This window comes from Bradyrhizobium sp. Kon37, from assembly GCF_055807535.1.
This window is the reverse complement of the sequence record NZ_JBVVOY010000002.1, coordinates 164,127-607,067: the sequence shown is the minus strand read 5'-3', so window position 1 is coordinate 607,067 and position 442,941 is coordinate 164,127. Positions and strand designations below refer to the sequence as shown.

Sequence of the window (442,941 nt, the reverse complement as noted above, 5' to 3'; positions counted from 1 at the left end):
ATATCATGACGAGCATCGGGCTCGTGGCGGGTATTGTCGTCATCGCGACGATGATGCTGCTGGGCGGCGATCTCCACATGTTCGTTTCCGAGCATGCGATGATCATCATCTTCGGCGGCTCGACGGCCGCGACCATGATCCGCTTTCCGCTCTCGACGCTGATCCACGGCCTGCCGCTCGGCGCCAAGTTTGCCTTCACGATGAGCCGTCTGTCGGCACACGATCTGGTCGACGAACTCGCCCGTATCGCCGAGATCGCCCGCAAGCAGGGCCCGGTGGGGCTGGAAAAAGTCGAGACCGACGAGCCGTTCCTCGCCAAGGGCATCCGCTACGTCGCCGACGGCTACGACCTCGATTTCATTCGCGACAATCTCGAGCGCGACCGCGATAATTTTTTGATGCATCTGGATGAAGGCAGCAAGATCTACCGCGCCATCGGCGACTGCGCTCCGGCCTTCGGCATGGTCGGCACGCTGATCGGCATGGTGCAGATGTTCGCCAACATGACCGACCCCTCAAAGCTCGGCCCGTTCATGGCGACCGCGCTGCTCGCGACTCTCTACGGCGCGCTGGTCGCCAACCTGTTCTGTACCCCAATCGCCGACAAGCTGCATGGCAAGCTCCTGGACGAAGAGACCAATCGCACGTTGATCATCGACGGCATCCTGATGATCCGCGACTCCAAGAGCCCGACTCTGGTCCGCGAAATGCTGCTGGCCTATCTGCCCGAGAAGCACCGCCACGCCGAAGGCGAGCCGGTTCCGGCCTGAGGCCGCGCGCCGGGATTTGAGAGATGGCCAAGAAGAAACGCGGCGATTCACACGGAGGCGGTCACGGCTGGTTCGTGACTTTCGCCGACCTGATGGGCCTGATGATGAGCTTCTTCGTGATGCTCGTCGCGTTCTCGACCCAGGATGCCAACAAGCTGAAGGTCGTGGCAGGCTCCATGCGCGACGCCTTCGGTGTCCAGACCGAAGCGCGCTATTCCGGCATCGTCGAGTCCGACGGTCTGCCGACCCGCCCTCGGCTGAAGAACGTCGATCACATTCAGCCCGAGGACTCCTCCAACACGCCGACGCCGGACCAGGAGGATCGTGACCGCACGTCGGGCGCGAAGATCAAGGTCGACCGGAATTTTGCACTGGCGGCGGCCTCGCTGCGCCAGGCATTGCAGGACATGCCGGAACTGACCGAGATGTCCAAGCACATCATGTTCGAGGAGACCAAGCAGGGCCTCAACCTCGAGATCGTGGATCAGGACGGCCGCTCGATGTTTGCCGACGGCTCCAAAGTGCCCTATGACCGCACCCGCCGCCTGATCGAGAAGCTCGCTGTCCCGCTCAAGGCGACGCCGCTGCGCGTCTCCATCGCCGGCCACACCGCGGCTGGATTCGTGCCGACCCGCAGCGACTACGGCGCCTTCGACCTGTCGGCCGACCGCGCCAATGCCGTGCGTCAGATCCTCGAACGCGAGGGCCTGCCGGCCGCCCACGTCTTCGCCGTCGCCGGCAAGGCGGACACCCAGCCGCTGTTTCCGGACGATCCCTCGCTCGCGGCCAACCGGCGGGTGACCATCACCCTGATGCGCGAAGATCCGCCGCTGCCGCCGAACCTGAAGCCGTAGGGCGCATTCGAGCGAAGCGGACCCTGTTTCGCGCGAAGAAAGCGCGACAAAACAAGGATGTAGAGCCAATTCCCGTTCGATCAGGGACGGAAAGGCTCAGGGCTCTTGTGCTACAATCTTACCTGAGGCATGTCGTCGCGTGGACGACGACCGTTGCTGCGCCGTCACAGCATCTGCCCTGGCGCCTGCTATGGTGATGTGCCGATTGACAGGGGCGCCGGAACCGTCAAAAGGCGCCGGATCAATTCTCGGGCAAAAGCGTTCCAGTTTCATATGACGGCGAGCATCACATCGACCGAAGCTCCGGACGGACCGGTCACCTCGGGTTTCTGGGGCCTGACGCTCGGGAGCATCGGCGTCGTCTTCGGCGACATCGGGACGTCGCCGCTCTACGCATTTCACGAGGCCGTCAGGGGCGCGGCCCACGGTCAGCCGGTCTCGCGGGTCATGGTGCTCGGCGTGCTCTCGCTGATCCTCTGGGCGCTGCTGATCGTCGTCACCGCCAAATACGTTCTGCTGCTGCTGCGCGCCGACAACAACGGGGAGGGCGGCACGCTTTCCCTCATGGCGCTCGGTCAGCGCGCGCTCGGGCGGCGGAGCTGGTTCCTGACGGCGCTTGGCGTGGTCGGCGCCTCCATGTTCATCGGCGATTCCATGATCACGCCGGCGATCTCGGTGCTGTCGGCGGTCGAGGGTCTGAAGCTCGCAACACCCGCCTTCGAGCACTATGTCGTTCCCCTGACCGTTCTCATCCTGGCGCTGCTGTTCGCGGTCCAGAGCAAGGGGACGGCGCTGGTCGCCTCGGCTTTCGGGCCGGTGATGGTCGTCTGGTTCACCGTCCTTGCCGTGTTGGGCGCCGTTCACATCGCCGACGATCCGTCGGTGCTGGCAGCAATCAATCCCTATTACGCGCTGCAATTCCTGCTGTCGCACGGCACGATCGGCTTGGTGACACTGGGCGCGGTGTTCCTCGCGGTGACCGGCGGCGAGGCGCTTTACGCAGACCTCGGCCATTTCGGCCGCAAGCCGATCCAGTCGGCCTGGATGTTCTTCGTGCTGCCTGCGCTCCTGATCAACTATTTCGGGCAGGGCGCACTGGTGCTGTCGGATCCCAGCGCGATCGAGCACTCCTTCTATCGCATGGTGCCCGAGCATTTCGTGCTGCCGCTGGTCGGACTTGCGACCGCGGCGACCGTGATCGCGAGCCAGGCGGTGATCACGGGGGCCTATTCGCTGGTCTATCAGGCTGTGCAACTCGGCCTCCTGCCGCGCTTCGAGGTGCGCTTCACCTCGGAAACTCATGCCGGCCAGATCTATCTGCCGCGTGTAAACCGGCTGCTCCTGATCGGTGTGATGCTGCTGGTGCTGTTGTTCCACACCCCCAGCAATCTGGCTTCGGCCTACGGTATTGCGGTTTCCACCACCATGGTTGCCGACGGCATCATGGGCTTCATCGTGATCTGGAAATTGTGGAACTGGCGCGCCGCAACGGCTGCGGCCGTGATCCTGCCCTTCGTCGTGGTCGACATCAGCTTCTTCAGCGCGAATCTTCTGAAGCTGCTGGAAGGCGCCTGGGTGCCGCTGCTGTTCGGCGTGCTCATGGCCGGGACAATCTGGACTTGGCGGCGAGGGTCCGCGATCCTGATCCAGAAAACGCGCCGCATCGAGGTGCCGCTGGACGATCTGATCCGGAGTTTGGAGAAGCGGCCGCCGCACATCGTCAAGGGCACCGCAGTGTTCCTGACCAGCGATCCCTCCTTTGTGCCGACCGCGCTGCTGCACAATCTCAAGCACAACAAGGTGCTGCACGAGCACAACGTGGTCCTGACCATTGAGACCGCGCACACGCCGCGAGTCGATCTGTCGGAGCGTTTCCGGATGGAGAAGATCAGCGACAAGTTCTTCAAGGTCCGCTTGCGCTTCGGTTACATGGAGCAGCCAAACGTGCCCAAGGCGCTCGCGATCGCGCGCAAGCAGGGCTGGCAGTTCGACATCATGTCGACGTCGTTCTTCGTGTCGCGGCGCTCGCTGAAGGCGTCGGCGCAGTCCGGCATGCCGCTTTGGCAGGACCATTTGTTCATCGCGCTGAGCCGGTCCGCCAACGACGCCACCGACTATTTCCAGATTCCCACCGGGCGGGTGGTTGAAGTCGGAACCCAGGTCACCATCTAAACGGCGACTGGCAGAGACATGCAAAATTGCATGCCTAAGCCCCAAAATCGGGCTAGGCTATGCCGGTAGCGCAGGCCTATAAGCCGCGCGCCCTTCTGCCGTTGTGCAGTGAAGCATTTTCAGAGGCCATCAGGCTCTCCCATGACAAGTGATGTAGCGATTTCCGCCCCGGAAACGGCGGCGGCCAATGGGCATGGCGACGCCCACACCACCGCCGGTTTCGGTGCGCTGACACTCGGCAGCATCGGCGTCGTCTACGGCGATATCGGCACCAGCCCGCTCTACGCGTTCCGCGAGGCGGTCATGGCGGCTTCTGGCGCGGAGGGGCTGCCGACGCCGGCGGCGGTGCTCGGCGTGCTCTCCCTGATCCTGTGGGCGCTCATCATCGTGGTGACGCTCAAATACGTCGTGATCCTGCTCCGCGCCGACAACAACGGCGAGGGCGGCACGCTGGCGCTGATGGCGCTGGCCCAGCGCGCAGTCGGCACCCGCGGAACAACCATCGTCCTGCTCGGCATCATTTCCGGCGCCCTGTTCTACGGCGACGCCGTGATCACGCCGGCGCTCTCGGTGCTGTCGGCGATCGAAGGCATGAAGGACGTCACCCTGCACTTCGAGCCCTACATCGTACCGCTGACCGTGATCATCCTGGTCGGTCTGTTTGCCGTGCAGTCCCGTGGTACCGCTCGCGTCGCCGCCTTCTTCGGCCCGATCATGTGCGTCTGGTTCGCCGTGATCGCGATCGCGGCGATCCACCCGATCATCCAGCAGCCGCAGGTGCTGTTGGCGCTGAACCCGCTCTACGCCGTGTCCTTCATGATCCACCATGGCATCATCGGCTTCGTGACGCTCGGCGCGGTGTTTCTGGCGGTCACCGGTGCCGAGGCGCTCTATGCCGACCTCGGCCATTTCGGCAAGCGGCCGATCCAGACCGCCTGGCTGTTCATCGTGGTGCCGTCGCTGGCATTGAACTATCTGGGGCAGGGCGCCCTCGTGCTCGGCGACCCCGGCGCGATCGTCAGCCCGTTCTTCCAGCTCTTCCCGCAAGGTTTTTTCCGCGGCTGCATGGTCGTGCTGGCGACCGCCGCAACTGTCATCGCGAGCCAGGCGGTCATCACCGGTGCCTATTCGCTGACGCGCCAGGCGATCCAGCTCGGTCTGTTGCCGCGCTTTGAAATTCGCCATACCTCTGAAGCCCATTCGGGCCAGATCTTCATCCCGCGCATCAACCAGCTCCTGCTGGTCGCGGTGGTTCTGCTGGTGCTGCTGTTCCGCTCTTCCACCGCGCTGGCCTCGGCCTATGGCATCTCCGTCACCGGAACCATGGTGGTCACGGCGATGATGGGTTTTGTGGTGATCTGGAAGGTCTGGAAATGGTCGCCGTTCACGGCCGCCGCCCTGATCGCGCCGTTCCTGTTCCTCGACCTGACTTTTCTCGCCGCCAATCTGCTGAAGGTGTTCGAGGGCGGCTGGGTGCCACTGGCGCTCGGCGCAGTCATGATCATGCTGATGTACACGTGGCGGCGCGGCAGCCGGCTGCTGTTCGAGAAGTCGCGCAAGCTCGAATTCCCGCTCGCCGACCTCGTGGCGATGCTGGAGAAGCGGCCGCCGCAGCGCGTGCCCGGCACCGCCGTGTTCCTGACCAGCGATCCCCTCAGCGCCCCGACCGCGCTGATGCATAGTCTGAAGCACTACAAGGTGCTGCACGAGAAGAACGTCATTCTCACCATCGAGACCGCACAGACCCCGCGCATCGATCCGGCCGAGCGGGTGAAGCTGGAACAGATCTCGCCGACCTTCTCCAAGGTGACGCTGAAGTTCGGCTTCATGGAATCGCCCAACGTGCCGAAGGCGCTGGCGATCGCCCGCAAGCTCGGCTGGCAGTTCGACATCATGTCGACCTCGTTCTTCCTGTCGCGGAGGGCGCTGAAACCGGCCGCCCATTCCGGCATGCCGCGCTGGCAGGACCGGCTGTTCATCTCGCTCAGCCGTTCCGCCAACGACGCCACAGACTATTTCCAGATCCCCTCCGGCCGCGTCGTCGAGGTCGGCACCCAGGTCACCATCTAAAGTGACGATCTGATCCTCCGTTGGAAGGTCGCGCTTCAAGTCGCTGCGATTTAGCTTTAACTTGCGCAAGGCAGCTCAAGCCTTTGTAGCGCTTGATTTTCATCGGCCAAGAGGCGAGGTTGCCGGCCGCCGGGATCGCCCCGGCAGCGGCCCGCGACGTTGGAGGATGATGTGGCAAATCAAGTACAGGATCTGACCCCGGACGAGGTCTCCAAGGGTGTCGCGGAAGGGCGCTATCTCCTCGTCGATGTGCGCGAGCCGAACGAGGTCGAGGCCGAGGCTTATCCCTACGGCGTGGTCGTGCCGCTCTCGACCTTCGATCCCAAGGCGATCCCCGATCCGCAGGGTAAGGAGGTCGTGTTCGCCTGCCGCTCGGGCAAGCGTTCGGTGACGGCCTCGCTGGCGGCGCAGGCCGCGGGCCTGCCTTACGACAAGCATCTGGCCGGGGGCATGCTCGGCTGGAAGGCGGCGGGTCTTCCCAGCAAAGTCGGTGGCTGACCCCGCCGATGTCCAAGAGCTCGTCCCTCAACAAGGTCTTCGCGGACCTTCCCGTTACCATCTTCGAGGCGATGTCGCAGGCCGCGCGCGACAATGCCGCCATCAATCTTGGCCAGGGCTTTCCCGACGATCCGGGCCCCGAAGACATCCGCCGCGCCGCGGCCGAGGCCTCGCTGAACGGCTACAACCAGTACCCGTCGATGATGGGCCTGCCCGAGCTGCGCCAGGCGATCGCGACCCATTACGGCCACTGGCATGGCCTCGAGCTCGATCCGATGAGCGAGGTGATGGTGACCTCCGGCGGCACCGAGGCCCTGACCTCGGCCATCCTCGCCGTCGTCCAGCCCGGTGACGAGGTGGTGTGCTTCCAGCCGGTGTACGATTCCTATCTGCCGATCATCCGTCAGGCTGGCGGCATTCCGCGCCTGGTCCGGCTCGAGCCGCCGCACTGGCGGCTGAATGAGGACATGCTGAAAAGCGTCTTCAATTCAAAGACCAAGGCGGTGCTCTTCAACAATCCCCTGAATCCGTCCGCGGTGGTGTTTCCGCGCGAGGACCTCGAGCTTTTGGCGCGCTACTGCCAGGAGTTCGACGTGATCGCGATCTGCGACGAGGTCTGGGAGCACGTCACTTTCGACGAGCACAAGCACATCCCGCTGATCACCATCCCCGGCATGCGCGACCGCACCATCAAGGTCGGCTCGGCCGGCAAGATCTTCTCGCTGACGGGCTGGAAGATCGGCTTCGTCTGCGCCGCGCCGCCGCTGCTGCGCGTTGCCGCCAAGGTGCATCAGTTCCTGACCTTCACCACCGCGCCGAACCTCCAGGCCGCCGTCGCCTACGGGCTCGGCAAGCCGGACGAGTATTTCCTGTCGATGCGCAAGGACCTGGCGCGGAGCAGGGACCGCCTCGCCAAGGGACTGGAGAGCCTCGGCTTCCCGGTGCTGAAGTCGCAGGGCACCTACTTCCTCACCGTCGACCTATCCCCGCTCGGGCTGAACGAGAGCGACACCGAGTTCTGCTGGCGGATCGTGAAGGACTACAAGGTCGCGGCAATTCCGGTGTCGGCCTTCTACGAGCAGGACCCTGTGACCTCGGTGGTGCGCTTCTGCTTTGCCAAGAAGGACGAGACGCTCGACACCGCACTGGAGCGGCTGTCGGACGCGGTGCGCGGGCGCAAGAGGTAGGGGAGATGACGAACGTCAGCCGCTTCGGTTTTGGCCTCGCGATCGCCGCCGCGCTGACGTTGCTCTCCGCCCCCGCCGGGGCCGAGGAGCGGGTCGTCAACTTCTACAATTGGTCGAACTACGTGGCGCCCGACGTCCTCGAGGCCTTCACCAAGGAGACCGGCATCAAGGTGGTCTACGACACTTTTGACGCCAACGAGACCCTGGAGACGCGCCTGATGGCCGGCAAGTCCGGCTACGACGTCGTGGTGCCCACCGCCTATTTCCTCCAGCGCCAGATCAAGGCCAACATCTTCCAGAAGCTCGACAAGTCGAAGCTGCCGAACCTGGCCAATGCCTGGCCGGTGGTGACCGAACGTCTCGCGGTCTACGACCCCGGCAATGTCTACGCCGCCAATTACATGTGGGGCACGACGGGGATCGGCTACAACGTCGCCAAGCTGAAGCAGATTCTCGGAGCGGATGCGAAGATCGACAGCTGGGACATCGTGTTCAAGCCAGAGAATCTCGCGAAATTCAAAGACTGCGGCGTCCACATGCTGGATTCCGCCGACGACATCTTTCCAGCGGCGTTGAACTATCTCGGGCTCGATCCGAACTCGACCAAGCAGGCCGACCTCGACAAGGCCGCCGATGTCGTCGCCAAGGTGCGGCCTGCCGTGCGCAAGTTTCACTCGTCCGAATATTTAAGCGCGCTTGCCACGGGCGAGATCTGCTTCGTGGTCGGCTGGTCCGGCGACATCATGCAAGCCCGCGCCCGCGCTGCCGAAGCCAAAAGCGGCATCGAGATCGGCTACGCCATTCCGAAGGAGGGCGCGCAGATGTTCTTCGACAATCTCGCAATCCCTGCGGATGCCAAGAACGTCAAGGAAGCCTACGAGCTGATCAACTATCTCTACCGTCCGGACGTCGCCGCCAAGAATACGGACTTCCTGTCCTACGCCAACGGCAATTTCGCCAGCCAGAAGCTGGTCGATCCGAAGATCCTGAACGACAAGAATATCTATCCGGACGAGGCGACGCTCGCAAAACTGTTCGTCATCACGGCGCGCGAGCCGGCGACGCAGCGGATCATCAACCGGCTCTGGACCAGGGTGAAGACGGGGCGGTAAGGACTGTCCGCTACCGCCACCTTCGGTGCAGCCACAACCACTGCTCGGGATGCTCGCGGACCCAGCCTTCCACCACGCTGGTGATCGCCTGGGTGGTGCCCTGGATGTCGATCTTGCCGTCGGCGTCGCGCACCGGGTGGATCTCTTCGGTGATCTCGGCGGTGAAGCGGCCGCCGGGCAGGCGGATGACGCGGACGCCGTGGATCGGGCATTCGACCTGGCGCAACAGGCGCGCCAGCATCGGATTGGCGCGGGTCTTGCGGCCGAAGAAGGTGACCTCGACGCCGCCGGTCAGATACTGGTCGATCAGCATCGCGACGTGCTTGCCGTCCTTGAGCGCCTGCGCGAGCCGCAGCGGCGCGTCGCGCCCCGCGGGGATCAGCGTGCCCATATTGACCTGGCGCATCTCCTGGATGATGCGATCGGCGGACGCGATATTCGGGCGGCGGTAGAGGATCGCCGCATCGAGCCCGTGTGCGACGGCGGCAAGCGCCGGCAATTCCCAGTTGGCCAGATGCGCGGCGAAGATCAGCGCGGGTTTGCCGTCGTCGCGGATCTGATCGAACAGCTCGATGCTGCGGCTGGGCAGTTCGATCCGACTGTTTTCCGGATGATCGCGGTCATAATCCCAGACGTGATCCATATGAGCGAATTCGGCGCCGACGCGACCGAGATTGTCCCAGACGCCCATCAGGATGGATTCGATTTCCTCGGGCGATTTCTCCGGAAAGGCCGCGCTGAGGTTGGCGCGGCCGATGCGGTGCTCGCGCAGGCGCGGACCGATCGTCTTGGTGACGCGCGCGAAAAAGTCCGAGGTCTTGGCCGGATCGAAATAACGCGTGGTGCGCAACATGCCGACAGTGGCAGCTCCGATCAGGCCTCCACCGATCGACTTGGCCGTCTCCCGCGCGCGGGCCTTCGTCCTCGCAGGAAGCAGCGCCATGCGTCCGGTCAGGCCGGTTCGCGGGTCAGGATCAGCGAGGCGTTCTGGCCGCCGAAGCCGAACGAGTTCGACATCACAGCGGTGACGCGGGCATCGCGTGCCTTGTTGCCGACGACGTCGAACAGGATCGTGGGATCCGGATTGTCGTAGTTGATCGTCGGCGGGATGCGCTGATGTTCGAGCGTGAGCAGCGAGAAGATTGCCTCGACCGCGCCGGCGGCCGAGATGGTGTGGCCGACCATCGACTTGTTGGAGGTGACCGGAATTTTCGAGACGAGATCGCCGAACACGGCCGATGTCGTATTGTACTCCATCTTGTCGTTCTCCGGCGTCGCGGTGCCGTGCGCGTTGATGTGGTCGATCTGATCCGGCGTCATGCCGGCATCGGCCAGCGTCTTGTTCATGCAGCCGATGATCGGCTTGCCGTCGGGCGAGGAGCGGGTGCGATGGAAAGAATCGGTGAGCTCGCCGCAGCCGGCGATCAGGCCGAGAATTTTTGCGCCGCGCGCGGTGGCGGCTTCATAGCTTTCGAGCACCAGCGCGCCTGCGCCTTCGGCCATGACAAAACCGTCACGGTTCTTGGAGAAGGGACGGGAGGCCGCCTGCGGCGGGTCGTTCTGGGTCGACAGTGCCGAGAGCAGCGAGAAGCGCACCAGCGCCTCCGGATTCACGGTGCCGTCGGTCGCTACGCACAGCGCGGCATCGGTTTCGCCGCGGCGGATCGCCTCGACGCCGAGCTGGATCGAGGTCGCGCCCGAAGCGCAGGCCGTCGACAACGAGATCGGCGAGCCCTTGGTGCCGAAGGTCTCGGCGAGGTAGGCCGCGACCGAACCGAACATGAAGCGGTGGTGATAGGCGCTGTACTTGCCGCCACCGGAGATGCGCAGCAGATCGTCGTAATTGAAGTCGAGCTTACCGACGGCGCGGCCGAGCTCGCGGCGCTGCGGCCATTCGACTTCGACAGGTGCGACCGCCAGGAAGAGAGGACCCGGGAAATCCGCCTTGGTGCCGATGCCGGCCTGGTCCAGCGCTTCCTGCGTCACCAGTTCGGCCATCCGCTCGGACAGGCCGGTGGAGGAGAACGGATCGACGCTGACGAAATCCACCGTGCCGGCCATCGTGGTTTTCAGGCCGTCGACCGGAAAGCGCGTGATGGTGCGGATGCCGGATTCGCCGGCGACGAGCTTCGCCCAATTGTCGGTCTTGCCGTTGCCGAGCGAGGTCATGATGCCCATGCCGGTGACGACGACGACGGGACGCCCGAGTTTGTCGCGTGGTGCAGTCATGTCGATCCCCGCTTGAGCTGGAGCATGATTCGAAAAAGCGTGACGCGATTTTCCGAGAAGATCATGCCCAAACAATAACCTGCCAAAGCGCAACGCGCTCTAGCTTACTGCCTCGACCAGCGCCATGCCTTCGCCGCGCCAGTGTCCGGCCCCCACCACCACAATCTGGGTGGGCGCTCCTTGCATTTCAATCTCGGTTCCCGTGGAATCGTTCGGCGGAAACAGCGCGCCGCGAGAGATCGACAGCGCGGCGAGCGCGATGCCGAGCGGGAATTGCGTCTCCATGGTGTGGCCGAACATCGTGCCGGTCGAGCGCACCGGGAACTCGGCGTGGCCCTTCAGGAAGCCGCGCTCTTCTGACGTCGCCGGCTCAGCGCCGGTCGCACCGGATATGATCGCGCCCTTGCCGTCGCGCTTGGGCAACTTTGCCCAAAGCTTCTCCAGCGTCGCGGCCATGTCGCCGGGGGTCTTGCGCCGGGCGAGGTCGGCAACGACGCTCGACAGCTTCGCAAACGGCTTGGCACCGCGCGCTTCCGCATGCGCCTTGGACTCCAGCACCAGAAACGCGCCAGCCGAGCCGAGCGCGAAGCCGGCGTTGTCCTCGCGCGCCCACACGGGTGCGAACTTGTCCTTGAGATTGAAGTCGCCGAATTCGTAGAGGACCATCAGGTCCTTGCGCTCGCCATTGTGCGAGCCGCCGATCAGCGCGATGTCGCTCTCGCCCGAGGCGATGCGCGACAATGCAATGCGGGCGGCATCGGCGCCGGCAACCTCTTCACCCATGAAGGTGCGCGAGGTGCCGCCAATGCCGTGCACGATGGCGATGTTGCCGGCGAGCAGGTTGGAGAGCTGGGCCAGGAACAGCGTCGGCCTGAGATCGCTCATCAGCCGCTCGTTGAGGAAGCCGGGCGCGTTGGCACCCTTGGCCTCGGCCGTGAGCACGCCGGTGTCGACGTTGAGATCGCGCTCACCGCCGCCAGCGGCGACCACCATGTCGATCTTCGACAGGATATCCTTGTTGCCCTTGATCCCGGCGGAGTCGAGCGCAAGCCCGGCCGCATAGGTGCCGATGCGCTGCCAGGCTTCCATCTGACGCTGGTCGCCCTTCTTCGGGATCTGGCTGTCGAAGGTAACAGGCATCAGCGGGTGCACGATGTAGGGCGCAAAGCCCTTCTCGTCGACATTGATGCGCTTCTCCTGAAGCGCGGCCCAGTTGGCGTCCAGGCCCTCGCCGAGCGAGGTGGCCAGGCCAATGCCGGTGATCCAGACTTCCGTCTGGGCGGGCTTCGAAGCAGTCTCGGTCATTGCGATACGGCCTGTTGCGGAAAGCCGACGCGCTTGGCGACCGCGTCCATGTGGGCGCGCATATCCGCATGGGGAAAGGGAATCTGCGTGAAGGTCAGCGTCGAATTCGCGCGCAGCTTGCCGCCGACCTTGATCTTGGCTTCGGTCACGGCGTAGCCCGAGCCCTGATGGGCCAGGCTCGCCTCGATGCTCATGAGATCGCCGGGGAAGACCGAGCCGCGGACCTTGGCCTCCTTGACGGCAGCCAGGATCGGCATGCGCTCGAATTTGAGCACGCCAAGCTGAAGCCAGCCCGAGGCCTGCGCCATCGATTCGATCAGGAGCACGCCGGGCATCAGGGGATAGCCCGGGAAGTGCCCCTCGAAGATGGTGCTCTCCATCGGGACCTGAGCCTCGACGACAATCGTCTTCGCGTCGACGTTGAGGTCGACGACGCGATCTATCATGTGGAAGTATTCGAGTTGCATGACCGCGCGCTTAGGCGCTCGCGCCCTTGGCCGCAACCAGTTCGTCGATGCGGGCGCACAGGTTTTTCAGCACGAAATACTGCTCGGTGGTGGCTTTGCCGTCGTTGACCTCCTGGGTCCACTTTTCCAGCGGCAGCTTGATACCGAACTGCTTGTCGATCGCGAACGCGATGTCCAGGAAATCGAGGCTGTCGATGCCGAGGTCATCGATGGCATGGCTATCCGGCGTGATCGTGTCGCGCGGGATGTCGCAGGTTTCAGCGATGATCGTAGCGACCTGATCGAATGTGGAGGACATCACTAAGCCTTTGATATATTGCAGATGTTTGTCAGATTTTCCAGAGTGGAACGGTGGGTGGGCATCGCGCCCCGATGACGCCCTCAACCCCCCTCTGGCCGGGTCGAAAGCCCGTATATCGGAGCGCCGCCCTGAGTTCAATGGAGCCGGCGGGTGTGGGGACAGGGCTGGGGATGCCCGGTTGAGCCGTTTCCGCCGAAGGACCGTCGGCGGGCCTCGCCAGACGTCTTACCCTGCCAGATGTTTTGCCTACTAGACGCTTGCCTTAGATGTGCGGCGTCGTGATCTTGACGCAGTCGCGGCGGCCCATCAGCACGCAATCCTGGGTCCGGCGCAGGTCGGCGATGCTCACCGCGAGCCAGATCCCGATCGCGGTCAGTGCGATGGTGAAGGCCAGCGCCGCGATGTTGGCGAGCATGCGATGGCGGAAATCGTCCGGTTCAGTGCGGGGCTGCTCATAGCGCGACAGGTCGAGCGGCTCGGGCGCGACGCGCAATTGCTGCACGCTACCGTTGCCGCGGTAGCCCGTCGGGGAAGGCGAGGTGCGCGGCCTGAACTGGAGCACCCGATGCTCGTCATCCGAGCTTATGGGCCGCTGGGTTGTCATGGTGCAGGGATCACTCCGAAGCAGCGATTTTTAGATAGCATACGTGGGTAACACGTTGCAGAAAATCTTCTCAACGCGCACGTGCATTGTGCGTTCGCACTATCTTGCAGGGTTGCGAACGAAGGACCGTGGAACCGTGGTCGTTCCGGGCCTGCAGAGGGTGCGATGCAATATCTCCGCCCAGCCGAATGCATTGCCGGCACGATGCCCATGGCATAGTCCCAGGGAACCTGACCACGCAGCTGCAACCATGTGAAGGGCGTTTCGACCATGACCAATCCGCGCGAACCGAGAGTGCATCCGGTGTCGATCCTGTCGCTGCGGCCGACGCAGATGACGGTCGGGATGCGCGAGGTCAAGGAGAAGCGCAAGCGCTGGCGCGAGCACGACAAGAAGAAGCAGGCCGATCTGCTCGGCAAGCATATGATCCCCGTCGTGCATGGCCCCGACGAGCGCTATTACGTGATCGACCATCATCATCTCGGTCGCGCGCTGCACGACGAGGGCATCAAGGAGGTGCTGGTCACCATCGTCGGCGACCTCAGGATGGTCGAGCGCGAAGCGTTCTGGGGCGTGATGGACAACAAGCGCTGGGTTTACCCCTACGACGCCAAGGGCGAACGGCGACCGTTCCGCGATTTGCCGAAATCCGTCGTCGATCTCAAGGACGATCCCTTCCGGAGCCTTGCCGGCGAGCTGCGCCGCATGGGCGGCTTCGCCAAGGACACAACGCCGTTCTCCGAATTCCTGTGGGCCGATTATCTGCGCCGAAAGCTGTCGCGCAAGGCTGTGGATGCCAACTTTGAGAAGGCGCTCGAGAAGGCGATGTCCTCAGCCAAGAGCAAGGACGCGATCTATCTGCCCGGCTGGTGCGGTCCGGCTGACGATGATTAGGCGCAACGCTCACGTCAGTACGGCATGTGGCTCCGCAAACCGGATCTGATCACAGCCTCTTGAGCGAAACCATCTTCCGTCCGCGCGAAGCAGTGCTGAAACAAAGCCGTGCCATCTGTGGGATTGCCGAGCTCACACAGGAGGCCGAAATGCGCCGTCTGGTTTTCACCGTTGCCCTGCTCGTGGTCGCTTCAGCCGGGATATCGGCGTCGTTTGCCGCAGTACACCATGCCAAGACGTTGACGTTTTCCGAGCGCTTTGCCCCGGCGCTCGAGTTGATGGCGAAGCGTTAGGACAGATCCCGCCAGTTCAACCAGCAGCGTCACGATCGAGTTTGCGCAGCCGCACAAAGGCGGCCCAGGCCCGCGGATAATCCTTGTCGGTGGGATCAATCGTAAGTAGCGCGCGGCATGCTTCCTTGATCTCCTCAGGCGAAGGACGCTTGGCCGGAACCCGGGATGATTTGGCGTCTTCCCAGCGAGCCTCGACATCTCTTGCAAAAGCCAGGGCCTCGGCGCTGGTCCGCTTCTGCGCCGATTTCGCCAGCGGATGGTCCGAGGGGAAATTCGGCCATGCGGCGGGCGGTTGGTCGACACGCCACGTCAGTTCATCTGCTTGTCGTGCCTCCACGCCCGAACTTGAATGCTGTGCTGCTGGCGCCCATCCTGCCCCTGCTGAGGCTGCCGAACCCGATGAGCCGACCGATCCCCGCGGGACCGCCGAGCCTGGCGCGACCGCCGCGGTCTGTCCGGCGAGCTGGCCAAGCTGTTGTTCCATCGTTCCGCCGCTGGACTTGGGGATGATTTTTTCGACGGTCTTGATCATCGACAGCGCGCCTGGCGATATCAGCGTGTTCTGGTCGGCAATTTTGTCGTCGGCCGCGCCTGGGCAGGGCTTGTAAGCAGAGCGCTGCGACGTCATCCGGCCGTCGTCGTCGATACGGGCAAAATCGATCGCGACGGTGTAAACGAACGCGGCCTCGACGTACTGCCTTTCCTTGTCCATCGCTTTTACGGAGCCGCATACGTATTTTGCCTGGTTTGCATCGATCGTTCGCAGGCCGTTGAAGTGAGCTGAATTCGGCGCAATGAGGACGCGTAAGACAGCAGCCCGCGCCTTGCCATGCTCCGATTCGAACATGCTCCATATTTCGTTCGCGTTGATGATCTCCGGCTGATAGTTCCATGCGTATCCGGCCGCGAAGAATGCCGTGCCAATACAGGTCGCGATCACAAATGCCCGCACGTTCATGAGAAGCCCCTCGACAGGCACGACTCATCAGCGTCTCCGGTGACGGAAACTGCGCAAGTTGTGCCAAAGCGATTGTGCTAGTTGGGGGTGAGATTCTTAATTAAACGTGTGCGATTGCGAAAACACTGAGTTCCCGTCAAACGGGAACTCATCCGCTGCATTTGTCGGTGATGCGTTCCTTCCGCGCTCGCGGCGGTTATTTCTTTGGCAGCCGTCCCATCAGATAGAATTCGTCATTCGGCCGCATGCCGGTGAAATTCGCCAGCCGGTTCGACAGTGCGAAGAAGGCTGAGATTGCGGCGATGTCCCAGATGTCGTCGTCGCTGAACCCATGCGGCGCGAGCGCGGTGAAATCGTCCTCGGAAATCCGCTGCGCATCGGCCGAGACCTTCATCGCGAAGTCGAGCATCGCCTTTTGCCGCGGCGTGATGTCGGCCTTGCGGTAGTTCGTGGCGATCTGGTCGGCGATCAGCGGGTTCTTGGCGCGGATCCGCAGGATCGCGCCATGCGCGATCACGCAATACTGGCACTGATTGGCTGCCGAGGTCGCGACCACGATCATCTCCCGCTCGGCCTTGGTGAGGCCGCCGTCCTTCTCCATCAGTGCGTCGTGATAGGCGAAGAAGGCACGGAACTCGTCCGGGCGGTAGGCCAGCGTCAAGAACACGTTCGGCACGAAGCCGCTCTTCTCCTGCACGGCGAGGAGGCGTGTGCGGATGTCGTCGGGGAGCGCATCGAGGGCGGGAGCGGCGAAGCGTTGCGCGGGCTTTGTCATGGGCATGGATTCCGGCTTGGGGCCGGCAACCATAGTCGATGCCGGCGCCATGCTCAACGTGACGCCAGGCTCGCAATGCCGGAGCTGGAAAACGAGCGTTGCTTTACCGCAGCGGCTTCTTCAGCAGCGAGAAGCGGTCCGGATCCAGCCCCATCGACGGTTGCAGCATCGGGGCTTCGACGTTGGAGAGCGTCTTCGCGGGCGGCGCCGAGAACACTGGATCGTTCGGCACGTCGCGCTGCGAGGTGGCACCGCGCCAGCGCTCGAGCACGGCGCCGACGAAATGCATGTCGTGACCGGAGGTGACGGACGGCACGCTGCTGATGGTGGCTTCGCCGCGCGGCAATTGATGCGGCGGCACCTCCTTGAAGCGCAGCCGCGTCGGCAGCGCGACACCTTCGCCGAAGGCCAGCACTTCGCGGGTGCCGAGCGAGGGCACGAACGAGAGCAGATTCGCGGCCGCATCCGACACCGCGGCGCGCAGCAGCGCCTGGTCGCGCTCGTTGGCAAGACGCATCGTGAACAGCGTGTTGCACTGGGAGATGATCGTGGCGTCGAGCTCGGCCGGACGCTGGGTGATGAGGCCAAGATAGACGCCGTATTTGCGGCCTTCCTTGGCAATGCGCGACACCGCCTTGCGGGTCGGCCCGAAGCCGACATTACGATCGGCGGAGGCGTAGCGGTGAGCCTCTTCGCAAACGAACAGCATCGGCGAAACGCCGTCGCTCCACAGGCCGAAGTCGAAGGCCATGCGGCAGAGCACCGAGACGACGGAATCGATGACCTCGGCCGGGAAGCCGGCGAGCTGCATCACCGTCATCGGCTTGCCGTTGGCCGGCAGGCGGAACAGATGGCTGATCACCTCCGCCATGGTGTCACCGCCGACATTGGCGTTGTCGAACATGAAGGCGTAGCGCGGGTCGTTGCGGACCGCCTCGATGCGGGAGATCAGCTTGTGATAGATGATGCGCGAGGAGCGGTTCTCGAGCTTGCCCATGCGCTCGTCGATCAGCGACATCAGGTCGACCAGGCGATAGGGCACCGGCGTATCGACGGTGTAGCCGATCTGCTTGGGATCGATGCGCTTCAGGCCAATGCGGTCGGCGTTCTGGTACTGGGTGTAGACGCCCTTGGCCAGCGGAATGACCTCGGCGAGGACGTCGAGCTCCTCGGGCACGCCGGCGCGGCCGCCGAACAGCACGTCGACGATTTCCTCGAAATTGAACAGCCAGAATGGCAGTTTCAAATTGCGCGGGTTGAGCACCAGCGCGCGGTCGCCGAAGCAGCGGCCATATTCGTTGTGCACATCGAGCAGGAAGATGCGCAAATTCGGGCGTGCCTTGAGGATCTCGTTGAGCAACAGTGACACACCGGTCGATTTGCCGACGCCGGTCGATCCCAGCACCGCAAAGTGCTTGGAGAGCATTTCCTCGATGTCGACATAGGCGACGACGGAGCTGTCCTGCTGAAGGAAGCCGACATTGATCTGGTCGGAGCCGGTAGGCGCGTAGATCGTGCGCAGCTCCTGGCTCGTGATCAGGTCGACGGAATCGCCGATGGTCGGATAGTTGGTGACGCCGCGCTGGAATTTGGCCTTGCCGGTGGCGTTGAGAATTTCGCCGAGCAGGTCGACCGAGGCGATGGCGATCAAATTGTCGTTGCTCGAGAGGTTCTCGCAGGACACCTCGGTGATCATGGCGACGATGACCGAGCTGGCGCAGCGGATACTGACGAAGCGGCCGACGGTGGCCCGCACTTCCGAGACCGGCATCCGGCTTTCAGCCAGCAGCCCGACCCGGGCGAGCGATCCGCGAACCGAAATCACGCGTCCAAAGGATGTCACAATGAATGAACCTGGCAAGAGCAACGGGTTGCCCGGACTATGCACGGCCGTCGCTGGACAAACGGTTAAACGGCAGGCGCCGGCGCTTCGTTAAATCCGCGACAATTCGGGCGCGAGGTTTGTTCCCAATGCATACTCCCTGGCGGAAGCGGCCGGAAAATGCTGTTTTTTCCCGGCCGACGGGCCCAGAGTGTTTAAGGAAGATTTTACCATTCGGGCAGTCGGTCCGCGGTTCCGGGACGGGTTGGTCATCCGAGATGGCCCGTCATCTGTTCCGGGCGGCGATGCCTGATTTGTTGACGGGACCTAATCATTTGTACATTGGTACAAATGAACCGGCGGCCTCGGCGCCGCCCACCGGTGCGTGAGCGGATTGCCGCCTGCGCCGGATCGCGAGGATCCGGTCCAGCGGATCGCAAGCCACGTCTTGGAGGACACCATGCAGCCCGAACCGATCCTCGATCTCGCTCATCTCGGCCACATGGAGCTGTTGACACCGAAGCCGGACGAGAGCCTGAAATTCTTCGTCGAGGTCATGGGCATGACCGTCAGCGGGCAAAAGGGCGAGTCGGTCTATTTGCGCGGCTGGGACGATTACGAGCGCTATTCGCTCAAACTGACGGCGTCGAAGACGTCAGGCATGGAGCACATGGCGTTGCGCGCGCGCAGCCAACAGGCGCTGGAGCGCCGCGTCGCGGCGCTGAAGGGATCCGGCTTCGACATCGGCTGGATCGACGGCGACATGGGGCAGGGGCCGACCTTCCGCTGCCGCGATCCCGATGGACACATCATCGAGCTCTATTACGAGACCGAATGGTATCAGGCGCCGCCGGAGTTGAAGCCGGCGCTGAAGAACCAGGCGCAGCGCTTTCCCGCGCGCGGCGTCAATGTCCGCCGCCTCGACCACCTCAATTGCCTCGCCGTCGACATCAAGGCCAACCGCGAGTTCTTCGAGAACTATCTCGGCTGCCGGCTTACCGAGCAGATCGTGCTCAACGACGGCCGCGAGGCGGCGATGTGGCTGACGATGTCCAACAAGAGCTACGATTTCGCCTATTCGCTCGACCATTCCGGCACGCCCGGCCGCTTCCACCACGTCACCTACGCGCTCGACAGCCGCGAAGAGATTCTTCGCGCCGCCGACATCTTCCTGGAGAACGGCATCCACATCGAGACCGGCCCGCACAAGCACGCGATCCAGCAGACCTTCTTCCTCTACGTCTACGAGCCCGGCGGCAATCGCGTCGAAGTCGCCAATGCCGGTGCGCGCCTCATCCTTGCGCCCGACTGGAAGCCGATCGTCTGGACGGAAGAGGAGCGCAAGAAGGGACAGGCGTGGGGCCTGAAGACGATCGAGTCCTTCCACACGCACGGCACGCCGCCGGTGGAGCACAAGAAGTAGCGCTCAGTTGGCGGCGGCTCTCACACGCGCAATCGTCTCCTTGACGCCGGTCCATGCCGGCCTGTCCGGTGCGAACTGCCTGCGCAGGAAGGTGACCAGTTCCTCGACCTGCGCATTGCTCATGCTGTTCTTGAAGGCCGGCATGTAGCCGAGATCGCTCGACACCGGCTCGGCGATGCCGTGCAGGATGATTTGCACGAGATTGTCCGATGCGGCGCTGTGCAGATTGCTGTTGAGTGCCAGCGAAGGCCGGCTGCCGAACAGCGGCAGGCCGCCGACCTCATGGCAGACGGCGCAGGCGCCCTGATAGAGCCGCGCGCCGGTGGAGGACGCGATTTTAACTTGCGTCGCGCTTTCGAGACGTGCCGCAAACGCGTCCGGTGCTTCGGTTGCGGTGTCGTTGAATGAGTTCAGATAGACCGCCATCGCCTGAATGTCCTGGTCGGACAGGGCTTTGAGGTCTCTGACGATTGGCGCCATCGGCCCGGCGGCGACGCCATGATATCGCGAGTGGCCCGTGCGCAAATAGGCGAAAAGCTCGTCCTCGCTCCATGGGATCGGCGCGTGCGAGAGTGAGGTCAGCGGCGGCGCCTCCCAGCCCTCGGCAAAGCCGCCGGCGAGATAGGCGCCACGCTGCTCGGCGCCGAGTGCGTTGCGCGGCGAATGGCAGGCGCTGCAATGGCCGAGGCCCTCGACCAGATAAGCGCCGCGATTCCAGACTTCGGACTTGGCGGGATCAGGCTTGAACTCGCGCGTCTGGTGGAACAGCGCATTCCATCCGGCAAGTAGCGGGCGGAGATTGAACGGGAAGGCGAGCGTATTCGCAGGCTGCGTCGCGCGCACCGCAGGCTGCGCCATTAGGTAGGCGTAAAGCGCCTGCATGTCGGCATCGCCAGTCTTCGAAAAGTGCGTGTAGGGGAAGGCGGGATAGAGCTGCCGTCCGTCGCGATGCAGCCCGTCGCGCATCGCGCGCTCGAATGCGGGATAGGACCAGGCGCCGATGCCGGTCTCGACGTCGGGCGTGATGTTGGTCGCGTAGATCGTGCCGAACGGCGTCTCCAGGGCGCGGCCACCGGCGTTGAGCGCCCCGCCGATCATGGTGTGGCACTCCGCGCAATTGCCGAACGCGGCCAGTTGTTGCCCGCGCGCGATCGTCGCTGCGGAATAGACCGATGGATCGGGTCGGGTGATCGGCGCGATGGCGCGGCCGGGCAAAAGAGCTGCACCGATGCCGATCGCCGCGGTGCAGACGGCCGCGATCGTCGCGAAGACGCCGGCGCGTTTGGCGAAGGGATTTTCCCAGATGCGGGATGGCTGTGGCGTAGCGGGAGCGGGCAGCGCCTGCGGCGTGGCTGGGGCGCTGCCGTGCAAGCCCTTCAGGATGCGCTCGGGCGTGAACGGCGGCTCGCGAAAGCGCACGCCGGTGGCGTCGAAGATGGCGTTGGCAATCGCAGCCGCGCTTGGGACCGAGGCGGACTCGCCGACGCCGAGCGGCGGCTGGTCTGGCCGCGGCAGCAACAACACGTCGATCTTGGGCACGTCAGGGAACGGGATGATCGGATAGGCGCCCCATTCCCGCGCCGCGACTGCCCCGCGTTCGAAGGAGACCTCCTCCATCAGCGCGCGGCTGGTGGACTGGATGACGTTGCCATGGATCTGGTGGCGCACGCCGCCCGGGTTGATCATCAATCCGGAATCCTGCCCGGCGACCACGCGCGTCACGCTGACCTCGCCGGTCGACTTGTTGACGGCAACGTCGGTGACCCAGGCCGACCACGCCGCGCCATAACCGGGAAATCTGCTGTGGACGTAGAGCGCATAGGCAAAGCCGCGCCCATGCACGATCTCGCCGTCTTTCTCTTCGCGCACCGGTCGCGGCGTCCAACCCGCGCGCTCGGCGACCGCATGGACGAGATCGACGGCGCGCTGATCCCTAAGGTAACGCAGGCGATATTCGATCGGGTCGACGCCGGCCTCGGTTGCGGCCTCGTCGATATAGGATTCATGCGCAAAGGTGTTCGGCAGGGCCGAGACGCCGCGAAACCAGGACGCACGCACGATCGGCGCCATGTCGTGGGCGACGACGCGCATGTGGTCGTAATCGTAAGGCGGGATTGCGGTGCGGTCGCCCATCTGGAGGACGTCCGGCTTCGGCGATATCCGCCCCGTCAGCAACAGCGCCAACGTCGGCGCGGCATTCGACGGATACCGCGTGGCAAGATCGTAAGCAGCGACGCCGCCCTCCGCGTTCAGGCCGCCATTGACGTCGATGAGCTGCGCGGCGCCCTTGGGCTCCCAGGCGTGCTCCTGCTCGCGCGTCAGCTGCACGCGCACGGGCCGGCCGACCGCGCGCGAGAGCAGCAGCGCGTCCGCGGTGACATCGTCGGCGCAGTTGCGGCCGTAGCAGCCGGCGGCCTCCAGCCTGATCACCTCGATCTCGCTCTCGGGACGCTCGATCAGCAGCGACAGGTCTGCGCGCAGCGGGTGCGGATTTTGCGTGCCCGACCAGACGCGGATGTTGCCGTCCTGGAAGTCGGCGACCGCGCAGGACGGGCCGATCGAGGCATGCATCTGATAGGGCCAGACGTAAGTGCGCTGCATCGGCTTGGCCGCGCCGGCAATGGCCGCATCGACGTCGCCCTTGTCGATCAGGGTGCGCGGCGTCGATGGATTGGCACGCAGCGCTGTCTCGACGTCGGCGAGATCGGTCAGTTCAGACGTCGGTCGCCAGCTCACCGCAAGCTGCTCCGCCGCGCGGATAGCGCTCTCCTCGCGCTCCGCGACGATTCCGACGAAATCGCCGATGCGCACGACGGCTATGATGCCGGGGATGTCGCGCACCGAGGATTCGTCGACCGAAATCAGGCTGGTGCCGACAAACGTGCCGGCATCGACGCCGGCATAGGGCGGACGCACCACGCGTCCGTGCAGCATGCCGGGCACACGGATGTCGTGCACGAAGGTCAGCTCGCCCGTGGCCTTGGCCGGGAGGTCGATGCGGGGCATCGATTGGCCGACAATGGCGTAATCGCCGACGGGCTTGACGGCGACGTCGTCGGCAAGCTCGAGACGAATGGTCTCTCCGCCGATCAACTCGCCATAGCTGACGCTGCGATTGTCGTGCCCGCGCACAAGGCCGTCTTCGATTCTGAGATCGGCAGCCGGCAGCTCCAGGCGCTCGGCCGCACGTGCGATCAGGAAGTGTCGCGCCTGCGCGGCGGCTTTGCGCAGGGGAACGGCGGTGATCTGGATGGTCTCGCTCGCGATCGTGGCGCCCTGGTTCGGCACCGTTGCGGTGTCGCCGAGCACCACGACCACGCGGGCAAAGGAGACGTCGAGCTCTTCAGCCACGATCTGGCCAAGCGCCGTGCGGATGCCGGTGCCGAGATCGACATGACCATTGTAGGCTGTGACCGAACCGTCCGCGGTGATGCGAACGAAGGTCTCGAACGTGCACTCGTCCACCGTGCGGACGACGACGAGCGAGCCGGATTGCAGCTCAGCTCCGTTCGGATGCGGGGAGCCCATCAATCACCGGCCTCGGCGAGCTGGCCAGACGCACGCATCACGGCGCGCAGGATTTCGATATGCGTGCCGCAGCGACAGAGATTGTAACGTAGCGCCGCCAGCGCCTCCTGTTCGGTGGGCTGGGGGTTGATGGCAAGCAGCGCTTTGGTGGTCATGATCATGCCGTTGAGGCAATAGCCGCATTGCGCGGCCTGTTCGTCGATGAAGGCCTGCTGCACCACATCTGGCTTGTCGCGGGTGCCGAGCCCTTCGAGCGTCACGATGTCGCGGCCGGCGCAGCCGCTGATCGGAATCACGCAGGAGCGCGCCGCCGCGCCATCGATCAAGACAGTGCAGGTGCCGCATTCACCGAGGCCGCAACCGTATTTCGGACCGTTGAGCGCGAGATCGTTGCGCAGCACGTAGAGCAGCGGCGTGTCTCGCGCCGCAGTGATCTCGTGGATCCGGCCGTTCACGGTGATGCGGATCGGTGTCTGCGTCATCCTCGTTCCCAAATCGACTCGTTGAGCTCCGCAGCCAAAGCTTCGCGAAATTCCAAGTCCGCTCAAAATCTACGTTGCGACGATACCGTTTGTACACAAACGTGCAAGCCGTGCATGCCGCAGTGCAGCGCGAATGCCTTCTTTGTGGACAGAGCGGATAGGCAAATGAGGTTTTATGCGGCAGGCGTATGTTTTGCGCCGCACCGCCGCTTGACAGTCATCGGGAGGGCGCGCAACATCGTTCGTGTACAAATGATAACTGCACTGTCGGCTGGCTTTGACATGGTGACTGAACCTACGAGCGCCGCCATCGACAAGATCCGCTGCGATGCGTGTCCGGTGATGTGCTACATCAAGCCGGGCGCGGCGGGCGCCTGCGACCGCTATGCCAATCACGAGGGCAAGCTCGTCCGTGTCGACCCGCATGTGATCCTGGAGCGCACCGTGTCGCATGGCGGCAAGCTCGTTCCGTTCAGCCGCACCGAAGATTGGGACGGCAAGATCGTCCACGAGCCTTCCACCTTTGTAACGGCGATCGGCGCGGGGACGACCTATCCCGACTACAAGCCGGCGCCGTTCATCGTCTCGGCGGAGGTCGACGGCGTCGACATGGTGACTGTCGTCACCGAGGGCATCTTCTCCTATTGCGGCATCAAGGTGAAGATCGACACCGACCGTTATCTCGGGCCGGAGACGGCGACCGTCCGTGCACAAGGCGAGGCGGTCGGCCACGTCACCACCAGCGAATACGGTTCGCAGATGCTGTCGCTCGGCGGCGTGCATCATCTGACCGGCGGCTCCAAGAAGGAAGGCCGCGTCACCTGCGACACGCTGATGGACCTCGCAAATTGCAAGGCGGTCGAGCTCACCATCGACGGCGGCGCGAGCGTGGTGGTGCAGGCCGGCCAGCCGCCGATCGTCAACGGCATGAAAGAAGAGCGCATGCGTGTCGGCTGCGGCTCGGCGACGATCGGCATGTTCGCCAAGCAATGGCACGGCAAGGTCGACGAGGTCGTCGTGGTCGACGACCATATCACCGGCGTGCTCTCGGAGCACCAGGCCGGCAAGCTGCTCGACATCGCCGACACCGGCATCAAGATGAAAGGGCGCCGCTCGACGCCCGGCCGCTATTTCCAGGTCGCCGATCCCGGCACGGGTTGGGGCGGCACCAATATCTCCGATCCGCTCGCAATCCTCGGACCGTTCGACGCCAAGGAAGCCAGGGCCGGCCTCTCCATGCTGATGGTCTCCACGACCGGCGAACATTCGTCCTATTACGTGCTCGACGAAGCCTTGAAGCCGGTCGAGACGGAGATGCCGGATGACCTCAAGTTTTCGGTCGAGCGCATTCAGGAGAATTGCGAGCCGGCGCTGTGTACGGTGCTGTTCATGGCCGGCGCCGGTGGTTCCTTGCGGGCGGGCGTGACCGACAATCCGGTGCGGCTGACGCGCTCGGTGAAGGACGCGCTCACGCGCGTCACCAGTGGCGGCGCACCTGTTTACGTCTGGCCGGGCGGCGGCATCACCTACATGGTCGACGTGACGCAGATGCCGGCGGGCGCATTCGGTTACGTGCCGACGCCCGCGCTGGTCGCGCCGATCGAATTCACGATGAAGCTGTCGGACTATGCGGCGCTCGGTGGGCACATGGATTATGTGAAACCGCTGTCCGAAGTGCAGGGCGGCGACGATGTCCGCCAATTGCCCTGGCAGAACCCGATTCCAGGGCCTCGGGCATGACAAGGCTCCCGCAAATCGCGTTGCTGTCTGACGGCCGGCGACTGCATTTGCAGGATGGACCGATTGATTTGGTCGTCGAGGCGAGGGGGGCTGCCGACGCAGTGCGCGCGGCCTATGAGGCGGCCGTCCGGCGCTTCACGGGATTGCTCGACGAGCTCTGCGCGGAACTGCCCGAACTGCGGACCGCTGTCGAGGAGCGGACCTCGTTGAGAGGCGTTGTGGCGCGTCGCATGCACGCCGCGGTCGCGCCCTATGCCGCTGATGGCTTCATCACGCCGATGGCCGCTGTGGCCGGCGCCGTAGCGGAGGAGATTCTCGGCGCAATGCTGAACGCTGCGGCGCTCGATCGAGCCTATGTCAACAATGGCGGCGACATTGCCCTGCATCTCGGCGAGGGCGAGCATTTTTCGGTCGGCCTGATGGACCGGCCCGATCGCGACGGCGTGATGCGGACGATCAGGGTGGACGCCGATGATCCCGTGCGCGGCATTGCGACCAGTGGACGGCACGGTCGCAGCTTTTCCCTCGGGATTGCCGATGCGGTGACCGTGCTGGCCGGAACAGCGTCGCAAGCCGATGCCGCCGCGACGATCATTGCGAATGCCGTCGATCTGCCGGGGCATCCCGCCATTATCCGAAAGCCTGCGTGCGAGCTTCAGCCCGACAGCGATCTTGGCGCACGGCTCGTGACCCGCAACGTTGGTGGATTGTCGCAGAACGAGATCACCACCGCGCTCGAATCTGGCGCGGAATGTGCACGGCAATTATTCGATCGCGGATTGATCGAGGGTGCCGTGTTGCAGCTTTGTGGTGATATGCTTGTCATCGGGACCAAGGATATTGAACGGCAACGATCGCGCCCGCTTGTGCCGGAAATCGCGGTTCATGCCTGAACAGGGAAGCGGCTTGAGGAAACAATCATGAGCGCGATCATCCGCAAGATCGTCACCGTCGTCGAAGAGACGCAGATGGAGATGGGCCGCCAGGTCTCGCCGCCGACACGGCGTGCGGCGGCAATCGCCGTGATCGAGAACCCGTTTGCTGGAAAATATGTCGAGGATCTCTCGCCGCTGATCGCGATCGGCGAGGAGCTTGGCGAGCTGCTCTCGAAGCGCGCGGTGGCGGCGCTTGGCATCGACGGGTCCAAGGCGCAGAGCTATGGCAAGGCCGCGGCCGTCGGCGAGAACGGCGAGCTGGAGCATGCCGCCGCCATCCTTCACCCGAAAATGGGCGCGCCGGTCCGTAAAGTGCTGAGCAAGGGCGCTGCGTTGATCCCGTCGTCGAAGAAGCGCAGTGGACCCGGCACGACGCTGGACATTCCGCTGGGCCACAAGGATGCAGCCTTCGTGCGCAGTCATTTCGACGGCATGGAAGTGCAGATCAACGACGCGCCGCGCGCCAACGAGATCATGGTCGCGGTCGCCGTTACCGACAGCGGCCGTCCGCTGCCGCGCGTCGGCGGGCTGACCGTTGCGGAGATCAAGGGCGAAGACGGACTGCGTTAATCTTTTCAGAAAAGTGGAGGTTGGGATGCGAGCAAAGAACTATTTCGCCGGCGCGGCGTTCGCGCTGTTGGCAAGCGGCATGGCTCATTCGGCCCTGGCGGAAGACATCAAGATCGGTGAGATCAACAGTTATTCGTTGCTGCCGGCGTTCACGGAGCCCTATCGCAAGGGCTGGCAGCTCGCGGTTGAAGAGATCAATGCGGCCGGCGGCATCAACGGCAAGAAGCTGGTCGTCGTCTCCAAGGACGACGGCGGCAAGCCGGCGGATGCGCAGACCGCGGCCAACGAGCTGGTGTCGAGCGAAGGCGTGGCGATGCTGACGGGTACGTTCCTGTCGAACATCGGACTTGCGGTCAGCGACTTCGCCAACCAGAAGAAGGTGTTCTTCCTGGCGGCCGAGCCTCTGACAGACGCCATCACCTGGTCGAAGGGCAACAAGTACACGTTCCGACTGCGTCCTTCCAACTACATGCAGGCGGCGATGCTGGTGGAAGCTGCCAGCAAGCTGCCGGCAAAGCGTTGGGCGACGATCGCGCCGAACTATGAATACGGCCAGTCCGCGGTCGCCGTATTCAAGAAGCTGATGTCGGAGAAGCGGCCGGACATCCAGTGGGTCGATGAGCAGTGGCCGCCGCAAGGCAAGATCGACGCCGGCCCGGTGGTGCAGGCGGTTGCCGCGGCCAATCCTGAAGCGATCCTCAACGTCACCTTCGGCGCGGATCTCGTCAAGCTCGTGCGTGAAGGCAACACCCGCGGTCTGTTCAAGGGACGCGAGGTCGTCTCGTTCCTCACCGGCGAGCCCGAATATCTCGACCCGCTCAAGGAGGAGACGCCCGAGGGCTGGATCGTCACGGGCTATCCCTGGTACTCGATCAAGACGCCCGAGCACGACGCGTTCCTGAAGGCCTATCAGGCCAAGTACAACGACTATCCGCGCCTCGGCTCGATCGTCGGCTACCAGACCATCAAGTCGGCGGCGGCGATCCTGGCGAAGGCCAATTCGACCGATCCGGAGAAGCTGATCAGCGCGGCGGAAGGACTGTCGATGCCATCGCCGCTGGGTGAGATCACCTTCCGCAAGATCGATCACCAGTCGACGCTCGGTGCCTATGTCGGCAAGACCGCGCTGAAGGACGGCAAGGGCGTGATGGTGGACTCGTCCTACAAGAAGGGCGCGGACTATCTGCCAAGTGATGCCGAAGTCGAGAAGCTGCGTCCGAAGGATTGATCTCCGCCGCCGTAGGGTGGGTTGGCCGCAGGCGTAACCCACCACGGTCTGTACCCGCAAAACCACAAGAGGTGGGTTACGCTGCGCTAACCCACCCTACGAAGCTCTCTCTCCCCGCAAGCGGGGAGAGGTGATGCAACACTAACCCGGACCGCCGATGGCCTTTTACGTCGTACAGTTTCTGACCGGTCTCGCCAGTGCAGCGTCGCTGTTCCTGGTGGCGTCGGGCCTGTCGATCATCTTTGGCGTGACGCGGATCGTGAATTTCGCGCACGGCGCCTTCTACATGATCGGTGCCTATATCGCCTTCACGCTCACCGAGCGCCTATCGGGGACGTTCGGCTTCTGGGGCGGGATCGTCATCGCAGCGCTTGCCGTGGCGGTGATCGGCGTCATTGTCGAGATGGTGCTGCTCCGGCGCATCTATCACGCGCCCGAGCTGTTCCAGCTGCTTGCGACCTTCGGCCTGACCTTGATGGTCGAAGACCTCGTCGTCCTGATCTGGGGCCCGGACGATCTCGTCGGGCGCCGTGCACCCGGCTTCAAGGGGGCGATCGACTTTTTCGGCCAGAACATCCCGAGCTATGATTTGTTCCTGATCGTGCTCAGTCCGGTCGTGCTTGGCATCCTCTGGCTCTTGTTCCAGCGCACGCGCTGGGGCGTGCTGGTGCGCGCAGCGACGCAGGACCGCGACATGGTCGCGGCGCTCGGCGTCAACCAGAAATGGCTGTTTACATCCGTGTTTGCGGTCGGCGTTTTCCTCGCCGCTCTGGGCGGGGCGCTCCAGATCCCACGCGATGCCGTGCATCATGCGATGGATTTGCGTATCATCGTCGAGGTCTTCGTCGTCGTCGTGATCGGAGGCCTCGGCAGCATCATCGGCGCTTTCGTCGCGGCGGTGCTGGTGTCCGAACTCAACGCCTTCGGCATCCTGATCTTTCCAAAAATCTCCATCATCCTAGTCTTCCTGGTGATGGCGGCGGTGCTGATCGTGCGGCCCTGGGGCCTGTTCGGCAGGCCCGAGGCGCCGGCGCGCAAGACGCCGGGTCTCACGGTCAGTCCCTGGCGACCGCTGACGTCGAATGAGCGGCTGGCTGCGCTTGCAGCGCTCGTCATCGCGGCGACGCTGCCGCTGTTCGCCGGCAACTATGCGCTGACGGTCGGCTCGGAGATCGCGATCTCCGTGATCTTCGCCGTCAGCCTGCACTTCCTGATGTCGGTCGGCGGGCTCGCGTCCTTTGGCCACGCCGCCTATTTCGGCCTCGGCGCTTACGGCGTCGCTTTCCTCGCCAAGATGGCGGGACTGCCGATGATCGTCTGCCTGTTGCTCGGGCCGCTGCTCGGCTGCATGGGGGCCGCCGTGTTCGGCTTCTTCGCGGTGCAGCTCTCCGGTGTGTATTTCGCGATGCTGACGCTCGCCTTCGCGCAGATCGTCTGGTCGATCGCGTTCCAGTGGGTGAGCGTGACCGGCGGCGACAACGGCATCCTGGGCGTCTGGCCGGCGAGCTGGGCGGCGAGCCCATCGCATTTCTATTGGCTGTCGCTCGGCGTTGCGGCGCTCGTGACGATCGCGCTGCGGGCCATGGTGTTCTCGCCGTTCGGTTATGCGCTGAGGGCGACGCGCGACTCGCTGCTGCGCAGCGAAGCGGTCGGAATCAACGCCAAGCGCATCCAGTGGACGGCCTTCGTGATCGCGGGCACGACCGCCGGCATCGGCGGCGCGCTGTTCGCCTACCTCAAGGGCAGCGTCTTCCCGGACAATCTCGGCATCTCGCTCTCGGTCGATGCGCTCGTCATGGTGCTGCTCGGCGGCGTCGAGACAGTGTCGGGCGCGGTGATCGGCGCCATCGTCTACAAGGCGTTGAACATCTGGCTGGTCAGCCAGACCGACTTGTCAAAGCTCGTGCTCGGCGGCTTCATCGTTCTCATCGTCGTGGTCTTCCCCAAGGGCATCGTCGGCATGCTGGAGATGCTGGCGCAGCGCCGCAGGAAGACGTCGCCCCCGGGGTCACCCTTGCTTGTCAAGCCGATCGAGTCCGCCGAATGAGCGTCGCCCCCCCACTTCTCGCGGTCGAAAGCCTGACCAAATCCTATGGCGGCGTCCACGCCGTGCGCGGCGTCTCGTTCTCGCTGCGATCAGGCGAAATCCTGGCGCTGATCGGACCGAACGGCGCGGGCAAGAGCACCTGTTTCGACATGCTCAACGGCCAGAACAGGCCTGATAGCGGCCACGTCCGCCTGCTCGGCGAGGACACAACCGGCAGGAAGCCGCGCGAAATCTGGCGGATGGGCGTGGGCCGCACCTTCCAGATCACCGCGACCTTCGCGACCATGACGGTGCGCGAGAATGTGCAGGTCGCGCTGATCTCGCACGGCAAGCAATTGTACAATCTTTGGGGCTCGGCGCCGAACTTCGACCGCGGCGAAGCCGGGCGACTGCTCGAGCTGGTCGGTATGGGCGGTTACGCGGATCGCCCCTGTGGCGAGCTTGCCTATGGCGATCTCAAGCGGCTCGAGCTCGCCGTCGCGCTCGCCAATCAGCCAAAGCTGCTGCTGATGGACGAGCCGACCGCCGGCATGGCGCCCCGCGAGCGCGTCGATTTGATGCGGCTGACCGCGCAGATCGCCCGGGAAAAATCGATCGGCGTTCTCTTCACCGAGCACGACATGGACGTGGTGTTCGAGCACGCCGATCGCATCATCGTGCTCAACCGCGGCACGCTGATCGCCGAGGGCTCGCCCGCCGAGGTCCGCGGCAATCCGCAGGTGCAGGCGGTCTACCTCGGCGAGGGCCTGCTTTACGAGGCCGGGCATCGCGAGGGAGCATCGGCATGAAGCTCACGGTCGAGGGGCTCAATAGTCATTACGGCCCGGCCCATATCCTGTTCGACATCGGCTTCGAGGTCGGTGAGGGGGAAGTCGTGGCGTTGCTCGGCCGCAATGGCGCCGGCAAGTCGACGACGTTCCGCTCGATCGTCGGGCTCGTCGCGCAGCGCTCGGGGCGGATCATGTTCGAAGGCAAGGACGTCTCGGCACGTCCCACACATGAGATCGTGCGGGATGGGCTTGGCTACGTGCCGGAGGAGCGGCGTATCTTCACCGATCTGACGGTGGAAGAGAATCTCGAAGTCGGCCGTCAGCCGAAGCGCCCGAACGCCCCGCACTGGACCCGCGACAAGCTGTTTTCGCTGTTTCCTAACCTCGGCGAGATGAAAAATCGCCCGGGCGGCCGCATGAGCGGCGGCGAGCAGCAGATGCTCACCATCGCACGCACACTGATGGGCAATCCGTCGCTGGTGTTGCTGGACGAGCCCTCGGAAGGCCTGTCGCCGAAGATCGTGGAGCAGATGGTCGATGCCATCCTGACCATGAAGAAGGAGGGCGTCAGCATCGTCGTCTCCGAGCAGAATCTGCATTTTGCGCGGCTGATTTCCGATCGCGCCTATATCATCGAGCGCGGCCGCATCTGTTTCGGCGGCACCATGGCCGAGCTCGACGCGCGTCCGGATATCCGCGACGCGCATTTATCGTTGTAGGGGGCGGGGAGCGGATGGCGAGAAGCGTCGCGGCGAAGAAAAGCGTCAAACCGGCAAAGCCGCCTTACGTGCTCGACGAGCAGGTTGGTTTCATCCTTCGCCAGGTCTGGCAGCGCCACAGCGCGATCTTCTCTCGCGAGATCGGCACCAATATCACGCCGACGCAATGGGCGGCGCTGTCGAAGCTCGCCGAGGCCGGGCCATGCTCGCAGAACCAGCTCGGTCGGCTGACGGCGATGGATGTGGCGACCATCAAGGGCGTGATCGATCGCTTGACGGCGCGCGGCCTGACCGAGACCAGCCAAGATCCCGAGGACGGACGGCGGCTTCTGGTCAGCCTGACGCGCGCGGGGCAGCAGCTGGCGGAAAAGGTCGCGCCGAATGCGCTCGCGATCACCCGGGAGACGCTGGCGCCGCTCGAGGCAAAGGAGCGCGAGATGCTGATGGCGCTGTTGAACAAGCTGCGGTGAGGCGCGACTAACCTCGGTAAAGGTCTTGTCGAGGTTTTTCGGTATGAGAGCGGCGACCCGGTTTGCGACGGTTCTGAGTATGAGTGTGATGCTGGCGGGCCAGTGTGCTCCCGCCCTGGCGGCGCAAGCCTATGAGGGGTTCTGGGCGTCGACCAAAAAGGATTGCCGCGACCAGGACAGCGCCAACCGCATGAGCATCGAGGGTGGCAACCGGCTCTATTGGTACGAGACCAGGTGCCGTGCGAGCGAGATCACCGCCGATGGAAAGCTCAGCTGGAAAATGAAGCTCGCCTGCGAAGGCGAGGGCGAGAAGTATCGCTCCAATCCCCGGGTTTCCATTGCCGCGGATGGCAAGCTGGTGATGGACAATAGCCCGGTCGGGCAAGGCAAGCGCCAGACCTACGTGCGTTGTGAAATCGTTAAGCGCCGTTGATTGGGTGATCAGCTTTTCCCGAGGGACCGCGCCGAGCGGCGAACCGCTCCGGCTGCGTCACTTCGCGACCACCTCCGGCACCCTGCCGGCCGGCGGGGTGTTGCGGCTGCGCTGGGTGCGCACGATACCGTCGATGATAGTCATGCCGATGCCGGGGAGGTCGCCGAGCTGGACGCTGTCCAGGATGTTCTTGCCGGCCGAGTGCTGCGCCTTGTCCATGATGACGAAATCGGCGGAACGGCCGACTTCGATCAGGCCGCAATCCAATTCGCGCATCCGCGCCGTGTTGCCGGTGGCCAGGCAAAACGCGACCTCGGCCGGCAGGTCGCCAAGCGAGGACAGCATCGACACCATGCGGAGAATGCCGAGCGGCTGCACGCCGGAGCCGGCCGGCGCGTCGGTGCCGAGGATGACGCGGTGCAGATCGCCCATCTCGCGCGCGATGCGCAACGTGAACAGCGCCGAGCGCTCATTGCCATTGTGCACCAGCTCGAGGCCGCGCTTGCAGCCCTCGCAGATGCAGCGGATCTGGTCGTCGGGAAGCGCGGTGTGGCCGCCATTGATGTGGCCAACCACGTCGGTGTCGGCCTCCAGCACCACGTCCTTGTCGATCAATCCGGAGCCGGGGATCGAGGGCCCGCCGGTGTGGATCGTGCTCTGGATGCCGTATTTGCGAGCCCAGCCAACCATTTTTCGCGCGGTCGGGCCGTCCTTGACGCCGCCCAGGCCGACTTCGCCGAGCAGCTTGACGCCGGCTGCGGCCAGCTCCTTGAAGTCCTCCTCGACCATCTCGCATTCGATCACGGGCGCGCCAGCATGAACCTTCACGCCGCCAGGCCGCAGATTCCAGAATGCGCGCTGTGCGAAGATGGCCATCGCCTTCAGCCCGACGACGTCGCGCGGGCGGCCGGGCATGTGCACCTCGCCGGCGGAAATCATTGTGGTGACGCCGCCATGCAAATTGCTGTCGATCCAGCCGATCTGGTTCTGGCGCGGAGTCCAGTCGCCCGCAACAGGGTGGACATGGCTGTCGATCAGGCCGGGCGCCACCGTGGTGCCGTTGGCCTCGACGATGGTGGTCGCGCCTTCGGTGTTGAGGTCCTTGAGGTGGCCGATCGCGGTGATCTTGCCGTTCTCGGCGACGATGGTGTCGCCGTCGAGGATCGGCTTTTCCAGCGCGCCGGACAGGATCAGGCCGATATTGCGGATCACGAGCTTCGAGGGTCCGGTGGCCTGGGGTGCGTCATGCGCCATGGAATGGGTCCTTATCCTTAACTGCAACGCTTCCGATCTTGGGCAGCCTTGACCGCAGGATCAAGCCGGATTATTCATTAGTATACAAATGATCGTGTACAAACGACGCATAGCTGCCGCCTTGAAAACCGCCACGACGCGCCACGGAAGGGTGAGATGAGCAATTTCAATCAGGAAGCCGTTTTGAGCGTCCACCACTGGACCGACACGCTGTTCTCCTTCAAGACCACCCGCAGCCCGACCTTCCGCTTCCGCAACGGCGAATTCACCATGATCGGGCTCAAGGTCGGCGAGAAGCCGCTGCTGCGGGCCTATAGCGTCGCCAGCGCCAATTACGAGGACACGCTGGAGTTCTTCTCGATCAAGGTGCCGGACGGCCCGCTGACCTCACGGCTCCAGCATCTGAAGGAAGGCGACGAGATCATCGTCAGCCGCAAGGCCACCGGCACGCTGGTGATCGACAATCTGGAGGACGGCCGCAACCTCTACCTCATCGGCACCGGTACGGGCCTTGCGCCGTTCCTGAGCGTGATCAAGGACCCCGAGACCTACGAGCGGTTCGAGAAGGTCGTGCTGCTGCACGGTTGCCGGCACGTGAAGGAGCTCGCCTATGGCGAGATGATCACCGAGACGCTGCCCAAGGACGAGCTGATCGGCGAGTACATCCGCAACCAGTTGATCTACTATCCGACCGTGACGCGCGATCCCTTCCGCAATCGCGGCCGCATCACCGACCTCATCACCTCGGGCAAGCTGTTTTCCGATATCGGCCTGCCGGCCCTGGAAGCCGCCCACGACCGCGTCATGATCTGCGGCAGCCCGGCGCTGGTGGCGGATACCCGCGTGCTCCTCGGCGAGCGGGGTCTTGTCGAGGGCAATCACGGCGAGCCGGCTCAATTCGTGGTCGAAAAGGCCTTCGCCGAGCGCTAGGCCGGGAACTCCCGCGCAAGAAGACCGTATTTTCGCCGCCGGGCGCCCGTTGCGGCGCCGATTCGGCACGCGATACACTGTGGGAACGAATCAGCGGAGTTCCCACATGGTTGCGGACAGCGACAGCAACATCGCCTGGCACCGGGTTCAGTTGAAGAAGAACCGCGCCGAGTTGAAGGCGCTTGAGACCGCGCGCTTCACCATGGGCGAGATCGCGTCTTCGAAGCGGAACGGCCAGACCCAGAAGGCGGTCGGGGAACTCAAGCGCAAGATCGTGCAATCCGAGCGCGTGATCGCCGATCACGACAAGCGCACGCGCCGTCCGCTCACCACCGACCTGCGAAGCCTCAGCAACGGCAGCTGGAGCAATTGGGACGCCTACACCAACCAGCAGCAGCGCAAGATCGGCCCGCGTTCGCCCGGGCGGGGGTAGGCACTCAGCTCATCGCGCCGCTTCCGGCCCTTGCGGGCCGCCGTGTGCGCACCATCTGGTTGAGGCGCCACCAGCCACTCGGTGATCACATGGCACCGCGCCTCGATTTCACCAGCGAGGCCTTCTTTCGCGATCCGCCCAAGGCGATCGCAACGTTGCGCATGTCCGGTCCTGTGGTCGCGACGCGATTTCCTCTCGTCGGCGATGTCTGGATCACCACGACCCACGATGCCACGGCGCAGGTCCTGAAGGACGGCACCAATTTCACGTTGCGCAAGGAGGATGGCGACGTCGCAGGTCTGCGCTGATGGATGCCGAACTACGTCAGAACCATCGCCAACAACATGCTGACGATGGACGAGCCGGACCATACAAGGCTGCGCAGCATCGTGGACGAGGCCTTCCGGCGCCGCGCGATCGTCGCGATGGAGCCGCGTATCCGCGCCATCGCGGACGGTCTCGCCGACGAGCTGTTCCTGGCAGGAAGCCCGGCCGATCTCGTCCAGCGCTATGCCGGCATCCTGCCGCTCGCGGTGATCTCCGAGCTGCTTGGGTTGCCGTTGGCCGATCGCCCTCGCTTCATCGCCTGGGCCAATACGATGTCCTCGCTCACGAACGTCGCCAGCTTCTTCCGCCTGCTGTTCGCGTTCCGAAAGATGCGAGCCTACCTCGAACGGCAGTTGCAGATTGCGCGCGTGCGGGGCGGCGACGGCTTGATCTCGGAGCTGGTCCAGGTCGAGCGCGAGGGCGGCCAGATCACGCCGGACGAAATGGTGTCGATGGTGTTCCTGCTGCTCGCGGCGGGCTCCGAGACCACCACGCATCTCATCAGCGGTTCCGTCTACGAGCTCCTCAGAAATCCTGGCGTCCGCGACTGGCTGGCACAGGACTGGAGCCGCGTCGGGCTTGCGGTGGAGGAATTCCTGCGCTTCGTGTCGCCGGTGCAGTTCTCCAAGCCGCGCTATGTGAGGCGGGATATCGAGCTCGCGGGCGTGCGTCTCAAGAAGGGCGATCGCGTCATGGTGATGCTCGCCGCGGCGAACATGGACCCGGCGGCGCATGATCGTCCCGACAGCCTCGATCTCGCGCGCAAGCCGAACCGTCACATGTCCTTCGGAACGGGAATCCATTTCTGCCTCGGTCATCAACTTGCCCGGATCGAGGCAGCGTGTGCCCTGGAAGCGCTGTTTGTACGATGGCCGAAACTTGGCTTTGCTGTGGACGTGTCTCAGATCCGCTGGCGCAAGCGACCGGGCATGCGTGCGATTGCGAACCTCCCCGTTGCGCCCGACGGCCACGGAGCAGCTGGATCGATGATGGTTCGTTCCCAGCCAGCGGCCTGCTGAGACTTACACGCTTGCGGAATTTCTCTGGACTCGTCGGTAGGAACGGCATGCCGTTGCTCTAGTTGTTTTTGCGACATCGAAAGCCGGATGAGTTCCTCCGGTCGATGTCGTGTCAACAACAGGAGACAGCATCATGACCGGCAAGATGCCACCTGTTCCCGCCGAGAACCAAAGCCCGAAGGGAACCGGCGACAGCAAGCAAGTGTCCTCGACTGCCCCGCACGGCCAGCAGCGTGCGCAAAATCCAGACCAGCAAGGGCAGCAGGGCAACATCAAGCAGAACACCACCAACCAAGGCTATCAGCAAGATCGCTGAGGAGGTGACATGTCGACATCCAGCAAGACACCGAACAGCATCCGTCAGGGCGGACCTAGCGTATCGCATGAGAATGCGAAGGCACCGCTCGAAGTGAAGACGCCACCGGCGGACGACCCGCAGCGCGACCACAGCCGCGTGTCTGGCGGGGGTGGCGAGCACGATTCACATCAGAGGCATGACGAGGCCGGAAAAGGCGGAGGCAGGTGAGGCATGACCAATAAGCAACCCAAACTCTACGCACCGACCGAAAAGGATCTGCACGACAACCCCATGATCGGCGGATCGAAGGGCGCAACGATGGCCGGTGTCACCCCTGACGACCTCGAGGACGCCTTGGGCGAGAACACGATCGAAGGCGACGTCGAGAACGACGTGAACGCCACTGGTGGCATCGACAAGGACGTCGCACGCAGTGGCGCGCACCGAAGAGGCCGATAGCTCCGGAGGACGAGCATGCAAGGCAAGAAGACCCACGAGCAACAGGTGCGCATCCTCGAGCGCAAGCCGGATGTTCCAGACGCGCGAGAGCTCGACCAGGCGATCGGCCACAATCCGGAGGACACGGCCGTTCATCGCGCGCGACCTGAGGCGCGGCAGAGTGAATTTCCGGTGAGCCGAGGCGGCCTCAACCAGGAAAGCGACCACAACAAGCACAATGATTCCGGCCAAAGCGGACACAAGCCCCCGAAACCGACGCCGGCACAGCAGAAGCACTGAGCTTCACGGGCGATCAAAGCAAGAGGAGAAAAAGATGCCAGGTGGTCATGGCAGCAAGACGCATTTCAGATCGGGCATGCACGGCAAGGGCGATGGCACCGGCGCCATGACGGACGTGCCCAAGGACAAGATCGGCGACAACATGGTCCTGTCCAACCGCGACAAGAAGCAGCATTCGGACATTCGCGGCATGGACGGCAAGTCGATCCAGACCGACCAATATCAGGACCACTCGGCCAACCGGCTCGACGAGGAGCCGGGCACCGACGAGACCTGAGAGAGGCGTTCCTCCCGACCAACTCGCGGACCGGTGTTCAGCCGGTCCGCTTTTTTGTCGATGCCAGGTCGCGTTCCCAGCCGAACACTGAGCGGCCGTCGAGATCGGGTGAGGCCGCACGCTCACCGGCGATGAACGCATCGACAGATGGTCCGTGCGCGGTGCGCTCCAGCCGCCGCGCCTGGTCGTCGAGGCGCTTGACGGCTTGCATCTCTTCCTCGCGTCCGAGCTTTGCGTTCTGAATCGCCCCTTTCAGCACGCGAATGGTTTCGTCATAGACCTTGATTGGAACAGGGTAGGGATGCCGGTCCTTGCCGCCGTGGGCGAGCGAGAAGCGGGCGGGATCGTTGAAGCGGTAGGGCGCGCCGTGCACCACTTCGGCGACCATCGCCAGCGAGCGGACGGTACGCGCGCCAACGCCGGGCGTCAGCAGCAGCTCCGGAAAGTCGACTGGGCCGCGCTCGGCCGCCGCGGCAAGTGTACCGTGCAGGCGCCGCGCGAACACATCTTTTGGCCGGACGTCGTGATGTGCCGGCATGATCAGGTGCGGCAGCATCGCCTGCGCGGGCTCGGGCGTAGTCCCGGTGAGCCGCTCGAATTCGGAAAGGATGCGATCCGGGCCGAGATCGCTCAGAAGCTCAAGCTGCGCGCTCCGCGAGAGACCGGCGCGATGGTCGGTGAGATTGACGATCTCGCCTTGCAGCGGCCCGTCGATCGCGCTGTGCGGGGTATCGACAAAACTCTTCAGCGCCTCGGAATGCCAGTGATAGCGGCGGGCCTGTCGCTTGTCGCCGTTCATGCCCTGCTGCACCACGGTCCATTTGGCATCGGCGGTGACGAAGAAGCCGTGGAGGTAAAGGTCAAAGCCGTCCTGGACCGCGGCGCTGTCGACCTTCGCGACGAGGCGACTCGCACGCGTGAGCTTTGCGCCGTCGAAGCCGACGCGGTCGCCGAGCTGCATCAGTTCGTCCGGGGTCTTGCGCGAGTGCTGGCCACGTCCGCCGCAGACGTAAATTCCGAGCTCATCCTGGAGCGGGCCTAACCCCCGCTTCAACGCGCCTATCACGGAGGTCGTGATGCCCGAGGAGTGCCAGTCCATCCCCATCACGGCCCCGAATGACTGGAACCAGAACGGGTGCGAGAGCCGCTGGAGGAATGCATCTCGTCCGTAGTGATGCACGATCGCTTGCGTGACGATCGCGCCCAGCGACGACATGCGGGTCGCCAGCCAGGGTGGAACCCGGCCGGTGTGAAGGGGGAGATCGGCGCTGCCGGTCCGTCGAGTCATGATTGACCAGAAATAGCGCAGTTCGGCGATGATTGCACCAGAGGGATGCTGCATTGCACTGAGCGGGGGAGCGAACCACGCTGCGACGCGTTGAACGGCAAGCGCGAATGCAAATGCGGGGACTTTAATGAACCGGCAGACCCTTTTGGCCGACATCGACAGGATGTTCGGGTGGATACCGTCGTGGTTCGTCGGCCTCTGTCTGGTCGCTGGCGCGATCCTGATTGCCCTGTCGATCTATCGCCTCTCGGTTTGGCTGTTCAACCGCGCCTTCGGAACCCGTCTCCCGCTCGTGAGCGTGTTCATCGAGCGCACGGCTGGCCCTGCTCAGTTGGCCCTCAGTCTTGCCGCCGTAGCCTTGGTGCTGCCGCTCGCGCCGCTGGACGATGCCTTCCGCACGCCGCTGACGCGCCTGTTCGTCGTCGCCTTCATCGCGCTGATCGGCTGGATCTCGATCCGGATCGTCGATATGAGCGCGGCACGGTATCTCCTGAACTTTCGCGACGTCACCGAGAATTTCGTCGCGCGCAAGCACGTCACCCAGGTCCGCGTCTTCAAGCGCGTCACCGATATCATCATTGTCATCATCACGGTGTCGACCGCGCTGATGACATTCGACTCGGTCAGGCAATATGGCGTCAGCCTGTTCGCCTCCGCCGGTGCCGCGGGTATCATCGTTGGTCTTGCCGCCCGGCCGCTGCTGAGCAATCTGATCGCGGGCATGCAGATCGCAATCACCCAGCCGATCCGCATCGAGGATGCCGTCATCATCGAGAACGAGTGGGGCTGGGTCGAGGACATCGCCTCGACCTATGTGGTGATCCGGCTGTGGGACTGGCGCCGCATGGTGGTGCCGCTGTCTTATTTTATCGAAAAGCCATTCCAGAACTGGACCCGCGACACCGCGTCCCTGATCGGCGTGATTGCGTTCCATGTCGATTATCGTGCCGACGTGCCGCGGATCCGGCGCTGGCTGGAAGAAGCAGTGAAGGAGTCCAAGCTCTGGGACGGCGAGGTGGTCAATCTCCAGGTGGTTGACGCGGATTCGCGCACCATCGAGCTCCGCGCCCTCGTCAGCGCCAGGAATGCGCCGCAGTCCTGGGACCTGCGCTGCGAGATGAGAGAGAAGCTCATCGCCTTCATCCGCGACGAGATGCCGGAAGCGCTGCCGCGCGAGCGCGCGATCCTGATCCCGTCGGGAGGAGGCGACGATGACGCCGATTTCGTGCCGCGTGCCGCGCCGCCGGAGAAGATGCGGGCGAGCGCACGCAATTGACCTACGTCGCCTTCGTGGCGCCGCGCAAGCCGGCCTGGCGCTGGATCGTGTCCAGCGCGCCGGTTCTCATGTGAAGCACCTCACTGCGCGCGGATGTCCGCAGCCTTCAGCACCGGCGCCCATTTGGTCGCCTCGGCATGCATATAGGCGTCGAATTCCCTCGACGAAGAACCGACCGGGGCCGCGCCGATCTTGCCGAGTGTCGACAGTACGTTCGGGTCCTGCAACGCCGCCTTCAGATCGCTTTCGAGCTTCGCCACGATCTCCGGCGGCATTTTTGCCGGGCCGAGAACGCCCCACCAGACGGAGACGTCGTAACCCGGCACGCCGGACTCGGCGACGGTCGGAACATTGGGCAGCGCCTTGGAGCGTTCGGCCGAGGTCACCGCGAGCGCGCGCACCGGGCCGCCTTCGATCTGGCTGATGGCTTCCGCAAGTGGATTGATGCTGAGCGGGATGTCGCCGGCGATCACAGCGGTCAGCGCGGGGGCGCCGCCCTTGTAGGGGATCGCCACAATCTTGGTGCCGGACATGTATTTCAACAGCTCACCGGCGAGATGCGCCGAGGTGCCGTTGCCGGACATGCCGTAGGAGAGCTTGTCCGGCTCCTTCTTCGCCGCAGCGAGGAGATCGCCGAGCGTCTTGTAAGGGCTGTCCTTGGCGACGACGATCGCCAGCGGCGAGGAGGCGACTTCGGTGATCGCGGTAAAATCCCTAAACGTATCGTAGGGCACGCTCGGATAGATGAACTGGTTGAGGGGATGACCGCTCGCAACCAGGATCAGCGTGTAGCCGTCGGGGGCGGCTTGCGTCAGTGCCTGCGAGGCGACGATGCCGCCGGCGCCGGGACGGTTGTCGATCACCGGCTGCTGGCCCCAGGTTTTCGCCAATGCCTGTCCGAGCGTGCGCGCGAGCACGTCGACCGCGCCGCCGGCAGCGTAGGGCACCAGGATGTGAACCGGCTTGCTCGGATAGCTGTCGGCCGCCTGCGCGGCGCCGCCTCCCAGCAGCAGACCGGCACCCAGCATCAAACCGCCGATCTTCTTGTTCAAACCCAGCATTTTCCAGCACTCCTTGCGAGCATTGCGTGTGGACCGTCGGTCTTTCGAGCCGTCCGGACGCCGCCCATGGTTCTTGTTGACGAGACCTGATCTTTTGTACGATAGTACAAATCACATGACGCGCAACCCCGCCAGCAAGGAAACAGCCCGCAAGCCGAACATGCGCGAGGCTATCCTCGCCGCGGCCGAGGAGCTGTTCGCCACCAATGGCTTCAACGCCGTGTCGGTGCGCGATATTGCACAGGCTGCGGGCGCCAATCCTGGTAGCGTCACCTATCATTTCAAGACCAAGGACGGCCTGCTGCTGGAGATCTACCGGCGCCATTGCGGGCCAATGAATTTGCGCCGTTCCGAGCTGCTCACGGCCGCCAAGCGCGTGCGTGATCTCCAGGACCGGCTCGAAGCGGTGGTGCGGGCCTATGTCGTGCCGGCCTTCACCTCGGGCAGTGATCTTGCCGGCGGCGGGGCGCGGTTCACACGGCTGCGCGCGGTGATGTCTGCGGAGGGCAATGAGGTCGCGCGGAAAATTATCGCGCAGACTTTTGACGACACCAGCCATGCCTTCATCGATGCTGTTCACGAAAGCCTGCCGCACGTTCCGCGCACTGATATCGTCTGGCGCAGCCACTTCCTGCTTGGCGCACTCTATTATTCGCTGGTGACGCCGGATCGCGTCTCGCGCCTGTCGCGCGGCGAGGCCGACGGTAGCGATGCCGCAAGCGCCATCGAGCAATTGGTGCAAGCCACCGTGGCCGCGTTCCAGGCGCCGGCACTCGATCAGGCCGCGCCGGCACGGCGACGACCGGTCGTCAGCAGCAAGACTTGAACAAGCGGTCTCGTTCGGCGGTTTTATCTGATGGCAATGATGTACACGCCGACCATCCCGCCGCCCGATCCAAACACGCGCACGCCGAAGTTCAAGCTGCCGAAGCTGGCTTGCGATTCGCATTGCCACATCTTCGGGCCCGGCGCGAAATACCCTTACGCGCCGGACCGTTCTTACACGCCGCCGGATGCGCCGCTCGCGGATTTCCGCACGCTACATGCCAAGCTCGGCGTCGGACGTGCCGTCATCGTCAATGCCAGTGTGCACGGCACCGATAATATGGTGGCGCTCGATGCCATCGCGCAGAGCAACGGCGCCTATCGCGCGGTTGCCAATATCGACGACACCATCACCGAGCCCGCGCTCCGCGTGCTGCACGAGGGCGGCTTCCGCGGTTGCCGCTTCAATTTCGTCCGCCATCTCGGCGGCGTTCCCGATAAGCGGGGGTTCGACCGTATCGTCGCGATGGTCGCGCCGCTCGGCTGGCACATCGACCTGCATTTCGACGCGATCGACCTGCCCGAATATGCCGACACGCTGACAAGGCTGCCGCTGAGCTACACGATCGACCATATGGGACGGGTGAAGGCGTCCGAAGGGCTCGATCAATTGCCGTTCAAGATCCTGATCGAGCTGATGCAGCGCGACGAGAAGTGCTGGGTCAAGATCTGCGGCTCAGAGCGGGTGTCCTCCAGCGGTCCGCCGTTCACCGACGCCGTGCCGTTCGCACGAAAGATCGTCGAGACCGCGCCCGACCGGGTCATCTGGGGCACAGATTGGCCGCACCCCAACGTCAAGGCGATGCCGAATGACGGCGATCTCGTCGACCTGATCCCGCTGTTCGCGCCGGAGCCGGAGTATCAGCAGAAGATCCTCGTCGATAATCCGGCGCGCCTGTTCGAGTTCGATCAATGACGGCGCTTGCGATCGACAAGCCACGCGGCCGCGCCTGGTGGAAGGAGCTCTGGATCCAGGTGCTCATCGCCATGGCGGCCGGCGTCGCGCTTGGGATCGTCAATCCCGAGGCGGGCGCCAGGATGCAGCCGCTTGGCGACGCCTTCATCAAGGCGATTCGGATGCTCATCGCGCCGATCATCTTCTGCACGGTCGTCCATGGCATCGCGCATATGGCCGACATGGCGCGGGTGGGGCGCGTCGCCGTCAAGGCAATCGTCTATTTCGAGATCATGACCACGATCGCGCTGATCATCGGCCTCATCGCGGTGAACGTGCTCAAGCCCGGCGTCGGCATGAACATCGATCCCGCCAGCATCAACGCCAGCGCGATCGAGCCCTATGTCAAGCAGACCGGCGTGATCGGCTTCGTGCCGTTCCTGATGAACATCGTGCCCGTGACGTTCGTCGGCGCCTTTGCCGAGGGCAACATCCTCCAGGTGCTCTTCATCGCCGTCCTGTGCGGGTTTGCGCTGGTGCAGCTCGGCGAGCGCGCCGCGCCGTTGGTCAATCTCATCGATATCGCCGCCAAGATGGTATTCACCGTCGTCGGATTCGTGATGTGGGCCGCGCCGATCGGCGCCTTCGGTGCCATCGCCTTCACGGTCGGCAAGTTCGGCGTGGGCTCGCTGGCCTCGCTCGGCAAGCTGCTCGGCGGCTTCTATCTCACCTGCGTGATCTTTATCATCGTGGCGCTCGGCCCGGTCGCGCGGCTGTGCGGCTTCTCGCTGCTCAAGCTGATCCGCTACATCTGGGAAGAGCTCCTCATCTGCATCGCCACGACATCGTCCGAGACGGTGCTGCCGCGCATGCTGACCAAGCTGGAGCAGGCCGGCTGCGAGCGCAGCGTCGTTGGGCTGGTGATCCCGACCGGCTATTCCTTCAATCTCGACGGCACCTGCCTCTACCTTGCCGCCGCCTCGGTGTTCCTGGCGCAGGCGACCAACACGCCGTTCGGGCTCGCCGAGCAGATCGAGCTGCTTTTGATCCTGCTCGTGACCTCCAAGGGCGCGGCGGGAATCGCGGGCGCCGCCTTCGTCGTGCTGGCGGCAACGCTGTCCGCCACTGGCAGCATTCCGGTGACGAGCGTGGCGCTCGTGCTCGGCATCCACCGCCTGATGTCGCAGGGACTGACGCCGACCAATCTGATCGGGAACGCTGTCGCGACGATCGCGATTGCCAAATGGGAAGGCGCGCTTGATGCCGACCGCCTGAAGCGCGTGCTCGACGGCGAGGACTCCGCTGTCGCGACTCGATGAACCGATGACGTTGACGAACGAAAGAGGGGAATTTGTCCCATGAAAACAGGTCTCGTGATCACGGCCCATCCGGGCGATTTCGTCTGGCGCGCCGGCGGCGCCATCGCGCTTCATGCGAAGAAGGGCTATCGCATGAAGATTGTCTGCTTGTCCTTCGGCGAACGTGGCGAGAGCCAGTTCGCCTGGAAGGAAAAGGGTCCGACGCTGGAGTCAGTCAAGGCCGGCCGCAAGGATGAGGCGGAGCGCGCGGCCAAGCTGCTCGGCGCCGAGATCGAGTTCTTCGATTGCGGCGACTATCCGCTGAAACTGACGGAAGCGCATTTCGACCGCATGGTCGACATCTACCGCGAGCTCAATCCGAGCTTCGTGCTGACGCATGCGCTGGAGGATCCCTATAATTTCGACCATCCGAACGCGGCGCATTTCGCGCAGGAAACCCGCGTGGTCGCGCAGGCCATGGGCCACAAGCCCGGTGCGCAGTACAAATACTCCGCACCCCCGGTCTTCCTGTTCGAGCCACACCAGCCCGAGCAGTGCAATTACAAGCCGGACTTGCTGCTCAAGATCGACGAGGTCTGGAAGGAGAAGTATGAGGCATTCCAGATCCTCGCCGCGCAGAAGCATCTGTGGGGCTATTACGAGCGCGTCGCGCTCAATCGCGGCATTCAGGGCAGCCGCAACACCGGCGTGCCCATGACGTATGGCGAGGCCTATCAGCGCCTGTTTCCGACGGTTGCGGAGGAGCTGGCATGAAGCCGGTCGTCGTTCGCAACATTGAGCGTGCCGATCCCGCCGCCATGGCGGAGTACGGCGTCTCGACCGTGCACGAGGCCTATGGCCGCATCGGCCTGATGAAGCCGTATCTGCGGCCGGTCTGGGCTGGCGCCGCGATTGCCGGTCCCGCCGTCACCGTGCTGGCGCAGCCGGGCGACAACTGGATGATCCATGTCGCGGTCGAGCAGTGCAGAAAGGGCGACATCCTCGTCGTCGGCTGTACCGCCGACAACACCGACGGCATGTTCGGCGAGCTGCTCGCGACCTCGCTGCAGGCGCGTGGCGTGCAGGGGCTGATCATAGATGCCGGCTGCCGCGACGTCAGGGCGCTGCACGAGATGAAGTTTCCGGTCTGGTCGCGCGCGGTTTCGGCCAAGGGCACGGTCAAGGCCACGCTCGGCTCGGTTAACGTCCCCGTGGTCTGCGCCGGCGTCAATGTCGATCCCGGCGACATCATCGTGGCCGATGACGACGGCGTCGTGGTGGTGCCGAAGCGCTACGCCGCCGAGGTCGCCGAGAAGGCGAAGAAGCGCAACGCGGACGAAGGCGGCAAGCGCAAGCGGCTGGCTTCGGGCGAGCTGGGCCTCGACATGTACGGCATGCGTGAGGCCTTGGCGAAAGCCGGGCTCGTCTATGTCGACAATCCCGAGGATGTGTGAAGAGAAGCGGAGCGGGCCGATGGATCGTCTCAAGCTGAAGACCGTGCTCGGCAGTCACCCCCATGTCCAGGCGGTGAAGAGCGGCGAGCTCCGTTCCGACCTCTTCGATCTCGATTTCATCGCGTACACGCCGACCAACACGGCGTTCAAGCCGATGGTGCGCGAGCAGGCCTTCGACGTCTGCGAGATGGCGATCGTGACCTATCTGATGGCGAAGGCGCATGGCAAGCCGCTCGTGCTGCTGCCTGCCGCCATGCTCGGCCGTTTCCAGCATTCCTACGCGCTCTATAATCCTGCGCGTGGAACGCTTGGGCCGTCCGATCTGGAAGGCAAGCGCGTCGGCATCCGCTCCTTCACGACCACCACCGGAGCCTGGATCAGGGGCATCCTCGCCAACGACCACGGCGTCAATCTCGACAAGATCCGCTGGGTCACGTTCGAAGATCCGCATGTCGCCGAATATGTCGACACCACCGAGCGCGCGCCGAAGGACAAGAAGATCCTCCAGATGCTGCTCGACGGCGAGCTCGACGCCGTCCTCGGCGAGGCCTCCAATGATCCCAAGCTGAAGACGCTATTCCCCGATCCGGCCGCGGAAGCCGCCAAATGGTACGCGCGTCGCGGTGTCGTGCCGGTCAACCATCTCGTGGTCGTGACCGAGCAGCTGGCGAAATCGCGTCCTGACGTGGTCGCGGGCGTCTATGATCTGCTCAAGCGGAACAAGACCCGGATGGGGCCTGCGGCGACGCCCGATCTCGTTCCGTTCGGAATCGAGGCGAACAGGAAGCCGCTGGAGCTGATCGTCGACTACGCCTTCCAGCAGGCGCTGATCCCGCGCCGTTATGCGGTCGAGGAGCTGTTCGACGAGACAATGCGAGGACTGAACTAATGGCGGGCGATCCCAAGCGATGGCAGATCGGATTGGTCGGTTACGGCGAGGTCGGCAGGATCCTGGCCGAGGATTTGCGCCAGCAGGACATCAAGGTTTCAGCCTTTGACATCAAACTCGGCGGCGAGCAGGGCGCACCGCTGGTGGAGCATGCGGCGAAATTCGGTGTGGCGCTGGCAGCGTCTCACGCCGAGCTCACCGCCAAATCCGATTTCATCATCTCCGCGGTCACGGCGAGCCAGGACGTGCCGGTGGCAAAGGCCTGCGCGGCCGCAATCAATCAGGGCACCTGGTTCCTGGATTTCAATTCGGCGTCTCCCGGCGCCAAGCAGCGCGCCGCCGCGCTGATCGATGGCGCCGCCGGACGCTATGTCGAGGGCGCGGTGATGACGTCGGTGCCGCCTTATCGCATCAAGGTGCCGCTGCTGCTCGGCGGTCCCGGCGCCAGGGAGCTGGAGCCGCTCTTGAACGCGATCGGTTTTGCGGCAAAGGTTGCGAGCGACAAGCTCGGTGTTTCATCGGCGGTGAAGATGTGTCGCAGTATCATGATCAAGGGCCTGGAGGCCATGGTCATCGAAAGCTTCACCACCGCGCGCGCCTATGGCGTCGAGGATGCGGTATTGGCTTCGCTGGCGGAAACCTTTCCCACGATCGATTGGGAGAAGCAGGGCGCTTATTGCTTCCAGCGCGTGATCGAGCATGGCCGCCGCCGCGCCGAGGAAGTCCGCGAGGTCGCCGAGACCGTGCGTGAAGCGGGGCTGACGCCGTGGTCCGCGCAGGGCACCGCCGAGCGGCAGGCCTGGGTGGCGGACCTTGCCGATGAGGGTCTGTTCGGAATGAAAGGTACCGAGGAGTTCGCCCGAAGCGCTGATTGGCGCACCGAGGCGGACCGAATCCTGGCGAAGATCAATCGCGAGAAATAGGGTGGCTCCTGCTCAGGACTTTGCCGTGCGAGAGCCTGTGAGCTCGTCGCGGGCGCGTTCGATCAACTCCATCAAGTCTTCGGCCTTGCGGGCTAGCCGATCGTTCGCGACTTCGGTCCGGAATTCAGCGCGGATCGACCGAATACACTTGTCGGCGGTATCGAGCGTCAGGAGCATGCGCGTCAGGTCATCCTGTGTCCGGACGCCCGCCAGATCGAGGTCCGACAGGACGTGCCCGATGCCGTCGAGCCGCTTCACGGCGGCCTCGCCGGGCGTTCTTGCTCGAATGGAGTGAGTGTCGATGCCGCTGAATGCGCTGAACATGTCGATGCTTCCCCGTTGAATGCAGACATCAGTGCCGGTCCTACTATGACCGGCACCGCGGGACTTGCAATGCGCGCAGCTATCGAGAATCAGCAAGAATCTACTATCCGGGAATCTACCGGATTTGGAATTGCGGAACGATGAGCGGTAACATCGAACGGAAGCTGCTCGGAAATAAGCCGCCCTTCAATGCAGATATGCATCGAGAGCGGATCAGCCAGGACTGAACAGAGTGGGCCGTTGACGCGCAAAAGTCTGCCGGCCGCTCTTGAAGCCCATCACGATATCCGGCAGCTCGGCGATGGCGAAGCGGCTGTCTTGCGTGTCGAGCACGACGAGATCGGCTGGATTCCCAACCTCGATGCCGTAATCCAGAAGGTTCATCAGCCGCGCCGGCAGCTCGGTCACGAGATCAAGGCAGGTATCGAAGTCGTTGACCGAGGCATGCGCGACGTTGGCGTAGAAATTCGCCATTCGCAGCAGTGAGGCATCACCGAACGGCGTGAAGGGATTGAGCACGTTGTTGGTCGCGATCGAGCACACCACGCCTTCGCCGGCGAGCTTGTGGGCGAGCGTCAGCCCGCGCGGCGCGTTGTGGGTCGCCTCGCGCCCCATCAGATAGAGATCGGTTGCCGGCAGCACGGTGACGGCAACGCCGGCCTTCACCAGCTGCGCGGTGGCGGCCTTCAGCCGCTCCGGTGGCAGTGCGGAGAGTTTCGTCGCATGGCCGATTGCCACGCGCCCCCCGTAGTTGCGCCGCTCGGTCTGCCGGCAGACCTCGTCGAGGTGCCACCAGGACGGATCGAGATCGAAATCGAGATGGAGATCGACGTCCACGTCGAACGCCTCGGCGAGGTCGAAGATGCGTGTGAGATGGGCGTTCGGGTCCGTGTCCGTATAGGGACAGCCGCCGATCACCTCGCCGCCGTCGCGCAGCGCCTGGATCAGCAGCTCCCCGCTGCCGGGATCGTTGGTGAGGCCTTCCTGCGGAAAGACACAGAGCGACAGGTCGATCGCCCAGGCAAAGTCACGCTTCAGCGCCTTCACCGCCTCGAAGCCGCGCAAGCCGATGCGCGGATCGATCTCGACGTGGGTTCGCATGCGCGTGGTGCCGTGGACGATGGCACGTTCGAGCACCCGGGCGCCGCGCGCGTAGACGTCCTCGACCGAGAAATCCTTCTTCATCCCGGAGACGGCGCGGATCGCTTCCGAGACGCTGCCGTGATCATGCCCGCAGCGGCCGAGCAGGCAGGCCTTGTCGAGATGGATGTGGCTGTCGACGAAGCCGGGCAGGGCGAGACGCCCGCCGACATCGACTTCGACGGCCTCGCAGGCGAGCGTGGGTTCGATGGCGGTGATCCGGCCACGCGTGACGCCGATATCCATCGGGTCGGCGGCACCACGCAGCAAGGCGTTGCGAAAGATGAGGTCAAAGGCGGGTTGCGCGGTCATGGCTCTTGCGGAAGGAATTTAGTGCATTCGGCCGCGTTTGGCGGCTCCAGATTGTCGGCAGTGTAGCGATGGAAACGTTCAAAATATATGCACGTATTCTCCGACAGCGGCGTTAGTATTCCGCAAGCCCGGGAGAATGAGCCATGTCCGCTGCCGCAAAAGCCGAAGCCGGTCCGTCGTCCGACGCCGAGATCGTTGAAGCCTATCTCACGGCGTCGATGATCCCCGATCCGGACGCCGCGGCGGCCTATATGGCGCCGGGCACGGTGATCACCTTTACCGGCGGGCGCGAGTTCGATCATCCGCGGGGCCCGACCGGGTTCAACGCCAAGCGCTACCGCTGGGTCAAGAAGAAGATGGATCGGTTCGACGTCTGCCCCGGCGACGGCGAGACCGTGGTCTATAGCGTCGGCACGCTCTACGGCGAATGGATGGATGGGACCGCGTTCGAGGGCAACCGCTACGTCGACCGCTTCCTGGTCCGGAATGGCCAGATCACCAAGATGGACGTCTGGAACGACAGCGCCGAGCGGATCCTGGTCCAGCGCGGCATCGACGCGTAACAGCCATCCTGGCGCTTGAGGCGCCTCGACTCCAGGCGGACAAAAGGGCCGGTCAACATATCGCAAGCCGCGATAGCTGATAGATGCAAGCTCGTGTGGCGGCTGTCGCGGGCCTGCGCTATCAACGGTGCGATTGCTGCGCCCGGCATGGAGGCGCGAGCCTCCTCGAGGAGTTCCCAATGCGTTTACCCACTGTTGTCCTGGCCTTCACATGCCTTGCAACTGCCGCCTCCGCCGAAGACCTGTCGGGTACGCTTCAGAAAGTCAAAGAGACCAAGAAGATCACGCTGGGCTATCAGGAGGCCTCGGTCCCATTCAGCTATCTCGACGGCAACCAGAAGCCGGTCGGCTTTGCCATGGATATCTGCCTCAGGATCGTGGATGCCGTGAAGAAGCAGCTCGGCATGCCCGACATCGCGGTCGACACTCTCGCCGTGACGTCGTCGAACCGGATTCCGCTGATGGTCAACGGGACGCTCGACCTGCATTGCTCGGCGACCACCAACAATGCCGATCGCCAGAAGCAGGTCGCTTTCACCAACACGCACTTCCTCAGCGCAACGCGATTTGCAGCCAAGAAAGCCGCGAAGATCAACACCATCGACGATCTCAAGGGCAAAGCGGTGACGGCGGTGGCCGGCTCGGTCAATCTGACGCAGCTCGCCAAGGTCAACACGGAGCGCAATCTCGGCATCAACGTGATGCCGGCCAAGGACCAGGCCGAGGCCTTCCTGTTGCTGGAAACCGACCGCGCCCAGGCCTACGCGCTCGACGACGTGCAGCTCGCGGTCGCGATCGCGCGCTCGAAAGAGCCGCAGCTGTTCATGATCAGCGAGGAGACGTTCTCGAAGCCGGAGCCTTACGGGATCATGCTGCGGCGGGAGGACGCGCCGTTCAAAGCGCTCGCCGACCGCGCGACCGCGGAGCTGTACGCCAGCCAGGAGATCGAGGTCCTCTACAAGAAGTGGCTGGAATCGCCGACGCCACCGAACGGCCTCAACTACAACGTCCCGATGGCGGGCGCCTTGCGCAATGCCTTCAAGAAGCCGAGCTCCAGCTTCGATCCTGACGTCTACGTGGTCAACTGAGCGAGCCCTGACGCATCCGCGGGCGCAAAGGGATTACGCTCCGCATTGTTGCGCCCTCTCCCCTTGCGGGAGAGGGTAGCTCCGCTGGTGGACGCAGACTCACTTGGGTGAGGGGTTTGTCTCCGCGGAGAGATACCCCTCATCCGGCGCTTCGCGCCACCTTCTCCCGCAAGGGGAGAAGGGAAGATGGCACTGTGCTTCCGGCGAGTGCAATGTTTTACGCGTTGGAATATTTCTTCAGCTCGAACCGCGCGATCTGGTTCCTGTGGACCTCGTCCGGGCCGTCGGCGAGACGCAGCAAACGCGCTGTCGCGTAGGCCTGCGTCAATCCAAAGTCGTTCGACGTGCCGCCGCCGCCATGGGCCTGGATCGCCCAGTCGATGATCTGGCAGGCCATGTTGGGCACGGCGACCTTGATCATCGCGATCTCGGCTTTCGCCACCTTGTTGCCGACGGTGTCCATCGCGTAGGCGGCGTTGAGTGTCAGCAGCCGGGCCTGCTCGATCATGATGCGGGCCTCTGCGATGCGTTCCTGCGTCACAGTCTGCTCGGAAACCGGCTTGCCGAAGGCGACGCGGCTGCGCACCCTCCGGCACATCTTCTCCAGCGTGCGTTCCGAGAGCCCGATCAGCCGCATGCAGTGGTGGATACGGCCGGGGCCGAGGCGTCCCTGCGCGATCTCGAAACCTCGGCCTTCGCCCAGCAGCATGTTCTCCTTGGGGACACGCACGTTGGTGAAGACGACCTCGGAGGCACGGTCGGGCACGCCGTAGAAGCCGAACACGGGCAGGGCACGCTTGACCTCGACGCCCGCTGTGTCCATCGGCACCAGGATCATGGATTGCTGCTTGTGGCGGTCCGCATTATCAGGATCGGTCTTGCCCATGAAGATGCAGATCTTGCAGCGCGGGTCGGTCGCGTTGGTGGTGTACCATTTGCGACCGTTGATGACGTAATGGTCGCCGTCGCGGACGATCGAGCTTTCGATGTTGGTCGCATCGGACGAGGCGACGGCAGGCTCGGTCATGGCGAAGCAGGAGCGGATTTCGCCTGCGAGCAGCGGCTTTAGCCAGCGCTCCTTATCCTCGTTCGTGCCATAGCGCTCCAGCACCTCCATGTTGCCGGTGTCGGGCGCCGAACAGTTGAAGACTTCGGGTGCGAGATGCGAGCGGCCCATGACCTCGCAGAGCGGCGCATATTCGAGATTGGTCAGGCCTGCACCGTGGCCGGAGTCCGGCAGGAACAGATTCCAGAGGCCTTCGGCGCGCGCCAGCGGCTTCAGCTCCTCGACGACCGGATAGACTTTCCAGGGACCCAGCTCCTCCGCCTCGCGATAAAAGCGTTCCTCGTGCGGATAGATGTGCCGGTCCATGAAATTTTCGAGCTTGCGCTTGAGCTCGACGACTTTGGGCGACATCGGGTAGAGCATCTTTGTCTCCTTGATCAATGGACAGGCCGGGCGCAATTGGCTCAGGCGACGCGATACCCTTTGAATTTCTCGCGCAGCGCCGATTTGAGCACCTTGCCGGTGCCGGTCATCGGGAACTCGTCCATGAACTCGACGGCGTCGGGCATCCACCAGCTCGCGATCTTCGGACGCATGTGCTCGAGCAGCGTCTTGCCGTCGACGGTCGCGCCTTTCTTGCGGACGACGAGGAGCAGAGGCCGCTCCTGCCATTTCTCGTGGTTGATCGCGACCACGGCGGCTTGCAGCACATCGGGGTGAGACAAGGCGACGTCCTCGAGCTGGATCGAGGAGATCCATTCGCCGCCGGACTTGATCACGTCCTTGGAGCGGTCCGTCAGCGTGACGTGGCCCTGGGGATCGATCACGGCCATGTCGCCGGTGATCAGCCAGCCGTCGCGGTCGAGGCCTTCGTCGAGCTTCATGTAGCCGGACGCAACCCACGGTCCCCGCGCGCGCAGATGGCCGACGCTCTTGCCGTCGCGCGGCAGCTCGTTGCCGCCGTCGTCGACGATGCGCAAGGCGGTGCCGAAACAGGCGCGGCCGGACACCTGGCGGCGGTCGAACTTCTCCTTGTCGTCGAGATGCTCGGAGCCCGGCCGCAAGCCAGGCATCGAGCAGCCGAGCGCCTCGGTCATGCCCCAGGCCTGGACGTAGTCGACGTCGTACTCGCGCTTGAGCTTCTCGACCATGGCACGCGGCGGCGCCGAGCCCGACGACAATGTTGCACGAAGAGTCGAGAACCGGTTGCCGGTGCGGCCCAACCAGTCGAGCAGGATCAGCCAGAAGCTCGGCACGCCCGCGGACAGCGTCACCTTCTCGCCTTCGAGCAGCTCGTAGAGCTTGTCGGGCTCGTAATTGCGGCCGGGCAGCACCAGCTTCGATCCGGTATAGGGCGCCGTGAACGGCATGTTCCAGCCATTGCCGTGGAACAGCGGCGCCATCGGCATCATCACCTCGCGCACGCCTTCCAGGTGCCCGGGCAGGAAGTCGAAATTGCAGGAGACCATGGTCTGCAGGATCGCGGCGCGGTGCGAATAGATCACGCCCTTCGGATTTCCCGTCGTGCCGGAGGTGTAGCAGATCGTGGACGCCGATTTTTCGTCGAATTCCGGCCAGGCAAATCCGGCGTCGTTCTCGTTCTCCAGCAGCTCCTCGTAGCAATGCACGTTGGCAAGCTTGGTCTCGGGCATCCGCTCGCGCGAGCACATCACGACATAGGCTTCGATCGATTTGAGCTGCGGCGCGATTGCCTCCACGATCGGCAGCGTGGCGCGGTCGATGAACAGCAGGCGGTCCTCGGCGTGATTGACGATGTAGACGAGTTGTTCGGGGAACAGCCGCGGGTTGATGGTGTGCAGCACATAGCCCATGCCGGGCGCGGCGTAGAACATCTCGAAATGCCGGTGCGTATTCCAGGCCAGCGTGCCGACCCTGTCGCCGGGCATCATGCCGAACCTCTTGAGCGCTAATGCCATGCGCTTGATGCGCGGATGGGCGTCGGCATAGGTGTAGCGATGGATGTCGCCTTCGATCTCGCGGGCCACGACCTCGGCCTCGCCGTGATAATCGGCGGCATACTGGATCAGGCCGCTGATCAGGAGCGGCATGTCCATCATCAATCCCTGCATCGTCTCCTCCGGACCGCCATGTCGTTGTATGACGTACGCTTGTGATGTGCGCTTGAGGTTAGCGGAACGCCAGGCGACGTTCACGCCAAAAAGCGAGGGACGTGATTGCATGCGTCACTTTTTCAGGGCTAAGTGATGCGAGCTGCCGGCGAAGCAGTTTCCGCCGGGGAGGAAACGGATGTCAGCGCAAAGACACAAGACCGGCGCAGCCGGCGAATCTACAATCGACATTGACGCACTCCGTGCGCGCTATCGCGACGAGCGCGACCGTCGCCTGCGCACCGAAGGCAAGGCGCAATATGTCGAAGTGACCGGCGAGTTCGGGCGCTATCTCGACGATCCCTGGGCCAATTCCGGATTTGCGCGCGAGGCCGTCAGCGAACAGACCGAGGTGCTCATCGTCGGCGGCGGCTTCGGCGGCCTTCTGTGTGGCGCGCGACTGCGCGCGGCCGGCATCGATGATTTCCGGGTCGTGGAAAAGGCCGCCGATTTCGGCGGCACCTGGTACTGGAATCGCTACCCTGGCGCGGCCTGCGATACCGAGAGCTACATCTACCTGCCGTTGCTGGAAGAGACCGGCTACATGCCCGTGCGCAAATATGCGCGAGCACCCGAGATCTACGAACATTCGCGCCGCATCGGCCGTCACTTCGGTCTCTATGAGCGCGCGCTGTTTCAGACCGTCATCACGCGCATGAAATGGCAAGAGCAGGAGGCAATTTGGCTGGTCGAGACCGATCGCGGTGATTGCATCCGCGCGCGCTTCGTCATCCTTGCTGGAGGCCCGCTGAGCCGTCCGAAGCTGCCGGGCATTCCCGGTATCGAAAGCTTCAAGGGACACAGCTTCCACACCAGCCGCTGGGATTACGCCTACACCGGCGGCACGGCCGAAGGTGATCTTAGTGGTCTTGGCGACAAACGCGTCGGGATCATCGGCACCGGTGCCACCGCCGTGCAATGCGTGCCGCATCTCGGCCGCTCGGCCAAGGAGCTCTACGTCTTCCAACGTACGCCATCGGCGATTGGTGTGCGCGACGACCGCCCGACGGATCAGAGCTGGGCGCAGGGGCTCAGGCCTGGCTGGCAGCGCGAACGCATGGACAATTTCACCGCCGTGATCTCGGGCGAGCCATTCGAACAGGATCTGGTGCAGGACGGCTGGACCGGCCTGCTCGGCGAGATACTGCTGGCACCGCGCCGCCAGCCCCAGCCGGTGACCTCGATCGAGGAGGCGCTCAAGGTCATCGAGCAGGCCGATTATCGCAAGATGGAAGAGATCCGGGCGCGCGTCGATGCGATCGTCAAGGACGAGGCGACGGCTTCGGCGTTGAAACCCTGGTACAAGGCCTTCTGCAAGCGGCCGTGTTTCCACGACGAATATCTCGACACCTTCAATCGCCCCAACGTGCATCTGGTCGACACCAGGGGACAGGGCGTCGATCGCATCACCGAGAATGCCGTCGTGGTCGACGGCCACGCCTACGAACTCGACTGCCTGATCTATGCCAGCGGTTTCGAAGTCGGTACCGATTACGCCCGTCGTATGGGCTTCGAGATCTATGGACGCGATGGCACGAGCCTGTCCGAGCGCTGGCGCGACGGCGTCAAGACGATGCATGGCTTCTACAGCCGCGGCTTCCCGAACTGCTTCCTGATCGTCATGGTGCAGGCCGGCCAGAGCGCCAACTTCCCGCACATCATCGACGAGCAGTCGCAGCACATCGCCTACGTGATCGCCGAAGCGCGCAAGCGCAAGGCGCGAACCCTCGAGCCGACGCTGGCGGCCGAAAACGCCTGGGTCGAGGAGGTGGTCAAAGCCGCGCTCGGCCGCCAGACCTATCTCGCCGAATGCACGCCCGGCTACTACAACAATGAAGGCGTGTTCGATCCGATCGCGGCGAGAAACAGCCAGTATTGGCGCGGGCCGGTGGCATTCCTGCGGCTGCTCGACAAGTGGCGCAAGGAGGGCAATTTAGTTGGACTGGAACTGTCGTATGATCATGCCATGGAGTCGGCGCCTTCGTCCGGGTAAGCTTGGGCATCGGATCGCGCCAGAGAGAGGACATCGGACATGATCAGGGGCAGAACTGTAGCTGCGGCGGTTTTTGGGGCGATGACGCTGCTCAGCTGCCTGGCGCCCGCCGCCCACGCCGCGCAATGCGGCAGCTCGTCGGCCGGCTTCGAGGCCTGGAAGCGCGAGTTCAGCGCGGAGGCGCAGGGCAAGGGTGTTGGCCAGACCGCGCTCTCGGCGCTGATGCAGACCAATTACGCGAGTGCCACCATCGCGGCCGACCGCGGCCAGCGCAGCTTCTCGCTGTCGCTCGACCAGTTCCTCGCCAAGCGCGGCGCCACAACCATCGTGGCCAAGGGCCGCCAGCTCAAGCAGTCACAGGCTGCCTTGTTCGCCTCGATCCAGCAGCGCTATGGCGTTCCGCCGGGCCCGTTGATCGCGATCTGGGGCATGGAAACCGGATTCGGCAGCCAGCGCGGCAACCAGAACATGCTCTCCTCGATCGCGACGCTCGCCTATGACTGCCGCCGTCCCGAATTCTTCACCGACCAGCTCTATGCGGCGCTGAAGCTGATCGATCGCGGCACGCTGTCGGGGGCAACCCGCGGCTCGATGCACGGCGAAGTCGGCCAGACCCAGTTCATGCCCAAAAACATCCTGGCCTATGGCACCGGCAATCTCGAAGTTGCCGCCAATGCGCTGAACTCGACGGCGAATTTCCTCAAGGCCCATGGCTGGCGTGCAGGAGCCGGTTACCAGCCGGGCGAGCCGAATTTCGTCGCCATCGAAGCCTGGAATGCCGCCGGTGTTTATCAGAAGGCGATCGCCCTGATGGGACGGCAGATCGACGAGGGCGGAGGTACGGCCGCCTCGCGCTGACTAGAGCCCCGTTGAGAACGGGGCTCTAGCTTCTTGTTTGGACGCGTTTTCTGTGTCCGAACCGGCATCCACTTCGCTTGAAAACGCTCTTGCTCAGCAAGGCGTGATGGGCCGACAAGAGAAAGTTGTTGCCATCAGGAACCGACGGCACGAGGTTTGCTTTGATCGAACAGGGCTGGGCATGAGGAGACTCAACATGGCAACCCAGATCGTGATGGACCAGACTGGCGACACGCGCCACGAGTTTGATCCTGGCAATGCCGAAGCGCTGGCGCGGGCCGAACGGCGCTTTCGGGAGCTGACCGAAGCGGGCTTCACCGCCGCGCTGCGAAACGGACCTGGCGAGGTCACTCGGATCCGATCGTTCGACCCGACCGCGCAGGAAACGCTGTTCTATCCCCGCCTGGTCGGCGGTTGATCTGAGCTGCTCATGATCGCGGCAGTTTGGCTCCGCGCGCCGGCGCGTGCGCGTCTGCATGCGCTACGCGAACTCTATCGGCGCTTCTTCGGCGAGAACACGCCGGATGCCCGCGGCCGCCGGCTCCTGGCCGAATGGCTGTCGCCGGCGCAGCGCGTCCAATTCGAGCAGTACCGGCATTTCGATGTCGTCGGCTGCGATACCGGCAAGACCTATCGCATCCATTATGGCACCGCCGCCAATGTCCATGAGATCGACGCCGCCGGAAACGCGACGATGGGGTGGTGCTTTGTCCCGTCAGGCTTTCTCGTCCCCGGCGACGTCATGCTCGCACAGAAGATCGCGCTCGAAACTGACGAAAGGGGAGCTCTCGCGCTCGCCAACAGGTTTCCGCCGGCAACGCATTCGGAGCATTTCTACCGGCGGCCGTTCTAGGGCAAGGCTATCAGCCTAGAGCAAGGCTATCAGCGCAAGGCTATCACTAATGTGTGGTGCGATAGGCATCCACCGCGTGCGCTGCAAAAACGCCGACGCTGCAAAGCGCGAGCAAGGCCGAGATCAGCTCGATCATAGCTCGTCCTCCTGCGGCGGCAGGGCGACGAGGTGCTGACAGCAGGAATAATCCCAGATCAGGTCGAGGAAGAATTGCATGGTGGCCGTCCCTGTATGATTTTGACAACCAGATAACCGACCATCTGTTTCAGGCGTGTTTCGTCGCATCTGGAAACGGGTTTCTTGGGGAACCCCGGGCTGGTTTGTGCGCTGCGGAGCCGCTACATCCCGCTCTTGCTCAACCCTGTTAGCCGCGAGGCGGCGCATCACATTGCGAGGCGAAATCATGGCGCAGGTCGAGTGGTTCGACGATCTCACCATTGGAATGCAGTTCAAATCCCCCGAAGTTCACGTCACCGAGGCCGACATCAAGCGGTTCGCGGCCGAGTTCGATCCGCAGCCGATGCATCTCGACCACGAAGCCGCCAAGCAGACGCTGTTCAGGGGTCTCGCTGCCTCGGGATGGCACACCGCCGCTATTGCCATGAGCCTCGCGATCCAGACCCGCCCCTTCGGCCCGCATCCACTGATCGGCGCCGGCGTCGACGGGCTGCGCTGGACCATCCCGGTGCGGCCCGATGACCGCCTGCATCTGGTCGGGGAGGTCATGAGCCTGACGCCGTCGAAGTCGAAGCCCCAGGGCATCGCATTGGTGAAATGGACGATGTTCAACCAGAACGGCGAGGAGGTTTACACCTTCACCCCGATCGCGATCGTGCCGCGGCGGGAGTAGGGCAAGGTCGGCGCCCTACGAACCCCCTGAAGCCCTTGCGGGTCACCGGCAGAGGTGGTCATCTCGGTCCGGGGAACACGCTGGAGGCTGACATGAAACGATTTCTTCTCGCCGCCGGGTTGCTGGCCGGCGCCTTGAGCGCCGTCGCTTTGACCGCGAGGCCGGTGCAGGCGCAACAATCCAAGGTCGGCGACTGGACCATCGAAAAGCGTACGCAGGACGCACATTGCAATGCGAGCCGCGGCTACAAGGACAAGGAAGACGAGAACCGGGACTACGTCATCGTCATCACCTATTCCGAGAAGGCTATCGTGATCGTGATGATCTATGACGGCTGGGAGTGGGACAAGGTTGGCGAGATCCTCCGGGCGGATGTCGGCACCGATGACGCCGATATTATGAAGAAGGCGAAGTGGGAGGTCATGGACAAGACCACCGTGCGCGGCATCTTTGAATACGATCAGTCCATGATGGACCGGCTGTCCAAGGCCAAGCGTCTCTCGCTCGATTTCGAGGACGATGACGACGACAGCATCGAGATGCAGGTGCCGCGTGCCGGTGAAGCGCTGGCAGCGCTGAAATTTTGCGAGGAGAATCGCAAGTAGATTGCCGGAGCCGGATGCGAGGCCGGCGGCATCGGTGGTGACAGGGTTCTGCAGCGCGAACGGTGCCTGACGCATCGCACGCGTGACTCATCGCACACAGTCCGCGCGCTGTTCGCTTTAATCCTAGTCTTTGGCGAAAACGTCCAAGCCGCATCCTGCGGTTGACGTTACGCAAGGACGATGTTCGATATTCCAGCATTTTGTTGCAACGTTTTCTCGGCGTCGATTGCGTCGTCCGGCCGATGACAATCCTCCACGCAAATCGGTTCTCGTCCCTCGTCGGCGAGATCTACGACGCGGCGGTCGATCCCGCGCTGCGTAGCGCGGTGCTGGAACAGGTTTCGCATTTCGTCGGCGGATGTGCCGTGACCATCCTGTCCAGGGACAGAGCCAGACTCTCGATCGAGATCCACGAGCATTTTGGCAGCGAATCCCGCTTCCGCCAGCTTTATCGCGACCGATATGTGGAGCTCGACCCTCTGCTCGATCGTCATCTCACGCTCGCGGCGGAACAGACGATCGGCGTCGCCGACATCATGTCTCAAGCGGATTTCCTGGCAACAAGCTTCTATCGCGAGTGGGTGGAACCGCAAGGAGCAATAGACCTTGCAACCGTTGCCCTCGAGAAGTCGGAGACGCGCACCACGATCCTGCAGGTGTTGCGCCACCGGTCGCGCGGACTCGTTGACGAGCCGATGCGTGAGCGCATGCGGCTGCTTGCTCCGCACCTCCAGCGCTCCAGGATCATGGGCCGGCAGATCAGGGCGCGCTCGCATACCGTGGACGACCTTGCCGATGTCCTGGATGGGCTGAGCACGGCGATCTGCCTGCTCGACGCAGATGGCCGGGTCGTGCATGCCAACGCAGCATGCCGCGGGCTGTTCGCCGATGGCAGCCTGCTCGCAATGGTCGGCGACCGGATCGTGGCGCGCAACACCCAGACCGACAAAATATTCCGCGGCTTGTGCGAAATCGATGGGGGCAGCGAAACTGGTTCCGCTGCCAGCCGCCAGATCGAGCTTGCGACGTCGGTTGATGGGCAGCACTATCTGCTCCACGCTTTTCCCTTGAAGCGCGATCGCACTCCATCGCGAGATGCCGCAGCCACGGTGCTGTTCGTTCAGAAGGCCTCGGCGGCGACATGGCTCGCAGCCGATGCGATCGCTGCGGCCTTCAGGCTGACACCGTCCGAACTGCGCGTATTGATGGCCATTATCGAGATTGGCGGCGTTCCCGACATCGCTGCAAAGCTCGGCATCGCTGAAACGACGGTGAAGACGCATCTCGGCCGCCTGTTCGAGAAGACCGGCGCCGGCAGGCAGGCCGACCTGGTCAAGATCGCCACCGGTTTTGCCGTTCCGTTCGCGCGGCGAACGAACGGTGGTGGCGACGCGATGTGATCCATTTCACATGGTTCGCCGGTATGTGCCGCGATCTCAATCCATTGTGATGAGCCGAGCTCCCGTGTCCTCCGAATGCAGGACGCGAGTCATTTGATACTTTCGTATATCGCGATCCAGAAAAGTGAAGAGCAGCAAGCGCCGCGAAGCGATGCCGCGACGGCGTCGAACGCGAGTGTGAGGAAACGACAGCGCACGGCCGGACCTGCTCGTCGGTTGGAGGATTGCAGTGAGCCAATTTGATTTTTCCGTTATCAATGTTTCAACGAACGAAATTCCCGAAAACGAGCGTATCCCGCTGCTTCGCGATTTCTACTGCCGCGGGGTGTTGAAGGCGGAGGTCGAGGTGAGGGAAGGAAAGCCGTTCGCGGCGAGCTTCACGTCCCACGTCTTGCCGGAAGCCCAATTGCTGATGGGAGGATTGTGCGGAGCGCGGGTCATTCGCACCAAGCACCTGGTTGCCGACGGCGACGACAGTCTGGCCCTGATCGTGAATCGATCTGGCGTGCTGGGGATATCCGAGCGGGGACACGATCTGAGCCTTCGTGCGGGAGAGGCCGTCCTGACCAGCGCGGAGGACGTCACGACGTTCGAGCGATTGTCCCTGGGTAGCTGTTTCTCGCTCCGCGTGCCGAGACGCGTGCTGGCGCCGATGATCGTGGATGTCGATGACGCCGTGATGCGGGTCATGCCCGAGAGCTCGACGGGACTTCGATTGCTGGTCGATTACGCGGTGACGCTGGTGCGGGAGAATGCGTTCGTGATGCCCAATTTGCGCAAGCTCGGGGTCGGGCATCTGCACGATCTTCTGGCAATCGTCCTCGGTGCCACCAACGAGCCGCGGGAGCTGGCCGGGCGGCGCGGCGTCAAGGCGGCACGGCTGCAGAAGGCCAAAGTCTCCATCGCCAACAATTGCTGGCGGCAGGACCTGTCGGTGGCCACGGTTGCCCAGGAGCTCGGCGTGACGCCGCGTTATCTCCAGCGCCTGTTCGAGGCCGACGGCAAGACGTTCTCGTCCTTCCTGATCGAACAACGCGTCAAGCGTGCGCATCGCATGTTGCGCGAACCCGGATACGCCGAGCGGACGGTCAGCTCGATCGCCTACGATGTCGGTTTCGGCGATCTCTCCTATTTCAACCGCTGCTTCCGCCGGACTTATGGCGCCACGCCCAGTGACGTCAGGAGCCGCGAGATGTCGTGACCGCGCGCGATTGAATGTCAGGTCAAATGCCGATTGGAGACGGCACGGGCGTGCGCCGCCCGCAGTTGGAGTGTTGTGTTGCATGCGCCGTTTTTTCTTTGATCTTATGCTCGGCAATATCGTGAAGATCGATCCGGGTGGCATGGTGTTCGAATGCCCCGAAGCGACATTCGTGGTGGCCAACGAGATGGCAAGCCACCTGTTCGTCTGGCGCGACGATTTGCGCGGCCGCGATGCCTGCATCCGGGTCAGAGACACCGACGGGCGCGAGATCTATCGCGCCGCGGTCTGGTCGGAGAATGTGGAGAAGGTCGGCTGGGACGCGACGTGAGCGTCCCGGTGCGGTCTCGCAACTGCGCATCGGTAGCGCCCGAAACGGATGTCCGCTCGTTCCGGCCCGGCTCCATCCGCCCGGCCGACGTCCTCCGATCGGAGGATGCCGCATGCTGTGGTTGTGGTATGCTTGGTGATATTGATCACCCAGGCCATTTATAGCCATGCACGGACCACGGAAACTGCCCGACCTGGTCGAGGCCATCTACGATGCCGGGCTCGATCCCTCGCTGTGGAATAACGTCGTCACCGGCATCCGCGACTTCGTCGGCGGCCAGGCCTGCGGGCTGTTTTCCAAGGATTCGATCAGCAAATTCGGCGTCACGCACTATTATTGCGGGGCGGACCCGCACTACATCCAGCTCTATTCCGAGACGCATTCGAAGTTCGATCCGCTGACGGTCCTGCCGCCGCACGGCCAGATCGTCAGCATTCCCGATCTCGTCAATTTCGATCAATACCGGGGCGGACGCTTTTACCAGGAATGGATGCGGCCGCAGGGTTGCAGCGATGCGGCCAACGTCGTGCTCGAGAATTCGAATGCGAACTGCCCGGTGATGATGACGGTGCTGTCGGGCCGCCGGATGGTGGATTCCGTGATGAAGCACCGCCTCTCGCTGGTCGTCCCGCACGCCAGCCGCGCGTTGCTGATCAACCGTGCCATGACCTCGCAACTGACGCTGGCGACGGCGCTGGCGGAGGTTCTGGACAACCTTGCATGCGGCATCTTCCTGCTCGATGGTTTCTGCCGGGTGGTGCACGCGAATTCCGCGGGGCACGATATGCTTGCGGCCGACGATCTGGTTCGGTCCGTTGCGGGGCAATTGGTGACCAGCAGTGCGGAGGCCAATCAGACGCTGCGGGAAGCGTTCGCGACCCGCAATGAAATTACCCTGCTTGCCACAAAGGGGCATGCGTTTTCGCTGCTTTCGCCTTCGGGCGAGCGCTATGTCGCGCACATCCTGCCGCTGTCGTCCGTCCTGCGGGACCGCAGCGAGCGGGTGGTCGATGCCGTCGGTGCGCTGCTCCTGCGCAAGGTATCGCCCGGCGGACAGTCCTACGGCGAATTGATTGCGCGGACATTCGACCTTACACCGGCCGAGCTGCGCGTGTTCCTGTCGATCGTCGAGGTTGGCGGCGTCCCGGAGACGGCGGTCGCGCTCGGTATCGCGGAAACGACGGCGAAGACGCATCTGCATCGCGTGTTCGCCAAGACGGGCGTTTCGCGTCAGGCCGAGCTCGTCAAGCTTGCTGCAGGATTCTCCAATCCGCTCGTCAACTAGACCGTTGATTTTGCCATCGCGATTGAACCTTTCGCTCCCGCGAAAGACTCACGGAAGCCGCCAGGCATGAAGAACATGTCGCCATCTCCATGTGTCAGTATTGGCTCTTCCGATGCCCCGACCTCCAAAGCCGTCCGAGTTGATCGAGACTATCTATGACGCGGGCCTCCACCCGGAGTTGTGGAGCGAGGTCGTTGTCAAGCTCAATGCCTTCATCGGCAGCCACGCCTGTGGTCTGATTTCGAAGGACCCGGTCAGCAAATCAGGCGCGACGCATTATTACTGCGGAGTCGATCCGCACTACATTCAGCTCTATGCGGAGACCTACTCCCGGTACGACCCACTTGCTCGGCTTCCGCGCTTTGGTGAGGTGCGCAACATTCCCGATCTCGTGGATTTCGACGAATATCGCCGCGGCCGCTTCTACCAGGAATGGCTGCGCCCCCAGGGCTGCGTCGACGTCGCCAACGTGGTGCTGGAGCAGTCGAAGTCGCCCTGTCCGATGCTGATGACGGTGATCCCGGGCAGGGGGATGCTCGACGCCGAGCAACGGGCGCGGATGCAGTTCCTGGTTCCGCATGCGAGCCGGGCGTTGCTGATCAACCGGGCGATCGACCGGAAGCAGCAGCGTGCGATCGCGCTCGCCGACGTCGTGGACCAGTTGAATGCGGGTGTCATCCTGCTCGATTCGACCTGTCATATCGTCCACAGCAATCCGGCCGCGGAGACGATCCTGGCCGTCGATGATGTCCTGCGGTCTGTCTCGGGCCGGTTGGTGGCAAGCTCCTCCACTGTAAATTCGGCGTTGCGCGATATTTTCCGCGACACAGGCGAAGTTGCGTTGGCGGCATCTTCGGGTCGGAAAATTCCGCTGACGTCGCGTGACGGTTCCTACTACGTCGCGCAAATCATCGCGCTGCCATCATTGCTGCGCGAGGGGACGGCCGAGCGCAGTTCGGCCGTCGGAGCCTTGTTCATCTGGAAAGCGGAACTCGACGGTCGTTCGAGTGCCGGTCTCATTGACCGCACCTTCGAACTTACGCCTGCGGAACTGAGGGTCTTGCAGTCGATCGTCGATATCGGCGGCGTGCCGGAGACCGCGGTTGCGCTCGGTATCGCGGAGACGACGGTGAAGACGCATCTGCATCGCGTGTTCGCCAAGACGGGCGTGTCTCGTCAAGCCGATCTCGTCAAGCTCGCAGCTGGATTCTCCAATCCGCTCGTGCACTGAGACGCGTTCAAAAACGCAGGCGAGTCGCTGCAGCTCGCAATAGGTTCAATCAGAAGCATCATTAGAAAGTTATCGCGCGTCGTTCGATCGAATGACGCGATTTTCCGCGCTCTATTCTACTGAACATCACACGGTCTGTTGTTCGACGTATCGGGCATTTGTGTGAAGCAATTCACTGCAGGCGGAAGTGGATCCCGTCAACCTCTCGAACGGGTTGAGAGGAGATTGTCATGCGAACGGCGTCACCGGTTTTGGCAGGCAGGTTCCGCGACATCGTCGCCCGCATAGGCGCGGTGCTCCGCGCGCAGCGGGAAATCGACGCGCAACGCGTGTTGCATCGCTATCGCCATCTGCTGGAGCAGCCGCACGAAACATTGCGTTTGAATGAAATCATTCCGGTCAGCAACGAAGAGGATATTGCAGAAAATGCCCACGGATCTGATGGGTGCGAGCGCGCCGCCGGACAGCCCAAATTCGAACGTGCGTAACGTCAACGTCGTCGCGATCGCGCTGACCGCGGCGCTCGTCACGCTCCAACTGGTCGGCCTCGCGATGGTGGAGCGATCTCACGCTTACGCGATGCATCCGTCGGCTCCATTCGAGCCGGCCGCTTGCACGGAGAGCGCCGAGGTCCCTGTCTCGCAAATTCCCTACGACTGACCCGGAGGGCGGATTGTGCCTGATGTCACGACTCTGATGCTGCTCAGCGTTGCCGTGTTCGCCGGTGCCTTCGTCTCCGGGCTCTCGGGATTTGCCTTCTCGGCGGTGGCGGGCGCCATCCTGCTCCGGGTGTTTCAGCCGCTCGAAGCCGTGCCGCTGATGATGGCGTGCAGCATCGGCGTGCAGGCCACCAATCTGTGGGCGCTTCGACGCAATATCCGCTGGGAAGGCAGTCTGCTGCTGATCGTCGGTGGCTTGATCGGCGTTCCCATTGCGGTATCACTGCTCCAGAGCACCGATACGCATCTGCTCCGGCGCGGCTTCGGCATCATCGTTGCACTCTATGCCGCCTACATGCTGCTGCGGCCGACGCTGGTGACGGCCGGCGAGGCGGTCGGGCGGCATTGGGTTGCCTTGATCGGGTTCGGGGGAGGGCTGGTCGGCGGGCTGACCGCGATGCCCGGCGCGATCCCGACGATCTGGTGCGACATGCGCGGCATGCCCAAGAGCGAGCAGCGCGGCCTGGTGCAGCCCTTCATCGCCGCGATGCAGCTGTTCGCGATCGCGCTGCTGGTCGGACATCAGGATCTGTCGTCAAAAGTCTTCGTCGATCTCGCGGTCAGCCTGCCGGCGTTGTTCGCAGGCTCCGCGCTCGGCGTGATCGCCTTCCACAGGGTCAACGAGACGGTCTTTCGCAAGACCGTGCTCGTTCTGTTGTTGCTGTCGGGGATTTCCCTGATCTAGTGCCCGACGGGTTGCACCGGCGCCGCGCTGGTGTCGCTGCCGTGATGCGTCAGCGGCTTCATGCCGGTGACGGTCCGCAGCAGCACATAGAACACCGGCGTCAGGAACAGGCCGAATACGGTGACGCCGATCATGCCGGAGAACACGGCGACGCCCATGGCGCGCCGCATCTCCGAGCCGGCACCGGTCGAGAGCACCAGCGGCAGCACGCCCATGATGAACGCCATCGACGTCATCAGGATCGGGCGCAACCGCAGTCGGCTCGCCTCGATCGCTGCCCGGATCGGCGTGCGGCCTGCGAACTCGAGCTCGCGCGCGAATTCGACGATCAGGATCGCGTTCTTGGCCGAGAGTCCCACCAGCACGATCAAGCCGATCTGGGTGAAGACGTTGTTGTCGCCCTTGGAGATCCAGACGCCGAACATCGCGGCCAGCAGACCCATCGGCACGATCATGAGGATCGAGAGCGGCAAGGTCAGGCTTTCATAGAGTGCGGCCAGCACCAGGAACACCAGCAGGATCGCCAGCGGGAACACCCAAAGACCGGAATTGCCGGCGATGAACTCCTGATAGGTCAGGTCGGTCCATTCGAAGGCGAAGCCGGGCGGCAATGTCTCCGCCGCGATCCGCGTCGCGACCTCCTGTGCCTGGCCGGAGGAAAAGCCGGGCGCAGCCGCCGCGTTAATGTCGGAGGACAGAAAGCCGTTGTAGCGGATCGCGCGCTCGGGGCCCGCGCTCTGGCGGATCGTGAGCAACGCCGACAGCGGCACCATGTCGCCGGAGGACGAGCGCACCTTCAACTGCCTGATGTCGTCGGCACGCGCGCGGAACGGTGCGTCGGCCTGCACGTAGACGGAGTAGGTGCGGCCAAACTTGTTGAAGTCGTTGACGTAGTAGGAACCGAGATAGATCTGGAGCGTGTTGAACACCTCCGTCACGGGGACGCCGAGCTGGAGCGCCTTGGTGCGGTCGATGTCGGCAAAGAGCTGGGGCACGTTGACCTGGAAGCTCGAGAACACGCCGGCGATCTCCGGTGCCTTCTGCATCGCCGCCATGAACGCATTCGTCGCCTGGTTCAGCGCTTCATAGCCGAGGCCGGCGCGATCCTCGATCTGCAGCTTGAAGCCGCCGATGGTGCCGAGACCGTTGACCGGCGGCGGCGGGAACATGGCGATGAAGGCTTCCTGAATCCCGGAGTATTTCTTGTTGAGGTCGGCCGCGATTGCATTGCCGCTCAGCGCGGGGCTCTTGCGCTCGTCGAACGGCTTCAGCGTCGAGAACACGATGCCGGCGTTGGAGGAGTTGGTGAAGCCCGAGATCGACAGGCCCGGGAATGCAACCGAGCTCTCGACACCGGGCTGGGTCAGCGCGATGTCGCTCATCTTGCGGATGACGTCTTCGGTGCGGTCCAGCGTTGCGCCATCAGGCAGTCGTGAGAACCCGACCAGATATTGCTTGTCCTGACCCGGCACGAAGCCGCTCGGGACCTGCTGGAACAGGAAGGCGGTGAGGCCGACCAGGACCACATAGAGGCCCATGACGACCGCCTTGCCCGAAATCACCTTGGTGACGGTGCCGCTGTAATTCTCCGACGAGCGTGTGAACACCTTGTTGAAGCCGCGGAAGAACCAGCCGAGGCTCTTTTCCATGATGATCGTCAGCCGGTCCTTCGGCTCGTTGTGTCCCTTGAGCAGCAGGGCCGACAACGCCGGCGACAGCGTCAGCGAGTTGACGGCCGAGATCACGGTCGAAATCGCGATCGTCAGCGCGAACTGCTTGTAGAATTGCCCAGTGAGGCCGGAGATGAAGGCGAGCGGCACGAACACGGCGATCAGAACCATGGCGATCGCGATGATCGGCCCCGACACCTCGCGCATCGCCTGGTAGGTCGCATCGCGCGGCGACAGCCCGCCCTCGATGTTGCGCTCGACGTTCTCGACCACGACGATGGCGTCGTCGACCACGATTCCGATCGCAAGCACCAGGCCGAACAGGCTGAGCGCGTTGATGGAGAAGCCGAAGACGTGCATGACCGCGAAGGTGCCGACGATCGACACGGGCACCGCCAGCAGCGGAATGATTGAGGCGCGCCAGGTCTGGAGGAACAGGATCACCACCAGCACCACCAGCGCGATCGCCTCCAGCAGCGTGTGGATCACGGCCTCGATCGACGAGCGGACGAATTGGGTCGGGTCGTAGACGATCTGGTAGGACACGCCTTCCGGCATGTTCTTCTTGATTTCGGCCATGGTGGCGCGAACGTGGTCGGAAATCTCGAGCGCATTGGAACCGGGCGCCTGGAAGATCGGGATCGCAACCGCCTGCTTGTTGTCGAGCAGCGAACGCAGGCCGTATTGCGAGGCGCCGAGCTCGATGCGTGCGACATCGCGCAGCCGCACCACCTCGCCACGCGTGCCGGTCTTGACCACGATGTCGCCGAACTGCTCCTCGTTCGCAAGCCGTCCCTCGGCGTTGACGGACAGTTGCAGGTCGATGCCCTTGACGTTCGGCGAGGAGCCGACCACGCCGGCGGCGGCTTCGACGTTCTGCGCCTGGATCGACTTGACGATGTCGCTTGCGGTGAGGCCGTGCTCGGCGGCCTTCTGCGGATCGACCCACACCCGCATCGAATAGTCGCCGGCGCCATAGAGTTGAACGTCGCCGACGCCGTCGATCCGCGCCAGCCGGTCCTTGACGTTGAGCACGGCGTAGTTGCGCAAATACGTCATGTCGTAGCGATTGTTCGGCGACAGCAGATGCACGACCATGGTGAGGTCGGGCGAGGACTTCTTGGTGATGATGCCGAGCTGCCGCACCACGGCGGGCAGGCGCGGCTCAGCCTGCTGCACGCGGTTCTGCACCAGCTGCGTCGCCTTGTCAGGATCGGTGCCGAGCCGGAACGTCACCGTCAGCGTCATCGCGCCGTCGGTGGTCGCCTGGCTCGACATGTAGAGCATGTTTTCGACGCCGTTGATCTGCTCCTCGATCGGCGTCGCCACCGTTTCCGCGATCACCTTCGGATTGGCGCCAGGATAGGTCGCGCGCACCACCACCGAGGGCGGCACGACGTCGGGATATTCCGAGATCGGCATCGCGAACAGCGAGATCAGGCCCGCGAGAAAGATCAGGACCGACAGCACGCCGGCGAAAATCGGACGATCGATGAAGAATTTTGAAAGGTTCATGGCCTTGCCCCTGCGCGAGAGACGATTCTCCCGTCATTCCGGGGCGCGGACAAAGCCGCGAACCCGGAATCCAGAAGTATGTCTAGGTAGTTCAACGATTTCGACATTCCGGTTCGCGCTGCCCGCGCGCTCCGGCATGGCGGAGACGCTAACGCTGCACGACGTCCTGATTGCTGTGGTTGGATGCCTGCTGCGGCCCGCGCGCGCCCATTGCCGCGATCTCCGTCTTGAGCAGGGCACCCGGGCGCACGCGCTGGAGGCCGTTGACGATGATGCGGTCGCCGGTCTTCAGCCCCGCCGTCACGATACGCAACCCGTCCACCGAGCCGCCGAGCGTGATCGACCGGTAGACCGCGCGGCTATCGTCGCCGACCGCCATTACGAACTTCTTGTCCTGATCGGTGCCGATCGCGCGCTCGTCGATCATGACCAGCGATTGCTGCTTGGGCTGGCCCATGCGCACGCGGGCAAACTGACCGGGGATGAGACGCCCGTCCTCGTTGTCGAACACCGCGCGGACACGGATGGTGCCGCTCTGGCCGTTGACCTGGTTGTCGATGAGCTGGATGTGCCCCTTCGCCGAGAGACCGCCGGAGGTCGCCATCGCGACCGGGATCTGGTCGAGATTGCCGCGCTTGCCGGAGTCCTCGGAAATCGAGTTCAACGCCCGCACCACCAGCTCTTCATCCGCATCGAATGACGCATAGATCGGATTGACGGAGACCAGCGAGGTCAGCACCGGAGAGGCGGTGCCGGCGGCGACGAGATTGCCGACGGTGATTTCGATCTTGCCGACGCGGCCGTCCACGGGCGCACGTACCTCGGTGTAATCGAGATTGAGTTTTGCGGTCTGGAGCGTCGCCTCGGCCGCCTTCACGTTGGCGATGGCCTCGCGGTTGGCGTTGTCGCGCTGGTCGTAGTCGCGCCGCGTGACCACCGCGTTGCCCACCAGTTGCGCGCCGCGCTCGAGCTCATTCTGCGTGAACACGACGCGCGCTTTCGCGGCTTCGAGTTGGGCCGCGGCCTTGTCGACCTCGGCCGCGTAGGGCGCTGGGTCGATCTTGAACAGGACGTCGCCTGCCTTCACCAGCGCACCTTCGGTGAAGTTGGTCGACAGGATCGCACCGGCCACGCGCGGGCGAAGCTCGACGCGTTGGATGGCCTCGAGCCGGCCGGAGAAATCGTCCCACAGCACCGTCTGCTTTGGTTCGATCAGAGCGACAGTGACGGGGACGGCTTGCTCGGCCGCGGCGGTCGCGGTCGCCTGCGCGGCACGAAAGTAATGGCCGGTCGCGATCGAGCCGGCTGCGACGAGAGCGCCCACGATGGCGACGCCGCCGAGAAGGCGGCGGACACGGCCAGGGCGAGAGGTATTTTGGGAGGGGGGCATTTGCGCGCTCCAGATATGTAGTGTTCACTACAGATGTGGAGCTGGATACCGCAGCGCAAGATACTTATGTACCGTCCGCTAAGAAAATTGTAGCCGCTTACCGCAAGAGTTGGCAAGTGGAAGAGAAAATAAAGCGAGAACAAAGAGATAGGATCAGGCGTTAGGTTGAGAGACGACGCCGATTTCGAGGAGAACAGGCACATGGGCATGGGACGCCCCCGCGAATTCGACGCCGAAACGGCGTTGGACCAGGCGATGGAAGTGTTTTGGCGCCATGGCTACGAGGGTGCCACGATCGCTCAGTTGACCGAGGCCATGGGGATCAATCCGCCCAGCCTCTATGCCTGTTTCGGCAACAAGGAAGGGCTGCTGAAGGCCGCACTCGACCGCTATACCAAACTGCGCAACGTCTGGATGGACGAGGTGGTGGCGGCACCCACCGCCCGCGAGGTCGCCGAGCGGATGCTGATGGGCATCGCCGACAAGCAAACCGATCCGGCCAACCCGCCCGGCTGCCTGCTCGTGCAGGGCGGTATTGCGTGCGGCACCGGATCAGAGAGCGTCCCCTTCGAGCTCGCCGCCCGTCGCGCCCAGAACGAGGACCAGCTTCGCGACCGTTTCATCCACGCCAAGACCGAAGGCGATCTCAAGCCGGGCTCGGATCCCGCAGCACTTGCGCGCTATGTCTCGGCCGTCGCGGTCGGCATGGGCGTGATGGCGTCCTCAGGCTCCGATCGCGAAGCGTTGCAGCAGGTCGCGAGCGTCGCCGTGCAGGCGGTCGAGGCGCAGTCGACTGAAAGAACCTGACGACCGTTGCCGCCTTCCTCTCTCAACTCACCGATTGCGTGGCAGCCAACGACGGCGGCGGAACGAAGCCGCCGAACGCGCGTTCGATCAATCCGGCGAGCGCAATCGTGGTGCGATCCTCGAGATAAGGCCCGATGATCTGGACGCCGATCGGCAGGCCCGACGGCGTGCGCTCGATCGGAACGGCGGTCGCAGGCAGTCCGCAGGTCGAAGCGGGGTCTGCCCAGATGAAGCATGCATCGGCATAGTTGTAGAGCTGTCCGTCGATATCGAGTTGCCGCGCGTCGAACGGCTCGGACTGGTCCTGTGGAAACGCCGGCACGGCCGCGGCCGGATAGATCACTGCGTCGAAATCTCGGAACAGCTCCTGCCACCGTTGTTGCAGCCGCAAGCGCGCCGCATCGGTCGCCAGCCATTCGCGATGGACCATCGCCCAGCCGCGCGCGCGCTCGGCCTGCAGGCTGCGGTCGTCGGGCGAAAGTGCCGCGGCAACTCCTTGCGCCTCTGCGAGGGCGGCCGGTGTCAGGCGTGGACTTCGCGCCGCGTTGAGCAGCTTCATGTAGAGCCGCGCGGATTCGGCGAGGTCGGGCAGCGACGCACTCGATCGCGAAACCCGCGCGCCTGATCGTTCGAGCCGTTCCGCCAACCGCCCGATGGCGGAACGCACGGCATCGCCTGTCGGCATCAACGGATGCGTATCGATCACGAGAATCCTGAAATCCCTGAGCTGGTCGTGGCGCGGGGCCGGCAACGCAAGACGATAGCCGATCCCCTCGCGCGTCTCGTCGGGGCCGGCGATCACGTCGAGGGCGAGCGCGAGGTCCGAGGCGGTGCGCGTCATCGGCCCGACGACGGCGAGATCACCCTGGCCAGGCACAGGCGGCGCCGGCGGCAGGCTGTATCCGCGCAGCGGGACCAGGCCGAGGCTCGGCTTGTGTCCGAACACACCGCAGAAATGCGCGGGCACCCGGATCGAGCCGCCGATATCCGAGCCGATCGAGAGCGGTCCGAACCCTGCGGCCAGCGCCGCGCCGGATCCGCCTGAGGAGCCGCCGGGCGATCGGCCGAGATCCCATGGATTGTTCGTCGTCCCGTAGATCTCATTGTAGCTCTGGAAATCTCTGAGACCGATCGGGATGTTGGTCTTGCCGATGATGACAGCGCCCGCTGCCTTCAACCGCGAGACGACAAGGGCGTCCTCCGCCGGCTGGAAATCCCTGGAATGCGGAAAGCCCCATGTCGTCGGCAGGCGGGCGACGTTGAACGGTTCTTTCAATGTCACGGGGATGCCGAGCAATGGCAGCCGCTCGCCGCGGCCAAGTGCGGCATCGGCGGCGCGTGCGGCGTCTCTTGCGCCATCGAAATCGCGAACGACGACGGCATTGATCCGCCCGTCCAGCGCCTCGATGCGCGCGATCGTATGCTCGATCAACTCCGACGCGGAAACCTTGCGCGCGTGCAGGGCGCTCAGCATTGTGCTGATCGAACCGTAGTCCCAGTCGCTTGCGGTCAGTCCGGGCGGCATCACGATCTCCATTGTCTCGCCTCGCCGCGTCGATGTCTCGGCTGCAAACCTATCCGAGCATCGAGCATGCAATTTGGCAGATGTACTGAGGAGGCCGCGCAACGGGAACCAGATCTGTCCGCCGGTCGGGGGCCGAAGGCGGCGTCCGACCGCCAGATCGCGGGATACGCACTTCTTGCCGCGGTCTATGCGCGATCGATGGGCTCTGTACGCGCTGCTGCTCGCGTGGCATTGGGGGTGGTGAAGCCTGGATACTGACAGCATGTTCGCCCTGACATTCCTTGGGACCTCGGCAAGCGTTCCGTCGACGGAGCGCAACCATCCGGCTCTCCTCGTGGAGGCAGCGGGCAAGCGCGTCCTCATCGATTGCGGCGAGGGTACGCAGCGTCAGTTGCTGCGCAGCGGTGCGGGGTTTCGGCGGCTTGACCGCATTCTGCTGACGCATGCCCATCTCGATCACGTGCTCGGCATTCCAGGTCTCTTCTCGACGCTGGGGTTGCGCCAGCAATCGGACGTGATGACCGTCCATGGAGGGCAGGGGACACTCGACATCGTCATCCGCATGCTTGCCGGCCTGTGGGGCGCGGGCAGGGCGCCGATCCCTGCGGAGTTCGCGCCGCTGATTGAAGGACAGGTTATCGACGCCGGTGACTTCACCATCGACTGCTTTCCGGTCCGCCACCGGGACACCGACAGCTTTGGTTTTTCCTTCCGGAGCCCCGCACGTCGCCATCTGGAGCGGGAGCGCCTCGCCGAGCTCGGTGTTCCCGATGGGCCCATGCGCGGAGAACTGGCCGCGGGACGACCGGTCGTGATCGCCGGCCGCACGATTGATCCGGAAGACGTTCTGGGGCCGCCGAGCGGCGGCAGGAAGCTCGTGGTAATCGGCGACACCGAAACCACCGACGGGCTATCCAAACATGTCGTCGATGCCGATCTACTGGTGGTCGAGGCGACCTTCCTCGATCGCGACGCTGCGACCGCACGGGACTATGGCCACCTCACCGCCCGCGAGGCGGCTTCATTTGCCGCCGCGAACAACGTCGGGCAACTCGTGCTGAATCACATGTCGGGGCGTTATCGGGACGAAGAAATTCTGGCCGAAGCGATAGGGGTTTTTCCAAACACGCGGATCGCCGCCGACTTCGATCACATCGTGATTTGAACGCCGCCCTCAGCTCGTCAATCCCGACTTGATCGCGAGGTCCTGCACCTCTCGCGTCGCCTGCATCAGCCTTGGCAGTGCCTGGTCGCGGAAGGTCTGCATGTCCATGCGCATCGCATCGACCGTGACGCTCAATCCCCCGATCACGAGACCCCGGGCATCGAAGATCGGCGTTGCCAGCGTGCGCAGGCCATAGGCGTTCTCGCCGTCGGAGACGGCATGGCCCTTCTTCTTCACCTGATCGAGCCGGGCGAGCAGGGCATCGAGATCGGTCAGCGTTCGCTCCGACAACTTGACGCGAGGGCGCGCTTCTAGTCGCTCGATCTGCTCGTGCCGCGCCAGATGCGCCAGCATGGCATGGCCGAGCGCGGCGCTGTAGGCGGGAATGCGCGTGCCCGGCCGGCGATCCATCTTGTGGCGGTCGAGGCCCGCGCCGATGCGCGCGAGATAGATCACGTCGCCGCCGTCGAGGATCCCGAGCGAGGCCGCATCGCCGACATCAGGCACGAGATCGCGCAGCAGCGGCTCGACGATCGGCCGCAACGATCCGTGCGACAGCACGGTGTAGCCAAGGTCGAGACAGGCAACCCCGAGGCGGAACCGGCGGCTTTGCGGAACCGCCTGGACATAGCCGAGCTCGACCAGGGTCTGGATCAGCCGGAATGCCGTCCCGCGATCGAGATCGGCGCGTGCGGCAATCTCACTCAGGGTCAACTCGAAGGCCTCGCTGGTGAAGCCCTTGAGCACAGCGAAGGCCTTGCCGACGGAAGCGACATAATTCTTGGGATTCTTCGGGGTGGTTTCCGGTGCGCGCTTCGTGGCCTTCTTTTCGATCTTGGCCATGCTCTAATGTCTCGCCATGACATGTCGCCCTTGACGTGGCGCCAAGCTGATTTTACGACAGGTCAAGCCAATAACAAATGTTCGCATTCCGAACAATATTGATTTGACGATCGGAGGAAGTTTGTCGACATCATCGCTGCACCCTCATGGCGTGTTCTCCGCCGCGCTGACGCCGCTCGACGCCGAGCTCGCCCCCGATCATGCGCGCTTCATCGCGCATTGCCGCCATCTTCTGGACGAGGGCTGCGATGGCATCGCGTTGCTGGGCACGACAGGCGAGGCGAACTCCTTCTCGGCAGCCGAGCGCATGGCACTGCTCGAGGCGGTGGTCGCCGCCGGCAACGCACCGCAGCGGCTGCTGCCGGGCACCGGCGTTGCCGCGCTCAGCGAGACCATTGCCCTGACGCGCCACGCGCTTTCGGTCGGCGTCGATACCGTCGTGATGTTGCCGCCGTTCTACTACAAGGGCGTCACCGATGACGGCATCTTCGCCTCCTACAGTGAAGTCGTGCAGCGCATCGGCGATGCCAGGCTCAAGGTCGTGCTCTATCACATCCCGCAGATGTCGGCGCAGCCGATCTCGCATGCCCTGATTGAGCGGCTGCGCGCGGCTTATCCGTCCACCTTCACGGGCATCAAGGATTCCTCCGGCGACTTCGCCAACATGACCGCGATGGTCGAGCGCTTCCCGGGCTTTTCGGTCCTGGTCGGGGCCGATCCGCTGCTGTTGCCGTTGCTGCGCAAGGGCGGCGCCGGCTGCATCACCGCCACTTCCAATCTCGTCGCGCGCGATCTCGCCTATGTCTACAAGCATTTTCGCGATAGCGACGACGACGCGGCACTCAAGGCTGCGCAGGCGCGCATCGCGAAGGCGCGCGAATTGGTCTCGCGTTTCCCCCAGATGGCCTCCCTGAAGGCGCTGGTGGCCGAGCGCACCGGCCATGCCGGATGGCAGCGCCTGCGGCCGCCGCTGGAATCCTTGCCGCCGGAGCAGGTCAAACAGCTGCTCGCGAACGCGACGGCAATCGCTGCCTAGCGCGGCGCGCGACGAGGCGATCCGATGTCCGACCCTTTCCGTGATGCGTTGACCGGGCTTGCCGCCATCGTCGGCGACAAGCACGTCATTGCGTCCGGGCCCGATCAGGAGCCGTACGTTGTGGACTGGCGCGGGCGTTATCACGGTCGCGCCGCCGCCGTGGTGAAACCCGGCTCGACCGCGGAGGTCGCCTCCGTCGTCGAGTTCTGTGCTGAAAGGCAGCTCGCGATCGTACCGCAAGGTGGCAACACCGGGATGTGCGGCGCCGCGACCCCGGATGATCGTGCAGGCAATGTCGTGATCCGGCTCGACCGGATGCGGGCCGTGCGCGACGTCTGCCCGCTTGCCAACACCATCACGGTCGAGGCCGGATGCATTCTCGCCGAGGTGCAGAATGCAGCCCGGGACGTCGATCGCTATTTTCCCCTGAGCCTGGGTGCCGAGGGCTCCTGCCAGATCGGCGGCAACATCTCGACCAATGCCGGCGGCACGGCCGTGCTGCGCTACGGGCCGACGCGCGATCTCGTGCTCGGGCTGGAGGTCGTGCTGCCCGACGGGAGAATTTTCAACGGCCTGCGTGCGCTTCGCAAGGACAACACAGGTTACGCGCTCAAGCAGCTCTTCATCGGCGCAGAGGGGACGCTCGGCATTGTCACCGCTGCCGTGTTGAAATTGTTCTCGCCGCCGCGCAGCTCGGCATTGGCGCTGCTCAAATTGCAAGGCGTCGAGCAGGCGCTGGAGATCATGCAACGCCTGCGCGGTGCGGTCGGCGACCGGCTCGGCAGCCTCGAGATCATGTCACGATCACAGATCGAGGCGATCGCGGAGACCGTGCCGCATGTCACGATCCCGTTCGAGCTGACTACGCCGTGGTATCTGATCGTCGAGCTGACCGACACGCTTGCGGGCGTCGACCTCGATGAGCCGCTCGGCACGGTGCTCGTGGATGCGATGGAGGCGGGGCTCGCCGAGGACGTCATCCTGGCGTCCAACCTTGCGCAGGCGAAGGCGATTTGGGCCGTCAGGCACAGCGTATCCGAGGGCAACAAGCGCAGCGGTTATGTCGTGTCGCACGACAGCGTGGTGCCGCTGGAGCGGCAGGCCAGCTTTGTCACCAATGTCGAGGCCCGGATCAACGCCGCCGTGCCGCATGCGCGCGTCGTGATGCACGGCCATATCGGCGACGGCAACATCCACGTGATCGCCCTGATCGACCGCGCGCATTGCCGGGATCCGGACGCCACGGCCGCGCTTGTCGCTGAGATCAACGAGATCGTTGACGACGAGACCGCGGCGCAGGGCGGGGCGATCAGTGCCGAACATGGCATCGGGATCACCAATCGCAGCCGGCTCGCCCGCATCACCGATCCCCTCGATATCGAGCTGATGCGCGATATCAAGCAATTGCTCGATCCCAAGGGCCTGATGAACCCGGGTAAGATCTTCAATGCCGGAGGCGCGCGACGATGACGAGCGTCCGCCTGCTTGCCGATGATCTCACCGGTGCGCTCGACACCGCGGCGGAGTTTGTCGGCCTGTGCGGACCGTTCAACGTCACATGGCCGGAAGCGTCTGCGTCGCAGGATTCCGGAAGCCTCGCCATCGACAGTGGCAGCCGCGAGCGGTCGAAGGCCGAGAGCACCGAGATCGTCGGACGGCTGGCGCCGCAGCTTCAGGGTGGGACGATCGCCTACAAGAAGGTTGACAGCCTGCTGCGTGGCTCATGGACCGCCGAGCTCGGGGCCTGCCTGCGCAGCGGCCATTGGGTGTCGTGCGTTGTCGCACCTGCCTTCGACTATCAGGGGCGCCGCACCATGGGTGGACAGCAATTTGCGCGTACGGTGCAAGGCGACTGGTATCGTGTCGGAGAGAATCTCCTGACCCAGTTGCAGGTGGAGGGCATCGAGGCACGGCAGGGCGGGGCGGATACGCTCTCGTGGGGCGGCGTTCAGGTCTTCGACGCCGAGAGCGATATCGAGCTCGATCGGGTGGTCGAGATGGGACGGCGCATGCCGGGGCCCGTGCTCTGGTGCGGAAGCGGCGGACTGGCCGGTGCGCTCGCCCGCAGTCATCGCGCCGACGCGCCGGACCAGTTGAAGCTGCCGGTGTTGGGGCTGTTCGGCTCCGACCAGGTTGCCACCGCCTCCCAACTTGCAGCATGCGGTGAGGCAACCATCACGCTTGCAGAAGCCGAGGGCGCGCCGCGCGTCCAGCGCAAACTGGCCGCCGACGGCGTTGCGCTGGTCAGGTTCTCCCTCGCCGACGGTCTGACCCGTGCCGATGCGGCGCGACGGATCGCGCGCGAGATGACGGCGGTGATTGCGACACTTGAGCGGCCGGGCACGCTGATCGTTGCCGGCGGAGAGACTTTGAAGGCCGCATGCGTTGCCCTCGGTGCGCAAGCGCTGCAGGTGACAGGACGTATCGTACCGGGATTGCCGCGCTCGATCTTGCAGGGCGGCCGCTGGGCCGGCGTCGATGTGATCTCGAAAGCCGGCGCGTTCGGCCCCATCGAGCTGTGGCGCGATCTGCTCCGGACCAATCATTTGCTCAACTTGGAGAGTCCGACATGACCTCTCGCCACCTTGCCATCACCATGGGCGATCCGGCCGGAATCGGGCCGGAGATCATCGTCAAGGCCTGCGTCGGCCTGAAGGACCGGATCGCGACGGGCGATCTGCGTCTGTTGATCATCGGCAGCGGCGCGGCGCTCGATGGTGCGAAAGCCGCGCTCGGTGTGGGCATTGCGATCCCGGAGGTTACGCCCGACGATCGCGAGTGGCCAAACTTGTGCTTCCTCCAGGCCGACGTCGAAGGCGACCCGATCAAGCCCGGCGTGCTCTCGGCCGATGGCGGCCGTTTTGCCTACAAGGCGATCGAGCAGGGCGTCCGCCTGACACAGGCGGGACGGACCGCGGCCATCGTCACGGCACCGCTCAACAAGGAAGCGCTCAACAAGGCTGGCTATCATTTCCCCGGTCATACCGAGATGCTGGCGCATCTCACCGGTGTCCGCGGCTCGGTGATGCTGCTCGCCCATGGCAACATGCGCGTCAGCCATGTCTCGACCCACGTGGCGCTCGAGGACGTGCCGAAGCGTCTGACGCCGGAGCGCCTGCGCATGGTCATCGACCTCACCAACGATGCGCTGCTCAGGCTCGGCATCGCCAAGCCGAAGATCGCCGTCGCCGCGCTCAATCCGCACGCCGGCGAGGGCGGCCTGTTCGGCCGGCAGGACATCGACGTGTCCGCGCCAACGATTGCGAAAGCGGTCGCCGACGGCCTTGATGTCGTCGGTCCCGTGCCCGGCGACACCGTCTTCGTTAAGCTGCGGGCTGGCCAGTACGATGCTGTGGTGGCGATGTATCACGACCAAGGGCACATCCCCGTCAAACTGCTCGGCTTCCAGATCGATCCTGCGACCGGGCGCTGGCAGGAACTCTCCGGCGTCAACATCACGCTGGGCCTGCCGATCATCCGCACCTCCGTCGATCATGGCACCGCCTTTGATATCGCCGGCAAGGGCATCGCCAACGAGCACAGCCTGATCGAGGCCATCGACTATGCCGAACGGCTGGCCGCTGGCGCCTCCGCATCCAAATCATGAGATCCAGCGCGACGATGACCAACGCTTTCACACCCATCGAAATCCTTCGTCCGACCGTCCTCGAGTTCGGCTGCGGCACGATCACCGCAGCGGCGCGCTTCGCCGAGCGCATTGGCGCCAAACGACCGCTCGTGATTTCCGATCCGTTCAACGCGCGCCGTGTCGACACGCTGGCGCTGCCGGGTGCAGTGAAGGTGTTCGGCGAGGTCAAGCCCGAGCCGGACCTGCCCAATCTCGACAAGGCCGTGGCGATGGCGCGCGACGTCAAACCCGATCTCGTCATCGGCTTCGGTGGCGGCAGTGCGATGGATCTCGCCAAGCTGGTCGCGGTGCTGTGTACCTCCGAGGTGGCCTTTGCCGATATCGTCGGTCCCGAGAAGGTGACCGGCCGTAACGTGGCGCTGATGCAGATTCCGACGACGTCGGGCACCGGCAGCGAGGCCGGCACCCGCGCGCTCGTCACCGATCCTGTCAGCCAGAACAAGCAGGCGGTGCAGAGCCGCTTCATGCTGGCAGATATCGCCATCGTCGATCCGGACCTGACGATGACAGTGCCGAAGGACGTCACTGCCGCCACCGGCGTCGATGCTCTGGCGCATTGCGTCGAGGCCTATACCAGCCGCAAGGCCCATCCGGCGATCGACCTCTACGCGCTCGAAGGCGCCCGGCTGGTCGGCCAATATCTCAAGCGCGCGGTCGCCGACGGCGGCGATCGCGAGGCGCGCGCGGGTCTGGCGCTGGCCTCGCTGTACGGCGGCTATTGCCTCGGGCCGGTGAACACGACCGCTGGCCATGCGGTGGCCTATCCGCTCGGCACGCGCCATCATGTGGCGCATGGGCTCGCCTGCGCGGTGATCTTCCCGCATACGCTGGCGTTCAACATGCCGGCGGCAGAGACGAAGACGGTGGCGGTGCTGGCGGCACTCGGACTGCCGGCGCAGGGTGATGCGAAGGTTGCATTCGAGGCGACTTATGGGTTCTGCAGGAATCTCGGAATCGAGATGCGGCTGTCCGCACTCGGCGTGCCCCGGGACGATCTCGGCGTGATGGCCGGCGAGGCGCACGCAATTCGCCGCCTGCTCGACAACAATCCGCGCGACCTCGGCCGTGATGCGATCCTGAGCATGTACGAGGTCGCGTTCTAGCCATCTCCGCGCACGCGCGGCGGCCAATCAACAACAGGAATGCAGAGGAAACTTCGATGAGATCGATATGGCTTGTTCTTGTCTCGGTCGTGCTGCTGGCGACCTCGCCGGCGAAGGCCCAGGACGGCTATCCGTCCAAGCAGGTGACGGTGATCGTTCCCTTCGCCGCCGGCGGCACCGCGGACATTTTCGCACGTATGGTCTCGAACCATCTGCAACTGAAGTTCGGCAAGCCGTTCGTGGTCGAGAATGTCGGCGGCGCCGGTTCGATCCTTGGCGTGACGCGGTTGGCGAAGTCGGCGCCTGACGGCATCACGCTCGGGCTTGCCAGCACGTCCGCGCTCGCCATCAACCCCACTCTCTACGGACCGAAGCTCAGTTACCAACCGGACAAGGATCTGGCGCCGGTTGCCCAGATCAGCGTGGTGCCCAACGTTCTCGTCGTCAACCCCGACAAGATCAAGGCGCGCACCGTGCCGGAGTTGATCGCCTATCTCAAGGCGAACCCGGACAAGGTCTCGTTCGGCTCGGCCGGTGTCGGCACTTCGCAGCATCTTGCCGGCGAGTTGTTTCAGCAGATGACCGGCACCAGGATGGTACACGTGCCCTACAAGGGCTCGAGCCAGATGCTGACGGATCTGCTCAGTGGCCAGATCGATCTGGCCTTCGACAACGTGCCGTTGCTGCTGCCGCAGGTGAAAACCGGCCAGCTCGCGATGCTTGCGACCGCAACGCCCAAGCGCGCCGCCTTCGATCCGGAAACGCCCGCGGTCGCCGAATTCCTGCCCGGCTTCGAGGCCGTCGCCTGGCATGGCTTCTTCGTTCCCGCCGCGACGCCGAAGCCGATCGTCGAAAAGCTCTCGGCCGAGATCCGCGCCTTCATGCAGCAGCCGGAGACGGTGCAGAAGATGGCCGAGCTCGGCGCAACCGCGGCTGCGGTGGATTCCGAACCGTTCGCGGCCTATATCGCCGCGGAAACGGCGCGCTGGAAAAAGGTGATCGGAGCCGCGAACATCAAGCTGGAGTAGGTGTCCGCGGGATCTCCGGGGGAGGCACGCAGCCCATCCACTGCAGCGCTTGCCAGCCCACGGCCGAGCGGGTAGAACGCTGCCACGCCTGAGCCGTGATTTGCGCCGAATGCGCTTCCGGCCCCAGCCGGGCTGTTCAATAAGCCATTGAATTTGTTCGGCTATTCCGTTGGGGAATGGTGTAACGGTAGCACAACAGACTCTGACTCTGTTTGTCTAGGTTCGAATCCTAGTTCCCCAGCCAATTCCGGCGCCTTTCTGTTTCGTCCGCTGCGCCGTCTCGGCGCTACCTCGAATTTCTCCGCTCCGGATTCTTTGCTTTTTTCGCTACTGATTTCTTTTTCTTCGCTACGGCCTTCTTCGTCTTGGCCAGGGTGAAGGGGCGGGCGGCCATGAAGGCCGGATTGCTGGCGCCCACCAGCGACAGTTTGGGTGACTGATCCGGCGGCATCTTGGCGCCGATGGCGGTGTGGAAGCGCCGGTAAGATCCCTTGAATGTCCCGCCGTTCCAGACCGCCTTCAGCGTTCCCGTGAACAGGCCGTTGAATGTGCCGTCCTGCGAGAGCTGGTTGTCCTGGCAGCCGGAGATCAGCAGCACCGACGCCTTGATCTTGGAGAAGGCCTCGGAAAGGTCGCGCCGCTTCAGGATCGGATCATAGGTCTTCCTGTTGGCCTGGTAGACGCGCAGCGCCATCTCGTCCGGCATCGCACGATAGATGGTGCCGGGGACGGTGCGTGCCCTAGCCTGATCGCGCGATGCTTTGCTATCTCTTCTTTCTCGTCGCCTTCTTTGTCGCCGGCGCCTGCTTGCGCCCCGTCTTACGCGGCCGCCTGGACGGTGTTTTCGCAGCAGGCTTGGCGGACGTCGCGCCTTGCGAATTGCCCCACGGCACAGGAGCCGCACAGCGCACCTTGGCGCCGACCAGATTCGGCGTCTGGCTGTATCGCATCCGCCTCAGTTTCTCCGTGACGAGCTCATTGAGCGTCTTGAACGAGGGATTTTCGCCCCTGGCCCTCAGCTCGCGCAGCGTGCCGGCCATCGAGTAGGTGTAGACGCCGTAAGACGTCGCGCCGTCCCGGTATTCGTAGGAGAGCTGCTGCTCCTGACAGGCCTCGAGCAGGATCGGCATGTACGGCCCGAGATGGTCGAGCTCCTTGCGCGTCTTGTCGTAGTCCTTGTCCGGCTTGGTTCGCAGCATCATGGCGCGCCCCAGCCGTTGTGTTGCCCCGTTCTCCCCGAGGAAGTCGGCGCCATTCTTCCTGTCGTTCAGGCTCCTGTTCAGAGGCGTGAAGTCGCGCGGCACCCACATCCGCTCGGCCGCATCCCACTTCAGCGCACGGTGGCGGATGTCGTCCGGCGGGCTCAAGCCCCGGACACGGGGACCGCCGTCGCGCGTCAACCCGCCCGAATGGCAGCAATCGAACATCGCCACGAAATAGCTGTCATAGGGCAGTTGCGAGTACAGCTCGGCGAACTGGCGGTCCAGAATGGCGTGAGCCGGCGACCAGTCGAAATCATAGGGAACGAGACATTCGTCAACGTGATCCGGCTCGCCCTGGATGTTGTAGCGCGGAATCTGGGCGCCGTGTCCCGAATAGAACTGCATGCGCTCGTCACCGTCACGAACGCCGTCGAGCAGCCAATGCAACCGGTCCATGATCCCTTGCGTCGTCGCGCGGTCGTTGAGGACGATGCGGATATCCTCCGGCTCGAAACCGCTCTCCTGAAGCACCGAGCTCATCAGGAACACGTCGTTGACGCAGCCCTCGAGCCTGCTGGCCGGATCGGGGTAGTCGTTGATGCCGATCAGCAGCGCGCGGCGGCCGGGTTTGACCGCAAGGCTCGCCATCTCGCGCGCGGCGCTCACGATCGCACGCGGGGCAGGCGTCGGAACGCCGTCATGCCAGACGGTCGCAATTGTGCTGGTGTGCGACAGGTACCACGTCGCATCGTGATTGAGCGCGTCGTTGGGAACGTCGAAGGACACGATGACCTGCTGGTAATTATCCGCACGAATGTCGAGCGGATAGGTCAGCACGTGATCGCCGGGATTATAGAGGTGATACCATTTCCGGCAGGTCAGGGGCTGAATGCGGCCGGCAAAGACGTCGCGCACCGCGGGGTTGCCGATCTGCGATCCGAAGCTGACGAAGATCGCGTCCTTGATCGCGTCGCTGTCGTGCAGGAAGGTGTCGTAGCAGATCAGCGAGCCGAGGCTGTGCGCCAGGACCATGTCGTAGGTCTTGCCCTCGATCTTGTCGAGAATGAGCTGGCGCAGGTCCTTGCGAAGTTGCTCGTCGGTTGACCACTGGGCGATCATGCCTGCGGTCCATTTGATGACGACGGGGATGTCGCCAATGCCGCGTGCGCCGGTCAGGAGGCCGCCGATGCCGTGAACGACCGCGCTCGCCAGCAGCTTGGCCGCGGCCGCGGCGTAGGTGAGGGAATTGAGCGGGGCCTTCTCGAACAGATCGTCATAGCGAACGAAATCAATATCGAGCTGGACTCCCTGGTCGACCTGCTCGACGGCACGCGTGATGACTTCGGACCAGGACTGCTGAAACCCGGCATCGATCTCCGCGTGACCGACGCCGTGGACGCAAAGCAACGACAGGCGGGTGCTCATGAAAGCGGCCTCCCCAAATACAATCTGAAATAGCGGCTGTGCGGATGCAAACGTCAGGGATGATGTCACGGAGCCGCGACGGACGAATGTGAAGTAGCGCACGAATTGCTCGCGACAGTTTGCCTCACCTTGTGGGTGCCACGACGAGTCGGGCCGCCGCGCGCTGGATCGTCCTCCGGACACACAACCCAAGGAGATCCGTGATGCCCTATGTCGATGGTTTCGTGCTGGCCGTGCCGAAGGACAACATCGAGGCCTACAAGGCGCTGGCGACAACGGCCTGCGCGATCTGGATGGAGCACGGTGCGCTCGATTGTGTCGAATGCATTGGCGACGACGTGCCCTATGGCGAGCTGACCTCGTTTCCGCGCGCGGTGATGGCGAAGGAGGACGAGATCGTGGTGTTCTCATGGATCGTCTATCGCGACCGGGAGACTCGCGACGCCGTCAACAAGAAGGTGATGGCGGACCCGCGGCTGAAGTTGGAGGGCATGCCGTTCGACGGCAAGCGCATGATCTATGGCGGCTTCACGACGCTGCTGAGGGCGAGCGATCCCGTGGAGTGAGGGCGCCGACCCGGCCTACACATCGGTGCTTGCCCATGCAGCAGCATCGTGGCTAGCCGTTTCACTTGCTTTCGCGCGTCACTGTCATCATGCACGACGACCAGAAGCTCGACGGCGACTCCGTCGGCAACGCGCAGATGGCGCGGCAGTGAACGCGCGAAAGAGCTACTTGATCTTGTCGTAGGCCGCCGCGAAATCGCCCAGCGGCATCGGGATCGCGATCGTTTCCTTCGCCATGTTCTGGAAGGAGACCTTGAGCTGCTTGCCCGACCGCAAGGTCGCAAGCAGGTCTGGCGCGATCGGCGTCGATGCGTAGCAGCCGCGGTTCTCGCAGGTCTGGATTGGGAGATCGACCGCCTTGCCGTCGTCGACCTGGAGCTTGGCGCCGATGGGAAGGTTGAGGCCAAGCGGCAATTGCAGCAGCGCCACGGGTGTGCGGGTGTCGGGCGCGATGCGGATGTTGATCAGGACGATGGTCTGGCCGGTCTTGGTGAGCACCGCGTTCTGCTCCATCGCGCATTCGAGCGGTGCGTCGCGGCTGACGCTGGTGCAGCGCACGACCCAGCCGGGCTGCTGCGCCGCAGCGCCGTCAGCCTGCGGCTGCGTCGGAGCCGGCGCGGGCTGTGCCGCCGGGGCAGAGGGAGCCGCGCTCTTCTTGGCGCCTTGCTGGGCATGCGCAGCACTCGCCGACAACAGGACAGCGGCGGCAAGGGCGGCAAGTCTGGATTGCATGGGCATGGCAAAACCGCGTTGACGTGAACCGAGGGCCTCGCTGTAACGTCGCGAGGCGCGCGGTGCAAGCTGCTACTCGGCAGCTTCCTTAACGGTGCCGTGCTCGACCGTCTCGTCGCCTTCGCCGTCACCCTTACGGCCCCAGCCCGAGAACCAGTTGTTGAGCTCGTCGAGATAGAGATAGACGACCGGCGTGGTGAACAGCGTCAGCGCCTGGCTGACGATCAGACCGCCGACCATGGCGTAGCCGAGCGGCTGGCGAATCTCGGCGCCGGTGCCGTGGCCGAGCATCAGCGGCACGCCGCCGAGCAGGGCAGCCATCGTGGTCATCATGATCGGACGGAAGCGCAACAGCGCCGCCTGCCGGATCGATTCCGCCGGCGTCTTGTGCTCGTCGCGCTCCGCGGCGATGGCGAAGTCCACCATCATGATGCCGTTCTTCTTCACGATGCCGATCAGCAGAATGACTCCGATCAAAGCAATCAGGCTGAACTCGAAGCCCGCCGCCATCAGGATCGCGAGCGCGCCGACGCCGGCCGAGGGCAGGGTCGACAGAATCGTGATCGGATGGATGTAGCTCTCGTAGAGGATGCCGAGGATCAGATAGACCACGACCAGCGCGGCGAGGATGAGGAGCGGCACGGTGCCGAGCGACTGCTGGAACGCCTGTGCCGTGCCCTGGAAGCTCGAATTGAGCGTCGGCGGCGCGCCGAGATCGGCCATCGCCTTCTGTACGGCCTCGGTGGCCTGGCCGAGCGCGACCCCCTGGGCGAGGTTGAAGCTGATCGTGATTGCCGGAAACTGGCCCTGGTGGCTGATCGAGAGCGGGCGCACCGGATCGGTGCTCCAGGTCGCGAAGGTCGACAGCGGCACCTGGTCGCCGGTCAGCGGAGATTTCAGGTAGAGCTTGTTCAGGCTCTCGAGGCTGCCCTGCATCTCCGGCAGGATCTCGAGGATCACCTTGTAGGTGTTGAGCTGGGTGAAATACTGCGTGACCTGGCGCTGTCCGAAGGCGTCGTACAGCGTGTCGTCGATCAGCTGCGGCTGGATTCCGTAACGCGCTGCAGTATCGCGGTTGATCTTGAGCTGAACCGTGGTGCCCTGGGTCTGCTGGTCTGTCGCAACGTCGCGCAGTTGCGGCAGGGTCTGCATCTTGGCGAGGATCTTCGGCGCCCAGTCATTGAGCTCGGCGAGATCGGCGTCCTGCAGGGTGAACTCGAACTGCGTACGCGTCGGCCGGCCGCCGAGCCGGACGTCCTGGGCCGCCTGCATGTAGAGGCGGGCGCCGGACACCTTCTCGAGCTTGGGACGCAGCCGGGCGATGATCTGCTGCGCAGAGGCATTGCGGACGCTGAGCGGCTTCAACGTAATGAACATGTTGCCGTTGTTGCCGGCGCGGCCGCTGCCGCCGATGTTCATTGCGATCGTTGCGACGTCGGGATCGTCCATCACGATCTTGCCAAGTTCGACCTGGCGACGCTGCATCTCCGCGAACGAGATGTCCTGGGAGGCTTCCGAGGTCGCGGTGATCAGGCCGACGTCCTGTTGCGGGAAGAACCCTTTCGGGATCAGGACGAACAGATAGATCGACAGGGCAAGGGTCGCGAAGAAGATCGTGAGCGTCGTGCGGCGCCAGCTCAGGGCATGGTCGAGCACCCATTCATAGCCGCGCAGCATCGCATCGAAGCCGCGCTCGCTCCACTGGTAGAACTTGCCATGGGTGACCTCGCCATGGGCGCGCAGGAAGCGCGAGGCCATCATCGGGGTCAGGGTCAGCGACACGAACATCGAGACGAAGATCGTCATCGCCAGGACGACGGCGAATTCGCGGAACAGGCGTCCGATGATGCCGCCCATCAGCAGCAGCGGAATCAGCACCGCGACCAGCGAGATGCTGATCGACACGATGGTGAAGCCGATTTCCTTCGAGCCCTTGAAGGCGGCCGCCATCGGCGATTCGCCTTCCTCGATGTAGCGCGTGATGTTCTCGAGCATCACGATGGCGTCGTCGACCACGAATCCGACCGCGATGGTGAGGGCCATCAGCGACAGATTGTCTAGCGAATAGCCAACGACCCACATCAAGGCGCACGCGCCCAGCAGCGCCAGCGGCACCGTGATGGTGGGAATGACGGTCGCCCAGAAACTGCGCAGGAAAATGAAGATGACCATGACCACCAGCGCAATGGTCAGCAGCAGCGTGAACTGGACGTCCTCGACCGCGGCGCGGATTGTCGTGGTGCGGTCGCTGATGAGCTCGATCTTGATCGCGGGCGGGATCGCGGCGACGAGGCGAGGCAGGGTGGCCTTGATCCGGTCGACAGTCTCGATGACGTTGGCGCCCGGCTGCTTGAATATCACCAGGAACACGCCGCGCTTGCCGTTGGCCCAGGCCGCCTGCTTGGCGTCCTCGGCGCCGCTGACCGCCTGGCCGACATCGCGGATTCGCAAGGGACCGCCATTGCGGTAAGCGATGATGACGTCGTTCCAGTCCCTGGCCTGGGTGAGCTGGTCGTTGGCGTAGATCGTGTAGGCGCGCTTCGGACCGTCGATGTTACCCTTCGGGCTGTCGACCGTGGTGATCGCGATCTGGCTGCGCACGTCCTCCATCGACAGGCCCTTGGCGACGAGTTTCGCCGGGTCGATCTGGATGCGGATGGACGGTTTCTGCTGGCCGCCGATGAAGACCTGCGCCACGCCGGAGAGCTGGCTGATCTGCTGAGCGAGCTGGGCGTCGACCGCGTCGCTCACACTGGTCAGCGGCAATGTCTCGGAGGTCGCCGACAGCAGCAGGATCGGGGCGTCGGCCGGGTTGACCTTGCGGTAGGTCGGTGGCGAGGGCAGGTTCTTCGGCAGCTGACCGCTCGCGGCGTTGATGGCGCCCTGCACGTCGTTGGCGGCGCCGTCGATGCTGCGGTTGAGGTCGAACTGGATGGTGATCGACGCGGTGCCCAGATAGCTCGTCGAGGTCATCTGGGCGATGCCCGGGATCTGGGCGAATTGCCGTTCGAGCGGCTGGGCCACCGACGAGGCCATGGTCTCCGGGCTGCCGCCCGGCAGATTGGCGGTGATCTGGATGGTCGGGAAGTCCACCTGCGGCAGGGGCGCGACCGGCAGCAGGGGATAGGCGACGAGACCGACGAAGAGAATGCCGGCCATCAGCAGCGAGGTGCCGATGGGATAACGGATGAAAGGTGCCGAAATCCCGCCCGCGTTCATTCCTGTCGAACCTTGTTCTGCGCCGGATCCGTACTCGCCACGGCCGTGGAGACGAGGCTTCCGGGCTGGACCTTGAATTGGCCCCCGGTGATCACCTGCTGCCCGGGCGTCAGCCCTTCGTCGACGACCGAACGTCCGTCGATGGCGTAGCTGACCTTGATCTTGTGCACCTCGGCCTTGCTGTCCTGATTGACGGTATAGGCGTAGAGGCCGTTGGTGGAGTGCTGGACGGCGTCATCTGGGACAACAGTCGCATCCTTCAGGGTGCGCACCAGAAGGCGTGTCGACACCGATTGACCGGGCCACAGCGCGTGGTCCTTATTGTCGAACACCGCCTTGAGCCGGATCGTGCCGCTGCTGGTGTCGACCTGGTTGTTGATGACGGCGAGCTTGCCCTCGGCCAGCGTCTTCTTGCCGTCGGTGGTGAAGGCGATCACCCTGAGCGCGCCGGCCTTCTGGCCCTCGCTGATATAAGGCAACTGATCTTCCGGCGCCGTGAAGATCACCGAGATCGGCTCGACCTGCGAGATCGTGACGATGCCGGTCTGCGTCGAGGCGTTGACGATGTTGCCGACGTCGACCTGGCGCAGGCCCGCGACGCCGGTGATCGGCGCCTTGACCTGGGTGTAGTCGAGCTGGGTCTGCGCGTTGGAGATCGAAGCTTCGTCGGCGGCGATCTGCGCGGTGAGCTGGGCGACCGTGGAGCGCTGGGTGTCGACCCGTTGTGCGGTAGCGAATTCGCCGAGCTTCATGGCGCGCTGGAGCTCGAGATTGGCGTTGGCCAGATTTGCCTCGTCCTGCGCCTTCTTGGCCTTGGCCTGGTCGAGCGTGGCCTGATAGGGGCGGGGATCGATCGAGGCCAGGAGCTCGCCTTCCTTGACGATCTGGCCTTCGGTGAAGGCAATCTTGTCGATCTGGCCATCCACCCTGGTCCGGACTTGGACGGTGTTGAAGCCCGCAACCGTGCCGAGACCGGTCAGATAAACCGGAAAGTCCACCTTCTGGACTGGCGAAACGCTCACGGGGACGGCGGGCGGGCGTTGCAGGCCCTTCTGTGCGGTCTGGGTTTTTCCGGCGTCGGGCGCGCCGAATTTCTGCCAACCATAGTAACCCGCGGAGGCCACGGCCGCGATGATCAGAATCCAGAGGATCGGCCGGGACTTTTTCATATCGTCTCGTGTCGGCTCTTATGCCTTAAGCTACGAATTGTGAGGCAATCGTAGGGTTCCGGCGCGCTTGTATAATACACGCCAAGTTCCAGTGTAAACAGCACTATCGGCTGAGAATCCTAAACAATTGGAAAGCTTTGCACTGCTTAGGCAGCTCCGTGTCACTACGGTGTGCAGTGCTGCATTGTCCCGCCACGAACGATCTGCGAGCAAATCTTGTGCAATGCTCGGAAGCGGTGTGCGCGGGATGGGGATGCGCTACGCGGGGCGGCTCCCAAGAACGGTTCTAAGTCGCGCAGAGGCCGTTTCGGTTGTCAGGAAAATCGGCATCAGTCATATCGGCGCTCCACAACGGGAGCGCAGCATGGACGAACTGAACGGCAAACTGATCGCGTGTCAGATCCTGATCACGGGACTGATCGCACGCGTCGCCAACGAGCAGCGTGATCCCTTGCGCTTTCTCACCGACTTCCGCGACGAGATCAGAGCCGTCGTGGGCGGCGTCAACATTGCCGGCATGGACGACAGCGATCGCGTGCGCGCGGTGGCGCAGAAGACCGTCGATGAATTATTCTCGTTGATGAAGCCGCCAAGCAGCGATTGACGATGCGCGCGCGACCGCCAATCTCGCGGCATTTTCGTGCTTTCTTTAGAACGAATCCAATGTCGATTTAGAACGATTTCAAACTGCAGTTTAGAATCGCTTTGATCTGGACTTATTCAAGCGTTCTCGCAGCTTACTCGCATTGACCCGCTATTTTGCGGCCGATACCAACACTCCAATCGCTCATCGAAGTGAATGAGCGAACAGGAATATGGGGCGTGTTTGGTAATGGGGCAGGTGGTCGCACCGAAGTCGTTGCGTTCGGTCGCAGCATTCGATGAAAAGTTCACGGGCGTTTCCGGCAAGAAGGTCTCGGCTGTCGCGGGCCTGATCGCAGCAGCATCGGTGTCGAGCGGCGCGGAGGCGCAGCAGTCGAACCTGCCGCCGGTGACGGTCGACGCACCGGTCGCGCGTCCGCGCCCGGTGGCTTCGAAGCCGACGGCGGACCAGGTCCGCGCGCGCAATGCGCTTCGCCGCGCCACGCAGCGGCAGCAGGCGGCGCAGCAGACCGCTCCCACCACGCCGTCCGGCGAAGTCGACCGCAATCCGTATTCCGATCCGGCTGCACCCTACAAGGTCGATCACGTCCAGGCCTCCGGCAAGTTCCCCGAGCCGATGCTGAACACGCCGAAGACCATCACCGTGCTCAGCAAGGAAGTGCTCGAGGACAAGAACGCCACGACGCTGAAGGAGATCGGGCGCTCCACCGCCGGCGTGACGCTGGGATCGGGGGAAGGCGGCAACGCGTTCGGGGATCGCTTCTTCATCCGCGGCTTCGATGCGCGCAACGACGTCTTCATCGACGGTATCCGCGATCCCGCGGTCTCGATCCGCGAGAACTTCTTCACCGAGCAGATCGAGATTCTGCGCGGGCCGGCCTCGTCCTACGCCGGCCGCGGCACCGCCGGCGGCGCCATCAACATCGTCACCAAGCAGGCCGGCGACGTCAATTTCAAGCGAATGGACACCGAGTTCGGCACCGACCGGACCAAGCGGGTCACGCTCGACGTCAACCAGGTCATCGATCCCACTTTCTCGGTGCGCGCCGGCGGCCTGTTCCAGGACGCCAACGTCGCCGGTCGCGATTACGTCACCGACAATCGCTGGGGTTCGTTCATCTCGTCCAAGTATACCCCGACCAACGACATCAAGATCACGACGAACTACGTCCACACCGACCTCAGCGGCTATCCGGATTTCGGCGTGCCCTATTACAAGCAGGGCAACGTCCCGGTGACATCGGCGGGCATTCCGCGTGGTAACTGGTACGGCTTCCTCAACCGCGACTTCCAGACCGCGCGGCAGGATTTCGGCACCGGCACGATCGAGTACAAGGTCAACGAGGCCATCACGCTGAGCAGCAAGGTGCGCGGCGAGCACTCGCTGTTGAATTATATCGGCACGCTGCCGCAGAACCCGGTTACGACGAGCCCCAATCCGCTGCTCTGGACGACGACGGCGAGCGCGCAGAGCCGTTACCAGAACGTGGACGTGTGGGCTAACCAGAACGAGGCCACCTTCAAGCTCGACACCGGCGGGGTCAAGCACACCGCGGTGTTCGGCGTCGAATATTCGAACGAGAACATCTCGATCGACCGTTACACCGGCCTCTCGTCGGAACTGTTCGGCGGCGGCTCGACCAGCAGCGGGGCGGTCACGGGGGTCAACCTTTACTCGCCGCAGTACACCTACATTCCCTTCAGCAACACGCCGTCGCTGGTTGGAAATCCGACGCGCTATGGCGTCAACACCAGCAGCGTCTACGTCATGGACACCGCGAACTGGCAGGACACGATCATCGTCAATGGTGGCGTGCGCTACGATGGCTACAGCCAGAGTTCATCGACCAACGCGGACCATCTCAAGCAGAACGCCGATCTCGTCAATTACAACGTCGGCCTGGTCTACAAGCCGATGTCGATCGGCAGCCTCTATGCGGCCTATGCGACCTCGGCCAATCCGTTCGGATCGGAGCTTGACGCAACCGCCACCGACTACGGCGGCATTCCTGCCAACACGGCTATCTTGCTCGGGCCGGAGCGCAACAAGGCAGCCGAGCTCGGCACCAAATGGGAGCTGGCTGATCGCCATTTGCTGGTCAGCGCCGCGTTGTTCCAGACCACGAAGGACAATGCGCGCGAAACCGTCAGCGGCCTGCTGACTTCGGGCGCTGCCTACAGGATCCAGGGCATCGATATCGAGGCCGAAGGCAAGATCACCGATCGCTGGAGCATCTTCGGCGGCCTGGTGTTGATGCAATCGAAGGTCACGCAGAGCGGTGTCGCCTCAAATCTCGGCCTGCAGCTTGCCAACGTGGCTCATCAATCGTTCAGCATGCTGACCAAGTACAAATTCGACGACGGCTGGGAGCTGGGCGGTCAGGCGGTGTACCGTTCGAAGGTGTATGGCGGCACGTTCGCGGCCAATACCGGCAACGAGCTGCCGAGCTACTGGCGCTTCGACGCGTTCGTCGAGAAGAAGATCGACAAGAACTGGACGATGAAGTTCTACGCCCAGAATCTCACCAACAAGCTCTACTACGATACGCTCTATCGCAGCGCGGTTCCCTTCGTCGCGGTCGCGCCGGGGCGGGCGTTCTACCTCATCACGACGGCGAAGTTCTGATCATGTTGACGTGCCTTCCTGGCGTCCTGAGCAAGGATGATGTGGCGGATTTCCGCCGCATCATGGACGCCAGCGAATGGGAGGACGGCCGTTCCACCGCCGGCTCGCAGTCCGCCATGGTCAAGCGCAACGAGCAACTGCCGCCCGATAGCGAAGTCGCGCGAAAACTCGGCAACCGCATCATTTCGGCGCTGACGTCGAACCCGCGCTTCATCGCGGCGGCGATCCCGCTCCAGATCTTCCCGCCGCTGTTCAACCGCTATGCGGCTAGCAGCGGCCACCATTTCGGCCTGCACGTCGACAATGCCATCCGCGGCGACCGCCTGACCGGCCTTCGCATCCGCACAGACCTCTCGGTCACGCTGTTCCTGGCCGAGCCGGAGGAGTACGACGGTGGCGAACTTGTGATCGAGGACAGTTACGGTTCGCACGAAGTCAAGTTGCAGGCCGGGGACTGCGTGCTCTATCCCTCGACCAGCCTCCATCTGGTCACCCCGGTGACGAGGGGAACGCGGGTTGCGTCTTTCTTCTGGCTTCAGAGCATGATACGGGACGATCAAGCCCGGAGCATGATCTTTGACCTCGACACCGCGATACAGGCGCTGGTGGAACGGCTCGGGCGTGACGATCCCGAAACGGTCAAATTGACGGGTATCTATCACAACCTCATTCGCTACTGGGCCGAAGTATGAAGATCATGTCCTTCCAAGCAAGTCTTGCCGCAGCTCTGGTGCTGGCGGCCGCCTGGCTTGCATCCCCTGTTTCTGCCCAGGCACAAGCCGCGCCCGCGGCACCGGTCCAGTCGGCGGCTCAGCCGTCTGCGGTCGGCCCGGCCCCGGTTGTTGCTCCGCCTGCGGCGCCCCAAGCTGCCGCGCCTGCGGTTGCAAAGTCCGATACGGCGGCCGGCATCGCGCCTGCCATGAAGGAATTGTCGCCCTGGGTGATGTTCCAGTCGGCGGACATCATCGTGAAGGCGGTGATGATCGGGCTCGCGTTTGCATCGCTGATGACCTGGACGGTGCTGATCGCCAAGTCGATCGAGCTGTCGATCGCCGCGACCAAGCTTCGCTCGGCGCTGAAGAAGATCGCGGAGGCGCGCTCGCTCGCGGAAGCGCAGATGGCGCTCGGCGCCAAAGCGGGCATCCTGCCGTCCTTCCTGGCCGCGGCGCTGCGCGAGGCGCGGATGTCGGCCGGCCTTTCCAGTGACACCGGCATCAAGGAGCGGGCGGCTTCGAGCTTCTCCGAGATCATGCGCGCGGAGGCGCGGCGCATCCGCGTCGGCATGGGCGTGCTCGCAACGATCGGCTCGACCTCGCCCTTCGTCGGCCTGTTCGGCACGGTGTGGGGCATCATGAACAGCTTCATCGGCATCTCGAAGTCGCAGACCACGAACCTTGCCGTCGTCGCGCCCGGCATCGCCGAGGCGCTGCTCGCCACCGCGATCGGTCTGGTCGCCGCCATTCCCGCCGTCATCATCTACAATTACTTCTCGCGCGTGACGAAGAGCTATCTCGAGCTCGTCAGCCGTGCTTCGGGCGCGGCGGGGCGGTTGCTCTCGCGCGATCTCGACCGTAGCCACGGCAGCGTGCATTCGCGCGCGGCGGAGTGAACCATGGGCGTTTCGCTCGCAGACAATGATGACGACGACGATTTCGGCGAAACGCATGAAATCAACGTCACGCCGTTCATCGACGTCATCCTGGTGCTGCTGATCATCTTCATGGTCGCAGCGCCGCTGTCGACCGTCGACCTGCCGATCGATCTGCCGACGTCGAGTGCGACGCCGCAGAAGAAGCCGGACAAGCCGACCTATCTCAGCATCAAGCCCGATTTGACGCTTGCCATCGGAGAGAACCCGGTTCACCGCGCCGAGTTGATCGGCACGCTGGACGGTCTGTCCGACATGAGCAAGGACAAGTATGTCTTCCTGCGCGCCGATCGCTCGGTGCCGTATGGCGAATTGATGGGCGTCATGGAGCTGTTGCGCTCAGGCGGCTATTCGCGGGTGAAGCTGGTTGCGCTGGAAGGCGCTCCGGGAGCGCCTGCGGCAGGCGCCGCTCAGCCTTAGAGGCCCGCGATGTCGGACGAGTCCAGACCAGCCCGGACGCTTTGGATTTTGGCAGCGATGGCGGCGCTCGCGCTCCATCTCGGTGGCGCTGCGCTCGCGCTGGCGCACCTGCGGGCCGATGACGGCGACGATGGCCTCGGCGCGGCCGGCGCGGAGTTCGCTGTCGAGATGGCCTCGCCGAAGGCGCCCGACACCGACCTTCCGCCGGGACCGGATAGTGAAGCGATGCAGGAACAGCAGGCGCTTCCCGAGCAAAAGGCCGAGACCAAGGAAACCGAGCTTCCAAAGGATCAGTCGCAACAGGTCGACGATCCCGATCGGGTCGTCACCGAGAACATCTCGAAGAAGCCACAGGACGAGGATCCGAAGATCGCGGCCGTCGAGACGCCCGCTGCGGAGGCCTCGCCGAAGTCCGTCGCGACGGCGCGGCAGACGCTCGATGAGGACGCGCGCGAGGCCGAGAAGGCGCTGGCGCCCGTGCTGGGCATCGGCAAGGACATTCTCAAGCTTACGGCGGACTGGAATCGCAAGATCAGTGCGCACCTTACGGCCCACAAGGTCAATCCGGAGGGCAAGGAGCCCAACAATCAGAAGGTCAAAGTCAGCTTCGCGATCAACCGACGGGGCAACGTGCTTTCAGTCGACGTTGTCGAGTCGTCCGGGGATGCAGCTTACGATGCGGCCGCGATCTCGATTGTCCGCAAGTCGGATCCCATCCCGCAGCCGCCTGCCAGCCTGACCGACGACCGGTTCGAGCGTACCGTCGACATCATCTTCACGCCGCCGGACGCAAAGAAAAAGAAGAAGACGGCTCAGCGCCAGTAAAGCCTGATCCCGACATAGACCACGACCAGGCAGGCGAAGATCAAAGCCACAGGGAGCGGCCGTTTCTGGGTTGCGCCAGCGGTCGCTGCCCCGAAGAAACTGGTCTTCTTCGGCTTCGGGTCTGGGCGACGGAAAGCGGTAACATTGTCCGCCGCCGGTTCGGCCGCCCGGGGGCGGACGTCAGGCGGGGTTCCCGCGCCGCCCATCTCGGCATAGTAGGCCTTGTAGATGGCGCCGATGGTGGCCTCGGTAGCCTCGCCCTCGTTCATCTGCGCCTGCAGGTTCTTGTAGCTCACCAGGAACTCCTGCGCCCCCGGAGGCAGCGCGGACGACCCGTTGAGCTTGGCCATCATCTTCCAGGTGGCGAAATCGGCGCGAGCGCGGGTGTCGGCGCGTCGCGCGATCAGCATATCGGCAGCTTTGACCAAGTCGGCCTCGAGCCCTTCGGCTTGTGTTCGGGTGTGTCGCTGTTCAACTACGCATTGCCGGTCAGAATGAGAACACCCTGAATCACATAACCGGTCAACGTTCGCAGTATTGCTGAAATAACATCAAGATTTAGACCGAACTGGGAGCCCGCCAGCGGTAGCAGGATCAGCAAGCCGATCAGGATCAGCATCCCGAACGGTTCGAGGCGGGCCAGCGGCAAGGCGAGCGCGCGGGGCAACAGCCCCACCGCGACGCGCCCGCCGTCGAGCGGCGGGATGGGCATCATGTTGAACACCGCCAGCACCGCGTTGATCAGCAGTGCGTTCTTGAGATTATCGAAGATCCATTGCGCCAAGTTGGCCGGAGCCCAGGGGAGGGCGTGCAGGGCAAGAGCTGCGGCCAACGCCAGCAGGATGTTGGTGGCGGGCCCGGCCAGCGCCACCCACACCATGCCGAGCCTGGGGTCGTTGAGCTTGCGGAAATTCACCGGCACAGGCTTGGCATAGCCGAACAGGAACGGCGAATGCGCGAACAGCAGCATCGCCGGCAATATCAGCGTGCCGAACGGGTCGATGTGGCGGAGCGGGTTGAAGCTGACGCGGCCGAGCTGCCATGCGGTGTCGTCACCGAGACGATATGCGACGAAGGCGTGCGCAGCCTCGTGGAAGGTGATGGCGAGCACCAGCGGCAGCACCCACACCGAAAGGTCATACAAGGAAATGTTCACGGCTCGTCCGTCCCGGTTTGCCTGCGGTCTTGCAGCCGACCCAGCCAACCGGTGGTGCAGCAACGCTTCACCTCAACATAGGGTGGCCGGTTCCGAAATGCCACGCTGCAAATGATCGGTGCCCCGAACCCGCCGTGCAGTCGTGCAATTCATGCAGGAATCGTCCCCGGATATTGCGTCAGCCCGTCGTCGAGCTTCAGCCAGGCGAGCTTCTCCGAGACCCAGATGTGCTCGGTCGGCGCGAAGGCGTTGCGATCGTCGAAGGTCGCCAGCGCGACGCCCGCCAGCGTGCCATTGCGGCGCCAGGCGAACAGCCGCGTGCCGCAGCGCCTGCAGAACACGCGATCGATGTGCTCGGACGACGCATAGCGCTCGGTGTCGCCCTCGACGGTCAGCGCGCGCTGGTCGAACTGCGCGCGGGCGAAATAGGGCGAGCCCATTGCCTTTTGGCACATCCGGCAATGGCAGACGCGAACATTGAGCGGCTCACCTTCCGCCTTGAACCGCACCGCGCCGCACAGGCATCCGCCTTCTCTGATCATGGCGCCCTCAGTAAGTTGCGCGCCCGCCGGAGATGTCGAACACGGCGCCCGTCGAAAACCCGCAGTCCTCGGATGCGAGCCAGCTCACCATCGCGGCGAGCTCCTCCACCAGCACGAAGCGGCCTTTTGGAATCTTCGACAGCATGAAGTCGATATGCTGCTGCGTCATCTGGTCGAAGATCGCGGTCTTCGCAGCCGCGGGCGTCACCGCATTGACGAGAATGTCATGTGCCGCCAGTTCCTTGCCGAGCGACTTCGTCAGCGCGATCAGGCCGGCCTTGGACGCCGAATAGTGCGAGGCGTTGGGATTGCCTTCCTTGCCGGCGATCGAGGCGATGTTGACGATGCGCCCGTATTTTTGCTTGAGCATCGCGGGCACGATCGCCTTGCAGACGATGAAGGGGCCGTCGAGGTTGATGCGCAGAACTTTCCGCCATTCCTCGAGATCGGTCTCCCAGACCGGCTTGTTGACCCCGGCGATGCCGGCATTGTTGACGAGGATGTCGATCTTGCCGAAGGCGGCCAGCGTCGCGTTGCGGGCCTGCTCGACGGCCGCGGTATCGGTGACGTCGACCTTGAAGACGCGGGCATTGTCGCCGATTTCCTTCGCCGTCTTCTCGGCCAGCGCTGCATCAAAATCCCAGATCGCGACGTTGGCGCCGGAGGCGACGAAGCGCTGAACGATGGCGCGGCCAAAGCCCTGCGCGCCGCCGGTGACGATGGCGACACGGCCGTTGAGATCGATCTTGTTCATGCTGGATGCCTTCTGGATGCCTTCTGGATGCCTTGGCGTCAGAGCATGTAGCCGCCGTCGACGACGAGGTCGACGCCGGTGGTGAAGGCGCTCTCGTCACTGCCGAGATAGACCGCCATGGACGCGATCTCGTCGGCGGTGCCGAGCCGGCCCATCTTCTGGCGGGAGACGAACATCTCCTTGCCCTGCGGCCCTTGCGCCGCGGCGCGGTCGAGCATCGAAGGCGTCTCGACGGTGCCGGGGCAGATGCTGTTGCAGCGGATGCCCTTGGTGATGAAGTCGAGCGCGACCGCGCGCGTCAGCAGCGACACCGCGGCCTTCGAGGAGCTGTAGACGTAGCGGTTGGCCGGCGGCCGCAGCGCCGCGCAGGAGGAGATGTTGACGATGCTGCCGCCGCCACCCGCGAGCATGTCCGGCAGGAAGGCCCGGATGGTCCGGTGCATCGACTTGACGTTGAGGTCGAACGAGAAATCAAAATCTTCTTCCGAGCATTCGAGGATCGTGCCGTGGTGCACGAAGCCGGCCGCGTTGAGCAGGATGTCGACCTTGCCGACGCGCTTGGCGAAGGCGTTGACGTCGGCGGTGTTGCGGACGTCGAGCTTGGCGACCTCGGCGATGCCTTCCTTGGTCAGGCCCGCGATGCCGCTCTCGTTGATGTCGGTGGCGATGACGGTTGCGCCTTCACGCGCAAATGCGATGGCGCATGCGCGTCCGATGCCTGCTGCTGCAGCCGTGATGACGGCGCGCTTTCCCTTGAGGCGGTCTGCCATTTGTTGTTCTCCTTGATACTCAGTGCCGTAGCCCGGATGAGCGCGCGAGCGCGATATCCGGGAGCGGATGTCCCGGGTGTCGCTTCGCTCACCCGGGCTACGTGTTCCTAACTCAGTGATTATCCCGCGCCACACCAAAGCTGCCGGCGACGTTCTGGTAATGCGTGGCGAGCTCCATGCAGGCGCCGGTCGCGTGCTGGCCGACGGTGTTGCGATAAAGCTCCTGCCACGGCGTCTGGTTCGGCGGATGCTTGAAGCCGCCATTGGCCTTGAGCTCGGCATGGCGCTTCTTCACCTCGTCGTCGGAGATGAGAATGTTGGCGCTGCCCTTGTTCAGATCGACGCGCACCTTGTCGCCGTTCCTGAGGATCGCGAGCCCGCCATTGGCGGCGGCTTCCGGCGAAGCATTGAGGATCGAAGGCGAGCCCGAGGTGCCCGACTGCCGGCCGTCGCCGATGCAGGGCAGGGACATGATGCCGCGTTTGATCAGCGCCGCAGGCGGCTGCATGTTCACGACCTCGGCGCCGCCGGGATAGCCGATCGGGCCGGTGCCGCGGATGAACAGCACGCAGCGCTCGTCGATCTCGAGCGAGGGATCGTCGATCCGCTCGTGATAGTCCTCAGGCCCCTCGAACACGACGGCGCGGCCTTCGAAGGCATTGAGATCGGTGGGGTTGCTGAGGTAGCGCTCGCGGAATTCCTTGGAGATCACGCTGGTCTTCATAATCGCGGAATCGAACAGATTGCCCTTCAGCACCAGGAAGCCGGCGTCCTTCACCAGCGGCTTGTCGTAAGCCCAGATCACGTCGTTGTCCGGCTTTGGCGCATTGGCGCAGTTCTCGCCGATGCCGCGGCCGTTGACCGTGACAGCGTTCTCGTGGATCCGCTTGTGCTTCATCAATTCGCGCACCACGGCTGGCACGCCGCCGGCGCGGTGGAATTCCTCGCCGAGATAGAAGCCGGCAGGCTGCATGTTGACCAGGAGCGGCACGTCGTGACCGACCTTCTGCCAGTCGTCGATCGAGAGCTCGACGCCGATGTGGCGCGCCAGCGCGTTGATGTGGATCGGCGCGTTGGTCGAGCCGCCGATCGCCGAGTTGATCACGATGCAGTTCTCGAACGCCTCGCGGGTCAGGATGTCCGAAGGCTTGAGGTCTTCCCAGACCATGTCGACGATACGCTTTCCCGTCTCGTAGGCGATCTGGCCGCGCTCGCGGTAGGGAGCGGGGATCGCCGCACAGCCCGGCAGGGAGAAGCCGAGCGCTTCCGCGAGCCCGTTCATGGTGGAGGCGGTGCCCATGGTGTTGCAATGGCCGACCGAGGGCGCCGAGGACGCCACGATCTCCATGAACTCTTCATAGTCGATTTCGCCGGCGGCGAGTCGCTCGCGCGACTTCCAGACGATGGTGCCGGAGCCGGTGCGCTCGCCATTGTGCCAGCCGTTCAGCATCGGCCCGCCCGACAGCACGATCGCAGGCAGGTTGACGGTCGCCGCCGCCATCATGCAGGCCGGGGTGGTCTTGTCGCAGCCGGTGGTCAGCACCACGCCGTCGAGCGGATAGCCGTAGAGGATTTCAACGAGGCCGAGATAAGCGAGGTTGCGGTCGAGCGCGGCGGTCGGGCGCTTGCCAGTCTCCTGGATCGGATGGGTCGGGAATTCCATCGCAATGCCGCCGGCCTCGCGGATGCCTTCGCGGACGCGATGGGCAAGCTCGATATGGTGGCGGTTGCAGGGAGAGAGGTCGTTGCCGGTCTGCGCGATGCCGATGATCGGTTTGCCGGACTGGAGCTCGGAGCGGGTGAGACCATAGTTCAAATAGCGCTCCATATAGAGCGCGGTCATGCCCGGATTATGCGGATTGTTGAACCATTCCTGCGAGCGGAGGTGGCGGCGAGCGCCGTTGCCGGCGGGGGCATGCCCATTGGTCGGTTTTTTTGTCATTGGTTTCTCCTGCAATGCAAACGCACTGGCCTCCGTTTTAGGGTATCGGCTTGTGCGATGCCCAACGGCGCGAGCGACGATTTGCCTGCCCGCTGGCGGGTCGTTTCCTCACAAATCCGATACTAATCATGGCCGCTTGGTAACGCTACCATTTTGTTCGCAGCGCCTATGCCCGAAGCGGCTGGCCGGTTGTCCGACCGCCGGGCCAACGAGCTTTGCCGCTCGATCACCTTGAAGCCGAGATCGAGCACCGGATGCTCCGGGCGCCGTCCGTCGATCGCGTCAATCAGCATGCTGGCGGCCGTGTTGCCCATCTCGTAGCGGTTGGTGCGCACGCTCGTGAGAGTCGGGACGGCGGAGGCCATGAATTCGAGATCGTTGAAGCCGACGATCGCGATCTGTTCGGGGATGGCGATCTCGCGGCGCCTGCATTCGAACAGCACACCCAGCGCGAGGTCGTCATTGGCGCAGAACACCGCGTCCATGCCGGGCTCCCGCGCCAGGAGATCGGTGAACAGGGCGCCTCCGAGCGTTACCGAGGTCGGAGTCGCCGTCGTGACGACGAGGCGTTGCTCGAACAGTCCGGCGTCCTTCATGGCCGAGACGTATCCGTCGAGCCGCCGCTGCACCCGCGGATCCATCCGCGCGCCGACGAAGCCGATCTTGCGGTGACCTTGCGCGAACAGATGCGCAACCGCCGCACGGGCTGCGTCATAGTGCGAAAAGCCAATCATCATGTCGACCGGATGGGGTCCGATCTCCATGATTTGCACGATCGGGCAGTCGGCGGCATCGAGCATCGCGCGCGATTCCGTGGTCTGGTCGATGCCGGTGACAATCAGCCCGGCCGGCTTCTGCGCAAGAAACAGCCGCAGCAGCTTCTCCTCCTGGAGAATACTGTAGCGTGTGTTGGACAGCTGGATCGAGTAACGGCTGTTTTCGGAGGCGTCGTAGATGCCGCGCAGCACGTCGGAGAACACATTATTGGTCAGTGACGGAATCAAGACACCGATCACCTCGGTGCGCTGCGAGGCCAACGCACGTGCCGCCAGGTTCGGCACATAGCCGAGCTCCCTGGCCGCACTCTCGACCCGGGTCCGCTTGGCGACCGATAGCGCCTCGGGATTGCGGAAGAAGCGGGACGCCGTGATCGGGCTTACGCCGGCGAGCTCGGCGACTTCCGCCAGCCGGATTTTGCCTGACTTGGTGCGGTTTCGACCCATTTGCTGCTCTTAACACACTCACTGTCGCAAACAAAGGAACGTTGACAGCGCTACCAGCACAGACTAACCAAAGACAAATTGCCAAAACCGCACAAACTGCCGACAATGTCGCCCGCTAAGGTTGGGCTTCGTCGGTGAAGTCTGAAAAAACAAGACGGTCGCGGCGCGAGATGCGTCGTGGACTTTCGAGGAGGGAGCTAGATGTCGTCTGTGCAAATCCGCGACGTGCGGAAATCGTTCGGCAATTTTGAAGTCCTGCACGGCGTTTCGATTCCGATCGAGGACGGCCAGTTCGTCGTCCTGGTTGGCCCCTCCGGCTGCGGCAAGTCGACGCTTCTGCGCATGCTCGCCGGTCTTGAGAACATCACCTCAGGCACAATCTCGATCGGCGACCGCGTCGTCAACAATGTCCAGCCCAAGGAGCGGGACATTGCGATGGTGTTCCAGAACTACGCGCTCTATCCGCACATGACGGTCGGCGAGAACATGGGCTTCTCGATGAAGCTGCGGGGCGAGAGCACCGAAGAGATCAACAAACGCGTCAAGCGCGCCGCCGAGATCCTTGCGCTGTCGCCGCTGCTCGAACGCTATCCCCGCCAGCTCTCCGGCGGCCAGCGCCAGCGCGTCGCCATGGGCCGCGCCATCGTGCGCGATCCGCAGGTGTTCCTGTTCGACGAGCCCTTGTCGAACCTCGACGCCAAGCTGCGCGTCGCGATGCGCACCGAGATCAAGGAGCTGCACCAGCGGCTGAAGACCACGACGGTCTACGTCACCCACGATCAGATCGAGGCCATGACCATGGCCGACAAGATCGTCGTTATGCACGATGGCATCGTCGAGCAGATGGGTACGCCGCTCGAGCTCTACGACAAGCCCGAGAACCAGTTCGTCGCCGGCTTCATCGGCTCGCCGTCCATGAACTTCCTCAAGGGGCATGTGCGCGTCAATGGCGTTGCGACCTTCGAGGGGCCGAATGGTGTCAAGCTGCCGCTCAGGAACGCGCCGCCGGCGTCCGACGGGCGTCCTGTCGTTTACGGCGTGCGTCCCGAGCATTTCACCATCGCTGACGACGGTGCCGATGCCGAGATCGTCGTGGTCGAGCCGACCGGTTCGGAAACGCAGGTGTTTGCAAAGCTCGGTGGTGAGCAGGTCGTCGCGGTCTTCCGCGAACGTCACCAGTTCAACCCGGGTGACAAGGTCAAGCTGAAGCCCGATCCCTCCGTGATTCATCTGTTCGACGAGGCGACGGGCAAACGCGTGTAGCGGCGCCGAAGAACTGCCCAAGCAGAACTGCCCAATACAAGACGACCCAATACAAATATAAAATTTAGGGAGAGAACGATGAGCGATTTCGACAGGCGAAGTGTGCTTAAAGTCGGTCTGGGCGGCGCGGCGCTGCTGGCCGGCCCGGGCATCGTCCCGGTGCGCGCGGCGGAGTGGACCAACACGCCCGAGCCGAACGCTTCCATCCGCGTGCTGCGCTGGAAGCAGTTCATTCAGGCCGAGTTCGACAAATTCGCCGAGCAGACCAAGGCGTTCTCCGAGAAGACCGGCGTCAAGGTCAAGCTCGAGGCCGAGAGCTGGGAGGACATCCGCCCGAAAGCCGCGGTCGCCGCCAATGTCGGCGCCGGTCCCGACCTGATCATCGGCACGCTCGATGATCCCCATAAATTCCCGGAAAAGCTGATCGACATGACTGACGTCGCCGACTATCTCGGCGCGCAGTATGGCGGCTGGTATCCGGTTGCTGAACGCTACGGCAAGAAGGGCAACAGCTGGATCGCCATTCCGCAGGGCGCGACCGGCGGCTGCCTGAACTACCGCGTCAGCCACGTGAAGGCCGCCGGCTTCGATGAATTTCCCAAGGACACCGCCGGCTTCCTCAAGCTCTGCCAGGCGCTGAAGAAGAACAACACGCCGGCCGGCTTCGCGCTCGGCCATGCCACGGGCGACGCCAACGGCTGGTGCCAGTGGGCGCTGTGGGCCTTCGGCGGCAAGGTCGTCAACGACAAGAACGAGGTCGTGATCGACTCGCCGGAGACGATCGCCGCGCTCGAATACGTCAAGCAGCTCTACGAGACCTTCATCCCCGGCGTGCTGTCGTGGAACGACTCGAACAACAACAAGGCGTTCCTCAATGGCGAGCTCAGCCTGACGCTGAACGGCATCTCGATCTGGACCGTCGGAAAGAACTCGACCGATCCGAAGCAGCAGGAAATCGCCAAGGACATGAACCACGCGCCGATGCCGATCGGTCCCGTGGGCGTGTCGACCGAGCAGCAGAACGTACTCGTCTATTACGGTTACAAGCACTCGAAGTATCCGAAGGCGGTCAAGGAATACATCAAGTTCATGATGGACAAGGCGAACTACGACGCCTGGGAGGTCTCCTCCAACGGCTACGTGTCGCCGCCGCTGCCGGCCTACAACGACAACCCGGTGTGGACGTCGGATCCGAAGATCACGCCGTATCGCGACTGCCTGAAGCGCTGCCGCGACAACGGCTATGCCGGCGATCTCGGCTATGCCTCCGCCGCCGTGATGGGCGACTTCGTCGTCGTCGACATGTTCGCAGAAGCCGCGTCAGGCTCCGTGACGCCGAAGGCGGCAGCCGCACGCGCAGCCGAGCGCGCCAAGCGCTACTACCAGGTCTGATCAGCTCCAATCTACGCGGCGTCCGGTTCGCCGGACGCCGCAACTTTTCGTCGAGGGGAATCCGACATGGCAGTTATGGCCGAGTCCACTGTCGCGCAGGTCAAGCGCAGCAGCTTGTGGACCAGAGCATTCGAGAGCCGGCATTTCCTCGGCGCGATGTTCATGGTGCCGGCGATCGCCATCCTCATCCTGTTTCTGGCCTACCCGCTGGCGCTGGGCTTCTGGCTCGGCATGACGGACACCAAGATCGGTGGCGCCGGGCGCTACATCGGCTTCCAGAATTTCGTCTCGCTGGCGAAGGACTCGGTGTTCTGGCTTTCGGTGTTCAACACCATCTTCTACACGGTCGCCGCCAGCGCGGTGAAATTCGCCATCGGCCTCTATTTGGCGCTGCTGCTCAACGAACGGCTGCCGATGAAGTCGATGGTCCGCGCCATCGTCCTGTTGCCCTTCGTCGTGCCGACGGTGCTCTCTGCGATCGCGTTCTGGTGGATCTATGACAGCCAGTTCTCGATCATCTCCTGGGTGTTGATCAAGGCCGGCCTGATCACACGCTATATCGACTTCCTCGGCGATCCCTGGAATGCGCGCTGGTCGGTCGTCGCCGCCAATATCTGGCGCGGCGTCCCCTTCGTGGCGATTACGCTGCTGGCGGGACTTCAGACCATCTCGCCCTCGCTCTATGAGGCCGCCAATCTCGACGGCGCCACCAATCTGCAGCGCTTCCGTCACATCACGCTGCCGATGCTGTCGCCGATCATCGCGGTCGTGATGACGTTCTCGGTGCTGATGACCTTCACCGACTTCCAGCTGATCTACACCATCACGCGGGGTGGGCCGATCAACTCCACCCATCTGATGGCGACGCTGTCGTTCCAGCGTGCCATCACCGGCGGCAATCTGGGCGAGGGCGCGGCGATCTCGAATGCGATGATTCCGTTCCTGGTCGCGGCGATCCTGCTCAGCTTCTTTGGGCTTCAGCGTTCCCGCTGGCAGCAGGGCGGGAGGGACTGACAATGACTACGGCAGACGACCAAAGCGTCGGAATGGACTACCTCGAAAGCTTCCCACGGAAGTTTTTTCGGGTCTATCTTCCGCTCGGCCTGATCATCTTCTTCCTGCTGTTCCCGTTCTACTGGATGGCGGTCGCGACGTTCAAGCCGGACGCGGAAATGTACGACTACGAAAAGTACAATCCGTTCTGGATCGTGCATCCGACGCTGGAGCACATCAAGAAGCTGTTCTTCGACACCGACTATCCGCTCTGGATGTGGAACACCGTGATCGTCTCGGTGTCGTCGACCTTCATTTCGCTGTTCGCCAGCGTCTGCGCCGCCTACGCGATCGAGCGCTTGCGCTACAAGGGCTCGCGCTATGTCGGCCTTGCGATCTTCCTCGGCTATCTCGTGCCGCCCTCGATCCTGTTCATCCCGCTGGCGGCGATCGTGTTTCAGCTCGGGCTGTTCGATGGCAATCTGGCGCTGATCCTGACCTATCCGACCTTCCTGATCCCGTTCTGCACCTGGCTGCTGATGGGCTATTTCCGCACCATCCCCTATGAGCTGGAGGAGTGTGCGCTGATCGACGGGGCGACGCGGCTGCAGATTCTGATGAAGATCACGCTGCCGCTGTCGCTGCCGGGCGTGATCTCGGCGGGCATCTTCGCCTTCACGTTGTCCTGGAACGAGTTCATCTACGCGCTGACCTTCATCTCCTCGTCCGAGAACAAGACGATCCCCGTCGGCGCGATCACCGAGCTCGTCAATGGCGACGTCTACCATTGGGGTGCGCTGATGGCGGCGGCTCTGACCGGCTCGGTTCCCGTAGTTATCCTTTATTCCTTCTTCGTGGAGTATTATGTGTCGGCGATGACCGGCGCCGTGAAGGAATGATCGCGGGGCCTGCCTTGAGAGCGCGCCAGGACGAATCGCCGAAATCGGCGCGTTCCGGCCAATAAAAAGGAGTAGGCTCTTGCACATTCTGGTTCTGGGCGCCGCCGGCATGGTCGGCCGCAAATTGTGCGAACGGTTGTTGCGTGACGGCCGGCTCGGCAAGAGCGACATCACCAAGCTGACGATGCATGACGTGGTCGAGCCGAAGGCGCCGGAAAAAGCCGGTTTCGCCGTCGAGACCGTATCGAGCGATTTCGCCGTGCCGGGTGCGGCCGAAAAGCTGATCGCCGGCCGTCCGGACGTGATCTTTCATCTCGCCGCGATCGTCTCGGGCGAAGCAGAGCTCGATTTCGACAAGGGCTACCGCATCAATCTCGACGGCACGCGGATGCTGCTCGATGCCGTCAGGCTCGCAGGCGGCGGCTACAAGCCGCGCGTGGTCTTCACGTCCTCGATCGCGGTGTTCGGCGCGCCGTTCCCTGATGCGATCGGCGACGAGTTCTTCCACACGCCGCTTCTGAGCTACGGTACGCAGAAGGCAATCGGCGAATTGCTGCTGGCCGACTATTCCCGCCGCGGCTTCCTCGACGGCATCGGTATCCGCCTGCCGACCATCTGCATCAGGCCCGGCCTGCCCAACAAGGCGGCATCAGGCTTCTTCTCCAACATCCTGCGCGAGCCGCTGGCCGGCAAGGAAGTGGTCCTTCCCGTGTCCGAGGACGTCCGCCACTGGCATGCCACGCCGCGCTCCGCCGTCGGCTTCCTGCTGCATGCCGGCACCATGGACCTCGCCGCGGTGGGGCCGCGTCGTAATTTGACCATGCCGGGCCTGTCGGCGACGGTTGGCGAGCAGATCGCTGCGCTGAAACGCGTTGCCGGCGACAAGGTCGCCGCCCGCATCAAGCGCGAGCCCGATCCCTTCATCGTCGGCATCGTCGGCGGCTGGCCACGCAACTTCAATGCAAAGCGGTCGCTCGAGCTCGGCTTCACCACGGCCGAGAAGACATTCGACGACATCATCCGCATTCACATCGAAGACGAGCTCGGCGGCAATTTCGTCGCGTGATCTCTGACTGAGCGGGTAAAGTGATGGCGAGCGTTGCTTGCATCGGCGAATGCATGGTCGAGCTCCGGCAGGCCCAGGGTGGACAATCCGCCGGACATTACAGCGGGCAGGGCGGGGGCCTCTACTCGCGCGGATTCGGCGGCGACACTCTCAACACGGCCGTGTACCTCGCGCGGCTCGAGGTCAAGGTCGATTATTTCACCGCGCTCGGCGACGATGCCCTGAGCGACGAGATGATCGCGTCCTGGACTGCGGAGGGCGTCGGCACGAGGCGCGTCGCGCGGCTGCCGGGCAAGCTGCCCGGCCTCTACATGATCCAGCTGGATGCGAAGGGCGAGCGCCAGTTCTTCCACTGGCGCGACAGTGCGGCGGCACGCCAGCTGATGAATCTGCCGGAGACGGACGATCTCCTCAACTCCCTGATGAGCTACGACATCGTTTATCTCTCCGCGATCACGCTCTCGATCTACGACGCGGCCGGGCGCGAGCGCCTGTTCGCGGCGATCAAGCGCGCGCGCCTGCTCGGCACCCGCTTCGTGTTCGACACCAATTTTCGCGCGCGGGGATGGCCGGATCGCGATGTCGCGCGCGAGGTGTTTTCAGCGGCCTTCGCGGCTGCCGACATCGTGCTGACCTCGACCGAGGATCTGCTCGCCCTCTATCCCGGCGAGAGCCGCGAGCAGTTGATGGCGCGCATCCCGAGCCCCGAGCTGGTGTTCCGGCTCGCCGAGCCGGTCAGCCTGTTGCGCTTTCCCGGGGGGCCCTACGAGGTCCGCGCCGAGCCCATGACCAAACCCGTGGTCGACACCACCGCGGCCGGCGACAGCTTTGCGGCGGCCTATATCGCGGCGCGGCTCGCCGGTTCCGACCCGGTCGAGGCCGCCCAGGCCGGGCACCGCCTCGCCAGCCTCGTGATCTGCTATTCCGGCGCCATCATTCCGGGTTATGCCATGCCGCCGAAGAAACGGCACCGGCCGGCGACCACGCGTCAAGCGACCAAGTGAAACGAAAGCCAAGATGACCACGACTGCCCAACAGAACCACCTCGCCGCGCTGTTCAAGGCCGCGACCGTCATTCCCGTCCTCACCATCGAGCGTATCCAGGATGCTGTGCCGCTGGCGCGTGCGCTGGTGGCCGGCGGCGTCCGCACGCTGGAGGTGACCATGCGTACCCCTGTTGCGATCGAGGCTGCGAGGGCGATGATGGCCGAGGTGCCCGAGGCGGTGGTCGGCATCGGCACGATTCTCAATCCGGCCGACTTTACGCGTGTCGAGAAGCTCGGCGTCGCCTTCGGCATCAGCCCGGGCTTGACCCCGGACCTGTTGAAGGCCGCCACCCATAGCTCCTTGCCGTTTGCGCCGGGTATCGCCACCGCCTCCGAGCTGATGATGGCGCTGTCCTACGGCTTCGACATTGCAAAATTTTTCCCGGCCGAGCAGGCCGGCGGCATCAAGGGGCTGCGCTCGCTGGGTGGGCCGTTCCCGAACGTGCGGTTCTGCCCGACCGGCGGGGTCGGCGAGGCCAATGCGGCAACCTGGCTCGCGGAGCCCAATGTGGTCGCGGTCGGCGGTTCCTGGCTGTGCCCGACGGCGGAGATCAGGGCCGGGAACTGGGCCGGCATAACTGCCATCTGCCAGCGCACCCTCCAGGCCCTTAAACCCGCGTGAAGTCTTGCCATCGCTGGGCTAAGACTTAGGTCAGCAAGAGACCGCCAGGGAGAAAGACCATGACCGCCAGCATCGTCGGATGGGCGCATACGCCGTTCGGCAAGTTCGACACCGAGACCGTGGAAAGCCTCGTGGTGAAGGTCGCCAATGAGGCGCTGGCGGATGCCGGCATTTCGGCTGGCGATGTCGACGAGATCGTGCTCGGCCATTTCAACGCCGGCTTCTCGCCCCAGGATTTTACCGCCTCGCTGGTGCTCCAGGCCGACCCGAAGCTGCGCTTCAAGCCGGCGACCCGGGTCGAGAACGCCTGCGCCACCGGCTCCGCCGCCGTCCATCAGGGCGTGCGCGCGATCGCGGCCGGCGCGGCCAGGATTGTCCTCGTTGTCGGCGTCGAGCAGATGACGCGCACGCCGGGGCCGGAGATCGGCAAGAACTTGCTCAAGGCGTCCTATCTGCCTGAGGACGGCGACACCGTCGGCGGCTTCGCCGGCGTGTTCGGCAAGATCGCCAGCTCCTATTTCCAGAAATACGGCGACCAGTCCGATGCACTGGCACTGATCGCGGCCAAGAACCACAAGAATGGCGTCGCCAATCCCTTCGCCCAGATGCGCAAGGATTTTGGCTTCGAGTTCTGCCGCGCCGAGAGCGAGAAGAACCCCTACGTTGCCGGCCCCCTGAAGCGCACCGACTGCTCGCTGGTCTCAGACGGTGCCGCTGCCCTGGTGCTGGCCGACGCGGAAACCGCCAAGGGCATGAGCAAGTCGATCGGCTTCCGCGCCACCGCGCACGCCCAGGATTTCCTGCCGATGTCCAAGCGCGACATCCTCCAGTTCGAGGGCTGCACGGTCGCCTGGCAGCGCGCGCTGGAGAAGGCGGGCGTTACACTTTCCGATCTCTCCTTCGTCGAGACCCATGACTGCTTCACCGTCGCCGAGCTGATCGAGTACGAAGCGATGGGCCTGACGCCGAGGGGGCAGGGCGCCCGCGCCATCAAGGAAGGCTGGACGCTCAAGGACGGCAAGCTGCCGGTCAATCCATCCGGTGGCCTGAAGGCCAAGGGCCATCCGATCGGCGCCACCGGCGTCTCCATGCACGTGATGACCGCGATGCAGCTCGCCGGCCAAGCGCCCGAGGGCATGCAGCTCAAGAATGCAAAACTCGGCGGCATCTTCAACATGGGCGGTGCGGCGGTTGCCAACTACGTCTCCGTGCTGGAGCCGCTGAAGTAAGGCTGCGTAGGGTGGGTTAGCCCTGCAGATGCGCGACGCGCATCTGCTCGGCGTAACCCACCACCTTTCTTTCCTCGGCGACAAAGTTGGTGGATTGCGCCTTCGGCTAATCCACCCTACGGCCTTTGCGCTAGATCATGGTGGGCACGCTTCGCTTTGCCCACCCTACGGCTCTGATTGATTCGCGGGACATGCATCATGAGCAATGACTACGAAGATTCGCTGTCGATGGACGCACTCAACGATCGCATCGCGATTCTCGAGGACAATATCCGCCAGCTCATCGAGCAGGCTGCGGCCGCCTCGGGTGAGCAGAACGAGTCGCGGATCGCGGACCGCATCAACCAGCAGAATGAGGAGCTCGACCGTCTCCTCAAGATTCGCGAATCCCGTCAGAAGAAATAGCGGCCCTTCGCCGCCGGCGCATGCGGCCATACGCCGGCCGCCCTTGCGCAGGCGCCGCCGCTGCCGTTAGCTGGACCGAAATCGCAGGGCTCACTTGAGCCCGCAATCGGGAGCGAACGATGGGGCCGCTGAAGGGCATCAAGGTCGTCGACATGACCACCGTGCTGATGGGTCCCTATGCGACCCAGATGCTCGGCGACTACGGCGCAGACGTCATCAAGGTGGAATCTCTGGACGGCGACGTCACCCGCCTGATCGGTCCGATGCGGCACGCCGGCATGGGCCCGGTGTTCCTCAACACCAACCGCAGTAAGCGCTCGATCTGCCTCGACCTGAAGAAGCCCGCAGGCCGCGAGGCCGTGCTGCGCTTGCTGAAAGACGCCGACGTTCTCGTCTACAACGTCCGCCCGCAGGCGATGGCGCGGCTTCAGCTCGGCTATGACGTTGTCTCGAAGATCAATCCGCGTCTGGTCTATGCCGGCGTGTTCGGCTTCGGCCAGGACGGGCCGTATGCTGCAAAGCCCGCCTATGACGATCTGATCCAGGGCGCCACCGCGCTGCCGGCTCTGATGGCGCAGACCGGTGACGGCGTGCCGCGCTATGTGCCGAACGCACTGGTCGATCGCATCGTCGGCCTCACCGCCGTGGGCGCGATCTGCGCCAGCCTCGTGCACCGCGACCGCACCGGCCGCGGCCAGCGCGTCGACATCCCGATGTTCGAGACCATGGCCGGCTTCGTCATGGGCGACCACATGGGCGGGCTCACCTACGAGCCCCCGCTCGACAAGGGTGGTTACGCCCGCCACCTCTCGCGCGACCGCCGGCCCTACAAGACATCAGACGGCTATCTCAGCGTCATCGTCTACAACGACAAGCAGTGGGAGAACTTCTTCAAGGCGACGGGACGCGACGATCTGCGGGCCGACGCGATGTTCGCGACATTCGCCGGCCGCGCCGCCAATATCGACGTGGTCTATGCCGAGCTCGCGCGCATCTTCGAGACGCGTTCCACAACGGAATGGATCGACCTGCTCACCAAGGCCGACGTGCCTGTGATGCCGATGCACGATCTCGCGTCGATGCTGCACGATGAGCATCTGGAGGCGACCGGCTTTTTCCCGGTGGTGAACCATCCAACCGAAGGGCCGATCCGGAGCATGAGGGTGACGGCGACCTGGTCCGAGACCGAAGCCGAACCGGCGCGGCTCGCGCCGCAGCTCAACGAGCACGGCGCGGAAATCCTGCGTGAGGTCGGCTATTCCGCCGACGAGATCGACGCCATGGTCCGCGATGGCGTCACCCGTTCGCCGCCCCGGAATGACGATGCACAGGTGCGTCCGTGAGCTTCATCACCGGTGTCGGCCTCACGCCTTTCGGCAGGCACGAAGGTTCGTCCTCGCTCGACCTGATGAGCAGGGCCGCGCAAACCGCGCTCGACGATGCCGGGCTCAAGCGCGCCGACATCGACGGCATCCTCTGCGGCTACTCCACCGTGTCGCCGCACATCATGCTGGCGACCGTCTTTGCCGAGCATTTTGGCATCCGGCCCGCTTACGCCCATGCCGTCCAGGTCGGCGGCGCGACCGGGCTCGCGATGACGATGCTCGCCCATCATCTCGTCGAAGCGGGCGTCGCCCGCAATGTGCTCGTGGTCGCCGGCGAGAACCGCCTCACCGGGCAGAGCCGCGATGCCTCAATCCAGGCGTTGGCGCAGGTCGGCCATCCCGACTACGAGATGCCGCTTGGCCCGACCATTCCCGCCTATTACGGCCTGGTCGCGAACAGATACATGCACGAATACGGCGTGACGGAAGAAGACCTCGCCGAATTCGCGGTGCTGATGCGCGCCCACGCCTGCACCCATCCCGGTGCGCAATTCCACGAACCCATCACGGTCGCCGAAATCATGGCCTCCAAGCCGGTGGCAATGCCGCTGAAGCTGCTCGATTGCTGCCCGGTGTCCGACGGCGGCGCAGCCTTCGTCATCAGCCGCGAGCGGACAGGAGAGGCCGGCGTGCGCATTCGCGGCTGTGCCCAGGCCCATACCCATCAGCATGTCACCGCAGCGCCGCGCTTAAGCGAGTTCGGCGCCGAGATCTCCGTCGCCCGCGCCAGGGAGGCCACCGGCCTGGCGATTTCCGACGTGCGCTACGCGGCGATCTACGACAGCTTTACCATCACGCTCGCGATGCTGCTGGAAGACCTTGGTCTCGCTGGCCGCGGCGAAGCAGCCGCACGCGTGCGCGCAGGCCATTTCAGCCGCGACGGCGCAATGCCGCTGAACACCCATGGCGGCCTGCTCAGCTACGGTCATTGCGGCGTGGGTGGCGCCATGGCGCATCTGGTCGAGGCCCATCTGCAGATGACGGGACGGGCGGCGAATCGCCAGGTGCGCGACGCCTCGATCGCGCTGCTGCACGGCGACGGCGGCGTGCTGTCGTCCCACGTGACCATGTTCCTGGAGCGGGTGCGATGAGCGAGCATCTCAACGACTGGACCAAGGGTGAAGAGGCCATCACCTTCCAGACCTGCACCCCATGCGGCCATGTGCAGTATTTTCGTCGCGCCTTCTGCGCGGCCTGCGGCGCGTCCGATCCGCGCGCGCAGCGCGCCAGCGGCAAGGGCACGGTCTACGCGACGTCGCTGGTCTGCCGCGCCGCGACGCCCGAGACGCGCGCGCACGTGCCCTACAACATCCTGCTGGTCGATTGCGCCGAGGGCTTTCGCATGATGGCGCATGGTGAGAATGATCTCGCCATCGGCGATGAGGTCAATGCGAGCTTCAAGCTGTTCGCCGGAAAGATTGTGCCGTTCTTCGCCAAAGACAGATAGCGAACTTTGAATGCTCGAGCGTAGCCCGGATGGAGCGCAGCGAAATCCGGGGTTTTCACCTCACCGATAGACTTTCCCGGATTGCGCTTCGCTCCATCCGGGCTACCGCAACAACGCGAGCGGTGGGATCCGTCATTCGGGGGCGGTCCTGAGAGACCGAGCCTGGAACGGGAATTCTGGGCCTGGCCTGTGCGAGGGCCACCCCGGAATGACGAAAGCTCTCACCCGACTCTTAACTAGCGCCCGTAGAACAGGATGCTGGCGATGACGAGCATCGCCATCACCGCCAGCATATGCGCGAACGCTTCCGAGGCCGCCCCCTTGGTGGCTTCCTTCATGCCGTTTTCTCCCTAGACTTGGGCGTGACTCATCGATGCGCGGTTAGCGCCCAACGGCCAATTGTTTTTACTCGGAACACCCCTTGCGAGTATCCGCCGCGATCAAGTCCCCACGCGGCGAATATCGACTGTGCCAAGGTCGTTCAGCAATGCGGCGGCATTTTGACTCGATGTTGTTGCTCCTGCGGACGCGCAAGAATACAGTTTCGTGGAACTTTCGCCGCTAACGACAAAAAGCATCAAAGGCTTAGGGAAAAACTTCAGGAAAATCATGGCCCGCATCAACTACAGCGACCCATCCAAAGCATCCGACCGTACCCGCGAGATCCTCGACAAGAATCGCAATGCCAACATCTTCCGCATGATGTCGCATTCGCCGAGCTACTTTGAGCAATACTGTCGTCTTGGCGGTGCCATCCGCCACAAGGGCGAGCTCGATCCGATCGTGCGTGAGCTCGCGATCACTCGCACTGGCATCCTGTGCGAGGCGCCGTATGAGATCGTGGCGCACAAGCGCATCGGCAAGAATGTCGGCGTCACCGACGAGCAGAACGAGGCGCTTGAGAACTGGCAAGCCGCGAGCTGTTTCGACGAGACGCAACGCGCCGCACTCGCCTTCACCGACGAGATCGTCAAGCTGAACAAGCCGACCGATGCGACCTTCAAGGCGATCTCATCGAAACTGACGTCGGCCGCGCTCGTCGAGCTGCAGCTCTCTGTCGGCTTCTACATCATGACATCAAAGTTTCTGGAGACCTTTGAGATCGACCTTCAGCCGGTCACTGAAGTGGTAGGCTGATCGAGCAATTGCTGTGAGGGACGCTCATGACGATCGATGAATATGCCGCCTGGGCTGCAACGATTGCGAAAGTCGATGAGCGTCCGTCCAACGAACGGCTGTCCTATCTCGGGCTCGGTCTCGCCGGCGAATCCGGCGAAGTCGCCGACCACATCAAGAAGCTGCTCCGCGATGACTGGCTCGACCAGGCGGGCCTCGTCGAAGAGCTAGGTGATGTCATCTATTACTGGGCATGCCTGTGCGTGGCGACCGGCCAGCAGCCATCGGAGCTGCTCAAGACCAGTGCCGCCAAGATCAAGCGGCGGATCAGCGAGGCGGCGAGCCGCTAGACCGCTCAGGTCGACGTCAGGATATCCACCCTGGCGTTGGCGACGATCAGGCGGTCGGCGAGAAGCTGCGCAAGATTGCGCATGACCCGCTCGCTGGCGTGCGGGTGCTGCTTGCGGAAGCGTTCGAAATCCTTCAGCGGCACCTCGAACGCCGTCGCTGCCATATCGGCGAAGACGTCCGCGGAGCGGGTGGTCTCGATCAGCGCCATCTCGCCGAACGCCATGCCGGCGGTGAGTGTTGCCAGCCGCACGCCGTCCGGCAGGGTGACATGCACCGCGCCGCTGCGCAGGAAGAACAGGGAATCGGCTGCGGCGCCAGTGGTGAGGATTTTCGCGCCAGACTGATAGGTCCGGATCGTGCAGATCGAGGCGAGGTCGGTCAGCTCTTCCTCGCTCATGCCGGCCAGCAGCGGCTGCTCGGCAAGCTCGGTGGTCTCGTGGAAATCGATCGAGCCTCCGTGCCGATAGATGATCTGGTCTTCGGCCCATTCGATCGCTGTGTCGAGCAAATAGAAGTCGCGGACGTTCTTGAGCTCGGCGGTCCATTCCCGCAGGCTGTCCCATTCCTTGGAGGCGCGCCTGACGCCTGACAGGACGACGGTCACATTCAGCGCCGCGAGTTCCTCGAACGCTTCGGCTACCAGCCGCGCCCCGGCGCGTGTGGTGGATGTGACGCGGTGGAGATCGAAGATCACGAATTGCGGCCGCGGCCGGCCCGCAAGCCGGCGCGAGACATAGTCGACCGCCGACAGCGACAGCGTGCCGACAAGCTCGATGATCCGCACATCTTGCTCGTGGGCCGCAAGAATATCGCGCTCCTGCGGGCGGCGCACGCGCCGCGACGGGCTCTTGCCGATGTCGTAATCGGCGATGACGGCGTTGCGCGCGTCGTCGCTGCGGTTGAGCATGTGCAAATCGTAATGCGAGGACAGCGCCTCGCACACCTTGATGCCGCGCACGCTGTTGCCGTGCTTGTCGAGCCTTGGCGAATAGCTGCCGAGCCCGAGGCGGGCGGGGAGGGCGGCGAGGATTCCGCCGCCGACGCCGCTCTTGGCGGGGATGCCGATCCGGTAGATCCATTCGCCGGCATAGTCGTACATGCCCGACGACGTCATCACCGAGAGCGTGCGCGAGATCGCATACGGCGTCAGCACCTGCTCGCCGGTGACGGGGTTGACGCCGCGATTGGCGAGGGTTGCCGCCATCACCGCGATGTCGCGCGCGGTGACCAATACCGCGCATTGCCGGAAATAGACGTCGAGCACGGCGGCGACATCGTCCGAGATCACCGCATTGGTCTTGAGGAGATAGCCGATGGCGCGATTGCGGTCGCCGGTCTGGCTTTCGGAAGCGTAGACGGCCTCGTCGACGGCGAGGTCGCGGCCGGCAAAACGACTGAGCGCGAGGCGAATGTGCTCGAAAGCGTCCGGACCCTTGCTGTCGTGGATCAGCCCGGTGCAGGCGATCGCGCCGGCATTGACCATCGGGTTGAACGGATGGTTCTCCGAGTTGAGCCGGATCGAGTTGAAGGGATCGCCGGAGGGCTCGACGCCGATCGCGCTCTCGACCCTGTTTGCGCCGAGCAGGTCCAGCGCCAGTGCGAACACGAACGGCTTTGACATCGACTGGATGGTGAAGGGCACCCTGGAGTCACCGACCTCGTAGACATGACCGTCCAGGGTCGCGAGGCTGATCCCAAAACAGGCAGGATCGGCCTTGCCGAGCTCGGGAATGTAGTCGGCCACCGCGCCCGAGGTCTCCGCCGAGAATTCGTTGAGGCAATTGTCCAGAAACCGCAGCAAAGGCGGCTTCGAACGGGTCCATGCGGTGGCGAGAGGCGAAAGCGGTTTCATCGCCTCTCTTTGTGCAACGCAATCAGGGCACGCGCAACCCGTTCGGCACCATGGATTGCCGCCGGACCAGCAGCAGGGCGAGCAAAACCGTGGGCACGAGGATGGCGAGGCCGAGCGCCGTCACCTGCATCTGCGACAGCGGCATGATGCCGCCGCCGGGGGTGGCCACCACGAACCCGCCGATCACCAGCAGCACGCGGATCGGCCATTCCAGCGCACCGGCGCCGCGGAGATCGCCGACGAAGGGCTGGTAGCCCTGGATGCCGCCGCAGATGAACAGCGTGCCGAACGCCGCAAGCGCCATCAAGCCGAGGCCGGCGAAATAGGGGCTCGGCCCCTGCAGCACCAGCGCGGGATTGAGCACGAAGAAGAACGGGATGAAATAGATGATGCTGCCGACCCACATCGATTCCCAGCCCGTCTTCATCGCCGGCGAGCCGGCAATACCTGCCGCCGCGAACGAGGCGATCGCCACCGGCGGGGTGATCGACGACAGCATGCCCCAGTAGAAGATGAACATGTGCACGGCCATCTTGTTCAGCCCGAGCTTCTCCAGCGCCGGTGCGACCAGGATGGCGAGGAAGATGTAGCAGGCCGTCGTGGTCAACCCGAGGCCGAGGATCAGGCTGGTGAGGGCGCACATGCCGAGCAGCAGGAACGGATTGTCACCGGCAATGCGCAGCAAATCGTTGGCGAGGCTCGACACCACGCCGGTCATCGAGAAGGCGCCGATCAGCAGGCCGCAGCCGGCGAGGATGCCGACGAGCTCGACGAAGGTGCGGCCGTTGACCTCGAGGAATTTGCCGATGGTCGCGACGGTCCAGCGCGTGTCCTTTGCGAACAGCTGGTTGAGGACCAGAAGCAGGGCGGTGGCGTAGAACGGCGCATGGCTCTCGCGCTTGAAGTAGAGCAGCATGACGATCAGGAGCGCGATCACGAAGACGTAGTACCAGCCGTCCCGGATCGTATCCATGACCCGCGGCAGCTCCGCGCGCGGAATGCCCTTCAGCCCGTGTCGTGCGGCATAGGAATCGACCTGCATGAACAGGCCGACGTAATAGAGCGCGGCCGGAATGATGGCGGCGATCGCGACATCGGCGTAGCTGACATTGAGGAATTGCGCGATCACGAAGGCGGTCGCGCCCATCACCGGCGGCGCCAGCACCGCGCCGGTCGAGGCACAGGCCTCGATCGCGCCGGCATAGGAAGCGCGAAATCCGCTCTTCTTCATCACCGGAATGGTCATGGTGCCGGCGGTGAGCACGTTGGAGATGATCGAGCCCGACATCATGCCGAGCAGGCCGCTGGCGAAGATGCAGACCTTCGCCGCGCCGCCGCGGAAGGTGCCACACAGCGCGAAGGCGAGATTGATGAAGAACTTTCCGGCGCCGGTCATCATCAGCGCGGTGCCGAATACCAGGAATCCGATCACGGTGTCGGCAAAGGCCTGGATGGGAATGCCGAGCAGGCTCTCGCCCGACAGCACATGATAGGCGGTCGCCTGCTCCAGCGTCGACTGCGTGCCGCGGAACGGACCTAACCAGCTGGATTCTGCGAACAGCGGATAGACGGTGAAGGGAAGTACGCTCAGGAGCAGGCTCCAGCCGCCCGTCCGGCGCAGCGCCTCCATCAGCATCACCCACATCACGAGACCCGCGGCGGTCACGCTGTTCGGCGCCCCCCCGAATTCCCAGCCCGCTTCCGCGGCCTTGCGGACGTTCGACATCAACACGAGCGCCGCGGCAAAAGTCACGACAAAGCAGAGAAGGTCATACCAGGGAATGCGGTCAAGCGGCGCGCGCGGGGTCCCCGGGAAGATCAGGAACGTGAACGGCAGCATCAGGGCGATCAGGAGATAGAAGTACTCGGTGTTGAGCTGGGTGTAGCCGACGAAGAAGCGCAGCGAGAATTGCTGGTTGATGCAGAGCAGGATGGTCGCGGCGGTCGCGACGACGAGCATCCAGCGCCAGGCACCGCGCAAGCTTCGCACGCGCGTGACCTCCGCTTCCTGCATGTTGCCGGCCGCGCCATGCGGATCGTCGAACACGATCCGCTTGGCCTCGTCCTGCGCGGCGGTGGAGACTGAAGCAGACGACATGATCGACCCCGCGCGTGGACAATTGACGCTGAGAACTAGTCCTCGAACCCGTTCGGCATGTCGGCCTTCGCAAGCGCGGCGGCACGCGCCTTCATCCAGCCGTCGAGGAACGCCTTGTCATCCGCAGGCGGGTTGGACTTTCCGTAGTCGGTCCACGCGGCACCAAGCACCTCTTGCCGCTTGATCAGTCTGTTGTTGTGCGTGTCCTGCGCGTCGCTCCATTGCCCGGCTTCCTTCAGCGCCTTCACCGCGCCGGGATGCACCGGAACCACCCAGTTCTTGGTCTGGCGATCGGCCGCAAGCCCGCTGGCGCCGGGCGCGGCGTCCTTGTAGGAATCATAGTTCACGATCATGGCCTTGGTGATCGCATAGACCTGGGCGGGGGCTTGCGAGGCGTAGGCGACGAAAATCGGGTAGGGGTAGTTGCCGAGCTCGATGGGTTTGTCCGGCGAGATGCCGGCGCCGCAGGTCGCGGTCTGCGGGAAGAAGAACGAGCCAACCTTCTGCATCCGCGCCCAGCCTTCCTTGTCCTTGGCGGGCAGCGGCGGCCAGATCAGGCCGCGCGGCGAGGTCTCGGCTTCCTTGGCGGGGCCGGTGATCGTGGTGCCGAAGGCCGCGTCGGTGTCGTTGTTGATCAGGCCCTTCCACATCGCGCCGTAGCTTGCGAACTCGACGATCTTGACGTCCTTCTGCGTCAGGCCGGCGAAGGCGAGCACGGCGAGCGAGTTCTGGTTCAGCGCCGGCGAGCCGACGACGAATCCGACGCGCTTGCCCTTGAGGTCCTTGAGCTCCTTCACGCCTGTATCCGCGGCCACGCCGAGCGTGCCGCAATTGCAGTCGACGGATGAGAGCAGGATCTGAAGCGGTTGCGGGCCCCATTCCCTGGAGCCGAATTCGAACACGCCTTCTTGTGCGAAATAGGTCCCCGATCCCATCGCCGCGGAGACCGCGCGCTTGGCGCGCAGCGGCGCCAGACGCGCGACGTCGTTGCCTGCGGGCAGCACGCGCACATCGGTCGAGTATTTGTCCTTCATCATCTTGCCGACGCCGACCGCGATGTTGAAGCCGGCGGTGCCGGTGTCATAGGCGGTGAACGTCAATGTCGCCGGCAGCTTGATGTCTTCGGCGGCTGCATAGCGTGTAGACGCAAAAGAAAGGCCTGCCACTAAGGCAGGCGCGAGCATGACCAGCCCACGACGCATGTTTCCCTCCAATGATCCTCGCGTTTGCCGCGACGATTTTCTTTCTTTGTTTGAAACAGGTTTTGTTTGATTCCGATCATGTCATCGCGATCAGGCGATGGCAACGCCGTACCGCGAACGCAGCAATGAGGCTGACAGAATGTCGCGGAAACGACGGAGAATGCAGTCAGTTCGCGACGATCGCGATCGCCTGTCCCTCGGCAACGACATCGTCGAGCTTGACCAGAAGCGATGTGATCTCGCCGCTCGCAGGAGAAAGCACAGGTATCTCCATCTTCATCGCTTCGACCACCACAATCTCATCACCATCCGCAACGGTTCCTCCAACTTGCACGGGAGTTGAGCAGATGCGACCCGCGATCTCCGTGACGATCTTAATCTCTGGCATGCCATCGCCTTCTTCTTGTGGTCGCAAAATGCCTGAGGTAGTTTCTTCTGCAAGCGGAATTTAATTCCGCACAGCGGAACAAGCGGTAGGGATCATGGGACGACGTTCAGAGCGGTTGAGTAGACAAGGTGCGCTCGCCGGCGATGCCGGCGAGGGTGATGTCATCCAAGTGGTGTCGCGCGCGTTCGACGTGTTGCGATGCTTCGAGGGCCACGATAGCAGGCTCGGCAATCTCGAAATTTCAAACCGCTGCGGCCTGCCGCGCTCGACCGTGTCGCGGCTCACGCACACGCTGACGCGAATGGGTCAGCTGGTCTATCTGCCGCGCGATCAGAAATATCGCATCGGCCCGAGCGCGGTGGCGATGAGCGCCTCGATGATGAAGGGCGCGCAGCTGCGCAGCATGATTCGCCAGCGGCTCCAGGAAGTCGCCGAGCAACTGCCCGGCACGGTCGGCTTCGTGGTCCCCGATCGCTTCCATCTGGTCTATCTCCAGTTTGCGCGCTCGGCCTCGGCACTCGGCCTGCACGAGGGCACCGGCAGCCGCATCTCGATGGCCTCGACTGCTGCGGGCGCAGCCTACACCGCGGCATTGGCGCCCGAGGTCGGCGATGCCTTCATCGCGGACATGGAGCGGGAAGCTCCCGAGGCCGCGAAAATCTTGCGGCCGCGCATCGAGGCCAACCGGCAGTCGCTGCATGAGCGCGGCTATGTCGTGGCGTGCGGTCTGTGGAGCCCGCACATCAACGGGCTCGCGGTGCCGATCTGGTCGCCGCAGTATCAGACGTTTGTGGTGATCACGATCGGTCTTCTGTCGTCGATGTATGACGAGCAGCGTCTGCATGCCGAAGTCGCCCCGTTGATGGTCGCGCTCGGCCGCTCGCTCGGCAGCCTGATGGACGGCGCCGAGGGCGACGTATTCAACGCCCGCATCCCGCGCAAACCAGTCGCCATGGCCGTGCACAATAACAACAAGCCGATCAATTCGGAGGGAGTGAATGAACTGGAAGTCGGAACTCGACGAGCTCGCCCGGCGCGAAGCCTTCGCGCGGGAGATGGGCGGCGTTGACAAGGTCAAGCGTCAGCATGACCAGGGCCGACTGACTGTTCGGGAACGTATCGACAGACTGACCGACAAAGGCAGCTTTCACGAGATCGGCGCCGTCGCCGGCGTCGGCGAGTACGATTCCAGCGGCGAGTTGCAGAAATTGACGCCGGCGAACTGCGTGTTCGGCCGCGCGCGCGTCGAAGGCCGCACCGTCGTCGTGGTCGGCGACGATTTCACCGTGCGCGGCGGCTCGGCGGACGCGTCCATCTCCGCAAAACCGCTGATGGCGGAGGAGATGGCGCATGATCTCCGCCTGCCCATCATCCGCATCATCGAAGGCTCGGGCGGCGGCGGCTCGGTCAAGACCATCGAGACCAAGGGCGCGGCGAACTTGCCGGGCGGCATCGGCGGCACACGCTGGTATCGCTTCACAACGGAGAATTTGTCGCGCGTGCCCGTGGTCGCGCTCGGCCTCGGCTCGGTCGCAGGGCTCGGTGCCGCGCGTCTTGCCGCCAGCCACTATTCCATCATGACCCGAAAGTCGGCGATGTTCGTCGCAGGCCCGCCGGTGGTGAAGGCGCTGGGGCAGGACCTCTCGAAGGAAGAGCTCGGCGGCGCCGACATCCAGACCCGCGCCGGTGCGGTCGATCATGCCGTCGACACGGAGGAGGAGGCCTTTGCCTGCGCGCGGCGATTCTTGTCCTATCTGCCGTCGTCGGTTGACGGGCTGCCGCCGACCTTGCCCTGCACCGACAATCCGGAGCGCACCGAAGAGGCGCTGATGAGCGCGGTGCCACGCAACCGCAAGCAGGTCTACAAGATACGGCCGATCGTCGAACAGGTCGTGGACAAGGGCTCGTTCTTCGAGGTCGGCAAGAATTTCGGCAAGCCGATCATTGTCGGTCTCGCGCGGCTCGAGGGCAGGGCGGTGATGGTGCTTGCCAGCGACAGCTTTCACTATGGCGGCTCCTGGACGGCGGATGCCTGCCAGAAGGTGGTGCGCTGGGTGGACTTCGCCGAGACCTTCCATTTGCCGATCGTCTATCTCATGGACTGCCCCGGCTTCATGATCGGCCTCGATGCGGAGAAGGCGGGCACCATCCGCCATGGCGTTCGCGCCATGGCCGCGGTCAACCAGACCACGGTGCCCTGGTGCACGGTGATCCTGCGCAACGCCTTCGGCGTTGCCGGCGTGGTGCATCAGCCCGCCGACCGCTTCTCGATCCGCTATGCCTGGCCGTCGGCCTATTGGGGCTCGCTCCCGCTGGAAGGCGGCATCGAAGCCGCCTATCGCGCGGACATCGACGCGGCCGAGGACAAGGCGGAGAAGCTGAAAGAGATCGAGGACCGACTCAACAAGCTGCGCTCGCCGTTCCGCTCCGCCGAAAAGTTCTGGGTCGAGGAGATCATCGATCCCAGGAAGACGCGGTCGCTGTTGTGCGAGTTTGCGCGGCTGGCGGAGCCGCTGCGAAAGGCAGGGCCGCCCGGGAATTTCTCGATCAGGCCGTAGCTTCAGCTGTCCCGGCGAGCCGCTGATGCCGACCTCAGCCCAATTGCGATTGGGCAAAATTGATCTATCGCAACGCCACGCGTCCCATTGTCTGCAAGCGTCTCGTTCGGAACGAGGGAGAGACGTCATGACAAATGCGAGTAACGCACTGCTTTGGACGGCCATATTTTTCGGTCTGTCGTTCGCTGCAATTTTTGTAGTCTGGTTTGCCGAGCGGTTGCGCGCGGGCTTCGTGAGGAAGCCGTAAAGCCTCCCAGGTTCGGTAGCTCGTCAGTTGCTGACCGGACGGCGGATGCCTGCCGCCGGGCGATGCCTTCGGCATCTGTGCTCGCACTTTGTCGCGGCAGCGATGACGTGACCTCAAACCAATAACGCGCTACGCTTCTTGGGCAAGAGCAAGAGGAAGCGCCAATCGTGTACGACTTCATTATCGTGGGCGGCGGCTCGGCGGGGTCCGTGCTGGCCCACCGGCTCTCCGCGAGGAGCGCCAACAAGGTCCTGCTCTGCGAGGCCGGACAGGACACACCGCCCGGAGACGAGCCGGCCGAGATCAGGGACAGCTATCCGGGGACGGCTTATTTCGATCCGCGCTTCCACTGGACCGAGCTCAAGGTCACGACCCAGATCGTCAGCCACAACAATCCGGATGAAGGACGTCCGCCCTTACGCAAATACGAGCAGGCACGCGTGCTTGGCGGCGGCTCTTCGATCAACGGCCAGATGGCCAACCGCGGCGCGCCGACCGACTACGACGAATGGGAATCGCGCGGCGCTGCGGGGTGGAGCTGGAACGATGTGCTGCCCTTCTTCAAGAAGATCGAGCGCGACCTCGATTTCGACGGTCCCTACCACGGCAAGGACGGCCGCATTCCGGTCCGCCGAATTCCCAGGGAGCACTGGACGCGGCATTCGCAGGCGTTCGCGCAAGCCTTCCTGCAGGCCGGACATCAGTTCGTAGCCGACCAGAACGGCGAGTTCGTCGACGGGTTTTTCCCGGTGACGCATTCGAACCAGGCCGAGCAACGCGTCTCGGCTGCCATGGGCTATCTCGATCGCGACACGCGCAAGCGCGCCAACCTCACGATCTCCACCAACACGCAAGTCAGGGAATTGCTGTTCGAAGGCACGCAATGCGTCGGCGTGAAGGCTGTGGTCGACGGGCGGGAGCAGGAATTCCGCGCCCGCGAGATCATTCTCTCCAGCGGCGCCATCCATTCGCCGGCGCATCTGTTGCGCGCCGGCATCGGCCCGGTCGGTCACCTCAAGGATATGGGCATTCCCGTGCTGATGGGGCTGCAGGGCGTCGGCCAGCGCCTGATGGATCATCCCTCGATCTCGCTGTCGTCCTTTGTCCGCCGCGGCGCGCGGATGAACGAGCACACCAGGCGCCACATGCAGCTTGGCCTGCGTTACTCGTCCGGGCTCGAAGGAGTACCGAAAGGCGACATGTTCGTCGTCCTGCTCAGCAAATCAGCCTGGCACGCTGTCGGTGAGCAGATCGGATCGCTGCTGACATTCGTCAACAAGACCTATTCCGAGACCGGACAGGTCAAGCTTGCCTCGCGTGATCCGACAGTCGAGCCGATCGTCGAGTTCAACCTGTTGTCCGACCGGCGCGACCTCGATCGCCTGATGAGCGGTTTCCGCAAGATGGCGGCGGTGCAGATGAGCGACGTCGTCCGGGCCGTCACGGACAAGCCGTTTCCGGCCTCCTATACCGATCGCGTGCGCAAGATCGGGGTGGTCAACACCAAAAATCGGATTCTGACCAAGATCGCCGCGGCCCTGATGGACGGACCGGCAGCGCTGCGCCACTACATGATCGACAATTTCGTGGTCGAGGGCTTCACCTTCGACGATGTCATCAACGACGACGAGGCGCTGGAAGCCTTCGTGCGCAAGGCCACCATCGGCGTGTGGCACGCCTCGTGCTCGTGCCGCATGGGCCGGGCTGACGATCCGATGGCGGTGGTCGACCCGGAGGGGCGCGTCAAGAGCGTGCAGGGCCTGCGCGTCGTCGATGCCTCGATCTTCCCGGTGGTGCCGTGCGCCAACACCAATTTTCCAGTCCTGATGTCGGCGGAGAAGATCTCGGCCGCGATGATGCAGTGAGCTGGCGCGGCTTTCGGGGCAGCGAACTGGCTTGTCGACGCTGACCGCCTGGAACCGCCAGTCAGACCGCAAAAGCTAAAATGGGGGGCGAGAACGGTTCCGCGGCAGACGGTCTGGCGGACATGCGCCCGGAGGCGGAACTTGGAACCCGGCTTGGGCGTTCTTTGCCAGATTTCGCCTTACGGCCGGGGCCGGACCGCTGACCGCGCGTCCATCTCCGGGCCGGAGCGCATTTTTGGCGATGGAGCTTCACGGGGGTTCAATGATCAATTCATCGAGCCGGGCGCAAACCAGCGACCCCGGAGAGTTGCCCAGGATTTCGACCGGCAGTGACGGCCTCGACGACATCCTCTACGGCGGGCTCGATCCCAATCGCATGTACCTCTACGAGGGTCGGCCCGGCTCCGGCAAGACCACCATGTCGCTGCAATTCCTTCTCGAGGGCGCCCGCTGCGGTGAACGCGTGCTCTATATCTCCTTGTCGGAAACCAAGCGTGAGCTGACGCTGGTTGCACAGCGGCACGGCTGGTCGCTGCAAGGCGTCGACATCTTCGAACTGGTGCCGCCGGAGACGACGCTCGATCCGGAGCGCGAGCTCACCGTCTTCCACCCCGCCGAAATGGAGCTGAGCGAAACCACGGGCCTGATATTCAAGGAGGTCGAACGGATCAATCCCGCGCGGGTGGTGCTGGACAGCCTGTCCGAGCTGCGCCTCCTTGCGCAGAACCCGCTGCGGTACCGGCGCCAGGTTCTGGCCCTGAAGCACTTTTTCACCAACCGCAATTGCACGGTCATTCTCCTCGACGATCTCTCGTCCTCCCAGGACGATCTGCAACTCCATTCGATCGCGCATGGCGTCGTGATGCTCGAACAGCTCGCCATTGATTATGGAGCAGAGCGCCGGCGGCTTCGCGTGATCAAGATGCGCGGCATTCGATTTCGCGGCGGCTTCCACGATTTCACGATCGAAGCGGGAGGGGTGCGGATATTTCCCCGTCTGGTGGCGGCGGAACATCACACCTCGTTTATCGGTGAGTTGACGCCCAGCGGCAATGCGCAACTCGACCAACTCCTGGGAGGAGGGCTCGAGCGCGGCACCAGCGCGCTGCTCTTGGGCGCCGCCGGTGTCGGCAAGTCTTCTCTCGCGCTGACCTATGCGATCGCGGCGGCAGATCGCGGTGAGCATGCAGTGTTCTTTGCCTTCGATGAAGGTCGCGGCACGGTGGAGGCCCGGGCTCGAACGCTGGGCCTGCCACTCGAAGGCCATCTGCAATCGGGGCTCATCCGATTTAAGCAGATCGATCCCGCCGAGATGTCCCCCGGCGAATTCGCCGCCAATGTGCGCAACAGCGTCGAACAGGATAACGCCCGAATTGTCATCATCGACAGTCTGAACGGCTACCTCAACGCAATGCCGGATGAGCGGTTTCTCATCCTCCAGATGCACGAACTCCTGAGCTATCTCGGACAGAAAGGCGTGCTGACGGTCCTGATCCTCGCTCAGCATGGGCTGGTCGGTCCGATGGAGACGGCTCTCGATATCAGCTATTTGAGTGATGCCGTGCTCATGCTGCGCTATTTCGAAGTTGGCGGAACGGTGCGGCGCGCTCTCTCGGTCGTGAAGAAGCGCAGCGGCAATCATGAAAATTCCATCCGCGAGTTTCGTCTTGGCCATGCCGGCATCACGGTCGGTCCGCCGCTGACCGGATTCAGCGGCATCTTTTCCGGGAATCCACGATACTCGGGCACGGAGATGCCGGAAGGGCTGTCGGAATGAGCGCCGACCGCGATCATTGCGTCCTCGTGTTTGCTCCCATCGGCCGCGATGGACCGGCATCGGTTGAGCTTTTCCGCAATTCGAATCTCGTCGCAATCAATTGTCGAGGTCTGCCTGAGCTGGTCAGCGAGATGTCGGCAGGCGTGGGCGCGGTCCTTCTCGCCGAGGAGGGCCTGTTCGGGAAGGATACCCAGCCGCTGGCACATTGGATCGAGAGACAGCCGCCCTGGTCCGACCTGCCTTTTGTCATTCTCACCAGCCACCGCGAGCAGCCCGCGGTGGTTGCCTGGCGCCGCAGCATCGTCGAGACACTCCGCAACGTTTCCCTGCTCGAGCGCCCGGTTCAGCCGATCACGCTGACGAGCGCAATTCAATCCGCAATGCGGGCCCGCCGGCGGCAATATGAAATTCGGACCTTGCTGCAGGCGCGCGAGCGGACGGCTCAGGAGCTCGAGAAGCTCGTGGTCGAGCGCACGCGCGCGCTCGAGGAGGCCAACAAGCATCTGCGGGCCGAAATGGAAGAGCGTGCCCGCGTCGAGGAGACCCTTCGTCAGGCCCAGAAGATCGAAGCCATCGGGCAATTGACCGGCGGAGTAGCTCACGACTTCAACAATCTGCTGATGGTGATCTCCGGTGGATTGGACATGCTCGATCGGCAGACGGATCCTGATCGGCGGCGTCGTCTGTTGGAAGGAATGGTTCAGGCGGCGCAGCGTGGTGCCGGCCTGACCAGGCAGCTTCTGGCTTTTTCGCGGCGGCAGAAGCTGCGGCCCGAGGCCGTCGACATCCCGGCGCAGATCGGCGGCATGCGCGAATTGCTCGATCGGAGCCTGAGAGGCGACGTTCACGTCGAGTTCGATTTTCCGGAGGGGCTTTGGCCGGTGGAGGTCGATCCGGGAGAGCTCGAACTGGTCGTTCTCAACCTGGCGGTCAACGCCCGCGACGCGATGCCGAACGGTGGCACGATCGTTGTCCGTGGCGAGAACCTGGCCGGCCTGAACGAGAACGAGATCGCGGGCGATTACGTTCGTCTGTCCGTGGTCGACAGGGGCGTTGGAATGAGCCCCGAGATCCTGGCGCGGGTCTTCGAGCCGTTCTTCACGACCAAGGATGTCGGGAAAGGCTCGGGTCTGGGGCTTGCGCAGGTGCACGGATTTGCGACGCAATCACGCGGGATGGTTCGAATAAAATCGGTCGTCGACGAGGGCACCAGCATCGAGCTGTATTTGCCGCGATCCAGGAATATCCCTTCGGGTGAACGGCATCTCATCGACCTGAACAGGGCCCGGCCCAAGAAGGCCAATCATGGCAGGATCCTCCTCGTCGAAGACGACGACGAGGTCGCCGCGCTGGTCAGCGAGATGCTTGCGCAGCTCGGTTACCAGGTCACGCGCGCGGCCAGCGCCGCGGCGGCTCTCGGTGCCCTAGCGGACGGCCGTTCCGTCGATCTGGTGTTTTCCGATATCATGATGCCGGGCGGCATGAACGGTGTCGAACTCGCGCGCGAGATCCAGCGAAGGCGAAGCGACATCCCGGTCCTGCTGACGAGCGGATACGCCGAAGCCGCGGTTCACGACGCCGAAACGGCCGGGATCCGGATCCTGTCGAAACCCTACCATATCGATGAGCTCGCTGCAGCGCTCGGCGCCGCGAAGTCGGACTTTGCGACAACCGCAGGATCTGCCTTAGCGAAGACTCGGGGCTGACCATTCGCGCGACAATCATCGGCCGGGCTATAGCTTCCGGGAGCCCCTGCGCAATTGCGCGCTCGGCCGATCGTGCCACGGCGTACAACGATACGAGGAACGAATGCAAAGCAGTTGCGAAGACACGCATTCGTTCTCTGCGAGTTAAACATCTCCGCCGCTACGTGTGGGCTGTGATGATTGCCAAAATCGGCCCGCAAATGCAGCCACTTTCAGCCGCTATTTGAGACCATTTCAGCCAAACTGTTGTTGGTTTCTTTGCAGGGGCAGGGACCTTCAGTTTGGAGCCCTGCAATGTTCAAGTCGGTTCTTTCCGCGTGTCTCTTCGTTGCCCTTAGTTTCGTCGCTTCCGAAGCACGGCCCTATCGCATTCATCAAGCAACCGAATGCAACGTCACGATGCCCTGCGACTTCTCGTATTCGCAAACGCGCCGTGAGAGGACTTCCAGGTCGTTCCTAACTCCCAGGTCCTCACTCCAATCCTATCGCGCGACGCAACTGACAGCGGCCGACGCAGGCGGCGCCGCGACGGCGAGCCTCTCGGGCGGTCGCATCGTCGGTAGTCGTCCCGCAGGTTGCCCTTCCTCCTTCTGCGGCTGCGGGGCTGCTCTGCGCGTGTTCGGCCGTATCGTGCCGGAATTGAATCTTGCGTCGAACTGGCTGCGCTTCCCGCGGACATCACCCGCACCGGGAATGGTCGCAGCCCGACACGGACATGTGTTCGTCCTCGAGCAACACCTAAGCGGGGATACCTGGCTGGCTTACGACGCCAACTCGGGCGGACACGCGACGCGAATGCATGCGCGTTCATTGCGTGGCTACACGATCGTCAACCCGCGCGGCGGTTCGGTCGCTTGAGACGCGGGCCGACAGGTGCGTCACGGGACCTGGTGCGGCATCGCGCGAAACACCTTGTCAACCCCGCACTGAAATAATATTCGTATTTACAGAAGTTCGGATAAGGCGTAGTTATGCGCGCATCCCGGCCTGCTACAAGGGCGTTTCGCGATCGTCACGAGACGCGGGCCGGGAGGCGGTGGCCGCGACTGCGTCGACGCGCTGGGCAGGCTGCAGGGCGGGTTTTCCCGTGAGCAGCTGCACACGCGGTACGACACGGCGCTGACAGCCTCCTCGTTCGGTCTCGATGGCGAGCGCACGCCAGGCATCGAGGACAAGGGCGGGGAGGTGCGCGGACGGCAAAATCGTGTGGTCCTGACGCCCGGGGTCTGTGCGTCAAGTCTTGTGGTGATGCTCTGCCCAACCGGGTCAGCACATCAGCCATCCGCAAGGCGACGGGGGCAATAGTGCATCGCTCCCCGGGGAGAGCGCGTCATAAGCCGTAAAACCATTCGCGCAGCGAAGGCCGGTTGCCGGCGTCACCTGTCGTCCACCCCGTGCGCGTCTTGCTCGCACACGGGACTACGGGTGCCAGCCGGCGCCCGGCCTTCCCTGCGCCCTTTCTTTCGAGAGGGTGCGAAGACGAGAGCAAAGCTCGGGCAAAATGAGCCGCGAGAATGCGAAAGTGTGCCTGCAAGCCGGGAACGGGAATTGGGTGATCGCGATGGGGTCGATAGAGCTACGCGCTCTCCGTCTCACGGTGCACGTCGTGCACCACCAGTCCCATGCCTTCGTCGGGCATCTTGATCCAGTCGCGGCGCTTCAGGGTGCGCTTGGTGTCTTCGTAGCCGGAGGTCCAGTGCTCGCGCATCGAGGTGCCCGAGAATTCGTGGTCCTTGGCGTCGCCCTCATAGGCCTTCTGCTGGTAGATCAGATGCAGGATCGCGATCTCCGGCATGTGACGCAGGCTCGACTTGAGTTTGCGCTCCTCCTCGGAGAGCTGCTCGTCGGGGAGCTTTGCCAGGGCCTTGTAGAGCAGGACCTTGAGGTTGTGGGTGCGGCGGTAGACGTCGGTGTTGTGGCGGGTGCGCGAGGAATACATGATGTCCTTGTGGCGGGCCATCACGTCCTGGATCGAGCGCGGCAGCACGCCCCGCGCACTGAAGAGGTCGACCTGGAAGACCAGCGAATTGAGCGCGTCCTCCTGGTCGAGCAGGTGCTGGAGCGGCGTGTTGGAGACGATGCCGCCGTCCCAGAAATGATCGGTGCCGATCCGTACCATCGGCAGGGCCGGAGGCAGGGCGCCGGAAGCCATGATGTGCTCCGGCTCGATCTCGTCATGGGAATTGTCGAAATAGATGAAATTGCCGGAGAGCACGTTCACGGCGCCGACCGCGAAGCGAACCTTCTTCTCGTTGATGAGGTCGAAGTCGACCAGCTCGAGCAGGCTCTCCTTCAGCGGCATCGTGTCGTAATAGCTGGTGGCGGTCCGGGCTCCGACCGGGCTGAGCCAGGGATTGACTTGATGCGGGCTGAAGAAGCCCGGCTGGCCCATCGCCGACGTCATCCAGGCGCTGGTGAGATTGCGCCACTGGCGAAAGATGTCTCCATCGGGCGTGTAGTGCCAGATCTTGCGGTTGGTGATGCGCTCCCAGAAGATGCGCAGCGCCTCAAGCCGCTTCTCCGGCTTGTTGCCGGCGATGATGGCGGAGTTGATCGCGCCGATCGAGACGCCGCAGACCCAGTCGGGCTCGATGCCGGCCTCGTGCAGTGCCTGGTAGACGCCGGCCTGGTAGGCGCCGAGCGCGCCGCCACCTTGCAGTACCAGCGCGACGCGGTCGCAGCGCTCGGGCCGCCAACCTCGTGAAGGAGGCTGATGTGTCTGATATGTGCGGGCGTCCATGGTCGGTGCTCCCTGTTTCGCCAAACGATTGCGTCCGGCGGTGACGGCGTAATGACAATGCTGGCGCCGATGCATCGCTTGCATGCGCCATGATCGCCTTGGGAATGGCTGCGGTCGTGCGGCTGACGGAAATCCTTCACATCGCAGTCAATGACGGCGGCTAGCAATCTGCATCGCCGCCTGACGCTGCCGGGCGGGCATCACATGAGCACCACGAGAGGAGACCGGCGATGCGTAGGGAAGATTTACTGAGACTTCCGTCGATGCCGGCGGCCGGGCCGAGCTATCCGGCGGGGCCCTATCGCTTCGTCAACCGCGAATTCCTCGTCATCACCTACGAGACCGATCCGGACCTGATCCGCGCCGGCCTGCCTGAGCCGCTGCAGCCGATCGACCAGCCGATCGTGCATTACGAGTGGATCCGGATGCCGGACTCGTCCGGTTTCGGCAGCTACACCGAATCCGGCCTCGTCATCCCCGCGCGCCTGCACGGCGAGGAGGTCAATTTTGTCTCGCAGATGTATCTGGACGACGATCCGCCGATCGCCGCCGGCCGCGAGATCTGGGGCTTCCCCAAGAAATACGCCCATCCCAAACTCGAGATCGTCAAGGACACGCTGACGGGCACGCTGGAATATGCCGGCCAGCTCGTCGCCATGGGCACGATGGGCTACAAGCACGAGAGCATGGCCGGCAACGGCGATCTGACCCGGGCGACGCTGTCGAAGACGCAGATCAATCTGAAGATGATCCCCGGCGTCGACGGCCGCCTCGAGATCTGCCAGCTGGTCGCGATCAACCTCATCGACATCGTGCCGAAGGGCTCCTGGATGGGGCCCGGCCGGCTGCATCTGGTGCCGCATGTCAACGCGCCCGTCGCCGATTTCCCGGTCCGCCGCTGCCTCGGCGCGCATCATTACATCGCCGACCTTACGCTGCCGTTCGGCCGCGTCGTGCACGACTACATCAGGGAAGCCGAGGCGGTGGCCGCGACCGGGCTGGCGGCCGAGTAGAGCGGCATCATCAAACTGTAACAATGCCGTAATTGAGTACCCGCGAGGGTCCGGAAGATGCCGTCAGCCATCTTCCGGAGCGGGGCGTTCGTTGACGGTGGGATTGGTCATGGCTGAGCCGGCGAAGCTTGTCAGCGCGACATCGGATCTCGTGCCTGGCATTCCTGGCCTGGTGTGGGCGTTCCGCCTCCACAACGACGGCGGTGCCGAGGCGCTGCCGATCGACCAGCCGATCGAGTTCAGTCACGACGGCCGGCTCTGGCTGCATTTCAACCTCACGGATGCGCGTTCACGGCCGTGGATCGCCGCGTCGCAGCTGCCGCCGCTCGCGCGCGCGCTCTTGCTGTCCAACGACACCTTCCAGCAGCTTCATGTCATCGACGACTGCGTCTACGGCGTGTTCTCCGACCTCGTGCGCGACATTGGCAGCGCGACGGAGGAGACCGCGTTCCTGCGCTTCGCCATGACCGAGCGGCTCCTGATCAGCGGCCGCCATCAGGCGCTGTGCTCGGCGGATGCGACACGCCGGGTGCTCGAAGGCGGCTACCGCGTCGACAACGTCGCTCATCTCCTCGAAAAGATCGTCGACGAGGTCGCCGACACGCTTGATAGGATGGCCGACAAGCTCGGCCAGGAGATCGACGAGATCGAGGAGCGGATTTTGGCCGACGATGTCAAGCCGGAGATGCGCCGCAATCTCGGCCGTCTGCGCCGGACCTGCGTCAGGCTGCATCGCCAGCTCACCGGCCTGCGTACGCTGTTCCATCGTCTCGACCAGAAGAACACCGACCACCTGTCGCCGGATTTGCGTATCCAGGCCGGTAAGCTGGCGCAGCGGCTGGACGGCCTCGACCACGACATCGTCGAGCTGCGCGAACGCAGCCGCCTGCTCGAGGAGGAGCTGCGTTTCAAGAACGAGGAGGAAAGCAACAACCACCTCCACACGCTCTCGATCGTGACCTCGCTGCTGCTGCCGCCGACGCTGATCACCGGCATCTTCGGCATGAACACCAAGGGCCTGCCTCTAACCGAGGTCGAGAGTGGATTTTTCTGGGCGGCTCTCCTGATGGCCTCGTCGGTCGGTGCGGCCTATCTCTTCATGCGGCGTACCGGTATCTTCAAGTAAGGCACGCTAGTCGGTGTCAGCCGTGATCGGGACCGCTCATCAATTTCCGCTGCGTCATGCGGCCGCGGTTGTGCTGGCGTTGACGGTGGCGAGCACCAGCGTGCTCGCCGGCGCCAAGGACGAGAGCGCGGCGGAGTGGCTGGCTCCGAAATGGTTCAACGAGTGGCATGACGGCCTCGCCAACAAGGGCCTGAATTTCGGCGCTACCTACATCGCCGACAATATCGGCAATGTGTCGGGCGGCGTTAAGCGCGGCGCCATCCATTTTGGCCGCCTCGATCTGTCGATCGATGCCGATCTCGACAAGCTGGTCGGCTGGACCGGTGGCCGATTCTACGCCAATGCCTTCGTGATCTACGGGCGAGGCCTGAGCCGCAACAACATCCAGAACCTCGCGACCATCAGCGAGATCGAGGCGTTGCCGGACCAGCGGCTCTACAATGCCTATTTCGAGCAGAGCCTCTTCAATGACAGGCTGAACATCAGGGCCGGCCAGCAGGCCGCCGATGTCGAGTTCTTCGACAGCCAGACCGACGACCTCTTCATCAATGGCACGTTCGGCTGGCCGGCGATCAAGGCCTCGAACCTCCCGGCCGGCGGCCCGGCGCCGCCAATCGCGGTCCCCGGCATTCGCATCAAGGCCGCGCTGACGGATCGGATCACCGCGTTCGGTGCTGTCTTCAACGGCGATCCGTCAGGACCTGGCGATGCAGATCCGCAGCTTCGCGACCATCATGGTCTCGCCTTCCGCATCAACGACCCGCCGTGGGTGATCGGGCAGGTTCGCTTCAGCTACGACATCGATATTGGCGGCCACCCGCTCGCCGGCAATATCACGCCGGGGGCCTGGAGGCATTATGGATCGTTCGACAGCCAGCGCTTGACGGCGGAGGGGCTGTCGATCGCCGATCCCGGTGGAAGCGGCATTCCGGCAAGGCTTCGTGGCAATTACGGAATCTTCGCGGTCGTCGAGCAGGTGCTCTATCGCCCGCCGGAACTCAAGGACAACAGCACGTCGGCCTCGATCCCGGGCGTCACCGCGTTCGGCCGCATCGCCTACAGCCCGCCGGACCGCAATCCGATTGATCTCTATCTCGACGGCGGCATCGGCTTTGTCGGCTTCACGCCTGGCCGTCCGCTCGACCGGTTTGGCGTGGCGATGGCCTACATGCGGATATCGAACACCGCGCGCAATCTTGATGTTGATACCCAATTCTTCACCGGCATCCAGAGCCCGGTGCGCAGCAACGAAACCCTGATCGAGATGATCTACGAAGCGCATGTCAAGCCGGGCTGGCTGGTCGCGCCGTACTTCCAATATGTGTTCCGCCCCTCGGGCGGCATCCCGAACCCGAACGACCCGAGCGGTGTCGCGCGGATCGGTGACGCCGCGGTCTTCGGCGTCACCACCACGATCAGGTACTAAGCCATCGCGGCTTGCGGCTTTGGCTTCGGTTGTCGCGAGAGCGTCAGCACGATCAGCGAGGCGAACACGCAGAGCGCGCCGGCGATGAAGAAGGCAGGCAGGTAGCTCTGATAGACCGTCCGCGAGAAACCGGCGCCAAAGGCGGCGGTGCCCGCACCGAGCTGGTGGCCGGCAAAGATCCAGCCGAACACCAGATTGGCGCGCTCGGGTCCGAATTTCTGTGCGGTGAGGCGCACCGTGGGCGGCACGGTTGCGATCCAGTCGAGCCCATAGAACATCGCGAAGATCGAGAGCCCATAGAAGGAGAAATCGCTAAAGGGGAGGAAGATCAGCGAGAGCCCGCGCAAGCCGTAGTACCAGAACAGGAGGTAGCGGTTGTCGTAGCGGTCCGACAGCCAGCCCGACATGATGGTGCCGAAGAAGTCGAAGATGCCCATTGCAGCCAGCAAGCCCGCGGCCTGCACCTGCGGGATGCCGAAATCGAGGCACATCGGAATCAGATGTACCTGCACGAGGCCATTGGTGGAGGCGCCGCAGACGAAGAACGTCGCAAAGAGGACCCAGAACGCGCTGCTCTTCGAGGCGTCGCGCAGCGTGCCGAGTGCCACACCCGTGATCGAGCCGTGGCTGACGGGCGGGGCGGGCAGGGGCGTGGTGCCTTCGTCGCCGAACGGGCGCAGGCCCAGATCGCTCGGACGGTCGCGCATCGCGAGCAGGACCGCGAGGGCGGAAACACCAAGCGCGATGCAGACGAAGCCGAGCGCTAGCCGCCAGCCGAAACGTTCGGTGAGGCTTGCCAGCAGCGGCAGGAACACGAGCTGGCCGGTGGCGACGCTCGCGGTCATGATGCCGACGACGAGGCCGCGCCGTGCCGCGAACCAGCGTGTCGCGATGGTGGCGCCCAGCACCAGCGCGGTCATGCCGGTGCCGATCCCGATCACGACGCCCCACAGCGCCACGAGCTGCCAGACCTCGGTCATGCCGAGCGAGAGCACCAGCGCCGAGACGACGATGAGCTGCGCGGTCAGCGTGACGTTGCGCAGGCCGTAACGGTTGAGCAGCGCAGCCGCGAACGGCGCCATCAGCCCGAACAGGATGAAGCGGATCGACAGCGCCGACGAGATCTCCGCCGTGCTCCAGCCGAACTCCTTCTGAAGCGGAACGATGAACACGCCGGGCGCGCCGACCGTGCCGGCACTGATCAGCGCGGTGAGGAAGGTCACGCCGACCATCACCCAGCCGTAGTGGATATTGCGGCGGCCGAGTGCTGCCGCGAGCCAGTTCGAGATCATTGGGCCTCAATCTTGGTGGGCAGGATTTGAACACCTGCGCGAGTCTGCAGAATGGCACGGGGCGCGTCTGTCTGAAATGACGGAGTTCCCTCATTTCCGGACTTTTACGTCAGTGCGTGAAGCGCTCCACCGCGATCGCGGTGGCTTCGCCGCCGCCGATGCACAGCGCCGCGACGCCGCGCTTGAGGTTTCGCGCCTCGAGCGCATGCAGCAGCGTCACGATCAGTCGTGCGCCGGTGGCGCCGATGGGATGGCCGAGCGCGCAGGCGCCGCCGTTGATGTTGAGCTTGTCGCGGGGAATGCCGAGATCGCGCTGCGCCGCCATCGCCACCACGGCGAAGGCTTCGTTGATCTCGAACAGATCGACATCGCCGGCACTCCAGCCGACTTTGTCGAGCAGCTTGCGGATCGCCGGGATCGGAGCCGTGGTGAACCATTGCGGCTCCTGGCTGTGGGTGGCGTGGCCCTTGATCACGGCGAGAGCCGGCAGGCCGCTGCGATCGGCGAGTGAGCGCTTCGTCAGCACCAGCGCAGCGGCGCCGTCGGCGTTGGCGGAGGAGGCCGCCGGCGTGATGGTGCCGTTGGCGCGGAACGCCGGCTTCAGCCCGGGGATCTTCGCGGGATCGACCTTGAGCGGATGCTCGTCATTGGCGACGATGCGGGGGCCGGCCTTCTCGCTCAGCGTGATCGGCGCAATCTCGGCCTTGAACGCGCCGCCCTCGACCGCCTTGCGCGCGCGGTTCAACGTTTCCATTGCGAAGGCGTCCTGGTCCTTGCGGGTGAACTGGTAGGCTTCGGCGGTGGCCTCGCCGAAATCGCCCATGGAGCGGCCGGTCTCGTAGGCATCTTCGAGGCCGTCCATCATCATGTGGTCGATGATGCGGTCGTGACCGGCGCGATAGCCGCCACGCGCCTTGGCGAGCAGATACGGCGCGTTGCTCATGCTCTCCATGCCGCCGGAGACGACGATCTCGGCCGAGCCGGCGCGAATGATGTCGTGCGCCAGCATGGTCGCTTTCATGCCGGAGCCGCAGACCTTGTTGACGGTGGTCGCGCCGGTGGCGTCGGGCAGGCCGGCGGCACGCGCAGCCTGACGCGCCGGGGCCTGGCCCTGGCCGGCGGGAAGGACGCAGCCCATGAAGACCTCGTCGACCTTCTCCGGCGCAAGCTTGGCACGCTCCAGTGCCGCGCTGATCACGTGCGATCCGAGCTTGTGTGCGGGGAGCGGCGACAGCTCGCCCATGAAACGGCCGAGCGGGCTACGGACGGCGGAGACGATGACGACGGGATCGGCAGCTTCGGCCATGGGGGAGACTCCCTGAGATGTCGGAGATGTAAGATTATGGTCATCATATGATGCGACGCAAAAAATGCAACCGCGTCCGGTATGACAAAATCTTGTGGTTTGCATGAGATTTGGTCGTGCGAACGGAAGAGGTTGTCCCACAACTTGCTGCCATCGCCCGGGCAGGCGGGCGATCCAGTACGCCGAGGCGGTGGTGATTGAACCGATGGCGCGCGGAGTACTGGATGCCCCGCCTTCGCGGGGCATGACACCGTTGCTGATGGCCCTACCGCTTCCGATTCACAAACGCGCCCATAAGCCGCGTCGGCTCGTCCGTCAGGAACGACTCGCCAAACACCTTCACGCTCAAATTCACCGACTCCGTCAGCGGCAGTTCCTCCCATTGCCGCAGCAGCGCCTTCTGCGACCTCAGCGCCTCGGGGCCGCACTCGAGCAGGGCCTTCACGAGGTGCTCGACCTCGGCATCGAGCCCACCCTCGGGCGCGACCTTGTCGACCAGTCCCCAGGCCAGCGCCGTCGGCGCGTCGATGTTCTCAGCGGTCATCACCAGCCAGCGCGCGCGAGCCCACCCGATCAGGCGCGGCAGCAGCGCGGCATGGATCACGGAGGGAATGCCGACGCGCACCTCCGGCATGCCGAAATGCGCATCATGGGCTGCGATCCGGAAATCGCAGGCGGCAGCGACTTCGAGCCCGCCGCCGAGGCACCAGCCGGGCATGCGCGCGATCATGGGGGCCGGGAAAGTGCGCACCGCTTCGCAGAGATCGCGCAGGCGGCTGATGAAGGCTTCGGCGGACTTCTGGTCGAGCCTGGCCATCTCCTTGATGTCGGCGCCGCCGATCATGCTCTTCTCGCTCTGGCCGCGCAGCACCGCAACCCGGATGCTGCGGTCGGACGAGAGCTGCTGCAAGCCTTCGCGAACCGCATCGGTGACGGGCGAGCCCAAAATGTTCAGCGAGCCGGCATTACAGATCGCGACATGAACGACGCCGCGCGCATCGCGCGTCACGCCGCAGTGGTGGTTGAGCATTTCCATGAGAGGATCTCTGAGTTTCGTAGACGTGCGAATACGCCGGTCAGGTCACACTTCCGAGCCGAAACGCATTGCTTGTCAAGCGGGCGGGAAGCAGTTGCCAGCGCGAAGTCCGCAGCATAGTATGATAGAAATCATACCAAGAGGCCACGATGACCAGCAACGATCAACTCGACCTGTTTTCGCCTGCGGGGCGGCGCGAGCGGGTGGTGGAGTGGCAGGTGCCTGCGCCCGTTGCGAACGTGGCGATGGGCCTGTCAGGCATGGATGCGATGCTGGGCATCCGCGACGGACGGTTACCGCCGCCCCCCTTTGCCAAGTTGATCGGCTTCGTCATGGCCGTGGTCGAGCCGGGCCGGATCGTCATGGAACTCGAGCCGCGCGAGGATCTCGAGAACACCATCGGCCTCCTGCACGGAGCTACAGCCGCTGCGCTGATCGACACCGCCATGGGATGCGCGATCTCGACCCGGCTGGAGCCCGGGCAGGGCTCCGTCACCCTCGATCTGAAAATGACCTTCCTGCGTCCGCTCTCGGTCCGGTCCGGGCTGATCGCCGCCGAAGGCAAGGTGATCAAGCTGGGACGCCAGACCAGCTACACCGAGGGCTTCGTCCGCGACGGTAAGGGGGCGCTTGCGGTGCACGCAACGGCGACCTTCTCCATGATCGGCAACAATTTTACCGGGAATTAATGCGCCGTCCGGCCGATATCCGTGTTATTAGATGACCTCCGACATCCAATGAGATCCGAATGCGCTATTCCCGGGAACACAAGCAGGAAACCCACGACCGCATCGTGAAGAAGGCCTCCGTGCGGCTGCGCGAAAAGGGCGCCCACGGCATCGGTGTCGCCGACCTCATGAAGGAAGCGGGCCTGACCCATGGCGGCTTCTACGCCCATTTCGATTCCCGCGAGGCGCTGGTGATCGAGGCGTTCGACTACGCCATGAATCGCTCGATGGAGCACTGGCGCAAGCAGTCCGATCAGGTCGCGCCGGAGAAGCAGCTCAGTCAGGTCGTCGAGACTTATCTCTCGACGGTGCATCGCGACAACCCCGGTCACGGCTGCTCGATCCCCGCGCTTGGCGCCGAGATCGCCCGCGAGAGCCCGAAGACGCGAAAGGCCTTTGCCGGCAAGCTCGACGAGATGATCGAGATGATCACGGACTTCATCCCGAATCTGCCGCGCAAGGCCGCGCGCAAGCAGGCGATCGCGACGCTGGCGACCATGGCCGGCACCATGCTGCTCGCGCGCATTGCCGGCTCGAGCGAGCTGTCGGACGAGGTACTGAAGACGGGCAAGGACAGCGCGCTCGAAGGTGCGAAGCGCGAGCCGAAGGTGGCGGCTGCGAAGAAAGTGAAGCAGAGTTAGGCCGAGGTGCCGTTGAATGCGTAGGGTGGGTTAGCGAAGCGTAACCCACCATGCTTCAGAGAGCGCTGGACGAAGTTGGCGGGTTACGCCGAGCAGATGCGCTTTGCGCATCTGCAGGGCTAACCACCCTACGAAGTCCGCCCCGCAAACAACGCCCGCTCGCGCTCCACAATCTCGGAAATATAATCCGCCACCGCGCGGATGCGTGCGAGGTCCTTGCTGTCGGCGTGCATCAGCATCCAGAAGGTGCGGGTGATCGACACCTCCTCCGCCAGCACCGCAATCAGCTGCGGATACTCAGCCGCCATGAAGTGCGGCAGGACCGCGATACCGAAGCCTGCGAGCGTGGCGTTGAGTTGCGCGATCAGATTGGCGCTACGCAAGCGTGCGGAGATCTTCGGCGACACCTGCGGCAGATAGTCGAGCTCGGGCGTGAACAAGAGCTCCTCGATATAGCCGACGAAACGATGCTGCGGCAGCACCTCGCGCGAGGTGATTTTCGGGAAGCGGTCGAGATAGGCGGGCGCGGCATAGAGTCCGAGGCGGTAGTCGAGCAGCTTGCGGCCGACGATGCGGCCTTCCTTCGGCATGGTCAGGCTGATGGCGATATCGGCCTCGCGCTTGGAGAGGCTGAACAGCCGCGCGGTGGCCACCAGTTGCAAATCGAGATCGGGATACCGGTCGGCGAACTGAGCGAGCCGGGGCGCCAGGAAGGCGGTGCCAAATCCGTCTGGCGCGCCGATCCGCACCGTGCCGGTCAGCCGCGCCACCGACCCGCCGACCTGCTCCTGGTTGGCGACGATGGTCGATTCCATGGCTTCCGCGCTGTCGGCGACGCGCTGGCCGGCCTCGGTCAGCAGGTAGCCGGTCTTGCGCCGGTCAAACAGCTTGGCCGAGAGGTGCTTCTCCAGCCGGTCGACGCGGCGGATGACGGTAGCATGGTCGACGCCGAGCTGTTTTGCCGCAGCCGAAACCGAGCCGCCCCGCACGATGGCCAGCACGAAGCGGAAGTCGTCCCAGTCGATAGCGCCTTGATCCAGCATTTTCGCACATCTATGGTGCATTATCTCAGACTTGAATCCTATAAAATGCAGGTCGATAGGATTTGTCAAAGCGTTCAAGCTCGCCTCAAGGAGACCATTCCATGCGTTCAGTCGGACATTTCATTGGTGGCAAGGAGGTCAAGGGCACGTCGGGCCGCACCGCCGACGTTTTCGAGCCGATGACGGGTGACGTCCAGGCCAAGGTGGCGCTGGCGTCCAAGGCCGAGGTCCGCGCCGCCGTGGAAAACGCCCGCGCCGCGCAGCCGGAATGGGCTGCGACCAACCCGCAGCGCCGCGCCCGCGTCATGATGAAGTTCGTCGAGCTGGTTCAGCGCGACTACGACAAGCTCGCCGAACTGCTCGCCCGCGAGCACGGCAAGACCGTTCCTGACGCCAAGGGTGACATCCAGCGCGGCCTCGAAGTTGCGGAATTCGCCTGCGGTATCCCGCATCTGATGAAGGGCGAGTACACCGAAGGCGCCGGCCCCGGCATCGACATCTACTCCATGCGCCAGGCGCTCGGCGTCGTCGCCGGCATCACGCCGTTCAATTTCCCGGCGATGATCCCGATGTGGAAGTTCGCCCCCGCGATTGCCTGCGGCAACGCCTTCATCCTGAAGCCGTCGGAGCGCGATCCCGGCGTGCCGATGATGCTTGCCGAGCTGATGATCGAGGCGGGCCTGCCGGCCGGCATCCTCAATGTCGTCAATGGCGACAAGGAAGCGGTCGACGCCATCCTCGACGATCCCGATATCAAGGCCGTCGGCTTCGTCGGCTCCACGCCAATCGCACAGTACATCTACGAGCGCGCCGCCCAGACCGGCAAGCGTTGCCAGTGTTTTGGCGGCGCCAAGAACCACGCCATCATCATGCCCGACGCCGACATGGACCAGGCGGTCGACGCCCTGATCGGCGCCGGCTACGGTTCGGCCGGCGAACGCTGCATGGCTGTGTCCGTGGCGGTCCCCGTCGGCAAGTCCACTGCCGACCGCTTGATGGAAAAGCTGGTCCCGCGCGTCGAGTCGCTCAAGATAGGCACCTCGATCGATCCATCCGCCGATTACGGTCCGCTGGTGACGCGCGAGGCGGTCGAGAAGGTCAAGGGCTATATCGACATCGGCATCAAGGAAGGTGCGACGCTCGCCGTCGACGGTCGCGGCTTCAAGATGCAGGGCTACGAGAACGGCTTCTATCTCGGCGGTTCGCTGTTCGACAACGTCACCAAGGACATGCGGATCTACAAGGAAGAGATTTTTGGCCCCGTGCTCTCGGTCGTGCGCGCGCACGATTACAAGGAAGCGCTGGCGCTGCCGTCAGAGCATGATTACGGCAACGGCGTTGCGATCTTCACCCGCGACGGTGATGCCGCGCGCGACTTCGCGGCCAAGGTCAACGTCGGCATGGTCGGCATCAACGTGCCGATCCCGGTGCCGATCGCCTATTACACCTTCGGCGGCTGGAAGAAGTCGGGCTTCGGCGATCTCAACCAGCACGGCCCGGATTCGGTGCGCTTCTACACCAAGACCAAGACGGTGACCTCGCGCTGGCCGTCCGGCGTCAAGGAAGGCGCGGAGTTCTCGATCCCGCTGATGAAGTAAGGCTGTAGCCCAGCCCGTCATTGCGAGCGTAGCGAAGCAATCCAGACTTTCTCCTCGGACCCACTGGATTGCTTCGTCGCTTCGCTCCTCGCAATGACGAGAACAGTGAGCAGCCCATCATGCAGTTCGCTCTGAACGACGATCAGATCGCGGTTCGCGACATGGCGTTGGCGTTTGCGGCGGAAAAGATCGCGCCGCACGCGCTGCGCTGGGACGAGGAGAAGCATTTTCCCGTCAAGGTGATGCGCGAGGCCGCTACGCTCGGCATGGGCGGCATCTATATCCGCGACGATGTCGGCGGCTCCGCGATGTCGCGGTTCGACGCGGCGCTGATCTTCGAGGCGCTGGCGACGGGCTGTCCGACCACCTCGGCCTTCATCTCCATCCACAATATGGCGTCCTGGATGATCGATGCCTACGGCAGCGACACCCAGCGCCACACATGGTTGCCCAAGCTCTGCACCATGGAGCTGATTGCGAGCTACTGCCTGACCGAGCCGGGCGCCGGTTCGGACGCGGCAGCGCTCCGCACCCGCGCCGTGCGCGACGGCGACCATTACGTGCTCAACGGCCAGAAGCAGTTCATCTCCGGCGCCGGCGGGACCGATCTGCTGGTCGCGATGGTCCGCACCGGCGGCGATGGCCCCGGCGGCATCTCGACGCTCGTGATCGACGGTAAGACGCCGGGCGTCTCGTTCGGTGCCAACGAGCGCAAGATGGGCTGGAACGCGCAGCCGACCCGCGCCGTGATCTTCGAGAACGCCCGCGTTCCGGTCGCCAATCGCTTGAGCGAGGAGGGCGTCGGCTTCAAGATCGCGATGGCGGGCCTCGACGGCGGGCGTCTCAACATTACGGCTTGCTCACTCGGCGGCGCGCAGACCGCGCTCGACAAGGCGCGTTCTTACATGAAAGAGCGCAAGGCTTTTGGAAAACGCCTCGACGAATTCCAGGCGCTGCAATTCAAGCTTGCCGACATGGCGATCGAGTTAGAAGCTGCGCGTACCTTCTTGTGGCGGGCAGCGGCCGCACTCGACCGGAAAGATCCGGACGCCACCATGCTGTGCGCCATGGCAAAACGGTTTGGCACCGATGCCGGCTTCGAGGTCGCCAACCAGTCGCTCCAGCTTCATGGTGGCTACGGCTATCTCAGCGAGTACGGCATCGAGAAGATCGTGCGCGATTTGCGCGTGCACCAGATCCTGGAAGGCACCAACGAAATCATGCGGCTGATCGTGGCGCGCAAATTGATCGAGGGCGCGCGATGAGTGGAGTGGAGGAGGGCGATCTGGTCGCACGGGTCGAAGGCGCGGCCGGCATTATCAGGCTCAACCGCCCCAAGGCGATCAACGCCGTCACGCTGGAGATGTTTCGCGACATCGATAGGGCGCTCGACCGTTTTCAGACCGATCCAACCGTTGCCGTGATCGTGCTGGAAGGTGCCGGTGAGCGCGGCCTGTGTGCCGGCGGCGACATCCGTGCGCTCTGGGAGAGCTCCAAGGTCGACGGCGACCTCGGCAAGATCCTGTGGCGGGAAGAGTACATCCTCAACGCCCGGATCAAGAAATTCCCCAAACCCTATGTCGCCTTCATGGACGGGATCGTGATGGGCGGCGGCGTCGGGCTCTCGGCCCATGCGAGCCATCGAATCGTGACCGACCGCACCAGGCTCGCGATGCCTGAGGTCGGGCTCGGTTTCTTCCCCGATGTCGGCGGCACTTGGCTGTTGTCACGCGCGCCGGGCGAGATTGGCACTTACTTTGGCCTGACCGGCCAGACCATGAACGGCCCTGATGCGATCCACGCGAAGTTTGCCAATGCGGTGGTACCGGCGGCCAAATGGCCGGAATTGCGCGACGCGCTGACCAAGCTTGGCCAGGGCGTCACCGCGGCCGATGTCAGCAAGGTCATCGACGGTTTTGCAACGGGGGAGACCGCGGGGCCGGTCGCCGCAAAAGAGCCGGCGATCGACGCATTGTTCGGCTTCGACCGCATGGAAGACATCTTTGCCGCGCTCAAGCGCGACGGTTCCGAGTTCGCGCTGGCGACATTGAAGACGCTCAACGAAAAATCGCCGCGCGGCATGGTGGTGACGCTCAAGCTGCTGCGGCTCGCGCGCACCGCGTCAAGCCTGGAAGAGTGCCTGGCGCGCGAATATCGGGCTGCGCTGGAAGTCTTCCGCAGCGATGACTTTCGCGAAGGTGTGCGCGCCGCGGTGATCGACAAGGACCGCAATCCAACCTGGTCGCCGTCGCGGATCGAGGACGTCACGCCGGACATGCTGGCGCAGTATCTCGCCGAGATCGGCGCCGACGAATTGAAGTTCAACTAATCAACGAAACCTTCAGCGGAGGAAACGAAGATGGCCACGATCGCATTCATCGGTCTCGGCAACATGGGCGGCCCCATGGCCGCCAATCTGGTCAAGGCCGGCCACAAGGTCGTCGCTTTCGACCTCGCCGAGGCCTCTCGCAACCAGGCCAAGGCCGATGGCGCCGGCATCGCCGAGAGCGCGGCAGGCGCCGTGAAGGGCGCCGATGTGGTCGTCACCATGCTGCCCGCCGGCAAGCACGTTCTCGCCGTGTGGGGCGAGGTTGTTCCGGCGATGACCAAGGGCGCGTTGATCATCGACTCCTCCACGATCGACGTCGAGAGCGCGCGGCAGGCGCATGTGCTGGCGGCCAAGCACGGCGTGCTTTCGGTCGACGCGCCGGTCTCCGGTGGCACCGGCGGCGCTAAGGGTGCGACGCTCACCTTCATGTGCGGCGGCGAGGACAACGCGTTTGCAGCGGCAAAGCCCGTGCTGGAGAACATGGGCAAGAAGATCGTGCATTGCGGCGGTGCCGGCGCGGGCCAGGCGGCAAAAATCTGCAACAACATGATCCTCGGAATTTCCATGATCGCGGTGAGCGAGGCGTTCGCGCTGGCCGAGAAGCTCGGGCTCTCGCATCAGGCGCTGTTCGACGTCGCCTCGACCTCGTCAGGCCAGTGCTGGTCGCTGACGACCTATTGCCCGGTGCCCGGGCCGGTGCCGACCTCGCCCGCCAACAACGATTACAAGCCGGGTTTTGCCTCGGCACTGATGGTGAAGGACCTGACGCTGGCGCAGGACGCCGCCAAGGCCGCGGGCGCGGCAACGCCGCTCGGCAAACATGCGCAGGAGATCTATCAGTCATTCGACGCAGCCGGCCAGGGCGGGGTGGATTTTTCCGGAATTATCAAGCACGTTAGGAGTCTGGCCGGGAAAGCCTAATGACGACATTTCAGGAAGCGCGCGCGTTTCTGCTCCACAACCGCACGGACTACGAGACAGCGGTCAAAGACTTCCGCTGGCCCGATCCGGTTCCTTTCAACTGGGCACTCGACTGGTTCGACGCCGAGCTAGCGGCGAATGCGGACAGCAAGGATCGTCCTGCGCTCTGGATCGTCGATGCCGCGCAGGACCGCCAGACCAAGCTCTCGTTCGGGGCGTTGTCGCGCCGCTCCAACCAGGTCGCGAACTTCCTCCGTGCGCAAGGCTTGAAACGCGGCGACCATCTCCTGCTGCTGCTCGGCAATGTCGTTCCGCTGTGGGAAGCGATGCTGGCCGCGATCAAGCTCGGCGTCGTCGTAATTCCCGCGACGACGCTGCTCACGGCCGATGAGCTTCGCGACCGGCTCGATCGCGGCCAGGCGAAGGCGGTGGTGGCAGCGCAGGACCAGGTTGCGAAGTTCGCAAGTCTTGGCGCCGACAATATCGTCCGCATTGTCGTGGGGGAGGCCTCCGATGGCTGGCTTTCCTATGACGACGCGGCAAAGGCGTCGGAGAGTTTTGCAGCTGACGGCCCGACCAACGCCGACGACCCGATGCTGCTCTATTTCACCTCGGGTACCACCGCAAAGCCAAAACTGGTGCGGCACAGCCAGCGCAGTTATCCCGTCGGCCATCTCTCGACCATGTACTGGATCGGGTTGAAGCCAGGCGACGTGCATCTCAATATCTCCTCGCCCGGCTGGGCCAAGCACGCCTGGAGCTGTTTCTTCGCGCCGTGGAATGCGGGCGCGACCGTGTTCGTGGTCAACCAGCCGCGCTTCGATGCCAAGGGGCTGCTTGCCACCATCGGCCGCTGCGGCGTCACCACGCTGTGCGCGCCGCCGACGGTGTGGCGGCTGTTCATCCAGGAGAACCTGGCGTCGTTCAAAGTGGCCTTGCGCGAGGTCTGCGGTGCCGGCGAGCCGCTCAATCCGGAGGTGATCGACCAGGTGCAGGCCGCCTGGGGCCTCACCATCCGCGACGGTTACGGCCAGACCGAAACGACGGCGCTCGCCGGCAACTCGCCGGGGCAGACGATCAAGATCGGCTCGATGGGCCGGCCGCTGCCGGGCTATCGCGTGCAGGTCAGCGACGCCGATGGTCATCCGGCCAAGGAGGGCGAGGTGGCTCTGGTGCTCGGCGAAAACCGCCCCGCCGGCCTGATGCAGGGCTATCAGGGCGACAACGGTGGGCTGTCCGGCGCCGAAGGCGAGCTTTATCGCAGCGGCGACGTCGTGTTCGAGGACGACGACGGCTATCTCACCTTCGTCGGTCGCTCCGACGACGTGTTCAAATCCTCCGACTATCGCATCAGCCCGTTCGAGCTCGAGAGCGTGTTGCTCGAGCACGAGCTCGTCGCGGAAGCCGCCGTGGTGCCGAGCCCGGATCCGATCCGGCTCGCGATTCCCAAGGCCTTCGTGCTGCTGACATCCGGCGCGGAGCGCTCGCCGGAAACCGCGCTCTCCATCTTCAAGCATCTGCACACGCGCCTTGCGCCGTTCAAGCGCATCCGCCGCCTCGAAATTGTCACGGAGCTGCCGAAGACGATCTCGGGAAAGATCCGCCGCGTTCAGCTCAGACGGCTGGAACGTGACGACGATCGCAACGATCCCCTGCGCGGCCGGGAATTCCGCGAAGAGGATTTTCCGGAGCTGGCGAAAACACGGAGTGAGAATTAAGTGAACGAAGTCTGGAAGAAGCCGCCGATTTCCTTGGACGCCTATCAGGCCATGGTTGGGAAGGAGATCGGCGTGTCGTCGTGGCACCTGGTCGATCAGCCCCGCATCGACACCTATGCCGACGTGATCGAGGATCATCAGTTCATTCACGTCGACCCGGAGCGTGCGAAGAAGGAGACGGCGTTCGGCACCACCATCGCGCACGGCTTCCTCACGATGTCGCTGCTGTCGATCATGTCCTACGAGGTGATGCCCGTCATCGCGGGTACGACGATGGGGGTCAATTACGGTTTCGACAAGCTGCGTTTCATCTCGCCGGTGCGTTCGGGAAAGCGCGTTCGCGGCCGTTTCGTGCTGGCGGAAGCCAAGCTGCGCAAGCCGAATGAACTGCAGTCGCGCACCAACGTCACCGTGGAGATTGAAGGAGAGGACAGGCCCGCGCTGGTCGCGGAGTGGCTGGGATTGATCTATTTCGCCTGACGCCGCCGGTCGTTGCCGGGCTTGACCCGGCAACTCATCGCTGCTCAAAAGCTGTTCAAATCGCGCTCGGTACACCCTCTCCCCTTGCGGGAGAGGGTGGAAACCGAGCGGAGCGAGATGAAGCCGGGTGAGGGGTATCTCTCCACACGCTCATCTGCCAAGACAGACCCCTCATCCGGCGCCGTAGCCAACGCTACGCGTTGGCGTTTTAACCAGGAACGGCGGCCGTTGGCCGCCTATGCCACCTTCTCCCACAAGGGGAGAAGGAAGAAGAAGCAGGAACTGCACTCATGGCAATCAGGTTCGACGGACGCGTCGCTATCGTCACCGGCGCGGGCAATGGTCTGGGGCGCGCGCATGCGCTGGGGTTGGCAAGCCGCGGCGCCAAAGTCGTGGTCAACGATTTCGGCGGCGCGCGCGACGGCAGCGGCGGCTCGCTCTCGCCGGCGGAAACCGTGGTCGAGGAGATCCGTAAAGCGGGCGGCATCGCCATGGCCGACGGTGCCGACGTCTCCAATTTCGAGCAGGTCACCGCGATGGTCGAGCGCGCCACCAAGGAGTGGGGCAGCGTCGATCTCTTGTGCGCCAATGCCGGCATTTTGCGCGACAAGTCGTTCGGCAAGATGGAAGCGGCCGATTTCCAGAAGGTACTCGACGTGCATCTCGTCGGCACCTTTTATTGCTGCAAAGCGGCCTGGGCCGGCATGCGCGATCGCAACTACGGCCGCATCGTGCTGACGACGTCGTCCTCCGGCCTCTACGGCAATTTCGGCCAGGCCAATTACGGTGCGGCCAAGTCCGGCATGGTCGGCCTGATGAACGTGCTGGCGGAAGAGGGCCGCAAGTCCGACATCCGTGTCAACATCATCTCGCCGACGGCGGCAACCCGCATGACGGAAGAGCTGCTGCCGCCGCAGGCGCTGCAATTGATGAAGCCGAACGCGATCACGCCCGCGGTCGAATACATGTTGAGCGAGGACGCGCCGACCCGCACCATCATGGGCGCTGGCGCCGGCTCGTTCGCGGTGATCAAGATCGTCGAAAGCGAGGGCATCAACCTGCCGGAGTCCGAGTGGACCCCGGACGCGGTCGCAGCGCATTTCGCCGAGATCAGCGACATGTCGAAGGCGAAGGCGCTGCAGGGAGCGTTCGAGCAGACGCAGAAATACGTGGCGCAGGCCGCTGCGCGCGCCGGGGTGAAACTCTGACAGCTGTCGCCGTCATCGGCGCCGGTCCTGCCGGGCTGATGGCGGCCGAAGTGCTCGCGCAGGGCGGTGCTCGTGTGACCGTCCACGACGCCATGCCGTCTGCGGGCCGCAAATTCCTGATGGCCGGCCGCGGCGGTCTCAACCTCACCCACAGCGAACCGCTGCCGCAGTTCATGGCGCGCTACCGCGAGGCGGCGCCGAGACTACAGGCTGCGATCGAAGCGTTTTCTCCTGACGCACTGCGCGCCTGGAGCGAGGCGCTGGGCGAGCCGACTTTTGTCGGCTCCAGCGGGCGTGTGTTTCCGAAAGCGTTCAAGGCATCGCCCTTGCTGCGGGCCTGGCTGCGGCGCCTCGATGCTGCTGGCGTGCGCTTTGCCTTTCGCCAGCGCTGGATGGGCTGGGACGGGGAAGGACGGCTGGTCTTTGATGCACCCGGCGGCCGCGCCACCATCGCCGCGGACGCCACGGTGCTGGCCGTGGGCGGCGCCAGCTGGCCGCGGCTAGGCTCGGATGGCGGCTGGACGACGATCCTGGCCGACAAAGGCGTTGCGATCTCGCCGCTGCTGCCGGCGAACTGCGGCTTCACCGTGGCATGGTCCGAAATCTTCCGCGCGCGCTTCGAAGGCCAGCCGCTCAAGGGCATCACGCTGTCCTTTGGCGCGCAGCGCGTGCGCGGCGAGGCCATGATCACAAGCGGCGGGATCGAGGGCGGGGCGATCTATGCGCTGTCGGCCGACCTGCGCGAGGCGATCGCGGCGAGCGGCGAAGCGGTCCTGCAGGTCGCGTTGCGGCCGGATGTCGATCATGGCGAACTCGTCAAGCGTCTGTCCGCCTCGCGCGGCAAGCAATCCTTCTCCAACTTCCTGCGCAAGGCTGCGCAGCTGTCGCCGGTCGCGGTCGGGCTGTTGCAGGAAGCCGCCATCGGTGCTGGCCAGTCGTTGCCGGCAATATCGGCTGACCGATTGGCGGAGCTCATCAACGCCGTGCCGATCAAGCTCAGGGGCGTCGCGCCGATCGCGCGCGCGATCTCCAGCGCCGGCGGGATTTCCTTCGGCGAGCTCGACGCCGACTTCATGATCCGCAAGCTGCCGGGCGTGTTCGCGGCCGGTGAGATGCTGGACTGGGAGGCGCCGACGGGTGGTTATTTGCTCCAGGCCTCGTTCGCGACCGGAGCTGCGGCGGGCAGGGGCGTCTTGCGACGGCTCGCCCAATTGTCGCCCTGACCATCCCATCATGACGTCCCGGTCCGGGTTGCGAGATCCGTCAGGAGGCCGAGCACGCCGAAGCTTGCCGCCACTGCGCAGACCATGGTCCAGCCGCCAAAACTCCAGGCCAGCGAAGCCGCCGCCGCGCCGACGCCACCCCCGATAAAGAACAGCGCGACGAACAGGCCGTTCATGCGACCGCGGGCCTCGGGGCGCAACAGGTTGATCGCGCGGCGGCCCAGCGTCTGGTCGGTGGTGATGCCGACGTCGAGCAGGATCGTGCCGAGGCTCAGGACCAGCAGACCGGCGATCTGGGAGTCCAGCATGCCCGCCCAGGCGCAGAGCGCGAGCGATCCGATGATGAGCAGATGGGCGGCAAAGAACATCGGCCGCGCCCGGCCCTTGTCGCCCCAGCGGCCAGCCATTGGTGTCGCCGCGGCGCCCGCTACGCCGATCAGTGCGAAAGCCGCAACTCCCTTGGCGTCGAGGTCGAACGGCGCCTCCGGCAGCCGCAGCGCGACCGCCGACCAGAACGCCGTGAAGGAGGCCATGACAAGCGATGCGGTCCAGGCCCGCACGCGCAGCACGGGCTCTTCGCGCAGCAGCCTTGGAAAGGACAGCAGCAACTCGGTGTAGCTCGCGCGTGCCGTCGGTCGAAGGGTTGGAAGATAACGGGCGAGTGCGCCGGCAAGCAGAGCCATCAAAGCGGCCGAGACGACATAGTAGGCGCGCCAGCTCCAGAGATCGGCGATCAGGCTCGCCGCGGGTCGTGACAACAGGATGCCGATCATCAATCCGCCCATCACCTCGCCGATGGCCTGGCCGCGGCGATCCGGCGCCACCATCGATGCGACCAGCGGAACCATCATCTGGATCGCCGCGCAGCAGGCGCCAAGGATGAAGGTGGCGAGCAGCAGCAGCGCGGGCGTCGGCGCGAGGGCCGTCGCGAGAGCGGCGAGGATCGCGCAGCCGAGTGTGCGGAGGATGACAAGCCGGTTCTCGACGAGATCGACCAGAGGTACGAGCAGCAGCAGGCCGAGTGCATAGCCCAGCAAGGTCAGCGTGCTGATCAGCCCCGCCTGCCACGCCGGCATGGACATTGACCGGCCGATCAAGCCGAGCAGGATCTGCGGCGCGAACAGATTGGTGACGACGACACCGGCGGTGATCGCGCCGAGCCAGATCAGCGGCCGCTCGGCGAGCTGGTTTCGGGACGCAGGCCTGGTGGTTTCGGAGACAGTCATGGGACCTCGCAGCTGTGGCGCGGGACCCTTTAAGCGGAGCGATCAATATGCTACAATTCAAATAAGCCTATAAAGAATATGCGGGTTTGTTATGAATACCCATGACCTTGTCGCTTTCGTCGCCGTAGTCGAGACCGGATCGATTGTCGCGGCTTCGACGCGTCTCAATCTCACCCAGCCCGGCGTGACCCGACGTATCCAGAATCTCGAGGAGATGTTGGGGGCGCAGCTTCTGGACCGGCTCTCGAAGCCCGTGAAGCCGACGGCGGCGGGCCATGAGGCCTACGAGCAGGGCAGGCGTCTGCTCAGGATGCTGGACGACCTCAAGTCGGGCGTCGCCAACGACGGAATGGTCCGCGGCGAGTTCAGGCTCGGTCTGACGCCGTTTCTGTCGGAGGCAGGCCTGACTGCACCACTCGATGCGGTGCGCGCCGAATTTCCCGCGCTGGCGGTGCGGGTGGTCTCCGGTTGGTCGCCGAACCAGCTCGAGCGTGTCTGCCGCAACGAGCTCGATGCAGCCGCGATCTGTCTACCCGACGGTGCAGTGCCGCCCGCCGATCTCGCGGCCGACGATCTCGGCGCGCAGCCCGTCGTCTTCGTCGTCGCTCGTGAGATGAAGATCCCGCGCACCGTCGATCTGGAACGGCTGTCCCAACTGTCGTGGGTGATCAACCAGGATGGCTGTGGATTTCGCGATACGCTGAAGCGAAAATTCGATGCCTCGCATCTGCCGTTCAACATCGCCGTCGAGGCGCTGGACAGCGAGCTTCGCCTGTCGCTGGTGTCGCGCGGCCTCGGCGTCGGGCTGGTCACCCCGATCGCCCTGAAACGCAGCGCATTTCGCGACAGGCTGAAGCCGGTCGCTGCGCGCGACTTCAAACCCGCCGTCCGCGCATGGGTGGTGCATCGCGCCCCGGCCGGTCGGCTGGAGCGGCCGATCAAACTCTTCCGCGATGGCCTGGTCCGGGAACTCCAGGCGCTGATCGGGGGCTAGCTACCGCAGCTTCCCCCGTGCCGCCACCGGCAGCGTGCCGATGATCTCCTCGCCGCACACCATCACGACTTCGTCCATCATGTTGACGACGACGCAGACGTGATTGGGCACGACCCGTACGATGTCGCCGACATTGGGGCGGGTGTTGCTGCGGGAGAGATCGAGGAAGCCGTGCTCCTCGGCGAAGCGCGCGATCTTGGCTTCGGGGTGCTCCAGGATCAGGCCGTGCCCGTCGAGGCCGCCGGTATCCGTGGTCAGCGTCTTGGAGCCGGCATCGAGGATGCCGCGCTCGGGCGCGGCGCGGCTGACTACGGTCGAATAGATGTGCAGCGCGCAGTCGTCCCAGGTGGCGGAGCCGGCGGCGACCTGCATGCGGTCGTTGTAGATGTAGGTGCCGAAGCGGTGCTCGGTGCCGCCCTTGAGCTTGCCGAGATTTTTCAGGTTCGGCGTTCCGCCGGTCGAGACGATTTTTGCATCCAGCCCGTGCGCGCGCACGCCAGCCAGAGCTTCGTCATAGAATTTTTGCGCATCCGCCCAGCCAGTCTCGGTCGGATACATCATGAAGCCGGCGAATTGCAGTCCCTTGGATGCGGCAATCTCCTGTGCCAGCGCAATCGCCTCGGCGGGCGTCTCGACGCCGGCGCGCTTGCGCCCGGTATCGCATTCGACCAGGACCGACAGCGGTCGGCCTGAGGCCGCAGCAGCCTTGGGCAGGCCGGCAACGACGGTCGAATTGTCGGCGGCGACCGTCATGTTGGCCTTCGCCTGCAGTGCCCCTAACCGCGCCATCTTCTCTTCGCCGAGCAGATTGTAGCTGATCAGAATGTCGTCGATGCCGGCATTGACCATGATCTCGGCCTCACCGAGCTTCTGGCAGGTGATGCCCTTGGCGCCGGCCGCGATCTGCATCTTCGCAATGGTGGGGTTCTTGTGCGTCTTGATGTGGGGACGGTTGGCGATCCCGGCGTCATCGCAGGCCTTCTGAATCCTGGCGATGTTGCGCTCGACCTTGTCCATGTCGATGACGGCGCAGGGCGTGCCGTATTCGCGGGCAATCTTGGCGGCGAGGGTCGTTGTCATGGAAGTCTCTGAGTTGGCGCGCATTCTGTTTGCAAAAGCGGTGTCCACTTTTGCGAAATGCACGCTAGGCCTGTTCAATCTCTTCGCGCCGCACTTCGAGCTCCAGCCATTTGTCTTCGGCCTCCGCCAGCTCCTTTTGCGCCTTCGTCAGAGCATCGGAGGCCTGGTCAAAGCGCTTGCGATCCTTGCGGAAGAGATCGGGGTCGTCAAGGAAGCGCTGCTGCTTGGCGATCTCGGCTTGCAGCTTGGCGATGGTCTTGGGCAGCGTCTCCAGCGCGTGTTGCTCGTTGAAGGTCAGCCGTCGTCTCGCGACGGCGGAAGGCGCGGCTGATCGCTGTTCTCTTGTCTCTTCGACGGCCTTCGCTGTCGCGCGCTTCACGTCGGCGCCGCGCTGGGCCAGCATGTCGGTATAGCCGCCGGCATATTCGAGCCAGCGTCCGTTGCCCTCGGGCACGATCACGGAGGTCACGACGCGGTCGAGAAAATCGCGATCGTGGCTGATCAGGATCACGGTGCCCTCGTAGTCGCTGAGCATTTCCTCGAGGACGTCGAGGGTCTCGAGGTCGAGGTCGTTGGTCGGCTCGTCCAGCACCAGGAGGTTGGAAGGCTTCGCCAGCGCGCGTGCCAGCATCAGCCGTCCGCGCTCACCGCCCGACAGCACCTCCAGCGGCGTGCGCATCTGTTCCTGGGCGAACAGGAAGTCTTTCATATAGCTCACGACATGCTTCGGCTTGCCGCCGACCATAACATGGTCGCCGCGGCCGCCGGTGAGCGCCTCGGCCAGCGTCGTCTTCGGATCGAGACTTTCCCGATGCTGGTCGAGCGTCGCCATCTCGATGTTGGCGCCGAGCCGTATGCTGCCGCTGTCCGGTGCGCTGCCGCCGGTCAGCATCTCGATCAGCGTGGTCTTGCCGGCGCCGTTCGGGCCGACGATGCCGATGCGATCGCCGCGCTGGACGCGGATCGAGAAGCCGTCGACGATCTTTCGCTCGCCATAGGACCGGCTGATATTCTTGGCCTCGATGACGAGCTTGCCGGATTTGTCGGCTTCGGCAGCCGCGAGGTTGGCGTTGCCCGTCGCGCCGCGATGTGTGCGGCGCTGGTCGCGCAGCGCGTGGAGATTGCCGAGCCGCTTGACGTTGCGCTTGCGGCGGCCCGAGACGCCGTAGCGCAACCAATGCTCTTCGTTGACGATCTTGCGGTCGAGCTTGTGCTGGTCGCGCTCTTCCTCCGCGAGCACCTCGTCGCGCCAGGCCTCGAAGGCACTGAAGCCCCGGTCGATCTGCCGGATCTGGCCGCGGTCGAGCCAGGCGGTGCTGCGCGATAGATTGCCCAGGAAGCGCCGATCGTGGCTGATGATCACCAGCGCGCAGCGGCGGCTCTCCAGTTCGCTCTCCAGCCATTCGATGGTCGGAAGATCCAGATGGTTGGTCGGCTCGTCCAGCAGCAGGATGTCGGGCGAGGGCGCCAGCACGCGCGCCAGCGCCGCGCGGCGGGCTTCGCCGCCGGAGACATGCGCCGGATCTTCTTCGCCGTTCAGACCGAGTTGCTCGACCAGATAGCGCGCCTGATAATGGTCGTCGCCGGCATTGAGGCCGGCCTCGACATAGGCGAGCGTGGTGGAGAAACCGGAAAAGTCCGGCTCCTGCGGCAGGTAGCGGATGGTGGCGCCGGGCTGCACGAAACGGCTGCCGCCATCCGGTTCGACCAGGCCGGCGGCGATCTTGAGCAGCGTCGATTTGCCGGAACCGTTGCGGCCGATCAGGCAGACGCGCTCGCCGGTCGAAACCGACAGTTCGACGCCCGCTAGGAGCGGTGTGCCGCCAAAGGTCAGCTTAATATCGCGCAGTTGAATCAGCGGTGGCGCCATGCGGTGTCTCAGTCCTGTCTTGTTGCGGCCTGGTCGGCGCGGCGGCGCTGAATGCGGCGGATGGTCTGGTCGAGCGTCGACAGAAATGTCGAGCGGTCGCGCGGCGAATACGATTTCGGACCGCCGGTGACTTCGCCGGCCGAGCGCAAATCGGTCATGAGGTTGCGGACCGCGAGCGTCATCCCAATCGATTCCTCGGTGAACGCCTTGCCGTTGGATGCAATCACATCGGCGCCGGCCTTCACGCAGCGGCTCGCGAGCGGAATATCCGAGGTAATGACGATATCGCCGGGCCCGGCGCGTTCCGCGATCCAGTCATCGGCCGCGTCCATGCCGGCACCCGCGGCGACCCGCTCGATCAGCGGATCCTGGGGCACGCGGATGAAATTGCCCGCGACAACGCTCACGGGCAGGCCGTGTCTGCCGGCGACGCGATAGATCTCGTCCTTCACCGGACAGGCGTCGGCGTCGACATAGATGCGGGTGGTGTTTTGAGGGTTCGTCATTGTCCGTAGATGAGGCTTGCGAAGCGGTTCCGCAGCAGCCGCGTGGTACCCCATTCGGGCCGCAAAGGCGAGGGGATTGACCCCGGTTCCTCAGGGCCTACGATCGGCCCGAAACAACAAGAATTTGGGGAAAGCCAAGCCATGCCGAACCGGCTCGAAACCTATCGCGTCGAGGCCTACAACACGGCCAAGCAGTCCGAAAACAAGATGCATGACGATAGTGTGGCGCGCCGCTTCGGCTTTTCCGGCGGGCTGGTCCCCGGCGTCGACGTCTTCGCCTACATGATGCATGTGCCGGTGGCGCGCTGGGGCCGCGATTTCCTGTCGCGCGGGCTGATCGAGGCGCGTTTCATCAAGCCGGTCTATGACGGCGAGACCGCCGACGTCGATGCGACCGAGCACAACGGCCTGCTCACCATCGAGGTGTTCAGCCGTACCGAGCTCTGTGCCACCGGCATCGCCTCGCTGCCGGCGATTGCGACTGCGGTGTCATTGAATGACTACATCGCAGTCCCGGCAGTCGCCGAGCGCGAACCGGTCAGCGCGGCAACCTTCGAGACCGGCAAATGGCTCGGCACGACGCCGCGCCGCTGGGCCGGGCAGGATGCGGCCGACTATCTCGCCGACATCCGCGAAACCGATCCGATCTTCGCGCGCGAGGGGCTCGGCCACCCCGGCCTGATCCAGCGCGTCATGAACCGCGTGCTGGTGGACAACACCATCCTCGGCCCGTGGATCCATGTCGGCAGCCGCATGCAATTGCTGTCAGCCGCAGGCGCCGGCGACGAGATCACCGCGCGGGCCAAAGTCACCGCGAACTACGAGAAGAAGGGCCATCGTTTCGTCGAGCTCGACGCGCTGGTGGTCGCCAACTGCACGACGCCGCTGGCGTACTGCCAGCACACCGCGATCTACCAGCCGCGCGAGCAGGCGGCGGCGTAGGTGCGGGGTAAGGGGCACATCATCACCACATCGTCATGCCCGGGCTTGTCCCGGGCATCCACGTTCTTGATGCCTCACGGCGTGGATGGCCGGGTCAAGCCCGGCCATGACGAAGGAGAGAGCGTGATTTACGCCGCTTTCCCCTTCGCATCCTGGATCGCGCGCCACACACGCTCCGGCGTCAGCGGCATGTCGATGTGCTTGACGCCGTAGTCGGAGAGCGCGTCGATCACCGCGTTCACGACTGTCGACAGGCTGCCGGCGCAGCCGGCCTCGCCGCAGCCCTTGCTGCCGAGCGGATTGGTCGTGGCCGGCACCGGGTGGTCGCCGATCGTCATGTTCGGAACGTCCTCGGCGCGGGGCAGTGCGTAGTCCATCAGCGAGCCCGTGATCGGCTGGCCGCTCTCGTCGTAGCGAACGTGCTCCATCAGCGCCTGGCCGATGCCCTGGACGACGCCGCCATGGAGCTGGCCAGCGACCAGCAGCGGATTGATCACCGTGCCGAAATCGTTGACCGCGCTGTAGCGCACGATCTGCACGACGCCGGTCTCAGGGTCGATCTCGACCTCGGCGACATGGCAGCCGTTCGGGAAGGCCGACGGCACCGGTTCGCTGGTGTGGTCGACGTCGAGGCTGTCGGGGACGCCCTCAGGCATCTTGCCGTCGTGCAGGCGCTTGGCGAGCTCCATGATGTCGATGCTGCGGTCGGTGCCAGCGATCGTAAAGCTGCCGCCTTCGAATTCGATGTCGGCTTCGGATGCCTCGAGCATATGCGCGGCGGCGCGCTTGCCCTTTTCGATCACGAGCTTGGCGGCGCCCACGATCGCCATGCCGGTCGCGGTGATCGAGCGCGAGCCGCCGGTGCCGTTGCCGGTGTGGACGATATCGCTGTCGCCCTGCACCAGCTTGACGCTGTCGAAGGGGACTCCGAGCTGCGCACACAGCACCTGCGCGAATGCGGAGGCGTGGCCCTGACCGTAATCGAGCGTGCCGGTGATGAGCTGCACCGACCCATCGGGATCGAACACGATCTTACCGAGCTCGACGCCGGGAGGTGCGGTCACCTCCAGATAGGAGCCGACGGCAATGCCGCGCAGCTTGCCGGACTTCTTGCTCTCCTTCTTGCGCTTGGCAAAATTCTCGTGATCGGAGATTTCAAGCGCCTTGTTGAAGACAGCCTGGAAGTCGCCGCTGTCATAGGTAACGCCGGAGGACGCGGCGAACGGCATCTGGTTCTGCTTGATGAAGTTGCGCTTGCGCATCGTCAGGCGGTTGATGCCCATCTCGTCGGCGGCGCGGTCGATCAGCCGCTCCATATAATAGTTCGCCTCGGGCCGGCCGGCGCCGCGATAGGCGCCCATCAGCGTGGTGTTGGTCAGCACCGTCTTGATGTCGACGGCCATCAGCGGTGTGCGATAGACGCTGGAGAAGTTCTTGCTGGTGTTGAGCGAAAGCGGACTGGGCGCAACGCCGGTGATGTAAGCACCGAGATTGCCGTAGCCCGAGAGCTTGGCGGCGAGGAAATGCCCCTCGGCGTCCAGCGCGAGCTCGGCGTGAATTTTCTGCGCACGGCCGTGGCTGTCGGACAAGAAGCTGGTCGAGCGTTCGTCCAGCCATTTCACCGGCCGTCCTAATTCCTTGGCCGCGTACAGGATGCACATGTATTCGGGATAGTTGACGTTCTTCATGCCGAAGGAGCCGCCGACATTGGCGGTGAGGATGCGCACCTTCTCGTTCGGCACCTTCAGATTCTTGGCGAGGTTGGCGCGGTTGCCGGCGACGCCCTGCGTCGGCATCTGAATGGTGTAGCGCTCGGTCTTCTTGTCGTAGGAGGCAAGGCCGACGCGCGGCTCCATCGAGACCACGGCGACACGGGTGTTTTCGATGTCGACCTTGGTCACGTGAGCGGCGCTGGCGAAGGCGGCGTTGACCTTCTCGATGTCGCCATAGTGGTAGTCGAGCGCGACATTGTTCGGGATGTGGTCGTAGAGTTGCGGCGCGCCGGGTTTTGCGGCTTGCTCAGGGTCGGTCACCGCCGGCAACGGCTCGATATCGAGCTCGACCGCCTCGGCCGCGTCGCGCGCCTGAGCCAGCGTCTCCGCCACGACGAAGGCGACGGGATCGCCGACGAAGCGGACCTTGTCGGTTGCGAGCGGCTGCCGGTTGGTCTGGAGCAGGGGCGAGCCGTCACGGCTCTTCAGCGGCAGGCCGCAGGTGAAGGGGCCGTGGCCGGCCGCATCGAGGTCTTTGCCGGTCCACACCCCGAGCACGCCCGGCATCGCCCTGGCGGCGTCGATGTTGATGCCGCGAATGACGCCGTGGGCATGGGTCGAGCGGACGATCGCGGCATGGGCCTGGCCCGGCAGGTTGAAATCGTCGGTGTAGCGGCCCTTGCCGCGCACCAGGGTATCGTCCTCCTTGCGGCGGACCGGCTGCCCGACGCCATATTTTTGCAGTGCAATAGCGTTTTCGAGCGTGGAGGATTTGGTGTGTTCTTGCATGGAATTGACCTGAAAAGCCGGCAATTGCGCGGTTTGGGGGGCGCCTGGGGGACCGGACTCCTCAAAAATAGCCCACCGGCCCGTTCACGACAACGCACGAATGGGCATGGTCCCATGTGATGCGTTGTTGCGCAGGATTGGCGCGCTGCTAAGGTTTCAGGCGAAAAAGCAATTCCAGATCGGCCCAACCGGCCGCGGAAAGACAGTTTGTATGAATGACCACACGCGGCTCCGCGACGGCCTTGCGCCGCACGGTGAGCTGGGGTCGATGGCGGCGGCGTTCGCCACTGAACCGGCCGTCGGTGCGCAAGCGCCGGGAACCGGCGTCTACGCGGCGCTCGACCTCGGCACCAACAATTGCAGGCTCCTGATCGCCTGTCCGACCCACGACGGCTTTCGCGTGGTCGATTCCTTCTCGCGCATCATCCGGCTCGGCGAGGGCGTCTCGGCAACCGGGTGCATCAGCGAGGCCGCGATCGAGCGCGCCATCGTGGCGCTCGGGATCTGCCGCGACAAGATCAACCTGCGCAAAGCCAAGCGATTGCGGCTGATCGCCACCGAAGCGTGCCGCGCCGCCTCGAACGCTGAGGGCTTTCGCAACCGCGTCGCCGCCGAGACCGGGATCGAGCTCGAGGTGATCGACCGCGAGACCGAGGCGGCGCTCGCCGTGCTCGGCTGCTCGCCGCTGGTCGATCCCAGGGGCCGCGGCGCGATCCTGTTCGACATCGGCGGCGGCTCGACCGAGCTGGTGCGGATCGAGCGCGACGCCGCAAATCCGGAGCCGCGCATCAAAGCCTGGATGTCGATCCCGTTCGGCGTGGTCACGCTTGCCGAGCAGTTCGGCGGGCGCGACGTCACGCCCGAGATCTACGCCGCGATGGAGCGCGAGGTTGCCCATCACATCGCGCCGTTCGCCGAACAGCATGGCGGCGATCTCACTGATATGCATCTGCTCGGCACCTCAGGCACCGTGACGACGCTCGCCGGCATCCATCTCAACCTCGCGCGCTACGACCGCCGCCGCATCGACAGCGTCTGGATGAACGACACCGACGTCACCGCGACCATCAACAAGCTGCTCGGCATGAGCTACGAGGAGCGCGCGGCGAACAGCTGCATCAGCGTCGAGCGCGCCGATCTCGTCCTGGCCGGCTGCGCCATCCTCGACGCGATCCGCCGCGCCTTTCCGCTGCCACGTCTGCGCGTCGCCGACCGGGGCCTGCGCGAAGGCATGCTGGTCGAAATGATGCGCGAAGACGGCGCGCTCAGGAGCTGGTGAGATGGCCAAGGACACCACCGGCCGCTTGCACGTCCAGGTCAAGACCCACGGCAAGCGCAAATTGTCGTCGAAGCTCTGGCTGGAGCGGCAGCTCAACGACCCCTATGTGGTGAAAGCGAAGGCGCTGGGCTATCGCTCGCGCGCCGCCTTCAAGCTGCTCGAGATCGACGACAAATACCGGCTGCTCAAGCACGGCATGGCGGTGGTCGATCTCGGTGCGGCGCCGGGTGGCTGGAGCCAGATCGCCGCCAAGCGCGTCGGCTCAGTCGACGGCAAGGGCAAGGTCATCGCGATCGACCTGCTCGAAATCCCCGAGATCGCCGGCGTCGAGTTCGCGCAGCTCGACTTCATGGACAATGACGCGCCGGACAAGCTCAAGGCCATGCTCGACGGCGGCGCCGACATCGTGATGTCCGACATGGCCGCCAACACCACCGGTCACCGCAAGACCGACCAGCTTCGCATCGTCGGCCTGATCGAGACCGCCGCCGCGTTCGCCTGCGACGTGCTGAAGCCGGGCGGGACCTTCCTGGCGAAGGCATTCCAGAGCGGGGCCGACGCCGAGCTGCTCGCCCAGCTCAAGCGCGATTTCGCCACGGTGCGCCATGTGAAGCCCGCCGCGAGCCGTGCGGATTCCTCCGAGCGCTACGTTCTCGCGACGGGATTTCGGGGCGGCATTTGATCGTCGTCCCGGCCTAGTGCGCAATTGCGCACGGGGGCCGGGACCCATAACCACCGAATTAAGTTTGGCGAAGACTGCCAATTGCCATCTCGCGCCGAACTGCCGTCTCGGCGTATGGGTCCCGGCCTGCGCCGGGACGACATCGAGAGTGGTGCCGGCTACCCCAGCCGCTGATCCCGCACGTCCTGGGTATCCTCGGTCGCCGCCTTGACGGCGGCCTTGGCCGCGCCCTTGCCGGCACCCTTGCGGCTCGCGATCTCCACCGCCTTGCGGCCGGAGACTTCGTGGCCGGCATCAGCGGGCATCTGCCAGAAGAACCAGCTCGACGCTGCCGAGGTCAGGGCGACCACGAGGAAGGCCGGCGCGAACACACTGGCGTTGAGCTCGCTGACGTGGCTGAGCCACATCGTCGTCTCCACGGAGGCCGCGCCGACCGCGACACCGGCCGAGACCGCGAGCTGCTGGTTGACGCTGACGAGCGTGGTGGCGCGGCTCATCTGCGCGTGCTCGACCTCGGCATAGGCCACCGTGTTGATCGCGGTGAACTCGAGCGAACGGAAGAAGCCGCCGACCACCAGGATGATCATGATGATCAGCAGCGGCGTCGTCACGGTGAAGAGCGCACAGGCGGCGAGGAAAACTGCACTGATGATCGCGTTCACCGTCATCAGGTTGCGGAAGCCAAAGGCGCGGATGATGCGTGCGGCCAGCGCCTTCATGCCCATGGCGCCGAGCGAGGAGCCAAACGTGACGAGGCCGGACTTGAACGGCGAGAGGCCGAAGCCGATCTGCATCAGCAGCGGCAACAGGAACGGCAGCGCGCCGATGCCGAGCCGGAACATGAAACCGCCGAAAATGGCCGCGCGCAGTGTCGGCAGCCTCAGCAGCGTGAAGTCCAGCACCGGCGACCCCGTTCGCCGTGCGTGAATGACATACAGCGTCATCGAGATCGATCCGCCGGCGACCAGGGCGGCAACCGTGCTCCATGGCAGCAGATTGAGTCCGGCAACCGACAGCCCGAAGGCAATGCCGGCGAGCCCGAGGCCCGCGAGCACCATGCCGTAGAGGTCGAACGGCTCTCGTTCCTCGCTCTTGATGGGATCGATGAAGCGCAAGGCCATGAAGATGCCGAGCAGCCCGATCGGGATGTTGATCAGGAAGATCCAGTGCCAGGACGCGTAAGTCGTGATGAAGCCGCCGAGCGGCGGCCCGATCACCGGGCCGATCAGGGCAGGGACCGTCACCCACGCCATGGCATTGACCAGCGCGCTCTTGTCGACCGACCGCAGCAGCACGAGGCGCCCGACCGGCGTCATCATCGCCCCGCCCATGCCTTGCAGGATGCGCGCGAACACGAAATCGGTGACCGATGTGGAGAGTGCGCAGCCGACCGAGCCGACCATGAACACGCCGACGGCAATCGCAAACACCATGCGCGCCCCGAACCGGTCGGCGGTCCAGCCGCTCGCCGGGATGAATACCGCAAGCGACAGCAGATAGGAGGTGATCGCGAGCTTGAGCGTCAGTGGGCTGGTGCCGATATCGGCCGCAATCGCGGGCAGCGATGTGGCGATCACCGTCGAATCCATGTTCTCCATGAAGAGAGCAGTGGCCACGATCAGCGGGATGACGCGTTGCTTGTCGACCATGACGGATTGGTAATGAAAATCGGAAGGAAGGGGCGAGAGTTGCGGCTTATCACCGCCACGGGGCCGCGACCATTGCGGATCGACGCATGGCACCTAAATTCTCCGCGAGGGCGACGGTGGGCGCCGGGACGCGTGACGTGTTCGCTGCGGCGCCCGATGGGACTACACCAGTTCGATCTGCGCGTGATGTCCGGGAGCTGCAGCCAAGCGTCTGTCGCGCGTCAGCAGTGGTGTGTCGAGCGCCTCGGCCAGCGCGACATAGGCGGCGTCATATGCCGTCAGATTGTTCCGTAACTCCCATATGCGCGGCAGAAGGAAATCGTGGGGGTATCGCCGCAGGGACAGGTCCGCCAAGTCGGCGAGGGCCATACGCCCACGCTCGACGTCGATCTCCCTGTTGGCGGCATAGCGCCGGATCACCTGGGCGACCTCGACGTCGAGCAAATGAGGCGCGTGCAGTGTTTGATGAGGGGCGAACAGCCGCTGTTCCACCGTTGCCGCTGCGGGCGTCCGTAGAAGGACTTCAAGCAGAGCCGAGGCATCGACGACAATCACGCGCGATCACGCTCCGCGCGAACCGCTTCAGCCGGGGCGACCGAGGGCATGGTTTCGGTGCGGCTGCGCAACCGCGCCCGCAACTCGTCGAGCGTCGGCCGTTCCGCCACCTGCCGAATCTCGCTGAGCAGATAGTCCGACAGCGACATGCCTGCCAGCGCAGCCCGCGACTTCAGCCGACGATGCAAGGCGTCCGGGACGTTGCGGATCTGAATCATGGTTGTCATGCGATCAGCATAGAAACATGTGCTACACATGTCAAAGTGTTCCGTCGCCCAGCTTCCCAGCGCCTTTTGATCCGCGGCGAATTTGCCAAAGTGCCTGTGCATGGCTGTCCGGCGGTCCGAATTGCTTTGATTCGTCAACCACCCGTGCTATCGACCCGCGTCAACCCCACCGATGGGCTCCGATTCTCCGGCGTTGCCGCAAGGCACGCCGAGGGCGGCGCTCATCCATAGCTATTTGCGGCAGGGCCGCGGAAGGAGTTGGCACATGGCCACCGTGCAACAAGGCATTCGCGAAGCCCTCACATTCGACGACGTGCTGCTGAAGCCGGGCCTGTCGGACGTCATGCCGGGCGAGGTCGACATCCGCTCCCGCGTCACCCGCGCGATTCCGCTCAACATTCCGATCATGGCCTCCGCCATGGACACGGTCACCGAAGCCCGCATGGCGATCGCCATGGCGCAGGCCGGCGGCATCGGCGTCATCCATCGCAATTTCGATCCCGAAGGGCAGGCCGCCCAGGTGCGGCAGGTCAAGCGCTACGAATCGGGCATGGTGGTGAACCCGCTCACCATCAGCCCCGACGCCACGCTGGACGACGCGCTCAAGCTGATGAGCGATCACGGCATCTCCGGCATTCCCGTCGTCACCGGTGCGGGCAAGTCCACGCCGGGCAAGCTGGTCGGCATCCTCACCAACCGCGACGTCCGCTTCGCCACCGACCGCCAGCAAAAAATCTCCGAACTGATGACGCATGAAGGTCTCGTCACGGTGCGCGAGAATGTCAGCCAGGACGAGGCACGGCGGATGCTGCATCAGCATCGCATCGAGAAGCTGCTCGTGGTCGACGAGCAATATCGCTGCGTCGGCCTGGTCACCGTGAAGGACATGGAGAAGGCGGTCGCCCATCCGCTGGCCTGCAAGGACGCACAGGGCCGCCTGCGCGTCGCCGCCGCCACCACGGTCGGTGATAGCGGCTTCGAGCGCACCGAGCGGCTGATCGACGCCGGCGTCGATCTCGTCGTGGTCGACACCGCGCACGGCCATTCCCGTCACGTGCTCCATGCGGTCAACCGCATCAAGCGCCTGTCCAATTCCGTGCAGGTCGTTGCCGGCAACGTCGCGACCTCGGAGGGTGCGCAGGCGCTGATCGACGCGGGCGCGGACTGCATCAAGGTCGGCATCGGCCCGGGCTCGATCTGCACCACGCGCATCGTCGCCGGCGTCGGCGTTCCCCAACTCACCGCGATCATGGATGCGGTCGAGGCGGCGAAGAAATCCGACATCCCCGTCATCGCCGACGGCGGTATCAAATTCTCCGGCGACCTTGCCAAGGCGCTCGCGGCCGGTGCCGACATCGCAATGGTCGGCTCGCTGCTCGCCGGCACCGACGAGACGCCCGGCGAAGTGTTCTTGTGGCAGGGCCGCTCCTACAAGGCCTATCGCGGCATGGGTTCGGTCGGCGCGATGGCCCGCGGCTCGGCCGACCGCTACTTCCAGCAGGACATCAAGGACACGCTCAAGCTCGTGCCCGAAGGCATCGAGGGCCAGGTGCCTTACAAGGGCCCGGTCGGCAACGTCATGCACCAGCTCGCCGGCGGCCTGCGCGCTGCGATGGGATATGTTGGTGCAAAGGACATGAAGGACCTGCACGACAAGGCCCAGTTCGTCCGCATCACCGGCGCGGGCCTGCGCGAAAGCCACGTCCACGACGTCACCATCACGCGCGAGGCGCCGAACTATCCGGGCGGCGGTTAGGCGCTCCACATTCCGCTGTCATGCCCTGGCTCGACCGGGGCATGAAAGCGCCTGTTGGGTTTGCTTCATTCCCATCCACCTCCTAAATGATTGCGACAAAGCAATCTGGAGGAAGCCATCATGTCCCAAGGCAAACGCATCGTTCTCGCCGCGCGTCCCGTCGGCGAGCCAAAGCCCTCCGATTTCCGCATCGAGGAATTCGCCGTGCCGACGCCTGCCGCAGGTGAAGTCCTGCTGCGCACCATCTGGCTCTCGCTCGATCCCTATATGCGCGGGCGCATGAGCGACGGTCCGTCCTACGCGACGCCGGTGCCCGTTGGCGGTGTGATGGAAGCCGGTACGGTCTGTGAGGTCGCAGCCTCCAACAATCCGAACTTCGCCAAGGGCGACATCGTGCTCTCGCGCGCGGGCTGGCAGACGCACGCGATCTCCGACGGCAAGGGGCTGAACAAGGTCGACCCGAAGCTCGCGCCGATCTCGACGGCCGTCGGCGTGCTCGGCATGCCCGGCATGACGGCCTACACGGGCCTGCTCGATATCGGCAAGCCGCAAGCAGGCGAGACCGTCGTCGTCGCCGGTGCCTCCGGTGCGGTAGGTTCGGCCGTGGGACAGATCGCGAAGATCAAGGGCGCACGCGCGGTTGGAATCGCCGGCGGCAAGGACAAATGCGATTACGTCGTGAAGGAGCTCGGCTTCGATGCCTGCATCGATCACCGCGATCCCGATCTGGCGGCAAAGCTGAAGGACGCCTGTCCGAAGGGCATCGACGTCTATTTCGAGAATGTCGGCGGCGCCGTGTTCGAAGCGGTGTTCCCGCTGCTCAATGCGTTTGCGCGCGTGCCGGTCTGCGGCCTCATCGCCCATTACAACGACACCGAAGCGAAGCCGCCGAAATGGGCCGCCAGCATGATGCGCGCGACGCTGACCAAGCGGCTGACCTTCCGCGGCTTCATCGTCTCCGACTTCGCCTCCCGCCACGGCGACTTCCTGCGCGACATGTCCGGCTGGGTCCGCGAGGGCAAGGTCAAGTACAAGGAGTTCGTCACCGAGGGCCTGGAGAGCGCGCCCGAAGCCTTCATGGGGCTTCTCAAGGGGGCCAATTTCGGCAAGCAGCTGGTGCGGGTCGGGCCGGACAAAGCTTGATCGGCCGTCTCGGCCCCCTCGGGGCCGGGTATGGTTAACAAACAGTGACTGATCGGCCACACCCGCCCGTAAAAGCCGCAGGTGTGACCGTCGGTTCATTGACGGGCAGACGAAGGCATTGAATCATTGCGCATATTTCAGGTGCGATGATGTTAGAGCTTGTTGTTTTCTGCGTAATCCTTGTGGCCGCCGGTTATTGGGCGACGATGTTTGTCATGGGCCGTCGCGACGACGTCATCCATGGCAAGTTCGTTCACACCGAGGACGTGTTCGCGCAATCCGCGATGCCCACACCCACGCCGCCATTCCCCAAGCGCCCGGTCAAAGCTGCGCGGCCTGCCAATGTTCAGCCCGCCAATACCGGGGCCAAACCGGTGAACAGCGACGCGCTGCAGTCCTTGCTTGCCGCAATCCAGCAGGATCTCAAGAGCGTCGCTTGAGCAGCGACGGGAAGCGCTAATGCTCGCCGCCCATCTGGGTGAGCAACTCCTCGATATCGATGTCGACTTGGCCCGCGGCCCTGACATGGCGAACCTCGAAGCCGTCGGGCTGGAAGCGGTACTCCACGAGCCCGACCTCCTTGATCGCGATCCGGTCCTGGCGCGCATCGTTGATCTTGAAGCCGGCCGACGGCGCCCAGACGTGGCGGGTGTGGCGCCAGGTGAAGTCGCGCCGCTGGTGCACGTGACCGCTGGCGATGAGGCGCAGGTCGACATGTGCAAACATCTCGATCAGCCGCGCGCGGGCCGGCTGCGGCACGTAGCGGATCGACGTCTCCGGCGCCTCGGGGTCGTCGGGCCCGTTGAGAAATATCGGCTTGTGCACGAACAGCGCCACCGGCTTGCCGTTCGTGCGCGAAACTTCCGAGGCAAGCCAGTCGAACTGCTCGGCCTCGAAGGCGAGCCCTGAATTCATCACCAGCGAGTTGAGGCCGATGAAGCACCAGCCCGCGGCCTCGAATGACCAATGGTCCTCGCCGATGATCTCGCGGAATTGCCGGCGGTGCGCTTCCGCGACCGGCGGCTTCGGCGCAGGGCCAACCGCGGTCGGATTGTCGCCGATGTCGTGATTGCCGGGGATGTAGCGGCAGGCGACGGGCAGGGCGTCGTGCAGGCCCTTGGCGAATTCGACATCGTCGCGGCTGGTCGGCCCGTCGAACGAGACGTCGCCGGTGTTGACGACGAGATCGGGCCTATCGGTGTCGATGTGCGCGCTGAGCGCCTGGAAGTTGGCGATCAGGCCGGGGAAGCGCCGGCCAAGATGGGTGTCGGAGATCTGTGTCAGGCGAAATTCGGACATGGATCGATCATAGGCGCTGCCCGACGTCGGAACGATGACGGCGCACCCAGGGTCAGTGATCGAACAATGTTTAAAGCACGCGATAGCGGATCATGTAGGCGTCCTGCGGCGCGACCGGGCTTGCCAGCGGCGAGGCGATGCGGTCGGCGAGGTGCCAAGGACCGAACTGAGCACCGGACTGGGCTCCGAATTGCTCGGAGCGATGCGGCTCGGCCGGCAGGCGGAGGCGGAATTCGAAGGTGCCCTTGCCGGGCAGGTTCACGACCAGCACGCGGTCCGCGGTGCGGTGGTTGAGCGCCACCGCGCCACGCAGGACGGAGCGGCCATCACCGAGCTCCCGCACGCCCTCGACCAGTGCCAGCGTCTGGTTTCGGTCGGTATGCAGCTCGATCTGGGTGTCGGATACTGCTGCCAAGGTCTCCTTGGGCATGCGGATCTCGAACTCGACCGCGGGTTTTGAGGGATTGAGGCCGAGATAGGCCAGCGCGGCATGGCGCATGTCGTAGGCGGCAAAAGCGAACAGAGCGAGGGCGGCGAGCGCAGCGAGGCCATGCCTGAGGACATCGCGCCAGGTCCGATAGCTCATTCGGAAGTAGACCGTCATCGCCAGCGCCACCGCAAGCGCCGTCGCGATGCCGGCCAGCGCCGACATCAGGATGCCGAACTGGCCATCGGCGGACTCGGTCAAAGCGCCAGTCAGGCTGCCGATCTGGCTGAAGAGGGTGTTCATGGCGGTCTTTCGCCTTGCGCCCCCGAGGGGCCAAAATCGCTTTAACTGTCGACAGTTGGTCGCCTCATCGGGAACGCCGGTTCAACTCGTTGATTGTCAGGACCAGCGGTGACAGCTAATGGACGCTAGCTGTGGCTTCCGCCCGATGGGAAATCCCGGGAAATTCCGATGTCCGTTCAAATGGTTTTGCTGCCGGTCTTCGTGCAGGTTGGTCTCACCTTCGCACTCCTGATCGCCATGGCGATGGGACGCCGGCGCGCGCTCGTCTCCGGCGAGACCAAGAGCCGTGACATTGCGCTGGGCGAGCCCAACTGGCCCAAGGGCGCCACACAATTCGCCAATTGCTACCGCAACCAGTTCGAATTGCCGGTGCTGTTCTATGCCCTGATCGCGCTGGCGCTCCCGTTGCGCCACGCCGATCTCTTCATCGTGCTGATGTCCTGGGTGTTCGTGGTGACGCGCTTCGTCCATGCCGGAATCTTCGTCTCCTCCAACAATCTCGGCCGCCGCTCCACGATCTGGCTCGCCGGCGTGCTTGTCCTGCTCGCGATGTGGATCTACTTCGCGTTGAAAATGCTGTTGCTGATCTAGGCGCTACTCGCCGATCCTGATCTGAAAGATTCAAATGACTCCCGCTGCCCGGCTGTCCGCAGCCATCGAACTGATCGACACCATCGAGAAAGACCGCGTGCCCGCGGCCAAGGCGTTGAAGGAGTGGGGCACCGCGCACCGCTTCGCCGGATCCGGCGACCGCGCTGCCATTGCCGGCCTGGTCTGGGACGTGCTGCGCCGCTACGCCTCGAGCGCCTACCTGATGGATTCGGACACCGCGCGGGCGCGGCTGATCGGCATGCTTCGTCTCGAGCGCAACATGGATGCGGCCACGATGGCCGCGCTGTTCGACGGCAGCCGCTTTGCCCCCGCGCCGTTGACCGAGGCCGAGCAGGCCGCGCTCGCCTCGCGGTCGCTGGAAGGTGCCCCGGCCGCGATCGCCGGCGACTATCCGGAATGGCTGGATCCGTATTTGGCAAAGGCGTTCGGCGACGAGCGCGTCGCGGAGGCGGCCGCGATGGCGAGCCGGGCGCCGCTCGACCTGCGCGTCAACACGCTAAAATCCAATCGCGACAAGGCGCTGGGGGCGCTTGCTCATCTTCATGCGAAACCGACGCAGTGGTCCGCAACCGGCCTGCGCATCGAGCTTTCGGCCGATGCGCGCAACCCCGGCATCCAGGCCGAAGAGGATTTCATCAAGGGCGCTATTGAAGTGCAGGATGAAGGGTCGCAGCTTGCGGCTGCCTTGACCGCGGCAAAACCCGGCGAGCAGGTGATCGATCTCTGTGCGGGGGCCGGCGGCAAGACGCTGGCGCTCGCCGCGATGATGCAGGGCAAGGGCCGGCTGATCGCCACCGACAGCGACAAGCGGCAGCTTGCGCCCATCCACGAACGCCTGTCGCGCGCCGGCGTCCACAATGCCGATGTGCGCACGCCCAAGGGCGAGGCCGATCCGCTGGCCGAGATCAGCGCCACCGCCGACCTCGTCGTGATCGACGCGCCCTGCACCGGAACCGGAACCTGGCGCCGCAATCCCGATGCCAAATGGCGCATGCGCCCGGGCGCGCTGGAGATTCGCCTGCGCGACCAGACCGAAGTGCTCGAGCGCGCCGTTCCGCTGGTCAAGGCCGGCGGCCGCATTGCCTACATCACCTGCTCGGTGCTTTCGGAGGAGAACGGCGAGCAGGTGAGGGCGTTCACCAGCCGCCATCCGGAGTTCGCGGTGGTGCCGCCGGAGCAGACCGCGAGCGTGCTCTGGGACAAGGCGGAGGAGTTTGCGCAAGCCGCGCTGCAATCGCCGGAAGGCTGGCTGATGACGCCGCGGCGGACCGAGACGGACGGGTTCTTCGTCGCGGTCTTGAAGAAAGCATAACGCGCCCCCGTCACCGCGGGTGTGGCGGCCCCCAAAACAAAAGCCCCGCGAACCGGAACCCGGTCGCGGGGCTTTCTGAGTCTACGTTCTGCCGGTACGTCCGTGGTCAGAACGGTGCGCGGGCTTTAGCCGACGCGGAGATTGTCAGCCGAGGACTTGCCGCTGCGACGATCGGCGACGATGTCGAACGAGACCTTCTGACCTTCGTTGAGGGTCGAGAGGCCAGCGCGCTCGACGGCGCTGATGTGCACGAACACGTCCTTGTCGCCGTCATCCGGCTGAATGAAACCAAAACCCTTTTGATTGTTGAACCACTTCACGGTGCCCATAGCCATGGGAATTTCCTTTGCTTAAGAAGTTAACACGCGGACCGGTACGCACTATTGCGCCCATAATCCTGATCAGTCGATGTTGGAGAAATCATCTGAAGCGTGCGCGCCCGTCAGCAACGAAGCGAAGCGGCCCAGTCGTTCGGCCAAGTATCGATGATCACAATATAGCGAGATTTTGGGGCCACTTCAAGGCACCACCCGTCGCTCGGAATGTCGCCGCATTTTGCTGTTTTGCGGTGCAAATTAACCCTTCCGGGGCGCTCAATCGACGATAAACAGCGTCGCCCCCGTCGCCGTCGAGGACCGGTGCGCGGCGTCGCCGAAATCCGAGACCTGGTAGCTCATCCCCGCCGTGAGCTTGAATTTGCGGCCGTCGCGCAGCTCGCTGTCGAGCTCGCCCTGCAGCACGTAGAGCACGTGGCCGCGGTCGCACCAATGATCGGCGAGATAGCCCGGCGAATACTCGACCATCCGCACCCGGAGATCGCCGATGTCGAGCGTGCGCCACTGCGCTTGCCCGGTCTCGCCGGGATGGATGGTCGGGGTGACCTTGCTCCAGTCGGTGACGGTGAAGGGGGAGGTGGGGAGCTTCATCTGGAATCCTGTGTCAGAGCCGGCGCCGGTGTTGTTAGCGTATGTGCTCGCCACAGTCTCCGTCATTGCGAGGAGCCCTTGCGACGAAGCAATCCAGACTATCTCCGCGGACAGATTCTGGATTGCTTCGCTACGCTCGCAATGACGGGGACAAGCTAGTGCGCCGGATGATTCGCCGATCCCTGCACGATCTTTCCGGCCGCATTCACCCGCAGATATTCGCAGATCCGCTTTCCCCGCTCGTTCTCGTAGAACACCACCACGCTATCAGGGCTGACGAACAATTCGATCAGCGAGAAATGCAGCTCCGGCAACAGGGCGAGCGCCTTGCCCCAATAGGCGCGCAACGCATCCTTGCCGCGCACGGTGCCGCTTTCATCGAACCCCAACACGGGGATGCGGTCCGAGGTCATCACGGCGTCCTCGTCATAGAGCGTGAGCACGCGCTCGAGATCGCGGGCGTTCCAGGCCTCGACCCAGGTACGGCCGAGCGCGGCGAGATTCGACGACTGATGATGCTGTGGCATGACGTTCTCCCTGTTCGGCCCTTGGTGAGTGACGGGCCTATATTAGGTCAATAATACTTACCTATATCGATTTGTCCATGCCCAAAGAAGAATGTGGGCGCGCGGCCCGCGCGGTTGCGGGAAAAGCCCCTGTCGCGTATCTGCTTGCCATGACAGCAGCACAGACCGACCGCTCCGCGTCGACGCCCTCGGTGGCCTCGGCGCATGACAAGATTCTCATCGTCGACTTCGGCAGCCAGGTGACGCAGCTCATCGCGCGTCGCGTGCGCGAGGACGGCGTCTATTGCGAGATCGTCCCGTTCAACAAGGCCGAACAAGCCTTCAACGAGATGAAGCCGAAGGCGGTGATTCTCTCCGGCGGCCCTGAATCGGTGCATGAGGCGGGCTCGCCCCGCGCGCCGCAAGCGATCTTCGATTCCGGCGTGCCCGTGATGGGCATCTGCTACGGCCAGATGGCGATGGCGGAGCAACTCGGGGGCACGGTCGAGGGCGGCCATCACCGCGAATTCGGCCGCGCCGATGTCGAGGTGAAGGCGCCGAGCAAGCTGTTCGAGGACGTCTGGTCACCAGGCGGCAAGAACCAGGTCTGGATGAGCCATGGCGATCGCATCACAAAGATGCCGCCGGGCTTCTCGGTCGCTGGCACCTCGCCGAACGCGCCGTTCGCGATCATCCAGGACGAGACGCGCAAATATTACGGCCTGATGTTCCACCCCGAAGTGGTGCACACGCCCGACGGCGCCAAACTGATCCGCAATTTCGTTCGCAAGATCGCAGGCCTGTCCGGCGACTGGACCATGCGCGCCTTCCGCGAGGAGGAGATCGCGAAGATCCGCAGCCAAGTCGGCAAGGGCAGGGTGCTCTGCGGCCTGTCCGGCGGAGTCGATTCCGCGGTCGCGGCCGTGCTGATCCACGAAGCCATCGGCGAGCAGCTCACCTGCGTGTTCGTCGATCACGGCATGCTCCGTCTCGATGAAGCCAAGACCGTGGTCGATTTGTTCCGCCACCACTACAACATCCCGCTCGTGCACGTGGATGCCTCGAAGCAATTTCTTGGCGAGCTCGAAGGCGTCACCGATCCCGAAACCAAGCGCAAGACCATCGGCCGCCTCTTCATCGAGGTGTTCGAGGCGGAGGCCAAGAAGATCGGCGGCGCCGACTTCCTGGCGCAAGGCACACTCTATCCCGATGTGATCGAGAGCGTCTCCTTCACCGGCGGCCCCTCGGTGACGATCAAGTCGCACCACAATGTCGGCGGTCTCCCCGAGCGCATGAACATGAAGCTGGTCGAGCCCCTGCGCGAGCTGTTCAAGGACGAGGTGCGCAAGCTCGGGCGCGAACTCGGCCTGCCCGAAATCTTCGTCGGCCGCCACCCGTTCCCGGGCCCCGGCCTCGCCATCCGCTGCCCCGGCGACATCACCCGCGAAAAACTCGACATCCTGCGCAAGGCGGACGCCGTCTACATCGACCAGATCCGGAAGCACGGCCTCTACGACGACATCTGGCAGGCGTTCGCCGTGCTGCTCCCCGTGAAGACGGTAGGCGTCATGGGCGACGGCCGCACCTACGACTTCGTGGTGGGCCTGCGCGCCGTCACCTCCACCGACGGCATGACCGCGGACTTCTACCAGTTCGACATGAAGTTTCTCGGCGAGACCGCCACGCGCATCATCAACGAGGTGAAGGGCGTGAATAGGGTGGTGTATGACGTGACCAGCAAGCCGCCTGGGACGATTGAGTGGGAGTAGTTTTTAGAGACCAAGGCATGCTGATGCGCGCCGCGTTGAAAGTGGTACTGGCCGCAATGTTCGCTGTGCCGGCTGCGGGGGCTCTGGCGAAGTCTCCGGACTGCGCGAGTTGGCCCACGAACATGGCTCTCGTGCACCTCAAGAACGCCGGCCTGATCGATATCCCATCAGTGATCGAGGCGCAGACCAAGGCCGTTCGTCTCGCATCCGAAAAGATCGGCAAAGACCTCTACCAGCAGGTTTACGACATCACCTTTCACACCAGGGATGGCAAGACGATCGAGGTCATCACGAAAAACCAGGCATCAAGCGAGGAATGCTCGATGAGCGGCGTCGATATCTACGTGGTCTCGAACAAAATCGGCGGGTCGGCAGAGCTGCCATCTGCCGGCACGACCAAAAAATGATCCGGCTGCACCGAAAGCTCAAGTCTTGCAACTGGCCGCAGCAGTCGCGTAGGGCGGATTACGCTTCGCTAATCCGCCCTACGACCTCCGTCACGGCTTCACGAACCGATACACGAAGCGATCGGTCTTGCCCTTGATTGCGGGATCGAACACCTTGATGGTGTGCGGGTCGTCCTTGTTCGCGAGCAGGGTGCTTTCCGCATCCAGGACGAAGCCGGCTGCCTCCACCTCCTTGCGGACGGATGCAGGCTCGATCCGATGCAGCGACTGCGCGTCGCTCGTGCCCGCACCGAGCGCGGCGGCGTGGTCGATGATGACGTAGCACCCGCCGGGCTTCAGCCGCTCGTAGACGGCGCGATTGAACTGGGCCGCCGTCGCGCCCCTGGCCTGGATCAGCGCGGTGTGGAGATCGTGGTAGAACAGGTGCAGCCACAGGACGTCCGCAGGCTGCGTGGCCTGCGGCATGGCCACGAGGTCCGCCGAGACGGCTTCGATGTTCTCTCGACCCGGCTCCCTTGCAAGCGTCTGGATGCGACCGAGCGGATCGTTCTTGAAGTGGGCGACTTCGGCCGGCACGAAGCTGTCAACCCGTCCTTCGCCTCCCACGATCTCGAAGAAGAGACGGGTCCAGTCGCCGTCGCCGGGGTAAATGTCGATGACGGTGGAGCCCGCGTTTACGCGTGCGAACCGGATCAACTCGGCTAGCTTGGATTGGTCGTACATCTGGATCTCCTTTACGGTCGGGCATTCGACGCGCGCGCGGCTCGCGCCAGTGCTTGCGTGTCGACGTACTCCCGGATGTTCGTCAGTTTGCCGTTGCGAACGGTGATGGCGAAGACCCAGTCGTCCTCGAATGTCTTGCTCGTGGCTTTGATCTTTCCCTTCGCGAAGCCGACGACCAGGACCCGGTCTCCTTGCGCGACGAACTCCCGGGGTTCGGTGGACGTTTCGACCGACCTGGATGCCGTCTCGAGCAAATTCGTCAGCCCGCCGTGCCCGCGATGCGTTCCGGCCAGCGGCCAGTCCTCGCCGGGGATGATCCACTCGATGTCTTCGCTGACCAGCGCCAGCAGAGCCTCTTTGTCGCCGCGGCCGATTGCGGCGAAGAAGTCCTTCACGGTCTGGATGTTCTTGTCGGTGCTCATAGTCATTTCTCGATGTCACTCGGATCGGATCGCGCGCGATCCGATCCCGTGTGTCGTATCCCCAAGGGTGGGGACATCGTGTTCGTCAGTCGAACTTGACCAGATCCTTGAAGATCAGGTGGCCCCAGCTGTTTCCGCGCGCCTGCACCAGCAGTCCGCCTTCCGAAAGCCCGCCGAGTTTGATCGGCGCGAAGCCGAGACTTTCCGCAAGTGCGCCGATCTCCGCTGCCGCAGCGTCATCGTCGCTCGCCAGGAACACGACTCTCCTGCCGCCATGGACGGCCGGATCCTGGCCAAGCACGGCAGCGCCCAAATGGTTGAAGCCCTTGACCAGTCGACCGCCGGTGAAGGCTTGCGCGAGGGCCTTGGACGAAGGTTGTCCCCCGAGTTTCTCAGGCGGCACGCCGTAGGCATTGGTCACATCGACGATGGTCTTGCCCTGCCAGGTGGGCAGCGCCTTCGCGACATCCTGGTGCGACTCGAAACGGACCGCCAAAAAGACGATGTCCGCCTTGACGGCGTCCGCCAGTCTTTCGGGAATGATCGTGGGTCCGATCGCGGCCGCGGCGGATGCAAAGCTTTCCGGGTCGCGCGTGGTTGCAACGGATACTTCGATGCCATTGCGGGCAAACGCCCTGGCCAGGGCCTGGCCGATATGGCCGAAGCCGATAATTGCGTAGCTCATGATGTTTCTCCGATCTTCTGTCGATGGCGCGGTCAGACCTGCGCCATGCCGCCATCGACGGCGAGATCCACGCCGGTGATGTAAGAACTTTCATCGGAGGCGAGGAAGGTGACGGCAGCCGCGATTTCCTCCGGCTTGCCCCTGCGACCCATCGGCACCTGTGAAGCAAATCCGGCGGCGGCTTGCTCGGCTTGCTCGGCCGTCAAGCCCGTCGTTGTTTCCAGGGCAGGGGTCTCGGTTGGTCCGGGGCTCATCGTATTCACGCGGATTTTGCGGTCCTTCAGCTCCAGCGTCCAAGCGCGCGAGAAGCTGCGCACCGCCGCCTTGCTCGCGGCGTAGACGCTGAACCCCGGCAGCCCCTTCACGTTCGACACCGAAGAGTTCAAGATGATCGAACCGCCGTCCCTAAAGAGGGGGAGGGCCTTCTGCACGGTGAAGAACAGCCCCTTCACGTTGACGTCGAAGGTCTGGTCAAAATGGGCCTCGGTAGCCATCGCGAGCGGTGCGATCGTTCCCGCGCCCGCGTTCGCAAAGAGAATGTCGATGTGACCGTGTTTCTCTTTCACGACGGCGTAGAGACGGTCGAGATCGTCCAGGCGCGACACGTCGCCGATGACCGTCGTAACGTTTGTCTTGATGATGCCGTGGCCTCCTTCAGCTCCTTCTCGCGTCGTCCGGTGATCACGACATGCGCACCTTCGTCCACGAAACGCTTGGCTGTGGCCAATCCAATGCCGCTGCTTCCGCCGGTGATGATGGCGATCTTGCCTTCGAGTTTTTTCATGATGTTTTCTCTTTCGTTGTGTGTGGGCCAGGCGCGGGACCGCGCCGGGGTCAGAGTTGCGCCAGGCCGCCGTCGACGGCGACTTCGCTGGCGGTCATGAAGCTGCTGTCCGACGAGGCGAGAAAGGCGGCCACGGCCCCGATCTCCGAGGGATCGGCCATGCGCTGCAGCGGAGTCATCGCGGCGAACACCTTCTGTCCCTCTTCGCCCAACGCTTCCTTCGCGAGTTCGGTTGCGGTCGCCCCGGGCGACAGCACGTTGACGCGGATGCCGCTGCCTTTCAGGTCCTCGGCCCAGGTCCGCGCGAGGTTGCGCACGGCCGCCTTGCTTGCGCTGTAGGCGCTCATGGCCGGCGCGCCCGTGGTGCCGGCGCTCGATCCGGTCAGGATGATCGAGCCGCCCCGGCGCATCAGCGGCAGCGCCTTCTGCACGGTGAAGATCGTCCCCTTCACGTTGGTGTCGAAGGTTTCGTCGATGTGCGCGGCGGTGATCTTGCCGAGCGCAAGCTGGCTTCCCGCGCCGGCATTGGCGAAGACGATGTCGAGGGCTCCGCGCTCGGCCTTCACCGCTGCGTAGAGTCGATCGAGGCCGGCCTCATCCGAGACCGAGCCCATCACCGCGCGGGCATTGGGGCCGAGGGCGGTGACAGCCGCATCGAGCGCTTGCTGCCGGCGGCCGAAGATGAAGACAAAGGCGCCGTCCTCGATGAAGCGCTTTGCCGCGGCGCGGCCGATGCCGGTCGCGCCACCCGTGATGACTGCAACCTTGCCGTCGAGCTTTCCCATAATTTCTCCTGTCGTGGTCGGGACAGCATCTGCCCCCGAGGTCCCCGAGATAGGTCCGCCGGCGTCAGGCGTTGAGTGCGGAAGCGCGCACATCGGTGGTGCGAAATCGATCCGGCCGGACGAGCGACGCCAGCCGCGACGAGCGGTGTCCGCCGTTCGGAATGGGCCCTGCTGGCCGGAACCGGCTATGATGATCGCCCGTACTGCGGTACGAGGCGTTGGATGGGACTTGAAAGGCGCACCGCGCGGTGCGGGATTGCACCATGATCGACTGGGATGACGTTCGCTACTTTCTAGCCGTTGCGCGCGGAGGCTCGGTGCGGGCCGCCGCCGAGGCGCTCGGCGTGAACCACGCCACCGTGCTGCGACGCGTCGCCCAGCTCGAGGAACGCCTCGCCGTCCAGATGTTCGAAAAGCTGCCTTCGGGCTACCGCCTGACCGCTGCGGGCGAGGAGGTCCTCGAATTCGCCGACCAGATGGAAGCCTCGTCACACCAGCTCGAGACGCGCGTGTTCGGGCGCGATCAGAGCGTGCGCGGGCGTCTGCGGGTGACGCTGGCGCCGCCGATGGCGACACATTTGCTCATGCCTGATTTCGCCGATTTCGCGCGTCTGCATCCCGACATCGAGATGGATATCTTGTCGTTCGGCGAACTTGCAAACCTGACCAACCGAGAGGCCGACGTCGCGATCCGCGTCGTCTACGACCGCAAAACCCTGCCGCAAAATCTTCACGGCATGAAGGGACCGGAGCTGTTCGGCGCCGTCTACATGTCGCGCGACAGACTAGCCGCGTGGCGTGCCGGCGCGCCTGATCCCATCCGCTGGATCGTCATCAGCATTCACGGCATCCCGGATTGGGCCAGCGCGGGTGAGGTCCGCACCACGGGCGTTCCATTCAGGGTCACGGACGCCGGGGCGCAGATCGTTGCTGTCCGGCAAGGGCTCGGCATCACGACGCTGCCGTGCTTCGTTGGCGATGCCGACCCGCTGTTGGTGAGGGTGCCGGGCAGCGAGTTGCACATGTACGGCACGGTCTGGCTCCTCACACAGGGCGAGACACGCAAGACCAAGCGCGTGCGGCTCTTCACCGAGTTCGTATCCCGCCGGCTCGCCGCGTACGCGCCGCTTCTCGCAGGGCTGTCGGTGGCGCGCGACTGACGCGCGGCAGGTCGCTCCATTCGGATGCCGTCCGCTGGTCGGCCGGGAATGCCTTGAAATACAAGCCGTCCTCCTATATGACTACTGTAGTCATATAGGTGAAAGATGCGAGAGATTCAGCTTCGTGACGCAAAGGCCAACCTCTCCGCGGTCATCGATGAAGCGGTCGATGGCAAGCCCGCGATCATCACGCGTCACGGTAAAAAGCAGGCGGTGCTCTTGAGCTACGAGGAGTGGCGGCGTCTGTCGCAGGTGCCGAGCTTCGGGCGCCTGCTGATGGCGGCCCCCGTGAGGGCCGGCGATGTGCCGACGCGCAATCGCGCCAAGCTGCGCAAGACCGATTTCTGAGACGTGTACCTCGTCGATACCAATGTCATATCTGCCGTCTCGCCGAACCGGCCGACGCCTGCGGCACTCGTCGAGTGGATGGATGCGCAATCCGCCTCCTTGTTCTTGTCCGTCGTGACGATTGCGGAGGTTGAGGACGGGATAGCCAAATTGCGACGCGAGAAAGCCACGCGCAGAAGCAGAGATTTGGCCCAATGGCTGGAAGCCGTGCTGCACCTGTATGAGGATCGAATCCTGGCGTTCGATACCCCCACTGCGCGGATCGCCGGACAATTGTCGGACCGCGCGCGCGGGCGGGGGCATTCTCCGGGATTTGCCGATATCATGATTGCCGCAACTGCGCGTCAACACTCGTTGACGGTCTTGTCACGCAACGCGAGGCATTTCCTGCCGCTCGGCGTACCCGTGCATGATCCCTTCGGCGAGCTGCCGCCGTCCTGATCATCGGGCAGGCATATGGAGGCCGGCTGCTAATTGGCTCCCCAGCTAATCCGTCCCCACCGAACCCTCCCGTCGCTGAGCCGCAATCAGCATCTCCACAAATGCCGTCACCTTGGGCGGCCGGAAACGGGCCGCGGGATACACGGTGTGGATGCCGCCGGATGGCAGTTGCCATTGCGGCAGGATGTGGATGAGGCGACCCGCCGCGAGATCGTCGGCCACCAGGAAATCCGGCAGCACCGAAAGGCCGCCGCCGGCGAGCACGGCCGCGAGCACGCCCGGCGTGGTGTCGATGGCGATGCTCGCCTGCAGGCGCACGGCGCGTCGATCGAGATCGCCGCGCGAAAACTGCCACAGCAGTGGCTCGCGCAGTGCCATGTTGGCGACGAACGGGAGCGTCGCGAGGTCGTCGGGATCGCGCGCGGCGGCGATCCGATCCGTGAACGCGGGAGCGCCGACCAGACATTGCCGGAACGATCCGATCTTGCGCGCCTGCAGGCTGGAATCGACCAGCCAGCCGACACGGATTGCCATGTCGATCTGGCCTGAGGCGAGATCGACCGTCTGATCTTCGAGCGTCAACTCCACGCGGCAGTTGGGATAGCGTGCCGCGTAGGCCGTGACGACGGCGACGACGACGGCGGTGCCGTAGTCGTTGGGCGCCGTGATCCGCAATGTGCCGGTCGGCGCAGCGGCTGCCTGGGCGAGTTCGTCGAAGGCATCCTCCGCTTCGCGCAGGATCATGACGCAGCGCGCATGAAACATGCGGCCTGCCTCGGTCGGATGGACCCGGCGCGTCGTGCGCACGAGCAGGCTGGTGCCGAGATCGCGCTCCAGCTGCGCCACCTGCTGGCTCACCACGGCCTTGGTGATGCCAAGCCGCTCGGCGGCCCGCGTGAAGGATCCGGTGTCCACGACGGCTGCGAAATAGGCGAGGCGGTTCAGGTTCATGGCTCGTCCGGTCAGATCTATTGTAAGTCAATAGCATACATTCTGTTAATTTTGTTGATATTTATCTACCAATGTGCGCGTGCCACATTGCGGTCCAAGGAGATCGCCATGTCCGCGCCCATTCAAATCACCTACCTGTTCGATCCGCTCTGCGGCTGGTGCTACGGCGCCGCCACGCTGCTCGAACAGCTCGTCGGCCGGCCGGATTTCGCTGTCGAACTTGCGCCGACAGGCCTGTTCGCCGGGGAGGGCGCCCATCCGATGGACGATGGTTTTGCAGCCTACGCCTGGAGCAACGACCAGCGGATTTCGCGTCTGAGCGGCCAGCCTTTCAGCGAAGCCTATCGCCGCGATGTGCTGGGCGACCGCACGCGCCTGTTCGATTCCGGCCCGGCGACATTGGCGCTCACGGCTGTCGCGCTCACGGCGCCTGATCGAGCGTTCGCGGCGCTGAAGGCCTTCCAGCTCGTCCGCTATGTCGAGGGACGCGACAGCACGGACATCTCCGTTCTCTCGGACGTGCTGCGCGCGATGAATTTGCCTGAGGTTGCCGCGCGGCTGGCGAGCCCCGACGCTGCACTGATCACCGCCTACCGCGCGCGCCTCGAAGCGGCGCGTGCTGAGATGCGCCGGTTCGGCGCCAACGGCGTCCCGGCCCTGATCGTCGGGACGGGCCATGATCGCCGCCTGGTGCAAGCAAGCGCGCTGTTCGGCAGCCTCGACGTCCTCGTCGACGGACTGAAGGCGGCCTGAGCGCAGCGATCAACACAGACCGGACCATCCAGCTTTCATTTCGCGATCCCAGACCAGCACCAGGAGACCAACATGCCGACAAGGAGAACCATCATGAAAACCACTCTCGCCGCGGGCGCTGCCGCCATCTTCGCACCCGCAGGCCTCGGCCACGCCGCGGGCGGACTCACCTGGAAGCATTTTCCCGCAGGACCGAACGGCTTCTTCCGGGCTCCCGTTCTGGTGTCCGGGCCGAGCGAAGCCGTGCTGATCGATGGCGGCTTCACGCTGCCCGATGGCAAGGCTGTCGCCGACGCCATCAAGGCCACCGGCAAGAAGCTCACCACCATCTATATCAGCCAGTCGGACCCGGATTATTATTTCAGCCTCGGGGCGATCAAGGCTGTCTTCCCCGAGGCCCGCGTGCTCGCGGCGCCCGCGACATTGGCGGCCATTAACGCCAGCGTCGAAAAGAAGCTTGCCGTCTGGGGGCCGCAGCTCAAGGCGAACGGCCCGCAGGTGCTTGCCGATGTGGTCATTCCCGAAGCGTTCGACGGCAAGACGCTCAGCGTGGACGGCGAGACCATCGAGATCGTCAGCGCGGACGGCCTGGTCAACCGGCGCTATCTGTTCGTGCCCTCGCTCAACGCGGTGTTCGGCGGCGTGCTGATCTTCTCGGGCGTCCATGTCTGGACCGCCGACACGCCGACCAGGGAGCAGCGCGCCGCCTGGATCGCCAATCTCGAAAAGATCGCGGCGCGCAAGCCGGCGGTCGTCGTCCCCGGCCATCTGTCGGTGGATGCAAAGACCGATCTGTCCGGGATCGAGCACACCATCACCTACCTCAAGGCGTTCGACGAAGAGCTGACCAAGGCCAAGGATTCCGTGGCGCTCAAGGCGGCGATGGAAGCGCGCTTCCCCGGCCTCGGCATGGGCGTTGCGCTCGACATCGGCGCCAAGGTCGCCACCGGCGAGATGAAATGGGGCTGAGATGGGGGCGAACCTCGACCTGATCCGCGCCACCTATGAGGGATCGTCGTCGGAAGAGAACGGCCGCAACTTGCTGGCCGCTCTCGCTCCCGATGCCGCATGGACCGAAGCGGAAGGCTTTCCGTACGCGGGCACTTATGTCGGACCCGACGCGATCATATCAGGCGTGTTCCGGCGTCTCGCCGCCGAATGGACCGGCTACCGCGCCGATGTTCACACCTATCTCGAAGACGGCGACCGTGTCGCCGCCTTCGGCGTCTACTCCGGCACCTACAAGGCGACGGGCAAATCCATGCGCGCGACTTTCGCGCATCTCTATCTGCTGAAGGACGGCAAGATCGCCAGCATGACGCAATATGTCGACACCGCGATGGTGCAGAAGGCGCTGGAGCCTGCTGGCCTGTAACAGCGGTATGATGTCGGAATCTAGGAGAGGGGAGCCCGCGACATGCGGGCTCCCCTTTTTCGTTCCGGCGTCTGCTAGATCTTGATGAAGTTGTGCGCGGCCAGCGCGCCGAAGGGCAGGGTTGCCAATCGTCCGCCGACGTCGAGCGAGCCCAGATCGACCGGGAAGAAGCCGGCGCCTTCGATGAGCTTGCGGACCTCGGCCTTTGCGGCAGCGTCATCGCCCGAATAGAACAGGACGTGCCGGCCACCCGCCACGTCCGGATTCGACAGCGCCGCGACGTCGTTATGGTTGAATGCCTTGACGACGCGGGCGCCCGGAACGAACTGGCTGAAGACGTCGCTCGAATGCTTGTCGCCGAGATCGACGGCCTTGATGCCGTAGGCCGCGAGCGGGTTGCTCGGGTCCTTCGCATCCGCCGAGTTGGGATCGAGGAATTCTACCGGATTGGTGGCGTCGATGACGATGCGACCGTTCCAGGTTGGCAAGCGGCTGAACACCTTCTCCACATCAGTCCAGCGGACGGCGGCGATGACGATATCGGCGCTTGCTGCCGCTTCCACGGTGCCGGCCTTGATCGAGGGGCCGAGCTCCTGGACCAGAGACGCGAGCGATTCCGGTCCGCGGCTGTTGGAGATGGTGGCCGAGATGCCCTTTTTGGCGAGAGCGCGTGCGAGGTTCGAGCCGAGGGCGCCAGAACCGATGATACCTATACTCATGATGGACTCCAGTGAGGTGAGGGGCTTGAAAATCAGGACCGCCAGCGCCCCGAAGGCTGGTCAGCCATCCGCCGATCAATGCCGTCCGGCATTGAAGATATTATGTGTCAATGACACGATTACATTTAAGGGCAAAACAGATCACCAGGCGAGCGGAATGGAGAACTTGCCCAGCCGCGCCACCTCGGCTGCAACATCCGCCACTGTCGTTTTTGCGAGTTCAGCCTCGAGCGCTTTGCGCGCCCGATCGAGGGCGGGTTGTATCGCCGCAATGATGTTGCCGCCGACCGCGCAACTCTCGCAGGGCGGAGTCCGGTGCAGCGAAAACAGCTCGGTGTCCTCGACCGCCGCATAGACATCGAGCAGCCGTATCTTCTTCGCCGGTTTCGCCAGCAAGGAGCCGCCACCCGCTCCGAGCTGCGAACGCGTCAGCCCGGCATCGCTCAGGCGGGACAACAGCCCGCGGATGACGACGGCACCCGTGTTGGCCGACCAGGCGAGATCCTCGGACCGCAGCGGCTTTCCCTCGCTCACGGCAAGTCCGGTGAGGATATGAACGGCAACGGCGAAGCGGGTGCTGGTCGGCATGATGATCTCGTTTGTGTGTAACCATCACTATTACACACTTTCGGCGATGTCAACACTGGTGCGTCTGCAAGCGGCTGGATGCGCGGCTGTGCCGGAGCTAAAAGCCAGCGCCTTTTGGCGATGCGCGCGTGAACGAGGTCATGGATATGACCACCGGCCCCGTCTATACCGACGTCAGACGAGAGGCCAAAGCGGCGATCGTATGCTCGCAGTCATCGCGGTGAAGACTGCCGACGACCTCGGTTTTTGACGTGAGGAGCCATGGCGGTTTCGGAAGACAACAAATCTCTCGCCCGCTATTTGAGAGATGTTACGCAGGGCTCACCGACGGTTACGAAATATTGGGATGACGCCCACGTCTGCGACGTCGACATCATGATCATCAAGAACGTCCCGGCAGGAGGCGTTTCCACCTATGCCAGCCTCGCGCTCTCTGATGCGAGGACAGGCCTGACGTCCGGCGGCAAGGCCCTGGGCGTCGAGATTCTGCTGGCTCTGGCGACGGAATGCGCCGAGGGCGCCAACATGATCGCGACCTGCGCTTTCAGCATCAAGAAGGGCGAAATCACACCCTTGCCCGGCGTCGTCATTCCACGAGCCCTGGAACTGTATGGCGAAGGGCGCGAGATGAAGCACGCCATGCTCATCTCTCCGTTCTTGTGGGACCTGGAAACACAGTCCTTCTCGGCCAAGTCCGTCGCCTGGCTGCAGGTGCTGCCCATTTCCGACGCCGAGCGGGACTACGCGCTGGCGAACGGGCCCGAAGCGCTGGAGGATTTGTTCCAGGACCGACAGATCGACGTATTCGACATCGATCGTCCCAGCGCTCTTTGATACCCTGACCGCCGCCATCTTCGTGGACGCCTGCGCCTCGCGCTACCGCGGCGCCAGCCCCGCGCCGTTTTGAAATGCCAACAGCCCAATGCAGAAAATCGCTGCGCCAACCCACAGCACCACCGGCACCAGGTACGGCGACGAAATGACTTCGAGCACCGGGAACGCTTTGTCTGAAACAAACCTTCTGTGCGCCACCCATGCGGTTGCGACGAGGGGCGTAAAGGCGACAACGAAGTAAAGCGCCCCCAGGACCCAGCCAAAGGCGGTCAAATCCCTGGATCGCGTGACCTCTCCCGCGAAGCCGAGCGCGGCAATTGACACGAACGCGCCCAACGCGCTGATGAGGAGCTCGGCAGCCAGGACGACGATGGATAGAGTTGCATTCATGCTTGGATTCCGTTTGCGAATGAGAATTCCCCGAAGCCGCAGCCCGGATGGCCGCTGACCGCATCAGCCACGATTGAAGTCCTCGAGATCGCGGATGAAGCGTTCGAAGTCGGGCGCCAGTTCGTGCATGTTCGGGAAGTCGGCTCGAAGGGGAACGCCCACTTGTGGGTCAAGGGGTTCCGACAGTTTAGCGCGGAGAGGAAGGTGCTTGCAATCGGCGTGGTCATTCGAACTGGGATTGGCCAGACTCGGCCAAACCGCAAGATCGGTCGAGCGTGTCATGGCCGTCAGCGACTAGATGGAGCCGCCACGGAGGAGGGACGATGAAGGCGGCGCTGCAAAACTATCAGGACCGGATGCGACGGGTGCTTGATCATATCGACCGGCATCTCGACGATGATCTGGATCTGGACACGGTGAGTGCTGTTGCGGCTTTCTCAAAATTTCATTTCCACCGGCAGTTCTCGGCAACCTTCGGATTATCAGTGCATCGCTATGTCCAGCTGGCCCGCATGAAGCGCGCTTCGCATCAGCTGGCCTTTGTGGACGCCCTTAATGTCACGGAGATTGCGAGGGATGCCGGTTACGATGCACCGGATGCCTTCGCCCGCGCCTTTCGGCAACGGTTCGGGCAATCGCCGTCGTCGTTCCGGAAGTCTCCCGACTGGGAGCCGTGGCTTGCGGCCTTCGGGCCTCTCGACAATGCGAGGAGCAAGCTCATGCAGAAGACCTTTACCACCGACGACGTGACGATCCGCGATGTGCAACCCACCAAGGTGGCGATCATGGAGCATCGCGGCGACCCGTCGACGCTTCCCGCCACGATCCAGCGTTTCATCGCGTGGCGCAAGGCGGCGAACCTGCACCCCAGGACAAGTCCGACCTTCACGGTCTGGCGCTCCGAGCGGCGTCCTGCCTCGCCGGCCGAGTACAGCACGGACCTCTGCGTCGGCACCGACCAGCCGATCGCGGCGAACGGCGAAGAGATCAAGGCCGGCGAGATCCCCGGCGGACGCTGCGCGGTGCTGCGCGTCGTCGGCTACACCGACAATCTCGAGCCGGCCGCGCTCTTCCTTTATCGCGACTGGCTTCCCGCCAGCGGCGAAGAAGCGCGCGACTTCCCGATCTATTGCCAGCGGCTGAGCTTGTTCCCGGAGGTGCCGGAGCATGAGACCGTCGCGGACGTTTTTCTGCCGCTGAAGTAGCGTCCGCTGACGGCGCCTGTCGCTTCCGATCACGGAAACCGACAGGCCGCCATTCCCCGATCAAGTCCGCCGATGTGATCCCGCGTTCAACTCGGGAAACGGGTGGCAGCTCGCTGGTGCCTGATGTCTTGTTCGGCTCCTTTTTGACATCAGGAGAGTCTCACCGTGGAACTGCCAAACAAGACGATCATCGTAACCGGCGCCAGCAGCGGTATCGGTGCTGCCGCGGCGTCGCTGTTCGCGTCCGAAGGCGCCGATGTGGTGCTCGGGGCGCGTCGTGGCCCCGAGCTGCAGGCCGTTGTTGCAAGCATCGAGAGCGCCGGAGGGCGCGCGACGTTTCTCGCCGGCGATGTTCGGGACACCGGCTATGCAGCCCGCCTCGTCGCGCACGCCGTCAAGACTTTCGGAAAGCTCGACGGCGCCTTCAACAATGCTGGCATCGTCGGCGACATGACGCCGGTCCCCGAGATGAAGTTCGAAAATTGGACCGATGTGCTTGCGGTGAACCTCACCTCGGCGTTCCTCAGCGCGAAGGCGCAGATCCCGGCACTGCGCAAGCAGGGCGGCGGTTCGATCGTTTTTACCTCGTCCTTCGTTGGCTTCAGCAACGGGGGCCTGCCGGGAATGGCGGCGTACGCAGCCTCGAAGGCAGGACTGATCGGCCTGGCTCAATCACTGGGCGCCGAGCATGCGGCCGAAGGCATTCGGGTCAACGCGCTTCTGCCTGGAGGGACCATCACCCCGGCGGCGGGCGAGGGAAATCCCGACGCCCTGAACTTCATCGCCGGGCTTCACCCGATGAAGCGGATGGCCAGTCCCAAGGAGATCGCGCAGGCGGCGGTTTTTCTCCTGAGCGACCGGGCATCGTTCATGACAGGCAGCCCCATGACGGTGGATGGCGGCATGTCGGTGCGCTTGACCTGACGACGAACCCGCCAAGCGCACGGCGACGGTCACCTCGGCGCAAACACTGGATGTTCGCCACGTATCTCCATGATACGAGACCCCGTCGTTCGCTTCCGGAGCCCAATGTTCATGTCCGCCGCCACCGCCCCGAGTCAGCCGTCTGCAACCGCCGCCGAAACCGATCCCGAAACACTCGGCTGGATGAAGGGCTTCCCGCCACCGGAAAACCGCACCATCTCCTTCCAGAACGGCTCGTTCCGCAGCTTCCCCGAGCTGCGCTGGGCATGGAGCAACATCCGCCAGCTGGTGCCGACCGTGAACGTCTGGCGCGGGGCGGGGCCTGCATCGGTGCTGCCGCGCCAAGACCATGACATCGGCGCCTCCGCGTCGACCACGATGGACGGCCGGCCCATGACGTTCGCGAAGATGCTCGAGGAGACCTACACCGACGGCATCGCCGTGCTGCATCGGGGCAGGCTGATCTATGAGCGCTATTTCGGCGCGTTGAAGCCGCACAAGCCGCATATCGCGATGTCGGTGACGAAATCGTTCACGGGCGTGCTCGCCGGCATTCTGGTCGCCGAGGGCAAGATCGATCCGCAGGCGCCTGTCACGGAGTATGTGCCGGAGCTGAAGGCCAGCGCCTTCGGCGATGCGCGCGTGCACGAGGTCATGGATATGACCACCGGGCTCGAATACACGGAGGTCTATACCGACAAGAGCTCTCACGTCTGGGGCCTGCGGCGGGCGAACGGCATGGCACCGATTCCGCCGGATTACGACGGCCCGACCACCATCTTCGAATTTCTGATGGCGCAGAAGAAGCAGGGCGAGCACGGCAAGGCCTTTGCCTACAAGACCGTCAACACCGACGTGCTGGCCTGGATCATCAGGCGCGTCAGCGGCATGAACTTGTCCGATCTGCTGTCCGAGCGCATCTGGCAGCCGATCGGCGCGGAGGAGGACGCGCATTACCACGTCGATCGCATCGGCACCGAAAGCGGCGGCGGCGGCCTCTCCACCACCTTGCGCGATCTCGCGCGCTTCGGCGAGACCATGCGCAATCACGGCCGCTTCAACGGCCGGCAGATCGTGCCTTCATCTGTCGTCGAGGACATCGCGCGCGGCGGCGATCCCGAGAAATTCAAGCCCGCCGGTTACACCACGCTAACAGGCGCGTCCTATCGCAATCAATGGTGGGTCACGCACAACGCCCACGGCGCCTATATGGCGCGCGGCGTTCACGGCCAGGGCATCTATATCGATCCCAAGGCCGAGATGGTGATCGCGCGCTACGCCTCGCACCCCGCAGCGGGCAACGCCGCCAACGATCCCGTGACGCTGCCTGCCTACATGGCGCTGGCGAAGCAGCTGATGGCGGGCGGGTGAGGCCGCCTACGGCAGCTCCCGCCAGCGCATCGGCAAAATGCCGTCCTGCCTGAAACTGGCGAGGAAACGGAAGCGGGCGGCTTGCGGATTGGGGCCGGCTTCGATCGGCGTGCCCAGGATCTGCACGACGTCCGTCTCGTCATAGGCGGGCCAGGTCGGCAGGCCTGATCCGTTGGGATCGCCATGCGCCGCGAAATTTACCCAATAGGCCATCATGGTCCGCGCCAGAGCGCGGTCCTCTTCGGCCGGCGGTGCCGAGCTGCCGATCACCTGTTGCGGTGTCAGTGTGCCGAACACGAACGGAATTTCAGTGACGTGCGAGGCAATCGGCGTGTAGCGCGAGGTATAGCTGAAGTGATAGCCGTAGACCGGCGCGCGTCCCCCGCGCCAATGCAATCGCAGCCACTGCCAGCATTGCTCGCCGACCACGATGTCGCCGTTAAGCGCGGCCGCCGAAGTCCTGGCCTCCGCGTCGGTCGCCGCGGGATAGACCTTCAGGAAATCGGCCATGCGCTCCTTGCCGAACATCGCCTCGGCCGCGGGGAGAAAGGCTTGCGCCGATTGATCGGGCAGTGACTGCGAAGCGAAAGGAAATTCCTCGGCCGCATTCCAGCCCGCCAGCAGCGGGATGTGCATCTGTTCGCCGCGCAGGAAGCGCCGCGCGGGCACGTCGGGCACAACATGGCCATCGATACTCGGCGAGAACGCCGTCACGACCGGGCTGGTCCTGAAACTCCACGGCGCGGCTGCATTCAACCGATCAGCCGGCATGCTGCGCAAAGCTGCGATCGACGCGTTGCCCTGTTGCCGGGCAAAAGCCAGACCACGCGTACGGGCTTCTTCAAAGCCCTCAAGCGGGCCGTGCTTGCCATCCCAGAACGCGCCGCTCTGTCCCATGGCCTTGTGAAACAGTCCGTGCGCGAGCGGCGAGGCCATCAGGATGCCGACGGCCATGGCGCCGGCGGATTCGCCGAACAGGGTGACGTTGTCGGGGTCGCCGCCAAAGCCGGCGATGTTGGCCTTGACCCAGCGCAGCGCCATCAGTTGGTCCTGCAGGCCGTAATTGCCTGACGGCGCCTCCGTATCGAGATCGGGATGGGCGAGAAAGCCGAGGATGCCGAGGCGGTAATTGAAGCTGACGACGACGACACCTTTTGCTGCTAGCGCGCCGCCATCGGTCGCGGGATTCGCCGAGGAGCCGAACTGAAAGCCGCCGCCGTGAATCCACACCATCACGGGCCGCGTCTCGTCCGCGTGCTTTGCCGCGGTCCAGACGTTGAGATAGAGGCAATCCTCGTCACGCGGTCCCGGCCGCTGGTCGTTTTCGAGCGCCGATAGACACCCCGCGCCGAACACAAGCGCATCGCGCACGCCATCCCAGGGCGCCGGCGGCTGCGGTGCGCACCAACGCAGAGGCCCGAGCGGAGGTGCTGCGTAGGGAATGCCTTTGAACGCGATCACGCCGCTTGCATCGCGCGGGCCGCCACGCACGAAGCCTGCTTGCGTGCGGACCACGCGGTGCAGCTTGGCTGCTGTCGTACTTGTGGAACCATGCATGCTCACATCTCCAGGGCAATCGCACACAGAGCTTGGCCGTCATGGTTCGAGACGCCCGCCCGAGAGCGGGCTCCTCACCATGAGGATTTGCGATTGCGCCGCGAAACAAGACCTCATCCTGAGGAGCCCGCCGAAGCGGGCGTCTCGAAGGATGGCCACAGCGAAACCGCTTGCCACGCCGAGATCCTATCGACTTTCTTGTTCGCTCGATTTAGATATTCTGCCAATCGATTGCTAAAAACCGGCAAGCATGCGGCAGCCGCTCCGTTTTCCATGGCCTGATCTCGACGTGGATGATGTTTCCGCGCCCGTCATCGTCGTGCGCGTTGACGTGATCGGGACCAAGGGCGAGGTACCCGATCACAGGCACCGCAAGGGGCAACTTGTCTTTGCGCTGGGCGGCGCCGTGACGTGCCGCGTTCCCACTGGTCTGTGGATGGTGCCGCCGCATTGCGCGGTGTGGATTCCAGGGGGCATGCAGCACAGCAACCTCGCGACAGAAAATGCCCGGCTGTTCTTCATCTACATCGAGCCTGACGTCGTGGACTTGCCGGATCGTTGCTGCACGCTTTCGATCTCCCCGCTGCTGCGTGAAGTGATCGTCGAGCTGTCCGATCAGACCGCGGATGACGAGGCGAGGGTAGACCTTCTGGCGAGCGTCCTTCTGCGCGAGCTCCCCCGCATGCCGGTTCAGCAGCTTCATCTGCCGCTCTCCCCCGAGCCGCGCTTGAAGAAGATTGCCGCAGCGCTGGCGAAAAACCCGTCCGACCGCAGGACGCTGGCCGAATGGGCCGATCGCCTCGCGCTGAGCGAGAGCAGCCTCGCGCGTCTCGTCGTCCGGGAGACAGGCTTGAGCTTCGGGCGCTGGCGCCAGCAATTGCATCTGATCGTCGCCTTGCGGGAGCTGACCTCCGGCGCGAGCGTCCAGCAGGTGTCCGCCGATCTCGGCTACGACTCCGTCGCGGCCTTCATCACCATGTTCAAGAAGGCGCTTGGGAAATCGCCGGGCAAATATCTGAGCGGCATCTCCTCATAATATAAGAATTGACTTATATTAGCTTCGGCCGATATTCATCCTGGCACGAAATGACAAGGAGGAGCGCCATGGAGATCGACGTCGTCAGGGTATTGGGGCTGGTTACGCGTTCGGTGAGGAATTTCGAGAAGGACGGGAAAGTGGCCAGTGCGGTGACGCTGACGCGGCTATACGAGACCAGCGTCGACGATCTCTGGGACGCCGTGACCAGCCCGCAACGCATTCCGCGCTGGTTTCTGCCGGTCGAGGGAGATCTCCAGCTCGGTGGAAAGTACCAGCTGAAGGGAAATGCCGGCGGCACCATTACGGCGTGCACGCCGCCGACCCATTTTGCAGCGACGTGGGAATTCGGCGGCGCGATGAGCTGGATCGATGTCAAGCTGACGGCGGAACGATCCCAAGCGCGGTTGACGCTTGAGCACACCGCGATCATCGAAGATCATTGGGAGCAGTTCGGTCCAGGGGCGGTAGGCATCGGCTGGGATCTCGCCATTGCGGGACTGGAGCGATATGTTGCGACCGGGGCATCGGTCGACCACGAGACGGCCGAGGCATGGATGGGCTCTCCCGCGGGTAAGGAATTCATGACGAGCAGCGGCGAGTATTGGCGCGCGGCGCACGTCGCAAGCGGCGTGGATCCTGCCTCCGCGAAGCAGCGGTCGGACCGCACCATCGCTTTCTATCGCGGCGAGACGCCGCCCGACGTCGCGCATCCGGGCACAGGAAGTTGATGCAAGTCTTCGATGTCCTTGCCGATCCCGTGCGCCGGCGCATCCTCGAGCTGCTTGCGCCCGGGGAAATGGCCTCCGGCGAGGTCGTCGAGGTGATCGGAGCGGAGTTCGGGATTACGCAGGCCGCCGTGTCGCAGCACCTCAAGGTGTTGCGCGAGAGCGGCTTCGCGACGGTTCGGGCGGAGGCGCAACGACGGCTCTATTCGGTCGATGCTGCGGGGCTCCAAGCGGTCGATACATGGATCGGTCAGTTCCGCAATTTCTGGGAGCCGAAGCTGGACGCCCTGGCGACCGAGATCGCGCGCGGCAAACGCGAGCGTCGTAACGCGCCCATGACCAAGCGGGGCGGGAAGCGGGCGTGAAGGCATCGAGGCAAAGGCAAAGTCGCTATCGCGCCGCTTCAGTGAGGCACGAAGGCCGCAGCCAAGACCGCAAGCATGCCAAAGCTGGCGATATTCCAGAACAGTGAGCGGACGAGCGGTATGCCGGACAAGTAAAGCGCGGTGTAGGCGATGCGACCGCCAAGATAGGCGATCGATCCCCAATAAGTCAGCTCATTGTGAACGCCTGCGGCGTGAGCGATGAGGATCGCGGCGGCAAAGAACGGAAACGTCTCCATGTAGTTGCGGAAATTTCGGTTGAGCCGGCCGGGGATGGGCTTGAGCGGCGGCATCTCGGTGTCGCGCGGGCTCGCAGCCCATCTGAGGCCGTACTGCAGGTTCGCGGCTTGCGCGGCGGCGACAAGCTGTACGAAGCCCCAGACGATTGCGGCGGCCAGCATCGACAGCTCGAAGCTCATCGTCATTGGCTGTCCCCCAATCTGCAAGAAATCAGCGCGATCCCGGGTGCCATTCCGGGAGTTTGGGAATCTCGGGATCGAGGTGATCCCAGGCATATCCGCGCGAGCAGAACAGCACGACGGACGGTTTGAACGTGCTGGCGTCGTCCAGCGTGCCGACATAAATGCCGATGAACTCCGGCTTCTCGTCCGGCTTGTTATAGATCGGCGAGCCGCAGTTCGGACAGAACCCTTTGCGCTTGACTGCGCCGCTGCCGGCCGTGCGCGCGATTTCGCGTACCTCGCCGGTTACCGAGACTGCGTTGCGCGCGAACACGAAGATGGAGCTGTGGCCGCTGCCGGTGTCGCGCTGACAGTCGCTGCACTGGCATTGGAAGCCGCGGATCGGCGTGGACGCGATGGTGTAACAAACCGCGCCGCAGGCGCAGCGACCTGAATGGGTCATTCGTCTCCCTCCCGACGGGGCCGACCGTTCCAATCATATCAGGTTGGTTTGATTTCGCCACATCGAGCAGCCGGCGCGATTTCACACAAGTCCGATCTTCGCCGGCACGCTCACCCGCGCGACATCTTCTCGAACTTCTTCACCAGCCGCTCCCGCTTCAGCCGCGACAGCCGCTGGATCCAGAACATCCCGTCGAGCTGGTCGATGTCGTGCTGTTGGCAGACGGCGCGTTCCAGTATGATGCAGTCTCCGGCGGCCCAGCGTGCATTGTTCAGTCGAATTTATTTAGCTGCGCGACTCATCGTGGGAGCAAAGACACGTATAAGGCTTTTGGTCCAAAGGCATTGATCCGCGGATGCCATTCGATTCGTTCTTGCGTAAATTCGACCCGTCGAGCTACCGCAACAATATTCCTTAGTATCGAAGAGCATAGCAGGTGGGAGAAAAAGCCGCCTACGCAAGAGTGGTCACCTCGACCAAACGTCAGGTTCTCTTTCGGATTGCTCCTCTTCCAGTCGAACGTTGTCGGATTTGGAAAAACGAGAGAATCCCGATGTGCTGCTGCAATGTCGCACCTGATGAGTTGACCACGAGTAATGCGTGTCCCGAGCACATCGCAATCGGTGGTCGCGATGCGATCAATCGAGGCAGTGGGCGAATACAGTCGCATTGCCTCGATGATCCATGCATTGATATTTTCGGTCTTGGGCTCAATCCATCTGTCGTTTAGGGCCAATGTGATGATTAAGTTCGCTACTGCAGCGGGCAACGGTCCAAAGAATGCAAAGACAAGCATTGCCACATTGCAAAGAAGAACGTCTTGTTCGATTCTGACGTTAGCACGTCTGGCTTCTTCACGTGCGAGTGCGGCCAACTCCGAATCGCGGGTCGCGCTGAATAGCGCGGATATCGCTTCGTCAATCTCGGCTCGTGTAAGAGCGGCGCCAAAGCACTCGCGGCACGCTGATCAACTGCACGATTGTGTGACGATTTCTTTCGATCCAACTACCGCAAAGATCGAGCAGAAGCGCGAGCAATGCTATGCCGGCCGCGGCGGCCAGCGCTCGTGGTACATTGTAGAGAGCGCTTGCTCTCAATATCAAGTATCCGAGCCCCTTAGTTCTGTGAACGCAGACGTGTCTGTATGCAACCGTGACCGAACGATTTGGAGTTTGTTTTCTTTGGGAAGAAGGCCGAAGTAATTTTTGTAGTCAGCATAATACAGCGGAAGGTAGAGAAAGTGCTTGTCTGCGATTACAATCTTCGTAATTGTTTCTACCATTATCGGCACCATTGAAAGACGACTACTTCATGCGACATTGTTTTGCGGCCGAATCCGCGAAGGAATTGTCGATGTAATATTTCATGTCTTTTGGGGCTTTAACGTCGCCTGAGCTAACACGTAGCTGGACCGCGCGGTCCCAGGCAGCTGTAGTGGTGCCGGTTAAGTCTGGCAGAATTCTTGCGTCGATCACTCGAGAGAATGCTGCCTTGGCGATATCCTGCTTGATCTCCGGAAACCGCTTCGACAAAATCTTGAGCGCTTCATCGGGGCGTTTGCGAGCGTAGTCCAATGCCATCTGCAGGGCGCAGACTACGTCACGTACAACGTCGTTATTGCTGGTTATAAAATCTGGCTCTGCGGTAAGGCCGGTGATGGCGAAGTCGCCGTATACGTTTGGCATTGCGTAGAGAACGCGAGCGCCGTCTGCTGCCGCCTGCGAGACGTTGGGTTCAAGCTCCAGAGCGATGTCAGCTTGGCCGGATTTTAGGAGCGCGACTAAGGTCCCAAACGCGCCCTCTCGAATGTTTGGACGAAGACCGCCGCGTTTGAACATCTCGGACTGTAAGGCAAATGCGGTAGAGGGGGATGGAAATGTTGCGACGGAATACGGAGCTAATTGGCTGGGGTCGGCAATAATCGGGATAGCCTTATTGTAAGTGATTCCCCAGAAGGGCACTCCATTCACGATGTTTGCGATAACTCGGCCCGGACGCCCTCTGGCATCGGCAATAACAACAAAAGTCGGATCTGCAACACCGAACTGCGCGCTCCCACCTACAACCGCAGCCCACGTTTTTTCATCGCCGCCGGTGCTAACCAGGCGTACGTCAAGCCGCTGGTCGCGGAAGAAGCCGGCGTCTAGCGCGAAGTACAGCGGCGCGTAGAGAAAGAAGTCGCCCGCTTGCGCAATTACAACTCGTCGATTAGCACCTTCCTGCCAAAGGCTTTGTGAAGCAAAAGTAGCGAAGCAGAGAAACAATATGCCCGCGCCAATGATCCCCAGGACCAGCCTGTTACCAATAAAGTCGCGCAGGAAAGTCATTTCGCCAGCCCCTTTTCTTCCTTCTAAGGCAAAAGGTCTTGTCCGCATTGGTCCCAAAGCCGGATTTGGAGTCGCGCAGCGCTTGACCTTAGCTCCTCGAAACGGGGCGTTGTCACTTGTTGCCCGATACATATGCCGCCTTGATCAACCTATAAGGACATAACTCACCCTAAGGTGGCATAGACGGCGGTTGTTCCGCAACCGGTCTCCCGGTCGGCCTCAACTTTTTCCTGCTCTCACGAGCCGGTCTGATTGGGGCAGTCTAAGGGAAATACCAGCCAATTGGGTCTGGCCTCGAGAGGCCGGTCACCATCTGAACGTCCGGCCGCCCACATATGGTCGGTCCATGCGAACGGATCAGGTGTCGCTAGCAATGGCGTCCGTGCGTTGCAGCGCCGGCTGCCAGATAAATGCAAAATGCTAGTCTTGCACTATAGTCACGATGCGACCCGCTAAATTGGGCGGGGCGCCGCTCCACTAGGGTATGATCAAGCCGTCGCGCCGCCAGTCTTGCCGCGACGTCTTCCCATACTTCTTCACCAGCCGCTCCCGCTTCAGCCGCGACAGGCGCTGGATCCAGAACATGCCGTCGAGCTGGTCGATCTCGTGCTGGTGGCAGACGGCACGCAAGGAGTCCGACTCCTCGCTGTGCATGGTGCCGTCGAGATCCTGATAGCTGATCCGCACGCGGGCGTGGCGCTGCACCTCGTCGTTGACGCCGGGCATGGAGACGCTGCCTTCGCGATGCAGGATCATCTCGGGTGAGGCCCATTCGATCTCCGGATTGACATAGGTCTGAGCACCCTCCTTGGCGTCGAGCTCGAGCACAACGACGCGCGAGGGCACGCCGATATGCGGCGCCGTGATGCCGATGCCGGGCGCGGCGCGCATCGTCTCGAGCAGGTCCGTTGCGAGCTCGCGCAGCGCATTGTCGAACGCGGTGACGGGGCGGGCCGGCATCGCGAGGCGGCGGTCGGGATAGCGGACGATCGGACGAATGGTCATGCAGGCTCCTAGCACTCACGGATGGTTGAAGCATCCCGTTCTTGACGCCCTACCAACTGGAAGGTAGCTAGGGGCCATGACCAACGTTTCCTCGACTGCCGACGACATCCTGACCTGCGCGCGCAGCTTGATCATCGCGGGCGGCTATAACGGCTTCAGCTACGCCGACGTGGCCGATGTGGTCGGGATCCGCAAGCCAAGCATCCACCACCATTTCGCCAGCAAGGTCGACCTGGTCCGCACCCTCGTGTCGCGCTACCGCGCCGAAGCCGAGGCGGGACTGTCCGCGCTCGAGCGCAATGTCCCTGATCCGCGCGGCCAGCTCGAAAACTATGTCGCGTACTGGAAGGCGTGCATCAATGATGCGACGGCGCCGTTCTGCGTCTGCGCGCTGCTGGCCAGCGAGCTTCCGATCCTGCCGGAGGAGGTTGCGCTCGAAGTCCGCGCGCACTTCCGCTCCCTGGCTTCCTGGCTGACGGCCGTCATGGAGCGCGGCAAGCGGAAAGGGCAATTCAAACTCTCCGGCACAGCCCGGGTCGAGGCCGAAGGATTCATGGCGACCATTCACGGCGCCATGCTGTCGGCGCGTGCCTATGGCGATCCAAAGATGTTCGGTGTGATCACCACCCCGCTGCTGGACCGGCTGGCCAACAAGCATTGAGAGACATCGGCGAGACGATCGCGACAGCCCGCAAGCGGGCTGGAGCGAAGTCGGTTTCGCTGCGTGCAGGAAACTACCAACTAGTAGGTATAGGAGAGACTGTAATGGCGCGATATCAATCGGATCCGGTTCATACCGACCGCGAGCGATGGCTGAAGCAATACTACTTCGCGCGAGCGGCATTCTCGGTTGCCTGGGTCGCTGCTGCGTTTGCCGTCGGAGCTTCTTCTCCAGTGTTCGCCGGCGCCTTGCTCGTCCTCTATCCCGCATGGGACGCCGCAGCCAATTTCGCGGACGCGCTTCGCAGCGGCGGGCTTGCTCAAAGCCGCACGCAGGCTCTGAACGTCGTGGTCAGCCTGGCGACCACCGTCGCGGTGCTTGTGACCTTGCAGATGGGCATGAACCGGGTGCTCGGAATCTTCGGGGCCTGGGCGATCCTGTCGGGATTGCTCCAACTCGGAACGGCCATCCGCCGCTGGCGGAGTTTTGGCGCGCAATGGGCCATGGTGCTCAGCGGTGGCCAGTCGGCTCTCGCAGGCGGCTTCTTCATCTTTCAGGCCACGATGCCCGCGGTTCCCTCGATCGCGAATGTCGCGGGCTATGCCGGCGTTGGTGCGCTCTACTTCCTGGTCTCGGCGGCCTGGCTCACGGTCGGTGAGTGCACTGCAAAGAGCTGCGCTGTAAGTCCTTGATCCCAAAGCGCCCGGCTACTGTGCATGGGGTTGTTTTCGCGTTTTTTGTTTGGCAGGTCACAAAGCGTGCCGCAAAAACTTGTGTCGGCCTGTCGGCTCACCATGTTCCCATTCGTCTTCCACCCAGACAGACCTGACGGGAGACCAAAATGAACGCTTCCTCCTATCGCTGGGTGATTGTCGCCGCGGGCGGCTTGCTCGGCTGCGTCGCCATCGGCGGCATGTTTTCGCTGCCGGTGTTCCTGCAGCCGATCGCAAAGGACACCGGCTGGTCCGTGACCGGCATCTCCAGCGCGATGACGATCGGCTTTCTGGCGATGGCCTGCACCAGCATGGCCTGGGGCACGCTGACGGACCGGTTCGGGCCGCGGCTGGTGGTGCTGACGGGATCGACGGTGCTGACAGTGAGCCTGTTCGCGGCGAGCCACGCGACCTCGCTATTGGCGTTTCAGTTCGTCTTTGGCCTTCTGGTCGGGGCCTCCTGTGCCGCGATCTTCGCGCCGATGATGGCGACCGTGACCGGCTGGTTCGACACCCATCGCAGCCTCGCGGTCTCGCTGGTGTCGGCGGGCATGGGCATGGCGCCGATGACGATGGCGCCGCTCGCGGCCTGGCTCGTCTCCGGTCACGACTGGCGCACCTCGATGCAGATCGTGGCGCTGGTGGTCGGCGCCATCATGATCCCGGTCTCGTTCCTGGTGCGCCGCCCGCCCGCGCTCGCGCACGCCATGGCCGCGCCTGCGGGCGGGGGTGCCGCGCACGGTGAGATGTCGATGGGAGAGGCGTTGCGCTCGCCGCAATTCCTGATCCTGCTCGCGACCAACTTCTTCTGCTGCGCCACCCATTCCGGCCCGATCATTCATACTGTCTCCTATGCCGTGAGCTGCGGCATCCCGCTGGTCGCGGCGGTGACGATCTACAGCATCGAGGGCTTTGCCGGCCTTGGCGGACGCATCGCCTTCGGCCTGATGGGTGACCGCTTCGGCGCCAAGCGCGTGCTGGTCTCGGGCCTGCTGTTGCAGGCGTTCGGCGCGCTAGGTTATGTCTTCGCGCACCAGCTCACGACATTCTACGCCGTCGGGGCCGTCTTCGGCTTCATCTATGCCGGCACCATGCCGCTCTACGCGGTGCTGATCCGCGAAAATTTCCCGCTCAAGATGATGGGCACCGTGATCGGCGGCACCGCCATGGCCGGCAGTCTCGGCATGGCCACGGGCCCGCTCGCCGGCGGCCTGATCTACGATGCGTTCTCGAGCTACGCCTGGCTCTATATCGCCTCTTGGGCGATGGGCCTCGGCGCCTTCCTGATGGCGATGAATTTCAAGCCGTTCCCGAAGCCGCAAGCGAAGTTGGCGCCGGCGGCGGCGTAAGCAGGTTCGTCGAGGTGCAGCGCTAGAGCTGCGCCTCGATCGCTGGCTTGTCGATGATGGACCACACGTGCCGTATTTTTCCGTCGTGAAATTGATAGAACACGTTTTCGCAGAATGACACGCGCCTGCCGTTCACATCCAGCCCCAGAAACTTTCCAGCCGGCCTACAATCGAACTTCAATCGGGAGGCGATCTGAGGCGGATCGCAGACCAGCAGCTCGATGTTGAAATGCAGATCCGGAATTGAGCGAAAATCCTGCTCCAGCATGGCGCGATAGCCGGACAGTCCGAGCGGTCGCGCATTGTGGACGACGTCATCGTGGACGAACTGTCCGAGCGCGGGCCAATCCTGGCGGTTCAGGCAGGCGATGTAGTCGCGGTAGATGTCGGCGAGGTCGGACCTGGCCATGGCGTGCTCCTGCGGCTCCGGCCATAACGCGGCAACGGGAGAAAAGGCGCCGGGGCTCACAGACGTTTTTCGAAGAACAGGTCCGGGTAGGGGTCGTCATTGAAGCGGGGGATCCCGCTCCAGCCGCTTCGTCGGTAGAGCTGGCCGGCCTCCGCCAGCGCGCTGTTGGTGTCGAGCCGCAGCAGCTGGATGCCGAGCCCGCGCGCGACGTCCTCGGTCATGTCCATCAGGCGCCGGCCGAGCCGCAATCCGCGCGCCGCCGGTGCGACCCAGAGACGCTTGATCTCGGCATAGCCGTGATCCGTGCCCTTCAGCCCGACGCAGCCGATCGGCAGCGTGTCCGACATCGCGACGATGAACGTGCCGCGCGGGCGGCGCATATCCTTCGCGTCGGGATCGCGCGACAGCGAGACGTCAAAGCCCTGCTTGAAGCGGCGGCCGAGCTCGCCATAATATTCGCCAAGGCAATAGCGGGCCTGCTCGCTCCGCGGATCCATCTCATCCAGCGTGACGCGCTCGCGCGTCAATGCGCAAGCAATCAAATCCATCGCCGCCAGCAGCGCTTCGCGTTGCGAATGCTGGGCGAGGAAGCCCTCGGCCTGCGTGTTCGACAGCGCCTCATAGGCCGCGAACTCGCGCCGGCCCGCACGTGTCAACGTCGCGACGCGGCGGCGCGCATCGTCCTCATGCGCATTGGTCTCGACCAGCCCTTCGTCCTCGAGGCTGCGTAGCAGGCGGCTCATCAGTCCGGAATCGAGGCCGAGATAGTCGCGGATCTCGGCCACGTCCGAACGTCCATGCCCGATCGCGTTGAGCACGCGCGCCGCCCCCAGTGGCCGTCCGCGTCCCAGAAATGACGTGTCGAGCGCGCCGACAGCGGACGTGACGGCGCGATTGAAGCGGCGGACGCGGGAAACAGGGTCGAGCATGATGTCTGACTTTAGTCAGGCATATCATCGATGTCAATCAGCGCAGGCTTTCGCTTCACCAGCAGCTGCGCTTCAGTCGAGATCCAGCGCCTTGCGGGATTTCCGCGTGAGTTTCGCCGCGACCATCGCGTGCGCCTGCGCCAGATAGGCCGTGAGCTCGGCGTCCGGCAGCGCGTTGTTGCCGACGAGCTGCACCCATTTGGCGCGCGCCAGATACGGCGCCGGCCGCGCAAGGCCGTGCTCGATCAGCATGGCATAGGCCATGTTCGAGACCTTGAACATGTAGCCGCCGGAGCGCGCGGCAAAGCCGCCGCCGAGTGCGAACATCTTGCCGCCGACCTTGAACACCGAGGTGCCCTCCCACTGCACCACCTTGGTGACGGCGGGCAGGCGCAGGCAGCGGGTTTCGAAAGTTTTCGGAGTCATCGCCCGAGCGATAGCACAGCGCCCGCGACTTGCAACGCCGCAACGTCGGAGCGCCACTGCGTGCCGCGCCGCGTCCGGGATACGAGGGGACGACCCCACTTGTATCGTGCCGTTCGATCCCCCACACTCCTCACCACTCAATCAGTCACAGGAATAAGAACATGGCTCGCGTTCGCTGTATCACCGAGATGGGCATGGGCGTCGACGTTCACGGCAGGGACGCCACCAAGGCGGCGAGGCGTGCCGTCTCCGATGCCATCAGGCATTCGAGCCTCGGCTTCTTCCGGATGATCGACAAGACCGCGAACGACATGTTCGTGGACGTCACGATCGCGGTGCCGAATCCGGAAAGCGTCGACAAGGATGCGGTCGCGAAGGAACTGCCTTACGGCACTGTCACCGTCAACGCGGTGAAGGGCGGGCTGGAGATTCCGTCGGCCCCGGAACAGGGCAACGACCCCATCCTCATCGCCAATGCCGCCGTCATCGTCAGCTTCGAGAAGGAGTGAGACGGTGTCCGACGGTGACGAGACCCTACTGGATCGCCCGATCTGGAGCGCGCTGACGACCAGCCACAAATATTTGGCCGAAGGTGGCCCGCGAGCGTTGCGCTATCCGGTGGACGTGACGCCTTTTGCCGACATGGTCGACATGTCCGCGGCGAGCTTTGCCGCGCTCCGTGATCTCCTGTCGGGCTCGCAGGTCGCCGCGCTGTTCACCCCGGAGGCCGTGGACGTTCCCGCCGGCTTCAAGGTCGTCCTTGCCGAGACCGGCGAGCAGATGATCGGCTCGCCGGCCGACAGTCCGCTTCGCGATGCCGAGATCGTTCGGCTGGGGGCGGCCGACGTTCCCGCCATGATGGGGCTGACGGAGTTGACCAAGCCCGGTCCATTCGCGCGACGCACGCACGAACTCGGGACGTTTCTCGGCATCCGTGCCGGCGGCGAATTGGTCGCGATGGCCGGCGAGCGCATGAAGCCGGGCAATTTCGTCGAGATGACAGCCGTCTGCGTCCACCCCGACCATCGCGGGCGGGGCTACGCGCAGGCGCTGCTGGCGGCGGTCGCGCGCCAGATCGAGGCGCGCGGCGAGATTCCGTTCCTGCACGTGTTCTCGAGCAACGCATCGGCCATCGCGCTGTACCAGCGGCAGGGGATGTGGATTCGGCGCCGCCTGCACGTCACCGCGTTCATGAAGCAGGAATAAGCCGCGCCGTCCGATCAGGCTTCTCATCCGGCGAATTCACGCTATATCGATCCCAACCATCATTGGGGGAAGCACATGGACGCCAGAACGCCTGATTTTTCCGCCACGCGGACGGCAATGCAGCGTTACGTCGATCAGGAGATCATTCCGGGTGCTTCCTGGGCGGTGCTGCGGGGCCGCGAAGTCGTCGATCAGCAATGCGTCGGTTTCGCGGATCGCGAGGCGAGCACCGCGCTGCGGCCCGATCACATTTTTCGCGCGTTTTCCAACACCAAGATCTTTGTCACCTGTGCGATCATGCTGCTGGTCGAGGAAGGCCGCATCGGGCTCGACGACGTTGTCGAGAAATTCCTGCCGCAACTCGGCAATCGCACGGTTCTGAAGCCGGGCGCTTTAAGCCTTGCCGACGTCGAGCCGGCGAAAAGCCCGATCACGATCCGGCAGCTTCTGACCCATACCTCCGGCCTCAGCTACGGCATCTTCGATCCCGGTACGGTGCTGTTCAAAGGCTATAACGAGGCGCGCGTTCTCAATCCGATGACGCCGCTGACCGGCATGATCGACCAGCTCGCCGATCTGCCGCTGTCCTTTCATCCCGGCGCGTCCTGGGAATATTCGGTTGCGACCGACGTGCTCGGGCGTGTCGTGGAGGTCGTCTCCGGCAAGCCGCTCGACGCCGTGCTCAAGGCGCGCATTTTCGAGCCGCTCGGCATGACCGACACCGGCTTCCACGTGCCGGACGCGCAGCAGGGCAGGCTGGTCGCGCTCTACAACGGCACGGATGTGCTCGATCCCATGAAGCCCGGCCTGACCCGGGCCGATGACCTGCCTTATCCGCAGGCCTACCGGCGGCAGTTCCCGCGGCTGTCGGGCGGCGGCGGACTGGTCTCGACCTTGCCCGACATGCTTGCTCTGGTCCGCGCGCTGCTCCCGGGCTCGGATGCGCTGCTGAAGCCGGAGACGCTGCGGCAGATGATGACGAACCAGCTGCCCGCCGGCGAGAACATCCGGTTCGCCAATCTCGGCCCGATCCCCGGCAAGGGTTTTGGCCTCGGCGGCGCCGTCACCTTCGCGCCGATGCCGTTCGATCCTCCGAATTCGACCGGCGAATTCCAGTGGGGCGGCCTTGCCGGCACCCATTGGTGGATCTGCCCGCAGGCCAATACCGCCGGCGTGCTGATGGCGCAGCGCTACATGGGCTTCTGGAATCCGTTCTTCTTCGAATTCAAGCGTCTGGCCTATCAGGCCGTCGGAGGCTGATCGCGAAAAGAATTGCACGTTGCCGCGAATCCTTTCCGGTCGTCGCGCCCTCTCTTGACGGTCGAGGCATTTTGCTTCGGCTTATGTCGGAGGATGTGATGGCATTTTACAGGAAGAACATCGGGAGCCTGCATCAGGCCGTGCGGATCGCCTTGGGCGTCGCGGGGGCCGTCGCGGCATTCGTGTACCTTACCGGCGCCGCGGCGTGGCTGGTTGCGCTCGGCGGCGGCAGCTTCGCACTGACCGGCCTCGTCGGCTATTGTCCGATGTGCGCGATGGCCGGCATCGGAAGGGGAGGCGGGTCGTGAGCGCCGCTGTGATCTCGCCGGACCTGTTCGAGGCCGCGCGCCTCGGCGATCCCCAGGCGATCGCGTCTCTCCTCGAGACGGCGCAGCCGAACATCCGTCGCTATGCCCGCGCCACCTGTCGCAGCTCGGCGGATGCCGAGGATGCGACGCAGGAGGCGCTATGGATCCTGTTTCGCCATGTCGGCACGATCCGCTCGTGGCTGGCGTTTTCGGCCTGGCTGTTCAGTGTGGTCCGCCGCGAATGCCTGCGGCTCGCCCGTAAGACAGGCCTCGCGTCGGCGATCGACGACGGAGAGGCGGAGGCGCTGCTGCTGTCGCGTCCTGAAGCCGATTTGCGGCTCGACGTCGCGGCGGCCTTCGAGGCACTGCCGCCGCACTACCGCGATGTCGCGCTGATGCGCGACGTCAAGGAAATGACCATCGACGAAATCGCCGTCGCACTCGGTGCGACCCGGCAGACCGTGAAGGCACGCCTGCATCGCGCCCGCGCCCTGATGCGCGAATATCTGACGAGATGAGCCATGAGCGATTATCAAAGTCCTGACGATCTGAAATCCATCCCGGCCTTCGTGGCGCTCGCGCCGGTCGAGGCCAACGCGTTCCTTGCGTTCAACCACGCGGTCGAGCGCAAGGACGGATTGATTCCGCCAAAATATCGCGAGCTGATCTCGCTCGCGGTCGCGCTCACCACGCAATGCGCCTATTGCCTCGACGTGCACACGGCACAGGCGGCGAAGGCCGGTGTAACGCGCGAAGAAATCGCGGAAGCCGCGCTGATTGCGGCGGCGGTTCGCGCCGGCGGCACGCTCGGCCACGCCTTGCTGGCGCAACGCCTGTTCGAGCGGCATCGGGGCGAGGAACCGGGATAGAGGAGCGGGCGGATATCCGTCAGGGTTCAGGAAATTGCCAAACTATCTCGGCCTTGACGGATTTCGCTTCGGCTGGGTCGCCGCCTGGATCGACGAGCGCGGCGATCACGGGTTCGACTATTCGCCGGGTCTCGTGCGGCTGCTTGCGCTGCCGCATGCCCGGGCGATGATCGACATGCCGATCGGCTTGAAGCCGAGCGGGTATCGCATCTGCGATTTGCGCGCGCGCGAGCTGGTCGGTCCTGCCGTGTTTCTCGGTGCGCGCCGCGACCTCTGGAAATTTGCCGACATGGCCGCAGCTAACCGTCACTACTGGGAGTGCGAGGGCAAGGGCAGGGGCGTGTCAGCGCAGCTCTGGAACATCAGGGAAAAGATCAGGGACGCCGACGAGATCATGACGCCGACGCGGCAGACGACGATCGGCGAAGCGCATCCGGAATTGATTTTCTGGAATCTCGCTGGGCGGGTCCGTCTTGCACGGAAGACATCGCCGGAGGGCCGCGAGCAGCGCATTGCACTCCTGGAGCAGCACGGCTTCGCGCGTTTGCCGACATGGCTGAAGCAACGACACGGCACCGGCATCGGCCGCGACGACCTCATCGACGCCTGTGCCTGCGCGGTCGCGGCGCGCGACAGCACGCAGCGGTGCGGCGGGGAGGAGACCGACCCGCGGGGCTTGCGGATGGAGATCAATTATTGAGGTCGTCGGAGTGCGAGAGACCGGGAAAAAGCGGCAATTTATTTGAAGCTTGCAGGAACTGACGATGGCCGGCCCGCGTTCCTCGTGCGAACCGAACACGGAGAAGCTCGTCCGATGAGGGATGCCAGTCAGTTCGCGACCGCGATGCTTGCGCTCGTCTTCACCGGAGCACTGCTGGTCACCGGCCAGCTCTTCATCGAGCAACGCGCGCAGCGCGATGTGATGCACGCCACCAACCATTTGCTGCGGCCGTTGTGACCTGTGCGGGAAAATGATCTGACCACTCGACCTTGCGTCGTTCGTCCGCTGGCCTAGACTAGGCGGTATCTCATGAACGAAGCCGGGGTCCTGATGTCCGATCTGTCCGCCTTTCCCGTCACCAAGCGCTGGCCGGCCAAGCACCCGGAGCTGCTCCAGCTCTATTCGCTGCCGACGCCGAACGGCGTCAAAGTCTCGATCATGCTGGAAGAGATCGGGCTTCCCTACGAAGTCCATCTCGTCGATTTCGGCAAGGACGACCAGAAGACGCCGGAGTTCCTCGCGCTCAATCCGAACGGCAAGATCCCGGCGATCCTCGATCCCAATGGTCCCGGCGGCAGGCCGCTGCCGCTATTCGAATCCGGAGCGATCCTGCAATACCTCGCGGAGAAGACCGGCAAGCTGCTGCCGCAGGATGCCGCGCGCCGTTACCAGGCCATCCAGTGGCTGCATTTCCAGATGGGCGGCATCGGGCCGATGTTCGGCCAGGTCGGCTTTTTCCACAAATTCGCCGGCAAGGATTTGGAGGACAAGCGGCCGCTCGAGCGCTATGTGGGCGAGGCCAAACGGCTGCTCGGGGTGATGGAGATGCATCTTGCCGGCCGGCAATGGTTCATGGACGACGACTACACCATCGCCGACATCTCCATGCTCGGCTGGGTGCGCAATCTCATTGGTTTCTACGGCGCCGGTGATCTTGTCGCGTTCAGCCAGTTCAAATCCGTCGCCGCCTGGCTCGAACGCGGGCTGGCGCGCCCGGCAGTCGAGCGCGGGCTCAACATTCCGAAGCGGCCGTGAGATCAGGTTAGCGCCTTGTGGGTCATGTAGAGCGCCATCAGCAGGATGACGGCGATCATGACCCGGCGCAGCACCGATTTGCTGACGCGATTGGCTGCGCGCGCACCGAGATCAGTGCCGACCCAGAGGCCGGCAAGAATGCCGATGATGGCGGGCCAGCCGACCATGAGTCCCTTGCTCCAGTAGATCCCGGCGGCCGGAACATTGGTCGGGATGACCGAGAAGACGAGGCTGACGAGCTGCGCCTGGTGCTGCGGCACCCGCAGGCCCGCTGCGAGCCCGACGGTGATCGCCAGCCCGCCGCCGATGCCCATGAAGCCAGAGGAAAATCCGGCAAGCATGCCGATGAGGAGCAGCGGCAGCCAGGGCAGCTTGTCTCGGTCGCCGGTCTCACTGCTTTTGTCCTCGCGGTCGCGGCGCAGGATCAGGAGAGCGATCAGCGCGACGAGATAGACGACGTAGGTCCATTGCAACACCGAGTCGGAGACCGCCGCCGCAGCGTAGCCGCCGCCGGCGCCGCCGAACAGAAACCCGATGCCGATCCAGACGATCCATAGCAACGGGCTGCGATTGCCGCTCTGCCAATAGCGGCGAACGCCCGCGAGTCCGGTCGGCGGAACCTGCGTGATCAGCGACGTCCCCTGGGCGACGTGTTGCTCGGCGCCGAGCAGCAGCACGCTGAAGATCACGAGACCGCCTCCGGGACTCGTGCCCATGAAGCCCGATGTCAGCCCGCCGATGAGGCCGACCCCAATGCCAGCGAGCAGGTCATGAATCCATGACATCGCTCAGTTCCTGGTCCGTCGCTTGACGTCGGCCTTCGTGGTGCGAAATCCATCGATCACGCCGGTCACGGCCGCCATGCAGGCCTCGATGTCAAAATCCTGGCCCCAGCATTTTTGCAGCACAAAGCCCTGGAAGATCGCGATCAGCACGCGCGCGATCGCTTCCGCACCGAGATCGCGCTTGATGAGGCCGTCATGCTGGCCGCGCTCGACCAGCGCGACAATCAGGGCGCGCGGCATGTCGATGCCTTCTACGATGCTGGTGCGGACGCGGCGGTTGCGCAGGGCCTCGGCCCAGCCGTGAATGCCGACACGGCGGCGCGCTTCGCCGGCGGGGTCGGTGAGCCATTGCGCGTAGACGCCGACCAGCGCGTGAAGTCCTTCGATCGGATCGCCCGACCCTTGCGCGACCGAGTTGAGCACGGCCTCGCGCCGGTGCCGGTCGTCGGCGAGTGCCTCGATCAGATCGTCCTTGCTCTGGAAGTAGAGATAAACCGCACCATGGCTCAGCCCCGACCGTTTGACGATGTCGGCCATCCCGGTCTGGTGAAAGCCGTCCTCGGCGAAGCAGGCAAGGGCGGCTTCGAGAATCTGCTGCCGCCGGCCTTCACGTTGCTTGTCGCTGATCTTGGGCATCCGGCCATCCATAAATAACTGACAGATCAATCGTTTTAGTCGCTCTGCGGGCGAAGCCCCGTAGAGCGCCGATCAATATAAAAAACGATCAGTCAGTCATTTTTAATACCGAAGCGGATCTCCGTCAAGCCCGACAACCCGGACCGGGAAACAGGCGGAGCAAATCGGTAAGGAGCGCCGCCGGTGGCCTGAAAACCGCCCCTCGATCGCGCGGTGCTAGAACAGCCGTCCGCCGTTCGGCACGGGCTTGCTCGGCTGCACCAGCACGACCTTGCCGCTGGCATCGGGGAAACCGAGGGTCAGCACCTCCGAGACAACAGGGCCGATCTGGCGCGGCGGGAAATTCACGACCGCGGCCACCTGTTGGCCCACCAGCGTTTCAAGCGGATGGTTTTCGGTGATCTGCGCCGAGCTCTTGCGCACGCCGATCGCGGGACCGAAGTCGATCCACAGACGCCATGCCGGCTTCCGCGCTTCCGGGAACGGCTTTGCATCGACGATGGTGCCGACGCGGATATCGACCGCGAGGAAGGTGTCGAAGTCGATGGTCGGCGACGCAGTCGCCGCTGGATCATGAGTGACGTGCATGGAGTGTCCGTTCGAAGAGCTGGCATCATTCGCAATATTGTCGTGCGAACTGGAGTTGCGTACAACGCCGGAGCATTACGCTGCGACGCATGCGCGAGGACTGTCTTGCCCAACATCATCTACGGCATCAAGAACTGCGACACCATGAAGAAGGCGCGCGCCTGGCTCGACACCCACGGTGTCGCCTACGCGTTCCACGACTACAAGGCGGCGGGGGTGGAGAAGGACAAGCTCAAGCAGTGGAGCGACAAGGTCGGTTGGGAAACGCTGCTCAATCGCGCCGGAACGACCTTCAAGAAGCTGCCCGATGCCGACAAGGAAGGCCTTTCGGAGAAAAAGGCGCTGGCGTTGATGCTAGCGCAACCATCAATGATCAAGCGGCCGGTGTTGGAAGTCGGCAGCAAGCTGCTGGTCGGCTTCAAGCCGGACGTCTATGCCAAGGAAGTCACGACCAAGGAAGTCACGACCAAGGAAGCCGCAGCCAAATCGCGCTGAGCGCTAGTTCAGCTCGATGATCTCGGTGGGAACACCGGAGCCCTGCTGGTCCGCGAACTCGACCAGCTCGGCGGGCGCGATGCGGCCGGGGGTGCGATGGAACAGGTCGCGGTCGATCACCGCGCGCAATCTCGAGCGCGGCAGCGCGTCATTTCCGCGCATCAGATTCTTGATCTCGAAGCCGCCGTCCTCGCAGAAGGTCTTGAGCGACGCGATGATGTGACAGACCTTGCCGTCGGTCTGGAACGGCAGCAGCAGGCGCTCATAGGCGACAATACGGCCGTAGATGTCATCGACATCGGCAACGCTGTAGACAGGCAGCCCGCGCGCCACGCATTCATGATAGACCGGCATCACCAGGGGCGCGAGACGCGGTCCGATATAGTCGTCGAGCAGGGCGCCCTTGCCGGTGTGTCCATAGGCGCGCGAGATGCGCGTACCTTCGCTCTGAATGGTCAGACGCGGCGTCGGCGTCGAGATGTCCACCGTATAATAGATCAGATCGGAGAGCTCTTCCTCGAGCCGAGCAGGCTGGTACTCCCAGATCGCCGGGGCCGTCCGCTGGCGCGCATAGAGCCGCAGCCACGTGTTCAGGAGATCACGCTGCCTGATCGATTTCACCACGGAAGGAGCGGCGCTTGCAAAATCCAAGACAATATTCCCGGCGAATAGAAATTCCGGACGCATGAAACCCGCGCATGATCCTCGCTGCGGGAAAATTTTCCATGAAGGCTGGCGCATGGAACGAAAGACCGTTAACGACGGCTTGATGACCGGCGCTTTGCGAACCGGGAAGCCGGGCAGGCGCGACATCAAAACACGTCCGACTAAGGGAGCATAAGTCTCCCGGCCGGAGGCCTGACCTGCTCAGCTTTCCGCCTTGCCTAACCCCCGTCACCTCCGGCATATTCCGCGCCCGGAGGCGGCGTTCCGGATAGGCTCCAGGGAGTGGCTCCAAGGCCTCCGGAAAGCCGAAGCAACAAGGATAGCCACGCGCGTTGTGCGGGCAGGGGGAAAACTGTTTGGCCGATGAGTTCATTCTCGAAACGGAAGGCTTGACCAAGGAGTTCGCGGGCTTCTTCGCCGTCCGCGACGTTGCGCTCAAGGTTCGCCGTGGGAGCATTCACGCGTTGATCGGCCCGAACGGCGCCGGCAAGACAACGTGCTTCAATCTTTTGACCAAGTTCCTCAAACCGTCTGCCGGAAAAATCCTGTACAAGGGGCAGGACATCACCGCGATGGCGCCCGCCGATGTGGCCCGCCTGGGGCTGGTTCGCTCGTTCCAGATCTCGGCGGTATTCCCCCATCTCACCGCGCTGGAAAACGTCCGCGTCGCGCTTCAGCGCCAGCACGGCAGCTCCTTCGATTTCTGGCGCTCAAAGTCCGTGCTCAACCAGTTCAACGATCGCGCGCGCGAGCTGTTGAACGATGTCGGCCTCAGCGAGTTTTCCAATACGCCCGCGGTCGAGATGCCCTACGGGCGCAAGCGCGCACTGGAGATCGCAACCACGCTCGCGCTCGACCCCGAGATGATGCTGCTGGACGAGCCGATGGCCGGCATGGGCCACGAGGACATCGACAAGATCGCGGCGCTGATCAAGCGCATCTCCGCGAAATACACCATCCTGATGGTCGAGCATAATCTGAGCGTCGTGGCCAATCTCTCCGACATCATCACCGTGTTGACGCGCGGACAGGTGCTCGCGCAGGGCCATTACAGCGAGCTCACCAAGGACGAACGCGTCAAGGAAGCCTATCTGGGAGCCGGTCATGGTTGAGACGGCAACGGCGGACGCTCCCGCAAAGACCGCGAGCGGCGGCAACCTGCTCCAGGTCCGCAACCTGGAAGCCTGGTACGGCGAGTCCCACATCCTGCACGGGATCAACTTCGACGTGAACGCGGGCGAGGTCGTCACCCTGCTCGGGCGCAACGGCGCCGGCAAGACCACCACGCTGAAGTCGATCATGGGCATCATCGGCAAGCGCACCGGCTCGGTGAAGTTCAACAACCAGGACATCATTCGTACGACCTCGGACAAGATCGCGCGGATGGGAATCGCGTTCTGCCCGGAGGAGCGTGGAATTTTCGCCAGCCTTGATGTGCGGGAGAACCTGCTGTTGCCACCGGTGGTGCGTCCCGGCGGATTGCCGCTCGAGCAGATCTTCGATCTGTTTCCGAACCTGAAGGAACGGCTCAACAGCCAGGGAACCAAGCTCTCCGGCGGCGAGCAGCAGATGCTCGCGATCGCGCGCATCCTGCGCACCGGCGCGAACTTCCTGATGCTGGACGAGCCGACCGAGGGTCTCGCGCCCGTCATCATCCAGCAGATCGGCCACACCATCGCGCGGCTCAAGAAGGAGGGTTTTACGATCCTCCTGGTCGAGCAGAACTTCCGGTTCGCATCCACGGTCGCCGACCGCTATTACGTGGTCGAGCACGGCAAGATCATTGACGGATTTTCCAATGCGGAGCTTGCCGCCAACATGGACAAGCTCCACACCTATCTCGGTGTCTAGAACTGCCAACAAAAAGATTCATAGGGAAGTAGCATGATGACAAAGTCGATTGCGTCGTTTCTGCTCGGCACGGCGCTGGCCGTGACCGCCACCGGTGCAGCTTTCGCGCAGGACAAGACCGTCAAGATCGGCGCGCTTTCCGATCAGTCCGGGCTCTATGCCGACCTCGGCGGACCGGGCTCGACGCTGGCCGCGCAGATGGCCATCGAAGATTCCGGCCTGGCTGCGAAGGGCTGGAAGATCGACATCATCTCCGGCGATCACCAGAACAAGCCCGACATCGGCACCGCGATCGCGCGGCAATGGTTCGACGTCGACAAGGTCGACGTCATCGTCGACGTGCCGAATTCCGGCGTGGCGCTCGCGGTCAACAACGTCATCAAGGAAAAGAACGGCGTCTATATCAACTCGGGCGCGGCGACCTCGGATTTGACCAACGCGCAGTGCTCGCCCAACACGGTGCACTGGACCTACGACACCTACATGCTGGCCCACACCACCGGCCAGGCGCTGGTGAAGGCCGGCGGCGACACCTGGTTCTTCCTGACCGCGGACTACGCCTTCGGCGCGGCGCTGGAGCGCGACACCACCGCTGTCGTGACCGCAAATGGCGGCAAGGTGGTCGGCGGCGTCAAGCACCCGCTGAACACGCCGGATTTCTCGTCCTTCCTGCTGCAGGCGCAGGCCTCCAAGGCCAAGATCATCGGCCTTGCCAATGCCGGCGGCGACACCACCAACACGATCAAGCAGGCGGCCGAGTTCGGCATCGTCAAGGGCGGCCAGAAGCTCGCGGCGCTGCTGCTGTTCCTCACCGACGTCAAGGCGATCGGGCTCGAGACCGCACAGGGCCTCAACTTCACCGAGACCTTCTACTGGGACATGAACGACCAGACCCGGGCGTTCTCGAAGCGCTTCGCCGAGAAGATGAAGAACAACGCGCCGCCCACCATGGTGCAGGCCGGCGTCTATGCGGGCGTGCGTCACTATTTCAAGGCACTGGAAGCGCTCGGCGGCAACCCGCATGACGGCGCCAAGGTCGTCGAGAAAATGAAGTCGATGCCGACGGAAGACGATCTGTTCGGCAAGGGCGAGATCCAGCCCAACGGCCGCACCATCCACAATGCCTATCTGTTCGAGGTGAAGAAGCCCTCCGAGTCCAAGGGACCGTGGGATTTCTACAAGCTGGTCGGCACCGTGCCGGGCGACCAGGCCTTCACGCCGCTGTCCGAGAGCAAGTGCGCGCTGTTGAAGAAGTAACATAACCGCCCGCAGGCCATCAGGCCTGCGGGCGACTTTCAGGGAACGCCGAAGGGACCGGGTGCGGGATCGATGCAGGCTCTTTACGCTCAGCTATTGGTGGGACTGATCAACGGCTCGTTCTACGCGCTGCTCAGTCTCGGGCTTGCCGTGATCTTCGGCATGCTCAACATCATCAATTTCGCCCATGGCGCGCTCTACATGATGGGCGCGTTCGTCGCCTACTTCCTGCTGAACATCGGCGGCATCAACTATTGGTGGGCGTTGCTGCTTGCCCCGATCATCGTCGGCATCTTCGGCATGATCCTGGAACGGACCATGCTGCAATGGCTGACGGGGCTCGATCATCTCTACGGCCTGCTGCTGACCTTCGGCATAGCGCTGATCGTGCAGGGCGTGTTCCAGAATTATTTCGGCTCCTCTGGCATGCCTTACGCCATTCCGGACCAGCTCAAGGGCGGCATGAATCTCGGCTTCATGTTCCTGCCCATCTATCGCGGCTGGGTCGTCATCTTCTCGCTGGTGGTCTGCATCGCGACCTGGTTCCTGATCGAGAAGACGCGTCTCGGCGCCTATTTGCGTGCCGCGACCGAAAACCCGACGCTGGTGCGCGCCTTCGGCGTCAACGTGCCGCGCATGATCACGCTGACTTATGGTTTGGGTGTCGGCCTGGCCGCGCTCGCCGGCGTGCTCTCGGCGCCGATCAACCAGGTGCGGCCGCTGATGGGCGCCGACCTCATCATCGTGGTGTTCGCGGTGGTCGTGATCGGCGGCATGGGATCGATCATGGGCTCCATCATCACCGGCTTTGCGCTCGGTGTGATCGAGGGCATGACCAAATATTTCTACCCCGAGGCCTCCAACACCGTCGTGTTCGTGCTGATGGTGCTGGTGCTCTTGGTGAAGCCAACGGGATTGACGGGAAGGGCGGCCTGATATGACAGCCTTGACGGACGACACGCTGCCGGTAACCCCGCGCACGATCCGCGACGAGATGATCGTGTTCGTGGTGATGGCGCTGCTGTTGGCTTCGGTGCCATTCACGGGAGTCTACCCGTTCTTCGTGATGCAGGCGCTGTGCTTCGCGCTGCTCGCCTGCGCCTTCAACCTGCTGATCGGCTACGGCGGTTTGCTGTCCTTCGGCCATGCGATGTTCCTGGGCACGGCCGGCTATTGCAGCGCGCATGCGCTGAAGGTGTGGGCGTTGCCGCCGGAGCTCGGCATCCTCGTCGGGGTCGCCGGTGCTTTCGTGCTCTCGCTCATCACGGGCTATATCTCGATCCGCCGCCAGGGCATCTATTTCTCGATGATCACGCTGGCGCTGTCGCAGCTTCTGTACTTCATCTACCTCCAGGCCCCGTTCACCCATGGTGAAGATGGCATCCAGGGCATTCCGCAGGGACGCATGTTCGGCGTCTTCGATCTGACCAAGCCGACCGTGCTCTACTACGTCGTGCTGGTCGGTTTCCTTGCCGGCTTCCTGCTGATCTTCCGCATCATCAATTCGCCGTTCGGCGAGGTCCTCAAGGCAATCCGCGAGAACGAGCCGCGCGCGATCTCGCTGGGTTACCGCACCGATCAGTACAAGTTCCTGGCGTTCGTCCTGTCGGGCACGCTGGCCGGCTTTGCCGGTGCGCTGAAAGTCTTCGTGGCGCAGAACGCCTCGCTCACGGACGTGCACTGGTCGATGTCGGGCGAAGTCGTGCTGATGACGCTGGTCGGCGGACTCGGAACCGTGTTCGGTCCCGTGGTCGGTGCCTTCGTGATCATCGCCATGCAGCAATATCTGGCGGGGTTCGGCCAGTGGGTGACCGTGATCCAGGGCTCGATCTTCGTGATCTGCGTGCTGACCTTCCGCCGCGGCGTCATCGGCGAAATCGCGCATTACTTCCGACGGTCGCTGTAAGTCATTGATATAATGGAAGATGTGTTGACGCGCGAAAGCGGTGGATGATCCGGCTCCACGGGCGTGAGGTGGCACGCGCGTGGATCGAAAATGGTCTATGACAGTTTCATGACGGCCCGCTTGGGCCAGGCCATCATCCAACCGGTAGTCTCTCTCCCATGATGCGATTGTTTCGCGCTTTCCTGCCCAAGGAAGAACGGTTCTTCGACCTGTTCGACCGCCACGCCCAGACCGTGATCCAGGGCTCGATCGCGCTCCAGAGCATGCTCAACGGGGGCGAGGAGACGCCGGTCTATTGCCAGCGCGTCAACCAGTTCGAGAACGATGCCGACAACATCACCCGTGAGGTGCTGACGGCGGTGCGCCGTACCTTCATCACCCCGTTCGACCGCGGCGACATCAAGAACCTGATCACCTCGATGGACGACGCCATCGACCAGATGCAGCAGACCGCCAAGGCCGTGATGCTGTTCGAGGTCCGCAGCTTCGAGCCGCCGATGCGGGAGATCGGCGGCCTTCTGATCGAATGCGCCAATCTGGTCGGCCGTGCGCTGCCGTTGATGCAGAAGATCGGCCAGAACGTGGCCATGCTGACCGCGATCACGGAAGAGCTGGGCAAGCTGGAAGGCCGCGTCGACGATCTCCATGATATCGGGCTGAAGGAACTGTTCCTCAAGCATCGCAACGGCAACGCGATGGATTTCATCGTCGGCGCAGAGATCTACGACCATCTCGAGAAGGTCGCCGACCGCTTCGACGACGTCGCGAACGAGATCAACAGCATCGTCATCGAGCAAGTTTAGGGCAGGGGCCACGCCGTGGATGTTGCGTTGGGTCTTCCCGTCCTGGTCGGATTGATCGCCGTCGCGCTGCTGTTCGATTTCCTGAATGGCCTGCACGACGCCGCCAATTCGATCGCGACCATCGTCTCGACCCGCGTGCTGCGGCCGCAATACGCGGTGTTCTGGGCTGCGTTCTTCAATTTCGTCGCCTTCATGGTGTTCGGGCTGCACGTCGCCCAGACCATCGGCACCGGTATCATCGATCCCGCGATCGTGGATGCCCAGGTGATCTTCGCCGCGCTGGTCGGCGCCATCGTCTGGAACCTGGTGACATGGGCGCTCGGCATCCCATCGTCCTCGTCTCATGCATTGATCGGCGGCTTGTTTGGTGCCGGTGTGGCCAAAGCGGGCCTTTCGGCAGCGGTCTGGAGCGGATTGTCCAAGACGGTGATCGCCATCGTGCTGTCTCCGCTCGTCGGCTTCCTGCTCGCGATGGTGCTGGTTGCGATCGTCTCCTGGGCCTCGGTGCGCTCCACGCCCTTTGCCGTCGATCGCGCCTTCCGCATCCTGCAATTCGCCTCCGCCTCGCTCTATTCGCTCGGCCATGGCGGCAACGACGCGCAGAAGACCATGGGCATCATCGCCGTGCTGCTCTATTCGCAGGGCCAGCTCGGCGGCGAATTCTTCGTCCCCTTCTGGGTGGTGCTCTCGTGCCAGGCCGCGATGGCGATGGGGACGCTGATGGGCGGCTGGCGCATCGTCCGCACCATGGGCCTGCGCATCACCAAGCTGACCCCGATGCAGGGCTTTTGCGCCGAGACCGGCGGTGCCGCGACCCTATTCATGGCGACCTTCCTCGGCGTTCCCGTCTCGACCACCCACACCATCACCGGCGCCATCGTCGGCGTTGGCGCCGCTCGCCGCCTCTCGGCGGTGCGCTGGAACGTCGCCAGCTCGATCGTCTATGCCTGGGTGATCACGATGCCGGCCTCGGCCATCGTCGCCGCGCTGAGCTGGTGGGCGGTCAAGATCTTCCTCAGGTAACCAGCTTCAGTCCGACAATCCCGGCGACGATCAGCCCGATGCTGGCGAGGCGGAACGCGGTGGCCGGCTCGCCGAACAGGATGATGCCGAGTGTCGCGGTACCGACCGCGCCGATACCGGTCCAGACTGCATAAGCGGTTCCAATCGGCAGCGATTTGAGGGCGAGCCCGAGCAGGATGATGCTGCCGGCCATGGCGCCGAGCGTGAGAACTGACGGAACGAGCTTGCTGAACCCCTCGGTATATTTGAGGCCAATCGCCCAGGAGACCTCCAGCAGACCGGCGACGAACAGGATGCTCCAGGCCATGACGACCCTCCATTCAAGGCAGGGTCGTCCCCGCGACTGGTGTGCTGACAGGAACGGAAGGCCGTCCCTCCCAACCTGATCTTGGGCCCGATATGGGGCTGGCCGGAAGGCTCCGCAATCACCAGATGAGGCTTGATCAGGCCCATTTTCCCTGCCAAACGCTGCCGCAATGTCCGAGATCGCCACCACAGCCGAATCGACGGCCCGTTCCTCGCTTGCCGCTGAAGTGTCGCGGCGGCGGACCTTTGCCATCATCTCGCATCCGGACGCCGGCAAGACCACGCTGACCGAAAAGCTGCTGCTGTTCGGCGGCGCCATCAATCTGGCCGGCCAGGTCAAGGCCAAGGGCGAGCGGCGCAACACGCGTTCGGACTGGATGAAGATCGAGCGCGAGCGCGGCATCTCTGTCGTGACCTCGGTCATGACCTTCGAGTTCGAGGGCCTCGTTTTCAACCTGCTGGACACGCCGGGCCACGAGGACTTTTCGGAAGACACCTATCGCACGCTCACGGCGGTCGATTCCGCCGTCATGGTGATCGACGCCGCCAAGGGCATCGAGGCGCGTACCCGAAAGCTGTTCGAGGTGTGTCGTCTTCGCGACATCCCGATCATCACCTTCATCAACAAGATGGATCGCGAGAGCCGCGACGTGTTCGAGCTCCTGGACGAGATCGAGAAGACCCTGGCGCTCGATACCACGCCGATGACCTGGCCTGTCGGCCGCGGCCGTGAGTTCCTCGGCACCTACGACGTCGTCAATGGCGGCGTGCGCCTGCTCGAAGGCGGCGGCGCCAAGACCGGCGCGGCGCAGCAGATCGAGATCGCCGAGCTCGCCAAGCTCAACGCCAATCTCGACGTGTCGGCGGTCAAGGACGAGCTCGAGCTCGTCACCGCGGCTTCAAAACCGTTCGAGCTCGAAGCGTTTCGCGAGGGCCATCTGACGCCGGTTTATTTCGGCAGCGCGCTGCGCAATTTCGGCGTCGGCGACCTGCTGCAAGGGCTCGGCAAGTTCGCGCCCGAGCCGCGCGCGCAGGAGAGCGACCAGCGCAAGGTCGAAGCCACCGACCCGCGCATGAGCGCCTTCGTGTTCAAGATCCAGGCCAATATGGATCCCAACCACCGTGACCGCATCGCCTTCGCCCGCCTTTGCTCCGGCAAGCTGAGCCGCGGCATGAAGGCGAAGCTCGTGCGCACCGGCAAGAGCATGCCGCTGTCGAGCCCGCAATTCTTTTTCGCGCAGGACCGTTCGGTTGCGGACGAGGCCTATGCCGGCGACGTCGTCGGCATTCCCAATCACGGCACGCTGCGCATCGGCGACACGCTGACCGACGGTGAGGATTTCAACTTCGTCGGCGTGCCGAGTTTCGCGCCGGAAATCGTCCGCCGCGTGCGTCTCACCGATGCGATGAAAGCGAAGAAGCTGAAGGAAGCGCTTCAGCAGATGTCGGAAGAGGGCGTTGTGCAGGTGTTCCGTCCGCGCGATGGCGCACCCGCGTTGGTCGGCGTCGTCGGCGCACTGCAGCTCGACGTGCTCAAGGCGCGGCTGGATGCGGAATATTCCCTGCCGGTCGAATTCGAAGTCAGCGAGTTCCAGCTCGCACGCTGGGTCTCCTCGGAGGATCGCAAGAAGCTCGATACCTTCATCGCGGCCAACACTTCGAGCATCGCCGATGATGTCGACGGCGATCCCGTCTATCTGGCGCGGAACGAGTTCTATCTCGGCTACACCAGGGAACGGGCCGAAGGCATCGAGTTCACCAACGTCAAGGACGTCAAGAAGAAGGGGTAGGGGCGTAGCTCAGTCCGCTCCTCACCCTCCGCTGTCATGCCCCGCGCAGGCGGGGCATCCAGTACGCCGCAGCCTCTCGGCTCAATCACAATCGCCTCTGGGATACTGGGTCGTCCGGTCACGCCGGACGACGACACCGTGGGTAAACGCGAGCACGTGAACGCGAAATGGCTTGAAGCCGCATCAAGTCCTACCAATTTGAATGTGGTCGCCCGTTTGGTGCTCCCGATGTTGCGCGCAATCCTCGTGCTGTTCCTGACCGTCTTTGCCGTGATCGCCGCCGATGCGCGGCCGCGACAAATCAACCCAATTCCGTTTTCGCACGAACCGTGCAGCGTCCTCGATGGCCGACCCTGCACGCCATCCTATTGCAGCCCGCTCGAGCCTGGTCCCTGTATTCCCGAGATCGACTATCCCTACGGCCAGAACCTCCAGCTCACGATCCAAAGCGTGCCGGCGGAGGCCGATCGCGCCAAATACCAAAAGCCGGATCACGATCTCGATACGATCGGTGATCTCTTCGCCGAGCTGCGCAGCTGCTGGTCGCCGCCATCGGACAATGCGCGCGCGGGCATGCAGATGGCCGTGCGTTTCAGCTTCAACAAATCGGGCGGCCTGATCGGCCCGCCGCGCCTGACCTATGCGACCGCGGGCGTGCCCGCCGAGACGAGAGCCACCTATCTCAATGCGATCAATTCATCGTTGAACGCCTGCCTGCCGCTGAAATTCACCGCCGGTCTTGGCGGTGCCCTCGCCGGGCGGCCGATCGCGATCCGGTATGTCGACAATCGCGAGATCGGCAAGTAGCGCATCAGTTGCGACCCGCGGCCAATCGATGATACGCCATGGGCTGGGGCGCTGGTTGAGGGGAGAATCTCGTGGGTCTGCTGGTTATGATCCTGGGGCTTGCGCTGTTTTTTGCGGCGCATGTGTTTACGACGAAACGCGATGCACGCGCGCAGGCCATCGCGAGACTGGGTGAGGGGACCTACAAGATCCTCTATTCGCTTGCCTCGCTCGCGGGGCTCGCACTGATCATCTGGGGCTTCGCGCATTATCGCGCGACCGGCTGGATCGACGTCTGGTATCCGCCGAAGGCGCTGAAGCACATCACGCTCGCGCTGATGCTGCCCGCTGTCATCCTGGTGGTTGCGTCCTATCTGCGCGGCCGCATCTATGCGACGCTGAAGCATCCGATGCTGGCCGGCATCAAGCTGTGGGCGGCGGCGCATCTTCTGGCCAATGGCGATCTCGGCTCCATCATCCTGTTCGGCTCCTTCCTGGGCTGGTCGGTGTATGATCGCATCACGCTGAAGCGTCGGACCGATGGTGGCGGTCCGCCGATTCCGGTCGGCGGCGTCACCAACGACCTGATCGCGGTCGTGGTTGGAATCGTCGCTTATCTGGCGCTGGCGTTTGCGTTCCATCCCGTCGTGATCGGCGTTCCCGTGATGGGCGGATAGCCGATCAGCACAAGACAGGACTGCATGCCCATGCGCGGAAGGTGACAAGGTAACAAGAGCAACAAGCCAAGGCATTCCGATGGACTGGTCGCATTCTCAGATCCCGCCGATGCGGATGGAGGCGCGCTTCGGCGATCGGGTCGTACCGGCATTTTGCGATCAGCCGTCGAGCCTGTGGGCGATGATTGCGGACGCCTGCGCCCGCAATCCCGACGGCGAAGCGCTGATCTCAGGCCATGTCCGGCTGAGCTGGCGGCAGGCCGCGGAGGCGGCTGCGCGGATCGCGGCGGGATTTCGCAAGCTCGGATTGCAGCGCGGCGATCGTGTCGCGATCCTGCTCGGCAACCGCATCGAATTCCCGCTGCTGCTGTTTGCTGCCGCGCATGAGGGGCTCGTCACGGTGCTGCTCAGCACGCGCCAGCAGAAGCCGGAAATCGCCTATGTGCTAGCCGACTGCGGCGCCAAAATCCTGATCCACGAGGCCGCGATCGCGGCGCGTCTGCCGGATGCGCTAGACGTGCCCGATGTGATCCACCGCATCGCCGTCGACGACGATCCGGCTTTGTCGCGTTTCGCGGTGCTGGCAGACAACGTCCCGGCCGCGGCGCCGGTCGAGACCAGCGAGGAGGACACCGCGATGATCCTCTACACCTCGGGCACGACAGGCAAGCCAAAGGGTGCGATGCTGGCCCATTGCAACATCGTCCATTCCTCGATGATCTTCGTGTCCTGCCTGCAATTGACGGCGGTCGACCGTTCGATCGCGGCGGTGCCGCTGGGCCACGTCACCGGCGTCGTCGCCAACATCACGACGATGATCTGCTGCGGTGGCGCGCTGATCATCATGCCGGAGTTCAAAGCCGGCGAATATCTCAAGCTCGCCGCGCGCGAGCGCGTCACCTACACGGTCATGGTGCCGGCGATGTACAATCTGTGCCTGCTCCAGCCCGATTTCGAGAGCTACGATCTGTCGAGCTGGCGCATCGGCGGCTTTGGTGGCGCACCGATGCCGGTCGCCACCATCGAGAAACTCAAGGCGATCATTCCCGGCCTCGAGCTGGCGAATTGCTACGGTGCGACGGAGACCACGTCGCCGTCCACGATCATGCCGGGCAGGTTGACAGCAAGCCATATCGACAGCGTCGGCCTGTCGTGTCCGGGTGCGCGCATCCTGGCGATGGGGGCGGACGGGCGTGAGCTGCCGCCTGGGGAAATCGGCGAGCTCTGGATCCAGAGTGCCTCCGTCATCAAGGGCTACTGGAACAATCCAAAAGCCACGGCCGAAAGCTTCACCAGCGGGTTCTGGCATTCCGGCGATCTCGGCTCGGTCGATGTGGAGGGATTTGTCCGGGTGTTCGACCGGCAGAAGGACATGATCAATCGCGGCGGCCTGAAGATCTATTCGGCCGAGGTCGAATCCGTGCTGGCCGGCCACCCGGCGGTGGTCGAGAGCGCGATCGTCGCCAAGACCTGCCCGGTGCTGGGCGAGCGTGTCCACGCTGTGGTGGTGGCGCGCGCACCGGTGGACAGTGAGGCCTTGCGCGCTTGGTGTGCGGAGCGGCTGTCCGACTACAAGGTTCCGGAGACCATGGTGATCACCGCGGAGCCCTTGCCGCGCAATGCCAACGGCAAGGTGCTGAAGCGGCAGCTGCGGGAGCTGTTGGGAGCCTGACCCGGGAGATGCTCTCTCCGGGCTGTTCCGGGTGGTTAACGCCTTGATCGGGCTCGCTTTGCCTTGCCACCGCCATATCGTTAGGGTACCCCGCCGCCACGTGGGGGACGGGATTCCTGACGCGAACGCTTTGGCGCGCGCACCCGGACGGGCATGGGATTAGCATAAGTGTCTGAATTATTTGACGAAGTCGACGAGGAAGTACGTCGCGAACAGCTCAAGAAGCTGTGGGACAAGTATTCGATCGTTTTCATCGCCCTGATGGTGCTGATCGTCGCCGCCGTGGGTGGCTGGCGCGCTTACCAGTATGTGGAGGCCAAGAAGGCTGCCGAGGCCGGTGCGGCCTTCGAGAAGGCCGCCGAGCTGTCCGAGCAGGACAAGCATGCGGAGGCCGAGGCGGCCTTCACCGAGCTCGCTGCCAAGGCTCCATCGGGCTATCGCACCCTGGCGCGGCTGCGTGCTGCGGCCGAGGCGGCGGCTCGCGATCCCAAGGCGGGCGCCAAGCTGTATGACGACATCGCCGCCGACCGCAGCACAGGCGGTGAGTGGCAGGATCTGGCAAAGATCCGCGCCGCCGGTCTCCTGCTCGACAGCGCCGGCTATGCCGACATGCAGCAGCGGCTGGACGCCTCCACCGCGCCCAAATCGACATTCCGTCATACGGCCCGCGAGATGCTGGCGCTGTCGGCCTGGCGCAACAACGACATGACTGCGGCCCGCAAATGGCTCGATGCGATTGCCGAGGACGGCGAAACGCCGCCCGGCCTGCGCTCACGCGCCGAGGCGCTGCAGGCCCTGCTGCCGCCCGTCGCCAAAAGCTGACGGTCCAGAGCTGAGACGAGATACCGATATGCGCCGCACGCCACGCTTGATCGCAGCCGCCGTCCTGATCGCCTTCACGGGCGTGCTGGGCGGTTGCTCCAGCTTCGATCCGAGCGACATGCTCGACTTCCTCGATACCAAGAAGAAGCTGCCGGGCGACCGCAAGCCGGTGTTCCCGGAAGGCGTGCCGGGCCTCGAGCAGGGCGTTCCGAAGGACATGTACAAGGGCGCGCAGCAACAGCCCGATCCGAACGGACCCGCCGTCGCGGCTCTGCCCACCGAGCCTGCGCCCGAGCCGAAGCCGGCGAAGGGTGCCAAGGCGAAAAAGACCAGGCAGCCGGCCAGTGCGGCCGTCGCGCCGGCTGGGGCGCCCGCCGGCGAAGTCGATGGCGAGGCCCAGCCCGAGGCCGCGCCGCCCGCGGCCACTCCGCCGCCCAGGCAGAAGATCGTGCGCAAGCGCACCACCGCGCCGCCGCCCGATCAGCCTGTCCAGCAGGCGCAACCGACCCAGACCACCCAGCAGCAAACGCAGGGCGCCTTCCCGGCACCGATGCCGAGCGGCAGCTTCTCGCGCTAGAGCATGATCCGGAAAAGTGTGAAGCGGTTTTCCGAAAAGATCATGCTCAAACAATTGTCTTCATTTCATTGACAGGCGCGGCTCCGGCAGCGCACGAATGACCCATGTCCTTTAAAATTGCCATTATCGGCCGACCCAATGTCGGCAAGTCGACGCTGTTCAACCGCCTGGTCGGGCAGAAGCTCGCGCTTGTCGATGACCTGCCGGGCGTCACCCGCGATCGCCGCGAGGGCGAGGCCAGGCTCGGCGATCTCGACTTCACGATCATCGACACCGCCGGCCTCGATGAAGGTGCCAAGGGCTCGCTGACCGCCCGCATGCAGGAGCAGACGGAGGCCGCGATCGCACAGGCCGACGCGCTGTTCTTCGTGATCGATGCCCGCATGGGCCTCACACCCAACGATCGCGCCTTCGCCGATTTCGCCCGCAAGGCCAATAAGCCGGTGCTGCTCGTCGCCAACAAGAGCGAAGGCAAGCATGGCGATGCCGGCGCGATGGAGGCTTTCGCGCTCGGCCTCGGCGATCCCATCCAGATCTCGGCCGAGCACGGCGAGGGCATGGGCGAGCTCTACGACGCTCTGCGCCCGCTGATGCCGGAGCCGGTGGAGGAGGATGAGTTCGAAGACGACGAGCCGCTGACCGAGGAAGAGGCCGCCACGCGCCCGATCCGGGTCGCGATCGTCGGCCGGCCGAACGCCGGCAAGTCGACGATGATCAATCATCTGCTCGGCGAGGAGCGTCTGCTGACGAGCCCGGAGGCCGGCACCACGCGCGATTCCATTGCGGTCGAGATCAACTGGAAGGGCCGCGAGTTTCGCGTGTTCGATACCGCAGGTCTGCGCCGGCGCTCGCGGATCGAGGAGAAGCTCGAGAAGCTCTCGGTCGCCGACGCACTGCGCGCGGTGCGCTTTGCCGAAGTCGTCGTGATGATGATGGACGCGCAGAACCGTTTCGAGGAGCAGGATCTTCGCATCGCCGACCTGATCGAGCGCGAGGGTCGTGCCGTCGTGCTCGCCGTCAACAAATGGGACCTGATGGAGAGCAAAGGCGGCGGCGCGATCTCGAATCTGCGCCGCGACGCCGATCACTTGCTGCCGCAGATCAAGGGCGTGCCGATCGTCGCTGTCTCCGGCTTGATGGGCGAAGGCATCGATCGATTGATGCAGGCGATCCAGGATGCCTATGCGCTTTGGAACAGGCGTGTGTCGACGGCGGCGCTGAACCGCTGGTTCGAGGAGGCGGTCCAGGCCAATCCGCCGCCGGCCGTGTCCGGACGACGACTCAAGCTGAACTACATCACGCAGACCAAGGCGCGCCCGCCGAGCTTCGTGCTGTTCTGCTCGCGTGCGGACGCGGTGCCGCAGTCCTATCTGCGTTATCTCACCAATTCGCTGCGTGAGGCCTTCGAGCTGCCGGGCACACCGGTGCGTATCACCCTGCGTGAGAAGGCTAACCCGTTCGCCCACAAGCGCAAGCGGCCGTCGTGAGCAACGACGCCGGCGAGGCGATGGCGCAGGGCGCAGCGCCAGTCCGGCGCGGTGCGGTCGCCTTCATCTTCGTCACCATCCTGCTCGACATGCTCGCGCTCGGCGTGATCATGCCGATCCTGCCAAAACTGATCGAGAGCTTCGTCGACAACGACACGGCGCATGCAGCCCGCATCTTCGGCCTGTTCGGGACCGCCTGGGCGCTGATGCAGTTCGTGTTCTCGCCGGTGCTCGGCGCGCTGTCGGATCGCTTCGGGCGGCGGCCGGTGGTGCTGCTGTCGAATTTCGGGCTCGCGGCCGATTATGTGCTGATGGCGCTGGCGCCGTCGCTGGTCTGGCTGTTCGTCGGCCGCGTCATCTCGGGCATCACCTCGGCCAGCATCTCGACCGCCTTTGCCTATATCGCCGACATCACGCCGCCGGAGCGGCGCGCGGCGGTGTTCGGCAGGATTGGCGCTGCGTTCGGCGCCGGCTTCGTGCTGGGCCCGGCGCTGGGCGGCCTGCTCGGCGATATCGATCCGCGCCTGCCGTTCTGGGCCTCGGCGGCCTTGAGCTTTGCCAATGCGCTCTATGGGCTCTTCGTCCTGCCGGAATCGCTGGCGCCGGACAAGCGCGCGCCGTTCCGCTGGAGGAGCGCCAATCCGCTCGGCGCGCTCCGCCTGCTGCGTTCCAATGCGGTGCTCGCTGCGTTGTCCGTCGTCAACTTCATTGCGCAGGTCGCGCATGTCGTGTTGCCCTCGACCTTCGTGCTCTACGCGACCTATCGCTACGGCTGGGATTCGAAAACCGTGGGATTGACGCTGGCGATGGTCGGCGTCTGCGCCATGGTGGTGCAGGGGCTCGCGATCGGCCCGATCGTGCGCGTGCTCGGCGAGCGCAACGCCTTGTTGCTCGGCCTGTGCTGTGGTGCGATCGGCTTCGTGATCTTCGGCGCGGCGCCGACCGGGCCGCTGTTCTGGATCGGCATTCCCGTGATGTCGCTGTGGGGCATTTCGGGCGCCGCCATGCAATCGCTGATGACGCGGCTGGTCGCGCCCGATCAGCAGGGCCAGTTGCAGGGCGCGACCGCGAGCGTGCAGAGCGTGTCGCAGCTCGTCGGCCCGTTCCTGTTCACGCTGACGTTTTCATATTTCATCGGCGCCAGCGCGCCGTGGCAGCTGCCCGGCGCGCCATTCCTGCTCGCGGCGGTGTTGATGGTGGCGTGCGTGGCGATCGCGGTGCGGGCGCTGGGCGCCGCGAGATCAGAACCGTAGGGCGGATTAGCGAAGCGTAATCCGCCACCTTGTCCGACGCGCGAGAAGAGGTGGGTTACGCCCTGCGGACTGCGCTTTGCGCAGCCGCAGAGCTAACCCACCCTACGACTTCTTACTTCTTCACCAGCGGGCACTCGCTGTCCTTGAGCGGCTTGGCCGCATCTTCCGCCGGGATGGTCGCGACCAGCTTGTAATAGTCCCACGGTCCCTTCGATTCTTCCGGCTTCTTCACCTCGAACAGGAAGGCGGGAATGATCCGGCGGCCGTCCTCGCGGAGCGGGCCCTTGCCGAACAGCGGATCGTCGGTCGGTAGCTCCTTCATCTTGGCGACGACCTTGGCGCCGTCATGCGGATTGCCGCCGAGGGCGTCCATCGCCTTCAGAAGATGCAGCACGGCAGCATAATTGCCGGCCTGCGTCATCGAGGGCATCGCCTTGTTGGCGACCTTGTCCTGGAAGCGCTTCGAGAAGGCGCGCGTGCCTTCGTTGAGATCCCAGTAGAAAGATTCTGTGAAGGTCAGGCCGTGCGCGGTCTTCAGACCGAGCGAGTGGACGTCGTTGATGAACAGCAACAGCGCGGCGAGCTTCTGGCCGCCTTCGACGATGCCGAACTCGGCCGCCTGCTTGATCGAGTTGGTGGTGTCACCGCCGGCATTGGCAAGACCGACGATCTTCGCCTTCGAGTTCTGCGCCTGCAGCAGGAAGGAGGAGAAATCCGACGTGTTGAGCGGATGCTTGACGCCGCCGAGCACCTTGCCGCCGTTCGCGGTGACGACCGCGCTGGTGTCACGCTCGAGCGCGGCACCGAAGGCGTAGTCGGCGGTCAGGAAGAACCAGCTGTCGCCGCCGGCCTTGGTCAGCGCCTTGCCGGTGCCGTTGGCGAGCATGTAGGTGTCGTAAGTATAGGAAATGGTGTTGGCGTTGCAGGCCTTGCCGGTGAGGTCGGCACTGGCGCCGCCATTGTTGAGCAGGACCGCATTCTTTTCCTTGACGACGTTGCTGACGGCCAGCGCCACGCCGGAGTTCGGAGTGTCGGCGATCACATCGACCTTCTGGGTGTCGATCCACTGCCGCGCGATGTTCACACCGACGTCCGGCTTGTTCTGGTGGTCGCCGCTGATCACCTCGATCTTCCAGCCCTTGGCGCGAAGACCGGAATCTTCCACCGCCATGTTGACCGCCGCCACGGCGCCGGGGCCGCCGATGTCGGCATAGAGGCTGGACATGTCGTTGAGCACGCCGATCGTGACCGACTTGTCCTGAGCGAAGGCGGATGTGGCAAAACCGAAGGCGGCACAGGCCAGAAGGGCCGCAGAGCGGCGCGCGAACGTCGTCGTCATAAAAGGTTTCCTCCATTGTCAAACATGCGGACGGCTCTCTTGAACGGAGCCCTGTTCCGGCTGATGGCTCTACCGTGTCCCACGGCCGGCGGCAATGCGCCTAAAGCCGGATGACGCTGCGTCGCAGCGTCATCCCTCCGTTAACTTTTGGGCAAAATGCGTCGAGACGCTATTTCAGCGCGTCCGATGTCAGCTTGAATTTCTGGATGCGCTTTCCGGTGTCGACCTCGGCGGTATAGACGTTACCCTTGGCGTCGATCGCCATGGCATGCACCCAGTGGAATTGTCCGGCATTGCGGCCGTTGTGCCCGAAGCTGCCGACCACGCCGCCGTCCTCGCGCCTGATCACCCTGATCTCGTTGTTCTCGCCGTCGGCGCTGAGCAGCCAGGTCTGCTTCGGATCGGGCCAGATCGCGATGTCCCACACCGCGCCGTTGCCGAGCGTGTTCTTCTCGAAGAAGAATTCCTTCACGAAGCTGCCGTCCGTCTTGAACACCTGGATGCGGTTGTTGATGCGGTCGCAGACGTAGACGAGACCGTCATTGGCGAGCTTCACGCAGTGGACGGGATTACCGAACTGCTGGGACACCGGCGCCTTGGGATCGTACGCCGCCTGCTTGGTGTCATCAGGCTTGTTGCCGTAGGCGCCCCAGTGCCGCTTGTAGGCGAGGGTGGTTGCGTCGAACACGATGACGCGGCGGTTGCCATAGCCGTCGGCGACGTAGATCTCGTTGGCGGCCTTGTCGATCGCGGTCTCGGCGGGCTTGCCGAGCTGCGTCGTGTCGTTGCTGCCGAGGCTCGGCGCGATCTTGCCGATCTGGGCGACGAACTTGCCGTCGAGCGTGAATTTCAGGATCGCGTTGTCGTTGTCGGCATTGCCGCCGACCCAGACGAAGCCGCGCTCGTCGACCTCGATGCCGTGCTCGCGGCCGACCCATTCATAGCCTTCGCCCGCGCCGCCCCACGATCGCAGCAGATTGCCGTCGCTGTCGAATTCGAGCACCGGCGGCGCCGAGACGCAGCATTTGGAACGCGGCGGGGTGAGGCTCGCGCCTTTCTCGTCGTCGGTGAGCGAGCGCGGACGATGGATCACCCAGATGTGGCCCTGCCAGTCGACGGTGATGCCGCCGACCTGGCCGAGGATCCAGTTGTTCGGCAACGGCTTCGGCCAGGACGCATCGACCGCGAAGGTCGGGACGTCGCCGGCGATCGCCGCGCCCGGAAGCGCAAACGCGATAGCCGCGATCAGGGCGGAGAGGACGCGAGAAACATTTGCGAGCGCACGCTTAAAGCCTGCGCGATTCCGCCATGGCGCCATGGCAACCTCCCTTTTTGGCCTGCAGCTTGCTGCCGCTTGAGCGCGGGCAGTCAATCGCGGGGAGGCCGTCAAGTCAATCAGGCCGGCGAGCGGAAGCTCATCAGGCTGCGGGTCTTGTAGTCGTAGAATTTGCCGGTCTCGGTCCAATCGGGCGCGCACATCGGCACGATGAATTCGGCGACCTGCTCGGCTGTATCGAGCGTCGCCGGATCCTCGCCCGGCATCAGCGTCGCGCGCATCCGGGTGCGGACGGGGCCCGGATTGAACAAATTGACGCGCAGCTTCGTGTTCGCGGTCTCCTGCGCCCAGGCGCGCGCCAGCGTTTCCAGCGCCGCCTTGGAGGCAGCGTAGGGGCTGACATAGGCGGTCGCCTTGTTGGCCGCGCCGGAAGTGATGAACACCGCGCGGCCGGCGTCGGACTGCTTCAGCAGCGGCTCCATGCAGCGGATCAGCTGGAAGTTCGCGGCGACGTTGACCGCCATCACGTCGGTGAAGGCCTTCAGCTCGATATGGCCGATCGGCGAGGAGGGGCCGAGCACGCCGGCATTGCCGACGAGGATGTCGAGCTTGCCGTAACGCTCATGCAGGCCGGCGCCGAGCCGCGCGATGCCGTCGGAATCGGTGAGGTTGACCGGCACCAGCGTTGTGGTGCCGCCGTCCTTGCGGATCTCGTCGTCGAGTTCTTCCAGCCCGCCCTGCGTGCGCGCCACGGCGACGATATGCGCGCCGGCCTTCGCCAGCGCCTTTGCCGTGGCGAAGCCGATGCCGCGCGAGGCGCCGGTGACGAGAGCGATGCGATTGGCGAGGGGTTTTGTCATTGAAAGGTTCTATCCAGCGTCGTCCTGGCGAAAGCCAGGACCCATACGCCGTGACGTTTATGGCTAGGGAAGATGATTGTCACACCTTCTTCGAACCAGAGAGGCCGGTGGCAATGGGTCCCGGCCCCCGTGCGCAATTGCGCGCTAGGCCGGGACGATGAGCCTAGCTCGCCTCCGCCAGCAACGACAATTGCCGCGGCTGCTGCTCGGTCTGGGTCTGGTCGGTGAGGTGGGTCGGATACGCCCCGGTGAAGCAATGATCCGAGAATTTCGGATTGGCGGGGTCGCGGCCGGGCTCGCCCATGGCGCGGTACATGCCGTCGATCGACAGGAAGGCGAGCGAGTCGGCGCCGATGATCTCGCGCATCTCTTCCAGCGAATGTGTCGCTGCAAGAAGACCGCCGCGGTCCGGCAGGTCGATGCCGTAATAGTCGGGATAGAGGATCGGCGGCGAGGCGAGGCGGAAGTGCACTTCCTTGGCGCCGGCATCGCGCATCATGCGCACGATCTTCTTGGAGGTGGTGCCGCGGACCAGTGAATCGTCGATCAGGATGATGCGCTTGCCTTCGATCGCGGCGCGGTTGGCCGAATGCTTCATGCGCACGCCGGATTCCCGGATCGCCTGCGTCGGCTGGATGAAGGTACGGCCGACATAGTGGTTGCGGATGATGCCGAGTTCGAACGGGATGCCGGAATGCTGGCTATAGCCGACCGCGGCGGGTACGCCGGAATCCGGCACCGGCACCACGACGTCGACCGGCACGTGGCTCTCGCGCGCGAGCTGCGCACCGAAGGCCTTGCGCACCTCGTAGACCGAGCGTCCGTGGACGATGGAATCCGGACGGGAGAAGTAGATGTATTCGAAGATGCAGGGGCGCGGCGCGATCGGCGGGAACGGCTTGTGGATGTCCTGGCCGCTCTCATCGAACACGATGACCTCGCCGGGCTCGATGTCGCGGACGAAGCGCGCGCCGATGATGTCGAGTGCGCAGGTCTCGGAGGTCAGGATCGGGCAACCATCGAGTTCGCCGAGCACCAGCGGACGGATGCCGCGCGGGTCGCGCGCGCCGACCAGCTTCTTGTTGGTCAGCGACACCAGCGCATAGGCGCCCTCGATCTCGCGCAACGCGTCGATATAGCGCTCGATGAAACGGCTGCGCCTCGAGCGCGCGACCAAATGCAGGATCACCTCGGTGTCGGTGGTCGACTGCATCATCGCGCCGTTCTTCACGAGCTCGCGGCGCAGCGTCAGGCCGTTGGTGAGGTTGCCGTTGTGGGCGACCGCAAGGCCGCCGGCATTCAGTTCGGCGAACAGCGGCTGCACGTTGCGCAGGATGGTCGCGCCGGTGGTGGAATAGCGGACATGGCCGACCGCCATCGTGCCGGGCAGGCGGTCGATCACCTCGCGGCGGGAGAAGGTGTCGCCGACGAGGCCGAGGCGGCGTTCGGAATGAAAGCGGCCGCCGTCATAGGAGACGATGCCGGCGGCTTCCTGCCCGCGGTGCTGAAGGGCGTGGAGGCCGAGCGCCGTGATGGCGGCGGCATCGGGGTGGCCGTAGATGCCGAAGACGCCGCATTCCTCCCGCAGCGTATCCCCCTCCAGATCGTCTTGAAGTTCCAGCGCGGCCGGGCCGAGATCAAGTAGGGCGTCCTGGTCAGGATTTCGCATCTCGTCCGAGCCTCTCGTTAGGGCCTAATCAACGCGCCGCGGGTTTCTCGATCAGCTTTTTAAGACTGTCGCGAGCCGGTTTGCTGTATCCGTCGCCACTGCCCGAAGGCTGCTGCTCGGAATCAGTTTGCTCTTCATCTGGTTTGTTTTTCTTGAATCTCTTCAAGATGGTGTTCTCGGGGTCGTCAGGCAAGAGGGCCATCAGCCAATCCCCGGTTCCCTGCAGCACCACGCGGGATTTAGCCCCTGTGACCCAGTCCGGGCGCTGCTTGTCCGGCACCAGCCAGGTGAAGAACAGGAAGGCGACCACGACGATCAAAAGCCCGCGTGCCAGCCCGAACAGAAAGCCGAGCGTGCGGTCCAGTGCGCCGATTCGCGAATCCAGGATCATGTCGGAGATCCGGACCGTGATCACGGAGACCACGACCAAAGTGCCCACGAACACGCCGGCGACCACGACCACGCTCGCGACGGTATCGTTGTTGAAATAGGTCTTTGCGGTCGGCAGCAGCTTCGAGAACGAATAAAGGGTGACGATCGCCGCCGTGCCCCAGGCCGCGATCGACAGGATTTCGCGCATGAAGCCGCGAACCATGGCGAGCAGGCCCGAAATCAGCATCACACCGAGCAGGATCAGGTCGAGGATGGTTACTGGCATCGGCTGGTCTGGTCCGCTCGTACTTCAAGGTGCTCAGCGAATCGGTGTTTGGCCGCCGCCCCTAAGTGAGGGCCAGACGACGTTCCCGGCAAGGCCGCAACCACGCAATCCCATGCTGCTTTTGTGACGGCTGTATAGCGGCGAGGGCGGGGGACGTCACCACCGGCTAACCCTCTCCACGGCGGAATCTTGCCGGTGTGGCATTTTTCTCTGCCGGTGCGCTCGAGTCGCCCCGCCGGGAGCCGCGGGCGGCGATCTCGGCGACCAGCGTGGTCAGGCTGTTGATCGCGTTCAGCGACAGGCCGGCATCGCCGGCGGCTTCGCCCCGGGCCGATTCGGGCAGCACGGCGCGCTGAAAGCCGAGTTTTGCCGCTTCTTTCAGCCGGGCCGGGGTCTGCGCCACCGGGCGCACCACGCCGGAGAGCGAGATCTCGCCGAAATAGACCGCATCGGTGGGTAACTGCGCATTAACCAGCGAGGACACCAGCGCGGCCGCGGCGGCCAGATCGGCCGCGGGCTCGTGGATGCGCAGGCCGCCCGCGACGTTCAGATAGACGTCGTGGCCGGACAGCTTGACCCCGCAATGGGCTTCCAGCACCGCCAGCACCATCGACAGCCGGCTCGGATCCCAGCCGACCACGGCCCGGCGCGGGGTGCCGAGCGAGGTCGGCGCCACCAGCGCCTGCAATTCGACCAGAACGGGCCTTGTGCCCTCGATGCCCGCGAAGACTGCGGTGCCGGGCGTGCCGAGATCGCGCTCGGACAAGAACAGCTCGGAGGGGTTGGTGACTTCGCGCAGGCCAAGCCCGGTCATCTCGAACACGCCGATCTCGTCGGTCGGTCCGAAACGATTCTTCACGGCACGCAGGATGCGGAATTGCTGCGAGCCTTCGCCCTCGAACGACAGCACCGCGTCGACCATGTGCTCGACCACGCGAGGGCCGGCAATCTGGCCGTCCTTGGTGACATGGCCGACCAGGATGATGGCCGCGCCGGTCCTTTTGGCAAAACGAATCAGGGCCTGCGCCGAGGCGCGCACCTGCGTCACCGTGCCGGGCGCCGATTCCACCGTGTCGGTCCACATGGTCTGGATCGAATCGATCACGATCAGCCGGGGCACCGCGCCCTCGGACAGCGTCGAGACGATGTCTTCGACCGACGTCTCGGCGGCGAGCTGCACCGGCGCATCCGACAGCCCGAGCCGCTCCGCGCGCAACCGCACCTGTGCGACCGCCTCTTCGCCGGAGATGTAGACGACGCGGTGACCGGCGCGCGCGAGCAGGCTTGTGGCCTGCGTCAGCAGCGTCGACTTGCCAATGCCGGGATCGCCGCCGACCAGAAGCACCGAGCCGCGCACGAAGCCGCCGCCGGTGACGCGATCGAGCTCCGTCATGCCCGAGGACAGGCGCGGGGCGTCCTGGGTTTTTCCGGACAGGCTCTCCAGCGCGAACGTCCGCCCCTTTCGCTTGGAGCGGATCGACACCGGCACGCTGCCGGTCGTGTCCTCCTCCGCGAGCGTATTCCACTCGCCGCAGGACTCGCACTTGCCCTGCCAGCGGTTATAGGCCGCGCCGCAGTTCTGGCAGACGAAGGAGAGTGTGTTCTTGGCCATGGGGACAGCGAGTCCGGGAACAGCGAGTCGGGGGTTTCAGGTTTGCTGATAGCACGGAATGACGGGTCGAGAGCGTCAGTCCGAGCGGACCGCATATCGCAGTTCGGCACGCCCGATACACCCTTTGTTAGCTCTATGCCGCCGCGTCCGGCCGGACTTTGCCAAATATTAGCGGACGGGGGTCCAGTTTCGGAACCGATACGGGATGGCGAAACGAATGACAGGACTTTTGCGGATATTGCTGGCTTTCGGCATCGCCTGCGGCGTTCTGATGCCGCCTGGCGGCGCTGTTGCGGCCGATGCGAAGCGTCTCAACGTCGTCTTCGTCAACCCGGGCAAGTCCGGCGAGGTCTATTGGGACATGGTTTCGCTGACCATGCAGGCCGCCGGCCGCAAGCTCGGCGCGCATGTCGAGGTGCTGACCAGCGAGCGCAATTACCGCACCATGCAGGAGCTCGGGTTCGGCGTGGTGGCACGCAGCGACAAGCCCGACTTTCTCATTCTCTCGAACGAGGAATCGGCCGCCGTCCCGATCATGGAGGCAGCCGAGGCCGCTGGGATCAGGACGCTGCTGCTCTCGAACACGTTGATCGGTGACGATGCGGCGCGTCTTGGACCGCCGCGTCAAAAGCTCAAGACCTGGCTCGGCGACATCACGACCGATCTTCAGACCGCGGGCGCGCGGATGGCCAATGCGCTGATCGACGCGGCGCGTGCCGAGAAATGGCAGAGCCCGGACGGCAAGATTCACATTCTCGGCATCGGTGGCGACGAGATCACGCCCTCCTCGATCGCCCGCAACGCGGGTCTCAAGCTCGCGGTGGACGCCGCGCCCGACGTCGTGGTGGATCGGATGCTGTTCGCCAACTGGACGCGGTCGGAGGCCGAGCATGTCACCACGAACTATCTGAGCTGGGCCGCGCGCAAAGAGATCCGGCCCGCAGGCATATGGGCCGGAAACGATCCGATGGCGCTCGGTGCGCTTCGCGCGGTAAGCGCTGCCGGTCTCACGCCCGGGCGGAACATCCAATTGGTCGGCCTCAACTGGTCGGAGGATGCGCTGCGCGAGATCAAGGCGGGCCGCTTGCTCCTGACCGACGGCGGTCACTTCCTGCTCGGCGGCTGGTCGATCGTACTCTTGCGCGACTACGCCGATGGCTGCGATTTTGCGGACGTATCATCCCGTGTCGAGGTCAAGACGTCCGCGATCACGCGCGAGAACCTCGCTGCGGTTGGCGAGCTCATCACCACGCGTGCCTTCGACCGGATCGATTTCGCGCGTTTCAGGGCCAAGGCAGGGCGCTGCGGCCAGTACGACTTCTCCGTCGATGCGCTGATCTCGTCGCTGGCCCCTGTGGAAGGCGCTGCCGACTGATGCGAAACGGCGACAACATGACCGATCCGGATCGCAAGCAGCAGGCGGCGCCGCCGCGCTTGCGATCGGTCGTCCGTGCGATGATCTGGGCGACAGTACCTGTTCTGTTGCTGGTTCAATTGCTCGCCTCCGCCGGTGTGGAGGCGTCGAGCTTCTGGTCGCAGATCAGGCAGCTCGACGCGCGCACCGCCCGCCTCGCCGAGAGCCGCGCCGAGCTGATTGCCGAACCGCTCTGGAAGATGCGCTACGACCAGGTCACGAGCGTGCTCAACGAGATCATGCACGACGAGAGCATCGCCGCGGCGGCCGTTTACGACGATACCGGAATCGCGATCGCCCACGTGGTGGCGCGCCCGACGGGGCAGGCGGTCGCGGAGATCTCGCGCCCGATCAACTACAGCAACGGCAACATGGCGGTCCAGGCCGGCCGCATCGCGATCGTATATTCGCATGCGGCGCTCTACGCAGACGCGGGCAGCCGGCTGGTGCTGCTGCTGGTCGTCGGCCTGTTGGCAACGTTTGCGACCCTGATCGCCATGCGGATCTCCGCCAACCTCTTCATCGGCAGACCGCTGGCGGCGATGATGTCCGCGATCCAGCGCAGCAAGCAGGACGGCCGCGCCTATCCGGCGGAGGTCAAATCCTCGAACGAGTTCGGTCAGCTCGCGCATGCCTTCAACGCCATGCAGCACACGACGTCGGGTGCGCTCGACCGGCTCGGCCACATGGCCGCGCACGATCCGCTCACGGGGCTGCCCAATCGCCGTTCGCTCTCCGAGCACCTCGCGACCCTGAGTCACGATGCCGGCTCACCGGACGCGCTGATCGCGCTCTGCTTCATAGATCTCGACGACTTCAAGGGCATCAACGACACCTTTGGCCATGATTCCGGCGACAAGTTCCTGGTGCACATTTCCGAGCGCCTTCGTGGTGCGGTCGAACCGCAAGATTGGGTGGCTCGGCTCGGCGGCGATGAATTCGTCGTCATTCGACCCGAGGTCAGCAACGAGGAGACCGCGCAGAGGTTTTCGCGCCACTTGCTGGATGCGATTTCCGAGCCGATCCGGCTTCACGACAAGCAAGTCGTGCCGCGTGCCAGCATCGGCCTTGCCGTGCGCCGTGCCGGAGATCCAGAGCTTTCGCACCTGCCGGCGCTCGCCGACATCGCGCTCTACCATGCCAAGAGCAAGGCGCCCGGCACGGTCGCGGTGCTCGACGAAGCGCTTCAGCGCGACTATCGCCGCCGCCGGGAGCTCGAACTTGCCATTCCCACAGGCTTCGACGAGAGGCAATTCGAGGTCTGGTATCAAAGCCAGGTCGATCTCGAAAGCCACGACATCGTCGGCCTGGAAGCGCTGATCCGCTGGCGCCATCCGGAACATGGTGTGATCGGTCCGGGCGAATTCCTGCCGCTGATCGAGCGCAGCGGCAACAATGCGCGGCTGACGCGCTATGTGCTCACCGACGCCTGCCGCGCCCTGCAACATCTGGCTGCGGCCGGCAGGCCGCATATCCGGATCGCAATCAATCTGCCGCCGTCCGAGCTCGCCGACCATTCGTTCGCCGCCGAGCTGCGCGCGACCTGCGCGCGCTTCGACGTGGCGGCATCATTGCTGGAGCTCGAGATCACCGAGGGATCGCTGATCAACAACATGGCCAGCGCATCCGAGACGCTGCACCGCCTGCGGCGCCTGGGTGCCACCATCGCGCTCGACGATTTCGGCACAGGCTACAGCTCGCTCGCCCATCTCAGGCGGTTTCCGCTGGACAAGGTCAAGATCGACAAGGCCTTCATCAGCGAGATCCCCGATAGTGCGGAAGACAAGGCGATTGTTGGCGTCATCGCATCGCTCGCCGGCACGCTGGGCCTCACTTTGGTGGCCGAAGGCATCGAGCGGGCCGAGCAGGCCCAGGCGATGCGCGAGATGGGCGTGAGGTTCGGGCAGGGCTTTCTCTATCATCGGCCGCAGCCACTTGAGGCCGTGTTGGTATGGCTCGAGGGACGGCCGGTCCACCAGAGCCGCGTCATCGCGGATAGCCCGTCGATCGCGCCCGAATTTGCGGTCTGAGCGCAGCGCGGCTACGGCTGCGCCGCATTCCACAGCATGGAGAGGCCGGCGGCGATCATGATGGCGTCCATCACCACGCGGAACATCTCCGGCTTCAGGCGCAGCACGAAGCGTTTGGCGATGAAGGCGCCCGCCATCAACGACGATCCAGCGACCAAGCCTTTGACGAACACATCGCCAGTCAGCGCGCCGAACCGTTCGAAGGTCACGGATTTCGCGGCATAGAGCCCGAGCGAAGAAGCCGCTTCGGTCGCGAGGAAGGCGCCCCGGGACAAGCCGTAGAACAGGAACAGCGGGACGCTGAGCGGGCCGGTGGAGACGACGATGCCGGTGAGATAACCGATGACGGCCCCGCCGATCGCCAGATGCCAGAGATTGGCCTTGAGATCGTGCCGCGCCAGCCAGTGTCGCACCGGCACCATCACGATCAGGAAGACCCCGATGGCGAGATCGACGGCGTGAGAGGGCAGGGCCAGCAGCGTCCGCGCGCCGAGCACGGCGGCCGGAATGCCTGTCACCGAATAGGCCGCGCAGGCCCGCCAATCGACCTCGCGCCACCAGGCCAGGATTCGCGAGAGATTGGCCATGACGGCGGCCACCGCCATGATCGGCACCGCCTCCTTTGGCCCATAGGCATAGACAAGCACCGGCATCAGCATGATCGACGAGCCCGTGCCCACGATGCCGGAAATGGTGCCTGCGATGAGGCCGACGATGAGGACGAAGAGAAAAGCCAAAACGGTCTCCACGAATCGGGAGTTTAGCCGCGGCCAGGGGCGCAGGCGATCTGCGAGGCGAGGGAACCCGGTCTTGCCGAGAGTTCGGCGTTAACCATCGCCGACGGTTCCAGTCTGAGCGAAATCGCTTCGAAGTTTCTTAAATCTTACTGAGTACCTCTCGTGAGCATAGTGACCTGGGGGAAGAGTATGGCTAAGCGGTCCAAGCGCGGAAAGGCGGAGACGTTCGCAATCCCGATGGCCGCGAGAGTTGCAATTGGCGCCGTGGCCGTCGCCGCGCTGGGGTACGGTTTGCTGTCCCGACCGACGAACCTGCAACCGGCACGAAAGCCGTCCGCGCACGAAGCCCAAGCGTCGTCAACTCCGGTTTACGTCTCAACGCCGGTTCGTGCATCACCGTCAGCACCGGCTCCGACGCCAGCTTCGGCTCCGCTTCCGGCCCCGGCGCCTCTGGTCGAACCGCCCAAAGCGGCCGACGTTCCCGGAGCATTGGTGCGGCAGGTGGTTGACTATGCCAGCCGCCAGACGCCGGGCACCGTGATCATCGATACCAAGAACACATTCCTCTATCTCGTTCTGAACGACGCGCAGGCACTGCGCTACGGCATCGGTGTTGGCCGCGAAGGTTTCACATGGTCCGGTGAGCAGACTGTGGCCCGTAAAGCAGAGTGGCCGGATTGGCATCCGCCTGCGGAGATGGTCTCGCGTCAGCCCTATCTGCCGCGGTTCATGGCAGGCGGTCCCGGCAATCCGCTTGGCGCTCGGGCGATGTATCTGGGCGACACGGAATATCGAATTCACGGCACCAACAAGCCCGATACGATCGGGAAGCGGGTCTCGTCCGGCTGTATCCGACTGACTAATGAGGACGTCGTTGACCTCTATGATCGCGTGAAAGTCGGCGCGAAAGTGATCGTGCTTCCGACGACCGTTGCCCGCCGACCACCCCAGGGAGCGCCGGCCGACGCCGCTTTCCGGTTGCCGGACCCGGCATCGCCTTCGAACCGCTTCTCGGCAACTCACGCGCAGATGCCGTCATCCGGACCGAAGATCGCCGAGGCCCAGTAACGCGTCCTCATCCTGCAACAGAGGACAAGGAGGCAATGCAAGGCGCCTACGAGGTCAGCTCCTGGCCCATCGCACCGTTTGCGTGTCGGGCGAAGTATCTCGACCGGTGAAAACCTGCGTTTCGGAGCATGCGTAACCCATTGATTCGCCAGCGGTCGGCTACTGTGCATGGGGTTGTTTTTCATGTTTTTGTTGAGTTGGCGCGGCAAGTCGGGGCTCGCAGCACATAGGTCAGGTCCGGCTGCGCGCTGCTGACAGCATGTTGGCAGCAGGGTCCGGCTACGACCATCTCCTGACAAAACGGAGAGTGGGTCATGCGGGTCGAGGGAAGCTGTCATTGCGGTGAGACGGTGTTCGAGGTGACGGAGCCGCCCGCGAGCGTGACCCGTTGCACCTGCTCGCTCTGCGCCAAGCGCGGCGCGTTGTGGGCCTATTACACACCGGCGCAGTTTCGGCTGCTGTCGCCCGCGGAGAACGTCGCGACCTATCTCTGGGGCAGCCGCACCGTCAAACACCATTTCTGCGCAAGCTGCGGTTGCGGTACCTATTCGGAGTCGCCGGACTGGTCGACCGGCAAGCCCGATTTCGACAATCCCAGGGTCGGCGTCAACGCGCGCCTGTTCGACGAGTTCGATCTCGAGGCCGTGCCGGTGACCATGATCGACGGCAAGAATCTGTGGTGAGCATGCGCTCTCACGCATGTCTGCTGCTCGTCCGTGCTCTTGAGGCACTCTTGAAAAGCTGATCTGTTTCCGCCCGACAGAAAAGGGGAGGTAGCCGATGATGCGTCTTTTCGCGCGAGTGATGCTCGCGATGTGTCTGGCCGTTGTAGCCGGCTTCAATGCGCAGGCGCAGACCAAGCCCAAGGTCACGACATCAGGACCGGATTTCCCCAAGGCCGCGCTGTTCGTCGGCAACAGCTTCTTCTACTACAACAACGGCATGCCCGGGCATCTCTCCTTCATGGAGCGGGCTGCGTATCCCGAAAACAAGGCGGCCTATCGCAACACCATGGCAACGATCGGCGGCTCCGGCCTCGATTGGCACGACATGGACAATCTGCTGCGGCCGGGCGGCCTCGGCGCCTATTCGTTCGACGAGCAGAACAACGTCGTCTTCAACAAGCCGGGCAGGCAGTACGACGCCGTCGTGATGATGGATTGCAGCCAGTGCCCGATCCATCCGCAGTTGAAGGACGCGTTCGCGACCTTCGTGAAGAAGGACGGCGAGATTGTCCGCACGCATGGCATGCGGCCGGTCCTGTTCATGTCCTGGGCTTACGCCGACAAGCCTGAGATGACGGAAGCGTTGGCCGAGGCCTACACGATTGCAGGCAATGCCAATGATGCGCTGGTGATTCCCGCAGGTCTTGCCTTCGCGCGCGTGCGCAAGCTGCAGCCCGAGCTCAATCTGTATGCGCCGGACAAGCGGCACCCGAGCCCCGCAGGCACGTATCTGGCGACCTGCGTGACGTTCGCCGCACTGACGGGCCGCTCGCCGGTCGGCAATTCCTACACGATGGGATTGGACGCACCGACGGTGGAGCTGCTGCAGAAAGCAGCGTGGGACACGGTGCAGGAATATTACGGGCGCTGACCTAGCGCAGCACGACCCAGGCCGGTGCGTGATCGCTCGCGCCTTCCTCGCCGCGAACCCCCTTGTCCACGCCGGCTTTTGCCAGGCGTGAGGCGAGGGCAGGGCTGAGCAGGAGATGATCGAGCCGCAGGCCCGCATCGCGCGGCCAGCGGTTTCGCTTGTAATCCCAGAAGGTGTAGATGCGCTTCTCCGGGTGCAGTTCGCGGATCGCGTCGCACCAGCCTTGTGCCACCAGCGAGGCAAAGGCCGCACGGCTCTTCGGCTGGATCAAGGCATCCTTGTCCCACGAGCGCGTCGGATAGATGTCGATCTCATCAGGGGCAACGTTGTAGTCGCCGGCGAGCACCACGGGCAGCTCCTGCTTGATCAACGTTTTGGCATGGCGCTTGAGCCGCGCGAACCAGTCGAGCTTGTAGTCGAATTTCGGTCCCGGCTGCGGATTGCCGTTCGGCAGGTAGATGCTGGTGACGATGACACCGCGTACCGCGGCCTCGATGTAGCGGGCTTCGTGATCGGCAGGCTTTCCCGGCAAGCGATCGCGGGTAAGAACGGGCTCGGCATTGCGGGCCAGGATGGCGACGCCGTTCCAGGTCTTCTGTCCACACCACACTGCGCCGTAACCGGCCTTTTCGATCGCGGCCGCCGGAAATTCGCCATCACTTGCCTTCAACTCCTGAAGTGCGACGACGTCGGGCTTCGCCGTTCGCATCCATGCCAACAGATTGGGCAGGCGGCGATTGATGTTGTTGATGTTGAAGGTCGCGATCTTCATGTAGAGCTACCGGCTCCTGCCTTCCGTTACCGGAGAAACAATGTCCAAGTTGAGCTTTGCCGTTATTGCCGTCGCCGTTGCGTTCTCCGGGGTCGCCTCGGCACAATCATCCGATCCGCGCGGCGCGTGCAAGGCGGACTATGACAAATTCTGCGCCGGCCTTGCGCCGGGCGGCGGCATCGTCGCCTGCCTCAACGCCAAGCGCGATCAGCTCAGCGCAACTTGCAGGACGGCGCTGGACAGCAGGAAAAAGAAGTAAGCGGCGAGCTGCTCAGCCCGGCAGCGGCGGCGGGCTAGCGGGCTGCTCGACCGGCGGCGGAGCGGCCGTCTGCTGCTCGACCGCCTGTGCGGGCGCCGGCCTGCCCAGCGGCTCCACCACATTTCCGCCCTTGTAGATGCGGGCGTAGCGGCGGCCGAGGCTGGTCAGCACCTCGTAGCCGATCGTTCCGAAATGATGCGCGAGCTCGTCGACGGTGATGCCCTCGCCGAGCAGCGTCACCATGTGGCCGCGCCGCGCCGCGTTCGGCGGCAGATCGGTGATGTCGATCGCGATCAGATCCATCGAGACGCGGCCGGCGACCGGACAGCGCTTGCCCGCGACGATGACCTCGGCACCGCGGGTGCCGTCGTTGGAGCTTGCGGCGCGGAAATAGCCGTCGGCATAACCGACCGCGATGATCGCGAGTTTCGTCGGCCGCCGTGCGGTCCAGGTGCCGCCATAGCCGACGCTCTCGCCGCGCTCGATATTGCGGATCTGCACGATGCGGGCCTTGAGATCGACCACCGGCTGCATCGGATTGTCGGCCTCCGGCGTCGGGTTGACGCCGTAGAGCGCGGCGCCCGGCCGCACCATGTCGAACTGGAAGGGGGCGCCGAGGAAGACGCCGGACGAATTGGCGAGTGCCGCCGGCACGCCGGAGAATTCGCTGGCGATGCCGCGGAAGGCCGCGAGTTGCTTGGCGTTCACCGGGCTGTTGAGCTGCTCGGCCGAAACCAGATGGCTCATCACCAGCGTGATGCCGTGATCGCCGGCGTTGATGCGGGGGATGATGGCCTGTGCTTCTGCAAGCGTCAGGCCGAGCCGATTCATGCCGGTGTCGATGTGGATGGCGGCGCCACCGGTCCAGCCGGTGCGGCGGCAGAACACGTCCCATTCGGCGAGCTCGTTGAGATCGCCGATCACGGGGCGGCAGTTGATCTGGGCGTAGTGCTCGCCGGTGTTCTGGAAATAGCCGCCGAGCACGTAGATCGCGGGCTCCGGCACCGCCGCGCGCACCTTGCGCGCTTCCTCGATAGTGGCGACGAAGAAGGTCTTGCAGCCGGCCTTGTTCAGGGCACGCGCGACCTGCTCGGCGCCGCAGCCATAAGCGTCTGCCTTGATCACCGCCGAGCATTCGGCCGGCACCGCCGTCTTCTCGAGCTTGCGCCAATTGGCGATGATGGCATCGAGATCGACGGTGAGCACGCCGCCGAAGGTCGCGAGCGCGGCAGCCTGATTGGCCTCCGCGGAGAGAAGGCCGGATTGCGGGATCATTTTCGGGTCGGACGCCATTGTCATGGCGCCGTTTTACGCAAGAGGCCGGTCGGGTTCAACCCAGGGAACTCAGTAGTCGTTGCCGCTGCGGTCCGGCACCTGGCTGTCCGGCGCAAGATCGCCGAACCGTGTGATCGACGCTTCGAAGGCCACATCGACGGTGCCGGTCGGGCCGTGGCGCTGCTTGCCGATGATGACTTCGGCCTTGCCGTGCGCAAGATCCATGTCCAGGCGCCATTTTTCGTGCTCGGGTGTGCCCGGGCGCGGCTCCTTGTTTCCGAGGTAATATTCCTCGCGGTAGACGAACAGCACGACGTCGGCGTCCTGCTCGATCGAGCCCGATTCGCGCAAATCCGAGAGCTGCGGCCGTTTGTCGTCGCGCGACTCGACCTGGCGCGAGAGCTGCGAGAGCGCAATCACGGGCACGCTCAGTTCCTTGGCGAGCGCCTTCAGACTGGTCGTGATCTCGGTGATTTCCTGCACGCGGTTTTCGCTGCGCTTGCCCGAACCCGACAAGAGCTGGATGTAGTCGATGACGATGAGGTCGAGGCCCTTCTGCCGCTTCAGCCGGCGGGCGCGCGCCATCAGCTGGGCAATGGAGAGACCGCCGGTCTCGTCGACATAGAAGGGCAGCGACTGCAGCTCGATCGAGACCTCGCGGATCTTCTCGAAATCGGCCTCCGAGATGCCGCCGCGGCGGATCGAGGAGGAAGGGATGCCGGTGCGCTCGGCCACGATACGCGTGGCGAGCTGGTCGGCCGACATTTCGCAGGAGAAGAAGCCGATGACGCCGCCATGGGCGGCCTTCATGGTGCCGTCGGCCTGGAGTTCTGGAACGTAGGCCCGGGCGACGTTGTAGGCGATGTTGGTTGCAAGCGAGGTCTTGCCCATGCCGGGGCGGCCGGCGACGATGATGAGGTCGGAGTGCTGCAAGCCGCCCATCTTGGTGTCGAGGTCGCGCAGGCCGGTCGAGATGCCCGACAGCTTTCCGTCGCGCTGGAACGCTTTCGCGGCCAGATCGACCGCAAGCGTCAGCGCCTGCGAGAATTTCTGGAAGCCTCCGTCATAGCGGCCGGATTCGGCGAGTTCGTAGAGGCGGCGCTCGGCGTCCTCGATCTGCGCCCGCGGCGCGAAGTCGACCGGGGCATCATAGGCGACATTGACCATGTCCTCGCCGATGCCGATCAGGTCGCGTCGCAATGCCAGATCGTAGATGGTGCGCCCATAATCCTGCGCATTGATAATGGTGGTCGCTTCGGCGGCGAGGCGCGCCAGATATTGCCCGATGGTCATGCCGCCAATATCGGTGTCGGCGGGCAGGAAGGTCTTCAGCGTGACGGGCGTCGCGATCTTGCCCATCCGGATCAGGCTCGAGGCGGTCTCGAAGATGGTCTGGTGCAGCGGCTCGAAATAGTGCTTCGGCTCCAGGAAGTCGGAGACGCGGTAAAACGCGTCGTTGTTGACCAGGATCGCGCCCAGCAGGCTCTGTTCCGCCTCGATATTATGCGGGGCGCTACGATAGGCGGGGGTTCCGGCTTCGGGCGCGAGTTTGAGTACGTTCGAATCAGTCAGGGCCATGGTCGAGCGATAGCAATTTTCTGGGGCGGATGCGGGGCCGGGATAAAGCGCCGCCTCAGACCAAAGCGGAAGCAAAAGCTCGCCGCTATCAACCGATCATTAAAATGGTGGATGATTGGCCGCTGCAGCCCGCGCCGCGCTTGACGGATTTTCCTGGAACCATGTCGGGACCTGAAAGCCGTCGCTACCGCGCCACGGAAAACGCTCGTTGAAGTGAACCTAATGGGTTGGCGGGCCGACGTATCGAGACGCGCGCGAAATGACGCACGCTGGGCGCTTTCGGCTCGGTTCAGACCAGCAGGAGGTAAACCAGTGCAACCAGAGCCGCCCCGACGCCGGTAGCGATCAAGGCGTAATCGGTGCGGAGGTCGTCCTGCACGTCGAATGAGGTTTGGGTCTCTTTGCTCATGGCGACGGTCTATGCCAGGGCCGACGAGACTTATGTGAAGCAGATCACATCTCCCCGGATTCTTTCGGGGGTACAGCTGGAACAGGCAGGCGGGCGGGGGGTTGTCTCCCGATCCCCCACCAGGGAACGAGGCAAGCGATGCGGCCAGAACGGCAGCCCCGGAATTGGCGAAGCGAAGCAGGCAGCCGACTTTGGCTGTCGGGGCTGATCGCGGCCATGGAGCACGCTGCGAGGCCGGAAGTGCGTCGGGAGCCGGTCGCCCCCGAAATCCTGAAGGCACTGCGGATGCAATTGGCCTTAACGGCCTCTTTCCGGTCCGCTCCGATTTCGACCCTGCGCCACTAGGACTTATTCACCAGCCAGCTTCAGCCTCGGCTTAGCGCCGGCCTCGACGGCCCGCAGCCGGGCTTCTTCACGCGCGATGTAGTTGCGTGTCATCGGCACGACGCCCTGACGCCGGGTGAGTTGAATTTGGAAGTTCATCATATCCTGCTTGCGGAACGTCATCTCGCTGGCTGCCAGATAAAATTCCCACATCAGCGCGAAGCGCTCGTCATATAGCTGCACGGCTTCTTCGCGCCGCGCCATGAAGCGCTCGCGCCATGCCTTGAGCGTTTCGGCGTAATGCAGGCGCAGTATCTCGATGTCGCAGACCAGCAGGCCGGCCCGCTCGATCGCCGGCAGCACCTCCGAGAGAGAAGGGATGTAGCCGCCGGGAAAGATGTATTTGGCGATCCACGGATTGGTGGAGTCCGGGCCCTGCGAACGGCCGATCGAGTGCAGCAACATGACGCCGTCCTTGTCCAGCAGCTCGGCGCAGCGCTGGAAGTAGGTGTCGTAGAAGCGCGCGCCGACATGCTCCAACATGCCGACTGAGACGATGCGGTCGAACGGGCCGGCGATGTCGCGATAGTCCTGAAGCAGGAATTTGGCCGATCCGGTCAGGCCCTTTTCGGCTGCGCGCGCATTGGCGATCTGCAACTGCTCGGTCGACAATGTGACGCCAGTGACGTCAGCACCTGCGATCTCGGCGAGATAGAGCCCAAGTCCGCCCCAGCCCGAGCCGATGTCGAGCACGCGCTGGCCGCCCTTGACGAGCAGCTTTGCGGCGATGTGCCGTTTCTTGGCGAGCTGCGCATCGTCGAGCGTGCTCTCCGGCGTCTCGAAATAGGCGCAGCTGTATTGCTTGTCGGCGTCGAGGAAGAGCGAATAGAGCCTCGCATCGAGATCGTAATGGTGTGCGACGTTGCTGCGGGAGCGCGGGCGCGGATTGAACTGCTTCAGGTGCCGCACCAGATAACGCAGGTGCCACCAGGGTTTTGCCCAGTGCGGCAATAGGTCGGGTTGATCGAGCAGGATCGCGAGGGCATCAGCTATGGTGCCGTGCTCGACGACGAACTCGCCGTCCATGTAGGCTTCGCCGAGACCGAGTTCGGGATTGACGAGGATCTTCCGCTCTGCGTCCGCGGTGACGAAGCGGACTGCGACCGGTTCGCCCAAGCCGTCGCCGACGGTGAACTTCGAGCTCTTCGCCGTGGTCACCGTCATCGACCCGCGGCGGATGAATTGAGACAGGAATTGACGCAACAATCGATCCATCGGCACCCATCCTCTCGAGCGGACCCGAAGAGATGCGACTAACCCGGCCTTTGACACCCTACGCCCGGGCATCTCAGCGGTTCCTATGCGTTTGCATCTAGATCTAGGGAGGTGTCCCGCGCCCGCTATTGCGCTGTGCTCAAAGCGGATATTCCAAAACCGCTTAATCACATCCTTGCGCGCGGAGGCTGCTTCCATTCGCGGCTCAATCGGATAAAAGGTGACCCGCCGCGGCGCCGCCTACCGGCTGCACCTCTCGGAATTCAATGGAGATGATGGGAATGTCGAGCCGAGCGCTCAGCCTCGCGACGATCTTGCTTCTGATCGGCTTCGGCGCGACCGATACCGTTCTCGCGCAGGCGACGAACCTCGAGGCCGGCAAGGCCCCATCCCAGCTTTTCGCGCAGACCTGCAATGCATGTCACAAGAGCCCGCGCGGCCTGTTGAAAACGGTGGCGCCGGGCTCGCTGCCGGGCTTCCTGCGCCAGCATTACACGACCAGCTCCGACATGGCCGGCGTGCTCGCCTCCTACCTCGTCTCCAACGGAGCCACCGACACCCGCTACCAGGCCAAGGACGGCAAGGACAAGAAGGACGGCGCCAAGGACAAGGATAAGGACAAGGAAGCCAATACCAATCCCGCGCAGTCCCCTGAACGTCAGGGTCGCCGCCAACGTTCCCAGGAATCCGCCAAGCCGGAAGGCGAGGGTGCCGCTCCCGCGGCCGAGGGCGCGCGTCAGAAGCGTGCCGCGCGGCCGGCCGAAGAAGGAACGAAGGAAGGCGCGAAGCCCGAGAGCCAGGCTGCCCCCGAAGGGCGCAAGGCCAAGCGTCTCGGCAAGCGTGGCAAGCCGGGAAGTGATGAGGCGCCGAAGGTCGATGCCGCGGCGCCCACGACAGACGACAAGAAGTCCGAGCCGAAGGTCGAGTCCAGGCCCGAGACAAAGCCCGAGACTGCGAAGGGGGACACCGGCGAGGCTAAATCCGAAGGCAACAAATCTGAAGGCAGCAAGCCGTCCGAGAAGCCCGCCGAGGCCAAGCCGGAAAGTGCCAAGGTTGAGCCGCGCGGCAGCGAGACTCCGGCGTTGCGGCCCGATCCAGTGCCGCAGGTGACGCCGGCGGCACCGTCCGCCGCGAAGCCCGCCGAACCGGCTACGCCCAAGGCGGCGGAAGAGGCTGCTCCCAAACCCGCCGCGAGGTCCGAACCGCCAGCGAAGTCGCAGGAGCCCGCGCCCGCGACCACTGCGGCGCCAGCCGAATCGTCCGGTCCGCCGACGCCGCCGATTTCGCGATAAACGACCATATTTATAGACACGCGGAGGCCGCGCTCTGGCGCGGCCTTCGTCGTCTTGGGTACAAGCCCAATCTGTTGTCGCCGCGGCCTGCAAGAAGCATCTGCCGGGCGAGGGTGATCAAGCCGGGGCGTCAGGTCTCCGTGGTCGCGGCCGACGTTTTCTGCGTCACCGACGGCGTCGAGAAGCAACCGGCAACGGCGCTCGCGTCGATCGCGATGCTGAGCGAGGACGTTGCCGCCAAACGAAAAGCCCGGCCGCCTGAGGCGACCGGGCTTCGAAAGCCTTGCGCGAATGCGAGGCTTACTTCTCGGTCTCTTCCGCAGCCGGCGCCGGCTCGGCGTCGTCCTGCTGGGCTTCCGGGTCGAAGAACTCGCCGGCAGCTGCGATGGCTTCGGCCGCAGCATCCCGGTCTTCGTTCCGGCTCGAGATGTCCTCGCCGCGGTTGATGCGCTCGGCCTCGTCCTGGCTGCGCGCCACGGTGACACTGATCTCGATCTCGACCTCGGGGTGGATGGCGACCGTGATGGTGTGCTTGCCGATGGTCTTGATCGGCGCGTCGAGCTGAACCTGCGGGCGGGACAGTGAAACACCGTCGGCTTCGAACGCCACGACGATGTCGCGCACGTTGACCGAGCCGAACAGCTGGCCGGCTTCCGAAGCCTGACGGATCACGATGATGTTCTTGCCCTGGATCTTCTCGGCGACCTTAGACGCCTCGCCCTTGGACTCAAGATTGCGAGCCTCGAGCTCGGCCTTCATGCCGTCGTACTTGGCACGGTTGTCGGCGGTGGCGCGCAGCGCCTTGCCGCGCTTGAGCAGGAAATTGCGGGCATAGCCGTCGCGAACCTTCACGACTTCGCCCATGTGACCGAGCTTGTTGACGCGTTCCAGCAAAATGACTTCCATATTCGTTCTCCTTTGATGTGTTGAGTGAGTTGGAATTTCGAACTTGAACTTTCGGATTTGAACTCAAGAGGTCGGCAGCGGCGGCGGCTGGCGCGTACGAAGGAAGCGTTCGCGGAGGCCGAACACGGCATCCGCGAGGCCGAGGATCACCATCGCCATGACGGGCCATCCGAACACGACCACGACGGCGTAGGTCGAGCCGAGCCAGAAGGTGCGGCTCTTCAGCGCCAGCGTCAGCGTGTGCAGTACGGCAAAGCCGGTCAGCGCATATCCCATCATCAGCGCCGCCGCCGCGATCTGCGCCACGATCGCAAGCAGTCCGCCGGTGAAGCAAAAGGCGAGCGCGATGCAGAGTGCCACGAGCGTCATCGGCGGCAGCTCCGCCGTCATCAGGTCCGGCCAGGGGCGTCGCAGCCGGCCCGACGTCGCCGTCACTTTGGTGCTGAGCCAGAGGTTGAGGGTCAGCGTCATCATCGCGACGATGGTGGCGGCGGCCGGCACGATCCGCACCAGTGCGTCGACGAATTGATCGGTCTCGCCGGAGGTCTGCGGGTCGGCGGCGCGGAGGAGGCGCATCAGGCCACGGCGCAGCGTGCCGGTGATGGTCTCGGCGTCGGTGCCGAGCGTGAGCAGGGCGGCGAGCGTGGTCAGTGTGGCGAAGCCCGCGATCCACAGCAGGATGCGGCCGACCGGATACCACTCGAGCACAGGCTCAGTGGGCGGCTCGGCGGCGGGCTTCGGCGCGGCGGGGCCGACCTGGCGGCTGAGCAGGACGAGATGGCCGAGCCACCAGGCCGGCAATGCGACGGTGACGGCGAAGGCAATGCAGTAGGGCAGGCCGAACAGCGCGCCGAGGCCAATCGCGGCGGCGATGCCGCCGAGGCTCGCGCAAAGCGGTCCCCAGCCGATCGAAGCGACCATCAGCGGCAGCGGTGCGAGATAGAACAGGACGAGCGAGATCAGCGCGCCCGAAGCGATCGAGGCGAACATCAGGGCCGACGCAGCGCCGGCGATCAGGGCTATCAGTCCAAAGGCCATCATCAGCTGTCCCGCTCCCTTCGAGCGGTTAGAGGCATCTCGCCCCAACCATCGGCGACCGGACGACCCGGAAGCCTTATGAGAAACTAGGTAGCTCGGCCGGCGGCGATGTCGCCGCCGGCCGAATTCGTCTTAGCGAATGACGTAGGGCAGCAAGCCCAGGAACCGCGCGCGCTTGATGGCGCGGGCAAGCTCACGCTGCTTCTTCGCGGACACCGCGGTGATGCGGCTCGGCACGATCTTGCCGCGCTCGGAGACGTAACGCATCAGCAGCTTGGAGTCCTTGTAGTCGATCTTCGGAGCATTCGCGCCCGTGAACGGGCAGCTTTTGCGGCGACGGAAAAACGGGCGGCGTGCACCAGCTTCAGCCATTGTTCTTACTCCCCATCCGTCGTGGTGGTGGTGGTGGTTTCAGCGTCTTCGCGCGGACGGCGCGGACCGCGGTCACCGCGGAAGCCGCCACCTTCACGATCGCCACCACGGAAACCACCCTCGCGGTCGCCACGGAAGCCACCGCCTTCGCGATCGCCACGGAATCCGCCGCCACGGTCGTCACGCTCGCGGTCACGGTCGGCCTTGCGCATCATCGCGGACGGGCCTTCCTCGAGCTCCTCGACGCGGACGCTGAGATAGCGGATCACGTCTTCGCTGATGCGCTCCTGGCGCTCGATCTCGGCGATCGCCGCGGACGGCGCGTCGATGTTGAGCAGCACGAAATGCGCCTTGCGGTTCTTGTTCATGCGGTAGGTGAGGGAGCGTACGCCCCAATTCTCGGTCTTGACGACCTTGCCGCCGAGACCCTCGACGATGCCGGTCATCTGCGCAGTCAGCTCTTCGACCTGCTGCGTGCTCGCGTCTTGGCGCGCGAGAAAAACATGCTCATAGAGAGCCATGGAAGTCCTTTCCTCATGTTGGCGCATCGCCCGGCGTCAAGCCCTTAAGAGGCCTTCGGAAAGGACTCTGGGATTAAGCTCAGAAGGCGGAAACACGGGACGACGGGCCGACTGGCCCTGCCACACCAAAATCACGAATGATTTGCTGAGACCGTCCGTTCAGCTCCCGGCCGGGGTCTGCGGATGGGCGCGTTATACGGATTTCGGCTGACTTGGCAAGGTTTCTGGCAAGGTTGCGGTCGGCGTTTTGGCGCGGACGGTCCCGATGCGGGCGGCTGGATCCACCGCGGACCACCATACCGGCTTGATTTGTTTGTTTGTATATCATACAAACAAATCTGACGGGAGCGAACCCCAATGGCAGAAAAGTCGGCCCAGGAGCCGCTCGAGGCGGCAGGCGACCCCAAACACGCCACCCGCGCCACGCGGTCGGCCGGCCGCAAAATGCGCTCGCTGCTGCTGGATGCCGCGAGCCCGCTGTTCCGGGAGCGGGGGCTGTCGGGCACGGCGATCACCGACATCGCAGCCGCTGCGAACGCGTTCCCGAGCCAGATCACCTATTACTTCCGCACCAAGGAGGCGCTGTTCGTCGAATGCGCCTGCCGCGAGCTGCTGTACCTGGCGCGAGCGACCGAGCAGGCGGCGCTGAAGGCGCGCACGCCGCAGGACTATACCCACGCGCTGGCCGAGACCGTCACGGCGAGCGATTCGGTGACCTTCTTCGCCGAGGCGCTGACGCTGACGCGGCGGCGCCAGGATCTCGCGCCGCTGGTCGAGCGCACCATCGAGCGCCTGCACAGTGAGGGTGCGCGAGCCTATGCGAGCCAGGTCGCGCGGCACGGCTGGCGCTCCCTGCGCGCGCCCGATGAGAGTTCGCGGCGGTTCTGGGCCGTCGCCATCGGCGTCATCCTCGAGGGCTACGCGATGGGCCGTTCGCCCGAGGCGCTGTGCGCCGAGATGCTGCGCGTGCTGGGCGAACAGGCGAAATCCGATCATGACGCTGCGCGCTTGCGCCTCGTCGACGCGCGCGACGCATCGAGCAATTCGAATGAGGAGAGTTAGGCCATGACTGCGCTTCGCATGCGTGCCCGCGATTTCCTGACCGACGACCAACTTGCCGACGTGCGCCAGCGCGTGACCTGGAAAGGCGTCGCGCTGATCGCGCACGCCTGGGCGCTCATCATCGCGGCAATTGCTCTGGTCGCGTGGTGGCCCAATCCGATCACCTATATCTTCGCCGTCGCCATCATCGGCTCGCGCCAGCTCGGGCTCGCGATCCTCATGCATGACGGCGCGCATGGCTGCCTGTCCGCCGACGAGAAAACCAATCTGACCTTGAGCCAGTGGTTCTGCGCCTATCCTCTGTTTGCGGAGACGCGCAGCTACCGGCGCTATCACCTTCAGCATCATGCGCGCACGCAGCAGGAGGATGATCCCGATCTCGTGCTGTCGGCGCCGTTTCCGATCACGAAGCTGAGCTATCGCCGCAAGTTCATTCGCGACCTCACAGGGCAGACCGGCTACCAGCAGCGCAAGGCGCAATTGCTCAATGCGCTGGGGCCGAAGGACTGGCCGTTGCGCCAGCGCGCGGCGCATTTTTGGGAGAAGCTCGGCCCGCAATGTCTGGTCAATGGCGCGATGTTCGCAGCGCTCACGGCGGCCGGCGTGTGGTGGGCCTATCCGCTGCTATGGCTGGTGCCGCTCCTGACCTGGATGATGGTCATCACCCGTATCCGCAACATCGCCGAGCACGCAGTCGTGCCCGACAGCAGCGATCCCTTGCGCAACACCCGCACCACCTACGCCAATTTCTTCGAGCGTCTGTTCATCGCGCCGTACTACGTGAACTACCACCTCGAACATCATCTCTTGTTCTACGTGCCCTGCTACAATCTGCCCAAGGTGCACCGCCTGCTGAGTGAGAGCCGGCACGCGGGCCGCATGGAGGTGCAGCCGAGTTACGCGGCCGTGCTGCGGCTTGCGACCGCGAAGCCGAACCGCGATGACCGCCCGGGGCAATTGGTCAACAGCGCGCGCCGCGCGCAAGCGGGGTCCGAGGTCGACGCCAACCAGACGGCCGGCGGATTCTAGGAACCCGTCTCATCAGTTGAAGGCTGATCGAAGTTCCTATCTTGGCTTGACATTCCGGCCCCGGACAGTGTCTACGGCCCCCTTTGGAGCATGATCCGGAACCATGGCCTACGGCCGTGCGTAATCGGCTGCCGGTTCTCACAGAGATCACGCCCGACAAGCAGGGAGCCCCGATGACGGCAGCATTCACATTTCCGGGGCAGGGTTCCCAGGCGGTCGGCATGGGCAAGGCGCTGGCGGATGCCTTTCCGGTGGCGCGCGCCGTGTTCGACGAGGTCGATGCCGCGCTGGGGGAGAAGCTGACGGCGACCATCTGGGATGGTCCGGCCGAAATCCTCCAGCTCACCCAAAACGCCCAGCCGGCCCTGATGGCCGTGTCTGTCGCCACCCTGCGCGTGCTGGAGGCCGAAGCCGGGTTTTCCGTCGGGCGGGATGCGGCCTTCGTCGCCGGCCACTCGCTCGGTGAATATTCGGCGCTGGCCGCGGCAGGCAGCCTGACGATTTCCGACACCGCGCGGCTGCTTCGCATCCGCGGTCTCGCAATGCAAAAAGCCGTGCCGGTCGGCGTCGGTGCGATGGCCGCTCTGCTCGGCCTCGACTACGAGGCCGCCGTGGCGGTGGCCGACGAGGCCGCTCAGGGGCAGGTCTGCCAGGCAGCCAACGACAATGGCGGCGGGCAAGTGGTCGTCTCCGGCGACAAGGCCGCGGTCGATCGCGCCGTTGAGATCGCCAAAACCAAGGGCGCCAAGCGCGCAATGTTGCTGCCGGTGTCCGCACCGTTCCATTGCAAGCTGATGCAGCCGGCTGCCGACGCGATGGCGGAGGCGCTGGCCGGGGTCGCGATCAAGGCCCCGGCGGCCCCGCTGGTGTCGAACGTGCTGGCGAGCGCGATCACCGATCCCGACGAGATCCGCCGCCGTCTGGTTGAGCAGGTCACGGGCACCGTGCGCTGGCGCGAGTCGGTTGCCTATATGGCGGGGCAGGGCGTCACCCGTTTCTTCGAGATCGGTGCCGGCAAGGTGCTGACCGGCCTCGTCAAGCGTATTGCGGACGGTGCTGTTGGCGTTGCGGTCGGTGGTCCCAACGACATTGCTGCCGCCAAGGATGCATTGGCCGCTGCGAAGCAGGCCTGAGGCGCGATGATTCGTCGTCGCGCTTGAGTTCTTTAGTTGACGCACGATCCTTTCGGAAAACCGCTGCGCATTTTTCCGGATCGTGCCTTGGAGGAGTTATCGATGTTCGATCTGACTGGCAAAAAGGCGCTCGTCACCGGCGCAACCGGCGGCATCGGCGGCGCCATCGCACAGGCGCTGCACGCGCAGGGCGCCACCGTTGCTATATCAGGGACGCGCAAGGAAGTGCTGGATGTGCTTGCCGGCAAGCTCGGCGAGCGCACCCATGTGCTCCCCTGCAATCTCTCCAAGGCCGACGAGGTCGAGGCGCTGGTGCCCGCTGCGGAAGCGGCGATGGGACAGGTTGATATCCTCGTCGCCAATGCCGGCATCACGCGCGACAATCTCTTCGTGCAGCTCCGTGACGAGGACTGGGAGGAGGTCATCAACATCAATTTGACTTCGACCTTCCGGCTTGCCCGCGCGGCCACCAAATTGATGATGCGCAAGCGCTTCGGCCGCATCATCGCCATCACCTCGGTGGTCGGCGTCACCGGCAATCCGGGACAGGGCAATTATACCGCGTCGAAGGCGGGCCTGATCGGCATGATCAAGACGCTGGGTGCCGAATACGCCAAGCGCGGCGTCACTGCGAACTGCATCGCGCCCGGCTTCATCAAGACGCCGATGACCGATGCGCTCAACGACAAGCAGCGCGAAACGATTCTGACCAAGGTTCCGGCCAATCGCCTGGGCACGCCAGAGGACATCGCGGCGGCCGCCGTCTACCTGAGTTCGAACGAAGCAGCCTATGTCACCGGCCAAACCATCCACGTCAACGGCGGCATGGCCATGATCTGACGCCTCATGCCGCACCGCCCCCTGGCGGCGCGGAATGCGGCAAACGGCCGTTTCCGGAGCGAAATGAGGCTTGTAGTCAACGCAATTGAAGTATGATAACCGGACCTTCAACGGATGGGCAAAGAACGCCATTGCAGGTTTTTGAAACCCTGTATATTGGCGATGCGGAGCCTTGGCCGTCATTCGCCGGGCCTGCATCGGTTAGGGTGGGGCCAAATCAAAGTTCGTAAGCGAAGGCAGTCAACGACCACGACGGCTCGTATCGTCCCGGGGGGTCGGGTCTACAGGGAACAACACGAGGTTATGCAATGAGTGAGATTGGCGAGCGGGTTAAGAAGATCGTGGTCGAACACCTTGGTGTTGAACCCGAGAAGGTTGTCGATGCTGCGAGCTTCATCGACGACCTCGGCGCCGACAGTCTGGACACCGTCGAGCTGGTGATGGCGTTCGAAGAGGAATTCGGTTGCGAGATTCCGGACGATGCCGCGGAAACGATTCTCACCGTCGGCGACGCCACCAAGTTTCTCGAGAAGAACGCGAAGAGCTAAGGCTCTTCATTTTCGCGGGGACAACATTGAAACCGGACGGACCGCCCAACAGCGGTCAGCCGGTTTCTTGTTATTGGCCGTGAATGTTTCGATGCGGAGTTTTCGGATATGAGGCGGGTTGTCGTCACGGGTCTTGGCATGGTTTCGCCACTCGGCTGCGGTGTCGAGCCGACCTGGAAACGCATCCTCGACGGCCAAAGTGGCGCACGCAAAATCGAGAGCTTCGATGTCTCCGATCTTCAGACCAAGATCGGCTGCACGGTCGTGCGCGGCGACGGTACCAACGACACTTTCAATCCCGATATCTGGATGGAGCCGAAGGACCAGCGCAAGGTCGACGACTTCATCATCTTCGGCATGGCCGCAGCCGGCCAGGCGCTCGACGATGCCAACTGGCATCCCGAGACCGAAGAGGACAAATGCGCCACCGGCACCATGATTGGGTCCGGCATCGGCGGCCTCAACGGCATCGCCGAAACCGCGATCCTGCTGAAGGAACGCGGGCCGCGCCGGGTCTCGCCGTTCTTCATTCCGGGACGCCTGATCAATCTCGCCTCCGGCTATGTCTCGATCAAGCATGGGCTGAAGGGGCCGAACCATTCGGTGGTCACGGCCTGCTCGACCGGCGCTCACGCGGTCGGCGATGCCGCCCGCCTGATCGCGCTCGGCGACGCCGACGTCATGGTCGCCGGCGGCGCGGAATCGCCGATCGGCCGTATCGGCATTGCCGGCTTCAACGCCGCGCGTGCGCTCTCGACAGCCTTCAACGAAACGCCCGAGAAGGCCTCGCGCCCCTACGACAAGGACCGCGACGGCTTCGTGATGGGCGAGGGCGCCGGCGTTCTGGTCCTGGAAGAGCTCGAACACGCCAAACGCCGCGGCGCGAAGATCTATGCCGAAGTGATCGGCTACGGTCTCTCGGGCGATGCCTACCACATCACCTCGCCGTCACCCGATGGCGACGGCGGCTTCCGCAGCATGGCGGCGGCGCTCAAGCGCGCCGGCCTTACTGCGTCCGATCTCGACTACATCAACGCGCACGGCACCTCGACGCCGCTCGGTGACGAGATCGAGCTCGGTGCGGTCGAACGTCTGCTCGGCAATGCCGCTTCCAAGGTCGCGATGTCCTCGACCAAATCGTCGACCGGTCATCTCCTGGGTGCGGCCGGTGCGATCGAGGCGATCTTCGCCATTCTCGCGATTCGCGATAATGTCGTGCCGCCGACTATCAACCTGGACAATCCGTCGGTCGAGACTGCGATCGATCTCGTGCCGCACAAGGCGAAGAAGCGTGAGGTCAACGTCGCGTTGTCGAATTCTTTCGGTTTTGGCGGTACCAACGCGTCGGTGATCTTCCGGCGTCCGGTCCAATAGTTTGTGTTTGCGACGAATCCACCGTTTTGCCGTATTCGGCGATAGTCATACAAGTGGGCGCGTGTACTTGGCCAGACAAGCGATTGTCGGGTCGCATTTGAACCGGCAGGATTCAGGTTGCTTCGATGAGTGAAAGGCCGCCCATTTCGCCCCGGAGCCCGCGGGCAGCGCTCGAGCCCGAGCAGGTCCCGCCGCCGCCGAAGCGATCGGACCGCGCGCGCAATCCCTTCGTGATCGTCGGCAACGCCATCATCACCCTGCTGCTGATTGCGATGATCGGTGCGGGCGGCGTGTACTATTACGGTCGACAGGTGCTCGAGGCGCCGGGACCGCTGAAGGAAGACAAGATCGTCAACATCCCGCAGCGCGCCGGCAAGCGTGATATCGCCGAGACGCTGAACCGGGAGGGCGTTACCGACGTCAATCCGTGGGCGTTCATTGCCAGCGTCGCTGCGTTGAAGGCGAGTTCGGACCTCAAGCCCGGTGAATACTCGTTCCAGAAAAACGCGTCCTTGCGCGACGTCATTGCCACCATCGTCGAGGGCAAGGTGGTGCAGCATGCCGTTACGATTCCGGAAGGGCTGACCTCCGAGCAGATCGTGGCGCGCCTGTCCGACAACGACATCTTCACCGGCAGCGTGCGTGAGCTGCCGCGCGAAGGCACGCTGCTGCCCGAGACCTACAAGTTCCCGCGCGGCACCCCGCGCGATCAGGTGATCCAGCGCATGCAGCAGGCGCACAAGCGCGTGCTGACCGAGATCTGGGAGCGCCGCAGTCAGGACATTCCGGTCAAGAGTCCGGAGCAATTGGTGACGCTGGCCTCGATCGTCGAGAAAGAGACCGGCAAGCCGGACGAGCGCAGCCGCGTCGCCGCTGTGTTCGTCAATCGCCTGAAGCAGAGGATCAAGCTGCAGTCCGATCCCACGATCATCTATGGCCTCGTCGGCGGCAAGGGCACGCTCGGCCGTCCCATCAAGCGCAGCGAGATCACGCAGCCTTCGCCCTACAACACCTATGTGATCGAGGGCCTGCCGCCGGGCCCGATCTCAAACCCCGGCCGCGCCTCGCTCGAGGCTGCCGCCAACCCGGCCCGCACCCGCGACCTCTATTTCGTCGCGGACGGCACCGGCGGGCATTCCTTCACCGAGACCTACGACGCGCATCAGAAGAACGTCGCCAAGCTGCGCGCGATGGAAAAGCAGATCCAGAACGACACGGTCGAGCCGGCCGAGGACGCGCAGCCGCCGGCCGCCGCCGCGCCCGGTGCCGCCGATACGCCGACGGCGACCACGCCGGCGCGGCCCAACCAGCAAAAAAAGCCGCCGGCCGCTCGCCCCGCGGGTCCGCCGCCGGCCCGCCAAGGCGCGGTGCAGGCCTCGCCCCCGGTGGTCCAGCGCTAGGCCTGCGCGCAGACCTGCCCCGCGGGACTTTGCGGATTACACTTTCCTGCAAAATAGTCTTAAGATTCGCGTGGCTTGATGGCCGCGCGAATCCCGTGCTTCTGGAGAAATTGACCTGATGGCGTTGTCGTCCATGACCGGCTTTGCCCGAAGCCACGGCGCGAGCGGGCCGTATACGTTCGAATGGGAATTGAAGTCGGTCAATGCCAAGGGCTTTGACTTGCGGGTGCGGCTACCGCAGGGGTTCGACGAGCTCGAGGCTCATGCCAAGAAGCGGGCCGCCGAGTTGCTCTCGCGAGGCACCGTCTACGCCAATTTGACCGTCAAGCGCGCCAATGCGGCCACCAGCGTCCGCGTCAACGAGGACGTGCTCAACGCCGTCCTCAAGGCCGCCGCCGTGATCGCCGGCAAGGTCGATGCGGTCGCGCCGAGCGTCGACGGGCTTTTGGCCATCAAGGGTGTCATTGAGGTCGCCGAGCCCGAGGGCGACGAGGAGGAGGACAAGGCCGCGCGCGCTGCCGCCGCGGACGCCTTCGACAAGGCGCTCGCCGAACTCGTCGAGATGCGCAAGCGCGAGGGGACCTCGCTCGGGCAGATCCTGATCCAGCGCGTGGACGAGGTCGAGCAGCTGGCCAAGAAGGCGGAGGCCGCGCCCGGCCGCAAGCCCGAGGCGATCAAGTCTAGGCTCGCCGAGCAGATCGCGAGCCTGCTCGACACCTCCGACCGTTTCGATTCCGACCGCCTGATGCAGGAAGCGATCCTGATCGCGACCAGGGCGGACATCCGCGAGGAGCTCGACCGCATCGCCTCGCACATCGCGCAGGCCCGCGAGCTGATCGGCAAGGGCGGCCCGGTCGGACGCAAGCTCGACTTCCTGGCGCAGGAGTTTCACCGCGAGGTCAACACCTGTTGCTCGAAGTCGAACGACATCGAGCTGACCAATACGGGGCTCGCCATGAAGAACGTGGTCGAGCAGTTCCGCGAGCAGGTCCAAAATCTGGAGTGATCGATGACGATTGGCGGTCACGGAACTGATGGTGTCGAGCGGCGCGGATTGATGTTCGTGCTGTCCTCGCCGTCGGGCGCGGGCAAGACGACGCTGTCGCGTATGTTGATCGACCGTATGCCCGGCCTTCGAATGTCGGTGTCGGCGACCACGCGGGCGATGCGGCCGGGCGAGGTCGACGGCAGGGATTATTCGTTCGTCGACAAGGCCACCTTCGGCGCGATGGTGAAGGCCGACCAGCTGCTGGAATGGGCGACCGTGTTCGACAACAGTTACGGCACGCCGCGTGCGCCGGTTGAGGCGGCGCTGTCAGCCGGGCAGGACGTGCTGTTCGACATCGACTGGCAGGGCACGCAGCAGCTCCGAGAGAAGGCGCGCGCCGACGTCGTCAGCGTGTTCATCCTGCCGCCCTCGGCTGCCGATCTCGAGAAGCGGCTGCATTCGCGCGCGCAGGATTCCGACGAGGTGATCCGCAAGCGCATGAGCCGCGCCAGCCACGAGATGAGCCACTGGGCCGAATACGACTACATCGTCATCAACCAGGACGTCGACGAGGCCTTCGCCGAGGTGCAGTCGATCCTGAAGGCCGAACGCCTCAAGCGCGAGCGGCAGACCGGCCTCGTGGGCTTCGTGCGAGGTCTGCAAGGTCAGCTTCAAGGTTAGGCTGCGTCAGCCGCGGCCCGTCCTTCGCCAGCCGTTCCAGCATCGTCGTGATCACGTCGACGTCGATGGCGTCCTCGACTCCCGCATCCTCATCGCGATCGGCCGGCTCTTCGTCATCGACCTCGTTGGCCGCGAGCCGCGGCGCGGCCTCGATCTGGAATTCTCCGTTGAAGATATCCGCGTCGTCGAGCTCTGCGGTATCTTCGTGCGCTTGCGGGACGCGCTTGTCGATCACATCAATCTCGCGATCGATTGCGGCGAGCTGCGCGGTTTTGAGCTGGGCTGCCTGCGGACGCACGGCATCGAAATCCACCGGGCGCGGCTGCCGAGCGTGCGGCGACGCGTTGAGCCAGGGCGCACGGCCATCGTCGTGATCGTGCGGCTCAAAATTGTCCCAGTTGACGCGGCGCTGGTCGGCGGCCTGGACGCGGATGCGTCCACCGGCGAAGCGGTAGACGAGGCTGGCGAGGATGCCGGCAAGCGTCAGCGCGCCGCCGATCACGAGCAGCAGCATCTGGAGCGAGCCGGTCTGCTTGTCGGCGGTGCTGTCTGCCGCGGCCAGTACAATCGGAGCAGGGGACTTCGCCGGCTTCGTGGTCGTCGGCTGCGCAGCGACCGCGACAGGCGCAGGCGACGGCTGCTCTGTGGGCGCGGCGGACGCCGCGGAGGCGTCGGGCCAGCGCCCGGCGACGGCGGGCTGCTGCGTGTTGGCGTCGGCGGCGGGGCTCGCAGCTTGTTGCATCGGCGCCGGTCCCGCCTGTGCAGGCGTCTTCACCGTGGCGATGCTCTGCGGCGTCAGATATTCGGCGCGCGCGTCCTGGACCGAGTGCTGCTGCGGCACGGCTGAATCCGCTGCAGGCGTGTCGGGCGCAGCCTGGGCGGTTTGAGTGGCCTTGCCGCCTTCGGCACGCAGATACCAGCACTGCTGCTTGGTCGCGCGCTCGAGGCGATAATGCCAATGCTGGCCCTGCGGCGCGGCGCCCTTTGGCGAGCCAAGGCAGTCGCTCGCGGCATTTGCCGCGCTCGGTGGCGTCGATGCATTCTGCGACACGGCGGCAAGTGGCGCGCCGGCAATGATGCTGCCTACGAGGGCAGATAAGAATTTTGCGGTGCGGTTGCCCATCCTGGTCTCCCGATTACGCATGACGCAACTCGTTACCTTCCCTTTGTCGTCAAAGACTTGGGTGGCAATGAGCCGCAAATCCGGAGAGGATGTGGCCTGAATCGGGCCTGCGCGGCGTTCGTTCCGCCGCGAAATCAGACTTTTTCGGTGCTATTGCTTGGTCGAAGTCCAGGTTCCGCCGCAGCCGTCCGAGCGGCGGAAGGATCCGGACCCGCTGCGGGCAGCGAGGCGGCCGGAGCCGGTGAAGGTCACGCCATCGCCTTGACCGAACGTGCTGACCGCACCGCTCGCGCTGACGGTACCCGTGACGCCTTGGCCTATGACCTTGCCTGAGGAGACCACGACCGCGCCGGACGTGGTGCCGCCGCAGCCGACGCTGACGACCATCCAGGCGCCGTCGAAACTCCCGCCACCGCCACCTCCACCGCCGCGTCGCGAGGAGCTGCGCGGCTCCTCGGCCGGCTTGCTGCGACGCGCCGAGGGCGCCGGCTCGGCGGAACGGTCCGATCGCGAGCCGGACAGCGACTTCTCGTCATTGCCGATCGAGCCGCCGGCGCTGCCTGATTGTGCGACGGCGGACGGTAGAGCGATGGTGGCGGACAGGCAAAAGGTCAGGGCAATCGTGGGGATGACGGCATTGCGCATGAGCAAAAATCCAAAAAATGAAAAATAGTATCAGCGGCCGGAGCCGTCGGCACAGACTGAACCGATAATGCGGCAAGCTTTGCCAGCCTTGCCGCATTCGTCAAGCGCGGCGTCTTTCGCGCGCTGCACGCTGTCGCGCTGGACCAGCGACCAGGATTTGTCGGAGATCGCGAACGCGCCGCAGCGGTTACCATAGAAGGACAGCTCGATCGGACATTTGGCGCCGGCGCAATTGCCGCGCGCATCCGCCACCGCCGCGCGCCGCGAGGCGTGGTTCCAGGATATGCCCCATTTGCTGCCGTCGGGGCCGTAGACGATCGAGCCCCATGGCTTCAGGTCCTCCATCTTGCGCATCCGCAGCAGCAGGCCTTCGGTGGCTTCGCCCGTTGGGGCCATGGAAATCCGCTGCTGCAGCTTTGTGATCGCGCGGGTCATTCCGTCAGGGCTGTCAGGATCGAAATTGAGCTCGTAGAGCCGCTCGCTGAGCTCGCTCAGCAGGGCGGCATCGCGCAACGGGACGCGGTCTGGATCGGCGCGCAGCCGATCCGCCGGCAAAGGATCAGGCTGCATCGCTGCGACCTGCGGCGGGGCGGTTTGCGTCGGGGGTACGAAATAGAAGGTGCCGTCGATCGGCGAGGACGACACCCAGGGCTGCTGCGCGCCGGAGGTGGCGCGCTTCACCGCGAGGCCGACCTGGTTGAAGGTCTGGAACACGTCGAGGCCCGCGGTCCGGACCGTCGCGGCCAATGCTTTTGTGTAGGGGCTGTGGCCGTCGCTGCCGTCCTGGGCGACATTGCCGGGTTGCGTTGCGTAGGAGATCAGCGTGCCCTCGGGCGCGCGCATCTGCGCGAGACCGCCATCGGAGGCGCGCAGGCCGCGCGAGCCGAAAGGGTTGTTGCGGCACGCGTCCAGGATCACGAGGTTGAGGCGCGTGCCCGATCCCTGCATCTGGCGCAGCACGAGGTTGACGTCGGTCATCTGGAAGTCGACGTCGGCCTCGCGCGTCGGGTTCGCGCCGACAGGCACGAGATAGTTGGCGCCCGAGACCTGCACGCCGTGGCCGGCATAATAGAACAGCGCGACGTCGGCGCCCTGCACCTGCCGGCCAAAGCTCTGCACCGCCAGGTCCATCGCGCCCTTGTCGAGATCGAGCTGGGCGCGGCCTCCCACCAGCGTGAAGCCGAGCAGGCCAAGCGTCTCCGCCATGAGGCTCGCGTCCTTGGATGGATTGTCGAGCGGCGTGATGTTCTTGTAGGCGGAGTTGCCGACCACGAGCGCGATGCGCTTCTCGGCCGATGCAGGGTGCGTGGCGACGACGAGCAGGGCCGCGACCAGCGTCGCCAGCCCCGGGACGCGATTGAAAATCCTCGCGCGCATCAAAATTCCCCAAAACAATGGCATCAGTCTAGCAGGCCCACGCGCCGGCGAAAAGCGGTGCGGCATTTGTACAGACCCCGGCGCGTCCCCCCGAGTTGCCCGCCTCGCTCACGTCAGATAATCCGGCGTGAAATCCGCGAGCGCGCGGAGCTCGTCGGGTTGCAACAGCTCGATCTCGCTTCCCTCCCAGGCAATCAATCGGCGGCCTCTCAGCTCCTGGATGGTGCGATTGACGTGGACGATCGACAATCCGCAGGCGTCGGCGACATGCCGCTGCGTCATCGGCATCTGGAAGCAGCGGTTCTTGACGAGGCCCACGACCTCCAGCCTTGCGGCGAGCTCACAGATCAGATGCGCTACCTTCGGCAGTGCCGCCTGTGCACCGAGGCGCGCGATCCATTGTCGCGAGATCGCCGCATCGATCAGCGTCTCGCGCCAGAACGCGCGGGTCAGGTGAATGGAGCTGTCGAGCAGCTGCTTGAGGTGGCTGTGTGCGACGTAGCCGACGATGGTGGGGCCGAGACCGACGAGGTCCGCATCCATCGGCGAGACCAGCAGCGTGTGCAGGCACGGCATGTCGCCCGGAACGTGGAAGGCGAGAATCTGGCTGCGATCGCCGACGATGCGAGCCTGGTAGAGGAATCCGCTGACGACGAAAACGCAGCGAGAGGCATCTTCACCCTGGCGCAGCACGATCTCGCCGTCCGAAACCTGACGGAGCGTGGACGGCAGGCCAGCGATCTGGCGGCGTTCGTCTTCTGAGAGGCCTTCAATCGCCTGGAGATGAGCGATGAACTTCGGGTGCGGCATGGACAGCAGGAGGTGTTTCACTCGTCACGCGGCATCGCCGGGTCGAGCAGGCGTTGGGAGAGTTTTGCGATGGTCCAATCGGAGACGGGAACCGCCTGGAACTCGCGGATGGCGCGCGCAAGCTCCTGATCCGACATCGGCTGCGCCGGCTCCTTCAACCTGCCTTGCAGGAAGGCATGGCTGATACTGTCCAGGTGCTCGCCCGAATCCGATGCGAACAGGTGGCGAATGCGCTTCAGGATCGTCGTGGGGCTCATGCGAAGGGCGGGCGCAGTCAGCGATCGAGGGATGGTGGGCCCGCGACCCTGTAACGTCGCAAACCGGTAGCAACCTGTGCTTCCGACCAGCGTTCTAGTCCGCTGGATACAGGCCAGATGTATCATTTGATCGAACCGGCAGGATTTTTGGCGGGACACACATGGAACGGGACACATGGAAAAAGCCCATGACGTGCTGATCCGGAACCTCGGCGAGCACACCGCGCTCGCACAGGAGGATGTCGCCGAAATTCGTGGGCTGACTTTTGTGCAGCGTGAGTTCGCGCCGAACGAGGACTTCATCCGGCAGGGCGACGAACCCGAGCATTCGGCGCTGGTCGTCTCTGGCATGATCGCGCGGTACCATTTGCTCGACAGCGGCCGGCGGCAATATCTCGCGTTCCATCTGTCCGGCGACCTGCCGGACTCCCAGGGCTTGTTCATCGACCAGATGGACCATGGCCTCTGCGCGCTCGGGCCCGCCTCGGTGGCCTTCATCCCGCACCGCGAATTGCTCAACGCGTTCCGTCGGCGGCCGACCTTCGCGCTCTCGGTCTGGCGCGAGACCCTGCTCGATGCCGCGATCTTTCGCGAGGCCATCACCAACAACAGCGCCCGGCCGATGCACACGCGCATGGCACACCTGTTCTGCGAGCTGTTCTACCGCGCGCGGGCCGCGCAGCTCGTTCGCGGCAATCGCTGCCGTCTGCCGATCAGCCTGGCGCAGCTCGGTGAGACGCTGGGCATGGCGATCGCGACGGTGAACCGGACGCTCGCCGACCTCAGGCGGAGCGGGACCATGGACTTGCGCGACAGCGAGCTGATCGTGCTGAAATGGCGCGAACTGCAGCGGCTCGGAGGCTTCAGTCCGACCTATCTGCACCTCAAGCGTCAGTCGCCGCCGCGCGCGTGAGGCCGCAATGTGTCAGCCGCTGGCAGATGCCGGGCGCCGAGCACTTCGTCGAAATGCTTCTTCACCCAATCGCTGCAACGGCAGGCTCTGGCTTCAAGCGCCGGCGCGTCGAGGATCAGGATGGCGCCACGGCGTGTCGCGAGGATCCGCCTCGCCTTGAACATCTGGATGACGCGGCTGGCATAGCTGCGGGAGACGCCGAGCATGCCGGCAAGCTGCTCGTGGGTGAGGGGGATCTCGGGGCCGCCGACGTGCTCCTGCGCGGAGATGATCCACTTGGCTGCGCGCTGCTCGATCGAATGCGCGGCATTGCAGGCCGCGGTCTGGAGCAGCTGCGCGAACTGGCAGTCGGCGTAGCGCGAGAACACCTGCTGGAGCGTGGCCGACCTCTGCTGGGCCTGCTCGAGCGCGCGCGGCGGCAGCCGCATCAGGGTGCCGCCCAGCTTCACGACGATGCGCGAATAGGCCAGCGAGGCGCTGCGGCCGGCGGCAATGCCCACCGCGCCCTCGCGCCCGACCAGCAGGCTTTCGACCTCGCGATCGTCCTCGACCGGCACGGCGAACGACACGAGTGTCGAGCGGCAGGGAAAATGCACCGCCGTGACCTCGTCGCCGGCGTGATGCAGGATGTGGCTCGCCTCGAGTTCGACCTGCTGGAGGTGCGGCGCGAGCAGTTCGAAATCCGGGCGGCTGAGCCGCTGGAGAAGATCGTTCTGGGGCCGACCGGTCACATGTGTTGCTCTGGCCGGGAATCGGCACCGGCCAGGACCCTACGTTTCCGTGACCGAGCCGACGGTTCCAAAGTGCACACAAGGCGTTTTTCAAGCGTTGAAAAATTGGCCTCCGGTCTGCGGAATTACGGAAATCGCTGGCGAGGCGCATGGTATGCGAGGCAAATGGCGCTGCCGAACCCGGCGGCCTTCCACTTCACGAACTCTGTGCAGGAGTGCACACAGCAGGGGCGCGGATCGGCGTAGCGTCCCCGATGCGGAGCACCGCACCCCGTGCGCTCCGCCCGACGGACCGCCGGCCTATACCTCAAACGCCGCCGGGCCGGCGGGCCCTAGGGCGACGAGGATGTTCAGCACCCGAAGTTCGTCACCCGAAGCGTGCTTCGCAATCATGCGCGGGCCGGCTTTTTTCCGCGTGGGCGCGATAGGCATCGATCGCCCTGTTGGCGAGCATCAGTTGCCGGCGTTCACCGGTCCTGAGCTGGGCTTCAATGGCATCGAGCAGGACGTTCGCGGTCTCGTCCGGAGAGCCGAGCTCTCCGCTCTGCTCCAGGAAGCTCCAGGCGATGAAGAATGCGTTCTCGACGGTGCAGCGAATGGACATGGCTGCCAACGCGGCGCGGCCGTTGCCGTTCCGTGGGACCGACGAATGCAGTGAATTAGCGCGCGTGCCCGCGTTACTTCAGCGAGCTGCTGATCGAGGTGAACTTCTTGTTCAGCGTCGCGCCGAGATTGTTGACGACGGCGATGATCGCGAGCGCGATGCCGGCGGCTCTCTTATTGGAATTCTGGCAAGACCATGCAGACCATCCGCCGCTTCCTCGCCGACGAGTCCGGCGCCACAGCGATCGAATACGCACAGAGCAGGTTCCTCAATTTGGAACACCGGCTTGCTTCAACATAGAGTTAATGGCGATCTTGAAGCCGGCAGCGAGATGCTGACGCCCGCCGCATCGCGCTTCTCGCGCATGCTAATTCTTGAGTACGATGCGGCCAACGACCTTGCCGGCGCGAAGCTCGTCGATCCAGGTCTGGACGTCGCCCATCGGCTCCTCGCGCATCGGCGTCGGCTTGATCTTGCCGGCGCGGGCGAGCGCCATCAGCTCGTGAGCCTCGGTGAGCGTGCCGACCATGAAGCCCTCGATGGTCATGCGCTTATAGACCCATTGCACCATCGGCAGCGTGAACTGGCCGCCCATCAGGCCGGAGACCACGATCTTGCCGCCGCGCGCGGCGACCGCGACCGCGAAAGCCATGGACTTCTCGTTGCCCGCGAAATCGACGATCTCGTCGAAGCCGCCATCAGTTTCCTTAAGGATGCGCTTGATCACGTCGGGCTCGGCCGGATCGTAGACCACCGCGGCGCCGTTCTTCAGCGCGGTCTCGCGCGCGGCGCCGCTGAGATCGGCGACCGTGATCGGCTGCTTAAACATGGCCGCCGCGAAGGAAAGGCCCATCATGCCGACGCCGCCGAGACCGATCAGCAGGAGATTGCGCTGGCGCGGACGGTCGACCAGGCGCTTGAGCGCGCCATAGGCGGTGACGCCGGAGCACATCAGGGTCGCGGCCTGGTTGACGGGCAGGGGATCGTAGTCGAGCAGATATTTCGCGTCGGGCACCAGCACGTGAGTGGCGAAGCCGCCGTCGATGGAGACGCCGAGAAAGCGCTGCCTGGCGCAGAGGTTCTCGTCGCCATTGGCGCAGTCGCGGCACTGGCCGCAACCGATCCACGGAAACACCGCCTTCTTGCTGCCGACGAGACCGGCGAACACGTCGGGGCCGACTTCGTCGACTACGCCCGCGATCTCGTGGCCGAGCGTGAAGGGCAGCGTCATGCCGCGCGTGGTGTCGAGCTTCTTGCCGCCGCCGAGATCGGCGTAGCCGTCCTGGATGTGCAGATCGGAGTGGCAGAGGCCGCAGCGCTCGATGCGCACCAGCACCTCGCCTCCTTGCGGCTTCGGCGTGTCGACGATGGTCTCGCACAGCGGCGCATCGAACTTGACGAGGGACTGCCGACGCATCAACGCCATATTTCTTCCTCCGGAATTTCTGTCTTACTTTTCGTTTCGTATATCCGCCAATTCACGCGCCATGGCAACAAAGCCGGAAATCGGAATGGTCTCGGCGCGCCGCGTCGCATCGACGCCTGCCGCTGCGGCAAGCCGCGCGGGATCGGCGCCCAGCGACTTCAGGCTTTGCCGCAGCATCTTGCGGCGCTGGCCGAAGGCGGCGGCCGCGACCTGCTCGAGCAGCTTGCGATCGCAGGCGAGAGGTTCTGCACGCGGCACAAGGCGCACGACGGAGGACGTGACCTTCGGCGGCGGCACGAAGGCGGACGGCGCAATGTCGAACAGGATCTTGGTCTCGCAGCGCCAGTTGGCGAGCACGCCGAGGCGGCCGAAGGCCTCTTCGTCCTCGCGCGCGACGATGCGCTCGCCGACCTCGCGCTGGAACATCAGGACCATCATGTCGTACCAGGGCGGCCAGGGCTCGGTGGTGAGCCAGCCGACGAGAAGGTGGGTCGCGATGTTGTAGGGCAGGTTGGCGACGATCTTTGCTCTTTCGCCCGACAGCAGCGGGCGCGGGTCGAAGGTCATGGCGTCGCCATGCACGATCTCGAGACGGCCGGGATAGCGCGCGGAAATATCCTGCAAGGCAGGGATCGCCCGCTCGTCATGCTCGATGGCGATGACGCGTCTGGCGCCGAGCGCGAGCAAGGCGCGCGTCAATCCGCCCGGACCGGGGCCGATCTCGACGATGGTGGAGTCCTCGAGCGGAGCCGCCGCACGCGCGATGCGCGCGGTGAGATTGAGGTCGAGGAGGAAGTTCTGGCCGAGCGATTTGCGGGCCGACAAGGCGTGCTGGCGAATGACCTCGCGAAGCGGCGGGAGGTCGTCGATCGCGCTCATCGGGTTTTCGCAGCCGCCATCCGGCTCGCAAGCCTCAACGCGGCGATCAGGCTTGCCGGATTGGCCTTGCCGGTCCCGGCGATGTCGAAGGCGGTGCCGTGGTCGGGCGAGGTGCGGATGAAGGGCAGGCCGAGCGTGACGTTGACCGCGTCGTCGAACGCCACCGTCTTGATCGGGATCAGAGCCTGGTCGTGGTACATGCAGACGGCGCAGTCGTAGCTGTTTCGCGCGGCTTCGTGGAACATGGTGTCGGCGGGGAGCGGTCCCTTCGCCTCGATGCCGTCGCTGCGCAACGTCTTGATCGCTGGCGCGATCACGGTCTGCTCCTCGTGGCCGAGCGAGCCGTCCTCGCCCGCGTGCGGATTGAGGCCGGAGATCGCGATGCGCGGATTCGCGATGCCGAAGTGGGATTTGAGTTCGGTCGCGACAATGCGCACGGTCGAGACGATCAGCTCGCTGGTGAGCTGGGCCAGTGCGTCGCGCAAGGAGACGTGGATGGTCACGGGCACCACGGCGAGCCGCGGCGACCACAGCATCATCACCGGCTGCGGCACGCGGCCGTCTTCCGCGGCGAGCTCGGCGAGGAATTCGGTATGGCCGGGATGGCGGAAGCCGGCGCGATAGAGCACGCTCTTGGCGATCGGATTGGTGACGACGGCGCCGGCGCGACCGTCGCGGACATCAGTGACTGCCTGGCGGATCGAGGCGAGCGCGGCCGGCGCGCTCGATGCGTCGGGCTTGCCGGGCTCGGCACTCGCGCGCTCGCCGGTCGCGACCACGGGCAGCGCCTCGGGGAAAGCGGCCCCGGCCTCGCCGGCGCTCACCGAAGCGATCCTGATTTCGGCGCCGAGCGCTTTGGCGCGGCGCGCGATCAGCGCCTCGTCGCCGAGCAGATAGAAGGCCGGCAGGCCCAGTTCGCGGCGCTTGAGCCAGGCTGCGATGGTGATGTCGGGGCCGATGCCGGCAGGTTCTCCCAGCGTCAGGGCGAGAGGCTTGGCAGGCTGCTGGGCCATCAGCGGTTGCGATACTCGATCATCGCCGCCTTGCGGAGGTCCTCGAGATAGGCCTTCTGGGTCTTCTCGTACTTCTCCTGATACATCTTCTCGCGGACCTCGCGCTTCTTCGGCGTGTCGATCATGGTCGGCTTGCGCGAGCACAGCACCACCATCTCGATGCCCGCCTTGGTCGTCTCGGGGGCGGTGAGATGGCCGATCGGCGTGTCGTCGAGGACCTTGCGGAGCGCCTCGGGCAATTCAGCGGTGGTCTTGGTGACGATGTCGCGGATGGTGGCGTTCGGCGTGGAGCGGAACAACGAATTGGCTTCTTCGCAGCTTCCGACGCGCGAGCGATATTGCTCGGCTTCCTTATGCCGCGTCTCCAGGAACGCCGGCGACGATCCGCGCGGCACGATCAGCACGATCGGCTGCATCTTGTATTCGGTGCCCTCGATCTGCAGCTTGTCGCCGGTCTGGGCCTGCACGGCCTGCGCGACGTCCTTCTCACCGACCAACAGCTTTTCCTTGAAGCGGCCGCGCACCAGGCTGGTCCAGACCATCTCGGCCTTCATGCGGCTCTTCAGGGTTTCGGGGCGGACGCCCTTGACCTCGAGCGACTTGGTGAGCTGGTCCGGCGAGATGCGCATGCGCTGCGCCATGCCATCGTAGGACTGGTTGATGTCGGAGACGCCGGGATCGACCCCGTATTTCTTGCCTTCCTTCATCTTCACCCGGTCGTCGATCAGCTCGTTGATGACCTCCTGACGGGCCGGTGTCTTCTGCGTCGTCAGCTGGTCGAGCTTGGAGCGCTGGTCAATGTCGAAGTCGGTGATGGGATCGCCGTTCACCATCACGACGATGTTCTGCGCGCGCGACGGCGTGCCGGCCAGGAGCAGGGCGGTGAGGAGGAGGAAGAGGCGGAAGACAGGCAATGGGATCGTCATATTTGTCGCTCGCATGTCAGCCGCGGTGAACCTGCGATTGGGAACACGCGGCCGGCACCTTCAAACCAATCACTGGAGACCGCCGCCGGAACTGCTGGTCGTCGCTGTGTTCGCCAGCGTGCGCAGGCCGATCTGGAACATGATCGCGTGGTTCAGCACGGGCGGCGTCGCGCCTGCGGAATAGCTATACGCTGTTACATAGTTCAAGCCGAGCACAAAACAATCGTCGACGTAGCCGGCACCGAGTACATACTGGTTGATCTTGTTGGCCTCCAGGTCCCAGCGCGCCGAGCCCGTGACCACCCAATTGGCCGCGACCTTGATGGAGCCCGTCGTCAGGATGCCCTCTCGGCGGGTCAGATAGCCGAGTTCCGGCTGCGCCGCGTAATTGCCGTACAGCATGCTGACGGACCAGCGGTTGAAGTTGGCGCGGCCTTCCGCCTCGAAGCGCTGGACGTTCCAGGTCTGCTCGTCCATGCGCGAGCGAACGCTGAACGTATAGGTGCTGTTCGGCGAATAGGCGGCGCTCGCCACATAGTCGGAGCGCGGCCTTTGCAGACCGGAATCCACGCCCGTATTGATGGAGTCCTGGACCGCGAAGGAGTTCATGCCGAACAGCTGGTAGGACTGGCCGAACAGCGTCTTGATGGCGCCGCCCCTGTCGAACTGCATGGTGGACTGCACGCCGACATTGGCGCGGCCGCCGCCCTCGACACGGTCGTAACCGGAGAACTTGTCGACGCTGAACAGGTTCGAGGCGTCGAACACCATGCTCTGCGCGTCCTCGTTCGGGAGCTTGCCGGCATAGGTCTCGTTCGGCCGAATGATGATCTGCGCGATCGGCTCGATGGTGGTCGAGCCCCAGGGCTGAACGTTGATGAAGGGGTAGCGGTATTCGAGGCCAACGGTCGGCATCAGGCGGAACGCCTGGGTGTCGCCGACAGGAAGATAGTTCGACACGCCCGGCTGGTTGGAGACCGAGGAGTTGATCGCATCGGCGCGGAGAATGGCGAACGGCGTCCAGATTTCACCGAACGGATCGGTGAAGGATTTGCGCCATTGCGCTTCGGCCGTCAGGCGGGTGTAGGTGCCCGGGAAGCCGCGCATCAGGCACTGCGACGGCGTGCGCGCGAGCGGATCGGCCGATGCCGTCGTGCACAGGCTGTTGGTGTTGGCGAGCGTCGTGATCGGATCGAACACCGCGGTGTCACGCGACAGGTTCACGAAATTGGTCTTGTAGCTGAACTCGCCGCCGAAGACCGGATAGTTCAGCACGTTCGAATAGTCGATCACGGGGTAGACGACCGGCACCTGGCTCTGGTTGCCCGAGTAGCTCAGCCAGTACATCGTGCGCGCGTCGAAGAAGCTGCGATTGCCGACGCCGGTCAGGTAAAGCTGCGAGAGCGCATCCGTCGGCAGATACAGGAACGAGCCGAGCGGATCGCGATACTGCGACAACCGATAGTCCGAGAAGAAATAATAGTCGGACATCAGGACGCCGTCCCAACCCCAGACCCATTTGTCGTTCAGCGCGAACTGACCTTTGGTGTCGACGGCGCCGCGGAATTGCTTGTCGCCGGGCTGGCCGGCGAGCGCGCTCCGATCGAGCTGGTCGATGCCGTAGACGCGGATCTGATAGGCGCCGTCCATCAGGCGCTGGCGGAATTCGGCCTGGAACAGCACGCCCTGCTTGGATGTGATGCGCGGGCTGAAGGTCGCGTCCATGTCGGGCGCGATCGCCCAGTAGAACGGAACCTCGACGCCGTAGCCGAACGGCGTATTCGACGTGAAGCCCGGCATCAGGAAGCCGGTCTTGCGCTTCACGGTCGGGTCGGGCGTCGAGAAATAGGGCATATAGGCGATGGGCACGCCGAAGAATTCGAGCTGCGCCGTCTCGAAATACAGCATCTTCTCCTGCTGATCGTGGATGATGCGCGCACCCTTGACCTGCCATAGCGGCGGCTTCTTCGGATCGTCCTTGCACGGCGCGCAGGCCGTGTAGACGCCGTTCTCGAACACCGTGTAGTTGCCGCTGGAGCGATCGGAGCGGCTCGCCGCCATGCGGGTCTGGTCGGCGGTGTCGACGCGCAGCGAATCGACGAAACCGTCACGGTAATCGTCGGACAGGTCCAGGATCTCGGCATAGGTGATCTTGCCGTCGGCATCCGTCATGCGGATGTTGCCTTCGGCATGGAGCCGCTTGGTCTTCTGGTCGTAGATGACCTTGTCGGCCTCGACGCTGGTGCCGTTGTAGAACAGCTGGACGTTGCCGACCGCGGAGACGCGCGAATTGTTGTAGTCGTAGTCGACCTCGGTCGCCTGAACCAGCATCTGGTTGTCGTTGACGGCCTTCGGCGGCTTCGCACGCGGCGGCAGCGGATTGTAGGTGAAGCTCTGGGCGGAGGCCGGCGCCACGGCGGCAACGTCCATCAGGCCACCGAGCGATGCCACGGCGGCGACGGCAAACAGGAACCTGCGAATGGACAAGCCACACCCGTTCGCGCGCACCAATGTGCGCCGCGTCAAACGAGACACGGGCCCTCGGTGGACGGCCGTCACTATCCGTCCTCCTGATACAGCAAGGCCAAAAAGCCGGTGAGGCCGCCCACCACCACGGGCAACCACGCCGCAGCGATCGGATGCATCAACTCAGCCTTGCTCAAATCTTCAGTCACTTTCGACAGAACGTAGAGCAGAAAGCCTGCACCCACGCCACTCAAAACCATCTTCTGCACGCCGCCCATCCGGAAGAAGCGCAACGACACCGAGGCCGCGAGCATCACCATGGCCGCGAGCAAAAACGGCTGTGCCAGAAGCTTCTGATACTGGAGTCGGTATCCGGCTGTCGCGAAGCCCGAGCTTTCGGACGAGCGGATGTAGCTCGGTAGTTGCCAAAAGGACACAGTCTCGGGTGTGGAAAAGCTGTTGCGGACCTGCGCCTCGGTCAGCGTCGTCGGAATCTCCAGGCTGGCCTGATCGACCGGCGGCGAATCCAGCGAGAAGCGGCGGACGCCCTTGAACAGCCAACGGCCGGCCTCGAGCGTCGCCTCGCGCGCCTCGACCCGCTCCTTGAAGTGCTGCTCTGTGTCAAACCGGAACAGCGTGAGCCCAGTGAGCCGGACGCCCTGCTGCTCGCTGCGCGCCGCGTTGATGATGGTCTGGCCGTCATTGGTGACCTGATTGAGCCAGAAGCCGGAGGCGTCCTGAATGCCGCCGCCGGGCGCCGAGCCGAACAGCTCGGCTTCCATGCGCTTGGAGAGCTCGCGCAGATTGGCCGACATCGGATTGTAGGCGACGGTGGCGATCACGCCGATCAGCAGCGCGCTGCCGAGCGCCGGTGAGATGAATTGCCATGCGGAGACGCCGGCGGCGCGCGCGACCACGAGCTCGAGCCGGCGGGAGAGGGCGAGATAGCAGGTCATGGCGCCGATCAGCATGCAGAACGGCGTCAGCTTCTCCAGCAGCTGCGGCACGCGGAACAGCGAGGTCTCGGCCACCATGACCGCGGAGGCGGATGCGAGCCCCGAGGTCTTGCGCACCATCTCGATGTAATCGACCAGCACCAGCAACAGGAAAATGCTGGCGAACACGCCGAGCGCCGCGACCACGAAACGGCCGGCGAAATAGCGCCCGAGTGTGTTGGTAAGCATGCTCATGCGGTGGCCGGCCGTCGGAACAGCCGCGCGATGCGCGCGTTCGACCTGTTGATGGCCTCCATGAGGCGCGGCGGCGGCTCGACCACGAGGCCGCCAATGATGATCGCCAGCCCGAGGCCGATGGCACCGATGACCATCGCATATTGGACCAGCACCGCGCCCGGCGATTTCACCGCCATCACCGAGCAGGCAAAGCCGGCCATGCGCAGGCCGAACACGGCAAGAATCGATGAGCCGATCGAGAAATTGCGGCTCTGTCGCGTGGTGCGAGGCGCTCCCAGGAACGCGAAGGTCAGCACGGCGAAGGCGAAGGGATAGATCGGCGCCAGCAGGCTGTCATGCAGAGCCGAGCGGAACTGGCCGGGAATCTGCTTGTAGACGGGGTCGTCCTCGGACGGCGAGAGCAGCTCCCAGAGATAGCGCTCGCGGATGCCGAGGGTGACGTCGCGGCCCTGGCCCGAGAACTTCGACATGTCGAAGCCGTAGCGGCCGAACGCCACCAGCGCGGGATCGCGCTTGCCGGCCTCGAAGCGCTGGAGATTGCCGGTCTCCAGCACCAGGAACGATCCGTTGTCGTTCTTCACGACTTCGCCGTGCTCGGCGACGATCGAGACCCGCTCGTTCGGATCGCGGCGGTCGTCGATGAAGATGCCGGCGAGGATGCCGCCGGGCTGGCGCTCGCGAATCCGGATCGTCAGGTTCTTGTCGAGCTGGGCGAAGCGGCCGGGCTGCAGGATGTTGGTGAGCACGTCGGCGGTGATCTCGGCGTCCCACTGCTTGATCCGCCGCATGCCGTCGGGAGCGAGATAGGCCGCGATGAAGGCGACCAGCAGCGCCACCACGCAGGTGGCGTAGAAGAACGGATAGAACAACCGGAACGGCGAGAAGCCGGCGGCATTCATCACGATGATCTCGGAATCGGTCGCGAGCTTGTTCAGCGTATGCGAGATCGCAATCATCAGCGCGATCGGCGAGATGATCAGGACCAGCGCGGGCACGACGAGGCTGGTGATGCCGAGGAAGGTCAGGATGGTCTGACCCTGGCTCGTCATCAGGTCGATGCCGCGCAACGCCTGCGTAATCCAGATCACGCCCGTGAGGCTGACCAGGACCAGCGCAAACGACGCGAGCGTCGTGCGGAAGATATACCTATCGATTGACCCCATGCGCTACCGCACGAATCCCACCAAGTCCCCAATGCCGGCCGGAATTCCAGCTGTCCAACCAATCCCCGCAAGGGGATCCCCAAGGTCGGCCAACCATCTCATCCGCCGGCTTACTCTCTCAGTACCATCCCTTTGATCCGTCAACAAAATGGCTGCCCCGTGGCACCCTCAATATATGGTTAATATTTCCCTCGTTGTGGCCCCTCGGCCACGGGGGGTGCTTGGCATCTGCCGGGCCGGTGGCCCATAGTGCGGCACGCTCAGTGAATCGCCGTTCAGCTCCGGCCCGTGGCCGGGACCGCCGATCGGTAAAAAGCGCAATGTTTTTGAGGAGTTACTCATGTCCGATGCCATCAAGGTCGGCTTCGTTCCATTGTCTGCCGCCGTCCGTGGCATCATGGTCGTGTTCTGCGACGACGCTCTGAAGCTCGGCCCGGCGACCGCCAAGGCGCTCGGCGGCGCCACCGAACTCGTGAAGCGGGCGGCCGCCGCCGCCGCCTTCAAGGGCAAAAGCGGTGCTGCGCTCGACATCCTTGCACCCGAGGGCGTGAAGGCCACACGCCTGATCGTGATCGGCGCCGGCAAGGCAGCCGGCCTGAAGGCCAACGACTTCCTCAAATTCGGCGGCGTGGCGGCGAGCAAGCTTCCGGCCGGGGCGGCGGCCATGACCATCATGGCGGAACTGCCCAATGGCGCCATGACGAGCGAGCAGGCGGTCGCGATCGCCTCGGGCCTGCGGCTGCGCACCTACAAGTTCGACCGCTACAAGACCAAGAAGAAGGACGGCGAGGAGGGCGGCACGCGCGCCGACGTCTCGTTCGCGGTCGGCGATGTCGTCGCCGCGAAGAAGGCGTTTGCATCGGCCGCTGCGATCGTGGACGGCGTGGTCATTGCGCGCGACCTGGTCAACGAGCCGCCGAACGTACTTTTCCCCGAGGAGTTCGCGCGCCGCGCAGGCCTGCTCCGCAAGCTCGGAGTCAAGATCGAGGTGCTCGACGTCAAGGCGATGGACAAGCTCGGCATGGGCGCGCTGCTCGGCGTCGGCCAAGGCTCGGCGCGGCCGAGCCGCACCGTGATCATGCGTTGGGACGGCGGCAAGAAGGGGGAGGCGCCGGTTGCCTTCGTCGGCAAGGGCGTCTGCTTCGACACCGGCGGCATTTCGATCAAGCCGGCCGGCAGCATGGAGGACATGAAGGGCGACATGGGCGGCGCTGCCTGCGTCGTCGGCCTGATGCATGCGCTCGCGGCACGCAAGGCCAAGGTCAACGTCGTCGGAGCCATCGGCCTCGTCGAGAACATGCCGGACGGCAACGCGCAGCGCCCGGGCGACATCGTCACCTCGATGTCGGGACAGACCATCGAGATCATCAACACCGACGCGGAAGGCCGCCTGGTGCTTGCCGACGTGCTCTGGTACGTGGCCAAGAAAACCAAGCCGAAATTCATGGTGGATCTGGCGACGTTGACCGGCGCCATCGTGGTTGCGCTCGGCACCGAGCATGCCGGCATGTTCTCCAACAATGACGAGCTTGCCGAGCGGCTGCTGGCGGCCGGCATCGAGAGCGGCGAGAAGGTCTGGCGCCTGCCGCTTGGCCCCGAATACGACAAGCTGATCGATTCCCAGTTCGCGGACATGAAGAACACCGGCGGCCGCCATGGCGGCTCGATCACCGCGGCGCAGTTCCTCCAGCGCTTCGTGGACGGCACGCCCTGGGCGCATCTCGATATCGCCGGGACCGCCATGGGCGCGCCGAAGACCGACATCAACCACAGCTGGGGAAGCGGCTATGGCGTTCGCTTGCTCGACCGCCTGGTCGCCGACCATTACGAGCGCAAATGACCCGAGATGACTGAAGTCCTGTTCTACCATCTGCAAAACATGACGGTGGAGAACGTGTTGCCGCCGCTTCTCGAGAAATCGCTGGAGCGCGGCTGGCGCGTCGTGGTGCAATCGACTTCGCCGGAGCGCGCCGATACGCTCGACGCCCATTTGTGGACCTATCGCGACGATTCCTTCCTGCCGCACGCGACATGGCGGGTCAGCGACGCAGCCGATCAGCCGATCGTGCTGGCGGTCGAGGAGGACAATCCGAACGGTGCCAATGTCCGCTTCCTCGTCGACAACGCCGCGCTGCCGCAGGACGCACAGGGCTATGAGCGCATGGTGCTGCTGTTCGACGGCGACGATCCGGACGCGCTTGCGTTCGCCCGCAGCGCCTGGACGGATTGCAAGGCACGGGGATTTGATGTCACCTATTGGCAGGCTGACGAGCGGGGCCGGTGGCAGAAGCGGAATTAGCGGTCGCTCGCAATTAATGATAATTTGCACTTTTCGGGGGATGATGGCTTTTGTCACCTTCGTGCCGCAAAGTGGTGTTGGTACAATTGCTTAGGGCCGATCCTTCACTCGGGGAATTTAGTTTATCGTGCGACATCAAAAGCTTCCCAGCTCGCTCATAGTTGCGTTGGCGGCCGTAGCCCCGCTGGTCGCGGGCTGTTCGGGCGGGACCGATCTGTTGTCCAGGGATGCCCAGTGGTTCAACACGCCCAGCCGCCTGTTCATCAAAAGCATCTCGATCGAGTCGCCGCCGCTGACCCCCGACAAGCCGGTTGGGGCCGAGGATCTGGTCAGCGCTGACGGCGCTTGTGCCGGCATGGCGGCGCCGCCCGGGCCGGCCGATGCGAATGCGTCGACGACCGCGCCGGCTCCGATGGGCGGCACCGTCGCGCTCGGCCACACCGAATGCGACGTGGTGCGCGGCATTGGCGCGCCCTCGAGCGTCAACCTCTCCGGTGACGCTGCCGGCAGGCGCGTTGCGGTCGTGACGTGGACGACCGGTCCGCGCGCCGGCATCTACACCTTCACGGCCGGCCGCCTGTCCTCGATCGAGGGCACGCCGGAGGCGCCGGTCATGCCGAAGGCGACCAAGCCGAAGTCGAAGAAGAAGTCGGCGTAAGGCGAGCGTGCGGGACGGCTATGGCCGTCCCTTCATTGCGTCTTCGAACGACAGCATCTGACCACTGGGTCCCTGGAATGTGGTTCTCCGGGGCCAAATTGTCTCGATCTCACTGAGGACATCGCGAGCGAGCGGTTTCCAGTCCGTGTCTGGCTTCAGCGAGTAGATGCTGAGCGTCATGCCGTTGTCGGCACGAGGCGAATGCACGCGCACCAGCCAAGGCTCATCGTACACGTTGATGCTGATGCCGGCCTCGTTGCACAGGTCCAGTGTGCGCCATGTGCTGCGCCCGTTTCGAACCTGTTCGTCGCCGCGAATTGACAGCGCATGCGCGTGACCGAAATCAACGAATGTTTGCTCGAGTGTTCTCCAGTCTTCGGCAGGCACCTTCAAATTTGCATAAACCTGCGGTCCGACGGATGTGCGTCCGTCTCTGAACAGGTTGTGGCAGCTTCTGTCCTTTACGACGACCGGCAAGATGAAGACGCCACACGTCAGAAGCGCGGCCGCAGAAACGACACCCCACGATCGCCGGGCGGCCCCGTACCGCATGGCCGCCCAAAAAGCGACGCCGCCAACAAGGCCCGGAAAACCGGCCAGTCCTACCGCGCGAATGTAGTCGATCCAGAAGAACAGGGTTGGCACGCCATTGACGATCGTTGGCCTCCCGCCAGTCGAAGCATTCTGGGTACTGAGCACGGACATCAATGCCAGGAGACCGAATGGTAGTGCTGCGACGACGAAGCCTCCGAGAGCGCAGGCTGCAATCCCGACGTGGGATCGCGCACGGCGGACGAGAAGAAAGAGTGGAAGACCAAGCAGCACGGCGTGGACCATTGCGACCATGAACGTCGTCATCATCAAGTTCAGGACTTGCGTGACGACAAGGACGTTGATCGGCTCTTCGATCTGCACGCAAAATGGGACGACGAACGCAACGGTGGCCCCAAACGCCGCAAGCAGGGTTGCTGCCAACAGCTGCAAATACTGCTGAAGTCGCATGTCTAGCGGTTGCCCACAGGTTGTCGTGGTGGATCCCACAACTGACCAACCTAAAGCATGATGCGGAAAATTGCGAAGCGGTTTCCGGAGAGTTCGTGCGCAACCAACGGCCTGAAGGGGTGATGACGATTCAGGTTCTTATCGCGCATCAGCCGGCATCCGCGTTCCTCCGTAGGAGCGACGAATCTCTCCGGTGCCGAGGCGATCCGCAAGTCGTTTTGCCCGGCAGTTCGGTTGCATTCGTGCGCGTTCAACGACCGCGGCCTGTTTCAAGGAGACGCTGCATGCAAACAGGCAGCCCGAATGTGACAGTCTCACATCCGCGGCCGGCCCGACATCGGCTCGCGGCAAATCTGGAGGGAATCTCCAGAATAATCACGCGCGTCTCAAGGAACTCTTCAAGAAAGTCATGTTGGCGGCTGCTACGCCTCGAAAGGAGGGGCTAGATCGATCGAAGGATATTTGGATGTCCATTACCTCTGTGTTTTCCCCGGTTACGGGGCAACTCACCATTTTCGGCGACAGCGCGAATAACGGCCTCGTGATAAGTCGCGACAAGTCCGGCCGCATCCTGGTCAATAACGGGCACGTGAAAACGGTTGGTGGCGAACCCACGGTCGGCAACACCACCGCGATCGACATCTTCGGTCAGGGCGGTGACGACACGATCACCGTCGACGAATGCCACGGACCGATGCCGGCGGTGCACATCTTCGGCGGCGACGGCAATGACAGGATCACCGGCGGCTCGGGAGCCGATCTTCTGTTTGGTCAGGCTGGCAACGATTTGATCAAAGGGGGCGGCGGCAACGATCTGCTGTTCGGCGGAGCGGGTAACGACATGCTGGACGGCGGCAGCGGCGACAACCAGCTGTTCGGCGAGGCCGGCGACGACGTCATGATCTGGAATCCCGGCGGCGGCACCAACCTGTTCGAAGGTGGTGAGGGCAACGATACGGCTCAGGTCAACGGAAACAACGGTGCCGAGACGTTCACGATCACGGCGAACGGCACCCGCGTGCGGCTCGACGGGGCGGGCGCGGCGCCGTTCTCGCTCGATATCGGCACGACGGAAAATCTCGTCCTGCACGGGGGCGGTGGCGACGATGTCATCACCGCGGGCAACGGACTCGGCAGCCTAATCTCGCTGACGCTCGATGGCGGCGCCGGCAACGACAGGATCATCGGCGGCGACGGGAACGACCTCATCATCGGCGGCAGCGGCGACGACATCGTCAATGGCGGACGCGGCAATGACGTCGCCCAGCTCGGGAGTGGCGACGACACTTTCATCTGGAATCCCGGTGATGGCAGCGACACGGTCGAAGGCGGATCGGGCAGCGACAAGCTGCTTTTCAATGGCGCCAACATCAACGAGACCATCAACATCTCGGCCGATGGCGGCCGGGTGCGCTTCACCCGCGACGTCGCCAACATCACGATGGATCTCAACAGCGTCGAGCAGATCGAATTCGATGCGCGTGGCGGCGCCGACAACATCACCGTCGGCGACCTCACCGGGACCGGCGTCAAGCAGGTGCTGGTTGATCTCGGAGCCGTTCCGGGAGGGACGCAAGGCGACGGCGCAGCTGATACGGTGACCGTCAACGGCAGCAACGGCAATCAGCACATCGAGGTCACAGCCACGGGCACAACGGTGACGGTCACGGGGCTGCAAGAGGTCGTGACGATCGCAAATGCAGAGGCCGGCAACGACCGGCTGGTCGTGCAGGCGCTCGGCGGCAATGACGTGATCGATGCATCCACGCTCGGCTCGGCGATCGGGCTGACCATCGACGGCGGGGCGGGCAACGACACCATCACCGGCAGCCAGGGCGCGGACACCCTGATCGGCGGCGACGGCAACGACAAGGTCATCGGCGGCCGCGGCAATGACGTCGCGCTTCTCGGCGCAGGCGACGACATCTTCACGTGGAATCCCGGTGACGGCAGCGACACTGTCGAAGGCGGCACGGGAACCGATACGCTGTTGTTCAACGGCGCCAATGTGGCCGAGACCATGTCGATCTCGGCGAACGGAAGCCGTGCGCTACTCACCCGTGACGTCGGTGCTATCGTCATGGACCTCGCTGGCGTCGAGCACGTGCAGATCGCGGCAGCAGGCGGCGCCGACAACATCACCGTCAACGATCTGACCGGGACAGGAATCACGCAGGTTGCCATCGACCTCAGTGCCGGCCCCGGCAGCCAGAGCGGCGATGGCGCGGCGGACCGTGTGACCGTGAACGGCACGAATGGTGACGACAACATATCGGTCGTGACCTCCGGCGGATCGATCGTGGTCAACGGCCTCGCTGCGCAGGTGACGATTGCACACGCGGACGCCGGTGATGTGCTCGGCATCAACGGCGGACAAGGCAATGACGTCATCAATGCGTCTTCCATCAAGGCGGGACAGTCGTTCAGCCTCAACATCAACGGCGGCGACGGCAACGACACCATCACCGGCAGTGCCGGCAATGATATTGTGAACGGCGGACGCGGCAACGATTTCGCCAATCTCGGTGCCGGCGACGACACCTTCGTCTGGAATCCCGGCGACGGCAGCGATACCGTCGAAGGCGGCAAGGGCACCGACACGCTGGCATTCAACGGCGCCAATATCAGCGAGACCATCAACATCTCGGCCAATGGGGGCCGGGTGCTGTTCACGCGAGATGTCGCCGCCATTGCGATGGACCTGAACGGGGTCGAGCATGTCGACTTCAATGCTCTCGGCGGTGCCGACAACATTACCGTCGGTGACCTCTCCGGCACCGGCGTCAGCCAGGTCGACCTCGATCTCGGCGCCAACGACGGCGCCGCGGATACCGTGACCATCAACGCAACCGGCGGCAACGACGTCATCACGGTGACCGAGCACGACGGCATCATCACGGTGTCGGGGCTCGGCCAGGACATCAACATCACCGATGCCGGCGCCGGCGACAGGATCGTCATCAACGGCCTCGATGGCGATGACGTCATTACGGCTTCCGGCTTGCACGGCGGCATCCAGCTCGTCGCCAATGGCGGCAACGGCGACGACGTGCTGATCGGCAGCCCCGGCAACGACACGCTGGCAGGTGGTGCCGGTGATGACGTGCTGATCGGCGGCGGCGGCCTCGACATCCTGGACGGCGGCACCGGCAACAACGTCGTCATCCAGGGCGGAGCGTTCGCGGCCGCGATGCTGCTCAACCAGGCCATGGCGGCGAGCTTCGTCCCGGCAGGTGAGGGCAACGGCGAGATGCCGCTGCCCGATCCGCACGCGGCGCAGAGCCAGGTGCTCGCACCGCCCCAGCACGCCTGAAGCTGGCGGCTGCGGCCTGGAGAACGCTCATGACGACCAACGTGGTCTCCGCCGATACGGGGCTCGATGCGTTGCTGACGCTGCTGCATCTGCAAGGTGTTGCGGCCGATCGCGAGCAGCTCAGGCACCGGCTCGGCGCGGCAGGTTTCGGCGCAGCGGATATCGTCCGCTGCGCCAGGTCTCTCGGACTTAAAGCGCGAACCTACCGAACGCAGTGGAGCCGTCTGTCGGACACTCCGCTGCCTGCGATCGCAATGCTGCGGGACGGCGGCTTCATGGTCATCGCAAAGGCCTCCGCCGACAAGGTGCTGGTGCAGTCCCCGGAGGCGCAGCGCCCGGTGCTGATGGATCGCGACGAGCTGTGCGCGATATGGGACGGCGGCTTGATCCTGATGGTCCGGCGCGCCGGCCTGTCAGACCTCGGGCGGCACTTCGATATCACCTGGTTCATCGGCGCGATCGGCAAATACCGGCGGCTGCTGGGCGAGGTGCTGGCGGCTTCGTTCTTCCTCCAGCTTTTTGCGCTGGTCTCGCCGCTGTTCTTCCAGGTCGTGATCGACAAGGTTCTGGTGCACCGCTCGCTGTCCACGCTCGACGTCCTCGTCATCGGCCTCGTCGTCGTCTCCCTGTTCGACACCGTGCTCGGGATCCTGCGCAATTACCTGTTTGCGCACACGACCAACCGCATCGACGTCGAGCTCGGGGCCCGCCTGTTCCACCATCTGCTGGCGCTGCCGATGGCGTGGTTTCAGGCCAGGCGCGTCGGCGATTCCGTGGCGCGGGTCCGTGAGCTCGAGAACATCCGCAATTTCATCACCAGCTCGTCACTGACGCTTCTCATCGACCTGGTCTTCACCTCGGTGTTCCTCGCGGTGATGTTCGCCTATTCGGCGCAGATGAGCTTCATCGTGCTGGCGTCGTTCCCGTTCTACATCGCGATCTCGGCCGTGGCGACGCCGCTGTTTCGCCGCAGGCTGGACGAGAAATTCCGCCGTGGCGCCGAGAACCAGGCCTTCCTGGTCGAGAGCGTCAGCGGCATCGAAACGCTGAAGGCGATGGCGGTCGAGCCGCAGATGCAGCGCCGCTGGGAAGAGCAGCTCGCTGGTTATGTCTCGGCGAGCTTCGGTGTCACCAGCCTCGGCAACACGGCAAGCCAGCTGGTGCAGCTCGTCAGCAAGATCGTCACTGCCGGCATTCTCTATGTCGGAGCCAGGCTGGTGATCGGTGACGCACTGACCGTCGGCGAGCTCGTGGCCTTCAACATCTTCGCAGGGCGGGTGTCGGCCCCGGTACTGCGGCTCGCGCAGGTCTGGCAGGATTTTCATCAGGCGCGACTGTCGATCGCCCGGCTCGGCGACATCCTCAACAGCGCAGCGGAGCCGGCGTACTCCGCCGCCCGCGCGGGGCTGCCGCCGATCCGGGGCAACATCCGCTTCGAGCACGTGTCTTTCCGCTACCGGCCCGATGGGCCGGAGATCCTGCACGATGTCTCATTCGATATTCCAGCCGGACAAACCGTCGGCATCGTCGGATCGTCCGGTTCGGGCAAAAGCACCTTCGCCAAGCTGGTGCAGCGGCTCTACGTTCCGCAAGGCGGCCGCGTGCTGGTCGACGGAATGGATCTGATGACGACCGACCCGGCCGGGCTCCGTCGGCAGATCGGAATCGTGCTCCAGGACAACATGCTGTTCAACCGGTCCGTGCGCGACAACATCGCGCTGGCCGATCCGAGCCTGCCGATGGATCGCATCATCGACGCGGCCAAGCTGGCGGGCGCGCATGATTTCATTCTGGAGCTCCCCGAGGGCTACGATACGATGGTCGGCGAGCGCGGCTCGACGCTCTCGGGCGGGCAGCGCCAGCGCATTGCGATCGCCCGCGCGCTGGTCGGCAATCCCCGGATCCTGATCTTCGACGAAGCCACCAGCGCGCTCGACTATGAGAGCGAGCGGATCATCCATGACAACATGAAGGAGATCGCGAAAGGCCGCACCGTCCTGATCATCGCGCACCGTCTGTCCACCGTCCGCGGCGCCGATCGCATCTTCACCCTGGAACGCGGCCGTCTGGTCGAGGACGGCACGCATGACGCGCTGATCAACACCGGCGGCCGCTACGCCGCCCTGCATCGTCTCCAGGGAGGCATTTATGAGGTCGGCTAGCACTGTGCCGGCCGCTCGTCCCGAGCAGACCGTGATCCCGTTCCGGAATGGAAAGGACCGACGCGCCGAGGAAGTCGCCTTCCTGCCGGCGGCGCTGGAAATCACGGAAACACCGCCGTCGCCGATCGGCCGCGCCATCGCCCTGACCCTGATGCTGCTTGTCTGCGCGGCGCTGGCCTGGTCGGCCTGGGGCACGATCGACATCGTGGCGTCCGCAACCGGCAAGGTCGTGTCGAGCGGGCGAAGCAAGGTGGTCCAGCCGTTCGAGACCGGCGTTGTGCGTGCCATTCACGTGCAGGACGGGCAATCGGTCAAATCGGGCGACCTGCTGATCGAGCTTGATCCGACCGTGAACGCCGCAGAGCGCGATCGTCTGCACGACGATCTGATGGCCGAGCGGCTCAACGTCGCGCGCCTCCGCGCCGCATTGGCGGGCGGCGAAGAGGTGTCCGCCGATCTCGTCGTACCAGAGGACGCCGATCCCATGCTGGTCGCGACGCAACGGCAGCTCCTCGCCAATCAGGTCAGCGAGAACAGGGCCAAGCTCGCGGCGCTGGCGCGTCAGGAAGCGCAGAAGGAGGCCGAACATCAGACAATTGCGGCGACGATTCACAAGCTTGATGCATTGCTGCCGGTCACCCAGCAGCGTGTCGAGATTCGCAAGACGCTGATGGAGAAGGAGATCGGCTCGAAGCTGACCTACTATGAGACCCTCCAGCTCCAGATCGAGCAACAGGAGGAGCTTCGCGTCCAGAGCAGCCGATTGAAGGAGGCCGAGGCGGCCGTCGCCGCGATCCGGGAGACCCGCATCCAGGCCTTGGCCGAGTACAGGAAAAGTCTCTCCGACGAGCTTGCCAAGAGCGAACAGAAAGCCAATGGGGTCGCGCGCGATCTGATCAAGGCGCAGCAGAGGACGAGGCTTCAGCAACTGACGTCGCCGGTCGACGGCGTCGTGCAGCAGCTCGCGGTCCACACTGTGGGCGGCGTGGTCACGCCCGCACAGTCGCTGCTGGTGATCGTGCCGACCGATACGCGGCTCGAGATCGAGGCGATGATTTCCAACCGCGATATCGGATTTGTCGAGGCCGGGCAGGGCGCCGCCATCAAGATCGATACTTTCAATTTTACCCGCTACGGCCTTCTCGCAGGCCGGGTCCTGAGCGTCTCGCAGGACGCCATCATCCGCGACCGGCCCCAGGAGCGCGGGAGCGACCGCGCGCCCGCGACGCAACGCGACAGCAGCGAGCCCAGCGGGCAGGAGTTGAGCTACAGCGCCCGCATCTCGCTCGATCGCAGCCAGATGCAGGTGGACGACCGCCTCGTCAATCTGTCCCCGGGGATGGCGGTGACCGTCGAGATCAGGACCGGCTCGCGCAGCATCCTGAGCTATCTCCTGTCGCCGCTGCAGCGCTACCGGCACGAGATCATGCGGGAGCGTTAGTTCCCGCATGCTGCCGACGACGCTTCGCGAGGCGCGCTGAGGACCGATCAGGCTTTTCGGCAGCTACACCATGCCGCGGATGCTCCACCCCTGATGAAGTCGTTTTCGTGTGGCCGCGCAGCCCGGAATGCGTACATAGGAGCAAGCAAAAAAATTGGAGGAAAGCATGCGGCTCATTGCTCTCGTATCGGCTCTGGTCCTGCCGTTTGGCGCGGCGCTCGCCGAGGACTATCCGGTCAGGCCCGTCACCATGTTGGTGCCGTTCGCCGCCGGCGGACCTACGGACACCATTGCTCGCCTGACGGCGGCAGGCATGGCGAAATCGCTTGGCCAACAGGTCGTCGTCGAGAACGCGCCCGGCGCCGGTGGTACCATCGCCACGACCCGCGCCTCGCGAGCCCAGCCCGACGGATACACGCTGCTGATCCATCATGTCGGCCTCTCGACCGCCGCCACACTTTACCGCAACCTCAGCTATGACACGAAGACGGCCTTTGCGCCGATCGGGCTTGTGACCAATGCGCCGATGACGATCATCGCGCGTCCGGATTTTCCGGCCGACACGCTGAAGGAATTGGTCGCCTACGCCCAACAGCAGGGCGACAAATTGACCTATGCCAATGCCGGACTCGGAGCGGCGTCGCACCTCTGCGGCATGCTGTTCATGACGGCGATCCAGAAGCAGCTCACCGCAGTGCCCTACAAGGGCAACGGCCCCATCATGAACGATCTTCTCGGCAGGCAGATCGATCTCACCTGCGACCAGGCGACGAATACCACCGGCCCGATCATGTCGAAGCAGGTCAAGGCCTATGCGATCACCACCAGGGAGCGGCTGAAGAGCCTGCCCGATCTGCCGACGGCCGACGAGGCCGGCCTCAAAGGGTTCGAGCTTGGTGTCTGGCACGGCATCTATGCCCCCAAGGGCACACCGCCGGCGGTCGTTCAGAAGCTGACCGCGGCGCTCCAGTCCGCCCTTAGGGACTCCACGCTGATCGCCCGGTTCAACGACATCAACACGGAGCCGGTCCCGCAGGAGAAGGCGACGCCGGAGGCGCTGGCCGCGATGCTCGCGAGCGAAGTCGACCGCTGGGCTCCGATGATCAAGGCAGCCGGCCAATTCGCGGACTGAGCCATTTCTGCTCAATTCGTGCCGACATCGCTGCGTGAGCGGGCCGAGTCAATACGGTAAAGAGCAGTCCATTCAACAGCTAATCACCGGGTAGCAAAATACCGGTACTGTGCATGGGGTTGTTTTTGCGATTTTTGATGTCGGTCCGGTCGTGGAGGCTTCAGCCCGCCGCCTCGTCGAACTGCGTGCTCGCCTCGAGCCACTGCTCCTCCGCACGCGCCAGCGCATCGGCCGCATTGGCGCGTGCTTTCGACAGTTGCGCGGCCTGCTTGGGGTCGCGGGTGAAGATGTCGGGCAGGGCCAGCGCAGTGTCGATCTTGCTGATGATCGCGCTGACGCGGGCGATCTCGGTTTCGGCTTCCGCGATACGTTTTTTCAGCGAGCCGCGATTGTCCGATCTCGGACGCTGCGGCTTCTCGCTCGGCGCGCTGCGCTCGCGCGGGGCGGGCTCGCCATTGCGCGCGGACAGCACCAGGCGGCGATATTCGTCGAGGTCACCGTCGTAATTGGTCACGGTGCGGTCGGCGACGATCCAGAGTTGATCGGCGCAGGACTCGATCAGATAGCGGTCATGCGAAACCATGATGACGGCACCGGGGAATTCGTTGATGGCTTCCGCGAGCGCGGCGCGGCTGTCGATGTCGAGATGGTTGGTCGGCTCGTCCAGGATGATCATGTTGGGGCCGAAGAAAGTCGCCAGTCCCAGCAGGAGCCGCGCCTTCTCGCCGCCCGACAATTTTCCGACCTTGGTGTCGGCCGCTTTGCCGGAGAATCCGATGGCGCCGGCGCGTGCGCGCACCTTGGCCTCAGGCGCTTCACCCATCAGCTTGCGGACGTGGTCGTAGGTCGAGGCATCCTCGTTCAATTCGTCGAGCTGGTGCTGCGCGAAATAGGCGATCGACAGCTTGTCCGCGCGGGTCACCTTGCCCGAGAACGGCGCGAGGCGGCCGGCGAGCAGTTTCACAAGGGTCGACTTGCCGTTGCCATTGGAGCCGAGCAGCGCAATGCGGTCGTCATTGTCGACGCGCAAGGTGACGCGGTTCAGCACGGGCGTATTCGGATCGTAGCCGACCACGACGTTGTCGGCGGCGATGATCGGCGGCGACAGGATTTTCTCCGGCGCGGGAAAGCTGATCTCGCGTACGTCCTGGGTGACCAGCGCCGTGATCGGCTTCAGCCGCTCCAGCATTTTCACACGGGACTGCGCCTGGCGGGCTTTCGAGGCCTTGGCTTTGAAGCGATCGACGAAGGCCTGCAGGCGCGCGCGTTCGGCTTCCTGGCGCTTGACCGCTTTGGCGTCGAGCATCTCGCGCATGGCGCGCTGCTCCTCGAAGGAGGAGTAGGTGCCTTTGTAAAGCGTGAGCTTGCTGCGATCCAGATGCAGGATCTGGTCGACCGAGCTTTCAAGAAGGTCGCGGTCATGGCTGATCACGATCACGGTGCGCGGATAATGCGCGAGGTGATCCTCCAGCCACAGCGTGCCTTCGAGGTCGAGATAGTTGGTAGGCTCGTCGAGCAGCAACAAGTCGGGCGCCGCAAACAGCGTTGCGGCAAGCGCGACGCGCATGCGCCAGCCGCCGGAGAATTCGGCGCAGGGGCGGAGCTGGTCGGTGGCCGAGAAGCCCAGGCCGGAAAGGATGGCGGCGGCGCGGCTCGGTGCCGAATGCGCGTCGATGTCGACCAGCCGGGTCTGGATCTCGGCGATCCGGTGCGGGTCGGTCGCGCTCTCGGCCTCGGTGAGCAGCGCGTCGCGTTCGAGGTCGGCCTCGAGCACGACCGAAATCAGGCTCTCGGGGCCGTTCGGCGCTTCCTGCGCGAGGCTGCCGACGCGCCAGCGAGGCGGCAGGCTCACCGTGCCGTGCTCGGCCGCGAGCTCGCCGCGGATTACCTTGAACAGGGTCGATTTGCCGGTGCCGTTGCGACCGACCATGCCGACGCGGGATCCGGGCGTGATCTGCACGGAACTCTGGTCAATCAGAAGGCGTCCGGCGAGGCGGATGGAGAGGTCGGTGATGGCAAGCATGCGGCCTTGTCACCGCACCCGCGATCAAACGCAACCCGTTTTTCCGTGTCTGCAGGCCGGTGCGTGTCAACTCAGTGCGAATCGCGCTCGCGCTGCTTCAGCTCATTGAGGAGTTGCTCGAGGTGCGTCGGCAGCCTGGCTTCGGGCCGCAGGCTCTGCTGGAGCCGTTCGCCCACCGCATCGCGGATCGAGCGGCTGGTGCGCCGGTCGATTTGCTCGCTGTCGTCGGCGAAAAGGCTAACCATCGCGGGGTTCCGTGTTTCTCAAAGAAGCAACACGGTACCAAGTCCTTGGCCCCCAAATGGTTTCGCCACTCGCGGCGATTGCGCGGCATTCTAGCAAAAATTGTGTGAAGCCGCGCAACACCCCCTCTGAACACAAAGCCCCGGCGCTGGGGGACGCCGGGGCTTCGCTTGGAAGGTACCTTGGGGGGCTCAGGTACCCTTTGGAAAGGTGCTGTCGGGCTCAGTAGCAGCGGTTGATCATCCGCCAGCGGGGTCCCCAGGGGGTCGGGACCAGCCGGCGCACATAGCAGCCGCCATAGCCGTAGGAGACGGGGCCGCCGGCATAGAAGCGCGGTCCACCCCAGCCGTGATGCCAGCCACCGCCGCCGCCATGACCCCAGCCGCCATGCCAATGAGCGGACGCGGAGGTCGGCGCCAGCGCGGCACCAAGCGCGACTGCGGCAACGGCGGCGAGCGAAAGTTTCCTCAACATGGTGATCTCCTCAAAACTGCCGGCGCGGGGCTATCGCGTCGATGGAAAGGCCGCCGAAACGGTCCGCCTCGGGCAGAGGCTTTGGTTTCGATGGACCTGAGGTTATCCGAGCGAGGCTGAACCAAACCCTGACGAGGCCTTCAGATTGGGTTCATTTGGGTGAAATCGTCGTAATCCATCTTGGAATTCGGGCGCCTGGCCTGCGGCGAAGCGCCCGCGAGTCGGTTTTGGCGGTCGCTTGCCGTATGGCGAAGGCGCCGATATAAGCCCGGCAACTCCGAACCACCGTTTTCTCTTCAAGGACAAGATCATGGCCATCGAACGCACCTTCTCGATCATCAAGCCCGACGCCACGGCGCGTAACCTCACCGGTGCGGTTAACGCCGTGATCGAGAAGGCGGGCCTGCGTATCGTCGCGCAGAAGCGCATCCGCATGACCAAGGAACAGGCCGAGACCTTCTATGCGGTCCACAAGGCGCGCCCCTTCTTCGGTGAGCTCGTGGACTTCATGACCTCGGGCCCCGTGGTGGTCCAGGTGCTGGAAGGCGAGGGTGCCGTCGCCAAGTATCGCGACGTGATGGGGGCGACCGATCCGTCCAAGGCGGCTGACGGCACCATCCGCAAGCTCTACGCAAAGTCGATCGGCGAGAATTCCGCGCACGGTTCGGATGCGCCGGAGACCGCCGCGATCGAGATCGCGCAGTTCTTCTCGGGCAACGAGATCGTCGGCTGATCCGTCGGCCGATAAGATAACGAGACGCGGCGAAAGGACGTAGTGTGAACTGGCTCTGGCAGATCTTCGATCCCGCTACGATCGGGGCATTCTTCACCCAGTTCCGCGTTGAGATGGCCGAACCGACCTTCTGGGTCGCGGTCGGCAAGATCATCTGGATCAACATCCTCTTGTCCGGCGACAATGCGCTGGTGATCGCGCTCGCCTGCCGCGGCCTCAAGCCGCGGCATCGGCTGTGGGGCATGATCCTGGGCGCTGGTGCGGCGGTGCTGCTGCGGATCATCTTCACGGGCATCGTGGCGAGCCTGATGGAGCTGCCGTACCTCAAGCTGGTCGGCGGTCTTGCGCTGATCGTGATTGCGGCAAAGCTGCTGGTGCCGGAACAGGAGGACGAGGACGGCGTCGAGTCGGCTTCGCATCTGTGGCAGGCCGTGCAGATCGTCGTCGTCGCCGACATCGTCATGAGCCTGGACAACGTCATTGCGGTGGCCGCGGCCGCCAATGGCAGCGCGCCCTTGCTGGTGCTCGGCCTTGCCATCAGCGTGCCCTTGATCGTCGCCGGTGCGGCGCTGATCATGGCGCTGCTCGCAAAGCTCCCGGTGCTGGTGTGGGCCGGCGCGGCGCTGCTCGGCTGGATCGCGGGCGAGGTGATCGCGACCGATCCCGGCATCGCGCCGAGGCTGCACACGCTGTTCGACGGTCCGTTCGGCGCCTCGCTGGACAACCTGCTCGGCGCCTTGCGCATCCCGCCGCAATTCGCCCATGGCGGCGGAGGCGGCGAATATCTCTGCGCAGCTCTCGGCGTCGTCGTCGTGCTGGTCGTCGGCTGCATCTGGCGCCGACGCAGCATGAGCGCAGCCGCGCTGGAATCATCCGAGCGCCACGCCAAGGCCTCGGCGGAGTAGATCTATCTTTTGAGCATGATCTTTTCGGAAAAGCGCTTCAGGCTTTTCCGGATCATGCGCTACCGCCGGACGATCGAGCCGGCGCGGTTGATCAGCCGGGCGAGCGCGCGAAAGCGGCTGCCGACGCGGTCCGCGACGAGATCGCCGAGGCGGTGCTCGAACACCAGCAAGAGCTTGCGGCCCACGCTGCGGAAATGCGTCGCTGGCAAGACGCCCGGACGCGCCGCCGAGATCAGATGCGCGACGCGGAAGGCCGCTCCCAGCAGGCGGGCGCGTTCGAGTTGCGCCGGCGTCAGCAGCTCCTGCATGGCGACCGGCGGCTGGTTCTCCTCGCTCAGGCCCGCATAGCGATAGAACACGGACAGGCCGACGAAGGCGCGCTCGGTGTGGGTGATCGCGCCGAAATTGCCGTTGACGACGAGGCTCAGCGTCTGCTCGCCGCGATGGTCGGGATGCACGCGCCAGCCGATGTCGGACAGCAGGCACGCGGCGTGGCGCAGCCGGCGGTCTTCTTCGGTCTCGCGCAGCTTCACGACGCGCGCGAGGCGGTCGGTCCAGGCGATCAGCTCGCGCGCGTGCTTTGCCGAACGCGACAGCAGCTGGTTCAGCTCCTCGGCCGCGCAGATCAGTCCGTCCTTGTTGCGTTCGGACTCCGGCAGCTTCTCGTGCAGCAGGCCCTCGCGCACGCCGAAGGTCGAGAACACGATGGTCTTCGGCTTCGCCACCCGGATGATGTGCTCGAGCACCAGCGCCGCATAGGTGAGGAGCGGGCGCCGGGCATCGGCAACGATCTCGATGTCGGCGAGCATGCCGGCGGCCGCAAGCCGGCGGAGACGACGGGAAAAATCGAGCGCCTCGGCCGCCGTAATCGAATAGCCGTGCATCACCTGGAGCGGATAGCCGCTCTGGATGATGTGGATGCGCGCCAGCGCGCGCCAGGTGCCGCCGACAGCGTAGAAGCTGCGGCCGCTCCCTGCCTTGAGCTGCGACACCCCGTCGAGCGCTTCGCGCACGATGCGGTCGGCGCGTTTCAGGGATTTATGCGCGAGGTCCTGCAGCGCGAGCCCGCCGAGCGGCAGCGTCACGCCGCTGCGCACGGTGTTTTTGCGCACGTCGATCAGTTCGAACGAGCCGCCGCCGAGGTCGCCGACGATGCCGTCGGGATGATGGATGCCGGAGATCACGCCGAGCGCCGACAGCCGCGCCTCGCGCGGGCCCGACAGGATCTCGATCTTCACCGCGCAGATGCGCTCGGCCTTCGCGATGAAGTCGGCGCCGTTGGAGGCGTCGCGGCAGGCGGCGGTCGCAATCGCAAATACCCGTCCAACCTGCATCACCCGGCACAGCGCACGGAAGCGCTTGAGCGAGGTCAGCGCCTTGTCGACGGCGTCGGGCGCAAGCAGTCCCGTGCTCTGCACCTCGCGGCCGAGCCCGCACAGCGTCTTCTCGTTGAAGATCGGAATCAGGCTCCGCGTCAGTCCCTCGTAGACGACGAGACGGACCGAGTTGGAGCCGATGTCGATGACCGCGACGCTCGAGCCGCGCTTGCGCGGCCGCTTCACGTCGACGATCCCGGATCAGGATTGATGACGTTCATTACGGCGCGTGAGGCGGCGCGGCGAGGATTCCTTGAGCGACTTACCACGGCCAGACAGACTCGGATTTGTCATGAAGTAGTTGTGGACGTTGAAAGGCTCCTCGCCCTTCGCGGTCTTCATACGCGTTGAGGACCCGTCCGGCAACAATTGCCAGCTCTGTTCGTTGTCCTTGAGATTCGCGACCATGATCTGTTCGAGAACCTGCTGATGCACCGTGGGATTTTGCAGCGGACACAGCACCTCGACGCGGCGGTCGAGGTTGCGCGGCATCATGTCCGCCGAGGAGATATACACAGCCGCTTTCGCGCTCGGCAGGCCCTGGCCCATGCCGAAGCAGTAGATTCGGCCGTGTTCGAGGAAGCGTCCGATGATCGACTTGACGCGAATGTTCTCCGACAGTCCGGGAATGCCGGGCCGCAGGCAGCAGATACCGCGCACCACGAGCTCGACCTGCACGCCGGCCTGTGAGGCCTCGTAGAGCGCGTCGATGATGTCGGGGTCGACCAGCGCGTTCATCTTCATCCAGACCGCACCGGGCCGGCCGTGCCGCGCATGCGCGGTCTCGCCCTGGATGTGCTCGATGATGCGCTTGCGCAGGGTCAGCGGCGACACCGCCATCTTTTCCAGATCGCTCGGCGCGGCATAGCCGGTGATGAAGTTGAACACGCGGGCAGCGTCGCGGCCGATGGTCGGATCCGAGGTGAAATAGGAGAGGTCGGTGTAGATGCGCGCGGTTACCGGGTGGTAGTTGCCGGTGCCGGTGTGGACGTAAGTTGTGAGGCTCCCGCCCTCGCGGCGCACCACCATCGAGAGTTTTGCGTGCGTCTTGAGTTCGAGGAAGCCGTAGACGACCTGCACGCCGGCGCGCTCGAGGTCGCGCGCCCAGCGGATGTTGGCCTCCTCGTCGAAGCGCGCCTTCAGCTCGATCAGCGCGGTGACGGATTTGCCGGCTTCGGCAGCTTCCACGAGCGCGCGCACGATCGGCGAGTTGCTGGAGGTGCGGTAGAGCGTCTGCTTGATGGCGACGACGTCGGGGTCGCGCGTCGCCTGCTGGAGAAACTGCACCACGACGTCGAAGGATTCGTAGGGGTGATGGACGACGAGGTCCTTCTGCCGGATCGCAGCGAAGATGTCGCCGCCTTGCTCGCGGACGCGCTCGGGATGGCGGGGCACGTAAGGGGTGAATTCCAGGTCGGGCCGGTCGAGGCGGGTGAGCTGCGAGAGCTCGTTCATGGCGAGCACGCCATCGACCAGGAACACCTCGTCGTCCGCGGTCGACAGCGCGTGCTGCACGAAGCTGCGCAGCTGTTCCGGCATCTTGGCGTCGATCTCGAGCCGGATCACCGAGCCGCGGCGGCGGCGCTTCAGCGCCGTCTCGAACAGGCGGACGAGATCCTCGGCCTCTTCCTCGATTTCCAGTTCGGAGTCGCGGATGACACGGAAGGCGCCCTGGCCGTGCAGATTGTAGCCGGGGAACAGGCGGTTGATGAACAGCGCGGTGGCCTGCTCCAGCGAGATCAGCCGGACGACCTTGCCCTCGGCCGGCAGGCGGATGAAGCGGTCGATCTTGCCGGGCATGCGGATCAGCGCGTTCATCTGTTTGCCGTCGGCGGCGCGCGTGAGCTGGAGCGCGATGGTGAAGCCGAGGCTCGGAATGAACGGGAAGGGGTGGGCCGGGTCGATCGCGAGCGGAGTCAGCAGCGGGAACACGTTGCTGAGGAAGTAGTCCTCGATCCAGGTTCGTTCCGCCTTGGTGACTTCCTTGCCCTCGACCAGCACGATGCCCTCGTCGGCGAGCGTGCCGCGCAGGTCGCGCCAGATTGCCTGCTGGTCGGAGGCAAGCTGCGAGACGGTCCGGTTGATGAGCGCGAGCTGCTCGGACGGGGTCAGACCGTCGGGGCTGCGCTCGGCAATGCCCTCGCGCACCTGGGCCTTGATGCCGGCGACGCGGACCATGAAGAACTCGTCGAGGTTATTCGCTGAAATCGACAGGAATCGTACCCGCTCCAGCATGGGGTGGCTGGGATTGACCGATTCCTCCAGGACGCGGCGGTTGAAGTGCAGCCAGGAGAGCTCGCGATTGATGAACCGCTCGGGGCTCGATGCGATCGCCGGCGGGCCTTCGGCCTCCGGGGCTTTTTCTTTAATTTCAACAGCTTGCGCAGAGTCCATCAGAAGTCGATCCATCCAGTTCGCCCCAATTTGCGACTTAGCCGCAAAACCCGCGGGAGCATGTGTTAGAGCGATGACGTTTCGATGACATTGATGTTCCGCCGCCCGGCCGCGTCAAGCCGCCTTGGTCAGACATCCCGGAGCAGCTCGGCCGCCAGGGCCCTTGTGACGGGACGGCCGAGGCGCAGGGCCTCGCTGTCCAGCAGGTCGACTGCCCGTCGGGCGGCGGCCGAGGACCGCTCCAGGCGAGTGGCGAGGTAGCTGACCACGCTCTCGTCCACCGCGAGCTGGCGGTCGGCGCAGAATTTGACGATCAGGCCGCGGAAGAGCTGGTCGTCAGGCGGCAGCAGCGAGATAACGGGGACGGCGCGGAGCCGCGAGCGCAGGTCGGCAAGCTCGATCTCGAGAGAAGCGGGCGCCTCGCGTCCGGTGAAGAGGACGAAGGCGCCGTCCTCGCGGGCCAGATTCATCAGATGGAACAGGGCGCGCTCGTCGAATTCCCTGGGCTTGGGGTCCTCGACCACCAGCGCGCCGGTGGCGAGCGCATCCGGGACGGCTTCGGCGGTCAGCCCATTGGCCGTGGTCGAGCGGGCGCCTGAAGCCTCGGCCCAGATCGCGGCGAGATGGCTCTTGCCGCTTCCTTCCGGGCCGGCCAGCCACATGATCCGGTTCGGCCATTCCGGCCAGGCGTCGATGAGGGCAAGACCGGCGGCATTGACGGGGCCTTCGAGGAAATTGTCCCGGCTCAGGCTCTCCGCATGCGGAAGCGAAAACGCCAATTGTCGGGGATGAACGCGGCCTGGCACGCTTGCTTTGCTCCGTGCCGGCGTGCCGGCTTCGTTTGACGAGATGCGACTTCATCGAGCGGGAGTTGGCCTTTTACGGGGCCGCTTCCCAACTCACTTGGCCTCGATCGTGCTCATGTGCCGCAACCACTCAACGAGATAGAGCGACACGGAGGAGAGCGTGAAGACCGTAACGAGGCCCATCAGGATGATATCATAAGGACCGGCTTTGAAGCCGAAGGCGAGGGCGGCCAGCACCAGCGCTGCGAACGCCACCTGGGCCACAGTGTTGAGCTTGGATACCTTCGAGGGCTTCATCTCCACAGGGCGGTCGAACAGCCACGATATGATCACGGCGGCGACGATCATGATGTCGCGCGAGACCACTAGGATGACGATCCAGCGCGGAATCGCGCCCCAGATGCCCAAGGCCATGTAGATCGAGACCAGCAGCGCCTTGTCGGCGAGCGGGTCGAGCAAGGCGCCGAGCTCACTCGTCATGTTGAAGCGCTTGGCAAGGAAGCCGTCGACCGCGTCGCTGATGCCGGCGATCAGGAAGACGGCGAACGCCACCTCCATTTGGCTCGACACGATGGCCCAGACGATGATCGGGACCAGCATGATGCGGCCCAAAGTAATGATGTTCGGTATACTCACACGGCGCTTCCCGGCACCCGGCCTGACCTCGAATTCGGCCCTTTGGAGGCTGAACCGGTTGATATCTCTACATAGTATACGGAGGCGCGCCATGCGAGCCATTGCGCGTCCCCGGAATTCGACGTAACCAGCCGCAAACCCACTGGAAATCGGGCATGACCGACCGCAAAAACGGCCTCACTTACGCCGATTCAGGCGTCGATATCGACGCGGGCAACCGCCTGGTCGACCTGATCAAGCCAATGGTGCGCGCAACCGCGCGGGCCGGCGCCGACGCCGAAATCGGCGGATTCGGCGGCCTGTTCGACCTCAAGGCGGCCGGTTTCAAGGATCCCATCCTGGTGGCCGCGACCGATGGCGTCGGCACCAAGGTCAAAATTGCGATCGAGACCGGCCTGCATGGCGGGATCGGCATCGACCTCGTCGCCATGAGTGTCAACGACCTCGTGGTGCAGGGCGCCGAGCCGCTGTTCTTCCTGGACTATTTTGCCTGCGGCAAGCTTGATCCGGAGGCGACCGCATCGATCGTCGCCGGTGTCGCCGAAGGCTGCCGCGAATCCGGCTGCGCCCTGATCGGCGGCGAGACGGCCGAGATGCCCGGCCTCTACAAGGACGGCGACTACGACCTCGGCGGCTTTGCCGTCGGCGCCGCGGAGCGGGGCACGCTCTTGCCGCGCAAGGACATCGCCGCCGGCGATGCCGTGATCGGGCTCGCCTCGTCGGGTGTGCACTCCAACGGTTTCTCGCTGGTGCGCAAGATCGTGGAACAATCCGGCCTCGGCTTCGGGGCGCAGGCGCCGTTTGCGCCCGTCATGACGCTCGGCGGCGCGCTGCTGACGCCGACGCGTCTCTACGTCAAATCCTGCCTGCGCGCGATCCGCGAGACCGGCGCGGTGAAGGGGCTTGCCCACATCACCGGCGGCGGCTTCACCGACAACATTCCGCGCGTGCTGCCGAAGCATCTCGGCGTCGGTATCGATCTGGCGCGCCTGCCGGTGCTGCCGGTGTTCAAATGGCTGGCAGCCCAAGCCGGCATCGCCGAGCTCGAAATGCTGCGGACCTTCAATTGCGGGATCGGCATGATCGCGATCGTCGAGCCCGACAAGGTCGACGAGGTCGTGGCGGTCTTCACTGACGCCGGTGAGACCGTCGCACAGCTCGGTACCGTGATCCCGGCTGAGGGCGAGCACCGCGTCGTCTATAACGGCCACCTCGATCTGGCGCTGTAATGACCGGCGCTGTGATGAAACGCCGCGTCGCCATCCTGATTTCCGGCCGTGGCTCCAACATGGCTTCGCTGATCAAGGGCGCGGCCGCGCCGGATTTTCCGGCGGAGATTTCGCTCGTCGTCTCGAACAAGGCCGATGCGCTGGGGCTGGAAAGGGCCAAAGCGAGCGGCGTGACGACGCTGGTGATCGAAAGCAAGCCGTTCGGCAAGGACCGCGCCGGCTTCGAGAAGGTGCTGCAATCAGCGCTCGATCAGCACGGCATCGAGCTGATCTGTCTCGGCGGTTTCATGCGGCTGTTCACGGCTGAATTCACCAAGGCCTGGTACGGGCGGATGCTCAACATCCATCCCTCGCTGCTGCCGTCGTTCCCCGGTCTCGACCCACACGGCCAGGCCTTGCGCGCCGGCGTCAAGCTGTCCGGCGCAACGGTGCACTTCGTGATCCCCGAGACCGACGCCGGCCCGATCGTGATGCAGGGCGCGGTTCCCGTCAGCGACCACGACACGGCGGACACGCTGTCGGAGCGTATCCTCGAAGTCGAGCACCGCATCTATCCCGCAGCGCTGAGCCTGCTCGCGACCGGCAAGGTCCGGATCGAGGGCGACGTGTGCAAGACCGCGGGCAGCGGGCCGTCGGAGAATTTTCTGGTTGCGCCGTTGGTGCGGTGAAGCGCCATCGCATTCGGAATACTTCCCATCCCACACAAAAACCCCCGGCAGAGCCGGGGGCAGCGTCATGATCCCTCGCGCAGACCGCGAGAGAAATCAGGAGACCTTGAGGTTCTCCGCGGATGCTTTGCCGCGGTTCTCCACGAGGTCGTATTCAACCACCTGGTTTTCATTGAGGGTGGAGAGTCCGGCGCGCTCGACGGCGGAGATGTGGACGAAGACGTCCTTGTCACTGCCGTTCGGCTTGATGAACCCATATCCCTTGGTCGGGTTGAACCATTTGACGGTGCCCTTTTGCGGCATCCTCAGTCTCCTCCGCTAGATACAAAAACGACGCGGCCGCTTTTCGCGTGCCACGCCACAAACGGGCTTCCGGTAGTCTGTTCGAGTCTTGAGTCTCAATGTCGCGAAACGCACAGTCGAGCGGCCAATTCCGATTGTGTCCGATATTGCAACATGAAAATCGCCCGTTAGCAAGCCGCGCGCGAATTTCAAGTCCGGGCCGGGTGCCGTCATCTGCAATTTACGACCTGTGGCCGGGGAACCACAATCGAGGGCAATCGCCTTGGCGATGAGGTCTGGACCGATTGACCCTCGGGGGCAGTTCAGCACAAATCGTCGCACGCAGTGTGGCGCGTGTTGCATTTTTGCGGGCCGCCATTTTGCTTTGGGATTCATCGTCATGCGCTGCACATTGCAGCTTTCCGGGACGCGGCGGGTGATTGGCGGAGACCGGGTTCGTCGGACGGCGGCCAAGGTCGCGAGTGCCATCGTGCTTGGCTTGGTGACGACGGCTGCTCCCGTTCTCGCTCAGGTCGCCCCGCCGCTGCCACCGCCACCGCCACCGCCTCCCACGCCGTCGGCCACCTCCACCAATTACGACCAATCGGCCGGCAACAGCGCACTCAATCTCGGGTCGAACTTCCTGGAGCGGCTCGGCAACCAGGCATCTGGCGGCGTCAACCGGGCATTCCGGACCAATCCCGGCGGCGGCGGCGCATCGGCCGGCGCGGAAGATCCGCGCTACCGCACCTGGTTCGAGGGCTACGGCATCGCGGTCCGGACCGATGCGCAGGGAGACTTTGTCGGCGACAAGCGGAAGACCTTTGGCGGTGTCGCGGGCTTTGGCGCGCGGCTCGCACCGGGCGTCAATCTCGGCTTCTCCGTCGACCAGAGCCACACCGACATCGACGTGCCGCTCGCGCTCCAGTCCGCGACGCTGGACCTGACGCAACTCGGCTTCAGCGGCTCCGTTGACAAGGGTCCGTGGACCTGGGCTTTCGCGCTGGTGCACGGTTTCGGCAAGGTCCGCTCCAGCCGGGATACCGGCCTGGGCCTTGCGACCGCGGGTTATCGCGCCGCAGTCGACGGCGCGCTGACCGAGATCAGCTATTACTGGACCAAGGACCAGCTGCGCATCGTGCCCAAGGGCGCACTGGAATATGTCCGCGCCACCAGCGTCGCGTTCCAGGAGTTTGGCGGCCTCGATCCACTCAATGTCGGCTCGACGGCGCTCTCTCGCGCGCGCGTCATGATCGGAGCCGAGATCGGACGCTACTTCATCTTCGACCAGAAGATCCTGGACCTGTCCGCCTACGGCAAGTTCGTCGACAATTTCCATCAGAACCTGGGATCGGTGCAGGTCAGCCTCGGGACCCAGAGCATCGTCGTGCCCGGCATCGGCGAGAGCCGCTACGGCATGGATGCCGGCGCCTCTGCCTCGCTCAGTCTGACCAACACGGCGCGGCTCTACGTCAACTATGACGGCAAGTTCCGCAGCGAGCTGACGTCGCACCAGGGCACGGTCGGCTTCGAATATCGGTGGTGAGGCGAAACCTGCCCACATCTGCCCAGAGCGGGATCTGGAAAATCGCGAAGCGGTTTTCCGAAGAGATCATGTTCAAGCTTTAAGTCGGCATTGCCGCGATATAACCCGTCAATCCAAAGCCCTCGCGCGCGGCCGTCATCATCGGCGCCAGTGCGTTCGGGTGGATGAACTCGTCGCGGAAACAGGGATGGATCTTGGGATCGAAGATTTTCTTCAGCCAATCGACCACGATCTTGTGGCGCTCGGAGGCGCGGAACTCCTTGTGATAGGTGAGCCAGAGATCGGCGTGGTGGCTGACGCCGAGATCGACGGCAACGAGCGGGGCGCCAAGCGCGATCGAGACCGTCGGCAGGAACCCGATGCCGGCGCCGCGCTCCACCGCATAGAGCACGCCGACCGAAGAATTGGTCTTGATCCCGACGATGCCCTCGAGCGACTTCAGTCCGAGCACGCGAGCGTAGGCGCCGTCGTCGACCTGCGGGGCGCTCTGCTTGATGATGCGGTGGTTCTTCAGCTCGGCCAGGCTCGCCGGCACGCCGTAGAGGTTTTCGTACTCCTTGGAGACGAAGGGATAGATGTGCAGCCGGCCGAGCTTGGCGACGATCAGATCGGGATTGGTCGGCGGCTCGAGCTGGATCGCGATATCGGATTCGAGCCGCGCGACGTCGGCCTGTTCCATCGCGCAGCGCAGATCGACGGTGATCTTGCGATAGGTCTTCTGGAAGTCGATCAGTCGCGGCAGGATCCAGAAGTTGCCGGGGCCTTCCGTCACCGCGACGCGCACGGTGCCTGACATGTCGTTCGACGATCGTGAAGCACGCCGGAACACGTTGAAGGCATGACGCTCCATATGCGCGACGTCGGCGATCATCGCGCTGCCTTCGTCGCTGAGCGTGAGCCCGCTCTGGTCGCGCAGGAACAGCTTGCAGTCGATGCTCTCTTCAAGCCGGTCGATCCTGCGCATCAGGGTGGTGGAGGTGAGCCCGAGCTCCTCGGCGGCGTTGCGGAAGCTTTTATATTTTGCGCAAGCTAAAAACAGTTTCAAATCGTCCCAGGACATATCCAGGGCTTCTTCACGGTGCTGCATCATCGCAGCACCCCGGTGCAATAACTGCTGCATACGCCTGATCCCCAGCCGCTAAGCTCTTGGTCATAGCGGGGTACGAAAGCCGCGAACGATAGAGGGGTGACATGGGTATTGAAAGGGGCTCGTTTGCCGCAAGGCATGATTTCGACGCATTGCCGCTCAGTCCGGATGTCGACGTCCGTCGCGCCCAATTTTCCGAAATCGCCGCGCTTTCGCAGTTGGCGCACCGGCTGGTGCCGGGCGTCCGGATCGGGGCCGCGGAGCTTGCAAAATATTTCGCCTTCGATCCCGAGAGCATCCTGACTTTCAGCCGGAAGGGTAACCTCGTCGGCGGCATGGCCTTCCTGTTTCTCAACGATCGCGGGCTTGATGCGCTGCTGCTCGACGAGATCTGCCTTACCGCGCCGGAGACGCGCCATCTCGCGTCCGCGAAGGAAGACGTTTCCGCCATCTACATCTGGGCGATCGCGGCGACGGGGCGCGGCGTCGCCGGTCTCGGCAAGGCCGCGGCTCATCTGAGGCAGCTAAGGTTTCGCAACGCGGATTGCTATGCGCAGCCGTCAACCGTGGCCGGACGCGACATCATGAAGGCGACAGGATTCGAGCCTGTTCCAAGCTTCCAACCCGACCTCTGGTGCTACGAGCGGCCCTGGCATCGGCAGCCGATGCGCATGCCGGGCGCGATCATTCAAGCAAGGAGTTTTGCAGATGCACGGTACTAGGATTCCTCTCGCGAAGCCCGATTCCCGCGCCATCACCATTCGCCTAGCACGCGATCTCAGCGATCTCATGCTGGTCACCTCGATCCGCTCGGCCGTCTATCTCGCCGAGCAGGATTGCCCGTTCGACGAGGAGTTCGACGGCAACGACATGGTCGCCGCGCATTTCATCGGGTATGTCGGCAACGAGCCTGCGGGCTGTCTACGAGTGCGGTTCTTCGGCGATTTCGCCAAGGTCGAACGGCTTGCAGTGCGGCACCAATATCGGCGCTCGCGCGTCTCGTTCAAGCTGGTGCAGGCCAGCGTCGACTATGTGAAGCGCAAGGGCTTTCGCAAGATCTACGGCCAGGCGCAGGACCGGCTGGTCGACTTCTGGGCCCATTTCGGCGCCAAGCCGCTCGGCCACAATCGCAAGATCACTTTCTCCGACTTCTCCTACACGGAAATGCTGCTGGAGATCGAACCGGGCCCGGATGCCATTACGCTGGACAGCGATCCGTACGTGATCATCCGACCCGAGGGCGATTGGGACCGGCCGGGCGTGCTCGACGCCTCGGCAGGACGGGCCGTGACGTCGCCGCTGCGGGACGTCGCGCTCGCTGGCCGTTGAAACTGGTGCAGCTGCGCGCAAAAACATGCTGGTTTCCATCACCGACGATCCGCCGATCCTGGTCTGCGCGGATCTCCAGGTCGAATATCTGACCCCCGGCCGTCGCCACGTCATCCTCGACGGCGACGCCGCGACAGCGCGCTGCGTGGAACTGTTGACGTTCTGGCGCGACAATCTCTGGCCAGTGATGCATCTAAAGCGCATCGCACAGGCGGCCTGGTTCAATCCGGCATCCAAGCTGACCGATTGGATCGCGGAGGCGAAGCCGCGGCCTGGAGAAATGACGTTCGAGCACCCGCTGCCGTCGGCCTACAGTTCGGCGCGGTTTGTGGACTACATGTCCAATATCCGCAATGTCCGTTGCGTGCTCGCGGGTTTTTCCCTGGACGAAACTGTCTTGGCCACCGCCATCGACGGGTTTCACCGCAGTCATCGCTTCCAGGTAGTGGCCGACGCGGTGGCCTGCCGGCAGCCGGGGACCGGCGATGCTGCCGCCTACAAGCATGCGGTAGTGAATGTGATCGGGAATTTTGCTACAATCCAGTCCAGCGCCGAACTGATCAGAACCAGCGGCGCCGTTGCGGTGTAGGCGGCCGCGATCGACGGATGGAGTGGGACATTGTCACGGGGAGATCAGCTCGAGGAGCTGGCAAGCGACCTGTCGCGTGCCGCCGAGGCGGCGCGCCGTCTTGGTCTGCCCACGACGGTGTATCTGCTCTCGATGGCGCTGGTGGAGGTGCGGGAGGCCGCTGCCGCCGATAGCGATGGAAATGACGACGGCGCGGCGTGACAGCTGCCCGATGTGCGGTTTTGTGCAACGCTGCTGAGCGCTTGCTGCCGACGAATTGACGTTGCAAGTTTTGCGCGGTGGCAATAGCCAAGGAGCTGGATCATCGCGTGATGACGCTGGCCGCGCCGGCGACGTGACGCTTTCAAGGATGCCTGCAAATGTCCATGTTGCCCAATTCGCAAGAGGCCCGGGATGTGGCCTACCAGCTCCATCCCTACACCAACGCGCGCGCCCATCAGCAGGCCGGTCCCCTGGTGATCGAGCGCGGCGAGGGCCCTTACGTGTTCGACGCCTCGGGCAAGCGCTATTTCGAGGCGATGGCAGGCCTGTGGAGCGTCGGGCTCGGCTTCAACGAGAAGCGGCTGGTCGAAGCCGCGCACAAGCAGATGCAGGCGCTGCCGTTCTATCACACCTTCTCCGCCAAATCGCACGGGCCCTCGATTGATCTCGCCGAGAAGCTGGTGGCGCTGTCGCCGGTGCCGATGAGCAAGGTCTTCTTCACCAATTCCGGCTCGGAGGCCAACGACACCGTTCTGAAGTTGATTGCCTATCGCTCCAATGCGCTCGGCCAGCCACAGCGCAAGAAGGTGATCAGCCGGATGCGCGCCTATCACGGCGTCACGATTGCGTCCGCCAGCCTCACCGGACTGCCGAACAACCACCGCTCTTTCGACTTGCCGCTCCCGAACATCCTGCACACGGGCTCGCCGCATTTCTACAAGGACGGCGCGCCCGGGGAGAGCGAGGAAGCCTTCGCGACGCGGCGGGCCGAGGAGCTCGATGCGCTGATCCAGAAGGAAGGCCCGGACACGATCGCGGCGTTCTTCGGCGAGCCGGTGATGGGCGCGGGCGGCGTCATCGTGCCGCCGGCGACCTATTGGGACAAGATCCAGAAGGTGCTGAACAAATACGACATCTTGTTGGTCGCCGACGAGGTCATCTGCGGCTTCGGCCGCACCGGCAAGATGTTCGGCTGCGAAACCTACGGCATCAAGCCTGACGCGATCGTGGTCTCCAAGCAGATCACCTCGAGCTATTTTCCGCTGTCGGCCATCATGATGAACGATCGGATGTTCGAGCCGATCGCAGATGAGAGCAACAAGATCGGCGTGCTCGGCCACGGCTTCACCGCGGGCGGCCATCCCGTCGGGTCGGCGATTGCACTGGAGAATTTGAAAATCATCGAGGAGCGGGGCCTGGTTGCGCATGCCGCCGAGCTCGGTGGCTACATGCAAGGCAAGCTGCGTGAACTCACCAGCCATCCGTTGGTCGGCGAGGTCCGCGGTGTCGGCATGATCGCTGCGATCGAACTGGTGCTGGACAAGGCGCGCAAGACCGCAGCGGCAACGCCGGGCGCTGTCGGCGGCATGGCCAGCCGCATGCTGCAGGAGCGCGGCGTGATCTCGCGCAACATGCTCGACGCCATCGCCATCTGCCCGCCGCTGATCGTCACCAAAGCCCAGATCGACGAGCTGGTCGCGGCGATTTCAGGTGTGCTGGACGACATGAAGGGCGAAGTGGCGAAGCTGACGCCGGCGTAAGGGAAGCGTTTCAACGCGAGCGGAGCGGCTCACGACACCCGCGGTGTCGTCCTGGCGAAAGCCAGGACCCATCACCACAGGGAGGGGTTTGGCGAAGATTGGTCGTTAGGTACGGCTACCGCCCGCCACGATAGATTTCGCGGTATGGGTCCTGGCTTTCGCCAGGACGACACCGGAGGCGGATCGGGGACTATTCCGCCCGCTGAACCCCGATCACGCGGCCTTTCTCCACCGCCAGCGCCAGCTCGCCGCGCTTTAGTTTCAGTGCGGCCTCGCCGAACAGCTCGCGGCGCCAGCCGCGTAGCGCCGGCACGTCGGCCTCGTCGTCGGCCGCGATCTCCTCGAGATCATCGACGGTCGCAATCACCTTGCTGGCGACCGCATGGCGCTCCGCGGTCATCCGGAGCAGCACCTTCAACAGCTCGACGATCGCGGCGCCATTGTTGTTGTTGCGCGGCTTTTCCAGCTTCGGCAGCGTAGCGTGATCCCGCGCCAGCCCGCGCTCGACGGCGGCGACGATGTCGGCGCCCCATTTGGATTTCTCAAAACCCTTCGGCACCGAGCGGAGGTTTGCGAGCTTCTCGATCGTATTCGGCGCGTGGGTCGCGATGTCGCTGACGGCTTCGTCGCGCAGCACGCGGCCGCGCGGCACGTCGCGGCTCTGCGCCTCCTGCTCGCGCCAGGCGGCGACCTCCATCAGGACTGCGAGGTCCTTGGGCTTGCGCACCCGCGTCTTGAGCCGTTCCCAGGCGCGCTCGGGGTGGAAGTCGTAGGTCTTGGGCGAGGTCAGGACTTCCATCTCGATCGAGACCCATTCGCTGCGCCGGCGCTTTTTGAGGTCGGCATCGAGCGCTGCGAAGACGTCGCGCAGATGCGTGACGTCGGACACGGCATAGTGCATCTGCTCCTTGGTCAGCGGCCGGCGCGACCAGTCGGTGAAGCGATGGGTCTTGTCCGGGCGGTGCCCGGTGACCTTCTCGACCAGCGCGTCGTAGGCGATGCTGTCGCCGTAGCCGAGCACCATGGCCGCGACCTGGGTGTCGAACACCGGGTGCGGGATGATGCCCGCCTGGTGCCAGATGATCTCGATGTCCTGGCGGGCGGCGTGGAACACCTTCAACACGCCCTCGTTGCCCATCAGTTCGAAGAACGGCTTGAGGTCGATGCCCGCGGCCAGGGTGTCGATGACGATCGCTTCCTCGGCGCTGGCCATCTGCACCACGCACAGCAGCGGGTAATAGGTGGTCTCGCGCAGGAACTCGGTATCGACGGTGATGACGGGGTGCTTGGCCAGCCGGCTGCAGGCAGCCGCAAGGTCAGCGGTGGTGGTAATCAAATCCATGAACGGCCCATGACAAGTCCATCAGCCGTTCTGCCGAAAGCGCTGTGATGTCAAGGGGCTCGAAGCGAATTCGAGCCTTGCATTTGGGCCGGAATCGCATTTTCCGACGAAAATCCTATTCGTAGCGGACCCGCCGGGAGGGTTTGCGCGCGCAAGGCAGCGCCACGACGACCACGCACATGGCAACCAGCGCCAGCCCCAGGAACTCGAAAACCAACAGATCCACGGCAAAACCCCTCAGAAACATTGCTAAACTTGTCTGGGGTGCGTTGAGGGTCTGTTAATGCTCGTGGTTACCGGCGGCGGGCCGGGCCGGATGGTGGATGGGGGGTTAATGGGGGCTCTGGTGGATCAGTCAGTCGCCCCGGCCAAAGGCTCCGTCGGCGCGTCGACCCACTGAACTTTTTCGGATTTGAACCGGGCCCATTTGCTGAGGCCGTGCTCGGGATCAGCATTGAGGCGCTGGCCGATCAGTTTCGTGAGTTCGTCGTGACGTTGACGGTCCTCGGGCAGGGCGGGGTGGGTTTTGTGGGGAGTCTTTCCCTGCCGGTAGGTACTGTCCCACCGCAGCCAGATCTCCCAATCTTCAAGCACCAACGAAAGCAAATCCGGATCGATAGGGCTCAGCAGGAAGCGCGATGAGTAGTCGTCTCTCTCCGCGTCGAACTGCCTTTCGTAGACGTGCGGCTTTCCCAGATAGTCGGCAACGCCAAGTTCTGGTCCGTCGTGATATTTGTTGACGGTGTAAATTTAGTCCCAGACATCTGTGCTCATCGTGCCAGCATGACAGGATCGATCGCACACCTCCAGCGTGTAGAGGTGAGGTGGCCCAGGGCTTGACCCACCATCCCGTCGGCCGTGATTGGGTCTTCCAAAACGTCTTCGGCGCCCCGGTTGGCGGAGCGCCGAGTTTTGTTCGTGATGAGCCCGCCTTACGGCAGCTTCAGCGAGGTCTCCGCGTTATACGGCTTGAGCGTCTCGTCCGCGGCCTTCTGAGCGGCGACGAGCGCCTCCTTCGGTTGCTTCTTGCCGTTGAGGACCAGCATGACCTCGTCCTCCAGCGTCTTGCGCACCGGCACGGTCTTGTAGGTCGCAAACCACGGCTTTGCGACGTCGAGCTGCTCGACGGCGGTCTTGGCGTCAGGGTTCTTGTTCAGGAATTCGACCATGTCAGGCGTCTTGTAGGCGGCCATGTTGGGGCGAAATACCCGGTGGCGCGGCTCCACCAGCCGCTCTTCTCGGGCGAGGTCATCCACTTGATCAGCGTCCAGGCGGCCTTCTGCTTGTCGGCTTCCTGGCCCGCCGGAACGATCAGCGAGGCGCCGCCGATCGGCACGGCGTTGCGGACGTTGCGCGGGATGAAGGCGACTTTGTAGGCGAACTTGGCGTTGTCACGCACATAGGTCAGCGAGCCCGTCGAGAGCATCATCATCGCGGCATTGCCGGAAATGAAGGAGGTGCTGACGGCCGGGCCAGGCGTCGCGCCGGGCGGGTGAACCTTGTGCTTGGTGACCAGGTCGTTCCACCAGGTCAGCGCGCCCAGCATCGAGGGCGTGTCGTAATAGACCTCGCCGCCGAACTCCTCGTTGTAGTAGCGCCCGCCATTGGTCATGGTGAGCGTTTCCATCATCCAGCCGCAATAGTCGTAAGCGCAGGGGATGGCGATGCCCCATTGGGTGACCTTGTCGCCCTCGCGCTTGGTGAGCTTCTTGGCCCAGTCGGTGAGTTCAGCCCAGGTCTGCGGCGGCTTGCTCGGATCGAGGCCCGCTTCCTTCGCCTTGTCGGCGTTGATGTAGAGCAGCGGCGTCGAATTGTGGAATGGCACGCCGTAGACCGAGCGGTTGATCACCGCGTTGCCCTGTAGCGCCGGAAAGAACTGACCCAGAAACTGCTCCTTGGTGGTGCCGTCGGCGGCAATCAAGGGATCGAGGTTTGTGAGCTCGTTCTCGATCTGCATATCGAGCAGGAAGTTTGCCGACATGATCACGGCAGCCGGCGGCTTGCCGGCCTTGATCGAGGCGCGCGTCTTGATCAGCGTGTCGTCATAAGAGCCGGTGTAGACCGCGGTTGCCTTGATCGCCGGATGAGTGTCGTTGAATTCCTTGATCAGGGTGCCCATGTCGCGGGCGAGCTTGCCGTCGACAGGAACGGGGAAGAACAGGTCGATCTCGGTCGGGCCTTCGGCCAGCGCCGGGAAGGTGAGGGCGCTTGCCAAAGTGCCTGCGATGGCAAGGCCAAGCATGAGCCTGCGGGAAAACAGCATCGAGAAATCTCCTATTTGATGCCTGAGGTGACGAAAGAGCTGATGAAGCGTTTCTGGAAGATCAGGAAGGTGACGAGCAGCGGTGCGATCACCATCAGCGTGCCGGCGGCGATGGTGCCCCAGGCCTGCGTGCCTTCGGCGGTCGCGGTGAACACCGAGAGCCCGACCGTGAGCGGCCGCTTGTCCGGCGAGTTGATCACCATCAGAGGCCACAGGAAGTCGTTCCAGTGGCTGGTGACCGAGATGATCGCGAAGGCGGAAAAGCTCGGCATCGACAGTGGCACGTAGATGTGGCGGATGCGCTGGAGCAGGCTGGCGCCGTCGATTAGGGCAGCGTCTTCCAGCTCGGTCGGGATAGCCTCGAACGCCTGGCGCATCAGGAAGGTGCCGAAGGCGGAAGCGAAGAACGGCATCATCACGCCGGTGAGCGTGTCGTAGAGGCCGAGCTGCGCCACCAGGCTCAAATTGGGCACGATCAGCAGCACCGGCACCAGCATCAGCTGCATCAGGAACAGATAGAAGATCAGCGTCTTGCCCGCGAAGTCGAGCCGGGCAAAGGCAAAGCCCGCCAACGTGATCGTGACGAATTGCACCAGGAGGATGCCGGTGCAGATCATGATGGTGTTGAGGGTGTAGCGCGGGAAATCGCCGATTTCCCAGGCGTCCCTGACGTTGTCGAGCGTCGGCTTCAGGCTCGGTATCAGCTCGGCCATCAGATTGATGCCGTCGGATGCCGGACGCAACGTCGCCACGCCCATCCACAGGAACGGGATCAGCCAGACCACCGCGAGCAGCACGGTCAGCGCAAAACCGAGCTTTGGCGTGATCTCGCGGCGGGTGGCGAGCGGGGCGTCCTTGAGCAGCCAGTCGATCAGCTTCATGAGCCGCCCTCGCGGTTCGCCATCGTCCGGAAGGAGAGCGCGGTGAGGCCCATCAGCGCCGCAAGCGTCAGCAGTGTCGCTGCCGAGGCCTTGCCGATGTCGTAATGCTCGACCGCCTGCTGGTAGATGTAGAACAGCACGAGATTGGTCGCGTTGGACGGCCCGCCCTTGGTCATGACGAAGACGTGGTCGACCTGCGTGACCGCGTTGAGCGTGGCGATGACCGTGACGAACAGGAAGGTGGGCTTGAGTTCCGGCAGGATGATGTGGCGCAGTCGCTGGTACGGTCCGGCGCCGTCGAGATGTGCGGCTTCCATGACGTCTCCCGGCACCGCCTGGAGGCCGGCCAGGAAGAACAGCATGTAGTAGCCGGCGTTCTTCCAGATCGTGATGACCATGATCGCATAGAGCGCGATGTCGGAATCGCCGAGCCAGTTCGGCAGCACCGGCAGGAAACGGCCGATGTAATAGTCGAGCAGCCCGACATTGGGCAGGAAGATGAACAGGAACAGCGCGGACGCTGCGACCATCGGGATCAGCACCGGCAGGAACAGCGCGGCGCGCAGTGCACTGGTCAACGCGTTGGTGCGCGACAGCGCCAGCGCGAACAGCAGCGCGAGGCCAATGCTGGGGATCGCCGTGCCGACGGCATAAACGAGATTGTTGACGACCGCGCCGGTGAAGGCCGGGTCAGCAAGCACCGCTGCGATGTTGTCGAGACCGACGAAACGAACCGGCGCCCTGGGCGTGGCGCGCTGATAGAGCGCGTCGACGAGGACGCGGCCCATCGCGCCATAGGTGAACAGCGCGAGGAAGACGAGCGAGGGCAGCAGCAGCAGATAAGCCGGCAGCGACGTTTTGAAGCGGTGACAAAACCGCCTTACGATGTGAAGGCGTGCCGGCGCCGACGCCGCGACCGGGAGAGCCGCGGATTCTGCGAAGCTCATCTCATTGCGCCGGGAAAGTGAGCGCATAGTCGCGGCCGTCCACTCCCGCCGGTGGCTCGAAGGGGAAGCGCAGACTGGTGTCGAGGAAGTCGTGGCTGTGCACGACCAGGTTCTCGCCGTCGATCAGCACCACGCCGTAAGCCGGCGGCTCATGGCTGGCGAGATGCTCGGCCGCGGCGGCGTCGAGCTCAAACCAGACCTGGTGGTTGGTGCCGCGAAGCGTCGAGAACGGAATTTTGCCGTAGCTGCCGAAGATCGGCCGGTGCACATGGCCGAAGAAGAGGTGGCGGATGCGCGATCGGTAGGGCGCGATCACCTCGGCGAACTCCGCGCTTTGCTTCAACGCGATCTCGTCCATGGCGTGCACGCCGACCGGGAACGGCGGATGATGCATGAAGACCACGAACGGCATGTCCGCCGGCGCGGCCGCGAGCGTGCTTGCGAGCCAGCCCAGGCGCTTGGCGCACATCTCGCCGGCGTGGCTGGTCTCGTCGAGCGTGTCGAGGAAGACGAACAGGCCGTGCTCGGTGGTGCGCGTGCCCTGCACCAAACCATTCGGATCGCGCGGGGCGGATTTCAGGCTATCGAGGCAGCTGACGCGGCGGTCGTGATTGCCGACCATGGCGATGTACGGGATTCTCAGCGCGGACATTGCGTCTGCGAAATTGGCGTAGGATTCCGGCTCGCCCCAATGGGTGAGGTCGCCGGTCACGACCGCGAAAGCCGCATCGGACTGATGCTCGTTGATGTCGGCAATCGCAGCGTCCAGTCGGGCACGCGGGTCGAGGCCATACAGCTTCAGCCCGGGATTCGCGAGATGCGTGTCGGTGACGTGGATGAATTTGAAGGGCATGGCGCTTGTCAGGATCGTTGGAGGGTGGGCGCCTCCGGCAAGACGACCCTGACAGGCCGTTAGAGTGCGAGTGTTTCAGTTTGATGACAGCGGTTCCGGTGGAGCCAGGCGTCCACAAGCTCTGCTCGCTACGCCTTCGGCTAATCCACCCTACGCACCGAGTTTTACGTCCCGCAAAACGTCTGCAACACCCGCTGCTCCGGCAGCGGGGGATCGGCGTATGCCGCGTAGTCCGGTTGATCCTCGAATGGTTTCGCCAGCACCTTCACAAGTTCCTCGAACGGCGCGTAGTCGTCATCATTCACCGCGGCCTGGATCACGGCCTCGATGCGGTGGTTGCGCGGGATGAAGATCGGGTTGACGGCGTGCATGGCGGCTTGCCGTTCGGCTGCGGTTTGCGGCTCAAGCGCCGTGCGCTCGTGCCAGCGCCTGGCCCACTCGTCGAAGGCGGCGGGGTCCATGAACTGGGCGCGTGCATCGTCGGCTGTCGGATCGCCAGCGGCGTCACCAAGCTTGCGGAAGGTGAGGGTGAAATCGGCCTGGTTCTTCGCCATGGCGTCGAGCAGGTCCTGGATCAGCGCATCGTCGCCGTCGCGCTCCGTGAACAGGCCGACCTTCTTGCGTAGGCCCGCCTGATAGGCGTCGCTGAACGTCTCGGAGAAGGCGCCGAGAATGTCCTGGGCTTCGGCGACCGCCTTTTCCTGATCGTCGGAGAACAGCGGCAGCAGGCATTCGGCCAACCGGGTCAGATTCCACAGTGCGATGCGCGGCTGGTTGGCATAGGCGTAGCGGCCCATCTCGTCGATCGAGGAAAACACCTGCGCCGGATTATAGGAATCCATGAAAGCGCACGGACCGTAATCGATGGTCTCGCCTGATATCGACGAGTTGTCGGTGTTCATCACGCCGTGGATGAAGCCGACCAGCAGCCAGCGTGCGACCAGATTGGCTTGGCGCGCGACGACGCCGGCGAGCAGGGCGTGATAGGGCCGCTCGCTGCCGATCAGATCCGGATAGTGGCGGGCGATGACATGGTCGGCGAGCCGGCGGATCGCGTCAGTGTCGCGGCGGACGGCGAAGAACTGAAAGGTGCCGACGCGGATGTGGCTCGAGGCGACGCGGGTCAGCACCGCGCCGGGCAGCGCGGTTTCGCGGATGACGTGCTCGCCGGTGACGACTGCGGCGAGCGAGCGCGTGGTCGGAATGCCCAGCGCGAACATCGCTTCGCTGACAATGTATTCGCGCAGCACCGGCCCGAGCGCGGCACGACCGTCGCCGCGGCGGGAGAACGGGGTGGGTCCCGAGCCCTTGAGCTGAATGTCGCGGCGGATGCCATCCTTGTCGATGACTTCGCCGAGCAGCACCGCCCGTCCGTCGCCCAGCTGCGGCACGAAATTCCCGAACTGGTGGCCGGCATAGGCCATGGCGATCGGATCGGCGCCGGCGGGAACCGTCTTGCCCGCCAGGATTTCGGCGCCCTCAGGGGTCTCCAGCACATCCGGATCGAGCCCGAGCTGGACCGCCAGCGGCCGGTTCAGCTTGATGAGCCGGGGCGCCGCCACCGGCGTCGGTGCGACACGGGCGAAAAAGCTGTCCGGCAGCGCCGAATAGGAGTTCTGGAACGGGAAATGGACTGTCATGGCCTCAAGATAGGCGTGGAACGCCGGACGGCAAAGGCTTGAGCCCGGATTGGGCAAAAATGGGCACTTCCAGCCGAAAACAGGGCGTTCCCTTGGTTGCCGCTTGGGGCCTCGTCGGGTAAACCCTGCCGAACTTTTGGATAGGCCATTTGGCCTACTCGATTCGACCCCTCCGACATTGATTTTGGAACGACCATGCATCGCTACCGGTCACATACATGCGGCGCGCTCCGCGAGAGCAACATCGGCGAGACGGTCCGCCTTTCAGGCTGGGTCCATCGCGTTCGCGACCACGGCGGCGTGCTGTTCATCGACCTGCGCGACCATTACGGCCTGACCCAGTGCGTGGTCGATCCGGACTCGCCGGCGTTCTCGCAGGCCGAGAAGCTGCGTTCGGAATTCGTGGTCAAGATGGACGGCAAGGTCCGCCGCCGCCCCGAAGGCACCGATAATGACGATCTGCCGACCGGCAAGATCGAGATCTATGTCAGCGAGATCGAGGTGCTGGGCCCGGCCGGCGACCTGCCGCTGCCGGTGTTCGGCGACCAGGAATACCCTGAAGACATCCGCCTCAAGTACCGCTTCCTCGACCTGCGTCGCGAGAAGCTGCACCAGAACATCATGACGCGCGTCGAGATCATCAAGTCGATGCGCAGGCGGATGGAGGGGCAGGGCTTCTTCGAGTTCAACACGCCGATCCTGACCGCGTCCTCGCCGGAAGGCGCGCGCGACTTCCTGGTGCCGTCGCGCATCCATCCCGGCAAGTTCTATGCACTGCCGCAGGCCCCGCAGCAGTACAAGCAGCTCTTGATGATGTCGGGCTTCGATCGTTATTTCCAGATCGCGCCCTGCTTCCGCGACGAGGACCCGCGCGCGGATCGTCTGCCGGGCGAGTTCTACCAGCTCGACGTCGAGATGAGCTTTGTCACGCAGGAAGACGTCTTCGCCGCGATGGAGCCTGTCATCACCGGCGTGTTCGAGGAGTTTGCCAAGGGCAAGCCGGTGACCAAGGGCTGGCGCCGGATTCCGTTCGCGGAAGCCTTGCGCAGATACGGATCCGACAAGCCGGACCTGCGCAATCCGATCGAGATGCAGGATGTGTCCGAACACTTCCGCGGCTCCGGCTTCAAGGTGTTTGCGCGCATGTTGGAGGACCCCAAGAACCAGGTCTGGGCGATCCCGGCGCCGGGCGGCGGTTCTCGCGCCTTCTGCGACCGCATGAATTCATGGGCGCAGGGCGAGGGCCAGCCCGGCCTCGGCTACATCATGTGGCGCGAGGGCGGCGAAGGTGCCGGTCCGCTTGCCAACAACATCGGTGCTGAGCGCACCGCCGCGATCCGCGCACAAATCGGCGTGAAGGAAGGCGATGCCGCGTTCTTCGTCGCCGGCGATCCCGACAAGTTCTGGAAGTTCTCAGGCTTGGCCCGCAACAAGGTCGGTGAGGAGCTGAACCTTACCGACAAGGAGCGGTTCGAGCTGGCCTGGATCGTCGACTTCCCGATGTACGAGTACAACGAGGAAGACAAGAAGGTCGACTTCTCGCACAACCCATTCTCGATGCCGCAGGGCGGTCTCGATGCCTTGAAGGGCCAGGACCCGCTGACCATCAAGGCGTTCCAGTACGACATCACCTGCAACGGCTACGAGATCGCCTCGGGCGGTATCCGCAACCATGTGCCGGAAGCAATGGTGAAGGCGTTCGAGATCGCCGGCTATGGCGAGCAGGAAGTCGTCGATCGCTTCGGCGGCATGTACCGCGCCTTCCAGTACGGCGCCCCGCCGCATGGCGGCATGGCCGCCGGCGTCGACCGCATCGTCATGCTCTTGTGCGGCACCAACAATCTGCGCGAGATCTCGCTGTTCCCGATGAACCAGCAGGCCATGGACCTCCTGATGGGCGCGCCGTCGGAGCCCAGCACCAAGCAGCTCCGCGAGCTGCATGTGAAGGTGAATCTGCCGCAGAAGTGAGGCTGTCTCCACATCGTCATTGCGAGCGAAGCGAAGCAATCCAAAATCTTTCCGCGGAGGGACTCTGGATTGCTTCGCTTCGCTCGCAATGACGGGGAGGGATTTTCGCCGCTCCAACTGCCGTCCCCGCGCGCAGCGTCGTCCCCTACAGCCCCGTCGACGCCTCGATCCTGAACTGCGCAAGCGCGCTCTGTGGGTCGGTTTGCAAGAGCTGCATCAATTGCAGCAGCGGGGCCTTGGCGCGCGGCGACAGCTTGATGGAAAGCGTCTGGCCCGGCGTCTCGACAAAGCGGGCGATCGCGTCCACGGCCGCGTTCGCATCCGGATTGGCGGAAGCAACTTGCTCCCGTTTAGCTTTGATGCTCTCGACGAGCGCCTGGCGTGCGGTATCGCGGCTGACATTCTGCATGCGCGCGAACTGTGCCGCGACGAGATCGACGACGCCGCTGTCGCGCAATGAGAATTCGAGCGTGCCCGCCTCGATCCGGGCCGCCTGGCCCATGAGCTGGGCCGGATCGGCCGAAAACACCTCGCGTGGTACGTTGCCGAGCGCGATATGCAATTGCGCTCTTGCGACCCCTCCGATGTCGAGGGTCGCTGGCGTCAGAACGAAGCCTTTTGACGATTCTGTCCAGACAGCGCCGAGATCGAGGTCGATCGCGAGCTTGTCTAAGCCGGCGGCTAGCAATGGAAGCTGCTTCGGATCGGAAGGATCTGTGGGCGTGACAAATTTGGCAACCACATGCGCCTTGCTCGGGATCGAGCCGACCATCTGCCCCCAGTCCAGGCTCAATGTGTCGATCATGACCAGCTTCTTGGTGGTCTTGAACGGCGCGGTCACGCCCTTGATCTCCGCGCCCGAGAGCACGCCAAACAGGCCCAGCATCTGAGCCGGCGAGGGCGGCTGTCCGGGATGGGTGAGGCTCGCCGCCCACCGCATAAGGTTCGTGATGCTGAACGATTTGAGTGCGAAGCGCTCCATCTTGATTTGCCCTTGTGGCGTCGGCGCATCGAGGCCTTCGAGCGCGAACTCGCCCTCTTGGTATCTGATGGACCTAAGCCGGGGCGTCCCTTGCGGGGTCGTCATCGACATGGTGCCGATCTCGATCTTGCCGACGCGAAGGCCTTCATAGAACCCGGCGAGCTTTTCCATGATCTCGCGCGATTGCGGCGGCGTCGGCGGGGCCGAGCTGTCCGCCGGCAGCAGCGCCAGGATCTCGGCGGGCCGGAATTTCGATGGTTGCACCGCGATGTCGGTGATGGCGATCCCGTCGACCTGCATTCGGATGCCGAGCGTCGAGGTCACGACATAAGTGCCGCTGGACATCTGCCCGTAGATACGATGATAGCTGTCGTCGTCGGCCTTCTGGGGATCGAGCGCAGCGGCGATCGCAGTCGAATCGAAATCATTGATGATGATGTCGGACACCTCGCCGGTCAGCTTGTCCGCCTTGCCCGGCTGCGGCACGTTGATCGTGAAACTGGCGCGCTCCGCCTTGATCGCGGCGATCTTGCCTTGGCCGAGCTTCTGGATCGCGAGGCCCGAATAGACGACCTCGCCACTGCCTCCGGCGCTTTTGCCCGCATCGAAGGCGACTGCGAGGGTTGGCGCTATCACGGACGAAGCCGTCACGTTTGCGTACTGGTCGAGCACGAAACGGTACATGTCGATCAGGGAGCCTGACGCCGGCGCGTTCTGAGCATGAATGGGACCGACGTAATCCCGCATGGTCAACTGCGGGACCTTGTAGGAGACTTTCAGCTTCCCGGGGCCGACCTCGTCGAGCGCGACCTCGAAGCCCGAGACATCGATGCTGTCGGCCGCGATGCGTGTCTCCTCGACCTGGCGGATGCCCACGCCCTTGATGGCGGCGATCTTGACATGCGCCTGTGGCTGGTTGGCAGGCTCAACCGCGATATCCTCGATCGTCAACGTCCGACTCGTCAGATCGAACGCCACCTTGCCGTGGCTCGCCTTGCCGCCGCTGGAGCGGATCTGCTCGAAAGCCGCCTCGATCTCGGCGGTGACGCGATGCTTTGCGTAGAGATTGAAGCCGAACCATCCGCCCGCGGCCACCACGGCCGCGACGATCAGGCCGATCAGGATTCGCTTCATTCCCAGCTCCAGTTGCTCGTTTTGCACTGCGCAACCTGCCATATTCGCAAAGCAACGCGCGGTCCAGGGAAAGTGAGCGCTATCAGATATTTGACCGCGCGCCCTGTTGATGGGGCCGCAATCGGATGTTGCCACCGGGGCGCCCGACGTGCTTCATCCCGTTTCCATGACCCGGAAATACCACCCGGAGGCGGGCCGGTCGGGACAACGTAGTTTGAGGCCGGTAACGCGAGGCGAGACACCGCATGTCGTCTTATTCCGATGATCTCCACCAGGCGGCGCTGGCCTATCACCGTTTGCCGCGCCCCGGAAAGCTCGAGATCCAGGCAAGCAAGCCGCTTGCCAACCAGCGCGACCTCGCGCTGGCCTATTCGCCGGGAGTCGCCGCCGCCTGCCTGGAGATCGCCAAGAACCCGGCGGAAGCGGCGACGCTGACGATCCGCTCCAATCTGGTCGCCGTGGTTTCGAACGGCACCGCCGTGCTCGGCCTCGGCAATATCGGTCCGCTGGCCTCGAAGCCGGTGATGGAGGGCAAGGCGGTCCTGTTCAAGAAATTCGCCGGCATCGACGTGTTCGACATCGAGATCGCGGCCGACACCATCGAGCGCGTAGTCGAGACCGTGGCCGCGCTCGAGCCGACCTTCGGCGGCATCAATCTGGAAGACATCCGCGGACCGGAATGCTTCGAGATAGAGGCGCAGCTGAAAGAGCGCATGAAGATCCCGGTCTTCCATGACGACCAGCACGGCACCGCGATCATCGTTGCCGCCGCCGTCACCAACGCCCTGCGACTCAACGGCAAGAAGCTCTCCGACGTGAAGATCGTAGCATCGGGGGCAGGGGCCGCGGCGATCGCGACCCTGAACCTGCTGGTGTCGATGGGCGCGCAGCGCAAGAACATCTGGGTCTGCGACATCGACGGCCTGGTGCATGAGGGCCGCAACACCACGATGGACCGCTGGAAGGCGGTCTATGCGCAGAAGACCGACAAGCGCACGCTTGGCGACGTCATCGGCGGCGCCGACATCTTCATCGGCCTGTCGGCACCGGGCGTGCTCAAGCCCGAGATGGCCAAGGCGATGGGTGACAAGCCGCTCATCATGGCGCTCGCGAATCCGACGCCGGAGATCATGCCGGAGGAGGCGCGCAAGGTGCGTCCCGACGCCATGATCTGCACCGGCCGCTCCGACTATCCGAACCAGGTCAACAACGTCCTGTGCTTCCCCTTCATCTTCCGCGGCGCGCTCGACGTCGGCGCCAGCGCGATCAACGAGGAGATGAAGCTCGCCGCCGTCGAGGCCATCGCGCAGCTCGCGCGCGAGGCGCCGTCGGATGCGGTCGCGCAGGGCTTCGACACCGGCGAGACGCAAGGTTTCGGCCCGGGCTCGCTGATCCCGTCTCCGTTTGATCCGCGGTTGATTTTGCGAATCTCGCCGGCGGTCGCCAAGGCTGCGATGGATTCCGGCGTCGCGACCCGGCCCATCACCAATTTCGACGAGTACACCGCGCTGCTCGAGCGCTTTGCCTTCCGCTCCGGCCTCGTCATGAAACCGATGTTCGCGAAGGCCAAGACCCAACCGGTGCGTGTGATCTACGCCGAAGGCGAGGACGAGCGGGTGCTGCGTGCCACCCAGGTGGTGCTGGAAGAGAAGCTGGCGACGCCGATCCTGGTCGGACGTCCGTCGGTGGTCGAGGCCCGCATCGAGCGCTTCGGCCTGTCGATCAAGGCCGGCAGGGACTTCGATCTCGTCAATCCCGAGGACGATCCGCGCTACCGCTCCTACGTGCAGTCCTATGTCGAGGTCGCCGGCCGCCGCGGCGTGACGCCGGATGCGGCGCGCACGGTGGTGCGCACCAACAACACCGTCATCGCGGCGCTCGCGGTGGTGCGCGGAGAGGCGGACGCCATGCTCTGCGGCGTCGAAGGCCGCTACATGAGCCATCTTCGCCATGTCCGCGAGATCGTCGGGTTCACGCCGGGGATCAGCGACTATGCGGCGCTGGCGCTGTTGATCACGAGCAAGGGCGCCTTCTTCATCGCCGACACCCAGGTGCGGCCCAATCCGAGCGCCGAAGAGCTCGCCGAGATTGCCTCGCTCGCGGCGGTCCACGTCCAGCGCTTCAACATCAAGCCGAAGATCGCCTTCGTCTCGCATTCGGATTTCGGCAGCTACGACACGGAATCCTCGCGCAAGATGCGCCGGGCGACCCAGCTTCTGAAGGAGAAGCATCCGGAGCTCGAGGCTGACGGTGAGATGCAGGGCGACACCGCGCTCTCGTCCGCGGCGCGCAAAATGGTGCTGCCGCACTCCAACCTCGAGGGCGAGGCCAACATCATGATCATGCCAAGCCTCGACACCGCCAACGTCGCCTATCAGATGATCAAGTCGCTGGCGGACGCGCTGCCCGTCGGTCCGATCCTGATCGGCCCGGCGCGCCCGGCCCACATCCTCACCCCGTCGGTGACGGCGCGAGGCATCCTCAACATGACCGCAGTGGCTGTGGTGGAAGCGCAGGAGCGCGCGTCGCGGCAGCAGCCGACGCTGTTTACGTAGGGGCGGGGCTCTTCACCTCGCCCCGCTTGCGGGGAGAGGTCGAATTCGCGCGCAGCTCGAATTCGGGTGAGGGGGACTCTCCGCGAGTCCAACTTTCACCGTCCCCGCCGAGGCTCCCCCTCACCCCAACCCTCTCCCCGCAAGCGGGGCGAGGGAGCGCACTTGCCGCGCGTCGGCACTTCGATGCTTTCAAAACGACTTTCGCCATTTCCCCGTTTGTAAACCGGCGAATGACTCTCCATAATCCTTCAGTGCTTTCGTCAAAATCCGGTTTCAAAAAGCCTGAGCAAAGAGGCCGATCATGCCAGCGTTCGTGACTTTCGGGCGGATACTGTTCGCCGTGCTGTTCATCTACACAGGCGCGGCAAGACTGTTTGCCATGCAGGCGACCGTTGATTTCATCGCCGCCAAGGTCGTGGTGCCCGACATGATCGCGCCTTACGCCAAGCAGGTCGAGACGGCGACGGCCATGACGACGCCGCAACTGCTGGCGATCGCGGTCGGCGTGCTCGAGATCATCGCAGGCGTGATGATCGCGCTGAATTTCGGCGCGCGCTTCTTCGCGATGCTGATGATCATCTATGTCGCGGTCGCGACCTTCCTGTTCTACGACTTCTGGAACCAGGTGCCGCCTGACAACGGCAAGATGCTGGTCGACGCGCTCAAGAACCTGTCGATCATCGGCGCGCTGTTCATGATCATGGGCTACGGCCGCGCCACGCGTCCGGCCGAGGCGGCCTACGGCGACGTGTGACGGCCAAACCACTATGTTCTGCGCCAGGGCGTGACAGTCACGTCATGCGCGGCGTCGAGCAGATACGGCGCGCCCGGCTTCAGCCCGTGTGAGGCCAGCACCTGCTGAGGCGTCCGCGCCGGTACTTCGACAAAACAGCCCTTGCCGCCGGGCAGCCGCAGATGCGGGGCTTCCGACAGCCAGAACGTGTCGTAGCGGTCCATGAACATGTCGAACACGAGGGGGCCGCCGATGATTGCGACGGTGCCGGAAGCGACATCGGCGAACGCGCAGGCGTCTTCGAAGCTGGCGTGGTCCGGATTCCACAAGGTCGCGTTCGGCATTTCGGGATCGACGGTCAGCGCCTTGATCTTGCGGTTCAGGATCAGGCGCTTGCGCTTGGGTGAATTCGGCTGCTGCTCGTGCGAGTGACGGCCGTGCACGATCAGCGCAGCGCGATCGAGCGCCTGCTCGAAGAACAGCTTGTCGCCTTCGAACTTCAGGCTGTCGGGCATGACATGCGCCGCGTCGGCGAGCATGCCGTCCGCGGAGACGATGACGTAGCCCTCGATGCGAAAGGACAAGGCGCGGCTATTCGGAAACCGTCGTCACGACGCTGTTGACCGGCCGGGTGCTCACCGTCGGCAGCTTGACGTCCTTGAGCAGCTCCTGGTCGTATTCCGGCAGCGTAGAGGCCGGGAACTTGGCGCGCATCGCCACAACCTTGTAGCCGCCGGCCTTCAGGCGCTTGAGCAACTCGGGCAGGGCCTCCGCAGTGTGCTTCTGGAAGTCGTGCATCAGGATGATGCCCTTGCCCTTGCCGTCCAGCTTCTTCATGACGGTCTCGACCACCTTCTCGGGCTTTGAGGCCTTGAAGTCGAAGGAGTCGATGTCGCAGGAGAAGATCGCCGTGTTGCGGTTGCCGAGATAGGTGACCATCTCCGGCGGATGCTGGAGCGCCGGGAAGCGGAAGAACGGCGAGGGCGAGATGCCGCCGAGCGCCCATTTCACTGCGGAAAGACCCTTCTCGATCTCTTCCTTGCGCTGCGCTTCTGTGAGCTTCTTGTTGTTGAGATTGGCGTGCGACCAGGTGTGGGTGCCCACGGTGTGGCCGGCCGCGTAGACCTGCTTGAGGATCTCCGGCTCGTAGGTCGCGTGCTTGCCGATCGAGAAGAAGATGCCGGTGGTGCACTCGTCGGCGAGCGCCTTCAGCACCGCGGGCGTGTTCTTCGGCCAAGGGCCGTCGTCGAACGTCAGCACCACCTCCTTGTCGCGCAGGAAGTCGAGCTCCTTGAAATGCTCGAAGCCAAAGCCGGGGCCACCGGTGGTGTCGATCTCGACCGTGCGGGCGACCCCGAGCGCGCCCGGCGTGTTGCACGCTGCGCGGGCGGGCTGCGGCGCCTGTTTTGGCGGGGGCGGATTGACGAAGCCCGCCGGCGCGGCTGCTGCTGCTGGAGCGGGTGCCGGAGCCGCAGCGGGCGCAGCTGCAGCCGGTGTTGCCGCCGGTGCGGCCTGCGTCGCGACAGCGGGCTTTGCAGCCGGGGTCTGCGACCATGCCGCGCCCGTCATCGCCAGAGACATCGCGCTCGCCAATATCAGTCCTGCCGCCACACGCATGGTGTTGTCCTCGAGATTGATCCCGTTGTTCCGCCGCGGCTTTTCGCCTCCGGCAAAACCATCCTGCCCCTAACGATCCTAGCCTAGATGGTGGGCCCTCGCCATTGCAACGGCTGTTTGGCGCGCCAGCCCAATTGTGCCCAACCGGGTTGGGACGCGTGGCGTCAAGTGTCGGCCAACGCCTTGGCGATCGCCGTCTTGATTCGCGTGTCGGCCGGCTCGACGGTGGATGCAAAGACGTCGGCGATATAGCCGTCCCGGCCGATCAGATATTTGTGGAAGTTCCAGCGTGGAACATCCTTGGGGCGCGCCTCTGCCGCCCATTTGTAGAACGGATGCGCCTTCGCACCGACCACGACAGCCTTGGCCGCGATTGGGAAGGTAACGCCGTATTGGTGGTGGGCGGTCTCCGAGATCTCACTGGTGCCGCCGGGCTCCTGTCCGCCGAAGTCGTTGGCAGGCACGCCAATGACGGTGAGGCCGCGTTGGCGAAACTCGCCCCAGATGTCTTGCAGGCCGGCATATTGCGGCGTGTAACCGCAGAGCGAAGCGGTGTTGACCACCAGCAGCGGTTTGCCGGTGAAGGCCGCAAGGCGGATGTCGTCGCCTGATAATGCCGGAAAGGAGAAAGCGTAGGCGGAGATCCGGCTCATGCCGCCATCGGCCAGTGCGCCTCTAGCAGATGCGGTCGTAGCGACAAGCGCGGCGAGCATGGTCCTGCGGTTCAACATGGCAACGTCCCCCGACGTGATCCGGAACGCACTGTACTCCGTCGGCGCGAGGCGCCTGCTCAACACCGCGTTATCGGACGTGGCGAGGCGCGTCAGTACAGGCGGACGATGAAGTCGGTGCCTTCGCCGGTCTCGCCCTGGTTGATGCCCTGGTCGGAGACGATGATCGAGCCGCCTGACGTCAGCATTTCGTTGATCTTCGCGATCGTGTCGGCCGGGATCGAGACGCGGTCGAGGGCCTCGGCCGGGCTATCCGGCGCGACCACAGGCTTTGCGGCGACGGGGATCACGGCCGCGCCACGCTGGCGGCCTGTCATGCGGCCGGTATCTTCGCGCGCGGCTGAGCGGACGGACACCGGCAAGGACACCACCGACCAATGCAGCGCATTGGAATCGGCCTTGTCGACTTCTGCGGTGAAGACATGCGTGCCGAGTGGCCGATCGCTCGCGGCGATCGTGACAGGCACCTCGAACAGCGGCGCAAAGTTCTGCCGCACGTAGAGCTTGGAATCCTTGCGGCTGATGAAGACCGCGATCTGGCCCGTCCGCTTGGGCGCTTCAGGTTTTGCCACGGGCGCCGGATCGGCAACGCGGGTCTCATCCTTCTTGACGTCGGGCGTGGCCGCCTGCGCTGCCGCTGCATCGGGCGTCTTCGCGGTTTCGGACTTTGTGGTTTCGGACTTCGGCGTCTCCGCGGCCTCGACAGGCTTCGCTTCAGTGTTCGCGGGCTGCGGGGCGTCTCCGGCCTGGGGCTTGGCCGCGTCCGCCGCCTCGGCGGTGTTGGTCTCGGGCTTTGCCGTTGTCTCGGTCTGGTCGGCCGATACCGGGGCCTCCTCGCGGGCCGGGGCATATCCGGTAGTTACGTCCGACATCACGGTGTGGCCGACCGACGAGCGCAGCTCGAGCACGCCGTCGGCGCTGGCGGTCTTCGTTTCGGCCGGGTTTGCTGCGGCGGCTCCGGTATTGGCGGCGCCCTTGTCGGCCTTGTCGCCGGCATTGGTCTGGGGCTCCAGGCTGGCCGCGGGTTGCGGCGGAACGCGCACCGAGGCAAGCAGCGGATGTGAGAAGTTTTGCGGCGACATCTGACCGGGCGAAACGATCACGCGCGCGCCCATCCTGGTCCAGTTCCACATCTTCACCGCGAACGCCATCGGCATGCGGATGCAGCCGTGCGAAGCCGGATAGCCCGGCAGCACGCCGGCATGCATGGCAACGCCCGACCACGTAATCCGCTGCATGTACGGCATCGGCGCGCCGCTATAGATGTTGGAGTGGTGGAATTTGTGCTTCTGGATGACGCTGAACACACCCATCGGCGTCGAATGGCCCTTCATGCCCGTTGACACCGGCGATTCCGCGAACACGCCGTTGGTGTCGTAGACCGTGACCTTCTGTCGGTCGATCGAGACGACGATGACGAGGGGACCTTGCGGTTTCGTGCCGGCTTCCTTTTCGGCAACGAGGTCTTTCTTGCCGGCCGCACCACGCTTCTGCGGCTTCTGGCGCGGGACTTCGGGATGGCGCTCCTGGCGCCCGTAGGACCCGTCGGAATAATCCGTCCAGTAATAAAACGCTGCGTCCGCCTGGCTCGCCGTGCCGATCGCACCCGCCGCCGTCAAAATGGCGACCTGCCAAAATCGCGCCGGCTTGGCAGAAAAACCAGACCCGTTCACGCTGTTCATCATCGAATCCATAATCCAAATCAGATGTTAGTCTCTCAGAGGGGATACGCGTTCACCAGCATGGCGGTTCTGCGATCAGCTACTTTTGTCCAAAGCGTAGCAAAAAAGCCTCACGGAGCGGTAAACGGCGGCCGTGTCGGCTTGCCGGTCGTCTTCCTGATCGGTCGCCCGATGCCTACATTGCTGGGACTTGTTACTGGAGAACTTCATGTCATCTCGTTTCCCCGGTCTTTCCAGCATCCGCTTGAAAGGCCTCGCTTTATTCCTCCTGGCGCTGACCGTGCCGGCAGCGTCCGCATCCGCCGCGGACGAGCCGGATCTGATCTTCCGCCGCTCGACCGTGTTCAAATGGATGAGCCCGAACGACAAGCTTGCGACCTATGGCCTCGACGACCCCGAAGTCGAGGGCGTGGCCTGTCATTTCACAGTGCCGGAGAAGGGCGGCTTCAAGGGCTGGCTGGGCCTTGCCGAGGAGGTCTCGGACATTTCGCTCGCCTGCCGTCAGGTCGGCCCGATCAAGTTCAAGAACAAGATGGAGCAGGGCGACGACATGTTCCGCCAGCGCCGCTCGCTGTTCTTCAAGAAGATGCAGATCGTGCGCGGCTGTGACGCCAAGCGCAACGTGCTGGTCTACATGGTCTATTCGGACAGGCTGATCGAGGGCTCGCCGAAGAACTCGACCTCGACCGTCCCGGTCATGCCGTGGGGACCGGCAGACGCAAACGTCCAGAAGTGCGGAGAGTTCTTCACCCAGTGACGCTCTTGCGTTCACTCAGTGAGGGTTTGTGTTCACTCGGTGATGTCAGCGCGGCTGGCGCGCGGTTTTGCAAGATGCGAGCCGGTCAGCCGCACGAATGATTGCGGCGTGGCCTCAAAGCCCCGGCTCGATTGCAGCGCCATTTCGCCAGGCGAATTGGCGCTGCTGCGAACAGGCCGTTGCTCCCGGCGGTCCGTTCGTTGGTCCGCATCGCGCGTCGTTGCGCGATTCTGCGCCGTCATGATGGCCGTTCCTCACATGAACGCGCTCGGTGATTCCGGGCGTCTCGGTCTCGATAGCTTGGGTCGCCGTCGAAGCGCCCCCGGTTCGACGGGACCCAGCCTTCGTTCGGCTTCTCTTCAGCAGAAAAACGTAAAACGCGTGTGAAGGGTGTGAGGCGGGATCATGACGGCGCCAGCGTTCCGGCGCGCATCCGAGTTCGCCCGGAACCTGCCAGGCCACATTGGGCGGCCGTGCGACCGGTCTGAAAAGATTGAGATTTTCCGTCGAATGTGTCGTCGCCGCGAGCGGGACGAAACAATTCTCACGGAGATGAAACCATTTTCCGGTTTTGGCGCATCACGCGCGAAACCGCCCATGGTTATCAACCTCACAACGACACGGCGCACGCCGGCCACCGAATTCGGAGAGAACTCCATGCGGACGCTCAGCCTCATCCTTGCTTTCGGTTTCGTGCTTGCCGGCTCCTCGTTCGCAGGCTCGCCGGATGGCAATGTCCCGGGCATCGGCACTTTCCAGTACAGCGGCTCGCCGATCATGACCCCGGCGCCGCAGCCGATCGTGGTCGCCGCGCGCTTCTGATCGCCAACAAGAAAAATCAGCCGATAAAGGCCATCATGCTTGTTCGTTTCTGCGCTGCGGCGTTCATATCCCTTCTGACAGTCAGTGCCGTTCAGGCGCAGGTGCGTTCTCCCTCCAGGTTACCCGATCCCCGTACCGAGTTCGTGAGGCAATGCGCGCCGCGCATGCTCGGGCGGTGGGAGCATCCGGAAGAGGTCTGCGGCTGCCTGCACGATCATGCTGCCGCCGTCGTCGAGGATCGCGATCTCCGCGAGGCCCTGCTGCGCGGCATCAGCGAGACCGGAGTGCCGACGATCGAGACCGATTGGGTGCCGGCCGCAAAGCAGACCGAAATCGGCCCGACCTTCACCAAGATCGCCAAGCCGACCCTGCAATGCATGTTCGATCCGGCGAAGTAGCGATCATCGCTTTGATTTCGGACCAAACCGCGACACGCAGGTGCTGGTCCGTGCGACGCCCTTGTCGGTCATCTTGGCGCCGCGCACTTCCTTGACCTGTCCGGCGGGGCAGGTTCCGTCGTCCACTTGCACGCGCTGGCCGAGCTTGAGATCGACGATGTCCTGCTCGCGTCCAACCGTGCCTGCACGCGCCGTCGCGGCGAGTGCGATGAAGATCAGGAGCGAGAGGCAAGTCGCGCGGCGTAGCAGCATGGTGTGAGCTCCCGGCATCGATGCCGCAATGTAGGGAGCGGCAGCCGATTCTCATAGTGAACGTTCGTCATGCCCGCCGGGCCGGCTTGCGCCGCGCACGCAAGGCCGCTCGCGATTCCCGCGCGAGCCGCTCGGCGGATGCCACGAGCTTCGAAACCGTGTGGCCGGAAAATCCCAGCACGAAACCGGGCAGTGGACGTGAGCGTGAATAGGTGTCGGCCAACAGCCAGCCTTCGGCGCCGGCGGCCTGCTTGGCGTCTGCCGCCACAGCCAGATCGACCGAGGGATCGAACCGGGCGACAAGATGCAGGCCCTGTGAGGGGACCGGCACCGACAGCACGCCGTCGGACGCGGCTTCGAGCGTCCCGGCCAGCGCGTCGCGCGCCTCGCGGTAAAGCTTGCGCACGCGCTTCAGGTTCGCCGCAAACGCGCCGGAATTGAGCATGTCGGCCACCGCGCCCTCCATCAGCGTGCCCGGAAAGCGATCGAGCGCGGCCCGCGCCGCGGTGACATCCGCAATCAAGCGCTCGGGCAGGGCGCAATAGCCGATGCGCAGGCCCGGAAACAACGTCTTGGCGAACGTGCCCATGTAGATCACGCGCTGGAGGTGATCGATCCCGGCCAGCGACATCAGCGGCGCGCCGTCATAACGGAATTCGCTGTCGTAATCGTCTTCCAGCACGAAGGCGCCGGCCTGCCTGGCCCAGTCCAGCAGCTCGAGCCGCCGCGGCATCGACATCTGCACACCCAGCGGAAACTGGTGCGACGGCGTCACATAGGCTGCGCGCGCGGACGGCGCCGCTGCGCGGCCTCTGGCGACACGCATGCCGTGCGCGTCGACGGGAACGGACACGGCACGATAGCCGCAATGCGCGATGGTTTTCCGCGCAGCGGGGTAGCCGGGGTCTTCGCACCAGACCTGATCATTGGGCTTCAGAATCGCGCTCAGCACGATGCGCAGCGCGTGCAGCGTGCCTGACGTCAGCATGATCTGATCGGGATCGCAGCGCAGGCCCCGCGCCGACAACAGATGATCGGCGATCGCCGAACGCAGCTCGCGGCTGCCGCGGGGATCGCCATAGTGCAGATGCTCCGCGCCGAAGGAGCGCATGCGACGGCCGACAAAGGCCCGGAAACGCTGCACGGCGCGCGCGTCGATATGGGTGCAGCCGAGTGAAAACGCGCCTTGCCCTGGCGTTTCGACGCTGATCTTCGGCCGCTTCGGCTCGGCTGCGCGCGCGGGGATGCGCGCGGCGACGAAGGTGCCGGAGCCGATGGTGGCGTCGGCAAAGCCGTCGGCGATCAGCCGCTCATAGGCGGTGACGACGGCATTGCGCCGAAAGCCAGTCTGTTTGGCCAGCGTGCGCGACGGCGGCAGCGGCTCGCCGGGTTTCACCAGGCCGCCGACGATCATCTCGCACAGCGCCTGGTACAGCCGGTGCGCCGACGAGGCGCCAGCCGTGATGTGCGGGCCTGCGAGATCGAGCGGTAGCTCGGCTTTCGCCGGCGAGGAGACAGAATTGGTCGGAATTTTTCGCATGGAATTGGCACTATCGCAGACCAAATCCGCGGCTACAACTGCCCTGGAAGTGTTCCAGATCCGACAGGAGCGGCCGTGAGCCAGACCGAGAACCCAAATTCCTATCCGACATCCGCGCGCAACCAGGTGAAGCGCCGTCACGACCGCGGCTTCTACGATCACGACACCGTTCATCGCATCCTGGATTCCTCGATGCTCTGCCACGTCTCCTACGCCATCGACGGCCAACCCTATTGCACGCCGACGTTTTTTTGGCGCGAAGGGACGAAGCTGTATTGGCACGGCTCGAGCGCCAGCCGCATGCTGCGCAACCAGACCCGGGGCGAGCGTGTGTGCCTGACGGTCGCCCATCTCGACAGCCTGGTGCTGGCGCGCTGTGGATTCAATCACTCGGCCGACTACCGCGCCGTGATGGCGTTCGGCACCGCCTATCTCGTCACCGATCCCGAGGAGAAGGAGCGCGCGGTCGTCGCCATGGTCGACCGCTTCTTCCCGGACCGCACCGCCAGCCTGCGAGCGAGCAACACCCAGGAGATCAAGGCGACCTCCTTTATCGCGATGGAGATCGAGGAAGCCTCCGCGAAAGTCCGCGCCAAGGGTGTCGCCGACGACGACGAGGACTATGAATTGCCGATCTATGCCGAGCGCATCCCGGTGCGCACCGTGCTCGGCGCGCCGGAGCCTTGCCCGCGGCTGCTCGACGGCGTGCGCCGGCCGGCGACACTGAATGGCTATTCGGAGGGCCGGCTGCTCGAAGATGCATTGCGGGATGCCTATTTTGCAGAGTACCCGAACGGCTGAAATCGGTTAGCTTGCGCTCCATCGATGACCATTAATGCCCGATTGGAGTTGCCGGATGAATGCCGAAACGCAGCAGAGGATTCTTGACGCCGTCGATGCCGGCTTCGAAGCCCAGCTCGCGACCACACGTGATTTCGTCGCGATCCCCTCGACCCGTGGGGCGGAGGGACCGTGCCAGGACATGATCGGCGACCTGCTGCGCGCGCGTGGCTACGAAGTCGACGACTGGCATATCGATGTCGACGACCTCAAGGATCTGCGCGGCTTCGGGCCCATCGAGCACGATTTTTCGAAGGCGCGCACTGTGGTCGGCACGTACCGGCCCAAAACTGAGGCGGGCAAATCGCTGATCCTGCAGGGCCATTGCGACGTCGTACCGGCCGGCCCGCTGGAACTGTGGGACACCCCGCCGTTCTCGCCCGTCATCAAGGACGGCAAGATGTTCGGTCGCGGTGCCTGCGACATGAAGTCGGGCACCATCGCAGCGCTCTCCGCGCTTGATGCGATCAAGGCCGCAGGCCTCAGGCCGACGGCGCGGATTCACTTCCAGTCCGTGATCGAGGAGGAGAGCACCGGCGTCGGCGCGCTCTCGACGCTTCAGCGCGGCTATCGTGCCGATGCCTGCTTCATTCCTGAGCCGACCGGCGGCAAGATGGTGCGGTCGCAGGTCGGTGTGATCTGGTTCCGCCTGCGCGTGAAGGGCCATCCGACCCACGTCGCCTTCGCCGGCTCCGGCGCGAACGCAATCATGGCGGCCTATCATTTGATCCAGGCGCTGCAAAAACTCGAGATCGAGTGGAACGAGCGTGCGAAAGCCGATCGTCACTTCAAGACGCTGAACCATCCCATCAACTTCAACCCCGGCATCATCAAGGGCGGTGACTGGGCCTCCAGCGTGCCGGCCTGGTGCGACGTCGATTGCCGGATTGCCGTGTTGCCGGGCTGGTCGATCGCCGATCACCAGAAGGAAATCATGGCCTGCGTTGCTGCTGCCGCGCGCAACCACCGCTTCCTCGCCAACAATCCGCCGGAGGTCGAATGGTCGGGCTTTTTGTCGGAAGGCTACGAGCTGACCGACGCCGCCGCGCCGGAAGCCGCGTTCGGCAGGGCCTTCAGCGCCGTCTATGGCGGCCAAATCGAGGACCTCGTCTTCACCGCGCTCACCGACACGCGCTTCTACGGCCTCAATCACGGTATCCCGAGCCTGTGCTTCGGCGCGAGTGGGGGCGAGATGCACGGCTTCAATGAATATGTCGATCTGGATTCGCTGAAGAAGACGACCAAGGCAATGGCGCTGTTCATCGCGGATTGGTGCGGGGTGGAGAAGGGATAGCGACAGGCTCGGCTCTCCCGGCCGTCGTTGCGAGGAGCCCTTGCGACGAAGCAATCCGGACTGCCACCGCGGAGGCAGACTGGATTGCTTCCGCCTTCGCTGAAGCTTCGGCGGACAAGTCGCTGCCCTCGCAATGACGGGAGCTGCCCAATCCACCGGCGTTCCAAAATCCTTTAAGCTTAAACTAAAGACTAGGATGCCGCCCACGCCGGTGGCAGACTGGCGCCAGGTCCACAAGGCCTTGAGTCCCTCGAGGAAGTCACGATGCGCGATTGGGATGACGCTTACGCCAATTCGGCCCATATCCCGGGCTCGGACAAGATACCGGCGCTGTGGGCCGAGCGGGCGGCGGCTTATCGCGCCGGGCTGAAGGAGTTTCGCGCTGACATCGCCTATGGTCCCGGCGAGCGCCAGCGCCTCGACCTCGTCCTGCCCGACGGCGACAGCAAGGGCCTCGTCGTGTTCGTCCACGGCGGCTACTGGATGCGCTTCGACAAATCGGCATGGACTGATCTTGCCGAAGGCGCGCGTCATCATGGCTGGACGGTGGCGCTGCCGAGCTACACGCTAACGCCGGCCGCGCGCATCTCCGACATTACGGCGGAAATCACCACAGCGATTGCCAAGGCGGCCTCGCTCGTCGCGGGCCCGATCCGGCTCGCCGGCCATTCCGCCGGCGGTCATCTCGTTACGCGCATGCTGTGCGATGACAGCCGGCTCGATCCCGCCGTCGCCAACCGCATCGCCGGGACGCTGTCCATCAGCGGCCTGCATGATCTGCGTCCGCTGCTCAAGACCAGGATGAACGAGACCCTGCGCATGACGATGGAGGAGGCGACGCTGGAAAGCGCGGCGCTGCATCTGCCGCGCGGGCCTTCGCCGGTGACCGCCTGGGTCGGTGGCAACGAGCGGCCCGAATTCATCCGCCAGTCCGATCTGATGGCCAATGTCTGGACTGGATTCGACGTGCCGACGCGTCTTGTCGTCGATCCCGGGCTGAACCATTTCACCGTGATCGACGCTCTCAAGGATCCGTCGTCGCCAATCACCGCGCGCCTGATCGGCCTCGACTGACGAGGCCTCAAAGATCGATCGAAAGGGCCTGCCATGACGTCCAGCCAATACGATCCCGCAAGCGAAGGCGCCGAGACCGATTTCGCCCGGCGCATGTCCTACGGCAACTATCTGGCGCTGGACGCGATCCTCGGCGCGCAGCATCCGCTGTCGGAAGCGCATGACGAGATGCTGTTCATCATCCAGCATCAGACCACCGAACTCTGGATGCGGCTCGCCATCCACGAGCTCAGCGCCGCACGCCGTTCGATCGCGAAGGATGAAGTGCAGCCTGCGATGAAGATGCTGGCACGGATGTCGCGCATCTTCGAGCAGCTCAACGGCGCCTGGGACGTGCTGCGCACCATGACGCCCAGCGAGTATACGCGCTTCCGCTCGCAGCTTGGCCAGTCCTCGGGCTTCCAGTCGCGGCAATACCGGTTGATCGAATTCCTGCTCGGCAACCGCAACCACGCCATGCTCAAGCCGCACGCGCACGATTTGGAAACCACGGAGCTGCTGGAAACCGAGCTCGCAACGCCAAGCCTCTATGACGAGGTGCTGCGGCTCGCCGATCGCAACGGGCTCAAGATGCCTGCGGCCGTGCTGGCGCGCGATGTTCGCGAGACCCATAGCTTCAATGAAGGTGTGCTGCAGGCCTGGCGTATCGTCTACGAAGCGCCGGAAACGCACTGGATGCTCTACGAACTGGCGGAGAAGCTGGTCGATTTCGAGGATTATTTCCGGCGCTGGCGCTTCAACCATGTGACGACGGTCGAGCGCGTCATCGGCTTCAAGCGCGGCACCGGTGGCACCGGCGGCGTCAGCTACCTCAAGCGCATGCTGGAGGTCGAGCTGTTTCCCGAGCTCTGGCGCGTACGCACGATCCTGTAGAGATATTCATGACCAAGCTTCGCGTCTACGACGACACCAAAGCGCTGTTCCATATGCCGGACGGGGTGATCTATCTCGACGGCAATTCGCTCGGCGCGTTGCCGCTTGGCGTTGCCGAGCGCGTCAGCCGCGTCATCACCGCCGAATGGGGCGACGAGCTGATCCGCGCCTGGAACACGGCGGGCTGGTACGCCCAGCCGCGTCATGTCGGCGATCGCATCGCGCGTCTGATCGGTGCGGAAGCCGGCTCCGTCATGGTCGGAGATACGCTGTCGCTCAAGGTTTATCAGGCGCTCGCCGCCGCGATCGACATGAACGCATCGCGCAAGGTCGTCCTGTCGGACAGCGGCAATTTTCCGACCGACCTCTATATGGCCGAAGGCCTGATCACGACGCTCGGCCGTGGCCATCAATTGCGCCTGGTCGCGCCGGAGGAGATCGAGGCTTCGTTGTCGGAGGAGATCGCGGTGCTCTACATCACCGAAGTCGATTACCGCACCGGACGGCGCCACGACATGGCGAAGCTGACTGCAAGAGCGCATGCGCTCGGCATCGTCACGGTGTGGGACCTCGCGCATTCGGCCGGGGCGCTGCCGGTTGACCTTGCCGGCACCAGCGCTGATTTCGCCGCCGGATGCACCTACAAATACATCAACGCCGGCCCCGGCGCGCCAGCCTTCCTCTACGTCGCGCCGCGCCACGCCCACAGCGTGCGCGCCGCTTTGTCGGGGTGGATGGGACACGCAAAGCCGTTCGCGTTCGAGCTTGCCTATGCGGCCGCCGGCGGCGTCGAGCGCATGCGGGTCGGAACACCGCCGGTGCTGGCAATGGCGGCGCTGGAGGCTTCGCTCGACATCTGGGACCGCGTCGATATCGCGGAGATCCGGGCCCGCTCGCTGGCGCTTGGCGATCTCCTGATTGCCGAGGTCGAACGCCGCTGTCCCTCCTTGAAGCTCGTTACGCCGCGCACCCATGAGTGCCGCGGCTCTCAGGTCTCCTTCGCTTTCGACGGCGGCTATGCCGTGATGCAGGCCCTCATCGCCCGCGGCGTCATCGGCGATTTCCGCGCGCCTGACATCATGAGGTTTGGCATCACGCCGCTGTATATCGGCGAGAGCGAGATCGTGCGGGCAGCGGAGCTCATCGAGGAGGTGATTGCGGGCGAGATTTGGCGGCGTCCGGAGTATCAGGTGGTGAATCCGGTGACGTGAGGTACGAAGCTGTCCCCCGTCATTGCGAGCGCAGCGAAGCAATCCAAAATCTTTCCGCGGATACATTTCTGGACTCCTTCGCTGCGCTCGCAATGATGACCTCGGACGTCATTGCATTGCCGTGCGGAGCAATTCACCCTGTGAGCAGAATGATTTGGGAGGAGATCCGATGACGCCACTCGAAAGACTTAAAGCGATGAAGATGCCGTTTGCCGAACTCAAGGGCGTCGAGTTCGTCGAGGCCGGGAAAGATCGCGTGGTGGCGCGGATGACGGTCAGGCCCGATCTCTGCACGCTTCATCACACCATCCACGGCGGCGCGGTGATGGCGCTGGCCGATTCCGTCGGCGCGGCGGCCACCGTGATCAATCTGCCGGAGGACGCCAAGGGCACGACCACGCTCGAGAGCAAGACCAATTTCATCGGCGGAGCCAAGGAGGGAACCACGGTGATCGCGACCGCTACCCCAATCCACAGAGGCCGGCGCACCCAGGTCTGGACCACCCGGCTGGAGACCGAGGACGGCAAGCTGGTCGCCGTGGTGACGCAGACCCAGCTGGTCCTCGTATGAATACGGGGGCTTGATTTTATTAACGAATTAGTCGCTGCCAATGCCCGAAACTTGGGCAGGTTCCCGTCTTGAAAAGTTTGTTGCGATGCACAATATTGGAGGCCTAGGGATTCGAACGCCTCCTCGAGGGACACCAAGAGGAGTTTTGACTTGTCACTCGCAGCAGATTTTGGACTTGAAGTAACCAGCCGCCCGAAGTCCGTTCAGGGCTACGTGCGCACCTTGAGCCAGCAGGAAGAATTGCCGCTTTTGCGCGATCATCTGCTGAGGCTCGATGCCGAAAGCCGGCACGACCGCTTCAATGGTTTTCTCGACGACAGTTTCATCGAGCGTTACGCCGCCCGTTGCGCCGAGGACGGCACCGTGATCGTCGCCTATATCGTCGACGGCGTGGTCCGCGGTGCGGCCGAGCTGCATCCGCCCGAGGGCGATTCGCTACCCGAGGTCGCCTTCAGCGTGGAAGCCTCGGCGCGGCGCCAGAACGTCGGCACCGTGCTGTTCAGCCGCCTGATCGCGGAAGCGCGCTGGAAAGGCTACAAGCGCCTGCGCATCACCACCGGCGCCGAGAATCACGCGATGCGCGCGCTCGCCAGGAAGTTCGGGGCGCATCTGCAATTCCGTCATGGCGAATCGACCGGAACGATCGATCTCGCCAAGGCGCCGGAGGACGAGTTCGCTGATCTCGCGGCCTCGCCATTCACGGCCGGCCGCGCTCTGATCAGCTTCAACTCGACCTGCTGGAAGATCATCTCCAGCATCTATGGCAATCGCGCCGCCTGACCCGAGAAAGCCGACTGGAATCAAAAAGCGGACCGGCAAAACCGGTCCGCTTTTGTATTGGATGTAGGGAACTAGGCCGTCAGGTGCCGGTGCGCTTGTCGTTGCCGAAGCGGCGCACGACACGGCGTTCGACCACCACCGAGCGCTGTGCACCCTGTTCGCCGGCGATCACGCGCGTCGAGGTGATGCGGCTGTTGGTGCGCACTTGTTTTTTGACCTCGGCCTGGACGACATCGAGCGGCATGCCCATCAGGGCTGCGGCGATCTCGGCCTGCTGCTCCTGATCATCGGTGATGCCGACGGCGGCGAAGATCGCCTCGTCCAGGGTCGGCGGATCGTGGCGCACGCGCCGCGTGCCATATTTGGTATTCCAGTCTGCGTTCATAACGGCCTCGTTTCGATGCCGGGATACCTAGTGCCGTCTATGTTGCATTGCAATATGAAATCGGTGTGGCATCACAGCTATGCACCGGTTGGGTGTCAGGGTGGTGACGCGACACCGGAAACATCCGCAACCCGCTGTTGTGGCCAGCGTTTCAGCGCCGCGTGGCCCGATTCCGTCAGCCGGTAGATTCCCCGCTCGGTGCGTTCGAACCAGCCATAAACATTGTTAAGCATGATCTTGCCGGCATCGGGACAGCGTTGGCGCAATTCACTCACCTTCCGCGGGCCTGCTGCAAGCTCCGAGGCGCAGGCCAGCGCCTGCTGCCGATAGGCCGTCATGATCGGCGCGCGCGTGCTGCCGCCCAGCACCGGATCGCCCTGGCGGCGCTGATGCTCTGCGACGAGGCGCGAACGGACCTTCGGCTCGCGCCGAGGGGCGGCCGTCGGCGGCTTCACCAGCACCTCGACCTGACCGCGGTCGGTCACTCCGAGCATGCCGAATCCGAGGCGGCGACAGAGGTTACGATAGCGTGCGTCGGTCTCGCGTCCCTTGCCGCGCACTGACATCTTTGCGGCAATCCAGACCTCGTCGCCGGCCGGTGCACGATCGACCGCCTGAAGGATCAGCTCGAGATTGAAGGTCAGCTTGAGCTCGCCGATCACGACTACCGGCGGATCGCCGGCGCTGAGGCCCACGAGATCGCAGCCGCCGATCTCGCCCTTGACCGTGAAGCCGAGCTCTTCGAGGAAGCGTTTGACAGGCAGGTAGAGCGCGGTTTCCAAAGGAAGCTTCCGAGTGTCACGTCCGGTTGGGAATCAGTACCGCGCAGTTTAGCCCGGAACGGCCCTACAGCTCTGCGCCATTTGATCGGGAACAGATGATCCGGCTATCCTGCGGGTGGGACAATCGGGCGCTTCACGAAGATGACCATCAGGAATGGGCTCTATCATATCCGCATCGAAATGCTGGATGCCGTCCAGGGTGGCAACCAGGGCGTCATGGTGATGCGCGACGGCACCATGCGGGGCGGGGATTCATTCTTCTTCGCCTACGGCAGCTACACCTCGGCCGACGGCAAGTGGAAGGGCGAGCTGACCAACGAGGAGCATTCCCCCTCGTTCGACGAGCGCCCGGTGTGGGGCCGCAAGGTCGTGACCATCGGCTTCAGCGGTACCTATAATGACGAGACCGCGTACGGCGAGGGCATCGCGCTCGCCGGCAAGCAGAGCATCCGTTTCAAAGGAAATCTCCGGCTCTTGGTGCCAGATTGACTACACCCGCCCGCCGACCGGAATCAGCGCGCCGGTGACGCCGCTCGCGGCATCGCTGGCGAGGAACAGGATGATTTCGGCGAGCTCCTGCGGCGTCACCCATTTGGCGAAGTCGGCTTTCGGCATGTCGGCGCGGTTCGCCTTGGTGTCGATGATCGAAGGCAGCACCGCGTTCACGGTCACCTTGCCTTTCCACTCGCTCGCCAGCGCCTCGGTGAGCCGGTGGACGCCGGCTTTCGACGCCGCATAGGGGCCCATGCCGGAGCCGGCCTGAAGCGCGCCCATGGCGCCGATATTGACGATGCGGCCGGCTGTGGACGCGGCCAGATGGGGCAGCGCCGCGTGTGAGGCGTTGAGCGCCGTCAGCAGGTTGAGCGCATGCATGCGCTGCCACGTCTTGACGTCGCCGTCGCCCACGGTCTCGAAGGCGAAGCCGCCGGCGATGTTGACCAACACGTCGAGCTTGCCAAAGTGTCTTGCCGCCGCCTCGACTGCCGTCTTTGCCTGTGCTGCGTCGGACAGATCGACGCCGCCGATCTCGATGCGCTCAGGCGTCGCGGAGATTTGCGATGGCGCATGGTCGATGCCGGCCACGCGCGCGCCGCGCGACTGCGCGGTCTCGGCGACGACTTTTCCAAGTGCGCCGAGTGCTCCGGTCACGATCAGAACCTTGCCTTGCATCATCGTTCTCCAGGCGCGGCCGTATAGGATTTATGCCCGCTTACGATTGCAAATAGCGCGCCTTCAGTGCGGTCCGCTCCGCTGTGCCGAGCTTGAGACCCTTGCGCAAGTAGGTTTCGAGGTCGCCATACTCGCTACCGACGGCCTCGAAAGCAGCGGCAAGATACGAGGCCTCGACGGTGCCGATCGCGTCGAGAACATCGGCGGGAAGATCGGAGACATTTGATGCGTCGCGCTTGTAGTGCTGGTTGGTCAGCAGATAGTCCTCGGCAATGACATCGTCAGCCACGCCGAGCGCATGCAGGATCAGCGCGCTGGCAAAGCCGGTGCGGTCCTTGCCGGCGGTACAGTGAATGACGAGCGGCGCGCGGTCCTCCAGGAGATGCCCGAACAGGTTGCGGAAACTGGCCGTGTTGTGGCGGACGTAGTTGCGATAGGATTCGCGCATGAGTTCGAGCGCCACCGGAGCGGTCAGCCTGCCCCTGGCGAGCTCGGCGCGCAGCGCGGCCACGACCGTCGGCTCGATCGGCAGTGAATGCACGGCGATCTCGCTGACCACGCAGACACCCGCCGCGCGCTCCTCGACGCCGCGAAAATCGAAGGCGCTGCGCACGCCCAGCGCGCGGACGATCTCGACATCGGCAGCAGTGAGCTGGCCGAGATGATTGGAGCGGAAGATCTGCCGCCAGCGCGTGTTACGGCCATCTGCTGTCGGATAGCCGCCGAGGTCGCGAAAATTGCTGGCGCCTTGCAGGGCGAGGTGGCGGGCAGGGGAATCTTTCATGGAGGTGTCTTGTCACGCATCTGAAGCGGTCGGTGACCGCCTCTGCGACCATATGATCCCGCAATCAAGTCCGGAATCAAAAAGGGCCGAAACTTCGTTGTTTCGACCCTTTTTCAAACTGACGCCGGACGCTTGAGAGGGCGCGGCGGTATTGAACCGAACGCGGGCATCAGCGATCCCATTTCGGCTTGGCTTCATCGACTGCTTCCTGATGGTACCAGCTACCGCTGCAAATCGTCTCGTTCACGGGGAGCGAGGCGTGGTTGGCGGGAAGGCGGGTCTCACCGTCGCGGCGCCCCCCGAGAGCCGAGCGGCCCCCGACAGGGAATTGGTAGATCTGTGCAGATCCGTGACTCAGTCCATTGTTCATCATTGCGGTATCTCCCGAGATCGCAGCGCTGGCCTCCATGGTGCGCCCGACTCGTTGGCTTGTGGTTACTGGAATCCCCATATCGGCCGTGCATTCCGAAATGCAAAGTGCTGAAAAGGAAATCAGCCTTGGCCTATTTTGTAGGCAGGTTGCATTCTGCTTCCTCTAAGGCAGCGCTCGGGTGGCTAACGCGTGGGCCGTTGCGAAGGTTGCGGGCGACGGTCGCAGACTTGGCGAATATTGCCGGACGTTGATGCGCGTTTAGTCGGCAACCTCAGGCCGGGGCCTGCCTGCTCCAGAATCGGGCGTTTTCCGCGGGATTTTTGCGGTGCAGCTTCACGCAAAGGTGCGCCGCTATGACGCACGGCGCACTGGCCGATCCGCCGGGAGGGAGAGGGGGCCGCCGGCGGTGGAAAACCTCCCGCGCTGCGGCCTTTTGGCACGTAAAATGCTTGGAAAGGGTCGGCCGATGTTGGCCGGGTAAACAATCGTGCGGGGGCCCTGCGGCCCCCACCTTTCGCATCATCTACAGAGAGGCTCAATGACCAAGTATAAGCTCGAGTACATCTGGCTCGACGGATATACGCCGACTCCGAACTTGCGCGGCAAAACTCAGATCAAGGAATTCGCGTCGTTTCCGACGCTCGAGCAGCTTCCGCTCTGGGGCTTCGATGGCTCCTCCACCCAGCAGGCTGAAGGCCACAGCTCCGATTGCGTGCTGAAGCCGGTCGCGGTGTTCCCGGATGGCGCCCGCACCAACGGCGTGCTCGTGATGTGCGAAGTCATGATGCCCGACGGCAAGACCCCGCACTCGACCAACAAGCGCGCCACCATCCTCGACGATTCCGGCGCCTGGTTCGGGTTCGAGCAGGAATACTTCTTCTACAAGGACGGCCGTCCGCTCGGCTTCCCGGCCTCCGGCTATCCGGCGCCGCAGGGTCCGTACTACACCGGCGTCGGCTTCTCGAACGTCGGCGACGTCGCCCGCAAGATCGTCGAAGAGCATCTCGACCTCTGCCTGGCTGCCGGCATCAACCATGAAGGCATCAACGCGGAAGTCGCGAAGGGCCAGTGGGAATTCCAGATCTTCGGCAAAGGCTCCAAGAAGGCCGCTGACGAAATGTGGATGGCCCGCTACCTGATGCTGCGCCTGACCGAGAAGTACGGCATCGACATCGAGTTCCACTGCAAGCCGCTCGGCGACACCGACTGGAACGGCTCCGGCATGCATGCCAACTTCTCGACCGAGTATATGCGTACGGTCGGCGGCAAGGAGTACTTCGAGGCGCTGATGGCGGCGTTCGACAAGAACCTGATGGACCACATCGCCGTCTACGGCCCGGACAACGACAAGCGTCTGACCGGCAAGCACGAGACCGCGCCCTGGAACAAGTTCAGCTACGGCATTGCCGATCGCGGTGCTTCGATCCGCGTGCCGCACTCCTTCGTCAACAACGGTTACAAGGGCTATCTGGAAGACCGTCGTCCGAACTCGCAGGGCGACCCATACCAGATCGCTTCGCAGATCCTGAAGACGATCGCCTCCGTGCCGGCCGACAAGAAGGCCGCCGCCTAAATCCTCCCGGCCCGGGCTGGGGGCTGGCCCGGGTTGGACTTCGATCCGCCGAAGCCGAAAGGCTTCGGCGGATTTTTCGTTCCGATGACAGCCGTTGCGGAAGACCCCTCGGACATCATGGCGCGAAACTTGTCCATCGCCGCCGAAAGCGGGATAGAGTGCGTCTGGATGCGTGCAGGGCCGGGGACGGCTGGTGTTTGAAGGCTTCTACAAGACGAGATTTCAGCTCGGCGACGCCGTCGGCCGGAGCGTGATGCATGCTGGCAACGGCAAGATGCTCGGTGGCAATTCGGCCTTCGCCCATATCGGCACCTACGCCAAGACCGAAGCCGGCATCGACATCGTGATCAGCACGGTCCGCCACAACCCCGATCCGAACTACCGCGCCATGGCGGGCACGGACGATGCGACCCTGCTGGCCAAGGGCTGGGCCGACGGCGATCTCTATCGCTTCAAGGGCGAGCTCAAGGAGCTGCCCGGCGTACCCTTTCAATCGTTGATGACGCCGATCACCGAAGACGAGATGCCGATCGCCGGCGGCGTCGGCGAGGCCGGCATCGCCGACGGGCTCTACTCGGTGCATGTGCGCATGCTCGATGGCGTCGACGGCGGTCTCACCGGCGTGATGCTGCTCAACAAGGGCCGCATCCTCGGCGGCGATGCATCATTCTACTATCTCGGCAGCTACACCGCCGCCAACGGTCGCTGGAAGGGCCAGATCCTCAATCAGGAGCACACGCCGGCCAAGGACGATCCGATCTTCGGCGGCCACGAGGTCGGCATCGGCTTCTCCGGCACTTATGACGCCGAGGAGGCGGTGCTGGAGGCAACGGCGCTCGCCGGCAAGCGCAGCCTGCGCCTGACCGCCGCGCTCAAGCTGATGCACCGCGCCTGATCGCCACGGGAATAGCTCATGGAAACAATTCGCATGCTTTCGACGCTCGGCCTGATGGGCGCGATGCGCAGCCTGTCCTCAGCGTATGAGACCGCGACCGGCGTCCGCATCGAGGCCGATTTCGCGCCGACCCTGGCACTGCTCAAGCGGTTGCGGGACGGGGAGGCCGCCGATCTCGTGATCCTCACCCGCGAAGGGCTCGACGAGATGATCGGCGAGGGCCGCGTCGTCTCAGGGAACGCGGCCGATCTCGCGCGCTCCTTCGTCGGCATCGCAGTGCGGGCAGGGCAAGCACATCCCGATATCGCCACGGAATCCGCGCTGCGCAACACCCTGCTTGCGGCGCGGTCCGTGGCCTATTCGCGGCTGGGGGCGAGCGGGGTCTATTTCGCCCGGTTGATCGCGCAGATGGGGATCGCAGCCCAGATCAATGCCAAGGCCACCATCGTCGAGCAGGGCTTTACCGCGGAGCGGCTCGTGAGCGGCGAGGCCGACCTCGCCGTGCAGCAGATCAGCGAGCTGAAGCAGGTCGAGGGCATCGAGGTGGTCGGCCCGGTCCCGCACGATCTGCAAACGCCGGCCGTGTTCTCCGCCGGCCGGATGGCCAACGCCGAGCATGCCGACGCCGCGGATCGGCTGCTGGCCTATCTGGCATCGCCCGAGGTCGTCCCCGTCTTGCGTCAATCGGGACTCGAGCCTTGAATTTGCCGGGGCGACGACGCAACTTGGCGTCCATGCGGACTTTCCTCGTTGCGATCCTTCTCACGCTTGCGGTGCCGTTGTCGGCGCATGCGCAATCGGCCGATCTCGTCCTGTGCGACCGGGTTGCCGCCGACCCCAGCGATCCCGACAAGCCGGCCGACATCAGGGGCGTGACGGAGATTGCGGCCTCCGACGTCGCGACCGCCATCAAATTCTGCAAGCAGGCCGCGCCGTCATCGCGGCGCGCGATGTTCGCGCTCGGCCGCGCCTACGCGGCCAACCGGCAGACGGCGGACGCGATGGCCGCCTGGCGCAAGGCCGCCGACAAGGGATCGAGCGCGGCGATGGTTGAGCTCGGTGTGGCCTACGGCACCGGCTCCGGTGTCGCCAGGGATGAAGCGCAGGCGCGCAAATTGTTCGAGAAGGCGGCGCAGGCCGGCAATCCCCGCGGCATCAGCAATCTCGCCGCGCTCAGTGGCACGGGCGGTGCCGCGCCGGCCGATCCGGCACAGGCGCGCGCATTGCTCGGCAAGGCCGCCGAGACCAATGCGGAGGCGCAGTACCAGCTCGGCATGATGCTCTCCGAAGGCACGGGCGGGGCGAAGGACGACGCCGCGGCGCGTGCGCTGTTCGAGAAGGCTGCAGCGCAAAACCATCCCGGCGCGCTGGAGCGGATGGGCGCCTTCGCACAGGAAGGCCGCGGCGGGCCAAAAGACAAGGACGCCGCGAAATCCTATTACGAGCGCGCCGCAGCGCTTGGCGACGCCGATGCCAAGCAGGCGCTGGAGCGGCTGCGCTGTCCCTATGCGATCAAGGACAAGCAGGGCAAGCTCGTCACCACGCTGTGCTTCTAAAGCGCGTTGCACGCGCCTTGGATTTATTTGTGAGCATGATCTTTTCGGAAGACCGCTGCGCACTTTTCCGGATCATGCCGTAGCTCACTTGTAGTAGTAGGCGACGTTGTTGCGGGCGTCGCGATAAGTCGTCTCGAGAAAATCCGGATATTGCGCGGCCGCCCGGGCCACCGCGCGCACGACGCAGTCCCAGAAATCGCCGTCCCAGCTGAAATGCGCGAAGGTCGCGTCCTCGAACCTGACGGCGGTGATGATGGCTTGCCTGATCGCATCGTCGTCGGCGCGCGGATGAGCGCGCCTCACATAACCGAACAGCGGTCCCTGATGGGCGTGGTCGCGATCCCGGCGGTACTTCGCGCTGCTCTGCTCCGGCGTGAGGGTGCGGTTGACGCGAACCTCTTCGGCGGTCGGGCGCCCCTCGATCGAATCCAGCCGATAGCGTCGGCGCCAGAGCTCGAACGCGGCATCGAGCAGCGGCAGCTTCGCCGCGCTCGCGATGAAGGTTGCAATTTCGTCCGCCGCCCATGGCTGTGACTGCTCCATGCCCGCTTTGTCGCGTGCTTGTGTCGACGGGTTCGAATGCGTCAGGAACCAGCCCGGACGCGGTCCGTTGAATCCTCGACAAGCAGGAGGCGCAACCATGATCCGCAAGCTCGCATCCGGCGAATATCGGCTCTATTCGCGCAAGGTGAATCCCAAGACCGGCAAGCGCCGCAACCTCGGCACGTTCAGGAGCCGCGCGGCGGCCGAGAAGCATGAGCGCGAGGTGCAGTATTTCAAGCGTCACTAGCGCCTGAGAGGCCGCTCGCGACCGGCCAAACAAAAAACTCGAAAAACAACCCCATGCACAGTAGCCAAGTGTTTGAAATCACAGGTCCGCAAATGGTGTGAAATCGCTACCTGCGGAATTACCGAATTCTGTTGCGGCGTCGGGCAAAACAGGCGCATGATGGCATCATGGCAGGGTGTGGCTTCGCGAATGGCCCTGCGCGAAAAAGCCCGATGGTCTTGGTGCGACGGCGGTGCTAGGTAGCGCGTGCTTTCCTTCTGATATTCCGGGTCAATTGCGTTGCTGGACGGACTCTACAAGGTTGAATACGGCGTCAACGATGCCTTCGGCCGCAGCATCATGTGCATGCATGACGGCAAGCTGCTTGGCGGCAATTCGGCCTTCGCGCATCTCGGAAGCTATTTCGAGCGCGACGGCGAGATCATCGCCGAAGTCATCACCGAACGGCATAACGACGATCCCAACTACAAGCCGCTGATGGGGGCCGACGTCGCCTCGATCGGTGCGCGCGGCCGGCTCGTTGGCAACCAGATCCGTCTTGCGGGCAGCGCGGACACGATGCCGGGCGCCGGTTTCTGGGCCAATCTCACGCGGCTCGATGACGAGGGGTTGCCGCCGCAGGGGACGATTGGTCCGGGCGGGGTGGTGAACGGGCTCTATGCGATCCACCTGCGCGCGCTCGACGGGGTCGATGCCGGGCTCTCCGGCGTCATGCTGCTGATGGACGGCCGCATCCTGGGCGGCGATGCGTTCTTCTACTATCTCGGCTCCTATTCCTCGGCTGACGGCCGCTGGAAGGGCGAGATCCTCAACCAGGAGCACACGCCGGCGAAGGGCGAAAATCCCGTGTTCGGCGGCTATGAGGTCGGGATCGGCTTCTCCGGCACCTGCACCGCCGACAGCGGCGAACTCGAAGGCATTGCACTCGCGGGCAAGCGCAGCCTGCGGCTGGCAGCATCGCTCAAGCTGATGCGAAGGGCGTAGGACGGTTACTTAGAGATCTGGCATGTCTGCTTGAGAAGGTAACGCTGGTCTGACGTGCGACTCGTGGCGATGTCGGCAAGCGACCTCGAAGCGGACGTGAGCCCCCTCGGAGCCTATGGTCAGCCGATGATCCAATGCGAACGGCGTAGTCAGATTTGATGAGCAGCGCGGAACCTACCGAGGCGCACACACCCTTTACTTGTACGAGCCAAATTAAGAAATCATTAGACGAGCCTCGGATATTGACATTCCAAGAGGGGTCACGGATCCGAACGATGCGATAATGGACAGAGTAATGCGAAATGAAGGTTTTGTCCTTGCCGTCCTGAATGCTTATCGATTCAGCGAAATTCTGCGCTTGTGGATCGCAATTGCAATTGTTGCAGCCGTTGACCTCATATGGCTTCGCGCCGATGGGATGACGATGGCTATCGACCCGACGCAAGCGATGGCGTTCTGCGCGGCCGCTCTTCTCTCCTTTGTTTACACGAGGTTGAGGCCGGATCGGCGTATCGCTGAGCTGGCCACCGCTTTAACTCAGATCATTGCCTTTACGGTCGTGGGCGCGATCCTAAGTTATTTAACCGTCACGGCAAAGTTTCCGTTGGTCGATTCCCAGCTGGCCGGCGTCGACACCCTGCTGAGACTCAATTGGCTGGCTTTCTTTGAGTGGGTTGAGGCCAGACCAACTATCAAAGCGGTCCTCGGATTCGCGTATCATAGCTGTATGCCGCAGGTCGCTATCTTGTTGGTGTGGCTGAGTGCGTGCGGACGATTTGAAAGGATGCGAGAGTTTGTTTGGCTGTTCGTAACATCCCTCCTCGTGATTATTCCGATCTCATGGCTACTGCCGGCAGCGAGCGCATGGGTCTACTTCGGCGTCGTCGACCGAGTCGACGCGTATCATTTGATCGATTTTAACGCACTCCGAAGCGGCGAGATGACACGCATCTCGTTGACGCACGTGAATGGTCTGATCACATTTCCTTCTTTTCACGCTGCGTTGGCCATAATACTCATATACGCCAGCCGCGGCGTGAAGATGCTTTTCCCGCTATACCTTGTCTTGAACGTGCTGATGCTTGCTGCAACACCTACTGTAGGCGGCCATTATTTCATTGATGTCATCGCGGGCGCGGGTGTCATTCTCTGCCTCGCTTGCCTTCGACAGCTTCGCTGGGGCGTTTTGTTTGCGCGATGGAACACCTCGCCATCTCACGCGGCCGGATAGTCATCCACGCTCTGCAGGGGGCAGAGCGATTTGTCTTTGGCAGAGGTCATCAAACGACAAACAGATAGAAGTCCGCTTGTAGCAGCCTAACTCGCTAAAGCGAGCTGATCATGTCCGCTCCCAAACCGTGAGGAAGGGGCAACGATGTCTTCGGCCGCAGCATCATGTGCATGCATGACGGCAAGCTGCTGGGCGGCAATTCGGCCTTCGCGCATCTCGGAAGCTATTTCGAGCGCGGCGGCGCGTTCTTCTATTATCTCGGCTCCTATTCCTCGGCGGACGGCCGCTGGAAGGGCGAGATCCTCAACCAGGAGCACACGCCGGCGAAAGGCGAGCACCCCGTGTTTGGCGGCTACGAGGTCGGGATCGGATTTTCCGGAACCTGCACCGCCGACAGCGGCGAACTCGAAGGCATCGCGCTTGCCGGCAAGCGTAGCTTGCGGCTGGCAGCATCGCTCAAGCTGAAGCGGCGGGGCTAGGAAGGTTACTTAGAGATCTGGCACTTTTGCTTGAGAGGGTAACGCTGGCCGGTCTGACGCGCGACTCGCGGCGATGTCGGCTTGTGACCCTTAGCTGACCTCCAGCGGCGATAAGGTCGACATGCGCAAGTGACCCTTATTCAATCAGGCCCTCCTTCGTAATCTGCCTCCACAGCTGTGGATCTATCGCGCTTCCCTGAGCGATCGGCAGACCTTCGCCGGCAAAGACGGTTCGGAGCGCCGTCACCGAAGCGCGAATGCTATCGCCCATTGTCGCGTCGGGATTGAGCAATTCGGGCGGCGTAGCGATCTTCGTGGCGACGCGCTTGTTGACTCTGTCGATCGCCCGCTTGATCCGATCGCGAACGAGTTTCTTGCCGAACCTGGCGAAAAGTCCGGATTCAAACGAATTCGCCAACTTTTCAATCGCGCAGGAGTTCACCACCGTCACCGCCTCCCTCAGCACAGTGAGATCGGACGGGTTCTCGATCTTCCCTGAGCTCATCACACCTTGGGCGGACATGAAGTCGATCATCGCCCTGCGCGTCGGAGAGCCCTCGGCCCCGAAATCGCCGGTGTCGTCGACACAAAGCACACGCTGAATGGCTTTGGCTTGATTGAGCCCTATAGTTAGTTCGAAACCAGTCCGGCCGGTTTGCGGCGGCAAAGGCCGCCCCTGAGTTATTTCGCGCAAAATGTCCAAAAGATCTGAGTCTATTGCGTCTGCATCGTCTATTGCATCTGCATCGTCACCGCGAACTCTGCTAAGTCCGTATTTCTTCCTCAAGTTTTCAACGGCCGCTCTCATTTCTGAGTTGGTCCACTCCTTGCCTGTTTTTTGTACAGCAATCTTCGCCAACGAAGCGGCCTTCAGAATAGTGTTGCTGATCCGCTCCTTTCCGAAGTGCGCAAACAGTCCAACCTCGAACGCGCTTTTGAAACCATGTTTGTTGCAGCTCTCATATTTGTCCACCGCGGCCGATATCGCCGTCAACCGTTCTGACGTATCAATAATGTACGGCGATTGGCTGGGGCGGGCTGTCGAATCCAAGCGGTCTGGTAGGGGCGCTCTTTCTCCTTTTCGGCCTCGTTGACTACTCGGTTCGTCCGGACGCAGCTTGTAGTCGTATCCCTCAAAGAACTGTAATAGCGCAGATCTGGTGTTCGACTCTTCATCGCCGATCATGCCATCGACCTTGATGCACAGCGTTCGCTGAATCTGAGCAATGAGCGTAGGGGATAATTGCCGCTCGATCTTTGGGGGTGCAATCGGGTTAGCAAGCAACGAATTGTCCAGTCCCGGCGTTGCAGGCAGCAAGGTGTTCGATGTCCCCAGGCTCTGTAGTGCTTTTTCAATCCGCCGATCGAACGACGCCCCCGCGTCTGTCAAGAGACTACTAAGCTTGCCGGGTATCTCTTTCCAGCGCTCTTCCTCGCGAAGGGACCCTGCTAGGTCCAAGATACTGGCTTTCACTCGTTCCAGGTCTTTCTCCGTTGACGTAAGCTTGCGTGTCTGCGTGGCAAGAGAGTCTTGAATACGATCCCGTTGCGCGCTGACCTCGGTCGCATTCGCCGTGGCTTCCTTCACTTTTGCCTCAATCTCCGCCACTTTTGTCGTCGCTTCCGTCACTTTCGCGTCGGCCTCTGCAGCTTTCGACAAGGCCGTCTTTGCACTTGCCTCTGCCTTCGCTGCCTCAGATAGCGCGTCCTCAGACCGCTTCATAGCCTTACCGGTCAGATCAAACTGTCGTTCGAGGTCTGTGACTTGCAACGATCTCAGCTTGCCGGCTGTCTCATGCGCGTCTTTCAACAATACTTCGACTTCAAGAAGTCTCTTTGTGGTTTCTTGTTGCTGGTCAGCGCCCTTTGCGTAAAACATGTAGATTGCGAATGCCGATAAGCCAACCATGATGAGCAGAGAGGCTTGCAGCTTCACAAAGCCCAATGCTTCCGAAGCAACATCCCACGGCGTACGGCCAACAACATGTTCTGGTGCGCTATTCTTATCACCTGGAGTTTTGATCATCGGAGGCCAAGCCTAAATCTGCTAAAGGATATGTGGATACTAGCAGCCCTAATTGATCTCGAACACGAGAAAGACGCTTCACGCAACCTTCGCGATTAGTGAAAAGGGCACTGTTGTCGCCGCGGCGTCGACCCAAGTAGGAACGAGTGGTCGAAGCAGCGCTTCCGGAACTGTGGATTGGCAGAGATCGAAGGGTATCAGTTGGGTCGGTGAAAGTAGCTCTCGGGATAATCGGCGAGAGCATACGTTTCCGCTGATGGCCCTTTGCTGACCTGCGGCGCGCAGCCATTCGAGGATCGCTTCTGACCCACAGCGGACATTCAGCGCATGGCCCGGTGTTGCTGTCCTGAGCGACGGAAGGTATTCTGGCCGCCTCTCAGCAGAGGCCACAACCTTGTTCAGGCTCGGTAATCTTGTCCGCCACAGGAGTGGAGGTCCGATCATGGTTGTCGATCAGGATGTTTTTCCTTCATCCATCGAGCCAAAAATCCATTGCGTTTGGATCGAGGCCGGTCGACGCCGCCACGCTTCCTTCAGAGAAGGAGAGCTTGACGCGGTGCACGGTGACGGGACGCCAAAAGACTATGGTCCAGAACAGTAGCGCCGCCTGAACTGTGGATGTCGCTTGTTGGCCGAAACAGACGTTTCCCGATTTCACCGCATCGGGCGACCTGCCCTTGATAGGACGAAGTATGACGGAAAGCGAAAAGAAGCTCCTGATCGCACTCGTCGCCATGGTTCACCAATATCAGTACGAGTACGAGGATGACGCTGACACTCTCGCGGAGAGCGCCGGACAACTTGCAATTCAGGCACTCGCGGACTTTGGACTGATGGAAATTGTCGACAGCCGCTTTGGACGCTGGACAGAAGCGGGTAAGAAGTTGGCCGAAGAAATCGGGTATGTGAAGCAAAAGCCGACAGCCTATCCCGGTTCGATCAGATTGACCGGAAGGTCTGAGCCAGAAAAATGAAAGCCGATGTCCGGTTGTGGCCCATAGCGGACTTTTGGCTGAAGGCCGCATGCGAGTACGACCGCTCATACTTGCTCGGCTCCCCCTCACAATTTTGCGAAGCCGCTTGCAAGTTCGTATGTTCGCAGAAAGATGATGTATTCGTCGCGCTCGAACGCGATGAGGTAGTTGCTGCCATGTTTGTCGAGTTCTTCGCTGATCGCCTCGCCGTTAATCCGGTTCGCATTGCGATAAAGATATTGGGGAGGCAGCGGGGGCGCGCCGTTGATTGAGACGATTGAACTGTCGCAAAAAGCAAATCCGCGTAGTTCCGGCTCAATCTCAGCCGCGGAGTAATCCAGTCGCTCTTTCGCGCTCATCTCCGCAGGAAGTTCACCTGTAGGTTCTAGCCTGTTGATCGAGAGATCTGTGTGCGCCGGGTAGACGTCGCCTTCCACTTGGCGACTGAAGAATATGACTGCGCCGGGTTCGCGGCGGGCCAATCCGTTATGCCCCGGAGAGACGCCAGAAAAGTAGTCTTGGAACCGATTCCCTTCGATGAGCGGAGGTTTGCTAGGCCCATAGGCGATATCCCAAAGCGAATGTCGCGTTCGCTGATCAGGAAACCAATAGGCTGGTTTGCTCGGAGGCCAGCCAGACCTTACGACATCGCGCACCGCGTCGGAGAGCTTCATTCTTGAAATGCCGAAGCACTGGGAGGCCATTACACGAAGCCCGGGCTTCCACTGAGGAGGCTTCCACATATTTATCGGGTTGATGCCCAACAGCTCGTAAGTGATGAGATTCTTTTTCGCCTCGGTCTCACGCCAAACTTCCCATTCTTCGCGCGTTGCTCGGGAAATTGTGGAACCCAGGAATTTCAATTCAGAGCGCGGGCTTTCGTATGCATCCTCCGATGCATAGGCTACGCCTGACCAAGGCTCATTGGCACGTTCGTACGTGACCGCGAGCGGTAATAGCTTTTTGGGAACTCTGCCGTTCTGCGTGGTCTCGCCATGGCAGGCATCAGGCAGAAGTACTGCGACACCGTGCTGATCTCTTGTCTTGAGCCCGAAGATTGTGGGGACGACGCCAACTTCGACTGTTCGGTCGTTATCCTTGTAGGTGGTGATTTTGACGTGGCAACCGACCACGATGTCGAAATCGAGCGGCTCGCCTTTGTAGGCGTAGCTGGCCTTGAATCGATAATAGTAGGCGCCATCGTGGCCAGGTACGTTGACCTTGACCGACTTCGTGAAGCTCAGCAAGCCGAAGAGGAGCCAAGGTTGCGAGAACAACAGCATAAGCCCCAAGCCGATTGAAACGACAACGGCTCCGAAGATCAAACTGGGTAATGTCTTCATGTCCACTTAGGCGCGTCTATTGCGGTCAGGCTGTTGTAGCAGTGCAGCCTCATAGCAAACAGAGGTTGTGGAAGTGATCGATGGCCTGCCATCTTTTGTGGCTTCGTTTTCACCAATCGTTAGCCGTCGCATTTGCGGAACTACGTGCGAAGGCAAGCGAGCGCTGTTCGCAGCCCGGAAGTCGGCTCATGGCCCGTAGCGGACCATTCAATGCGAGGTATTCCATTTATCGGCTTGAAAGGACCTCCAGCTAAGTCTTGCGTTGTAGAGGTGCCCCCTTGGGATTTACGAGTAACGTCTACATCGATCTTCTGATTTATCAGCTTCCACTCTATGCTTTCGTCATGGGGTGCGGCTACGCTTCCTGGCTCGCAATCAATCGGCGACAGCATTTGCTCGCCCTATTTCTTGTGGGGGCAGCCATTTTTCCGCTCGCAAGCTACGTCTATGCGGTCGCCGATGCGCGTCTCGTGGCTCCTAACGCGCGTAAGGCCGAGGTGGCATCTTGGCCACGGGAGAGGATCACTCCCGATAACAGGCCTCGCATATTTCTCACAACTTGGATGAACGTCGGCGGCTCGATAGCAAGAAAGCTGGTTGAACTTGATCGTTTTGAGAGAGCCTACGGCTTGATTGGCGATGATTGGTACTCTTTCGAACGAGTAGCAGGTTCCGCATGCGCTGAGCCTCACTACAACGCGCTGTCGCTCTATCGCCAAGACGAGACTCGCAAATCAACCGCATGCGTCTCTGTTACAAAAGTTGGAGGCCGGTTCGATACCTTTCCGCAAATCGCGGAGCCACACCTGCGCTTACTGACCGATGAGGCCGCCCCGTCGCGCCACCAAAATGGCGGAACCGTCTATGGCAGCAGCACTCTAGAACTTAGATCGATTTCAAGAGATCACAATACTCTCGTTTCATTCTGAGAAGCCCCTTATTTCGATGCTCCTGCGTTCCCGCCAATATTTATGTATCGGGAAATGGAATGGTGGAGGCGATCCTTCGAGGGTGAGCACTCACGTCATCCCGAACCAATCAAGTTCGTCTTAGACGCTCTTGGCAACACTTAGAGCCGGCGAACTCCGACAGCGTCGAACCGCAGCCGGTGCCAACCCTACCTTCTGCTTCTGGCCCATAGCCGACTCTCTAAGGCGGGCTGACCATGTCTGCTCCCAAGGATAGAGCGGCTATTCATCCAAATCGAATTTGTGAGCACCCACTAAGGCGCCGGACACGCCGCTCCGGTCTTCACCCAGGCCTCCACCAGCGCGCCGGCCTGCGCTTGCGTGCCCGGCACGGGTGAGCGGCCGAAGCCGGGCTTCCAGGCCCAGCCGACGAGGGTGTCCTTGCCGATATGGTCGATCAGGTCTTCCACCTTGCGGCCGCCATTGCGCGCGGGATCCCTGATCTGCTCGCAGATCTCGCCGACGGTCTTGCCCTCCCAGGCCATCTCGCGCGGGGCCAGATGCCAGTCGGGATGGCCGGGCATGCGGCCGGGCTCGAAATTGGCCTTCTGGTGGCAACTGTTGCAGCGCATCGCCTCGAGCCCATGGCCGTCAGTGCCGCGCGTGACCGGCGGCTGATGCAGGCGGGCATTGTCGCCCTGGTGCGGCCTGTCGCCGGCCGGATGGCAATTGGTGCAGCGCGGATTTGTCAGCACCTTGCCGAGCTCGGTGAAGATTGCGGCCGAACGCTTCTCTGTGTCGCCGATCGAAGCAAAGCTCTCGGGCGAGGCGAGGGCGTGGCTTGCCGTCTCCGACGCCGCGTAGCCCGCACCGAGACTGCCGGCGAGGGCGGCGACCACGGCAATCATCTTGAACCGCACGTCGGAGATCATGATGCGTGTCACTTGGTGGCCATGAGGTAGCGCTTCGAGTCGGCGAGGATCACGTCGCGCACCGCCTCGTGATATTTGACGTAGCCGGTGCAGCGGCAGAGATGACCGTCGAGCGCGTCCGCGATGGTCTGCTCCAGCGCCTCGCGCGCGACCGGTGCCCGCGACAGGCGCTCCAGCAAGACCTGGCCCTCATTGAGGAAGCCGGCGGTGCAATAGCCGCATTGAAAGGCGAAATGCGCGATGAAGGCCTTTTGCAGGGTCGAGAGCTCGCCGTCCTTGGCGTGGCCCTCGACGGTGCGGATCGACTTGCCGTCGAAATTCACGGCGGGCGCGACGCAGGTCGGGGTGGTGGTGCTGGTGCCGTCGGGCGCATCGATGATGACGGCGCAGCTCAGGCATTGCGCGGCGCCGCAGCCGAACTTGGTGCCGGTCATGCCCAGCATCTCGCGCAGAAAATCATTCATCGAGAGATCGTCGCGGACGTCCATCGGACCATGCTTCTGGCCGTTGATGGTGAGGCTGAGGGTCGTCACGCGAGCACTCCCTTCAATAGGCTTGCGGTGACCGGCAGCGCGCGGAAGCGATGGCCGGTGGCGTCGTGGATGGCGTTGATCAGCGCCGGCACGATCGGGATCATCACGACCTCCGCCATGCCCTTCGGTGCTTCGTCCGCTACTAGCGGCTTCAGCATCTCGATCTCGAGATCGCGGAGCGGCAGGTCGGAGCCGCGTGCGACCAGATAGCGCCCGAGATTCCATTCGCCGTTGCCCGGCCCGCCCTCGAACGGGGGCAGGGTTTCGAGCAGCGCGTAGCCGACGCCCATGGCGAAGCCGCCCTGGGCCTGGCCCATCACCACCTCGGGCACCAGCGCGGTGCCGCATTCGAGCACGCTATAGGCCTTGGCGATGCGCAAGCTCCCGGTTGCGCGCTCGATCTCGACGCGGACGACCGTGCCGCACATCGAGGTGTAGGCGGTGCCGATCCGGTTGTTGTCGGTCGGCGGAAACTTGACGCTGCTGCGGTTGATCCGCTCGAACTTGCCGTTGCCTTTGCGGATCGCCAGCGCGTCGATCTCGGCGCGGTATTGCTCGCCGGACAGCGGGAAGCGTGCCCGCGACCACGCCCAGCGCGAGAAGCTGTGCGCAACCGCACCGGTGACGAAGCCGCGCGCATGAGCTGTTGCCGCGAGCGCAGGGAGGGCGAGCGGCTCCAGGCCGGGCATGGTGAGCTGGCCGTTCTGCCAGCTTGCGCTGGCCGATTGTCGCGCGCGCGGATCAGTCTTTGCGATGCGCCACAGCTCGAGCGCCGCGGGCCACAGGCCGAAGCGGAAAATCACGCGGGCGGCTTCCGCGGCGGAATGCGTGCCGACATGGGCGCCGATCGAGGAGCTCGTTGGCGAGCTGATCGCAGGCACCCAGCGCGGATTTTTCTCCGCGGCATCCTGGGTCTTCTGGTCCATTGTGGAGGGATCGCCCGACGTGACCAGCCCGAGCACGTCATAGCTGTCGACGCGGGCGACCGAGACCTCGTCGGCGATGGCGCCAAGATGGCCGGCGACGCGGTTGGCCAGCGCCGTCCCGATGCCGTTGCCCATCTCGACATGATCGCAAAAGATCACGATCCTGCCGTCGGGGGCAAGCTCGACACGGCCGAGCGAGCCGTCCGCGCCGGAGCCATAGTCTTTCGTCACGCAGGCAACGCCGGTGCCGACCAGCCGATCCGACGAGGTCTGCTTGAACTGCGCCCGCTGCTGCCAGATCGGGTGCTTCTCGAGCTTGTCGAGGATTTCGGGCGTCCGCACCGAGACGATGTAGGGATTGCCGGTCATGGTCCGGCCGTTCTGCGGCAGCGCATTGCGCCGCCGGAATTCGATCGGATCGCGCTTGAGCTCGGATGCGGCTTCGTCGATCAGGACTTCCAGCGCCGTCATGGCTTGCAGGATGCCATAGCCGCGCATCGAGCCTGCGCTCACGCCGCGCGAGTGCACCGCGACGGTCCTGACGTCGACCTTCGGAATGTCGTAGATGCCGATCGCGCCGGTGGCCGCGACGACGGCGACGCTGGCCGAGAAATGGGCGAGCCCGCCGCCGTCGAGCACGTGATCGGCGGCGAACGCCTTGATCTTGCCGGTCGCGCGATCGATGCCGATGCGCGAGCGCATCTTGATCGCGTGGCGTTTGATGCCGGCCTGAAATTGCTGGTAGCGGTCATGCGCCAGCCGCACCGGCTTGCCGGGAAAGCAGACCGCCGCGAGCGCAACATAGAGAATGAAAGGCGTGTGATCGCGGCCACCGAAGCCGCCGCCGACATGGGCGAACTGCGCGTTGATGTGCGCCGGCTTGTAGGGCGCGCGGGCCTTGCCGAACAGATGCGCGATCGACTCCGCCGCCTCGTAGGGCGACTGCACGCCAAGCAGCAGTTCGAGATTGCCGCCCTTGCCGTCGTACCAGGCGAGCCCGCATTCCGGCTCCAGGAACATCGGGTCGACCGATTGCGTCTCGAACTCGCGGTCGAGCACCAGTATCGAGGCGTCATTCGCTGCAAGCTCGGCGCGGATCTGCTCGCCATGTTTCGCCGCCTTGGCGTAATCCGCCGGCATGTCCTTCGCGAGCGGCGACCACACCGGCAGCGCCGCGCTCTGCACCTTCTTGGGCGAGACCCAGCCGGCCTGGAGCGGCGAATAGACATCCGGCTTGTCAGGCGAGGGACCTGCCACGCGGGTGAAGCGGAAGGCCCCGTAATCCGGGACGACGACAGGCCCCGTCTCCTCGCCGAATTGGACGAACGTGCCGTCGCGCAGCGCGAGACGCGCCTGGTCGAAGGCATCGAACTTCTCGAAGATCAAAAGCGCGACCGGCTGCCCGAGATAAAGCGGCGTCTTGCCGATCGGACAGAACAGGTCGCCCGCATAGAATTCCGGCACCTGTGTGCCGATGCGGTCGAGATCGGCGGCAGTCACCACCATCGACGGCTTGAGTGCGCCGCCGAGGCGGGCGAGGTCCAGCCCGGTATAGACATGCGTGGCGTCGTTGGCGCGGACCAGGATGGCGTGCGAGGTGGCTTGCGGCCAGCCCGCCAGATCGTTGGCGCGGAAGTCGGAGGCGTAAAGCTTTGCGCCCGTGACCTTGGCGACGCCGTCGACGCGGCCGGCGCCCGTTGTCGCGGGATTGAACTTGCCGCGTCCGGGCAGCGTCTCGTGCGCTGCGAAGGGCACGCCCGCCGCGGACGCCAGATGTGACAGGCTGACCGAGATGCCTCCCGCCGACAACCACTTCACGAACTCACGTCGCGAAGGCCCCATGATCATATCCTTGTACAGAGTTTCGAGAACATCGGGATGCGGCCAGCATGTGATGTCCGGAGGGCATAGGTCAGCGCCAATGCGAATCCGTCACGATGCATCATGCGACGATAGAACGGGTGAGGAGGTTTACAACCGCTGAATGTCGTGCGCTCGCAGATCGAATTGTGGTTTCGTGCTTGCTTTAGAGTCGAATCGAACGGAAGACGGTCCGGCAACAGGGGGCGCAATTCAAATGCAGCACGATCCGAACGGTGCGTCTTCAGTCACCAGCACCATGGGCACGACGACATTGTCGCGCCGCCAGTTGCTGGATTGCGGTCTCAAAGCCGGCGCGTTGTCCCTGTTCGCAGGTGCAGCGAATGCCCAGCACGCCGTGCACGACCATGCAGGCATGTCCCACACCGCGGACATGTCGCCGACCATGGGAATGATCGCAGAAACGCCCGTTCCCGCTATGGACCAAGCGCTGGTCGAGCCCGAGGTGCGGCGGTCCGTCAATGGCGTGCTGAGCACGACGTTGCGCGTCGGCTACGCCTATCGCCAGATCGGCGGCGTCCGGCTCTACGTCAGATCCTATGAAGGCGGCAGCCCCGGCCCGACCTTGCGCATGAAGCCCGGCGATACGCTGCGCATCAAGATGATCAACGATTTGCCGCCGAACCGCGATGGATTGCCGGCCGACATCAGCCATCCGCACCAGTTCAACAACACCAATTTCCATTTCCACGGCGCGCATACCAGCCCGAGCGGGATTTCCGACAACGTCATGCGCTCGATGGCGCCGGGCCGCAGCTACAATATCGAAATCACCTTGCCGGCGGATCACACCAAGGGCACCTATTGGTATCACCCACATCACCACGGCAGCGCCGACATCCAGATGTCCTCCGGCATGGTCGGCGCCATCGTCATCGAAGGCGATTTCGCCGACGTTCCGGAGATCGCGACCGCCCGCGAGCGCCTCATGGTGCTGACCCAGGTGGTCTACGATGCCAACGGCATGGTCGAGAATTTCGAGACGCTGTTTCCCGAGACGGCGACGCGCTTTCTCGCCATCAACGGCCAGCGCCGGCCAATGATCGAGATGCGGCCCGGCGAGGTGCAGCGCTGGCGCATCCTCAATGCCGCCTATCAGGACGACATGCTGCTCGACCTGGAGAAGCACGATCTGCAAGCGATCGCCTATGACGGCATCCAGCTCGGCGCCATGCAGCCGCTCAAGCAGGTCCTGATCGCGCCCGGCCAGCGCGCCGACATTCTGGTGAAGGCAGGCGGCCCCGGCACCTACGCCTTCAACGCGGCGCAGTACGACCAGGGCCATCCTTCGCCGGTGGGACCGCTGGCGCGGGTCGTGGTGTCAGGCGCGCCGATGGACATGAAGCTGCCGCGCGCTTTGCCGCCGGCGCCGCTCGCGACCATCAAGGACTCCGAGATCACCAACCGCCGCAAGGTGGTGCTGTCGGCCACCGCGCCGGAAGCCGATGCCGCCGGCCATTGGCAGGAATTCGAGTTCTTCGTCGACGGCAAGAAGTTCGACCCCGGCCGCATCGATCAGCGGGTCAAGCTGGGTGCGGTCGAGGAGTGGACCATCGTCAACACGCATGAGCACGACGACCACGTGTTCCACATCCATACCAACCCGTTCCAGGTGATCTCGGCCAATGGCAAGGCGCTGGCGGTGCCGGAATGGCGGGATTCCGTGATCGTGGAGCGCAAGGGCGGCGTGGTCGTGTTCCGCTCGCGCTTCATCGATTTCACCGGCGTCTACATGCTCCACTGCCACATGATGAACCATGAGGAGATGGGCATGATGCAGACCGTGGAGGTCTACAAGGCCTAAGCTGCGGGTCTAATTGCGCGAATTCGGCGGCGCGGGGGCTGATCCGGGTCCGGCCGGACTTCCCCTGGCGGCCCGCATGGCCTATGACGCTGCAACGCAACAATCCCCCAAAAAGACCCCATGATCCGCCTCGACAACGTCAGCAAGCAAGCCGGCCACCAGATCCTGTTCATCGAAGCGTCCGCCGCCCTCAACAAGGGCGAGAAGATCGGCCTCGTTGGCCCGAACGGCGCCGGCAAGACCACGCTCTTCCGGATGATCGCCGGCGAGGAACCGCCCGATGAGGGGCAGGTCTCGACCGATCGCGGCATCACCATCGGCTATTTCAACCAGGACGTCGGCGAGATGGCCGGCCGCAGCGCCGTGGCCGAAGTCATGGACGGGGCTGGGCCGGTGAGCGCGGTGGCGGCCGAGCTGCACGAGCTCGAGACCGCGATGGCCGACCCTGATAAGGCCGACCAGATGGACGAGATCATCGCCCGCTACGGCGAGGTGCAGCACGCCTTCGAGGAGCTCGACGGCTACGCGCTCGACGGCCGCGCGCGCGAGGCGCTGTCCGGCCTCGGCTTCAGCCAGGAGATGATGGACGGCGACGTCGGCAAGCTCTCCGGCGGCTGGAAGATGCGCGTGGCGCTGGCGCGTATTCTCCTGATGCGTCCCGACGTCATGCTGCTCGACGAGCCCAGCAACCATCTCGATCTCGAAAGCCTGATCTGGCTGGAGAAGTTCTTGCACGATTACGAAGGCACGCTGCTGATGACCTCGCACGATCGCGAGTTCATCAACCGCGTGATTTCGAAGGTGGTCGAGATCGATTCCGGTTCGCTCACCACCTACGCCGGCGATTACGAATTCTACGAGCAGCAGCGGGCGCTGAGCGAGAAGCAGCAGCAGGCGCAGTTCGAGCGCCAGCAGGCGATGCTCGCCAAGGAGATCAAGTTCATCGAGCGGTTCAAGGCGCGCGCCTCTCATGCGGCTCAGGTCCAGAGCCGGGTGAAGAAGCTCGACAAGATCGAGCGGGTCGAGCCGCCGCGCCGCCGCCAGACGGTGGCATTCGACTTTCCGCCGGCGCCGCGCTCGGGCGAGGACGTCGTTGCGCTCAAGAAGGTGTTCAAGGGCTACGGCAGCAAGCGCATCTATGACGGGCTTGATTTCATGATCCGCCGCCGGGAGCGCTGGTGCGTGATGGGCGTCAACGGCGCCGGAAAATCGACACTGCTCAAGCTCGTCGCCGGTGCGAGCGAGCCGGACGAGGGCACGGTGGCGGTCGGCGGCAGCGTCAAGATGGGCTATTTCGCGCAGCACGCGATGGATTTGCTCGACGGCGAGCAGACGGTGTTCGAGTCACTCGAATATGCGTTTCCGACCGCGGGGCAGGGCTCCCTGCGCGCGCTCGCCGGCTGCTTCGGCTTCTCCGGCGACGACGTCGAGAAGCGCTGCCGTGTGCTGTCAGGCGGCGAGAAGGCGCGCCTGGTGATGGCCAAGATGCTGTTCGATCCGCCGAACTTTCTGGTGCTGGACGAGCCGACCAACCATCTCGACCTCGCCACCAAGGAGATGCTGATCGCGGCGCTGTCGGATTTCGAGGGCACCATGCTGTTCGTCTCGCATGACCGGCATTTTCTCAGCGTCCTGTCGAACCGCGTGCTGGAGCTGACGCCCGAAGGCATCCACCAGTTCGGCGGCGGCTACACCGAATACGTCGCGCGCACGGGGCAGGAAGCGCCGGGATTGCGGAGCTAGCATTCCGCTACGCCGCCTTGACGCGTTGCTGTCGCCCGCTACGCTCCTCCTAAAAATCGGGAGCGGAACGCCCATGAAGCAATTGCGCATCGGCGACATCACCATCGATGCGGTGATCGAGCGGGAGGGGCCGTGGCGGCGGCCGCAGGATTTTTTCCCGGCCTATGATGAGAGCGTGTTCAAGCGCCATCTGCCGACGATGGAGCCGGAGGTGTTCGACGCCGCGCGCGGCATGATGGTGATCACCTATCAGACCTTCGTGGTACGCACGCCGCGCCACACCATCCTGGTCGATACCTGCACCGGCGAGGACAAGGGCCACCCGCCGCCGTTCGATTTTCCCGGCAAGGCGCGCTGGCGCAACGAGCTGTTCGCGCTCGGCATCTCTTTCGAGCAAATCGACTACGTCTTCTGCACGCATCTGCATATCGACCACACCGGCTGGAATACGAGCTTGCGCGACGGTCGTTGGGTGCCGACGTTCCCGAATGCGAAATACGTCTTCCACAAGGGTGAATATGCGGCCTGGGAGGCAGAGCACGCCAAGGGCAGCAACCCGCCCGGTACCGTGTTTCGCGACAATTGCCTGCCGATCGTCGAGGCAGGCCAAGCGCTGCTGGTCGATGACGATTACGCGCTCGACGACACCGTCACGCTGACGCCGACGCCGGGGCATTCGCCCTGCCATTGCTGCGTGAACATCTTCTCGAAGGGGCGCCGCGCGGTGGTCGCCGGCGATCTCATGCATCACCAGATCCAGTGCCGCGAGCCGGACTGGTCGGCCAAGCCGGATTGGGATGCGAAGCAGTCGGCGGTGTCGCGGCGAAAGTTTTTTGCTTCCGTCGCCGACACCGACACGCTGATCCTGCCGATTCATTTTCCGGCGCCGACGGTCGGGCTGATCGAGCCGTTCGGCGCCGCTTTCGACTACCGTTTCAAGCGGGAGTAGGGCGACCGGACGCTCTAGTAAGTGAAGAACATCCGCTGGATTTCCTTGGTGTCGGTCGTCTTGGTCAGCGCCAGCATCAGCAGAATACGCGCCTTTTGAGGATTGAGCGTATCCGAGACGACGAAGTCGTGCTCGTCGTCCTTGGCCTCGCCGTTGCGTGCGACGATGCCGTTGCCGACACGGCTGCTGCGCACGATCACGACACCCTTCTTGCGGGCCTCGTCGAGCGCCGGCTCGACCGCGGGACGAGCCAGGCTGCCGTCACCCACGCCGGCATGCACGATCCCCTTGGCTCCGGCGGCGACAAAGGCGTCGATCGCGACCCGGTTCATGTTGGCGTAGCCGTAGACAATGTCGACCTGCGGCAGGACATCGAGGCTGGAGACGTCGAATTCGGAGTCCGCGGTGTGCCGGCGCGTCGATTGCCGATAGAAGAACGGCTTGTTGCCCTGCATGTAGCCGAGAAAGCCGAGTTCCGGCGTGCGGAAGGTGTCCGCCGTCGAGGTGTTGTTCTTGGTGACATCGCGCGCCGCGTTGATCTGATCGTTGAGAGCGACGAGCACGCCCTTGCCGACGGCCTCGTCGCTGCCCGCGAGGATCACCGCGTTGAAGAGGTTGATCGGCCCGTCCGCGCTGATTGCCGTCGACGGCCGCATGGCGCCGACGACGACGACAGGTTTCTTGCTCTTGACGACGAGGTCCAGGAAATAGCTGGTTTCCTCGATCGTATCGGTCCCGTGCGTGATCACGATGCCATCGACGTCGTCCTGCGCGAGCAGCGTGTTGACGCGCTTGGCGAGCTTGAGCCAGTAGTCATTGTTCATGTTCTCGCTGGCGATCTGGAAAACCTGCTCGCCCTTGACGTTGGCCACTGTTTTCAGCTCGGGGACGGCGTTCAGGAGGGTCTCTATGCCCACCGTGGCTGCGGTATAACCGACCACGGTGGTGCTGCTCGCCCCGCTGCCGGCGATCGTGCCGCCGGTTGCGAGCACCATGACGTTGGGCAGTCCCGGGCCCCGCGCGTTCGCGGCTTCAAGTCCGATGAGCAGCGCGAAGAGCAAGCTCATTATTGCCATCGTGTAATCACGCACTCGAAACTGCAACATCTCGACCACCCTTTTCTGGAAGATTCGTTGGTGCGCCCCGGTTCGCTCAGCGCTGCATGTTCCGCTAGCCGAGGCGCTCTGTCTAGGGTGGCGACGATTTTGCTCTGCGCGCTCGGCGCGTGCGAGAAGAGGCAAACGGTCTTTGCCTCTGTTATTCAGAGACAAAAACGTGGATGCCCGGGACAAGCCCGGGCATGACGAGTTTGTGGAACCGTTGCTCGCTAAATGAGCACCAAAGTCGCAGCGGTCAGGCGCCGACTTCGCACTTCTTCATAAAGCTGTTTTTGGCGGCGCCGGCGAGCGGCTTGCCCTCGGCGCTGACGGCCTTGGGCGCGCAGGCGTCGGCCTTGCACTTCTTCATGAACGAAGTCTTGGCGGCGCCAGCCAGGGCCTTGCCGTCCTTGCCGACGGCCTTGCTTTCGCAGGTGTCCTCCGCGAAGGCCGAACCCGCCGCAAACGTGGCAACGATCGCAGCCAGGAAAATCCGCTTCATCATGATTGTCTCCCTAAACCAGAAATGGCGCGCGGATTGGAGCCGGGAATCGTGGCGCAATCAAGCTGGATGAGCGCCGGCCGTCCGGTCTTCCTGACGATTTTCCGAGCGCGGGTGCGACGGGGCCCACCTCCTGCTGCACTGCTCGCTGACCGGGACGGGCGATCCTGCTAGCTTCGGGCGAGTTTAGCCGAAGGGAGCATCGTGATGGAGACCCTGATTGCGAACATGCCGGATGCCGCTTCTGACCGGCATTCTCACCTGGTTCAGCCGCAAGACATGGAATGGCAGAAGACGCGCTTTCCCGGCTGCGAGGCCAAGACGCTGCTGTTCGATCGCAGCAGCGGTCTGATGACCGCGTTGATGCGCTTTGCGCCGGGATCGGTGCTGCCCGATCACGAGCATGTCGGCGTCGAGCAGAGTTATGTCATCGAGGGCGCTCTCGTCGACAACGAGGGGCCGGCCAAGGGGATTGCCTGCAAGGCCGGTGAATTCATCTGGCGCGAGGCGGGCAGCCGGCATGCCGCCTGGTGCCCAGAGGGCGCACTGATCCTGGCGATCTTCCAGGTGCCGAACAAGTTCTTCGAAGCCGACGGCCGCGTCGTCGATGCCGCCGGTCAGGATTGGGACCAGACGTGGGGGCACACCGACGCGCAACGGGCGCGGAGCACCTAGACGATCATACGCCGCGCGCGAGAAGCGCCTTGAAGTCCGCGCGTGCGCGCTGTGCTTCGGCTCGCGCCACCTCGGAGGCGTCGCCGAGGCCGAAATAACCATGGATCAGGCCGGGGCCTTCATGGTGCTTTACCGGCACACCGGCGGCTTCCAGCGCCCGTGCATAGGCTACGCCCTCGTCGCGCAGGGGATCGAACCAGGCCGTGGTGACGATCGCGGGCGCGACGCCGGCAAGCGAGGTCGCGCGCAGCGGCGAGACGCGCCAGTCGGTGGCGTGCGAGGGATCGGCGAGATAATGACCGCAAAACCACTCCATCACGGCGCGCGAGAGGAAGTAGCCCTCGGCATTCTCGGCGCGCGAGGGGAAGCGTGCGTTCTCGCGCGCGTCCGCATAACTGCCGAGGACGTCGGTCACGGGGTAGACCAGCAGTTGCGCGGCAAGCTTGATGCCGGCGTCGCGGCAGGCGATCGCGGTGGTGGCGGCGAGATTGCCGCCGGCGCTGTCGCCGGCAACGCCGAGGCGTTTTGCATCGCCGCCAAATTCCGCGACGCGGCCAAACACGTCGCTGACCGCGGCAAAGGCGTCCTCGAACGCACCGGGAAAGCGCGTTTCGGGCGGGCGGCGATAGTCGACGGAGACGACGACCGCGCCGGTCTCGATCGCAAGGTTGCGGGCCTGCCGGTCGTGGGTCTCGAGGTCACCCGCGACCCAGCCGCCACCATGGAAGAACACCACGGTCGGTGCGGGCGTGGTGCCGACCCGGTAGACCCGTGCATCGAGCGGTCCGGCGCCGCCTTTCACCTTGATATCCGCGACGATGTCGACCGGTGGCGGCGGTATCGCCGCGCGCGAGGCAGCCAGTGCGCGCAAGGAATCGCGGGCGCTCTGTGGCGTCATCGTGGTGGCATCGCGCATCGGCAGCAGCGGAATGATCTGGGCGATGACGGGATCGAGCGGCGCGGCCATGGAATCCTCACACGGTTCTTGGTCTTGCTTGCGGGTTAGCATAGATATGGCGCGCCGCGTCGGCAACCGCTCGCATGTGGCAATGCCGGGGATTGAACGGGCAGGGAGGTCTTGAGGTGGAATTCGAAACGCTGGTCCAGTCGCGCCGCAGCGTGCGCGGCTTCAGGAACGAGCCGGTGCCGCGCGCGGTGATCGAGGCGATCATCGACACCGCCAAACGTGCGCCGTCGTCGATGAACACCCAGCCCTGGCATGTCCACGTGCTCACAGGCAGTCCGCTGGAGCAGCTGCGCCGACGCAACATGGAGGAGATGGTTGCCGGCGCCAAGGTCAAGCGCGACATCGTCAGCCACGGCGAATACCAGGGCGTGCACCGGACGCGGCAAGTCGACGTCGCCAAGAAACTGTTCGGGGCGATGGGAATCGCGCGCGACGACAAACCGATGCGTCAGGACTGGGTGTTGCGCGGCTTCCGCCAGTTCGACGCGCCGGTGTCGCTGGTCTTGACCTATGACCGCGTGCTCGATCCCGGCGCGGTCTGCCATTTCGACCTGGGCGCGCTCTGCTACGGCATCGTGCTCGCGGCCTGGGACCGCGGGCTCGGTTCGGTGATCAACGGGCAGGGCATCATGCGCTCCGACATCGTGCGCGAGGTCGCGAACATTCCGGAGGACGAGGTGATCATGACCTGCGTCGCGATGGGCTATCCCGACGACAACTTTGCCGCGAACGCCGTTCGCTCCGATCGCGAGGGCAACGACGATTTCGTGCGCTACGTCGGATTCGCCGAGTAGCGCAGGCAGAGGAGATTATTCTCTCGGCGAATTTTTTTGGTGCGGACCGCTTGGCGGCCTCTTGCAATCTCGATCGTGCGGGAGGAACAATGTGCAGACTGAAAGGTTTGATGCTGGCGCGAGGGAATTGACATGCGGCGGCTCGCTAGCCTGGTTCGACGGTTCTTCGGCCCGCGAGTGCGGCGTCCGATCGATGATGATCCAAGTCTTCCTTTCACACCCGAAGAGTTCGGCCGGATGATCCGCAGCGGCCGGCACGAGGACATGAAGCTGCTGGCCGAAGGGCTCGCCTGCCGGACCGTTCCGCGCCGCACCAGACATCGCGCCGCGCACTGAGACGCCGCAAGGGAAGCCGCTCCGAGCCTCCTCACTCGTGCTAGACTGCTGCCTATGAGCAATCGCATCCTCGTCCTCTACGGTTCCTACCGTTCCGACCGCATGGGCATTCGCCTGGCGAATTTCGTCATCGATCGCCTGCGCGCCCGCGGCGACGACGTCGTCTTCATCGACGCCAAGGCGATCGGCCTGCCGATGCTGGATCGCATGTACAAGGAATATCCCAAGGGCTCCGCACCCGAGGCGCTGGAGAAGCTGGCCGGAGAGATCCGCGGCGCCGATGGCTTCGTCTTCGTCACCGGCGAATACAATTGGGGCATTCAACCAGGCCTGAAAAATCTCACTGACCACTTCCTTGAGGAGTGGTTCTGGCGTCCGGCCGCGATCGTGAGCTATTCGGCCGGCCGCCTGTCCGGCGCGCGTGCCTCGACCGCCTGGCATGGCACGTTGTCGGAGATGGGCATGGTGGTGGTGTCGAGCACCATCGGCGTCGGCCCGATCGCACAGACGCTGTCGGAGGCGGGTGAACCGATCGGCGAGGGCGGCAAGGCGCTCGAACGTTCATTCCCGCGCTTCGCCGACGATCTCGCATGGTGGATCGAGGCGGCCAAGGCGCAGCGGGCGCGCAAGGCGCCGCCGTACTGAGCGCCTTACGCGGCCCTGACCTCGCCGAGGAAGCGGTCGAATTGTCCGGCGAGATCGCGCGACTGGGTCGAGAGCTGCTCGGCTGCGCCCAGCACCTCTCTTGCGGCCGTGCCGGTGTCGTCGGCGGCGCGCTGCACGCCTGAGATGTTGGTGTTGACCTCCTGGGTGCCGCGCGCGGCCTCCTGGACGCTACGGGCGATCTCCTTGGTCGCCGAACCCTGTTCCTCGATCGCGGCCGCAATCGCGGTGCCGATCTGGTCGATCTCGCCGATGACGTCGGCGACGTTGCGGATCGCGGTGACGGTCTCGTCGCTCGCGGCCTGGATCGCCGAAATCTGCTCGGAGATTTCGGTGGTAGCCTTGGCGGTCTGGCCCGCCAGCGATTTCACCTCGGCAGCAACCACCGCAAAGCCGCGGCCGGCATCGCCGGCGCGGGCGGCCTCGATGGTCGCGTTCAGGGCCAGCAAATTGGTCTGCTCGGCGATGCTCTGGATCAGCGTGACGACGTCGCCGATCTTCTGCGCGCCCTCGGCCAGCGCTCGGGCGGTGTCGCCGGTGCGGCGGGCGTTGTCGACGGCGCGGGCCGCGATCTCGGTGGATTGAGCCACTTGGCGGCCGATCTCCGAGATCGAAGAGGTCAGCTCTTCGGTGGCGCTCGCGACGGTCTGGACGTTGCTCGATGTCTGCTGTGAGGCGGCGGCGACGACCGCGGCCTGGCTGTTGGTCTGGGCCGCCGTCGAGGTCATCGACTGCGCCGTGCTCTCCATAGTGGAGGAGGCTTTCGACAGTCCGCCGACGAGCTCGGTGACCTTGGCTTCGAACGCGCGGGTGATCCCGTCGAGCGCCTGTGCGCGGCGCATCTTGCCGTCGTTCTCGGCCTGCTTCTCCGCCGCGAGGCTGTCGGCCCGGATCATGTTGTCCTTGAAGACCCGGACGGCCGCGGCCATCGCGCCGATTTCATCGGAACGTTCGGCGCCGGGAATCTCTTCCGCAACCTCGCCGTCGGCAAGCCGCGACATCCGCGTTGTCAGATTGACGATCGGGGCGCAGACGCGGCGGCGGACCGTGACGATGAGGCCGGCACTGGCGATCAGCACGGCGAGAAGGCCCGCGAGTGCGATCGTGAAGCTGGTGTGGGCCGCAGTGGAGGCACCGGCGAGAATCTGCTCGGCGTTGTCGTAGAAGGCGTCGCGGACCTCGATGATGGTGCTGAGGCCGCGCTGCGTGGCGGTGTAATAGGTGTCCATGTCGTGTTCGTACTTGCCGCTGACCGCACCCTCCTTCACCAGCTTGAGCTCGCGGCCGAATTCTTCGATGTAGATCGCGTTGAATTTCTCCAGTGCGGCGGCGATGTTCGCCGGCGTTGCGGGATTGCCGCGCAGCTCCAGCAGCGACATCACGATCTGATCGTTGCGGCCCTGCGAGCGGCTGATCTCGGCCTTCTCGGTATCGGTCGCCGGCTTTTTGCCCCCGACGAGATTCTTGTGCAGGCTGGAGTTGAAGCCGCCGACGTCGCGCAATGTCATCGCGATGTTGGCGTAGCTGGCCTGCCGGTAGGCATCGCCGTTGAGGATCGCCATGCGGCGGACCTGCTCGTTGAGCAGCGCGGTCACGCTGGCGTTGAGCACGGCGTTGTCGGCGACGATCTTCTTGGCGGCGTCCTTGCGCGCCTCAGGCGGGCCCGACATCGCCTTGTCGATGGCTTCGCGTAGCGCGGTGAACTTCGAATTGATGGCGTCGATGTTGCCGCCGGTGGTGTTGCCGTCGTCGAACGGGCCCGGCAGGTCCTTGCGCAACGCGTTCATCGTGTCGCGGGCGGCATCGGTCTGCTTGCGCAGCTTGCCCTGCTCGGCAAGCAGCGCCGGGTCGACAGCGGGAGGGCCATAGAGAATGTTGGTGGAAAAGCCGCGCTCGGGATTGAGGTAGCGCGGGATGTCGCTGACGGCGCGGACGATCGCGAGCCGCCCCTGGGCTTCGGTGATCCGCTCCATCGTCTGGTATTTCGTTACGGCGACGTAGACGGCGAGGCCGCCGCCCACGGTCGAGAGCGAGACGATGGCGGTGGTCAGGAGCGTACCGATTTTCATGAGTCTATCCGGCAACTGGCGCGGGAAATTATTGCACGGACAATAGGCAGGCGATCTTAATCCCGGGTTTACGCTGGTGGCCGCCAGCAGTCGCGGTCACTTCGCCTTGCGGTCGAGGGCGGCGAGGATATCGAGCGTTGCCTGATCGCGCCCGCCCGAAAAATACCGGGCGAGCGCCTCGTCGAAGACGGGTTCGTCGGACACCGCGTCGAACAGTGTCATCGACGAGCGGAATTTGGCGTCATCGGGCGCGCCGAGGATGGCGTTGATGCTCCGGCCCTCGATGGCAAGCACGAGCCTCGTGCATTCGATCAGGCGCGGACCGAGGATGGGGTGGGCGAGATAGGCGCGGGCCTCGGCGCGGGAGGCGATGGCGTAGCGCTGCGACATGGCGCTGGAGCCGAGGCCGGCGACCTGGGGAAAGACGAACCACATCCAGTGGCTCTGCTTTCGGCCCCGGGTCAGCTCCCCCTGGATGTCGTGGTAGACCGGGTCCTGGGCCCGGACAAAGCGTCTGAGGTCGAACGGATCGGTCATAGGATACCTTGGGATACCTTAGGATACCCTGGAACGGCTTGCCGGAGCCTTGCCAGACCCCTGCCGGCCGCGATTATGCCTAACTTTTGGCTCCCAATGTGGTAGCTGGTATAGAATCTCCGGGTGGGGGTGGGTCCCCCCGGGGATCGATTTTGGGGAGCTGATGGTTTCCGACCGGGCACAAGCCGAGAGGCTATTGTCGCGCCGCCGTATTGGGCGAGCCGAGACGATATTGCTGTCTCTGGCCGCTGTCGCGCTGGCACTGGGCGCCGCCGCCTGGGTCGCGGATATCGGCGGTTCGGCCTCGCTGGTCACCGCCGCGCTGCCGCCGGCCAATGCGCCTTCATTCGATGATCGTTTCGCTTCCGCTTCCAGCAGTCCGCCCGCCCGCGAGTTCGGCTTGCGGACGCTGGAGCGCTCCGCGGTGAGTGCAGTCCAGCTCAAATTGCGCGACGCCAAGGCGATGCTCGCCCAGAAGCTCCAGGGCGACGACTGGCGCTCGACCCTGACCGACGACGACCGGCACATGTCGGAGGAGACGAGACAATCGCAGCGTGCTGACGCCATCCCGATGCCGCGCTCGCGTCCGCCCCAGGCAGACATCTCGGCCCAGATCGCCTCGAGCCAGGCTTACGCCGAGACCAATCCCAGGATCGACAACCGCAACTTCTTCGAAAAATTCACCGACAAGATCAGGCTGGCCTCGCTGACGCCCGACAGCGGCCTGTTCGGCAAGGCGCCGGATCTCGCCGCGCTCGGGTACGATTCGCGGACGGCGGTCTACGACATCTCGGCCAAGGCGCTTTACCTGCCGAGCGGCCTCGCGCTGGAAGCGCATTCCGGCATGGGCGCGCTGATGGACGACCCGGAGCACGTCGATCAGCGGATGGTTGGCGCGACCCCGCCCGCGACCTACGACCTGAAGCCGCGCGAAAAACTGTTTCACGGCGTCCGCGCACTGCGCTTGACGCCTACCGAGGGCACCAGCGCGCTCGGCCGCGTGGGCCTGCTCACCCACAATTACATGCTCGGGCCTCGTGGCGACTCCAACGGTTGCGTGTCGATCAAGGACTATGATCGGTTCATGAAGGCCTACGACAACGGTGAGTTCAACCGTCTGGTCGTGGTGCCCAGGCTGACCCCATCGGCGACCGCCTCGCAGCGCGCGAGCACTGAGTCCTGATATCTGCTCCTGATATTTGCCTGCCACGGCGGGGCTGCCGTTTTCCCTTCGTTAAGCCGTCATCGTCCAGAAGCAGCCCATGAGTGATCCGCAAAGTGAGTGATCCGCAAAATTCCGAGACCCCGCTGCGCACGACGTTCAAGATCAAGCTGAACGGCGACACGCTGGCGATCGCGACCGTCGGCCAGGCCTATCAATTCCTCACCAACTTCAAATCGGTCGAGTGGATGGAATTCCGCTCGCTGCACGAAGACGCGGTCGCAGCGCTCGAAGGCGCCGCCGAAAACGCGATGCTCGTCGTGCAGGCGACCAACGCCGTGCGCGCGCTGTTCGTCAGCGCAAAGCTGCTCTGAGAGCGACACGGGAAATATTTGGGAAGATTCCCGGATTGCGCTGCGCTCCATCCGGGCTACCGCTCATAACCGGAACTCCGCTATAGGAACGGCAATAGCTTCGCGAAGATCGCGCTCAAGCCGATACGTTGAAACATAGTTCAGGGAGAGACCCATCATGAAACGCCGTACATTCCTCAAGGGCGGCGCGGTTGCCGGCGCGACGACGCTGGTTGCCGCACCTGCGATCGCGCAGAGCGCGCCCGAGATCAGATGGCGCCTGACCTCGAGCTTCCCGAAATCGCTGGATACCATCTACGGCACCGCGCAGACGTTTGCGAAATATGTTGCCGAGGCCACCGACAGCAAATTCCAGATCCAGACCTTTGCGGCCGGCGAGCTCGTCCCCGGCCTGCAGGCGCTCGATGCGGTCAGCACAGCCTCCGTCGACATGGCGCAGACCCCGCTCTATTTCTATATCGGCAAGGAGCCGGCGCTGGCCTATGCGACCGGCGCGCCGTTCGGCATGAACCATCGCCATCAGGAGTCCTGGTGGCATTTCGGCGGCGGCGCCGACCTCACCAACGAGGCGCTGAAGCCGTTCAAGGCGCATGCGATCCTCTGCGGCAATTCCGGCACCCAGATGGGCGGCTGGTTCCGCAAGGAGATCAAGACCGTCGACGATCTCAAGGGCCTGAAATTCCGCATCGCCGGCATGGGCGGGCATGTGCTGGCGCGGCTCGGCGTGGTCCCGCAGCAGATCGCGGGCGGCGACATCTATCCGGCGCTGGAGAAGGGTACGATCGACGCCGTCGAATTCGTCGGTCCCTATGACGACGAGAAGCTCGGCTTCCAGAAGGTCGCCAAATACTATTACTTCCCGGGCTGGTGGGAAGGCGGCGCGATGCTGCACATGATCGTCAACGACGAGAAATGGGCGTCGCTGCCCAAGCAGTACCAGGCGATCATCAACCAGGCCGCGTCGGCCGCGGGTGCTTGGATGCTCGAGAAATACGACAGCGTGAATCCGGCGGCGCTGAAGCGGCTGATCGCCAATGGCGCGGAGCTGAAGGCGTTTCCGCAGCCGGTGCTGGAGGCCTGCTACGCCGCGACCCAGGAGCATCTGAACGAGCTCGCCACCAAGAGCGACCTGTTCAAGCGCACCAAGGAAAGCCACGACGCCTATATGAAAGAGCTGCTGTTCTACACGCAGATCGCGGAGAATTTTTACGACAATTATCTGCTCGGCAAGATGCGCAAGGGCTGATCTCAGGCCACCGCGACGGGCGGCCGGATTGCTTTGCGCCAACATCCGGCCGCCCGTCGTTGCGTCAGACTTATGACGATGCATTCCTGCAACATGCCGCCGAAAACCGATGGTGGGATGATGCCGTCCATGCTTCTTCAACCTAACGGTTGATGTGGGATTTTGGCCGTTCCTCCAGACCTTGTTGAAGCAGGGAATGGAGTCGAAAATGACCTTACTGAACAGCATTGGCGGAACCGCTGGCAGGAGCAACCTTCGCCCGATCGCGTCCTGCCTGGCTATCCTCCTTGCAACCACATTCCTCCACGCCGGTTCCGCGCTGGCCGCCGACTACGCGGCCGGCGGCGGCGTCATCAACGGGCCATCCGGCGAGGCGACGGCGGTAGGCCAGACGGCGACGACAGAGGGCACGTTCGCCACCGCCTATGGCGCCTTGTCCACTGCAACCGGCGAAACCGCGCTTGCTGTGGGCACCGTGTCCAAGGCGATCGGCGATAATGCAACCGCGATCGGCATCGGCACCGCTGCAACCGGAATATCGGCGAGCGCCTTCGGTGACAACGCCACCGCAACTGGCACCGGCGCCACGGCGACTGGTACGCACTCCAGCGCCATTGGTGCGAATGCCGCGGCGTTCGGCGGCAACGCCTTCGCAAGCGGGGCAACCGCCACGGCGACGGGCGCCCACAGTAGCGCGTTTGGCACCGCAGCGACCGCAACGGGCGAGGGCAGCAACGCCCTCGGCAACAACACAACCGCGACCGGCGCCGGCAGCCTGGCCAACGGGGACTTTGCGACGGCGACAGGCCAGAACAGCAACGCCAGCGGCCAGTTCGCGACCGCGACCGGCACCAACAGCAAGGCGAATGGCGCCGCTGCCACGGCCTATGGTCAAGGCAGCACCGCGACCGGCAGCAACGCCGTGGCCATCGGTGAAACCAGCACCGCCACAGGCAATTTCGCGACCGCGCTCGGCAACAACAGCAATGCCATTGGCAACGTTACGGTGGCGGTGGGTGCTTTCAGCTCCGCCAACGGCGAGGGGACCGTCGCGGTCGGAAATTCGAGCAATGCAGGTGCGACCAACGCCACCGCGCTCGGCGCTTCGGCCGTGGCCGTCACCGGCGGCACCGCGCTCGGCAACAGTTCACGGGCGGACGGCACCAATTCGCTGGCCCTCGGTATGAATGCGACCGCATCGGGAGCCAATTCCGTCGCGATCGGCGCAGGCTCGACCGCAACGCTGGCCAATACCGTGTCGTTCGGTACGCCTGGCAACGAGCGGCGCCTGACCAATGTCGCCGCCGGCGTCGCGCCGACCGACGCGGTCAACATGAGCCAGCTCACCGGCATCACCGCCGGATTTCAGTCGCAGATTGGTTCGCTCCAGGCGCAGATCGGCAACAATCTGACCGAGGCGCGACGCGGCATCGCCGCCGCGGTTGCAGCCGCCAGCGCGCCGATGCCGTCCGCGCCGGGCAAGACCACTTGGCAGGTGCGCGGCTCGGCGTTTCACGGCGAAGGCGGTTTCGGTGCTGGTTTCGCACATCGCCTCAACACCACCATGCCCCTCACCGTCGTGGGCGGCTATGGCAATGGCGGCGGCACCGAGCACACCGCCTATGTCGGCGTCGGCGGGGAGTTTTGAGCGTTCACCTCACGCCGAGCCGAGACCCAGCTTGGCATAGATGCGCCGCGCATAGGCGCCGAACGCGTCCGTCGTCTTCAGCGGCAGAGCCCGCGGGAAGGGCAGGTCGATCGGGAAATAATCGGCCATCTTTGCCGGACCGGCCGTCAGCACGGCGCAGTGCGAGGACAGGAATACGGCCTCCTGGATCGAATGCGTGATGAAGATGATGGTCTTGCCGCTCTCGCGCCAGATCCGCAGCATCTCCAGATTCATCTGCTCGCGCGTCAAGGCGTCGAGCGCGCCGAACGGCTCGTCCATCAGGATCAGTTTCGGGTCGTGAATGAAGGCGCGCGCAATGGCGGTGCGCTGCTGCATGCCGCCGGAGAGCTCTCGCGGATATTTCTGCTCGTAGCCGGCAAGCCCCACCAGATCGAGCAGATCGCGTGCCCGCTCGCGCGCGGCCTTCATGGGAAGACCGACGATCTCCGCCGGCAGCAGCACGTTGTCCAGGATGGTGCGCCATTTCAACAGCAGCGCCTGCTGGAACACCATGCCGATGTCGCGGGTCGGATCGAACGGGCTTTTGGCATTGCCGATCTTCACCGTGCCGCCGTCGGCGTCGTGCAGGCCGGCCAAGATCTTCATCACCGTGGTCTTGCCGCAGCCGGACGGCCCGACCAGCGAGACCAGCTCACCCTCCTGCACGTCCATGGTGACGTCGGACACCGCCAGGAATTCGGCGCCGCCGCTGCGATAGACCTTGCGGACGCCTTGCAGGCTGATGAAGGGGTTTGAGCTCATGCCAGCCATTTGTTCAAGTTTGCGGCCACGAAGGCGTCGTCGCTGAGGTCGGAGTGCTCGCGGTACACGCGGTCGATCTCGTCCTTCTGGCCGGGGCTGAGGCCCTCGTTCGGATCGAGGCACCACAAGCCCTGCATCAGGCCCTGCCGTCGCAGCACCTCATGACAGCCGGCGATGCAACCGTGAAAATCGTTGGCGACGTCGAAGAAGGCGCTGTTGCAATCGGTGACGCGGGCATCGAGCGCGAGCAGTTCGGCCGGGACGCTGTCCTTGTGCCGTGCCGCCTTGCAGCGCTCGAACTGTTTGATCGCGCTCGCCGTCCACACCGACCAGTGGCCGAGCAGACCGCCCTTGAAGTAGGTCCGCGTGGTGACGCCGTTGTCGCGCAGGTCGAACGGCAGCATCAAGTCGAGCAGGATGTGGTCGTCGTTGCCGGTATAGAGCGCAACGCGGTCGAGCGCGCCGGCTGCCGCGACACCGCGCAGAACGTCAAGGGTCCGGTAGCGGTTGAACGGCGCGATCTTGATTGCGATGACATTGTCGATCGCGGCAAAGCGCTGCCAGAACCGGCTCGACAGGATCACGCCGCCGACGGCCGGCTGAAGATAGAAGCCGACAAGCGGAATTTCGGCTGCGACCGCTGTGCAATGCGCGATGATCTCGTCTTCCGACGCGCTCTTCATCGCAGCGAGGCTGAGAAGCCCTGCGTGGTAGCCGATGTCGCGCGCGGTGCGGGCTTCAGTGGTGGCCTGCCTGGTCGGACCGGCAAGGCCCGCGACCAGCGCCAGCGGACGCTTGGTCCAGTTCGCCGCCGTCTCGGCGGCGAGCTCGAGCACGGGACGATAGAGGCCGACATCGCGGATCGCGAACTGCGTGGTGTGCACGCCGACCGCAAGGCCCCCGGAGCCGGCGTCGATGTAATAGCGCGTCAGCGCTCGCTGGTGCTTCTTGTCGAGCTCGCGTTCGGCGGTGAGCGCGAGGGGATGCGCCGGCAGGACGGTGCCGTCGGCGATCAGCTTGCGGATCTCGCTGTTGATCTGGCTGTGGTGCATGATGTCCTATCCGAATTCAGGGCCGGCGACGGCGAATGGCAGGTCCTCACCCGTGGCTATGGCGGGGCCGAACCGCATGCGCTGGAACGGCCGTTCGATGCTCCAGCCCGACGCGGTCAATCCTTCAGGGAACGCGGCTTGCGACGCGACGGCGTCGAGCAGCAGCGGCCCGGTCTCCGATCGCGCGATGGCATCGACCAGGGTCAGCGCGGCTGCCGTGTCATCGGCAAACAGTGGGCCGATATGGCGCGCGGTGCGTCCGTCGCGCACCAGCGCGATGGCGCCGTTCGCGGCGACAATGCGTGAGCCGGGACGCTGAGCGAAGTTGGACAGCAGGGCGGTTCGATCGAGGCCCGTAGTGCGCCGGTCACGCGCGCGGAGCGCGTCGAGCGTCGCGGATGAAGGTGGCTGCGCGGACGCGAACGCGGATTTCACCAGCTTGAGACGGCGCAATTGCAGCGTCGGCGTGAACCCGAGCGGTCCATAGACGGCAGCACCGTCGGGTGTTGCGTCGAGCCAGCTCGTCAGGCCGTTCCGGCGGGCGGTTTCCAGGCAGGCATCGACGAGGCGCGTTGCAAGGCCGCGGCGGCGATGGGTGCCTGATACCAGCACCATGCTGATCCAGGCGTTTTTGCTGGAGTAGGGCAGCAGGGCCGCGGTTGCCACCAGCCGTCTGCCGTCGCGGATGCCGAACACGATTCCATCGTGCAGGAAGATGCGCCAGTCCTCCTCGGTCTGGTTCCAGTGTGCTTCCGTCGACAGCACGAGCCCGGCGATCGCATCGTCGACGCCGAGCTTGATGATGGCCGGATCGTCAGTAGCGTCCATCGCGCACCTCGTATTTGGTGGGCTTGCCGAGGCTCGGCATGGCGCGGGACACCCAATCCGCTGTCCAGGCGATCAGCTGCTCGGTGTCGACGACCGGCAGGCCGAACAGCTCGACGGCCTTGGACGTGTCGGTCAGCCACGCCGTCGGCTGTTCGTTTCCTGTCAGCACCGGCGCACGGCCGAACCTCGCGCCGAATCTTGCTGCGAGGTCGCGCACCGCCAAGATCTCGTGGCCGCTGACATTGATCGGCGAGGTCGGCGCCGTGCAATGCGCGAGGCAGCGCAGGGCCTGGGATGAGGCATCGCCCTGCCAGATGAAATTGACATGGCCGATGCTGACGTCGATCGGCGTGCCCGTGAGCACTTTCAATGCGATGTCGTGGAGCACGCCATAGCGCATGTCGATCGCGTAATTGAGGCGGAACAGCCGCCCGGGCGTTCCGAACTTGCGCGAAAAATACTCGAACATGCGCTCGCGGCCGACGCAGGACTGGGCGTACTCGCCGGGCGGGTTCGGCGCCATGTCCTCGCGCGAGCCTTTGCCGTCGACGGGGACGAAGGGATAGATGCAGCCGGTCGAGAACGCCACGATCCGCGATGACGGGAAGGCCTGCGCGACCAGTGCCGGCACGTGCGCATTCATCGCCCAGGTCAGCGAGAGATCGCCCTCCGCGCCGAATTTGCGGCCAGCCATGAAGACGATGTTGGGCGCCTTCGGCAGCGCATGAATCGCGGTCTCGTCCATCAGGTCGCAACTGATGGTCTCGACGCCACGCGCATGCAGCCAGTCCTTGACGCCGGCGTCGCTGAAGCGGGCGACGCCGATGACGCGGCGATCGGGCGCTGCGGCTTTGGCCAGCCCCGCCAGCGTCGGCCCCATCTTGCCGGCGACGCCGAGGATCATGATGTCGCCCTCGACGCTGGCGAGGTCGTCGATCAATGCCTGCGTCGGCCGGCACAGGAGATCGTCTAGCGCAGCGATATCAGGGATGGTCTTCGGCAGTGTCTGGCGGGTGAGGAGCATGGTTGTGGTCCCTGGTCTTGGCTTTGCCGTTCAAGTCGGTGTTGCGTCACCGACCATGAACATGCGTTCGAGGACGAGCACGAAGCCGTAAAGCGCGACGCCGAGCAGCGTCAGCAGCACGACGGCCATCACCATCGCGGGCGTGTCGAGCGACGATTGCACCTGGATCATGAGGTAGCCGAGCCCGCGTTCGGAGGCGATGAACTCGCCGACGATGGCGCCGGCCACCGCGAGGATGGCGCCGACCTTCATGCCGGAGAAGATGTAAGGCAGCGATCCCGGCAGCTGGATCTTGCGGAACAGCGTCCAGCGCGAGCCGCGCAGCGATTTGACCAGATCGAGCAGATCCGGCTCGACCTCGCGCAACCCCCGCGCGGTGGTGAGCAGGATCGGAAAGAAACAGATGCTGAAGGCGATCAGGATGTTCGGCACGATGCCGTAGGAGAACCAGACGATGAGGAGCGGGCCGAGCGCGACCTTCGGGATCATGTTCAGCGTCACGAACAGCGGCAGCAGCACGAGGCTGATCAGCGGTGCCCAGCTGAAGATGACGGCCAGCGCCACGCCGACGAATGCGCCGAGCGCAAAGCCGCCGAGGATCTCGATCGCCGTCACCAGCGTATTGGCGCCCCAGGCGTAGCTCGCGGTTCCCAGCGTCTGGATTGTCGCGAGCGGCGAGGGCAGGATGAACTTCGGCACGTGGAAGGCATCGACCAGGACCTGCCAGAGCACGAGCACGGCGAGGTGCACGATCAAGACGATCGCAAAGCTGCGCGTATTGCGGGCGCCGTCTCCTGTCACCGGTTGCTCCCTGTTGCCGCCGGCCACATTGCCGCCGGTCGCTAGCCTAACCGTCCCTGAGGGAAGTTTCAACCAGTTGGTTGATTACGGACGGAGCGAATGTAGCACGAGATCGGCGACGTGCCGGCGGCGGGCGCGCCGCGCCGCCCGGCTCGACAGGTCCTTGCCGAAGATCGCCGACAGCGTCGGCGTGTTCGAGAGATAGAAATAGCTGAGGCCCGCGATGGAGATATAGAGCTGGATCGGGTCGATCCCCTTGCGGAACATGCCGGCGCGGACGCCTTCGTGAAGGATGTGGGACACGCTCTTCACCAGCGGCGAATGCATCGCCTCCAGCCGCGTCGAGCCGCGGACGTGGCGGGCACCGCCGCGGTTCTCGTCGTTCAGAAGCACGATGAAATCGGGGTTTGCCGCCAGGTAATCGAACGAGGCCTCGATCAGCTTCCGGATCGCCTTTTCCGGCGGCAGGCCTTCGAGATTGAGCTGGCGCTCCTGTTCGCGGATATCGGCGTAAACCCATTCGAGCACGGCAAGATAGAGCGCGTCCTTGTCGCCGAAATAATGGTAGACGAGCTGCTTGTTGACGCCGGCGCGCTCCGCGATCTCGTCGACGCGGGCGCCGGCAAAGCCGTGCCGGGCGAACTCCTCGCGCGCCGCGGTGAGCAGCTTCTTGCGGGTGGCGACCGGGTCGCGCCGCTGCGGCACGGTGTCGCCTGAACGTTTTGCGGGCATTTCCAACCAAACAGTTGACAAGTTGAGGGCGGCCTTGTTGCATTGGTATCCTCACAGGGGGAGAGCGACAAGCCGGTCGCGGGCAACGAGGAGAGATGCGATGAAGCGTTTGCAGGCGGCGGGCTCGGCTCTGGCTGTGGCCCTGATGCTCGGATCACCAGTCGTGCCCGCGACCGCGGGCGAGGCGGTCAACCTGATCCTGAACTGGGCGCCGACGGCCGATCACTCGCCCTATTATTACGCCAAGGCACAAGGCTGGTACGAGAAGGCGGGCATCGATCTGACCATCGAGGTGGGCAAGGGCTCCGGCGTCTCCGCCGCCAAGGTCGGCTCCGGCGGCTCGCCCTTCGGCGTCGCCGATCTCGCCACCATGCTGGTGGCGAAGAGCAAGGGCGCCGACGCTGTTGCCGTGATGAGCGTCTACGCCAACACCGGACAGACCTTTTACTGGCTGAAGAGCTACGGCGTGAACGGGGTGAAGGATTTTGCCGGCCACAAGATCGGCAATCCGCCCGGGGACGCCTCGCGCGTGATGTGGCCGGCCTTCGCCAAGGCCGCAGGGCTTGCGCCCGACTCCGTTGGCTTCGTCAATGTCGGGCCGACGGCGAAGATCGCCGCGCTGAAGAGCCATACCGTCGACATCATCAGCGACTTCTACAACGAGCACGATTTGAAGGTGATCGAGTTCGGAGCCGATCTCGGCTACGTCAACTGGAAGGACATCGGGCTCAACCCCTACGGCAATTCGCTGATCGTCAACGGCGGCTACCTGCAGAAGAACCCGAAGCTGGTCGAGGAGTTCGTCCGCGTCACGCAAAAGGCGTTCGCGACTTGCGTCGCCGACGCCGCGCCCTGCCTGAAGGCGCTGCTCGATCAGGTCTCCGGTCTGGACAAGGAGAACCAGGAGCGCCAGTGGGAGCGGATCAAGTTCCTGATGACGGACGAATTCACGACCACGAAGGCGCTTGGCTGGATCGACGGCGAGCGCATGAAGAAGGACTACGATCTGGTCCAGACCTATCTCGGCATGGAGAAGCCGTTCGACGTCACGACGGCGTTCACGACCAAGATGCTCGATCCCGCCATCAAGATGGATGCGAGCAAGGTGAAGAAGTAGGGGGGCTTACCGTCGTCCTGGCGAAAGCCAGGACTCATTACCCCAGGGCGGGGTTTGGTGACTCGTGGTTCGGTACTCCCACCGTCCGCATCGATGGATTGCGCGGTATGGGTCCTGGCTTTCGCCAGGACGACGCTGGAGATCGGGGGCGGCTGCCCGTCGCCGAGAGCCACGGCCCGACGCCCACCACTCCACGTAACCCCACGGAGAAATTAACCGGCCATTAACCATATCGGCGGCATCGTTAACCATTCAATAACAGGGAACGAGTCGGCCGCTATGGAGGCTGCAGCAAAAGTCCAACGCCAAATGGTGCGCCTGCGCGGGCGCTCCTATGTGGCCTTCGTGTTCGTGCCGACGGTTCCCATCCAGGACTGGCTGCAGGAGATCGACACCACGATCGCGCGCTCGCCGGGCTTCTTCGCCGGCCGCCCCGTGGTGATCGACCTGTCCTCGGTCGATCTCAGCCAATCCGGCATCGGCCATCTGCTTACCAGCCTTCAGGACCGCAACATCCGCGTGCTCGGGATCGAGGGCGTGGAGGAGGCGCGGCTGACCCCCATGATGCCGCCGCTGCTGTCGGGCGGGCGGAGCTGCGTGGTCGAGCCGAGTGCGCCCAAGAAGGTTGAGGCAAAGGTCGAGACCAAGCCGACCTCGCTGCTGCTCGAAAGCCCCGTGCGCTCCGGCCAGACGGTGATCTTCCCCGAAGGCGACGTCACCATTTTGGGTTCTGTCGGCTCCGGCGCCGAGGTCGTTGCCGGCGGCTCCATTCACATCTACGGCGCGCTGCGCGGCCGCGCCATGGCAGGCGTGAACGGTCACACGAGCGCACGCATCTATTGTCAGAAGATCGAGGCCGAACTGCTTGCAATCGATGGTTTTTACCAGACCGCCGACGATATCGACGCGGCCCTGCGCGGCAAGCCGGCCCAGGCCTGGCTGCAGGGCAACACCATGCGAATTACCGCGCTGAACTGACCAGAAGGAGATTTGAGAGATGGCCAAGGTACTGGTCGTGACGTCAGGCAAGGGGGGCGTCGGCAAGACCACGACGACCGCCGCGCTGGGAGCTGCGCTCGCGCAACGTGGTGAAAAGGTCGTGGTCGTCGATTTCGACGTCGGCTTGCGCAACCTCGACCTCGTGATGGGCGCCGAACGCCGCGTTGTGTTCGACCTCATCAACGTGGTGCAGGGTGTCGCAAAGCTGCCGCAGGCGCTGATCAAGGACAAGCGGCTGGAGAACCTCTGGCTGCTGCCGGCCTCGCAAACCCGCGACAAGGACGCGCTGACCGAAGAGGGCGTGGGCAAGGTCATCGACGATCTGCGCAGCCGTTTCGACTGGGTGATCTGCGACAGCCCGGCCGGCATCGAGCGCGGCGCCTCCATGGCGATGCGCTTTGCCGACGAAGCCGTGATCGTCACCAATCCCGAAGTCTCCTCGGTGCGCGATTCAGATCGCATCATCGGCATGCTCGATTCCAAGACGGTGCGGGCCGAGAAGGGCGAGCGGGTCGAGAAGCACATCCTCATCACCCGCTATGATCCCTCGCGCGCCGCGCGCGGCGAGATGCTGACCATCGAGGACATCCTCGAAATTCTTGCAACACCCTTGCTCGGCATCATCCCGGAGAGCCAGGACGTGCTGCGCGCCTCCAATGTCGGCACGCCGGTGACGCTGTCGAACGCGGAAGGTGCTCCGGCGCGGGCCTATATCGACGCGGCGCGGCGGCTGTGCGGCGACACCGTGCCGATGCAGGTGCCGACCGAGCGCAAGGGCTTCATGGACCGCCTGCTGCGAAGGAGGGCCGCATGAGCATGGGTTTGCTTCGGCTTCTCCGCGGCAACAAGGCCTCTGCACCCGTCGCGCGCGAACGGTTGCAGATCCTGCTTGCTCATGAACGCGGACTGCGCGGCCAGCCCGATCTGCTCGGTGTGCTGCGTGAGGAAATTCTCGCGGTCGTCTCCAGGCACGTCACGCTGGACCCGACCAAGGTCATCGTCCGGCTCGATCGCGGCGACGAGGTCTCGACCCTCGAGGTCGATATCGAGGTGCCCAACGATTTCGAGCGCAAGCGCGCGGCGGTCGGGTAGGGATTTCGGCCGCGACGCTTCAAATTTGGGGTGGGTGAGAAGGCGGTCCGCTGGGCATAGCGGGCCGCCTTTTGCGTACTGACGTGAACGGAACGAGGTCCGGGGCTCAATCGTTGTGAACAACCCGCGGCGGCGCGATGCACCGCGGTTTCGTCAAACGGGAGAACGCCCATGATGACCGAGGTCCAGGTCCACACCGTCGCGCGCCAGATGTTGGAACAGCACGGTTTTGCGGCGATCGCGAAGGCCGCGGAACAGGCCAGGGCTTGCGAGGGCCGCGGCGAGGCCGATGAGGCCAAAGAGTGGCGTCACCTCGCCGACGCGATGAAGATCATTCGCGGTCCGCACCAGAGCTGATACTCCCGCGCGTCAAGGTTCCCCGCGTTCAATGCTCCCCGCGATCCGCGCCCTGCGGCGACGTACGATGCTGCGTCTGCGGCTGGGAGCGCTCGCCCGTTTCCTTGCAGGGCAACGGCTCCCACGAGCCGTCCGGCGCCTGCTGATAAGCGCTGCACGATGACGACGAAGTCGACTTGTCCTCGCCCTTCTGGGCGTCGGAATTCTTCGCCAGCACGGGCGCGGTCAGGATCGTGGCGACGGCAAACGCGACGGCGAGAAGGACATGATTGATCCGCATGGGGCTCCCCTGTTCGAATTCGAAGAGAGCCGCATGCTGGCGAGGATTGTGACGATTATTGGCCGAAGCAAAAGTTCCGGCGCGGCGTGCTTAACGCCGCGCGACAACGCTAGCCGCCCTTGCTGCGGATCAGGCCGGCGAGGTTGGTCTTCTGGGCCTCGCACCAGCTGGGCATGCCGAGGCGGCGTTGGTTGAGGTCGGTCGCCTGGGTGGCCACCGCGACCTCGGCCATCAGATCGTCGTCCTGCTTCTCGCCCATCTTGCCGCCGGTGTGCATCCAGGCGATCGCCTTGCGGACCTTCTCGGTGGTGCCTTCGGGCAGCTGCATCTGCTCCGCCTTCTGCACTAGGTCCTGGTAGACGACATCGGTGCCGGGACATTCGACCTTGGCGGCGAAGGCTTGCAAGACCAGTGTGACATAGGTCGAACGTGGATGGTCGGCCGCTTGGGCCGGCGCCGCCAGCAGCAACAGGGCCGTCATCAGAAAACCAGTGCGCATCCTTGGTACCTCCCCGAATTTTCGGGAAGGCTAGCGGCTGCCGCGCCGCTCCGCAATGGGGATGGCGTGCGCCAGCGAAGCCGGCCGGCGAGCTAGCGCCGCCAGGCCGGCACCGGATCGAGCGGCGTGCGATAGACCTCTTTGTGATCGCGGTCGGTGACGCGCACAGCGCAACCCTTGCTTTGCAACTCGGGCTTTACCTGCGACAGCTCGGTGGCCAGTTGAACGGCGCGATCGGAGGCGACCTCGATGTCTTCGAGGATGATACCGCCCTGGTTCTTGAACTCTTCACCAACCACGAGATCGAAGGAATAGTAAGGCATCCGAATTCCCCGGTGTGACGAATTGAGCTTCGGGTGGACGTTTCAACACATGACCAATGGTACCACTGAGTCGATGTTTATCGAATGAACGGCGCGCGCAATCTCTGTGCTTATGGCGCAGAAATGATGTGCAGCATTCAAGCGTGTTAAGATTTTATTAAATATGTCGGCGTGATCATGAGGCATGGAATTGCAGCAGAACCGGGCTCCGGGAACCGGCAGCTGCAAGAGAAGGCCGCCGGCATAAATCCCGACGGCCTTTTCTCTTGATCGAAAACGATCGAAGCGCCGCTTCCCGTAGTCATCCGGAGTCAACGCATCACATCGACTCGGACAGCATCGCTGGCGCGACGCTTTCGTGTCGTCGCGTGACGATGGTTCAGCGCAGCGGCATTGGCGGGCGTACGACAGGTCCGTCGTCGTCGGCAACGGCTTGCGTCGTCATGGCAGCTGGCGGCGGGACTGCGGCAGCCTGCGAAGGCGGCGGCGGAGCGAGCGGCGCGGGCGAATAAGCCGGCATGTAGGTGTGCGACACGACCGGCTTGGGCTTGCGAACCGGCGGCGCAGCAGGCCGCGGCGGCAGCGCGGACATTTGCGCGCGCGGATCGAGGCGCGGCTTCGCATCGGCCACCGGCTTCGGCGCGGGCGGCTTCGCCATCTCGCGTGCCATCTGCTCCTGCCCGGCCTTCAACTCGGCGATGTTGGCCTTGAGCTGCTCGATCTGTTGCGCCATCGCGGCGAGATCGCGCGTCATCGACTGCACTGATTGTACAGGATCGGATTGTGTTGCCGTGGGCACCGCTGCTGCAACCTGCGTTGCGGGCGGAGCCGCAGATTGGTCGGCCGCCTGATCCGTGGCGGCTTGATCCGTTGCGGCCTGGTCCGCAGGCGGCGCGGCCTGTGCGGCGGCGACCGGTGCCGTCTGCGAGGTCGAAGGCAGCAGCGACGCCAATACCGGCGTCCATTCGGCGAGCATCTGTCTTGCGGTGTCGCCATGTTTCTCCCAGGCGACAGTGGCGGCAGCGCTTCCGCCCGCAAACAGCATCGTGACGAACGCGCCGCGCAGCCATTTGCCAGCCGAGGACCGCTTCTGCCGGCCGAGACCATCACCGGCCGCAACGCGCACGGCGGTGTCGACGGACGGCGCTGCCGCCTGCGGCTCCGCGATGGGACTGAACTTCGGCTCCGGATTCGTTCTGGACTTCAGCGTGAACGCCGGATCTATCCTGGGCTCCGGACGGGCCGTGATCTCAGGCGCGAGCGCGGGCGCGACGCTGAGAGGCCGCGAGGCCAGCACAATGTCAGGCGAAATCTGCACCGCGTCGTGCGGGTCGTTGTTCGTGACCGTGTCCTTCACGATCTCATCGACGATTTGCCGAGAGTTCAGCGTCGCGAGCATCGCAGCTCCTTTGAAGCCCGGGTGTTTTGAAGCCCAGGTGTTGAGTAGTTGAAGTGTTGGCCGTCCGCATTCGCGCGAGCAGATCCGTGAGGTGAGCCCATCCAATTCCCCGAGGCCCAAGCCATGACGCACGAGTCCAGCCGGGTTTGACCAAAGCAAGGCGAGGGGATGGAGACTGTGCGACGCTCTTGCGCCCTTTGTGGTGATGGAACCCGCCTCAGAAAACACGCGGACGTGTTCCATAATGCCTTGTTTTCAGCACGATTTTGGCAGCATCTGGCGTCGCTGGGGGTGCTGCTATCGCTATCGGGGCCGGCGGTGCCAAGATCCTTATTCGTTCTATTCGTCCTTGCCATGCTGCCGTTGGGCGGCTGCATGCAGACGACGCTTTCGCCATCGACAGATGCGAGCATGACGTCGCGCGACCGGCAGTTGCTGGCGCATACGCCGTACGCGCAGGCGAACGTGCCCGAGCAATATCTTCGTCACATCGTCGATTATCCGCGCAAGGAGCAGCCGGGCACGATCCTGGTCGATACCGATGCGCGCTATCTCTATTTCGTGCTGCCCGACGGCAAGGCGATCCGCTACGGCGTCGCGGTCGGCGAGGAAGCCATGGCGTTCTCCGGGGTCGCGCGGGTCGGTCGTCTGGCGGAATGGCCGGACTGGGTTCCAACGGCGGACATCCAGGCGCGGCTCGGACCCTATCCGGCCCGCGTGCCCGGCGGTCCCGCCAATCCGCTCGGCGCGCGGGGCATCTATCTCTATGCCGGCAACAAGGACACGCTCTACCGCATCCACGGCACCAACCAGCCGGAATATATCGGGCAGGCGATCTCGTCCGGATGCATCCGGATGCGCAACGAGGACGTGATCGATCTCTATGACCGGGTGAAGCTCAATTCAATGGTCGTGGTGCTGCCGCCTGGACAGAACGCGCAGGTCGAGGCGCGGCCCAGCTGGCGCGGGTGACGTCGCCCTAATTCTCGGGACGGGCAATGCGCCATTGCAGCGTCGTGGCATTGCCGTTGGCCTCGCCCGGCGCCTTGTCGGCCGGCGAGGTGTAGAGCGGACGATAGCGATAGGCCCACATCTTGCTGCCGTCGTTACGGTTGATCACGGTGAAGTCGCCGATCGCCTTGGCATCGGCCGTTGCCGATAGCGGCACCCAGCTCTCGACGCATTTGCCGTTGCAGTTCGACGTCTTGCCGGTGGTATCGCGCTCGTAATAGTAGAGCGTCATGCCATTGAGGTCGACGAGCGTGGGGCCCTGCTTGGTCAGGATCACTTTCGCCGGTGAGGTCGCGGGCTTCGGCGGAGGAGGGGCATCGCCGCCGCCATGGCCGTTCGCGAGCGCCGGAGCGGCCGAGAGCGCGATCGCCGCCGCCGCAATGAGGAACCTGAACATCCGAAACTCCAGACCGGCAAAGTTAATCGCGCGTTAAACGCCGAATGCGGCGGACCCTAACAGCCGAAGGTTAGTTCCTGGTTTCGCGACACCGCGACAACGACCGGTAGAATTACGGGGGGTTAGGCCTGCGCTTCGCGCAGCGGGGCGCGGCTGAGTTCGTTGCCGGCGGCGATGGCCTTGTGCAGAAGGCGCATCAGATCCTCACCTTCCTTCGCGCTGAGGCCGCGCAGCATGATGCGTTGCGCGGATTCGACGGCCGGCGTGATCTTGCGCAGCGTGCGGCGGCCTTCGTCGGTGATCTCGAGTTCGCGGGCACGACGGTCGCGGCGCGAGGCGCGGCGCTCCGCGAGCCCCTTCTGCACGAGGCGGTCGATCACGCCGGTGATGGTGGTGCGGTCGTAGGCGATCAATCCCGCGAGCGTCACCTGGTCGAGTCCCGGATTGGCCTTGATGGTTGCGAGCGCGGCGTATTGCACCGGGGTAAGGTCGAAGCCGGCATCCCCGACTTCGGCCAGAAACACCGCGACCGCGATCTGCTGGAATCGGCGCGCCAGATGTCCGGGCATGTCGTTGTTGTCTTTCACCGAATTTCTCCGTTGGGGGCGGGACGGCCGGGATCGTTGACAAGTATACTGATAGTCAGCATACTGATCAATATCCAAACAGACCATCGGCGGGAGAGGTGCTCATGCAATTCCATCTCAATGGATTTCAGCCGGGCGACCCCGAAATCGCAGATCCCGCCGCGCGCATTCATGCGTCGGGCGCAACGGGAGGCGTGCCCGAAGAGGTCGATGTCCTCATCGTCGGCTGTGGCCCTGCGGGCCTGACGCTCGCGGCCCAGCTCGCGCAGTTTGCCGACATCAAGACCTGCATCGTCGAGCAGAAGCCGGACCGCCTACTGGTCGGGCAGGCCGACGGCATCGCCTGCCGCACCATGGAGATGTTTCATGCCTTCGGATTCAGCGAGCGCGTCCTGAAGGAAGCCTGTTGGGTGAACGAGACCACGTTCTGGAAGCCGGACGAGCGGATGCCGGAAAATATCGTCCGCAGCGGCCGGGTGCAGGACGTCGAGGACGGTTTGTCGGAATTCCCGCACGTCATCCTCAACCAGGCGCGCATCCATGACGGCTTTCTCGACGTCATGCGCAAAGCGCCGGCCAGGCTCGAGCCCCATTACAGCCGGCGCCTGCTCGACCTTCAGGTCGATCCGGCCGCGGGTCCCGCCGACCATGCCGTGACGGCGCGGCTCGAACGGGTCGATGCCGAGAACGAGGGCGAGATCGAGACGATCAAGGCGCGCTACGTCGTCGGCTGCGACGGAGCCCGCAGCATGGTGCGCAAATCGATCGGCCGCGAGTTGCTCGGCGATTCCGCCAATCATGCCTGGGGCGTGATGGACGTGCTGGCGGTGACCGATTTTCCGGACATCCGCTTCAAGGCCTTGATCCAGTCGGCGAAGAACGGCAGCCTGCTGATCATTCCGCGCGAGGGAGGCTACATGGTCCGCCTCTATGTCGAGCTCGCCAAGCTCGACATCGGCGAGCGCGTCGCCAATCGCAACATCACCGCCGATGACGTGATCGCGAAAGCGCAGCGGATCCTGAAGCCGCATACGCTCGATGTGAAGGAGATCGCGTGGTGGTCGGTCTACGAGATCGGCCAGCGCCTGACCGACAAGTTCGACGACGTGCCGGAGACCGAGATCGCTACGCGTCTGCCGCGGATATTCATCGCCGGCGATGCGTGCCACACCCACAGCCCGAAGGCGGGGCAGGGCATGAACGTCTCGATGCAAGACGCCTTCAATCTCGGCTGGAAGCTCGCTGCCGTTTTGCGGAAGCAGTTTGCGCCAAGCCTACTGCATTCCTATTCGGCAGAGCGTCAGGCGGTTGCGAAAGAGCTGATCGATTTCGACCGCGAATGGGCGGGGATCCTCGCGTCCGCAGGCAAGGCCGGCGGCGCCGATGCGGCCAGGACGCAGGACTATTTCGTGAGGCACGGTCGCTACACCGCGGGCACGGCGACGCATTACCGCCCGTCGGTTTTGACCGGAGCGACGTCCCACCAGCATCTCGCGCAAGGCTTCGTCATCGGCACGCGCTTTCATTCCGCACCGGTGATCCGGCTTGCGGATGCCAAGCCGGTACATCTCGGTCACGCAGCGTCCGCGGATGGCCGCTTCCGCATCTACGCTTTCTCCGGCGCCGAGAATCCGGCAGCAGCCGGCTCGGCCATTCGCGCCTTGTGCAATTTTCTTTCCGAGGCGCGGGAGTCGCCGGTCCGGCGTTACACGCCGGCGGCCGCCGACGTCGACAGCGTGATCGACCTGCGGGCGGTCTTCCAGCAGGATCATCGCGAGCTCGCCGTGGAGGCGATGCCGGCGCTGCTGCTTCCGCGCAAGGGCCGGTACGGCCTCATCGACTACGAGAAGATGTTCTGTCCGGACCTCAAGAATGGTCAAGACGTTTTCACCATGCGCGGAATCGACCGCAAGGCCGGCTGCATGGTCGTGGTGCGGCCGGATCAGTATGTCGCGACCGTGCTGCCGCTCGATGATTTTGCTGCGCTTGCTGCGTACTTCGACGGTTTTATGCGCAAGTAAACTGACGGGACGGCGGCGCACACTCTCTCTGCGCGCGGTGTCGATGAACGGCGAATGAATATTGAACCGCGCGCGGCATCCGTCTCGATCTTTCGACGAATGAGACCTTCGTACGCGGAACGCCCGTTCCGCTGGCGCGTTCCGACTCGAAAGAGGAGGACTACGCCATGAAATTCCGAAGCGTGTTGTTAGCCGCATTGCTGCTTGCCCCGACGGCCGCGCTGGCCGCACCGGGCATGGTCACCGTCTCGACCGGCCTGCGCGCCGGGCCGGGTCCGGGCTTTCCGCTGGTCGATCGCATCCCCGAGGGCGCCCGCGTCGACATCCATGGTTGCCTGCGCGGCAACGCCTGGTGCGACGTGAGCTTCTCGGATGACCGCGGCTGGGTGTCGTCGCAATATCTCGAATATCTCTACCGCAATCACTACGTCTATCTCCCCGACTATGTCGACGAGATCGACGTGCCGATCGTCCCCTTCGTGCTGACCTCGTACTGGTCGAGCTATTATCAGGGGCGGCCCTGGTATCGGCGCCATGCCCACTGGAATAGCTACTGGACTTCGCATCAGCGCGACGCGATGCGGATGACGATCGATCCGCGCGCGGCTCGCATCGGCCGCGCGGCAACGCGCGATGCGGCGGTCGCACTCGGGCGCAACGGCGCGAATGCCAAGGAAAGTGCAAGGGAAAATGCGAAGGAAAGTGTCAAGGGCGCGGCCGCGGTCTCCGGTCGTGATGCCGTGACTTCACGGCACGACGCTGCGATGGCCAGGCACGAGAGTGCTATTGCGACGGACCGGAGCCGTGCGGGACGAAGCGACCACATCGCGCATGAGCGGACCAATCTTCAGGGCCGCAATCCGCACGATGCACAAGCCCGCATCATGCACGAGCAGGCCGCACAGCGCGCGGCTGTGCGTGCGCAGCCGATGGCGCGCCCGCATGAGGCGCCGCGTGTCTCAGCCGCTCCCGCAAGCCGGCCTGCGATGCCGCATGTGGCCCAGCCCAATGTGAGCCACGGCTCGCCGATGAACGCTCACGCCCAAATGCCGGCGCCGCGCGCGGCTGCGCCTGCGATGCCTCATGGGGGTGGCGGCGGCGCACCTCACATCAACGCCGCGCCGCACGGCGGCGGTGCGCCGGCCGGCGGTCCCGGTGGCGGGCACCAGAAGCACTAAATCTGCCAACGAAAGCCCGGCCCTCGCGCCGGGCTTTCTGCTCGGGGCGGACCGGGTTCCGTGCCCATACAATTTAAGAAGCTTCTTCGCGGGCAGATTTCATCGATCGTAAGATGTCTACTCAAAGCTGTAAGCATTCCACTCGGGGCAGCGGGGCACGGGAGGATGACGACGATGAGACAGAACCAGGCGGAGACGCGCCGCCACAATGTCGCGAAGCGGTCGATGACCAGGGAAGCCAAGCAGCTGTCCGGCCTGATTGCCGGATTGCGCCAATCTCTCGAGGTGATTCACAAGGAGCGATCGAGCACCAAACTCTCCGGCGCCGAGATGGGCCTTCTCGACGAACGCCGCAACAATCTGTTGCTGACCATCGCAGCCCTCGACGACCGCCTCTCGGCGGTGCAGGGGCTGATCGATCTTGGCCGCCCCCATATCATTCGCGTCCACTGATCGGAGCGCAGACCTGATGCTATCGGCTTCGTCGCGGCGGCGACGGAACCGGGCTCAGCGGCCGGCTCTGCGTGGCATAGGGATTGGCGTAGCACTGGGCGGATTGCCCGGAGGCGGTCGCGGCGCACTGCGCGATCGTCGCAAAGCTGCAATCGATGCTGCGGCCGTCGATGGTGTAGATCTCGATGCAGACGGGATGGCGCGGATCGTAGGTCTGCGCCGCTGTGGGCGCCGAGCCAAGCAGGCCCGCACCAAACAAGCCCGCGACAAGCAGAATCGCATTCATGATGCGACGCACGATCAACCTCCATCGTTCGGCCGGAACCAGGCACAATGCTGCCGCGGATGGCACCAAATTGCCACGCTCCCGGCGAATTGCCGCCAAAGCCCGCTGCCACGACGAGAGCGGGTGCAGGGCAACGCTAAGGGGATGCGCATTGGCCTACAAGATGATCGCAGAACGCGACAACGAGAAGTGCAGTTTTGCCCGCGAGAGCCGTTTGCTCATCGTGGCGAAGGCGAAGGTTTGGGCGAGCGAGGGGTGGAAGGTCGTCATCACCGACCAGGACGGCAAGGCCTACGCGCCGCCCGAATTCGATCAACTATTGGCGGCCTGACCGCAAGACCGGGCAGGGGACGACATTGATTTCGCACTTTCGACCGGGGGGCGACCTGATCGCGCCCCTGATGACTCTTCCAACGATGAGTCTTGCAGCCGCCGCCGTCCTGACGGCGACATTTGCCGTCGCGCAAAATCTCGATGCCGGTAAGTCGCCGCAAAAGCTCTTCGCCGATGGATGCGCGACCTGCCATCGCAGCCCGCGCGGCCTTGCCAAGGGGCGCTTCAACCTGACGCTGTCCTGGTTCCTGAAGGACCATTACGCAACCAGTTCGGACACAGCCAAGGCGCTTGCCGCCTATCTGGAATCGGTCGACACAGCGCCGCCGCGAGCTGCGGCCAAGCCTGGCGCGAAGCGATCCGGGCCGCGTACTCCCAAGCCGTCGCAAAGCCAGTAGGCGTGAGCCGGCCACTGGCAGGGCGTCGCGAAGCAAGACCTTGCCGGTGACACCGTGCTTGCCGGCATCAATGCACCGTGGTCGCCGAGAACAGGTTGATGACCACCACTCCGGACACGATCAGCGCGATGCCGACGAAGGCCGCAGCGTCGAGCATCTGGCGAAACAGCACGAAGGAGACCGTTGCAGTCAGGATGATGCCGACCCCGCCCCAGATCGCATAGGCGATGCTCAGGGGGATGACCCGGATCGCGACCGACAGCGCGTAGAACGAGGCGACATAGAACAGCATCATCGCCAGTGTCGGCCACAACCGCGTGAACTGCATGGATTGCTGGAGGAAGGCGGACGCCGTGACCTCAAGGACGATAGCGAGGGCAAGCGCTGCGTAGGCATTGAAGGCGGAAGTCATCACGGGCTCGGGCGTATTGTGCAAAGAAAGATACGGCACGGTACGGGGAATATGACGTTTGCCCGGGTCCAGCTATCACGTGTCAGTGACGAGCCTGCGACACGGCGGAGCGCAGCACGAAACCGCCGCGCGATGGTTCGCGCGGCGGCTCATTGGTGGTGGCGTTAGTTGATCCGCACGGAGAGTTCGACGTCGTCGGCAAAGGCCGTGGACATGTAGCCGCTTCCGGGCCTGCGCATGCGCGCCAGATAGTCGGGGCTGTCGTCGGCGTTGTCGGCGACGATGATCGCGCCCGGCCGGAGATGGCCTTCGACCAGATCCAGGATATCGGGGTAGAGCGCCTTGGCGCCGTCGAGCAGCACGAGATCGATCGTATCCGGCAGATCGACTCGAAGCATCTTCAGCGCGTCGCCTTCGCGGATTTCGACGAGGTCCAGCAGCCCGCCGGCCGCGAGGTTCTCGCGCGCCCGGGCCGCCTTGGACGGTTCGAATTCGGTGGTGATGAGGCGGCCGCCGCCATTGTCGCGCAAGCCCGCGGCAAGGTGCAGGGTCGAGATGCCGAACGAGGTGCCGAACTCGACGATCGTTTTGGCGCGGGAGCTGCGTGCGAGCATGTAAAGCAGGTGACCGGTCTCGCGGGAGACCGCGAGCGGTGCGTCCTTCAGCCGCCCGTAGAGGTCGCGGTAAGCGGTCTTGCTCCGCATCATCCGTGCGCGGTCGGCGTCGGTCACATCGGCGAAGGCGGCTCGCATCGCGCCGCGCGCCGCTTCGTCCTCGTCGAACAGACGATCGAGCAGTGGCGCAAGTGATGTGATGGTCGGGGTGTTCATGTGTAGTCTCCAGATGTCGCCGCGAGGCGAGTGCTTGCGTGAGGATGGAAATACGACTAATTCGTCGCATTCGCTATTCGCATTGCTCGAGGGCGCCATGGCCGATCGCCGAAGCCGTTCAGTTTCCTCACGAAAACAGCCGCAGCAGGTCCGCTCGAACGAGCTGGTGGCGGCCATTCTGGACGCGGCTGTTCAGGTCCTGACCAAGGAGGGGGCGCAGCGTTTCACGACGGCGCGGGTGGCCGAACGGGCCGGGGTGAGCGTCGGGTCGCTCTATCAATATTTTCCGAACAAGGCGGCGATCCTGTTCCGGCTTCAGAGCGACGAGTGGCGGCGCACGAGCGAGCTCCTGCGCGGCATCCTGGCCGACGGAGCGAAACCGCCACTGGTGCGGCTGCGCGCGCTGGTCCACGCCTTCATTCGTTCCGAGTGCGAGGAGGCTGCGATCCGCACGGCGCTCAGCGACGCCGCGCCGCTCTATCGCGATGCGCCCGAAGCACACGACGCGCGGGCCGCCGGTAAAGGCATCGTCGCGGCCTTCATGCGGGAGGCCCTGCCCAAGGCGCCGGATGCGACGCGGGAGCTTGCCGGCGAGCTGATCAAGACGACGCTGAGCGAGGTCGGCAAGCAGTTCTCGGAGACACCGCGCAACGAGGCGGAGATCGCGCGTCATGCCGACGCAATGGCCGACATGTTCTGCGCCTATATCGATGAGCTTGCGCGGCGGTGAGATCATTCCTGACATCCGCGTTTGCGGGCCAATATCGCTTCTGATCTGACCGGATCATGAGTTAGCCTCGATTTGTCCTCCAGCCAGTCAACGAGCGCCCCGCCATGCATGTCCTCCGCCCCCAATTCCGCATCGAGGAGCAGCAAGCGCTGGAATTCGCAACCCAGCGCGGCTTCGGCATGATCGTCGCGGCGGATGAGCGCGGTCCGCGCGCCTCGCATGTGCCCTTCGTGCTGGAGCAACGCGAGGGGCGTGCGATCGTCCAGATCCATCTCACCGCCAGGAATCCGCTCGTTCCGCTCGCGGACGGCGCGCGGCGCTTTCTGCTGATCGTTGCCGGCGACGACGCCTACATCTCCAATGACTGGTATTCTTCGCGCGACAACGTCTCGACCTGGCTGTACGAGGCCGTGCACCTGTCGGGCGTGGCGCATCCGCGCGGGCTCGACGAGAACCGCGGGCACGGCGATGCGCTACTCGCGGTCGCCGAAGCGCGGCTGCCGAAGGCGCCCTGGGATCTGGCGCAGATGGAGCCAGACAAGCGCGAGACCATGTTGGCCACCATTCGCGTCATCGATCTCGTGGTGGATACCGTCGAGGGGCAGGCCAAGCTCAACCAGCACAAGAGCGATGCGGATCACGTCGCGGTCGTGGACCGGCTGGCGCGATCGGAGGAGAGCGGGCATCGGCGGCTGGCGCGGAAGATGCAGGCGCTGCGGCCGGGGCTTGGATATGATTTTTCGTGATCCGGGCGACCCTTGTCTCGCTTGACGATTACTCCTACGGACCTCTTTCATGCTTGTCATCTCCATTCAAAGCCAGGTGGTCCACGGCCATGTCGGCAACAGCGCCGCCGCCTATGCCATGCAGGCGGAAGGCGTGAACGTCGCCGCGGTGCCGACCACGCTGCTGTCGAACCAGCCGCGCTATCCGACCCTGCGCGGGCGCGTGCTGGAGACCGAGCTCGTTGCAGACCTGCTGAAAGGCGTCGACGAGCGCGATCTCGTCGACGAGGCCGCGGTCCTCGTCACCGGCTATCTCGGTTCGTCCGGCAATGCCGCTGTTGTCGCCGATTTCGTCGAGCGGGCGCTGACCCGCAATTCAAAACTGGTCTATCTCTGCGATCCCGTGATCGGCGATGACGGCCGCGTCTATGTCGCCGACGGCATCCTGGACGTGGTCCGGCACCGGCTGCTGCCGGCCGCTAATCTGACCACGCCGAACCAGTTCGAGCTCGGGCTGCTCGCAGGCCTCGACGTCGCGGATGCGCAGGGTCTGCGCGCGGCGTGCGCGGCGCTGGCCGGGACCGGCCACATCGACGTGGTCGCCACCGGTTGCACGCTCACTGATACGGCGGAAGGGCAAGTGGAAACCATTCTGTGCGCCGACGGTCAGTTGTCGCGCTTTGCGACGCCGCGCCTGCCGATCCGCCCCTCAGGCACCGGCGATCTTCTCACGGGCCTGATCGCGGCGCATCTGGCCAAGGGCACGGCGACCGAGACGGCGGTACGGCTCGCAGTCGAAACCATTTACGCGGTGCTGGTGCGCACGCAGGAGGCCGGCACCGCCGAGATGCGGCTCGTGCCGCTGCCGACGCCGGGACGGTAAGCTCTGATACTCAGGTCGCGCGCTTCGCGGCCGATTGCGCTGATTTCTGCGGCTTCGCGGGGACCTTCTGCTCGCGCGTCGCCTGTGCCTTCGCCTTTGGCAGCTTTGCGCTTGCCACGGCCCGCGCCTTCCTCGGCTTGACGCTGGCTTCCTTGCGGTCCGACGTGCCGCGGCGCGAGACGTATTCCGTGCCGTCGACTGGGCCGACATGCGGGGGATCGCGGCCGAGATAGGGTCGGCCGATGCCGAGCGCCTTGCCATTGGCATCGACCCACTTCCACAGCACCTCGGTCGAGACCCAGCGCTGCGCGCGGTTGTCGCCCTTGGTGCTGACGATGTCGGCCGCCATGCCGTGGCCGTAGCCGCCGCGCGTGCTGCCGCCGTGATAGGAGCGATCGGAGGCGGCCTTCAGGCCGCTCGCGATCGACTGGCGATAGTCGTCGCGGAACGCGCTGGTGATACCAGGCGAAAGCCCGGCAGCCTCAGCCGCGAGCAACGTGCGAAACAGCTTTTTCTTGAAACTCTTGTCCATGCCGCCGATGACGTAGTCCATCATCGACATGCCGGCGCGGTCGGCCGCCTTCGGATCCTTCCAGCCAAAGTCCTCGTCGACCAGTTTCGTGAAGCTGCGCATCACGGTCACCATCTTGCCCTTGCGCTTGACGGTGACGGCGCGGCGATCCTCGACCTTGACCGAGTCTTCCTTAGGCGTGCGCTGGTAGAGCGCCCAGAGATAACGGTCGATGCAGGCTTCCATGACGTAGCATTCGTCGAGGACCGCGGTCGTGTCCGCGGACGGCGAGGCCTTGCTCACCACGGGCGCGGGGCCGGTCGCGATCGTCGCGGGCGACAGCGCGTCCGTCGTCACGATCTCGGTGGGATCGGCCGAGGCGAGTTTGATCACGGGCTCCGGCGCCGGAGCCGGAGCAACCTCGCTGGCGACTGGTGTCGGCTCAGGCGAAATCTGCGGCACGAGCGGCGCTTCGGTCGGCAAGATCAGCACTGGGTCGGCCGAGGCGAGCTTGATGGCTGGAGCTGGCGCCTCGAGCGCTGCCACTTCGGTGGTTACGATGGACGGTGTCGCAGCAACGGCGGCCGCGATATCCGCTGTCAGGGCGACGCCGTCCTCGATGGCCGCAGCGTGCGGGATGTCGGCGAGGTCAAGCCGGCTGAGATCCTTCGCGCGCGAGACGGCGGAAGCATTGGCGCCGCTGTTCTCGATGAGGGCAGGGGCATAGGCGGACAAAGAGAGCGCCAGCCAGCCGGCGAGAACCGCCGAGGGGCAGGAGACCGCCACCAGAAGAGACCGCCGATCATTCATGATCCCTGCCTCCAAACGGTTCTGTTGAACCTCGTCTTCTCCGAACAGTCTGACCAGACAGTCTTGGTCAAACAGTCTTGCACGAAAAGGCACGCCGCGCGTCGATTGTTCGGAGGACGGTGTGGCGGCGCAATGGCGCAATTCGGGGAAATGGGGCTTTTCGAGCAGGTGTTGCGCGGGGGCAACGCGGGTTCCATTGTGGTTCCACGGGCGCTTACTCGCGGGCGGTGCGGAAAATTCGTTAAAGACGAATATTTTGGCACCGGCCGCCATAAGGTGTTTCGCCGACACTTTGCGCAACCTTGTCACGGCGAGCGCGTTAGGCGCCATGACGCACTCCTCGCTTCGTCCCATGGACGCCTTCGACCCCACCGAGCCCGCCATTCTGCACGACCAGCTCTCCGATACGATCATCACCTGGACCGCTGAGCAGGCCGACGATTTCAGGCGCGCCAGCCGGCCAGGCGAGGGCGGAACCGTAATCTGGAAGGCCTACGTCTTCGATGGGTGGGGCCACGTGCTCGGCGGCTGACCGCCATTAACAAAACCGTCATGTCGCAGCCGGTGGTGATTCGGCCAAAGCCTTGTGCGCATTAAACATATTGCCATGCACCGGGGGCGTTGTTGCAATGCAGCAGTGCATGTCGCAATGCAGCAAAATGGGCTTAGATGTACTCCGAACGTTTCATTCAGGAGCATCACCCATGAACAAGAAGACTCTGTCGATCGCCGCCGCCATTCTGACGATCGCGGGCAGCACCGCGGCTTTCGCCGCCGAACTGCCGACTTATGAGGCCAACGGCTTTCCGGTTTCCCCGATGCAGGTGCGTGTGCTCGGTGCCGCGCATGTCGAGCAGCAGGCCTCGGCGCCCACTACTGTCGCTTCGGTCCACCAGACCCGCGTTCTGTCGCCGCGCAAGGTGAAGACGGCTGACGTCACGACGGGCAGCGCCCGCTGATCTGGGGACGCCACAAGCCAACGTCAAGCCAACGTGATGCAGGCTCGTTTTCTCCGAGCCTGCCTGGACCGCGTTCCCTTTGGGGAGCGCGGTCTTTTTTTTGGCGCCGCGAGTCATGATCACGTGCGGTTGTGTACGGCCGTTCAAAGCGAGTGTGATCTCTTTAATAGTTGCTTTGCAGATCGCGGCGCTTGATGCGGGCGCCGCTTATTGAGCAGCCAAGAATCATTTTCATAATGGAGTAGTCATGCCCGTTGCACAGAAAGCCGTTGTTGCAAGCGTCTCGCCGCGCGCGTTCATTGTCAAACATCTCGCCTTGTTCGCAGCCGCCGCGCTGTTCGTGTTCGTGCTCAGCCTGACGTATGGGCTCGATCTCAGCCCGGGATTTTTCTGAGCGAAGGCGCGCTGGCGTCTCTCGCTTGCGTGCCAGCCTTGCAGGCACATGGGTTGAGCCACGGCCTCTGTCGGCGTACCGCTTTGTCCCATGGATCAGCGGACGAGCGGCGCCGACGCTCTCACTCAAAAGAACGATGCGGCGCCGGCGCTTGTCGGCGTGCTCTGCGGCCTCGCCGCGGCGCTGTTCTGGGCGCTCGGCTTTGCCGGCACGCGGCTCGGGCTCAAGGTCGGTTTTACGCCGGTCGACCTGCTCGTGCATCGCTATGTCTGGTCCGGAATCGCGTTCCTGCCGCTGGTGATACGCGGCGGCATCTCCGATCTCTGCGGCATCGGATGGGGCAGGGGCCTTGCGCTGATGGTGCTCGGCGGCCCCGTGATGTCGCTGATCTCCTACACTGGCTTTCTGTTCGTGCCGCTCGGCCATGGCAGCGTGATCCAGCCCTCTTGCGCGACGCTCGGCGGCCTGCTGCTCGCGGCCTTGTTCCTGAAGGAGCATGTCTCCGCGTCGCGCATCGCCGGCGCCTTTGTCATCGTCGCCGGGCTCGGCGTGATCGGCGCGGAATCGATCGGCCATATCGGCGCCGACGGCGTGCTCGGCGATCTGACCTTCGTGCTGACCGGATTGATGTTCGCAGGCTTCGGCGCGCTGGTGCGCCACTGGCGGGTCTCTGCCGTGTCGGCTGCGCTCGTCATCAACGTGCTGTCGCTGCTGCTGCTGCCGATCTACCTCATGACCGGCGGCCTCGCGCGGATCGCGGCGATCGGTATCGGTGAGAACGCTATCCAAGCGCTGGCGCAGGGCGTGCTGGCAGGTCCGGCTGCGCTTTATCTGTTCGCCGTCTCGGTGCAGCGCCTCGGCGTTGCCCGCGCTGCCGTCGTCCCGGCCTGCGTGCCGGCGCTGACGGTGCTCACCGGCTGGCTCCTGCTCGGCGAGCCGCCGACATTATTGCAGACGGCGGGATTGGTGACGGTGCTGTGCGGATTCTATCTGGCGCAGAGGCAGCGATAGATCGCGGCCCCTAAACGGCGCTTACCATTCGATGGTGGTAAACTTGACGCCGCGGCCGGTCAGCTCCCGCCCGAGCCGCTCGGCGCGCTCGCTGGCGGATTTGCCGAGCAGCCGATACCTGCCGCCGAGCGCCTTGTCGGCGACAACCTGATGCCGGATGTTTTCGTACAATCGCAAGACGGCCTGATCGCTCAGATTGTCGAACATGTCATCGGTCGGGTTTGGTTTGGTCGCGTCGCTTGTTGGCGGTCCTCGCAGAGCGGCCTCCCAAGACTTGTTCGTACGGATGTCGGCTCATGGGTAGCGGTCCGGCGCAGCAACGTATGTCCACTTCTGAACATTGCGAGATGCGGCCTGCCTCGGCTTACGCCTTCCTCACGAACTCCGACTTCAGGTTCATCGCGCCGATGCCGTCGATCTTGCAAGCGATGTTGTGGCCGTCGGTGGCGTCCTGCAGGCGGATGTTGCGGACCTTGGTGCCGCCCTTGACGACGGAGGAGGAGCCCTTGACCTTGAGGTCCTTCATCACGATGACGCTGTCGCCATCAGTGAGCGCATTGCCGTTGGCATCGCGCACGCCGGCCTCCTGAGTGGCGTCCGCGGCGGCCTCCGCCGTGCCGCTCCATTCATGGCCGCATTCCGGGCAGACCCAGAGGCCGCGATCCTGATAGGCGTGCTCGGAGTTGCAGGTCGGACATTTCATCGCGTCGGTCATTGTTGCCTCGTCGCCCGTCACGGGCGCGCCGCACGCTTTCCGCCGGAAAAAGATGGATTGGGAGCAAATCCTTTACCATGGCTTTCAGTCCTGGCGGAACCCTTGGAAACTTAGGAGTTCAGGAAAAACTCTGCGGTATCGAGGTCCGGAATTTGTAGCTGCGTCGGTTCGACGTCGCGGCGGAAGGGAGTGTTCTGGTCATGAGCGAGCATCGCGCCGCAGTCAGACATCACACGCTGCGTACCGGCATTGTCGAATTCGACAACGGCACCGGCAAGATCATCAGCGCGCCCTGCACAATCCGCGATGTCTCGGGCAGCGGCGCGCGCCTCGGCCTCAACGCCTCGCTCTGGGTCGCCGAGCGGTTCACGCTGGTCTTCAGCAGCGGACTGCGCAAGGACTGCCGTGTCGCCTGGCGCAAGGGCAGGCTGATCGGCAGCGCGTTCGCGGACGGCTACGCGAGTGCGGACGAGCAGGCCGTGATGATGACCGCGGACGAGCAGTCCCGGCACCGGCTTGGGATCGGTGCGCGCCTCAAGGCTGCGCGCGAAAAGCGCGGCTACACGCAAGCCCAGCTCGCAGAGCTCATCGGCGCCACGCCCGCCTTCGTGGCGCTGGCCGAGCAGGGCCTCGCGGACATTCCGCTCTACCAGCTGATGCACATCGCCGATCTGCTGATGGTCGGTCTCGATGGGCTCGTCGCAGGGCCGGCGCCTGAGGATTTCGACGCGGCGTAGTCAGCATCCCGTCAAAATAAAATGTCGAAAACAACCCCATGCACAGTAGAAATCCCGAGGGATTTCAGTGTGTTGGAAATCCGAAGAATCGGTGGTGTTGCGCCGTAGCCCGGGTGAGCGAAGCGATACCCGGGAAGGCCGCCAGCAAAGGTCCCGGATGTCGCTTCGCTCATCCGGGCTACGGGCCTATGCGCGCCGCCTCGACTTCGGCGATACCGAATCGAATTTGACTCGTCGGGCAAAACAGGGGCAGTATGGCATGATGGCGCCGCAGGAAGCAGGTGGCTCGCCAGCTGCGGAGCGACATGCCGAAAAAAGCAAAACCAACAAGAAAACTGAAGACCTACCAGACCTCGCTCGGCTTCTACGACCAGGCGATCGCCGCGCCCTCGATGAAGGCGGCGCTGGATGCCTGGGGCGCCAGGTCCAATCTGTTTCATCAGGGCGCCGCGAAGGAGACCGACGATCCCGACATCGTCGCGGCGACGATGGAGAAGCCGGGCGTGGTGCTCCGGCGGCCGGTCGGATCGGACGGGGCGTTCACCGAGCATTCCGAGTTGCCGACCGATCTCGCTGACGACGAGGCCGGGCCGAAAAAGTCTAGAGCCAAGTCCAAAGCCAAGTCCAAAGCGAAGTCCAAGCCGAAAAAGCGTCCCGCAAAGGCAGCAAGGCAACCAGCCCGCAAGATCGACGATCAACAGGCGCGCAAGGCCGCCGCCGCGTTCGAGAAGGAAGAGCGGCGGCGGGAAGCCGAGCGCCGCAAGGAGGAGGCCGCCCGCGCCAAGGAGCGCGCGCGCCGCGAGAAGGCCGTCGCGAGTGCGCAGGCCGCATTGGACGAGGCGAGGCGGGAGCACGACGCGCGGGCGGAGGCGATCGAAGCGGAGCGCGCTTCGCTCGACCAACGCGCGGAGGCGGAGGCGACGCGCTGGGACAAGCAGAGGATGAAGTTGACCGAGGCTGTGCGTCGCGCGCGGGAGTAAATGCCCGGCCATGCGTGCCGCGTCGCCGTCTCCGTCGGCAAGATCGCGGTTCCATGCCTATATGGACTGCAGTCCCATATAGGTCTGCAATGCCTGAAAATCCCTCGAATTCCAAAATCCCGATGATCGTGCGCCCGCGCCGCGCGGCGCCGGTCCTGGTGTGCCGCAAATGCCTCAAGCGTAGCGACGAGGGCCGCGACGTCAGGCGTGCGCTGAAATCCGAACTGAAGGCGAACAAGCGCAACGGCACCAAGCCGGCCAAGCTGATCGTGACCGGATGCTTCGGCCTCTGCCCGAAACAATCAATCGTGATCGCGAGCGGCGCCAGTCTGGCGCGGCAGGAGTATGTGCTGGTTGCGGACCGCGATCAGGTGCCGCGAGCGCTCGCGTTGTTGGACGGCAACCCCGTCGCGTGACAATCGGTCTGCGCTGCGCGGAAGACTCTGGACAAATTCGCTTGCCTTGCCTGGCGTCCTTTTGCACTCTGGCGGCAAGGAGACCAACGCATGAAGATCATGACTGTCACGTGTGCGCTCGGAACCGCCCTGGTGCTGTGCAATCTTGGGATATCGGATGCCGAAGCCCGGGCGCGGAAGGCCCGAGTGGTGGATGAACAACGGCTGAGGGTGGATGTCCCGGTGCTCCGGCCGACGCCGTGGGATTACAATATCGTTCCACGCTATCGTTATCGCCCGGAAGACGACCGGGTCGATCCCTACGGCCCGCCGCTGGTGCCGTCGTATGTCCGCTACGAGGGCTGGCGCTGGCCGTATTGGTGGTGATCCCGTAGCCCGGGTGGAGCGCAAGCGTAATCCGGGGCCGGAGCATCCGCATCGCGTGACCGCTCGCGTGGCAGGAATCCCGGATTGCGCTCCGCTCCATCCGGGCTACGTCCCTAATCGTCGTCCGCCGCAAGCCGCAGAAACTGCCGCTTCATCGCGTTGACCCTGGCGACATAGCTCGCGACGAGGTGATCGCCGCAGCGCTCGTCGGCGATCATCTGGAACTTGCGGCGCGCGTAGGCCGTGGCGGGGCCTGCGCCGCAGAGATGGATGAAGGCGGCGAGATCCTGCCTCTCGCGCGCACTCGCCTTCACATCGCCCGCGCGGGCGAGAACATCGACGACATTGCGGTCCAGATACACCGATGCCAGCTCGATGGCGTGGCTCGGGATCGCGCGGACATAGAGGAAGGGAAAGCCGCAGCCGGCTTCCGTGACCGCATTGCCGCGAACGCAGAACCGCGCGGCGTCGGCATAGGCCGCGTCCAGCATCTGGAACAGGCCGACGGCGCTGGAGGCGGGCCGATAGATCGCGAGCGGATTAAAACTCCATCGCCAGCGCCAGTAGGTGCGCGCGAGCGGATTGCCCGATGTCTCGACCTGCGCCAGCGCCGCCAGCAATTCGGGCGTGATCGTCGCGGTGGCATGCCTGCGGAACAGCGGCCCGTATTGCCGCCAAGTCTCCGGTGGATCCTTGTTGAGCGCGTGGCCGACAAGAACGAACAGCTCGGTCGGCTTGCGCATAGTTTGATAGGCGATGTTTACCAGCACGAGGATCGCAAGCAGCATCGCCGCGCCGCCCGCGATCCGAACCATCCGCGGTGCGCGCGCGAAAGTCTTTCGCACCCAACGCGCGCGGCGCAGGACGCTGCGAAGGCGAGGGAGGGGGCGCTTGCTTCGTCCTGGCATCGGTCTTCTGGGAGTGCATCGCGGAGGCTTTGCACCTGGTTAACGCAGTCACCAGGCCTTGAAATCCGGCTTCTTTTTCCTCCGGTCGCGTCATTTCAAGTCGCCGCTCCGTACTCCCACGGCAGCTCGCATCCTTGATGGAAATAACCCGAGGTTGTACTGTGCGCCGCAACAGGGTTAATTTTGTGTGAATGGATCGGCTGGAATGACCGTAATCGAAAGCGTGGTGTCGGTAGAAGCTGCGGAGCGGAAAATGCCGCCAGGCGTGCTGGTCGAAGGGCCGGTGGTCGAGGCCAAGTTTCGGGATTCCTACATCTCCTTCGTCATCATGATCGGCGGTTCGGTCGCGGCGCTGGTCTGGGCGTTCTGGCAAGGCATCGGCTGGGTGGAGGTTTCGGTGTTCGCCGGGACGTTCGCGTTGTCCACGGTCGGGATCGGCTTCATGCATCGCTACTTCGTCCACCGCAGCTTCCGCTGCGGTCCGGTGATGCGGACGCTGTTCGCGGCCATCGCCACCATGGCGGTGCAGGGCTCGATCCTGAAATGGGTGAGCAATCATCGCCGGCATCATCTCCACTCCGACAAGCCCGGCGACGTCCACAGCCCTTATTATGACGGCGACGGCAATCCCTATGTCACCTTCGCCAAGGGGATGATGCATGCGCAAGGCGGCTGGGTGTGGGACCAGGCCACCACCGATGCCGGATATTACGCCAAGGACATCCTGGCCGATCCGATCGCGATGTTCTTCACCAACACACGTTGGTACTGGTACGCGCTCTCGGCGGTGATCATTCCGGGCGCGATCGGCTACGCCTTCGGCGGCGTGCACTCGATGACCGGCTGCATCCTGTTCTCCGGCCTGTTCCGCAGCTACCTCATGACCATGGCGACATCACTGGTCAACTCGGTCTGCCACAGCGACGGCCGCTACGGCTACCGCCGCTTCGATCTCGACGACGGCACCACCAACGAGTTCGTGACCACGATCCTTACCTTCGGTGAAGGCCTGCACAACAACCATCACCGGTTTCCGCGCGACGCCTACATTTCGCACGCCTGGTACGAGATCGACATCAACGGCCTGATCATTCTCGGGCTGGGGAAACTCGGCCTCGTGCACGACATCTTCGCGGCCGGAAGCCGGGCTGTTCGCTCCGGAGATCCAGAAGACGGAAAGCGTCCGGTGGCAGATACGGAAGCGATGGTCTGATGCGCGCCTGTAGCCCGGATGGAGCGTAGCGCAATCCGGGAATCCTGCCGCGAGCACCGTCCCGGATTTCGCTTCGCTCCATCCGGGCTACGGTCCTTAACCGCCGCAAGCCACAGAAACTGCTGCTTTCGTGAAATCCAAACATGAGTTGTGTTCGGACGGAACTCTGGCCCAATGGGGCCGTTAAGTCCGGGATCCCCGAGCGTAGCGAGATCGAACCTCCGATCCTCGCCTGAACAAGACCGCAGTCGCCTTGTGAGAGCGGCTCGGCGCGAAGCGTCCTCCGTGCGTATCAACCGGAAACCTTCATGAACAGCCCCGATGTTCGCAATGCCATTCAGGTCGACCGTGGCTCCAGCCTGGCGATCTGCAATGAAATAGGCGACCGCCTGCGGATCAAGCTTCGGGGCGAGCACGACCCATTGCCGCAACATCTGACGGCCCTGGTCGACCGGATTGCGCAGATCAGCAGCCATTCGAACCAGGCGACGCTCGTGATGACCTCCAGATCGGATCCAGCATGCTAGATTTTTCGAATGCATCTTTTACGCCTGAAACCATCGGCATCATGAAAACTGCGCTGGACACGGCGGTTGCGTCACTGCCGGCCCCGGTCAGCTCTGCGCATGTCAAGTCGATCGCGGAAACAATCCTTCGCACGGCGAAGGAGGGCGAGCGAGACCCCGCTGTGCTGGAGCGCATGGCGTTGATGGAGCTTCAGATCTCGCCGCGTGATTGATGCCGGTCCGCGAGCTTGTGTGCCGGTGCAGAAATGCTCGCATTGCCCCGCGGGCTCACCAATCCGGATCGCCGTAGTAGGGATCGAGCATATAGGGCGGGGGCATCCAGGGCCCTCGCGACGGCCGGGGTCGCCGAGGTGCGGCCGCCTGCACGTGCGGCCGTGCGGGCGCGGCGGTCTCGTTGGTGATCACGCTCCGCGTGGCGGGTTTCGCGGACGCAGGTGCGGATGAAGATGCGGATGACGTGGTCAGCTCCTTTTGCAGCGCCTGGACCTGGGCGTCGAGGCGTGCATTGGCCGCGGCATCCTTTTCCTGCGCCGCCTTGATCTGTTGAATGGTGTCGGCCTGCTCGCGCAGCGTCTGCTCGCTGCGGCTCTTCAGTTGCTCGAGCTTTCCATTGATGTTCGCAAGCTCGCTGGTGATGGTCTTGAGCGATTGCGCGAGATCGGACGACGACGAGTCAGGGGCTGTGGCGCCAGCTCTTGAAGCGTCGGATCTTGAAGCGTCGGGTCTTGAAGCGTCAAACCCTGCATTGCTCTCCGTGTCCTTGCCGACCGACGGCGCGGGCACCGTGCCGGGCTCATCCGCGGCAGCGAGCTGCACGGCCGGCGGTTGCGCCGGACTTTCAACCGCGGACGCTTGCGGAGGCTCACTCGCCGTCGGCGGAGCCCATCGCGCCATGATCGACCTGCTCATAGACCTGGCCTGATCGCTATATTGCGAAGCGAAGGCGGCACCGAGAACGCCGATCGCCAGCACGAGACCGACCAGAGCGCGCAGCATGGGCCGATCTCCCATCAGGCCTTGGGTGCGAGCCCTGCTATCTGGCGCGGGTGCCGCGGCCTTGGTGGTCTTGTCCTCGGGAGCCTTGTCCTTGGGAGTCTCAACTGCCTCCGCACCGGCGCTTGCTCGCGAGGCCCGGGGGCTTTCGCTGCCGCGTTCCATTCCGGAAACCAGCCGGTCCAGCCGCGCCAGGTCCTGCTCTGCGCTCTTGATCCGGTCGTAGGCCCGCGCCAGCCCGCCATCGGCTCGCCCTGCGTCCGGCTTGGGGGCGTCAGGCTTGGGCGCGTCTGGCTTGTGGTCGTCAGGCTTGGGGTCGTTCGTCTCGGGCACCGATGCGCTCTCGCTTCCGTCGGGCGTCAATGGGAGTGCGGCAGTCCGATCGGAACGATAAGTCTCGCCGCCGTCCAACACAACGCGCGTGCGAAGGAGAAATTATGGCGAGGCCTCGGGGTGGGGCGGTCGCGGGGTATGCAACGGGCCGCCCTTGATCTGGATCAAGCAGGCAGCGCCCGACCGTCGCCACCGTGCAGACATTCATCGGAAGGAAAACATGGTTCAGACAAGAGCGATCATCCTTGGTGCCTTCGCGGCCCTGCTGCTGGCCGTGCCGGCCAAAGCCCAGGTGCTGGTCGACGTTTCCAAGATCAGCTGCGACCAGTACATCACCCAGCGCATTACCCACATGCAGACCGTGAACGTCTGGCTCGCCGGGTTCTACGCCGGCCGCCGCAACAATCCCGTTGTGGACACGCAAGCGCTGAACAAGAACGGCAACAAGCTCTCGCGCTTCTGCGAGTCGCATCGCGAGATGCCGCTGCTGGACGCGGTCGAGGCCAATACGAAGTAGGGGCGGGGGCGCGGGCGTTTGCGGTCGTGTCCGGCCTGACCGTATCGCGCATTACGGCGACGCGCATGGAATCTACATCGACAGGTGAAGTGCCCTGGCACCGTCATCGCCGGCCATCAATAGCGGCCGCCGTGGCCCTTTTGCTGCGTGATCCAGTCCGACAATGTTTTCGGTGTCGATCCCACGGTCCGGCCCGGTGATGCCTTCGGATTGTCGCGAGCGCCTTTCGTCGGACGGGTGCGCGGCGCTTCCGTTCCGTTGATGCTCTTCGAGCCAGCCATAGATGCTTCCGCAGCTTCCTTCTCGAGGCGCAGCTGTTTCAATCGCGCCATCTTGAGGCGCTCTGCCTCGACTGCGGGTCCTTCGGACAGCAGCGGCCTGTGTTGAGCGACCTCCGCCGGGACGATGACCCCGATAATGGTCGTCTCGCCGAGCGCCTTGCAGGCTTCGAGCCGATGCAGTCCCTCGACCAGAACGAGGCGGTCTCCGTCGAGCCGGACGGAAATGGGTTCCTGTTGTCCGATGTCCAGCATACTTTCAGCGATCTCCCCGACGATCTCGGGCTTGATGGCTTTCTTCTGCTTCGTGGGAACGAAGATCTTCTCGATCGGGAAGCTTTCCGGTGTGGGCATAACTTCTACTCCGCTTCTACCGGGCCGTCGGAACCGATGCCGGCGGTGGTCGGAGTTTAGGAGGGAAGGGCTCGATCGCAAAGGTAATTTCGGCGGTGGGGTGTTGATGAGCAACGAAGCTGGAACCAACCTGCGATTACGATGACAGTGGATCCATCCGAGCTGCTAGGAAGCTTGAAGCTCCTTTAAACGACTCTCGGCCTTCTTTTTTGCGGCATCAAGCTTCGCTAGGTTATCGCTGCTACTTCCTGCTTGGTAGCCACCAAGCGCCCCTTCATAATACCTAATTGCCATTTGCAAATCGGAAATCGCAGTTTCCTTTTCAGCTATCCCGGCATGAAGAGAAAACGCCAAACCTATGCAAAATTGAGCATCAGAAGCCTGAGCGTCGTCATTGCTCGACATGGCCAAAGCAACTTCGTGTGCATGAATAGAGCGAGTTAGATATATCTCCATCCTGGCATCAGTGGTCAATCGCATCATTCGCCGCTGCGATTTGATTGTGAATGGACTTTGTCAGGTCCTCTATTTTCCTGAGACGGGTTTGCAGAACTTTGAGCTCTTCCGCCTTACTCTTTAGGTATTCAAATAGTTCGCTGTCCGAAGCATCTGGGTTTTCATGGTCAAAGCGCTGTGAGAGATTTTCCATTAGCTGTCGGGATAGACCAATTCCCGCTTCTTCGTGGGCGGTGAACAGCTTGTTGAGCCGACAGCTCGCTAGTTCTTCCTTTTGGATATCAAGGGCGACAACTAGAGCGTCGACGGTCTTCGCCTGGGGGCGATTTACAGCACCTGTTTCTAGGTCGTTGATCCTGCGTACTTTGCTCTCATCATCGAACGCTCGGATGGCTAGTTCTTTTTGAGTTAGGCCCTCTTGGCCGCGCTTTGTGCGAACCAGTTCGCCAAAGGCTTGTCCGAAAGTGCGATCCATTCGCCTCTCCAAATCGTCGTCTTTCAGCTCATGAATCCGCACTATTCCGCGGACCTTCAAGATCGACCGGCGGTATGAACAAGTGTCGCCAAAATGGCGGCCGTTGGAATTAGAGGTTTGATATCATGCACGTAAAAGGCGAAATGGTATATGGAGGTATGGCCGTCATCTATCTTTTGGCCATCATTGGACTGGAGGAGAACATCGCCTTTGGGCTTTTGGCCATCGGATATCTGATCCTTGCATCCACGCACGAAGGTCGGAAATGCTAAAAAGGGCGACCTTTCGGCCGCCCTTCGTGGAAGCCCGGGTCAAGCCCGGGCCTAACTCTCTCGTCGGCTTCTGTTCGCCTCACGAACACCCGGTCGTGCTGCCGCAAGTATCGCACTTCATGCACGTGCCGTTCCGCACCAGCGTAAAGTTGCCGCACTCGCTGCACATCTCACCCTCATAGCCCTTGGCTTTCGCTTCCGCGCGGCGCTCGGCTTTGCTGGGCACCGCGACTTGCGCGCTGCCGGCCTTGCTCCATTGCAGGGCCTCCAGCTTCTCGGTGGGCGAGAGGTTGTGGGCCACTTCCTGCTTCAGCGCGACCGCGCCTTCCAGGACGTCGCCGGCACGGCCTGCGCCGTGGGAGGCGAGCGAGGTGACCTTGCTGCCGCCAGCCGGGGCGCTGTCGTTGCCTTGCGCGACCGCGGTCGAGCCGCCGCGCATCACCACGAGGTTGTCGGTGCGGGAGCGGGTGAGGCCGCGCGACACCAGCTTGGAGGCGCGCTGGCCGTGATCATCAGGCTCTTTGCCTTCCTCGACGCCCTTGCCGAGCACGTCGAACCCGGTCTCGCTGGGATCGACATGGGCGAGGTCGAAGCGGCTGAGATAGCTCACCGCCAGCTCGCGGAAGACGTAGTCGAGGATCGAGGTCGCGTATTTGATGCTGTCGTTGCCCTGCACGGGGCCCGCCGGCTCGAAGCGGGTGAAGGTGAAGGCGTCGACATATTCGTCGAGCGGCACGCCGTACTGGAGACCCAGCGACACCGCGATGGCGAAGTTGTTGATGAAGGAGCGCAGTGCGGCGCCTTCCTTGTGCATGTCGATGAAGATCTCGCCGATGCGGCCGTCGTCATACTCGCCGGTGCGCAGATACACCTTGTGGCCGCCGACGACCGCCTTCTGGGTGTAGCCCTTGCGGCGATCCGGCATCTTCTCTCGCTCGCGCATCACGATGATGCGCTCGACCAGCTTCTCGACGATCTTTTCCGAGACCTGGGCGGTGCGTGCCGCCATCGGCTTGTCATAGAGATGCTCGATCGCATCGTCCTCGTCCTCATCGTCGGCGATGAGCTGCGAGTTGAGCGGCTGGCTGAGCTTGGAGCCGTCGCGATAGAGCGCGTTGGCCTTCAGCGCCAGCTTCCACGACAGCATGTAGGCGGACTTGCAGTCCTCCACGGTGGCGTCGTTCGGCATGTTGATGGTCTTGGAGATCGCACCCGAGATGAAGGGCTGCGCCGCCGACATCATGCGGATGTGGCTCTCGACCGAGAGATAGCGCTTGCCGACCTTGCCGCAAGGGTTGGCGCAGTCGAACACCGGATAGTGCTCGGCCTTGAGGTGCGGGGCACCTTCCACCGTCATCGCACCGCAGATGTGGACGTTGGCCGCCTCGATCTCGCGCTTGGTGAAGCCCACGGCCTGGAGCAGGTCAAAGCCGGGGGCCGCGATCGCCTCGGCTCCGATGCCGAGCTGGTCGCGAATAAAATCTTCGCCAAAGGTCCATTTGTTGAAGGCGAACTTGATGTCGAACGCGGTCGGCAGCGCCTTCTCGACCTTGGCGATGGCCTCGTCGGTGAAGCCCTTGGCCCTCAGCGTCGAGGCGTTGATGCCCGGCGCGTTGGAGAGCGAGCCGTGGCCGACGGCGTAGGCCTCGATCTCCGCGATCTCGCTCTCGCGATAGCCGAGCGCGCGAAGTGCGGCGGGGACCGCGCGGTTGATGATCTTGAAGTAGCCGCCGCCGGCGAGCTTCTTGAATTTCACCAGCGCAAAATCAGGCTCGATGCCGGTGGTGTCGCAATCCATCACGAGGCCGATCGTGCCGGTCGGCGCGATCACCGTGGTCTGGGCGTTGCGATAGCCGTGCTTCTCGCCGAGCTCGAGCGCCGCATCCCACGCGGCCTGCGCATGGGTAACGAGGTCTCCTTGCGGGCACGACACCAGGTCCATCGGCACGGGATTGACGCTCAGCGCCTCGTAGCCGTTGGACTGGCCATGGGCGGCGCGGCGGTGGTTGCGGATCACGCGCAGCATGTGCGCGGCGTTCTTCTTGTAGCCGGGGAAGGTGCCGAGCTCGGACGCCATCTCGGCCGAGGTCTTGTAGGTGATGCCCGTCATGATCGCGGTCAGCGCGCCGGCGATGGCGCGGCCTTCCTTCGAGTCATAAGACAGGCCCATGGTCATCAGGAGGCCGCCGATATTGGCGTAGCCGAGGCCGAGCGTGCGGAACTCGTAGGAGAGCTCTGCGATCGACTTCGACGGGAACTGCGCCATCATCACCGAGATTTCGAGCACGACGGTCCAGAGCCGGCAGAGATGCTCGTAGCCTTCGACGTCGAAACGCTTGGAGGGGATGTCGTAGAACGTCAGCAGGTTGGCGGAGGCGAGGTTGCACGCCGTGTCGTCCAGGAACATGTATTCCGAGCACGGATTGGAGGCGCGGATGTCGCCGGACGCCTTGCAGGTGTGCCAGTCGTTCATGGTGGTGTTGAAATGCAGGCCCGGGTCGGCCGACGCCCAGGCGGCGTAACCGATTTTTTCCCAGAGGTCGCGCGCCTTCAGCGTCTTGGTGATCTTCTTCGTGGTGCGCCCGACGAGATTCCAGTCGCCGTCGGTCTCGACCGCGCGCAGGAAGTCGTCCTTGAGCGACACCGAATTGTTGGAGTTCTGGCCCGATACCGTGAGATAGGCTTCCGAATCCCAGTCGGTGTCGTAGACGTCGAACTGGATGTCCTTGTAGCCCTGCTTGGCAAACTGGATGACGCGCTTGATGTAATTGTCAGGCACGAGGCTGCGGCGGGCGAGCTTGATCTCGCGGCGGAGCGCAGGGTTCTTCTCGGGATCGAAGCAATCGTCGCCCGAGCCTTCGCAATTGACGCAGGCCTTGAGCACGGCCTTGAGGTGCTTCTGGTTGATCTTGGATCCGGTGACGAGAGCCGCGACCTTCTGCTCCTCCTTCACCTTCCAGTCGATATAGGTCTCGATGTCGGGGTGATCGACGTCGACGACGACCATCTTGGCGGCGCGGCGCGTGGTGCCGCCCGACTTGATCGCGCCCGCGGCGCGGTCGCCGATCTTGAGGAAGCTCATCAGGCCGGACGAGCGGCCGCCACCGGAGAGGCGTTCGCCTTCGCCGCGCAGCCGCGAGAAGTTGGAGCCGGTGCCGGAGCCGTATTTGAACAGGCGGGCTTCGCGGACCCAGAGGTCCATGATGCCACCCTCGTTGACGAGGTCGTCACCGACGCCCTGGATGAAGCAGGCGTGCGGCTGCGGATGCTCGTAGGAGGATTTCGACCGGGTCAGCTTGCCGGTGAAGGGGTCGACGTAATAATGGCCCTGGCCGGGGCCGTCGATGCCATAGGCCCAATGAAGCCCGGTATTGAACCATTGCGGCGAGTTCGGCGCGACCATCTGCATGGTCAGCATGTAGCGGAGCTCGTCGTAGAAGGTCTGGGCGTCCTCGTCGGAGGAGAAGTAGTTGCCCTTCCAGCCCCAATAGGTCCAGCAGCCGGCGAGACGGTCGAACACCTGCTTGGCCGAGAGCTCGCTGACGAAGCGCTCTTTCTCGGGCAGGAGGGCGAGCGCCTCGGTGTCGGGCACGGAGCGCCACAGGAAGGAGGGGACGGATTCTTCCTCGACCTTCTTCAGGCGCGCGGCAACGCCGGCCTTGCGGAAGTACTTCTGGGCGAGGACGTCGGAGGCGACCTGCGACCACGCGGTCGGCACCTCGACATTGTCGAGCTTGAACACGACCGAGCCGTCGGGATTCCTGATCTCCGACGTGGTCAGCCGGAACTCGATGCCGGCGTAAGGTGACTGTCCCGAAGTGGTGTGGCGCCGCTCAATCCGCATGGTCTTGCCCCGTCCTATCTTTGACCGGACCGCCTCCGTTCAGGCGTGCCAGGTCATCATTTCATTTCGCGGTGCTCGGCAGCCGTCTGGCCCCTGGCATCGCAGTTTAGCCGGTAGACCCGGCCCATTTTCTCCCGACGCGATTGCTCGATGCGCGCACCGATCATCCGCCGGCACGTCCAGACCCATCCGCCCCAAAGGGATGAGCCCGACATGCGTTCAACGCCCCACAACGTCACGTCTTCAACCATTGCCATCCGAGCCTGTTTCCAGCCCGTTCAGGCGCCCGAAAAGTCCGCTCGCCGGGCAGACAAGCCCGTATCCCGCTGCCTTTGTCTGGCTTGGCGGAGTGCTGTTTTGCAGACCCTTTGGGGGAGTGCCGGCGGGACGCAAACACACTCGCGCCGAACGGATCGAAAACTAGGACTCTCCATTGCGCCCGTCAAGAACTAGTGCGAGTTCCTGAATCAAATACTAAATATGGTGGATTGTGGGGGATAACAGGGGGCAGGCCCGCGCCTGTTGTTGAGCCAAGTATCAGTGAGTCCTCAGGGATTCCCAACCGAAAAAATTTGCATCTTGTGGTCCTCGCGAGGCTTCACCCCGCTGTTCACAGGGCAGGTATATTTTTGAACGGCGGGCTTGCCTCCGGGGGACTCACGTAGGGCTACGGTAGGTAAGGGCAGGCATGCCCGCCGGGGTGGTGGTGGGAGGCGCGAATCCGCGCCAAGCTCGGTCAGATTTTGCCGGACTGCCCACATGCTTGATTCGACTCGGCCGGTGCTGCGACCGCGCATCGCCCTGGCCGGCCTGATGTTCCTCGCCATCACCTCGGTAGGCTGGGGCTTCAACTGGCCGGTGACGAAATTCCTGCTCTCCGAGCTGCCGCCGCTGACCTTGCGCGGGGTGACCGGCGTGCTCGGCGCGGTGCTGCTGGCCGCGCTGGCGCTGATCCGCGCTGACAGCCTCAGGGTCCCGCGCGAGATCTGGCCGCGGCTCGTGACCGCCGCGCTCCTCAACGTCACCGGCTGGATGGTGCTGATGGGCCTGGCGCTGCTGTGGCTGCCGGCGAGCGAAGCCGCGCTGATCGCCTACACCATGCCGGTCTGGGCCTCGCTGATCGCCTGGCCGGTGCTCGGCGAGCGGCCGACCTTGTTGCGCACCGTCGCGCTGGTGATGGCCTTTGCCGGCCTCGCGTCGATCATGGGCGGCAACGGCTTTGCCGCCACCGCGGACAAGCTGCCGGGCATCGTCATGGCGCTGTGCGGCGCGCTCGGCTTCGCGCTCGGCACGGTATTTTCCAAGAGGTACCCGATCCGTCTGCCGCCGATCACCGCCGCGGCCTGGCAGATCGGGATCGGCTGCCTGCCCATCACGATCATCGGCCTCGCCATCGAGACCACGCATCTGGAGCTGGTGACGCCGGTCGGCTGGTGGCTCCTGGTCTATTCGACCGTGGTGCAGTTCTGCATCGCCTATGTCAGCTGGTTCGCAGCGCTCGCGCGCCTGCCGGCCTCCGTCGCCGCGATCGGCACCATGGCGGTGCCTGTGATCGGCGTCGTGGCATCCGCGATCGCGCTCCACGAACCGCTGGGAGCAGGGCAGATCGCCGCGCTGATCTTTACGCTGGCTGCGGTTGTGCTGGCGACGCGGTAGCAGGTGTAGTCATGAAGAGGCTGGCCGCCTGGACTTCCGGTTTATCGCCAATATCGGCCGGCGAGCGGAGGGTCTCCGAGGTCGCAAATGGGCTAGAAGCGGCCCCCGGGGTCTCAGCTTAAAGTTGTAATGATGGTGCCTTAATGGCAAAATCGTATCATGCAAATTCGGGATGCCAGGATAGAGGACGCAGAAGCTGCTTGTCTGGTTATGAGGCGGTCGATCGCGGAACTCTGCGTTGCTGATCACAAGAACGATACGGCCATTCTGGCACGCTGGTTGGGAAATAAGACTTCCGAGATATTTATCGCCTGGATTCGGCAGCCGGAAAATTCTCTCCTCGTTGCCACCGAAGACGACAACATTCTTGCTGTAGGGTCGGTTACTGATGCAGGCCAAATCACTCTGAATTATGTTTCCCCCGATGCGAGGTTCCGAGGGATCAGTCGCGCCTTGCTGCGCGCGCTCGAAACAAGAGCTGTGGAGCGAGGCGTCAAGCGATGCACTCTTACCAGCACGGAAACGGCCCTGCGCTTTTATCAAGCCAACGGCTATGCCGTAGACGGACCGCCAGTTGGCAACTTCGGTACTAGCTCTGGATATCCAATGTCGAAGTCGCTCACCAAAGAGATGGAACAGCGATGACCATCACGCGGACGAGGACGGAAGCTGTGCCTTTAAAAATCGGCTGGGAAGCTGAGGCCAGCCAATGGATAAGGTGGGCGCGCACTCCCGGTCACGATAGCTACTGGCGATTTCACCGAGACCAATTTCTTAGTCTCTTGCCTTCGCCAGGACGGCAAACGCTGGATATCGGCTGTGGCGAAGGACGGCTCGCGCGAGACTTGAAAGAGCTTGGGCACCGTGTTGTCGCGATCGACAGTTCGCCGTCAATGGTTGAAGCTGCACGTGAGTTCGACCCATCGATAGACGTGCGCTTGGCGGATGCCAGCGCGCTTCCGCTTGACGACGCCTGCGCGGATTTGGCGATCGCCTTCATGTCGCTTCAAGACATCGGCGATATGCCTGCCGCTGTCCGAGAAGCAGCGCGCGTCCTCGAGCCAGGGGGCAGGCTCTGCATGGCCATTGTTCATCCGATCAACTCCGCCGGCAACTTCGAACAAGCAAGTTCCGATGGGCGCTTCATCATCCAGGGAGACTATCTTGGTGCCTTCCAATATGCCGACGCCGTCGCGCGCGACGGTTTGGCGATGACATTCCACAGTGCGCATCGCCCGCTGGAAACCTATTTCCTAGCATTGGAGCAGGCGGGATTTTTGGTCGAAGCGCTTCGAGAGCCGGCCCTTCCGGAATATGCGGTCGTTTCCAATGCGGCCCGTCGCTGGCAGCGCATACCTTACTTCCTGCATTTGCGCGCCGTTCGCCGTTAAAACGCGCGTCTGCTTCCGGTCAACCGCGGTCCACGACCGGCTGCTCGCTTCAGGTCAGCTAAGGGGCCAGAAGCGGAAGTCACCCCAGGCGAGCGGGATGGGAGCGAGGCCTTGACCTTTTCTCTGCCTCGAAGCTGAAGCATATTTCTGCTAGCCGCCGCGCAAGTACTTCCCCGCGGTTGTTAGGCCCGGCACCGGCTTACGACGGCGACCGGGCCGCCTCTGAGTGGCGCGGTAAAAAGCTCTTGTCCGTCGATTTTGTAGACCGGCGAGTTGACGGCCAATCTCCCGAGCTATCGTCTCAGCCTCCGGGCAAATGCTTGAGCATGCCTATCGGTATTCTGCACCATATTTGAGACCAATCGCGTTGATCTGCTCCCGCGTCAATTCCTTTGGAGGTTCGCCCGGCCGGCTGCAGGTTTCGCGGAAGAAACCGTCGAGGCCCGGGGGCACCATGATCCACAGCAGAACCAGTTCCTGATCTGGACTGCTGAAACCATGCCATGTGTCCTTGGGTATGAAAATCGTTCCGCCTCTTTCGCAACGATGACGCACCTCGTTGAGGGTGACCGTGCCGCTGCCTTCCAGGACGTAGAAGGCTTCATCCCTTTCGAGGTGCCGGTGAACCGGAATGCCCGAGCCCTTGGGTAGCTGCTGCGTGCCCAGGCCAAGACGATGAGATCCCGTTACGGGGTCGAGCTTGATGAAGATGTTGCCGCCATCGCGAAAATGGATCAGGTGTTCACCCTCATCGGCACTAAGCACATAGCCTCGCGGCATCGGCTTGTGCGACTTCGCCTCGATCTCCTTGCTGTTTGGCATCGCGCGCTCCATTCGCCAATACTCAACGATGAAAACGCTACAATAGCAGAACGCTCCGCCCCGAGCGACGGCCAGCCACAAGCTGCTTTGGGTCACAAGCCGGCGTTCGGCTGGGCGTCAGGCCAAGCGCAAATCAGGAACCCGCGCAAGCGTTGCGGATTAGGTCTCTCTGCCGGACTGAGTGCCCCTATCGAGACGGTTATGGCGAGCGAGCGCAATACATTCCTCGGCATCGCGGCGTGCGACCTTGCCCTGGCTGTTCCCCTGCCTCTTGGCGAAGCCGACATCGTCATCTTCGGAGCTGCGGATGCCACGCCGCATTTGGAGGGCCGGACCAGCCATGCCGCGAATGGCCCAGCGGCCATTCGCAATGCTTTGCGCGTTTACCAGACCGACCTTGCCAGGTGGGATTTCGACCAAGACGGAATCCTGCTCGACCCGGAGCAAATCCGCGTCCTTGATGGCGGTGATCTTCCCACGTCACCCGATGATCCCGAGCAAAATCGGAATGCAATCAGGACGGCCACCAAGAAGATCCTGACGTCCGGCTCGGTACCCATGCTGCTGGGCGGAGATGATTCCGTGCCCATACCGTTCTTCGAGGCGTTCGAGGACTTGGCCAAGCTGACCATCCTGCAGATCGACGCGCATTTGGACTGGAAGGACCGGCGCGACGGCTCAGCACATACTTTCTCCAGCACGATGCGGCGCGCCAGCGAGTTGCCTTGGGTCGAACGCATTGTGCAGGTCGGTTTACGGGGTGTCGGTGGCTCGGGCCTGCAGGAGCTCAGTTGCGCGCGGAATTGGGGCTCCAGGATTTTTACAGCACGAGACGTCAAAAGCCGGGGCGTTCAAGCTGTCCTCAGTGCCATCGAGGACAACGCGAATTGCCTAATCACGATCGACTGCGACGGCCTCGATCCGTCCGTCATTCCCGGCGTGCTTCTGCCGCAACCCGGCGGGCTGTCCTATTTCGAAGTCATAGATTTGATCGCAGGCGTCGCCTCGAAGGCCAGAATTGTCGGTCTCGATCTGGTCGAATTGGTACCGGAGCGTGACGTGCAGAATATCGGGGCGATCTGCGCAGCGCGGATCATCTGCAACGCCATTGGACATATCGCCAAGCAGAAACGCTAGCCGGCCGGCATGCCTCCCAACGCCTTCCTGATCATCTCGGCGAGCTGGTTGCGGCGGTAGGGTTTTGTCAGGAGCATGACGCCGTCGTCGAGCTTGCCGTGGTGGACGATGGCGTTGTCGGTGTAGCCGGAGGTGTAGAGCACCTTCACCCCGGGGCGGATCGTCGCCACCTTGTCGGCGAGCGCGCGCCCGCTCATGCCGCCGGGGATGACGACGTCGGTGAACAGCAGATCGAACGGCTGGCCGGCCTGGATCAATTCGAGCGCGGTCTTGCCGTCGGGCGCGGCGACGGTCTGGTAGCCGAGGCTCTGGAGCTGCACGGTGACGAAGTTGCGCACCAGCGGGTCATCCTCGACCACGAAAATGGTCTCTGCGCCGCCTTCCGCCTGCGGCGTCGTGGTGGGGGCCACTTCGGCCATGCCTTCGCCCGGCGGCAGATAGAGCTTGATCGTGGTGCCGTGGCCTTCCTCGCTGTAGATCTTGATGTGTCCGCCCGACTGCTTGACGAAGCCGTACACCATGGAGAGGCCGAGGCCGCTTCCCTTGCCGACCTCCTTGGTGGTGAAGAACGGCTCGAACGCCTGCTGCTGCACCTCTGCCGGCATGCCGGTGCCGGTGTCGCTGACGGCGAGCATCACGTAAGGGCCGGGCCGAACGTCGGGATTGTTTTGCGCATAGGCCTGGTCGAGCACGACGCGGTGGGCCTCGAGCAGCAGCTTGCCCCCGTTCGGCATGGCGTCGCGGGCGTTGATCGCCATGTTGAGCAGGGCATTGGTGAGGCGGGACGGATCGATGTGCGCGGTCATCTGCCCCTGTTCGAGCACGGTCTCGATCTCGATCTGCTCGCCGAGGGTGGGGCGCAGCAGTTTGGCGATGTCCGCCACCGCGGCGTTGATCTCGACGTTGCGCGGCTGCAGCGGCTGCCTGCGCGCAAAGGCGAGCAGATGCTGGATCAGCTCGGCGCAGCGTTCGGCGGCCTCGTCGATCAGGCGCGCCACGCGCTGGAGCTCGGGCTGCTGCTTCAGGCTTGCCACCAGCGTCTCGGTATTGCCGGAGATCACGGTCAGCATGTTGTTGAAGTCGTGCGCGACGCCGCCGGTGAGCTTGCCGATCGCATCCAGCTTCTGCGACTGGTACAATTGCCGCTCGGTCTCGCGCGAAATGGTCGCGTCGTGATAGACCAGCACCGCGCCGGAGACTTTGCCTTGCCCGTCCAACATCGGCCGGCCGCTGATCATGAGATGGCGGGAAGGATTGCCGCTGTGCGGGCGGACGATCATCTCCATGTTCTCGAACGGTTCGCCGCGCAGCACGCGTGCCGACGGCAGCTCGTCGGGCTTGAGCGGGGTAACGCCGTCGCCGTGAAGCACGCTGGACATCGCCCGCAGATTGCGCAGGTTCATGCCGGTCCGGTGCAGCAGCATGCGCTCGGCGGCCGGATTGGACAGAAGGACATTCCCCTCGGCATCGATGACCAGCACTGCCTCCGCCATGCTGTGAAAGGTGCTCTGGAGCACGTTGACCGAGAGGCGCAGCTCGTCATGCGCGGTGACCAGATGGTCCGTACGCTCGGCCACCGCGGCCTCGAGCTGATGCTTGGCGGCCGTGGTCTCCAATAGCGTGCTCTTGAGTGCGCCCTCGGTGCGCCGGCTCTCGCGCATCATCATCACGACCAGCAGCAGGATCACCAGCGCGCCGGCGACGTCGATGCCGAGCAGCACGATGCCGGTGCGGCGCGAATCCTGGGAGCGCGCCGCGAGCAATCGTTCCTCCTCGGCGCTCAAATGATCGAAATTGCCCATCACCGTGTCCATCAGACCACGGCCCTCGCCCTTGCCCTGGAGCGCGGCAATGCCGGCCTGGTCGTTTCCGGCACGCAGGCGCATCACTTCGGCGGCGATCTCGATCCGGCGCAGCGCCAGCGGTTCGGTGCCCTCGAGCAGCGCGACATGTTCGGGAGTGTCGCGCACGCTGCGCTTGAGGTCGGCGAGTGCCGGTGCGATCCGGGCGTGCACCGCCTGGAATTCCTCGCTGAAGCTCGGGTTGCGATAGATCTCGTAGCCGCGTGCGGCGCTCTCGGCACTGCGCATCAGCACGCGCAGGTCGGAGATCTTCTTGAGCACCTGGACGGTGTGATTGACCCAGGCCGCGTCGGACCGCGACTTGACGTCGAGGCCGATAGAGGCTGCGGTGATGATCAGGAGGATGGCAAGTCCAGCACCGAGAATGACGCGCTGCGTTGGGATCAAGGGGCTTCTTTCTTGTCCTTCGGCTGCGAGCCATCGCCCGGCGCGGCGATGCATTCCCGGATCGTGGTCAGCAGCGCGTCCGGCGTGAACGGCTTGCGCAGGCAGCGGGTCGCGCCGAGCTCCAGCGCCATCCGGAGGAAGTCGGGAGAGGGCGAGGCGGATGACGCAAAGGCGTAGCCGGACATCGCGATCAGCGGAACCGCCGGCGCGCGCTCGTGAAAGATGCGAATGGACTCGAAGCCGCGCATATGCGGCATGAAGATGTCGACCAGCATCACGTCGAAACTCTGGGTTTCGAGCGCAGCCAAACCCGTTTCTCCGCCGTCAGTCAACGTGACGTCGAAGCCCTGACGTTGGAGGAGGACCTCGATGGTCGCACCGACCATCGGATCGTCATCGACCACGAGAATACGCGGCATGACACTTCCCAGTCATCGAAGTCCCCATAGCCAAGTTGATACAGGTGAATCGCGCGTCGGGTCAATTTGGGATTGGATAAGGGTAGGTATGCACGGTGCGGTGAATAAAGGTCCGCTCGCATCGGTTGTACGCGCCAATCGCCGATGGCGAACACGAGGCGAGCGAAACAGGTGAGGCGCCCGCATGCGAAAAAGGCGCCGCATCGCTGCGACGCCTTCTTCTTCAAGTGTTGCAGGTCGGCTTACGGGCAGGGATGACGCTGGCCGTCATAGCCGAGATAGGTGCCGGACGCCGGATCGTAGGACTTGTAGCGCTGCGCACAGTAGCCCGCGGAGTCGCCGCCGCTATCGGGGACCACGGCGACTGACGGCTCATCATAATAGCTGTCGTCGCCATAGTAATAGGGGTCGTTGTAATAGCCGCCGCCGTAATAGGCGTATGATCCGAGGCCGCCGATCGCAGCACCCGCGGCAACACCAGGCCAGAAGCCGCCGCCGTGACGATGATGCCAGTGACGACCGCTCCAATTGCCGCTACCGCCCTGCCAGTTGCCCGCAGTCGCGACGCTGCGTGTACCGCTGAAGGACGGCGAGAAGGCCTGTCGGCTCGCGCCGCCTACGAAGCTGCCACCGCTGGGACGTACCGCTGTGCCGGCGGCGAAATTGCCACCGCCGCCGCCGATCCTCGCGCCGCCGAAATTGCCGCCGCCCATGTGGGCGCCGCCACCGCCAAAGTGAGCCCCGCCACCACCGAAGTGAGCGCCGCCGCCACCGCCGCCGAAGTGGGCACCGCCACCTCCGCCGAAATGGCCACCGCCGCCCCCGCCATGTCCGCCGCGACCTTGCGCGAAGCTTGGCGTCGCCAACGGGAGAACCAGTGCCACGGCCGCAGCCGCGCTCAAGACTTTCAGACTTTTCATGATCAAAACTCCTTTTCCCGGAAGCAAACCCCATGAATGGGCTGGAGTTCCTGGGATCACGGGGGTTTGCGTGCGAGGACAGGCTCTCATGGCGACGCTGTATCCGGCATGAACGGATCGCGTCCGATTTGCGGCAGCGTTCCGTGCCGGTAGACGCATCCGCAGCGGGGCAGCGCCGCCCGCGCCGAACTGGACATTTCGCCGTCCGGATGGCATCAGGACCCGACGAAGCAGGGCCCTTGCCGCATGAAACAATTCTTCCTCAAGTTCTTCACCTGGTGGAATGGCCAGACGTTTGGCACCCAACTCTGGACCAAGCGCTACGGCGAGCTGGTCGGCCAGGACGAGCAGGGCAACCTCTATTATCGCACCCGCGGCGGGGCGATCGACCCGGCGCTCGGCTTCGAGCGGCGCTGGGTGGTCTATAACGGCTATGCCGAGGCCAGCCGCATCCCGCAGTCCTGGCACGGCTGGATGCATCACACCGTCGACGTGCCGCCGACGCAGGACAACTACCAGCCGCGCGAGTGGGAAAAGCCGCACCAGCCCAATCTCACGGGCACGGCCAACGCCTACCGTCCCTCGGGCTCGACGCTCGCCAGTGGCAAGCGGCCCAAGGCAACCGGCGACTATCAGCCCTGGACGCCCAGCTAGGCTTCCGATCCCCGTCTCAACCCTTGTCGTGGGAGTGGATGCACCCGCATCCGCCTCGCTCTGCTGTGGACAACGGGAACAGCGGGGATGAGTCCTGCGCGGGCGTTGCAGCCACCCGGGCGATGCGGCTCAATGGTCGCATCTTGCGGAGATGGGAGACCATCGCGTTCGGTTCGGGCAACAGTTCGCGACTGTCCCGAAATGCAGCGGCCGCCGACCAGGACTCGATCGGGAAATAGGCCCCCGGTCTGGAAGCTCCGAAATCGCCCGATGAAATGTGCAGCCGCCGTAAGACAGGAAAGGCCGCTCGGGAAACCGGGCGGCCTTTTTCTTTGATCTGCTTTTCGGCTGGCGCGGCCTCTCAAAGAGAGAGCCGCGGTGAATTGCCGACCGGCATCATCTCATAGGGCGCCTTCCAGCCAGGCAACGCGGCGACACGCCGGCGCCAGGCATCAATGGCCGGAAATGCCGTGGCAAGATCGAAACCTGTCTCCTCGGTTGGATAGTACAGGTAACCCAACAGCGAGAAGTCGACGATGGTCGGCCGGTCGCCCAGCATGAAGCTGCGTTCGGAGAGATGCCTGTCTACGATCGAGAAGGCGCTTTCGGTCCGGGTTCGCAGATAAGCGAGCACCGCGGGATGAGCGGGCTCCGGCATGAAGCAGCGCTGAAACCGATGCTGGGCAAAGCTCGACGTGAATTTGTGGTTGTCGAACAGCAGCCAGCGCGTCGCCTCGAATGCTTCCTCGCGCGTCGGGCCATACATGTCGTGAGTCTCGGCAAGCCAGGCCAGGATCGCACCCGACTGACTCATTCGCCGGCCATCGGCCTCGAGGACGGGGACTTCGCCCATGACGTTGGTTGCGGTCCGCCAGTCCGGTGTGCGGGTTTCGCCGCCGGCGAAGTCGACGCCGACCGGCTCCCAGTCGAGCCCGGCGCAGTTGAGGAACAGCGCGACCTTGAAGGAATTGCCGGAGGCTCCGACGCAGTGCAGCCGGTATCGCGCCATGCTCGAGTCCTCCCGCGCGCCCGACTGGATGGAGGTGCAGGAGCGCGATGCAGATTGTCGAAGGGCTGCTGACAGCGTCGTGTCAGCAGTGCGGGGCTATCGGAGCTATAGAGCAGCGCCGCGTCCGGAATACGCGAGCAATTACATCATCCGCTCAGCCGCACGCTTCACCGCCTCTAGCCGCCGGGCCTGGCCCTGCGCGCCGCGCTCTTTGAGCAACGCCAGCACCTCTGCGGGTGCGGTGTCGGGCGAGCCTGCATTGAACGGCGGGGCGGGATTGTATTCGAGCTGAAGCTGGATCGCCTCGGCGGTGGTGCGATCGACCATGATCGACACCAGGGTCAGCGCGAAATCGATTCCCGCGGTGACGCCGCCGCCGGTGATGCGGTTGCGGTCGACGCAGACGCGCGTCTTGGTCGGCGTCGCGCCGAACTGAGCGAGCATCTCCATCGCGCTCCAATGCGTGGCGGCGCGGTAGCCCTTCAAGAGGCCGGCGGCGCCGAGCGCCAGCGATCCCGTGCAGACCGAGGTGACGTATTTGGCGCCCTCGGCCTGCCGGCGCAGGAAACCGAGCACCTCCTCGTCATTGAGCAGATCGTTGGTGCCGCCGCCGCCCGGCACGCAGATCACGTCGAGCTGCGGGCAGTCGGCGAACGTTGTGGTCGGCGTCAGCGTCAGCACGGAATCACTCGGCACCGGCTCGATCCGCTTCCAGATCAAATGCAGCTTTGCGCCCGGCACAGAGGAGAACACCTGCAGGGGACCCGTAAAATCGAGCTGGGTGACGCGCGGAAACACCAAGAGACCGATCTGGAGCGGGGACGACATGAGAGCCTCCAATTATGAGCTTGACGGACGCAGCCTGTCATGATGCCCTTCTGTCCAAAATGGCGTATTTCCCTCGCTTTCGGACATGATCATGATCGGCATCCTGATCTTCCCGGACTTCCAGTTGCTCGATGCGGCCGGCCCGATCTCCGTGTTCGAGATCGCGGCGCGCTGCACGGGCAAGACGACACCCGGGATCCGCGTGCTGGCGGTGAACGCGGGACCCGTGCGCAGCTCGTCCGGCGTCGAGATGATGGCGCGCGACTTCAAGTCGGCCAATGCGATCACGACGCTGGTCGTGGCGGGAGGCGCGGGCGTGACGGACGCCGCGCGCTGCGAGGTCACGCGCGCCTTCGTGCAACGGCTGGCGCGGCGCGGCGTGCGGGTCGCCAGCGTCTGCTCGGGCGCCTATGTGCTCGCCGAGGCGGGATTGCTCGACGGCCGCCGCGCCACCACGCATTGGGGACGCACGCGGGATTTCGTCGCGCGCTATCCTAAGGTGAAGTTCGAGCCGGACCAGATTTTCACGCGCGATGGCAATGTGTGGACGTCGGCAGGCATCACGGCGGGCATCGATCTTGCGCTCGCGATGGTGACGGAGGATCACGGCGAGCAGATCGCGCAGGACACCGCGCGGCAGCTCGTGCTCTATCATCGCCGCAGCGGCGGCCAGTCGCAGTTCTCGTCACTGCTGGAATTGAAGACGCCGAACGGCCGCTTCGGCGCGCTGCTGTCCTGGGCGCGCGAGAACCTCGACGCCCGCCTGACGGTGGAAGATCTCGCCGACCGCGCCGGCATGAGCGCGCGGCATTTTGCCCGCGCCTTTGCCGCCGAGACGGGCACGACGCCCTCGAAGGCCATCGAGCGCTTGCGCATCGAGGTCGCGCGCGAGCGCGTGCAGTCCTCGCGCGAGGCGATCGAGCTCGTCGCGGAGACAACCGGCTTCGGCGACCCCGAGCGCATGCGGCGCGCTTTCATCCGCGCCTTCGGCCAGCCGCCGCAGGCGCTGCGGCGCGCGGCAAGGGCCGGGTAGGGAGAATTCATCGATTTGGAGAGGCCGCTTGAGCGGGGTGAGCGGACTTGCATATTGCCCGGCCTTGCGTCACCCGTTGCAGACGATCAGTACAACACGTACCGTCGCTGATCCCGATGCAAGGAACCCCAATGACCGATCGAGAAAAGATTCTGATTGCCCTTCGCGAAAAACCTTTGAAGACTTTCGACATCATGAAGCGCGTGAACATCAAGAACCAGGACGACTGCCAATCGCTCCTGTTGAAGATGCGTGACGAAGGCGCCGTGAAGTTCGATATTCACAAGGGAAATTGGCGCGCTGCGTGACGACATTCGCTTGGCCACCAGCGGCCTCGCATGGCAGCGGACATGACTTGCGGACTGGTTCAGCCCGATGCGGCCTTGCCGCCGGTTGCCGCGGCGCCCGAGGCCTGCGCGCGCGCCGTCAAGCGCCGCGCGATCGGCATCAGCATGTAGGGCGCCAGGTGAATGGGAAACTGCGTCATCGCGAAATAGAGCCATGTGGTCGGCGGCAGCACGCCGGCGGTCGCGGCGAGCATCAGGCCCAGATTGCGCTGTGACACCATCAGCCCGAGCGCCAGCGCGCGCTCATAGCCGATGCGGCGGAACAGCAGCGTGGTCACGGCGAGCAGCGTGAAATAGATCGCGAAGGCGAGAGCTGCGAAGCCGAGGGTGGAGACCGGTCGGGCGACGAGATCGCTCGCGACGTCGCCCATGATCGCAGTCGCGAAGACCAGCAGGATGACGATGTTGAAGCCGTCGATCGGCTGCCGGTGGCGCTGGATCGCGGCCGCGCCGAAGACCTGCCGGATCACGGTCGCGGCCAGCAGCGATGCTGCGAGGATGCCGAGCAGCTTCAGCCCCAGCGCAGGCGGCGAGATACTGAGCATGTCGCCGAGGAACAGGCTCGCGAACAGCGATGCCGTGAACGGCACCAGCGCGGTCGCACTCACCAGCGTGACCAGCACCAGCGTGGCATCGAGACCCATCAGCGCGGCCAGCGCCGGCGCGGCCATCATCGGCGAGGCCATGCTCTGGAGCATCAATGCGAGCGCAAGGTCGGGCGCGCGCGCTGTGAGCCCGGTGAGATGGACGATCAGCCCGACGATCACGGGCACGCCGATCATGGTCCAGACAGTGGCGGTCCCGACCAGCGCCGGCCGCCGCAGATGGCCGGTGAGCGCGGCGAGATCGACCCGCATGAAGGAGATGCAGAGCAGAACGAAGATCGCCTCGGTGACGTAGGGGCGCAGCAACATCCCGAGCGGCGGCACCGCGAGCGCGATGAACACGACGGCGGCCACCGCGCGGGTGCCTTGGCCGCCAAGCCATGTCAGCCCGCGCAGGGGGAGGACGAATATGCTTTGAAGAACGGGCGGCATCGGGAACGGCGTTTCAGCCCAATCCTTTCAGCCACGCGCCGATCTCGCTCACGGCGACATTGGCCTCTCGCAGCAATTTCCCCATCGTGAAGGAGCCGTGGAATTGGCCGGGATCATTCTTGATAGCCACGGGCACGCCGGCCTCCTGGAAGGCCCTGTAGACGGCGGCGGCATCGGGATCGAGCACGACGGGCATGGGGGGAGCGACCTTGCGGGTTTCCAGTTATGGTTGGAGTTCTTTTTGGGCCGGCGCCGCCTCGGCCCCAGGGAGGAGTGCTCGACTATCCCATCCGGGGGCCGATCTGGCCAGACCGGGCCGGGAAGGGCAGGGATGCCGCCCTTCCCCCGCCGTATTCGCCGTGTTAACCGGATGGCCTGCGAGCGGCGGTATCCCCTGTAGAATGTCCAGCAAGCCCGATTCGCTGTTGAAGCCGCGCGAGATATGTTTCGAACATTTACCCTGACAGGTCTTGCGGCGCTTCTGGCCGCCACCGCACTGACGGCTGCGACGCCGGCGCAGGCACAGATCGGCACGATCTTCTCCGATCCGCCGCCGCTGCGGCCGCCCGGCAACATTCCGCGTGGCCAGCCCCAGCCGCAGCAGCAGATGCCCGACGACGACGAAGAGGTGCCGGAGCTGCCGCCGCAAGGCCGTGTGCTGCCGTCGCGTCCGATGGCGCCGCCGCCGGGTCGGCAGGGCAATGTGATGCCGGGCCCGGTCGAGACCCAGCCTCTGGCGCCGCCGCCAGGGTCTAGTGCTGCTCCGCCAAACCAGCCGCCGCCCGTCGCGGTCGCTCCGCCCAATCCGCAAGGCGCCCCGGGTGCGCCCGGTCAGCGCCAGCCGCAGCAGAAGGGCGGGCCGGGCGGCGCTGTCCCGCAGACGCCGGCGAGCCTTCAGCCGGGCGACGAGGTCGTCACCGAGCCGCCGGCCCAGAAGATCGTGAACAAGAAGGCGACCTTCTCCGGTCTCGACAAGATCACCGGGCGCATCATCAATTTCGACGAGGAGATCGGCGAGACCGTGCAGTTCGGTGCGCTGCGCGTCAAAACCGACGCCTGCTACACGCGGCCGGCGACCGAGGCCGCCAACACCGACGCCTTCGTCGAGGTTGACGAGATCACCTTGCAGGGTGAGGTGAAGCGCATCTTCTCGGGCTGGATGTACGCGGCAAGTCCGGGCCTGCACGGCGTCGAGCACCCGATCTACGATATCTGGCTCACCGACTGCAAAGAGCCGCAGCAGACGATTGCGACCGCGGCACCGGATCCCGGCACCAAGCCGGCAGCACCGCCGCCGCCTGCCCAGAAGAAGGCTGCGCCGAAGCAGGTGCAGCAGCGTCCGCCGCAGCCCTTGCCGCCGATCCAGCAGCAGCAGCCGGCACCACCGCCGCCGCCTCCGCCGCCCGAGCAGCGGCCGGGTCTGTTCGGTATCCCCGGGTTTGGCCGCTAGGCCAAATCCCCGGGGGGTGGCCGCTAATCCCTGACTATTGCCGCGCGGCGATGATCTCGAGCGCGCGTGCTCCCGGGATTGCTTCACCCGTGGAGAGCCTCAGGAAATCGCCGGGCTCGCCCGCCAGCGCCTTGTCGAGCAGCGCGGTGTAGCGCCGCCGCGAGATCTCGGCCGCGCCAAAACTCTTCAGGTGCTCGGTGACGTATTGGGTGTCGAGCAGCTCGAAGCCGCCATGGATGAGCCGCGCGACCAGATGCACCAGCGCGACCTTGGACGCATCGCGCGCGGTGTGGAACATGCTCTCGCCGAAGAAGGCCCGCCCCAGGCTGACGCCATAAAGCCCGCCGACCAGGTCCTCGCCTTGCCAGGCCTCGACGCTATGGCAATGGCCGAGCTCGTACAGCCCGCCATAGAGGTCGCGGATGCGCTTGTTGATCCAGGTGTCCTCGCGCCCGGCCTGCGACGCGGCGCAGCCGGCGATCGTGGCCTTGAAGGCGGTATTGACGGTGACGCGGAATGAATCCGAACGCACGGTGCGCGCGAGCCGGGAGGCCACGCGAAATCCATCGAGCGGGATGACGCCGCGCAGCTCCGGCTCGACCCAGAACAGGGTCGGATCATCGGCGCTTTCGGCCATCGGAAAGATGCCGCAGGCATAGGCGCGCAGCAGCACGGCTGGCGTGATTTCAGACGGGGCAGAGTCGCGCGAAGTCATGGCTCGCCACAATAGCAGGATCGCAAGGCGGTTGCGATGGGCGGTGCGGATCAGTTCGCTGCGGCAGCAGCCGGCTTGCCGGCGGCAGCCGGTACTCGGCGGAACGTCAACATGATTCGGGTTCCGGAATGGGTGGGGTCGCGCTCGACCGAAGCGTCGAGCTTGGTGGCCATGGCTGCGACGATACGCTGGCCCATGCCGGTGGAGCGCGGATCGGCCTTGACGTTGTCGCCGACGCCATCGTCGCTGATCGACAGCAGGAGATCGTCGCCCTGCGAGGTCAGCTCGACATGGATCGGGCCGGCGCCGTCAGGGTAGGCGTATTTCACCGCGTTCATCACCAGTTCGTTGACGATGATGCCGACGGCGACTGCTCGGTCCGGATCGATCTCGATCGGTTCGGCCTTCAGCGTCAGGCGCGACATCCGGTTGCCCTCGGCCGAGCGCCTGAGATCCTCGAGCAGCGAGTCCAGATACTGGTTCAGGACCACGCTCTTCAGGTCCTGCGAGGTGTAGAGGCGGCGGTGCACCTGCGCGACCGCGGCGACGCGGCCCATCGCGTTGGTCAACGCAGCCTTGACCTCGTCCTGCGCGGCGGAGCTTGCCTGCAGGTGCAGCAGGGAGGCGATGATCTGGAGCGAGTTGCCGACGCGGTGGTTGACCTCGCGCAGCAGCAGCTCGCGTTCGGCTGCAAGAGCAGCGTAGCGGTCGCGCGACGCGTGGATCTCGGCTTCGGCTTCCTCGCGCGCCTTCTGCAATTCGGCCTGGCGCAGCGCGCCCTCGGCCGCGACGTGAAGCAGGGGGATGAAGTCGCCCTTGACGTCCTTGACGAGATAATCGGCCGCGCCCGCCTTCAGCGCCGTCACCGCAATGCTGGAATCCTGCGACGCGGTGACGAAGACCACCGGCGGCGCGCCCGGTATCGCCATGATCTGCTCCAGCGTCTCCAGCCCGTCGAGGCCGGGCATGTACTGGTCGAGCGCCACGACGTCGATGCCGCCGTCAATGCTGTCCTGCGCGCCCGCGCGGCGGATGAGCTCGAGGCCTTCCTCGCCGCTTGCGGCGTGAACGACCTTGTAGCCGCGCCGTGTCAGGCCGCGATCGACCAGGCGCGCAAGCGCCCCGTCGTCGTCGATGTAGAGCAGTGTGGGCATGCGCTGGTTCATGGGGCGGCGGGCGGGACCTGGATTACCGAGAAGAACAAGCCGAGCTGCCGAATGGCATTGGCGAAATTCTCGTAGTTCACGGGCTTGGTGATGTAGACATTGCAGCCGAGCTCGTAGCAGCGCTTGATTTCCTGGGAATCGTCGGTGGTAGTCAGCACCACCACGGGCGAGGCCTTCAGATATTTGTTCTCCTTGATCTGCTTGAGAATGTCGATCCCGGTCATGTCGGGAAGGTTGAGATCGAGCAGGATCAGGAGCGCATTACCTTTCTGCACGAGCCCGCTGCCGTCGGGCCCGAACAGGTGTTTCATCGCGTCCGTGCCGTTGGCAAAGGAGATGATCTCGTTGTTGACGCCGGACCTACGGATGTTCCGCTCGATCAGCCGCGCGTGTCCTTCGTCGTCCTCGATCATGATGATGCTGACGGGTTGAGTCATTGATCCGCGTTCCGGTTGCTGGCGTTCCAGGTGATGGGCAGCGTGATGGTGAAGGTGCTGCCCGTATTCAGTTCCGATGATACCGACATGGTGCCGCCGAGGCGACGCACAAGTGCACGCACATGCGCAAGACCGATGCCCTGACCGGGCTTGTCCTGGGTTCCGGCGCGGCGAAACAGGTCAAAGATCCGCTGGTGGTCCTTGGGGTCGATGCCGCGGCCGTTATCGCTGATCTCGAAGATTGCGTAGCCGAGCTTGGTGCGCCCGCGAATTCTGATCTCGCCGGGGACGCCGGGCTTGAGATATTTGATGGCGTTGTCGATCAGATTGGAGAAGATCTGCTCCAGCGCCAGGCGGTCGCTGACGAGATCGGGCAGGGGCGCGACATGAATCTCCGCCTGCGCCTCGGCGGCCTGATGCGCCAGCGTCGACACGATCGCTTCGATCAACTCGGCGGTGTCGATCTTTTCCGGCTGGAACTCGCGCCGGCCCTCGCGGGTGAGATTGAGGATCGCCGAGATCAGGCGGTCCATCTTGGCGATCGACGACTTGATGAAGCCCAGCGCTTCGGAAAAATCCGCCGAGAGCTGCTTGTCGGGACCTTCGAGCGCGATCTCGCCGTCCGGCAGCGGCGGCCCGTCGGCCGGGACGTGGGTAAGGCCGCCGATACGGCGGAAAATGTCGCCGCCGAGCTCTTCGAGTTCGCTGGTGAAGCCCATGATGTTGACGAGTGGTGAGCGCAGATCGTGGCTGACGATATAGGCAAAGCGCTGGATCTCGTTATTTGCTTCGCGCAGATCGGCCGTGCGTTCGTCGACCACGGCCTCCAGATTGACGTTGGCGTCGCGCAGGCGCGCCTCGGCATCGTCACGGGCACCGGCCGAGCGCCGCACCAGCCAGATCGATATCAGCGCCAGCAGCACGACGAGGCCGGAGCCGATGCCGGTCATCGACGCGGCGAGGGTCTGGCTGCGATCCGAATTGACCGATCGGAGCCGGAACAGCCGTTCTTCTTCCTGGATCATCCCGGTCGCGACTTTGGCGATAGCGGCTGTCGCGTCCGTGGAGACAACCTCGCGGACCAGCGCTGCGGCTTTCGCCGGCTCGCCCCTCCGGATGAAATCCATCTCCTGCGCGAACTGCCCGAGCCGGGTCTCGATCGCTGCGCTCAGCTTCTCGATGTTCTCGCGTTGCGCCGGATTGTCGCCGATCAGGCGCGTGAGCCTGTCCAGAGCCGGGATGATGGCCGCCACGGCCTTGTCATGGTCGGCCTTGAAGTCCTCCCCCTTTGTCAGGAGGTAGCCGCGGGCCGTGCTCTCAGCCCGCCGGATTTCCAGCAGGAGGGCGTTGATCTGGTTCTCCGCCTCGATGGTGTGAACCACCCATTTGCTGTCGTCTCTCGCCTTGTTGACGAGGTAGACGGAGCCGGCGCTGATCACCGTCAGCACCAGCAGTCCCGCTGCGAACAGCAGGATCTGCCAGAATGTACGCCGTCGCTGCGCGTCAGCGGTCACGACGGTCTCACTCGATCAGGATTGCCGGACTTCAAAACGCCCCCTCGGAACTGTCCCCATGGTCCCAAACGCGATTGGGGCCAAAGGGTTCCATGCGGAGGGACGGCTACTTCGGGGCGGGTTCCGCCTTGCCGGCAAGATATTGTTCCAGCCAGTGGATGTGGTAGTCGCCGTTGATGATGTCGTCTTCGCGCACCAGAGCGCGGAACAGCGGCAAGGTGGTCTCGATGCCCTCGACCACCATCTCGTCCAGCGCCCGGCGCAGCCGCATCAGGCACTCGCCGCGGGTCTTGCCGTGCACGATCAGCTTGCCGACCAGCGAGTCGTAATAAGGCGGGATCGTGTAGCCCTGATAGACGGCGGAATCGATCCGCACACCGAGCCCGCCGGGCGGGTGATATTGCGTGATGCGGCCGGGCGAAGGACGAAAGGTCTGCGGATTCTCGGCGTTGATGCGGCACTCGATCGCGTGGCCGATGACCTGGACCTCTTCCTGCCTCGCCGGCAGGTCGCCGCCGGCGGCGATGCGGATCTGCTCCAGCACGAGGTCGATGTCGGTGATGCTCTCGGTGACGGGATGCTCGACCTGGATGCGCGTGTTCATCTCGATGAAGTAGAACTCGCCGTCCTCGAACAGGAATTCGATGGTGCCGACGCCGAGATATTTCATCTCGCGCATCGCCTTGGCGCAGGTCTCGCCGATCTTGGCGCGTGCGGCCGCAGTCAGCACAGGCGAGGGGCCTTCCTCCCAGACCTTCTGGTGGCGTCGCTGCAGCGAGCAGTCGCGTTCACCGAGATGAATCGCGCCGCCGCGGCCGTCGCCGAGGATCTGGATCTCGATGTGACGCGGCTTCTGCAGATATTTCTCGAGGTAGACGGAGGCATCACCGAAAGCGGATTTGGCCTCGTTGGCAGCCGTCGACAGCGCGACCTGAAGATCGGCCTCGCTCTCGGCCACCTTCATCCCGCGGCCGCCGCCGCCGGCGGCGGCCTTGACCAGCACGGGGAAGCCGATCTTCCTGGCGATCGCCATCGCGTCGTCGTTGGGGCCCACCCCTCCGTCGGAGCCGGGCACCACGGGGATGCCGAGCTTCTTGGCCGTCCTCTTGGCTTCAATCTTGTCGCCCATCAGGCGGATGTGCTCGGCCTTCGGGCCGATGAAATGCAGATTGTGCTCGGCGAGGATCTCGGCGAAGCGCGCGTTCTCCGACAGGAAGCCGTAGCCGGGATGCACGGCATCGGCGCCGGTGATCTCGCAGGCCGCGAGCAGCGCGGGCACGTTGAGATAGCTGTCCTTGGACGCCGGTGGCCCGATGCAAACGCTCTCGTCCGACAGGCGCACATGCATGGCGTCGGCGTCGGCGGTGGAGTGCACGGCGACGGTCGCGATCCCGAGCTCCTTGCAGGCCCTGAGGATGCGAAGGGCGATCTCGCCGCGATTGGCTATGAGGATCTTGTCGAACATGGTGTCCTTATTGGACTGACGCGCGGAAAGCGGCGAGGGCGATGAGACCGCCCTCGAACGTCACTCAATGATCACGAGCGGCTCGCCGTATTCGACCGGCTGGCCGTCCTCGATCACGATCTGCGTCACCGTGCCGGCGCGCGGCGAGGGGATCTGGTTCATGGTCTTCATGGCTTCGATGATCAGCAGGGTCTGGCCGACCGAGACCTTGCTGCCGACCTCGATGAACGGCTTGGCGCCGGGCTCCGGCGACCAATAGGCGGTGCCGACCATCGGCGAGGTCACGGCGCCGGGATGCTTCGACAGGTCGGCGGCGGCAGGCGCGGCGGCAGCTGCGGCCGCCGGGAGGGCGGCCGGGGCAGCCGCCATCTGCATCGGCATGGTCGCGGCGACGCTGATGTTGCGGGCGACGCGCAGGCGCAGGCCGGCACGCTCGATCTCGATTTCGGTGAGGCTGGTCTCATCGAGCAGCAAGGCGAGCTCGCGGACGAGTGCGGAATCCTCGCTGGAAAACTTTACGGCTGCTTTGTCGTCTGGCTGGCGCGCCATGTTGTTTGATCCGAATGTTCTGTGTGATGGGAGAGCGTCAGGCTTTGGGCTTGATGCCGAGCTTGGCGGCAAGGCCCTGGATGGCGAGGCGGTAGCCCTCGATGCCGAAGCCGCAGAGCGAGGCGAAGGCCGCGCGCGCGGTGTAGGAGTGATGACGGAAATTCTCGCGGGCGTGGATGTTGGTGACGTGCACCTCGACCGTCGGGATCTGCACCGCGAGCAGCGCGTCGTGTAGCGCGATCGACGTGTGCGAATAGCCGCCGGCATTGATGACGATGCCCTTCATCTTGCGGGCATGTGCCTCGTGGATGAAGTCGATCAGCTCGCCCTCGCGGTTGGACTGCCGGCAATCGGCCTTGAGGCCGAACGTCGCTGCCGTCGCCCGGCACAGCGCCTCGACGTCGGCCAGCGACGCATGCCCATACTTCTCGGGCTCCCGCGTCCCCAACATGTTGAGGTTCGGCCCGTTCAGGACAAGGATCGTGTCGGTTGCTGGTTCGGCCATTCCAATCCCGCAAGAGGTGCTTCGGCGTGGCGGGGGTTATAGGTAACAAAGCGCGTGAGGGGAAGCCTTGAAGGACCTCCGAGCTGGCTTCAGATGCCTCATCCGGGGTGCAAAAACCTGTGTGCAAGCTACGGAAATTGCTTGTTAACCAGGCCGAAGCATGGCTGCCGCAGTGCCAGAGGGGCGGGGTCTCCCGAGAGACCGAAAGCCCCCGCCGATCTCTCGGCGGGGGCTCGTGCGGGACGGGTCGGTCAGCGGACCGGCTTACCCCTCGATGACGTACACGATCTCGCGCGTCTGCGGACGAACGATGACGTACTGGCCGTGCACGAAGATCACCTCGTAGCCGCGCCACTCCGGATAGATCTCGACGATCCGCGGCGGGAGCGGGTGGAAATGAACGCTGGCAGGGACCGTCGTGCCGACCGAAATGTTGAAGTTGACGTTGGTCGTTTCCTCGATCTTGGTCGACTTGATCGCGGATGTGATCTCGGTCCGCTTCTCGGGCGGCGGTGCAGAAGCGGTCGCGGAGGCCGTGCCGGTCGTGGTCTGAGACTTGGTATCGGCAGCCTTGTTGTCCGCACCCTTGGTCTGACTGTCTGCGCCCTTGGTCTGGGCGTTCATATTGCCGCTCTTGGTGTCAGTCTCCGTGCTCTTGGACTTGTCCGTCTGGGACTTGTCCATCGTGCTCTTTGACTTGTCCTGGGCTGCCTTGTCCTGCGCTGACTTGTCATGCATGGACTTGTCCTGCGCGGACTTATCCTGCGCGCCTTGGGCGTGCTCACCCTTCGCCGCGCCGGCCTTCTCGTCGGCCGCGTTCTTGTTCATCGCGCCGGACTTATCCATCCCGCCCGACGATTTCTCCTCGGCTGCACCGCCGGACTTCATGGCGCCGCCAGTCTGGCCGACGGTGCCCTTCTCCTGAGCGGAGTCCTTACCCATCGAGCCGCCGCGCTCGGCGGCGCCGGAAGGCTGCGAATGCTGCGTCGGCTGCGCGCCTGCACCGCCACCGCTGTCGCGGTTCATGGTGCCCTGCGCGTTCGCCAGACCGGTGCCGGCGACGAGCGCGAGCGCGGCGACCGAGATCATAAAGCGGTTAGACATTGAATTCTCCTCACGTGTTTCTCTGCGTCATTGCCCGCGCCGACAACGAAAGGAGGTATCAGGAGTTCCGGAACATTGGCGGTTCCGCGGCATTTGTTTGTTGAATGCCAGATGAACGCGCGCGCCAGATTTCGGCGCAATGAAAAGGCCGGCGCTTCAGCCGGCCTTTTGCATGCGTGAGTTGTAGAGCAGATCGCTGATCAGCAAGTCGCCTTGTTAGCAGGTCGCTTTGCCGCAGCGGGCCACAGCGATCTTTTCCTTCAGGCTATCGACACCGACGGCGCCGACAACGATCTGCTTGCCGATCACGTAGCTGGGCGTGCCGTTCATGCCCATCGCTTCGGCGAGCTTGAAGTTCTCCTCGATGGTGCTGCGCACCTCGGCGCTGCCGATGTCCTTCTCGATCTTCGCGACGTCGAGACCGGCTTCCTTGGCCGCCTGAAGCGCGCGCGCCTTGTCGGCCGCGCCACGGCCGCCGAGCAGCTTCTGATGGAAATCGAGATATTTCTTGCCGGAGGGATCCTGCATGCGCACCGCGACGGCGACCTGGGCTGCTTCCACCGAACCCTGGCTCAGCACCGGAAACTCCTTCAGCACCACCTTCAGCTTCGGATCGGCCTTCATGAGGGTGAGCATGTCGTCCATCGCGCGCTTGCAGTAGCCGCAATTGTAGTCGAAGAACTCGACGAAGGTGACGTCGCCATCCTTGTTGCCGAGCACGACCTGGCGCGGCGAGTTGAAGATCGCATCGGAATTCTGCGTGACGCTGGCCTCGTGCTTCTGCGTCTCGGCCGCGGCCTGGCGCTTGGTGAGCTCGGCCATCGCTTCCTCGAGCACCTCGGGATGGGTGACGAGATAGTTCTTGATGATCACCTCGATGTCCGTGCGCTGGGCATCGGAGAAGCTGTCGGCCGACGCGGGCGCGGCTGCGCCGAACATGGCGAGCGCAAACAGCGCGGGAGCAAGCAGGCGCAGCGAAGGCATAGGCAAATCCTCTTATCCAAAGCAGGTTTCGGAAAACGTCCCGGCGGACTTAAGCTCAGTGTCGTGACGTCGTTTCGTAAGGCGTCGTTTCTTAAGGCGTCGTGGCGTAAGGCGTCGACTTGTCAGGTCGTCTTGGTCTTGTCAGTTGCGCGGCGGTTTCGACGCCACGATGTCGTCGGCCTTGACCCATCCGGGCGTGCCGACGGCGAAACGGGTTTTCGCGCGCGTCGCAAGCTCGCGGGCGGTCTTGTTGTCGCCGCGCAGATAAGCGGCCTGCGCCGACGCCAGATCGGCCTCGGCATAGTCGCCCTTCCGGCCATAGGCCATCGCGAGCTGCATGTAGCCGAGAATGGCCTCCGGTTCCCGTGCGACCGCGGCCCGGAGAATCCGAACAGCGTCATCGGTGTAGGCCTTATTATCGGACCCAACCAGAGCCTGCCCAAGTAACATCTCGATGAGGGGCGCGTTGTTCGAAAGTGCGACAGCCTTGCGCAGGGCAGGGATCGCCTCGGCCGGCTTGCCGCCCTCCAGCAGGGCCTGGCCGCGCACCTCGTAAAAATACGCATTGTTGGGCTGGACCTGGATCAGCGCGTCGATCTGGGTGAGCGCGCTGCGCAAATCCCCGTGCAGATAGGTGCTGATGGCGCGGGCGTAGCGCGCCGGCATGCTGTCATTGGTCAGGGGATAGCGGCGATACACCGTCTCCGGCCGCTCCATGAAGGCGGAGATCTTGGCGCGCACCATGTCGTGGCGGAGCTGGAGCGCGGGATCGTCCTTCTTGTCCCAATAAGGGCTGGAGCTGGCGAACTCTTGCAAGGAAGCAACGCGCTCGGCTGGCATCGGGTGCGACTGGAGATAGGGATCGGCGCCGCGTGCGGCGAACAGACTCTCGCTGGTGAAGCGCTTGAACGTCTCGTACATGCCCTTCGGCGACTGCTGGGTCGCAGTCAGGAATTTCACGCCGGCGCGGTCGGCATTCTCCTCCTGCTGGCGCTGGTAGGACAGCAGCGTCCGGCGGATCATCTCTTGGGGGCCGGCGAGGGCGGCGGCTCCTGCATTGGCGAGGCCATTGTTGCCGGCGCTCCCACTGCCGCGGGTGCTGCCCACGGCCATCGCGCCCGCGCCGAGCAGCATGGCGATGATCATCTGGGTCTGGGCATTGGCGAGCTGCTCGCGCAGCTTGGATAGATGGCCGCCGGCCAGATGCCCGGTTTCGTGCGCGAGCACGCCGATGATCTGGTTCGGCGTCTCCGACTGGAGGATCGCACCGTAGTTGACGAAGATGCGGCGACCATCGGCGACGAACGCGTTGAACGAGCCCTCGTTGACGATCACCATCTGGATGTTCTGCTTTTCCAGACCGGCGGCGCGCAGGATCGGGCGCGTGTATTCGCGCAGCAGCTGCTCGGTCTCGGTGTCGCGCAGGACCGGCGGTCCCTTGGCCTGCGCATGCGCGGCCGAGAACGGCGTCAGCGCGATCGCAGCCGCCGCGACGAGGGAGGTGAGGGCGGTGGCCGTCTTGCGCAATGCGATCTGGAACAACATCAAGCGGTCTGGGTCAAACGGTCTTGTCAGCAGGCTTGTCAGGCATTCCTGGTCAAGCAGTTCAGTGATTGGTTTTGGCGATTGGCGGCCGACCGGATACGCGATATGCCCCTTTGAGCCGCACCCCTTATGAGCCGTACAATGCGGCCAGTCTGGGGCGCAAGCACCCCGTTTCCCGGGTCGGACGGATCGGCCCGCCAGCGAAATAGCAGAAATCGATGCACGATGCGACCTTGAGGAACCGATTGGGAGAGTGGCTCGCGCCCTCCCGCCGCAGCGATGTTCCCCCGTTCATGGTGATGGACGTGATGGCCGCGGCGGCCCGGATCGAAGCGGCCGGGGGCCATGTCATCCATATGGAGGTCGGCCAGCCCGCCGCCGGCGCGCCGAAGACTGCGATTGCAGCCGCCCATGCGGCGCTCGAGGCAGGGCGGATCGATTATACCTCAGCGCTGGGCATCCCCTCCTTGCGCGAGCGCATCGCGCGGCATTATCGCGACGCCTATGGCTGTGACGTCAGCCCCGAGCGAATCGTGGTGACCACCGGCTCCTCCGGCGGGTTCATTCTGGCCTTCCTGGCGATGTTCGAGCCGGGCGACCGCGTTGCCGTAACGGTGCCGGGCTATCCGCCGTACCGTCATATCCTCACCGCGCTCGGCTGCGAGCCGATGCTGATCGAGACCACGAACGAGACGCGCCATGCGCTGACCGGCGAGGCGCTGCTGGCCGCCCATCGCAAGGCTCCGCTGAAGGGCGTGCTGGTCGGCAGCCCCGCCAATCCGACCGGGACCATGATGTCCCGCGAGGCGCTCGCCGGGCTGATCGCGGCGGCGGAAGACGCGGGCATCCGTTTCATCTCGGACGAGATCTATCACGGGCTCGACTACGCGTTTCCCGCGGTGACGGCGGCGGCGCTGTCGGACCACGCGCTCGTGATCAACTCGTTCTCGAAGTATTTTTGCATGACGGGCTGGCGCGTCGGCTGGATGGTCGTGCCCGAGATTCTGGTGCGGCCGATCGAGCGGCTGCAGCAGAACCTGTCGATCTCGGTGCCGTCGCTGTCGCAGATCGCGGCCGAAGCGGCCTTCGACGGCGCGGCCGAGATGGAGGAGATCAAGCACGGCTATCAGGAAAACCGGCGCATCCTGATCGAGGGATTGCCCAAGGCCGGCCTGACCAGGTTTCTGCCGGCTGACGGCGCATTCTATCTCTATGCGGACGTCTCGGACTTCACCTCCGACAGTTTCGAGTTCGCCAAGCAGATGCTCGAACAGGCCCATGTCGCGGTCACGCCGGGGCTCGACTTCGATCCCATCCATGGTCGTTCATTCATAAGGCTCTCGTATGCGCGTTCGGCTGCGGAGATGCGGGAAGCAGTTGACCGGATCGCTCACTGGCTTAAATAGCCGCCAGTTTTCGACAGCCTTCTGGAGTGCAACTTGTCTGACCGTTCCGTCCCGTCTACCGCCACGCATTCTCCTCTCGCCGCATTGATGTGGCCAGTCCGGCCGGGTGAAACCGTCGGCGCCTTGCGCGCCGTCGTGCTGATTGCGCTCGGCACCGCCTTGATGGCGCTGTCAGCCAAGGTGAACCTGCCGTTGCCTTACGTGCCCATGACATTGCAGACGCTGGTCGTGTTGATGATCGGCGCCGCCTATGGCTGGCGGCTTGGCAGCGCAACCATGATCGCCTATCTCGCCGAGGGCGCGATGGGCCTGCCGGTGTTCGCCGGTCCGGTTGGTGGAATCGCACCGCTGGTGGGCCCGACCGCGGGCTATCTGTTCGGCTTCATTGGCGCCGCCTTCGTCACCGGCTGGCTCGCCGAGCGCGGCTGGGATCGCAGCGTAATGCTGCTGTTTGCGGCCATGGCTGTTGGCCACATCCTCATTCTGGCCGCGGGCTTTGGCTGGCTGGCCTTCGGCCTCGGCCTTGGCGCCGCAAAGGCGTGGCAGGTCGGCCTGATGCCGTTCGTTGCGGCCTCGCTGGTCAAGAACGCGCTGGGCGCGACGTTGATGCCGGTGATACGCCGGGTCGTCGATCCCAGGTAAAGCGCGCAATAACGAGCAGTTCCGATTGACAGGGCCGGCCAAGTTGATCTTGGCTGGCCTGGCGTTTTGAGGGGGAGTGAAACAATGACGACGACAACGATGGTGGGGGCGCCGGTCGCGCCGCCCGCCGCAAAGCCGTGGTACAAAGTTCTTTATATCCAGGTGCTGATCGCGATCGTGCTCGGCGCCATCGTCGGCTGGCTCTGGCCGTCAGTCGCCACCAACGAGTGGATCAAGGCACTCGGCGACGGCTTCATCAAGCTGATCAAGATGGTGATCGCGCCGATCATCTTCTGCACCGTTGTCTCGGGCATCGCCCACATCCAGGACGCCAAGAAGGTCGGCCGCATCGGCGTCAAGGCGCTGGTCTATTTCGAGATCGTCTCGACCTTCGCGCTGGTGATCGGACTTATCATCGGCAATCTGGTGAAGCCGGGTGCGGGCTTCGGCGGCGCCGCCGCCAACGCGCAGGCCGTCGCCAACTACGCCAAGCAGGCCGAAGGCCAGAAGTCGGTCGACTTCGTGCTGCACATCATTCCGGACACTGTCGTCGGCGCCTTCGCGCAGGGCGAGATCCTGCAGGTGCTGCTGTTCTCGGTGCTGTTCGGCTTCGCCATCATGGGGCTCGGCGAACGCGGCCACACCATCCGCAGCTTCATCGACGACGCCGCGCATGCGGTGTTCGGCGTCATCTCCATCGTGATGCGCGCGGCCCCGATCGGCGCCTTCGGCGCGATGGCCTACACCATCGGCAAGTTCGGCACTGGGGCGATCCTCAACCTGGTCGGCCTGATCGCGACGTTCTACGTGACCGCGGCGCTGTTCGTGTTCGTCGTGCTCGGAACCATCGCGCGCGTCGCCGGCTTCTCCATCTTCAAGTTCCTCGCCTACATCAAGGACGAGCTGCTGATCGTGCTCGGCACCTCGTCCTCGGAAAGCGCCTTGCCATCCTTGATGGAAAAGCTCGAGCGCCTCGGCTGCTCGAAGTCGGTGGTCGGCCTCGTGGTGCCCACGGGCTATTCGTTCAATCTCGACGGCACCAACATCTACATGACGCTGGCGACCCTGTTCATCGCGCAGGCGCTGGGCTTCGATCTCACCTTCGGCCAGCAGCTCACCATCCTGGTGGTGGCGATGCTGACCTCGAAGGGCGCCTCCGGCATCACGGGTGCGGGCTTCATCACGCTGGCGGCGACGCTCGCCGTGGTCGATCCGCGCCTCGTGCCGGGCATGGCGATCGTGCTCGGCATCGACAAGTTCATGAGCGAGTGTCGCGCGCTGACCAATCTGTGCGGCAACGGCGTTGCCTGCGTGATCGTCGCCTGGTGGGAGGGCGAACTCGATCGCGACAAGCTCAACGCCAACCTCGCCAGGCAGATCGATCCGACCGACATGGAAACGGCGGTCACGACGGACTGATCTGCATTTGGCGGTGCCGAGCGCCGTCAGATCTTGAAGTAATGGGGCTGGTCGAGATCCTCGATCAGCCCTTTTTCTTTGGGCGACCAGCCGAGAGCAGCACGCGTCTTCGCGCTCGAGGTCGGAACGTCGGCGGCCGCGAACTGTGCGAACCAGCCGAAATGCGCGGGCGCTTGCTCGGGCGATTGGGACACGACGGGCACGCCGAGCCGCCGGCCGATCACTTCCGCAATCGCCTTGAACGGCACGCCTTCCTCGGCGATCGCGTGATAGTGCTTCGCAGCTGCGCCTTGCTCCAGCGCCAGCCGGTAGACGCGCGCGGCATCGAAGCGGTGCGCGGCGGGCCAGCGGTTGCTGCCATCGCCGACATAGGCCGATACGCCTTTCTGGCGCGCGAGGTTGATCAGGATCGGGACGAAGCCGTGGTCGCCCTCGCCATGCGTGGAGGGCGGAAGACGCACCACGGCGGCGCGGACGCCGGCCAGTGACAGCGCGGTCGATTCCGACACGCGTGGAAAGCGCTGCGATGATTCATCGTCCTCGGTGGCGAGGCGGCCGGGCGCAAGCAGCGCGACGCCGGAGGTGACGATGAGGGGGCGACCGGAGCCCTTGAGCTCCTCGCCGATCGCCAGGATCGCTCGGCGGTCGAGCTCGCAATTGTCCAGAAACTTCGAGAAGTCGTGGTTGAAGCCGAGGTGCAGGACGCCGTCGGAGGCGGCCGCGCCGCTGCGCAACGACGCGTGATCCTCCAGCGACCCGCGATGAACATCGGCGCCCATCGCGGCGAGCGCCGCGGCTCCCGCGTCGGAGCGGGCGAGGCCCGTGACCCGGTGGCCGGCAGCGATCAGGTCGCGGACGACGGCGGAGCCGACGAAGCCGGTGGCGCCAGTGACGAAAACACGCATGAGTATCTCCAGAGTTGGTGGAGACGACCATCTGCGCTAGGATTATCCGGGTAAAGTAGTGACGTTATCAGGGTATGATAGCTAACAGGATGAGCGAGAGCGCGACAGCCGAGAACCTCTTGGGGACCTACCTCAAGGACCGCCGCACCCGGCTCGATGCCGCCGCGTTCGGCTTCGCCAGTAGCCGCAGGCGTACGCCCGGGCTGCGTCGCGAGGAGGTGGCGCAGCGCGCCAATATCAGCCCGACCTGGTACACCTGGCTCGAGCAGGGCCGCGGCGGCGCGCCGTCGCCCGATGTGCTCGACCGCATCGCCGGCGCGCTGATGCTGACCGATGTCGAGCGCGAGCACCTGTTCCTGATCGGCCTCGGCCGCCCGCCCGAGGTGCGCTACCAGGCGAGCGAAGGCGTCTCGCCGCGGCTGCAGCGTGTGCTCGACGCGCTGGAGACCAGCCCGGCGATCATCAGGACTGCAATTTGGGACGTCGTTGCCTGGAATCGCGCGGCGACCATCGTGCTGACCGATTACGCCAACCTCCCGCCGGAGCGGCGCAACATCTTGCGGTTGATCTTCTGCGAGCCGCGGGTGCGCGCCGCGCAACATGACTGGGACAGTGTGGCCCGCTTCGTGGTCGCCGCCTTCAGGGCGGATGCAGCGCGGGCCGGGGCCGTCTCGCATGTCGCCGACTTCGTCGACGAGCTCTGCCGCCTCAGCCCCGAATTCGCATCGCTATGGCGCGACAACGACGTCCGCGCCCATGGCGAGGGCGTCAAGCATCTACGCCACCCCGTGCTCGGTCCGATCGCGTTCGAATATTCGGCCTTTGCCGTCGATGGTAGGCCCGATCTCGGCATGGTCGTCTACAATCCGGCGACGCCTGATGATGCCGAACGCATCAGGACACTTCTCGCCGAGCGCGCCGGCTGACGGAATTTGCGTACTCGCGCGTTCAACCTGCATCTGGCGACGCGCGCGCGGTGCTTGCCGTCAACACTGGGAATTAGAACCGCTCCGGCCGGTACGGCGTCGGATCGATCGCCGGCGTTTCGCCGCTCATCATCTCGGCGAGCAGGCGCCCGGTCGCGGGCCCCAGCGTAAAGCCCTGGTGGCCGTGGCCGAAGTTCATCCAGAGGCCGGGATGGCGTGGGGCAGGGCCGAGCACCGGCAGCATGTCGGGCGTGCAGGGGCGGGTGCCGAACCACGGGGCGGGCTCGACCCGCTTGCCGAGATCGATCAGCTCGCGCGCGGAGGCTTCCGCGCCGGCGAGCTGCACGGGCGTTGCGAGCGCGTCCAGGCCGGTCAGCTCCGCGCCGGTGGTGATGCGGATACCCTTCGCCATCGGACCCATGGCGTAGCCGCCGGCCTTGTCGACTAGCGGCAGATCGAGCGACGCGCCACCGCTGTAATGCATGTGGTAGCCGCGCTTGCGCACCAGCGGGATGCGATAGCCGAATTTGAGCAGCAGATCGGGCGACCACGGCCCGAGCGTCACGACGGCGTGGGCGGCGTCGATGTGTCCAACGTCGGTCTCGACCGACCAGCCGGTCGCGGTCTGCCGCAAGCTCTGGGCATCGCCCAGCACGATGGTGCCGCCGAGGCGCTCGAACAGATCGGCATAGGCCGTGACCAGCGCGCCGGGATCGGACACGGTCCAGGTGTCGAGCCAATGGATCGCGCCGGGCAGGTCGTCGCGCAGGACAGGTTCGGCCTTGGCGAGCTCGGCGCCCGAGAGCGCGCGAAACCTCACGCCGAATTCGCGCTGGTCCTCTTCCGCCGCCTTGACGGCGAGATCGAACGAAGCTGCGTCGCGATGCAGGTGTCGGTATCCCGCGCGGCGGATCAGATTGTCGGCGTGGGCTTCGCGAATGAGGATGTCGTGCTCCGCCGTCGCGTAGGCGATCAGCCGCGCCCAGGCGTCGATCGCGCCGCGATGCCGCTTCGGCGCCGAATGCCACCAGTAGCGGAGCAGGGGCTCGA

The 442,941-nt window shown here is 64.1% G+C and carries 448 protein-coding genes, 1 tRNA gene and 8 pseudogenes (2 of these 457 running past the window's edge); 261 read left to right on the top strand and 196 right to left on the bottom strand.

Annotated features, from left to right (window positions below; genetic code table 11):
* The 7 genes from AC0L3J_RS07205 to AC0L3J_RS07175 all read left to right on the top strand — a co-directional run.
* Positions 1-770, top strand: partial view of a motility protein A gene (locus AC0L3J_RS07205; protein WP_018459340.1) — the 3' portion only. 4 nt of this gene lie to the left of the window's left edge; the window shows 770 of its 774 coding nt (coding positions 5-774); its start codon lies off the left edge, out of view; the stop codon is at positions 768-770.
* 23 nt (positions 771-793) lie between these two features.
* On the top strand, positions 794-1,624 hold the full coding sequence (locus AC0L3J_RS07200) for an OmpA/MotB family protein (RefSeq protein WP_007592497.1): 831 nt from the start codon (positions 794-796) through the stop codon (positions 1,622-1,624).
* Positions 1,625-1,897: 273 nt separating this feature from the next.
* On the top strand, positions 1,898-3,796 hold the full coding sequence (locus AC0L3J_RS07195) for a potassium transporter Kup (protein ID WP_473346605.1): 1,899 nt from the start codon (positions 1,898-1,900) through the stop codon (positions 3,794-3,796).
* 141 nt (positions 3,797-3,937) lie between these two features.
* Entirely contained in the window at positions 3,938-5,866 is a 1,929-nt protein-coding gene (locus tag AC0L3J_RS07190; protein ID WP_473346604.1) for a potassium transporter Kup, read from the top strand.
* Positions 5,867-6,037: 171 nt separating this feature from the next.
* Positions 6,038-6,364 (top strand): rhodanese-like domain-containing protein, encoded by a 327-nt coding sequence (locus AC0L3J_RS07185; RefSeq protein ID WP_008139644.1) that lies wholly within the window; start codon positions 6,038-6,040, stop codon positions 6,362-6,364.
* A gap of 8 nt (positions 6,365-6,372) precedes the next feature.
* Entirely contained in the window at positions 6,373-7,551 is a 1,179-nt protein-coding gene (locus tag AC0L3J_RS07180; protein ID WP_007592485.1) for an aminotransferase, read from the top strand.
* A gap of 5 nt (positions 7,552-7,556) precedes the next feature.
* Complete coding sequence (locus AC0L3J_RS07175) at positions 7,557-8,663, top strand: polyamine ABC transporter substrate-binding protein (protein WP_473346602.1); 1,107 nt, start codon at positions 7,557-7,559, stop codon at positions 8,661-8,663.
* Positions 8,664-8,673: 10 nt separating this feature from the next.
* Here the strand turns inward: AC0L3J_RS07175 and AC0L3J_RS07170 are convergent, their stop codons facing one another.
* The 6 genes from AC0L3J_RS07170 to AC0L3J_RS07145 all read right to left on the bottom strand — a co-directional run bounded on the left by AC0L3J_RS07170 (position 8,674) and on the right by AC0L3J_RS07145 (position 13,569).
* Entirely contained in the window at positions 8,674-9,606 is a 933-nt protein-coding gene (locus tag AC0L3J_RS07170) for a lipid A biosynthesis lauroyl acyltransferase (RefSeq protein ID WP_473346600.1), read from the bottom strand.
* A gap of 8 nt (positions 9,607-9,614) precedes the next feature.
* Entirely contained in the window at positions 9,615-10,892 is a 1,278-nt protein-coding gene (locus AC0L3J_RS07165) for a beta-ketoacyl-ACP synthase (RefSeq protein WP_473346598.1), read from the bottom strand.
* A gap of 99 nt (positions 10,893-10,991) precedes the next feature.
* Positions 10,992-12,197: a beta-ketoacyl-ACP synthase gene (locus AC0L3J_RS07160; protein WP_473287323.1), complete on the bottom strand. Its 1,206-nt coding sequence runs from the start codon at positions 12,195-12,197 to the stop codon at positions 10,992-10,994.
* Positions 12,194-12,664, bottom strand: coding sequence for a 3-hydroxyacyl-ACP dehydratase FabZ family protein (locus AC0L3J_RS07155; RefSeq protein WP_473287322.1), 471 nt, complete (start codon positions 12,662-12,664; stop codon positions 12,194-12,196). The genes AC0L3J_RS07160 and AC0L3J_RS07155 overlap by 4 nt, the downstream gene beginning before the upstream one ends.
* A 10-nt stretch (positions 12,665-12,674) precedes the next feature.
* A complete protein-coding gene (locus AC0L3J_RS07150; RefSeq protein WP_007592476.1) occupies positions 12,675-12,962 on the bottom strand; it encodes an acyl carrier protein in 288 nt (95 codons plus the stop codon).
* Between the two features lie 265 nt (positions 12,963-13,227).
* Positions 13,228-13,569 carry a hypothetical protein gene (locus AC0L3J_RS07145; RefSeq protein ID WP_007592473.1) on the bottom strand — a complete coding sequence of 114 codons (342 nt, stop codon included), beginning with the start codon at positions 13,567-13,569 and terminating at the stop codon, positions 13,228-13,230.
* Positions 13,570-13,839: 270 nt separating this feature from the next.
* Here AC0L3J_RS07145 and AC0L3J_RS07140 point away from each other — a divergent pair, with 270 nt between their 5' ends.
* Both AC0L3J_RS07140 and AC0L3J_RS07135 read left to right on the top strand, forming a co-directional pair.
* On the top strand, positions 13,840-14,463 hold the full coding sequence (locus AC0L3J_RS07140; protein ID WP_473346597.1) for a ParB-like protein: 624 nt from the start codon (positions 13,840-13,842) through the stop codon (positions 14,461-14,463).
* A gap of 59 nt (positions 14,464-14,522) precedes the next feature.
* The gene (locus AC0L3J_RS07135; protein WP_473346595.1) at positions 14,523-14,756 is read left to right on the top strand and encodes a hypothetical protein; all 234 of its coding nucleotides are present in this window, start codon (positions 14,523-14,525) and stop codon (positions 14,754-14,756) included.
* Positions 14,757-14,772: 16 nt separating this feature from the next.
* Here the strand turns inward: AC0L3J_RS07135 and AC0L3J_RS07130 are convergent, their stop codons facing one another.
* From AC0L3J_RS07130 to AC0L3J_RS07120, 3 genes are all read right to left on the bottom strand, one after another.
* Positions 14,773-15,714 (bottom strand): hypothetical protein, encoded by a 942-nt coding sequence (locus tag AC0L3J_RS07130; RefSeq protein ID WP_473346594.1) that lies wholly within the window; start codon positions 15,712-15,714, stop codon positions 14,773-14,775.
* 196 nt (positions 15,715-15,910) lie between these two features.
* Positions 15,911-16,489, bottom strand: a complete 579-nt coding sequence (locus tag AC0L3J_RS07125) for a peroxidase-related enzyme (RefSeq protein WP_027569453.1) — start codon at positions 16,487-16,489, stop codon at positions 15,911-15,913.
* Between the two features lie 103 nt (positions 16,490-16,592).
* A complete protein-coding gene (locus AC0L3J_RS07120; protein ID WP_007592463.1) occupies positions 16,593-18,332 on the bottom strand; it encodes an ATP-binding protein in 1,740 nt (579 codons plus the stop codon).
* A 439-nt stretch (positions 18,333-18,771) separates the two neighbouring features.
* Here AC0L3J_RS07120 and AC0L3J_RS07115 point away from each other — a divergent pair, with 439 nt between their 5' ends.
* Complete coding sequence (locus AC0L3J_RS07115; RefSeq protein WP_473346592.1) at positions 18,772-19,734, top strand: catechol 2,3-dioxygenase; 963 nt, start codon at positions 18,772-18,774, stop codon at positions 19,732-19,734.
* Between the two features lie 3 nt (positions 19,735-19,737).
* Here the strand turns inward: AC0L3J_RS07115 and AC0L3J_RS07110 are convergent, their stop codons facing one another.
* A complete protein-coding gene (locus tag AC0L3J_RS07110; protein ID WP_473346591.1) occupies positions 19,738-23,262 on the bottom strand; it encodes a molybdopterin cofactor-binding domain-containing protein in 3,525 nt (1,174 codons plus the stop codon).
* The gene (locus tag AC0L3J_RS07105) at positions 23,262-23,744 is read right to left on the bottom strand and encodes a (2Fe-2S)-binding protein (RefSeq protein ID WP_456764841.1); all 483 of its coding nucleotides are present in this window, start codon (positions 23,742-23,744) and stop codon (positions 23,262-23,264) included. Before AC0L3J_RS07105 ends, AC0L3J_RS07110 begins: the two co-directional genes overlap by 1 nt.
* 282 nt (positions 23,745-24,026) lie before the next feature.
* On the opposite strand from AC0L3J_RS07105, the gene AC0L3J_RS07100 reads away from it, so the two are divergent.
* From AC0L3J_RS07100 to AC0L3J_RS07060, 9 genes are all read left to right on the top strand, one after another.
* The gene (locus AC0L3J_RS07100; RefSeq protein WP_027569458.1) at positions 24,027-25,484 is read left to right on the top strand and encodes a hypothetical protein; all 1,458 of its coding nucleotides are present in this window, start codon (positions 24,027-24,029) and stop codon (positions 25,482-25,484) included.
* Complete coding sequence (locus tag AC0L3J_RS07095) at positions 25,481-26,377, top strand: UPF0280 family protein (protein ID WP_473346589.1); 897 nt, start codon at positions 25,481-25,483, stop codon at positions 26,375-26,377. The genes AC0L3J_RS07100 and AC0L3J_RS07095 overlap by 4 nt, the downstream gene beginning before the upstream one ends.
* A 27-nt stretch (positions 26,378-26,404) precedes the next feature.
* On the top strand, positions 26,405-26,989 hold the full coding sequence (locus tag AC0L3J_RS07090) for an amino acid synthesis family protein (RefSeq protein WP_456764838.1): 585 nt from the start codon (positions 26,405-26,407) through the stop codon (positions 26,987-26,989).
* Positions 26,990-27,014: 25 nt separating this feature from the next.
* Complete coding sequence (locus tag AC0L3J_RS07085; protein WP_456764837.1) at positions 27,015-28,217, top strand: ABC transporter substrate-binding protein; 1,203 nt, start codon at positions 27,015-27,017, stop codon at positions 28,215-28,217.
* 157 nt (positions 28,218-28,374) lie between these two features.
* The gene (locus AC0L3J_RS07080; RefSeq protein WP_473346587.1) at positions 28,375-30,264 is read left to right on the top strand and encodes an ABC transporter permease; all 1,890 of its coding nucleotides are present in this window, start codon (positions 28,375-28,377) and stop codon (positions 30,262-30,264) included.
* The gene (locus AC0L3J_RS07075) at positions 30,261-31,052 is read left to right on the top strand and encodes an ABC transporter ATP-binding protein (RefSeq protein ID WP_473346586.1); all 792 of its coding nucleotides are present in this window, start codon (positions 30,261-30,263) and stop codon (positions 31,050-31,052) included. The genes AC0L3J_RS07080 and AC0L3J_RS07075 overlap by 4 nt, the downstream gene beginning before the upstream one ends.
* Positions 31,049-31,753 (top strand): ABC transporter ATP-binding protein, encoded by a 705-nt coding sequence (locus tag AC0L3J_RS07070; protein WP_027517314.1) that lies wholly within the window; start codon positions 31,049-31,051, stop codon positions 31,751-31,753. The genes AC0L3J_RS07075 and AC0L3J_RS07070 overlap by 4 nt, the downstream gene beginning before the upstream one ends.
* Before the next feature lie 14 nt (positions 31,754-31,767).
* Positions 31,768-32,223, top strand: coding sequence for a MarR family winged helix-turn-helix transcriptional regulator (locus AC0L3J_RS07065; protein WP_007592445.1), 456 nt, complete (start codon positions 31,768-31,770; stop codon positions 32,221-32,223).
* A gap of 43 nt (positions 32,224-32,266) precedes the next feature.
* Positions 32,267-32,656: a hypothetical protein gene (locus AC0L3J_RS07060; RefSeq protein WP_473346585.1), complete on the top strand. Its 390-nt coding sequence runs from the start codon at positions 32,267-32,269 to the stop codon at positions 32,654-32,656.
* Positions 32,657-32,713: 57 nt separating this feature from the next.
* Here AC0L3J_RS07060 and AC0L3J_RS07055 read toward each other — a convergent pair whose 3' ends face one another.
* Positions 32,714-33,910 carry an amidohydrolase family protein gene (locus tag AC0L3J_RS07055; RefSeq protein ID WP_473346584.1) on the bottom strand — a complete coding sequence of 399 codons (1,197 nt, stop codon included), beginning with the start codon at positions 33,908-33,910 and terminating at the stop codon, positions 32,714-32,716.
* A 156-nt stretch (positions 33,911-34,066) separates the two neighbouring features.
* Between AC0L3J_RS07055 and AC0L3J_RS07050 the strand changes: the two genes are divergently transcribed.
* The 8 genes and pseudogenes from AC0L3J_RS07050 to AC0L3J_RS07015 all read left to right on the top strand — a co-directional run bounded on the left by AC0L3J_RS07050 (position 34,067) and on the right by AC0L3J_RS07015 (position 37,932).
* Positions 34,067-34,840 (top strand): ferredoxin--NADP reductase, encoded by a 774-nt coding sequence (locus AC0L3J_RS07050; protein WP_106943076.1) that lies wholly within the window; start codon positions 34,067-34,069, stop codon positions 34,838-34,840.
* Positions 34,841-34,946: 106 nt separating this feature from the next.
* Positions 34,947-35,273 (top strand): hypothetical protein, encoded by a 327-nt coding sequence (locus tag AC0L3J_RS07045; RefSeq protein ID WP_027517320.1) that lies wholly within the window; start codon positions 34,947-34,949, stop codon positions 35,271-35,273.
* 89 nt (positions 35,274-35,362) lie between these two features.
* Positions 35,363-36,619 (top strand): annotated as a pseudogene (locus tag AC0L3J_RS07040) (cytochrome P450).
* Positions 36,620-36,752: 133 nt separating this feature from the next.
* Positions 36,753-36,935, top strand: coding sequence for a hypothetical protein (locus AC0L3J_RS07035; protein ID WP_007592434.1), 183 nt, complete (start codon positions 36,753-36,755; stop codon positions 36,933-36,935).
* Positions 36,936-36,944: 9 nt separating this feature from the next.
* Positions 36,945-37,145 carry a hypothetical protein gene (locus AC0L3J_RS07030; RefSeq protein ID WP_473346583.1) on the top strand — a complete coding sequence of 67 codons (201 nt, stop codon included), beginning with the start codon at positions 36,945-36,947 and terminating at the stop codon, positions 37,143-37,145.
* A 3-nt stretch (positions 37,146-37,148) separates the two neighbouring features.
* Complete coding sequence (locus tag AC0L3J_RS07025) at positions 37,149-37,376, top strand: hypothetical protein (protein ID WP_473346582.1); 228 nt, start codon at positions 37,149-37,151, stop codon at positions 37,374-37,376.
* Positions 37,377-37,391: 15 nt separating this feature from the next.
* Positions 37,392-37,655 (top strand): hypothetical protein, encoded by a 264-nt coding sequence (locus AC0L3J_RS07020; protein ID WP_473346581.1) that lies wholly within the window; start codon positions 37,392-37,394, stop codon positions 37,653-37,655.
* A gap of 34 nt (positions 37,656-37,689) precedes the next feature.
* Positions 37,690-37,932 (top strand): hypothetical protein, encoded by a 243-nt coding sequence (locus AC0L3J_RS07015; RefSeq protein WP_027517324.1) that lies wholly within the window; start codon positions 37,690-37,692, stop codon positions 37,930-37,932.
* A gap of 37 nt (positions 37,933-37,969) precedes the next feature.
* On the opposite strand, the gene AC0L3J_RS07010 is transcribed toward AC0L3J_RS07015, so the two are convergent.
* Complete coding sequence (locus AC0L3J_RS07010; protein WP_473346580.1) at positions 37,970-39,220, bottom strand: DUF763 domain-containing protein; 1,251 nt, start codon at positions 39,218-39,220, stop codon at positions 37,970-37,972.
* A gap of 127 nt (positions 39,221-39,347) precedes the next feature.
* Here AC0L3J_RS07010 and AC0L3J_RS07005 point away from each other — a divergent pair, with 127 nt between their 5' ends.
* Entirely contained in the window at positions 39,348-40,496 is a 1,149-nt protein-coding gene (locus AC0L3J_RS07005) for a mechanosensitive ion channel family protein (protein WP_473346579.1), read from the top strand.
* A gap of 80 nt (positions 40,497-40,576) precedes the next feature.
* Here the strand turns inward: AC0L3J_RS07005 and AC0L3J_RS07000 are convergent, their stop codons facing one another.
* Complete coding sequence (locus AC0L3J_RS07000; RefSeq protein WP_473346578.1) at positions 40,577-41,557, bottom strand: tripartite tricarboxylate transporter substrate binding protein; 981 nt, start codon at positions 41,555-41,557, stop codon at positions 40,577-40,579.
* A 115-nt stretch (positions 41,558-41,672) separates the two neighbouring features.
* Between AC0L3J_RS07000 and AC0L3J_RS06995 the strand changes: the two genes are divergently transcribed.
* The 7 genes from AC0L3J_RS06995 to AC0L3J_RS06965 are packed head-to-tail and all read left to right on the top strand — an operon-like array spanning position 41,673 to position 47,841.
* Positions 41,673-42,383: a TetR/AcrR family transcriptional regulator gene (locus AC0L3J_RS06995; protein WP_473346577.1), complete on the top strand. Its 711-nt coding sequence runs from the start codon at positions 41,673-41,675 to the stop codon at positions 42,381-42,383.
* A gap of 30 nt (positions 42,384-42,413) precedes the next feature.
* Entirely contained in the window at positions 42,414-43,298 is an 885-nt protein-coding gene (locus AC0L3J_RS06990; RefSeq protein ID WP_473346576.1) for an amidohydrolase family protein, read from the top strand.
* The gene (gene dctA / locus AC0L3J_RS06985; protein WP_473346575.1) at positions 43,295-44,596 is read left to right on the top strand and encodes a C4-dicarboxylate transporter DctA; all 1,302 of its coding nucleotides are present in this window, start codon (positions 43,295-43,297) and stop codon (positions 44,594-44,596) included. The genes AC0L3J_RS06990 and dctA overlap by 4 nt, the downstream gene beginning before the upstream one ends.
* A 39-nt stretch (positions 44,597-44,635) precedes the next feature.
* On the top strand, positions 44,636-45,349 hold the full coding sequence (locus AC0L3J_RS06980) for a PIG-L deacetylase family protein (protein ID WP_473346574.1): 714 nt from the start codon (positions 44,636-44,638) through the stop codon (positions 45,347-45,349).
* Positions 45,346-46,029: a 4-carboxy-4-hydroxy-2-oxoadipate aldolase/oxaloacetate decarboxylase gene (locus AC0L3J_RS06975; protein WP_473346573.1), complete on the top strand. Its 684-nt coding sequence runs from the start codon at positions 45,346-45,348 to the stop codon at positions 46,027-46,029. The genes AC0L3J_RS06980 and AC0L3J_RS06975 overlap by 4 nt, the downstream gene beginning before the upstream one ends.
* Positions 46,030-46,048: 19 nt before the next feature.
* Positions 46,049-46,918 (top strand): substrate-binding domain-containing protein, encoded by an 870-nt coding sequence (locus AC0L3J_RS06970; RefSeq protein WP_473346572.1) that lies wholly within the window; start codon positions 46,049-46,051, stop codon positions 46,916-46,918.
* On the top strand, positions 46,918-47,841 hold the full coding sequence (locus tag AC0L3J_RS06965) for a DUF1932 domain-containing protein (RefSeq protein WP_473346571.1): 924 nt from the start codon (positions 46,918-46,920) through the stop codon (positions 47,839-47,841). Before AC0L3J_RS06970 ends, AC0L3J_RS06965 begins: the two co-directional genes overlap by 1 nt.
* Positions 47,842-47,853: 12 nt before the next feature.
* On the opposite strand, the gene AC0L3J_RS06960 is transcribed toward AC0L3J_RS06965, so the two are convergent.
* Both AC0L3J_RS06960 and AC0L3J_RS06955 read right to left on the bottom strand, forming a co-directional pair.
* A complete protein-coding gene (locus AC0L3J_RS06960; RefSeq protein WP_473346570.1) occupies positions 47,854-48,165 on the bottom strand; it encodes a hypothetical protein in 312 nt (103 codons plus the stop codon).
* A 213-nt stretch (positions 48,166-48,378) separates the two neighbouring features.
* Positions 48,379-49,617 carry an amidohydrolase family protein gene (locus tag AC0L3J_RS06955; protein WP_473346569.1) on the bottom strand — a complete coding sequence of 413 codons (1,239 nt, stop codon included), beginning with the start codon at positions 49,615-49,617 and terminating at the stop codon, positions 48,379-48,381.
* Between the two features lie 143 nt (positions 49,618-49,760).
* Here AC0L3J_RS06955 and AC0L3J_RS06950 point away from each other — a divergent pair, with 143 nt between their 5' ends.
* Positions 49,761-50,180 (top strand): nuclear transport factor 2 family protein, encoded by a 420-nt coding sequence (locus AC0L3J_RS06950; protein ID WP_473346568.1) that lies wholly within the window; start codon positions 49,761-49,763, stop codon positions 50,178-50,180.
* A 179-nt stretch (positions 50,181-50,359) separates the two neighbouring features.
* On the top strand, positions 50,360-51,268 hold the full coding sequence (locus AC0L3J_RS06945; RefSeq protein WP_473346567.1) for an amino acid ABC transporter substrate-binding protein: 909 nt from the start codon (positions 50,360-50,362) through the stop codon (positions 51,266-51,268).
* A gap of 217 nt (positions 51,269-51,485) precedes the next feature.
* Here AC0L3J_RS06945 and AC0L3J_RS06940 read toward each other — a convergent pair whose 3' ends face one another.
* A complete protein-coding gene (locus AC0L3J_RS06940) occupies positions 51,486-52,697 on the bottom strand; it encodes an acyl-CoA dehydrogenase family protein (RefSeq protein WP_473346566.1) in 1,212 nt (403 codons plus the stop codon).
* Between the two features lie 41 nt (positions 52,698-52,738).
* Entirely contained in the window at positions 52,739-54,364 is a 1,626-nt protein-coding gene (locus AC0L3J_RS06935; RefSeq protein WP_473346565.1) for a long-chain fatty acid--CoA ligase, read from the bottom strand.
* A gap of 178 nt (positions 54,365-54,542) precedes the next feature.
* Between AC0L3J_RS06935 and AC0L3J_RS06930 the strand changes: the two genes are divergently transcribed.
* From AC0L3J_RS06930 to AC0L3J_RS06865, 14 genes are all read left to right on the top strand, one after another.
* Positions 54,543-56,396, top strand: a complete 1,854-nt coding sequence (locus tag AC0L3J_RS06930) for a flavin-containing monooxygenase (RefSeq protein ID WP_473346564.1) — start codon at positions 54,543-54,545, stop codon at positions 56,394-56,396.
* 39 nt (positions 56,397-56,435) lie between these two features.
* Positions 56,436-57,254, top strand: a complete 819-nt coding sequence (locus AC0L3J_RS06925; RefSeq protein WP_473346562.1) for a lytic murein transglycosylase — start codon at positions 56,436-56,438, stop codon at positions 57,252-57,254.
* 196 nt (positions 57,255-57,450) lie between these two features.
* Complete coding sequence (locus tag AC0L3J_RS06920; protein WP_473346561.1) at positions 57,451-57,672, top strand: hypothetical protein; 222 nt, start codon at positions 57,451-57,453, stop codon at positions 57,670-57,672.
* 12 nt (positions 57,673-57,684) lie between these two features.
* Positions 57,685-58,107, top strand: a complete 423-nt coding sequence (locus tag AC0L3J_RS06915; protein ID WP_247286611.1) for a hypothetical protein — start codon at positions 57,685-57,687, stop codon at positions 58,105-58,107.
* 403 nt (positions 58,108-58,510) lie between these two features.
* Positions 58,511-58,957: a MaoC family dehydratase gene (locus AC0L3J_RS06910; protein ID WP_247297582.1), complete on the top strand. Its 447-nt coding sequence runs from the start codon at positions 58,511-58,513 to the stop codon at positions 58,955-58,957.
* Positions 58,958-59,049: 92 nt separating this feature from the next.
* Positions 59,050-59,562, top strand: a complete 513-nt coding sequence (locus AC0L3J_RS06905; protein ID WP_473346560.1) for a hypothetical protein — start codon at positions 59,050-59,052, stop codon at positions 59,560-59,562.
* A gap of 242 nt (positions 59,563-59,804) precedes the next feature.
* Positions 59,805-60,962 (top strand): helix-turn-helix transcriptional regulator, encoded by a 1,158-nt coding sequence (locus tag AC0L3J_RS06900; protein ID WP_473346559.1) that lies wholly within the window; start codon positions 59,805-59,807, stop codon positions 60,960-60,962.
* A 229-nt stretch (positions 60,963-61,191) separates the two neighbouring features.
* On the top strand, positions 61,192-62,163 hold the full coding sequence (locus tag AC0L3J_RS06895) for a helix-turn-helix transcriptional regulator (protein ID WP_473346558.1): 972 nt from the start codon (positions 61,192-61,194) through the stop codon (positions 62,161-62,163).
* 82 nt (positions 62,164-62,245) lie between these two features.
* Complete coding sequence (locus AC0L3J_RS06890) at positions 62,246-62,494, top strand: DUF6894 family protein (RefSeq protein WP_473346557.1); 249 nt, start codon at positions 62,246-62,248, stop codon at positions 62,492-62,494.
* Between the two features lie 166 nt (positions 62,495-62,660).
* Positions 62,661-63,779, top strand: coding sequence for a helix-turn-helix transcriptional regulator (locus AC0L3J_RS06885; RefSeq protein WP_473346556.1), 1,119 nt, complete (start codon positions 62,661-62,663; stop codon positions 63,777-63,779).
* Positions 63,780-63,891: 112 nt separating this feature from the next.
* The gene (locus AC0L3J_RS06880) at positions 63,892-65,010 is read left to right on the top strand and encodes a helix-turn-helix transcriptional regulator (protein ID WP_473346554.1); all 1,119 of its coding nucleotides are present in this window, start codon (positions 63,892-63,894) and stop codon (positions 65,008-65,010) included.
* A 230-nt stretch (positions 65,011-65,240) separates the two neighbouring features.
* Positions 65,241-65,498: a hypothetical protein gene (locus AC0L3J_RS06875; RefSeq protein WP_456764805.1), complete on the top strand. Its 258-nt coding sequence runs from the start codon at positions 65,241-65,243 to the stop codon at positions 65,496-65,498.
* Positions 65,491-65,670, top strand: a complete 180-nt coding sequence (locus AC0L3J_RS06870) for a hypothetical protein (RefSeq protein WP_456764804.1) — start codon at positions 65,491-65,493, stop codon at positions 65,668-65,670. Before AC0L3J_RS06875 ends, AC0L3J_RS06870 begins: the two co-directional genes overlap by 8 nt.
* Before the next feature lie 15 nt (positions 65,671-65,685).
* Positions 65,686-66,414, top strand: a complete 729-nt coding sequence (locus AC0L3J_RS06865) for a sulfite exporter TauE/SafE family protein (protein ID WP_007592375.1) — start codon at positions 65,686-65,688, stop codon at positions 66,412-66,414.
* Here AC0L3J_RS06865 and AC0L3J_RS06860 read toward each other — a convergent pair.
* Positions 66,411-69,599 (bottom strand): efflux RND transporter permease subunit, encoded by a 3,189-nt coding sequence (locus AC0L3J_RS06860; protein ID WP_473346551.1) that lies wholly within the window; start codon positions 69,597-69,599, stop codon positions 66,411-66,413. The two genes, AC0L3J_RS06865 and AC0L3J_RS06860, sit on opposite strands and share 4 nt — an antisense overlap.
* 148 nt (positions 69,600-69,747) lie before the next feature.
* Entirely contained in the window at positions 69,748-70,989 is a 1,242-nt protein-coding gene (locus AC0L3J_RS06855; RefSeq protein WP_473287278.1) for an efflux RND transporter periplasmic adaptor subunit, read from the bottom strand.
* Between the two features lie 201 nt (positions 70,990-71,190).
* On the opposite strand from AC0L3J_RS06855, the gene AC0L3J_RS06850 reads away from it, so the two are divergent.
* Entirely contained in the window at positions 71,191-71,796 is a 606-nt protein-coding gene (locus tag AC0L3J_RS06850; RefSeq protein ID WP_473287277.1) for a TetR/AcrR family transcriptional regulator, read from the top strand.
* A 22-nt stretch (positions 71,797-71,818) separates the two neighbouring features.
* Here the strand turns inward: AC0L3J_RS06850 and AC0L3J_RS06845 are convergent, their stop codons facing one another.
* On the bottom strand, positions 71,819-73,321 hold the full coding sequence (locus AC0L3J_RS06845) for an amidase (protein ID WP_473346549.1): 1,503 nt from the start codon (positions 73,319-73,321) through the stop codon (positions 71,819-71,821).
* A gap of 262 nt (positions 73,322-73,583) precedes the next feature.
* Here AC0L3J_RS06845 and rnz point away from each other — a divergent pair, with 262 nt between their 5' ends.
* Positions 73,584-74,486 (top strand): ribonuclease Z, encoded by a 903-nt coding sequence (rnz, locus tag AC0L3J_RS06840; RefSeq protein ID WP_473287275.1) that lies wholly within the window; start codon positions 73,584-73,586, stop codon positions 74,484-74,486.
* A gap of 9 nt (positions 74,487-74,495) precedes the next feature.
* Here the strand turns inward: rnz and AC0L3J_RS06835 are convergent, their stop codons facing one another.
* A complete protein-coding gene (locus AC0L3J_RS06835; RefSeq protein WP_473287274.1) occupies positions 74,496-75,329 on the bottom strand; it encodes an IclR family transcriptional regulator in 834 nt (277 codons plus the stop codon).
* A gap of 121 nt (positions 75,330-75,450) precedes the next feature.
* Here AC0L3J_RS06835 and AC0L3J_RS06830 point away from each other — a divergent pair, with 121 nt between their 5' ends.
* The 7 genes from AC0L3J_RS06830 (at position 75,451) to AC0L3J_RS06800 (ending at position 82,389) form a co-directional block, all read left to right on the top strand.
* Positions 75,451-76,365 (top strand): dihydrodipicolinate synthase family protein, encoded by a 915-nt coding sequence (locus tag AC0L3J_RS06830; RefSeq protein WP_473346547.1) that lies wholly within the window; start codon positions 75,451-75,453, stop codon positions 76,363-76,365.
* A 24-nt stretch (positions 76,366-76,389) separates the two neighbouring features.
* A complete protein-coding gene (locus tag AC0L3J_RS06825; protein WP_473346545.1) occupies positions 76,390-77,835 on the top strand; it encodes an FAD-binding oxidoreductase in 1,446 nt (481 codons plus the stop codon).
* Positions 77,832-78,938, top strand: coding sequence for a four-carbon acid sugar kinase family protein (locus tag AC0L3J_RS06820; RefSeq protein ID WP_473346543.1), 1,107 nt, complete (start codon positions 77,832-77,834; stop codon positions 78,936-78,938). Before AC0L3J_RS06825 ends, AC0L3J_RS06820 begins: the two co-directional genes overlap by 4 nt.
* Positions 78,935-79,972, top strand: a complete 1,038-nt coding sequence (gene pdxA / locus AC0L3J_RS06815; RefSeq protein WP_473346541.1) for a 4-hydroxythreonine-4-phosphate dehydrogenase PdxA — start codon at positions 78,935-78,937, stop codon at positions 79,970-79,972. Before AC0L3J_RS06820 ends, pdxA (AC0L3J_RS06815) begins: the two co-directional genes overlap by 4 nt.
* 14 nt (positions 79,973-79,986) lie before the next feature.
* Positions 79,987-81,117, top strand: coding sequence for an iron-containing alcohol dehydrogenase (locus AC0L3J_RS06810; RefSeq protein WP_473346539.1), 1,131 nt, complete (start codon positions 79,987-79,989; stop codon positions 81,115-81,117).
* 56 nt (positions 81,118-81,173) lie between these two features.
* Entirely contained in the window at positions 81,174-82,145 is a 972-nt protein-coding gene (locus AC0L3J_RS06805) for a Bug family tripartite tricarboxylate transporter substrate binding protein (protein ID WP_473346537.1), read from the top strand.
* 170 nt (positions 82,146-82,315) lie between these two features.
* Positions 82,316-82,389: transfer RNA gene (locus AC0L3J_RS06800), tRNA-Gln, on the top strand.
* 42 nt (positions 82,390-82,431) lie between these two features.
* Here AC0L3J_RS06800 and AC0L3J_RS06795 read toward each other — a convergent pair.
* Both AC0L3J_RS06795 and AC0L3J_RS06790 read right to left on the bottom strand, forming a co-directional pair.
* A complete protein-coding gene (locus AC0L3J_RS06795) occupies positions 82,432-82,995 on the bottom strand; it encodes a CocE/NonD family hydrolase (protein ID WP_473346760.1) in 564 nt (187 codons plus the stop codon).
* A complete protein-coding gene (locus AC0L3J_RS06790) occupies positions 82,910-84,772 on the bottom strand; it encodes a caspase family protein (RefSeq protein WP_473346535.1) in 1,863 nt (620 codons plus the stop codon). Before AC0L3J_RS06790 ends, AC0L3J_RS06795 begins: the two co-directional genes overlap by 86 nt.
* Positions 84,773-84,975: 203 nt before the next feature.
* On the opposite strand from AC0L3J_RS06790, the gene AC0L3J_RS06785 reads away from it, so the two are divergent.
* Positions 84,976-85,338, top strand: coding sequence for a DUF1428 domain-containing protein (locus tag AC0L3J_RS06785; protein WP_473346534.1), 363 nt, complete (start codon positions 84,976-84,978; stop codon positions 85,336-85,338).
* 165 nt (positions 85,339-85,503) lie between these two features.
* On the opposite strand, the gene AC0L3J_RS06780 is transcribed toward AC0L3J_RS06785, so the two are convergent.
* The 3 genes from AC0L3J_RS06780 to AC0L3J_RS06770 form a co-directional block, all read right to left on the bottom strand.
* Complete coding sequence (locus tag AC0L3J_RS06780) at positions 85,504-86,076, bottom strand: invasion associated locus B family protein (protein WP_473346532.1); 573 nt, start codon at positions 86,074-86,076, stop codon at positions 85,504-85,506.
* 66 nt (positions 86,077-86,142) lie between these two features.
* The gene (locus AC0L3J_RS06775; protein ID WP_473346531.1) at positions 86,143-89,289 is read right to left on the bottom strand and encodes an efflux RND transporter permease subunit; all 3,147 of its coding nucleotides are present in this window, start codon (positions 89,287-89,289) and stop codon (positions 86,143-86,145) included.
* Positions 89,286-90,458 (bottom strand): efflux RND transporter periplasmic adaptor subunit, encoded by a 1,173-nt coding sequence (locus AC0L3J_RS06770; protein WP_473346530.1) that lies wholly within the window; start codon positions 90,456-90,458, stop codon positions 89,286-89,288. Before AC0L3J_RS06770 ends, AC0L3J_RS06775 begins: the two co-directional genes overlap by 4 nt.
* A 364-nt stretch (positions 90,459-90,822) precedes the next feature.
* On the opposite strand from AC0L3J_RS06770, the gene AC0L3J_RS06765 reads away from it, so the two are divergent.
* The 6 genes from AC0L3J_RS06765 (at position 90,823) to AC0L3J_RS06740 (ending at position 96,580) form a co-directional block, all read left to right on the top strand.
* Positions 90,823-91,062: a hypothetical protein gene (locus AC0L3J_RS06765; RefSeq protein WP_456764784.1), complete on the top strand. Its 240-nt coding sequence runs from the start codon at positions 90,823-90,825 to the stop codon at positions 91,060-91,062.
* Positions 91,063-91,290: 228 nt separating this feature from the next.
* The gene (locus AC0L3J_RS06760) at positions 91,291-93,687 is read left to right on the top strand and encodes a TonB-dependent receptor (RefSeq protein WP_473346529.1); all 2,397 of its coding nucleotides are present in this window, start codon (positions 91,291-91,293) and stop codon (positions 93,685-93,687) included.
* Between the two features lie 2 nt (positions 93,688-93,689).
* On the top strand, positions 93,690-94,379 hold the full coding sequence (locus AC0L3J_RS06755) for a Fe2+-dependent dioxygenase (RefSeq protein WP_473346528.1): 690 nt from the start codon (positions 93,690-93,692) through the stop codon (positions 94,377-94,379).
* Positions 94,376-95,296, top strand: a complete 921-nt coding sequence (gene exbB, locus AC0L3J_RS06750) for a tonB-system energizer ExbB (protein ID WP_473346527.1) — start codon at positions 94,376-94,378, stop codon at positions 95,294-95,296. The genes AC0L3J_RS06755 and exbB overlap by 4 nt, the downstream gene beginning before the upstream one ends.
* A gap of 3 nt (positions 95,297-95,299) precedes the next feature.
* Positions 95,300-95,755: a TonB system transport protein ExbD gene (exbD, locus tag AC0L3J_RS06745; RefSeq protein ID WP_018459254.1), complete on the top strand. Its 456-nt coding sequence runs from the start codon at positions 95,300-95,302 to the stop codon at positions 95,753-95,755.
* 9 nt (positions 95,756-95,764) lie between these two features.
* Positions 95,765-96,580 carry an energy transducer TonB gene (locus tag AC0L3J_RS06740; protein WP_473346526.1) on the top strand — a complete coding sequence of 272 codons (816 nt, stop codon included), beginning with the start codon at positions 95,765-95,767 and terminating at the stop codon, positions 96,578-96,580.
* Here AC0L3J_RS06740 and AC0L3J_RS06735 read toward each other — a convergent pair.
* The 7 genes from AC0L3J_RS06735 to gntR form a co-directional block, all read right to left on the bottom strand.
* Positions 96,568-96,990 carry a hypothetical protein gene (locus AC0L3J_RS06735; protein WP_473346759.1) on the bottom strand — a complete coding sequence of 141 codons (423 nt, stop codon included), beginning with the start codon at positions 96,988-96,990 and terminating at the stop codon, positions 96,568-96,570. The two genes, AC0L3J_RS06740 and AC0L3J_RS06735, sit on opposite strands and share 13 nt — an antisense overlap.
* 65 nt (positions 96,991-97,055) lie before the next feature.
* Positions 97,056-97,736: a site-2 protease family protein gene (locus tag AC0L3J_RS06730; RefSeq protein ID WP_473346758.1), complete on the bottom strand. Its 681-nt coding sequence runs from the start codon at positions 97,734-97,736 to the stop codon at positions 97,056-97,058.
* A gap of 149 nt (positions 97,737-97,885) precedes the next feature.
* The gene (locus AC0L3J_RS06725) at positions 97,886-98,278 is read right to left on the bottom strand and encodes a GFA family protein (protein WP_473346525.1); all 393 of its coding nucleotides are present in this window, start codon (positions 98,276-98,278) and stop codon (positions 97,886-97,888) included.
* Positions 98,279-98,285: 7 nt separating this feature from the next.
* Positions 98,286-99,032 (bottom strand): SDR family NAD(P)-dependent oxidoreductase, encoded by a 747-nt coding sequence (locus tag AC0L3J_RS06720; RefSeq protein WP_473346524.1) that lies wholly within the window; start codon positions 99,030-99,032, stop codon positions 98,286-98,288.
* Between the two features lie 38 nt (positions 99,033-99,070).
* The gene (locus AC0L3J_RS06715; RefSeq protein ID WP_473346523.1) at positions 99,071-99,802 is read right to left on the bottom strand and encodes an SDR family oxidoreductase; all 732 of its coding nucleotides are present in this window, start codon (positions 99,800-99,802) and stop codon (positions 99,071-99,073) included.
* 112 nt (positions 99,803-99,914) lie between these two features.
* Positions 99,915-101,744, bottom strand: coding sequence for an IlvD/Edd family dehydratase (locus AC0L3J_RS06710; RefSeq protein WP_473346522.1), 1,830 nt, complete (start codon positions 101,742-101,744; stop codon positions 99,915-99,917).
* A 122-nt stretch (positions 101,745-101,866) separates the two neighbouring features.
* Positions 101,867-102,967, bottom strand: coding sequence for an HTH-type transcriptional regulator GntR (gene gntR, locus AC0L3J_RS06705; RefSeq protein WP_473346521.1), 1,101 nt, complete (start codon positions 102,965-102,967; stop codon positions 101,867-101,869).
* Between the two features lie 201 nt (positions 102,968-103,168).
* Between gntR and AC0L3J_RS06700 the strand changes: the two genes are divergently transcribed.
* From AC0L3J_RS06700 to AC0L3J_RS06635, 14 genes are all read left to right on the top strand, one after another.
* Complete coding sequence (locus AC0L3J_RS06700; protein ID WP_473346520.1) at positions 103,169-104,230, top strand: ABC transporter ATP-binding protein; 1,062 nt, start codon at positions 103,169-103,171, stop codon at positions 104,228-104,230.
* A 78-nt stretch (positions 104,231-104,308) separates the two neighbouring features.
* Positions 104,309-105,622 carry an ABC transporter substrate-binding protein gene (locus tag AC0L3J_RS06695; RefSeq protein WP_473346519.1) on the top strand — a complete coding sequence of 438 codons (1,314 nt, stop codon included), beginning with the start codon at positions 104,309-104,311 and terminating at the stop codon, positions 105,620-105,622.
* A 66-nt stretch (positions 105,623-105,688) separates the two neighbouring features.
* Positions 105,689-106,636 carry a carbohydrate ABC transporter permease gene (locus AC0L3J_RS06690; protein WP_456764775.1) on the top strand — a complete coding sequence of 316 codons (948 nt, stop codon included), beginning with the start codon at positions 105,689-105,691 and terminating at the stop codon, positions 106,634-106,636.
* 2 nt (positions 106,637-106,638) lie between these two features.
* Entirely contained in the window at positions 106,639-107,514 is an 876-nt protein-coding gene (locus AC0L3J_RS06685; RefSeq protein WP_007592322.1) for a carbohydrate ABC transporter permease, read from the top strand.
* Positions 107,515-107,593: 79 nt separating this feature from the next.
* Complete coding sequence (gene denD / locus AC0L3J_RS06680; RefSeq protein WP_027517385.1) at positions 107,594-108,580, top strand: D-erythronate dehydrogenase; 987 nt, start codon at positions 107,594-107,596, stop codon at positions 108,578-108,580.
* Positions 108,581-108,603: 23 nt separating this feature from the next.
* A complete protein-coding gene (locus AC0L3J_RS06675) occupies positions 108,604-109,584 on the top strand; it encodes a sugar kinase (protein ID WP_473346518.1) in 981 nt (326 codons plus the stop codon).
* A gap of 13 nt (positions 109,585-109,597) precedes the next feature.
* Positions 109,598-110,248, top strand: a complete 651-nt coding sequence (gene eda / locus AC0L3J_RS06670) for a bifunctional 4-hydroxy-2-oxoglutarate aldolase/2-dehydro-3-deoxy-phosphogluconate aldolase (protein ID WP_204510940.1) — start codon at positions 109,598-109,600, stop codon at positions 110,246-110,248.
* A gap of 59 nt (positions 110,249-110,307) precedes the next feature.
* Positions 110,308-111,477 (top strand): acetyl-CoA acetyltransferase, encoded by a 1,170-nt coding sequence (locus AC0L3J_RS06665; protein ID WP_027569542.1) that lies wholly within the window; start codon positions 110,308-110,310, stop codon positions 111,475-111,477.
* Positions 111,478-111,675: 198 nt separating this feature from the next.
* Positions 111,676-111,882: a hypothetical protein gene (locus AC0L3J_RS06660; RefSeq protein WP_027517389.1), complete on the top strand. Its 207-nt coding sequence runs from the start codon at positions 111,676-111,678 to the stop codon at positions 111,880-111,882.
* A gap of 119 nt (positions 111,883-112,001) precedes the next feature.
* Positions 112,002-113,225, top strand: coding sequence for a CaiB/BaiF CoA transferase family protein (locus AC0L3J_RS06655; RefSeq protein ID WP_473346517.1), 1,224 nt, complete (start codon positions 112,002-112,004; stop codon positions 113,223-113,225).
* Entirely contained in the window at positions 113,222-114,358 is a 1,137-nt protein-coding gene (locus tag AC0L3J_RS06650) for a thiolase family protein (RefSeq protein WP_473346515.1), read from the top strand. The genes AC0L3J_RS06655 and AC0L3J_RS06650 overlap by 4 nt, the downstream gene beginning before the upstream one ends.
* Positions 114,355-114,714 (top strand): Zn-ribbon domain-containing OB-fold protein, encoded by a 360-nt coding sequence (locus AC0L3J_RS06645; protein ID WP_473346514.1) that lies wholly within the window; start codon positions 114,355-114,357, stop codon positions 114,712-114,714. The genes AC0L3J_RS06650 and AC0L3J_RS06645 overlap by 4 nt, the downstream gene beginning before the upstream one ends.
* Positions 114,715-115,323: 609 nt before the next feature.
* Entirely contained in the window at positions 115,324-115,851 is a 528-nt protein-coding gene (locus AC0L3J_RS06640; RefSeq protein ID WP_456764770.1) for a carboxymuconolactone decarboxylase family protein, read from the top strand.
* 26 nt (positions 115,852-115,877) lie between these two features.
* On the top strand, positions 115,878-116,180 hold the full coding sequence (locus tag AC0L3J_RS06635; protein ID WP_026233761.1) for a nucleoside triphosphate pyrophosphohydrolase family protein: 303 nt from the start codon (positions 115,878-115,880) through the stop codon (positions 116,178-116,180).
* 5 nt (positions 116,181-116,185) lie between these two features.
* Here the strand turns inward: AC0L3J_RS06635 and glsA are convergent, their stop codons facing one another.
* The 4 genes from glsA to AC0L3J_RS06615 form a co-directional block, all read right to left on the bottom strand.
* Positions 116,186-118,033: a glutaminase A gene (gene glsA, locus AC0L3J_RS06630; RefSeq protein ID WP_473346513.1), complete on the bottom strand. Its 1,848-nt coding sequence runs from the start codon at positions 118,031-118,033 to the stop codon at positions 116,186-116,188.
* A gap of 22 nt (positions 118,034-118,055) precedes the next feature.
* Entirely contained in the window at positions 118,056-120,131 is a 2,076-nt protein-coding gene (locus AC0L3J_RS06625) for a TRAP transporter permease (RefSeq protein WP_473346512.1), read from the bottom strand.
* Positions 120,132-120,166: 35 nt separating this feature from the next.
* Positions 120,167-121,333: a TAXI family TRAP transporter solute-binding subunit gene (locus tag AC0L3J_RS06620; RefSeq protein ID WP_473346511.1), complete on the bottom strand. Its 1,167-nt coding sequence runs from the start codon at positions 121,331-121,333 to the stop codon at positions 120,167-120,169.
* Between the two features lie 166 nt (positions 121,334-121,499).
* Positions 121,500-121,721, bottom strand: a complete 222-nt coding sequence (locus AC0L3J_RS06615) for an acyl-CoA carboxylase biotin carboxyl carrier protein subunit (RefSeq protein WP_247408262.1) — start codon at positions 121,719-121,721, stop codon at positions 121,500-121,502.
* Between the two features lie 94 nt (positions 121,722-121,815).
* Here AC0L3J_RS06615 and AC0L3J_RS06610 point away from each other — a divergent pair, with 94 nt between their 5' ends.
* The 6 genes from AC0L3J_RS06610 to AC0L3J_RS06585 all read left to right on the top strand — a co-directional run bounded on the left by AC0L3J_RS06610 (position 121,816) and on the right by AC0L3J_RS06585 (position 130,732).
* Entirely contained in the window at positions 121,816-122,790 is a 975-nt protein-coding gene (locus AC0L3J_RS06610) for an IclR family transcriptional regulator (protein ID WP_247286556.1), read from the top strand.
* Complete coding sequence (locus AC0L3J_RS06605) at positions 122,720-124,279, top strand: acyl-CoA carboxylase subunit beta (protein WP_473346509.1); 1,560 nt, start codon at positions 122,720-122,722, stop codon at positions 124,277-124,279. Before AC0L3J_RS06610 ends, AC0L3J_RS06605 begins: the two co-directional genes overlap by 71 nt.
* 414 nt (positions 124,280-124,693) lie before the next feature.
* Positions 124,694-126,391, top strand: a complete 1,698-nt coding sequence (locus AC0L3J_RS06600) for a GMC family oxidoreductase (protein WP_473346507.1) — start codon at positions 124,694-124,696, stop codon at positions 126,389-126,391.
* A gap of 262 nt (positions 126,392-126,653) precedes the next feature.
* Positions 126,654-128,168 carry an ATPase domain-containing protein gene (locus tag AC0L3J_RS06595; protein WP_473346757.1) on the top strand — a complete coding sequence of 505 codons (1,515 nt, stop codon included), beginning with the start codon at positions 126,654-126,656 and terminating at the stop codon, positions 128,166-128,168.
* Positions 128,165-129,874: a response regulator gene (locus AC0L3J_RS06590; RefSeq protein WP_473346505.1), complete on the top strand. Its 1,710-nt coding sequence runs from the start codon at positions 128,165-128,167 to the stop codon at positions 129,872-129,874. The genes AC0L3J_RS06595 and AC0L3J_RS06590 overlap by 4 nt, the downstream gene beginning before the upstream one ends.
* 294 nt (positions 129,875-130,168) lie before the next feature.
* Positions 130,169-130,732 carry a hypothetical protein gene (locus AC0L3J_RS06585; RefSeq protein ID WP_473346504.1) on the top strand — a complete coding sequence of 188 codons (564 nt, stop codon included), beginning with the start codon at positions 130,169-130,171 and terminating at the stop codon, positions 130,730-130,732.
* 718 nt (positions 130,733-131,450) lie between these two features.
* Here AC0L3J_RS06585 and AC0L3J_RS06580 read toward each other — a convergent pair.
* On the bottom strand, positions 131,451-132,614 hold the full coding sequence (locus AC0L3J_RS06580; protein WP_473346502.1) for a patatin-like phospholipase family protein: 1,164 nt from the start codon (positions 132,612-132,614) through the stop codon (positions 131,451-131,453).
* Between the two features lie 230 nt (positions 132,615-132,844).
* On the opposite strand from AC0L3J_RS06580, the gene AC0L3J_RS06575 reads away from it, so the two are divergent.
* The 3 genes from AC0L3J_RS06575 to AC0L3J_RS06565 all read left to right on the top strand — a co-directional run bounded on the left by AC0L3J_RS06575 (position 132,845) and on the right by AC0L3J_RS06565 (position 136,179).
* On the top strand, positions 132,845-133,627 hold the full coding sequence (locus tag AC0L3J_RS06575; RefSeq protein WP_473346500.1) for an acetoacetate decarboxylase: 783 nt from the start codon (positions 132,845-132,847) through the stop codon (positions 133,625-133,627).
* A 109-nt stretch (positions 133,628-133,736) separates the two neighbouring features.
* Positions 133,737-134,753: a transporter gene (locus AC0L3J_RS06570; protein ID WP_473346499.1), complete on the top strand. Its 1,017-nt coding sequence runs from the start codon at positions 133,737-133,739 to the stop codon at positions 134,751-134,753.
* Positions 134,754-134,775: 22 nt separating this feature from the next.
* A complete protein-coding gene (locus AC0L3J_RS06565; protein WP_473346498.1) occupies positions 134,776-136,179 on the top strand; it encodes a carbohydrate porin in 1,404 nt (467 codons plus the stop codon).
* Here AC0L3J_RS06565 and AC0L3J_RS06560 read toward each other — a convergent pair.
* The 3 genes from AC0L3J_RS06560 to AC0L3J_RS06550 form a co-directional block, all read right to left on the bottom strand.
* Positions 136,176-137,471 carry an MFS transporter gene (locus AC0L3J_RS06560; RefSeq protein ID WP_473287234.1) on the bottom strand — a complete coding sequence of 432 codons (1,296 nt, stop codon included), beginning with the start codon at positions 137,469-137,471 and terminating at the stop codon, positions 136,176-136,178. The two genes, AC0L3J_RS06565 and AC0L3J_RS06560, sit on opposite strands and share 4 nt — an antisense overlap.
* Before the next feature lie 109 nt (positions 137,472-137,580).
* The gene (locus tag AC0L3J_RS06555) at positions 137,581-138,777 is read right to left on the bottom strand and encodes an acetyl-CoA C-acyltransferase (protein ID WP_473346496.1); all 1,197 of its coding nucleotides are present in this window, start codon (positions 138,775-138,777) and stop codon (positions 137,581-137,583) included.
* Positions 138,778-139,042: 265 nt separating this feature from the next.
* Entirely contained in the window at positions 139,043-139,813 is a 771-nt protein-coding gene (locus tag AC0L3J_RS06550; protein ID WP_473346494.1) for an enoyl-CoA hydratase, read from the bottom strand.
* A 149-nt stretch (positions 139,814-139,962) separates the two neighbouring features.
* On the opposite strand from AC0L3J_RS06550, the gene AC0L3J_RS06545 reads away from it, so the two are divergent.
* Positions 139,963-140,502, top strand: a complete 540-nt coding sequence (locus AC0L3J_RS06545; protein ID WP_473346493.1) for a PaaI family thioesterase — start codon at positions 139,963-139,965, stop codon at positions 140,500-140,502.
* A 59-nt stretch (positions 140,503-140,561) separates the two neighbouring features.
* Positions 140,562-141,182 carry a TetR/AcrR family transcriptional regulator gene (locus tag AC0L3J_RS06540; RefSeq protein ID WP_473346492.1) on the top strand — a complete coding sequence of 207 codons (621 nt, stop codon included), beginning with the start codon at positions 140,562-140,564 and terminating at the stop codon, positions 141,180-141,182.
* Between the two features lie 128 nt (positions 141,183-141,310).
* Here AC0L3J_RS06540 and AC0L3J_RS06535 read toward each other — a convergent pair whose 3' ends face one another.
* Positions 141,311-142,225 (bottom strand): LysR family transcriptional regulator, encoded by a 915-nt coding sequence (locus AC0L3J_RS06535; protein ID WP_473346490.1) that lies wholly within the window; start codon positions 142,223-142,225, stop codon positions 141,311-141,313.
* 101 nt (positions 142,226-142,326) lie between these two features.
* Here AC0L3J_RS06535 and AC0L3J_RS06530 point away from each other — a divergent pair, with 101 nt between their 5' ends.
* The 8 genes from AC0L3J_RS06530 to AC0L3J_RS06495 all read left to right on the top strand — a co-directional run bounded on the left by AC0L3J_RS06530 (position 142,327) and on the right by AC0L3J_RS06495 (position 151,702).
* The gene (locus AC0L3J_RS06530; RefSeq protein ID WP_007592262.1) at positions 142,327-143,823 is read left to right on the top strand and encodes a CoA-acylating methylmalonate-semialdehyde dehydrogenase; all 1,497 of its coding nucleotides are present in this window, start codon (positions 142,327-142,329) and stop codon (positions 143,821-143,823) included.
* A 119-nt stretch (positions 143,824-143,942) separates the two neighbouring features.
* Complete coding sequence (locus AC0L3J_RS06525) at positions 143,943-145,088, top strand: isobutyryl-CoA dehydrogenase (RefSeq protein ID WP_473346489.1); 1,146 nt, start codon at positions 143,943-143,945, stop codon at positions 145,086-145,088.
* The gene (locus tag AC0L3J_RS06520) at positions 145,085-146,152 is read left to right on the top strand and encodes an enoyl-CoA hydratase/isomerase family protein (RefSeq protein ID WP_473346487.1); all 1,068 of its coding nucleotides are present in this window, start codon (positions 145,085-145,087) and stop codon (positions 146,150-146,152) included. The genes AC0L3J_RS06525 and AC0L3J_RS06520 overlap by 4 nt, the downstream gene beginning before the upstream one ends.
* Positions 146,153-146,182: 30 nt before the next feature.
* Entirely contained in the window at positions 146,183-147,073 is an 891-nt protein-coding gene (gene mmsB / locus AC0L3J_RS06515; protein WP_473346486.1) for a 3-hydroxyisobutyrate dehydrogenase, read from the top strand.
* Positions 147,073-148,791, top strand: coding sequence for an AMP-binding protein (locus tag AC0L3J_RS06510; protein ID WP_473346485.1), 1,719 nt, complete (start codon positions 147,073-147,075; stop codon positions 148,789-148,791). Before mmsB ends, AC0L3J_RS06510 begins: the two co-directional genes overlap by 1 nt.
* Positions 148,792-149,271, top strand: a complete 480-nt coding sequence (locus AC0L3J_RS06505; protein WP_473346484.1) for a MaoC family dehydratase — start codon at positions 148,792-148,794, stop codon at positions 149,269-149,271.
* 290 nt (positions 149,272-149,561) lie between these two features.
* Positions 149,562-150,479 carry an SDR family NAD(P)-dependent oxidoreductase gene (locus AC0L3J_RS06500; protein WP_473346482.1) on the top strand — a complete coding sequence of 306 codons (918 nt, stop codon included), beginning with the start codon at positions 149,562-149,564 and terminating at the stop codon, positions 150,477-150,479.
* A complete protein-coding gene (locus AC0L3J_RS06495; RefSeq protein WP_473346756.1) occupies positions 150,476-151,702 on the top strand; it encodes a BaiN/RdsA family NAD(P)/FAD-dependent oxidoreductase in 1,227 nt (408 codons plus the stop codon). The genes AC0L3J_RS06500 and AC0L3J_RS06495 overlap by 4 nt, the downstream gene beginning before the upstream one ends.
* Positions 151,703-151,710: 8 nt before the next feature.
* On the opposite strand, the gene AC0L3J_RS06490 is transcribed toward AC0L3J_RS06495, so the two are convergent.
* A complete protein-coding gene (locus AC0L3J_RS06490) occupies positions 151,711-152,928 on the bottom strand; it encodes an MFS transporter (RefSeq protein WP_473346480.1) in 1,218 nt (405 codons plus the stop codon).
* Positions 152,929-153,019: 91 nt separating this feature from the next.
* Here AC0L3J_RS06490 and AC0L3J_RS06485 point away from each other — a divergent pair, with 91 nt between their 5' ends.
* On the top strand, positions 153,020-153,922 hold the full coding sequence (locus AC0L3J_RS06485; RefSeq protein ID WP_473346479.1) for a LysR family transcriptional regulator: 903 nt from the start codon (positions 153,020-153,022) through the stop codon (positions 153,920-153,922).
* Here AC0L3J_RS06485 and AC0L3J_RS06480 read toward each other — a convergent pair whose 3' ends face one another.
* The 3 genes from AC0L3J_RS06480 to AC0L3J_RS06470 all read right to left on the bottom strand — a co-directional run bounded on the left by AC0L3J_RS06480 (position 153,923) and on the right by AC0L3J_RS06470 (position 157,378).
* Complete coding sequence (locus AC0L3J_RS06480) at positions 153,923-155,002, bottom strand: alanine racemase (RefSeq protein ID WP_473346477.1); 1,080 nt, start codon at positions 155,000-155,002, stop codon at positions 153,923-153,925.
* 64 nt (positions 155,003-155,066) lie between these two features.
* Positions 155,067-156,872, bottom strand: a complete 1,806-nt coding sequence (locus tag AC0L3J_RS06475; RefSeq protein ID WP_473346475.1) for an ABC-F family ATP-binding cassette domain-containing protein — start codon at positions 156,870-156,872, stop codon at positions 155,067-155,069.
* Positions 156,873-156,880: 8 nt separating this feature from the next.
* Positions 156,881-157,378: a YaiI/YqxD family protein gene (locus tag AC0L3J_RS06470; RefSeq protein ID WP_007609125.1), complete on the bottom strand. Its 498-nt coding sequence runs from the start codon at positions 157,376-157,378 to the stop codon at positions 156,881-156,883.
* A gap of 141 nt (positions 157,379-157,519) precedes the next feature.
* Here AC0L3J_RS06470 and AC0L3J_RS06465 point away from each other — a divergent pair, with 141 nt between their 5' ends.
* Positions 157,520-158,320: a hypothetical protein gene (locus AC0L3J_RS06465; RefSeq protein ID WP_473346473.1), complete on the top strand. Its 801-nt coding sequence runs from the start codon at positions 157,520-157,522 to the stop codon at positions 158,318-158,320.
* Positions 158,321-158,448: 128 nt separating this feature from the next.
* On the opposite strand, the gene AC0L3J_RS06460 is transcribed toward AC0L3J_RS06465, so the two are convergent.
* A complete protein-coding gene (locus AC0L3J_RS06460; protein ID WP_473346471.1) occupies positions 158,449-160,821 on the bottom strand; it encodes a xanthine dehydrogenase family protein molybdopterin-binding subunit in 2,373 nt (790 codons plus the stop codon).
* A gap of 211 nt (positions 160,822-161,032) precedes the next feature.
* Here AC0L3J_RS06460 and AC0L3J_RS06455 point away from each other — a divergent pair, with 211 nt between their 5' ends.
* Together AC0L3J_RS06455 and AC0L3J_RS06450 are read left to right on the top strand one after the other, a co-directional pair.
* Positions 161,033-162,100 carry a Ppx/GppA phosphatase family protein gene (locus AC0L3J_RS06455; RefSeq protein ID WP_473346469.1) on the top strand — a complete coding sequence of 356 codons (1,068 nt, stop codon included), beginning with the start codon at positions 161,033-161,035 and terminating at the stop codon, positions 162,098-162,100.
* 1 nt (position 162,101) lies between these two features.
* Positions 162,102-162,782 (top strand): RlmE family RNA methyltransferase, encoded by a 681-nt coding sequence (locus AC0L3J_RS06450; protein ID WP_473346467.1) that lies wholly within the window; start codon positions 162,102-162,104, stop codon positions 162,780-162,782.
* 158 nt (positions 162,783-162,940) lie between these two features.
* On the opposite strand, the gene AC0L3J_RS06445 is transcribed toward AC0L3J_RS06450, so the two are convergent.
* From AC0L3J_RS06445 to AC0L3J_RS06435, 3 genes are all read right to left on the bottom strand, one after another.
* On the bottom strand, positions 162,941-164,431 hold the full coding sequence (locus AC0L3J_RS06445) for an MFS transporter (RefSeq protein ID WP_473346465.1): 1,491 nt from the start codon (positions 164,429-164,431) through the stop codon (positions 162,941-162,943).
* Positions 164,432-164,593: 162 nt separating this feature from the next.
* A complete protein-coding gene (locus tag AC0L3J_RS06440; protein ID WP_473346463.1) occupies positions 164,594-164,986 on the bottom strand; it encodes a type II toxin-antitoxin system VapC family toxin in 393 nt (130 codons plus the stop codon).
* A complete protein-coding gene (locus AC0L3J_RS06435; protein ID WP_473346461.1) occupies positions 164,983-165,204 on the bottom strand; it encodes a FitA-like ribbon-helix-helix domain-containing protein in 222 nt (73 codons plus the stop codon). The genes AC0L3J_RS06440 and AC0L3J_RS06435 overlap by 4 nt, the downstream gene beginning before the upstream one ends.
* Positions 165,205-165,478: 274 nt before the next feature.
* Here AC0L3J_RS06435 and guaB point away from each other — a divergent pair, with 274 nt between their 5' ends.
* The 3 genes from guaB to AC0L3J_RS06420 all read left to right on the top strand — a co-directional run bounded on the left by guaB (position 165,479) and on the right by AC0L3J_RS06420 (position 168,552).
* Complete coding sequence (gene guaB / locus AC0L3J_RS06430) at positions 165,479-166,969, top strand: IMP dehydrogenase (protein ID WP_007609139.1); 1,491 nt, start codon at positions 165,479-165,481, stop codon at positions 166,967-166,969.
* 120 nt (positions 166,970-167,089) lie between these two features.
* Positions 167,090-168,112 carry an NADP-dependent oxidoreductase gene (locus AC0L3J_RS06425; protein WP_473346459.1) on the top strand — a complete coding sequence of 341 codons (1,023 nt, stop codon included), beginning with the start codon at positions 167,090-167,092 and terminating at the stop codon, positions 168,110-168,112.
* A 149-nt stretch (positions 168,113-168,261) separates the two neighbouring features.
* Positions 168,262-168,552, top strand: a complete 291-nt coding sequence (locus tag AC0L3J_RS06420; protein WP_354161479.1) for a hypothetical protein — start codon at positions 168,262-168,264, stop codon at positions 168,550-168,552.
* Positions 168,553-168,568: 16 nt separating this feature from the next.
* On the opposite strand, the gene AC0L3J_RS06415 is transcribed toward AC0L3J_RS06420, so the two are convergent.
* The gene (locus tag AC0L3J_RS06415; RefSeq protein WP_473346457.1) at positions 168,569-169,411 is read right to left on the bottom strand and encodes a metallophosphoesterase family protein; all 843 of its coding nucleotides are present in this window, start codon (positions 169,409-169,411) and stop codon (positions 168,569-168,571) included.
* Between the two features lie 70 nt (positions 169,412-169,481).
* Positions 169,482-170,141: an acriflavin resistance protein gene (locus AC0L3J_RS06410; RefSeq protein ID WP_473346454.1), complete on the bottom strand. Its 660-nt coding sequence runs from the start codon at positions 170,139-170,141 to the stop codon at positions 169,482-169,484.
* A gap of 168 nt (positions 170,142-170,309) precedes the next feature.
* Here AC0L3J_RS06410 and AC0L3J_RS06405 point away from each other — a divergent pair, with 168 nt between their 5' ends.
* Both AC0L3J_RS06405 and AC0L3J_RS06400 read left to right on the top strand, forming a co-directional pair.
* The gene (locus tag AC0L3J_RS06405) at positions 170,310-170,732 is read left to right on the top strand and encodes an MAPEG family protein (RefSeq protein ID WP_275167293.1); all 423 of its coding nucleotides are present in this window, start codon (positions 170,310-170,312) and stop codon (positions 170,730-170,732) included.
* A 34-nt stretch (positions 170,733-170,766) separates the two neighbouring features.
* Complete coding sequence (locus AC0L3J_RS06400) at positions 170,767-172,065, top strand: RsmB/NOP family class I SAM-dependent RNA methyltransferase (RefSeq protein ID WP_473346453.1); 1,299 nt, start codon at positions 170,767-170,769, stop codon at positions 172,063-172,065.
* Positions 172,066-172,190: 125 nt separating this feature from the next.
* Here the strand turns inward: AC0L3J_RS06400 and AC0L3J_RS06395 are convergent, their stop codons facing one another.
* The 3 genes from AC0L3J_RS06395 to AC0L3J_RS06385 all read right to left on the bottom strand — a co-directional run bounded on the left by AC0L3J_RS06395 (position 172,191) and on the right by AC0L3J_RS06385 (position 173,518).
* The gene (locus AC0L3J_RS06395) at positions 172,191-172,400 is read right to left on the bottom strand and encodes a cold-shock protein (RefSeq protein ID WP_007592195.1); all 210 of its coding nucleotides are present in this window, start codon (positions 172,398-172,400) and stop codon (positions 172,191-172,193) included.
* A 258-nt stretch (positions 172,401-172,658) separates the two neighbouring features.
* Positions 172,659-172,991 (bottom strand): DHCW motif cupin fold protein, encoded by a 333-nt coding sequence (locus AC0L3J_RS06390; RefSeq protein WP_473346451.1) that lies wholly within the window; start codon positions 172,989-172,991, stop codon positions 172,659-172,661.
* A 155-nt stretch (positions 172,992-173,146) separates the two neighbouring features.
* Positions 173,147-173,518: a nuclear transport factor 2 family protein gene (locus AC0L3J_RS06385; protein ID WP_473346449.1), complete on the bottom strand. Its 372-nt coding sequence runs from the start codon at positions 173,516-173,518 to the stop codon at positions 173,147-173,149.
* Between the two features lie 149 nt (positions 173,519-173,667).
* On the opposite strand from AC0L3J_RS06385, the gene guaA reads away from it, so the two are divergent.
* Both guaA and AC0L3J_RS06375 read left to right on the top strand, forming a co-directional pair.
* Positions 173,668-175,266: a glutamine-hydrolyzing GMP synthase gene (guaA, locus tag AC0L3J_RS06380; RefSeq protein WP_473287463.1), complete on the top strand. Its 1,599-nt coding sequence runs from the start codon at positions 173,668-173,670 to the stop codon at positions 175,264-175,266.
* A gap of 17 nt (positions 175,267-175,283) precedes the next feature.
* Positions 175,284-175,673, top strand: coding sequence for a hypothetical protein (locus AC0L3J_RS06375; protein WP_473346448.1), 390 nt, complete (start codon positions 175,284-175,286; stop codon positions 175,671-175,673).
* Positions 175,674-175,763: 90 nt separating this feature from the next.
* On the opposite strand, the gene AC0L3J_RS06370 is transcribed toward AC0L3J_RS06375, so the two are convergent.
* The 5 genes and pseudogenes from AC0L3J_RS06370 to AC0L3J_RS06350 form a co-directional block, all read right to left on the bottom strand.
* Positions 175,764-176,396: a class I SAM-dependent methyltransferase gene (locus AC0L3J_RS06370; protein WP_473346446.1), complete on the bottom strand. Its 633-nt coding sequence runs from the start codon at positions 176,394-176,396 to the stop codon at positions 175,764-175,766.
* Between the two features lie 11 nt (positions 176,397-176,407).
* Positions 176,408-176,818 carry a nuclear transport factor 2 family protein gene (locus AC0L3J_RS06365; protein ID WP_473346444.1) on the bottom strand — a complete coding sequence of 137 codons (411 nt, stop codon included), beginning with the start codon at positions 176,816-176,818 and terminating at the stop codon, positions 176,408-176,410.
* Between the two features lie 85 nt (positions 176,819-176,903).
* Entirely contained in the window at positions 176,904-177,503 is a 600-nt protein-coding gene (locus AC0L3J_RS06360) for an NADPH-dependent F420 reductase (RefSeq protein ID WP_473346442.1), read from the bottom strand.
* Positions 177,504-177,535: 32 nt separating this feature from the next.
* Positions 177,536-178,287 (bottom strand): annotated as a pseudogene (locus AC0L3J_RS06355) (SDR family NAD(P)-dependent oxidoreductase).
* A gap of 50 nt (positions 178,288-178,337) precedes the next feature.
* Positions 178,338-179,072, bottom strand: coding sequence for an SDR family NAD(P)-dependent oxidoreductase (locus AC0L3J_RS06350; RefSeq protein ID WP_473346441.1), 735 nt, complete (start codon positions 179,070-179,072; stop codon positions 178,338-178,340).
* 263 nt (positions 179,073-179,335) lie between these two features.
* Between AC0L3J_RS06350 and AC0L3J_RS06345 the strand changes: the two genes are divergently transcribed.
* The 3 genes from AC0L3J_RS06345 to AC0L3J_RS06335 all read left to right on the top strand — a co-directional run bounded on the left by AC0L3J_RS06345 (position 179,336) and on the right by AC0L3J_RS06335 (position 181,021).
* Positions 179,336-180,232 carry a LysR family transcriptional regulator gene (locus AC0L3J_RS06345; RefSeq protein WP_473346439.1) on the top strand — a complete coding sequence of 299 codons (897 nt, stop codon included), beginning with the start codon at positions 179,336-179,338 and terminating at the stop codon, positions 180,230-180,232.
* Positions 180,233-180,337: 105 nt separating this feature from the next.
* On the top strand, positions 180,338-180,580 hold the full coding sequence (locus AC0L3J_RS06340; RefSeq protein ID WP_473287200.1) for a type II toxin-antitoxin system Phd/YefM family antitoxin: 243 nt from the start codon (positions 180,338-180,340) through the stop codon (positions 180,578-180,580).
* Positions 180,581-180,583: 3 nt separating this feature from the next.
* On the top strand, positions 180,584-181,021 hold the full coding sequence (locus AC0L3J_RS06335; RefSeq protein ID WP_473287199.1) for a PIN domain-containing protein: 438 nt from the start codon (positions 180,584-180,586) through the stop codon (positions 181,019-181,021).
* A 45-nt stretch (positions 181,022-181,066) separates the two neighbouring features.
* Here the strand turns inward: AC0L3J_RS06335 and AC0L3J_RS06330 are convergent, their stop codons facing one another.
* Positions 181,067-181,972 (bottom strand): LysR family transcriptional regulator, encoded by a 906-nt coding sequence (locus AC0L3J_RS06330; protein ID WP_473346437.1) that lies wholly within the window; start codon positions 181,970-181,972, stop codon positions 181,067-181,069.
* 108 nt (positions 181,973-182,080) lie between these two features.
* On the opposite strand from AC0L3J_RS06330, the gene AC0L3J_RS06325 reads away from it, so the two are divergent.
* From AC0L3J_RS06325 to AC0L3J_RS06315, 3 genes are all read left to right on the top strand, one after another.
* Positions 182,081-182,725, top strand: a complete 645-nt coding sequence (locus AC0L3J_RS06325; protein WP_473346435.1) for a DsbA family protein — start codon at positions 182,081-182,083, stop codon at positions 182,723-182,725.
* Positions 182,726-182,797: 72 nt separating this feature from the next.
* Positions 182,798-183,694 carry an MBL fold metallo-hydrolase gene (locus AC0L3J_RS06320; protein WP_473346434.1) on the top strand — a complete coding sequence of 299 codons (897 nt, stop codon included), beginning with the start codon at positions 182,798-182,800 and terminating at the stop codon, positions 183,692-183,694.
* 1 nt (position 183,695) lies between these two features.
* The gene (locus tag AC0L3J_RS06315; protein WP_473346432.1) at positions 183,696-184,100 is read left to right on the top strand and encodes a nuclear transport factor 2 family protein; all 405 of its coding nucleotides are present in this window, start codon (positions 183,696-183,698) and stop codon (positions 184,098-184,100) included.
* 74 nt (positions 184,101-184,174) lie between these two features.
* On the opposite strand, the gene AC0L3J_RS06310 is transcribed toward AC0L3J_RS06315, so the two are convergent.
* Positions 184,175-184,819 carry an NADPH-dependent F420 reductase gene (locus AC0L3J_RS06310; protein WP_473346430.1) on the bottom strand — a complete coding sequence of 215 codons (645 nt, stop codon included), beginning with the start codon at positions 184,817-184,819 and terminating at the stop codon, positions 184,175-184,177.
* A gap of 141 nt (positions 184,820-184,960) precedes the next feature.
* Positions 184,961-185,407 carry an Rrf2 family transcriptional regulator gene (locus AC0L3J_RS06305; protein ID WP_219683236.1) on the bottom strand — a complete coding sequence of 149 codons (447 nt, stop codon included), beginning with the start codon at positions 185,405-185,407 and terminating at the stop codon, positions 184,961-184,963.
* Between the two features lie 375 nt (positions 185,408-185,782).
* Between AC0L3J_RS06305 and AC0L3J_RS06300 the strand changes: the two genes are divergently transcribed.
* Positions 185,783-186,241 carry a suppressor of fused domain protein gene (locus AC0L3J_RS06300; RefSeq protein WP_473346429.1) on the top strand — a complete coding sequence of 153 codons (459 nt, stop codon included), beginning with the start codon at positions 185,783-185,785 and terminating at the stop codon, positions 186,239-186,241.
* A gap of 42 nt (positions 186,242-186,283) precedes the next feature.
* On the opposite strand, the gene AC0L3J_RS06295 is transcribed toward AC0L3J_RS06300, so the two are convergent.
* Complete coding sequence (locus AC0L3J_RS06295) at positions 186,284-186,631, bottom strand: hypothetical protein (RefSeq protein ID WP_007592152.1); 348 nt, start codon at positions 186,629-186,631, stop codon at positions 186,284-186,286.
* A gap of 323 nt (positions 186,632-186,954) precedes the next feature.
* Between AC0L3J_RS06295 and AC0L3J_RS06290 the strand changes: the two genes are divergently transcribed.
* From AC0L3J_RS06290 to AC0L3J_RS06280, 3 genes are all read left to right on the top strand, one after another.
* Positions 186,955-187,836 (top strand): AraC family transcriptional regulator, encoded by an 882-nt coding sequence (locus tag AC0L3J_RS06290; RefSeq protein ID WP_473346428.1) that lies wholly within the window; start codon positions 186,955-186,957, stop codon positions 187,834-187,836.
* Between the two features lie 165 nt (positions 187,837-188,001).
* The gene (locus AC0L3J_RS06285) at positions 188,002-188,760 is read left to right on the top strand and encodes an SDR family oxidoreductase (RefSeq protein WP_473346427.1); all 759 of its coding nucleotides are present in this window, start codon (positions 188,002-188,004) and stop codon (positions 188,758-188,760) included.
* A gap of 111 nt (positions 188,761-188,871) precedes the next feature.
* Complete coding sequence (locus tag AC0L3J_RS06280) at positions 188,872-190,131, top strand: serine hydrolase domain-containing protein (RefSeq protein ID WP_473346426.1); 1,260 nt, start codon at positions 188,872-188,874, stop codon at positions 190,129-190,131.
* 6 nt (positions 190,132-190,137) lie between these two features.
* On the opposite strand, the gene AC0L3J_RS06275 is transcribed toward AC0L3J_RS06280, so the two are convergent.
* Complete coding sequence (locus AC0L3J_RS06275) at positions 190,138-191,688, bottom strand: carboxylesterase/lipase family protein (RefSeq protein WP_473346424.1); 1,551 nt, start codon at positions 191,686-191,688, stop codon at positions 190,138-190,140.
* A gap of 250 nt (positions 191,689-191,938) precedes the next feature.
* On the opposite strand from AC0L3J_RS06275, the gene AC0L3J_RS06270 reads away from it, so the two are divergent.
* The 3 genes from AC0L3J_RS06270 (at position 191,939) to AC0L3J_RS06260 (ending at position 193,817) form a co-directional block, all read left to right on the top strand.
* Positions 191,939-192,724: an AraC family transcriptional regulator gene (locus AC0L3J_RS06270; protein WP_473346422.1), complete on the top strand. Its 786-nt coding sequence runs from the start codon at positions 191,939-191,941 to the stop codon at positions 192,722-192,724.
* 68 nt (positions 192,725-192,792) lie between these two features.
* On the top strand, positions 192,793-193,455 hold the full coding sequence (locus tag AC0L3J_RS06265; protein ID WP_473346420.1) for an SRPBCC family protein: 663 nt from the start codon (positions 192,793-192,795) through the stop codon (positions 193,453-193,455).
* Complete coding sequence (locus AC0L3J_RS06260) at positions 193,455-193,817, top strand: ArsR/SmtB family transcription factor (RefSeq protein WP_456764709.1); 363 nt, start codon at positions 193,455-193,457, stop codon at positions 193,815-193,817. The genes AC0L3J_RS06265 and AC0L3J_RS06260 overlap by 1 nt, the downstream gene beginning before the upstream one ends.
* A 38-nt stretch (positions 193,818-193,855) precedes the next feature.
* Here the strand turns inward: AC0L3J_RS06260 and AC0L3J_RS06255 are convergent, their stop codons facing one another.
* The 6 genes and pseudogenes from AC0L3J_RS06255 to AC0L3J_RS06230 all read right to left on the bottom strand — a co-directional run bounded on the left by AC0L3J_RS06255 (position 193,856) and on the right by AC0L3J_RS06230 (position 198,031).
* On the bottom strand, positions 193,856-194,260 hold the full coding sequence (locus AC0L3J_RS06255; protein WP_456764708.1) for an MAPEG family protein: 405 nt from the start codon (positions 194,258-194,260) through the stop codon (positions 193,856-193,858).
* Positions 194,261-194,285: 25 nt separating this feature from the next.
* The gene (locus AC0L3J_RS06250) at positions 194,286-194,699 is read right to left on the bottom strand and encodes a GFA family protein (protein ID WP_473346417.1); all 414 of its coding nucleotides are present in this window, start codon (positions 194,697-194,699) and stop codon (positions 194,286-194,288) included.
* 110 nt (positions 194,700-194,809) lie between these two features.
* Positions 194,810-194,926 (bottom strand): annotated as a pseudogene (locus AC0L3J_RS06245) (peptide deformylase); the annotation flags it as partial.
* A 71-nt stretch (positions 194,927-194,997) separates the two neighbouring features.
* The gene (locus AC0L3J_RS06240) at positions 194,998-195,573 is read right to left on the bottom strand and encodes a cytochrome P450 (protein WP_473346415.1); all 576 of its coding nucleotides are present in this window, start codon (positions 195,571-195,573) and stop codon (positions 194,998-195,000) included.
* A 430-nt stretch (positions 195,574-196,003) separates the two neighbouring features.
* The gene (locus AC0L3J_RS06235; RefSeq protein WP_473346413.1) at positions 196,004-197,026 is read right to left on the bottom strand and encodes an ABC transporter substrate-binding protein; all 1,023 of its coding nucleotides are present in this window, start codon (positions 197,024-197,026) and stop codon (positions 196,004-196,006) included.
* Positions 197,027-197,503: 477 nt separating this feature from the next.
* Positions 197,504-198,031: a peptide deformylase gene (locus AC0L3J_RS06230; RefSeq protein WP_473346412.1), complete on the bottom strand. Its 528-nt coding sequence runs from the start codon at positions 198,029-198,031 to the stop codon at positions 197,504-197,506.
* A 76-nt stretch (positions 198,032-198,107) separates the two neighbouring features.
* On the opposite strand from AC0L3J_RS06230, the gene AC0L3J_RS06225 reads away from it, so the two are divergent.
* The 3 genes from AC0L3J_RS06225 (at position 198,108) to AC0L3J_RS06215 (ending at position 200,754) form a co-directional block, all read left to right on the top strand.
* Complete coding sequence (locus AC0L3J_RS06225) at positions 198,108-198,692, top strand: TetR/AcrR family transcriptional regulator (RefSeq protein WP_473346410.1); 585 nt, start codon at positions 198,108-198,110, stop codon at positions 198,690-198,692.
* 104 nt (positions 198,693-198,796) lie between these two features.
* A complete protein-coding gene (locus AC0L3J_RS06220) occupies positions 198,797-199,384 on the top strand; it encodes a DUF308 domain-containing protein (protein ID WP_473346408.1) in 588 nt (195 codons plus the stop codon).
* Positions 199,385-199,533: 149 nt separating this feature from the next.
* The gene (locus AC0L3J_RS06215; RefSeq protein ID WP_473346406.1) at positions 199,534-200,754 is read left to right on the top strand and encodes an MFS transporter; all 1,221 of its coding nucleotides are present in this window, start codon (positions 199,534-199,536) and stop codon (positions 200,752-200,754) included.
* 22 nt (positions 200,755-200,776) lie between these two features.
* On the opposite strand, the gene AC0L3J_RS06210 is transcribed toward AC0L3J_RS06215, so the two are convergent.
* The 3 genes from AC0L3J_RS06210 to AC0L3J_RS06200 all read right to left on the bottom strand — a co-directional run bounded on the left by AC0L3J_RS06210 (position 200,777) and on the right by AC0L3J_RS06200 (position 202,518).
* Positions 200,777-201,163, bottom strand: a complete 387-nt coding sequence (locus tag AC0L3J_RS06210) for an ester cyclase (RefSeq protein WP_473346404.1) — start codon at positions 201,161-201,163, stop codon at positions 200,777-200,779.
* Positions 201,164-201,219: 56 nt separating this feature from the next.
* Positions 201,220-202,092 (bottom strand): bifunctional helix-turn-helix transcriptional regulator/GNAT family N-acetyltransferase, encoded by an 873-nt coding sequence (locus AC0L3J_RS06205; protein WP_473346402.1) that lies wholly within the window; start codon positions 202,090-202,092, stop codon positions 201,220-201,222.
* A gap of 72 nt (positions 202,093-202,164) precedes the next feature.
* Positions 202,165-202,518: an MmcQ/YjbR family DNA-binding protein gene (locus tag AC0L3J_RS06200; RefSeq protein ID WP_456764698.1), complete on the bottom strand. Its 354-nt coding sequence runs from the start codon at positions 202,516-202,518 to the stop codon at positions 202,165-202,167.
* A 161-nt stretch (positions 202,519-202,679) separates the two neighbouring features.
* On the opposite strand from AC0L3J_RS06200, the gene AC0L3J_RS06195 reads away from it, so the two are divergent.
* The 9 genes from AC0L3J_RS06195 to AC0L3J_RS06155 all read left to right on the top strand — a co-directional run bounded on the left by AC0L3J_RS06195 (position 202,680) and on the right by AC0L3J_RS06155 (position 207,917).
* The gene (locus tag AC0L3J_RS06195; RefSeq protein ID WP_027517469.1) at positions 202,680-203,027 is read left to right on the top strand and encodes a Lin0512 family protein; all 348 of its coding nucleotides are present in this window, start codon (positions 202,680-202,682) and stop codon (positions 203,025-203,027) included.
* A gap of 4 nt (positions 203,028-203,031) precedes the next feature.
* Positions 203,032-203,724 (top strand): GNAT family N-acetyltransferase, encoded by a 693-nt coding sequence (locus AC0L3J_RS06190; RefSeq protein WP_473346400.1) that lies wholly within the window; start codon positions 203,032-203,034, stop codon positions 203,722-203,724.
* Between the two features lie 75 nt (positions 203,725-203,799).
* Positions 203,800-204,984, top strand: a complete 1,185-nt coding sequence (locus AC0L3J_RS06185) for a serine hydrolase domain-containing protein (protein ID WP_473346399.1) — start codon at positions 203,800-203,802, stop codon at positions 204,982-204,984.
* A 98-nt stretch (positions 204,985-205,082) separates the two neighbouring features.
* Positions 205,083-205,292 (top strand): YgaP family membrane protein, encoded by a 210-nt coding sequence (locus AC0L3J_RS06180; protein WP_473346398.1) that lies wholly within the window; start codon positions 205,083-205,085, stop codon positions 205,290-205,292.
* The gene (locus tag AC0L3J_RS06175; protein ID WP_473346397.1) at positions 205,289-205,810 is read left to right on the top strand and encodes an RNA polymerase sigma factor; all 522 of its coding nucleotides are present in this window, start codon (positions 205,289-205,291) and stop codon (positions 205,808-205,810) included. Before AC0L3J_RS06180 ends, AC0L3J_RS06175 begins: the two co-directional genes overlap by 4 nt.
* A 3-nt stretch (positions 205,811-205,813) precedes the next feature.
* Positions 205,814-206,161 (top strand): carboxymuconolactone decarboxylase family protein, encoded by a 348-nt coding sequence (locus AC0L3J_RS06170; RefSeq protein ID WP_473346395.1) that lies wholly within the window; start codon positions 205,814-205,816, stop codon positions 206,159-206,161.
* 34 nt (positions 206,162-206,195) lie between these two features.
* A complete protein-coding gene (locus AC0L3J_RS06165; RefSeq protein WP_473346393.1) occupies positions 206,196-206,861 on the top strand; it encodes a DUF429 domain-containing protein in 666 nt (221 codons plus the stop codon).
* A 114-nt stretch (positions 206,862-206,975) separates the two neighbouring features.
* On the top strand, positions 206,976-207,119 hold the full coding sequence (locus tag AC0L3J_RS06160) for a hypothetical protein (protein WP_007609210.1): 144 nt from the start codon (positions 206,976-206,978) through the stop codon (positions 207,117-207,119).
* A gap of 93 nt (positions 207,120-207,212) precedes the next feature.
* Complete coding sequence (locus AC0L3J_RS06155) at positions 207,213-207,917, top strand: glutathione S-transferase family protein (RefSeq protein WP_473346755.1); 705 nt, start codon at positions 207,213-207,215, stop codon at positions 207,915-207,917.
* Between the two features lie 2 nt (positions 207,918-207,919).
* On the opposite strand, the gene AC0L3J_RS06150 is transcribed toward AC0L3J_RS06155, so the two are convergent.
* The 3 genes from AC0L3J_RS06150 to AC0L3J_RS06140 all read right to left on the bottom strand — a co-directional run bounded on the left by AC0L3J_RS06150 (position 207,920) and on the right by AC0L3J_RS06140 (position 209,926).
* Positions 207,920-208,702 (bottom strand): sulfite exporter TauE/SafE family protein, encoded by a 783-nt coding sequence (locus tag AC0L3J_RS06150; RefSeq protein WP_473346391.1) that lies wholly within the window; start codon positions 208,700-208,702, stop codon positions 207,920-207,922.
* 3 nt (positions 208,703-208,705) lie between these two features.
* A complete protein-coding gene (locus AC0L3J_RS06145; protein ID WP_473346390.1) occupies positions 208,706-209,338 on the bottom strand; it encodes a TetR/AcrR family transcriptional regulator in 633 nt (210 codons plus the stop codon).
* A gap of 216 nt (positions 209,339-209,554) precedes the next feature.
* Entirely contained in the window at positions 209,555-209,926 is a 372-nt protein-coding gene (locus tag AC0L3J_RS06140) for a tRNA-binding protein (protein ID WP_473346388.1), read from the bottom strand.
* Positions 209,927-210,031: 105 nt separating this feature from the next.
* Between AC0L3J_RS06140 and AC0L3J_RS06135 the strand changes: the two genes are divergently transcribed.
* Positions 210,032-210,421, top strand: a complete 390-nt coding sequence (locus tag AC0L3J_RS06135; protein WP_473346387.1) for an ArsC family reductase — start codon at positions 210,032-210,034, stop codon at positions 210,419-210,421.
* A 3-nt stretch (positions 210,422-210,424) separates the two neighbouring features.
* On the opposite strand, the gene AC0L3J_RS06130 is transcribed toward AC0L3J_RS06135, so the two are convergent.
* The gene (locus tag AC0L3J_RS06130; RefSeq protein ID WP_473346386.1) at positions 210,425-211,108 is read right to left on the bottom strand and encodes a PAS domain-containing protein; all 684 of its coding nucleotides are present in this window, start codon (positions 211,106-211,108) and stop codon (positions 210,425-210,427) included.
* Positions 211,109-211,443: 335 nt separating this feature from the next.
* On the opposite strand from AC0L3J_RS06130, the gene AC0L3J_RS06125 reads away from it, so the two are divergent.
* From AC0L3J_RS06125 to AC0L3J_RS06095, 7 genes are all read left to right on the top strand, one after another.
* Positions 211,444-212,199: an ABC transporter ATP-binding protein gene (locus tag AC0L3J_RS06125; RefSeq protein ID WP_018459153.1), complete on the top strand. Its 756-nt coding sequence runs from the start codon at positions 211,444-211,446 to the stop codon at positions 212,197-212,199.
* Complete coding sequence (locus tag AC0L3J_RS06120) at positions 212,192-212,938, top strand: ABC transporter ATP-binding protein (RefSeq protein ID WP_473346385.1); 747 nt, start codon at positions 212,192-212,194, stop codon at positions 212,936-212,938. The genes AC0L3J_RS06125 and AC0L3J_RS06120 overlap by 8 nt, the downstream gene beginning before the upstream one ends.
* Positions 212,939-212,971: 33 nt before the next feature.
* Positions 212,972-214,195, top strand: coding sequence for an ABC transporter substrate-binding protein (locus tag AC0L3J_RS06115; protein WP_027517482.1), 1,224 nt, complete (start codon positions 212,972-212,974; stop codon positions 214,193-214,195).
* A gap of 72 nt (positions 214,196-214,267) precedes the next feature.
* Complete coding sequence (locus AC0L3J_RS06110; RefSeq protein ID WP_007609236.1) at positions 214,268-215,131, top strand: branched-chain amino acid ABC transporter permease; 864 nt, start codon at positions 214,268-214,270, stop codon at positions 215,129-215,131.
* Position 215,132: 1 nt separating this feature from the next.
* Positions 215,133-216,101 carry a branched-chain amino acid ABC transporter permease gene (locus AC0L3J_RS06105; RefSeq protein WP_027517484.1) on the top strand — a complete coding sequence of 323 codons (969 nt, stop codon included), beginning with the start codon at positions 215,133-215,135 and terminating at the stop codon, positions 216,099-216,101.
* A gap of 158 nt (positions 216,102-216,259) precedes the next feature.
* The gene (locus AC0L3J_RS06100) at positions 216,260-216,904 is read left to right on the top strand and encodes a DUF47 domain-containing protein (RefSeq protein ID WP_027517485.1); all 645 of its coding nucleotides are present in this window, start codon (positions 216,260-216,262) and stop codon (positions 216,902-216,904) included.
* Positions 216,905-216,919: 15 nt separating this feature from the next.
* Positions 216,920-217,927, top strand: a complete 1,008-nt coding sequence (locus tag AC0L3J_RS06095; protein ID WP_007609242.1) for an inorganic phosphate transporter — start codon at positions 216,920-216,922, stop codon at positions 217,925-217,927.
* On the opposite strand, the gene sugE is transcribed toward AC0L3J_RS06095, so the two are convergent.
* Positions 217,920-218,234 carry a quaternary ammonium compound efflux SMR transporter SugE gene (gene sugE, locus AC0L3J_RS06090; RefSeq protein WP_007609247.1) on the bottom strand — a complete coding sequence of 105 codons (315 nt, stop codon included), beginning with the start codon at positions 218,232-218,234 and terminating at the stop codon, positions 217,920-217,922. The two genes, AC0L3J_RS06095 and sugE, sit on opposite strands and share 8 nt — an antisense overlap.
* Before the next feature lie 169 nt (positions 218,235-218,403).
* Here sugE and AC0L3J_RS06085 point away from each other — a divergent pair, with 169 nt between their 5' ends.
* From AC0L3J_RS06085 to AC0L3J_RS06050, 8 genes are all read left to right on the top strand, one after another.
* A complete protein-coding gene (locus tag AC0L3J_RS06085) occupies positions 218,404-220,023 on the top strand; it encodes a peptide chain release factor 3 (protein ID WP_473346383.1) in 1,620 nt (539 codons plus the stop codon).
* Positions 220,024-220,251: 228 nt separating this feature from the next.
* Positions 220,252-220,830, top strand: coding sequence for a hypothetical protein (locus AC0L3J_RS06080; protein WP_473346382.1), 579 nt, complete (start codon positions 220,252-220,254; stop codon positions 220,828-220,830).
* Positions 220,831-220,901: 71 nt separating this feature from the next.
* A complete protein-coding gene (locus AC0L3J_RS06075) occupies positions 220,902-221,486 on the top strand; it encodes an NnrU family protein (RefSeq protein WP_473346381.1) in 585 nt (194 codons plus the stop codon).
* A 79-nt stretch (positions 221,487-221,565) separates the two neighbouring features.
* Positions 221,566-223,158, top strand: coding sequence for a class I adenylate-forming enzyme family protein (locus tag AC0L3J_RS06070; protein ID WP_473346380.1), 1,593 nt, complete (start codon positions 221,566-221,568; stop codon positions 223,156-223,158).
* Positions 223,159-223,326: 168 nt separating this feature from the next.
* Positions 223,327-223,980, top strand: coding sequence for a tetratricopeptide repeat protein (locus tag AC0L3J_RS06065; protein ID WP_473346379.1), 654 nt, complete (start codon positions 223,327-223,329; stop codon positions 223,978-223,980).
* Positions 223,981-224,008: 28 nt separating this feature from the next.
* Positions 224,009-224,557: a hypothetical protein gene (locus AC0L3J_RS06060; protein WP_247360563.1), complete on the top strand. Its 549-nt coding sequence runs from the start codon at positions 224,009-224,011 to the stop codon at positions 224,555-224,557.
* 104 nt (positions 224,558-224,661) lie between these two features.
* Positions 224,662-226,044: a ribosome biogenesis GTPase Der gene (gene der, locus AC0L3J_RS06055; RefSeq protein WP_027569641.1), complete on the top strand. Its 1,383-nt coding sequence runs from the start codon at positions 224,662-224,664 to the stop codon at positions 226,042-226,044.
* Positions 226,041-227,297, top strand: a complete 1,257-nt coding sequence (locus tag AC0L3J_RS06050; RefSeq protein ID WP_473346378.1) for a TCR/Tet family MFS transporter — start codon at positions 226,041-226,043, stop codon at positions 227,295-227,297. The genes der and AC0L3J_RS06050 overlap by 4 nt, the downstream gene beginning before the upstream one ends.
* 112 nt (positions 227,298-227,409) lie before the next feature.
* Here the strand turns inward: AC0L3J_RS06050 and AC0L3J_RS06045 are convergent, their stop codons facing one another.
* The 6 genes from AC0L3J_RS06045 to radA form a co-directional block, all read right to left on the bottom strand.
* On the bottom strand, positions 227,410-228,636 hold the full coding sequence (locus AC0L3J_RS06045) for an ABC transporter substrate-binding protein (protein WP_456764680.1): 1,227 nt from the start codon (positions 228,634-228,636) through the stop codon (positions 227,410-227,412).
* Between the two features lie 169 nt (positions 228,637-228,805).
* Positions 228,806-229,954 (bottom strand): NHL repeat-containing protein, encoded by a 1,149-nt coding sequence (locus tag AC0L3J_RS06040; RefSeq protein WP_473346377.1) that lies wholly within the window; start codon positions 229,952-229,954, stop codon positions 228,806-228,808.
* A gap of 77 nt (positions 229,955-230,031) precedes the next feature.
* Positions 230,032-230,772, bottom strand: coding sequence for an SDR family NAD(P)-dependent oxidoreductase (locus tag AC0L3J_RS06035; protein WP_473346375.1), 741 nt, complete (start codon positions 230,770-230,772; stop codon positions 230,032-230,034).
* A gap of 163 nt (positions 230,773-230,935) precedes the next feature.
* On the bottom strand, positions 230,936-232,441 hold the full coding sequence (gene purF / locus AC0L3J_RS06030) for an amidophosphoribosyltransferase (RefSeq protein WP_085352900.1): 1,506 nt from the start codon (positions 232,439-232,441) through the stop codon (positions 230,936-230,938).
* A 28-nt stretch (positions 232,442-232,469) separates the two neighbouring features.
* Positions 232,470-233,099 carry a CvpA family protein gene (locus AC0L3J_RS06025; RefSeq protein ID WP_007592055.1) on the bottom strand — a complete coding sequence of 210 codons (630 nt, stop codon included), beginning with the start codon at positions 233,097-233,099 and terminating at the stop codon, positions 232,470-232,472.
* A 166-nt stretch (positions 233,100-233,265) separates the two neighbouring features.
* Positions 233,266-234,711 (bottom strand): DNA repair protein RadA, encoded by a 1,446-nt coding sequence (gene radA, locus AC0L3J_RS06020; RefSeq protein WP_007592053.1) that lies wholly within the window; start codon positions 234,709-234,711, stop codon positions 233,266-233,268.
* A 217-nt stretch (positions 234,712-234,928) separates the two neighbouring features.
* On the opposite strand from radA, the gene AC0L3J_RS06015 reads away from it, so the two are divergent.
* Positions 234,929-236,086 carry an ABC transporter substrate-binding protein gene (locus AC0L3J_RS06015; protein WP_473346373.1) on the top strand — a complete coding sequence of 386 codons (1,158 nt, stop codon included), beginning with the start codon at positions 234,929-234,931 and terminating at the stop codon, positions 236,084-236,086.
* Positions 236,086-238,155 (top strand): putative bifunctional diguanylate cyclase/phosphodiesterase, encoded by a 2,070-nt coding sequence (locus tag AC0L3J_RS06010; RefSeq protein WP_473346372.1) that lies wholly within the window; start codon positions 236,086-236,088, stop codon positions 238,153-238,155. The genes AC0L3J_RS06015 and AC0L3J_RS06010 overlap by 1 nt, the downstream gene beginning before the upstream one ends.
* 11 nt (positions 238,156-238,166) lie before the next feature.
* Here AC0L3J_RS06010 and AC0L3J_RS06005 read toward each other — a convergent pair whose 3' ends face one another.
* Entirely contained in the window at positions 238,167-238,892 is a 726-nt protein-coding gene (locus AC0L3J_RS06005) for a sulfite exporter TauE/SafE family protein (protein WP_473346371.1), read from the bottom strand.
* Between the two features lie 189 nt (positions 238,893-239,081).
* Between AC0L3J_RS06005 and AC0L3J_RS06000 the strand changes: the two genes are divergently transcribed.
* From AC0L3J_RS06000 to AC0L3J_RS05990, 3 genes are all read left to right on the top strand, one after another.
* The gene (locus AC0L3J_RS06000) at positions 239,082-239,960 is read left to right on the top strand and encodes a L,D-transpeptidase (protein WP_473346370.1); all 879 of its coding nucleotides are present in this window, start codon (positions 239,082-239,084) and stop codon (positions 239,958-239,960) included.
* A gap of 314 nt (positions 239,961-240,274) precedes the next feature.
* Entirely contained in the window at positions 240,275-240,643 is a 369-nt protein-coding gene (locus tag AC0L3J_RS05995; RefSeq protein WP_456764673.1) for a GFA family protein, read from the top strand.
* Positions 240,644-240,740: 97 nt separating this feature from the next.
* Positions 240,741-241,556, top strand: a complete 816-nt coding sequence (locus AC0L3J_RS05990) for a DUF4886 domain-containing protein (RefSeq protein WP_456764672.1) — start codon at positions 240,741-240,743, stop codon at positions 241,554-241,556.
* 1 nt (position 241,557) lies between these two features.
* On the opposite strand, the gene AC0L3J_RS05985 is transcribed toward AC0L3J_RS05990, so the two are convergent.
* On the bottom strand, positions 241,558-242,328 hold the full coding sequence (locus AC0L3J_RS05985) for an exodeoxyribonuclease III (RefSeq protein ID WP_456764671.1): 771 nt from the start codon (positions 242,326-242,328) through the stop codon (positions 241,558-241,560).
* A gap of 40 nt (positions 242,329-242,368) precedes the next feature.
* On the opposite strand from AC0L3J_RS05985, the gene AC0L3J_RS05980 reads away from it, so the two are divergent.
* Positions 242,369-242,587, top strand: a complete 219-nt coding sequence (locus tag AC0L3J_RS05980; RefSeq protein ID WP_473346369.1) for a hypothetical protein — start codon at positions 242,369-242,371, stop codon at positions 242,585-242,587.
* Between the two features lie 12 nt (positions 242,588-242,599).
* Here AC0L3J_RS05980 and alr read toward each other — a convergent pair whose 3' ends face one another.
* The 3 genes from alr to AC0L3J_RS05965 form a co-directional block, all read right to left on the bottom strand.
* Positions 242,600-243,880: an alanine racemase gene (gene alr, locus AC0L3J_RS05975; protein ID WP_473346753.1), complete on the bottom strand. Its 1,281-nt coding sequence runs from the start codon at positions 243,878-243,880 to the stop codon at positions 242,600-242,602.
* A gap of 51 nt (positions 243,881-243,931) precedes the next feature.
* Complete coding sequence (locus AC0L3J_RS05970; protein WP_027569657.1) at positions 243,932-245,440, bottom strand: replicative DNA helicase; 1,509 nt, start codon at positions 245,438-245,440, stop codon at positions 243,932-243,934.
* Positions 245,441-246,197: 757 nt separating this feature from the next.
* Positions 246,198-247,448, bottom strand: coding sequence for a class I SAM-dependent methyltransferase (locus AC0L3J_RS05965; RefSeq protein WP_473346368.1), 1,251 nt, complete (start codon positions 247,446-247,448; stop codon positions 246,198-246,200).
* A gap of 281 nt (positions 247,449-247,729) precedes the next feature.
* Here AC0L3J_RS05965 and AC0L3J_RS05960 point away from each other — a divergent pair, with 281 nt between their 5' ends.
* Complete coding sequence (locus tag AC0L3J_RS05960; RefSeq protein WP_473346367.1) at positions 247,730-248,740, top strand: hypothetical protein; 1,011 nt, start codon at positions 247,730-247,732, stop codon at positions 248,738-248,740.
* Between the two features lie 59 nt (positions 248,741-248,799).
* A pseudogene (locus AC0L3J_RS05955) lies at positions 248,800-249,002 on the top strand (hotdog family protein); the annotation flags it as partial.
* Positions 249,003-249,040: 38 nt separating this feature from the next.
* Here the strand turns inward: AC0L3J_RS05955 and rplI are convergent.
* The 4 genes from rplI to rpsF form a co-directional block, all read right to left on the bottom strand.
* Positions 249,041-249,646, bottom strand: a complete 606-nt coding sequence (gene rplI / locus AC0L3J_RS05950) for a 50S ribosomal protein L9 (RefSeq protein WP_007592024.1) — start codon at positions 249,644-249,646, stop codon at positions 249,041-249,043.
* Positions 249,647-249,709: 63 nt separating this feature from the next.
* Entirely contained in the window at positions 249,710-250,687 is a 978-nt protein-coding gene (locus tag AC0L3J_RS05945; protein WP_473346366.1) for a DUF2232 domain-containing protein, read from the bottom strand.
* A 129-nt stretch (positions 250,688-250,816) separates the two neighbouring features.
* Entirely contained in the window at positions 250,817-251,056 is a 240-nt protein-coding gene (gene rpsR, locus AC0L3J_RS05940) for a 30S ribosomal protein S18 (protein WP_007592020.1), read from the bottom strand.
* Between the two features lie 5 nt (positions 251,057-251,061).
* Entirely contained in the window at positions 251,062-251,577 is a 516-nt protein-coding gene (gene rpsF / locus AC0L3J_RS05935; protein WP_275167216.1) for a 30S ribosomal protein S6, read from the bottom strand.
* 357 nt (positions 251,578-251,934) lie between these two features.
* Here rpsF and AC0L3J_RS05930 point away from each other — a divergent pair, with 357 nt between their 5' ends.
* The 9 genes from AC0L3J_RS05930 to gmk all read left to right on the top strand — a co-directional run bounded on the left by AC0L3J_RS05930 (position 251,935) and on the right by gmk (position 260,632).
* The gene (locus AC0L3J_RS05930; protein WP_473346365.1) at positions 251,935-252,639 is read left to right on the top strand and encodes a TetR/AcrR family transcriptional regulator C-terminal domain-containing protein; all 705 of its coding nucleotides are present in this window, start codon (positions 251,935-251,937) and stop codon (positions 252,637-252,639) included.
* Positions 252,640-252,642: 3 nt separating this feature from the next.
* The gene (locus AC0L3J_RS05925) at positions 252,643-253,668 is read left to right on the top strand and encodes a fatty acid desaturase family protein (protein WP_473346364.1); all 1,026 of its coding nucleotides are present in this window, start codon (positions 252,643-252,645) and stop codon (positions 253,666-253,668) included.
* A gap of 173 nt (positions 253,669-253,841) precedes the next feature.
* Positions 253,842-254,801, top strand: a complete 960-nt coding sequence (gene fabD, locus AC0L3J_RS05920) for an ACP S-malonyltransferase (protein WP_473346363.1) — start codon at positions 253,842-253,844, stop codon at positions 254,799-254,801.
* Between the two features lie 102 nt (positions 254,802-254,903).
* The gene (gene fabG, locus AC0L3J_RS05915) at positions 254,904-255,641 is read left to right on the top strand and encodes a 3-oxoacyl-[acyl-carrier-protein] reductase (RefSeq protein ID WP_473346362.1); all 738 of its coding nucleotides are present in this window, start codon (positions 254,904-254,906) and stop codon (positions 255,639-255,641) included.
* Positions 255,642-255,949: 308 nt separating this feature from the next.
* Positions 255,950-256,189 carry an acyl carrier protein gene (locus AC0L3J_RS05910; protein ID WP_006020277.1) on the top strand — a complete coding sequence of 80 codons (240 nt, stop codon included), beginning with the start codon at positions 255,950-255,952 and terminating at the stop codon, positions 256,187-256,189.
* A gap of 108 nt (positions 256,190-256,297) precedes the next feature.
* A complete protein-coding gene (gene fabF / locus AC0L3J_RS05905) occupies positions 256,298-257,563 on the top strand; it encodes a beta-ketoacyl-ACP synthase II (RefSeq protein ID WP_473346361.1) in 1,266 nt (421 codons plus the stop codon).
* Positions 257,564-257,688: 125 nt separating this feature from the next.
* On the top strand, positions 257,689-258,963 hold the full coding sequence (gene mltG, locus AC0L3J_RS05900) for an endolytic transglycosylase MltG (protein WP_007609326.1): 1,275 nt from the start codon (positions 257,689-257,691) through the stop codon (positions 258,961-258,963).
* 118 nt (positions 258,964-259,081) lie between these two features.
* Positions 259,082-259,969: a YicC/YloC family endoribonuclease gene (locus AC0L3J_RS05895; protein ID WP_027569668.1), complete on the top strand. Its 888-nt coding sequence runs from the start codon at positions 259,082-259,084 to the stop codon at positions 259,967-259,969.
* 3 nt (positions 259,970-259,972) lie between these two features.
* Entirely contained in the window at positions 259,973-260,632 is a 660-nt protein-coding gene (gene gmk, locus AC0L3J_RS05890; RefSeq protein WP_473346360.1) for a guanylate kinase, read from the top strand.
* On the opposite strand, the gene AC0L3J_RS05885 is transcribed toward gmk, so the two are convergent.
* From AC0L3J_RS05885 to AC0L3J_RS05865, 5 genes are all read right to left on the bottom strand, one after another.
* Positions 260,565-261,755, bottom strand: a complete 1,191-nt coding sequence (locus AC0L3J_RS05885) for a hypothetical protein (RefSeq protein WP_473346359.1) — start codon at positions 261,753-261,755, stop codon at positions 260,565-260,567. The genes gmk and AC0L3J_RS05885 overlap by 68 nt on opposite strands.
* Positions 261,756-261,905: 150 nt before the next feature.
* Positions 261,906-262,400 (bottom strand): hypothetical protein, encoded by a 495-nt coding sequence (locus AC0L3J_RS05880; RefSeq protein ID WP_473346358.1) that lies wholly within the window; start codon positions 262,398-262,400, stop codon positions 261,906-261,908.
* A gap of 30 nt (positions 262,401-262,430) precedes the next feature.
* Complete coding sequence (locus AC0L3J_RS05875; protein WP_473346356.1) at positions 262,431-263,777, bottom strand: caspase family protein; 1,347 nt, start codon at positions 263,775-263,777, stop codon at positions 262,431-262,433.
* Between the two features lie 108 nt (positions 263,778-263,885).
* Positions 263,886-264,608, bottom strand: coding sequence for a Crp/Fnr family transcriptional regulator (locus AC0L3J_RS05870; RefSeq protein ID WP_473346355.1), 723 nt, complete (start codon positions 264,606-264,608; stop codon positions 263,886-263,888).
* Positions 264,605-264,844, bottom strand: a complete 240-nt coding sequence (locus AC0L3J_RS05865) for a hypothetical protein (protein WP_456764656.1) — start codon at positions 264,842-264,844, stop codon at positions 264,605-264,607. Before AC0L3J_RS05865 ends, AC0L3J_RS05870 begins: the two co-directional genes overlap by 4 nt.
* A 175-nt stretch (positions 264,845-265,019) precedes the next feature.
* Here AC0L3J_RS05865 and AC0L3J_RS05860 point away from each other — a divergent pair, with 175 nt between their 5' ends.
* Positions 265,020-265,757: a Crp/Fnr family transcriptional regulator gene (locus AC0L3J_RS05860; RefSeq protein ID WP_027517529.1), complete on the top strand. Its 738-nt coding sequence runs from the start codon at positions 265,020-265,022 to the stop codon at positions 265,755-265,757.
* Here AC0L3J_RS05860 and AC0L3J_RS05855 read toward each other — a convergent pair.
* The 10 genes and pseudogenes from AC0L3J_RS05855 to lptF all read right to left on the bottom strand — a co-directional run bounded on the left by AC0L3J_RS05855 (position 265,736) and on the right by lptF (position 276,158).
* On the bottom strand, positions 265,736-266,488 hold the full coding sequence (locus AC0L3J_RS05855) for a Crp/Fnr family transcriptional regulator (RefSeq protein WP_473346354.1): 753 nt from the start codon (positions 266,486-266,488) through the stop codon (positions 265,736-265,738). The two genes, AC0L3J_RS05860 and AC0L3J_RS05855, sit on opposite strands and share 22 nt — an antisense overlap.
* Before the next feature lie 367 nt (positions 266,489-266,855).
* Positions 266,856-267,092: a hypothetical protein gene (locus tag AC0L3J_RS05850; protein ID WP_007609339.1), complete on the bottom strand. Its 237-nt coding sequence runs from the start codon at positions 267,090-267,092 to the stop codon at positions 266,856-266,858.
* Between the two features lie 73 nt (positions 267,093-267,165).
* Positions 267,166-267,261, bottom strand: a pseudogene (locus AC0L3J_RS05845) (Flp family type IVb pilin); the annotation flags it as partial.
* 198 nt (positions 267,262-267,459) lie between these two features.
* Positions 267,460-268,518 (bottom strand): alcohol dehydrogenase, encoded by a 1,059-nt coding sequence (locus tag AC0L3J_RS05840; protein ID WP_473346353.1) that lies wholly within the window; start codon positions 268,516-268,518, stop codon positions 267,460-267,462.
* A gap of 24 nt (positions 268,519-268,542) precedes the next feature.
* Positions 268,543-269,397: a 16S rRNA (adenine(1518)-N(6)/adenine(1519)-N(6))-dimethyltransferase RsmA gene (gene rsmA / locus AC0L3J_RS05835; RefSeq protein WP_473346352.1), complete on the bottom strand. Its 855-nt coding sequence runs from the start codon at positions 269,395-269,397 to the stop codon at positions 268,543-268,545.
* Positions 269,394-270,410 carry a 4-hydroxythreonine-4-phosphate dehydrogenase PdxA gene (gene pdxA / locus AC0L3J_RS05830; RefSeq protein WP_473346351.1) on the bottom strand — a complete coding sequence of 339 codons (1,017 nt, stop codon included), beginning with the start codon at positions 270,408-270,410 and terminating at the stop codon, positions 269,394-269,396. The genes rsmA and pdxA (AC0L3J_RS05830) overlap by 4 nt, the downstream gene beginning before the upstream one ends.
* Positions 270,410-271,336, bottom strand: coding sequence for a peptidylprolyl isomerase family protein (locus AC0L3J_RS05825; protein ID WP_456764652.1), 927 nt, complete (start codon positions 271,334-271,336; stop codon positions 270,410-270,412). Before AC0L3J_RS05825 ends, pdxA (AC0L3J_RS05830) begins: the two co-directional genes overlap by 1 nt.
* Positions 271,337-271,405: 69 nt before the next feature.
* A complete protein-coding gene (locus tag AC0L3J_RS05820; RefSeq protein WP_473346350.1) occupies positions 271,406-273,895 on the bottom strand; it encodes an LPS-assembly protein LptD in 2,490 nt (829 codons plus the stop codon).
* The gene (gene lptG, locus AC0L3J_RS05815; RefSeq protein WP_027569681.1) at positions 273,895-274,992 is read right to left on the bottom strand and encodes an LPS export ABC transporter permease LptG; all 1,098 of its coding nucleotides are present in this window, start codon (positions 274,990-274,992) and stop codon (positions 273,895-273,897) included. The genes AC0L3J_RS05820 and lptG overlap by 1 nt, the downstream gene beginning before the upstream one ends.
* Positions 274,989-276,158: an LPS export ABC transporter permease LptF gene (gene lptF / locus AC0L3J_RS05810; protein WP_027569682.1), complete on the bottom strand. Its 1,170-nt coding sequence runs from the start codon at positions 276,156-276,158 to the stop codon at positions 274,989-274,991. The genes lptG and lptF overlap by 4 nt, the downstream gene beginning before the upstream one ends.
* A 340-nt stretch (positions 276,159-276,498) precedes the next feature.
* Here lptF and AC0L3J_RS05805 point away from each other — a divergent pair, with 340 nt between their 5' ends.
* The 3 genes from AC0L3J_RS05805 (at position 276,499) to AC0L3J_RS05795 (ending at position 279,115) form a co-directional block, all read left to right on the top strand.
* A complete protein-coding gene (locus AC0L3J_RS05805) occupies positions 276,499-277,998 on the top strand; it encodes a leucyl aminopeptidase (RefSeq protein ID WP_473346349.1) in 1,500 nt (499 codons plus the stop codon).
* Between the two features lie 6 nt (positions 277,999-278,004).
* The gene (locus AC0L3J_RS05800) at positions 278,005-278,457 is read left to right on the top strand and encodes a DNA polymerase III subunit chi (RefSeq protein ID WP_027517539.1); all 453 of its coding nucleotides are present in this window, start codon (positions 278,005-278,007) and stop codon (positions 278,455-278,457) included.
* A gap of 166 nt (positions 278,458-278,623) precedes the next feature.
* On the top strand, positions 278,624-279,115 hold the full coding sequence (locus AC0L3J_RS05795) for a hypothetical protein (protein WP_473346348.1): 492 nt from the start codon (positions 278,624-278,626) through the stop codon (positions 279,113-279,115).
* An 18-nt stretch (positions 279,116-279,133) separates the two neighbouring features.
* Here the strand turns inward: AC0L3J_RS05795 and AC0L3J_RS05790 are convergent, their stop codons facing one another.
* Complete coding sequence (locus tag AC0L3J_RS05790; protein WP_473346346.1) at positions 279,134-280,117, bottom strand: hypothetical protein; 984 nt, start codon at positions 280,115-280,117, stop codon at positions 279,134-279,136.
* Between the two features lie 466 nt (positions 280,118-280,583).
* Between AC0L3J_RS05790 and AC0L3J_RS05785 the strand changes: the two genes are divergently transcribed.
* The 4 genes from AC0L3J_RS05785 (at position 280,584) to AC0L3J_RS05770 (ending at position 288,165) form a co-directional block, all read left to right on the top strand.
* The gene (locus AC0L3J_RS05785; protein ID WP_473346345.1) at positions 280,584-283,430 is read left to right on the top strand and encodes a beta strand repeat-containing protein; all 2,847 of its coding nucleotides are present in this window, start codon (positions 280,584-280,586) and stop codon (positions 283,428-283,430) included.
* Between the two features lie 29 nt (positions 283,431-283,459).
* Complete coding sequence (locus AC0L3J_RS05780) at positions 283,460-285,592, top strand: type I secretion system permease/ATPase (protein ID WP_473346344.1); 2,133 nt, start codon at positions 283,460-283,462, stop codon at positions 285,590-285,592.
* Positions 285,579-287,033, top strand: a complete 1,455-nt coding sequence (locus tag AC0L3J_RS05775; protein WP_473346343.1) for an HlyD family type I secretion periplasmic adaptor subunit — start codon at positions 285,579-285,581, stop codon at positions 287,031-287,033. The genes AC0L3J_RS05780 and AC0L3J_RS05775 overlap by 14 nt, the downstream gene beginning before the upstream one ends.
* A gap of 166 nt (positions 287,034-287,199) precedes the next feature.
* Positions 287,200-288,165: a tripartite tricarboxylate transporter substrate-binding protein gene (locus AC0L3J_RS05770; RefSeq protein ID WP_473346342.1), complete on the top strand. Its 966-nt coding sequence runs from the start codon at positions 287,200-287,202 to the stop codon at positions 288,163-288,165.
* Positions 288,166-288,325: 160 nt separating this feature from the next.
* Here AC0L3J_RS05770 and AC0L3J_RS05765 read toward each other — a convergent pair whose 3' ends face one another.
* The 3 genes from AC0L3J_RS05765 to AC0L3J_RS05755 form a co-directional block, all read right to left on the bottom strand.
* Positions 288,326-290,188 carry an ABC-F family ATP-binding cassette domain-containing protein gene (locus AC0L3J_RS05765; protein WP_473346341.1) on the bottom strand — a complete coding sequence of 621 codons (1,863 nt, stop codon included), beginning with the start codon at positions 290,186-290,188 and terminating at the stop codon, positions 288,326-288,328.
* A 71-nt stretch (positions 290,189-290,259) separates the two neighbouring features.
* Positions 290,260-290,433 carry a hypothetical protein gene (locus tag AC0L3J_RS05760; RefSeq protein ID WP_007609361.1) on the bottom strand — a complete coding sequence of 58 codons (174 nt, stop codon included), beginning with the start codon at positions 290,431-290,433 and terminating at the stop codon, positions 290,260-290,262.
* A gap of 220 nt (positions 290,434-290,653) precedes the next feature.
* Positions 290,654-290,905 carry a sulfur globule protein precursor gene (locus AC0L3J_RS05755; RefSeq protein ID WP_247286380.1) on the bottom strand — a complete coding sequence of 84 codons (252 nt, stop codon included), beginning with the start codon at positions 290,903-290,905 and terminating at the stop codon, positions 290,654-290,656.
* A gap of 310 nt (positions 290,906-291,215) precedes the next feature.
* Here AC0L3J_RS05755 and ndk point away from each other — a divergent pair, with 310 nt between their 5' ends.
* Together ndk and AC0L3J_RS05745 are read left to right on the top strand one after the other, a co-directional pair.
* Positions 291,216-291,638, top strand: coding sequence for a nucleoside-diphosphate kinase (ndk, locus tag AC0L3J_RS05750; protein ID WP_473346340.1), 423 nt, complete (start codon positions 291,216-291,218; stop codon positions 291,636-291,638).
* 44 nt (positions 291,639-291,682) lie between these two features.
* Positions 291,683-292,543 carry a TerC family protein gene (locus AC0L3J_RS05745; RefSeq protein ID WP_473346339.1) on the top strand — a complete coding sequence of 287 codons (861 nt, stop codon included), beginning with the start codon at positions 291,683-291,685 and terminating at the stop codon, positions 292,541-292,543.
* Between the two features lie 59 nt (positions 292,544-292,602).
* Here the strand turns inward: AC0L3J_RS05745 and ppx are convergent, their stop codons facing one another.
* From ppx to AC0L3J_RS05725, 4 genes are all read right to left on the bottom strand, one after another.
* Positions 292,603-294,105 carry an exopolyphosphatase gene (gene ppx / locus AC0L3J_RS05740; protein ID WP_473346338.1) on the bottom strand — a complete coding sequence of 501 codons (1,503 nt, stop codon included), beginning with the start codon at positions 294,103-294,105 and terminating at the stop codon, positions 292,603-292,605.
* A gap of 15 nt (positions 294,106-294,120) precedes the next feature.
* Complete coding sequence (locus AC0L3J_RS05735; protein ID WP_473346752.1) at positions 294,121-296,313, bottom strand: RNA degradosome polyphosphate kinase; 2,193 nt, start codon at positions 296,311-296,313, stop codon at positions 294,121-294,123.
* 128 nt (positions 296,314-296,441) lie between these two features.
* On the bottom strand, positions 296,442-297,119 hold the full coding sequence (locus AC0L3J_RS05730) for a P-loop NTPase family protein (protein WP_473346337.1): 678 nt from the start codon (positions 297,117-297,119) through the stop codon (positions 296,442-296,444).
* 93 nt (positions 297,120-297,212) lie between these two features.
* Complete coding sequence (locus tag AC0L3J_RS05725; RefSeq protein WP_027569696.1) at positions 297,213-297,755, bottom strand: CDP-alcohol phosphatidyltransferase family protein; 543 nt, start codon at positions 297,753-297,755, stop codon at positions 297,213-297,215.
* A 155-nt stretch (positions 297,756-297,910) separates the two neighbouring features.
* Between AC0L3J_RS05725 and purM the strand changes: the two genes are divergently transcribed.
* The gene (purM, locus tag AC0L3J_RS05720; protein ID WP_473346336.1) at positions 297,911-298,984 is read left to right on the top strand and encodes a phosphoribosylformylglycinamidine cyclo-ligase; all 1,074 of its coding nucleotides are present in this window, start codon (positions 297,911-297,913) and stop codon (positions 298,982-298,984) included.
* 14 nt (positions 298,985-298,998) lie between these two features.
* Positions 298,999-299,652 (top strand): phosphoribosylglycinamide formyltransferase, encoded by a 654-nt coding sequence (gene purN / locus AC0L3J_RS05715; protein WP_473346335.1) that lies wholly within the window; start codon positions 298,999-299,001, stop codon positions 299,650-299,652.
* 96 nt (positions 299,653-299,748) lie between these two features.
* Here purN and AC0L3J_RS05710 read toward each other — a convergent pair whose 3' ends face one another.
* Complete coding sequence (locus tag AC0L3J_RS05710) at positions 299,749-299,955, bottom strand: cold-shock protein (protein WP_007591938.1); 207 nt, start codon at positions 299,953-299,955, stop codon at positions 299,749-299,751.
* Positions 299,956-300,334: 379 nt separating this feature from the next.
* On the opposite strand from AC0L3J_RS05710, the gene AC0L3J_RS05705 reads away from it, so the two are divergent.
* On the top strand, positions 300,335-301,480 hold the full coding sequence (locus tag AC0L3J_RS05705) for an autotransporter outer membrane beta-barrel domain-containing protein (RefSeq protein WP_473346334.1): 1,146 nt from the start codon (positions 300,335-300,337) through the stop codon (positions 301,478-301,480).
* A gap of 79 nt (positions 301,481-301,559) precedes the next feature.
* Here AC0L3J_RS05705 and AC0L3J_RS05700 read toward each other — a convergent pair whose 3' ends face one another.
* Positions 301,560-302,600: a LysR family transcriptional regulator gene (locus AC0L3J_RS05700; RefSeq protein ID WP_473346333.1), complete on the bottom strand. Its 1,041-nt coding sequence runs from the start codon at positions 302,598-302,600 to the stop codon at positions 301,560-301,562.
* A gap of 71 nt (positions 302,601-302,671) precedes the next feature.
* Between AC0L3J_RS05700 and AC0L3J_RS05695 the strand changes: the two genes are divergently transcribed.
* The 5 genes from AC0L3J_RS05695 (at position 302,672) to AC0L3J_RS05675 (ending at position 306,227) form a co-directional block, all read left to right on the top strand.
* The gene (locus AC0L3J_RS05695; RefSeq protein WP_473346332.1) at positions 302,672-303,289 is read left to right on the top strand and encodes a hypothetical protein; all 618 of its coding nucleotides are present in this window, start codon (positions 302,672-302,674) and stop codon (positions 303,287-303,289) included.
* Complete coding sequence (locus AC0L3J_RS05690) at positions 303,276-303,896, top strand: GNAT family N-acetyltransferase (protein ID WP_007591919.1); 621 nt, start codon at positions 303,276-303,278, stop codon at positions 303,894-303,896. Before AC0L3J_RS05695 ends, AC0L3J_RS05690 begins: the two co-directional genes overlap by 14 nt.
* Before the next feature lie 25 nt (positions 303,897-303,921).
* Complete coding sequence (locus AC0L3J_RS05685; RefSeq protein ID WP_247360631.1) at positions 303,922-304,485, top strand: isochorismatase family protein; 564 nt, start codon at positions 303,922-303,924, stop codon at positions 304,483-304,485.
* 30 nt (positions 304,486-304,515) lie between these two features.
* A complete protein-coding gene (locus AC0L3J_RS05680) occupies positions 304,516-304,686 on the top strand; it encodes a hypothetical protein (protein ID WP_007609402.1) in 171 nt (56 codons plus the stop codon).
* Between the two features lie 158 nt (positions 304,687-304,844).
* Positions 304,845-306,227, top strand: a complete 1,383-nt coding sequence (locus tag AC0L3J_RS05675) for an aspartate aminotransferase family protein (protein ID WP_473346331.1) — start codon at positions 304,845-304,847, stop codon at positions 306,225-306,227.
* Between the two features lie 190 nt (positions 306,228-306,417).
* On the opposite strand, the gene rnd is transcribed toward AC0L3J_RS05675, so the two are convergent.
* The 7 genes and pseudogenes from rnd to AC0L3J_RS05640 form a co-directional block, all read right to left on the bottom strand.
* Positions 306,418-307,569 (bottom strand): ribonuclease D, encoded by a 1,152-nt coding sequence (gene rnd, locus AC0L3J_RS05670; protein WP_027517566.1) that lies wholly within the window; start codon positions 307,567-307,569, stop codon positions 306,418-306,420.
* Between the two features lie 351 nt (positions 307,570-307,920).
* Complete coding sequence (locus AC0L3J_RS05665) at positions 307,921-308,166, bottom strand: hypothetical protein (RefSeq protein WP_473346330.1); 246 nt, start codon at positions 308,164-308,166, stop codon at positions 307,921-307,923.
* A 335-nt stretch (positions 308,167-308,501) separates the two neighbouring features.
* Positions 308,502-309,832, bottom strand: a pseudogene (locus AC0L3J_RS05660) (ABC transporter substrate-binding protein).
* A gap of 11 nt (positions 309,833-309,843) precedes the next feature.
* Positions 309,844-310,713 (bottom strand): carbohydrate ABC transporter permease, encoded by an 870-nt coding sequence (locus AC0L3J_RS05655; protein ID WP_473346329.1) that lies wholly within the window; start codon positions 310,711-310,713, stop codon positions 309,844-309,846.
* A complete protein-coding gene (locus AC0L3J_RS05650) occupies positions 310,710-311,660 on the bottom strand; it encodes a carbohydrate ABC transporter permease (RefSeq protein WP_456764629.1) in 951 nt (316 codons plus the stop codon). The genes AC0L3J_RS05655 and AC0L3J_RS05650 overlap by 4 nt, the downstream gene beginning before the upstream one ends.
* 1 nt (position 311,661) lies before the next feature.
* Positions 311,662-312,513 (bottom strand): phosphodiesterase, encoded by an 852-nt coding sequence (locus AC0L3J_RS05645; RefSeq protein ID WP_473346328.1) that lies wholly within the window; start codon positions 312,511-312,513, stop codon positions 311,662-311,664.
* Between the two features lie 164 nt (positions 312,514-312,677).
* Positions 312,678-314,153, bottom strand: a complete 1,476-nt coding sequence (locus AC0L3J_RS05640; RefSeq protein ID WP_456764627.1) for a protein adenylyltransferase SelO — start codon at positions 314,151-314,153, stop codon at positions 312,678-312,680.
* A gap of 195 nt (positions 314,154-314,348) precedes the next feature.
* Between AC0L3J_RS05640 and aspS the strand changes: the two genes are divergently transcribed.
* The gene (gene aspS / locus AC0L3J_RS05635; RefSeq protein ID WP_473346327.1) at positions 314,349-316,121 is read left to right on the top strand and encodes an aspartate--tRNA ligase; all 1,773 of its coding nucleotides are present in this window, start codon (positions 314,349-314,351) and stop codon (positions 316,119-316,121) included.
* Positions 316,122-316,266: 145 nt separating this feature from the next.
* Here aspS and AC0L3J_RS05630 read toward each other — a convergent pair whose 3' ends face one another.
* Positions 316,267-318,237 carry a hypothetical protein gene (locus AC0L3J_RS05630; RefSeq protein WP_473346326.1) on the bottom strand — a complete coding sequence of 657 codons (1,971 nt, stop codon included), beginning with the start codon at positions 318,235-318,237 and terminating at the stop codon, positions 316,267-316,269.
* A 245-nt stretch (positions 318,238-318,482) separates the two neighbouring features.
* Between AC0L3J_RS05630 and AC0L3J_RS05625 the strand changes: the two genes are divergently transcribed.
* Together AC0L3J_RS05625 and AC0L3J_RS05620 are read left to right on the top strand one after the other, a co-directional pair.
* Positions 318,483-320,792, top strand: a complete 2,310-nt coding sequence (locus AC0L3J_RS05625; protein WP_456764624.1) for an NADP-dependent malic enzyme — start codon at positions 318,483-318,485, stop codon at positions 320,790-320,792.
* A gap of 301 nt (positions 320,793-321,093) precedes the next feature.
* Positions 321,094-321,546, top strand: coding sequence for a DoxX family protein (locus AC0L3J_RS05620; RefSeq protein WP_027569710.1), 453 nt, complete (start codon positions 321,094-321,096; stop codon positions 321,544-321,546).
* A gap of 11 nt (positions 321,547-321,557) precedes the next feature.
* Here the strand turns inward: AC0L3J_RS05620 and AC0L3J_RS05615 are convergent, their stop codons facing one another.
* The 4 genes from AC0L3J_RS05615 to AC0L3J_RS05600 form a co-directional block, all read right to left on the bottom strand.
* The gene (locus AC0L3J_RS05615) at positions 321,558-322,109 is read right to left on the bottom strand and encodes a dihydrofolate reductase family protein (protein WP_456764623.1); all 552 of its coding nucleotides are present in this window, start codon (positions 322,107-322,109) and stop codon (positions 321,558-321,560) included.
* A 7-nt stretch (positions 322,110-322,116) separates the two neighbouring features.
* Positions 322,117-323,142 (bottom strand): polysaccharide deacetylase family protein, encoded by a 1,026-nt coding sequence (locus AC0L3J_RS05610; protein ID WP_456764622.1) that lies wholly within the window; start codon positions 323,140-323,142, stop codon positions 322,117-322,119.
* Between the two features lie 164 nt (positions 323,143-323,306).
* A complete protein-coding gene (locus tag AC0L3J_RS05605; RefSeq protein ID WP_473346324.1) occupies positions 323,307-323,873 on the bottom strand; it encodes a glutathione peroxidase in 567 nt (188 codons plus the stop codon).
* A gap of 92 nt (positions 323,874-323,965) precedes the next feature.
* On the bottom strand, positions 323,966-325,555 hold the full coding sequence (locus AC0L3J_RS05600; protein ID WP_473346750.1) for a L,D-transpeptidase: 1,590 nt from the start codon (positions 325,553-325,555) through the stop codon (positions 323,966-323,968).
* A 208-nt stretch (positions 325,556-325,763) separates the two neighbouring features.
* Here AC0L3J_RS05600 and AC0L3J_RS05595 point away from each other — a divergent pair, with 208 nt between their 5' ends.
* On the top strand, positions 325,764-326,312 hold the full coding sequence (locus AC0L3J_RS05595) for a CreA family protein (RefSeq protein WP_247360644.1): 549 nt from the start codon (positions 325,764-325,766) through the stop codon (positions 326,310-326,312).
* Positions 326,313-326,344: 32 nt separating this feature from the next.
* Here the strand turns inward: AC0L3J_RS05595 and AC0L3J_RS05590 are convergent, their stop codons facing one another.
* A complete protein-coding gene (locus tag AC0L3J_RS05590) occupies positions 326,345-326,554 on the bottom strand; it encodes a hypothetical protein (RefSeq protein ID WP_473346323.1) in 210 nt (69 codons plus the stop codon).
* 163 nt (positions 326,555-326,717) lie between these two features.
* Here AC0L3J_RS05590 and AC0L3J_RS05585 point away from each other — a divergent pair, with 163 nt between their 5' ends.
* Together AC0L3J_RS05585 and AC0L3J_RS05580 are read left to right on the top strand one after the other, a co-directional pair.
* A complete protein-coding gene (locus AC0L3J_RS05585; RefSeq protein WP_473346769.1) occupies positions 326,718-327,134 on the top strand; it encodes a hypothetical protein in 417 nt (138 codons plus the stop codon).
* Positions 327,135-327,169: 35 nt separating this feature from the next.
* On the top strand, positions 327,170-327,532 hold the full coding sequence (locus tag AC0L3J_RS05580) for a hypothetical protein (RefSeq protein ID WP_473346322.1): 363 nt from the start codon (positions 327,170-327,172) through the stop codon (positions 327,530-327,532).
* Between the two features lie 3 nt (positions 327,533-327,535).
* Here the strand turns inward: AC0L3J_RS05580 and AC0L3J_RS05575 are convergent, their stop codons facing one another.
* The gene (locus AC0L3J_RS05575) at positions 327,536-327,784 is read right to left on the bottom strand and encodes a DUF6719 family protein (protein ID WP_027517580.1); all 249 of its coding nucleotides are present in this window, start codon (positions 327,782-327,784) and stop codon (positions 327,536-327,538) included.
* 67 nt (positions 327,785-327,851) lie between these two features.
* Positions 327,852-329,324, bottom strand: coding sequence for a MocR-like pyridoxine biosynthesis transcription factor PdxR (gene pdxR / locus AC0L3J_RS05570; RefSeq protein WP_473346321.1), 1,473 nt, complete (start codon positions 329,322-329,324; stop codon positions 327,852-327,854).
* A gap of 75 nt (positions 329,325-329,399) precedes the next feature.
* Here pdxR and AC0L3J_RS05565 point away from each other — a divergent pair, with 75 nt between their 5' ends.
* The 7 genes from AC0L3J_RS05565 to AC0L3J_RS05535 all read left to right on the top strand — a co-directional run bounded on the left by AC0L3J_RS05565 (position 329,400) and on the right by AC0L3J_RS05535 (position 335,967).
* Complete coding sequence (locus AC0L3J_RS05565; RefSeq protein WP_473346320.1) at positions 329,400-330,125, top strand: pyridoxamine 5'-phosphate oxidase family protein; 726 nt, start codon at positions 329,400-329,402, stop codon at positions 330,123-330,125.
* A gap of 55 nt (positions 330,126-330,180) precedes the next feature.
* On the top strand, positions 330,181-331,458 hold the full coding sequence (locus AC0L3J_RS05560) for an ArgE/DapE family deacylase (RefSeq protein ID WP_473346319.1): 1,278 nt from the start codon (positions 330,181-330,183) through the stop codon (positions 331,456-331,458).
* Between the two features lie 264 nt (positions 331,459-331,722).
* Complete coding sequence (locus AC0L3J_RS05555; RefSeq protein WP_473346318.1) at positions 331,723-332,532, top strand: alpha/beta hydrolase; 810 nt, start codon at positions 331,723-331,725, stop codon at positions 332,530-332,532.
* Positions 332,533-332,565: 33 nt separating this feature from the next.
* On the top strand, positions 332,566-333,405 hold the full coding sequence (gene kynA / locus AC0L3J_RS05550) for a tryptophan 2,3-dioxygenase (RefSeq protein WP_473346316.1): 840 nt from the start codon (positions 332,566-332,568) through the stop codon (positions 333,403-333,405).
* An 8-nt stretch (positions 333,406-333,413) separates the two neighbouring features.
* A complete protein-coding gene (gene kynU / locus AC0L3J_RS05545) occupies positions 333,414-334,616 on the top strand; it encodes a kynureninase (RefSeq protein ID WP_473346315.1) in 1,203 nt (400 codons plus the stop codon).
* 169 nt (positions 334,617-334,785) lie between these two features.
* Complete coding sequence (locus tag AC0L3J_RS05540; protein WP_473287098.1) at positions 334,786-335,187, top strand: PaaI family thioesterase; 402 nt, start codon at positions 334,786-334,788, stop codon at positions 335,185-335,187.
* A gap of 150 nt (positions 335,188-335,337) precedes the next feature.
* Entirely contained in the window at positions 335,338-335,967 is a 630-nt protein-coding gene (locus AC0L3J_RS05535; protein ID WP_473346314.1) for a GNAT family N-acetyltransferase, read from the top strand.
* A gap of 79 nt (positions 335,968-336,046) precedes the next feature.
* On the opposite strand, the gene AC0L3J_RS05530 is transcribed toward AC0L3J_RS05535, so the two are convergent.
* Positions 336,047-336,352 (bottom strand): hypothetical protein, encoded by a 306-nt coding sequence (locus AC0L3J_RS05530; protein WP_007591844.1) that lies wholly within the window; start codon positions 336,350-336,352, stop codon positions 336,047-336,049.
* Positions 336,353-336,447: 95 nt separating this feature from the next.
* Positions 336,448-337,134: a DUF2161 domain-containing phosphodiesterase gene (locus AC0L3J_RS05525; protein ID WP_473346313.1), complete on the bottom strand. Its 687-nt coding sequence runs from the start codon at positions 337,132-337,134 to the stop codon at positions 336,448-336,450.
* A gap of 141 nt (positions 337,135-337,275) precedes the next feature.
* On the opposite strand from AC0L3J_RS05525, the gene AC0L3J_RS05520 reads away from it, so the two are divergent.
* The gene (locus tag AC0L3J_RS05520) at positions 337,276-337,623 is read left to right on the top strand and encodes a hypothetical protein (protein ID WP_456764610.1); all 348 of its coding nucleotides are present in this window, start codon (positions 337,276-337,278) and stop codon (positions 337,621-337,623) included.
* Here the strand turns inward: AC0L3J_RS05520 and AC0L3J_RS05515 are convergent, their stop codons facing one another.
* The 3 genes from AC0L3J_RS05515 to AC0L3J_RS05505 all read right to left on the bottom strand — a co-directional run bounded on the left by AC0L3J_RS05515 (position 337,624) and on the right by AC0L3J_RS05505 (position 339,458).
* Positions 337,624-338,304 carry an SDR family oxidoreductase gene (locus AC0L3J_RS05515; RefSeq protein WP_473346748.1) on the bottom strand — a complete coding sequence of 227 codons (681 nt, stop codon included), beginning with the start codon at positions 338,302-338,304 and terminating at the stop codon, positions 337,624-337,626. It lies immediately after the preceding gene.
* A 40-nt stretch (positions 338,305-338,344) separates the two neighbouring features.
* A complete protein-coding gene (locus AC0L3J_RS05510) occupies positions 338,345-339,088 on the bottom strand; it encodes a tyrosine-protein phosphatase (RefSeq protein ID WP_473346312.1) in 744 nt (247 codons plus the stop codon).
* Between the two features lie 169 nt (positions 339,089-339,257).
* The gene (locus AC0L3J_RS05505) at positions 339,258-339,458 is read right to left on the bottom strand and encodes a DUF2735 domain-containing protein (RefSeq protein ID WP_473346747.1); all 201 of its coding nucleotides are present in this window, start codon (positions 339,456-339,458) and stop codon (positions 339,258-339,260) included.
* A gap of 541 nt (positions 339,459-339,999) precedes the next feature.
* Here AC0L3J_RS05505 and AC0L3J_RS05500 point away from each other — a divergent pair.
* From AC0L3J_RS05500 to AC0L3J_RS05485, 4 genes are all read left to right on the top strand, one after another.
* Positions 340,000-341,034, top strand: a complete 1,035-nt coding sequence (locus AC0L3J_RS05500; RefSeq protein ID WP_007591833.1) for a glutamine synthetase beta-grasp domain-containing protein — start codon at positions 340,000-340,002, stop codon at positions 341,032-341,034.
* A 193-nt stretch (positions 341,035-341,227) separates the two neighbouring features.
* On the top strand, positions 341,228-341,929 hold the full coding sequence (locus AC0L3J_RS05495; protein ID WP_473346311.1) for a GrlR family regulatory protein: 702 nt from the start codon (positions 341,228-341,230) through the stop codon (positions 341,927-341,929).
* 18 nt (positions 341,930-341,947) lie between these two features.
* Positions 341,948-342,631: a substrate-binding domain-containing protein gene (locus AC0L3J_RS05490; protein WP_473346309.1), complete on the top strand. Its 684-nt coding sequence runs from the start codon at positions 341,948-341,950 to the stop codon at positions 342,629-342,631.
* A gap of 32 nt (positions 342,632-342,663) precedes the next feature.
* Entirely contained in the window at positions 342,664-343,485 is an 822-nt protein-coding gene (locus AC0L3J_RS05485) for a tetratricopeptide repeat protein (RefSeq protein ID WP_473346308.1), read from the top strand.
* Between the two features lie 84 nt (positions 343,486-343,569).
* Here the strand turns inward: AC0L3J_RS05485 and AC0L3J_RS05480 are convergent, their stop codons facing one another.
* Positions 343,570-344,028 carry a hypothetical protein gene (locus AC0L3J_RS05480; protein WP_473346306.1) on the bottom strand — a complete coding sequence of 153 codons (459 nt, stop codon included), beginning with the start codon at positions 344,026-344,028 and terminating at the stop codon, positions 343,570-343,572.
* Positions 344,029-344,125: 97 nt separating this feature from the next.
* On the opposite strand from AC0L3J_RS05480, the gene AC0L3J_RS05475 reads away from it, so the two are divergent.
* The 4 genes from AC0L3J_RS05475 (at position 344,126) to AC0L3J_RS05460 (ending at position 346,969) form a co-directional block, all read left to right on the top strand.
* Positions 344,126-344,275, top strand: coding sequence for a hypothetical protein (locus tag AC0L3J_RS05475; RefSeq protein WP_007591825.1), 150 nt, complete (start codon positions 344,126-344,128; stop codon positions 344,273-344,275).
* 279 nt (positions 344,276-344,554) lie between these two features.
* Positions 344,555-345,259, top strand: coding sequence for a GrlR family regulatory protein (locus AC0L3J_RS05470; RefSeq protein WP_247408493.1), 705 nt, complete (start codon positions 344,555-344,557; stop codon positions 345,257-345,259).
* A gap of 295 nt (positions 345,260-345,554) precedes the next feature.
* Positions 345,555-346,490: a phosphatase PAP2 family protein gene (locus tag AC0L3J_RS05465; protein ID WP_473346304.1), complete on the top strand. Its 936-nt coding sequence runs from the start codon at positions 345,555-345,557 to the stop codon at positions 346,488-346,490.
* Between the two features lie 164 nt (positions 346,491-346,654).
* Positions 346,655-346,969: a hypothetical protein gene (locus AC0L3J_RS05460; protein WP_473346303.1), complete on the top strand. Its 315-nt coding sequence runs from the start codon at positions 346,655-346,657 to the stop codon at positions 346,967-346,969.
* Between the two features lie 136 nt (positions 346,970-347,105).
* Here AC0L3J_RS05460 and AC0L3J_RS05455 read toward each other — a convergent pair whose 3' ends face one another.
* Entirely contained in the window at positions 347,106-348,995 is a 1,890-nt protein-coding gene (locus AC0L3J_RS05455; protein ID WP_473346302.1) for a hypothetical protein, read from the bottom strand.
* A 442-nt stretch (positions 348,996-349,437) separates the two neighbouring features.
* Between AC0L3J_RS05455 and AC0L3J_RS05450 the strand changes: the two genes are divergently transcribed.
* On the top strand, positions 349,438-349,596 hold the full coding sequence (locus tag AC0L3J_RS05450; RefSeq protein ID WP_473346301.1) for a hypothetical protein: 159 nt from the start codon (positions 349,438-349,440) through the stop codon (positions 349,594-349,596).
* Positions 349,597-349,687: 91 nt separating this feature from the next.
* The gene (locus AC0L3J_RS05445; protein WP_473346299.1) at positions 349,688-349,969 is read left to right on the top strand and encodes a hypothetical protein; all 282 of its coding nucleotides are present in this window, start codon (positions 349,688-349,690) and stop codon (positions 349,967-349,969) included.
* A gap of 86 nt (positions 349,970-350,055) precedes the next feature.
* Here AC0L3J_RS05445 and AC0L3J_RS05440 read toward each other — a convergent pair whose 3' ends face one another.
* Complete coding sequence (locus tag AC0L3J_RS05440) at positions 350,056-351,318, bottom strand: hypothetical protein (protein ID WP_473346297.1); 1,263 nt, start codon at positions 351,316-351,318, stop codon at positions 350,056-350,058.
* Between the two features lie 272 nt (positions 351,319-351,590).
* Between AC0L3J_RS05440 and AC0L3J_RS05435 the strand changes: the two genes are divergently transcribed.
* Positions 351,591-352,241, top strand: coding sequence for a hypothetical protein (locus tag AC0L3J_RS05435; protein ID WP_473346295.1), 651 nt, complete (start codon positions 351,591-351,593; stop codon positions 352,239-352,241).
* 293 nt (positions 352,242-352,534) lie between these two features.
* Here AC0L3J_RS05435 and AC0L3J_RS05430 read toward each other — a convergent pair whose 3' ends face one another.
* Genes AC0L3J_RS05430 through AC0L3J_RS05420 form a run of 3 tightly spaced genes read right to left on the bottom strand, consistent with a single transcriptional unit; the run spans position 352,535 to position 356,453 of the window.
* Positions 352,535-353,152 carry an Isoquinoline 1-oxidoreductase subunit gene (locus AC0L3J_RS05430; protein ID WP_473346746.1) on the bottom strand — a complete coding sequence of 206 codons (618 nt, stop codon included), beginning with the start codon at positions 353,150-353,152 and terminating at the stop codon, positions 352,535-352,537.
* Between the two features lie 8 nt (positions 353,153-353,160).
* Positions 353,161-353,685, bottom strand: coding sequence for a (2Fe-2S)-binding protein (locus tag AC0L3J_RS05425; RefSeq protein WP_473346294.1), 525 nt, complete (start codon positions 353,683-353,685; stop codon positions 353,161-353,163).
* The gene (locus AC0L3J_RS05420) at positions 353,682-356,453 is read right to left on the bottom strand and encodes a xanthine dehydrogenase family protein molybdopterin-binding subunit (protein WP_473346293.1); all 2,772 of its coding nucleotides are present in this window, start codon (positions 356,451-356,453) and stop codon (positions 353,682-353,684) included. Before AC0L3J_RS05420 ends, AC0L3J_RS05425 begins: the two co-directional genes overlap by 4 nt.
* A 235-nt stretch (positions 356,454-356,688) precedes the next feature.
* Here AC0L3J_RS05420 and AC0L3J_RS05415 point away from each other — a divergent pair, with 235 nt between their 5' ends.
* From AC0L3J_RS05415 to AC0L3J_RS05405, 3 genes are all read left to right on the top strand, one after another.
* Positions 356,689-358,296: a multicopper oxidase family protein gene (locus tag AC0L3J_RS05415; RefSeq protein WP_473346292.1), complete on the top strand. Its 1,608-nt coding sequence runs from the start codon at positions 356,689-356,691 to the stop codon at positions 358,294-358,296.
* Between the two features lie 120 nt (positions 358,297-358,416).
* On the top strand, positions 358,417-360,039 hold the full coding sequence (locus AC0L3J_RS05410; protein ID WP_456764596.1) for an ABC-F family ATP-binding cassette domain-containing protein: 1,623 nt from the start codon (positions 358,417-358,419) through the stop codon (positions 360,037-360,039).
* A gap of 73 nt (positions 360,040-360,112) precedes the next feature.
* Positions 360,113-360,988, top strand: a complete 876-nt coding sequence (locus AC0L3J_RS05405) for an MBL fold metallo-hydrolase (protein ID WP_473346291.1) — start codon at positions 360,113-360,115, stop codon at positions 360,986-360,988.
* A 14-nt stretch (positions 360,989-361,002) separates the two neighbouring features.
* On the opposite strand, the gene AC0L3J_RS05400 is transcribed toward AC0L3J_RS05405, so the two are convergent.
* Complete coding sequence (locus AC0L3J_RS05400) at positions 361,003-362,055, bottom strand: type II asparaginase (RefSeq protein ID WP_473346290.1); 1,053 nt, start codon at positions 362,053-362,055, stop codon at positions 361,003-361,005.
* A 286-nt stretch (positions 362,056-362,341) separates the two neighbouring features.
* Entirely contained in the window at positions 362,342-362,590 is a 249-nt protein-coding gene (locus tag AC0L3J_RS05395) for a hypothetical protein (RefSeq protein WP_035962662.1), read from the bottom strand.
* A gap of 204 nt (positions 362,591-362,794) precedes the next feature.
* Between AC0L3J_RS05395 and AC0L3J_RS05390 the strand changes: the two genes are divergently transcribed.
* Positions 362,795-363,262 (top strand): cupin domain-containing protein, encoded by a 468-nt coding sequence (locus tag AC0L3J_RS05390; protein ID WP_473346289.1) that lies wholly within the window; start codon positions 362,795-362,797, stop codon positions 363,260-363,262.
* 4 nt (positions 363,263-363,266) lie between these two features.
* On the opposite strand, the gene AC0L3J_RS05385 is transcribed toward AC0L3J_RS05390, so the two are convergent.
* On the bottom strand, positions 363,267-364,229 hold the full coding sequence (locus AC0L3J_RS05385) for an alpha/beta hydrolase (RefSeq protein WP_473346288.1): 963 nt from the start codon (positions 364,227-364,229) through the stop codon (positions 363,267-363,269).
* 116 nt (positions 364,230-364,345) lie between these two features.
* On the opposite strand from AC0L3J_RS05385, the gene AC0L3J_RS05380 reads away from it, so the two are divergent.
* The 3 genes from AC0L3J_RS05380 (at position 364,346) to AC0L3J_RS05370 (ending at position 366,004) form a co-directional block, all read left to right on the top strand.
* Positions 364,346-365,023 carry a nitroreductase gene (locus AC0L3J_RS05380; RefSeq protein ID WP_473346286.1) on the top strand — a complete coding sequence of 226 codons (678 nt, stop codon included), beginning with the start codon at positions 364,346-364,348 and terminating at the stop codon, positions 365,021-365,023.
* A 132-nt stretch (positions 365,024-365,155) separates the two neighbouring features.
* Positions 365,156-365,359: a hypothetical protein gene (locus tag AC0L3J_RS05375; protein WP_007591770.1), complete on the top strand. Its 204-nt coding sequence runs from the start codon at positions 365,156-365,158 to the stop codon at positions 365,357-365,359.
* A gap of 54 nt (positions 365,360-365,413) precedes the next feature.
* Positions 365,414-366,004: an NADPH-dependent FMN reductase gene (locus AC0L3J_RS05370; RefSeq protein WP_085353019.1), complete on the top strand. Its 591-nt coding sequence runs from the start codon at positions 365,414-365,416 to the stop codon at positions 366,002-366,004.
* A gap of 5 nt (positions 366,005-366,009) precedes the next feature.
* Here the strand turns inward: AC0L3J_RS05370 and AC0L3J_RS05365 are convergent, their stop codons facing one another.
* Both AC0L3J_RS05365 and AC0L3J_RS05360 read right to left on the bottom strand, forming a co-directional pair.
* Entirely contained in the window at positions 366,010-368,091 is a 2,082-nt protein-coding gene (locus tag AC0L3J_RS05365) for a methyl-accepting chemotaxis protein (protein ID WP_473346285.1), read from the bottom strand.
* A 96-nt stretch (positions 368,092-368,187) separates the two neighbouring features.
* Positions 368,188-368,628 (bottom strand): DUF1810 domain-containing protein, encoded by a 441-nt coding sequence (locus AC0L3J_RS05360; protein WP_473346284.1) that lies wholly within the window; start codon positions 368,626-368,628, stop codon positions 368,188-368,190.
* A 232-nt stretch (positions 368,629-368,860) separates the two neighbouring features.
* On the opposite strand from AC0L3J_RS05360, the gene AC0L3J_RS05355 reads away from it, so the two are divergent.
* From AC0L3J_RS05355 to AC0L3J_RS05340, 4 genes are all read left to right on the top strand, one after another.
* Positions 368,861-369,811 carry a DUF2778 domain-containing protein gene (locus AC0L3J_RS05355; protein WP_473346283.1) on the top strand — a complete coding sequence of 317 codons (951 nt, stop codon included), beginning with the start codon at positions 368,861-368,863 and terminating at the stop codon, positions 369,809-369,811.
* Positions 369,812-369,906: 95 nt separating this feature from the next.
* Positions 369,907-370,164 (top strand): hypothetical protein, encoded by a 258-nt coding sequence (locus AC0L3J_RS05350; RefSeq protein ID WP_275171839.1) that lies wholly within the window; start codon positions 369,907-369,909, stop codon positions 370,162-370,164.
* A 157-nt stretch (positions 370,165-370,321) separates the two neighbouring features.
* Complete coding sequence (locus AC0L3J_RS05345) at positions 370,322-371,410, top strand: TRAP transporter substrate-binding protein (protein ID WP_473346281.1); 1,089 nt, start codon at positions 370,322-370,324, stop codon at positions 371,408-371,410.
* A 208-nt stretch (positions 371,411-371,618) separates the two neighbouring features.
* Positions 371,619-373,058 carry a YadA family autotransporter adhesin gene (locus AC0L3J_RS05340; RefSeq protein WP_473346279.1) on the top strand — a complete coding sequence of 480 codons (1,440 nt, stop codon included), beginning with the start codon at positions 371,619-371,621 and terminating at the stop codon, positions 373,056-373,058.
* A 9-nt stretch (positions 373,059-373,067) separates the two neighbouring features.
* On the opposite strand, the gene AC0L3J_RS05335 is transcribed toward AC0L3J_RS05340, so the two are convergent.
* The 6 genes from AC0L3J_RS05335 to AC0L3J_RS05310 form a co-directional block, all read right to left on the bottom strand.
* A complete protein-coding gene (locus tag AC0L3J_RS05335) occupies positions 373,068-373,850 on the bottom strand; it encodes an ABC transporter ATP-binding protein (protein WP_473346278.1) in 783 nt (260 codons plus the stop codon).
* Positions 373,838-374,893, bottom strand: coding sequence for a dihydrodipicolinate synthase family protein (locus AC0L3J_RS05330; protein ID WP_473346276.1), 1,056 nt, complete (start codon positions 374,891-374,893; stop codon positions 373,838-373,840). The genes AC0L3J_RS05335 and AC0L3J_RS05330 overlap by 13 nt, the downstream gene beginning before the upstream one ends.
* 6 nt (positions 374,894-374,899) lie before the next feature.
* Positions 374,900-375,721, bottom strand: a complete 822-nt coding sequence (locus AC0L3J_RS05325; RefSeq protein ID WP_473346274.1) for a GNAT family N-acetyltransferase — start codon at positions 375,719-375,721, stop codon at positions 374,900-374,902.
* Positions 375,708-376,745 (bottom strand): NAD-dependent epimerase/dehydratase family protein, encoded by a 1,038-nt coding sequence (locus AC0L3J_RS05320; RefSeq protein ID WP_473346272.1) that lies wholly within the window; start codon positions 376,743-376,745, stop codon positions 375,708-375,710. The genes AC0L3J_RS05325 and AC0L3J_RS05320 overlap by 14 nt, the downstream gene beginning before the upstream one ends.
* 30 nt (positions 376,746-376,775) lie before the next feature.
* Positions 376,776-377,546, bottom strand: a complete 771-nt coding sequence (locus AC0L3J_RS05315) for an ABC transporter permease (RefSeq protein WP_473346271.1) — start codon at positions 377,544-377,546, stop codon at positions 376,776-376,778.
* A gap of 84 nt (positions 377,547-377,630) precedes the next feature.
* Entirely contained in the window at positions 377,631-378,278 is a 648-nt protein-coding gene (locus AC0L3J_RS05310) for a TetR/AcrR family transcriptional regulator (protein WP_007609554.1), read from the bottom strand.
* A 100-nt stretch (positions 378,279-378,378) separates the two neighbouring features.
* Here AC0L3J_RS05310 and AC0L3J_RS05305 point away from each other — a divergent pair, with 100 nt between their 5' ends.
* The 5 genes from AC0L3J_RS05305 (at position 378,379) to AC0L3J_RS05285 (ending at position 381,843) form a co-directional block, all read left to right on the top strand.
* Positions 378,379-379,395, top strand: coding sequence for an ABC transporter substrate-binding protein (locus tag AC0L3J_RS05305; protein WP_473346269.1), 1,017 nt, complete (start codon positions 378,379-378,381; stop codon positions 379,393-379,395).
* A 279-nt stretch (positions 379,396-379,674) separates the two neighbouring features.
* Complete coding sequence (gene minC / locus AC0L3J_RS05300) at positions 379,675-380,373, top strand: septum site-determining protein MinC (protein ID WP_473346268.1); 699 nt, start codon at positions 379,675-379,677, stop codon at positions 380,371-380,373.
* A gap of 19 nt (positions 380,374-380,392) precedes the next feature.
* Positions 380,393-381,208: a septum site-determining protein MinD gene (gene minD, locus AC0L3J_RS05295; RefSeq protein ID WP_007591740.1), complete on the top strand. Its 816-nt coding sequence runs from the start codon at positions 380,393-380,395 to the stop codon at positions 381,206-381,208.
* Positions 381,205-381,486 (top strand): cell division topological specificity factor MinE, encoded by a 282-nt coding sequence (gene minE / locus AC0L3J_RS05290; protein WP_211385525.1) that lies wholly within the window; start codon positions 381,205-381,207, stop codon positions 381,484-381,486. The genes minD and minE overlap by 4 nt, the downstream gene beginning before the upstream one ends.
* 171 nt (positions 381,487-381,657) lie before the next feature.
* Positions 381,658-381,843: a hypothetical protein gene (locus tag AC0L3J_RS05285; protein WP_027517632.1), complete on the top strand. Its 186-nt coding sequence runs from the start codon at positions 381,658-381,660 to the stop codon at positions 381,841-381,843.
* Between the two features lie 28 nt (positions 381,844-381,871).
* Here the strand turns inward: AC0L3J_RS05285 and AC0L3J_RS05280 are convergent, their stop codons facing one another.
* From AC0L3J_RS05280 to AC0L3J_RS05265, 4 genes are all read right to left on the bottom strand, one after another.
* Entirely contained in the window at positions 381,872-382,123 is a 252-nt protein-coding gene (locus tag AC0L3J_RS05280; RefSeq protein WP_473346267.1) for a hypothetical protein, read from the bottom strand.
* A 109-nt stretch (positions 382,124-382,232) separates the two neighbouring features.
* Complete coding sequence (locus AC0L3J_RS05275) at positions 382,233-382,622, bottom strand: hypothetical protein (RefSeq protein ID WP_275171851.1); 390 nt, start codon at positions 382,620-382,622, stop codon at positions 382,233-382,235.
* A 92-nt stretch (positions 382,623-382,714) separates the two neighbouring features.
* On the bottom strand, positions 382,715-382,945 hold the full coding sequence (locus AC0L3J_RS05270; RefSeq protein ID WP_007591727.1) for a DUF6894 family protein: 231 nt from the start codon (positions 382,943-382,945) through the stop codon (positions 382,715-382,717).
* 379 nt (positions 382,946-383,324) lie between these two features.
* Positions 383,325-384,344, bottom strand: coding sequence for a hypothetical protein (locus AC0L3J_RS05265; protein WP_473346266.1), 1,020 nt, complete (start codon positions 384,342-384,344; stop codon positions 383,325-383,327).
* Positions 384,345-384,698: 354 nt separating this feature from the next.
* Here AC0L3J_RS05265 and AC0L3J_RS05260 point away from each other — a divergent pair, with 354 nt between their 5' ends.
* The gene (locus tag AC0L3J_RS05260) at positions 384,699-385,316 is read left to right on the top strand and encodes a L,D-transpeptidase (RefSeq protein WP_456769638.1); all 618 of its coding nucleotides are present in this window, start codon (positions 384,699-384,701) and stop codon (positions 385,314-385,316) included.
* A gap of 7 nt (positions 385,317-385,323) precedes the next feature.
* Here the strand turns inward: AC0L3J_RS05260 and AC0L3J_RS05255 are convergent, their stop codons facing one another.
* Together AC0L3J_RS05255 and AC0L3J_RS05250 are read right to left on the bottom strand one after the other, a co-directional pair.
* Positions 385,324-385,752 carry a COG4315 family predicted lipoprotein gene (locus AC0L3J_RS05255; protein ID WP_456764570.1) on the bottom strand — a complete coding sequence of 143 codons (429 nt, stop codon included), beginning with the start codon at positions 385,750-385,752 and terminating at the stop codon, positions 385,324-385,326.
* Between the two features lie 122 nt (positions 385,753-385,874).
* On the bottom strand, positions 385,875-386,339 hold the full coding sequence (locus AC0L3J_RS05250) for a MarR family winged helix-turn-helix transcriptional regulator (protein ID WP_473346265.1): 465 nt from the start codon (positions 386,337-386,339) through the stop codon (positions 385,875-385,877).
* A 104-nt stretch (positions 386,340-386,443) separates the two neighbouring features.
* Between AC0L3J_RS05250 and AC0L3J_RS05245 the strand changes: the two genes are divergently transcribed.
* The 3 genes from AC0L3J_RS05245 to AC0L3J_RS05235 all read left to right on the top strand — a co-directional run bounded on the left by AC0L3J_RS05245 (position 386,444) and on the right by AC0L3J_RS05235 (position 389,991).
* A complete protein-coding gene (locus AC0L3J_RS05245; RefSeq protein ID WP_473346264.1) occupies positions 386,444-388,360 on the top strand; it encodes an FAD-binding monooxygenase in 1,917 nt (638 codons plus the stop codon).
* A 167-nt stretch (positions 388,361-388,527) separates the two neighbouring features.
* A complete protein-coding gene (locus tag AC0L3J_RS05240) occupies positions 388,528-389,538 on the top strand; it encodes an SH3 domain-containing protein (protein ID WP_473346263.1) in 1,011 nt (336 codons plus the stop codon).
* Between the two features lie 174 nt (positions 389,539-389,712).
* Positions 389,713-389,991, top strand: a complete 279-nt coding sequence (locus tag AC0L3J_RS05235; RefSeq protein ID WP_456764566.1) for a hypothetical protein — start codon at positions 389,713-389,715, stop codon at positions 389,989-389,991.
* Between the two features lie 19 nt (positions 389,992-390,010).
* Here the strand turns inward: AC0L3J_RS05235 and AC0L3J_RS05230 are convergent, their stop codons facing one another.
* Positions 390,011-390,289 carry a DUF3551 domain-containing protein gene (locus tag AC0L3J_RS05230; RefSeq protein WP_473346262.1) on the bottom strand — a complete coding sequence of 93 codons (279 nt, stop codon included), beginning with the start codon at positions 390,287-390,289 and terminating at the stop codon, positions 390,011-390,013.
* A gap of 139 nt (positions 390,290-390,428) precedes the next feature.
* Between AC0L3J_RS05230 and AC0L3J_RS05225 the strand changes: the two genes are divergently transcribed.
* Positions 390,429-390,608, top strand: coding sequence for a hypothetical protein (locus tag AC0L3J_RS05225; RefSeq protein WP_027517643.1), 180 nt, complete (start codon positions 390,429-390,431; stop codon positions 390,606-390,608).
* A gap of 85 nt (positions 390,609-390,693) precedes the next feature.
* A complete protein-coding gene (locus AC0L3J_RS05220; protein ID WP_473346260.1) occupies positions 390,694-391,008 on the top strand; it encodes a hypothetical protein in 315 nt (104 codons plus the stop codon).
* A 67-nt stretch (positions 391,009-391,075) separates the two neighbouring features.
* Here AC0L3J_RS05220 and AC0L3J_RS05215 read toward each other — a convergent pair whose 3' ends face one another.
* Together AC0L3J_RS05215 and AC0L3J_RS05210 are read right to left on the bottom strand one after the other, a co-directional pair.
* Positions 391,076-391,420 (bottom strand): DMT family transporter, encoded by a 345-nt coding sequence (locus tag AC0L3J_RS05215; protein ID WP_456764563.1) that lies wholly within the window; start codon positions 391,418-391,420, stop codon positions 391,076-391,078.
* A 164-nt stretch (positions 391,421-391,584) separates the two neighbouring features.
* Positions 391,585-392,250: an O-methyltransferase gene (locus tag AC0L3J_RS05210; protein ID WP_473346258.1), complete on the bottom strand. Its 666-nt coding sequence runs from the start codon at positions 392,248-392,250 to the stop codon at positions 391,585-391,587.
* Positions 392,251-392,347: 97 nt separating this feature from the next.
* On the opposite strand from AC0L3J_RS05210, the gene AC0L3J_RS05205 reads away from it, so the two are divergent.
* The 3 genes from AC0L3J_RS05205 to pdxY all read left to right on the top strand — a co-directional run bounded on the left by AC0L3J_RS05205 (position 392,348) and on the right by pdxY (position 394,588).
* Positions 392,348-392,980, top strand: coding sequence for a TetR/AcrR family transcriptional regulator (locus tag AC0L3J_RS05205; protein ID WP_473346257.1), 633 nt, complete (start codon positions 392,348-392,350; stop codon positions 392,978-392,980).
* A 104-nt stretch (positions 392,981-393,084) separates the two neighbouring features.
* Positions 393,085-393,726: an FMN-binding negative transcriptional regulator gene (locus tag AC0L3J_RS05200; protein ID WP_473346256.1), complete on the top strand. Its 642-nt coding sequence runs from the start codon at positions 393,085-393,087 to the stop codon at positions 393,724-393,726.
* Between the two features lie 49 nt (positions 393,727-393,775).
* Positions 393,776-394,588 carry a pyridoxal kinase gene (gene pdxY / locus AC0L3J_RS05195; protein WP_473346255.1) on the top strand — a complete coding sequence of 271 codons (813 nt, stop codon included), beginning with the start codon at positions 393,776-393,778 and terminating at the stop codon, positions 394,586-394,588.
* Between the two features lie 10 nt (positions 394,589-394,598).
* On the opposite strand, the gene AC0L3J_RS05190 is transcribed toward pdxY, so the two are convergent.
* On the bottom strand, positions 394,599-395,909 hold the full coding sequence (locus AC0L3J_RS05190) for a M15 family metallopeptidase domain-containing protein (protein ID WP_473346254.1): 1,311 nt from the start codon (positions 395,907-395,909) through the stop codon (positions 394,599-394,601).
* Positions 395,910-396,237: 328 nt separating this feature from the next.
* Here AC0L3J_RS05190 and AC0L3J_RS05185 point away from each other — a divergent pair, with 328 nt between their 5' ends.
* From AC0L3J_RS05185 to AC0L3J_RS05170, 4 genes are all read left to right on the top strand, one after another.
* Entirely contained in the window at positions 396,238-396,441 is a 204-nt protein-coding gene (locus tag AC0L3J_RS05185; protein ID WP_473346253.1) for a hypothetical protein, read from the top strand.
* A gap of 172 nt (positions 396,442-396,613) precedes the next feature.
* Positions 396,614-396,868, top strand: coding sequence for a hypothetical protein (locus tag AC0L3J_RS05180; protein WP_211396075.1), 255 nt, complete (start codon positions 396,614-396,616; stop codon positions 396,866-396,868).
* Between the two features lie 247 nt (positions 396,869-397,115).
* Complete coding sequence (locus AC0L3J_RS05175; protein WP_473346252.1) at positions 397,116-397,262, top strand: hypothetical protein; 147 nt, start codon at positions 397,116-397,118, stop codon at positions 397,260-397,262.
* A 90-nt stretch (positions 397,263-397,352) separates the two neighbouring features.
* The gene (locus tag AC0L3J_RS05170; RefSeq protein ID WP_473346251.1) at positions 397,353-398,273 is read left to right on the top strand and encodes a DMT family transporter; all 921 of its coding nucleotides are present in this window, start codon (positions 397,353-397,355) and stop codon (positions 398,271-398,273) included.
* 21 nt (positions 398,274-398,294) lie between these two features.
* Here AC0L3J_RS05170 and AC0L3J_RS05165 read toward each other — a convergent pair whose 3' ends face one another.
* Positions 398,295-398,480, bottom strand: coding sequence for a hypothetical protein (locus AC0L3J_RS05165; protein WP_035962695.1), 186 nt, complete (start codon positions 398,478-398,480; stop codon positions 398,295-398,297).
* Between the two features lie 157 nt (positions 398,481-398,637).
* On the bottom strand, positions 398,638-398,988 hold the full coding sequence (locus AC0L3J_RS05160) for a zinc ribbon domain-containing protein YjdM (protein ID WP_456764557.1): 351 nt from the start codon (positions 398,986-398,988) through the stop codon (positions 398,638-398,640).
* Positions 398,989-399,188: 200 nt separating this feature from the next.
* Between AC0L3J_RS05160 and AC0L3J_RS05155 the strand changes: the two genes are divergently transcribed.
* The 4 genes from AC0L3J_RS05155 to AC0L3J_RS05140 all read left to right on the top strand — a co-directional run bounded on the left by AC0L3J_RS05155 (position 399,189) and on the right by AC0L3J_RS05140 (position 401,487).
* Positions 399,189-399,725: a helix-turn-helix domain-containing protein gene (locus tag AC0L3J_RS05155; RefSeq protein ID WP_473346250.1), complete on the top strand. Its 537-nt coding sequence runs from the start codon at positions 399,189-399,191 to the stop codon at positions 399,723-399,725.
* Between the two features lie 305 nt (positions 399,726-400,030).
* Positions 400,031-400,705, top strand: a complete 675-nt coding sequence (locus AC0L3J_RS05150) for a cell envelope biogenesis protein TolA (protein WP_473346249.1) — start codon at positions 400,031-400,033, stop codon at positions 400,703-400,705.
* An 89-nt stretch (positions 400,706-400,794) separates the two neighbouring features.
* Positions 400,795-401,121 (top strand): hypothetical protein, encoded by a 327-nt coding sequence (locus AC0L3J_RS05145; RefSeq protein WP_473287023.1) that lies wholly within the window; start codon positions 400,795-400,797, stop codon positions 401,119-401,121.
* Between the two features lie 90 nt (positions 401,122-401,211).
* Positions 401,212-401,487, top strand: coding sequence for a hypothetical protein (locus AC0L3J_RS05140; protein WP_473346247.1), 276 nt, complete (start codon positions 401,212-401,214; stop codon positions 401,485-401,487).
* A gap of 113 nt (positions 401,488-401,600) precedes the next feature.
* On the opposite strand, the gene AC0L3J_RS05135 is transcribed toward AC0L3J_RS05140, so the two are convergent.
* A complete protein-coding gene (locus AC0L3J_RS05135) occupies positions 401,601-402,395 on the bottom strand; it encodes a lytic transglycosylase domain-containing protein (RefSeq protein WP_473346246.1) in 795 nt (264 codons plus the stop codon).
* Positions 402,396-402,600: 205 nt separating this feature from the next.
* Between AC0L3J_RS05135 and AC0L3J_RS05130 the strand changes: the two genes are divergently transcribed.
* From AC0L3J_RS05130 to AC0L3J_RS05120, 3 genes are all read left to right on the top strand, one after another.
* The gene (locus tag AC0L3J_RS05130; RefSeq protein ID WP_473346245.1) at positions 402,601-403,608 is read left to right on the top strand and encodes an acyl-CoA desaturase; all 1,008 of its coding nucleotides are present in this window, start codon (positions 402,601-402,603) and stop codon (positions 403,606-403,608) included.
* Between the two features lie 308 nt (positions 403,609-403,916).
* Complete coding sequence (locus tag AC0L3J_RS05125; RefSeq protein ID WP_473346244.1) at positions 403,917-404,135, top strand: hypothetical protein; 219 nt, start codon at positions 403,917-403,919, stop codon at positions 404,133-404,135.
* Positions 404,129-404,347, top strand: coding sequence for a hypothetical protein (locus AC0L3J_RS05120; RefSeq protein WP_027517660.1), 219 nt, complete (start codon positions 404,129-404,131; stop codon positions 404,345-404,347). The genes AC0L3J_RS05125 and AC0L3J_RS05120 overlap by 7 nt, the downstream gene beginning before the upstream one ends.
* A gap of 55 nt (positions 404,348-404,402) precedes the next feature.
* On the opposite strand, the gene AC0L3J_RS05115 is transcribed toward AC0L3J_RS05120, so the two are convergent.
* Complete coding sequence (locus tag AC0L3J_RS05115) at positions 404,403-405,461, bottom strand: hypothetical protein (protein WP_473346243.1); 1,059 nt, start codon at positions 405,459-405,461, stop codon at positions 404,403-404,405.
* A gap of 220 nt (positions 405,462-405,681) precedes the next feature.
* Between AC0L3J_RS05115 and AC0L3J_RS05110 the strand changes: the two genes are divergently transcribed.
* Positions 405,682-405,978: an HdeA/HdeB family chaperone gene (locus AC0L3J_RS05110; protein ID WP_354254950.1), complete on the top strand. Its 297-nt coding sequence runs from the start codon at positions 405,682-405,684 to the stop codon at positions 405,976-405,978.
* 116 nt (positions 405,979-406,094) lie between these two features.
* On the opposite strand, the gene AC0L3J_RS05105 is transcribed toward AC0L3J_RS05110, so the two are convergent.
* The 5 genes from AC0L3J_RS05105 to AC0L3J_RS05085 all read right to left on the bottom strand — a co-directional run bounded on the left by AC0L3J_RS05105 (position 406,095) and on the right by AC0L3J_RS05085 (position 411,914).
* The gene (locus AC0L3J_RS05105) at positions 406,095-406,610 is read right to left on the bottom strand and encodes a ParB N-terminal domain-containing protein (RefSeq protein ID WP_473346242.1); all 516 of its coding nucleotides are present in this window, start codon (positions 406,608-406,610) and stop codon (positions 406,095-406,097) included.
* 165 nt (positions 406,611-406,775) lie between these two features.
* Positions 406,776-407,093 (bottom strand): hypothetical protein, encoded by a 318-nt coding sequence (locus AC0L3J_RS05100; protein WP_473346241.1) that lies wholly within the window; start codon positions 407,091-407,093, stop codon positions 406,776-406,778.
* Positions 407,074-407,541 (bottom strand): helix-turn-helix domain-containing protein, encoded by a 468-nt coding sequence (locus AC0L3J_RS05095; RefSeq protein WP_473346240.1) that lies wholly within the window; start codon positions 407,539-407,541, stop codon positions 407,074-407,076. The genes AC0L3J_RS05100 and AC0L3J_RS05095 overlap by 20 nt, the downstream gene beginning before the upstream one ends.
* 351 nt (positions 407,542-407,892) lie before the next feature.
* Positions 407,893-411,657: a vitamin B12-dependent ribonucleotide reductase gene (locus tag AC0L3J_RS05090; RefSeq protein WP_473346239.1), complete on the bottom strand. Its 3,765-nt coding sequence runs from the start codon at positions 411,655-411,657 to the stop codon at positions 407,893-407,895.
* Positions 411,658-411,713: 56 nt separating this feature from the next.
* Positions 411,714-411,914: a hypothetical protein gene (locus tag AC0L3J_RS05085; RefSeq protein ID WP_473346238.1), complete on the bottom strand. Its 201-nt coding sequence runs from the start codon at positions 411,912-411,914 to the stop codon at positions 411,714-411,716.
* 502 nt (positions 411,915-412,416) lie between these two features.
* Between AC0L3J_RS05085 and AC0L3J_RS05080 the strand changes: the two genes are divergently transcribed.
* The 3 genes from AC0L3J_RS05080 to AC0L3J_RS05070 all read left to right on the top strand — a co-directional run bounded on the left by AC0L3J_RS05080 (position 412,417) and on the right by AC0L3J_RS05070 (position 414,704).
* Positions 412,417-413,313, top strand: a complete 897-nt coding sequence (locus AC0L3J_RS05080) for a DMT family transporter (protein WP_473346237.1) — start codon at positions 412,417-412,419, stop codon at positions 413,311-413,313.
* 159 nt (positions 413,314-413,472) lie between these two features.
* Positions 413,473-413,958: a GNAT family N-acetyltransferase gene (locus AC0L3J_RS05075; RefSeq protein WP_473346236.1), complete on the top strand. Its 486-nt coding sequence runs from the start codon at positions 413,473-413,475 to the stop codon at positions 413,956-413,958.
* Entirely contained in the window at positions 413,955-414,704 is a 750-nt protein-coding gene (locus AC0L3J_RS05070) for a class I SAM-dependent methyltransferase (RefSeq protein ID WP_473346235.1), read from the top strand. The genes AC0L3J_RS05075 and AC0L3J_RS05070 overlap by 4 nt, the downstream gene beginning before the upstream one ends.
* A gap of 330 nt (positions 414,705-415,034) precedes the next feature.
* On the opposite strand, the gene AC0L3J_RS05065 is transcribed toward AC0L3J_RS05070, so the two are convergent.
* Positions 415,035-415,526, bottom strand: a complete 492-nt coding sequence (locus tag AC0L3J_RS05065; RefSeq protein ID WP_473346234.1) for a cupin domain-containing protein — start codon at positions 415,524-415,526, stop codon at positions 415,035-415,037.
* Between the two features lie 201 nt (positions 415,527-415,727).
* Here AC0L3J_RS05065 and AC0L3J_RS05060 point away from each other — a divergent pair, with 201 nt between their 5' ends.
* Positions 415,728-416,663: an arginase family protein gene (locus tag AC0L3J_RS05060; RefSeq protein ID WP_473346233.1), complete on the top strand. Its 936-nt coding sequence runs from the start codon at positions 415,728-415,730 to the stop codon at positions 416,661-416,663.
* On the opposite strand, the gene AC0L3J_RS05055 is transcribed toward AC0L3J_RS05060, so the two are convergent.
* The 3 genes from AC0L3J_RS05055 to AC0L3J_RS05045 form a co-directional block, all read right to left on the bottom strand.
* Positions 416,660-418,912, bottom strand: coding sequence for a CHASE3 domain-containing protein (locus tag AC0L3J_RS05055; RefSeq protein ID WP_473346232.1), 2,253 nt, complete (start codon positions 418,910-418,912; stop codon positions 416,660-416,662). The two genes, AC0L3J_RS05060 and AC0L3J_RS05055, sit on opposite strands and share 4 nt — an antisense overlap.
* The gene (locus tag AC0L3J_RS05050) at positions 418,909-419,331 is read right to left on the bottom strand and encodes a response regulator (RefSeq protein ID WP_027569815.1); all 423 of its coding nucleotides are present in this window, start codon (positions 419,329-419,331) and stop codon (positions 418,909-418,911) included. Before AC0L3J_RS05050 ends, AC0L3J_RS05055 begins: the two co-directional genes overlap by 4 nt.
* 242 nt (positions 419,332-419,573) lie before the next feature.
* On the bottom strand, positions 419,574-420,251 hold the full coding sequence (locus AC0L3J_RS05045; protein WP_473346231.1) for a BA14K family protein: 678 nt from the start codon (positions 420,249-420,251) through the stop codon (positions 419,574-419,576).
* Positions 420,252-420,497: 246 nt separating this feature from the next.
* Between AC0L3J_RS05045 and AC0L3J_RS05040 the strand changes: the two genes are divergently transcribed.
* A complete protein-coding gene (locus AC0L3J_RS05040; RefSeq protein WP_473346230.1) occupies positions 420,498-420,905 on the top strand; it encodes an NADH:ubiquinone oxidoreductase subunit NDUFA12 in 408 nt (135 codons plus the stop codon).
* 361 nt (positions 420,906-421,266) lie between these two features.
* Here the strand turns inward: AC0L3J_RS05040 and AC0L3J_RS05035 are convergent, their stop codons facing one another.
* On the bottom strand, positions 421,267-421,914 hold the full coding sequence (locus tag AC0L3J_RS05035; RefSeq protein WP_473346229.1) for a glutathione S-transferase family protein: 648 nt from the start codon (positions 421,912-421,914) through the stop codon (positions 421,267-421,269).
* A 141-nt stretch (positions 421,915-422,055) separates the two neighbouring features.
* Positions 422,056-422,742: a DJ-1/PfpI family protein gene (locus tag AC0L3J_RS05030; protein ID WP_063992567.1), complete on the bottom strand. Its 687-nt coding sequence runs from the start codon at positions 422,740-422,742 to the stop codon at positions 422,056-422,058.
* A 91-nt stretch (positions 422,743-422,833) separates the two neighbouring features.
* Here AC0L3J_RS05030 and AC0L3J_RS05025 point away from each other — a divergent pair, with 91 nt between their 5' ends.
* Positions 422,834-423,775 carry a GlxA family transcriptional regulator gene (locus AC0L3J_RS05025; protein ID WP_473346228.1) on the top strand — a complete coding sequence of 314 codons (942 nt, stop codon included), beginning with the start codon at positions 422,834-422,836 and terminating at the stop codon, positions 423,773-423,775.
* Between the two features lie 131 nt (positions 423,776-423,906).
* The gene (locus tag AC0L3J_RS05020; protein ID WP_473286980.1) at positions 423,907-424,083 is read left to right on the top strand and encodes a hypothetical protein; all 177 of its coding nucleotides are present in this window, start codon (positions 423,907-423,909) and stop codon (positions 424,081-424,083) included.
* A gap of 59 nt (positions 424,084-424,142) precedes the next feature.
* Here the strand turns inward: AC0L3J_RS05020 and AC0L3J_RS05015 are convergent, their stop codons facing one another.
* Together AC0L3J_RS05015 and AC0L3J_RS05010 are read right to left on the bottom strand one after the other, a co-directional pair.
* Positions 424,143-425,159 (bottom strand): Na+-dependent transporter, encoded by a 1,017-nt coding sequence (locus AC0L3J_RS05015; RefSeq protein ID WP_473346227.1) that lies wholly within the window; start codon positions 425,157-425,159, stop codon positions 424,143-424,145.
* Positions 425,160-425,172: 13 nt separating this feature from the next.
* A pseudogene (locus tag AC0L3J_RS05010) lies at positions 425,173-425,307 on the bottom strand (alpha/beta hydrolase); the annotation flags it as partial.
* Positions 425,308-425,560: 253 nt separating this feature from the next.
* On the opposite strand from AC0L3J_RS05010, the pseudogene AC0L3J_RS05005 reads away from it, so the two are divergent.
* A pseudogene (locus tag AC0L3J_RS05005) lies at positions 425,561-426,609 on the top strand (DUF2155 domain-containing protein).
* A gap of 34 nt (positions 426,610-426,643) precedes the next feature.
* On the opposite strand, the gene aat reads toward AC0L3J_RS05005, so the two are convergent.
* The 10 genes from aat to AC0L3J_RS04955 all read right to left on the bottom strand — a co-directional run bounded on the left by aat (position 426,644) and on the right by AC0L3J_RS04955 (position 436,593).
* Complete coding sequence (gene aat, locus AC0L3J_RS05000) at positions 426,644-427,324, bottom strand: leucyl/phenylalanyl-tRNA--protein transferase (protein WP_473346226.1); 681 nt, start codon at positions 427,322-427,324, stop codon at positions 426,644-426,646.
* Positions 427,325-427,374: 50 nt separating this feature from the next.
* A complete protein-coding gene (locus tag AC0L3J_RS04995; RefSeq protein WP_027517685.1) occupies positions 427,375-428,490 on the bottom strand; it encodes a sensor histidine kinase in 1,116 nt (371 codons plus the stop codon).
* Positions 428,487-428,927, bottom strand: a complete 441-nt coding sequence (locus AC0L3J_RS04990) for a response regulator (protein WP_007609730.1) — start codon at positions 428,925-428,927, stop codon at positions 428,487-428,489. The genes AC0L3J_RS04995 and AC0L3J_RS04990 overlap by 4 nt, the downstream gene beginning before the upstream one ends.
* A complete protein-coding gene (locus AC0L3J_RS04985) occupies positions 428,924-430,441 on the bottom strand; it encodes a sensor histidine kinase (RefSeq protein WP_473346225.1) in 1,518 nt (505 codons plus the stop codon). The genes AC0L3J_RS04990 and AC0L3J_RS04985 overlap by 4 nt, the downstream gene beginning before the upstream one ends.
* A gap of 106 nt (positions 430,442-430,547) precedes the next feature.
* Positions 430,548-431,906 carry an acetyl-CoA carboxylase biotin carboxylase subunit gene (gene accC / locus AC0L3J_RS04980; RefSeq protein WP_007609734.1) on the bottom strand — a complete coding sequence of 453 codons (1,359 nt, stop codon included), beginning with the start codon at positions 431,904-431,906 and terminating at the stop codon, positions 430,548-430,550.
* 60 nt (positions 431,907-431,966) lie between these two features.
* A complete protein-coding gene (gene accB, locus AC0L3J_RS04975; protein ID WP_473346224.1) occupies positions 431,967-432,455 on the bottom strand; it encodes an acetyl-CoA carboxylase biotin carboxyl carrier protein in 489 nt (162 codons plus the stop codon).
* A gap of 37 nt (positions 432,456-432,492) precedes the next feature.
* Complete coding sequence (gene aroQ, locus AC0L3J_RS04970) at positions 432,493-432,960, bottom strand: type II 3-dehydroquinate dehydratase (RefSeq protein ID WP_473346223.1); 468 nt, start codon at positions 432,958-432,960, stop codon at positions 432,493-432,495.
* 264 nt (positions 432,961-433,224) lie between these two features.
* Positions 433,225-434,064 (bottom strand): DUF1236 domain-containing protein, encoded by an 840-nt coding sequence (locus tag AC0L3J_RS04965; protein WP_473346222.1) that lies wholly within the window; start codon positions 434,062-434,064, stop codon positions 433,225-433,227.
* 216 nt (positions 434,065-434,280) lie between these two features.
* Positions 434,281-435,048, bottom strand: a complete 768-nt coding sequence (locus AC0L3J_RS04960) for a DsbA family protein (RefSeq protein WP_473346221.1) — start codon at positions 435,046-435,048, stop codon at positions 434,281-434,283.
* Positions 435,049-435,189: 141 nt separating this feature from the next.
* Positions 435,190-436,593 (bottom strand): M48 family metalloprotease, encoded by a 1,404-nt coding sequence (locus AC0L3J_RS04955; RefSeq protein ID WP_027517691.1) that lies wholly within the window; start codon positions 436,591-436,593, stop codon positions 435,190-435,192.
* 218 nt (positions 436,594-436,811) lie between these two features.
* Here AC0L3J_RS04955 and AC0L3J_RS04950 point away from each other — a divergent pair, with 218 nt between their 5' ends.
* From AC0L3J_RS04950 to AC0L3J_RS04940, 3 genes are all read left to right on the top strand, one after another.
* Positions 436,812-437,999: a pyridoxal phosphate-dependent aminotransferase gene (locus AC0L3J_RS04950; protein WP_473346220.1), complete on the top strand. Its 1,188-nt coding sequence runs from the start codon at positions 436,812-436,814 to the stop codon at positions 437,997-437,999.
* A gap of 87 nt (positions 438,000-438,086) precedes the next feature.
* Positions 438,087-438,641 carry a biotin transporter BioY gene (locus AC0L3J_RS04945; protein ID WP_473346745.1) on the top strand — a complete coding sequence of 185 codons (555 nt, stop codon included), beginning with the start codon at positions 438,087-438,089 and terminating at the stop codon, positions 438,639-438,641.
* An 84-nt stretch (positions 438,642-438,725) separates the two neighbouring features.
* On the top strand, positions 438,726-440,060 hold the full coding sequence (locus tag AC0L3J_RS04940; protein WP_473346219.1) for a dicarboxylate/amino acid:cation symporter: 1,335 nt from the start codon (positions 438,726-438,728) through the stop codon (positions 440,058-440,060).
* Between the two features lie 26 nt (positions 440,061-440,086).
* Here AC0L3J_RS04940 and AC0L3J_RS04935 read toward each other — a convergent pair whose 3' ends face one another.
* The gene (locus AC0L3J_RS04935; RefSeq protein ID WP_473346218.1) at positions 440,087-440,965 is read right to left on the bottom strand and encodes an SDR family oxidoreductase; all 879 of its coding nucleotides are present in this window, start codon (positions 440,963-440,965) and stop codon (positions 440,087-440,089) included.
* An 89-nt stretch (positions 440,966-441,054) separates the two neighbouring features.
* On the opposite strand from AC0L3J_RS04935, the gene AC0L3J_RS04930 reads away from it, so the two are divergent.
* Positions 441,055-441,891 carry a helix-turn-helix transcriptional regulator gene (locus AC0L3J_RS04930; RefSeq protein WP_473346217.1) on the top strand — a complete coding sequence of 279 codons (837 nt, stop codon included), beginning with the start codon at positions 441,055-441,057 and terminating at the stop codon, positions 441,889-441,891.
* A gap of 73 nt (positions 441,892-441,964) precedes the next feature.
* Here AC0L3J_RS04930 and AC0L3J_RS04925 read toward each other — a convergent pair whose 3' ends face one another.
* Positions 441,965-442,941, bottom strand: partial view of an NAD(P)/FAD-dependent oxidoreductase gene (locus AC0L3J_RS04925; RefSeq protein ID WP_473346216.1) — the 3' portion only. 256 nt of this gene lie beyond the right edge of the window; 977 of the gene's 1,233 nt are visible here — the last part of the coding sequence; its start codon lies beyond the right edge, outside the window — the gene reads right to left on this strand; the stop codon is at positions 441,965-441,967.

Bases quoted from the DNA above. Each gene is read 5' to 3' on its own strand.
- AC0L3J_RS07200 (WP_007592497.1), top strand. From the start codon at position 794: ATGGCCAAGAAGAAACGCGGCGATTCACACGGAGGCGGTCACGGCTGG.
- AC0L3J_RS07195 (WP_473346605.1), top strand. From the start codon at position 1,898: ATGACGGCGAGCATCACATCGACCGAAGCTCCGGACGGACCGGTCACC.
- AC0L3J_RS07190 (WP_473346604.1), top strand. From the start codon at position 3,938: ATGACAAGTGATGTAGCGATTTCCGCCCCGGAAACGGCGGCGGCCAAT.
- AC0L3J_RS07180 (WP_007592485.1), top strand. From the start codon at position 6,373: ATGTCCAAGAGCTCGTCCCTCAACAAGGTCTTCGCGGACCTTCCCGTT.
- AC0L3J_RS07175 (WP_473346602.1), top strand. From the start codon at position 7,557: ATGACGAACGTCAGCCGCTTCGGTTTTGGCCTCGCGATCGCCGCCGCG.
- AC0L3J_RS07170 (WP_473346600.1), bottom strand. From the start codon at position 9,606: ATGGCGCTGCTTCCTGCGAGGACGAAGGCCCGCGCGCGGGAGACGGCC.
- AC0L3J_RS07165 (WP_473346598.1), bottom strand. From the start codon at position 10,892: ATGACTGCACCACGCGACAAACTCGGGCGTCCCGTCGTCGTCGTCACC.
- AC0L3J_RS07160 (WP_473287323.1), bottom strand. From the start codon at position 12,197: ATGACCGAGACTGCTTCGAAGCCCGCCCAGACGGAAGTCTGGATCACC.
- AC0L3J_RS07155 (WP_473287322.1), bottom strand. From the start codon at position 12,664: ATGCAACTCGAATACTTCCACATGATAGATCGCGTCGTCGACCTCAAC.
- AC0L3J_RS07150 (WP_007592476.1), bottom strand. From the start codon at position 12,962: ATGTCCTCCACATTCGATCAGGTCGCTACGATCATCGCTGAAACCTGC.
- AC0L3J_RS07145 (WP_007592473.1), bottom strand. From the start codon at position 13,569: ATGACAACCCAGCGGCCCATAAGCTCGGATGACGAGCATCGGGTGCTC.
- AC0L3J_RS07140 (WP_473346597.1), top strand. From the start codon at position 13,840: ATGACCAATCCGCGCGAACCGAGAGTGCATCCGGTGTCGATCCTGTCG.
- AC0L3J_RS07130 (WP_473346594.1), bottom strand. From the start codon at position 15,714: ATGAACGTGCGGGCATTTGTGATCGCGACCTGTATTGGCACGGCATTC.
- AC0L3J_RS07125 (WP_027569453.1), bottom strand. From the start codon at position 16,489: ATGACAAAGCCCGCGCAACGCTTCGCCGCTCCCGCCCTCGATGCGCTC.
- AC0L3J_RS07115 (WP_473346592.1), top strand. From the start codon at position 18,772: ATGCAGCCCGAACCGATCCTCGATCTCGCTCATCTCGGCCACATGGAG.
- AC0L3J_RS07110 (WP_473346591.1), bottom strand. From the start codon at position 23,262: ATGGGCTCCCCGCATCCGAACGGAGCTGAGCTGCAATCCGGCTCGCTC.
- AC0L3J_RS07105 (WP_456764841.1), bottom strand. From the start codon at position 23,744: ATGACGCAGACACCGATCCGCATCACCGTGAACGGCCGGATCCACGAG.
- AC0L3J_RS07100 (WP_027569458.1), top strand. From the start codon at position 24,027: ATGGTGACTGAACCTACGAGCGCCGCCATCGACAAGATCCGCTGCGAT.
- AC0L3J_RS07095 (WP_473346589.1), top strand. From the start codon at position 25,481: ATGACAAGGCTCCCGCAAATCGCGTTGCTGTCTGACGGCCGGCGACTG.
- AC0L3J_RS07090 (WP_456764838.1), top strand. From the start codon at position 26,405: ATGAGCGCGATCATCCGCAAGATCGTCACCGTCGTCGAAGAGACGCAG.
- AC0L3J_RS07085 (WP_456764837.1), top strand. From the start codon at position 27,015: ATGCGAGCAAAGAACTATTTCGCCGGCGCGGCGTTCGCGCTGTTGGCA.
- AC0L3J_RS07080 (WP_473346587.1), top strand. From the start codon at position 28,375: ATGGCCTTTTACGTCGTACAGTTTCTGACCGGTCTCGCCAGTGCAGCG.
- AC0L3J_RS07075 (WP_473346586.1), top strand. From the start codon at position 30,261: ATGAGCGTCGCCCCCCCACTTCTCGCGGTCGAAAGCCTGACCAAATCC.
- AC0L3J_RS07070 (WP_027517314.1), top strand. From the start codon at position 31,049: ATGAAGCTCACGGTCGAGGGGCTCAATAGTCATTACGGCCCGGCCCAT.
- AC0L3J_RS07065 (WP_007592445.1), top strand. From the start codon at position 31,768: ATGGCGAGAAGCGTCGCGGCGAAGAAAAGCGTCAAACCGGCAAAGCCG.
- AC0L3J_RS07060 (WP_473346585.1), top strand. From the start codon at position 32,267: ATGAGAGCGGCGACCCGGTTTGCGACGGTTCTGAGTATGAGTGTGATG.
- AC0L3J_RS07055 (WP_473346584.1), bottom strand. From the start codon at position 33,910: ATGGCGCATGACGCACCCCAGGCCACCGGACCCTCGAAGCTCGTGATC.
- AC0L3J_RS07050 (WP_106943076.1), top strand. From the start codon at position 34,067: ATGAGCAATTTCAATCAGGAAGCCGTTTTGAGCGTCCACCACTGGACC.
- AC0L3J_RS07045 (WP_027517320.1), top strand. From the start codon at position 34,947: ATGGTTGCGGACAGCGACAGCAACATCGCCTGGCACCGGGTTCAGTTG.
- AC0L3J_RS07035 (WP_007592434.1), top strand. From the start codon at position 36,753: ATGACCGGCAAGATGCCACCTGTTCCCGCCGAGAACCAAAGCCCGAAG.
- AC0L3J_RS07030 (WP_473346583.1), top strand. From the start codon at position 36,945: ATGTCGACATCCAGCAAGACACCGAACAGCATCCGTCAGGGCGGACCT.
- AC0L3J_RS07025 (WP_473346582.1), top strand. From the start codon at position 37,149: ATGACCAATAAGCAACCCAAACTCTACGCACCGACCGAAAAGGATCTG.
- AC0L3J_RS07020 (WP_473346581.1), top strand. From the start codon at position 37,392: ATGCAAGGCAAGAAGACCCACGAGCAACAGGTGCGCATCCTCGAGCGC.
- AC0L3J_RS07015 (WP_027517324.1), top strand. From the start codon at position 37,690: ATGCCAGGTGGTCATGGCAGCAAGACGCATTTCAGATCGGGCATGCAC.
- AC0L3J_RS07010 (WP_473346580.1), bottom strand. From the start codon at position 39,220: ATGACTCGACGGACCGGCAGCGCCGATCTCCCCCTTCACACCGGCCGG.
- AC0L3J_RS07005 (WP_473346579.1), top strand. From the start codon at position 39,348: ATGAACCGGCAGACCCTTTTGGCCGACATCGACAGGATGTTCGGGTGG.
- AC0L3J_RS07000 (WP_473346578.1), bottom strand. From the start codon at position 41,557: ATGCTGGGTTTGAACAAGAAGATCGGCGGTTTGATGCTGGGTGCCGGT.
- AC0L3J_RS06995 (WP_473346577.1), top strand. From the start codon at position 41,673: ATGACGCGCAACCCCGCCAGCAAGGAAACAGCCCGCAAGCCGAACATG.
- AC0L3J_RS06990 (WP_473346576.1), top strand. From the start codon at position 42,414: ATGGCAATGATGTACACGCCGACCATCCCGCCGCCCGATCCAAACACG.
- dctA (WP_473346575.1), top strand. From the start codon at position 43,295: ATGACGGCGCTTGCGATCGACAAGCCACGCGGCCGCGCCTGGTGGAAG.
- AC0L3J_RS06980 (WP_473346574.1), top strand. From the start codon at position 44,636: ATGAAAACAGGTCTCGTGATCACGGCCCATCCGGGCGATTTCGTCTGG.
- AC0L3J_RS06975 (WP_473346573.1), top strand. From the start codon at position 45,346: ATGAAGCCGGTCGTCGTTCGCAACATTGAGCGTGCCGATCCCGCCGCC.
- AC0L3J_RS06970 (WP_473346572.1), top strand. From the start codon at position 46,049: ATGGATCGTCTCAAGCTGAAGACCGTGCTCGGCAGTCACCCCCATGTC.
- AC0L3J_RS06965 (WP_473346571.1), top strand. From the start codon at position 46,918: ATGGCGGGCGATCCCAAGCGATGGCAGATCGGATTGGTCGGTTACGGC.
- AC0L3J_RS06960 (WP_473346570.1), bottom strand. From the start codon at position 48,165: ATGTTCAGCGCATTCAGCGGCATCGACACTCACTCCATTCGAGCAAGA.
- AC0L3J_RS06955 (WP_473346569.1), bottom strand. From the start codon at position 49,617: ATGACCGCGCAACCCGCCTTTGACCTCATCTTTCGCAACGCCTTGCTG.
- AC0L3J_RS06950 (WP_473346568.1), top strand. From the start codon at position 49,761: ATGTCCGCTGCCGCAAAAGCCGAAGCCGGTCCGTCGTCCGACGCCGAG.
- AC0L3J_RS06945 (WP_473346567.1), top strand. From the start codon at position 50,360: ATGCGTTTACCCACTGTTGTCCTGGCCTTCACATGCCTTGCAACTGCC.
- AC0L3J_RS06940 (WP_473346566.1), bottom strand. From the start codon at position 52,697: ATGCTCTACCCGATGTCGCCCAAAGTCGTCGAGCTCAAGCGCAAGCTC.
- AC0L3J_RS06935 (WP_473346565.1), bottom strand. From the start codon at position 54,364: ATGCAGGGATTGATGATGGACATGCCGCTCCTGATCAGCGGCCTGATC.
- AC0L3J_RS06930 (WP_473346564.1), top strand. From the start codon at position 54,543: ATGTCAGCGCAAAGACACAAGACCGGCGCAGCCGGCGAATCTACAATC.
- AC0L3J_RS06925 (WP_473346562.1), top strand. From the start codon at position 56,436: ATGATCAGGGGCAGAACTGTAGCTGCGGCGGTTTTTGGGGCGATGACG.
- AC0L3J_RS06920 (WP_473346561.1), top strand. From the start codon at position 57,451: ATGGCAACCCAGATCGTGATGGACCAGACTGGCGACACGCGCCACGAG.
- AC0L3J_RS06915 (WP_247286611.1), top strand. From the start codon at position 57,685: ATGATCGCGGCAGTTTGGCTCCGCGCGCCGGCGCGTGCGCGTCTGCAT.
- AC0L3J_RS06910 (WP_247297582.1), top strand. From the start codon at position 58,511: ATGGCGCAGGTCGAGTGGTTCGACGATCTCACCATTGGAATGCAGTTC.
- AC0L3J_RS06905 (WP_473346560.1), top strand. From the start codon at position 59,050: ATGAAACGATTTCTTCTCGCCGCCGGGTTGCTGGCCGGCGCCTTGAGC.
- AC0L3J_RS06900 (WP_473346559.1), top strand. From the start codon at position 59,805: ATGACAATCCTCCACGCAAATCGGTTCTCGTCCCTCGTCGGCGAGATC.
- AC0L3J_RS06890 (WP_473346557.1), top strand. From the start codon at position 62,246: ATGCGCCGTTTTTTCTTTGATCTTATGCTCGGCAATATCGTGAAGATC.
- AC0L3J_RS06885 (WP_473346556.1), top strand. From the start codon at position 62,661: ATGCACGGACCACGGAAACTGCCCGACCTGGTCGAGGCCATCTACGAT.
- AC0L3J_RS06880 (WP_473346554.1), top strand. From the start codon at position 63,892: ATGCCCCGACCTCCAAAGCCGTCCGAGTTGATCGAGACTATCTATGAC.
- AC0L3J_RS06875 (WP_456764805.1), top strand. From the start codon at position 65,241: ATGCGAACGGCGTCACCGGTTTTGGCAGGCAGGTTCCGCGACATCGTC.
- AC0L3J_RS06860 (WP_473346551.1), bottom strand. From the start codon at position 69,599: ATGAACCTTTCAAAATTCTTCATCGATCGTCCGATTTTCGCCGGCGTG.
- AC0L3J_RS06855 (WP_473287278.1), bottom strand. From the start codon at position 70,989: ATGCCCCCCTCCCAAAATACCTCTCGCCCTGGCCGTGTCCGCCGCCTT.
- AC0L3J_RS06850 (WP_473287277.1), top strand. From the start codon at position 71,191: ATGGGCATGGGACGCCCCCGCGAATTCGACGCCGAAACGGCGTTGGAC.
- AC0L3J_RS06845 (WP_473346549.1), bottom strand. From the start codon at position 73,321: ATGCCGCCCGGACTGACCGCAAGCGACTGGGACTACGGTTCGATCAGC.
- rnz (WP_473287275.1), top strand. From the start codon at position 73,584: ATGTTCGCCCTGACATTCCTTGGGACCTCGGCAAGCGTTCCGTCGACG.
- AC0L3J_RS06835 (WP_473287274.1), bottom strand. From the start codon at position 75,329: ATGGCCAAGATCGAAAAGAAGGCCACGAAGCGCGCACCGGAAACCACC.
- AC0L3J_RS06825 (WP_473346545.1), top strand. From the start codon at position 76,390: ATGTCCGACCCTTTCCGTGATGCGTTGACCGGGCTTGCCGCCATCGTC.
- AC0L3J_RS06820 (WP_473346543.1), top strand. From the start codon at position 77,832: ATGACGAGCGTCCGCCTGCTTGCCGATGATCTCACCGGTGCGCTCGAC.
- pdxA (WP_473346541.1), top strand. From the start codon at position 78,935: ATGACCTCTCGCCACCTTGCCATCACCATGGGCGATCCGGCCGGAATC.
- AC0L3J_RS06810 (WP_473346539.1), top strand. From the start codon at position 79,987: ATGACCAACGCTTTCACACCCATCGAAATCCTTCGTCCGACCGTCCTC.
- AC0L3J_RS06805 (WP_473346537.1), top strand. From the start codon at position 81,174: ATGAGATCGATATGGCTTGTTCTTGTCTCGGTCGTGCTGCTGGCGACC.
- AC0L3J_RS06790 (WP_473346535.1), bottom strand. From the start codon at position 84,772: ATGAGCACCCGCCTGTCGTTGCTTTGCGTCCACGGCGTCGGTCACGCG.
- AC0L3J_RS06785 (WP_473346534.1), top strand. From the start codon at position 84,976: ATGCCCTATGTCGATGGTTTCGTGCTGGCCGTGCCGAAGGACAACATC.
- AC0L3J_RS06780 (WP_473346532.1), bottom strand. From the start codon at position 86,076: ATGCCCATGCAATCCAGACTTGCCGCCCTTGCCGCCGCTGTCCTGTTG.
- AC0L3J_RS06775 (WP_473346531.1), bottom strand. From the start codon at position 89,289: ATGAACGCGGGCGGGATTTCGGCACCTTTCATCCGTTATCCCATCGGC.
- AC0L3J_RS06770 (WP_473346530.1), bottom strand. From the start codon at position 90,458: ATGAAAAAGTCCCGGCCGATCCTCTGGATTCTGATCATCGCGGCCGTG.
- AC0L3J_RS06765 (WP_456764784.1), top strand. From the start codon at position 90,823: ATGGACGAACTGAACGGCAAACTGATCGCGTGTCAGATCCTGATCACG.
- AC0L3J_RS06760 (WP_473346529.1), top strand. From the start codon at position 91,291: ATGGGGCAGGTGGTCGCACCGAAGTCGTTGCGTTCGGTCGCAGCATTC.
- AC0L3J_RS06755 (WP_473346528.1), top strand. From the start codon at position 93,690: ATGTTGACGTGCCTTCCTGGCGTCCTGAGCAAGGATGATGTGGCGGAT.
- exbB (WP_473346527.1), top strand. From the start codon at position 94,376: ATGAAGATCATGTCCTTCCAAGCAAGTCTTGCCGCAGCTCTGGTGCTG.
- exbD (WP_018459254.1), top strand. From the start codon at position 95,300: ATGGGCGTTTCGCTCGCAGACAATGATGACGACGACGATTTCGGCGAA.
- AC0L3J_RS06740 (WP_473346526.1), top strand. From the start codon at position 95,765: ATGTCGGACGAGTCCAGACCAGCCCGGACGCTTTGGATTTTGGCAGCG.
- AC0L3J_RS06735 (WP_473346759.1), bottom strand. From the start codon at position 96,990: ATGCTGATCGCGCGACGCGCCGACACCCGCGCTCGCGCCGATTTCGCC.
- AC0L3J_RS06725 (WP_473346525.1), bottom strand. From the start codon at position 98,278: ATGATCAGAGAAGGCGGATGCCTGTGCGGCGCGGTGCGGTTCAAGGCG.
- AC0L3J_RS06720 (WP_473346524.1), bottom strand. From the start codon at position 99,032: ATGAACAAGATCGATCTCAACGGCCGTGTCGCCATCGTCACCGGCGGC.
- AC0L3J_RS06715 (WP_473346523.1), bottom strand. From the start codon at position 99,802: ATGGCAGACCGCCTCAAGGGAAAGCGCGCCGTCATCACGGCTGCAGCA.
- AC0L3J_RS06710 (WP_473346522.1), bottom strand. From the start codon at position 101,744: ATGACAAAAAAACCGACCAATGGGCATGCCCCCGCCGGCAACGGCGCT.
- gntR (WP_473346521.1), bottom strand. From the start codon at position 102,967: ATGGGTCGAAACCGCACCAAGTCAGGCAAAATCCGGCTGGCGGAAGTC.
- AC0L3J_RS06700 (WP_473346520.1), top strand. From the start codon at position 103,169: ATGTCGTCTGTGCAAATCCGCGACGTGCGGAAATCGTTCGGCAATTTT.
- AC0L3J_RS06695 (WP_473346519.1), top strand. From the start codon at position 104,309: ATGAGCGATTTCGACAGGCGAAGTGTGCTTAAAGTCGGTCTGGGCGGC.
- AC0L3J_RS06690 (WP_456764775.1), top strand. From the start codon at position 105,689: ATGGCAGTTATGGCCGAGTCCACTGTCGCGCAGGTCAAGCGCAGCAGC.
- AC0L3J_RS06685 (WP_007592322.1), top strand. From the start codon at position 106,639: ATGACTACGGCAGACGACCAAAGCGTCGGAATGGACTACCTCGAAAGC.
- AC0L3J_RS06675 (WP_473346518.1), top strand. From the start codon at position 108,604: ATGGCGAGCGTTGCTTGCATCGGCGAATGCATGGTCGAGCTCCGGCAG.
- eda (WP_204510940.1), top strand. From the start codon at position 109,598: ATGACCACGACTGCCCAACAGAACCACCTCGCCGCGCTGTTCAAGGCC.
- AC0L3J_RS06665 (WP_027569542.1), top strand. From the start codon at position 110,308: ATGACCGCCAGCATCGTCGGATGGGCGCATACGCCGTTCGGCAAGTTC.
- AC0L3J_RS06660 (WP_027517389.1), top strand. From the start codon at position 111,676: ATGAGCAATGACTACGAAGATTCGCTGTCGATGGACGCACTCAACGAT.
- AC0L3J_RS06655 (WP_473346517.1), top strand. From the start codon at position 112,002: ATGGGGCCGCTGAAGGGCATCAAGGTCGTCGACATGACCACCGTGCTG.
- AC0L3J_RS06645 (WP_473346514.1), top strand. From the start codon at position 114,355: ATGAGCGAGCATCTCAACGACTGGACCAAGGGTGAAGAGGCCATCACC.
- AC0L3J_RS06640 (WP_456764770.1), top strand. From the start codon at position 115,324: ATGGCCCGCATCAACTACAGCGACCCATCCAAAGCATCCGACCGTACC.
- AC0L3J_RS06635 (WP_026233761.1), top strand. From the start codon at position 115,878: ATGACGATCGATGAATATGCCGCCTGGGCTGCAACGATTGCGAAAGTC.
- glsA (WP_473346513.1), bottom strand. From the start codon at position 118,033: ATGAAACCGCTTTCGCCTCTCGCCACCGCATGGACCCGTTCGAAGCCG.
- AC0L3J_RS06625 (WP_473346512.1), bottom strand. From the start codon at position 120,131: ATGTCGTCTGCTTCAGTCTCCACCGCCGCGCAGGACGAGGCCAAGCGG.
- AC0L3J_RS06620 (WP_473346511.1), bottom strand. From the start codon at position 121,333: ATGCGTCGTGGGCTGGTCATGCTCGCGCCTGCCTTAGTGGCAGGCCTT.
- AC0L3J_RS06615 (WP_247408262.1), bottom strand. From the start codon at position 121,721: ATGCCAGAGATTAAGATCGTCACGGAGATCGCGGGTCGCATCTGCTCA.
- AC0L3J_RS06610 (WP_247286556.1), top strand. From the start codon at position 121,816: ATGGGACGACGTTCAGAGCGGTTGAGTAGACAAGGTGCGCTCGCCGGC.
- AC0L3J_RS06605 (WP_473346509.1), top strand. From the start codon at position 122,720: ATGAACTGGAAGTCGGAACTCGACGAGCTCGCCCGGCGCGAAGCCTTC.
- AC0L3J_RS06595 (WP_473346757.1), top strand. From the start codon at position 126,654: ATGATCAATTCATCGAGCCGGGCGCAAACCAGCGACCCCGGAGAGTTG.
- AC0L3J_RS06590 (WP_473346505.1), top strand. From the start codon at position 128,165: ATGAGCGCCGACCGCGATCATTGCGTCCTCGTGTTTGCTCCCATCGGC.
- AC0L3J_RS06585 (WP_473346504.1), top strand. From the start codon at position 130,169: ATGTTCAAGTCGGTTCTTTCCGCGTGTCTCTTCGTTGCCCTTAGTTTC.
- AC0L3J_RS06580 (WP_473346502.1), bottom strand. From the start codon at position 132,614: ATGGACGCCCGCACATATCAGACACATCAGCCTCCTTCACGAGGTTGG.
- AC0L3J_RS06575 (WP_473346500.1), top strand. From the start codon at position 132,845: ATGCGTAGGGAAGATTTACTGAGACTTCCGTCGATGCCGGCGGCCGGG.
- AC0L3J_RS06570 (WP_473346499.1), top strand. From the start codon at position 133,737: ATGGCTGAGCCGGCGAAGCTTGTCAGCGCGACATCGGATCTCGTGCCT.
- AC0L3J_RS06560 (WP_473287234.1), bottom strand. From the start codon at position 137,471: ATGATCTCGAACTGGCTCGCGGCAGCACTCGGCCGCCGCAATATCCAC.
- AC0L3J_RS06555 (WP_473346496.1), bottom strand. From the start codon at position 138,777: ATGGCCGAAGCTGCCGATCCCGTCGTCATCGTCTCCGCCGTCCGTAGC.
- AC0L3J_RS06550 (WP_473346494.1), bottom strand. From the start codon at position 139,813: ATGGAAATGCTCAACCACCACTGCGGCGTGACGCGCGATGCGCGCGGC.
- AC0L3J_RS06545 (WP_473346493.1), top strand. From the start codon at position 139,963: ATGACCAGCAACGATCAACTCGACCTGTTTTCGCCTGCGGGGCGGCGC.
- AC0L3J_RS06540 (WP_473346492.1), top strand. From the start codon at position 140,562: ATGCGCTATTCCCGGGAACACAAGCAGGAAACCCACGACCGCATCGTG.
- AC0L3J_RS06535 (WP_473346490.1), bottom strand. From the start codon at position 142,225: ATGCTGGATCAAGGCGCTATCGACTGGGACGACTTCCGCTTCGTGCTG.
- AC0L3J_RS06530 (WP_007592262.1), top strand. From the start codon at position 142,327: ATGCGTTCAGTCGGACATTTCATTGGTGGCAAGGAGGTCAAGGGCACG.
- AC0L3J_RS06525 (WP_473346489.1), top strand. From the start codon at position 143,943: ATGCAGTTCGCTCTGAACGACGATCAGATCGCGGTTCGCGACATGGCG.
- AC0L3J_RS06520 (WP_473346487.1), top strand. From the start codon at position 145,085: ATGAGTGGAGTGGAGGAGGGCGATCTGGTCGCACGGGTCGAAGGCGCG.
- mmsB (WP_473346486.1), top strand. From the start codon at position 146,183: ATGGCCACGATCGCATTCATCGGTCTCGGCAACATGGGCGGCCCCATG.
- AC0L3J_RS06510 (WP_473346485.1), top strand. From the start codon at position 147,073: ATGACGACATTTCAGGAAGCGCGCGCGTTTCTGCTCCACAACCGCACG.
- AC0L3J_RS06500 (WP_473346482.1), top strand. From the start codon at position 149,562: ATGGCAATCAGGTTCGACGGACGCGTCGCTATCGTCACCGGCGCGGGC.
- AC0L3J_RS06490 (WP_473346480.1), bottom strand. From the start codon at position 152,928: ATGACTGTCTCCGAAACCACCAGGCCTGCGTCCCGAAACCAGCTCGCC.
- AC0L3J_RS06485 (WP_473346479.1), top strand. From the start codon at position 153,020: ATGAATACCCATGACCTTGTCGCTTTCGTCGCCGTAGTCGAGACCGGA.
- AC0L3J_RS06480 (WP_473346477.1), bottom strand. From the start codon at position 155,002: ATGACAACGACCCTCGCCGCCAAGATTGCCCGCGAATACGGCACGCCC.
- AC0L3J_RS06475 (WP_473346475.1), bottom strand. From the start codon at position 156,872: ATGGCGCCACCGCTGATTCAACTGCGCGATATTAAGCTGACCTTTGGC.
- AC0L3J_RS06470 (WP_007609125.1), bottom strand. From the start codon at position 157,378: ATGACGAACCCTCAAAACACCACCCGCATCTATGTCGACGCCGACGCC.
- AC0L3J_RS06465 (WP_473346473.1), top strand. From the start codon at position 157,520: ATGCCGAACCGGCTCGAAACCTATCGCGTCGAGGCCTACAACACGGCC.
- AC0L3J_RS06460 (WP_473346471.1), bottom strand. From the start codon at position 160,821: ATGCAAGAACACACCAAATCCTCCACGCTCGAAAACGCTATTGCACTG.
- AC0L3J_RS06455 (WP_473346469.1), top strand. From the start codon at position 161,033: ATGAATGACCACACGCGGCTCCGCGACGGCCTTGCGCCGCACGGTGAG.
- AC0L3J_RS06450 (WP_473346467.1), top strand. From the start codon at position 162,102: ATGGCCAAGGACACCACCGGCCGCTTGCACGTCCAGGTCAAGACCCAC.
- AC0L3J_RS06445 (WP_473346465.1), bottom strand. From the start codon at position 164,431: ATGGTCGACAAGCAACGCGTCATCCCGCTGATCGTGGCCACTGCTCTC.
- AC0L3J_RS06435 (WP_473346461.1), bottom strand. From the start codon at position 165,204: ATGATTCAGATCCGCAACGTCCCGGACGCCTTGCATCGTCGGCTGAAG.
- guaB (WP_007609139.1), top strand. From the start codon at position 165,479: ATGGCCACCGTGCAACAAGGCATTCGCGAAGCCCTCACATTCGACGAC.
- AC0L3J_RS06425 (WP_473346459.1), top strand. From the start codon at position 167,090: ATGTCCCAAGGCAAACGCATCGTTCTCGCCGCGCGTCCCGTCGGCGAG.
- AC0L3J_RS06420 (WP_354161479.1), top strand. From the start codon at position 168,262: ATGTTAGAGCTTGTTGTTTTCTGCGTAATCCTTGTGGCCGCCGGTTAT.
- AC0L3J_RS06415 (WP_473346457.1), bottom strand. From the start codon at position 169,411: ATGTCCGAATTTCGCCTGACACAGATCTCCGACACCCATCTTGGCCGG.
- AC0L3J_RS06410 (WP_473346454.1), bottom strand. From the start codon at position 170,141: ATGAACACCCTCTTCAGCCAGATCGGCAGCCTGACTGGCGCTTTGACC.
- AC0L3J_RS06405 (WP_275167293.1), top strand. From the start codon at position 170,310: ATGTCCGTTCAAATGGTTTTGCTGCCGGTCTTCGTGCAGGTTGGTCTC.
- AC0L3J_RS06400 (WP_473346453.1), top strand. From the start codon at position 170,767: ATGACTCCCGCTGCCCGGCTGTCCGCAGCCATCGAACTGATCGACACC.
- AC0L3J_RS06395 (WP_007592195.1), bottom strand. From the start codon at position 172,400: ATGGCTATGGGCACCGTGAAGTGGTTCAACAATCAAAAGGGTTTTGGT.
- AC0L3J_RS06390 (WP_473346451.1), bottom strand. From the start codon at position 172,991: ATGAAGCTCCCCACCTCCCCCTTCACCGTCACCGACTGGAGCAAGGTC.
- AC0L3J_RS06385 (WP_473346449.1), bottom strand. From the start codon at position 173,518: ATGCCACAGCATCATCAGTCGTCGAATCTCGCCGCGCTCGGCCGTACC.
- guaA (WP_473287463.1), top strand. From the start codon at position 173,668: ATGACAGCAGCACAGACCGACCGCTCCGCGTCGACGCCCTCGGTGGCC.
- AC0L3J_RS06375 (WP_473346448.1), top strand. From the start codon at position 175,284: ATGCTGATGCGCGCCGCGTTGAAAGTGGTACTGGCCGCAATGTTCGCT.
- AC0L3J_RS06370 (WP_473346446.1), bottom strand. From the start codon at position 176,396: ATGTACGACCAATCCAAGCTAGCCGAGTTGATCCGGTTCGCACGCGTA.
- AC0L3J_RS06365 (WP_473346444.1), bottom strand. From the start codon at position 176,818: ATGAGCACCGACAAGAACATCCAGACCGTGAAGGACTTCTTCGCCGCA.
- AC0L3J_RS06360 (WP_473346442.1), bottom strand. From the start codon at position 177,503: ATGAGCTACGCAATTATCGGCTTCGGCCATATCGGCCAGGCCCTGGCC.
- AC0L3J_RS06350 (WP_473346441.1), bottom strand. From the start codon at position 179,072: ATGGGAAAGCTCGACGGCAAGGTTGCAGTCATCACGGGTGGCGCGACC.
- AC0L3J_RS06345 (WP_473346439.1), top strand. From the start codon at position 179,336: ATGATCGACTGGGATGACGTTCGCTACTTTCTAGCCGTTGCGCGCGGA.
- AC0L3J_RS06340 (WP_473287200.1), top strand. From the start codon at position 180,338: ATGCGAGAGATTCAGCTTCGTGACGCAAAGGCCAACCTCTCCGCGGTC.
- AC0L3J_RS06330 (WP_473346437.1), bottom strand. From the start codon at position 181,972: ATGAACCTGAACCGCCTCGCCTATTTCGCAGCCGTCGTGGACACCGGA.
- AC0L3J_RS06325 (WP_473346435.1), top strand. From the start codon at position 182,081: ATGTCCGCGCCCATTCAAATCACCTACCTGTTCGATCCGCTCTGCGGC.
- AC0L3J_RS06320 (WP_473346434.1), top strand. From the start codon at position 182,798: ATGCCGACAAGGAGAACCATCATGAAAACCACTCTCGCCGCGGGCGCT.
- AC0L3J_RS06315 (WP_473346432.1), top strand. From the start codon at position 183,696: ATGGGGGCGAACCTCGACCTGATCCGCGCCACCTATGAGGGATCGTCG.
- AC0L3J_RS06310 (WP_473346430.1), bottom strand. From the start codon at position 184,819: ATGAGTATAGGTATCATCGGTTCTGGCGCCCTCGGCTCGAACCTCGCA.
- AC0L3J_RS06305 (WP_219683236.1), bottom strand. From the start codon at position 185,407: ATGCCGACCAGCACCCGCTTCGCCGTTGCCGTTCATATCCTCACCGGA.
- AC0L3J_RS06300 (WP_473346429.1), top strand. From the start codon at position 185,783: ATGATCATCAAGAACGTCCCGGCAGGAGGCGTTTCCACCTATGCCAGC.
- AC0L3J_RS06295 (WP_007592152.1), bottom strand. From the start codon at position 186,631: ATGAATGCAACTCTATCCATCGTCGTCCTGGCTGCCGAGCTCCTCATC.
- AC0L3J_RS06290 (WP_473346428.1), top strand. From the start codon at position 186,955: ATGAAGGCGGCGCTGCAAAACTATCAGGACCGGATGCGACGGGTGCTT.
- AC0L3J_RS06280 (WP_473346426.1), top strand. From the start codon at position 188,872: ATGTCCGCCGCCACCGCCCCGAGTCAGCCGTCTGCAACCGCCGCCGAA.
- AC0L3J_RS06275 (WP_473346424.1), bottom strand. From the start codon at position 191,688: ATGCATGGTTCCACAAGTACGACAGCAGCCAAGCTGCACCGCGTGGTC.
- AC0L3J_RS06270 (WP_473346422.1), top strand. From the start codon at position 191,939: ATGCGGCAGCCGCTCCGTTTTCCATGGCCTGATCTCGACGTGGATGAT.
- AC0L3J_RS06265 (WP_473346420.1), top strand. From the start codon at position 192,793: ATGGAGATCGACGTCGTCAGGGTATTGGGGCTGGTTACGCGTTCGGTG.
- AC0L3J_RS06260 (WP_456764709.1), top strand. From the start codon at position 193,455: ATGCAAGTCTTCGATGTCCTTGCCGATCCCGTGCGCCGGCGCATCCTC.
- AC0L3J_RS06255 (WP_456764708.1), bottom strand. From the start codon at position 194,260: ATGACGATGAGCTTCGAGCTGTCGATGCTGGCCGCCGCAATCGTCTGG.
- AC0L3J_RS06250 (WP_473346417.1), bottom strand. From the start codon at position 194,699: ATGACCCATTCAGGTCGCTGCGCCTGCGGCGCGGTTTGTTACACCATC.
- AC0L3J_RS06235 (WP_473346413.1), bottom strand. From the start codon at position 197,026: ATGACTTTCCTGCGCGACTTTATTGGTAACAGGCTGGTCCTGGGGATC.
- AC0L3J_RS06230 (WP_473346412.1), bottom strand. From the start codon at position 198,031: ATGACCATTCGTCCGATCGTCCGCTATCCCGACCGCCGCCTCGCGATG.
- AC0L3J_RS06225 (WP_473346410.1), top strand. From the start codon at position 198,108: ATGACCAACGTTTCCTCGACTGCCGACGACATCCTGACCTGCGCGCGC.
- AC0L3J_RS06220 (WP_473346408.1), top strand. From the start codon at position 198,797: ATGGCGCGATATCAATCGGATCCGGTTCATACCGACCGCGAGCGATGG.
- AC0L3J_RS06215 (WP_473346406.1), top strand. From the start codon at position 199,534: ATGAACGCTTCCTCCTATCGCTGGGTGATTGTCGCCGCGGGCGGCTTG.
- AC0L3J_RS06210 (WP_473346404.1), bottom strand. From the start codon at position 201,163: ATGGCCAGGTCCGACCTCGCCGACATCTACCGCGACTACATCGCCTGC.
- AC0L3J_RS06205 (WP_473346402.1), bottom strand. From the start codon at position 202,092: ATGCTCGACCCTGTTTCCCGCGTCCGCCGCTTCAATCGCGCCGTCACG.
- AC0L3J_RS06200 (WP_456764698.1), bottom strand. From the start codon at position 202,518: ATGACTCCGAAAACTTTCGAAACCCGCTGCCTGCGCCTGCCCGCCGTC.
- AC0L3J_RS06195 (WP_027517469.1), top strand. From the start codon at position 202,680: ATGGCTCGCGTTCGCTGTATCACCGAGATGGGCATGGGCGTCGACGTT.
- AC0L3J_RS06185 (WP_473346399.1), top strand. From the start codon at position 203,800: ATGGACGCCAGAACGCCTGATTTTTCCGCCACGCGGACGGCAATGCAG.
- AC0L3J_RS06180 (WP_473346398.1), top strand. From the start codon at position 205,083: ATGGCATTTTACAGGAAGAACATCGGGAGCCTGCATCAGGCCGTGCGG.
- AC0L3J_RS06170 (WP_473346395.1), top strand. From the start codon at position 205,814: ATGAGCGATTATCAAAGTCCTGACGATCTGAAATCCATCCCGGCCTTC.
- AC0L3J_RS06160 (WP_007609210.1), top strand. From the start codon at position 206,976: ATGAGGGATGCCAGTCAGTTCGCGACCGCGATGCTTGCGCTCGTCTTC.
- AC0L3J_RS06155 (WP_473346755.1), top strand. From the start codon at position 207,213: ATGTCCGATCTGTCCGCCTTTCCCGTCACCAAGCGCTGGCCGGCCAAG.
- AC0L3J_RS06150 (WP_473346391.1), bottom strand. From the start codon at position 208,702: ATGTCATGGATTCATGACCTGCTCGCTGGCATTGGGGTCGGCCTCATC.
- AC0L3J_RS06145 (WP_473346390.1), bottom strand. From the start codon at position 209,338: ATGCCCAAGATCAGCGACAAGCAACGTGAAGGCCGGCGGCAGCAGATT.
- AC0L3J_RS06140 (WP_473346388.1), bottom strand. From the start codon at position 209,926: ATGCACGTCACTCATGATCCAGCGGCGACTGCGTCGCCGACCATCGAC.
- AC0L3J_RS06130 (WP_473346386.1), bottom strand. From the start codon at position 211,108: ATGCGTCCGGAATTTCTATTCGCCGGGAATATTGTCTTGGATTTTGCA.
- AC0L3J_RS06120 (WP_473346385.1), top strand. From the start codon at position 212,192: ATGGTTGAGACGGCAACGGCGGACGCTCCCGCAAAGACCGCGAGCGGC.
- AC0L3J_RS06115 (WP_027517482.1), top strand. From the start codon at position 212,972: ATGATGACAAAGTCGATTGCGTCGTTTCTGCTCGGCACGGCGCTGGCC.
- AC0L3J_RS06110 (WP_007609236.1), top strand. From the start codon at position 214,268: ATGCAGGCTCTTTACGCTCAGCTATTGGTGGGACTGATCAACGGCTCG.
- AC0L3J_RS06105 (WP_027517484.1), top strand. From the start codon at position 215,133: ATGACAGCCTTGACGGACGACACGCTGCCGGTAACCCCGCGCACGATC.
- AC0L3J_RS06100 (WP_027517485.1), top strand. From the start codon at position 216,260: ATGATGCGATTGTTTCGCGCTTTCCTGCCCAAGGAAGAACGGTTCTTC.
- sugE (WP_007609247.1), bottom strand. From the start codon at position 218,234: ATGGCCTGGAGCATCCTGTTCGTCGCCGGTCTGCTGGAGGTCTCCTGG.
- AC0L3J_RS06085 (WP_473346383.1), top strand. From the start codon at position 218,404: ATGTCCGAGATCGCCACCACAGCCGAATCGACGGCCCGTTCCTCGCTT.
- AC0L3J_RS06080 (WP_473346382.1), top strand. From the start codon at position 220,252: ATGTTGCGCGCAATCCTCGTGCTGTTCCTGACCGTCTTTGCCGTGATC.
- AC0L3J_RS06070 (WP_473346380.1), top strand. From the start codon at position 221,566: ATGGACTGGTCGCATTCTCAGATCCCGCCGATGCGGATGGAGGCGCGC.
- AC0L3J_RS06060 (WP_247360563.1), top strand. From the start codon at position 224,009: ATGCGCCGCACGCCACGCTTGATCGCAGCCGCCGTCCTGATCGCCTTC.
- der (WP_027569641.1), top strand. From the start codon at position 224,662: ATGTCCTTTAAAATTGCCATTATCGGCCGACCCAATGTCGGCAAGTCG.
- AC0L3J_RS06045 (WP_456764680.1), bottom strand. From the start codon at position 228,636: ATGACGACGACGTTCGCGCGCCGCTCTGCGGCCCTTCTGGCCTGTGCC.
- AC0L3J_RS06040 (WP_473346377.1), bottom strand. From the start codon at position 229,954: ATGGCGCCATGGCGGAATCGCGCAGGCTTTAAGCGTGCGCTCGCAAAT.
- AC0L3J_RS06035 (WP_473346375.1), bottom strand. From the start codon at position 230,772: ATGACAAAACCCCTCGCCAATCGCATCGCTCTCGTCACCGGCGCCTCG.
- purF (WP_085352900.1), bottom strand. From the start codon at position 232,441: ATGCGAAATCCTGACCAGGACGCCCTACTTGATCTCGGCCCGGCCGCG.
- AC0L3J_RS06025 (WP_007592055.1), bottom strand. From the start codon at position 233,099: ATGCCAGTAACCATCCTCGACCTGATCCTGCTCGGTGTGATGCTGATT.
- radA (WP_007592053.1), bottom strand. From the start codon at position 234,711: ATGGCCAAGAACACACTCTCCTTCGTCTGCCAGAACTGCGGCGCGGCC.
- AC0L3J_RS06015 (WP_473346373.1), top strand. From the start codon at position 234,929: ATGACAGGACTTTTGCGGATATTGCTGGCTTTCGGCATCGCCTGCGGC.
- AC0L3J_RS06010 (WP_473346372.1), top strand. From the start codon at position 236,086: ATGCGAAACGGCGACAACATGACCGATCCGGATCGCAAGCAGCAGGCG.
- AC0L3J_RS06000 (WP_473346370.1), top strand. From the start codon at position 239,082: ATGGCTAAGCGGTCCAAGCGCGGAAAGGCGGAGACGTTCGCAATCCCG.
- AC0L3J_RS05995 (WP_456764673.1), top strand. From the start codon at position 240,275: ATGCGGGTCGAGGGAAGCTGTCATTGCGGTGAGACGGTGTTCGAGGTG.
- AC0L3J_RS05990 (WP_456764672.1), top strand. From the start codon at position 240,741: ATGATGCGTCTTTTCGCGCGAGTGATGCTCGCGATGTGTCTGGCCGTT.
- AC0L3J_RS05985 (WP_456764671.1), bottom strand. From the start codon at position 242,328: ATGAAGATCGCGACCTTCAACATCAACAACATCAATCGCCGCCTGCCC.
- AC0L3J_RS05980 (WP_473346369.1), top strand. From the start codon at position 242,369: ATGTCCAAGTTGAGCTTTGCCGTTATTGCCGTCGCCGTTGCGTTCTCC.
- alr (WP_473346753.1), bottom strand. From the start codon at position 243,880: ATGGCGTCCGACCCGAAAATGATCCCGCAATCCGGCCTTCTCTCCGCG.
- AC0L3J_RS05970 (WP_027569657.1), bottom strand. From the start codon at position 245,440: ATGGCCCTGACTGATTCGAACGTACTCAAACTCGCGCCCGAAGCCGGA.
- AC0L3J_RS05965 (WP_473346368.1), bottom strand. From the start codon at position 247,448: ATGGATCGATTGTTGCGTCAATTCCTGTCTCAATTCATCCGCCGCGGG.
- AC0L3J_RS05960 (WP_473346367.1), top strand. From the start codon at position 247,730: ATGTCGAGCCGAGCGCTCAGCCTCGCGACGATCTTGCTTCTGATCGGC.
- rplI (WP_007592024.1), bottom strand. From the start codon at position 249,646: ATGGAAGTCATTTTGCTGGAACGCGTCAACAAGCTCGGTCACATGGGC.
- AC0L3J_RS05945 (WP_473346366.1), bottom strand. From the start codon at position 250,687: ATGATGGCCTTTGGACTGATAGCCCTGATCGCCGGCGCTGCGTCGGCC.
- rpsR (WP_007592020.1), bottom strand. From the start codon at position 251,056: ATGGCTGAAGCTGGTGCACGCCGCCCGTTTTTCCGTCGCCGCAAAAGC.
- rpsF (WP_275167216.1), bottom strand. From the start codon at position 251,577: ATGGCTCTCTATGAGCATGTTTTTCTCGCGCGCCAAGACGCGAGCACG.
- AC0L3J_RS05930 (WP_473346365.1), top strand. From the start codon at position 251,935: ATGGCAGAAAAGTCGGCCCAGGAGCCGCTCGAGGCGGCAGGCGACCCC.
- AC0L3J_RS05925 (WP_473346364.1), top strand. From the start codon at position 252,643: ATGACTGCGCTTCGCATGCGTGCCCGCGATTTCCTGACCGACGACCAA.
- fabD (WP_473346363.1), top strand. From the start codon at position 253,842: ATGACGGCAGCATTCACATTTCCGGGGCAGGGTTCCCAGGCGGTCGGC.
- fabG (WP_473346362.1), top strand. From the start codon at position 254,904: ATGTTCGATCTGACTGGCAAAAAGGCGCTCGTCACCGGCGCAACCGGC.
- AC0L3J_RS05910 (WP_006020277.1), top strand. From the start codon at position 255,950: ATGAGTGAGATTGGCGAGCGGGTTAAGAAGATCGTGGTCGAACACCTT.
- fabF (WP_473346361.1), top strand. From the start codon at position 256,298: ATGAGGCGGGTTGTCGTCACGGGTCTTGGCATGGTTTCGCCACTCGGC.
- mltG (WP_007609326.1), top strand. From the start codon at position 257,689: ATGAGTGAAAGGCCGCCCATTTCGCCCCGGAGCCCGCGGGCAGCGCTC.
- AC0L3J_RS05895 (WP_027569668.1), top strand. From the start codon at position 259,082: ATGGCGTTGTCGTCCATGACCGGCTTTGCCCGAAGCCACGGCGCGAGC.
- gmk (WP_473346360.1), top strand. From the start codon at position 259,973: ATGACGATTGGCGGTCACGGAACTGATGGTGTCGAGCGGCGCGGATTG.
- AC0L3J_RS05885 (WP_473346359.1), bottom strand. From the start codon at position 261,755: ATGGGCAACCGCACCGCAAAATTCTTATCTGCCCTCGTAGGCAGCATC.
- AC0L3J_RS05880 (WP_473346358.1), bottom strand. From the start codon at position 262,400: ATGCGCAATGCCGTCATCCCCACGATTGCCCTGACCTTTTGCCTGTCC.
- AC0L3J_RS05875 (WP_473346356.1), bottom strand. From the start codon at position 263,777: ATGCGCGCGAGGATTTTCAATCGCGTCCCGGGGCTGGCGACGCTGGTC.
- AC0L3J_RS05865 (WP_456764656.1), bottom strand. From the start codon at position 264,844: ATGAGCCCCACGACGATCCTGAAGCGCATTCGCCACCTGTTCGCATCG.
- AC0L3J_RS05860 (WP_027517529.1), top strand. From the start codon at position 265,020: ATGGAAAAAGCCCATGACGTGCTGATCCGGAACCTCGGCGAGCACACC.
- AC0L3J_RS05850 (WP_007609339.1), bottom strand. From the start codon at position 267,092: ATGTCCATTCGCTGCACCGTCGAGAACGCATTCTTCATCGCCTGGAGC.
- AC0L3J_RS05840 (WP_473346353.1), bottom strand. From the start codon at position 268,518: ATGGCGTTGATGCGTCGGCAGTCCCTCGTCAAGTTCGATGCGCCGCTG.
- rsmA (WP_473346352.1), bottom strand. From the start codon at position 269,397: ATGAGCGCGATCGACGACCTCCCGCCGCTTCGCGAGGTCATTCGCCAG.
- pdxA (WP_473346351.1), bottom strand. From the start codon at position 270,410: ATGGCCCAGCAGCCTGCCAAGCCTCTCGCCCTGACGCTGGGAGAACCT.
- AC0L3J_RS05825 (WP_456764652.1), bottom strand. From the start codon at position 271,336: ATGACGATCCCATTGCCTGTCTTCCGCCTCTTCCTCCTCCTCACCGCC.
- lptG (WP_027569681.1), bottom strand. From the start codon at position 274,992: ATGAGCATGCTTACCAACACACTCGGGCGCTATTTCGCCGGCCGTTTC.
- lptF (WP_027569682.1), bottom strand. From the start codon at position 276,158: ATGGGGTCAATCGATAGGTATATCTTCCGCACGACGCTCGCGTCGTTT.
- AC0L3J_RS05805 (WP_473346349.1), top strand. From the start codon at position 276,499: ATGTCCGATGCCATCAAGGTCGGCTTCGTTCCATTGTCTGCCGCCGTC.
- AC0L3J_RS05800 (WP_027517539.1), top strand. From the start codon at position 278,005: ATGACTGAAGTCCTGTTCTACCATCTGCAAAACATGACGGTGGAGAAC.
- AC0L3J_RS05790 (WP_473346346.1), bottom strand. From the start codon at position 280,117: ATGCGACTTCAGCAGTATTTGCAGCTGTTGGCAGCAACCCTGCTTGCG.
- AC0L3J_RS05785 (WP_473346345.1), top strand. From the start codon at position 280,584: ATGTCCATTACCTCTGTGTTTTCCCCGGTTACGGGGCAACTCACCATT.
- AC0L3J_RS05780 (WP_473346344.1), top strand. From the start codon at position 283,460: ATGACGACCAACGTGGTCTCCGCCGATACGGGGCTCGATGCGTTGCTG.
- AC0L3J_RS05775 (WP_473346343.1), top strand. From the start codon at position 285,579: ATGAGGTCGGCTAGCACTGTGCCGGCCGCTCGTCCCGAGCAGACCGTG.
- AC0L3J_RS05770 (WP_473346342.1), top strand. From the start codon at position 287,200: ATGCGGCTCATTGCTCTCGTATCGGCTCTGGTCCTGCCGTTTGGCGCG.
- AC0L3J_RS05765 (WP_473346341.1), bottom strand. From the start codon at position 290,188: ATGCTTGCCATCACCGACCTCTCCATCCGCCTCGCCGGACGCCTTCTG.
- AC0L3J_RS05760 (WP_007609361.1), bottom strand. From the start codon at position 290,433: ATGGTTAGCCTTTTCGCCGACGACAGCGAGCAAATCGACCGGCGCACC.
- AC0L3J_RS05755 (WP_247286380.1), bottom strand. From the start codon at position 290,905: ATGTTGAGGAAACTTTCGCTCGCCGCCGTTGCCGCAGTCGCGCTTGGT.
- ndk (WP_473346340.1), top strand. From the start codon at position 291,216: ATGGCCATCGAACGCACCTTCTCGATCATCAAGCCCGACGCCACGGCG.
- AC0L3J_RS05735 (WP_473346752.1), bottom strand. From the start codon at position 296,313: ATGGACTCTGCGCAAGCTGTTGAAATTAAAGAAAAAGCCCCGGAGGCC.
- purM (WP_473346336.1), top strand. From the start codon at position 297,911: ATGACCGACCGCAAAAACGGCCTCACTTACGCCGATTCAGGCGTCGAT.
- purN (WP_473346335.1), top strand. From the start codon at position 298,999: ATGAAACGCCGCGTCGCCATCCTGATTTCCGGCCGTGGCTCCAACATG.
- AC0L3J_RS05710 (WP_007591938.1), bottom strand. From the start codon at position 299,955: ATGCCGCAAAAGGGCACCGTCAAATGGTTCAACCCGACCAAGGGATAT.
- AC0L3J_RS05705 (WP_473346334.1), top strand. From the start codon at position 300,335: ATGCGCTGCACATTGCAGCTTTCCGGGACGCGGCGGGTGATTGGCGGA.
- AC0L3J_RS05700 (WP_473346333.1), bottom strand. From the start codon at position 302,600: ATGCAGCAGTTATTGCACCGGGGTGCTGCGATGATGCAGCACCGTGAA.
- AC0L3J_RS05695 (WP_473346332.1), top strand. From the start codon at position 302,672: ATGGGTATTGAAAGGGGCTCGTTTGCCGCAAGGCATGATTTCGACGCA.
- AC0L3J_RS05690 (WP_007591919.1), top strand. From the start codon at position 303,276: ATGCACGGTACTAGGATTCCTCTCGCGAAGCCCGATTCCCGCGCCATC.
- AC0L3J_RS05685 (WP_247360631.1), top strand. From the start codon at position 303,922: ATGCTGGTTTCCATCACCGACGATCCGCCGATCCTGGTCTGCGCGGAT.
- AC0L3J_RS05675 (WP_473346331.1), top strand. From the start codon at position 304,845: ATGTCCATGTTGCCCAATTCGCAAGAGGCCCGGGATGTGGCCTACCAG.
- rnd (WP_027517566.1), bottom strand. From the start codon at position 307,569: ATGGATTTGATTACCACCACCGCTGACCTTGCGGCTGCCTGCAGCCGG.
- AC0L3J_RS05655 (WP_473346329.1), bottom strand. From the start codon at position 310,713: ATGAAGCTGATCGACTGGCTGCTCAAGGACGCCCCGCTCGCCACCCGC.
- AC0L3J_RS05650 (WP_456764629.1), bottom strand. From the start codon at position 311,660: ATGAGCTTCGCAGAATCCGCGGCTCTCCCGGTCGCGGCGTCGGCGCCG.
- AC0L3J_RS05645 (WP_473346328.1), bottom strand. From the start codon at position 312,513: ATGCCCTTCAAATTCATCCACGTCACCGACACGCATCTCGCGAATCCC.
- AC0L3J_RS05640 (WP_456764627.1), bottom strand. From the start codon at position 314,153: ATGACAGTCCATTTCCCGTTCCAGAACTCCTATTCGGCGCTGCCGGAC.
- aspS (WP_473346327.1), top strand. From the start codon at position 314,349: ATGCATCGCTACCGGTCACATACATGCGGCGCGCTCCGCGAGAGCAAC.
- AC0L3J_RS05630 (WP_473346326.1), bottom strand. From the start codon at position 318,237: ATGAAGCGAATCCTGATCGGCCTGATCGTCGCGGCCGTGGTGGCCGCG.
- AC0L3J_RS05625 (WP_456764624.1), top strand. From the start codon at position 318,483: ATGTCGTCTTATTCCGATGATCTCCACCAGGCGGCGCTGGCCTATCAC.
- AC0L3J_RS05620 (WP_027569710.1), top strand. From the start codon at position 321,094: ATGCCAGCGTTCGTGACTTTCGGGCGGATACTGTTCGCCGTGCTGTTC.
- AC0L3J_RS05610 (WP_456764622.1), bottom strand. From the start codon at position 323,142: ATGCGTGTGGCGGCAGGACTGATATTGGCGAGCGCGATGTCTCTGGCG.
- AC0L3J_RS05605 (WP_473346324.1), bottom strand. From the start codon at position 323,873: ATGTTGAACCGCAGGACCATGCTCGCCGCGCTTGTCGCTACGACCGCA.
- AC0L3J_RS05600 (WP_473346750.1), bottom strand. From the start codon at position 325,555: ATGAACAGCGTGAACGGGTCTGGTTTTTCTGCCAAGCCGGCGCGATTT.
- AC0L3J_RS05595 (WP_247360644.1), top strand. From the start codon at position 325,764: ATGTCATCTCGTTTCCCCGGTCTTTCCAGCATCCGCTTGAAAGGCCTC.
- AC0L3J_RS05590 (WP_473346323.1), bottom strand. From the start codon at position 326,554: ATGACGGCGCAGAATCGCGCAACGACGCGCGATGCGGACCAACGAACG.
- AC0L3J_RS05585 (WP_473346769.1), top strand. From the start codon at position 326,718: ATGACGGCGCCAGCGTTCCGGCGCGCATCCGAGTTCGCCCGGAACCTG.
- AC0L3J_RS05580 (WP_473346322.1), top strand. From the start codon at position 327,170: ATGCTTGTTCGTTTCTGCGCTGCGGCGTTCATATCCCTTCTGACAGTC.
- AC0L3J_RS05575 (WP_027517580.1), bottom strand. From the start codon at position 327,784: ATGCTGCTACGCCGCGCGACTTGCCTCTCGCTCCTGATCTTCATCGCA.
- pdxR (WP_473346321.1), bottom strand. From the start codon at position 329,324: ATGCGAAAAATTCCGACCAATTCTGTCTCCTCGCCGGCGAAAGCCGAG.
- AC0L3J_RS05560 (WP_473346319.1), top strand. From the start codon at position 330,181: ATGAATGCCGAAACGCAGCAGAGGATTCTTGACGCCGTCGATGCCGGC.
- AC0L3J_RS05555 (WP_473346318.1), top strand. From the start codon at position 331,723: ATGCGCGATTGGGATGACGCTTACGCCAATTCGGCCCATATCCCGGGC.
- kynA (WP_473346316.1), top strand. From the start codon at position 332,566: ATGACGTCCAGCCAATACGATCCCGCAAGCGAAGGCGCCGAGACCGAT.
- kynU (WP_473346315.1), top strand. From the start codon at position 333,414: ATGACCAAGCTTCGCGTCTACGACGACACCAAAGCGCTGTTCCATATG.
- AC0L3J_RS05540 (WP_473287098.1), top strand. From the start codon at position 334,786: ATGACGCCACTCGAAAGACTTAAAGCGATGAAGATGCCGTTTGCCGAA.
- AC0L3J_RS05530 (WP_007591844.1), bottom strand. From the start codon at position 336,352: ATGAACGCAGACTGGAATACCAAATATGGCACGCGGCGCGTGCGCCAC.
- AC0L3J_RS05520 (WP_456764610.1), top strand. From the start codon at position 337,276: ATGACCATCAGGAATGGGCTCTATCATATCCGCATCGAAATGCTGGAT.
- AC0L3J_RS05515 (WP_473346748.1), bottom strand. From the start codon at position 338,304: ATGCAAGGCAAGGTTCTGATCGTGACCGGAGCACTCGGCGCACTTGGA.
- AC0L3J_RS05510 (WP_473346312.1), bottom strand. From the start codon at position 339,088: ATGAAAGATTCCCCTGCCCGCCACCTCGCCCTGCAAGGCGCCAGCAAT.
- AC0L3J_RS05505 (WP_473346747.1), bottom strand. From the start codon at position 339,458: ATGAACAATGGACTGAGTCACGGATCTGCACAGATCTACCAATTCCCT.
- AC0L3J_RS05500 (WP_007591833.1), top strand. From the start codon at position 340,000: ATGACCAAGTATAAGCTCGAGTACATCTGGCTCGACGGATATACGCCG.
- AC0L3J_RS05490 (WP_473346309.1), top strand. From the start codon at position 341,948: ATGGAAACAATTCGCATGCTTTCGACGCTCGGCCTGATGGGCGCGATG.
- AC0L3J_RS05485 (WP_473346308.1), top strand. From the start codon at position 342,664: ATGCGGACTTTCCTCGTTGCGATCCTTCTCACGCTTGCGGTGCCGTTG.
- AC0L3J_RS05480 (WP_473346306.1), bottom strand. From the start codon at position 344,028: ATGGAGCAGTCACAGCCATGGGCGGCGGACGAAATTGCAACCTTCATC.
- AC0L3J_RS05475 (WP_007591825.1), top strand. From the start codon at position 344,126: ATGATCCGCAAGCTCGCATCCGGCGAATATCGGCTCTATTCGCGCAAG.
- AC0L3J_RS05465 (WP_473346304.1), top strand. From the start codon at position 345,555: ATGCGAAATGAAGGTTTTGTCCTTGCCGTCCTGAATGCTTATCGATTC.
- AC0L3J_RS05460 (WP_473346303.1), top strand. From the start codon at position 346,655: ATGTGCATGCATGACGGCAAGCTGCTGGGCGGCAATTCGGCCTTCGCG.
- AC0L3J_RS05455 (WP_473346302.1), bottom strand. From the start codon at position 348,995: ATGATCAAAACTCCAGGTGATAAGAATAGCGCACCAGAACATGTTGTT.
- AC0L3J_RS05450 (WP_473346301.1), top strand. From the start codon at position 349,438: ATGGTTGTCGATCAGGATGTTTTTCCTTCATCCATCGAGCCAAAAATC.
- AC0L3J_RS05445 (WP_473346299.1), top strand. From the start codon at position 349,688: ATGACGGAAAGCGAAAAGAAGCTCCTGATCGCACTCGTCGCCATGGTT.
- AC0L3J_RS05430 (WP_473346746.1), bottom strand. From the start codon at position 353,152: ATGATCTCCGACGTGCGGTTCAAGATGATTGCCGTGGTCGCCGCCCTC.
- AC0L3J_RS05420 (WP_473346293.1), bottom strand. From the start codon at position 356,453: ATGGGGCCTTCGCGACGTGAGTTCGTGAAGTGGTTGTCGGCGGGAGGC.
- AC0L3J_RS05415 (WP_473346292.1), top strand. From the start codon at position 356,689: ATGCAGCACGATCCGAACGGTGCGTCTTCAGTCACCAGCACCATGGGC.
- AC0L3J_RS05410 (WP_456764596.1), top strand. From the start codon at position 358,417: ATGATCCGCCTCGACAACGTCAGCAAGCAAGCCGGCCACCAGATCCTG.
- AC0L3J_RS05405 (WP_473346291.1), top strand. From the start codon at position 360,113: ATGAAGCAATTGCGCATCGGCGACATCACCATCGATGCGGTGATCGAG.
- AC0L3J_RS05400 (WP_473346290.1), bottom strand. From the start codon at position 362,055: ATGAGCTTGCTCTTCGCGCTGCTCATCGGACTTGAAGCCGCGAACGCG.
- AC0L3J_RS05395 (WP_035962662.1), bottom strand. From the start codon at position 362,590: ATGATGAAGCGGATTTTCCTGGCTGCGATCGTTGCCACGTTTGCGGCG.
- AC0L3J_RS05390 (WP_473346289.1), top strand. From the start codon at position 362,795: ATGGAGACCCTGATTGCGAACATGCCGGATGCCGCTTCTGACCGGCAT.
- AC0L3J_RS05385 (WP_473346288.1), bottom strand. From the start codon at position 364,229: ATGGCCGCGCCGCTCGATCCCGTCATCGCCCAGATCATTCCGCTGCTG.
- AC0L3J_RS05375 (WP_007591770.1), top strand. From the start codon at position 365,156: ATGCGGCGGCTCGCTAGCCTGGTTCGACGGTTCTTCGGCCCGCGAGTG.
- AC0L3J_RS05370 (WP_085353019.1), top strand. From the start codon at position 365,414: ATGAGCAATCGCATCCTCGTCCTCTACGGTTCCTACCGTTCCGACCGC.
- AC0L3J_RS05365 (WP_473346285.1), bottom strand. From the start codon at position 368,091: ATGAAAATCGGTACGCTCCTGACCACCGCCATCGTCTCGCTCTCGACC.
- AC0L3J_RS05360 (WP_473346284.1), bottom strand. From the start codon at position 368,628: ATGACCGATCCGTTCGACCTCAGACGCTTTGTCCGGGCCCAGGACCCG.
- AC0L3J_RS05345 (WP_473346281.1), top strand. From the start codon at position 370,322: ATGAAACGCCGTACATTCCTCAAGGGCGGCGCGGTTGCCGGCGCGACG.
- AC0L3J_RS05340 (WP_473346279.1), top strand. From the start codon at position 371,619: ATGACCTTACTGAACAGCATTGGCGGAACCGCTGGCAGGAGCAACCTT.
- AC0L3J_RS05335 (WP_473346278.1), bottom strand. From the start codon at position 373,850: ATGGCTGGCATGAGCTCAAACCCCTTCATCAGCCTGCAAGGCGTCCGC.
- AC0L3J_RS05330 (WP_473346276.1), bottom strand. From the start codon at position 374,893: ATGCACCACAGCCAGATCAACAGCGAGATCCGCAAGCTGATCGCCGAC.
- AC0L3J_RS05325 (WP_473346274.1), bottom strand. From the start codon at position 375,721: ATGGACGCTACTGACGATCCGGCCATCATCAAGCTCGGCGTCGACGAT.
- AC0L3J_RS05320 (WP_473346272.1), bottom strand. From the start codon at position 376,745: ATGCTCCTCACCCGCCAGACACTGCCGAAGACCATCCCTGATATCGCT.
- AC0L3J_RS05310 (WP_007609554.1), bottom strand. From the start codon at position 378,278: ATGCCCGCAAAACGTTCAGGCGACACCGTGCCGCAGCGGCGCGACCCG.
- AC0L3J_RS05305 (WP_473346269.1), top strand. From the start codon at position 378,379: ATGAAGCGTTTGCAGGCGGCGGGCTCGGCTCTGGCTGTGGCCCTGATG.
- minC (WP_473346268.1), top strand. From the start codon at position 379,675: ATGGAGGCTGCAGCAAAAGTCCAACGCCAAATGGTGCGCCTGCGCGGG.
- minD (WP_007591740.1), top strand. From the start codon at position 380,393: ATGGCCAAGGTACTGGTCGTGACGTCAGGCAAGGGGGGCGTCGGCAAG.
- minE (WP_211385525.1), top strand. From the start codon at position 381,205: ATGAGCATGGGTTTGCTTCGGCTTCTCCGCGGCAACAAGGCCTCTGCA.
- AC0L3J_RS05285 (WP_027517632.1), top strand. From the start codon at position 381,658: ATGATGACCGAGGTCCAGGTCCACACCGTCGCGCGCCAGATGTTGGAA.
- AC0L3J_RS05280 (WP_473346267.1), bottom strand. From the start codon at position 382,123: ATGCGGATCAATCATGTCCTTCTCGCCGTCGCGTTTGCCGTCGCCACG.
- AC0L3J_RS05275 (WP_275171851.1), bottom strand. From the start codon at position 382,622: ATGCGCACTGGTTTTCTGATGACGGCCCTGTTGCTGCTGGCGGCGCCG.
- AC0L3J_RS05270 (WP_007591727.1), bottom strand. From the start codon at position 382,945: ATGCCTTACTATTCCTTCGATCTCGTGGTTGGTGAAGAGTTCAAGAAC.
- AC0L3J_RS05265 (WP_473346266.1), bottom strand. From the start codon at position 384,344: ATGCTCGCGACGCTGAACTCTCGGCAAATCGTCGATGAGATCGTGAAG.
- AC0L3J_RS05260 (WP_456769638.1), top strand. From the start codon at position 384,699: ATGCTGCCGTTGGGCGGCTGCATGCAGACGACGCTTTCGCCATCGACA.
- AC0L3J_RS05255 (WP_456764570.1), bottom strand. From the start codon at position 385,752: ATGTTCAGGTTCCTCATTGCGGCGGCGGCGATCGCGCTCTCGGCCGCT.
- AC0L3J_RS05245 (WP_473346264.1), top strand. From the start codon at position 386,444: ATGCAATTCCATCTCAATGGATTTCAGCCGGGCGACCCCGAAATCGCA.
- AC0L3J_RS05240 (WP_473346263.1), top strand. From the start codon at position 388,528: ATGAAATTCCGAAGCGTGTTGTTAGCCGCATTGCTGCTTGCCCCGACG.
- AC0L3J_RS05235 (WP_456764566.1), top strand. From the start codon at position 389,713: ATGAGACAGAACCAGGCGGAGACGCGCCGCCACAATGTCGCGAAGCGG.
- AC0L3J_RS05220 (WP_473346260.1), top strand. From the start codon at position 390,694: ATGAGTCTTGCAGCCGCCGCCGTCCTGACGGCGACATTTGCCGTCGCG.
- AC0L3J_RS05215 (WP_456764563.1), bottom strand. From the start codon at position 391,420: ATGACTTCCGCCTTCAATGCCTACGCAGCGCTTGCCCTCGCTATCGTC.
- AC0L3J_RS05210 (WP_473346258.1), bottom strand. From the start codon at position 392,250: ATGAACACCCCGACCATCACATCACTTGCGCCACTGCTCGATCGTCTG.
- AC0L3J_RS05205 (WP_473346257.1), top strand. From the start codon at position 392,348: ATGGCCGATCGCCGAAGCCGTTCAGTTTCCTCACGAAAACAGCCGCAG.
- AC0L3J_RS05200 (WP_473346256.1), top strand. From the start codon at position 393,085: ATGCATGTCCTCCGCCCCCAATTCCGCATCGAGGAGCAGCAAGCGCTG.
- pdxY (WP_473346255.1), top strand. From the start codon at position 393,776: ATGCTTGTCATCTCCATTCAAAGCCAGGTGGTCCACGGCCATGTCGGC.
- AC0L3J_RS05190 (WP_473346254.1), bottom strand. From the start codon at position 395,909: ATGAATGATCGGCGGTCTCTTCTGGTGGCGGTCTCCTGCCCCTCGGCG.
- AC0L3J_RS05185 (WP_473346253.1), top strand. From the start codon at position 396,238: ATGACGCACTCCTCGCTTCGTCCCATGGACGCCTTCGACCCCACCGAG.
- AC0L3J_RS05180 (WP_211396075.1), top strand. From the start codon at position 396,614: ATGAACAAGAAGACTCTGTCGATCGCCGCCGCCATTCTGACGATCGCG.
- AC0L3J_RS05175 (WP_473346252.1), top strand. From the start codon at position 397,116: ATGCCCGTTGCACAGAAAGCCGTTGTTGCAAGCGTCTCGCCGCGCGCG.
- AC0L3J_RS05170 (WP_473346251.1), top strand. From the start codon at position 397,353: ATGGATCAGCGGACGAGCGGCGCCGACGCTCTCACTCAAAAGAACGAT.
- AC0L3J_RS05165 (WP_035962695.1), bottom strand. From the start codon at position 398,480: ATGTTCGACAATCTGAGCGATCAGGCCGTCTTGCGATTGTACGAAAAC.
- AC0L3J_RS05160 (WP_456764557.1), bottom strand. From the start codon at position 398,988: ATGACCGACGCGATGAAATGTCCGACCTGCAACTCCGAGCACGCCTAT.
- AC0L3J_RS05155 (WP_473346250.1), top strand. From the start codon at position 399,189: ATGAGCGAGCATCGCGCCGCAGTCAGACATCACACGCTGCGTACCGGC.
- AC0L3J_RS05150 (WP_473346249.1), top strand. From the start codon at position 400,031: ATGCCGAAAAAAGCAAAACCAACAAGAAAACTGAAGACCTACCAGACC.
- AC0L3J_RS05145 (WP_473287023.1), top strand. From the start codon at position 400,795: ATGCCTGAAAATCCCTCGAATTCCAAAATCCCGATGATCGTGCGCCCG.
- AC0L3J_RS05140 (WP_473346247.1), top strand. From the start codon at position 401,212: ATGAAGATCATGACTGTCACGTGTGCGCTCGGAACCGCCCTGGTGCTG.
- AC0L3J_RS05135 (WP_473346246.1), bottom strand. From the start codon at position 402,395: ATGCCAGGACGAAGCAAGCGCCCCCTCCCTCGCCTTCGCAGCGTCCTG.
- AC0L3J_RS05130 (WP_473346245.1), top strand. From the start codon at position 402,601: ATGACCGTAATCGAAAGCGTGGTGTCGGTAGAAGCTGCGGAGCGGAAA.
- AC0L3J_RS05125 (WP_473346244.1), top strand. From the start codon at position 403,917: ATGAACAGCCCCGATGTTCGCAATGCCATTCAGGTCGACCGTGGCTCC.
- AC0L3J_RS05120 (WP_027517660.1), top strand. From the start codon at position 404,129: ATGCTAGATTTTTCGAATGCATCTTTTACGCCTGAAACCATCGGCATC.
- AC0L3J_RS05110 (WP_354254950.1), top strand. From the start codon at position 405,682: ATGGTTCAGACAAGAGCGATCATCCTTGGTGCCTTCGCGGCCCTGCTG.
- AC0L3J_RS05105 (WP_473346242.1), bottom strand. From the start codon at position 406,610: ATGCCCACACCGGAAAGCTTCCCGATCGAGAAGATCTTCGTTCCCACG.
- AC0L3J_RS05100 (WP_473346241.1), bottom strand. From the start codon at position 407,093: ATGATGCGATTGACCACTGATGCCAGGATGGAGATATATCTAACTCGC.
- AC0L3J_RS05095 (WP_473346240.1), bottom strand. From the start codon at position 407,541: ATGGATCGCACTTTCGGACAAGCCTTTGGCGAACTGGTTCGCACAAAG.
- AC0L3J_RS05090 (WP_473346239.1), bottom strand. From the start codon at position 411,657: ATGCGGATTGAGCGGCGCCACACCACTTCGGGACAGTCACCTTACGCC.
- AC0L3J_RS05085 (WP_473346238.1), bottom strand. From the start codon at position 411,914: ATGGCAATGGTTGAAGACGTGACGTTGTGGGGCGTTGAACGCATGTCG.
- AC0L3J_RS05080 (WP_473346237.1), top strand. From the start codon at position 412,417: ATGCTTGATTCGACTCGGCCGGTGCTGCGACCGCGCATCGCCCTGGCC.
- AC0L3J_RS05075 (WP_473346236.1), top strand. From the start codon at position 413,473: ATGCAAATTCGGGATGCCAGGATAGAGGACGCAGAAGCTGCTTGTCTG.
- AC0L3J_RS05070 (WP_473346235.1), top strand. From the start codon at position 413,955: ATGACCATCACGCGGACGAGGACGGAAGCTGTGCCTTTAAAAATCGGC.
- AC0L3J_RS05065 (WP_473346234.1), bottom strand. From the start codon at position 415,526: ATGCCAAACAGCAAGGAGATCGAGGCGAAGTCGCACAAGCCGATGCCG.
- AC0L3J_RS05060 (WP_473346233.1), top strand. From the start codon at position 415,728: ATGGCGAGCGAGCGCAATACATTCCTCGGCATCGCGGCGTGCGACCTT.
- AC0L3J_RS05050 (WP_027569815.1), bottom strand. From the start codon at position 419,331: ATGCCGCGTATTCTCGTGGTCGATGACGATCCGATGGTCGGTGCGACC.
- AC0L3J_RS05045 (WP_473346231.1), bottom strand. From the start codon at position 420,251: ATGAAAAGTCTGAAAGTCTTGAGCGCGGCTGCGGCCGTGGCACTGGTT.
- AC0L3J_RS05040 (WP_473346230.1), top strand. From the start codon at position 420,498: ATGAAACAATTCTTCCTCAAGTTCTTCACCTGGTGGAATGGCCAGACG.
- AC0L3J_RS05035 (WP_473346229.1), bottom strand. From the start codon at position 421,914: ATGGCGCGATACCGGCTGCACTGCGTCGGAGCCTCCGGCAATTCCTTC.
- AC0L3J_RS05030 (WP_063992567.1), bottom strand. From the start codon at position 422,742: ATGTCGTCCCCGCTCCAGATCGGTCTCTTGGTGTTTCCGCGCGTCACC.
- AC0L3J_RS05025 (WP_473346228.1), top strand. From the start codon at position 422,834: ATGATCGGCATCCTGATCTTCCCGGACTTCCAGTTGCTCGATGCGGCC.
- AC0L3J_RS05020 (WP_473286980.1), top strand. From the start codon at position 423,907: ATGACCGATCGAGAAAAGATTCTGATTGCCCTTCGCGAAAAACCTTTG.
- AC0L3J_RS05015 (WP_473346227.1), bottom strand. From the start codon at position 425,159: ATGCCGCCCGTTCTTCAAAGCATATTCGTCCTCCCCCTGCGCGGGCTG.
- aat (WP_473346226.1), bottom strand. From the start codon at position 427,324: ATGACTTCGCGCGACTCTGCCCCGTCTGAAATCACGCCAGCCGTGCTG.
- AC0L3J_RS04995 (WP_027517685.1), bottom strand. From the start codon at position 428,490: ATGAACCAGCGCATGCCCACACTGCTCTACATCGACGACGACGGGGCG.
- AC0L3J_RS04990 (WP_007609730.1), bottom strand. From the start codon at position 428,927: ATGACTCAACCCGTCAGCATCATCATGATCGAGGACGACGAAGGACAC.
- accC (WP_007609734.1), bottom strand. From the start codon at position 431,906: ATGTTCGACAAGATCCTCATAGCCAATCGCGGCGAGATCGCCCTTCGC.
- accB (WP_473346224.1), bottom strand. From the start codon at position 432,455: ATGGCGCGCCAGCCAGACGACAAAGCAGCCGTAAAGTTTTCCAGCGAG.
- aroQ (WP_473346223.1), bottom strand. From the start codon at position 432,960: ATGGCCGAACCAGCAACCGACACGATCCTTGTCCTGAACGGGCCGAAC.
- AC0L3J_RS04965 (WP_473346222.1), bottom strand. From the start codon at position 434,064: ATGTCTAACCGCTTTATGATCTCGGTCGCCGCGCTCGCGCTCGTCGCC.
- AC0L3J_RS04960 (WP_473346221.1), bottom strand. From the start codon at position 435,048: ATGCCTTCGCTGCGCCTGCTTGCTCCCGCGCTGTTTGCGCTCGCCATG.
- AC0L3J_RS04955 (WP_027517691.1), bottom strand. From the start codon at position 436,593: ATGTTGTTCCAGATCGCATTGCGCAAGACGGCCACCGCCCTCACCTCC.
- AC0L3J_RS04950 (WP_473346220.1), top strand. From the start codon at position 436,812: ATGCACGATGCGACCTTGAGGAACCGATTGGGAGAGTGGCTCGCGCCC.
- AC0L3J_RS04945 (WP_473346745.1), top strand. From the start codon at position 438,087: ATGTGGCCAGTCCGGCCGGGTGAAACCGTCGGCGCCTTGCGCGCCGTC.
- AC0L3J_RS04940 (WP_473346219.1), top strand. From the start codon at position 438,726: ATGACGACGACAACGATGGTGGGGGCGCCGGTCGCGCCGCCCGCCGCA.
- AC0L3J_RS04935 (WP_473346218.1), bottom strand. From the start codon at position 440,965: ATGCGTGTTTTCGTCACTGGCGCCACCGGCTTCGTCGGCTCCGCCGTC.
- AC0L3J_RS04930 (WP_473346217.1), top strand. From the start codon at position 441,055: ATGAGCGAGAGCGCGACAGCCGAGAACCTCTTGGGGACCTACCTCAAG.